This window comes from Methylobacter sp. S3L5C (assembly GCF_022788635.1).
GTDB lineage: Bacteria > Pseudomonadota > Gammaproteobacteria > Methylococcales > Methylomonadaceae > Methylobacter_C.
Map to the genome: position 1 here is coordinate 401,777 of NZ_CP076024.1, position 461,373 is coordinate 863,149.

Annotated in this window: 405 protein-coding genes, 7 tRNA genes, 3 rRNA genes, 10 pseudogenes and 1 riboswitch (2 of these 426 only partly in view); of the genes and pseudogenes, 153 read left to right on the top strand and 272 right to left on the bottom strand. The window is 42.8% G+C overall.

From position 1 onward, the window contains the following. Together KKZ03_RS01970 and KKZ03_RS01975 are read right to left on the bottom strand one after the other, a co-directional pair. On the bottom strand, positions 1 to 178 hold the beginning of the coding sequence (locus KKZ03_RS01970) for a YcgN family cysteine cluster protein (RefSeq protein WP_243219729.1). 251 nt of this gene lie to the left of the window's left edge; only the first 178 of its 429 coding nucleotides appear in the window; the start codon lies at positions 176 to 178; its stop codon lies off the left edge, out of view. A gap of 76 nt (positions 179 to 254) precedes the next feature. After that, positions 255 to 1,238 (bottom strand): MerR family transcriptional regulator, encoded by a 984-nt coding sequence (locus tag KKZ03_RS01975; protein ID WP_243219730.1) that lies wholly within the window; start codon positions 1,236 to 1,238, stop codon positions 255 to 257. A 239-nt stretch (positions 1,239 to 1,477) separates the two neighbouring features. On the opposite strand from KKZ03_RS01975, the gene KKZ03_RS01980 reads away from it, so the two are divergent. Then, positions 1,478 to 3,088, top strand: a complete 1,611-nt coding sequence (locus tag KKZ03_RS01980; RefSeq protein ID WP_243219731.1) for an NAD+ synthase — start codon at positions 1,478 to 1,480, stop codon at positions 3,086 to 3,088. A 257-nt stretch (positions 3,089 to 3,345) separates the two neighbouring features. Here KKZ03_RS01980 and KKZ03_RS01985 read toward each other — a convergent pair whose 3' ends face one another. The 6 genes from KKZ03_RS01985 to rplU form a co-directional block, all read right to left on the bottom strand. After that, positions 3,346 to 4,062, bottom strand: a complete 717-nt coding sequence (locus tag KKZ03_RS01985; RefSeq protein ID WP_243219732.1) for a YebC/PmpR family DNA-binding transcriptional regulator — start codon at positions 4,060 to 4,062, stop codon at positions 3,346 to 3,348. Positions 4,063 to 4,157: 95 nt separating this feature from the next. Next, positions 4,158 to 5,603 (bottom strand): magnesium transporter, encoded by a 1,446-nt coding sequence (gene mgtE, locus KKZ03_RS01990; RefSeq protein ID WP_243219733.1) that lies wholly within the window; start codon positions 5,601 to 5,603, stop codon positions 4,158 to 4,160. A gap of 128 nt (positions 5,604 to 5,731) precedes the next feature. Next, a complete protein-coding gene (gene proB / locus KKZ03_RS01995; protein WP_243219734.1) occupies positions 5,732 to 6,853 on the bottom strand; it encodes a glutamate 5-kinase in 1,122 nt (373 codons plus the stop codon). Then, complete coding sequence (gene cgtA / locus KKZ03_RS02000; RefSeq protein ID WP_243219735.1) at positions 6,840 to 7,874, bottom strand: Obg family GTPase CgtA; 1,035 nt, start codon at positions 7,872 to 7,874, stop codon at positions 6,840 to 6,842. Before cgtA ends, proB begins: the two co-directional genes overlap by 14 nt. A 144-nt stretch (positions 7,875 to 8,018) precedes the next feature. Beyond that, entirely contained in the window at positions 8,019 to 8,276 is a 258-nt protein-coding gene (gene rpmA / locus KKZ03_RS02005; protein WP_243219736.1) for a 50S ribosomal protein L27, read from the bottom strand. Positions 8,277 to 8,295: 19 nt separating this feature from the next. After that, entirely contained in the window at positions 8,296 to 8,607 is a 312-nt protein-coding gene (gene rplU, locus KKZ03_RS02010; protein WP_243219737.1) for a 50S ribosomal protein L21, read from the bottom strand. Between the two features lie 264 nt (positions 8,608 to 8,871). Between rplU and ispB the strand changes: the two genes are divergently transcribed. Next, the gene (gene ispB / locus KKZ03_RS02015; RefSeq protein WP_243219738.1) at positions 8,872 to 9,882 is read left to right on the top strand and encodes an octaprenyl diphosphate synthase; all 1,011 of its coding nucleotides are present in this window, start codon (positions 8,872 to 8,874) and stop codon (positions 9,880 to 9,882) included. Positions 9,883 to 10,495: 613 nt separating this feature from the next. Here ispB and KKZ03_RS02020 read toward each other — a convergent pair. After that, entirely contained in the window at positions 10,496 to 11,251 is a 756-nt protein-coding gene (locus KKZ03_RS02020; RefSeq protein ID WP_243217187.1) for an IS5 family transposase, read from the bottom strand. A gap of 887 nt (positions 11,252 to 12,138) precedes the next feature. Between KKZ03_RS02020 and KKZ03_RS02025 the strand changes: the two genes are divergently transcribed. From KKZ03_RS02025 to KKZ03_RS02035, 3 genes are all read left to right on the top strand, one after another. Then, complete coding sequence (locus KKZ03_RS02025) at positions 12,139 to 14,592, top strand: hypothetical protein (RefSeq protein WP_243219739.1); 2,454 nt, start codon at positions 12,139 to 12,141, stop codon at positions 14,590 to 14,592. 648 nt (positions 14,593 to 15,240) lie between these two features. Next, positions 15,241 to 16,395: an ATP-grasp domain-containing protein gene (locus tag KKZ03_RS02030; protein ID WP_243219740.1), complete on the top strand. Its 1,155-nt coding sequence runs from the start codon at positions 15,241 to 15,243 to the stop codon at positions 16,393 to 16,395. Between the two features lie 174 nt (positions 16,396 to 16,569). Then, positions 16,570 to 17,970: an oligosaccharide flippase family protein gene (locus KKZ03_RS02035; protein WP_243219741.1), complete on the top strand. Its 1,401-nt coding sequence runs from the start codon at positions 16,570 to 16,572 to the stop codon at positions 17,968 to 17,970. Between the two features lie 67 nt (positions 17,971 to 18,037). Here KKZ03_RS02035 and KKZ03_RS02040 read toward each other — a convergent pair whose 3' ends face one another. Next, positions 18,038 to 18,463: a hypothetical protein gene (locus KKZ03_RS02040; protein ID WP_243219742.1), complete on the bottom strand. Its 426-nt coding sequence runs from the start codon at positions 18,461 to 18,463 to the stop codon at positions 18,038 to 18,040. A 495-nt stretch (positions 18,464 to 18,958) separates the two neighbouring features. On the opposite strand from KKZ03_RS02040, the gene KKZ03_RS02045 reads away from it, so the two are divergent. Together KKZ03_RS02045 and KKZ03_RS02050 are read left to right on the top strand one after the other, a co-directional pair. After that, the gene (locus KKZ03_RS02045) at positions 18,959 to 20,224 is read left to right on the top strand and encodes a glycosyltransferase family 4 protein (RefSeq protein ID WP_243219743.1); all 1,266 of its coding nucleotides are present in this window, start codon (positions 18,959 to 18,961) and stop codon (positions 20,222 to 20,224) included. Then, positions 20,221 to 21,456: a glycosyltransferase family 4 protein gene (locus tag KKZ03_RS02050; RefSeq protein ID WP_243219744.1), complete on the top strand. Its 1,236-nt coding sequence runs from the start codon at positions 20,221 to 20,223 to the stop codon at positions 21,454 to 21,456. Before KKZ03_RS02045 ends, KKZ03_RS02050 begins: the two co-directional genes overlap by 4 nt. A 423-nt stretch (positions 21,457 to 21,879) precedes the next feature. On the opposite strand, the gene KKZ03_RS02055 is transcribed toward KKZ03_RS02050, so the two are convergent. The 6 genes from KKZ03_RS02055 to KKZ03_RS02080 form a co-directional block, all read right to left on the bottom strand. Beyond that, positions 21,880 to 23,091 (bottom strand): O-antigen ligase family protein, encoded by a 1,212-nt coding sequence (locus KKZ03_RS02055; RefSeq protein WP_243219745.1) that lies wholly within the window; start codon positions 23,089 to 23,091, stop codon positions 21,880 to 21,882. A gap of 178 nt (positions 23,092 to 23,269) precedes the next feature. Then, positions 23,270 to 23,848: an acyltransferase gene (locus KKZ03_RS02060; RefSeq protein WP_243219746.1), complete on the bottom strand. Its 579-nt coding sequence runs from the start codon at positions 23,846 to 23,848 to the stop codon at positions 23,270 to 23,272. Beyond that, positions 23,845 to 24,843, bottom strand: a complete 999-nt coding sequence (locus KKZ03_RS02065) for a glycosyltransferase family 2 protein (RefSeq protein WP_243219747.1) — start codon at positions 24,841 to 24,843, stop codon at positions 23,845 to 23,847. Before KKZ03_RS02065 ends, KKZ03_RS02060 begins: the two co-directional genes overlap by 4 nt. After that, the gene (locus KKZ03_RS02070) at positions 24,840 to 25,910 is read right to left on the bottom strand and encodes a glycosyltransferase family 4 protein (protein ID WP_243219748.1); all 1,071 of its coding nucleotides are present in this window, start codon (positions 25,908 to 25,910) and stop codon (positions 24,840 to 24,842) included. Before KKZ03_RS02070 ends, KKZ03_RS02065 begins: the two co-directional genes overlap by 4 nt. Further along, positions 25,900 to 28,053 carry a chain length determinant protein gene (locus KKZ03_RS02075; RefSeq protein WP_243219749.1) on the bottom strand — a complete coding sequence of 718 codons (2,154 nt, stop codon included), beginning with the start codon at positions 28,051 to 28,053 and terminating at the stop codon, positions 25,900 to 25,902. Before KKZ03_RS02075 ends, KKZ03_RS02070 begins: the two co-directional genes overlap by 11 nt. 3 nt (positions 28,054 to 28,056) lie before the next feature. Continuing rightward, positions 28,057 to 29,064: a polysaccharide biosynthesis/export family protein gene (locus KKZ03_RS02080; protein WP_243219750.1), complete on the bottom strand. Its 1,008-nt coding sequence runs from the start codon at positions 29,062 to 29,064 to the stop codon at positions 28,057 to 28,059. Positions 29,065 to 29,477: 413 nt separating this feature from the next. Between KKZ03_RS02080 and KKZ03_RS02085 the strand changes: the two genes are divergently transcribed. From KKZ03_RS02085 to KKZ03_RS02130, 11 genes are all read left to right on the top strand, one after another. Then, positions 29,478 to 30,674, top strand: a complete 1,197-nt coding sequence (locus tag KKZ03_RS02085; protein ID WP_243219751.1) for a glycosyltransferase family 2 protein — start codon at positions 29,478 to 29,480, stop codon at positions 30,672 to 30,674. After that, the gene (locus KKZ03_RS02090) at positions 30,671 to 31,639 is read left to right on the top strand and encodes a glycosyltransferase family 2 protein (RefSeq protein ID WP_243219752.1); all 969 of its coding nucleotides are present in this window, start codon (positions 30,671 to 30,673) and stop codon (positions 31,637 to 31,639) included. Before KKZ03_RS02085 ends, KKZ03_RS02090 begins: the two co-directional genes overlap by 4 nt. Positions 31,640 to 31,644: 5 nt before the next feature. Next, on the top strand, positions 31,645 to 32,175 hold the full coding sequence (locus KKZ03_RS02095) for a serine O-acetyltransferase (RefSeq protein WP_243219753.1): 531 nt from the start codon (positions 31,645 to 31,647) through the stop codon (positions 32,173 to 32,175). Continuing rightward, on the top strand, positions 32,168 to 33,487 hold the full coding sequence (locus KKZ03_RS02100; protein WP_243219754.1) for a WecB/TagA/CpsF family glycosyltransferase: 1,320 nt from the start codon (positions 32,168 to 32,170) through the stop codon (positions 33,485 to 33,487). Before KKZ03_RS02095 ends, KKZ03_RS02100 begins: the two co-directional genes overlap by 8 nt. 183 nt (positions 33,488 to 33,670) lie before the next feature. Next, positions 33,671 to 33,820 (top strand): hypothetical protein, encoded by a 150-nt coding sequence (locus KKZ03_RS21945; protein WP_371744919.1) that lies wholly within the window; start codon positions 33,671 to 33,673, stop codon positions 33,818 to 33,820. 22 nt (positions 33,821 to 33,842) lie between these two features. Further along, positions 33,843 to 34,202, top strand: a complete 360-nt coding sequence (locus KKZ03_RS02105; protein ID WP_256451992.1) for a sugar transferase — start codon at positions 33,843 to 33,845, stop codon at positions 34,200 to 34,202. After that, the gene (locus tag KKZ03_RS02110; protein WP_243219755.1) at positions 34,202 to 35,653 is read left to right on the top strand and encodes an NDP-sugar synthase; all 1,452 of its coding nucleotides are present in this window, start codon (positions 34,202 to 34,204) and stop codon (positions 35,651 to 35,653) included. Before KKZ03_RS02105 ends, KKZ03_RS02110 begins: the two co-directional genes overlap by 1 nt. A 68-nt stretch (positions 35,654 to 35,721) precedes the next feature. Beyond that, positions 35,722 to 36,210: an ATP-binding protein gene (locus KKZ03_RS02115; protein WP_243219756.1), complete on the top strand. Its 489-nt coding sequence runs from the start codon at positions 35,722 to 35,724 to the stop codon at positions 36,208 to 36,210. Positions 36,211 to 36,438: 228 nt separating this feature from the next. Then, the gene (locus KKZ03_RS02120) at positions 36,439 to 36,777 is read left to right on the top strand and encodes an STAS domain-containing protein (protein WP_243219757.1); all 339 of its coding nucleotides are present in this window, start codon (positions 36,439 to 36,441) and stop codon (positions 36,775 to 36,777) included. Between the two features lie 202 nt (positions 36,778 to 36,979). Continuing rightward, positions 36,980 to 40,093 carry a response regulator gene (locus KKZ03_RS02125; protein ID WP_243219758.1) on the top strand — a complete coding sequence of 1,038 codons (3,114 nt, stop codon included), beginning with the start codon at positions 36,980 to 36,982 and terminating at the stop codon, positions 40,091 to 40,093. Between the two features lie 2 nt (positions 40,094 to 40,095). Then, positions 40,096 to 41,262 (top strand): PP2C family protein-serine/threonine phosphatase, encoded by a 1,167-nt coding sequence (locus tag KKZ03_RS02130; protein WP_243219759.1) that lies wholly within the window; start codon positions 40,096 to 40,098, stop codon positions 41,260 to 41,262. A gap of 340 nt (positions 41,263 to 41,602) precedes the next feature. Here KKZ03_RS02130 and KKZ03_RS02135 read toward each other — a convergent pair whose 3' ends face one another. Next, positions 41,603 to 42,604 (bottom strand): helix-turn-helix domain-containing protein, encoded by a 1,002-nt coding sequence (locus KKZ03_RS02135; RefSeq protein WP_243219760.1) that lies wholly within the window; start codon positions 42,602 to 42,604, stop codon positions 41,603 to 41,605. A gap of 225 nt (positions 42,605 to 42,829) precedes the next feature. On the opposite strand from KKZ03_RS02135, the gene KKZ03_RS02140 reads away from it, so the two are divergent. Further along, positions 42,830 to 43,276 carry a hypothetical protein gene (locus KKZ03_RS02140; RefSeq protein ID WP_243219761.1) on the top strand — a complete coding sequence of 149 codons (447 nt, stop codon included), beginning with the start codon at positions 42,830 to 42,832 and terminating at the stop codon, positions 43,274 to 43,276. Positions 43,277 to 43,522: 246 nt separating this feature from the next. Here KKZ03_RS02140 and KKZ03_RS02145 read toward each other — a convergent pair whose 3' ends face one another. Next, a complete protein-coding gene (locus tag KKZ03_RS02145) occupies positions 43,523 to 44,968 on the bottom strand; it encodes a glutamate synthase subunit beta (protein WP_243219762.1) in 1,446 nt (481 codons plus the stop codon). Positions 44,969 to 45,037: 69 nt separating this feature from the next. Next, the gene (gene gltB / locus KKZ03_RS02150) at positions 45,038 to 49,657 is read right to left on the bottom strand and encodes a glutamate synthase large subunit (protein ID WP_243219763.1); all 4,620 of its coding nucleotides are present in this window, start codon (positions 49,655 to 49,657) and stop codon (positions 45,038 to 45,040) included. Positions 49,658 to 50,023: 366 nt separating this feature from the next. Here gltB and KKZ03_RS02155 point away from each other — a divergent pair, with 366 nt between their 5' ends. Continuing rightward, on the top strand, positions 50,024 to 51,241 hold the full coding sequence (locus tag KKZ03_RS02155; protein WP_243219764.1) for an FAD-dependent monooxygenase: 1,218 nt from the start codon (positions 50,024 to 50,026) through the stop codon (positions 51,239 to 51,241). A 332-nt stretch (positions 51,242 to 51,573) separates the two neighbouring features. Here KKZ03_RS02155 and KKZ03_RS02160 read toward each other — a convergent pair whose 3' ends face one another. Continuing rightward, positions 51,574 to 51,972 (bottom strand): hypothetical protein, encoded by a 399-nt coding sequence (locus KKZ03_RS02160; RefSeq protein ID WP_243219765.1) that lies wholly within the window; start codon positions 51,970 to 51,972, stop codon positions 51,574 to 51,576. 216 nt (positions 51,973 to 52,188) lie between these two features. Between KKZ03_RS02160 and KKZ03_RS02165 the strand changes: the two genes are divergently transcribed. Both KKZ03_RS02165 and KKZ03_RS02170 read left to right on the top strand, forming a co-directional pair. Continuing rightward, on the top strand, positions 52,189 to 53,610 hold the full coding sequence (locus KKZ03_RS02165; protein ID WP_243219766.1) for a hypothetical protein: 1,422 nt from the start codon (positions 52,189 to 52,191) through the stop codon (positions 53,608 to 53,610). Positions 53,611 to 53,786: 176 nt separating this feature from the next. After that, on the top strand, positions 53,787 to 54,167 hold the full coding sequence (locus KKZ03_RS02170; protein ID WP_243219767.1) for a hypothetical protein: 381 nt from the start codon (positions 53,787 to 53,789) through the stop codon (positions 54,165 to 54,167). Between the two features lie 119 nt (positions 54,168 to 54,286). On the opposite strand, the gene KKZ03_RS02175 is transcribed toward KKZ03_RS02170, so the two are convergent. The 3 genes from KKZ03_RS02175 to KKZ03_RS02185 form a co-directional block, all read right to left on the bottom strand. Beyond that, the gene (locus KKZ03_RS02175; RefSeq protein ID WP_243219768.1) at positions 54,287 to 55,645 is read right to left on the bottom strand and encodes an MFS transporter; all 1,359 of its coding nucleotides are present in this window, start codon (positions 55,643 to 55,645) and stop codon (positions 54,287 to 54,289) included. A 273-nt stretch (positions 55,646 to 55,918) separates the two neighbouring features. Further along, the gene (uvrA, locus tag KKZ03_RS02180; RefSeq protein WP_243219769.1) at positions 55,919 to 58,735 is read right to left on the bottom strand and encodes an excinuclease ABC subunit UvrA; all 2,817 of its coding nucleotides are present in this window, start codon (positions 58,733 to 58,735) and stop codon (positions 55,919 to 55,921) included. Positions 58,736 to 58,876: 141 nt separating this feature from the next. Next, positions 58,877 to 59,164 (bottom strand): hypothetical protein, encoded by a 288-nt coding sequence (locus KKZ03_RS02185; RefSeq protein WP_243219770.1) that lies wholly within the window; start codon positions 59,162 to 59,164, stop codon positions 58,877 to 58,879. Positions 59,165 to 59,703: 539 nt separating this feature from the next. On the opposite strand from KKZ03_RS02185, the gene mscL reads away from it, so the two are divergent. Next, positions 59,704 to 60,141 (top strand): large-conductance mechanosensitive channel protein MscL, encoded by a 438-nt coding sequence (gene mscL / locus KKZ03_RS02190; protein ID WP_243219771.1) that lies wholly within the window; start codon positions 59,704 to 59,706, stop codon positions 60,139 to 60,141. 161 nt (positions 60,142 to 60,302) lie between these two features. Here the strand turns inward: mscL and KKZ03_RS02195 are convergent, their stop codons facing one another. From KKZ03_RS02195 to KKZ03_RS02230, 8 genes are all read right to left on the bottom strand, one after another. Continuing rightward, on the bottom strand, positions 60,303 to 62,132 hold the full coding sequence (locus KKZ03_RS02195; RefSeq protein WP_243219772.1) for a 2OG-Fe(II) oxygenase: 1,830 nt from the start codon (positions 62,130 to 62,132) through the stop codon (positions 60,303 to 60,305). A gap of 12 nt (positions 62,133 to 62,144) precedes the next feature. Further along, positions 62,145 to 62,402: a hypothetical protein gene (locus tag KKZ03_RS02200; protein WP_243219773.1), complete on the bottom strand. Its 258-nt coding sequence runs from the start codon at positions 62,400 to 62,402 to the stop codon at positions 62,145 to 62,147. Between the two features lie 6 nt (positions 62,403 to 62,408). Then, a complete protein-coding gene (locus tag KKZ03_RS02205) occupies positions 62,409 to 62,609 on the bottom strand; it encodes a hypothetical protein (protein ID WP_243219774.1) in 201 nt (66 codons plus the stop codon). A gap of 146 nt (positions 62,610 to 62,755) precedes the next feature. Then, positions 62,756 to 63,910 carry a ribonuclease D gene (rnd, locus tag KKZ03_RS02210; RefSeq protein ID WP_243219775.1) on the bottom strand — a complete coding sequence of 385 codons (1,155 nt, stop codon included), beginning with the start codon at positions 63,908 to 63,910 and terminating at the stop codon, positions 62,756 to 62,758. Between the two features lie 211 nt (positions 63,911 to 64,121). After that, positions 64,122 to 64,976: a tRNA 2-thiocytidine(32) synthetase TtcA gene (ttcA, locus tag KKZ03_RS02215; protein ID WP_243219776.1), complete on the bottom strand. Its 855-nt coding sequence runs from the start codon at positions 64,974 to 64,976 to the stop codon at positions 64,122 to 64,124. 126 nt (positions 64,977 to 65,102) lie between these two features. After that, complete coding sequence (gene fabB / locus KKZ03_RS02220; protein WP_243219777.1) at positions 65,103 to 66,323, bottom strand: beta-ketoacyl-ACP synthase I; 1,221 nt, start codon at positions 66,321 to 66,323, stop codon at positions 65,103 to 65,105. A 14-nt stretch (positions 66,324 to 66,337) separates the two neighbouring features. Next, entirely contained in the window at positions 66,338 to 66,853 is a 516-nt protein-coding gene (gene fabA, locus KKZ03_RS02225; protein ID WP_243219778.1) for a 3-hydroxyacyl-[acyl-carrier-protein] dehydratase FabA, read from the bottom strand. An 82-nt stretch (positions 66,854 to 66,935) separates the two neighbouring features. Then, entirely contained in the window at positions 66,936 to 68,846 is a 1,911-nt protein-coding gene (locus tag KKZ03_RS02230; RefSeq protein WP_243219779.1) for a transglycosylase SLT domain-containing protein, read from the bottom strand. A 174-nt stretch (positions 68,847 to 69,020) separates the two neighbouring features. Between KKZ03_RS02230 and KKZ03_RS02235 the strand changes: the two genes are divergently transcribed. Continuing rightward, a complete protein-coding gene (locus tag KKZ03_RS02235; RefSeq protein ID WP_243217091.1) occupies positions 69,021 to 69,524 on the top strand; it encodes a transposase family protein in 504 nt (167 codons plus the stop codon). Further along, positions 69,478 to 69,858 (top strand): transposase family protein, encoded by a 381-nt coding sequence (locus tag KKZ03_RS02240; protein WP_243217090.1) that lies wholly within the window; start codon positions 69,478 to 69,480, stop codon positions 69,856 to 69,858. The genes KKZ03_RS02235 and KKZ03_RS02240 overlap by 47 nt, the downstream gene beginning before the upstream one ends. Positions 69,859 to 70,171: 313 nt before the next feature. On the opposite strand, the gene KKZ03_RS02245 is transcribed toward KKZ03_RS02240, so the two are convergent. Together KKZ03_RS02245 and KKZ03_RS02250 are read right to left on the bottom strand one after the other, a co-directional pair. Then, positions 70,172 to 70,738 (bottom strand): cytochrome c, encoded by a 567-nt coding sequence (locus KKZ03_RS02245; RefSeq protein WP_243219780.1) that lies wholly within the window; start codon positions 70,736 to 70,738, stop codon positions 70,172 to 70,174. A gap of 271 nt (positions 70,739 to 71,009) precedes the next feature. Next, positions 71,010 to 72,104 carry a lytic murein transglycosylase gene (locus KKZ03_RS02250; RefSeq protein WP_243219781.1) on the bottom strand — a complete coding sequence of 365 codons (1,095 nt, stop codon included), beginning with the start codon at positions 72,102 to 72,104 and terminating at the stop codon, positions 71,010 to 71,012. Between the two features lie 249 nt (positions 72,105 to 72,353). Here KKZ03_RS02250 and ampD point away from each other — a divergent pair, with 249 nt between their 5' ends. Continuing rightward, complete coding sequence (gene ampD, locus KKZ03_RS02255) at positions 72,354 to 72,884, top strand: 1,6-anhydro-N-acetylmuramyl-L-alanine amidase AmpD (protein WP_243221733.1); 531 nt, start codon at positions 72,354 to 72,356, stop codon at positions 72,882 to 72,884. A gap of 255 nt (positions 72,885 to 73,139) precedes the next feature. Here ampD and lspA read toward each other — a convergent pair whose 3' ends face one another. From lspA to ribF, 3 genes are read right to left on the bottom strand one after another with little or no spacing between them, the layout of a single operon-like run. After that, positions 73,140 to 73,613 carry a signal peptidase II gene (gene lspA / locus KKZ03_RS02260; protein ID WP_243221735.1) on the bottom strand — a complete coding sequence of 158 codons (474 nt, stop codon included), beginning with the start codon at positions 73,611 to 73,613 and terminating at the stop codon, positions 73,140 to 73,142. A 7-nt stretch (positions 73,614 to 73,620) separates the two neighbouring features. Beyond that, positions 73,621 to 76,440 (bottom strand): isoleucine--tRNA ligase, encoded by a 2,820-nt coding sequence (gene ileS, locus KKZ03_RS02265; protein ID WP_243219782.1) that lies wholly within the window; start codon positions 76,438 to 76,440, stop codon positions 73,621 to 73,623. Next, entirely contained in the window at positions 76,437 to 77,378 is a 942-nt protein-coding gene (gene ribF, locus KKZ03_RS02270; protein ID WP_243219783.1) for a bifunctional riboflavin kinase/FAD synthetase, read from the bottom strand. Before ribF ends, ileS begins: the two co-directional genes overlap by 4 nt. 384 nt (positions 77,379 to 77,762) lie before the next feature. On the opposite strand from ribF, the gene rpsT reads away from it, so the two are divergent. Beyond that, positions 77,763 to 78,026 (top strand): 30S ribosomal protein S20, encoded by a 264-nt coding sequence (gene rpsT, locus KKZ03_RS02275; protein ID WP_243219784.1) that lies wholly within the window; start codon positions 77,763 to 77,765, stop codon positions 78,024 to 78,026. A gap of 188 nt (positions 78,027 to 78,214) precedes the next feature. On the opposite strand, the gene KKZ03_RS02280 is transcribed toward rpsT, so the two are convergent. The 3 genes from KKZ03_RS02280 to KKZ03_RS02290 all read right to left on the bottom strand — a co-directional run bounded on the left by KKZ03_RS02280 (position 78,215) and on the right by KKZ03_RS02290 (position 80,829). Then, a complete protein-coding gene (locus tag KKZ03_RS02280) occupies positions 78,215 to 78,955 on the bottom strand; it encodes an ABC transporter ATP-binding protein (RefSeq protein ID WP_243219785.1) in 741 nt (246 codons plus the stop codon). Next, positions 78,952 to 79,632 carry an ABC transporter permease gene (locus tag KKZ03_RS02285; protein WP_371744795.1) on the bottom strand — a complete coding sequence of 227 codons (681 nt, stop codon included), beginning with the start codon at positions 79,630 to 79,632 and terminating at the stop codon, positions 78,952 to 78,954. Before KKZ03_RS02285 ends, KKZ03_RS02280 begins: the two co-directional genes overlap by 4 nt. A gap of 231 nt (positions 79,633 to 79,863) precedes the next feature. Beyond that, positions 79,864 to 80,829, bottom strand: coding sequence for an ABC transporter substrate-binding protein (locus KKZ03_RS02290; RefSeq protein ID WP_243219786.1), 966 nt, complete (start codon positions 80,827 to 80,829; stop codon positions 79,864 to 79,866). 419 nt (positions 80,830 to 81,248) lie between these two features. Here KKZ03_RS02290 and KKZ03_RS02295 point away from each other — a divergent pair, with 419 nt between their 5' ends. Further along, positions 81,249 to 82,592 carry a PepSY domain-containing protein gene (locus KKZ03_RS02295; RefSeq protein WP_243219787.1) on the top strand — a complete coding sequence of 448 codons (1,344 nt, stop codon included), beginning with the start codon at positions 81,249 to 81,251 and terminating at the stop codon, positions 82,590 to 82,592. A gap of 171 nt (positions 82,593 to 82,763) precedes the next feature. On the opposite strand, the gene KKZ03_RS02300 is transcribed toward KKZ03_RS02295, so the two are convergent. From KKZ03_RS02300 to def, 12 genes are all read right to left on the bottom strand, one after another. Then, on the bottom strand, positions 82,764 to 82,961 hold the full coding sequence (locus KKZ03_RS02300; protein ID WP_243219788.1) for a winged helix-turn-helix domain-containing protein: 198 nt from the start codon (positions 82,959 to 82,961) through the stop codon (positions 82,764 to 82,766). A gap of 33 nt (positions 82,962 to 82,994) precedes the next feature. Beyond that, on the bottom strand, positions 82,995 to 83,261 hold the full coding sequence (minE, locus tag KKZ03_RS02305) for a cell division topological specificity factor MinE (protein WP_243219789.1): 267 nt from the start codon (positions 83,259 to 83,261) through the stop codon (positions 82,995 to 82,997). Beyond that, the gene (gene minD, locus KKZ03_RS02310) at positions 83,261 to 84,070 is read right to left on the bottom strand and encodes a septum site-determining protein MinD (RefSeq protein ID WP_243219790.1); all 810 of its coding nucleotides are present in this window, start codon (positions 84,068 to 84,070) and stop codon (positions 83,261 to 83,263) included. Before minD ends, minE begins: the two co-directional genes overlap by 1 nt. Before the next feature lie 16 nt (positions 84,071 to 84,086). Further along, positions 84,087 to 84,848 carry a septum site-determining protein MinC gene (gene minC, locus KKZ03_RS02315; protein WP_243219791.1) on the bottom strand — a complete coding sequence of 254 codons (762 nt, stop codon included), beginning with the start codon at positions 84,846 to 84,848 and terminating at the stop codon, positions 84,087 to 84,089. A gap of 294 nt (positions 84,849 to 85,142) precedes the next feature. Then, complete coding sequence (gene rpsI, locus KKZ03_RS02320; protein ID WP_243219792.1) at positions 85,143 to 85,535, bottom strand: 30S ribosomal protein S9; 393 nt, start codon at positions 85,533 to 85,535, stop codon at positions 85,143 to 85,145. Positions 85,536 to 85,546: 11 nt separating this feature from the next. Further along, on the bottom strand, positions 85,547 to 85,975 hold the full coding sequence (gene rplM / locus KKZ03_RS02325) for a 50S ribosomal protein L13 (protein ID WP_243219793.1): 429 nt from the start codon (positions 85,973 to 85,975) through the stop codon (positions 85,547 to 85,549). Positions 85,976 to 86,222: 247 nt separating this feature from the next. Beyond that, complete coding sequence (locus KKZ03_RS02330; protein ID WP_243219794.1) at positions 86,223 to 87,581, bottom strand: sigma-54 dependent transcriptional regulator; 1,359 nt, start codon at positions 87,579 to 87,581, stop codon at positions 86,223 to 86,225. A 16-nt stretch (positions 87,582 to 87,597) separates the two neighbouring features. Beyond that, on the bottom strand, positions 87,598 to 89,745 hold the full coding sequence (locus tag KKZ03_RS02335) for an ATP-binding protein (protein ID WP_243219795.1): 2,148 nt from the start codon (positions 89,743 to 89,745) through the stop codon (positions 87,598 to 87,600). Continuing rightward, complete coding sequence (locus KKZ03_RS02340) at positions 89,727 to 90,275, bottom strand: DUF4390 domain-containing protein (RefSeq protein WP_243219796.1); 549 nt, start codon at positions 90,273 to 90,275, stop codon at positions 89,727 to 89,729. The genes KKZ03_RS02335 and KKZ03_RS02340 overlap by 19 nt, the downstream gene beginning before the upstream one ends. After that, a complete protein-coding gene (rsmB, locus tag KKZ03_RS02345; RefSeq protein ID WP_243219797.1) occupies positions 90,276 to 91,562 on the bottom strand; it encodes a 16S rRNA (cytosine(967)-C(5))-methyltransferase RsmB in 1,287 nt (428 codons plus the stop codon). It lies immediately after the preceding gene. A gap of 7 nt (positions 91,563 to 91,569) precedes the next feature. Beyond that, a complete protein-coding gene (gene fmt, locus KKZ03_RS02350) occupies positions 91,570 to 92,523 on the bottom strand; it encodes a methionyl-tRNA formyltransferase (protein ID WP_243219798.1) in 954 nt (317 codons plus the stop codon). A 2-nt stretch (positions 92,524 to 92,525) separates the two neighbouring features. Beyond that, the gene (gene def, locus KKZ03_RS02355) at positions 92,526 to 93,032 is read right to left on the bottom strand and encodes a peptide deformylase (RefSeq protein ID WP_243219799.1); all 507 of its coding nucleotides are present in this window, start codon (positions 93,030 to 93,032) and stop codon (positions 92,526 to 92,528) included. A 151-nt stretch (positions 93,033 to 93,183) separates the two neighbouring features. On the opposite strand from def, the gene KKZ03_RS02360 reads away from it, so the two are divergent. Further along, positions 93,184 to 94,800 (top strand): site-specific integrase, encoded by a 1,617-nt coding sequence (locus tag KKZ03_RS02360; protein ID WP_243219800.1) that lies wholly within the window; start codon positions 93,184 to 93,186, stop codon positions 94,798 to 94,800. Positions 94,801 to 94,984: 184 nt separating this feature from the next. Here the strand turns inward: KKZ03_RS02360 and KKZ03_RS02365 are convergent, their stop codons facing one another. Further along, positions 94,985 to 95,209 carry a hypothetical protein gene (locus tag KKZ03_RS02365; RefSeq protein ID WP_243219801.1) on the bottom strand — a complete coding sequence of 75 codons (225 nt, stop codon included), beginning with the start codon at positions 95,207 to 95,209 and terminating at the stop codon, positions 94,985 to 94,987. Positions 95,210 to 95,394: 185 nt separating this feature from the next. Between KKZ03_RS02365 and KKZ03_RS02370 the strand changes: the two genes are divergently transcribed. The 12 genes from KKZ03_RS02370 (at position 95,395) to KKZ03_RS02425 (ending at position 106,048) form a co-directional block, all read left to right on the top strand. Then, the gene (locus tag KKZ03_RS02370) at positions 95,395 to 96,066 is read left to right on the top strand and encodes a recombinase family protein (RefSeq protein ID WP_243219802.1); all 672 of its coding nucleotides are present in this window, start codon (positions 95,395 to 95,397) and stop codon (positions 96,064 to 96,066) included. Positions 96,067 to 96,338: 272 nt separating this feature from the next. Next, positions 96,339 to 96,611: a hypothetical protein gene (locus KKZ03_RS02375; protein ID WP_243219803.1), complete on the top strand. Its 273-nt coding sequence runs from the start codon at positions 96,339 to 96,341 to the stop codon at positions 96,609 to 96,611. Beyond that, a complete protein-coding gene (locus KKZ03_RS02380; protein WP_243219804.1) occupies positions 96,604 to 96,912 on the top strand; it encodes a hypothetical protein in 309 nt (102 codons plus the stop codon). The genes KKZ03_RS02375 and KKZ03_RS02380 overlap by 8 nt, the downstream gene beginning before the upstream one ends. 169 nt (positions 96,913 to 97,081) lie before the next feature. Further along, positions 97,082 to 98,011 carry a hypothetical protein gene (locus KKZ03_RS02385; protein WP_243219805.1) on the top strand — a complete coding sequence of 310 codons (930 nt, stop codon included), beginning with the start codon at positions 97,082 to 97,084 and terminating at the stop codon, positions 98,009 to 98,011. A 418-nt stretch (positions 98,012 to 98,429) separates the two neighbouring features. Continuing rightward, the gene (locus KKZ03_RS02390) at positions 98,430 to 98,696 is read left to right on the top strand and encodes a hypothetical protein (protein WP_243219806.1); all 267 of its coding nucleotides are present in this window, start codon (positions 98,430 to 98,432) and stop codon (positions 98,694 to 98,696) included. A gap of 37 nt (positions 98,697 to 98,733) precedes the next feature. Beyond that, positions 98,734 to 99,249 carry a hypothetical protein gene (locus KKZ03_RS02395; protein WP_243219807.1) on the top strand — a complete coding sequence of 172 codons (516 nt, stop codon included), beginning with the start codon at positions 98,734 to 98,736 and terminating at the stop codon, positions 99,247 to 99,249. 78 nt (positions 99,250 to 99,327) lie between these two features. Then, positions 99,328 to 99,501 (top strand): hypothetical protein, encoded by a 174-nt coding sequence (locus KKZ03_RS02400; protein WP_243219808.1) that lies wholly within the window; start codon positions 99,328 to 99,330, stop codon positions 99,499 to 99,501. Positions 99,502 to 99,681: 180 nt separating this feature from the next. Next, positions 99,682 to 100,797 (top strand): LysM peptidoglycan-binding domain-containing protein, encoded by a 1,116-nt coding sequence (locus tag KKZ03_RS02405; RefSeq protein WP_243219809.1) that lies wholly within the window; start codon positions 99,682 to 99,684, stop codon positions 100,795 to 100,797. A 50-nt stretch (positions 100,798 to 100,847) separates the two neighbouring features. Continuing rightward, positions 100,848 to 101,900 (top strand): DNA-processing protein DprA, encoded by a 1,053-nt coding sequence (dprA, locus tag KKZ03_RS02410; RefSeq protein WP_243219810.1) that lies wholly within the window; start codon positions 100,848 to 100,850, stop codon positions 101,898 to 101,900. Between the two features lie 20 nt (positions 101,901 to 101,920). Next, positions 101,921 to 102,388 (top strand): DUF494 family protein, encoded by a 468-nt coding sequence (locus KKZ03_RS02415; RefSeq protein ID WP_243219811.1) that lies wholly within the window; start codon positions 101,921 to 101,923, stop codon positions 102,386 to 102,388. Positions 102,389 to 102,489: 101 nt separating this feature from the next. Then, the gene (gene topA, locus KKZ03_RS02420) at positions 102,490 to 104,814 is read left to right on the top strand and encodes a type I DNA topoisomerase (RefSeq protein WP_243219812.1); all 2,325 of its coding nucleotides are present in this window, start codon (positions 102,490 to 102,492) and stop codon (positions 104,812 to 104,814) included. Positions 104,815 to 105,058: 244 nt separating this feature from the next. After that, positions 105,059 to 106,048 carry a serine/threonine protein kinase gene (locus KKZ03_RS02425; protein WP_243219813.1) on the top strand — a complete coding sequence of 330 codons (990 nt, stop codon included), beginning with the start codon at positions 105,059 to 105,061 and terminating at the stop codon, positions 106,046 to 106,048. An 80-nt stretch (positions 106,049 to 106,128) separates the two neighbouring features. Here the strand turns inward: KKZ03_RS02425 and rnhB are convergent, their stop codons facing one another. From rnhB to efp, 7 genes are all read right to left on the bottom strand, one after another. Continuing rightward, entirely contained in the window at positions 106,129 to 106,740 is a 612-nt protein-coding gene (gene rnhB, locus KKZ03_RS02430) for a ribonuclease HII (RefSeq protein WP_243219814.1), read from the bottom strand. A gap of 38 nt (positions 106,741 to 106,778) precedes the next feature. Beyond that, positions 106,779 to 107,555: an acyl-ACP--UDP-N-acetylglucosamine O-acyltransferase gene (gene lpxA, locus KKZ03_RS02435; RefSeq protein ID WP_305852392.1), complete on the bottom strand. Its 777-nt coding sequence runs from the start codon at positions 107,553 to 107,555 to the stop codon at positions 106,779 to 106,781. Further along, entirely contained in the window at positions 107,552 to 107,995 is a 444-nt protein-coding gene (gene fabZ / locus KKZ03_RS02440; RefSeq protein WP_243219816.1) for a 3-hydroxyacyl-ACP dehydratase FabZ, read from the bottom strand. The genes lpxA and fabZ overlap by 4 nt, the downstream gene beginning before the upstream one ends. 56 nt (positions 107,996 to 108,051) lie before the next feature. Continuing rightward, entirely contained in the window at positions 108,052 to 108,552 is a 501-nt protein-coding gene (locus KKZ03_RS02445; RefSeq protein ID WP_243219817.1) for an OmpH family outer membrane protein, read from the bottom strand. Positions 108,553 to 108,649: 97 nt separating this feature from the next. After that, positions 108,650 to 110,977, bottom strand: coding sequence for an outer membrane protein assembly factor BamA (gene bamA / locus KKZ03_RS02450; protein ID WP_243219818.1), 2,328 nt, complete (start codon positions 110,975 to 110,977; stop codon positions 108,650 to 108,652). Between the two features lie 78 nt (positions 110,978 to 111,055). Further along, entirely contained in the window at positions 111,056 to 112,036 is a 981-nt protein-coding gene (gene epmA / locus KKZ03_RS02455) for an EF-P lysine aminoacylase EpmA (RefSeq protein ID WP_243219819.1), read from the bottom strand. Next, positions 112,036 to 112,605, bottom strand: coding sequence for an elongation factor P (efp, locus tag KKZ03_RS02460; RefSeq protein WP_243219820.1), 570 nt, complete (start codon positions 112,603 to 112,605; stop codon positions 112,036 to 112,038). Before efp ends, epmA begins: the two co-directional genes overlap by 1 nt. 84 nt (positions 112,606 to 112,689) lie before the next feature. On the opposite strand from efp, the gene epmB reads away from it, so the two are divergent. Both epmB and corA read left to right on the top strand, forming a co-directional pair. Next, on the top strand, positions 112,690 to 113,700 hold the full coding sequence (epmB, locus tag KKZ03_RS02465; RefSeq protein WP_243219821.1) for an EF-P beta-lysylation protein EpmB: 1,011 nt from the start codon (positions 112,690 to 112,692) through the stop codon (positions 113,698 to 113,700). A 117-nt stretch (positions 113,701 to 113,817) separates the two neighbouring features. Continuing rightward, the gene (corA, locus tag KKZ03_RS02470) at positions 113,818 to 114,882 is read left to right on the top strand and encodes a magnesium/cobalt transporter CorA (RefSeq protein ID WP_243219822.1); all 1,065 of its coding nucleotides are present in this window, start codon (positions 113,818 to 113,820) and stop codon (positions 114,880 to 114,882) included. Between the two features lie 122 nt (positions 114,883 to 115,004). Here corA and KKZ03_RS02475 read toward each other — a convergent pair whose 3' ends face one another. Then, entirely contained in the window at positions 115,005 to 115,556 is a 552-nt protein-coding gene (locus tag KKZ03_RS02475) for an RNA pyrophosphohydrolase (RefSeq protein WP_243219823.1), read from the bottom strand. A gap of 158 nt (positions 115,557 to 115,714) precedes the next feature. Here KKZ03_RS02475 and KKZ03_RS02480 point away from each other — a divergent pair, with 158 nt between their 5' ends. The 8 genes from KKZ03_RS02480 to KKZ03_RS02515 all read left to right on the top strand — a co-directional run bounded on the left by KKZ03_RS02480 (position 115,715) and on the right by KKZ03_RS02515 (position 121,967). Continuing rightward, complete coding sequence (locus KKZ03_RS02480) at positions 115,715 to 116,401, top strand: HAD family phosphatase (RefSeq protein WP_243219824.1); 687 nt, start codon at positions 115,715 to 115,717, stop codon at positions 116,399 to 116,401. Between the two features lie 220 nt (positions 116,402 to 116,621). Then, the gene (locus KKZ03_RS21950; RefSeq protein ID WP_371744799.1) at positions 116,622 to 116,798 is read left to right on the top strand and encodes a lipoprotein; all 177 of its coding nucleotides are present in this window, start codon (positions 116,622 to 116,624) and stop codon (positions 116,796 to 116,798) included. 3 nt (positions 116,799 to 116,801) lie between these two features. Beyond that, the gene (gene lysA, locus KKZ03_RS02490) at positions 116,802 to 118,049 is read left to right on the top strand and encodes a diaminopimelate decarboxylase (protein WP_243219825.1); all 1,248 of its coding nucleotides are present in this window, start codon (positions 116,802 to 116,804) and stop codon (positions 118,047 to 118,049) included. A 58-nt stretch (positions 118,050 to 118,107) separates the two neighbouring features. Then, positions 118,108 to 118,935, top strand: coding sequence for a diaminopimelate epimerase (gene dapF, locus KKZ03_RS02495; protein ID WP_371744800.1), 828 nt, complete (start codon positions 118,108 to 118,110; stop codon positions 118,933 to 118,935). Next, on the top strand, positions 118,932 to 119,627 hold the full coding sequence (locus KKZ03_RS02500) for a DUF484 family protein (protein ID WP_243219826.1): 696 nt from the start codon (positions 118,932 to 118,934) through the stop codon (positions 119,625 to 119,627). The genes dapF and KKZ03_RS02500 overlap by 4 nt, the downstream gene beginning before the upstream one ends. Beyond that, positions 119,617 to 120,552 carry a tyrosine recombinase XerC gene (gene xerC / locus KKZ03_RS02505; protein ID WP_243219829.1) on the top strand — a complete coding sequence of 312 codons (936 nt, stop codon included), beginning with the start codon at positions 119,617 to 119,619 and terminating at the stop codon, positions 120,550 to 120,552. The genes KKZ03_RS02500 and xerC overlap by 11 nt, the downstream gene beginning before the upstream one ends. 84 nt (positions 120,553 to 120,636) lie before the next feature. Beyond that, entirely contained in the window at positions 120,637 to 121,659 is a 1,023-nt protein-coding gene (locus KKZ03_RS02510; protein ID WP_243219831.1) for a DUF2333 family protein, read from the top strand. An 8-nt stretch (positions 121,660 to 121,667) separates the two neighbouring features. Beyond that, positions 121,668 to 121,967, top strand: a complete 300-nt coding sequence (locus tag KKZ03_RS02515; RefSeq protein WP_243219832.1) for a DUF4389 domain-containing protein — start codon at positions 121,668 to 121,670, stop codon at positions 121,965 to 121,967. A gap of 74 nt (positions 121,968 to 122,041) precedes the next feature. Here KKZ03_RS02515 and yjgA read toward each other — a convergent pair whose 3' ends face one another. Together yjgA and KKZ03_RS02525 are read right to left on the bottom strand one after the other, a co-directional pair. Continuing rightward, the gene (gene yjgA, locus KKZ03_RS02520) at positions 122,042 to 122,728 is read right to left on the bottom strand and encodes a ribosome biogenesis factor YjgA (protein WP_243219834.1); all 687 of its coding nucleotides are present in this window, start codon (positions 122,726 to 122,728) and stop codon (positions 122,042 to 122,044) included. A gap of 206 nt (positions 122,729 to 122,934) precedes the next feature. Next, entirely contained in the window at positions 122,935 to 123,450 is a 516-nt protein-coding gene (locus KKZ03_RS02525) for a DNA-deoxyinosine glycosylase (protein ID WP_243219836.1), read from the bottom strand. Between the two features lie 89 nt (positions 123,451 to 123,539). On the opposite strand from KKZ03_RS02525, the gene rdgC reads away from it, so the two are divergent. Next, positions 123,540 to 124,448, top strand: a complete 909-nt coding sequence (gene rdgC, locus KKZ03_RS02530) for a recombination-associated protein RdgC (RefSeq protein ID WP_243219838.1) — start codon at positions 123,540 to 123,542, stop codon at positions 124,446 to 124,448. 54 nt (positions 124,449 to 124,502) lie between these two features. Here rdgC and KKZ03_RS02535 read toward each other — a convergent pair whose 3' ends face one another. Further along, on the bottom strand, positions 124,503 to 124,781 hold the full coding sequence (locus KKZ03_RS02535) for an Lpp/OprI family alanine-zipper lipoprotein (protein WP_243219839.1): 279 nt from the start codon (positions 124,779 to 124,781) through the stop codon (positions 124,503 to 124,505). An 84-nt stretch (positions 124,782 to 124,865) separates the two neighbouring features. Beyond that, the gene (locus KKZ03_RS02540) at positions 124,866 to 125,408 is read right to left on the bottom strand and encodes a murein L,D-transpeptidase family protein (protein ID WP_243219842.1); all 543 of its coding nucleotides are present in this window, start codon (positions 125,406 to 125,408) and stop codon (positions 124,866 to 124,868) included. Positions 125,409 to 125,481: 73 nt separating this feature from the next. Between KKZ03_RS02540 and KKZ03_RS02545 the strand changes: the two genes are divergently transcribed. Further along, a complete protein-coding gene (locus tag KKZ03_RS02545; RefSeq protein ID WP_243219843.1) occupies positions 125,482 to 127,116 on the top strand; it encodes an alpha-D-glucose phosphate-specific phosphoglucomutase in 1,635 nt (544 codons plus the stop codon). 34 nt (positions 127,117 to 127,150) lie between these two features. Here the strand turns inward: KKZ03_RS02545 and KKZ03_RS02550 are convergent, their stop codons facing one another. Genes KKZ03_RS02550 through rluD form a run of 3 tightly spaced genes read right to left on the bottom strand, consistent with a single transcriptional unit; the run spans position 127,151 to position 129,741 of the window. After that, on the bottom strand, positions 127,151 to 127,981 hold the full coding sequence (locus KKZ03_RS02550) for a ZIP family metal transporter (protein WP_243219845.1): 831 nt from the start codon (positions 127,979 to 127,981) through the stop codon (positions 127,151 to 127,153). A 4-nt stretch (positions 127,982 to 127,985) separates the two neighbouring features. Beyond that, complete coding sequence (locus KKZ03_RS02555) at positions 127,986 to 128,810, bottom strand: polyphenol oxidase family protein (RefSeq protein WP_243219847.1); 825 nt, start codon at positions 128,808 to 128,810, stop codon at positions 127,986 to 127,988. Further along, the gene (gene rluD, locus KKZ03_RS02560; protein WP_243219849.1) at positions 128,797 to 129,741 is read right to left on the bottom strand and encodes a 23S rRNA pseudouridine(1911/1915/1917) synthase RluD; all 945 of its coding nucleotides are present in this window, start codon (positions 129,739 to 129,741) and stop codon (positions 128,797 to 128,799) included. Before rluD ends, KKZ03_RS02555 begins: the two co-directional genes overlap by 14 nt. 116 nt (positions 129,742 to 129,857) lie before the next feature. Here rluD and KKZ03_RS02565 point away from each other — a divergent pair, with 116 nt between their 5' ends. After that, positions 129,858 to 130,703: an outer membrane protein assembly factor BamD gene (locus KKZ03_RS02565; RefSeq protein ID WP_243219852.1), complete on the top strand. Its 846-nt coding sequence runs from the start codon at positions 129,858 to 129,860 to the stop codon at positions 130,701 to 130,703. Positions 130,704 to 130,823: 120 nt separating this feature from the next. Here the strand turns inward: KKZ03_RS02565 and KKZ03_RS02570 are convergent, their stop codons facing one another. The 3 genes from KKZ03_RS02570 to KKZ03_RS02580 form a co-directional block, all read right to left on the bottom strand. Continuing rightward, entirely contained in the window at positions 130,824 to 131,420 is a 597-nt protein-coding gene (locus tag KKZ03_RS02570; protein WP_243219853.1) for a glutathione S-transferase, read from the bottom strand. 201 nt (positions 131,421 to 131,621) lie between these two features. Continuing rightward, a complete protein-coding gene (groL, locus tag KKZ03_RS02575; RefSeq protein WP_243219855.1) occupies positions 131,622 to 133,274 on the bottom strand; it encodes a chaperonin GroEL in 1,653 nt (550 codons plus the stop codon). A 48-nt stretch (positions 133,275 to 133,322) separates the two neighbouring features. Further along, positions 133,323 to 133,610, bottom strand: a complete 288-nt coding sequence (locus tag KKZ03_RS02580; RefSeq protein ID WP_243219856.1) for a co-chaperone GroES — start codon at positions 133,608 to 133,610, stop codon at positions 133,323 to 133,325. A gap of 138 nt (positions 133,611 to 133,748) precedes the next feature. Here KKZ03_RS02580 and KKZ03_RS02585 point away from each other — a divergent pair, with 138 nt between their 5' ends. Continuing rightward, positions 133,749 to 134,495 carry a molybdopterin-synthase adenylyltransferase MoeB gene (locus KKZ03_RS02585; protein ID WP_243219857.1) on the top strand — a complete coding sequence of 249 codons (747 nt, stop codon included), beginning with the start codon at positions 133,749 to 133,751 and terminating at the stop codon, positions 134,493 to 134,495. Between the two features lie 93 nt (positions 134,496 to 134,588). On the opposite strand, the gene KKZ03_RS02590 is transcribed toward KKZ03_RS02585, so the two are convergent. Next, positions 134,589 to 134,795, bottom strand: a complete 207-nt coding sequence (locus KKZ03_RS02590; RefSeq protein WP_243219859.1) for a hypothetical protein — start codon at positions 134,793 to 134,795, stop codon at positions 134,589 to 134,591. A gap of 348 nt (positions 134,796 to 135,143) precedes the next feature. Between KKZ03_RS02590 and pqqA the strand changes: the two genes are divergently transcribed. From pqqA to pqqE, 7 genes are all read left to right on the top strand, one after another. Then, positions 135,144 to 135,218: a pyrroloquinoline quinone precursor peptide PqqA gene (gene pqqA, locus KKZ03_RS02595; RefSeq protein WP_006892363.1), complete on the top strand. Its 75-nt coding sequence runs from the start codon at positions 135,144 to 135,146 to the stop codon at positions 135,216 to 135,218. A 131-nt stretch (positions 135,219 to 135,349) separates the two neighbouring features. Next, a complete protein-coding gene (gene pqqB / locus KKZ03_RS02600) occupies positions 135,350 to 136,261 on the top strand; it encodes a pyrroloquinoline quinone biosynthesis protein PqqB (protein WP_243219860.1) in 912 nt (303 codons plus the stop codon). Positions 136,262 to 136,326: 65 nt separating this feature from the next. Beyond that, complete coding sequence (gene pqqC / locus KKZ03_RS02605) at positions 136,327 to 137,058, top strand: pyrroloquinoline-quinone synthase PqqC (protein ID WP_243219862.1); 732 nt, start codon at positions 136,327 to 136,329, stop codon at positions 137,056 to 137,058. A 58-nt stretch (positions 137,059 to 137,116) separates the two neighbouring features. Further along, positions 137,117 to 137,428 carry a DUF4258 domain-containing protein gene (locus KKZ03_RS02610; protein ID WP_243219864.1) on the top strand — a complete coding sequence of 104 codons (312 nt, stop codon included), beginning with the start codon at positions 137,117 to 137,119 and terminating at the stop codon, positions 137,426 to 137,428. Next, positions 137,428 to 137,685 carry a type II toxin-antitoxin system MqsA family antitoxin gene (locus KKZ03_RS02615; RefSeq protein ID WP_243219866.1) on the top strand — a complete coding sequence of 86 codons (258 nt, stop codon included), beginning with the start codon at positions 137,428 to 137,430 and terminating at the stop codon, positions 137,683 to 137,685. Before KKZ03_RS02610 ends, KKZ03_RS02615 begins: the two co-directional genes overlap by 1 nt. 28 nt (positions 137,686 to 137,713) lie before the next feature. Then, positions 137,714 to 137,986 carry a pyrroloquinoline quinone biosynthesis peptide chaperone PqqD gene (pqqD, locus tag KKZ03_RS02620; RefSeq protein ID WP_243219867.1) on the top strand — a complete coding sequence of 91 codons (273 nt, stop codon included), beginning with the start codon at positions 137,714 to 137,716 and terminating at the stop codon, positions 137,984 to 137,986. Beyond that, a complete protein-coding gene (gene pqqE, locus KKZ03_RS02625) occupies positions 137,964 to 139,091 on the top strand; it encodes a pyrroloquinoline quinone biosynthesis protein PqqE (RefSeq protein WP_243219868.1) in 1,128 nt (375 codons plus the stop codon). Before pqqD ends, pqqE begins: the two co-directional genes overlap by 23 nt. Before the next feature lie 131 nt (positions 139,092 to 139,222). Here the strand turns inward: pqqE and KKZ03_RS02630 are convergent, their stop codons facing one another. From KKZ03_RS02630 to KKZ03_RS02640, 3 genes are all read right to left on the bottom strand, one after another. Then, on the bottom strand, positions 139,223 to 139,798 hold the full coding sequence (locus KKZ03_RS02630) for a UbiX family flavin prenyltransferase (protein ID WP_243219870.1): 576 nt from the start codon (positions 139,796 to 139,798) through the stop codon (positions 139,223 to 139,225). A 140-nt stretch (positions 139,799 to 139,938) separates the two neighbouring features. After that, a complete protein-coding gene (gene pip, locus KKZ03_RS02635) occupies positions 139,939 to 140,889 on the bottom strand; it encodes a prolyl aminopeptidase (RefSeq protein ID WP_243219871.1) in 951 nt (316 codons plus the stop codon). A gap of 236 nt (positions 140,890 to 141,125) precedes the next feature. Continuing rightward, positions 141,126 to 142,016 (bottom strand): porin family protein, encoded by an 891-nt coding sequence (locus KKZ03_RS02640; RefSeq protein WP_243219872.1) that lies wholly within the window; start codon positions 142,014 to 142,016, stop codon positions 141,126 to 141,128. Positions 142,017 to 142,579: 563 nt separating this feature from the next. On the opposite strand from KKZ03_RS02640, the gene thiO reads away from it, so the two are divergent. Together thiO and KKZ03_RS02650 are read left to right on the top strand one after the other, a co-directional pair. Then, positions 142,580 to 143,683: a glycine oxidase ThiO gene (thiO, locus tag KKZ03_RS02645; protein WP_243219873.1), complete on the top strand. Its 1,104-nt coding sequence runs from the start codon at positions 142,580 to 142,582 to the stop codon at positions 143,681 to 143,683. 102 nt (positions 143,684 to 143,785) lie between these two features. Further along, positions 143,786 to 144,799: a quinone-dependent dihydroorotate dehydrogenase gene (locus tag KKZ03_RS02650; protein WP_243219874.1), complete on the top strand. Its 1,014-nt coding sequence runs from the start codon at positions 143,786 to 143,788 to the stop codon at positions 144,797 to 144,799. A gap of 91 nt (positions 144,800 to 144,890) precedes the next feature. Here the strand turns inward: KKZ03_RS02650 and pmbA are convergent, their stop codons facing one another. From pmbA to KKZ03_RS02720, 14 genes are all read right to left on the bottom strand, one after another. Then, positions 144,891 to 146,222, bottom strand: a complete 1,332-nt coding sequence (gene pmbA / locus KKZ03_RS02655; protein ID WP_243219875.1) for a metalloprotease PmbA — start codon at positions 146,220 to 146,222, stop codon at positions 144,891 to 144,893. A gap of 172 nt (positions 146,223 to 146,394) precedes the next feature. Then, the gene (gene tldD / locus KKZ03_RS02660) at positions 146,395 to 147,834 is read right to left on the bottom strand and encodes a metalloprotease TldD (protein ID WP_243219876.1); all 1,440 of its coding nucleotides are present in this window, start codon (positions 147,832 to 147,834) and stop codon (positions 146,395 to 146,397) included. A 129-nt stretch (positions 147,835 to 147,963) separates the two neighbouring features. Further along, positions 147,964 to 148,554, bottom strand: a complete 591-nt coding sequence (gene bamC / locus KKZ03_RS02665; protein ID WP_243219877.1) for an outer membrane protein assembly factor BamC — start codon at positions 148,552 to 148,554, stop codon at positions 147,964 to 147,966. Between the two features lies 1 nt (position 148,555). After that, positions 148,556 to 149,374 (bottom strand): carbon-nitrogen hydrolase family protein, encoded by an 819-nt coding sequence (locus KKZ03_RS02670; RefSeq protein ID WP_243219878.1) that lies wholly within the window; start codon positions 149,372 to 149,374, stop codon positions 148,556 to 148,558. An 11-nt stretch (positions 149,375 to 149,385) separates the two neighbouring features. Beyond that, positions 149,386 to 153,228, bottom strand: coding sequence for a YhdP family protein (locus KKZ03_RS02675; protein ID WP_243219879.1), 3,843 nt, complete (start codon positions 153,226 to 153,228; stop codon positions 149,386 to 149,388). A gap of 57 nt (positions 153,229 to 153,285) precedes the next feature. Then, positions 153,286 to 154,740 (bottom strand): ribonuclease G, encoded by a 1,455-nt coding sequence (gene rng / locus KKZ03_RS02680; RefSeq protein WP_243219880.1) that lies wholly within the window; start codon positions 154,738 to 154,740, stop codon positions 153,286 to 153,288. Beyond that, positions 154,737 to 155,312: a nucleoside triphosphate pyrophosphatase gene (locus KKZ03_RS02685; RefSeq protein WP_243219881.1), complete on the bottom strand. Its 576-nt coding sequence runs from the start codon at positions 155,310 to 155,312 to the stop codon at positions 154,737 to 154,739. Before KKZ03_RS02685 ends, rng begins: the two co-directional genes overlap by 4 nt. After that, positions 155,312 to 155,779, bottom strand: coding sequence for a 23S rRNA (pseudouridine(1915)-N(3))-methyltransferase RlmH (rlmH, locus tag KKZ03_RS02690; RefSeq protein ID WP_243219882.1), 468 nt, complete (start codon positions 155,777 to 155,779; stop codon positions 155,312 to 155,314). Before rlmH ends, KKZ03_RS02685 begins: the two co-directional genes overlap by 1 nt. A gap of 285 nt (positions 155,780 to 156,064) precedes the next feature. After that, positions 156,065 to 156,451, bottom strand: coding sequence for an aspartate 1-decarboxylase (gene panD / locus KKZ03_RS02695; RefSeq protein WP_243219883.1), 387 nt, complete (start codon positions 156,449 to 156,451; stop codon positions 156,065 to 156,067). Positions 156,452 to 156,615: 164 nt separating this feature from the next. Then, positions 156,616 to 157,458, bottom strand: a complete 843-nt coding sequence (gene panC / locus KKZ03_RS02700) for a pantoate--beta-alanine ligase (RefSeq protein ID WP_243219884.1) — start codon at positions 157,456 to 157,458, stop codon at positions 156,616 to 156,618. Positions 157,459 to 157,463: 5 nt separating this feature from the next. Next, entirely contained in the window at positions 157,464 to 158,279 is an 816-nt protein-coding gene (panB, locus tag KKZ03_RS02705) for a 3-methyl-2-oxobutanoate hydroxymethyltransferase (RefSeq protein ID WP_243219885.1), read from the bottom strand. Position 158,280: 1 nt separating this feature from the next. After that, positions 158,281 to 158,784 (bottom strand): 2-amino-4-hydroxy-6-hydroxymethyldihydropteridine diphosphokinase, encoded by a 504-nt coding sequence (folK, locus tag KKZ03_RS02710; RefSeq protein ID WP_243219886.1) that lies wholly within the window; start codon positions 158,782 to 158,784, stop codon positions 158,281 to 158,283. Between the two features lie 64 nt (positions 158,785 to 158,848). Continuing rightward, entirely contained in the window at positions 158,849 to 160,258 is a 1,410-nt protein-coding gene (gene pcnB, locus KKZ03_RS02715) for a polynucleotide adenylyltransferase PcnB (protein WP_243219887.1), read from the bottom strand. Position 160,259: 1 nt separating this feature from the next. Further along, positions 160,260 to 160,499, bottom strand: a complete 240-nt coding sequence (locus KKZ03_RS02720; protein ID WP_243221757.1) for a hypothetical protein — start codon at positions 160,497 to 160,499, stop codon at positions 160,260 to 160,262. Between KKZ03_RS02720 and KKZ03_RS02725 the strand changes: the two genes are divergently transcribed. From KKZ03_RS02725 to ubiD, 4 genes are all read left to right on the top strand, one after another. Further along, positions 160,426 to 160,605 (top strand): hypothetical protein, encoded by a 180-nt coding sequence (locus KKZ03_RS02725; protein WP_243219888.1) that lies wholly within the window; start codon positions 160,426 to 160,428, stop codon positions 160,603 to 160,605. The two genes, KKZ03_RS02720 and KKZ03_RS02725, sit on opposite strands and share 74 nt — an antisense overlap. Further along, the gene (locus KKZ03_RS02730; protein ID WP_371744803.1) at positions 160,606 to 161,070 is read left to right on the top strand and encodes an RDD family protein; all 465 of its coding nucleotides are present in this window, start codon (positions 160,606 to 160,608) and stop codon (positions 161,068 to 161,070) included. Between the two features lie 102 nt (positions 161,071 to 161,172). Continuing rightward, positions 161,173 to 163,212 carry an oligopeptidase A gene (gene prlC, locus KKZ03_RS02735; protein ID WP_243219890.1) on the top strand — a complete coding sequence of 680 codons (2,040 nt, stop codon included), beginning with the start codon at positions 161,173 to 161,175 and terminating at the stop codon, positions 163,210 to 163,212. Next, complete coding sequence (gene ubiD, locus KKZ03_RS02740) at positions 163,209 to 164,669, top strand: 4-hydroxy-3-polyprenylbenzoate decarboxylase (protein WP_243219891.1); 1,461 nt, start codon at positions 163,209 to 163,211, stop codon at positions 164,667 to 164,669. Before prlC ends, ubiD begins: the two co-directional genes overlap by 4 nt. A gap of 104 nt (positions 164,670 to 164,773) precedes the next feature. Here ubiD and KKZ03_RS02745 read toward each other — a convergent pair whose 3' ends face one another. The 4 genes from KKZ03_RS02745 to KKZ03_RS02760 all read right to left on the bottom strand — a co-directional run bounded on the left by KKZ03_RS02745 (position 164,774) and on the right by KKZ03_RS02760 (position 170,437). Continuing rightward, positions 164,774 to 165,988, bottom strand: coding sequence for an HlyC/CorC family transporter (locus KKZ03_RS02745; RefSeq protein WP_371744920.1), 1,215 nt, complete (start codon positions 165,986 to 165,988; stop codon positions 164,774 to 164,776). A 469-nt stretch (positions 165,989 to 166,457) separates the two neighbouring features. Then, positions 166,458 to 167,798 carry a DASH family cryptochrome gene (locus tag KKZ03_RS02750; RefSeq protein ID WP_243219893.1) on the bottom strand — a complete coding sequence of 447 codons (1,341 nt, stop codon included), beginning with the start codon at positions 167,796 to 167,798 and terminating at the stop codon, positions 166,458 to 166,460. Between the two features lie 50 nt (positions 167,799 to 167,848). Beyond that, positions 167,849 to 168,391 carry a glutathione peroxidase gene (locus tag KKZ03_RS02755; RefSeq protein WP_243219894.1) on the bottom strand — a complete coding sequence of 181 codons (543 nt, stop codon included), beginning with the start codon at positions 168,389 to 168,391 and terminating at the stop codon, positions 167,849 to 167,851. Positions 168,392 to 168,727: 336 nt separating this feature from the next. Further along, positions 168,728 to 170,437 carry a proline--tRNA ligase gene (locus KKZ03_RS02760; RefSeq protein ID WP_243219895.1) on the bottom strand — a complete coding sequence of 570 codons (1,710 nt, stop codon included), beginning with the start codon at positions 170,435 to 170,437 and terminating at the stop codon, positions 168,728 to 168,730. Between the two features lie 490 nt (positions 170,438 to 170,927). On the opposite strand from KKZ03_RS02760, the gene aceE reads away from it, so the two are divergent. The 4 genes from aceE to KKZ03_RS02780 all read left to right on the top strand — a co-directional run bounded on the left by aceE (position 170,928) and on the right by KKZ03_RS02780 (position 177,729). Further along, complete coding sequence (aceE, locus tag KKZ03_RS02765) at positions 170,928 to 173,606, top strand: pyruvate dehydrogenase (acetyl-transferring), homodimeric type (protein WP_243219896.1); 2,679 nt, start codon at positions 170,928 to 170,930, stop codon at positions 173,604 to 173,606. A gap of 98 nt (positions 173,607 to 173,704) precedes the next feature. After that, positions 173,705 to 175,015 carry a 2-oxo acid dehydrogenase subunit E2 gene (locus KKZ03_RS02770; RefSeq protein WP_243219897.1) on the top strand — a complete coding sequence of 437 codons (1,311 nt, stop codon included), beginning with the start codon at positions 173,705 to 173,707 and terminating at the stop codon, positions 175,013 to 175,015. A gap of 17 nt (positions 175,016 to 175,032) precedes the next feature. Beyond that, on the top strand, positions 175,033 to 176,448 hold the full coding sequence (gene lpdA / locus KKZ03_RS02775; RefSeq protein WP_243219898.1) for a dihydrolipoyl dehydrogenase: 1,416 nt from the start codon (positions 175,033 to 175,035) through the stop codon (positions 176,446 to 176,448). A gap of 336 nt (positions 176,449 to 176,784) precedes the next feature. After that, positions 176,785 to 177,729 carry a multidrug resistance efflux transporter family protein gene (locus KKZ03_RS02780; RefSeq protein ID WP_243219899.1) on the top strand — a complete coding sequence of 315 codons (945 nt, stop codon included), beginning with the start codon at positions 176,785 to 176,787 and terminating at the stop codon, positions 177,727 to 177,729. Between the two features lie 342 nt (positions 177,730 to 178,071). On the opposite strand, the gene KKZ03_RS02785 is transcribed toward KKZ03_RS02780, so the two are convergent. Next, positions 178,072 to 178,431, bottom strand: a complete 360-nt coding sequence (locus KKZ03_RS02785; protein ID WP_243219900.1) for a tRNA-binding protein — start codon at positions 178,429 to 178,431, stop codon at positions 178,072 to 178,074. Positions 178,432 to 178,574: 143 nt separating this feature from the next. Here KKZ03_RS02785 and KKZ03_RS02790 point away from each other — a divergent pair, with 143 nt between their 5' ends. Next, entirely contained in the window at positions 178,575 to 179,099 is a 525-nt protein-coding gene (locus tag KKZ03_RS02790; RefSeq protein ID WP_243219901.1) for a class IV adenylate cyclase, read from the top strand. A gap of 238 nt (positions 179,100 to 179,337) precedes the next feature. Here KKZ03_RS02790 and KKZ03_RS02795 read toward each other — a convergent pair whose 3' ends face one another. The 4 genes from KKZ03_RS02795 to mtnA form a co-directional block, all read right to left on the bottom strand. Next, on the bottom strand, positions 179,338 to 179,574 hold the full coding sequence (locus tag KKZ03_RS02795) for a hypothetical protein (RefSeq protein ID WP_243219902.1): 237 nt from the start codon (positions 179,572 to 179,574) through the stop codon (positions 179,338 to 179,340). A 161-nt stretch (positions 179,575 to 179,735) separates the two neighbouring features. Then, positions 179,736 to 180,644 (bottom strand): AEC family transporter, encoded by a 909-nt coding sequence (locus tag KKZ03_RS02800; protein ID WP_243219903.1) that lies wholly within the window; start codon positions 180,642 to 180,644, stop codon positions 179,736 to 179,738. 439 nt (positions 180,645 to 181,083) lie between these two features. Then, positions 181,084 to 181,806, bottom strand: coding sequence for a sulfate transporter CysZ (gene cysZ, locus KKZ03_RS02805; RefSeq protein WP_243219904.1), 723 nt, complete (start codon positions 181,804 to 181,806; stop codon positions 181,084 to 181,086). Next, complete coding sequence (gene mtnA, locus KKZ03_RS02810) at positions 181,796 to 182,839, bottom strand: S-methyl-5-thioribose-1-phosphate isomerase (RefSeq protein ID WP_243219905.1); 1,044 nt, start codon at positions 182,837 to 182,839, stop codon at positions 181,796 to 181,798. The genes cysZ and mtnA overlap by 11 nt, the downstream gene beginning before the upstream one ends. 138 nt (positions 182,840 to 182,977) lie before the next feature. On the opposite strand from mtnA, the gene KKZ03_RS02815 reads away from it, so the two are divergent. Beyond that, positions 182,978 to 184,288 carry a TRZ/ATZ family hydrolase gene (locus KKZ03_RS02815; RefSeq protein ID WP_243219906.1) on the top strand — a complete coding sequence of 437 codons (1,311 nt, stop codon included), beginning with the start codon at positions 182,978 to 182,980 and terminating at the stop codon, positions 184,286 to 184,288. Between the two features lie 262 nt (positions 184,289 to 184,550). Beyond that, positions 184,551 to 185,150 carry a hypothetical protein gene (locus KKZ03_RS02820; RefSeq protein ID WP_243219907.1) on the top strand — a complete coding sequence of 200 codons (600 nt, stop codon included), beginning with the start codon at positions 184,551 to 184,553 and terminating at the stop codon, positions 185,148 to 185,150. Between the two features lie 77 nt (positions 185,151 to 185,227). Here the strand turns inward: KKZ03_RS02820 and KKZ03_RS02825 are convergent, their stop codons facing one another. Beyond that, entirely contained in the window at positions 185,228 to 188,674 is a 3,447-nt protein-coding gene (locus tag KKZ03_RS02825; RefSeq protein WP_243219908.1) for a hypothetical protein, read from the bottom strand. 722 nt (positions 188,675 to 189,396) lie between these two features. Between KKZ03_RS02825 and KKZ03_RS02830 the strand changes: the two genes are divergently transcribed. After that, positions 189,397 to 189,885: a hypothetical protein gene (locus tag KKZ03_RS02830; RefSeq protein WP_243219909.1), complete on the top strand. Its 489-nt coding sequence runs from the start codon at positions 189,397 to 189,399 to the stop codon at positions 189,883 to 189,885. Here the strand turns inward: KKZ03_RS02830 and KKZ03_RS02835 are convergent, their stop codons facing one another. From KKZ03_RS02835 to KKZ03_RS02845, 3 genes are all read right to left on the bottom strand, one after another. Then, on the bottom strand, positions 189,886 to 190,542 hold the full coding sequence (locus tag KKZ03_RS02835; RefSeq protein ID WP_243219910.1) for a transposase: 657 nt from the start codon (positions 190,540 to 190,542) through the stop codon (positions 189,886 to 189,888). 307 nt (positions 190,543 to 190,849) lie between these two features. After that, positions 190,850 to 191,089: a hypothetical protein gene (locus KKZ03_RS02840; RefSeq protein ID WP_243219911.1), complete on the bottom strand. Its 240-nt coding sequence runs from the start codon at positions 191,087 to 191,089 to the stop codon at positions 190,850 to 190,852. 296 nt (positions 191,090 to 191,385) lie between these two features. Continuing rightward, on the bottom strand, positions 191,386 to 192,141 hold the full coding sequence (locus KKZ03_RS02845; protein ID WP_243217187.1) for an IS5 family transposase: 756 nt from the start codon (positions 192,139 to 192,141) through the stop codon (positions 191,386 to 191,388). 123 nt (positions 192,142 to 192,264) lie between these two features. On the opposite strand from KKZ03_RS02845, the gene KKZ03_RS02850 reads away from it, so the two are divergent. The 6 genes from KKZ03_RS02850 to KKZ03_RS02875 all read left to right on the top strand — a co-directional run bounded on the left by KKZ03_RS02850 (position 192,265) and on the right by KKZ03_RS02875 (position 199,096). Beyond that, positions 192,265 to 192,693 carry a hypothetical protein gene (locus KKZ03_RS02850; RefSeq protein ID WP_243219912.1) on the top strand — a complete coding sequence of 143 codons (429 nt, stop codon included), beginning with the start codon at positions 192,265 to 192,267 and terminating at the stop codon, positions 192,691 to 192,693. Positions 192,694 to 192,741: 48 nt separating this feature from the next. Continuing rightward, positions 192,742 to 193,476: a transposase gene (locus KKZ03_RS02855; RefSeq protein ID WP_371744804.1), complete on the top strand. Its 735-nt coding sequence runs from the start codon at positions 192,742 to 192,744 to the stop codon at positions 193,474 to 193,476. Positions 193,477 to 194,325: 849 nt separating this feature from the next. Then, positions 194,326 to 194,616, top strand: coding sequence for a winged helix-turn-helix domain-containing protein (locus tag KKZ03_RS02860; protein WP_243219914.1), 291 nt, complete (start codon positions 194,326 to 194,328; stop codon positions 194,614 to 194,616). Positions 194,617 to 194,647: 31 nt separating this feature from the next. Next, the gene (locus KKZ03_RS02865) at positions 194,648 to 194,887 is read left to right on the top strand and encodes a transposase (protein WP_243219915.1); all 240 of its coding nucleotides are present in this window, start codon (positions 194,648 to 194,650) and stop codon (positions 194,885 to 194,887) included. 141 nt (positions 194,888 to 195,028) lie between these two features. After that, positions 195,029 to 198,352, top strand: a complete 3,324-nt coding sequence (locus KKZ03_RS02870; protein WP_243219916.1) for a response regulator — start codon at positions 195,029 to 195,031, stop codon at positions 198,350 to 198,352. 267 nt (positions 198,353 to 198,619) lie between these two features. Then, entirely contained in the window at positions 198,620 to 199,096 is a 477-nt protein-coding gene (locus KKZ03_RS02875) for a CYTH domain-containing protein (protein ID WP_243219917.1), read from the top strand. A gap of 315 nt (positions 199,097 to 199,411) precedes the next feature. Here KKZ03_RS02875 and KKZ03_RS02880 read toward each other — a convergent pair. The 3 pseudogenes from KKZ03_RS02880 to KKZ03_RS02890 form a co-directional block, all read right to left on the bottom strand. Continuing rightward, positions 199,412 to 199,882, bottom strand: a pseudogene (locus KKZ03_RS02880) (transposase); the annotation flags it as partial. A 74-nt stretch (positions 199,883 to 199,956) separates the two neighbouring features. Next, positions 199,957 to 201,482, bottom strand: a pseudogene (locus KKZ03_RS02885) (IS3 family transposase). A 63-nt stretch (positions 201,483 to 201,545) separates the two neighbouring features. Beyond that, a pseudogene (locus KKZ03_RS02890) lies at positions 201,546 to 202,241 on the bottom strand (IS3 family transposase); the annotation flags it as partial. Between the two features lie 384 nt (positions 202,242 to 202,625). On the opposite strand from KKZ03_RS02890, the gene fdxA reads away from it, so the two are divergent. Together fdxA and KKZ03_RS02900 are read left to right on the top strand one after the other, a co-directional pair. Further along, positions 202,626 to 202,949 carry a ferredoxin FdxA gene (fdxA, locus tag KKZ03_RS02895; protein ID WP_243219918.1) on the top strand — a complete coding sequence of 108 codons (324 nt, stop codon included), beginning with the start codon at positions 202,626 to 202,628 and terminating at the stop codon, positions 202,947 to 202,949. A 159-nt stretch (positions 202,950 to 203,108) separates the two neighbouring features. Then, positions 203,109 to 203,315, top strand: coding sequence for a hypothetical protein (locus tag KKZ03_RS02900; protein WP_243221758.1), 207 nt, complete (start codon positions 203,109 to 203,111; stop codon positions 203,313 to 203,315). 68 nt (positions 203,316 to 203,383) lie between these two features. Here KKZ03_RS02900 and KKZ03_RS02905 read toward each other — a convergent pair. The 11 genes and pseudogenes from KKZ03_RS02905 to KKZ03_RS02950 form a co-directional block, all read right to left on the bottom strand. Then, positions 203,384 to 203,872, bottom strand: a pseudogene (locus KKZ03_RS02905) (transposase); the annotation flags it as partial. A 252-nt stretch (positions 203,873 to 204,124) separates the two neighbouring features. After that, positions 204,125 to 204,933 (bottom strand): annotated as a pseudogene (locus KKZ03_RS02910) (IS66 family transposase); the annotation flags it as partial. Between the two features lie 74 nt (positions 204,934 to 205,007). Then, a complete protein-coding gene (locus KKZ03_RS02915; RefSeq protein ID WP_243217617.1) occupies positions 205,008 to 205,526 on the bottom strand; it encodes a group II intron maturase-specific domain-containing protein in 519 nt (172 codons plus the stop codon). Positions 205,527 to 205,550: 24 nt separating this feature from the next. After that, positions 205,551 to 205,721 (bottom strand): reverse transcriptase domain-containing protein, encoded by a 171-nt coding sequence (locus KKZ03_RS21765; RefSeq protein ID WP_256451976.1) that lies wholly within the window; start codon positions 205,719 to 205,721, stop codon positions 205,551 to 205,553. 151 nt (positions 205,722 to 205,872) lie between these two features. Next, positions 205,873 to 206,259, bottom strand: coding sequence for a reverse transcriptase domain-containing protein (locus KKZ03_RS21955; RefSeq protein WP_371744743.1), 387 nt, complete (start codon positions 206,257 to 206,259; stop codon positions 205,873 to 205,875). A gap of 424 nt (positions 206,260 to 206,683) precedes the next feature. Next, a complete protein-coding gene (locus KKZ03_RS02925; protein WP_243219920.1) occupies positions 206,684 to 207,616 on the bottom strand; it encodes a transposase in 933 nt (310 codons plus the stop codon). An 84-nt stretch (positions 207,617 to 207,700) separates the two neighbouring features. Further along, positions 207,701 to 207,949 carry an IS66 family insertion sequence element accessory protein TnpB gene (tnpB, locus tag KKZ03_RS02930; protein WP_243219921.1) on the bottom strand — a complete coding sequence of 83 codons (249 nt, stop codon included), beginning with the start codon at positions 207,947 to 207,949 and terminating at the stop codon, positions 207,701 to 207,703. Continuing rightward, positions 207,949 to 208,590, bottom strand: a pseudogene (locus tag KKZ03_RS02935) (Tn3 family transposase); the annotation flags it as partial. The pseudogene KKZ03_RS02935 and the gene tnpB (KKZ03_RS02930), both read right to left, overlap by 1 nt. A 65-nt stretch (positions 208,591 to 208,655) precedes the next feature. Continuing rightward, positions 208,656 to 209,396: an IS21-like element helper ATPase IstB gene (gene istB / locus KKZ03_RS02940; RefSeq protein ID WP_243219922.1), complete on the bottom strand. Its 741-nt coding sequence runs from the start codon at positions 209,394 to 209,396 to the stop codon at positions 208,656 to 208,658. Beyond that, a pseudogene (istA, locus tag KKZ03_RS02945) lies at positions 209,383 to 210,911 on the bottom strand (IS21 family transposase). The gene istB and the pseudogene istA overlap by 14 nt, the downstream one beginning before the upstream one ends. 132 nt (positions 210,912 to 211,043) lie before the next feature. Beyond that, positions 211,044 to 213,330: pseudogene (locus tag KKZ03_RS02950) on the bottom strand (Tn3 family transposase); the annotation flags it as partial. 504 nt (positions 213,331 to 213,834) lie between these two features. On the opposite strand from KKZ03_RS02950, the gene KKZ03_RS02955 reads away from it, so the two are divergent. Further along, positions 213,835 to 214,458, top strand: coding sequence for a recombinase family protein (locus tag KKZ03_RS02955; RefSeq protein ID WP_243219923.1), 624 nt, complete (start codon positions 213,835 to 213,837; stop codon positions 214,456 to 214,458). 98 nt (positions 214,459 to 214,556) lie between these two features. On the opposite strand, the gene tnpB (KKZ03_RS02960) is transcribed toward KKZ03_RS02955, so the two are convergent. From tnpB (KKZ03_RS02960) to KKZ03_RS03230, 55 genes are all read right to left on the bottom strand, one after another. Next, positions 214,557 to 214,733, bottom strand: a complete 177-nt coding sequence (gene tnpB, locus KKZ03_RS02960; protein WP_243219924.1) for an IS66 family insertion sequence element accessory protein TnpB — start codon at positions 214,731 to 214,733, stop codon at positions 214,557 to 214,559. Beyond that, a complete protein-coding gene (locus KKZ03_RS02965) occupies positions 214,721 to 215,026 on the bottom strand; it encodes a polynucleotide 5'-hydroxyl-kinase (RefSeq protein ID WP_243219925.1) in 306 nt (101 codons plus the stop codon). The genes tnpB (KKZ03_RS02960) and KKZ03_RS02965 overlap by 13 nt, the downstream gene beginning before the upstream one ends. Before the next feature lie 288 nt (positions 215,027 to 215,314). Then, complete coding sequence (rplQ, locus tag KKZ03_RS02970; RefSeq protein WP_243219926.1) at positions 215,315 to 215,677, bottom strand: 50S ribosomal protein L17; 363 nt, start codon at positions 215,675 to 215,677, stop codon at positions 215,315 to 215,317. 17 nt (positions 215,678 to 215,694) lie between these two features. Then, entirely contained in the window at positions 215,695 to 216,711 is a 1,017-nt protein-coding gene (gene rpoA / locus KKZ03_RS02975) for a DNA-directed RNA polymerase subunit alpha (protein WP_243219927.1), read from the bottom strand. 21 nt (positions 216,712 to 216,732) lie between these two features. After that, a complete protein-coding gene (rpsD, locus tag KKZ03_RS02980; protein ID WP_243219928.1) occupies positions 216,733 to 217,353 on the bottom strand; it encodes a 30S ribosomal protein S4 in 621 nt (206 codons plus the stop codon). An 18-nt stretch (positions 217,354 to 217,371) separates the two neighbouring features. Then, positions 217,372 to 217,758, bottom strand: coding sequence for a 30S ribosomal protein S11 (gene rpsK / locus KKZ03_RS02985; protein WP_243219929.1), 387 nt, complete (start codon positions 217,756 to 217,758; stop codon positions 217,372 to 217,374). Between the two features lie 24 nt (positions 217,759 to 217,782). Beyond that, the gene (gene rpsM, locus KKZ03_RS02990; RefSeq protein WP_243219930.1) at positions 217,783 to 218,139 is read right to left on the bottom strand and encodes a 30S ribosomal protein S13; all 357 of its coding nucleotides are present in this window, start codon (positions 218,137 to 218,139) and stop codon (positions 217,783 to 217,785) included. A gap of 77 nt (positions 218,140 to 218,216) precedes the next feature. Then, complete coding sequence (rpmJ, locus tag KKZ03_RS02995; RefSeq protein ID WP_243219931.1) at positions 218,217 to 218,330, bottom strand: 50S ribosomal protein L36; 114 nt, start codon at positions 218,328 to 218,330, stop codon at positions 218,217 to 218,219. A gap of 30 nt (positions 218,331 to 218,360) precedes the next feature. Next, complete coding sequence (secY, locus tag KKZ03_RS03000; protein ID WP_243221739.1) at positions 218,361 to 219,662, bottom strand: preprotein translocase subunit SecY; 1,302 nt, start codon at positions 219,660 to 219,662, stop codon at positions 218,361 to 218,363. 21 nt (positions 219,663 to 219,683) lie between these two features. After that, positions 219,684 to 220,118: a 50S ribosomal protein L15 gene (gene rplO, locus KKZ03_RS03005; RefSeq protein ID WP_243219932.1), complete on the bottom strand. Its 435-nt coding sequence runs from the start codon at positions 220,116 to 220,118 to the stop codon at positions 219,684 to 219,686. After that, positions 220,118 to 220,303 (bottom strand): 50S ribosomal protein L30, encoded by a 186-nt coding sequence (rpmD, locus tag KKZ03_RS03010; RefSeq protein ID WP_243219933.1) that lies wholly within the window; start codon positions 220,301 to 220,303, stop codon positions 220,118 to 220,120. The genes rplO and rpmD overlap by 1 nt, the downstream gene beginning before the upstream one ends. 5 nt (positions 220,304 to 220,308) lie before the next feature. After that, the gene (gene rpsE, locus KKZ03_RS03015; protein ID WP_243219934.1) at positions 220,309 to 220,815 is read right to left on the bottom strand and encodes a 30S ribosomal protein S5; all 507 of its coding nucleotides are present in this window, start codon (positions 220,813 to 220,815) and stop codon (positions 220,309 to 220,311) included. Between the two features lie 9 nt (positions 220,816 to 220,824). After that, complete coding sequence (rplR, locus tag KKZ03_RS03020) at positions 220,825 to 221,178, bottom strand: 50S ribosomal protein L18 (RefSeq protein WP_243219935.1); 354 nt, start codon at positions 221,176 to 221,178, stop codon at positions 220,825 to 220,827. 9 nt (positions 221,179 to 221,187) lie between these two features. Then, positions 221,188 to 221,721 carry a 50S ribosomal protein L6 gene (gene rplF, locus KKZ03_RS03025; protein WP_243219936.1) on the bottom strand — a complete coding sequence of 178 codons (534 nt, stop codon included), beginning with the start codon at positions 221,719 to 221,721 and terminating at the stop codon, positions 221,188 to 221,190. A 12-nt stretch (positions 221,722 to 221,733) separates the two neighbouring features. Next, a complete protein-coding gene (gene rpsH / locus KKZ03_RS03030) occupies positions 221,734 to 222,129 on the bottom strand; it encodes a 30S ribosomal protein S8 (protein WP_243219937.1) in 396 nt (131 codons plus the stop codon). A gap of 31 nt (positions 222,130 to 222,160) precedes the next feature. Next, on the bottom strand, positions 222,161 to 222,466 hold the full coding sequence (rpsN, locus tag KKZ03_RS03035) for a 30S ribosomal protein S14 (protein ID WP_243219938.1): 306 nt from the start codon (positions 222,464 to 222,466) through the stop codon (positions 222,161 to 222,163). A 14-nt stretch (positions 222,467 to 222,480) separates the two neighbouring features. Next, complete coding sequence (rplE, locus tag KKZ03_RS03040; RefSeq protein ID WP_243219939.1) at positions 222,481 to 223,020, bottom strand: 50S ribosomal protein L5; 540 nt, start codon at positions 223,018 to 223,020, stop codon at positions 222,481 to 222,483. Between the two features lie 14 nt (positions 223,021 to 223,034). Then, positions 223,035 to 223,352 (bottom strand): 50S ribosomal protein L24, encoded by a 318-nt coding sequence (gene rplX / locus KKZ03_RS03045; protein WP_243219940.1) that lies wholly within the window; start codon positions 223,350 to 223,352, stop codon positions 223,035 to 223,037. 13 nt (positions 223,353 to 223,365) lie between these two features. Further along, the gene (gene rplN / locus KKZ03_RS03050) at positions 223,366 to 223,734 is read right to left on the bottom strand and encodes a 50S ribosomal protein L14 (RefSeq protein WP_243219941.1); all 369 of its coding nucleotides are present in this window, start codon (positions 223,732 to 223,734) and stop codon (positions 223,366 to 223,368) included. Between the two features lie 36 nt (positions 223,735 to 223,770). Continuing rightward, complete coding sequence (gene rpsQ / locus KKZ03_RS03055) at positions 223,771 to 224,034, bottom strand: 30S ribosomal protein S17 (protein ID WP_243219942.1); 264 nt, start codon at positions 224,032 to 224,034, stop codon at positions 223,771 to 223,773. A 2-nt stretch (positions 224,035 to 224,036) separates the two neighbouring features. Beyond that, positions 224,037 to 224,228: a 50S ribosomal protein L29 gene (gene rpmC, locus KKZ03_RS03060; protein ID WP_243219943.1), complete on the bottom strand. Its 192-nt coding sequence runs from the start codon at positions 224,226 to 224,228 to the stop codon at positions 224,037 to 224,039. Then, entirely contained in the window at positions 224,228 to 224,641 is a 414-nt protein-coding gene (gene rplP / locus KKZ03_RS03065; protein ID WP_243219944.1) for a 50S ribosomal protein L16, read from the bottom strand. The genes rpmC and rplP overlap by 1 nt, the downstream gene beginning before the upstream one ends. A 16-nt stretch (positions 224,642 to 224,657) precedes the next feature. Then, complete coding sequence (rpsC, locus tag KKZ03_RS03070; RefSeq protein WP_243219945.1) at positions 224,658 to 225,329, bottom strand: 30S ribosomal protein S3; 672 nt, start codon at positions 225,327 to 225,329, stop codon at positions 224,658 to 224,660. 9 nt (positions 225,330 to 225,338) lie between these two features. Next, positions 225,339 to 225,674 carry a 50S ribosomal protein L22 gene (gene rplV / locus KKZ03_RS03075; RefSeq protein ID WP_243221741.1) on the bottom strand — a complete coding sequence of 112 codons (336 nt, stop codon included), beginning with the start codon at positions 225,672 to 225,674 and terminating at the stop codon, positions 225,339 to 225,341. A 6-nt stretch (positions 225,675 to 225,680) separates the two neighbouring features. Next, the gene (gene rpsS / locus KKZ03_RS03080; RefSeq protein WP_243219946.1) at positions 225,681 to 225,953 is read right to left on the bottom strand and encodes a 30S ribosomal protein S19; all 273 of its coding nucleotides are present in this window, start codon (positions 225,951 to 225,953) and stop codon (positions 225,681 to 225,683) included. 12 nt (positions 225,954 to 225,965) lie between these two features. Continuing rightward, entirely contained in the window at positions 225,966 to 226,793 is an 828-nt protein-coding gene (gene rplB / locus KKZ03_RS03085) for a 50S ribosomal protein L2 (protein ID WP_243219950.1), read from the bottom strand. 39 nt (positions 226,794 to 226,832) lie between these two features. Beyond that, entirely contained in the window at positions 226,833 to 227,132 is a 300-nt protein-coding gene (rplW, locus tag KKZ03_RS03090) for a 50S ribosomal protein L23 (RefSeq protein WP_256451993.1), read from the bottom strand. Then, positions 227,129 to 227,749 carry a 50S ribosomal protein L4 gene (gene rplD, locus KKZ03_RS03095; protein ID WP_243219952.1) on the bottom strand — a complete coding sequence of 207 codons (621 nt, stop codon included), beginning with the start codon at positions 227,747 to 227,749 and terminating at the stop codon, positions 227,129 to 227,131. The genes rplW and rplD overlap by 4 nt, the downstream gene beginning before the upstream one ends. Before the next feature lie 3 nt (positions 227,750 to 227,752). Further along, the gene (rplC, locus tag KKZ03_RS03100; RefSeq protein ID WP_243219954.1) at positions 227,753 to 228,403 is read right to left on the bottom strand and encodes a 50S ribosomal protein L3; all 651 of its coding nucleotides are present in this window, start codon (positions 228,401 to 228,403) and stop codon (positions 227,753 to 227,755) included. Positions 228,404 to 228,420: 17 nt separating this feature from the next. After that, positions 228,421 to 228,732 (bottom strand): 30S ribosomal protein S10, encoded by a 312-nt coding sequence (gene rpsJ, locus KKZ03_RS03105; RefSeq protein WP_006890490.1) that lies wholly within the window; start codon positions 228,730 to 228,732, stop codon positions 228,421 to 228,423. 5 nt (positions 228,733 to 228,737) lie between these two features. Next, a complete protein-coding gene (gene tuf, locus KKZ03_RS03110; RefSeq protein WP_243219960.1) occupies positions 228,738 to 229,928 on the bottom strand; it encodes an elongation factor Tu in 1,191 nt (396 codons plus the stop codon). Positions 229,929 to 229,955: 27 nt separating this feature from the next. After that, the gene (gene fusA / locus KKZ03_RS03115) at positions 229,956 to 232,007 is read right to left on the bottom strand and encodes an elongation factor G (RefSeq protein ID WP_243219964.1); all 2,052 of its coding nucleotides are present in this window, start codon (positions 232,005 to 232,007) and stop codon (positions 229,956 to 229,958) included. Positions 232,008 to 232,082: 75 nt separating this feature from the next. Further along, positions 232,083 to 232,553 carry a 30S ribosomal protein S7 gene (gene rpsG, locus KKZ03_RS03120; protein ID WP_243219972.1) on the bottom strand — a complete coding sequence of 157 codons (471 nt, stop codon included), beginning with the start codon at positions 232,551 to 232,553 and terminating at the stop codon, positions 232,083 to 232,085. A 16-nt stretch (positions 232,554 to 232,569) separates the two neighbouring features. Next, positions 232,570 to 232,944, bottom strand: coding sequence for a 30S ribosomal protein S12 (rpsL, locus tag KKZ03_RS03125; RefSeq protein WP_243219977.1), 375 nt, complete (start codon positions 232,942 to 232,944; stop codon positions 232,570 to 232,572). 183 nt (positions 232,945 to 233,127) lie between these two features. After that, entirely contained in the window at positions 233,128 to 237,333 is a 4,206-nt protein-coding gene (gene rpoC / locus KKZ03_RS03130; protein WP_305852365.1) for a DNA-directed RNA polymerase subunit beta', read from the bottom strand. Positions 237,334 to 237,581: 248 nt separating this feature from the next. Beyond that, positions 237,582 to 241,673 carry a DNA-directed RNA polymerase subunit beta gene (rpoB, locus tag KKZ03_RS03135; protein ID WP_243221746.1) on the bottom strand — a complete coding sequence of 1,364 codons (4,092 nt, stop codon included), beginning with the start codon at positions 241,671 to 241,673 and terminating at the stop codon, positions 237,582 to 237,584. Between the two features lie 139 nt (positions 241,674 to 241,812). Further along, the gene (gene rplL, locus KKZ03_RS03140) at positions 241,813 to 242,181 is read right to left on the bottom strand and encodes a 50S ribosomal protein L7/L12 (RefSeq protein WP_243219983.1); all 369 of its coding nucleotides are present in this window, start codon (positions 242,179 to 242,181) and stop codon (positions 241,813 to 241,815) included. A 47-nt stretch (positions 242,182 to 242,228) separates the two neighbouring features. Continuing rightward, positions 242,229 to 242,726 carry a 50S ribosomal protein L10 gene (gene rplJ, locus KKZ03_RS03145; protein WP_243219984.1) on the bottom strand — a complete coding sequence of 166 codons (498 nt, stop codon included), beginning with the start codon at positions 242,724 to 242,726 and terminating at the stop codon, positions 242,229 to 242,231. 184 nt (positions 242,727 to 242,910) lie between these two features. Beyond that, complete coding sequence (gene rplA / locus KKZ03_RS03150; RefSeq protein WP_243219985.1) at positions 242,911 to 243,606, bottom strand: 50S ribosomal protein L1; 696 nt, start codon at positions 243,604 to 243,606, stop codon at positions 242,911 to 242,913. Further along, positions 243,606 to 244,037, bottom strand: a complete 432-nt coding sequence (gene rplK / locus KKZ03_RS03155; RefSeq protein WP_243219989.1) for a 50S ribosomal protein L11 — start codon at positions 244,035 to 244,037, stop codon at positions 243,606 to 243,608. The genes rplA and rplK overlap by 1 nt, the downstream gene beginning before the upstream one ends. A gap of 111 nt (positions 244,038 to 244,148) precedes the next feature. After that, positions 244,149 to 244,682 carry a transcription termination/antitermination protein NusG gene (gene nusG, locus KKZ03_RS03160; RefSeq protein WP_243220002.1) on the bottom strand — a complete coding sequence of 178 codons (534 nt, stop codon included), beginning with the start codon at positions 244,680 to 244,682 and terminating at the stop codon, positions 244,149 to 244,151. Positions 244,683 to 244,686: 4 nt separating this feature from the next. Next, positions 244,687 to 245,082 (bottom strand): preprotein translocase subunit SecE, encoded by a 396-nt coding sequence (gene secE / locus KKZ03_RS03165; RefSeq protein ID WP_243220004.1) that lies wholly within the window; start codon positions 245,080 to 245,082, stop codon positions 244,687 to 244,689. Between the two features lie 43 nt (positions 245,083 to 245,125). Continuing rightward, positions 245,126 to 245,201: transfer RNA gene (locus tag KKZ03_RS03170), tRNA-Trp, on the bottom strand. Positions 245,202 to 245,249: 48 nt separating this feature from the next. Further along, positions 245,250 to 246,440, bottom strand: a complete 1,191-nt coding sequence (gene tuf, locus KKZ03_RS03175) for an elongation factor Tu (RefSeq protein WP_243220006.1) — start codon at positions 246,438 to 246,440, stop codon at positions 245,250 to 245,252. A 32-nt stretch (positions 246,441 to 246,472) separates the two neighbouring features. After that, a tRNA-Thr gene (locus KKZ03_RS03180) sits at positions 246,473 to 246,548 on the bottom strand. A gap of 15 nt (positions 246,549 to 246,563) precedes the next feature. Further along, positions 246,564 to 246,637: transfer RNA gene (locus tag KKZ03_RS03185), tRNA-Gly, on the bottom strand. Between the two features lie 22 nt (positions 246,638 to 246,659). Next, positions 246,660 to 246,744: transfer RNA gene (locus KKZ03_RS03190), tRNA-Tyr, on the bottom strand. A gap of 221 nt (positions 246,745 to 246,965) precedes the next feature. After that, the gene (locus KKZ03_RS03195) at positions 246,966 to 248,138 is read right to left on the bottom strand and encodes an acyltransferase (RefSeq protein ID WP_243220007.1); all 1,173 of its coding nucleotides are present in this window, start codon (positions 248,136 to 248,138) and stop codon (positions 246,966 to 246,968) included. 237 nt (positions 248,139 to 248,375) lie between these two features. Beyond that, positions 248,376 to 248,948, bottom strand: a complete 573-nt coding sequence (gene pth / locus KKZ03_RS03200; protein WP_243220013.1) for an aminoacyl-tRNA hydrolase — start codon at positions 248,946 to 248,948, stop codon at positions 248,376 to 248,378. Between the two features lie 10 nt (positions 248,949 to 248,958). After that, positions 248,959 to 249,570, bottom strand: coding sequence for a 50S ribosomal protein L25/general stress protein Ctc (locus KKZ03_RS03205; protein ID WP_243220014.1), 612 nt, complete (start codon positions 249,568 to 249,570; stop codon positions 248,959 to 248,961). Between the two features lie 83 nt (positions 249,571 to 249,653). After that, positions 249,654 to 250,592, bottom strand: coding sequence for a ribose-phosphate diphosphokinase (locus KKZ03_RS03210; protein ID WP_371744921.1), 939 nt, complete (start codon positions 250,590 to 250,592; stop codon positions 249,654 to 249,656). A gap of 56 nt (positions 250,593 to 250,648) precedes the next feature. After that, a tRNA-Gln gene (locus KKZ03_RS03215) sits at positions 250,649 to 250,723 on the bottom strand. Positions 250,724 to 250,727: 4 nt separating this feature from the next. Then, positions 250,728 to 251,612 carry a 4-(cytidine 5'-diphospho)-2-C-methyl-D-erythritol kinase gene (gene ispE, locus KKZ03_RS03220; protein ID WP_243220016.1) on the bottom strand — a complete coding sequence of 295 codons (885 nt, stop codon included), beginning with the start codon at positions 251,610 to 251,612 and terminating at the stop codon, positions 250,728 to 250,730. Further along, entirely contained in the window at positions 251,593 to 252,186 is a 594-nt protein-coding gene (lolB, locus tag KKZ03_RS03225) for a lipoprotein insertase outer membrane protein LolB (protein ID WP_243220018.1), read from the bottom strand. Before lolB ends, ispE begins: the two co-directional genes overlap by 20 nt. A gap of 4 nt (positions 252,187 to 252,190) precedes the next feature. Next, positions 252,191 to 253,936, bottom strand: coding sequence for a tetratricopeptide repeat protein (locus KKZ03_RS03230; protein WP_243220019.1), 1,746 nt, complete (start codon positions 253,934 to 253,936; stop codon positions 252,191 to 252,193). 257 nt (positions 253,937 to 254,193) lie between these two features. On the opposite strand from KKZ03_RS03230, the gene hemA reads away from it, so the two are divergent. The 8 genes from hemA to KKZ03_RS03270 all read left to right on the top strand — a co-directional run bounded on the left by hemA (position 254,194) and on the right by KKZ03_RS03270 (position 262,332). Further along, positions 254,194 to 255,453 (top strand): glutamyl-tRNA reductase, encoded by a 1,260-nt coding sequence (hemA, locus tag KKZ03_RS03235; protein WP_243220020.1) that lies wholly within the window; start codon positions 254,194 to 254,196, stop codon positions 255,451 to 255,453. Beyond that, complete coding sequence (gene prfA / locus KKZ03_RS03240) at positions 255,450 to 256,535, top strand: peptide chain release factor 1 (RefSeq protein WP_243220028.1); 1,086 nt, start codon at positions 255,450 to 255,452, stop codon at positions 256,533 to 256,535. The genes hemA and prfA overlap by 4 nt, the downstream gene beginning before the upstream one ends. A gap of 5 nt (positions 256,536 to 256,540) precedes the next feature. Continuing rightward, positions 256,541 to 257,416: a peptide chain release factor N(5)-glutamine methyltransferase gene (prmC, locus tag KKZ03_RS03245; RefSeq protein WP_243220029.1), complete on the top strand. Its 876-nt coding sequence runs from the start codon at positions 256,541 to 256,543 to the stop codon at positions 257,414 to 257,416. A gap of 21 nt (positions 257,417 to 257,437) precedes the next feature. Next, the gene (locus tag KKZ03_RS03250) at positions 257,438 to 257,857 is read left to right on the top strand and encodes a Mov34/MPN/PAD-1 family protein (RefSeq protein ID WP_243220030.1); all 420 of its coding nucleotides are present in this window, start codon (positions 257,438 to 257,440) and stop codon (positions 257,855 to 257,857) included. Between the two features lie 255 nt (positions 257,858 to 258,112). Beyond that, positions 258,113 to 259,849, top strand: a complete 1,737-nt coding sequence (locus KKZ03_RS03255) for an acetolactate synthase 3 large subunit (RefSeq protein WP_243220031.1) — start codon at positions 258,113 to 258,115, stop codon at positions 259,847 to 259,849. Continuing rightward, the gene (gene ilvN / locus KKZ03_RS03260) at positions 259,850 to 260,341 is read left to right on the top strand and encodes an acetolactate synthase small subunit (RefSeq protein WP_243220036.1); all 492 of its coding nucleotides are present in this window, start codon (positions 259,850 to 259,852) and stop codon (positions 260,339 to 260,341) included. Between the two features lie 84 nt (positions 260,342 to 260,425). Next, on the top strand, positions 260,426 to 261,442 hold the full coding sequence (ilvC, locus tag KKZ03_RS03265; protein ID WP_243220038.1) for a ketol-acid reductoisomerase: 1,017 nt from the start codon (positions 260,426 to 260,428) through the stop codon (positions 261,440 to 261,442). 170 nt (positions 261,443 to 261,612) lie between these two features. Further along, on the top strand, positions 261,613 to 262,332 hold the full coding sequence (locus tag KKZ03_RS03270; RefSeq protein ID WP_243220039.1) for an SIMPL domain-containing protein: 720 nt from the start codon (positions 261,613 to 261,615) through the stop codon (positions 262,330 to 262,332). A gap of 674 nt (positions 262,333 to 263,006) precedes the next feature. Here KKZ03_RS03270 and KKZ03_RS03275 read toward each other — a convergent pair. The 19 genes and pseudogenes from KKZ03_RS03275 to KKZ03_RS03365 form a co-directional block, all read right to left on the bottom strand. Further along, positions 263,007 to 265,337: a dynamin family protein gene (locus tag KKZ03_RS03275; RefSeq protein WP_243220040.1), complete on the bottom strand. Its 2,331-nt coding sequence runs from the start codon at positions 265,335 to 265,337 to the stop codon at positions 263,007 to 263,009. A 102-nt stretch (positions 265,338 to 265,439) separates the two neighbouring features. Next, positions 265,440 to 266,669 (bottom strand): pyrophosphate--fructose-6-phosphate 1-phosphotransferase, encoded by a 1,230-nt coding sequence (locus tag KKZ03_RS03280; protein WP_243220041.1) that lies wholly within the window; start codon positions 266,667 to 266,669, stop codon positions 265,440 to 265,442. A gap of 560 nt (positions 266,670 to 267,229) precedes the next feature. Then, the gene (locus tag KKZ03_RS03285; RefSeq protein ID WP_243220042.1) at positions 267,230 to 268,588 is read right to left on the bottom strand and encodes an FAD-dependent monooxygenase; all 1,359 of its coding nucleotides are present in this window, start codon (positions 268,586 to 268,588) and stop codon (positions 267,230 to 267,232) included. 61 nt (positions 268,589 to 268,649) lie between these two features. Continuing rightward, positions 268,650 to 270,878, bottom strand: a complete 2,229-nt coding sequence (locus tag KKZ03_RS03290) for a terpene cyclase/mutase family protein (RefSeq protein ID WP_243220043.1) — start codon at positions 270,876 to 270,878, stop codon at positions 268,650 to 268,652. 81 nt (positions 270,879 to 270,959) lie between these two features. Next, positions 270,960 to 271,562 carry a nuclear transport factor 2 family protein gene (locus tag KKZ03_RS03295; RefSeq protein WP_243220044.1) on the bottom strand — a complete coding sequence of 201 codons (603 nt, stop codon included), beginning with the start codon at positions 271,560 to 271,562 and terminating at the stop codon, positions 270,960 to 270,962. 25 nt (positions 271,563 to 271,587) lie between these two features. Then, a complete protein-coding gene (locus KKZ03_RS03300; RefSeq protein WP_243220045.1) occupies positions 271,588 to 273,219 on the bottom strand; it encodes a cytochrome P450 in 1,632 nt (543 codons plus the stop codon). A 305-nt stretch (positions 273,220 to 273,524) separates the two neighbouring features. Further along, positions 273,525 to 273,953: pseudogene (tnpA, locus tag KKZ03_RS03305) on the bottom strand (IS200/IS605 family transposase). Between the two features lie 120 nt (positions 273,954 to 274,073). Then, positions 274,074 to 276,491, bottom strand: a complete 2,418-nt coding sequence (locus KKZ03_RS03310; protein WP_243220046.1) for a mechanosensitive ion channel domain-containing protein — start codon at positions 276,489 to 276,491, stop codon at positions 274,074 to 274,076. 46 nt (positions 276,492 to 276,537) lie between these two features. After that, complete coding sequence (locus KKZ03_RS03315; RefSeq protein WP_243220047.1) at positions 276,538 to 277,578, bottom strand: hypothetical protein; 1,041 nt, start codon at positions 277,576 to 277,578, stop codon at positions 276,538 to 276,540. Positions 277,579 to 277,807: 229 nt separating this feature from the next. Further along, a complete protein-coding gene (locus KKZ03_RS03320) occupies positions 277,808 to 278,545 on the bottom strand; it encodes a DUF4410 domain-containing protein (protein WP_243220048.1) in 738 nt (245 codons plus the stop codon). A 148-nt stretch (positions 278,546 to 278,693) separates the two neighbouring features. After that, the gene (locus KKZ03_RS03325) at positions 278,694 to 278,861 is read right to left on the bottom strand and encodes a hypothetical protein (protein ID WP_243220049.1); all 168 of its coding nucleotides are present in this window, start codon (positions 278,859 to 278,861) and stop codon (positions 278,694 to 278,696) included. Between the two features lie 234 nt (positions 278,862 to 279,095). Beyond that, positions 279,096 to 279,971: a DUF2092 domain-containing protein gene (locus KKZ03_RS03330; RefSeq protein ID WP_243220050.1), complete on the bottom strand. Its 876-nt coding sequence runs from the start codon at positions 279,969 to 279,971 to the stop codon at positions 279,096 to 279,098. Between the two features lie 89 nt (positions 279,972 to 280,060). Further along, complete coding sequence (locus KKZ03_RS03335; RefSeq protein WP_243220051.1) at positions 280,061 to 280,633, bottom strand: hypothetical protein; 573 nt, start codon at positions 280,631 to 280,633, stop codon at positions 280,061 to 280,063. Positions 280,634 to 280,974: 341 nt separating this feature from the next. After that, positions 280,975 to 281,850: a transporter gene (locus tag KKZ03_RS03340; RefSeq protein ID WP_243220052.1), complete on the bottom strand. Its 876-nt coding sequence runs from the start codon at positions 281,848 to 281,850 to the stop codon at positions 280,975 to 280,977. A gap of 88 nt (positions 281,851 to 281,938) precedes the next feature. Then, positions 281,939 to 282,370 (bottom strand): hypothetical protein, encoded by a 432-nt coding sequence (locus KKZ03_RS03345; protein WP_243220053.1) that lies wholly within the window; start codon positions 282,368 to 282,370, stop codon positions 281,939 to 281,941. Between the two features lie 342 nt (positions 282,371 to 282,712). Further along, positions 282,713 to 283,129: a hypothetical protein gene (locus KKZ03_RS03350; RefSeq protein ID WP_243220054.1), complete on the bottom strand. Its 417-nt coding sequence runs from the start codon at positions 283,127 to 283,129 to the stop codon at positions 282,713 to 282,715. A gap of 106 nt (positions 283,130 to 283,235) precedes the next feature. After that, the gene (locus KKZ03_RS03355) at positions 283,236 to 283,841 is read right to left on the bottom strand and encodes a hypothetical protein (protein ID WP_243220055.1); all 606 of its coding nucleotides are present in this window, start codon (positions 283,839 to 283,841) and stop codon (positions 283,236 to 283,238) included. Between the two features lie 735 nt (positions 283,842 to 284,576). Continuing rightward, the gene (locus KKZ03_RS03360; RefSeq protein WP_243220056.1) at positions 284,577 to 285,338 is read right to left on the bottom strand and encodes a DUF4239 domain-containing protein; all 762 of its coding nucleotides are present in this window, start codon (positions 285,336 to 285,338) and stop codon (positions 284,577 to 284,579) included. Positions 285,339 to 285,617: 279 nt separating this feature from the next. Then, positions 285,618 to 286,655 carry a hypothetical protein gene (locus KKZ03_RS03365; protein WP_243220057.1) on the bottom strand — a complete coding sequence of 346 codons (1,038 nt, stop codon included), beginning with the start codon at positions 286,653 to 286,655 and terminating at the stop codon, positions 285,618 to 285,620. 312 nt (positions 286,656 to 286,967) lie between these two features. Between KKZ03_RS03365 and KKZ03_RS03370 the strand changes: the two are divergent. From KKZ03_RS03370 to KKZ03_RS03385, 4 genes and pseudogenes are all read left to right on the top strand, one after another. Further along, positions 286,968 to 287,228, top strand: a pseudogene (locus tag KKZ03_RS03370) (transposase); the annotation flags it as partial. A gap of 224 nt (positions 287,229 to 287,452) precedes the next feature. Beyond that, positions 287,453 to 288,457 carry a DUF2156 domain-containing protein gene (locus tag KKZ03_RS03375; protein ID WP_243220058.1) on the top strand — a complete coding sequence of 335 codons (1,005 nt, stop codon included), beginning with the start codon at positions 287,453 to 287,455 and terminating at the stop codon, positions 288,455 to 288,457. A 451-nt stretch (positions 288,458 to 288,908) separates the two neighbouring features. Continuing rightward, complete coding sequence (locus KKZ03_RS03380) at positions 288,909 to 289,832, top strand: dienelactone hydrolase family protein (RefSeq protein WP_243220059.1); 924 nt, start codon at positions 288,909 to 288,911, stop codon at positions 289,830 to 289,832. A gap of 133 nt (positions 289,833 to 289,965) precedes the next feature. Then, the gene (locus KKZ03_RS03385; RefSeq protein ID WP_243220061.1) at positions 289,966 to 290,388 is read left to right on the top strand and encodes a hypothetical protein; all 423 of its coding nucleotides are present in this window, start codon (positions 289,966 to 289,968) and stop codon (positions 290,386 to 290,388) included. A gap of 348 nt (positions 290,389 to 290,736) precedes the next feature. Here the strand turns inward: KKZ03_RS03385 and KKZ03_RS03390 are convergent, their stop codons facing one another. The 7 genes from KKZ03_RS03390 to KKZ03_RS03420 form a co-directional block, all read right to left on the bottom strand. Then, positions 290,737 to 291,774, bottom strand: a complete 1,038-nt coding sequence (locus KKZ03_RS03390; protein WP_243220062.1) for a hypothetical protein — start codon at positions 291,772 to 291,774, stop codon at positions 290,737 to 290,739. 66 nt (positions 291,775 to 291,840) lie between these two features. After that, positions 291,841 to 292,497 (bottom strand): MarC family protein, encoded by a 657-nt coding sequence (locus KKZ03_RS03395; protein ID WP_243220064.1) that lies wholly within the window; start codon positions 292,495 to 292,497, stop codon positions 291,841 to 291,843. Continuing rightward, positions 292,494 to 292,706 carry a hypothetical protein gene (locus KKZ03_RS03400; protein WP_243220065.1) on the bottom strand — a complete coding sequence of 71 codons (213 nt, stop codon included), beginning with the start codon at positions 292,704 to 292,706 and terminating at the stop codon, positions 292,494 to 292,496. Before KKZ03_RS03400 ends, KKZ03_RS03395 begins: the two co-directional genes overlap by 4 nt. Positions 292,707 to 292,764: 58 nt before the next feature. After that, positions 292,765 to 293,328 carry a lipid-binding SYLF domain-containing protein gene (locus tag KKZ03_RS03405; RefSeq protein ID WP_243220067.1) on the bottom strand — a complete coding sequence of 188 codons (564 nt, stop codon included), beginning with the start codon at positions 293,326 to 293,328 and terminating at the stop codon, positions 292,765 to 292,767. Between the two features lie 179 nt (positions 293,329 to 293,507). After that, a complete protein-coding gene (locus KKZ03_RS03410) occupies positions 293,508 to 294,938 on the bottom strand; it encodes a DUF2252 domain-containing protein (RefSeq protein ID WP_243220068.1) in 1,431 nt (476 codons plus the stop codon). Between the two features lie 141 nt (positions 294,939 to 295,079). Then, the gene (locus KKZ03_RS03415; RefSeq protein ID WP_243220070.1) at positions 295,080 to 296,270 is read right to left on the bottom strand and encodes a hypothetical protein; all 1,191 of its coding nucleotides are present in this window, start codon (positions 296,268 to 296,270) and stop codon (positions 295,080 to 295,082) included. A 24-nt stretch (positions 296,271 to 296,294) separates the two neighbouring features. Next, positions 296,295 to 297,596, bottom strand: coding sequence for a hypothetical protein (locus tag KKZ03_RS03420; protein WP_243220071.1), 1,302 nt, complete (start codon positions 297,594 to 297,596; stop codon positions 296,295 to 296,297). A 196-nt stretch (positions 297,597 to 297,792) separates the two neighbouring features. Between KKZ03_RS03420 and KKZ03_RS03425 the strand changes: the two genes are divergently transcribed. Then, positions 297,793 to 298,548, top strand: coding sequence for an IS5 family transposase (locus KKZ03_RS03425; RefSeq protein WP_243217187.1), 756 nt, complete (start codon positions 297,793 to 297,795; stop codon positions 298,546 to 298,548). On the opposite strand, the gene KKZ03_RS03430 is transcribed toward KKZ03_RS03425, so the two are convergent. From KKZ03_RS03430 to KKZ03_RS03480, 11 genes are all read right to left on the bottom strand, one after another. Further along, positions 298,534 to 299,568 (bottom strand): DUF4105 domain-containing protein, encoded by a 1,035-nt coding sequence (locus tag KKZ03_RS03430; protein WP_243220072.1) that lies wholly within the window; start codon positions 299,566 to 299,568, stop codon positions 298,534 to 298,536. The genes KKZ03_RS03425 and KKZ03_RS03430 overlap by 15 nt on opposite strands. A 301-nt stretch (positions 299,569 to 299,869) precedes the next feature. Then, positions 299,870 to 300,400, bottom strand: a complete 531-nt coding sequence (locus KKZ03_RS03435) for a hypothetical protein (protein ID WP_243220073.1) — start codon at positions 300,398 to 300,400, stop codon at positions 299,870 to 299,872. Positions 300,401 to 300,685: 285 nt separating this feature from the next. Beyond that, entirely contained in the window at positions 300,686 to 301,705 is a 1,020-nt protein-coding gene (locus KKZ03_RS03440; RefSeq protein ID WP_243220074.1) for an HAD family phosphatase, read from the bottom strand. 162 nt (positions 301,706 to 301,867) lie between these two features. Then, a complete protein-coding gene (locus KKZ03_RS03445) occupies positions 301,868 to 302,470 on the bottom strand; it encodes a membrane integrity-associated transporter subunit PqiC (protein WP_243220075.1) in 603 nt (200 codons plus the stop codon). A gap of 5 nt (positions 302,471 to 302,475) precedes the next feature. Beyond that, positions 302,476 to 304,083 carry an intermembrane transport protein PqiB gene (locus KKZ03_RS03450; protein ID WP_243220076.1) on the bottom strand — a complete coding sequence of 536 codons (1,608 nt, stop codon included), beginning with the start codon at positions 304,081 to 304,083 and terminating at the stop codon, positions 302,476 to 302,478. Then, on the bottom strand, positions 304,080 to 304,694 hold the full coding sequence (locus KKZ03_RS03455) for a paraquat-inducible protein A (RefSeq protein WP_243220078.1): 615 nt from the start codon (positions 304,692 to 304,694) through the stop codon (positions 304,080 to 304,082). Before KKZ03_RS03455 ends, KKZ03_RS03450 begins: the two co-directional genes overlap by 4 nt. Beyond that, positions 304,684 to 305,313, bottom strand: a complete 630-nt coding sequence (locus tag KKZ03_RS03460; protein ID WP_243220079.1) for a paraquat-inducible protein A — start codon at positions 305,311 to 305,313, stop codon at positions 304,684 to 304,686. The genes KKZ03_RS03455 and KKZ03_RS03460 overlap by 11 nt, the downstream gene beginning before the upstream one ends. A gap of 201 nt (positions 305,314 to 305,514) precedes the next feature. Then, on the bottom strand, positions 305,515 to 306,003 hold the full coding sequence (locus KKZ03_RS03465) for a DUF1269 domain-containing protein (RefSeq protein WP_243220081.1): 489 nt from the start codon (positions 306,001 to 306,003) through the stop codon (positions 305,515 to 305,517). A 597-nt stretch (positions 306,004 to 306,600) separates the two neighbouring features. Next, a complete protein-coding gene (locus tag KKZ03_RS03470) occupies positions 306,601 to 307,431 on the bottom strand; it encodes a hypothetical protein (RefSeq protein WP_243220082.1) in 831 nt (276 codons plus the stop codon). Positions 307,432 to 307,617: 186 nt separating this feature from the next. Next, positions 307,618 to 308,343, bottom strand: a complete 726-nt coding sequence (locus KKZ03_RS03475; protein ID WP_243220083.1) for a DUF3313 domain-containing protein — start codon at positions 308,341 to 308,343, stop codon at positions 307,618 to 307,620. A 141-nt stretch (positions 308,344 to 308,484) separates the two neighbouring features. After that, on the bottom strand, positions 308,485 to 310,131 hold the full coding sequence (locus KKZ03_RS03480; protein ID WP_243220084.1) for an arylsulfatase: 1,647 nt from the start codon (positions 310,129 to 310,131) through the stop codon (positions 308,485 to 308,487). 536 nt (positions 310,132 to 310,667) lie between these two features. Here KKZ03_RS03480 and KKZ03_RS03485 point away from each other — a divergent pair. Both KKZ03_RS03485 and KKZ03_RS03490 read left to right on the top strand, forming a co-directional pair. Next, positions 310,668 to 311,405: a sensor histidine kinase gene (locus KKZ03_RS03485; protein WP_243220085.1), complete on the top strand. Its 738-nt coding sequence runs from the start codon at positions 310,668 to 310,670 to the stop codon at positions 311,403 to 311,405. After that, positions 311,402 to 312,031, top strand: coding sequence for a response regulator transcription factor (locus tag KKZ03_RS03490; RefSeq protein ID WP_243220086.1), 630 nt, complete (start codon positions 311,402 to 311,404; stop codon positions 312,029 to 312,031). Before KKZ03_RS03485 ends, KKZ03_RS03490 begins: the two co-directional genes overlap by 4 nt. Positions 312,032 to 312,192: 161 nt before the next feature. Here KKZ03_RS03490 and KKZ03_RS03495 read toward each other — a convergent pair whose 3' ends face one another. Together KKZ03_RS03495 and surE are read right to left on the bottom strand one after the other, a co-directional pair. Then, on the bottom strand, positions 312,193 to 312,855 hold the full coding sequence (locus KKZ03_RS03495) for a protein-L-isoaspartate(D-aspartate) O-methyltransferase (protein WP_243220088.1): 663 nt from the start codon (positions 312,853 to 312,855) through the stop codon (positions 312,193 to 312,195). Then, entirely contained in the window at positions 312,852 to 313,607 is a 756-nt protein-coding gene (gene surE, locus KKZ03_RS03500; RefSeq protein ID WP_243220089.1) for a 5'/3'-nucleotidase SurE, read from the bottom strand. The genes KKZ03_RS03495 and surE overlap by 4 nt, the downstream gene beginning before the upstream one ends. A 74-nt stretch (positions 313,608 to 313,681) precedes the next feature. Here surE and KKZ03_RS03505 point away from each other — a divergent pair, with 74 nt between their 5' ends. Both KKZ03_RS03505 and KKZ03_RS03510 read left to right on the top strand, forming a co-directional pair. Beyond that, on the top strand, positions 313,682 to 314,251 hold the full coding sequence (locus KKZ03_RS03505; RefSeq protein ID WP_243220091.1) for a Smr/MutS family protein: 570 nt from the start codon (positions 313,682 to 313,684) through the stop codon (positions 314,249 to 314,251). 357 nt (positions 314,252 to 314,608) lie between these two features. After that, complete coding sequence (locus tag KKZ03_RS03510) at positions 314,609 to 314,917, top strand: hypothetical protein (protein ID WP_243220093.1); 309 nt, start codon at positions 314,609 to 314,611, stop codon at positions 314,915 to 314,917. A 60-nt stretch (positions 314,918 to 314,977) separates the two neighbouring features. Here the strand turns inward: KKZ03_RS03510 and truD are convergent, their stop codons facing one another. Then, positions 314,978 to 316,012, bottom strand: coding sequence for a tRNA pseudouridine(13) synthase TruD (truD, locus tag KKZ03_RS03515; RefSeq protein WP_243220094.1), 1,035 nt, complete (start codon positions 316,010 to 316,012; stop codon positions 314,978 to 314,980). A 278-nt stretch (positions 316,013 to 316,290) separates the two neighbouring features. Beyond that, a complete protein-coding gene (locus KKZ03_RS03520) occupies positions 316,291 to 323,259 on the bottom strand; it encodes a DUF4347 domain-containing protein (RefSeq protein WP_243220096.1) in 6,969 nt (2,322 codons plus the stop codon). A 434-nt stretch (positions 323,260 to 323,693) separates the two neighbouring features. Then, a riboswitch (cyclic di-GMP riboswitch) is annotated at positions 323,694 to 323,776 on the bottom strand. Positions 323,777 to 324,625: 849 nt separating this feature from the next. On the opposite strand from KKZ03_RS03520, the gene KKZ03_RS03525 reads away from it, so the two are divergent. Continuing rightward, a complete protein-coding gene (locus KKZ03_RS03525) occupies positions 324,626 to 324,889 on the top strand; it encodes a hypothetical protein (protein WP_243220098.1) in 264 nt (87 codons plus the stop codon). Positions 324,890 to 325,074: 185 nt separating this feature from the next. On the opposite strand, the gene ispF is transcribed toward KKZ03_RS03525, so the two are convergent. From ispF to KKZ03_RS03595, 14 genes are all read right to left on the bottom strand, one after another. After that, positions 325,075 to 325,548, bottom strand: coding sequence for a 2-C-methyl-D-erythritol 2,4-cyclodiphosphate synthase (gene ispF / locus KKZ03_RS03530; protein ID WP_243220099.1), 474 nt, complete (start codon positions 325,546 to 325,548; stop codon positions 325,075 to 325,077). Further along, entirely contained in the window at positions 325,541 to 326,239 is a 699-nt protein-coding gene (ispD, locus tag KKZ03_RS03535) for a 2-C-methyl-D-erythritol 4-phosphate cytidylyltransferase (RefSeq protein ID WP_243220101.1), read from the bottom strand. Before ispD ends, ispF begins: the two co-directional genes overlap by 8 nt. A gap of 87 nt (positions 326,240 to 326,326) precedes the next feature. Continuing rightward, the gene (locus KKZ03_RS03540) at positions 326,327 to 326,617 is read right to left on the bottom strand and encodes a hypothetical protein (protein WP_243220102.1); all 291 of its coding nucleotides are present in this window, start codon (positions 326,615 to 326,617) and stop codon (positions 326,327 to 326,329) included. Between the two features lie 198 nt (positions 326,618 to 326,815). Further along, positions 326,816 to 327,085 carry a septum formation initiator family protein gene (locus KKZ03_RS03545; RefSeq protein WP_243220104.1) on the bottom strand — a complete coding sequence of 90 codons (270 nt, stop codon included), beginning with the start codon at positions 327,083 to 327,085 and terminating at the stop codon, positions 326,816 to 326,818. An 83-nt stretch (positions 327,086 to 327,168) separates the two neighbouring features. Beyond that, a complete protein-coding gene (gene eno / locus KKZ03_RS03550; protein ID WP_243221748.1) occupies positions 327,169 to 328,449 on the bottom strand; it encodes a phosphopyruvate hydratase in 1,281 nt (426 codons plus the stop codon). A gap of 8 nt (positions 328,450 to 328,457) precedes the next feature. Next, positions 328,458 to 329,291, bottom strand: a complete 834-nt coding sequence (gene kdsA / locus KKZ03_RS03555) for a 3-deoxy-8-phosphooctulonate synthase (protein WP_243220105.1) — start codon at positions 329,289 to 329,291, stop codon at positions 328,458 to 328,460. Then, positions 329,288 to 330,922 carry a CTP synthase gene (locus KKZ03_RS03560; protein WP_243221750.1) on the bottom strand — a complete coding sequence of 545 codons (1,635 nt, stop codon included), beginning with the start codon at positions 330,920 to 330,922 and terminating at the stop codon, positions 329,288 to 329,290. The genes kdsA and KKZ03_RS03560 overlap by 4 nt, the downstream gene beginning before the upstream one ends. 291 nt (positions 330,923 to 331,213) lie before the next feature. Then, entirely contained in the window at positions 331,214 to 332,554 is a 1,341-nt protein-coding gene (tilS, locus tag KKZ03_RS03565; protein WP_243220106.1) for a tRNA lysidine(34) synthetase TilS, read from the bottom strand. Between the two features lie 119 nt (positions 332,555 to 332,673). After that, positions 332,674 to 333,579, bottom strand: coding sequence for a hypothetical protein (locus KKZ03_RS03570; RefSeq protein WP_243220107.1), 906 nt, complete (start codon positions 333,577 to 333,579; stop codon positions 332,674 to 332,676). A 929-nt stretch (positions 333,580 to 334,508) separates the two neighbouring features. Further along, positions 334,509 to 334,624: ribosomal RNA gene (gene rrf / locus KKZ03_RS03575) — 5S ribosomal RNA — on the bottom strand. Positions 334,625 to 334,851: 227 nt separating this feature from the next. Further along, positions 334,852 to 337,744 (bottom strand): 23S ribosomal RNA (locus KKZ03_RS03580). 388 nt (positions 337,745 to 338,132) lie between these two features. Then, a tRNA-Ala gene (locus tag KKZ03_RS03585) sits at positions 338,133 to 338,208 on the bottom strand. Between the two features lie 74 nt (positions 338,209 to 338,282). Beyond that, a tRNA-Ile gene (locus KKZ03_RS03590) sits at positions 338,283 to 338,359 on the bottom strand. Between the two features lie 68 nt (positions 338,360 to 338,427). Then, a 16S ribosomal RNA gene (locus tag KKZ03_RS03595) occupies positions 338,428 to 339,962 on the bottom strand. Together the 16S, 23S and 5S rRNA genes with 2 tRNA genes alongside form the textbook arrangement of a ribosomal RNA operon. 808 nt (positions 339,963 to 340,770) lie before the next feature. Here KKZ03_RS03595 and KKZ03_RS03600 point away from each other — a divergent pair. The 11 genes from KKZ03_RS03600 (at position 340,771) to pyrE (ending at position 349,619) form a co-directional block, all read left to right on the top strand. Next, positions 340,771 to 340,956 (top strand): DUF2934 domain-containing protein, encoded by a 186-nt coding sequence (locus KKZ03_RS03600; protein ID WP_243220108.1) that lies wholly within the window; start codon positions 340,771 to 340,773, stop codon positions 340,954 to 340,956. A gap of 89 nt (positions 340,957 to 341,045) precedes the next feature. After that, complete coding sequence (locus tag KKZ03_RS03605; RefSeq protein WP_243220110.1) at positions 341,046 to 341,534, top strand: Hsp20/alpha crystallin family protein; 489 nt, start codon at positions 341,046 to 341,048, stop codon at positions 341,532 to 341,534. Positions 341,535 to 341,656: 122 nt separating this feature from the next. Further along, complete coding sequence (locus KKZ03_RS03610; protein ID WP_243220111.1) at positions 341,657 to 342,256, top strand: Hsp20/alpha crystallin family protein; 600 nt, start codon at positions 341,657 to 341,659, stop codon at positions 342,254 to 342,256. A gap of 52 nt (positions 342,257 to 342,308) precedes the next feature. Next, positions 342,309 to 342,950 (top strand): phospholipid-binding protein MlaC, encoded by a 642-nt coding sequence (locus KKZ03_RS03615; RefSeq protein WP_243220113.1) that lies wholly within the window; start codon positions 342,309 to 342,311, stop codon positions 342,948 to 342,950. Between the two features lie 223 nt (positions 342,951 to 343,173). Further along, positions 343,174 to 343,938 (top strand): IS982 family transposase, encoded by a 765-nt coding sequence (locus KKZ03_RS03620; protein WP_256452005.1) that lies wholly within the window; start codon positions 343,174 to 343,176, stop codon positions 343,936 to 343,938. 121 nt (positions 343,939 to 344,059) lie between these two features. Further along, positions 344,060 to 344,329, top strand: coding sequence for a hypothetical protein (locus tag KKZ03_RS03625; protein ID WP_243220114.1), 270 nt, complete (start codon positions 344,060 to 344,062; stop codon positions 344,327 to 344,329). Positions 344,330 to 344,424: 95 nt separating this feature from the next. Beyond that, positions 344,425 to 344,718: a hypothetical protein gene (locus KKZ03_RS03630; RefSeq protein ID WP_243220115.1), complete on the top strand. Its 294-nt coding sequence runs from the start codon at positions 344,425 to 344,427 to the stop codon at positions 344,716 to 344,718. 539 nt (positions 344,719 to 345,257) lie between these two features. After that, positions 345,258 to 346,256, top strand: coding sequence for a L,D-transpeptidase family protein (locus tag KKZ03_RS03635; RefSeq protein WP_243220116.1), 999 nt, complete (start codon positions 345,258 to 345,260; stop codon positions 346,254 to 346,256). A gap of 534 nt (positions 346,257 to 346,790) precedes the next feature. Further along, the gene (gene smbP, locus KKZ03_RS03640) at positions 346,791 to 347,438 is read left to right on the top strand and encodes a small metal-binding protein SmbP (RefSeq protein WP_243220117.1); all 648 of its coding nucleotides are present in this window, start codon (positions 346,791 to 346,793) and stop codon (positions 347,436 to 347,438) included. A gap of 369 nt (positions 347,439 to 347,807) precedes the next feature. Next, the gene (hemW, locus tag KKZ03_RS03645) at positions 347,808 to 348,941 is read left to right on the top strand and encodes a radical SAM family heme chaperone HemW (RefSeq protein WP_243220118.1); all 1,134 of its coding nucleotides are present in this window, start codon (positions 347,808 to 347,810) and stop codon (positions 348,939 to 348,941) included. 42 nt (positions 348,942 to 348,983) lie between these two features. Beyond that, positions 348,984 to 349,619, top strand: a complete 636-nt coding sequence (gene pyrE / locus KKZ03_RS03650; RefSeq protein WP_243220120.1) for an orotate phosphoribosyltransferase — start codon at positions 348,984 to 348,986, stop codon at positions 349,617 to 349,619. Positions 349,620 to 349,824: 205 nt separating this feature from the next. Here the strand turns inward: pyrE and KKZ03_RS03655 are convergent, their stop codons facing one another. The 8 genes from KKZ03_RS03655 to KKZ03_RS03690 all read right to left on the bottom strand — a co-directional run bounded on the left by KKZ03_RS03655 (position 349,825) and on the right by KKZ03_RS03690 (position 360,668). Next, positions 349,825 to 350,334: a methyltransferase domain-containing protein gene (locus KKZ03_RS03655; RefSeq protein WP_243220122.1), complete on the bottom strand. Its 510-nt coding sequence runs from the start codon at positions 350,332 to 350,334 to the stop codon at positions 349,825 to 349,827. A 64-nt stretch (positions 350,335 to 350,398) separates the two neighbouring features. Further along, positions 350,399 to 351,394 carry a lipopolysaccharide heptosyltransferase I gene (gene waaC, locus KKZ03_RS03660; protein ID WP_243220124.1) on the bottom strand — a complete coding sequence of 332 codons (996 nt, stop codon included), beginning with the start codon at positions 351,392 to 351,394 and terminating at the stop codon, positions 350,399 to 350,401. Positions 351,395 to 351,412: 18 nt separating this feature from the next. Next, complete coding sequence (gene waaF, locus KKZ03_RS03665; RefSeq protein ID WP_256451995.1) at positions 351,413 to 352,561, bottom strand: lipopolysaccharide heptosyltransferase II; 1,149 nt, start codon at positions 352,559 to 352,561, stop codon at positions 351,413 to 351,415. A gap of 252 nt (positions 352,562 to 352,813) precedes the next feature. Next, a complete protein-coding gene (locus KKZ03_RS03670; RefSeq protein ID WP_243221529.1) occupies positions 352,814 to 353,737 on the bottom strand; it encodes a branched-chain amino acid transaminase in 924 nt (307 codons plus the stop codon). Positions 353,738 to 353,841: 104 nt separating this feature from the next. Then, positions 353,842 to 356,712, bottom strand: a complete 2,871-nt coding sequence (glnE, locus tag KKZ03_RS03675) for a bifunctional [glutamate--ammonia ligase]-adenylyl-L-tyrosine phosphorylase/[glutamate--ammonia-ligase] adenylyltransferase (protein WP_243220125.1) — start codon at positions 356,710 to 356,712, stop codon at positions 353,842 to 353,844. 216 nt (positions 356,713 to 356,928) lie between these two features. Continuing rightward, positions 356,929 to 359,196 carry an FUSC family protein gene (locus KKZ03_RS03680; protein ID WP_243220126.1) on the bottom strand — a complete coding sequence of 756 codons (2,268 nt, stop codon included), beginning with the start codon at positions 359,194 to 359,196 and terminating at the stop codon, positions 356,929 to 356,931. After that, positions 359,196 to 360,380, bottom strand: a complete 1,185-nt coding sequence (locus tag KKZ03_RS03685) for a biotin/lipoyl-binding protein (protein ID WP_243220127.1) — start codon at positions 360,378 to 360,380, stop codon at positions 359,196 to 359,198. The genes KKZ03_RS03680 and KKZ03_RS03685 overlap by 1 nt, the downstream gene beginning before the upstream one ends. A gap of 18 nt (positions 360,381 to 360,398) precedes the next feature. Then, on the bottom strand, positions 360,399 to 360,668 hold the full coding sequence (locus tag KKZ03_RS03690) for a YtcA family lipoprotein (protein WP_243220128.1): 270 nt from the start codon (positions 360,666 to 360,668) through the stop codon (positions 360,399 to 360,401). Between the two features lie 524 nt (positions 360,669 to 361,192). Between KKZ03_RS03690 and KKZ03_RS03695 the strand changes: the two genes are divergently transcribed. Continuing rightward, positions 361,193 to 362,680, top strand: coding sequence for a TolC family protein (locus KKZ03_RS03695; protein ID WP_243220129.1), 1,488 nt, complete (start codon positions 361,193 to 361,195; stop codon positions 362,678 to 362,680). A gap of 59 nt (positions 362,681 to 362,739) precedes the next feature. Here KKZ03_RS03695 and KKZ03_RS03700 read toward each other — a convergent pair whose 3' ends face one another. Together KKZ03_RS03700 and KKZ03_RS03705 are read right to left on the bottom strand one after the other, a co-directional pair. Beyond that, a complete protein-coding gene (locus KKZ03_RS03700; protein WP_243220130.1) occupies positions 362,740 to 363,972 on the bottom strand; it encodes a glutaredoxin domain-containing protein in 1,233 nt (410 codons plus the stop codon). A gap of 275 nt (positions 363,973 to 364,247) precedes the next feature. After that, positions 364,248 to 365,387 (bottom strand): calcium:proton antiporter, encoded by a 1,140-nt coding sequence (locus KKZ03_RS03705; RefSeq protein WP_243220132.1) that lies wholly within the window; start codon positions 365,385 to 365,387, stop codon positions 364,248 to 364,250. Positions 365,388 to 365,584: 197 nt separating this feature from the next. On the opposite strand from KKZ03_RS03705, the gene KKZ03_RS03710 reads away from it, so the two are divergent. Then, a complete protein-coding gene (locus tag KKZ03_RS03710) occupies positions 365,585 to 365,965 on the top strand; it encodes a hypothetical protein (RefSeq protein WP_243220133.1) in 381 nt (126 codons plus the stop codon). Between the two features lie 41 nt (positions 365,966 to 366,006). Here the strand turns inward: KKZ03_RS03710 and KKZ03_RS03715 are convergent, their stop codons facing one another. The 7 genes from KKZ03_RS03715 to KKZ03_RS03745 form a co-directional block, all read right to left on the bottom strand. After that, positions 366,007 to 366,828 carry an EcsC family protein gene (locus tag KKZ03_RS03715; RefSeq protein ID WP_243221530.1) on the bottom strand — a complete coding sequence of 274 codons (822 nt, stop codon included), beginning with the start codon at positions 366,826 to 366,828 and terminating at the stop codon, positions 366,007 to 366,009. 7 nt (positions 366,829 to 366,835) lie between these two features. Next, the gene (locus tag KKZ03_RS03720) at positions 366,836 to 367,666 is read right to left on the bottom strand and encodes a sulfite exporter TauE/SafE family protein (protein ID WP_243220135.1); all 831 of its coding nucleotides are present in this window, start codon (positions 367,664 to 367,666) and stop codon (positions 366,836 to 366,838) included. 2 nt (positions 367,667 to 367,668) lie between these two features. Next, the gene (locus KKZ03_RS03725; RefSeq protein ID WP_243220136.1) at positions 367,669 to 370,125 is read right to left on the bottom strand and encodes a cation-translocating P-type ATPase; all 2,457 of its coding nucleotides are present in this window, start codon (positions 370,123 to 370,125) and stop codon (positions 367,669 to 367,671) included. A gap of 134 nt (positions 370,126 to 370,259) precedes the next feature. Next, positions 370,260 to 370,871: a hypothetical protein gene (locus KKZ03_RS03730; protein WP_243220137.1), complete on the bottom strand. Its 612-nt coding sequence runs from the start codon at positions 370,869 to 370,871 to the stop codon at positions 370,260 to 370,262. Between the two features lie 256 nt (positions 370,872 to 371,127). Next, positions 371,128 to 371,406, bottom strand: a complete 279-nt coding sequence (locus tag KKZ03_RS03735; protein WP_243220138.1) for a hypothetical protein — start codon at positions 371,404 to 371,406, stop codon at positions 371,128 to 371,130. Positions 371,407 to 371,445: 39 nt separating this feature from the next. Beyond that, positions 371,446 to 371,613, bottom strand: a complete 168-nt coding sequence (locus KKZ03_RS03740) for a heavy metal translocating P-type ATPase metal-binding domain-containing protein (RefSeq protein ID WP_243220139.1) — start codon at positions 371,611 to 371,613, stop codon at positions 371,446 to 371,448. A gap of 433 nt (positions 371,614 to 372,046) precedes the next feature. Then, complete coding sequence (locus tag KKZ03_RS03745; protein WP_243220140.1) at positions 372,047 to 372,262, bottom strand: hypothetical protein; 216 nt, start codon at positions 372,260 to 372,262, stop codon at positions 372,047 to 372,049. Positions 372,263 to 372,628: 366 nt separating this feature from the next. Here KKZ03_RS03745 and KKZ03_RS03750 point away from each other — a divergent pair, with 366 nt between their 5' ends. The 14 genes from KKZ03_RS03750 to KKZ03_RS03815 all read left to right on the top strand — a co-directional run bounded on the left by KKZ03_RS03750 (position 372,629) and on the right by KKZ03_RS03815 (position 394,718). Next, on the top strand, positions 372,629 to 373,978 hold the full coding sequence (locus KKZ03_RS03750; RefSeq protein ID WP_243220142.1) for a hypothetical protein: 1,350 nt from the start codon (positions 372,629 to 372,631) through the stop codon (positions 373,976 to 373,978). Positions 373,979 to 374,291: 313 nt separating this feature from the next. Then, a complete protein-coding gene (locus KKZ03_RS03755) occupies positions 374,292 to 374,882 on the top strand; it encodes a DUF4255 domain-containing protein (RefSeq protein WP_243220144.1) in 591 nt (196 codons plus the stop codon). A 319-nt stretch (positions 374,883 to 375,201) separates the two neighbouring features. Then, positions 375,202 to 377,013: a phage tail sheath C-terminal domain-containing protein gene (locus KKZ03_RS03760; RefSeq protein ID WP_243220145.1), complete on the top strand. Its 1,812-nt coding sequence runs from the start codon at positions 375,202 to 375,204 to the stop codon at positions 377,011 to 377,013. A gap of 51 nt (positions 377,014 to 377,064) precedes the next feature. Then, complete coding sequence (locus tag KKZ03_RS03765) at positions 377,065 to 377,502, top strand: phage tail protein (RefSeq protein WP_243220146.1); 438 nt, start codon at positions 377,065 to 377,067, stop codon at positions 377,500 to 377,502. 14 nt (positions 377,503 to 377,516) lie between these two features. Next, positions 377,517 to 377,954, top strand: coding sequence for a phage tail protein (locus KKZ03_RS03770; protein WP_243220147.1), 438 nt, complete (start codon positions 377,517 to 377,519; stop codon positions 377,952 to 377,954). Between the two features lie 42 nt (positions 377,955 to 377,996). After that, complete coding sequence (locus KKZ03_RS03775) at positions 377,997 to 378,179, top strand: DUF5908 family protein (protein WP_243220148.1); 183 nt, start codon at positions 377,997 to 377,999, stop codon at positions 378,177 to 378,179. Beyond that, positions 378,176 to 378,871, top strand: coding sequence for a LysM peptidoglycan-binding domain-containing protein (locus KKZ03_RS03780; protein ID WP_243220150.1), 696 nt, complete (start codon positions 378,176 to 378,178; stop codon positions 378,869 to 378,871). Before KKZ03_RS03775 ends, KKZ03_RS03780 begins: the two co-directional genes overlap by 4 nt. A 5-nt stretch (positions 378,872 to 378,876) precedes the next feature. Further along, on the top strand, positions 378,877 to 380,643 hold the full coding sequence (gene vgrG, locus KKZ03_RS03785; RefSeq protein ID WP_243220152.1) for a type VI secretion system tip protein VgrG: 1,767 nt from the start codon (positions 378,877 to 378,879) through the stop codon (positions 380,641 to 380,643). 19 nt (positions 380,644 to 380,662) lie between these two features. Beyond that, positions 380,663 to 380,932 (top strand): PAAR domain-containing protein, encoded by a 270-nt coding sequence (locus tag KKZ03_RS03790; protein WP_243220153.1) that lies wholly within the window; start codon positions 380,663 to 380,665, stop codon positions 380,930 to 380,932. 28 nt (positions 380,933 to 380,960) lie between these two features. Continuing rightward, complete coding sequence (locus tag KKZ03_RS03795; RefSeq protein ID WP_243220155.1) at positions 380,961 to 381,404, top strand: GPW/gp25 family protein; 444 nt, start codon at positions 380,961 to 380,963, stop codon at positions 381,402 to 381,404. Between the two features lie 3 nt (positions 381,405 to 381,407). After that, entirely contained in the window at positions 381,408 to 385,178 is a 3,771-nt protein-coding gene (locus KKZ03_RS03800) for a hypothetical protein (RefSeq protein ID WP_243220157.1), read from the top strand. Between the two features lies 1 nt (position 385,179). Then, positions 385,180 to 388,563 (top strand): hypothetical protein, encoded by a 3,384-nt coding sequence (locus KKZ03_RS03805; RefSeq protein WP_243220158.1) that lies wholly within the window; start codon positions 385,180 to 385,182, stop codon positions 388,561 to 388,563. Positions 388,564 to 388,602: 39 nt separating this feature from the next. After that, a complete protein-coding gene (locus KKZ03_RS03810; protein WP_243220159.1) occupies positions 388,603 to 392,784 on the top strand; it encodes an Ig-like domain-containing protein in 4,182 nt (1,393 codons plus the stop codon). Further along, positions 392,781 to 394,718, top strand: a complete 1,938-nt coding sequence (locus tag KKZ03_RS03815) for a contractile injection system tape measure protein (protein ID WP_243220161.1) — start codon at positions 392,781 to 392,783, stop codon at positions 394,716 to 394,718. Before KKZ03_RS03810 ends, KKZ03_RS03815 begins: the two co-directional genes overlap by 4 nt. A gap of 198 nt (positions 394,719 to 394,916) precedes the next feature. Here KKZ03_RS03815 and KKZ03_RS03820 read toward each other — a convergent pair whose 3' ends face one another. Further along, positions 394,917 to 396,413 carry an ISNCY family transposase gene (locus KKZ03_RS03820; RefSeq protein WP_243216937.1) on the bottom strand — a complete coding sequence of 499 codons (1,497 nt, stop codon included), beginning with the start codon at positions 396,411 to 396,413 and terminating at the stop codon, positions 394,917 to 394,919. A gap of 241 nt (positions 396,414 to 396,654) precedes the next feature. Between KKZ03_RS03820 and KKZ03_RS03825 the strand changes: the two genes are divergently transcribed. From KKZ03_RS03825 to KKZ03_RS03835, 3 genes are all read left to right on the top strand, one after another. Continuing rightward, positions 396,655 to 399,795 (top strand): DUF4157 domain-containing protein, encoded by a 3,141-nt coding sequence (locus KKZ03_RS03825; protein ID WP_243220162.1) that lies wholly within the window; start codon positions 396,655 to 396,657, stop codon positions 399,793 to 399,795. 48 nt (positions 399,796 to 399,843) lie between these two features. Then, positions 399,844 to 400,320 carry a YbjN domain-containing protein gene (locus KKZ03_RS03830; protein WP_243220163.1) on the top strand — a complete coding sequence of 159 codons (477 nt, stop codon included), beginning with the start codon at positions 399,844 to 399,846 and terminating at the stop codon, positions 400,318 to 400,320. Between the two features lie 65 nt (positions 400,321 to 400,385). Continuing rightward, the gene (locus KKZ03_RS03835; RefSeq protein WP_243220164.1) at positions 400,386 to 401,714 is read left to right on the top strand and encodes an ATP-binding protein; all 1,329 of its coding nucleotides are present in this window, start codon (positions 400,386 to 400,388) and stop codon (positions 401,712 to 401,714) included. Between the two features lie 276 nt (positions 401,715 to 401,990). Here KKZ03_RS03835 and katG read toward each other — a convergent pair whose 3' ends face one another. Together katG and KKZ03_RS03845 are read right to left on the bottom strand one after the other, a co-directional pair. After that, positions 401,991 to 404,234 (bottom strand): catalase/peroxidase HPI, encoded by a 2,244-nt coding sequence (gene katG, locus KKZ03_RS03840; protein WP_243220166.1) that lies wholly within the window; start codon positions 404,232 to 404,234, stop codon positions 401,991 to 401,993. 207 nt (positions 404,235 to 404,441) lie between these two features. Continuing rightward, positions 404,442 to 407,774: a PAS domain S-box protein gene (locus KKZ03_RS03845; RefSeq protein ID WP_243220168.1), complete on the bottom strand. Its 3,333-nt coding sequence runs from the start codon at positions 407,772 to 407,774 to the stop codon at positions 404,442 to 404,444. Between the two features lie 251 nt (positions 407,775 to 408,025). Between KKZ03_RS03845 and KKZ03_RS03850 the strand changes: the two genes are divergently transcribed. Next, entirely contained in the window at positions 408,026 to 409,198 is a 1,173-nt protein-coding gene (locus tag KKZ03_RS03850) for a M20 aminoacylase family protein (RefSeq protein WP_243220169.1), read from the top strand. 70 nt (positions 409,199 to 409,268) lie between these two features. Here the strand turns inward: KKZ03_RS03850 and ribA are convergent, their stop codons facing one another. Further along, the gene (gene ribA, locus KKZ03_RS03855) at positions 409,269 to 409,874 is read right to left on the bottom strand and encodes a GTP cyclohydrolase II (protein WP_243220171.1); all 606 of its coding nucleotides are present in this window, start codon (positions 409,872 to 409,874) and stop codon (positions 409,269 to 409,271) included. Positions 409,875 to 410,055: 181 nt separating this feature from the next. On the opposite strand from ribA, the gene KKZ03_RS03860 reads away from it, so the two are divergent. Continuing rightward, a complete protein-coding gene (locus KKZ03_RS03860; protein WP_243220172.1) occupies positions 410,056 to 410,673 on the top strand; it encodes a class I SAM-dependent methyltransferase in 618 nt (205 codons plus the stop codon). Positions 410,674 to 410,764: 91 nt separating this feature from the next. Here KKZ03_RS03860 and coaBC read toward each other — a convergent pair whose 3' ends face one another. The 4 genes from coaBC to rpmB all read right to left on the bottom strand — a co-directional run bounded on the left by coaBC (position 410,765) and on the right by rpmB (position 413,922). Next, positions 410,765 to 411,979, bottom strand: a complete 1,215-nt coding sequence (gene coaBC / locus KKZ03_RS03865; protein WP_243221531.1) for a bifunctional phosphopantothenoylcysteine decarboxylase/phosphopantothenate--cysteine ligase CoaBC — start codon at positions 411,977 to 411,979, stop codon at positions 410,765 to 410,767. 173 nt (positions 411,980 to 412,152) lie between these two features. Beyond that, positions 412,153 to 413,223: an asparaginase gene (locus KKZ03_RS03870; protein ID WP_243220173.1), complete on the bottom strand. Its 1,071-nt coding sequence runs from the start codon at positions 413,221 to 413,223 to the stop codon at positions 412,153 to 412,155. A gap of 294 nt (positions 413,224 to 413,517) precedes the next feature. After that, complete coding sequence (gene rpmG, locus KKZ03_RS03875; RefSeq protein ID WP_243220174.1) at positions 413,518 to 413,673, bottom strand: 50S ribosomal protein L33; 156 nt, start codon at positions 413,671 to 413,673, stop codon at positions 413,518 to 413,520. A gap of 12 nt (positions 413,674 to 413,685) precedes the next feature. Beyond that, complete coding sequence (rpmB, locus tag KKZ03_RS03880; RefSeq protein ID WP_243220176.1) at positions 413,686 to 413,922, bottom strand: 50S ribosomal protein L28; 237 nt, start codon at positions 413,920 to 413,922, stop codon at positions 413,686 to 413,688. Between the two features lie 130 nt (positions 413,923 to 414,052). Here rpmB and gshB point away from each other — a divergent pair, with 130 nt between their 5' ends. From gshB to KKZ03_RS03915, 7 genes are all read left to right on the top strand, one after another. Further along, entirely contained in the window at positions 414,053 to 415,000 is a 948-nt protein-coding gene (gshB, locus tag KKZ03_RS03885) for a glutathione synthase (RefSeq protein WP_243220177.1), read from the top strand. Position 415,001: 1 nt separating this feature from the next. Further along, positions 415,002 to 415,910 carry an energy transducer TonB gene (locus KKZ03_RS03890; RefSeq protein ID WP_243220179.1) on the top strand — a complete coding sequence of 303 codons (909 nt, stop codon included), beginning with the start codon at positions 415,002 to 415,004 and terminating at the stop codon, positions 415,908 to 415,910. Between the two features lie 40 nt (positions 415,911 to 415,950). Beyond that, the gene (locus KKZ03_RS03895; RefSeq protein WP_243220180.1) at positions 415,951 to 416,514 is read left to right on the top strand and encodes a YqgE/AlgH family protein; all 564 of its coding nucleotides are present in this window, start codon (positions 415,951 to 415,953) and stop codon (positions 416,512 to 416,514) included. Between the two features lie 99 nt (positions 416,515 to 416,613). Next, entirely contained in the window at positions 416,614 to 417,072 is a 459-nt protein-coding gene (ruvX, locus tag KKZ03_RS03900) for a Holliday junction resolvase RuvX (RefSeq protein WP_243220182.1), read from the top strand. Continuing rightward, entirely contained in the window at positions 417,073 to 417,576 is a 504-nt protein-coding gene (gene pyrR / locus KKZ03_RS03905; RefSeq protein ID WP_243220183.1) for a bifunctional pyr operon transcriptional regulator/uracil phosphoribosyltransferase PyrR, read from the top strand. Between the two features lie 3 nt (positions 417,577 to 417,579). Then, complete coding sequence (locus tag KKZ03_RS03910; RefSeq protein WP_243220184.1) at positions 417,580 to 418,542, top strand: aspartate carbamoyltransferase catalytic subunit; 963 nt, start codon at positions 417,580 to 417,582, stop codon at positions 418,540 to 418,542. Next, positions 418,542 to 419,831: a dihydroorotase gene (locus tag KKZ03_RS03915; protein ID WP_243220185.1), complete on the top strand. Its 1,290-nt coding sequence runs from the start codon at positions 418,542 to 418,544 to the stop codon at positions 419,829 to 419,831. Before KKZ03_RS03910 ends, KKZ03_RS03915 begins: the two co-directional genes overlap by 1 nt. A gap of 169 nt (positions 419,832 to 420,000) precedes the next feature. On the opposite strand, the gene KKZ03_RS03920 is transcribed toward KKZ03_RS03915, so the two are convergent. The 9 genes from KKZ03_RS03920 to KKZ03_RS03960 all read right to left on the bottom strand — a co-directional run bounded on the left by KKZ03_RS03920 (position 420,001) and on the right by KKZ03_RS03960 (position 433,763). Continuing rightward, positions 420,001 to 423,720, bottom strand: coding sequence for an EAL domain-containing protein (locus KKZ03_RS03920; protein ID WP_243220187.1), 3,720 nt, complete (start codon positions 423,718 to 423,720; stop codon positions 420,001 to 420,003). 862 nt (positions 423,721 to 424,582) lie between these two features. After that, complete coding sequence (gene asd / locus KKZ03_RS03925; RefSeq protein ID WP_243220188.1) at positions 424,583 to 425,443, bottom strand: archaetidylserine decarboxylase; 861 nt, start codon at positions 425,441 to 425,443, stop codon at positions 424,583 to 424,585. Between the two features lie 194 nt (positions 425,444 to 425,637). Next, positions 425,638 to 426,027 (bottom strand): preQ(1) synthase, encoded by a 390-nt coding sequence (gene queF, locus KKZ03_RS03930; protein ID WP_243220189.1) that lies wholly within the window; start codon positions 426,025 to 426,027, stop codon positions 425,638 to 425,640. A gap of 178 nt (positions 426,028 to 426,205) precedes the next feature. Beyond that, a complete protein-coding gene (locus tag KKZ03_RS03935) occupies positions 426,206 to 426,850 on the bottom strand; it encodes a response regulator (RefSeq protein ID WP_243220190.1) in 645 nt (214 codons plus the stop codon). A gap of 185 nt (positions 426,851 to 427,035) precedes the next feature. Next, on the bottom strand, positions 427,036 to 427,800 hold the full coding sequence (locus KKZ03_RS03940; RefSeq protein WP_243220192.1) for a hypothetical protein: 765 nt from the start codon (positions 427,798 to 427,800) through the stop codon (positions 427,036 to 427,038). A gap of 494 nt (positions 427,801 to 428,294) precedes the next feature. Continuing rightward, positions 428,295 to 428,945 carry a TIGR04282 family arsenosugar biosynthesis glycosyltransferase gene (locus tag KKZ03_RS03945; protein ID WP_243220193.1) on the bottom strand — a complete coding sequence of 217 codons (651 nt, stop codon included), beginning with the start codon at positions 428,943 to 428,945 and terminating at the stop codon, positions 428,295 to 428,297. A gap of 2 nt (positions 428,946 to 428,947) precedes the next feature. Further along, positions 428,948 to 429,736 carry a sterol desaturase family protein gene (locus KKZ03_RS03950; protein WP_243220195.1) on the bottom strand — a complete coding sequence of 263 codons (789 nt, stop codon included), beginning with the start codon at positions 429,734 to 429,736 and terminating at the stop codon, positions 428,948 to 428,950. 46 nt (positions 429,737 to 429,782) lie between these two features. Continuing rightward, positions 429,783 to 430,517, bottom strand: a complete 735-nt coding sequence (locus KKZ03_RS03955; protein ID WP_243220197.1) for a TIGR04283 family arsenosugar biosynthesis glycosyltransferase — start codon at positions 430,515 to 430,517, stop codon at positions 429,783 to 429,785. Between the two features lie 3 nt (positions 430,518 to 430,520). Next, positions 430,521 to 433,763: a DEAD/DEAH box helicase gene (locus KKZ03_RS03960; RefSeq protein ID WP_243220198.1), complete on the bottom strand. Its 3,243-nt coding sequence runs from the start codon at positions 433,761 to 433,763 to the stop codon at positions 430,521 to 430,523. Positions 433,764 to 434,490: 727 nt separating this feature from the next. Here KKZ03_RS03960 and KKZ03_RS03965 point away from each other — a divergent pair. The 5 genes from KKZ03_RS03965 to trmB all read left to right on the top strand — a co-directional run bounded on the left by KKZ03_RS03965 (position 434,491) and on the right by trmB (position 438,467). Then, positions 434,491 to 434,700 carry a hypothetical protein gene (locus tag KKZ03_RS03965; protein ID WP_243220200.1) on the top strand — a complete coding sequence of 70 codons (210 nt, stop codon included), beginning with the start codon at positions 434,491 to 434,493 and terminating at the stop codon, positions 434,698 to 434,700. Positions 434,701 to 435,120: 420 nt separating this feature from the next. Continuing rightward, the gene (locus KKZ03_RS03970; protein WP_243220201.1) at positions 435,121 to 435,624 is read left to right on the top strand and encodes a dihydrofolate reductase; all 504 of its coding nucleotides are present in this window, start codon (positions 435,121 to 435,123) and stop codon (positions 435,622 to 435,624) included. Positions 435,625 to 435,709: 85 nt separating this feature from the next. After that, complete coding sequence (gene aroG / locus KKZ03_RS03975) at positions 435,710 to 436,795, top strand: 3-deoxy-7-phosphoheptulonate synthase AroG (RefSeq protein WP_243220202.1); 1,086 nt, start codon at positions 435,710 to 435,712, stop codon at positions 436,793 to 436,795. Further along, positions 436,795 to 437,772 carry a sulfur carrier protein ThiS gene (gene thiS / locus KKZ03_RS03985; RefSeq protein WP_305852366.1) on the top strand — a complete coding sequence of 326 codons (978 nt, stop codon included), beginning with the start codon at positions 436,795 to 436,797 and terminating at the stop codon, positions 437,770 to 437,772. The genes aroG and thiS overlap by 1 nt, the downstream gene beginning before the upstream one ends. Before the next feature lie 2 nt (positions 437,773 to 437,774). Beyond that, on the top strand, positions 437,775 to 438,467 hold the full coding sequence (gene trmB / locus KKZ03_RS03990; protein ID WP_243220203.1) for a tRNA (guanosine(46)-N7)-methyltransferase TrmB: 693 nt from the start codon (positions 437,775 to 437,777) through the stop codon (positions 438,465 to 438,467). A gap of 93 nt (positions 438,468 to 438,560) precedes the next feature. On the opposite strand, the gene KKZ03_RS03995 is transcribed toward trmB, so the two are convergent. The 10 genes from KKZ03_RS03995 to KKZ03_RS04040 all read right to left on the bottom strand — a co-directional run bounded on the left by KKZ03_RS03995 (position 438,561) and on the right by KKZ03_RS04040 (position 451,414). After that, entirely contained in the window at positions 438,561 to 440,774 is a 2,214-nt protein-coding gene (locus KKZ03_RS03995) for a tetratricopeptide repeat protein (protein ID WP_243220205.1), read from the bottom strand. Positions 440,775 to 441,118: 344 nt separating this feature from the next. Next, positions 441,119 to 441,352, bottom strand: a complete 234-nt coding sequence (locus tag KKZ03_RS04000; RefSeq protein ID WP_243220206.1) for a hypothetical protein — start codon at positions 441,350 to 441,352, stop codon at positions 441,119 to 441,121. 420 nt (positions 441,353 to 441,772) lie between these two features. Then, positions 441,773 to 443,080, bottom strand: a complete 1,308-nt coding sequence (locus tag KKZ03_RS04005) for a hypothetical protein (protein WP_243220207.1) — start codon at positions 443,078 to 443,080, stop codon at positions 441,773 to 441,775. 242 nt (positions 443,081 to 443,322) lie between these two features. Beyond that, on the bottom strand, positions 443,323 to 444,117 hold the full coding sequence (locus KKZ03_RS04010) for a DUF3313 family protein (RefSeq protein WP_243220209.1): 795 nt from the start codon (positions 444,115 to 444,117) through the stop codon (positions 443,323 to 443,325). A 119-nt stretch (positions 444,118 to 444,236) separates the two neighbouring features. Next, positions 444,237 to 444,635 carry a hypothetical protein gene (locus KKZ03_RS04015; RefSeq protein WP_243220210.1) on the bottom strand — a complete coding sequence of 133 codons (399 nt, stop codon included), beginning with the start codon at positions 444,633 to 444,635 and terminating at the stop codon, positions 444,237 to 444,239. Between the two features lie 66 nt (positions 444,636 to 444,701). Next, positions 444,702 to 445,469, bottom strand: coding sequence for a hypothetical protein (locus KKZ03_RS04020; protein ID WP_243220211.1), 768 nt, complete (start codon positions 445,467 to 445,469; stop codon positions 444,702 to 444,704). 105 nt (positions 445,470 to 445,574) lie between these two features. After that, on the bottom strand, positions 445,575 to 447,146 hold the full coding sequence (locus KKZ03_RS04025; RefSeq protein ID WP_243221533.1) for an arylsulfatase: 1,572 nt from the start codon (positions 447,144 to 447,146) through the stop codon (positions 445,575 to 445,577). 244 nt (positions 447,147 to 447,390) lie between these two features. Next, the gene (locus KKZ03_RS04030; protein ID WP_243220212.1) at positions 447,391 to 448,107 is read right to left on the bottom strand and encodes a carbonic anhydrase; all 717 of its coding nucleotides are present in this window, start codon (positions 448,105 to 448,107) and stop codon (positions 447,391 to 447,393) included. Between the two features lie 216 nt (positions 448,108 to 448,323). Then, positions 448,324 to 449,466: a glycoside hydrolase family 5 protein gene (locus tag KKZ03_RS04035; RefSeq protein ID WP_243220214.1), complete on the bottom strand. Its 1,143-nt coding sequence runs from the start codon at positions 449,464 to 449,466 to the stop codon at positions 448,324 to 448,326. Positions 449,467 to 449,719: 253 nt separating this feature from the next. Further along, positions 449,720 to 451,414: an ABC transporter ATP-binding protein/permease gene (locus KKZ03_RS04040; protein ID WP_243220216.1), complete on the bottom strand. Its 1,695-nt coding sequence runs from the start codon at positions 451,412 to 451,414 to the stop codon at positions 449,720 to 449,722. A 367-nt stretch (positions 451,415 to 451,781) separates the two neighbouring features. On the opposite strand from KKZ03_RS04040, the gene KKZ03_RS04045 reads away from it, so the two are divergent. Next, entirely contained in the window at positions 451,782 to 452,696 is a 915-nt protein-coding gene (locus tag KKZ03_RS04045; protein ID WP_243220217.1) for a glycerophosphodiester phosphodiesterase family protein, read from the top strand. An 81-nt stretch (positions 452,697 to 452,777) separates the two neighbouring features. Here KKZ03_RS04045 and KKZ03_RS04050 read toward each other — a convergent pair whose 3' ends face one another. From KKZ03_RS04050 to KKZ03_RS04060, 3 genes are all read right to left on the bottom strand, one after another. Continuing rightward, positions 452,778 to 453,446 carry a hypothetical protein gene (locus KKZ03_RS04050; protein WP_243220219.1) on the bottom strand — a complete coding sequence of 223 codons (669 nt, stop codon included), beginning with the start codon at positions 453,444 to 453,446 and terminating at the stop codon, positions 452,778 to 452,780. A gap of 58 nt (positions 453,447 to 453,504) precedes the next feature. Next, positions 453,505 to 455,610 (bottom strand): alkaline phosphatase, encoded by a 2,106-nt coding sequence (locus KKZ03_RS04055; protein ID WP_243220220.1) that lies wholly within the window; start codon positions 455,608 to 455,610, stop codon positions 453,505 to 453,507. A 121-nt stretch (positions 455,611 to 455,731) separates the two neighbouring features. Next, positions 455,732 to 456,235, bottom strand: coding sequence for a hypothetical protein (locus tag KKZ03_RS04060; RefSeq protein ID WP_243220221.1), 504 nt, complete (start codon positions 456,233 to 456,235; stop codon positions 455,732 to 455,734). A 368-nt stretch (positions 456,236 to 456,603) separates the two neighbouring features. Here KKZ03_RS04060 and KKZ03_RS04065 point away from each other — a divergent pair, with 368 nt between their 5' ends. The 5 genes from KKZ03_RS04065 to dapD all read left to right on the top strand — a co-directional run. Continuing rightward, positions 456,604 to 457,320 carry an SDR family oxidoreductase gene (locus KKZ03_RS04065; protein ID WP_243220222.1) on the top strand — a complete coding sequence of 239 codons (717 nt, stop codon included), beginning with the start codon at positions 456,604 to 456,606 and terminating at the stop codon, positions 457,318 to 457,320. A 428-nt stretch (positions 457,321 to 457,748) separates the two neighbouring features. After that, entirely contained in the window at positions 457,749 to 458,243 is a 495-nt protein-coding gene (locus KKZ03_RS04070; protein ID WP_243220224.1) for a hypothetical protein, read from the top strand. Between the two features lie 195 nt (positions 458,244 to 458,438). After that, positions 458,439 to 459,221: a M48 family metallopeptidase gene (locus KKZ03_RS04075; protein WP_243220226.1), complete on the top strand. Its 783-nt coding sequence runs from the start codon at positions 458,439 to 458,441 to the stop codon at positions 459,219 to 459,221. Between the two features lie 150 nt (positions 459,222 to 459,371). Then, a complete protein-coding gene (dapC, locus tag KKZ03_RS04080) occupies positions 459,372 to 460,622 on the top strand; it encodes a succinyldiaminopimelate transaminase (RefSeq protein ID WP_243220227.1) in 1,251 nt (416 codons plus the stop codon). Next, positions 460,619 to 461,373, top strand: partial view of a 2,3,4,5-tetrahydropyridine-2,6-dicarboxylate N-succinyltransferase gene (gene dapD / locus KKZ03_RS04085; RefSeq protein ID WP_243220228.1) — the 5' portion only. 64 nt of this gene lie beyond the right edge of the window; 755 of the gene's 819 nt are visible here — the first part of the coding sequence; its start codon is at positions 460,619 to 460,621; the stop codon falls past the right edge of the window. The genes dapC and dapD overlap by 4 nt, the downstream gene beginning before the upstream one ends.

The window sequence follows — 461,373 nt, forward strand, 5'->3', positions numbered from 1 at the left end:
AGCGAGTACATCGACAGGTCTTTAAATTAATAAGCTTACAAGCAACATTGGTGAACACTATTTCACCGGTATCCTCATCCTCAAGCTTATGTAAACAACATTTACCACAGTTATCACACAATGACTCCCATTCTTCGTTAGTCATTTCAGGCAGTTTCTTGGTTTTCCAAAAGCTCATAGAAAATTTCAATGATTAATCAAGTAGTAAAATATTGGCTTATGTTATCCCAAACAAAACAACTCGGTATATCTATTCATACCGTATCAACTTCCTGATCAAGATTTTCTAAAGCCAGTTGATCCAGAATTTGTCTAAAATGTGCATAACCTTCAATATTTAACACACCAACTTCATTTAAAACCGCTTGAAAATGACCCGCAGCGCGACCTCCGACAATAATTGCAACGTTACTACCCACCAGTTTTTTAAGTCGTCTTAGTTCTTTTGCCACAACATGATCATCGGTAGCAAAGCTAAGACTAAGCGTTAATGCACAGGCATTGATATATTTCACTCCGGCGGCAATTTCTTCAGCCGGTAAATTCGCCCCCAGGTAAGTCACCTGCCAACCGCTAAGTTCTGCCATAATAGCGGCCAGTAAGGCACCTAATTCATGCAATTGGCCAATCGGTGTACTAACAATCATCCTGGGTGCATTGGCAGCACATGGATTGTTGTTACGCAAAATATAAGTCAAGGAACGAATCACTGATGAAGTCATATGTTCATGAACCGGCCTCAACTCCCCTAATTTCCAGCGCTCACCAATCTTGCTTAACAAAGGCGTCAGCAAGTGCTCAATAAATACTTCAGTCCCCAGCTCTACAATTGCATTTTCAAAGTGAGATTCCAGTGCTTTGGCATCGAAAGCTAAAACTGCAGCATAGCATTTTTCAATATAATCTTCGGTAAGATAAATTCTGTCGGCAGCCAAAGGCTGATCACGACTAAACGTTTTTGTTATTGCATTGGGTTCATTTTTTATGAGTTTTTTTAGATCATCAAGAGAAAATTGAGCAATTTGACTGATACTATGGCCGTTGCTGGTGGCCTCATTGAGTAATTTTAGGCGGGCAATATCCTGATCGGTGTAAACCCGATGCCCACCTGAGGTGCGTGAAGGTGTTACAGCCTGATAGCGACGTTCCCAAGCTCTGACAAGATCAGATTTAACCCCTGATCTTTTCGAAACGGTACTAATTAAATATTGCGCTGAGTCATCATTAATACCAGTCATAGCTTGCTTCTTTGTATAAAAAGTTAAAAACCATAGTAACATAAAGCTTTACAAAACATTGACAAAATTATGACAGCAGCATGTCAATATAAAAACCACCAATGATTTTAGACCATTAACAGCGAACTTCTAAAGACAGAGTTTACATGCTGTTTACCAACACACGCGTGCAAAAAACGTATAATGATTGACTAATCAGCTTCCAAGCTATTTTTTGCCAGCACTTTGAGCCTTTCTTTATGTCACTAAAAATCGCACTTGCACAAATCAATTTCCTGGTTGGTAATATAGCCGCAAACGTTGATCAGATCATCGAAGCAGCTGTTTATGCCCGTGATCATTTACATGCAGATATGATCGTCTTTCCAGAACTGACTATTACCGGCTATCCGGCAGAAGACCTGCTATTGCGCGCTGATTTTATTGCCGCAGCCAATAATGCCATTTATCAACTTGCCGACCGTATTGCCGACATTGCCTTGGTAGTGGGTTTTCCGGAACATGACGGTGATAAGCTTTACAACAGCGCAGTGGTTTTACATCAAGGCGTTATGCTCGCCTGTTACCGTAAACAGGAATTACCTAATTACGGGGTGTTTGATGAGCAACGCTATTTCACTGCCGGAAATCAACCCTGTGTATTTGAGTTTAATGGCACTTTCATTGGCCTGACGATTTGCGAAGATGTTTGGAAAAGCGGCATTATTGATGCTAATAAACAAGCAGGTGCAGAATTACTGCTAACACTCAATGCCTCACCGTTTAATTCGGGAAAAATCCATCAACGCGAAGCCATTATTTGTCAGCAGGTTAAGGCCGCCAAAATTCCTCTGATCTATGTTAATCAAGTAGGCGGTCAGGATGAGTTAATTTTTGACGGCGCCTCATTTGTTGCTGATTCACAAGGCTACATTGTCTTTCGTGCCGAAGAATTTAAAGAGCAAATCAGTGTCATTGATTTTGACGACAACCATCCGGTAACCAGTACCTGCGCGCCCCTTTACAATGAAATTTCCAGTGAGTATCAGGCCCTGGTACTGGGTATTAAAGATTATGTCCGTAAGAACGGTTTTCAAGGTGCCATTTTAGGCTTGTCCGGTGGCATTGATTCAGCACTGGTTTTGGCGTTGGCGGTTGATGCGCTGGGGCCTGATAAAGTTGAAGCAGTGTTAATGCCCTCCCGTTACACGCAAGACATGAGTAATGAAGATGCCGTATTTCAAGCTGAAACACTGGGTGTGAAATACCACACAATCCCTATAGAACCAGCAGTTAATGCATTTACGGGCATGTTGGCAGAGATTTTTAAAGATACCACCAAAGATACCACCGAAGAAAATATTCAGGCGCGTTGTCGTGGGGTCATTTTAATGGCACTCTCCAATAAACAAGGCAAACTGTTACTAACTACCGGTAATAAAAGCGAAATGAGTGTAGGTTATGCAACGCTTTACGGTGATATGGCCGGTGGCTTTGCACCTATTAAGGATGTCCCTAAACTATTGGCTTATCAATTGGCCCGCTATCGTAATACTTTGTCCGAAGTAATCCCCGAGAGAGTCATTACCCGCCCGCCATCAGCTGAATTGGCAGCTGATCAAATTGATGCCGACTCTTTACCGCCTTATGAAGTTTTAGACCCCATACTGGAGCGTTATGTAGAGCTGGATCAATCCGCTGAAGAAATCATTGCCGCCGGATTCAGGCGCGAAGATGTCACCAGAGCCATTAATCTGGTTGATAGAAATGAATATAAACGCAGGCAATCTCCTCCCGGCATCAGAATTACCAGCCGAGCATTCGGACGCGATCGACGTTATCCCATTACCTCAGGCTACCGGGGTATTTAGTCCTGTTTTGGAACCCTCTGAGATAAGTTCCTAAAACTGACTAATCGAATTACAATCTTGAAAACCTGTTACCTTTCTCCGTTCGTCCCAAGCTTGTCGAAGATGAATGGAGAAAGACAAGAAGCACAAAAATGTTAGTGACGCCGGAATAGATTTTATTTAGCGGCTTTGAATCAATAAAATAAAACCATTCGACCTTTAGTTCAGGATGAATCCGCAATTAAGCGCATCAGCCATAAACCATCAGATATTTACCATCAATACTCAGCATCATGATAAATGTTCTGTACGTCATCCAATTCATTAAGCATATCCAAAAATTTTTCAAACAATTCCAGATCATCACCGCTAATAGCCGTCACAGTTCTTGGCAAAAATTGAATTTCGTCGACCTCAAAATCAATCTTGCCTAACGAATCCATTAAGGCTTGCTTGGCCTTAAAGTAATCAGCCTGGGGCGTAAAGACCGTGACTTTGCCATTATCGCTTTCAATATCGGTAACATCCACATCGGCCGTTAGCAAGGCATCAAGAACAGCATCCTCATCATTATTTTGAAATGCCAAAATAGCGGCATGATCAAACATATGGCTAACCACACCTTGAGTACCAATTTTACATTTGGTTTTGGTAAAACACTGGCGCACATCACCGAAAGTACGGTTAGGGTTGTCGGTCAGACAATCAATAATCACCATGCAACCACCTGGACCAAAACCTTCATATCGGGCAGGGGCGAAATCTTCACCGCCACCGCCTTTGGCTTTCTCGACGGCTTTTTCAATAACATGGGTTGGTACCTGATCTTTCTTGGCCCGATCAATCAGACCCCGTAATGCCAAATTACCATCCGGATCGACACCGCCGGCTTTAGCGCATACATAGATTTCACGGCCATATTTACTGTAGACCTTTGCCTTGGTATCAGACGTTTTGGCCATAGACACTTTACGGTTTTGATAGGCTCTACCCATTTGATTACTGCTCCATTGACAAATAAAAATAGACAAATTTTACAGATAAGTCATTGCCTAGGGAATCTTTTAATCACATGAGCAATCGTCAGTCTCTATTTAATTAAAAACAAACTCGCCAACCCAAGAAAAATAAAGAACCCCATTGAGTCGGTAATAGCAGTTAATATAACGCTGGTGCCTACTGCAGGATCTTTACCAAATTTATGCCGTAGCAATGGAATGGCAAGACCGACCACCACAGCAACTAACAGATTAATAAACATGGCGGTTGTCATCACTGCAGAAAGTGCTATGTCCTCATAAAGCAGCAGACTCAACAGACCCATAATCAAGCCAATAAAAGTACCGTTAATAACGGCAAGAGTGAGTTCTTTTTTTATCAAGCGCTTAATATTACTTGGCGTGATTTGTCCTAATGCCAATGATCGAATAATCAGCATACTGGTTTGATTGCCGGTATTACCGCCCATCGCTGCAATAATCGGCATCAATGATGCCAGAGCAACCAGTTGCAATATAATATCTTCAAATACTCCAATAATACGGGTTGAAGCAAAGGCTGTTGCAATATTGATTAATAACCAACCCCAGCGATTTCTGGCACTTTTCCAGACACTGGAAAACAAATCTTCTTCTTCGCCAACACCCGCCTGAGTCAATAGGTCTTCATCCGTTTTTTCGCGAATAAAATCCAGTATATTATCGACACAAAGCCGTCCCTGAAGCTTACCGTTACTATCGACCACCGGAGCAGAGATTAAGTCATAACGTTCAAATGCCCTTGCCGCTTCTGCGGTATCCTGATCAATCTGAAAGCGAATAAAGTCAGTCACCATAACATCAGAAACCTGCCGGGACGGCAGATGCGTTAATAAGCGTTGTAGTGGCAAGATACCCTCAACTTTATCGTACTGATCGACCACAAATAATTTATCGGTGTGACTGGGCAGTTTGCCGAGCTTGCGGATATAAGCAATAATCGCTTTTAGATTGAGATCAGCGCGTATGGTAATCATGCCAAAATCCATCAGCGCACCGACCTGATTATCCTGGTAAGACAGAATGGCATTTAAATGCTGACGATCCTTACTGTTTAACGACCGGAGAATCTTTAGCATGGTTCTCTTGGGAAGGTCTGCTGCAAGATCTGCTATTTCATCGGTATTTAATTTACCGGCGACTGTTGCCAGTTCTTCTGCTTCCATACCTGAAATGAGCGTTTGCCGAACCGCATCAGATACTTCCAGTAAAACTTGTCCATCATGTTGGTTTTTAATCGCATCCCATAACGTCTTACGCTGATCCAGGGGCAACGATTCAAGAATAAAAGCAATATCTGCCGGACGTAAAAGGGCAAATTTTTCCTGAAGACGAACTTGATGCTGATTTTGTAATATCGCTTCAACCAGTTCGTGATTGGCTCCAGGGCCACGCTGAACGAGGGATTTTTCCAACTGCTGCTTTTCCAGCAGGGTAATGACATCCTGTAGCTGATGCTCCAGAAACTGTGCAGAATGAATTTTTTCAGAAGTTTGCATAGTACACTGCTCTTTAATGATTAAAGATTGTTGTTTGATCTGCTCCTGGAACAGATCAAACCGATGCTGGTTTTTTGCTTCTCAAACTGGCCTACCGCCTTTTTTGAACCTCGTCTTTCAACAAAATCCTAAACCAACACCATATTATCCCGGTGTATCATTTCCGAATCATCCGCATAACCGAGAATTTTCTCAAATTCCGAACTGCTCTTACCGGCTATTAATTGGGCATCCATATTGCCATAATTAACCAGTCCACGAGCAATCTCCAAGCCACTTTCATCCAGACAAGAGACCAATTCGCCCCGCTCAAACTGGCCTGAAACCGCTATAACACCAACAGCAAGCAGACTTTTACCGGCACCTTTTAATACCTTAACTGCGCCAGCATCAAGAACCAACTGCCCTTTAACTTGCAACTGACCGGCAAGCCAGCGCTTTCTTGCAACCAAAGGCTCAATATCCGGTAAAAAATAAGTTCCGAGATTAACGCCTGAAATTACTTCAGCAATGACATTATCAACGGCACCCGCCGCAACCACGGTTGCAGCACCTGATCTGGCTGCCAGGCGCGCCGCGCGGACTTTAGTATACATACCGCCCCGACCCAAGCCACTACGGCTATCACCGGCCATTTTTTCCAGTCGATCATCATTAACGCTAATCTCGGAAATTAATTTTGCGTCAGGATACAAACCAGGATCACCGGTAAATAAACCTTGTTGGTCGGTCAGAATAATTAATAACTCTGCCTCAACCAGATTGGCAACCAATGCCGCCAAAGTATCATTATCACCAAAACGAATTTCTTCAGTAGCAACGGCATCGTTTTCATTAATAACGGGCACTACGCCAAACTTTAACAAGGTCAATAAGGTGCTACGGGCATTTAAATAACGCTGCCGGTTAGACAAATCATCATGCGTTAGCAATACTTGCGCTGCCTGTAAGCCATGTTGCTGAAAATTATCATCAAAAGTTCGCACCAACCCCATCTGACCGACTGACGCTGCCGCTTGTAACTCATGCAACAGCTTTGGCCTTACCTTCAAGCCCAAACGACTCATACCCTCAGCCACTGAACCTGAAGAGACCAGCACCACATCAATTGATTGCTGCCTTAAGCCCGCCATTTGCTTAACCCAGGCAGTAATGGCCACTTTATCAAGCCCTAGTCCGCCTTTGGTTAGTAAAGAACTACCTATCTTTACAACAACTCGCTTAACATTGGTAAAATCATGCCTGCTCACTGTCGTTCCGTCGCTGTTCTTCCAAAAAGTTCATAATGGCAAACATTAAGTCTCTTGTACCCTTGCCATTAATTGCCGCTATTTTAAATACGGGAGCAGTCCAGCCCAATTCATCAACAATCGCTTGGCAACGCTCATCTATTTCATCATACGGCAATCTGTCAATTTTATTTAATACCAACCAACGCGGCTTATTGGCCAAATCATCACTCCATTTTTCAACTTCATGAATAATTTTTCTTGCTGCCTCTACCGGCGTATCCATACTCTCGTATGGCACTACATCCACCAGATGTAACAATAATCCGGTACGGGACAGATGCTTAAGAAATTGCAAACCGAGACCTGCACCTTCCGCTGCACCTTCAATAACACCCGGAATATCAGCAATAACAAAACTGCGCAAATCATCAACACTAACCACACCCAAATTAGGGTGCAAAGTGGTAAACGGGTAATCAGCGACTTTGGGTGTTGCCGATGATACCGAGCGTATCAAGCTGGATTTACCGGCGTTAGGCATTCCCAACAAGCCGACATCGGCAATTAAGGTCAACTCCAAAACAAGTACGCGATGCTCGCCTTCAGAACCTTTACTGGCTTTTTGCGGTGCCCTGTTAACACTACTTTTAAAACGGGTGTTACCCAAGCCATGAAATCCGCCTTTAGCAACCAGTAAAGTTTCGTCAACTTCAGTTAAATCACCAATAACTTCGCCGGTTTCCAAATCAGACACTTTCGTTCCCAGTGGAACCTGCACATAGCAGTCTTCACCTTTTCTACCGGTACAATTACGACTCATGCCATTTTGGCCACGCTGCGCCCTATGTACGGCATGATATCTAAAATCCACCAGTGTGTTGACATTCTCCACTGCAATTAAATAGACACTGCCGCCATCGCCGCCATCTCCGCCATCAGGTCCACCCATAGGGATATACTTTTCACGCCGAAAGCCAATAGTACCGTTACCACCATCACCCGCCTCTACACGAACTTCCGCTTCGTCAATAAATCTCATAACTTACACGCCGCCACACTTAAAAACCAACCGATAAAAACAAAAAAAGCCCCGTCATAAAGGACGGAGCTTTTTTAAATAAGTCGGGTTACGCCAAAGCGAACCCGACTTATATAAATACTTACTATAATGCAGCTATAAACTTTATGCAGCAACAATACTGATAAATTTACGGCTTTTAGGACCTTTAACTTCAAAAAGCACTCTACCATCTGCCGTAGCAAACAAGGTATGATCTTTTCCACATCCTACATTATTTCCTGGGTGAAACCGGGTTCCACGTTGACGAACAATAATGTGTCCTGCTGTCACCAACTCTCCACCGTAATGCTTAACGCCCAAGCGTTTTGCATTAGAATCACGTCCGTTACGGGTACTACCACCAGCTTTCTTATGAGCCATCTATATAACTCCTATTATCTTAAGCAGAAATGCCAGTAATCTGGATTTCTGTATAGTATTGACGATGCCCCATTTGTTTCATATGGTGCTTGCGTCTTCTGAATTTGATTATTTTGATTTTATCATGTCTACCTTGAGACAAAACAACCGCTGTAACCTTGCCGCCTTCAATAAAAGGCAGGCCGACTTTAACAGCGCCGTCTGTTTGAATCATTAGCACTTTATCAAATTCAATGCTGTCGCCTGTGCCCAGCTCCAGTTTTTCTATTTTTAAGTAAGTACCTTCTTCGACGCGGTACTGTTTACCACCTGTTTGAATTACCGCATACATCTGAGCAAGCTCCATCAAGCATTAATCTGTTAAAAGTTAACGGACAATTGTATTTTTAAACACAAGTCTAGTCAACTAAAATTTATACCAGCTAAGTAAATCTATCCATTTAGTGGCGACACAAGAAAGCTATCGACACCAGCATACTTTATTCAATAGCACGGGCAGTTAACTTTCTATTGGGTTATAATAACTCAATAAACTTGTATTTTATAGTTATGACTATGAAAAATAACCAAACCTTACGCAATCAGCACTAAATCAATGGCATCGCAATCACAATTACCTTCGAACACTCTGGCACCCATTGATTTTGACTTAATCAAAAATTTAACTGCCACTGAAGCCAAAGCAGTCGATCAGCTTATTATTAATGAGCTACATTCCGATGTTATTTTAATCAACCAGATGGGGCATTATATTGTCGGCAACGGTGGCAAAAGACTACGGCCCATGTTACTGTTGCTGGCTGCCAAAGCACTAGGCGGGGCTAACGATAACCATCTGATACTTGCAGCTGTCATTGAATTTATTCACACGGCGACACTGCTGCATGACGACGTTGTTGACGAATCCGATCTCAGGCGCGGCAAAGAATCGGCGAACGCCGTATGGGGCAATGCTGCCAGCGTATTAGTCGGCGATTACCTGTATTCCAGTGCCTTTGAAATGATGGTTCGCACCGGCAATATGCGTGTCATGGAAATTCTTTCAAAAACCACGACTGCCATTGCCGAAGGTGAGGTATTGCAGCTATTAAATTGTAATAACCCCGAAACAACAGAAGCAAAATATCTGGAAGTTATCGCCAGAAAAACAGCCATTTTATTCAGCGCCGCGACCAGATTAAGTGCCGTTTTGGCAGGAGCACCTGCCGAGACAGAAGAAAGCTTGGCAAAGTACGGACAGCACCTCGGCATTGCCTTTCAATTGATTGATGATGCTCTCGACTACAAAGCCAGCCAAGAAGATCTGGGCAAAAACCTCGGTGATGACTTGGCCGAAGGCAAACCAACCTTACCTTTAATTTACGCTATTCAAAAAGGCAATGAAACCGAAGCAAAAATAATCATTGATGCCATTAAAAATGGCGATCGTAATGCATTTAATGAAGTTTATACCATCGTGCAAAACACCAAAGCTATTGCTTATACCGAGCAACGCGCGGATGAAGAAGCTGTAAAAGCCATTAATGCTCTAAGTGTTTTACCAGCTTCTGAATACAAAGAAGCATTAACTCTATTAGCAAAATTTTCTGTTCAAAGAAATTATTAAAAAACATACACGAAATTACTTGAGCATTAGACTCCCTCATCGTAAACCTCTCACTGCAGGAAAAAAACGTAATATGTTCAAGGTATTTCATATAAATCACCAAAATATTCAGCAAATATACACTACAGATTCATTGCTTAAAAAATCAGGGACAAACATTTTCAGCCATTCAGAAACCAAAACCGGATCATTCAAGCAAAAAATAAATTTTTAAACTGAAATTTATTAGAAAAACAGATTAGCTAAAAAAAACAATACTATCAATCAAATATTATCTTCTCTTTACTCTAAAAATACCAAACCTGGTAGCGCTGACACCTCGTCAAACTGTAAACCAGGACTTTCCACCTAAGCGTATAACCTCCTCGTATTTTAAACAGTCGAAAAAATACTTTTCAACACGCCACCGACTTACCCAAACACTAAAAATAAATACCTCTGCCGCCATTATTAAATGGACCATATGTATACTTTTGGTTTTCCTGAGAAACAAACAATCCGCCTCATAACTTTTAAGCAGTACAGGCCCAAGAAATCCAAATAAAACATCGATTACCAACTTAAAATAGCAGATTAATGGAAAATATCAGGCACCCTAGGTTCTGTTGACGTTTCACCTCAGCCATAAAAGCACCGAGGAAAATGATAGCATCCCCATGTAATTAATAGCTTTTTTCTCATATCGTGTAGCAATTCTGCGATAGTGCTTGAGCTTACCGAACATACATTCAATGGCATGCCGCTCCTTATAATGCCAATAATCGCACTCAATATCTTCTTTTCGGTTCGATTTAGGTGGGATAACCGCTTTTATTTCACGACTGGCTAACCACTCCCGCAACTCGTTCGTGTCGTAGGCTTTGTCTGCTAAAACGGCTGAAGCATTAACATTTTCCAATAAAGATATGGCTTGCTTGCATTCAGCCTCCTGCCCGCCTGTCAGGATAAATTTGATGGGCATGCCCAAGCCATCACAAAGCGCGTGAATCTTACAACCAAATCCACCTTTGGAGCGCCCAAGTGCTTCATTCTCAGCAGAACTATATGCCGCTCCAGCTGCGCAGGCATGTGCTCTAATAACTGAACCATCCATGGAAACATCTTGTAAATCAGCGTCTTCAGCAAGATGACAGAGAATTTCACCCCATATGCCATTGATACACCAACGTGAAAAACGCTTGAAGATGCTATTCCATTTACCATACGTTGACGGTAATACACGCCACTGTGCTCCCGTACGTAATATCCACAAAATGGCATTAACAAACTGCCTGCAAATATCGGGTAAACCGATATGAACTCCAGGCAATTTTTTTAAGCTTGCCAAAATACGAGTCCACTCTTCATCACTTAATGTTATCCGCTTCATTTCATTCAAAACGACTTATTCTACCGGATTGGTGAAACGTCAACAGAACCTAGGACATTACAAAAAAACAACTGAACTGTTCATTTATATCTATACCTCCATCATCTTAAAATCTGTAAACACAGTATAAGCATTAAAAATGCTTGATAGCGGTAGTGGGCGAAAACTTTGATTATGCATAAAGCAATAGAAGTATCTGTCTTGGTGAATTAATAAACTGAGCCAGCTAAAAACTATAGAAAACACTATCTTTCACCCACTACCTGGTACTTGGCCAACAATGCAGCTAACTTTTCTTTGTTCATAGCCATTTTTACAACTGAAATTCATAAAGATTGGAAGAAAAAAAACAAAGGCCATATGCTCGACTTGAAAACCATATTTAAAACCCGAAAATACACGCGCAGCACTAACAACGCATTGTAGAAAAATAATAACACGTTTTTAATGGATGATCGTATTCTCCAAGGCCCATAAATGGGAGAATTCATACAATATCAACTTAAATTTGGCGAAGGCATTAATATAATTACAACTTGTTAATTGATTGTGGTATTTTATTGCAAATAAAAAACTGCAAATATAACAACACAATCAATTAAATAGTTTAAATACCCGAAAAGCAACTTAAATATTAACGCCTGAACTCACAAAAACCAGTTGCTTTTAAAATAGAAAACCGCAGCCTACTGGCTGGGCAAATTTTTTGGTCATTTTGACACACCCCATTTGCCCATTACAAGACAGCTTTATTTTTTTATTACCTTAAGTAAAAAATCGCAAATGTTACTTTGACACATTCAGAATAAATTAATGCAAGAGAAAACTCCAAATCATTTTCAACAAATACATTTTTAATGGTTTTTAAGCTTTACAAGGTAACCGAAATGAAAAATCCAAGCATAATTACATTTATATTACTGACGTCAGTCATTACTTTATCAACAATGGCATCCGCTGCAACCTCGCCGACCGTGTCTATTGTAGCTACGCCAACCACAATAACCTATGGTACAACTGCAACTATCAAATGGTCATCAACAAATGCAACTTCTTGTACTGCATCAAGTGGATGGTCTGGAACAAAAACTACATCTGGTACATTCGTAACACCAATACTAAATCAAGCCGTCACTTATAAAATAAGCTGTACCGGTAAAGGTGGCACAAAAGCAACCGCTACAACAGTATGGGTTCAGGCATCTACGTCAACACCTCCAACACTAACATTAACTGCTACTCCTGTTTCCATAGCCAATAACACCACATCAACTTTGGTATGGGCATCGACTAATGCAACATCTTGTGTAGCTTCCAATGGCTGGTATGGAAACCAATTAACCTCGGGCGCACTAACTGTAACTGCTTTGCCAAACACAACAACTTATACGTTGGCTTGTAAAGGACCAGGCGGTACGACTTCAAAGTCTGCGGTTGTTGTAGCAGCCACACTTCCACTTCCACTTCCACTTCCAGTCCTACCAATCATCACTTTAAGCGCCAGTCAGGCTTCAATAGCTAATGGAGCGACATCGGTATTAACCTGGTCCTCTACAAATGCGACATCATGTCTCGCATCAGGTGGTTGGACAGGAACGGAACCAACATCCGGAACCTTTATAACACCAGCGTTGACAACGACAACCTCCTATTCTTTGGCATGCGCAGGACTTGGTGGCTCAGCAATACAATCTACTACCATAACAGTCGCACCTTCTTCTGGCGGTAATGGATTATTATCTTCAGGTAGCGCCGGATCCAAGATGGGAATAAATATAAGTTGGATAAATGACTGGGGAAATAGAGACCTAACTTTTGTCGACATAATGAAGCAAGCACGCGGCTTTGCCACAGTATCAGCACCTTGGGACCCAACTAATAATCCTGCTCCTCTTGATGCTAAAGGCTGGCCAACAACTGATTTTGGGGTATATTTCATAACCAACCCTTCCGATCCATTGAGTCGACCGCTAACCACAACCTTTCCCAGCATGTTTGGCACCTATAAACTTAGCTTCACTGGCAAAGCAACTGTGAATGCATACAATTGCTGCAAAATCCAAAATGCAACATATAGTGCTACAAACAATACTACAACCGCTGATGTCGTCGTTGGGCCAACAGATGAGTTAGTTGCCCTTACCTTTACCAACACAACCAATGGAGCTCAGAATATCCAATTGTTGCGTCCTGGTTACCCCATCGGCACGACACAGATATTTACCTCGGAATTTTTAAAAGCGCTTTCGCCTTTTAGTACGATACGAGTTATGGAAGCGCTTTTAACCAATGGCAATCCTGGATCTACTTGGGCAGCTAGAAAGCTATCGACTGACCCTACTCAACAAGATTCAAGAGGTATTGCATGGGAATATGTGATCCAACTTGCCAATGCATCAGGTAAAGATATCTGGATTAATATTCCGGATAAAGTTGATTTGAACGATACAACAGCCAATAACTATGTTACACAACTAGCTACATTGATTAAAAACACACTTAAACCTGGTATCCATGTTTATGTTGAATACAGCAATGAGTTATGGAACAGTTCTTATGGATTTTCTCAAACAGCCGACAATACCGCAGCAGCTGTAGCCGAAGTAAAATCAGGCGCTGATGCTACCCTCAACTATGATAACGGCAACAATCAGTGGTACTGGGGATACCGAAGAGCTGCTCATCAAACTGTAAAAATCAGTCAATTGTTTGCCAATGTTTTCGGCCCATCGGCAATAAATACGACAATTCGACCTGTTTATATGTCTCAATATGTTCAGCCCTTTATAACACAAGATGCCTTGCTTTACCTGAATGCGAATTTTGGCGCGCCAAACAAGTACCTGTATGCTATAGGTGGAGCACCTTATTTTTCAACGCCCTCTAGTTATATAGACATTAATAGTTTGTTTACGTCACTTCTAGCAGGTATTAACGAAATCATGCCGGGATTTTCTGATCTCCCAGCCTATAATGGCGGGATTGTATACAGCGGTATTCAGTTTAAAAGTCTTGCTAATTATTACGGGCTAAAAAGCATAATGTATGAAGGTGGTCCGGACCTTAGCATTAACTCCAGTGCAGCGTTTGCCGAAACAGCTGCGGGGGACCATCGTATTAACCAAATGGTTCAGGCTCAATTAGCAAACTTTTTAGGCTGCGGAAACGACCTTTTTGTATATTATAAATTAGCGGGGCCTGCTGGAGACATGTTTGGAGCCTATGAAGACGTTACTGTACCCTCTGAAAAAAGCAAGGCACTTAATACAGTGGCAGCAACACCATTGACAAGCTATACAACCTGTTTACCAACAATGACTAATCAGCTATACATTCAATAAAATCTTGGTTACTTTAGGCGCTTCTTGGTAGTAGGCGATTGAGGAGCAATGAAACGGTTATGTTTAACTTTGCATAGCCGTTCTCGGACCAAAAAATTTGCTTCATTAAATTGATGTATTTCCTCCTACCTGACACCTAATTGAAATCAACCTAAATTCCATTAACCCTTCGATAAATCATTATTGAGTACAGTCAAAAAATTCAAAACAACGAAACTCTAATTTGCTCAGCTGATTTTCCAGATCAATAAGATTTAGTACGGGTAATAACTGATGATGTAAAGTTATTCAAAATTCCATATATATACTTTCAAATGAATTTAGCATGACTACACAAGAAGTGCATTACTGTTTTATAGTTCCCCAAGATGTATAGAGTCGCACTCTTCAGAAAGCCTGCAAATAAGTTTCCGATGCTTAGCTCATCTTAAGCCAATAAATCAGTTGCCAAGGTTGGTCACCTTAGTATTTTTGTATTTTTTCAATTCATAAAATTACTGAACACTTGAATTTACTCACCAATAAAACAGCAAGCCATTATTTTATATCTTTATTTTCTGTAAAATCCATTAATTTGTTATTTTTGATGGTAATAAATGAAAAAAATTTTGGCTAAAATTTTTGCAATGTAATTATCCAATTAAATTTATGCCAACAAAACAATTACAATTTGAAGTTTTATTGATCGCAGGAATTGACACTGTTGGTTTAGCACGATTTCCTTATTTATTACATAACGCAGGCTGCCGGGTAACTTTACTGGCACCGCCTGGTTTAGCAATAATCAAGTCTCGCCATGTCGACTGCTACCTGCATTCTTTGACTGAACCACAAGCTCTCGTCCTTCACCTGAAAGATTTACTGATCACACGACACCAACCTTTTGATCTGGTGATAGTTGGAGATGAACCGACCTTGATTGCAGTGGCTGAACATCGTGGCGAAACTTGGCTGGATAACTGGTTTCCAGTCGATCATCGCAGTGCTGCTGTTGATGTAATATTATCCAAATTGGCTTTCCAGCAAGCCGCGATAGCTGCCGGATTATCCATGCCATATTCCGAATTGTGCCAAGATTGGCCCGAAGTTGAAGCAGCGGTGCTACACACCGGTTATCCGGCGATGCTTAAGGCTTCAATTGGATTGAGCGGTTCTGGTGTACATAAGGTTTGTGATAGTAGCGAGCTTAAGTCGGCTTATGACCAGTTGGCACCGACTAATCAGCCATTGTTGGTGCAACAATTTTGCGAAGGTGCACTTGGTTCGACCGATGTGCTATTTGACCATGGGGTACCAATTTGTTGGCAGTCGTCGTATTCACTTCAGTGCTGGCCAACCCCTCTAGCCTCATCCAGCGCACGTGAACTGATGCAACACCCAGACATTGAAGCCATGCTTTTAGGAGTGGGCAAAATAACCGGGTATCATGGTTTTGCCGGGGTAGACTGGATTCACGAGGGTCCCCATTTATACCTACTGGAGCTGAACCCTCGTCCGACGCCAACTTACCATCTAAATAGACATTTCGGGGTTAACTTCAGCCATAGTTTGAATCAACTGCTATCTGGAGAGCATAAGGTCACCCCACCAAAGCTAATTGACCAACCGACACCACTGATCAGGTTATTTCCCCAAAGTCTGTATTGGGCGGTGAGTAACCGCGACTGGCGAAACTTCATTTTCTGTTGGAACGATGCGCCGTGGCGCGATCCCCTACTAATGGGCGCTTACCTTCGCCGCGTGCTGACCCATTTCTTGCCTGAATGCTGGCGCGAGAAGGCAAGCCGATGGCTACGAGGTTAAAGGGGGAAATATCTGATATACATTCGTCATAAAAAGTTAAATTTCTATATTATTGAATTTTTATAACAATCTGAATTTTTTGTAAAAAAAATTAAAATAACTATTAATGTTAACTATAAGAATAATTTATTTCATTTTTATTAAAATTAAACAAGCTAAAATGGATATAACGCAGTGACCAAAAAGTTAACTGACATCAATCAATCTCCAAATCAAGAAGCCAGCGATCAAGACTTGCAGGCTCTGAAAAAGGTCGCCACCCAAGGAGCCTTTTGGACGCTTGCAAATTATGGCTTAAGCCAAGCCCTTCGGTTCGGCAGCAATCTGATTTTGACGCATCTGTTATTCCCTGAACTCTTCGGGCTGATGTCCTTGGTTAACGTTGTTATTATGGGATTGGCTTTGTTCTCGGATATCGGAATAGGTATCAGCATCGTCCAAAGCAAACGCGGCAATGACCCGGATTTTCTCAATTCCGCATGGACCATACAAGTAATAAGAGGATTCTGGATCTGGATAGTCGCAGTTGTCATCGCGTATCCGGCCGCTGAACTCTACAAGACTCCCGAATTGATCTGGCTAATTCCGGTCATAGCAATAGATTCGGTCATCAGTGGATTCAATTCTACCGGATTGTTTACCAGTTATCGTAATATGGCAGTAAAAAAATTGGTCATTGTTGGGTTAGTTACCCAAATTATAGCCTTAGGAGTTATGATCACATGGGCTTGGCTATATCCATCGATTTGGGCCTTGATTACGGGAACAATTGTTTCTACGTTGGCTTACACGGTTTGGAGTCATTTTCTTATTCCAGGACAACATAGTCGATTCCGCTGGGATAAAACGGCTGTTAAGGAAATATTATCCTTTGGTAAATGGATCTTTATTTCAACCGCATTAACCTTTCTGGCCGGACAGGTCGATCGCATAATATTGGGGAAAATATTTTCACTTGAAATGCTAGGCGTTTACACCATCGCCTTAACTCTCTCAGATGTACCGAGGCAGATGGTCTCAGGTCTTAGTAGCAAAATCATCTTCCCAACCTTATCGCGTTTGGCGCATATTCCACGTCCTGAATTACGAAAACAATTACTGAATACCCGGAAACGTTTTTTGATGCTCCTGGCTCTCGGCCTGGCGATAATAGTCTCTTTTGGCGATCTGTTGATTCTGGCTCTTTATGACAAGCGCTATGACCAAGCTGCTTGGATGCTACCATTATTGGCTTTCGGCGTATGGCCCAATATGCTCTCGCAAACCGTTGATCAAGCGCTGTACGCCATTGGCAAACCCAGTTACGCCACAGTAGGCAACCTTTTCCGTTTTCTTTACAATATAATTGGCATTCCTCTGGGTTTCTTTCACTTCGGAATACTTGGAGCGATTATTGTTGTGGCCATGAATGACCTGCCGTTTTATTTTGTTATCGCTTTTGGTGTTTCGCGTGAAGGTTTATCGAGTATTCGCCAAGATATCCAAGCAACTCTAATTTTTGTTGGATTATTGGGGATTCTATTATATGGACGCTGGCTGTTGGGTTTTAGTTTACCCATTGCTGTCATTCTGTAATTTTTCTTCTGTAACGTTTATCTTGGCCACTAATTTATTATTTTCAAAACCAATCAAGTATCCTTTTTTAGATTAATTCTTTTTTTGATGAGCAGAATTCAATTTTGTGGCGATGCAAATCTGCGTTCGGGAAAAAATTAGATCCCCAACTTCTTTTAAACCAAAGTATTCCATTATTTAGCACAGGTGATGTTATGCTTAAGTGAAGACTGAAAATACCATACTGAATCGGTAACATGCACACATGATTGGTGCTACTCCAAAGTAAATGTGGAGTGACGATAATATCGGTATCAGTGTTAGCGAATTTTAATAGTGCTGTTTTGGTAAAAAGAAGGTTGAATAATCCCAAAAAATCAACCTTAACATCCTTGTTAAAAAAAGCAGTCGTTAAAAGTTCTCCACAACCTAAAAATAAAATATTAATCTGAGTATTGGTACCTAAAAGCGTGCCTGAAAAGTAAATAGCTTTAAAACCAGAACCTTTGATCACTTGTACCCAGAAGCGAAAATACCTTACAAAGGGTCGTAAAGTTAAAAAGCTTGAAACGTTGTTTATTACTTTTTATATATGATCTAAGTATTTATTACCAACATTTCAAATTTCCTGAATGTTATACTTCATGTTCTTTTAGCTTAACTGATATGAACCTAGATAAGCTAGGTTTTTTTCGTCAATAGATTAAGAGTTGACATAACCTTTATTATGGCTGCAAGGCTTGACTCAATAAACCTCGTTAAAATCAAGAAATAGAAACTTGAACATCGAGTTATAATAAATATAGGCGGGGGTTAATCTTTCAAAAAAGCATGCCGGAGCATAGATGACGAGCTCTGTAAAAGCGGGGGTAATTGAATTCAAATGCCAACGTTTGTAGGGTGGGGCGTTAGCACAAACCGCAATTTGACTCACTTATGCCGATTAATATTGTTTTGCCTCCATCTTTGTGTATTTTCTAAAATTCATTATAACCTATTATTTATAACCATGACTGAAGCACCCAAAATTCGCGTGTTACTTTCTGCCTATCAATGCGGTGCTGGTATGGGTTCTGTATCTCAGATTGGTTGGGAGTGGTATCAACGCTTAAGCAAGTCTTGTCAAGTCACGTTGCTGACACATGTGCGCAACCGCACTACACTGGAAGTCGCCGGTACGCCTCTGGACGATTCAAACGTCATTTTTATCGATACGGAATGGTTCGCCGGGCCACTTTATCACTTTGCATCGCGGTGTTTTCCACGCAGTGAACATCCAAAGTTTCTTATCGCCTCACTCGATTTTTTTGTTTATGACTGGATTGCAACGCGGCACTGCAAGCGCTTGCTTAAAACAGGCCATGCTTGGGATATAGTGCATGCAGTGACACCAGTGTCGCCGATGGCGGCAACACGTTTACATAAGCTGGGCATCCCGTTGATCCTTGGCCCTTGGAATGGAGGAATGGCTTCACCCAAAACATTCCCGGAAATTTTGAAAGCCGAGTCTGCATGGTTATATCCGGTACGCAATTTCGGGCGAGTAATAGACCTTTTCGTAGGATCCACACGCAATGCAACAATGATACTAACTGCAACACGTTCGACGTTGTCCGGCATACCTGCCTGTTACCGTGCTAAATGCCGTGTTTTACTTGAAAATGGTGTGGATTTACAGTTATTTAAAGCAGAATCCTGGCCTCCTGTTCCCTCGTATAACTTCCCCTTACGTATTGTCTTTGTCGGACGATTATTGCCCGTCAAGGGCGTTACGATGTTATTGGAAGCTTTAAAAACTCTGGATTTTCCTGTGCAACTCACTATTGTTGGAGAAGGTCCAGAAAAAAGTGTGTTAAAGACTATGGTCAATCAACTAGATCTGGCTAAAAAAGTTTTATTTACCGGTAACTTGCCTCTAGAAACGATTGCTCAATTCATGCAGCAAGCGCATGTATTTTGCCTGCCTTCAGTACGTGAATCAGGTGGTGCTGTTCTGCTAGAAGCAATGGCGGTCGCACGGCCGGTTATCGCCATCGATTTTGGTGGGCCTGCGGAAATTGTTGATGATGGTATCGGCATTAAATTACCGGCAACCGGTAAAGCCGATGTCGTGCAAGGACTTATCAAAGCACTGAAAAATGTGCGCGAACAACCGGATCTTTGGATCGCTCGCGGCCTGGAAGGTCGACGCCGGGTTGAAAATAACTATAGTTGGGACGCAAAAATCGCCACAGCCATCGGTTTTTATCGTGAATTACTGGAGCCAAAATCATGACCCACCGTATTGCTTATCTGGTCAGTCAATACCCTGCTTATTCCCATACCTTCATTTTACGTGAAGTACAGCAACTTCGACAACTGGGCGTTACGATTGTCGTCGCCTCTATCAATTTACCCGATCGCCCGTTAGATAAATTGACCAATGTTGAACGAAGTGAAGCCGAACAGACTTTTTACATCAAATCTAAAGGTATTTTAAAAGCAGCTCTCGCCTTGGGTAAAACACTGGCACTTAATCCAATCGGATTATTACGAGGTTTAAAACATATCATTAAATTGGGCGGTTGGGATGTTAAACGCTTGGTCTATCATGTTTTTTATTTGACTGAGGCGTTGCTGGTAGGGCAATGGATGCGATCACAAAATATAACACATCTGCATGTGCATTTTGCCACTCCGGCAGCTTCTGTCGGTATGCTGGTTAAAACAGTGTTTGGTTACAGTTTTTCTTTTACAGTTCATGGTCCTGACGAATTCTATGATGCAGCTGGCTATAATTTGCCTGAAAAGATTTTAGCCGCTGACTTTATTTTTTGCATCAGTCACTATGCACGCAGTCAAGTCATGAAATTGTCCCCTGTTGAGGCATGGTCAAAATTGGATGTATGCCGCTTAGGCGTAGATCCCCAACGATTTATTCCCGCACCTAAAAATAACCAAACCGAAAGCTGTAATTTACTCTGCGTCGGTCGCTTGACACAGGCTAAAGGCCAGGCGATTTTATTGGAATCCTTGGCACAGTTACAAAGCCAAGGTATTTCTGTAACACTTACCCTGGTAGGAATGGGGCCAGACGAAAAAAGCTTGCGCCAGTACGCCCAACGACTGGGAATTAGTCAGCAGGTAAAGTTCACCGGAGCTGTCGATCAGGATCATATTCTGGAATACTATAAGGCAACTGACATTTTTGTCTTACCCAGCTTTGCAGAAGGGTTACCTGTAGTATTAATGGAAGCTATGGCTATGGAAATTCCCTGTATAACAACGGCCATTACCGGCATTCCTGAACTCATTCTAAACGGGCAGGAAGGCCTGTTGGTAGCCGCATCTGATAGCGATGGATTGACTCAAGCTATCAAACAGTTAGTCGGCGATCAAGTGTTGCGACAACAATTGGGCAAGGCTGGAAGAGAACGAGTACTGTCTGACTACGATCTATATAAAAATGCCCAACATCTTTTTAAAAAATTAGATCAGCGTATCGATGCATTATCAGTAGCTGAATGACTTATGAAATTTTTGATCCAAGGCGAGCAATGAATCTTGGGTCTATAGAGTTCTCAGATAAATAATTTCCAAGTCACCACGACAAGCATTACGCAGTAATAGAAAAATTACTGCTTATTCTCTCCTCATACAACATTTTACTAACATTTTATAAATATGTTTTCAAAGTCCGATATAACGGAATCATAAAGATCTTCAAAGGCATTTTTTTACTACTTGGAAAATTATTTATCTGAAAGCCTATAGCTGACCATTACAGTCATTAACTAGTTGATTTTTATAGGCAGCGACTACACTCTGAATTTCTGCATTTTAAGCACGTATAAATAACATCCCATGAAGAGATTTTATCTGTACCATCGACATTATTTAGAATCTATAGAAGCTGTTTATGTTGTACTTTGTAATTAAATTCTGAGCGATTTAAAGCACTTTCTTAAATTTAAATTTACGTGTATCCGGTATGGATTTAATTTTGCCGTCACCCTGTTCACCATCCCATGTGCTGGTGCGTAAATAAGACTCAGATAAACCGGTAATTATAAAAAATAACGTGGAGCTCTGGTACATCATGGCAACTGTAGCAACGGCAATAAAATACATAAGGTAAATTGCAGCCAGAGTAAAAGCTAGTGAGCCACCTCGGGGCTCAGTAACCGGTCGAGACATGCCATGAATAATCAATCTACCCATCATGCCAAAAATTATAATTAATAATAAAGTGACCGCAATGACGCCATGGTTCAAATACGCCAATAAAAAGTGATTGTCGATTGATTCAAATCCATCGACTTTTGGCCATTTCATTAAGCCCCATCCCCACCACAAGTTGTCACTCGCAACATCCATATATTCAGCGACCAATTCATAGCGATACGCTGCGGTCTCTTGATTATCGTCTGTAGCATTTATACGACCGACTGACGCATAGTTTAAAAATGCAATCAGTAGTGGGATACCCACGAAAATCATTACTGATAGAACCGTTGTCATCGCTGCTCCACGTTTTTTCGAACGGCCAATAATCACAATGCCTGCTGCAATGATACCTGCTAACCACTGACCTTTACCTAGGGTCGACAACGCACCGCCTAAAATCATCAGGGTAAAAAGTTGTGCTGGAGTAACCAATGGAACCCAGGCCAATTGTTTAATTTTATGAGGCCATGCGTCAGACCACTGCAACCAGCGCTGCAAGCGATAACCGACAGCCATAATGATACCATCGATTAAACAGTGGCCATAGGGACCAGCAGCCCTTGCCAAACCGAAGCGAAAGGTAGTGATCCAACCCTGCCCTTGACCTGGGAAGAACATACCTAAATAGACATTCCATAAGTTATAGCCCATTTTATTCTCAAATAAATTCATTAAAAACACGGCAGATAAACACAGTACGATGCTTTTGGCAAAGTCATAGCGTGAGTTAAAGGGTTCAATCAGACTTTTAGCAAAAATATAGGGAAATAAAACAGATGTTAATTCAGTAAACATTAAATTTTGTGCGTCTGAATAGTCTGAAGCCAGAAATTCGGAATAAGACACGGCAAACGTATACATTCCAACCACTAAATCGGTATAACTAAACCGATAACCCGGAGCGCCTTTCATTAAAAATACCAAAAACAAGGCCAATGAGGCGCTTTGATTAAAATTTGGATCAGGAAAACCAGGGGTTATGGCATAATAATAATCAGGCAACAGGAGTAATATAGGGATATAAGCCCAGATGAAAGCTTTGGTTAACGATTGCTTCTGAGCAACGTAATAGACCCAAAACCCCGGCAAATAAGCAATGTAAGATAACATGAATCTAGGGTTTAATGACGTGCGCGGGTATGCCTACTGCCACAGCCCCAGCGGGTATATTTTTGGTAACAACAGCATTAGCACCAATTACAGCGCCTTCGCCAATGGTGACTCCACCCAAAATAGTCACTCCCCTACCAATCCAGGCATTGCGACAGATAATAACCGGTTTGCCCAGATGACCACTGTGTCGTACTGATCTACCCGTTGTTATTCTATGATTAGCATCACGAATACTTGAATACTCGCCGATCATTACCCCGTCTTCCAAAACGATCTTGGCAAAAGCCACTAAATGTACGCCGCGCGACAAAACCACATCATTGCCGATTTTGATACATCCGCTCTCTTGTGTTTCTAAATAAAGGTCGCGGTACAAATAAAGATTTTTTCCCAATGTTATTTGTCGGGTACCGTGTAATTCGGGCGTACTTAGCACCACTACAGAAGGATGAACGGCACCACTAAGTGCGCTGTTCAATCGGGCATTAGCCCATAACCGGTGCAAGGAGTCCAGTCGGTTACTGAGAGCTGCAAGCGGACGCAATACAGTGACAAGCACCTTCTTAATCACGTAGCTCATTTGTATTCGATTAACTCTTGCTGTTGATTTTTAAAACGATGATACCAATAACTTAGTTGCCCACAGGCAATTGGAATTTGTTGAAAATGGGAATGTATTCCATAAAGAAGTAACGTCATAGATGCCGCATTTTTCCAACGAGCTTTATAAGCGGAGCGCAGAATCAAAAATACATAACCTAAAATCAGACCTATAGACGGTAAAATACTACAAGTAATAACGCTCAGAGCAATTGTTCCCAGTAACAGAACAATTAATATGCTGGCGTGCATGGCATTGCGTCGGCATTCCTCTAACCAAAGTGGAAATGCTGTTGTTTTCATTCGCTGGGAAACTTCCGCATAAGCATGTCCCGCGCGTAATGCTCGTTTCCAATAGGCTTGAAACCGGGTCATTGCTAAATCGTGACGGGTCATCGGCTTATCAATATGAAGGATAACTTTGCCGGTTCCACGAATTCGTTGACATAATTCCGGCTCTTCTCCTGCGATCAAATCCTCACTAAAGCCGCCTGCTTCTTCCAGAACATTTCGGCGCATCAAAGCATCACCACCGCAAAAATCAGAAACACCGGGGGGATAAATCCAATCCAGATCAAGGACACGATTATATAAAGAATGTTCGGGATAATTTTCACGTCTATGTCCCCAAACTACCGCAACGCTTGGATCTTTCATTGCTTGCAAGGCGTTTTGTAAAAACTCCGGATGCAAAAGTGTATCGCCATCTAAAAATAAAATATTCGGCGCGGTTGCAGCGCGCCAACCTGCATTTCGTCCAAAAGCGGCGCAAGGACGTTGTGGCAGCACACGAAGCACCTTTGCTCCCAAAGACTCGGCCAATTCGGGACTACCATCCCGTGAATTTGAATCAACATAGATTAACTCTGTTTCGCCCCCTGGATTAATTATTTCTTTTACGGATTTTAGACAAGCAACTAAGCGCTGGCCTTCATTGCGTCCAATGACTACAACAGAAACCAAAGGAGTATTCATGATGCAATTACCTTATCAAACAACACCCGGTAATCATTTAATCTAGCGCTACCGGAATACTTCTGAAGCAAGCATTGATGGGCATTACTGGCTAATTTATTCAACTCATCAGCATTAACTGATTGCAAATCAGACAATTTCCGAGCTAAATCGTGAGCATCATTTGCCTGAAAATGAAGTCCTGATACACCCTCTTCAATTAATCCGGCTGCGCCGCCTTGATTAGGCAGCAATACCGGCACTCTTGCTGCCATCGCTTCCAAGATTGCCAAACCGAAAGGCTCAGTTGGGCACAAATGCAATAATAAGTCACTGCCAGCCAGTTCATTTTCAACCTGATCAGTAAAGCCTACAAAAGTCACATTAGGATGATTTTTCCGGGCACGCTCACGAAGCTTCTCAAAGTCCCAACCGGTTCCTAGCACACGTATATCAAGATTTTGTAATGATGGTGCAATATCCAGCACATCCAACAATAAATCCAGTCGCTTAATAGGATCGATCCGTGAGATGACCAATACCTTACGAATACCATCTATTTGGAATGGCGAACGTTGGGGAGCACTTGCAATTTGTTGATCAGGTAAGAAATTTTCCAATACCCTGATTTGTTGCCTACGAACACCATGAATCAATAAGCGTTCTTTGACATAGCCTGAAACCGCCACCAAAAGAATTGGTAAATAATTTAATACTTTTTTTCGGCCATAACTAAGCCGCTCATCGGTACCGCCATGGACTAAATGTAAATGTATATTCTTTAATCTGAACCAACTATTCCATACAATAAATAATAAAGAATGCGACACCCCCGTCGCACAAACAGCAATATGTCCGGTATTTTTTAAAAGTGAAGGCAGTTGCAGAAATAAATCCCATGCACTGCTAAATTCATATGTTTCTATACCTAGTGCTTGAGCCGCTCCGTGGACTGGCCCTGGCGGAGCCAATAATAGTGGCACAAGCTCATCACGTAAACCGTTTAAGGTTACCAAAGCCATACGTTCGGTACCATATAAATTACCGCTGTGCAATAAATATAGCAATCGGGCTTGCTTAATGATCATTGTTTTTCCTGAAATATCTGCCAAAAAAATTGGCCTCTGCTTGCTGTGACTGGGAATTGCCACCGGCTATTGAAGAATAGTATCCTCCTCCGTGAAAGATCTCCAAGCCTGTTACTACAAACCCCATTACTTTTGGATCTATACGTTCCAACAACTGTACAGCCCGCTTAATTTCACCTGGTTTAGCTTTTTTAGCCGCTATTAACAATAGTGTTATGTCGCTAATATTTGTAAAGAATTCCACATCTGCTGAAAACAAAATAGGCGCTGCATCTAATATGACTAACGGATATATTTCAGCAATTTTTTCTAACGCAATTTGCAAACGCTGATAGCCAAATAGTAAGTCTTTAGTTGATAAGCCAATAGAAATACGATCCGGGTAACTATCATTAGCAGGGCTAACAACTTCTGATATTGCAAGATTGGGATCAATAATCAAGCTTAACAATCCGCCCGCAGTATGCGTACTCACATAACGTTGATCCGGCTTTAATGGATTAACTTCAACGACAACGGCGCGCATATCTATATTTTTATAATCCATCGCTAAATCCATTGCTTGTGAAGTGACCTCGCTATTATGATTAACCGATGTCATTAAAATCAAGCTACTAGGCTTGCCATGCTGCTTGTGTTCTCGCAATAATGCCAATGCCAAACGCCGCCTCTGATCAGCTATAACTCTTAATGACCTATCGTCCTGTCCAGCATCCAAGAATGCGGCCAGTGGCTTATAACCAAGTATTTTTTCTGCTTGACCTACTGTTCTAATACGCCGATCCAGCATGTCTATAATAATAGGTACACCCAGAGCTGCAAGGAGTCCGGCTATTAGCGCTATGAATAATATTTTTTTACGGCCACCGCGAGTAGGTATTTCAGGCGGTCTTGCCATACTGTCCATGCGAATGGCACCAGGTGCTTTTGATTCTAACTCAAGAAAGCCAATACGGTTCTCGACTGATTCCAGTTGGTTATAATAACGTTTTATATCTTGATTCAGGGTTAACGCTTCATTGTAATAAGTCGAAAACCAAGCCGCATTTTTCTTTTGTGCAGTCATTTGATCTAGTAAGTCTTGCTCTATTTTGCGTGTTAAAGTGACTTTAGATCGCCGCTCTTCAACAAGCATGTGCTTAACATCCTTGGTTACCTGATCAGTGGCTTCAACAACCTCGAATTCAATTACTTCCAGTTGTTTTTTTATCAGGGCATATCCTGGATGTGATGGATCTAACCCACTTATTTGTTGAACCAACTCACTTCGGCGCTCGTACATATTGGCTTTTAAGCTGAATAAGCCCTGATCTTTATAAACTATATCAGCGACAACAGCATCAAGCGCTATTGATGCTTTTTTGGGATCGGTTGGATTTTCAAATAATAGCAAGCCAGCTTCTGCCGCCATACTACTTCGTTGTGCTTCAGAATAAGCCAACTGAGTATTAGCCAATAATTTATCGTAAGGGTTAGCCACGCCATCAACAAAAGTGGTAACACTTAGCTCTTGAGCCAGCGCTGCCAGACGATTTTTTCTTTCGGTGATAACGTTCTGAAATTTATCACGTTGCTCGTAAAGTACACTCACGCGTTCTTTGGATGCATAAATCGATTGCCCCTCATGCACTTTTTCAATATAGGTTTCTACTGTGGTATTAACTATATCAGCCAACCCCTCAGGTTTGTCAGACTCCAGAGTAACCGAAATTGAATAAGTGTCTTTTACGGGCAGGATGATCAAGGCGGCCTGCAGTCTTTCAGCTGCACGCCGATCGGTTTCGCTAGGTAATTGCCATACAAAACGCTTGTCGCCCATTTTTTTTAGTGCAGACAGTAAAATATCATAACGGGTAATAGTACTTGTTTGTTGATCAATGAACTGTTTGTATTGTTGGTAGGAAGCAAGCTCCTGTTCTTTATTCTCTTGCAAAATATTAGCTACACGCGGAGCAACATAAATCACCGCAGTACTTGAATAATAAGGCTTGCCTTTAAACCATGCGAAAGGAATGCCGAATATAACTATTGTAATAAAAACATACAAACTAATTCTAAAATGCTTCCGTAAGCTGACCCACGGCATTACTGCGCCGGTAGTAACCGATTCGTCAGCCTTGGATGATAGACTGGATTTAGTCATAAATTAAAGTCCCATCCCAATTGCACCAAACATAAGCAATGTAGCGAAGGGGTTAATTTGTTGAACAATGTAACCGATTTTACTGATGCCGCTATGTGGAACATAAATAATATCCCCTTCATTAATAGCGACATTGAGATTTTTCTGAGGGGCTAATATATCTGACATGTCAATTTTCATGTTAACGTTTGAACCCGGACGAATTAGATGTAATTCATTAAAATCGGCGTCTTTGGTAGGACCTCCAGCTTGACCCAAGGCATCCATAAATGACATTTGCGGCGTCAAACTAAATACTCCAGGATGATTGACGGCGCCCAAAACAAAAACAGAAGTATCAGTTGAATCAGGAATGTAAATAACGTCATTACGTTGCAAGGAGACATTTAAATTTGTATCGCCCGTTAATAAACGCGTTAAATCGATCCATAATATCTTATCGCCACGAATAATAGCGCAGCGTGTCAGTACCTGTTCTTTTCTTAACAAAGGCATGCCACCCGCTTGCGCTAAAATAGTCAGTAAATTAGGGGGGGTATTGAATAGTAACTCGCCTGGATGTTCAACCCGACCGATGATAGTGATACGATTTGAGTTGTAATGTTCCACTCGTACCGTCGTGTAAATATTCAAATAATAAGGCGAAAGTGCTTTATTAATAATCTCCGCAGCTTTTTCGCGAGTAAGGCTTCGCACCATAACAGATCCTACCACCGATAAAGAGATACGCCCATCGGGACCGATGCGTTGCATTCCGGACAACTCTGGCCGGCCTATCACTTCAATATTAATATCATCACCGTCATATAGCAGGTAATCTTCAACGTGTTTAGTTTCGACTTTAAATGCTTCAATTGCACTTGTTTCTGAAATACGTTTAGATCTATCAGGAACGTTAAAAGCCTTATCTGCTCCAGGAGTCGCATCCGGTATACTTTCCCATGCACCGCATGCCGACAGTAATAACAGGCAGAGCATGACAATTGAACGTAAACTAATAATTTTATTCATGGAATTCTAATTGTAAGTTGCATTATTTTTTTCATTTATTACTTTAGAAAGCGATTAAAGATTGCGTTTTCAGATTGTAGATTGTAGATTGTAGATTGTAGAAAGTAAATCATGTTATCATGTGTCCAATATATTTACCAAGCGTATAAAATCACTTAAAAGCCAAGCTTAATTTAGGTAAAAATATAGGTCGACGCAACATCATCATTATCTTTAGGACAAAACATAATGTCGTATAAAAGCATCATAAATTATGCAGTTTTTTTGTTAATTTCTATTAAAAATCATTCAATATAAAATATTAATGGATTTTTTTTAATAAAAATGTTGGTAATAATTGGTTTTATTTCAGTTAAAAATCACCAATATATAGATTCTTGATGTAAGAATTTTAATGAAATATGTGAGTTTGCATGATAACGACATTGTTTTTTTCCTTTATATTATTGGCAAAAATAGTAATACTTTGTTTAACTTTACCCGGCACAACTGAACTATTTGTTTTGACCATCGCCGCGCTACTCCAAAAAAAACATCCCGTTATAAATCGTTCAATTAGGAAATCATCTTTACCACGCCTGATTGTTGTTGTTCCCGCTCATAACGAAGCCGATGGCATTGCTGCATGTATAACTAATCTGCAAAGCAGTTTAAATCAAACTACTGGCTGCGATTTGATCATTATTGCCGATAATTGTCAGGATACAACCGCAGACATCGCGGAAAAGTCAGGTGCGCGGGTTTTAATACGTGAGGATAAGCTTAATCGCGGAAAAGGCTACGCGCTGAATTATGCATTTACACGCTTATTAGCTGAAAATTATGATGGTTTTTTAGTGATTGATGCCGACAGTCGTATTAATAGACAATTAATCAGAGATTTTCAATATGCCTTTGCACAAGGTGTTGATGCGCTGCAATGTCGTTATCGTATAGCAAACCCAGAGGACTCACGTCGATCCAGACTTCAATATATTGCCTGGCTGGCATTTAACGAATTACGTTTATTCGGTCGCGAAAAACTTGGAGTATCGGTAGGTATTTTGGGTAATGGCTTTGCGCTAAACCGTACCGTTCTTGAGGCGGTACCATACGAGGCTGGCTCTATTGCCGAAGATATGGAATATCACTTGCGCTTAGTCGCTGCGGGTTTCAAGGTGCACTTTCTGAATACCGCCATCGTTAGCTCAGATGCACCCAATCAAAATACTAACGCAGAGGTACAACGCACTCGTTGGGAAGGTGGGCGATTTCGGCTGATGATGGATCATGTACCCTCGCTATTCTTGAGAGTTTTACGTGGTCAATGGCGCTTACTGGAACCACTGGCCGAATTGCTATTGTTACCGTTGGCTTTTCATGTACTACTGTTATTTTTTGCCTTATTAATTCCTTGTCCACTGTTGCAATACTATGCAATTACCGGTTTATTGCTGGTAGTCGCTCATGTGATGATTGCCATTCGTTTTGGAGGTGGTGGATTTGAAGAAATTAAAGTACTGACTACTGTACCTTTTTATATTTTGTGGAAATTAACGTTACTGCCAAAATTGTGGCGTAATTCACGTAAAAATGCAGCGTGGCAACGCACCGATCGGGAGAACTCATGACGGTTTTATCAGTTTTTATAGTAACTTACAATAGCGCACCGCTACTACGCTCTTGTTTGGACAGTTTGCGAGCGCAAACACTGACTGGTAATTTTGAGGTTATCGTGGTGGATAACGCTTCTCGCGATGAATCCGTTGCTATTATTGAAGCCGAATATCCAGAGGTTCATTTGATTGTCAGTCCGGTTAATCTGGGTTTTGGCAATGCCAATAATCTTGCCCTTACCATCGCGAAAGGACGTTATCTTGTATTGCTCAATCCTGATGCAACATTAACTGCAGATACACTGGAACGATCCTTAATACATATGGAAGAAACTTCAGATGCGGGTATGGGCGGCGGACTTTTACAAGGTACGAAGACTGAATGGCAACCTTCGGCACGACTATTTCCTTCCCTATTAAACGATGGCTTAACCCTGTCAGGTTTGGCAAATCGCTATCCTGACTCTCGTTTTTTTGGACGATTTGATCGCTCGTGGGCAGATCCTTTAAAAGCGGTGGCTGTAGATTGGGTTCCCGGTGCGTTCGTAATTTTGCGCCGAAGTTTAGTAGCACAAATCAGCCTCTTCGATCCACGTTTTTTTCTTTATTATGAAGAAGTGGATTTATGTCGACGTATTCATCAAGCGGGTTTTAAGGTTTATTACTGGCCAGATCTGGTGATTACCCATGTTGGTGGTGCATCATCAGAAACGGTTGACGAATTGGTATTTGCAAGCTCAGGCAAGCAACTAACTTTATGGCGCATGCAAAGTCAAATTTTGTACTATCGCAAATGGCACGGCCTTATTTATAGCTGGCTGGCCAAAGTCTTGGAACAAATCTGGCATAGTTTACGAGCTTGGCGTAATACTAACCGCGCACCGGATAAAGCAGCAGAATCAAGACACATCGTGCAACTCTGGCGACAAGCATGGCAAGAGACTCACGGCGGTCTTATTTCTCCACATCAACCTTGGTAAAATCGATGTTTGAAAATATTCGTGAAGATTGGCGAACCTACGAAGGTGATTTAAGTCGGCAAGGCTTGGGAGTCATGCTTGTGTATCGTTTTGGTCGCTGGCGTTATAAAATCAAATATCGCTGGTTACGTTTGCCATTCTCTTTTGCCTATAGAATTCTAAAATTGTTATCGCAAATTTTGACAGGCATCGATTTACCTTGCGAAGTGCAGGTGGGTCGTCGCTTAACGATCGAACACTTTGGCGATATTATCATCAGTGGTGATGTTATCATCGGTGATGATGTCGTGATCCGCAACGGTGTCACTATTGGCTTGAAACGCACCGGCATTTCAGGAGCGCCGGTTATTGGCAACCGTGTTGATATTGGTACCGGAGCCAAGTTATTGGGCGCTATTCGAATTGGTGACGACGTAGTCATTGGCGCAAATGCCGTGGTGCTACAAGATGTTCCGGCCAACTCCTTGGCGGTAGGCGTACCGGCAAAGATTAAACCACGTTCTTTCAAAGCAGTGAACGAGCACCGCAATGTCTAAGTTGATAACTACAATACCCGGTCCGTTGGGACAGCGACCGCGCCCTACTATTTTGCGTTTACTGCGGCCTTGGCTGTTCCTTGTCCAATCCGCTCTGCCGCGTATTTTCGATGTGGTCACAAGCCTGCTACTACTATTACTTTTATTGCCACTATTACTGCTACGGGGATTTATTGCTTACAGCCAAACCGGTTTGGCTTTTAATCGGCAAATTCAGATTGGACGTTTTCAACAACAGTTTGAACGCTTGTCTTTTGCAGGCTACTTGCCAGGTCAACAACTGGCAGTATTATTAAATGTATTGCGCGGCGATTTGGCTTGGGCAGGCCCACGTCCTGTCAGCCCGGAAGAACTTTCTGCCTTGTCAGTGAACGCTTTGTTTCGTTTTGGCGTCAGACCGGGGGTTATTTCTCCGTATGCACTCAGGAAGAAAATTGGCTTGGCTTACGATGATGAGCGAGTAACTGATCATGAATTTTATTATAGCGCGACGGCTAAAGAACATATTGGCCTGAGTCTACGTGGCGTCGTTGGTTCATTACTAACTGGCAATCAGCCTAGACCCACACCGCCAATCCTACATTTTTGGGGTGTCGATATTGTCAATACCAGTATGGCGGAAGCTTTGGATTGGATTGAACAGCGTATCCTGCAAAAACAAAAAGCCCTGCTGGCTTTCGTCAACCCTGCTTGCCTGAACATTGCTTATACGCACACGGAATATCGGGATGTATTACAGACTGTAGAGCGCGTATTACCGGATGGCATCGGGATTAATATCGGTTGTCGACTACTTAATGAATCATTGCTCGCTAACATTAACGGCACCGATCTGTTTCCGCGTCTGTGCGAACGCGCGGCTAAAAGTGGCTATAGTTTGTTTTTATTGGGTGGCTTGCCAGGTATTGCAGAGCTTACGGCTCAGGCGATGCAAGAACGTTATCCTAATCTGCTCATCGCTGGTGTTCATGATGGTTATTTTTCCAGTGAACAGGAAAGCCAGGTCATCGAAACCATTAATAAGTCCGGCGCGGCCCTTCTATTGGTGGGTTTCGGTGTGCCTCAACAAGAATTATGGTTGGCGCGTCATCGTGAACAATTACTGCCCACTGTCTGTTTTGGTATCGGCGGGTTGTTCGATTATTATTCCGGGCGGATTCCACGTGCGCCGGTTTGGATGCGTGAAATCGGGTTGGAGTGGACTTGGCGACTACTTCAAGAACCCGGTCGAATGTGGAAGCGCTATCTGATTGGTAATCCCTTATTTCTTTATCGTGTTTGGTTGCAGCGTCAGCAGGGGTCAAAACTATGAATTCTAATTCTTATTTACAAAGTAAACTATTACGCCGTTACAGCAGCATACCCTATTTTCAAGGATCTATCTCTTTAATCTATAGAGTTAAAACGGTTGCTATGTTTGGCCGTGATTTGCGGGACTTATCCGTTAAAGCGTCTGATTAATATAGTCTCAGTTATCATTTTATTAATTTTGCTCATGCCTTTATTTTCCATCATTTTGGTGCTTATTTATCTAAGCACACCGGGTCCGTTATTCTGTAAGCAAACTAAGTTGGAGCGCTTGAGTAAGTTGTTCACAATGTGTCAATTCTGCTCCATGTACCTCGACGCGGATGACCTGCTATAAAGAAGTGATGGCGGAAAATTAAATGACCGAAGGATTGATCTTTAAGATGAAAAATAACCCGCCTATTAGCCGCTTTATTAGTAAGGCCTTCATTAATGAATTACTCCCATTATGGGATGTTTTAAAAGGTGATATGTCATTGATTAGTCCTCGTCCTGCACTGCCCTCCGAAATCAACCATTATTCCTTACAAGATTGTCAACGACTGGAAGTCATTTTTGATATTACTTGTATTTGGCAAGTATCCGGGCATTCCAACATACCTTTTCCGCAACAGGTGCAACTGGATGAGGAATACATTCAATCCCAGTCGTTATTAGTTGATCTTACGATGCTGTTAAAAATTATTCCTGCGATTTTATTAAGTCATGGAGCTTACTGATGGATGTCATAATTTTCGCAGATCGTAAAGGACAAGAATTATTGCCGTTGACGGAAGCAGTTTGCGTACCTTTATTACCGGTGGCCGGGAAAATGGTTATTGAGTATACCTTGGAAGCGTTGGTTGATGCAGATTTACGAAAAGCTCATATTATCCTCTCGCCTTATGCAGAGCAGGTCAAAAAAACGCTGGGCAATGGTGATCGCTGGGGTATACAAATAACATACAGCACCAGTCGTGGTGAAGAATCACCCATACAAGCGTTGATGCAGCTTCAACAAACGCCTGTACCACCCTTTTTAATACTACGGGGTGATATTATCCGTAGCGGACAAGTTAATGCTTTTTTGCAGCAGGCACAAACACAATCAGCGCCCTGTGTACATGCGCTGTTTGGCGATGAAAATGCTTATATGCTGTTCTGTCGTGATTTGCTTCATACTGAATTGGACAGTTTGAATTGGGTAACATCCATTCAAAAACACCCAACCAATTTTACGATCAATCTAATAGGTTCAGTGGCCAAGCTGGATTCACTCGCCGCCTTCCATCAGGCCAATCTGGATGCAGCGGTAGGACGGATTGCCATGCTATTGGTTCCGGGTCGCCAAACCAGTATCGGCCTTACACAAGGCCGTAATACCCAGGCGTACCCTCAAAACTTAAAGCAAGGCATCGCCTTGATTGGCTCCAATTGCCATTTACATCCTTCTGTTGAATTAAGTGGAGAAGTTGTGATCGGTGATAATGTTATTATTGACCGTTTAGCCACTATCGAATCATGTGTCATATTACCCCACACCTATATTGGTGAATTAGTGGAACTCCGTAACGCCATCGTTCGAGGTAATGATCTCATTCGTGTCGATAATGGCTCAATACTGAAAATTAGCGATGCTTTTTTACTCGCCGACCTAAAGACCACCACCTTCAACAAGGGTTTAAGATCAATTTTTAACCGCGTTGCCGGCTTGACATTATTATTACTGAGCTTACCTCTTTGGGTTTTTGCCTTGGTTTTTAGTCTGTTGAAAAATCCTGCAGAGCCTTACTGTAGCCGCCGTTTACGCGGAAATAAAATAGAACCAAATGCTTTTGGCATGCCGGAACGAACCGAGTTTACGGCAGGAGAATGGCAGATAAGCACACCCGTGCTACGTTACTTGCCTCGTATTCTTGCGGTTATCAGTGGCGATTTGACGCTCATAGGCACCTTGCCGGTCAGTATTGAAACTGCAGCGCTCCGTACCACGGAATGGGAGAATCTTGCCGATCAAGCCCCTGCAGGGTTATTGGGGCCAACACAGTTACACATACCTATTGACGCTTCTGAAGACGAAAAGCTGATGAGTGATTCTTTTTATGCGGCTCATTTTAACCTCAGGCAGGATTTGCGCTATTTATTACAATCCCTACAGGCACTTGTTTCGCGTAAAGCCTGGTTTGGCTAAATGCCTAACTTCTAATTCGTTTACTGCTTGATCCATACTTTAAATAAAATACCAAGGTTTTATTCTGAATGATCATCACTAAAAATAGAACTACTGGAATCACCTTAACGATAGCGAGCGTCGCTAAATGCGTTTCGCCTTTATGCGACGCGCTTCATGGGCTCTGCCTTGATGCAAGTGGCAGCGACTCGTGCGCCCATGCTGTCCAGCTTGCTGTCGTCGAAGCGCTCAACAATGTTATATTGCACGCTTATAATAATCAGCCAGATAATGATATCGTTGTCCAATGGCGTCCGGAAAACCGCCAATTACGTATTGAAATTATCGACTACGGTCTATCCATAACTTCTTTGCCGGAGGCAACATTAACGGCCTGGGATGCGGAAAGCGGTCGTGGCTGGTGGATTATTAATGCGTGTGTGGATGAATACTATTACAAAGTGATTGAATGTATCGAACGTAAACGGGTTTACAAACCAAAAAGCAATAACGACTATTCTGAAGATGTAATGATTAAATCACATTGCAATATTTTGACTTTAATCAAAAAATTTTAACGTTAATCGGATGTATTAAAAAAGCCCTCATGATGCTCGGACTGCACATAAAACTTCGACCTAAACACCTAAAAAATAAAATAATTTTAAAAATCTGAGTAACGAGATTACAAACCCTTCACGCTCCAGTTTCAACATAACAACATAACAACATAACAACATAACAACATAACAACATTATTTTAAACAAAAAGGCTTACCCCCCCCCACTATAAACAGGATTCTTTAATGATCTTACATGAACAAAAACATAACGACATTGATATAATTGAACTATCAGGCCGCTTCATCATGGCTAATACAGCGGAAGTCCGTGAACGATTGAAAGCCTTGATAGATAAAGGATCAGGCAAGCTCATCATTGATATGGAAAAAGTCACTTTTATTGATTCCGCAGCCTGTGCTGTGCTCATATCTGCTTTTAAGAATATGAAAATTAAATCAGGGCGTTTAATTTTAGTCAACAGCCCAATTGTCCAATCGTTAATTGAGCTAACCCGTCTGCACACCATTTTCGAAATATTACCTAATCTGCCTGCTTCTTTAAGTCAATTGGCAGATAAATGAAGCTATATGTCAAGATACCAAGTTTTAAAATAATATGAATCAATCCAAGCTTGTTCGTGTCCTTTTATTGGTTGATGAGCCAATCGAGGCTCAGCGAATACAAGTTTGCTTACGACAATTTAAAAATATTCCCCTTGAGGTTATGAGGACTTCAGTCCCCGGAGAAGCACCCAAGAAATTCATCGATTCCAGATCACAAGATATGAACTTTAAGGTAACTTGGGTTAGATCGTTAACCGAAGCACTAAAGAAAATTGCTGAAGCTCGTTTCGACATCCTGATTCTAGACTTATCGCTGCCAGATTCACAGGGACTATCTACCATTAACTTGGCTTTAAAAGCCGCTGACTCGGCAGCCATCATCGTGCTAATCGATTATGATGAAATTGGTTTTGCCCTCACTACCTTACAAGCCGGTGCCAAGGATTATATTCTAAAGGGTGACTCGGGTTATGAAGGACTAATACGGGTTATGCGGAATGTATTGAACCGCGCTGATATGGAAACCCGGAACCCTCTATTGGTTGCTGCATTAGAAGCAACTGCCAATGCAATTATTATAACTAACAAGGATGCTGTTATAGAATGGATAAACATGTCATTTACCGTTCTAACTGGTTACAGCTTTAAAGAGGCATTAGGAAAGCGACCTGCCGAGCTATTAAAATCAGGTGTACATGACCTAACGTTCTACCAAAAAATGTGGCAAAAACTTGATAAGAGAGAACACTGGCAGGGCGAAATTACCAATAAAAACAAGGATGGCAGCCTTTATGTCGCTGATGTGGATATATCACCCGTATTCAACAAGAATGGTTCATTATCAGGCTACGTAGAGATTCAAAGGGACATTACCGATAGTGTAGTACGATTGGCAATATCGAAAGCATTACAGCAAAACACACCTCTTAATGAGAGATTTAAACAGGTTATGAATATTATTTTTGATATTAAGCTGTTTAATACAGAACGTAGAGGCTGCGTATTTCTTCAAGCTAAAGATGAAAACTATTTGACCCTGTTTTTACTGCATGGAGAATTTAGTAAAGAGTTTATTGAAAAGGAAAACTCTACTCATTGTGGATCTTGCCTCTCTGAACATGCGCCCGTTTCAGGGAAAATATTTGTTTCTGATGATTGTTTCTGTGATCCGCGTCCTGAGCATAAATTTACCAATATGAATGCACATGGTCATTTCATCGTACCTATTACTTATGGTGATGAAGTCCTTGGGGTATTATTTCTTTTTACGGATCCTTATCCATTACAAACCGAAAATCGACTCACTATGTTTAAACAAGTAGGTGAGCTAATGGGACTTGCCTTACGTCAAGAAGAAGTAAAAAAGGATTTAGAAACGGCAAGAGATATGGCCATGCAGGCTTTATTGGTAAAAAATGGCTTTCTGGCCAATATGAGTCATGAAATCCGTACCCCCATGAATGGGGTATTAGGCATGCTGGATTTACTGCGCGAAACAAAAATGACACCTAACCAACAGGACTGGCTTGAGACAGCACACAGTTCAGGGAAAATCTTACTCGAAATCATTAATGATATTCTGGATCTTTCCAAGCTGGAAGCCGGCAAGTTTGAAGTTGAACAGAATGATTTTAATCTGATTGATTTAGTTGAGGATATTTGCGCATTACTGGCTAATCGAGCTCATGCCAAAGGACTGGAATTGAACTGTTCATTACCCTTATCATTATCTTTAAGCTGGCGCGGTGATGCCCTGCGTATCCGGCAAGTATTAACTAACTTAATCGGTAATGCCGTAAAATTTACCGAGCATGGCGAGGTCTCCGTGAGCATTATCCAAACAACTACGGATGGCTCAAACGAACTGCGTTTTGAAGTACGTGATACCGGCATCGGTATTTCACCAGAAGTGCAACTGTGCTTATTTAAGCCATTTACCCAAGCAGATAGCTCTACCTCACGACGTTTTGGAGGATCGGGGTTAGGCTTGTCAATCAGTAAGCAATTAATCGAGCTTATGGGCGGCACTATTGGTGTAAACAGCCTCCAGAGAACTGGCTCTTGCTTTTGGTTTACCTTACCATTGACAGAAAGCAAGAGCGTCGAAATAGCAAAGTCATTTTACGATTTTGTCAATAAACGTGCATTGATTGTTGATGATAATGCGACTAACCGTAATATTCTTGGCACTTATTTAAAGCGCTGGGAATTAGAGGTAAGTGAAGTTGATAATGCCAGCGCCGCATTGATGCAATTGCAGACTTCAGCGCTTAAAGGACTGACTTACGATTTAATTTTACTAGATATACAGATGCCGATTATGGATGGCTTAACTTTGGCAAAATGCCTCGCGCAAATACCCACATTAGCGAAAATACCAATTATTTTATTATCATCGGGAGACAATCTTGAGCCAGCCGACTATCAAGGTACCTCAATTGTTCAACGCTTGCTTAAGCCTACACGTCAATCACAACTCTTCGATGCAATTCTCAATACCTTGCAGAGTGACTCAGAAAAAACTCGGCAACCAACCCGACCTGAGCTTCAACTGCCCAGTTATCACGGAAAAAAAGTGCTCGTTGTAGAAGATAATAAAATCAATCAAAAAGTTATTACTGCGAGACTGGCCAAATTAAACATCGTTCCTGATCTTGCCGAAAATGGTCAGATTGCCTTGAATAAATTGACACACAACAGATACGATTTAATCTTCATGGATTGTCATATGCCTATCAAGGATGGCTATGCTACCACCCGTGAATTACGAATACTGGAAACCAGTCAGGGCTTTTCTCGTCAAACCGTTATAGCCCTCACCGCCAACGCTATGGAAGGAGAACGCAAAAAATGTTTGGCTGCCGGAATGGATGATTATTTAACAAAGCCGATCGTTTCCGAACAATTTACGGCCATATTGGCGGAACAATTTGGACTACAAACCACTGAAAGAACCCCACCTATAATTGTTGAAAACAATCTTCCGGTAAGCGTTTGGGATACTAAATTAACACTTAACAGTTTGGATAGTGATAACGATTTACTGAACGAAATGATAGCACTATTTATAATAGAAAGCCCCAAGCAACTCAGTGAATTATTAAGGGCTCAGGAAACCGGTAATCTTCTTGCCCTGACTAATGCAGCGCACGCTATTAAAGGTACCGTAGCTCATTTTTACGCAAAGTCGGCAAAAGATTGTGCCGAAGCATTGGAACGAGCAGCACGAAGTGGTCAGTCCGCTGATTATCAGGGCATGACTGACGCTTTGGTAAACGCGGTAACTGATTTAATGAATCATCTGGAGATAGCGAAAAATAAAGAGAATATCTAAAAATGCGTATTCTTATCGTTGAAGATAATTTACTTACTCGTGTGATGATGGAGAGATACATTGAAAAATGGGGCTATACTTTTTACTCTGTAGACAATATCAATTCGGCGTTAGCACTAATTTTGACTGAGAAAATCCAAATGGTCATTACCGATTGGATTATGCCCGGCGGTAATGGCACCGTTCTTTGTCAGCAGGTGCGGGCATTGAAATTACCTTTCTACACCTATTTAATACTAGTCACCTCTCTCGAAGATTCACAGTATGCAGTGGAAGGCATGGATGCAGGCGCAGATGATTTTATTCGTAAACCACTTCATTTTGATGAATTACATGCACGGATAAAGGCAGGAAAGCGCGTATTAGCGCTGGAAAAAAAATTAACAGAAGCCATTGAGATCATTAATCGCGATTTAAGTCTGGCGGCTAATATGCAACATAGTCTACTGCCTATCGCAACATCGAATATTCAGGGTATCAGCATTGATTGGCTACTCTATCCATCGACTAGTGGGTCTGGCGATACTTTCAATTTTTTCCGGCTGGATGAGAGCCATGTCGGATTTCATATTATAGATGTAGCAGGACATGGTATTGCTTCGGCCATGCAATCTTCTATACTAAGCAGATTAATGTCTCCAGATACGACTTGTAGTAATCTTTTAAAATTTAGCTCACCGGAAGCGCCCTATTACGCCTTGAGATCAGCACCTGCTGTCATAACCAATTTAAATCAGGACTTTCAGACAGATGTCAACAATATTCTTTTTTTTACTATGATTTACGGCGTGATTGATACAATTTCACGTACAATTGATTTATGTCAGGCAGGACATCCATATCCGATTTTTTTACCATCAGGTAAACCGGCAGAATTTATTATTGGTGGCGGTCTACCTGTTGGAGTAATCATTGAAGCAACCTATCAATCAGTTCAACTGAATTATAATTCGGGTGACCGCCTTTTTTTATATTCGGATGGCATTACAGAATGCGAATCTGTTAGTGGCGAAATGTTCGGTGCCGAGCGATTGCAATGGTTTGTTAATGAAACACGACATCTAAAAATTAGCGAGGTTATTAGTCAAATTAACGAACTTATAAGCTCGTGGCGAGGTGGTAACTACTTCGAAGATGATGTTTCCCTGGTAATTCTTGAATTTTGTTAACGGGAAACGCTAAGAAACCGAACTCAACCTTCTTTAAATGTTATATTAAATCAACTATCACATAATTCATTTTTTATAATTACTACATAGTTCAGCTATGAAACACACTGTTTCATCTTTAACAATAGTTTGCTTCAAACACTCAGGTAATAATCTAATTTGGCTGATTCTATGGTGGTTCCTTGACAGACAAATTGGCAATTAACACCTGCAGTCCTGCCCGCCATTTAAGATAACACAATCATCTTCAAGCTCAACATGCAAATGACGCCTATCAAAACACTCATCCATCTCAAATTCAACGGCAATTTCGCGGCAGCAAACAAGTATTGAGTATCTTCTAATTCACCTTACAGCCTTGAATCCGCTTAAACTCACTAGGAGAACAACCAAACTGTTGTTTGAATGCACGACTAAAATGTGCTGCATCGTTAAATCCCCAGCGAAATGCTATAGCAGATAGTCTATGACCTGTATAAACCGGATTCAACATATCCTTCCGACAATTATCCAGCCTACGCATCAAGACGTAACGCATCAGTGAAGTCCCTTCATCTTCAAACAAGTTGTTAATATATCGTGCAGATAAACTTGCGTAACGGGTAATCATTCCTGTATCGAGAGCAGAACTACGAAGATTTTGCTCAATAAATGTCTTGATATTATTAATAGAGACAGCTCTACTTCTGGAAAGATTACCGCCTACCGGGCGTACCGATGTTATCGCTAATGCCAGCAAATCCAGCGCATAAGCTGAAAGTGCAGAAAATTCATGGGTTTGTAACTCGCCTGCATGAGTCACACACGAATGTAGGAAATTTGATGCTACAAAGCCGATTCCTTGGGCACCAGGAATACGCAGTGCAGTGCAACGATCTATCCCCGCAACCCTGTCCCTAAATATAGCCCGTGGAATTGAAAGAATCAGCTTGGTAAACTCGCCAGGACAATGAATTCGATGTGGCAGGGTCGCATCATAAATAGTCATATCCCCAGGCTGAAGAAAAACCTCCCTTCCATTTTGTTCCAGGAGGTAATCACCGGAAATCAGCATAATGACAAAGTAGGCATTCTGACTGTTCAAGTGCGGCTCGCTGGGCAATCGCTGAAGTGAAATGGCACTGGATTGAATGGTCGATAACTGAAGATTCTCCCAGGGGTAAATAGTCAAGTCTTGAGACAAGTTACCATGAGCGGGTGAGGTTATTTCAACATTAGTGTACTCACGACAGATCACCTCACGCAACCAGTCGTATCTTTCGCGCGGTGCAATATCTTTAGTCGAAAACTTGAAACTGGCTCTGTCCGTTTTAAACAACAGTTTAGAGGATGATACCATCATATTTATACACTCGGGTTTGCTCAAGAAAACAGTTGCTCATGCATCCATTTTATCGTCGAAGCAACCGTTACAGTCAAGTTTTAGCTCCGCGTCACACCAGCCAGAAAAAATAAAAAGCGTCATACTAAAAACTTAATCAGCTAAATAAAAGCGACTTTGTTAAGTATCTGACACACCAGTCACTAAGCAATGTTGATTTTTGTCAAAACTTTCAGGTAATCAATTATGTATCAAAATTCTAAACATGCGGGCAATATGGTTTTACTTAGAGGAGCCACCTTATGGCTATTAGTGGCGCTGGTTTTGGCATGGTGCCTGGTTTTTATGAAATTAGAAGTCACTATCATAAAAATGATTTTTAAAGATTTCCATAGATTACTCCAAGGGCATATTGATTTTTTGTTAATGAGTGCGTTAATTTTAGGTTTTTATGCCGCAAAAGTACCATTGCCATGGCATGTCCAATGGCCAATGGTTATCGGTGCATTTACCAATTCAAGCTTGTTCCTTATGCAATCTATGTTTCCAGTCTTGGAAGCACCAGCAGAGGGAATATTTTCAATGGCATTCCGTATTTTTTTAATGCTAAGCCTTACAATCACGACATACGGGTTTGGTATGGGGGCGATTATTATTTTCAGATCAACGCTTAAAACGGCATCTTCTGACTAATCAAAGGTAAACCAATCAAACTACTCGAATTAAAGTTTTACAATATCGCATTGTACCGAGCTGTTCTTGTTACTTCATCATTAGTCGCATTTCCATACTTCCCGTCCAGCCGAGCCTGGACGGATCTTTTTATTGTATGCATTCCAGTGAGTTATTGAACATGATGAGACTATGTTCGACTACGAAACTTGGCTTTTTCTTAGAGTCATCGAGGTTAACCAATAAAAAAAAACCTGCCAAAAACCATCACCTTGGCAATTCTGAAGCGCCCATCAGATATTCATCTACGGCTCTGGCAGCTTGCCTTCCTTCGCGTATCGCCCACACTACCAGCGATTGTCCACGCCTTCCGTCACCTGCGGCAAAAACTTTATCGACACTGGTACTGTAGTGTTTTTCGTTGGCTTTAATCTGTCCGCGTCCATCCAGCTCAACGCCGAGATCCTGCAACAAACCTTCATGTACGGGATGAACAAAGCCCATCGCCAGCAACACTAAATCGGCTTTCAGCGTAAAAGTACCATCAGGTTTTTCACTCATTTGCCACTGTCCATTTTCTTGCTTCCATTCGACTGCTACCGCGTTCAGGTGGGTAATAATGCCATTCTTGCCGGTAACGCTTTTGGTATTGGCGCTCCAGTAACGGTGTTTAATACCTTCATCATGTGAAGAAGTCGTACGTAATTTGTTGGGCCAATTCGGCCAGGTAAGTAATTTATTTTCTTTTTCAGGCGGTTGCGGCAAAATTTCCAGTTGCACCACTGATAGTGCGCCTTGCCGTATTGATGTACCAATACAATCAGAGCCGGTATCGCCGCCACCAATAACTACTACATGCTTGCCCTGTGCAGAAATAGCGACCTCATCTGCGATGGGATCGCCGGCGTTGCGTTTGTTTTGCTGGCGCAAAAAATCCATCGCAAAATGCACGCCCTGGTAATCATTACGGCCAGCGACTTCCAAGTCACGTGCTTTTTCCGAGCCGATTGTTAAGACCACCGCATCGTATTCGGCGAGTATTTTTTGCACAGGAATATCTTTGCCGATATTACTGTTAGGTCTAAAGCGAACGCCTTCGGCCTGCATTTGCGCGATACGCCGGTCAATATGAATTTTTTCCATTTTAAAGTCAGGAATGCCGTAGCGTAACAAGCCGCCAATACGGTCATTTTTTTCATACAACACCACTTCATGCCCAGCGCGAGCCAACTGTTGAGCGCAGGCCATACCAGCAGGCCCTGAGCCTATCACAGCGACGCGCTTACCAGACCGCTCTGTAGGTATCTGAGGTTTTACCCAGCCCATTTCCCAGCCTTTATCAATAATGGCCCGTTCTATCGATTTAATGGTTACGGGTTGATCATTTAAATTAAGTGTGCACGCGGCTTCACAGGGCGCAGGACAAATACTGCCGGTAAACTCGGGGAAATTATTGGTGCTATGCAAAACCGCCAGTGCCTCTTGCCAATCACCACGATAAACCCCATCATTCCATTCGGGGATAATATTATTAACCGGGCAGCCCTGATGACAAAAAGGAATGCCGCAATCCATACAACGTGCGCCTTGCTCAGCCATCTCAACATCGCTGGGGGCTAACGTAAATTCTCGATAATGCTTGATACGATCACTTGGCGCTTGATAGCGCCGTTCAGCTCGCGGTAATTCCATAAAACCGGTTGGCTTGCCCATCTCAATACCTTCTTAAAAAATGGTTACACAGTTGCTGTAGCTTCGCCTAAAGGACGTAGGCGAGAGGCGTTAGCAGGACGCGGAAGCTTGTTTTTCCTGAATTTGTTTAAGCGCGGCGCGATAATCAACCGGCATCACTTTGATGAAGCACGGTAAATAATCCTGCCAATTTTCCAGAATGTGTTGCGCGCGCTGACTACCCGTATAGCGTTTATGATTTTGAATCAAATGCTTCAAGCGCTGGGCATCATGGCGTGTCATATCAGACATAATGTGGATACGTCCATGCGTTTCCAAATCGCCACCCTGGTGCGCCACCATTTCCAGAATTTCATCTTCTGCCAGAACCGGTTCAAGCTCAACCATAGCCAAATTACATAACTGATCAAAATTGTTTTCTTTATCCAGTACATAAGCCACACCGCCTGACATACCAGCGGCAAAGTTACGCCCGGTTTTGCCAAGCACGACGACAACTCCACCGGTCATATATTCACAACCATGATCGCCAACGCCTTCAACAACCGCAATAGCACCAGAATTGCGCACGGCAAAACGCTCACCGGCAATACCGTTAAAATAACATTCACCGCTGATTGCACCATAGAGCACAGTATTGCCGACGATAATATTTTCCGCCGGATCAATAGGACACTCTTTAGGAGGATAAATAGCGATACGTCCGCCGCTCATGCCTTTCCCTACATAATCATTACCTTCGCCTTCAAGCTCGATACTGATGCCTTGCGCCAAAAACGCACCAAAACTTTGACCGGCAGTACCTTTAACATGAACGACAATGGTATCCTCGGGCAAACCTTTATGACCATAACGCTTGGCAACTTCGCCAGATAACATGGCACCAAAAGTACGGTTGATATTACGAATCGGGGTATTGATAACAACGGCCTGTCTATTTTCCAGAGCTGGCTGTGCTTGTGCGATTAACACATGATCTAGCGCCTGTTCCAAACCATGTTCTTGCTGCTCGCAGTGATAAACAGCCGTGGAACTGTCAACCTCAGGCTTATAGAAAATTCGGCTAAAATCCAGTCCGTCCGCTTTCCAATGCGACAACGCTCGCTGCATATCCAGTTTATCAGAACGCCCCACCATATCGTCAAATTTACGAAAACCCAATTTGGCCATCCACCGGCGGACATCTTCGGCGATCATAAAGAAATAATTAACGACATGTTCCGGCTGTCCGGTAAACCGCTTCCGAAGCTCGGGATCTTGAGTGGCTACACCCACCGGACAAGTATTTAAATGGCATTTACGCATCATGATACAACCCGAAACAATCAGCGGCGCAGTCGCAAAGCCAAACTCGTCAGCTCCCAACAAGGCACCGATGATGACATCTCGCCCGGTACGCAAACCGCCATCAACTTGTACGGCAATGCGTCCGCGCAACTTGTTAAGCACCAGTGTTTGATGCGTTTCAGCCAGGCCAATTTCCCAAGGTAAACCGGCATGTTTAATCGAACTCATCGGACTTGCGCCGGTGCCGCCATCATAACCGGCAATAGTGACATGATCGGCATGGGCTTTGGAAACACCTGCTGCCACCGTACCTACACCTACTTCAGACACTAATTTAACGCTAATACGCGCTGCAGGATTAACGTTTTTTAAATCATGAATAAGCTGCGCCAAATCTTCAATCGAATAAATATCATGGTGCGGTGGCGGTGAGATTAAACCAACACCTTTTGTGGCATGACGAACTTTAGCGATAATCGCATCAACTTTATGTCCCGGTAATTGACCACCCTCACCCGGCTTGGCGCCCTGACTGATTTTAATTTGAATGTCATCGGCATTGACCAAATACTCAGTAGTCACACCGAAACGTCCCGATGCCACCTGCTTGATCGCAGAACGCATAGAATCGCCATTAGGCATAGGCTTAAAGCGTTCAGAAAGTTCACCACCTTCACCGGTGTTGGATTTGCCGCCGATACGATTCATGGCAATCGCCAAGGTCGTATGCGCTTCATAGGAAATTGAACCGAACGACATAGCCCCTGTCGCAAAACGTTTAAGAATTTGGGCAACCGACTCGACTTCATCCAGGGGCACTGGATTTGCCTCTTCCTTAAAGCTCATCAAGCCACGTAAAGTCAGCAATGTTTCATTCTGTTCATCGATTAAACGACAAAAATCTGCATAGCCCTCTGCGCTATTGGTACGAGTGGCATGTTGCAGGGTACTGATAGTTGCCGGTGTCCAGGTATGCGCTTCACCACGTATGCGATAAGCATATTCCCCACCAGTATCCAGTGCATCCCGATATAACGGCGCATGACCAAACGCCAAACTATGGCGACGCAAGGTTTCTTCGCTAATTTCCGGTAAACCGGCACCTTCAATCGTACTGGTGGTACCGGTAAAATAACCTTCCAAAAAGGACTCTGCCAAGCCTATGGCATTAAAAATTTGTGCCCCGCAGTAAGACTGATAAGTTGAAATACCCATTTTGGACATCACCTTAAGCAAGCCTTTTGACACCGCTTTAACATAACGCTTATGTGCTTCATACTCGGTAAGACCTGGTATATCCTGGCAAAATCGGGAAACCGTGTTGAAAGCCAAATAAGGATTAACCGCTTCTGCACCGAAAGCTGCCAACAGTGCAAAATGATGAACTTCGCGCGCTTCGCCGGTTTCGACGACCAAACCTGCTTTAGTGCGTAAACCTTCACGGGTAAGGTAGTGATGCACCGCAGATGTCGCCAACAAGGCGGGAATGGCAACATGTGCTGCATCCAGATCACGATCAGAAAGCACCAAAATATTATTGCCGTCTTTAACGGCCTCTTTAGCCGCCAGATAAAGCTTATCCAACGCTCCTTCCATTCCGCTTGCCCCCAAATCAGAGGGATAGCAAAGGCTTAAGGTTTTTGTTTTAAAAACGCCACCGGTACGCGCTTCAATACGGCGAATTTTTTCCAAGTCCTCATTGGTCAAGACAGGCTGTTCCACTTCCAACCGCATGTGCGTACCACCCTCATCCAAGCCTAGCAAGTTAGGCCTGGGACCAATAAGCGAAACCAAAGACATGACCAATTCTTCACGGATAGGGTCTATAGCGGGATTAGTCACTTGGGCAAAACCTTGTTTAAAATAATCGTATAACAGGCGCGGGCGCTGCGACAACACCGCTAACGCGGCATCTATACCCATTGAACCAATAGCTTCTTGCCCTGTTTGTGCCATTGGTTTTAAGATAAATTCAATATCTTCCCGGGTATAGCCAAATGCCTGCTGCCGGTTTAAAAGGGTAGCGACATCCGGTGCCATTGCTGAAATTTCATGGGGTAGCATGGATAGCAAAATTTGTGTTTTATCCAACCATTCTGAATAAGGATAGCGGGCAGATAAATCCGCCTTCAATTCTGCGTCATCAATGATGCGTCCTTGCACGGTATCAATCATAAGCATTTTTCCCGGTTGCAATCGCCATTTTTTAATAATTTTATGCTGCGGTATATTCAGTACTCCCATCTCTGACGCCATAATGACAAAATCATCGTCAGTAACCAGATAACGTGCAGGGCGCAACCCATTGCGATCCAATGTTGCCCCGATCTGACGACCATCAGTAAAGGCAATCGCCGCCGGCCCATCCCAAGGTTCCATCAGGGCAGCGTTATATTCATAAAATGCGCGCAGTTTTTTATCCATCAAGACATTGCCGGACCATGCTTCAGGAATGAGTAACATCATGGCATGGGCAAGCGTATAACCCCCGGCAACCAATAATTCAACGGCATTATCAAAACATGCAGAATCCGACTGTCCTTCAGCAATGAGTGGCCACAGCTTATGAACATCCTCACCCAAAACCTTGGATGCTATTGAATGCCGACGCGCGGCCATGCCGTTCATATTACCCCGCAAGGTATTGATTTCGCCATTATGGGCGATCATACGGAAAGGGTGAGCCCTATCCCAGGTTGGGAAAGTATTGGTGGAAAAACGCTGATGTACCAATGCCAGCGCACTGACAATACGCTCATCACCAAGATCTGGGTAAAATGGACCGACTTGATTCGCCAACAACATACCTTTATAAACCAAAGTACGCGTTGATAACGATGGCACATAAAAAGAGCTGCCATTGTATAAGTTTAAAGCGCTAATGCTATTTTCAACTTGCTTGCGAATAACAAACAACTTGCGCTCAAAGGCATCCTGATCGGGGCAATCGACACCACGCCCGATAAAAATCTGCCTGATAAATGGCTCAACCCGTTTTGCCGAAGCACCCAACTCGTGATTATCAACAGGTACATCACGCCAACCTAAAAAAATGGCTTTTTCCCGGGCAATGATTTCAGTAAACAGCCTTTCACAGCACGCCCGATCGGATAAATCGCGTGGTAAAAACACCATACCTACCGCATAATTTCCTTCAGCAGGTAGCGATAAGCCTTTTTTTTCATACTCGGCACGTAAAAAAACATCAGGCATTTGAATCAAAATTCCCGCACCGTCACCAGCATAGGGATCAGCACCAACTGCGCCACGATGCGTCAGGTTTTTAAGTAAATCCAAACCCTGTTTTACAATCGCATGACTTTTATGGTTTTTAATATGAACAATAAAGCCCACTCCACACGCATCATGTTCATTGCGCGGATCATATAAACCTTGCCTGGCCGGTAGCGTACTTTGACTCATGATTACCTCAAAAAGAAATTACAAAAGCATTACTATTCCCCTTACAGCCCCTTGCCCGGCACATGTATTTAGTGCTTCCATCAGAAGGCATCGGTGGGCAAAATCGCTAATTTATCTAAATGATAAATAAATCTCTTACGTTATGTTTTACAACACTTAACCAACAATCGCAAGCATTCTGAAAACAGTCATAAAATGGTTGAACTGGAAAAACGCTAATGACTATAAAATCAAAAAATTGTTGCCGTATAAATCTAAAACTCATCGGTCATTAACGCTAGCGTAATAGAGGTATTTTCTTAATCATTAAATAAGTATGGTATCTTTCTTGGTATGTTGGATGCTTGAATTTATGGTCGATTAATTATGAAAGAAAAATTTGATGTTGTAATCGTAGGCGGTGGCATGGTTGGAGCCGCCGTTGCCTGTAGCCTGGGTGGCAGTTTATTAAAAGTTGCGGTTATCGAGAGTTCTCCGCCACTGCCTTTCGCGTCTGATCAGCCGCATGATTTGCGGGTTTCTGCTCTCAGCATTGCCTCCAAAAATATACTTGAAACCGTCGGAGCCTGGCAAGGCGTTATTAATCGACGCTTTTGCCCTTTCCGTAGAATGCGGGTATGGGAAACTGCAGGTAACACCGAGTTTTGTAGTGATGATATCAACTATCCAGAATTGGGATATATCGTAGAAAATCGAATAACTCAATTAGCCTTATTGGATCGCCTGCAAGAATTTGACAATGTCGAACTGATCTGTCCAGTCAGTATTAAAAAAATCAATTACGTCGCCGGAAAACCGAGTGAAGTGGAACTGGAAGACGGGCGCATCTTGTCTGCAAAAGTTTTGGTTGCCGCCGATGGTGGCCAATCCAAAGTCAGACAAACAGTAGGCTTGGGTGTAACCAGTTGGGATTATAAACAACACGCCATGGTTATTTATATTGAAACTGCTTATGGACAGCAAGATATCACCTGGCAACGCTTTTTACCTAGCGGTCCTCAAGCATTTTTACCACTGACAGGAAATTATGGCTCTATCGTCTGGTACAATTCGCCTGATGAAGTCAGTCGTTTAAAATCCTTATCACTTGAGGCATTGAAAGATGAATTGGTTGCCGCCTTCCCTGCCTGCCTCGGCAAAGTGAACCGTGTGCTGGGTGTGGCCAGTTTTCCGCTTAAGCGACAACATGCCCAAAATTATGTTAAACCCGGCATGGTTTTAGTTGGTGATGCGGCGCACATGATTAATCCTCTGGCAGGGCAAGGCGTTAATATAGGTTTGCTGGATGCAGCAGCCTTGGGTGAAGTGTTGCTTGATGCAGCAAAAAAAGGTCTCGAACTTGGTGATTTAACCGTTTTAAAGCGCTATGAACAATTGCGTCGCAATGAAAACCTGAAAATGATGACGGTTATGGATATTTTTTACCAAATATTCAGTAATGAAATATTACCCGTAAAACTGATACGTAACTTAGGCTTGGGGCTAGCTGAACGAATTTTGCCAGCTAAAAATAAAGTCATGCGCAGTGCGATGGGCCTGGAAGGCAAATTACCCAAACTGGCTCGGGGCGAGCGGATTATTTAAATTCCGCCGGCACACAAATAGCTTACTACCGTCAGGTATTACTTCATCTTGCCCGGTAACTATGATGAATATCGGGCAATAAAAAAACTTTGCCCGACCTCCCGGACTTTGCCATACCTGATTACAGAGAATGGCTTAGTTAAATAAGACCGAAAAATCTCACACAATCTTGCTCAAGTCTTATCAAAAAGGGAGCAACGTTTCCGGCAGAGCAAGGATGTTTGCCGGAAACGTCAATTCCAGCTTTTGCCTCAACAGACTTGTTTCAGTCTTTATTTTAGCAAGTTATAAAACGTGGAAATCAGGTTGCAAATCCCGTAAGGCTTCGTCTGTTAGTGTCTCAGCAATACCTTAACTTTTTGAGCGGCATGTTCGCAATCAATAGCCGATTTCTCAACGCGACGACTCAAAAAAAAGCCAATATTCAAGCCTTCACTTTCCCGGGAAGCATATTCATTAAGTGGTCCACAGGCTTGCTGCATTTTTTGCTCAGCAAGTAATAAATCATCATGATTATTTTCACTATCCGCTTCCAAAAGCGCCATAATTTCGCTGGTCATACTATTTTGAAGCTTAAACACGCCTTCCACATAACGTGTGAACTCTTCCTTCGTTTGGCCATTTTCACCATAGCGCCCCACCAAAGGCGTCGCACACCCTGATATTATTAGCATAACCGACATCAACATCAAGCTTGATAAACTAACCAAACCGGCATTCCATTTTGTCATTTTATCCTTGCACAAGTCTTGTTAATTGAGATGTTAATATACTATGAATCGGATTTATCCGAGTACAAAAAAGCAACGAACGGGTAAAGAGGTGTCGTTTTATAAAAATAAAAACAGCTTTAATATCACCCCTGTTTTATGTATTATCAAAACAGCCTTCGGTGTATACTCCAAAGGCTTTATATCTCAAAAACAAGTAAACACGAGATCAAACTGATGACTGAAAAGACGCCAAGCAAATATCTGATCAACCTTGAAAAATACTTCGCTAATGACAATCCGGCATTGCTAAAATCAGCAAAAGTCTTTCATGATCTGGATCAAATTGAATACGATCTTGGTCTAATTGAAGCCGATGAAACGACTGCCAGTAAAAATTCATGGTGGCCAATAATCAGTTTGATTGGCGGCAATTCAACGGCAAAATCCCGGTTTATTAACAGCTACCTGAACATCCAGCAAGTAGTCTCGGGGATTCAGGCAACCAACCACAAATTTACGGTACTCTTACAAAATAGCCAAAACAATTCCGCGACGTTACCTGGCACAGCATTGGATGTTGATCCTCGCTACCCCTTTTATCAAATCAGCAGAAAAATGGAGCAACTGCAAAAAGGTGAAGGTAACCGGATTAATTCTTATCTGGAATTAAAAACCATCAACAGTGAGCGTCTTAAAGGTAAATTGTTCATCGATACACCCAATATCAGTGCGGTAGAAACCAATCCGATTAATTCAATGTTTATAAATCATATTGTTGAAAACTCTGACCTAGTGTTGGTTTTCACCGATGTATTTGAATCAGCATCGCCAATGCTTGATGACTTAATACAATGTATTACCCTTCACCAGGATTCCAATAAATTTGTTTACCTGATAGATGATCCTTTGGCAACGCTCAATCCAGGCAAAGCCAATGAAATCATTGCCTCCTGGCAAAGAAAGCTGTCGGGAACGGGGTTAAATACCGGACAATTTATTATTGTCCCCAATCAGCAAAACAGTATTAACCCGCTAGACAAAGTCGATTTTTCCGAAATCGACGAGCGCATGTCCAATGTTGCCTATAATCGATCCTATCGTGTTCTGGACTCACTGGAAAAAAACATACGCGAGATTGAAGACGTAATAATACCGGAAGTTAAAAATGGCATCCTGCTATGGAAAGAACGCGTCAATATCTCCAGCCTGATTATTCTTTGCTTTATTGCTATCCTGGCAGTTTTTGCTGAAATAAATATAGGAATTTTGGAATTTTTAATTGACCCTATTATTGGCCCTATATTAATCGCCATCTTATTGGCAATTATGATGCCTGTACATCTATTAATTAGCAGACTACATGCCAAGTTAATTATTACCAAGCTTAATGAACGCCAGAAAGAACTACACTTAATGGAGAATTTGGCTAATCTCTTTGAAAAGAACTTAACCTTTATACACATGCTGTTACCCATTAACGAACCGGCGGCCTGGAATAAAAAAATGAAGGCCCGCTTAATCGAATTAACCGATAAAACTAAAAATCTGGTGCAATCGTTGAATGATAACTTTGGTACTTATGATGAACAAGTCTTCACAGACTACCAAGAAGATGAGCAATCCGACTATGTGGATTTATCAAAATTTAAAACATAATTGCAGGTTTTAAAAACTTATTATTCTGACAACAAGCATGACTTGCCATGTTAACTATTGAAATTCTAAAACAATATTTGCCTTTGTGCTGGCTTAAACACAACCCGCTTGAGCTAACAAGATCAACAAGTTTTTTTAAACAAAACTTGTTTTTCTATTTTATTTTTGAGTATTTCATGCAAGCGAACATGACTGACGATCCTTTTGAATCGTTTATTGAAGTCGCTATACAAACATTGTTAACGTTACTGTTTATAGGCGTAATACTGCACTTGAACAAGGCCTTATATGCCTATATACAAGTAACAACAGCCATTTTGGTTTGTGCCAATATAATCTCTGTTTTCGTCACTCCGGTTTTAATCTGGCTAACTGTCAGTGAAGATCTTTTAAGTTATTATAGTTTGGGGGTATTGTTCCTGTGGGAATTTATAGTGATGGCCTATATTTTCAGGCAAATACTTGCCATTACTTCTGCCGCCAGTCTGGCTCTATCATTGCTTTATTTTATAGCAACTTATTTTGGTGCGTTCGCCATAGGCAATATATTGATGTAGGCCTAATTTTTCAAACATTAAATATTTAATTCATGTGACTGTAAACTCACATAGATAACATTCTTTTAAGGGATGTTATCTATCAGAGGATTTAAAGTCTTTAAGCTAGCAGACCTAAACTACCCAACATATTGGGTAATCAGACCTTGTAACTCGTTTCTATCCAGTTGATGATTATCAACTTTGAGATAAGCCACTGCCTCATCGTAGTGCAAGGTAATTTCCTCTACCCCGTTAATTTTTAACATCGCCGCAACAAAATCATTGGCTTCCTGCTCGTTAATTTTTTCCAAGGAGATAAGCAAATTGGCCCAATAGCGAGGCGCTTTCATACTGAGTGACAGTATTAACCAACTCAATGCAGCTGCTGCACAAAATAAAAACACGCCGCTGGCACCATATTCGCCATAGCACCAACCTCCTACCCCACCACCAATACCGGCACCCAAAAACTGGGAGGTTGAATAAACGCCCATTGCCGTTCCTCTTAAATCACCCGGTGCAGTCTTGGAAATTAATGACGGCAAAGTGGCTTCCAATAAATTAAAGCCGGTAAAAAACAACCAAAGAAAACCAATAATTGCCGGCAAAGACGCATTAAACTGCATTAAACCCAAATCAGCCAGAACCAATGCAGCAATAGCACCGATGAATACCGGTTTCATCTTGCGTTTTTTTTCTGCCAAAATAATGAACGGAATAATGGCGGCCATTGAAATAACAAAAACCGGTAAATAAACTTTCCAATGCTCAGCAGGCAATAAACCGGTATCACGCATTAATAATGGTACAACTACAAAACTGGCCGTTAAAATGGCATGTAAAATAAAAATGCCATAGTTAAGTCGTAATAATTCCTTGTTTTTTAAGATATTAAAAAACTGGCCGGGAACCAGTTCGGCATCCCGATGAACTTTGGATTGCTTTGGGTTGGGTACTTGATAACGAACAACCCAAATAGCGATTAATGATAACCCTGCAATCAGCCAGAATATCCCGTGAACGCCAATAAATCCGGCAATGACCGGCCCTGCGGTAATGGCAACTCCAAAAGAGACGCCAATACTGAGACCAATTAAGGCCATCGCTTTAGTGCGATGTACTTCTTGTGTTAAATCGGCCACCAAAGCCATAATAGGTGCAGCTATTGCACCCGATCCTTGTATCGCTCTGCCCAATAAAACCCCATAAATACTGCTTGAAAGCGCTGCAACCACACTACCGATCAAAAACAGTATCAAGCCGATGATAATAATTTTTTTTCTGCCAAACCGATCCGACATTAAGCCAAAAGGAATTTGTAAAATTGCCTGACTAATACCGTAAATACCGATAGCCATACCGATTAATGCTGGTGTTGAGCCTTCAAGTTGTTCGGCAAATAATGACAATACCGGCAAAATCAAAAACAAGCCCAGCATGCGTAAAGCATAAATACTTGCTAAAGACCACGTTGCTCGCTTTTCCGATGAACTCATCGGACTCGTAATATCCTGCACTTTTGTCAAAACCGGTTGCTCCTGTAGGCTTAAAATTTAAGTATCATAAACAGGTTGCGGTAACAATAAAACCCTGTTTATTTCGTGTGATTAATTAATCACTGTCCTGATCAACAACACATTATAGACAGCATCTGTATGTAAGTTATGACAGGAAGTTTTGAAGGCAAGTCAGAACCTTGTCGTTTTGACTAAAAAACTACTCCACAACATAACCGTTGAGAATTTTTAATCCCCGAATTCCAGCGACTCTTACTCAAAAAAACGCTTTAAATAATGTCCCGTATACGACGCTGCATTTTCAGAAACCTGTTTTGGCGAGCCTTCGGCAACCAACATACCACCACCATCACCACCTTCAGGCCCCATATCAATCAACCAGTCGGCCGTTTTGATCACATCCAGATTATGCTCGATAACAATCACGGTATTGCCGTGATCACGGAGGGTATGCAATACACCCAGCAATTGTTTTATATCATGAAAATGCAGGCCGGTAGTGGGCTCATCCAAAATATATAAGGTCTTGCCGGTATCGCGCTTGGAAAGCTCTTTGGCGAGTTTCACGCGCTGCGCTTCGCCGCCGGACAACGTTGTCGCATTTTGCCCCAAAGTAATATAACTCAAACCTACCTCGGTTAAAGTGTGTAACTTTCTGGCCAATGTCGGCACCGGACTAAAAAATTCGGCAGCATCCTCTACCGTCATCTCCAGTACCTGATGAATGGTTTTGCCTTTATAACGAATTTCCAGGGTTTCACGGTTATAGCGCTTGCCGTTACAGGCATCGCAATGCACAAAAATATCCGGCAAAAAGTGCATTTCAACTTTGATAACACCATCACCTTTACAGGCTTCACAGCGGCCACCCTTAACATTAAAACTGAAACGTCCAACGGTATAACCTCGTGAGCGTGCTTCGGGAGTCGCTGAAAAGAGCTCGCGTATCGGCGTAAACAAACCGGTGTACGTTGCCGGGTTAGAACGTGGCGTGCGCCCTATCGGGCTTTGATCGATATCAACGACCTTGTCAAAATGCTCCAGCCCTTCGACAGCATCACAGGGCGCAGGAATAATACCGGCTCGATTAATTAACCGGGCCGCATATGCGTATAAAGTATCGTTAACCAAGGTTGATTTACCGGAACCCGACACGCCGGTCACACAAGTCAACAAACCAACCGGAAAGGAAATATCCACATTCTTTAGATTATTGCCGTGGGCATTGCGGATGGTAATTAACTTGTCTTTATCGATAGGCGTTAATAATTCCGGAATTTCAATACTCACTTTCCCGGATAAATATTGCCCCGTTAATGAGTCTTCGTTATTAAGAATATCATCCAATGTACCTTGGGCAATAATACGTCCACCATGAACGCCCGCGCCAGGACCAATATCGACAATATGCTGTGCCGAGCGGATGGCATCCTCATCGTGCTCAACCACGATAACGGTATTGCCTAAATCACGCAAATGAAACAAGGTATTTAGCAAGCGCTGATTGTCTCGTTGATGCAAACCGATAGAGGGCTCATCAAGCACATACATAACGCCGACAAGACCTGCACCAATTTGACTGGCAAGACGAATGCGCTGGGCTTCGCCACCCGAAAGCGTGTCTGCACTGCGATCCAGCGTCAAATAATCCAGCCCGACATTAACCAGAAATTCCAACCGCTCCTGGATTTCTTTAATAATTTTTACCGAGATTTCACCGCGTTGACCCGGCAGACACAACTCATTAAAGAAAGTCAGGGATTTGCGAATCGGTAAATGGGTCAGCTGATGTATCGGAAATTCTTCAATAAAGACATTTCGGGCGGCGATATTAAGTCTGGCGCCATTACAAACGTTACAAGGTCGGTGTGAGCGATATTTTGCCAGTTCATCACGAACCATTTGCGAATCGGTCTCATGGTAACGCCGTTCCATATTGGCAATAATGCCTTCAAAGCGATGTTTCTTGGTTTTAACCGACCCTGTGCCGGACATAAACTTAAAGTCAATGGCGGTATTTCCACTTCCATAAAGCACAATATCCTGCACTTCTTTGGACAGTTCTGAAAAAGGGACTTCCAGATCAAAACCATAATGCTGGGCCAATGAGCAGATCATTTGATAATAATAGGCATTGCGCCGATCCCAGCCACGAATGGCACCACCGGCAAGACTGATGTCTGGATTGTGAACAATCAGATCGGCATCAAAGTGCTGTCTGACGCCCAAACCATCACAACTACTGCAAGCGCCTTTGGGATTATTAAAAGAGAATATACGCGGTTCCAATTCGGTCAAACTATAACCACATTGAGTACAGGCATAACGCTCAGAAAACACCAACTCTGTTGCATCTTCAATACAAGCGGCAATGGCAATACCGTCGGCAATACGCAAAGCAGTCTCAAATGATTCGGATAATCTTAGGGCCAGATCCTCGCGAATTTTAAACCGGTCAACCACCACTTCGATGGTATGTTTCTTTTTTAAATCCAAAGCCGGCGCGTCATCCAAATCGTAAACCACACCATCAATACGGGCACGAATGAAGCCTTGGGCACGCAAGTCATCCAATAACTGGCTATGCTCGCCTTTACGGTCATTAATTACCGGAGCCAACAGCATCCAGCGTTGATCTTGCGGTTGCGCCAAAATATGATCAACCATCTGGCTGACGGTTTGTGCCTCCAGTGACACATGATGCTCAGGACAACGCGGCGTACCGGCACGCGCAAATAACAGCCGTAAATAATCATAAATTTCGGTAATCGTACCGACTGTTGAGCGGGGATTGTGCGAGGTGGATTTTTGTTCAATAGAAATGGCGGGCGACAAGCCTTCTATATGATCAACATCCGGTTTTTCCATGATGGATAAAAACTGACGCGCATAAGCAGAAAGAGATTCCACATAGCGCCGTTGACCTTCAGCATAGATGGTATCAAAAGCGAGTGATGATTTACCTGAACCGGAAAGCCCCGTAATAACAATAAGCTTATCCCTGGGCAGGTCAATATCGATATTTTTCAGGTTATGGGTTCTGGCACCGCGTATGCTAATGGTATCCATCAAATAATTCCGGCAATGTAAACAGCTCCCTAATATACGTTTAAAGTGCTGTTTGCACAAACTCATGGCAGGTTAATTATAAAGCAGCGTGCAAATATTTAGACTACTGACGGCCTTACTGTCCAGTGATGGTAGCCACATTTATTTGCTCACATTACCTCTTTCAGGGAATGCACTGACAGTCATTGGGAGCGTGCCGGGAGTTATTGTGCTCTCCCTGAGAGTTTTTGGGATATTCATGAGGATTATTGACCACTCCCTGAAAGTTATTGTGCTTTCCCTAAGAATCTTTATGTTTTGCCTAAAAATCTTTGTGTCCTTCCTGAGAATTATGGTGTATCCCCTGAGGTTCTTAAAGAGTATCAGCAGAGTCAAGGGGAAATCCTTGGGGTTAATTGCTGGCTCCCAAAAAAATTTTAGCTGCTGCATTACAGTGTGCCGACAAGTCTTGGCGGTTATTAGCCATTTACAAAGACTATTTATTGCTTACCAATCACTATAGAAATGCGCCTACTAAGATGCAAGGATTGCACTGACAGATAGAGGGCTTGACCTGACAAACGCAGGACTTGACCTAGCAGGTAGAGGAACTATCTTGCAAGGCAGAACTTAAAAACAGGCGATAAAACAAGTTAACTTAAAAGCTGGCCTCACCAGGAAATAACCTTAAGAATATCGACTAGCAGTCAGAAACCGATAACAGCCTGTTAATGGATGTTATCAGTAAAATCATCTTACTTGACTCGCTTCCAAGTTGGAGCAACTAGCCTTAATGCAGAAAAATGGAATCGAGGCCTTATTTTCGACTATCCTCGATTCCACTATGTTACATTGAGACTGCTTGCTACTTTTTTATGGATGAGAGTTTTTTATAGAAAATATGGCACAAACCGAAGTTAGTCCTTATAGCAATAACATTTTCTATTAGCTGGATAACCTTAAACTTAAACAAACAACAGAGGATTTCTATGAGTATGATGAACGAGTTCAAAGAGTTTGCAATGAGGGGCAACGTGGTGGATCTGGCCGTAGGTATTATTATCGGCGGAGCTTTTGGTAAAATAGTTTCTTCGATAGTCGCTGATGTCATTATGCCGCCGATTGGACTGCTTCTTGGCGGCGTGACTTTTACCGATCTTAAAATAACCCTAAAAGGGGCTATCGACAAAGCACCTGCGGTCACATTGAATTATGGTAATTTCATTCAAACTATCGTCGATTTTTTGATTGTTGCCTTTGCGATCTTTGTGATGGTAAAAGTGATGAACAGCCTAAAGAAAAAAAAAGAAGCTGCACCGCCTCCATCAATACCTGCCCAGGAAGTCTTGCTGACAGAAATTCGTGATCTGTTGAAAAATCGAGAACCGGATGCCCTACCCACTATTACCAGTAAAGCCGGCAAGTAGCCTCGATGTAGCTCGTAGGATGTGTAGAACGTAGTGAAACCCATCGCATTTAGATTGTTTATGATGGGTTTCGCTATGGTTCTACCCATCTACACATTGAAATCGCATAAGGCGGAAGCCGACAGCTTTGTAGATCAACAAAACCTTATGATCAACCGTCATCATGCGGCACCCAAATTCGTCAACCTATTCAAGTCATCCGTGCGTTGGTCAACACGCCGTTGATAACTGGCCTGGTTTTTGGTGCAAATTAATGTATGGGGACTGCCGATGCGTTGAGTAGCGCAATTAACATCGTTTGGGTGTTGTTTGATTATTTGTTCAACATGCTTGCGTCTTGCCTCAACGGCCTTAAGAGTCCATTTAGGTTGTGTCGGGTCGTCCAAAAATGACTTCAATGCCGTGCAATCTTGACAGTCGCAAGTTATTTGGCTGTCTCGTTGCCAATCTGCTGGCGGCTCCAATGCCATCATCACCCGCACATTGATATGCGTAATCACAGCTGCCCGTAATCCCGTGATGGCCGGCAGGTTGCGATGGAGCTCAGATTGAGTGAGGGACAAGACTGCTGCTACCAAGACTTTATCCACATCATAAACAACAGGCCAAGCCAGAAAATAAGCCAAGGCATTGTCGGCCAGTGCGGTATTTATGGCACTGAAACCAGTCAGAATATTGGCCACTAATTCATCGTTGACCGTCATTCTGCCACGTTCCCAAGGTTGTAGCTCAGGGAAACGTTGCGGGTCTCCCGGCAGTTTGGCCCATAAGATTTGCGCGGCATTATTGAGGTCTGGCGCAGTATTGGGTTCGGCAACACATAAGTCGGCCAATAGAGCGGCACACGCGTCATAAGCTTTACCTGCACTTAAAGAGAATGCTTGTTCCAAGGTTCTGACCACATTAGGCCAAGGTACAAGCGTTGCAGTTTGCACCAGCGCATCACTGTCTGCTTTTTGATAAAAACCACGCCTGGCGATACACTGCCAATAGGCATTGACACAGTGGCTGTCATGCAAACGAAACAGGCATTTTAAAAATTCACGGTCATTGCGGTAGCTTTGATGGCCATAAGGGTTGTTGGTATTTTCGCGAAAGATATCGCGCAACATATAACCCGCCAACATGTGAGCATCTTGCCATAGGCTTGAATTTTGGTCTTGGCCTTCATCTTCCAAACGTTGACAAAAATCCCATAACACCGGCAATGTCTCCTCGAACCCTGCCTGGTTAATAATAGCCAGATTTAGTGCTTTAGACCAAATCACCAAAGCAGCAGCTTGATAGATACGCTCAAAAGAAGCCCCGGCATTGCCGGTGGCCTCTTGAAATTCGATGCCATCAGGCTCAATAGCTTCGTAAGCCGTCGTTGGGCAAAATTCATATTCACTAAACGGCAGAGTAGGCAAAGGTGATGGTTTGCCATCCCTACGCCGCCATTCGAAAATAGTTTCGATACGCTCATCGACTTCGCCAATTTCAAAATCGTCATCCTCCGGCTCATCATCCCAGTAACGCCCGCGTTTACGCCCGTAGCCACCGCTATATTCAGCACTGCCGCTTTCCTCAACCGACACCAACGCCAAGTGAATCTCACAATCGGCTTGTTCAGCCGCCGCCACCAACACCTCAGCCACTGCCGCATCGGCGTTTTTTAGGGTATCAAACCCCAACTCTGCCGGCGTATAGGCATGTTCCAAGAGATAAATCAATTTTTCGGGTACTTCGTCGCCAGGTTCCGCCTTAAGTAAGGTCGACCAGTTATGCAACAAGGCCGCTACCAAGTCTTGCTCTTGATGATAATCCGGCGGCTTCGGCAGCGGCAATTGTTTGTCGGCGCGAACCAGGTTGTAAATCAAGGTAAGTCGACAGCCTTGAGTGACAGGCAATACCTCATGTACGCAATCAGCATAAAACGCGGCATAACCGATTTCAGCGGCATCCTCACAATGTAAATCCAAGGTGACCGCTTCTTGCTGATGCTTTACCACCAGTTCGCCGCCCTAATATTCTGAGAGTAATACAATGACCAAGGTGGCAAACATACCCGGTGTTTTTTCCGAGTCACGGTGACTGACAAAAAAACTGCCGGCATCATAGACCAGCAGCTTATATAACTCTGCCTGCACCTCGCCACTTACTCCCAACCCTGCCGCACAACGGCTGACAATCGTGGTCAGATTTTCCGACCAATGCTTGCCCTTGATGGTGACTTGCCGGGCATCAATCTGCCAAGTGCGCCGCACGTCGGTATCGACCAAAGTTTCTTAGCCGCGACCATAGGGTGCTTGTTCGGCCATAGCAACCAGCTGCTCTGCCTGCATTGATAATAATGGCAAAGCAATCCTGCCGACACCGGCAACCTCCAATTGCGGCAAGAAGATATCCAGACTGCCGGTGGCATAAAAGTCACCGGGACGTTGCACGGTTTGTAAGCTGTCGAATATTTGATCAGTGATTGGAGTCATGGGTTTAGAGTCTATCGTCTTTCAAAATTAAATTTCCATTACATGAAGTTTTAAATCTACATGGACACCATCCCTTAAAGGGATGGTGTCCGTTAGAATCAAGTTATTTATCTGAAAATCTAAATAAGCAGATGTGCATTAAAGAATTATTTTTCAATAATAGCCAATTTGTCCGAGTCGATACCCAGTAACAATTGGCCTTTTAACAAGCCAACTAATTCCCTGCCTGCCATGGTAAAACGCCAGCCATGGAGTAGCGGACAATCTTCATCATCATTAAACAACAGCTCTTCAAGGTCTTTACGTGAAGCCAGAATGGTCGGATTTAAGGCATTTTCTTCTGCGCGCACCCTGACTAATGCCGTTAAAATATCCAATATAGCTTCTTCTTGCTGGTTTTTTTTAGCGGGTCGGTCTTTTTCATGTAAAGGGAGCGGCGCACGATTTTTGGCATCAGTAATTAACTGACACAACTCTTTACCGTAACGGTTAACAGCGCGCTCATTGATACCTCGCACATTGGCTAACTCTGCAACGGTTTCAGGCTGTAATTTGGCTAAATCGAAGAGCAATTCATCACGTAACAGCCAGCTTTTAGGACGATCTTCCGCTTGCGCAGTTTTTTCTCGCCATTGCGCCAGAGTTTGAATAATAGACAATTGCTTGCCGGTTAATTTATTTTTGCCTTTAATTTTAAACCAGGCTTTTTCGGGATCTACTTGATAAATAGCCGGATTTGTTAACTCGGCAAAGTCATGTTCTAGCCAATCAATACGTCCCAATTCAGTCAGCTTTTGAACCATAATTTGATAAATCTGGCATAAATAAATGACGTCATCAGCGGCATATTCAATTTCCGCTTCGGTTAATGGCCGTTTACTCCAGTCTGCACGGGTATGAGCTTTGTTTAAATTAACACTAAGTAAACTTGAAACCAGCATGGCGTAACCCGGATTATCTTGAAAACCCAACAAAGGTGCAGCGATTTGAGTATCAAAAATCGGTCCGGGTACTTTACCAGTCCATTGATGAAAAATTTCCAGATCTTGTCGACAAGAATGAAAAACTTTAACAATGGCAGGATTGTAAATTACTTCAAAAAGCTCATCCAGATTCGGTAACGCTATCGGATCAATACAGGCAACCCATTCCGGTGTCGCTATTTGCAACAAACAAAACTTTGGATAATAAGTCTTTTCACGCAAAAACTCGGTATCAAGTGCCAACCAGGATTCTTTCTTTATCTGTTCACACAGTTTGGCCAGCTGATCAGGGGTGTCAATATATTGTATGGATGTCATAGAGGTACAAAAGCAGTTGTTAAAATTAACCAGGAATCAAAGGAGTGCTAATTACCAATAAACAAAGGCAAGCAAACATTTTTGAAAGGCTGAAAGGTTTTATCGAGAACCGGCGCACCCATCAATTAACAGACCCGACTGACCGGGTTTGTTATTGCTGGACATCACCTAATCCGCTGTAAAAAAGTGGAGCAGTAACTTAAATCAGCACTTATCTGGCTAATACGTCTAAACCGGCATCAAATGAAAGAATTTCTCCTTCAGTTTGCTGACTACGCATCAATCCTGCGAAATCAAATAATTGCCTGTCGGCTAACTGTGAAGGTGCAACGTTCTGGAGACTGGTAAAGATGGTTTCCAGTCGCCCGGGAAATTGCTTATCCCAACTTTTTAACATGACTTTCATCGCCTGTCTTTGCAGGTTTGCCTGAGAACCACATAAATTACAGGGAATAATGGGGTAATCCATGAAGGCGGCAAAACGTTCTATATCTTTCTCACGGGTATAAGCCAGCGGCCTGATAACGATATTTTTTTTGTCGTCACTCAACAATTTGGGTGGCATGGCTTTAAGCTTTCCACCATAAAAAATATTCAGAAAAAATGTTTCCAGAATATCATCACGATGATGTCCCAAAGCTATTTTGTTAATCCCGTTGGCTTCGGCATAGCCGTATAAGGTTCCTCGTCGTAAGCGCGAACACAAGCCACAAGTGGTATTACCTTCAGGAATAACGCGTTTGACTACGCTATAAGTATCTTTTTCAATGATGTGATAAAGCACGCCCAGGGATTTAAGATAGGCGGGTAAAACATGCTCGGGAAAGCCCGGTTGTTTTTGATCAAGATTAACCGCTATCAGCTCAAAATCGATAGGTGCGGTTTTCTGTAACCCCATCAGAACGTCTAATAACGTAAAGGAATCTTTTCCTCCTGACAGGCAAACCATGACCTTATCGCCATTCTCGATCATGTTATAGTCGACAATCGCATCACCGACAGTGTGCCGCAGTCGTTTTTGTAATTTGTTAAATTGAATTCTGGATTTTTGCGTATGATCTGACATGGTCAGAATTATATTAGATGATGAAGCAATATGCATTTTATAACTTGTTTACGTTATTTTATGCCTATTCCTAGGGAGAAAAGGACATCGGGATTCATAACCTGCTGAATCCCGATAAGAAAAACATTAACCGTTGTAACGCTGGAAAATCAAGGTTGCGTTAGTGCCGCCGAAACCAAAACTATTCGACATAATCGTATTTAAAGTAACATTATCTTGGCGCTCGCGAACAATAGGAATGCCCTCGGCACCGGGATCAATTTGCGTTATATTGGCTGAAGCGCTAAGAAAGCTCTCTTCCATCATTAATAATGAATAAATGGCTTCATTAACACCTGCAGCGCCCAAAGCATGACCGGTCAATGATTTAGTCGAACTGACCCAAGGCATATTCCCTTCTCCGAATACCGCACGCAAAGCGCCCAATTCTTTGGTATCGCCAACAGGTGTGCTGGTACCATGGGCATTGATATAATCAATAGTGCCGTCCACAGTGGCCATAGCTTGCTGCATGCAGCGCACAGCGCCTTCACCTGACGGTTGAACCATGTCATAACCATCAGAAGTTGCGCCGTAACCGACCAATTCAGCGTATATCTTGGCACCACGTGCTTTGGCATGCTCCAGTTCTTCAATGACTAAAACACCACCACCACCGGAGATAACAAAACCATCACGGGTTTCATCATAAGGTCGGGAAGCGGTAGTGGGTATGTCATTATACTTGGAAGACAAAGCACCCATGGCATCAAACAGTACCGACATGGTCCAGTGCACTTCTTCACCACCACCAGCAAACACCACGTCCTGCTTACCCATCTGAATTAGCTCCATGGCATGACCAATACAATGGGCACTGGTCGCACACGCAGAACTAATGGAGTAATTGACACCTTTAATTTTAAACGGTGTTGCCAGGCAAGCCGTATTGGTACTGGACATACTTCTGGGTACCATATAAGGACCAACTTTTTTAATACCTTTTTCGCGCAAAATATCTGCCGCGTCAACAATATTTGAAGTTGAAGGGCCGCCAGAACCCATCACCAGACCGGTTCTAAAATTAGACACGTCAGTCTCATTTAAACCTGAATCAGCAATGGCCTGTTGCATCGCGATATAATTAAAAGCCGCCCCATCACCCATAAAACGTTTTGTTTTACGATCAATAAAGGCATCAAGGTCTATGTTAATCGGGCCATGCACATGGCTACGAAAACCCAAATCCTCATAAACTTTTGAAAAAGTGATTCCTGAACGACCTTGTCTTAAGGAATCGACAACCTCTTTTCGGTTATTCCCTATACTGGAAACAATGCCTAAACCGGTTACTACGACTCTTTTCATTTTACTTTTGACCCTTAAAAATCTTCTGTAGAAGTAAATAAACCAACCCGCAGATCCGTGGCTTCATAGATAACCTTGCCATCGACTTCCATGGTAGCATCCGCTATACCCATGACCAGTTTCCGCATAATCAGTCTTTTCAAATTAATTTTATATGTGACTTTTTTGGCAGTGGGCAGGACTTGTCCGGTAAACTTAACTTCGCCCACACCTAAAGCACGTCCTTTTCCTGGTCCGCCCATCCAGCATAAATAAAAGCCCACTAGTTGCCACATGGCATCTAGCCCTAAGCAACCGGGCATCACAGGATCACCCTGAAAGTGACAGGCAAAAAACCACAAATCAGGATTTATATCCAGCTCGGCAATGATTTCACCCTTTCCATAGGTACCGCCTTCCTCGGATATATGGGTAATACGATCCATCATTAGCATGTTTGGTAGAGGTAATTGCGCATTTTTAGGTCCGTATAACTCCCCTCTACCGGACTTCAATAGTTCTTCGCGCGTAAAACTATGCTGTTTGTGCATGCTATTCGTGTACCTTAATAATTATTCTTATAGTTTAATAGGGGTATTATCTAACAGACACCAAAAAAAATCAGCTGAATTTTTAATGGGGACGTACATCAAACAGCATTTTTGTAATTTTTAATGCATTTCTTTGTATTCTTTGCTGATAAATAATAGCGTAAGACAGCACAGAAGTGACATATTTTCTGGTTTCTTTGTAAGGAATTGTTTCAATCCAAATATCGGCAGGTACCGAACCCTCAACAGGCAACCATTTTACTACCCGGTTTGGCCCCGCATTATAAGCTGCCATTGCCAATGCGAAATGTCCATCAAACCGGTTTAATAACTGTTTATAGTAAAAAGTACCATATTTAATATTAACATCCGGAACAAACAAACTATTTTCTGTCTGCCAGGGTTCATTAAGATTACGTGCAATCTGCTGACCCGTTGCCGGCATGATCTGCATTAATCCGCGCGCACCCACTGCGGATTTCGCATCCTTATCCACCATGCTTTCCTGACGAATCAGGCCAAAAATAATGGCTGGATCAAGATCTTGCTTATCAGCATTACTTTGAACCTGACTTAAATAACGCAAAGGAAACCGCAAGGCTAAATCATCCCAATAATCGGCTTTGACTAAAGTAATAATGGCAACCTGATCCCATTGCCACTGCTCGGCTAATTTAGCCGCAATCATAATTTGCTCTTTGGATAGTTTTTTTAAAGCAAACCACCACTGTCGCTTTGCTTCCAAGTCGCGATCCAAGGCGATCAGCTCATGGACAACTTTAAAATCAGTCGTTTGCGCCAATTTTTCTAATACATTCTCGGCCATAACAACAGGTTTATCGGCTAAAAAATACGGTTTATTAATAGCATCGGCAGCCATAAAACCATAAAAACTTCTATCTTGCGACAGTTGATTATAAACAGACTGCCCCTGTAAAACGTTTCCTGTTTCGATCAAAGACCGCGCTTGCCAGTATTGCCACTGTGGGGCTTGCTGCTCTTCAAAACTTAAACCCGTTAGTGCCAGGCCAACATGCTGCCAATTCTGTTCAAGCAAGGCCGCTCTGACTTTCCACTCCCTGGCTTCTGCATCAACAGTAACCAACTGATTCAAACGATCATAAGCCCTGTTATCACGGGCCCGCGCCAACGCCAGTGCAAGTCTGAGCTCAAGTTGCCGGGCCGTTTGGCTATCTATAACCAGATTGTGTTTTCTGCTATCCCAGATAGTAATCGCCAAATCCAGATCTGATTTGGCCATTCTATCTATGCCATGTGCAAAAATATGACCTTGCCGCTCATTCCCACCCAAAAATAAACTATCTTGGATTAATGTCGGCTTGTTATGAATCTGCAGCCAAATTTCGGCAAGATCCTGATCGGGTTTATTCAGCAAATGCTGTACATAACTTGCCAAGGATTTATTATCTTTTTTTAACGCCAACTCAAAGCGTTGCCAAATCAAATCAGGAGTTAAAGCAGGCGATAGAGCTAATGCCGACAATAGCGGATCACATTCTTTAGGTTGTGTATCCCCTACAGCCCATAAACGTTTTGCTGCGTTCAGGGCCAACTGTTGATCACCTACTTTATAAGTTGCCCAATAAAACTGACATTCAAGTGCGGTGCTATCATTGGCCTGATAATAGTGAATAAACTCAAGCCAACGTTCATTATCAGCAAGATAATTCAGCCATGTAGAGCGCAGTAAATCTGCATAGCGGGACTCTTTATAGGTTGATAAAAAAGCCAGGATATTATCCGTTTTTGATAAATTATTTTTTAACCACTGGTACTGTAAATAAGGATAAAGCGGATAATCTGCGAGCGTCGAACTCAAGGTTACAAAGTCACCCTCATTGTCTTGATTGGTCATTTTTTCTGCCAACAAAAAATCCTGCCTTTGTTGGTCTACTGTATTGCTAAAAACTGTGCCAGAAAAAAAAATCAAGCTCCCAAATAACAAGCTTACCGACACACACTTTATGTTCATGGTTGAAACTATTTTGTACTTTACAATACCCACAGACTACCCTAATTTTATGACGCAATAGAATCAAGCGATTTTATGCAACGTATTTATTAGACATCTTTCCTAAATAATTGACATAGAATTTGGCTTTGATAGGGTTAAAATAGCGATCTACCTCTGAAAACACGGATAGCCATGACTCCTTATGCCCAATTGCCAAGACACAAGCCTGAAGAATTTTTAAGGACTGTCGGCCTGTCACCAGAAGATTTTCTGCATCTTCACGGTAAGCTGGTGACTTACCTGGACGAACAAAAAGTCCTTAATCCACTGACTAGACGGGGACGAAAAGACTCCAAGATGGCTTTGGAAGACCGCTTGTTACTGACACTCTATTATCTTCGTCACTATCCGACGTTGATAAATCTGGCTGCGGTCTTCGACATCAGCGAATCGTATTGCCATAAAATCTATACTCGCACTGTAAGACTATTGATCAAAATCGAAAAACTGCCCAACCGCAAAGCACTGTTGGAAGATCCCGCAGCTACCGTGGTCATTGATGTTTCGGAGCAGCCTATCGAGCGCCCTGTTAAAAACCAGAAAGCGTACTTTTCAGGAAAAAAAACGCCACACGATCAAAGTCCAACTCGTGATCTGCCTATTGACGATGACTATACTCTCCGTAGTGATAGGTAAAGGTCAACAGCATGATTTTTCGATCTTCAAAGATAGCCGTCTATTGTTACATCCTGATGCCCTGTTGTTGGCGGATTCCGGATACCAAGGGATAAAGAAACACCATCAGAACTCGACTCTACCGGTTAAAAAGAAAAAAGGCCAACCGCTTTCGGCAGAAGACAAAGCCGATAATAAGGCACTATCAAAACAGCGTATTTTTATTGAGCATGTTAATCGCCGATGCAAAATTTTCAGGATTGCCAAAGATGTTTATCGGGGCAAACACAAGCATTACTCCTTGACATGGAATTTAGTGGCTGCTCTTGTTAACTTACGCTATGGCTGTATTTAGGAAAGATGTCTATTGAAACAGCATTGACAGAAATAGTGGAAATAAGTTTTTTATAAAAATTTTAGCTTGTGATTTAGTTGCCATATTATTTAATGATTGAGGCTTCAATTAACCCCTAATAAGGCCTGAAATTAAGTAAGCTAGGGGCAAAAAATTGGCAAACAGGCGATTAATAATTTTTTATGCACCAAGCAGGTCATGAAGAAACAAATTTTCGTGATCTTCTTGGTGCTATTAATTTATATTTTTGCAGTTTGCCTGTTATCAAGCAGAAGTTACATGAGCAGGTATTTGCAAGCAGATAAGGTTAGCATTACAAAGAGCCAAAATAGGCTGCCAAAGCTTTCATATCGTCTTCAGAAAGCATATTGGCAATGGCCTGCATGTGTCCGTTTTGACGTACTTTTTCCTTAAAACTATTTAATTGCTTGACCAGGTAATCGGGGTGTTGACCGGCAAGTCTTGGAAACTGGCCATTACCTTCAGCTGATGCCCCATGACACCCTAAACACATACTTGCCTTGGTCTGCCCTGTTTTTTCCAAAGCTGCATCACCGCCGGCGCTAACGGCAGGTTGCGTGGAATAATAAGCCGCCAAATTATTAATATCGTCGTCACTCAAATTGGCAGCCATGGATTGCATCATAGGGTTATTGCGTGTTCCCGACTTAAATGCATGCAGTTGACTGACGATATATGACGCTTGTTGCGCCGCTAAATTAGGCCACTGAGGACTTTTGCTTTTACCTTGAGGCCCATGACACCCCATACAAGTAGCCGCTTTTTGTTCGCCAGCCGCTATGTCGGCAGCAAAAACAGGTGCCATCCAAAAATAGACCAATAATACCAATAGGGAAAAGGGGATTTTTAATGCATGCATGGCTCACCTCTACAGAATAATTAAACAATCAATGGCTATTTTCCGCAGGTAAAATCTTAATAAAGCCTACCTGTTAATTTCAAAACAGCATTTACTATAACAACTAAAAAGCATCAGTGATAATAAAAGTTTGTGATTTCAATGAATCATCCCAGCCGTTAAATTAACCGGATAGATATCCGGCTAATTATCACTTTACAACAGCATGGTCTTTCCAGGCAGGGTATCTTTGCCAGGTTGCAATCACCATCATCCTGTGAGATTCAGGCGATCAATTTATTGAATAGCCGCTGCCAGCTGCATAGGTCTGTTGATATTTCTGCTTGATTGCCTGCGCCAACTGATGCACCGCCATCGCATATTTATTACTGTTATTGTATTTCTTGATAACTTTGAAATTTGGATAAACACGCCAAAATTCATTACCCTCGTAAGTACTTAGCTCAATAACAGCATCATCATTAGCCGGACCGGATCGTTTTGTTACCGGACTATGTAACTGCCAACCACTACGCGAAAAATAATTGGCTACACTACCAACAGCATCCTTGGGATGCCAGAGGTCCCGACGCCCGTCATTATTAAAATCCACTGCCAACTTTCGAAAACTGCTGGGCATAAATTGCCCATAACCCATGGCGCCAGCCCACGAACCTTGTGGCTGACGTGGATCAAAGCCTTCATCGCGAGTCATCAGCAAAAAATTTTCCAACTCAGAGGTAAAATATTTGGCGCGCCTGGAAGTATCAAACGATAAGGTCGTTAGTGCATCAATAATGCAGGTTTTACCAAAATTTTTGCCAAAATAAGTCTCTACACCAATAATGCCAACAATATATTCAGCATCAACGCCGTAAGTAGCACTGGCTTGTTGAATGGCATCGGCATTATTTCGCCAAAACTCTACACCGTTACTAATATGTGCGTCAGTAAGGAACTTGTTACGATAGCGTGTCCAACTGCCCAACTGCGGCTTTGATGGCCCTGTATAAGGTGCAGGACTTTCCAGGCGAATAACCGAATCCAGACGATTGGCACGCGAAAACAAGCCGTTTAAATAGGTTTCAGAAAAACCCTGTTTACTCACCATATGCTGAATAAAGCTTCGTATTGCTGGCGAGTTGGCGTAAGTGCCCGTCAACTTATAGGCCCCATACCCATAACTGCTTGAATACGGCGATTTCCCATAACTATCCGGAGATTGTTGGATGCGACGATTTTGCGGATAACGTGCTGGAGGCGCCTCGCTTTGCTGAGGACTACTCTTTAGCTCTTCAACCTGATGAGGCACTGGCTCACTGGCACAACCGGCAAGCAACGCTACCAACGCCAACTTGGATATACGTTTATAAATTAAATTTGCCATAAAACCCCTCTCTTGTTTGCACTGTTAAATAAGCACTAAGACTTAACTTAACCATAATTGTAAAATTTTTCTTTTTCATGTCTATTTATTGCCACAAAGTATCTATAGGCCAAGTATTGCGTATTATTAAATAAGTTATTATGCTTTGGTAATTAAATGACGATACTTCACAGACCATTCCAACCAATAATAATGATTATTTTATCGCAGATAGTTCGATTTGTTTACGTTTTAGACGGCTATTAAATGATGTCTATAAACCAGCATTGGCTAACCAACATTACCAAAACTCCCTCGCCCAACTGTAATGACCGTCCTGACCCTACCGATATTTCATTATTGGTCATTCACTGTATTAGCCTACCGCCGGGGGAATTCGATAACACTTATATAGATCAGCTGTTTTGTAATTCTCTCAACCCTGATGACCATCCCTATTTTAAAGAAATTCATCAGCTTACGGTATCTGCACATTTACTGATTAAACGAAACGGAAGTTGTGTGCAGTATGTACCTTTTGATAAACGCGCCTGGCACGCCGGCGAATCAAACTATGACGGGCAGAATAACTGCAATGATTTTTCCATTGGCATAGAGCTTGAAGGCACAGAATCGATTGATTACACAGAAGCCCAATATATACGCCTTAAAGTCGTCATTGACACCTTGCTTAAAACTTACCCAAAACTATCGAGACAACGAATAACAGGGCATAGTGAGATTGCACCCGGACGAAAAGCTGATCCGGGCGCATCGTTTGACTGGCAAAAAATCAAGTAAAAACCATTTAAGTAATATCCAAAAATTAGTATACCCAAGTGGCGCAGAATTTTTGTTTATTTACAGCGGTTGCAAGGCGTCAACAGTAGCCTCCTTAATAGACACAAGAGCAGTTGCCGGTGCGGAAAAATAGTTACGTAGCTGACCATGTAACTATTTTTACAACGCAGTAAACCAAAAAAAACCAGCAAGCCAAGTGTATTATTCGCAGGAAATCGCTTGAAGGCAAATACTCACGTCTTTTACTTTCAGATTTTAATCGGTTTTTTTCGGACCACCCAAGCCAAATGACTCGGCAAGCATTAGCATAACACCCAAGGTAATAGCAGAATCGGCAACATTAAAAGCCGGCCAATGCCAGGTTTGGTAATAAACATCAAGAAAATCGATGACATAACCATATGCCAACCGATCAATCAGATTGCCGATCGCCCCTCCCAAAACCAAAGACAAGGCCACCGCCATCAAAGTCTCGTGTCGTTTCAGACGTGACAGCCAAACGGCTATAACCATACTAATAACTAGAGCCAGTCCGGCAAAAAACCAGCGTTGCCAACCTCCTGCTTCACTTAAAAAACTAAACGCTGCTCCCTTGTTGTGCACATAGGTCAATTTAAAAAAAGACAAAATTGGAATGGATTGATACAGCTGCATGGAACTATTTATAGCCAGCTTGCTGCCCTGATCCAATAGTATTGTGAATAACGATAATCCCAGCCATTTCAACATACTAAAATCACGCATAATGTCGGTGTTCACCAGCGCCCGCTACGTTTTCGACGCAACGTCCACAGAGCTCAGGATGCTCTGCATGCTCGCCAACGTCGTAACGTTGATGCCAGCAGCGTACACACTTTTTATGCCCGGAGACAATCACTTTTAACTTAACGCCCTCAAGCTCGGTTTGAATGGCATCGTCCGGGCAAAATTGTTCAGCGATAAGCGACACATCGGAAGTAATAAAAATAAAATGTAATTCACTTGCCAACTGATTTAAGGTATCAAAAAATTCGGTATTACAGTACAACTCCACTTCAGCATTAAGGGAAGAACCTATATCGCCTTTACCGCGACTTTTCTCCAATTCTTTACCAACAGCGGTTCGTACCGACATGACTTTTTGCCAGAATTCGCGATTCATTACCGAACTGTCATCCAGCTTAACCAGACCTTGATACCAGGTTTCCAGAAATACCGACTCACTGCGCTCACCGGGCATATACTGCCAGATTTCATCGGCAGTATAACTAATAATAGGCGCCAACCAACGCGTCAATGCTTCCAATACATGATACATGGCCGTTTGCGCAGAACGCCGAGCCAAGCCGTCGGCTTTTGCCGTATATTGCCGGTCTTTAATAATATCCAGATAAAACCCACCCAGATCAATCACGCAGAAATGATGTATTTTTTGATAAAGCAACTGAAACTGATAAGTGTCGTAAGCGGCTTTAACCTCCTCTTGTAATACCAAGGTTCTGTCTATCACCCAGCGATCCAATGCCAATAAGTCAGTCGTATCAACTAAATCCTGCGCAGGATTAAAGTCATTCAGATTCGATAACAAAAATCGCGCCGTATTTCTTAAGCGCCGGTAACCATCGGAGGTGCGCTCCAGAATTTCATCAGACACACGCATTTCGCTACGATAATCAGTCGAGGCAATCCATAAACGCAATACATCGGCTCCCAGATTTTTCATGACGGCTTGCGGCGGAATGACATTGCCTTTGGATTTGGACATTTTTTCACCGTTCTTGTCCACGGTAAAGCCATGGGTTAATACGGTTTTGTAAGACGCCACATCGTTCATAGCTATAGAGGTTAACAAGGATGATTGAAACCAGCCACGATGTTGGTCAGAACCTTCCAGATACAAATCAGCCGGAAACGTCAACTGCTCGCGCTTATCCAACACACAGGCATGAGTAACACCGGAATCAAACCAGACATCCAGAGTATCGGTCATTTTTTCGTAGTCGACAGCCTCTGCGCCAAGCAACTCTTCCTTTTCTAACTCAAACCACGCTTCTATGCCTTTTTCTTCAATCCGCTTGGCAACTTGTTCAATCAACTCGCCCGTGCGCGGATGCAGTTCACGGGTTTCTTTATGAATAAAAAAGGTTATCGGTACGCCCCAGGTACGTTGGCGTGAAATACACCAATCAGGACGACCTTCTATCATGCTTTCTATACGTGCCTGTCCCCATTCTGGTAACCAAGTTACACGATTGGCTTCATTTAATGCCTGCTCACGCAACTTGTTTTTATCCATAGAGATAAACCATTGTGGCGTTGCTCTAAAAATAATCGGGGTTTTATGGCGCCAGCAATGCGGATAACTGTGCAAAATGGCATGATGATGTACCAGCTTGCCTTTGGCTTCCAGCACTTCCAAAACATGAGCATTGGCATTGAACACATGCTCGCCGGCAAAGAACTCAGTATTTGGCAAAAATACGCCATCAGCACCAACAGGGTTATCAACCGGCAAACCATACTTCTGGCCAACGACATAATCGTCCTGACCATGGCCTGGTGCAGTATGTACGGCACCTGTACCCGCTTCCAGGGTAACGTGATCACCCAGAATAATGGGTACTTGCCGATCATAAAAAGGATGTTGTAGCAACTGATGTTCCCAGGCAGAACCTTTACAGTAGCCGATAACATGATAACTTTCATTACCATAACGCAGCATCGTATCTTTCAGTAACGCTTCAGCAACCACCAGACGTTCTGTTTCGCATTGAACAACGACGTATTCAAAATCCCCATTTAAAGCGACGCCCTGATTAGCCGGCAAGGTCCATGGCGTTGTCGTCCAAATTACCACCGACAAGGCACCTCGACCTTCATGTTCAGGCGCGTGGTGACACAAGCCCATAAAGCCGTCTTCATCAACGACTTGAAAACGTACATCAATCGCTGGCGAATGTTTATCTTCATATTCAACTTCCGCTTCTGCCAAGGCAGAGCCGCAATCGGTACACCAATGGACGGGCTTGGCACCCGCGACGATATGACCTTTTTGGGTGATTTTTCCCAGCGAGCGTACGATATTGGCTTCAAAAGCGTAATCCATGGTTAAGTAAGGATTATCCCAATCCCCCAAAATACCCAAGCGGACAAACGCTTCTTTTTGTATATTGACTTGCTTGCCCGCATATTCACGACAAGCTTTACGAAAAACAGCTGGCGATACTTTAACCCCCGCCTTACCAATCTTCTTTTCCACCATCAATTCAATAGGCAAACCGTGGCAATCCCAACCCGGTACATATGGTGCATCAAAACCGCTCAGGGTTTTTGATTTCACAATAATATCTTTTAAGACTTTATTGACGGCATGACCTATGTGAATCTCGCCATTGGCATAGGGAGGCCCATCATGGAGTACAAACTGGGGACGACCGGCAAAGGCTTCTCTAATTTTGAGATACAAGTCGGCGTCATTCCATTTTTTTAACCGTTCCGGCTCACGTTGCGCCAGATTGCCTTTCATAGGGAAAGCAGTATTGGGTAAGTTAAGTGTTTTTTTATAATCTGTTGTCATAATTTTTTAATCTCAGCAAAAATTTTTATAGCCTCAGCCACATCTTTTTCGATCTGGGCCTTCAGTTGTTCCAGTGATTGGAAGCGCAATTCATCCCTGATTTTTTGTTTAAAATGCACTTCCACATAACGTCCGTAGATTTCCTTATCAAAATCGAATAAATAAGTTTCAAGAATTACCTTGGAGTCGCCATCAACTGTTGGTCTGGTGCCCACATTGGCAACACCCTCAAATTCCACACCATCAATCCCTGTCATGGTAACGGCAAATACGCCATTAACAGGCGTATTTTTTCTAAACATCCTTATATTGGCAGTCGGATAGCCAATAGTCCTGCCGCGTTTATCGCCATGAGCTACCCGCCCACACACCGAATAGCAGTGACCCAGCAATTTTTCAGCTTGCGCCAAATCACCCGAACCTAGCGCATCCCTTATAATTGTACTGCTGATACGCAATCCCGCCACCTCGTAAGATCCCGTATCTTCAACACTAAAACCATAATGCCTGCCCTTTTCCTTGAGCATGGCAAAATTACCGCGCCTTGCTTTACCAAAATGAAAATCATCGCCAATCACGAGATGCTTAACATTGAGTTTGTTTATTAAAACATCATCAATAAACTGCTCGGCATCACAATTGGCAAAATGCCGATTAAATCGTACTATCAGTAAGTTATCAACGGGTAATTTAGCAAACTTAATAACTTTTTCCCGTAAACACATCAAGCGTGAGGGAGCATTATCACCCAGAAAATATTCCAGGGGTTGCGGCTCAAAAACCATAACCACTACAGGTAAACCAAGCGCATGTCCACGCTCAGCCAGTTTTTTTATCACGGTTTGATGACCTAAGTGCAACCCGTCAAAATTACCAATAGTCAGTACGCAACCGTTTTTAAATGGTTCCAAATGAGACAAGCCTCTAATTAAACGCATGATCCTTTTGAGAATAAAAAACTTTTATTCTATCATGTGCCACCGTTAAATGCGGTAGACATCAATAGCAGGTAAACGATAAATTGCCCCACTTCTCTCTATTTGACGGGTATGGACTTATAATCGCAATTGCACTTGACAACACTGTTGAGCATTACAAAAACGCATCGACTGCAACATCAGCCCTAAAAACACAGGTTATTAAATAGCCCTTACAATCACGGGAATACGGTAAATAACCTTTACACTGTTAGGGTCGACAATTCGCTTAAATGCTGACAACTCAGAGTTAGTCGCTTTACAGAACGTTAATTGTTGACAATAATAGCATTTAAAAAGATAATGTAGGGCTATTTAACTCATACATGAACGCATCGAGACACTATGGCTAATACAGCACAAGCTAAAAAACGCGCGCGGCAAGCGGAAAAAAGCCGTATTCGCAACGCCGGACAACGCAGCAACTTACGTACCTTTGTAAAAAAAGTGATTGCCGCCGTTAATGCTGGCGACAAAGAGAAAGCGCAAGCCGCTTATCAAATAGTAGTACCCATTATTGATTCCGCAGTTAATAAAGGCATTATTCATAAAAATAAAGCCGCACGCGGTAAGAGCAGACTGAATTCAAAAGTAAAAGCTATCGCTTAATATCTTTAGTAATTGCTTAGTAAAAAGGCCGGACTTTTTGAGATACGGCCTTTTTTTTGACCAAAGAAAAGTCTTTTATTCCTCGTTAATTTATAACAAAAAAATCTACAGCAACACAATCCTTGTTTTTATACCATTTCCTGCCCAATAGAAACGACATAAAATCCCAATTATTTGTAAACAATAACTTACAACAACTGCTTTATTTCAGGGTAATTGTTGATCAAATTTTGCCTGAATGCTTCAATAATACTTTCATTATTACGCTCGGATCGCGGAATGGGCACCGTTACTTCACTGATAACAGACATCGGAGCAGCCGATAAAAAAATAAGCCGATCGGCCATGGTGATAGCTTCGCGCAAGTCATGAGTAACAAATAATACCGTATGCGGCCGCTCTTGCCACAACGTTAACAGCAACTCTCTTACTTGCCGGGCTGTCGGCGCATCCAGCGATACGAAGGGCTCATCCATTAACAAGACATCAGGGTCAACAGCAAAAGCGCGAATAATTGAGACTCTGCGACTCATGCCTACCGATAACCGCTCAGGATAAACATGTTGAGACTGGGTTAATTGCATAACCTCAAGCAATGGATCAATAACAGTCGGAGACTGATTAATATCCAGCACTAATTCTATGTTTTCACGAACAGTTCGCCAAGGCAGCAAGCGTGGGTTCTGAAAAATATAGCCAATTTTTGGGTGCGAATGCGCCTGCCCAACGAAAATTTCTCCTTCGTAATCATTATCCAAACCAGCAATAATATTTAATAAAGTGGTCTTCCCACAGCCGGAGGGACCAACCAGACAAACAAACTCACCCGATTTCAGTGATAACTTAAAATCGGCAATCGCCACATGATGTTTCGCCTGTGCTATCGCCGGGTAAGCCTTACTATCGATATTAATTTCAATATCCATCATCGTCGCCACCGCAGAGCCTTTTTATCGAGTGGCTTCAAGATAATAACTTCTATCAATTGAATGACTGCAACAAAAGCAATCGTATAAGCCAAAATACTGGCGACATCAAATAATTGAAAAAATAAGTGCAGCTGATAGCCCATCCCGTTGCTACGGCCTAACAACTCAACTACCAGAATAATTTTCCAGATTAACGCCAAACCGGAACGCGTCGCGCCCATAATAAAAGGATGTAGTTGCGGCCATATGACATGAGTCAATGTTTTACGCCGACTAAAGCCATAGCAACGCGCCATATCCAGCAAATCCTGATCAAGGGTACGAGTACCCTCCCTGATAGTAACAATAACATTAGGTAATTTGTTAACAACAACTGCCAGTATGGCTGCGGACTCGACCAAACCAAACCAGACATAACACAAAATTATGGCAACCAGAGCCGGAATATTTAAAAAAATAACCAGCCAGTTATCAAAGAAAGCATCCAGCTTTTTATTCCGGCCAAGAGCGATACCTATCGCACACCCTAACAACATGGCGATAGAAAAACTAACCACCAACCTGAGCAAAGTAACACCCAGATGAAAAGGAAGCTGCCCTGTTACACAACTTTGCCAAAAAACCTTGGCCACTACTTCTGGAGCTGGCAAGGCATTGCTATTTGAATAGACTGCCAAGCCCTGCCACACAACTAAAAATACCAACAAAGACAAGATAGGTAAAAATTTTCTGGAAAAAATCACTGATAGCAAATAAAAATTATAATTTTATTAATGAAAATACGATGTATTTATAGAAAAAACTTAACAGAATAGAGTTGACACGCTTTTAACCTCATGTTTATTGTTGCTCTCGAGATTTTTATAGTGCCCCTTTAAAATACTGCTAATCATCTAAACGAATCGATGTTATTTGTAGGACCAAAATGTACCGGGCTGCAGACTTTCTGACACCCCCGTTAACTGGTTGTTACTTAAGGTGCGAAGCATCGTATAAATACGGGTAGCTGCTTGCTCCTCCCTTTCACCCCATTGTTCAATACCACCTTCGCAATAACGCTGGCGCATTAAAGCTTGGGTAGAAACATCATCCGTATGGAGCAAAGGAATAATTTTTAGCCAGGCAGCATCAGAAGTACAGAGCTGGTTTTTAGCTTGCTTGCTGGCTTTAAAAAAATCGCTGACAACCTGCTTATGGTTTTCAGCCCAACTTTGCTTAAACACATAACCAATACTGGGGACATTTTCATTGATGCCTAACGCTTTTAAAATACCTTGGCCGTCAATAATTTTCCGATAACCCTGCGCCTCAAGCCTAGCGGCAAAGTGCCAATAAGTGAGCACAGCATCAACACGATCTTGTTTGATTTGCTCATTAATTAACGGCGGTGCACCAAACGTCTTTTCAACAGAGACATTCAAATCCAACTGCTCTTTTTGTGCCAATGCCTGCAACAATAACCAGTTTTTATCCAGCTCGCCACCGGCGATACCCAAGCGCGTACCTTTAAGGTCCGCTATTGAATGAATAGGACTTTTTTCCGCCACCACTAAAGCGCCGGAGGTGTTTGAATAAGGATAAAAAGTGAAGTCTGCGCCGGTAGCACGACGACTTGAAACCCAAACCCAGTCAGAAACAATCATATCGACAGAGCCTGATTGCAAAGCAATTTTACCCGCTTCTGCATTGGCAAGATGCTGTATTTCAAGTTGAAAATCTGCCAGCTTCACTTGCGGGTTATCTTGTAAAGCCTGCAATTCCCACTCAAGGGTGCCCTGAGCCTGAACACCAATGCGAATGATGGTTTTTTCCGTGGCAAAACTGCTGCATGACAGAAACAAACAAAGACTTATAAAAGCGATATTAAATTTCATAAAGGCTATATGGATAGGCAGTCGCTAAAAGTCTTCCATTCTATCTGGTTCAGACAAAAATGTTTGCACTATTAAAATAAAACAGCAATTCTCATTATGAATAATATTCATAAAATCAGATCGATAACCTGACAAAACCCATAACTTTAAGGCTAGACGTTTTTCCACAGGCATCATTAATATAATTGGAAAATCAAAGCCAAAACAACCACATGACTAATTTATAAATCAAATAAAAGACATAAATTTTGGCACTGCCAACCCACACAAGTTACACAGGAAAATATCAATATAAAATATTGATTTTGATAAAACTTTAATCATATTAATAACTGAAAGACGATATCTGATAAGACAGCAACTCAGGCAGTATGGGATAATGACTTATTTCCTCGCTATCAGATTTCATGAAAAACTCCATGCAACGATTACTCACGCGGGCAACCTGGCTTAAAATCCATCTTTACCTTGCACTAAGTGCCGGCTTTCTCTTTGCACTAATGGGGCTTTCCGGCAGCATTAGCATTTATCGTGAAGCACTGGATGAGCTATTAAATCCACAATTAATTATCGAAGCACCGCAAGGCAACTATCAATCCCTGGATCGAATTATGGCAGCGGTACGCACAGCACACCCAAACCGTTACGGCTCATGGACCCTGGAAATGCCCAGATCCCCCCAAGGCATGATCACCGCCTGGTACGATAAACCCACAGAAACTTTCTTCGAGCTTTATTCGCCACTCATGGTATCGGTCAACCCCTATACCGCCGATGTTGTTATGAGTCGTTTTTGGGGGCAAACCGCCACAACCTGGTTACTTGATTTACATACCCAACTCAGGCTGGATGGCTTTGGTTGGAATGCAATAGGAGTTTCAGGAATATTACTGATAACGTCTTGTGCTACGGGACTTTATTTATGGTGGCCAGGTATAGGAGAAATAAGTCAAGCCTTACAGGTTCGACACAAGGCAGGCATGATGAAACTAGCCTTGGATATGCATCGCTTATTGGGATTATTAAGCGTAGTTGCCTTATTAATACTGGCATTTACCGGCATTCTCCTGAGCTTCCCCTCAGCGCTGGAAGCGTTGGCAGGCTCATCCGGCATGGAACACGGCCAAACCGGCCGCAATATTACCAGTACAGCAATACCTAATAATCGACCTACCGGTTTGGCTGCAGCATCTTTTGTGGCGCAAGGCCCCTTTCCAAAAGCAGAACTCAGACGAGTTACCACGCCAGCTGGCGATACCGGAATTTATCGCATCAACTTACGACAAAGCAGCGAGATCAATTACAGACACCCTTTCACAACTGTATGGGTGGACCGCTGGAGCGGCCAAATCAAGGAAGTAAGAAATCCCGGTAAATTTTCGAAGGGGGAAATTTTTGCCACCTGGATATGGCCATTACATACCGGCGAGGCCTTGGGAACTACCGGCAGATTTATCTGGTTTCTCGCCGGACTTAGTCTTTTCGTTCTTTATTTCAGCGGCTTACTAAGATGGTTATGCCGGAGTGGCTGGGTGCGTGATCGTAAGGTTAATTTTTCAGCATTGCTGCCTTTAATATATAGCCTACAAGGCATGAGCTACCAAGCAATTTCAGGCATTTTTCTACTTATTCGCCTGCTTGCCAAAAAAGCAAAGCAATATGCACCGCATATTAAGATAGCCTATAGTAAGCTTATGGAATGGGTCAGGCAGATATGCTTGCGTACATTACATCGACAAAAACGGATAGACAAAAATAACTAATATTTGCCAAAAAGTTAATCTTAATTACTTTATTAACTGAAAATTTGGTTAGAACTTAAGACCCAATAAGTTATAGAATTTGTGGAATCTGCAAAATAACAACAATCTTTCTGATAAGCGGCAGTAAAAGACAAAAGACATAAGCCTTTTGTCTTTTACTTTTTACCGATGTTATTTCAACGACAATATTTCATTACGACCCACGACTTCAATTACAAGCTTGTCCTCTTTAAGTAACCAGCCAATTGAACGCTGAACATCATTTTTATTAATTCCAGTTTCGTTGGTAATTTTAGTTACACTGGCTGATTTATTTTGGTCCAGATATTTCCAGACAGTACCTGCGGCATCACCAATTGAATTAAGCATTATAAGTCACCTGTATTGTATTGATTAAAGTTGTTATGTCTTTTTAGCGGTAAGGTCAGGTAGGACAATATTTAATTCAAGTGTCTCCTGATTTTCATCCTGCTCAAAACTAACAGAAATGGCATCCTGCCCTACGTTAATATACTTCTGTATCACTTCCAGCAATTCTTTTTGTAATTGCGGAAGATAAGACGGCTGACTAAGTGAAGATCGTTCATGAGCAACCAGAATTTGCAGCCTTTCCTTTGCAAGGGATGCGGATCCAACTTTAGAGGACCTAAAATAATCAAGTAAACTCATTACCTGCTCCCGAAAAAATTCCTAAAAAACCCTTTTTTATCCTCGATAAAGCGATGTGGTCTATTTTCACCTAAATAACGGGCAATAATATCTGCATAGGCTTGGCCAGCATCACTTTTCTCATCAAGAATAACAGGGGTACCTGAATTTGATGCATTTAATACTGATTTTGATTCTGGAATAACGCCCAATAAATGCAGCGATAAAATATCCTGCACATCATCGACACTAAGCATTTCACCCAATTTTACTCTTTCTGGCGAATAACGGGTTAATAGCAAATATTCTTTAATAGGCTCTTCATTTTGCTCTGCCCGACGTGATTTACTGGCTAAAATCCCCAGCATACGATCCGAATCCCGCACTGAAGAGACTTCGGGGTTGGTTACGACAAAGGCATCGTCGGCAAAATACATGGCTAAATGAGCGCCTTTTTCAATACCGGCAGGAGAATCACAGACTATATATTTGAAATCCTTTTTTAGCTCCTCTAAAACCCTACCAACACCTTCCTGACTTAAAGCATCTTTGTCGCGTGTTTGTGAAGCAGGCAGTATGTAAAGTAAATTACAGTTTTTATCCCGAATCAAAGCCTGGTTAAGCGTCGCTTCTCCATTAATGACATTAACAAAGTCATAAACCACGCGGCGCTCACAGCCCATTATTAAATCCAGATTACGCAAACCTACATCAAAGTCAATGACCGCTGTTTTATGACCTTTTTTTGCAAGTCCCATGGCAATTGCAGCGCTGGTTGTTGTTTTACCAACGCCGCCTTTACCGGATGTTACGACTATGATTCTTGCCACAAAATATTCCTCTACGTTAATGGTGTTGCACAATATCTTTGATAATTAATGCTTGGTCTTGTAAATAAATCTGAACAGGCTTATTGCGTACGGATTCATTTAAATCCTCACTGATTTTATAATTACCGGCAATAGAAATAAGCTCAGCCTGTAAATCAAAACAAAAAATCCGTGCTTCAGTATTCCCCCGTACACCAGCCAAAGCCCGACCCCTTAAGGTATTATAAACATGGATATTACCCTCGGCCATAATTTCAGCACCCGCACTAACCTGAGATAAAATAACCAAATCTCCTGCCGTGTAAATACGTTGCCCGGAACGAATAGGCTGAGTAATTAGTGTCGTTGTAATGACCTCTATATCCATGTCCGAGTCTGTTTTCGGCCCTGAAACCGGAGCAATAGCTTTTTGCTTTTTATTTTCGGCCAATACTCCGTCACTATGGCCTGCATAAACAGGAATACGTTGCTCTAATGCCTTTTCATTCTGCTGTACATTGCCACCACGTATACCTATCGGAAATAAACCACAACGACGAATAATATCGGTAAGCCCTACAATATCAATGTTGTATTTATGTTTATTTATTTCCTGCAAGTCCAGCACCAAAGGCGAATTTCTAAAAAACTCTGGAGCCAAATTGATTTTTTCTTGAAGTTGCTGTTCGATAACAACCAAATCATCGCTAGATAAGACTAAAACAGGCACTGAAAAAGTACTGCTCTTAAATTCTAACGCGAGCGACATATTAGGTGTTTTTTGAGGGTCTATCGACATCCGTTAAATCTACTTAATGATTGATTTTGAATTTTAGCATTGCTGATAAAAAAAATCATCCTCGACGTGCCAATAGTTAATTTTATGACACAGAAAAAATAGATTTTTTGTCATCCGTAATAATTAAATCACTGAATGCACGCATGAGAAAATCAGCAATAATTAATCTTGGACTAACTACGCGATCTTTATTTATTTATTTATTTAACTCATAAAAAAGGGTCACATCCTTGCGAATGCGACCCTTTTTATTTTATAACGAGTAACTGACGTTACCTGTCACGATATAACTGCTTAACGTTTCGAGTACTGTGGACGTTTTCTGGCTTTATGCAAACCAACTTTTTTACGCTCTACAATACGCGAGTCACGAGTCACAAAACCCGCTTTTCTTAGGGCTGGACGCAATGTTTCGTCATATACCATCAATGCACGTGTCAAGCCATGACGAATAGCACCCGCCTGACCAGAAGGACCGCCACCTTTAACAATCACATTGATATCAAATTTGGCTACCATATCAACACATTCAAGTGGTTGACATGAAACCATCTGATCAGTTTTACGACCAAAGTAATCTTCGATAGTTTTTTTGTTAATAGTGATTTTTCCAGTGCCTGATGTTGCGTAAACGCGTGCTATTGCACTTTTACGACGACCTGTTCCGTAATACTGAGCTGCTGCCATGGTCTACTCGCTTATAATTCTAAAACTTTTGGCTGTTGGGCCTGATGATCGTGTTCAGGTCCTGCATACACTTTCAATTTCTTGAACATTGCACGGCCTAGTGGATTGTTTGGCAACATGCCTTTAACCGCAGTAGTAAGAATACGATCGGGGAACGTTTGTCTTAGCTTACCCAGGGTAATGGTTTTCAGATTACCAATATAACCTGTATGGTGTTGATATAGTTTATTTTTTTCTTTATTGCCAGTGACGCCGATTTTTTCTGCGTTTACAACAATAATATAATCACCGGTATCAACGTGCGGTGTGTATTCTGGTTTGTGTTTGCCACGAAGACGGAGTGCAATTTCAGAAGCAAGGCGACCCAGCGTCTTCCCATCTGCATCAACTACATACCAATCGCGCTTAACTTCTGCTGCTTTCGCACTAAATGTTTTCATCGTTACTTAGTCTTTCTCTAAAGGCTCAATAAAAGAGCGAGAATTTTACTAAACATTGCCGTTTTTTTCAATGTTTATTTATAATTTAGGTACGAGAAGCAGGATGTAAAAATCTTTGCATCTACTTTATTATTTATTACCGAATGTAAATCACGGTAAAAACAAATTTAATCCATACCTACCTATCCGTTAAATTATATAGCATTACCACTTCTTTAATCAAGTTGTAAATATACTTATACTCAATTTATAACTTGATATTTAACGAATGTAATTTACGATAAAGGTGAGTTCGCTCCATCCCAACTGCAGCCGATAACTTTGCAACACTACCACCTGTCCGCTCAAAATGATATTCCAGATAGGCTTTTTCAAAATGATCTCGTGCGTCCTTTAACGATAAATTGAAGAACTCGGGAACTGATGGTGATGCAACATCACTCACTACCGACCCCAATGCCGATTTTACTTCATCCAATTCTATTTCTTCGCCAACACCCAAGATCATTAAACGCTGCACCAGGTTTTTTAATTCCCGCACATTGCCACGCCAACTATAATTACGTAAAAAATTCTGTGTAGCCATAGAAAATTTTCGAAAAGGCAGCTTATCCTGATTAACAAAATAATCAACATAAAAACTTAGCAATCCCGGCACATCCTCACTATGCTCACTCAATGGTGGAATATTAAGAGTAACTTCATTAAGCAGATAATATAAATCCTGCCTGAATCGCCCGGACTTGACTTCCTCATCCATGGTAATCCGGGTTGATGCGACCACTCTGACATCAACGCGCACAGACTCACTACCGCCCACACGCAAAAAAGAACTTGATTCCAAAGCGCTAAGCAACCTTAACTGGGTTTCCTTGTCCATGCCGGCTATTTCACTTAGGAACAGCGTTCCTTTATGCGCCCTTTCCAATAAACCAGGATAAATTTTACCCTGGCTTTCTTTACCAAAAAACTCTACTGCCGAATTTTCTGGCGATATGCTTCCTACTGCGACATCAATAAAAGAACCATTTCGATGCGTACTGTTGTTATGCAAATATCGCGCATACAACTCCTTCCCAACACCCGCTTCACCGATAAACAATACTCGGGTATCATGTTGAGCCAGCCGCTTTAATTGATCTTTAATTCTGGCGACAGTAGCGCTCTTACCGATCGGTTCAATATCAACAACCAATTGCTTTCGTAGACCGGCATTTTCTATTTGAAGATTACCCGCCTCCAATGCCCTTTCAACAATTAATAATAATTTTGCCAGCGACAAGGGCTTTTCAAGAAAATCATAAGCACCCAACCGGGTCGCTTCAACAGCTGCTTCTACCGAGCCATGCCCTGACATCATGACCACAGGACACAACATGGAATCCTCATCAACCCATTCTTTTAACAAAGTAATACCATCCGTATCGGGCATCCAGATGTCGAGTAATATCAAGTTGGGTTGTTGGGATTTTTTTAATTCTCGGGCAGTACTTGCATTTTCAGCCATAGCAACTTGATAGCCTTCATCTTCGAGTATTTCGCAAACCAACCTGCGAATATCCGGCTCATCATCTACAACTAAAATACGCGGTGTGTTTACATTCATAATGTTTTAAAGCTGTTTAAGAGTTACATGCAGGGAGCTGGATTATAAAACCCGCACCCACCTTACGACTGGTGTCAATCCAGATTGCACCGCCATGTTCTTCAATTATTTTTTTCACGATCGCCAACCCCAGACCAGTACCTTTAGCTTTAGTAGTCACATAAGGCTCAAAAATCTTCTCCATCTGCCCTTCTTTAATACCCGGCCCATCATCATAAAGCGCTATTTCTATAAAATCAGTGTTATTTTTCTGCACCCTGTGCAGACTTATTTCAATCAACCCATGAGCGCCTATAGCTTCCAAGGCATTTTTTATCAAATTATGAAGCATCTGCCTGATACTAACCGGATCGCCATTAATCATCAGTAAGCCAGTCTCATAATCAGCTTTAAATTTAACTTCCGATTTTAATGCATAAAGCGCCAATACTTCCTGAACCAAGCCCGGCAAATCAATATCTACTGTCTGCTTTTTGGAAGGTTTCGCGTATTCAGAAAAATCATCGACCATTTCTTTCATCGCTTCAACCTGCTGCACGATAATCTTTGTTGACCGTTGTAAAATATCAGCATCAACAGGCTTCAGCTTGTCGGCCAACTTATGCTGTAATCTTTCTGCCGATAGCTGAATGGGCGTTAACGGGTTTTTAATCTCATGAGCCAAGCGCCGAGCGACTTCGCCCCAGGCAGCATTCTTCTGAGCCTGAATCAAATCAGTCACATCATCAAAAACAACCACAGCGCCAACGCAAAAACCTTCTTGCGAGAATAGCGGCGTCCCACGGCACAACAATTCCTGCCGACCATTAGGGCCTAAAAAAGCAATCCGTTGCTGCCAGATATCATCCGCCTGCTCCACTAATCGCTGAATTGATTTTAACGGCTCCGCCAACTCGGAATAGTTCTGCACAAGCTCCAATAAAGTACGCCCAATAAACTGATTAACATGAATATGAAATATCCGGTAAGCAGCTTGGTTAGCCGTACGAATTTTGTACAACGCATCAAAACTAATTACACCGGCAGTTAAATTCGCCAAAATTGTTTCCAGATAAGCCCTTTGATTTTCTACTTCAAAACCAACTTTTCTGGTCTCATCACGAGCCACAGCGATACGATGAGTCATCTCATTAAATGACTCAACCAGGAAACCCAGATCGTCCTGCGCCATAACGGGTAACTGCTGATCATAATGTCCGGAAGCCACAGCTTGCGTACCTTTAACCAGTTCTTTTACTGGCGCGGTAATATTACGGATACTAATAAAAGCCACCCATATTGCTGCCAATAAACTCATTAACAAGACCAATGAAAGCGCCAACGAGAAACTCATTTTTAATGAGTTTCTTAAATAATTCATTTCTTGGTAGCGGACAAAAGCAAACTCAACCGAATCAGCCAAATCCGCAATCCTTACTGGTACAGGATATAGCGCTTGTAAATATTGCGGCTCCTGCGTTTTAACCGTAACAATAACACGGATCATCAATTCTTCTTCGTGTATCGGTGCCAAAGCGACATAAACAGAATTCTGACGTAACTGCAACCAGATATGCTCATCGGGTAAACTCGGCAAAATATCACCGGGATTAATACTACTTGAAGCAATAATACGACCCTGACGAGAAAAAAGAGTCATCTCCAAAGCGCCGGAAATTTGACGCAAATTTTCCATTTCCAGAACCACCATGTTTTCAGGTGAATATTCCAACCTTTGCGTCAATTGCTGCATCTGCTTCAAATGCCAGCGCATGCGTTGATCCAGTGAAGATTGACTCAGCTCCAGCGCATCTTCCATGGCCCGATCTATTTCAACATTAAACCAACTATCAATGCCTTGATGCAAAAATTGCATGGAGAAATAAAACACAATAACGGCTGGTGCCAAAGCCAAAACGACGAACAAAGATACCATTCGGGTGGTTAACCGCGACCCCGCTTCACGTCTTTTGGTGTGCTGAATCAACGAATATATATTGGCACCAACCAATATCAGTAATACAACAGAACCCAGAGCATTGAAAAGTAGCAACCATGAATACATTGCATTCAACTGTGATGATTCCTGCATGGCTGAACTCATCAATTGCAACGACAACAAAATCAGACCAAACAGGACTAAAACAGATAAATTAACCGGGAGTTTTATTTTTTTAGAGGCCATAGCGTCCATTCACTGGATAAGTACCATTGCCGATCAATATAGGTAATCGTCCGCAAAGGTAAAGGCAACGCATCACGATCAAAACTGATTTTCATCGCGCACAGATACTGTTTTTGAGGGATGAGCATTGCCTTATCCATCACATGAAAATCTCGTACCGCAGACATTAAATCAAGCGCTGCAGACAGCATGGAAAAATTATAAACCTCACCACTGCCCTCATTTCTGACCCGATACATATTCAATAAAGCGTGATATTGAAGACGATAACGTAATGTCGTATCGACCAGCGTTTTATCCCAGACAATATCGCGGTGCTGCAGCATTTTGACTTGAATATCCCAGAACAAAGGCACGCCGTTTTGTAGCGCCTCTTTTGCTTTTTCGCTGAGTTGATAAACAATATCCGCAGATAACACATAACTGTTACCTTCCAAGGTTATCTCTGCTTGTTTGACTTCTGCGGTAAATTCGTTGGCGTAACTTAAAAAGGGCAGCAGTCCAATGATAAAACAGCATAACAAAGGCACTTATTGCTTCCTGATACGCGCATAATAAAATCCATCCATTGCCGATTCACCAGTCATAATTTGCCGGCCATGACTTCCAGAAAAACCCCAAACAGCATCAATAGGTAATTCAACTGCATCGGGATGCTCTGCTAAAAACACCTCAATTTGCTGTTCATTTTCCTGCTTTAGAATCGAGCAGGTCGCATAAAGCATTATTCCCCCGGGGGCTAATAGCGGCCAGACAGCGCGCAGAATGTTTTGTTGCAAAGTCTGTAACGGTTTGATGTCCTCAGCTCTACGTAGTAACTTAATATCAGGATGACGACGAATAACACCCAATGCTGAACAAGGTGCGTCCAATAGAATGCGTTCAAAAAGCTGACCATCCCACCAATCTTGAGGACTTGCTGCATCGCCTACGACCAGTTTGGCGGATAGCTTCAAGCGCTGCAAATTGTCGCTGACTCGCTGCATGCGAAATGCATCAATATCAACCGCCACCAATTCTTTTAATTGCGCCTGCTGCTCAAGAATATGCGCTGTTTTTCCGCCGGGCGCAGCACACACATCCAAAACCCGCTGCCCCGCTTTAACGTCCAACAACCCCGCCGCCAGTTGCGCAGCAGCATCCTGAACAGAGATAACACCGTCAGCAAAGCCAGGTAACAGGTCAACAGCTACCGGCTTATCCAAAATAATAGCCGAAGGACAGAAACTGACCGCTACCGCTCCTATACCCTGGTCACTTAATTGCTGCAAATATCGATCCTGACTGGTATGTGCCAAATTCACACGTAACGTCATTGGTGGCTGCTGATTATTTTCCAGAAAAATTTGCTGCGCCTGTTGCGACCAATCCTGCTCAATTTGTTTGATAAGCCAGCCAGGATGACTCACTGCTGAAAATTGCACGTTATCGGCTTTCTGCTCAAGCTCTTCTTGCTCTCTCAGATAGCGTCGAAGCAAGGCATTTATCAGCGCTTTAGCCCATGGTTTTTTTCGGGCTGCCAACACGGTTTCAGAAACAGCGGCATGAGGCTTTACCCGCATGTATTTAAGCTGATATAAACCCACTAAAGCCAGAGCCTTAACATCCTGATCTTTGAGTGGTTTATCGAGTAATTGGCTTAAAATAAAATCCAAACGATGATAACTCCTACAAACGCCATAGCATAAAGCCTGTATGAATGCTTTGTCTTTAACTGAATCAACAGTTTGTAAAGCGGAATCCAGCGCCGCCGTTAACGACTGCCCATCTTGTATAACGCGAGACAATACCCGCGCTGCGATCAATCGACTATTCACTGTGCGTTCAACCTACGACTGCAGGGATGCAGGAGCTATTGCCAAGCTTGATGCCATTAACATCATGGGCATTTAGAAACGCCTGAGTCGATATGCGTTTCCCTCCAGGAAGCTGAACTTCATGTAAACGTAACAGCCCTTTTCCGGTTGCCACATCCATATTTTTATTGTTACAACTGACCATACCCGGCTCTAATTCAGTATCCAGCGCTATCGCTTCTGCTTGCCAGATTCGCAATACATTATCCTGATAAAGCGTCTGCGCGACAGGCCAGCCATTTAAACCTCTAACTTTAAGTTCCAAGCTATCGGCTGGTTGCGCCCAATCAATAGTCGCCTCAATTTTTGTTAGTTTTTCGGCATAAGTGACCAAACTTTCATCTTGTGGCTCTGCATGAATAGCTCCGGCGTCCATTTCCACCAGCACTTTACTCAAACCTGTCGCGCCCAATTGGGCTAATTTATCATGTAAACTGCTGGCCGTATCTTTAGCATCAATGACATATTCTTCCTTGTGTAACATATCACCTGCATCCAACTTAAGCGCTATCTGCATAATGGTCACACCGGTTTTTTCGTCACCCGCCATTAATGCTCGTTGAATAGGCGCAGCGCCGCGCCAACGCGGCAATAATGAACCATGAACATTAATACAACCCAACCTGGGAGCATCCAATACCGCTTGCGTTAAAATCACACCATAAGCAACCACAACTATCAGATCAGCATTAAGTGATAGTAATTGCTGGAAATCTTCATCCGTCTTGAGATTGGCAGGCTGAAACACAGGAATTTCGTGCTTTAAGGCCAACGCCTTAACCGGACTTACGTGTAACTGCCGCCCCCTGCCAGCTGGTCGGTCAGGCTGGGTATAGACAGCACAGATATCATGTTTGGAAGCCAGCAGCATTTGCAAACTGGGTACAGCAAAGTCCGGTGTTCCGGCAAAAATAATCTTCATACTTAGCTATTGTCCATTTTATGAATTTTTTCCAACTTTTTCTTGATGCGCTGCCTTTTTAAGGGCGAAATATAATCAACAAACAATTTTCCGTTCAAGTGATCAATTTCATGCTGCACGCAAACCGCCAATAACTCCGTCGCATCAAATTCAAAAGACTGACCATCTCTATTGAGTGCTTTTACCCTGATATGCTCTGCCCGATTGACCTTTTCAAAAAAACCAGGCACAGAAAGACAGCCCTCTTCCGACTCTTTGATGCCGTCTTTTTCAATGATCTCAGGATTTATCAAGAATAAGGGCTCATCTTTTTCTTCACTGACATCAATAACAACAATCCGTTGGTGTATATCAACCTGGGTAGCAGCCAAGCCTACGCCATGCGAGTAATACATTGTTTCAAGCATATCATCGACTAACCTTCTAATTTTATCATCGACCGTTTTTACAATTACGGCTTTCTTGCGTAATCGCTCGTCCGGAAACTCGAGAACAGTTAAAATACTCAACAAACTCTCCACTAAAAATAATTGAATACTGGAATTCTATAGTCTTTGGTTTATCCGGTCAACACCATAGTTCTTGGGGGTTAAGGGGTTAGTTCTTGCGGTGTCACGCTTAGGGCACGCACAACCCTAATACATCACGAGGGCTAAAAATATGAGCAGCACTAATTTTATGTGCAAGAATAGACACGGCATGTACTACGCCAGATTCATTATCCCCAAATCATTACTACAGCACTTTGACAATAAAAAGGAGGTTCGACGATCACTACAAACCGACAGTCGAAAACTCGCTATCAAAAGAGCAAGGGCGTATCGAGTCGAGTTTGAGAAAATCGTTGATGAATTAATGAATAACAAACCAATGGAAACGCGTCTAATCACCTTCATTGATTTAAGCATGAATCCTGTAACAGTCGATACAGGCGATGATAAACAAGATGCAGAGCTTTATAACTTAATAAAGCCAACAGAAACCGAAGAGGAACGTACAACAAGGCTCAAACATGCCGAAGAGGAACGTACAACAAGGCTCAAACATACCGAAGAGATACACCAAGCCCAACTTAGAGCCATTGCAGCGCCAGCAGCGTTAACGACCCCAGCTAAACTAATCAATCCTAAAACATTATCAGAATACTTTGTCGATTACGTCAAGTATCAAACCACCGACGGCATTAAAGGTGGATGGATAGCAACCTCGACGGTAAAAAAAATAGGGCTTTTAAAACCTTTCCTTTTAGTTTGTGATAAACCAGCGGCCTTGTTCGATTGGGACAACGCAAGGGAATATATTAAAATTGCACACGCTATACCTCCCAGCTTCTTCGAGAACGGACAGATAGCCAAACGATTTAATAAGGCAGGTCTAACACTAGACATGTTACTTGACGACAATATCGATACATCATCTTATGAAACAAGAACGCCAAGTTCCATTGGTGGCGATATTAAAACAGTGCGGTCGTTCTTAAACTGGATAAAGACAGAGGAACGCGTAAAGGAGCTGGGGGACGCAATAGAAGCGTTTGACCATGCAACCAAGCGGATTAGTTCAGAATCAAACAGACGCGCCTTTAATCAAGATGAACTGAAAGCCCTATTTCAAGATGATAGTCCAGGGCGGGAAAATTACGTCAAGGGCTTTAATTCATTTCGCGGTATCGATGCTAATTTTAAATACTGGTTGCCATTACTGGGGCTATATACAGGCGCGGCTTTGTCTGAATTGTGCCAACTTCATTTAAGCGACATCAGAAAACATAACGCGTTCGATAATTCAGAGCATTGGATTATAGATTTTAATGTGAACCCTGATGACGAAGACAGCCGCTTTAAAAACAAATACAGACCACGACTAATCCCAATTCATAAAGCCTTAATTGATCTTGGATTTACTAACTACGTCAACGGCCAACTACAAAAAGGCGAAAAGGAACTATTCCCGACAGCACGGAGGAACGTAGGAGAATACGGCCCAGAGTCTTTCGGGCCACAAAGTCAATGGTGGGGAGAATATAGCAGTAATGCAGGCGTTACAGATAAAAATGTTGTGTTCCATTCATTTAAGCATTTATTAGATACTAAACTCTTTAATATGCGTTGTGATAGGGATATAGTAGCGGCCTTTAGTGGTCATTCCATTAACACAATGGCTGGCAATGTTTACCGCACTGGTGGACATCGGGATGCAGACATTGGCCCATTGGTTGAATGGATTAATAAAATAGATTACGGCTTAGTACACCATCCTTTTAAGTTGGTGAAATAACCTAAAAACCCCGTTTTTTTCACTTTTTACCCCGTATTTACCCCTCGACACGCTACAGCCCAATGATTACAGGCTACTTTACTTTCCATATATGAAAGTAAAGTGGTTTTTTGCACTGTAAACGGGGGGTAAACGAACCTCGCACTTTAAAGCATGTGTTCGTTTTTCTAATTAATTTTAAATTCTAGCTCTGCAATACCCCAAGTTTGGAATATAGCGTGCGTTTTATAGCAAGCCGGCACTTGATACACACCAAACATAAATTCAGCCCCCCCCCAATATCGATAGTTAACCACCCACGCACCTTGAATTCATTAAAAAGCTTAACACCAAATACAATGCCTACATCTGGTAGTGAACTTTTAAGTTCGTAGTCTAATACCGCTTTTATCTCATCGATGCTATCCATTGAAAAGTATCCTTGCTGTTACATATTTATGAGTAAGCTTTCATAGGCGCATTACATTAATTTAATTAAAACATAAATCATATACGTATAAATACTTACACTAATCAATGTTAGCACAACCAGCTTTACAAACTGTAAACGACCGTTTATAATTTGTAAAAGGTTAACACAACAGAGCAAAACTAATGAAAGCGATCATCTATACCAGAGTATCAACAGCCGAACAGGGAAAATCAGGATTAGGCTTAAAGGCACAACTTGATTCAGTTACCGAATTTTGCCAAGCTGAAAATATTGAAGTTGTCGCCCACTATGAAGAAACCGAAACCGGCAAAGGTTCTAATGCTTTGGATAAAAGACCGCAATTAGCAGAAGCGTTAAAACATGCTAAAAAAATAGGCGCTCACTTAGTTGTCGCCAAGCTTGACCGCCTAAGTAGAAACGTGGCTTTCATATCATTGTTAATGGAAACCAAAAAAGTCCCTTTCATTGTTGCTCAACTTGGCAAAGATGCCGACCCATTTATGATGCACTTGTACGCGGCTCTGTCAGAAAAGGAACGTAACCTAATCAGTGAACGAACCAAGGCGGCGTTAGCTATCATCAAAAAAGATCCCAATAGATTACCGCTAGGTAACCGAACCAACTTAGACGAAGCAAGGGAAAAATCAAACGCTACTAACAGACATGAAGCGGCTACCTTTGCCAATACAGTAATGGACACCATTCAACAATCAAGAAAGCAAGGAGATTCCCTTCCAGCTATCGCGGCAAAGCTAAACAGCATGGGTGTTAAGACAAGACGCGGCGGCAAATGGTACGCGTCAACAGTAACAAATATTTTAAAACGTGCTTAATTAAACAAGCCCTACTCTGTAACCAATAAGCCGCTAACAGAGCGGCTTTTTTGCGCCTGTAATATTCCCATATGTCGGCAATCCTTGCCAAGAATATTAGTATTTAATTAAATAGTTTTTTACTTGCCCCGCTATTTATCAGGCATTAACCAATCTTGGTAATACTTGCATGTATCAACACGTTGCGTGGTAAATCACAATGGGGTATAACTTACATTTATTAAATACTTATTAAATTCAATAAGTTACATACACTAAAAAAGGATACACTAATGGCAATAAGTACAAAAGACCGATCAGCAGCGTATAGAAAACGGAGAAGCGCAGGGGTTAACCAAGCAATACAATTCACTTTGCCAAAAACGATTATAGAAACGCTTGATAAGTTTATCGGTATCGCTGGAAACTCAAGATCAGAAGTCGTTTCAAATGCACTAATATCATGGGCTTGTGACGCAGTTGAAGCACTGCCAAAGCTTCAGGAATACGAAGCAAAGCGAAAAGAAAAACTTTTAAATCAGCTAAAGGAAAACGAAAATGCTTAATGCAAACGAAGCCGCTGTCTACATTCAAAATTGGGTATCTGCTCACGGATATGACGAGGTGTTCAAAGGATCGACATCGACATTATTAAATGAGTCCCGCCGTGTCTCCCGTCCAAAAGCCAATGCTGGCAAGTATGGCAAAATACCCTATTACCGATTTCTTAACGGTCGTGTTGGGTATCATGTCGAAGACCTGAAACTATTGTGCAATAATTTTATAGCCCCTCATTGCGCCAAGCTAATGGCAATTAAGGCAGCAAAATTAACAGGGCTTGCGTATTATGTTTCGGGCACTATCTAACGCCTATCCCCAGCCGACTAAGTCTTAGATAATAGGCTTTTGATACCTATATGAACTATTCAATGCTCAGCACATTGAAATCTGACCCCTTATAGCTGGGGGATACACAATAAAATGCCTTATCGGGATTCGAGTCCCTTTAAGGCTTTAACATTTGGACAAATGCAGAATGATTATAACAGATTTTTACGAACGCCGGAAAACCAGCGATGCCTTAATAAGCGATTCCGAACTTGAGGTTCTACTATCCACTTTAGACATCGAAAGCGATGCCAATGATTCAAAATTAGCACATAACCGGAACAAAGCTTATCAAAGAAACAAGTTAACAAAAGCAGCCGCAACCGCACAGGCCGCAAGATCTAGCCTGTTAGCAATGACAGCAAAGAACGCCCATATCTGTAATAATATAGCTAACACCCTAAACCTAAACACCTTTAAAGAGACCTTCTTTACAGAAACCCATCACCAAGAATACGAACGATTAAACCCTTTAGTGAAAATATTGCTATCGCAATATCTCATTCACAACCAGCAAAACACCACCTTAAAGGGCTATCCATTCGTTTATAGACTATCCCTTACCCAGCGGCCTAAAGCCGCTGGTAATACATTCAACAAACAGCTACAAAGAAAAATCTCTACCGTATTAAAAAGACCTGTTTTATTTTGGACGTACAAAGAATATGACGGGGATGGATACCGGAACCCAAATAAAATAATCACCCATATTAACGGGGAGATTTTAATAACCTCCAATGAGTTACAAATACTTAAAGAAGCCTTTAAAAAGCTTGCTGGCGGCACGAAAACCATTAACCCCTCATTACCCTACACCATACGCTTTCCAGTAGGCAGTAGAAACAAAAATACAGCAAGGCATGGTAATTTATACAGTGTTTGCAATTGGTGCGCATACGCTGCCAAGCAAGATAAAGAAAGATTGCTAGATTACCGCCGGACTTGCTTTGATTACCAGCTACAAAGAAAACCTATTCCGGCCCCTGATAAAGAGAAGTTTTATTATATCTCTCAAAAACTTAACAATGATGCAAAAGCCTTTTATAACGAAAAAATCAACAAATCTGCCAAAGAATAGTAAGTAACTGGTTACTTATCTTTTTTGAAATCAATAACTTAGAGCTAACTCCCCTTTTATAAACCGTGCTAAATTGCCAGCTCTTAAAAAAATATCTCAAAAAATAACCAAAAAATAACCAAACACTATGGAAAAGATAACACTAGAACAATTAGCAGAAATGATGAAGGTATCATGGTTAACAGACAAAACCAAGATTCATGGAAATATGATAATAAATCGTATTTGTCACGAAGAAAGAGGCTACTTGATTACGGTACAGTCAGAAAGCGGCGCGTTAATGTTTTACAGCAGCTAACCAGCTCAAGTATGAGCCTATCTATTTCAACAGCTTCAAATCTAATGGGCTAAATTTTCAGCCCGACACACAAGCCTCGAAATGCGTGGTACAGTAATTTTTTATAACTTGGAACAATTTATGAACTCAACAACTGAAGACTTTAAAAACAATTATTTGAATGGCGAATGCAGAGCCACAGAAGTGGAATTTATACGTGCAAAGACATCCGAAGCGATGGACGGCGAAGTATGCGGGAGCGAATTGACATTCCCATATTCGGTGCTTAACCCGTTCTATTATGGATTAGCAGACTTAGACAAGGACGACACAGACAAAGACCACGTTCATTATGATGTAAGTGAAATGCTTTCGTTATGGGATTCAATAATCGAGCTGGAAGATTAGACCGGCTCAAAAAATAACAAAAAAGGAGCTAAACACTATGCAAAAATTAACTATTTTAGAAAGACAGTTGAAAGAAATCCAAGAACGTGAAATGGTTAGAATTAGCAACTTAAAAACAGCGTGGCACTACACCACAGGTGAAAAATTTATTAAAATTGTCGAGTCTGGGTTGTTAATTCCAACAAGTATAGGGGTTGAACATCCAGAAAAGCCGATACTTTGGTTTTCGTCCAATCAATATTGGGAGCCAACAGCCTGCAAGGCCATATATGAAAATAATACAATAACTACTTTAACAATGGACGAAACCAAAACTAGAGGGGGCGGCCTCGTTAGATTTGGCTTGCCCTTGAAAGACCTGCACCATTGGAACAAGTTAATAAAGAAGTCAAAAATGTCCGTGAATGTTGCGTTAGGCTTAGAATCAGCAGGAGTTAGGCAAGGTGCAAATCCTAACCACTGGTACGGGCTTACAAAAGCAATCCCGTTGTCAAAATGTCCATATATTGAAGTTATAAAAGATGATCTTTGGGTTAGGGTTAAGCCGGCCTAAATTTTGCCCTATCTATTTTTCAATTCTCGCGGCTTCAGCCATAGCCGCCAAATCTTTACAAATTAACCGGATAATAAAATGAAAACAGAAGTAATCAGCCTTAAAACCATGTGTGCCATCTTGGAAGCGGCAACCATCACTAATACAATCGATCAGGGTCTATTGCTAAGCCATACAATCCAGCATCCAACATTGGGACTTTGCCAAACTATTCAGGCAGATAGCGCTTGCCTTTTAATTTCTCGCTTGTAACCTTCAAAACTTGATGCCAGAATAGCGACATCAATCACCACCATTTAGGTGATACACTTCACCAAAAGAGTTAACTTTTTATCCATAAAAAACAATAACTTAGTGCAATACTGGAATTCTATAGTAATTCATATAAACTTTGAATCCATAACGGCTAAAAAAGACTCGCCAGGTATTAATATGGTTCTTCGAACACTTTTTGTATTAATGAATTTTTCTTTGATTAGTATAAATATATGGGCAGAAGAAATACAAATAAACCCTACTCACCCGGATCAATATACGGTTGTGAAAGGTGATACTTTGTGGGACATCTCCGGTAAATTTTTAAACCGGCCTTGGCAATGGCCTGAACTGTGGAATAACAATGCTCAAATTAAAAATCCACAACTGATTTATCCAGGCGATACTATTTATTTTTCCATCGTCAATGGCAGTCCGCAACTTGACTTGTCCAGAAATGCACAACAAGCTCAATACGAGGTTGATTCTTCCTGTGTTCTTGGCGAAGATGATGTTAAAAATGGTCGAACCAGATTTGCTGTTTCCAAAACCGGAAAGCTTTTACCTTGCATTCGGGAAACACTCATTAAACAAGCGATTAACTTAATTCCTACCGAGTCTATAGCGCAATTTTTAACCTCACCCAAAGTGGTAACCGAAAATGAACTCAACAATGCACCTTATATTATTGATTTCGCAGGCGAGCATCTGATTGCTGGAGCAGGTGATAAAGTTTATGTACGCTCGATAACTCAACCAGAAAGCCGGTCATACACTATTTATCGGGCGGGAGATACCTATGTCAGCCCTGATACCGGCGAAATCCTGGGGTATGATGCGAAATATATCGCCGACACCATCGTGCAACAGCCAGGTGATCCGGCGACGTTAACCATCACTAAATCAAACAGTGAGGTTCGGAAAGGTGACCGTGCCATGCCAAAAAATGAAGACGAGGTCACCTTAAATTATTTTCCAAGGCCTCCCGAAAAAAGCATTAATGGCAGCGTTATAAGCGTGCTGGGAGGAGTTTCTCAAATAGGACTTTATAACATCGTCGTTATAGACAAAGGCTCTAAAGACGGTATTCTTGCAGGCCATGAACTGACCATCTATAGAACAGGAAAAAGCATTAATGACCCTTACAGCACCATTAAAAACGACGTCGTTAAACTACCTGATGAAATTGCCGGCACCCTGATGGTATTTCGTCCCTTTGAGCGTGTCAGTTACGCTCTGGTAATGAAAACGACTCAGGCCATTCACATTTTAGACAAAGTTAAAACACCCTGAATATAAATACGCAACCAAATGACAACGACTTAAAATACTGGCTTGCCCTTTTGCGTACGCCAGGTGTCGGTTGTCGAACATTTCTTGGCCTGCTGAAAACGCATACACCCGCACAATTATTTGCAGAATCGGCATCAGCACTTTCGGCTTTAGGCTTAAAAAGTGATATTATTCATGTAATCAAAAATCCGGACTGGACAATGATTGATTATGATCTATCTTGGCTGGAACAAAAAAACAACCTCGTAATCACCTTTAACGATGCAAATTATCCTTTGCAATTAAAAGAAATTGCCGATCCACCGCCCATTTTGTTTGTGCGCGGAAACCCTGATTTATTGGCATTACCGCAGATTGCCATAGTTGGCAGTCGAAATCCTTCATCTTTAGGAGAAGAAACTGCCTTCAATTTTGCCAAAACACTCAGCCGCCACGGTTTTATTATCACCAGTGGACTGGCTTTAGGTATAGATGCCGCCAGCCATCGAGGCGCGTTAAATGCACAAGGCTTGACTATTGCCGTGGCAGGAACCGGACTGGATCGAGTATATCCTGCCCGGCATAAAGACTTGGCAACCGAAATTGTTAATACCGGCGCGATGATCTCAGAGTTTCCACCTGGCACTAGCGCAAAAGCCAATCATTTTCCCAGACGTAACCGTATCATCAGCGGACTATGCCAAGGCCTTCTGGTTGTTGAAGCCGCCAAGCAAAGCGGTTCGTTAATAACTGCCAGAATGGCTTTAGAACAAAATCGCGAGGTTTTTGCTATTCCAGGCTCTATTCATAATCCTTTGGCACGAGGCTGCAATGCACTTATTCGTAATGGGGCAAAACTTGTTGAAACCACCCAGGATATTCTTGAAGAATTAAATCAATATTATTCACAAGATGAAAAGTTGCTATCATTTACTATGGAATCAACGCTTGACCAAGAGCAAGAAACATTATTGAATCACGTCATGTTTAGCCCAACCTCTATTGATACTCTGGTTGAAAATACCGGCGAATCCGTTGAAGTCATTTCCTCAATGTTACTGATTCTTGAGCTTCAAGGCTATCTGGAAGCAACCGCTGGCGGCTGCTATATGAGAGTAAAATAATTATAAACAACAAACACACTATGAAAGAAAATATTTTTGATGTCCTAATGTATTTATTTGAAAACTATATGGAAGATGAAATTGAAATCCTTCCTGATAGCGACGCCATTAGAACGGAATTACTGGAAGCAGGTTTTGAGTCCTGCGAGGTTAATAAAGCCTTTGATTGGCTTGACTCACTTAGTCTGCAGCGTGCCATAAAGCCAACTGTTGCGCCTGCGTTTCGTATTTTCTGCTCTCAGGAAACAACAAAACTTGATCTTGAATGCCGTAATCTTATTATGTTTCTTGAACAAAATGGCATTTTAAATTCGGCCAATCGGGAAATTGTTATTGATCGGGCAATGGCATTGGAAAATGAAGAAATATCCATGGAAAAGCTGAAATGGATTGTATTAATGATTTTGCTTAGCCAGCCTGATGAAGAAATTGCCTTTTCCAGAATGGAAGATATCGTTTATGATCTTGTCCCTAACTATTTACATTAAGGTAAAAAGATACAAGCTTCAAGGTTAAACAATACCTGCCTTGAGTCTTAAGAACCATAAATCTTCACCTTTTGCCTTTCACCTTGAACATTGAACCTTAAATGAGTAAAAATCTTGTCATTGTAGAATCTCCTGCAAAAGCAAAAACTATCGAGAAATATTTAGGTAAAGACTTTCAGGTTTTAGCCTCTTATGGACACGTCCGCGACCTTATTCCAAAAGAAGGTGCCGTTGACCCTACCCATGATTTTGCCATGAAATATGAAGTCATTGATCGCAATCAGCGTCATGTTCAGGCTATCAGCAAAGCACTTAAAGCCGCAGACACTTTATATCTGGCAACCGATCCTGATAGAGAAGGCGAAGCTATTTCCTGGCATTTGCTTGAACTGCTGAGAGAAAAGAAATTACTCAAAGAAAAACCGGTACATCGCGTAGTCTTTCATGAAATCACTAAAAAAGCCGTCACTGAAGCCATTGCCAATCCGGAAAAGTTGGACATCAATTTAATTAACGCCCAACAAGCGCGACGAGCGTTGGATTATCTGGTTGGCTTTAATTTGTCACCGTTATTATGGAAAAAAATCCGCCGTGGCCTTTCAGCCGGACGCGTACAAAGCCCTGCCTTACGGATGATAGTTGAACGTGAGTTGGAAATTGAAGCCTTCAAAAACCGTGAATACTGGACTATTGATGCTGCATTGACAGCGCATGAACAAAATTTTAAGGCCAAACTAACCCAGTTTGCTGGTGAAAAACTGACTCAATTCAGTATTACCGATGAAGCCTTGGCAGAAAAGACCAAGCAGGCACTACTAACAACAGCCGATGGCCAGTTACTGGTAGCCAAACTGGAAAAGAAACAGCAAAAACGCAACCCTGCGCCGCCTTTTATAACCTCGACTTTGCAACAGGAAGCCTCAAGAAAACTGGGCTTTACCACTAAACGCACCATGATAGTTGCCCAACAACTGTATGAAGGTATTGATATAGGTGGCGAAACCGAAGGCCTGATTACCTATATGCGTACCGATTCGGTTAACTTGTCAGTAGAAGCCGTAGAAGAAATGCGTACGCTGATTGCAGAAAAATATGGCGCTGATAATGTACCTAAAGAACCCAGACTGTTCAAAACCAAATCAAAAAACGCCCAAGAAGCACATGAGGCCATACGCCCCACTTACCCAAGACATTTACCGAGTCAGATAAAGGATCACCTCAGCATTGAACAATACAAGCTGTACGATCTAATCTGGAAGCGCACCATAGCCTGCCAAATGATTCATGCAACGCTTAATATGGTCGCTGTTGATTTAACCTGTGGTGACGGCCAACATAGCTTCAGAGCAACAGGTTCTACCATTGCCATCCCTGGATTTATGGCAGTTTATCTGGAAGGCAAAGATGACAGCAAAGAAAGTGATGATAAGGAAAGCTTTTTACCACCACTTGAAGAAGGCCGGCCAGTCACTCTCAACGATATTATTGCCGCTCAACATTTTACTGAGCCACCACCACGTTATGGCGAAGCCAGTCTGGTAAAATCGCTTGAAGAACACGGCATAGGTCGGCCTTCAACGTACGCCTCCATTATTTCCACCCTGCAAAACCGCGAATATGTCACTCTGGACAGTAAACGTTTTTATCCTACCGATGTAGGCAGAATTGTTAATAAGTTTTTGACTGAGCACTTTACGAAATACGTTGATTATGATTTTACCGCTAATTTAGAAGATGAGTTAGACGCTGTTTCCCGGGGTGAAAAAGACTGGATTCCATTAATGCATGAATTCTGGAAGCCTTTTCATACAACCGTTCAGGAAAAAGATGCCAGCGTTCAGCGTAAAGATGTTACCCAAGAAGCGATTGATGAAAAATGTCCGACCTGTGACAGCCCATTATCCATCCGTCTGGGTAGAAATGGTCGATTTATAGGCTGCACCAATTATCCTGAATGTTCCTATACCCGTAATTTGAATGATGATGCGGGCGCTTCCGATGAACCGGAAACAGTAGAAGGCAGAACCTGCCCTGATTGCGATTCGCCGTTAATTTTTAAAACAGGTCGCTATGGTAAATTCATCGGTTGCAGCGCTTATCCAACTTGTCGACATATTGAACCCTTGGAAAAGCCTGCCGATACCGGTGTCGAATGTCCTCAATGCAGTAAAGGCTCGATACTTAAACGCAAATCACGCAATGGAAAAATATTTTACTCCTGCTCGGGCTACCCAAAATGTAACTACGCACTTTGGAACATGCCGGTTAATGAGCCCTGTCCGCAATGTAGCTGGCCTATTTTGACAGTAAAAGAAACCAAAAGACATGGTGTTGAAAAAGTCTGCCCACAAAAAGAATGCAGCTATGCCACTCCTTATGAAGGCGACCCTGCCGATGCTCAGGGCCCTAAAGAAGTAGTCGATTAAATGACCTTATAAAAACCTGTCCACGAAAGACACGAAAATATTTAACAGCGCCACATGTCTTTAGATGACTAACCATATAGATAAATATTGGCAGCAAGGTAAGTTATTTATTTTTTCGTTCTTTTCGAGTATTTCGTGGACAAAATGCTCTTTCTTGGCTCTGGCATTATTTATTTCCGGGTTTTTCTTGGCTTATTAGTCAATCTGACTGACTTTATTGCGTATTCAAGGTTACAATAACCTGATGAATACTCAACTCACGCCTTTTTCAGCACTAACTCCCGATATCATTTTAAGCGCGATGGATAGTGTGGGCTTGCCTGGTGACGGGCGATTGCTAGCACTTAACAGCTATGAAAACCGTGTTTATCAGGTTGGCATAGAGAATGCGCCGATGGTTGTCACCAAATTTTATCGGCCCAACCGCTGGACAACCGCTGCCATCCTTGAAGAGCATGTATTTATTCAGGAATTGGCAGAAAATGAAATACCTGTAGTACCACCTTTACTATTCAACGATAAACAGACGCTCAATGAAATCGAGGGCTTTCGATTTTCCGTATTCCCCAAACAAGGCGGACGCGTACCTGAAATTGAAGGCCGTGAAAAACTGGAATGGATGGGACGTTTTATTGGCCGTATTCATGCTGTTGGCGCGTTAAAACCTTTTAAAGAACGCCCAGCGCTAAATATTACCAATTTTGGCGACGAACCTAGCGCTTACCTGCTAACTCATGATTTTATTCCAGCAGATCTACTCAATGCTTATAGTAGCGTTAACGCTTATGCGCTGGACTCGGTAAGACGATGTTTTGAACGCGCCGGCAAGGTAAACAGCCTAAGACTGCATGGTGACTGCTATCCAGGCAATATTTTATGGACCGATGACGGGCCTCATTTCGTTGATTTTGATGACAGCCGAATGGGACCTGCGATACAGGATTTGTGGATGTTACTTTCAGGGGACCGTGCCGAGATGACTCTGCAACTCAACTATCTACTGACTGGCTATCAAACTTTTTACGATTTTAATACCAGCGAATTACATCTACTGGAAGCCCTGCGTACTTTACGCTTGATCCATTATTCTGCCTGGATTGCCAAACGCTGGGATGATCCTGCATTTCCTATGGCCTTCCCCTGGTTTAATACTCCCCGTTACTGGCAAGATCGTATTATTGAACTGCGCGAACAAATTGCATTAATGGATGAAGAACCACTAAGGTCAAGTTGAAATAATTTTATCACCACGAAGACACGAAGAAAAAAAACTTCGTGTCTTCGTGTCTTCGTGGTGATAAGCTTTTAACTAGATTACCCAACTAACTTTTGCTGAAGTATCATGGTTCTGACAGGATTAAATGTTTTCCTGTGTATTGATAAAAAACCAAATTGCTCAAGCTCTTTCAAATGCTGTTTGGTGCCGTAGCCTTTATGCCGATGAAATGAATAATCAGGATATTGTTGGTAATAGTCAACCATGATTTTATCACGTTCAACTTTTGCCAGAATGGAAGCGGCACTGATCGCCTTAACTTTACTATCACCTTTAATAATAGCCTGAGCAGGAATAAGTAGTTTGGGGAGGCAATTACCGTCGACTAAAACTTGATCAGGCACAATTGCCAGACCATTTACCGCTCGCTGCATGGCAAGCAAGGTTGCCTGTAGAATGTTTAGCTCATCAATCTCTTCAACACTGGCCATTCCCACCGACCAACTTAAAGCATCTGCCTTAATGATTTCAAAAAGACTGTCGCGTTTTCGCTCACTGAGTACTTTGGAGTCAGCCAAGCTATCAATGTACTTTAGCGGATCAAGAATAACGGCTGCTGCGACTACAGGACCTGCAAGCGGTCCACGACCGGCCTCATCGACACCGGCAACCAGAAAATCGGGGGGCATTTGAATCAAGTCGTCATCCATAGCAACAATTCCACATAAAATAGCTTTAACAGTAAAACCTAGCGCAATATTCCTCTATGTACATTACGCAAAAAATTAATCATATCAGCTAATTGCTTACTGTCACTAGCCAACTCTTCCATTTTCTCTATGGCATCTTCGAGACGTAAATTCATTTTATAGATTATCTTATAAGCATTTCTAATTAATCTGATATCTTCGGCGGATACGTTATTACGTTCCATACCCACTGAATTTATACCATGTGGCCGGGTAGGTTTGCCACCCACCATAACAAAAGGCGGAATATCTTGGGTGATTGCACTACCCATAGCTGCAAAACTGTATTGCCCTATTTGGGTAAACTGATGTACGAGAGTAAATCCGCCCAGAATGGCATGATCATTCAAATGCACATGCCCGGCTAATGATGCGCCATTAGCCATGATGACATTATCACCAATAATACAATCATGAGCGACATGGGTGTAAGCCATAAACAGATTATCACTGCCTATTTTGGTAACACCATTATCTTGTTGGGTTCCTCTGTGCATGGAAGTAAATTCCCGGATGGTGTTTCTGTCACCAATTTCAAGCCGGGTAATCTCAGACGCATATTTTTTGTCTTGTGGATCTTCACCGATTGATGTGAATTGATAGATACGGTTATCCTTCCCAATGGAAGTTGGTCCCTTAATAACAACATGAGGACCGATGACCGTACCGGCATCAATTTTTACCTCCGCACCGATGACAGAAAAAGCGCCAACGGATACATCATCGGCCAATTCAGCATGGCTATCAATTATGGCTGTTGGATCAATCAAAATTATTCTACCACCGCGGCACATCTGATCTCGGCACTTGCGACAAATTCGCCATCAACTTCCGCACGGCATTCAAATGCCCAGATATTACGCCTGCTTTTAACAAATCTTGCTTCCAACATTAATTGATCTCCGGGCACAACCGGCCTTTTAAACTTGGCTTTATCAATACCCACCAAATAATAGATCATACCTTTCAATTCAGCCCCCGCAGTTTCTGAAGCCAATAGACCCGTCGTTTGAGCCAAAGCCTCCAAAATCAAAACACCCGGCATAATGGGTTTTTGTGGAAAATGACCCTGAAAAAAGGGTTCGTTATAAGTGACATTTTTCACTCCTAACAGCCTGATACCAGGCTCACACTCAATCACTTTGTCAACCAATAGAAAAGGGTATCGATGTGGCAAGAATGCTTGTATTTGTAAAATATCTAACTTGATAGACATGATTTAGAGTGCTTTATAATAGAGGTTAGTAGTGTACTTGAATAGTAGTGAATCATTTACTCAGGCATTGTTGACAGTTTTTTCTGAACTTGGGCAGTAATATCAAACTGGTCTTTAGCGTAGATAACACCATCAGTCAGCAGCAAATCATATTCATCATCTTTAGCTATGTTTCGAACGGCTTCAACGATGCGACGTTGCAATTTACCCAACTCTTCATTACGGCTGGCATTAAAATCCTCGCTAAATTCCTGCTGAGATCTTTTTGCATCCCTTTTCTTATTGATAATGTCTTTTTCAAGATTATTTTTCTCGGAATCACTCATTACTGAAGCATCCTTGGCCAGTTTTTCTTCCATGCCCTGAATTTCTTTTTGTTGAGTAACCAATTGTTTGTCTCTTGGTGAAAATTTTTGTTCCAAACGTTTTTTGGCTTTTTCAGCTTGAGGCGCTTTTTCAAGAACAGCAGGTATGTTGACAAAACCAATTTTTAAATCTGCAAAACTGGCATTTGCAAAAAACATCAGCCCTAAAAATAAAGAAATTTTTGTTTTCATTGTTAAATCTATCTCCGGTTATAGTTAAAGTAAAGTGTGAGTAAAAATAATATTTCGTAAATTATAGGGGATAAGCCTGTTAAACCAAAACAACTTATCAGAAATTCTGACCAAAATTGAATTGAAAGAACTGTGTTTGATCATTTGCAGTGATATCGTTAGCGGGTGCACCAGGAGCGGCATTATTATAGGTATACGTTCCTTTATTCAAGGGATATGCCGCACTCACCGATAACGCACCGAATGGCGACAACCACTCACCGGAAATACCTGCAGAATATTTCAGATTATTGATGCTAAAACTATCATTCAATGAACCCGCGTCAAAAAATGTTCCCAATCTGATCGACTTGGTTTCCGCCATAAAAGGTACCGGAAAAAACAACTCTGCATTAGCCATTATTTTAGTCGTGCCACCGAGCGGGTAACCATTAGAATCCCTGGGTCCCAGCGTATTATTTTTAAAGCCACGTATTGATCCGGTACCGCCGGCGAAATAATTTTCAAAGAAAGGTAAGGCGTTGGTATTTCCATAACCTCCGCCATAACCGACTTCTCCATTCAACTTGAAGGTAAAATCCTTGGCTAAAGGAAAATAATGTTGATGCCGATAACCTATTTTATAATATTCCAGATCACTACCGGGAACCGTTATTAAGCCGGATAATCTTTGCTGCCCGCCTTTATTGGGAAACAAAGCCCTGTTAAGTGTATCGTGAGACCAACTCACGGACTGACCAAGGGTAAAAAATTTGTCACCTTGCTCGGCAATAAAGTTTTTAATTTCATTGGAAGAGTAATAAGTGGTTCCCAAGGTAGTGTGCTTTACATCGGTATCAAAGCGTAACTGATCGAATTCATTTAAGGGAATGCCAAAGTTAATACCGGCATTCGCAATATTGGTATTGTAGTTGGCAATATTGATGGCTCCGGCATTTCGCTTGGTATAGCCCAGATTATAACCCTGACTAACGCCATCCGTTGTAAAATAAGGATTAAAAAAGCCAAACTGATAACTGGTCAAATAAGAGCTGTTATTAAACGCTATGTTGACCCGCTTACCCGAACCAAAGATATTATCCTGAGCAATATTGGCATTTAATACTATCCCTTGAACTTGGGAAAAACCGACACCCGCCGACAAATTACCTGAAGCCTTCTCCACTACCTTGTAATTAACATCAATCTGATCAGAAGTACCTACCACCGGTGGCGTTTCTACATTGACTGTTTCAAAATAACCCAACCGTTCAAGACGTGTTTTTGAGCGTTCAATTTTAGAACTCGATGCCCAACTGGCTTCCATTTGACGCATTTCTCGGCGCAGCACTTCATCACGGGTTTTAGTGTTACCACTCATATTAATTTGGTGAACATAAACACGCTTGCCAGGATCAACAAAAAAAGTCATATCTACTGTTTTTTGGCTTTCGTTAATTTCAGGCACCATATTAACGTTGGCAAAAGCATAACCCTCATCACCCAAACGATCCTGAATGGCCTTTGAGGTTTCAGTTGCACTTTTTCTGGAGAATATCTCGGTTGGCCCGATGCTAACCAGTTTAATTAATTCATCAGGTGCTACCACCAAATTACCGGCCAACTTTACCTTGGACAGCTTGTAAACGTCACCCTCTTTGATGTTAATAGTGACGTATATATCTTTTTTATCCGGCGTGATGGCTACCTGAGTAGATTCAACTGCAAAATTAACATAACCGCGATCCAGATAATAAGACCTAAGAGTCTCTAAATCGCCAGCTAACTTTTGTTTGGAATACTGATCATCCTTCGTGTAAAAAGATAATAAATTGGACGTGCTTAGTTCAAATTTCCCTATCAGGGTTTTATCATCAAAAGCATTATTACCAACTACATTAATCTGCTTGATTTTGGTAACCCTACCCTCAGAAATTTTAATATGGATACCGACACGATTCCTTGTCAAATTCGACACATCTGTTTTAATTTTTAAGCCATATTTACCATGACTCAAGTATTGGCGTGTTAATTCCTGCTCCACCTTGTCAAGAACTTGCCTGTCAAATATTTTACCTTCAGCCAAACCAATTTTATCCAAGGCCTTGGTCAGATCATCTTTACTCAGATCTTTATTGCCTTCAAAAATTATTTTTGCTATGGATGGACGCTCCACTACCTTGACAATTAACGTTGAACCTTCTCTTTCCAAAGTCACATCTTTAAAAAAACCTGTCTTAAACAAGGCCTTAATGGCTGGTGAAACATTATCCAAAGAAAACTTTTCGCCGACATTAACGGGAAGATAGTTGTAAACAGTACCTAAAGAGATGCGTTGCAGACCTTTGACCTGAATATCCTTAACAACGAATTCTTCATCACCTTTAACCCCCTGCGACACAAGCAGACCCAACAATAATAAGCGAGAAAAAGTATTTGATTTCATGTAGGTGGCTAAAAATAAAACAATATGGTCAGAACAATTAAAAACGCGGCATTATAACACAGTAAATCTTGAACAGGCTTAAGCCCTGTCTACAGGGAAATTAAGTACCTCATTAATCGTCGTACTGTTGGTCATTAACATCAGTAAACGATCCAAACCTATAGCCATGCCGGAACATTCAGGCAACCCCGCTTCCAACGCAGCAACAAGATGCTTGTCCTTAACGGTAACAGGACGCTTTCTTTGCTCCCTGACAACAATTTCTTCATCGAATCGTCGGCTTTGTTCTTGCGAATCGATTAATTCATAATAACCATTACCTAATTCAATGCCATTGATAAAAATCTCGACTCGATCGGTAACTTGCGGGTTGCATTCATTAACACGTGCTAATGACGACTGGCAGGACGGATAATCATAAACCATACACACAGCATTTTCACCCAAGTTTGGCTGAACCTGATGACTAAAAATAAAATCCAGCCATAGTCCATGGTCAATGCCACAGATATCGACCGCTTCAGGCAGATCATTACACCGTGCATAAGCACAGTAATCCTGATAAGAAAATTCTAAAGAATTTAAACCCGTATAAATTTGAAATGCTTCCTGATAACTAAATCGTTGTGTCGGACTTAAAACTTTACGGCCCGCAAACAAAACAGCCAATAACTCGGCAATTTCATCCATTAATTGAGGCAAGGTAAAGCCAACCTGATACCATTCCAACATGGTAAATTCAGGATTATGAAAGCGTCCTGATTCACCATTCCTGAATGCTTTGCCAATTTGATAGATAGACCCACTACCGGCAGCAAGCAAGCGTTTCATGGCAAACTCAGGCGATGTTTGTAAAAACAAGGCCTGTTGTAGTGGGGCTAAACAAAAATCAGTCGTAAAAAAGTCTAATTGTGGATCTGTTCCACAGCTATTACCCAGCAATGGCGTCTCTACTTCAAGCACCGCTCTTGCTGAAAAAAACTGCCGTATATCGTTAAGTACTTGCGCTCTTAAGCGCAATAACTCTATGGAGCAAGTTGGCCGCCACTCATTTGGCACTATTCTTTCACACGTGAAATATACTCACCGGTGCGGGTATCAACCTTAATGACCTCACCTTGCTGCACGAATAACGGCACTCTAACTACCGCACCAGTCTCCAAAACAGCAGGCTTGCCACCACCACCAGAAGTGTCTCCACGCACACCCGGATCAGTTTCAACTATCGCTAACTCAACAAAATTGGGCGGTGATACCGCTAAAGGTGCGTCATTCCATAAAGTAACAGTACAAGAATCCTGATCTTTAAGCCATTTACTGGTATCACCAATGGATTTTTCATCACATTGATACTGCTCAAACGTATCCGGCACCATAAAGTGTCTAAACTCGCCATCGTTATACAGATATTGCATCGCAACATCAACTACATCAGCGCCTTCAAGAGAGTCACCTGATTTAAAAGTTCTCTCAATCACTCGCCCTGTTTTAAGGTTTCTGATTTTGACCCGATTAAAGGCCTGACCCTTACCCGGCTTTACAAATTCATTTTCAATAATTGCGCAGGGGTCATTATCCAACATAACTTTTAATCCGGCTTTAAATTCATTGGTACTATAACTGGCCATTTTATCCTCAAGATGACAAACAATGTAAAACATAATCATTATAATAGAGGCAACAATCGATAGAAACTTTAAATAACTACTTTCATGCCAGAAGACCTTAACGAAACCCTGCACTTTACTAAAAACTGGCAACAACAACTAGCCGAAGCCTTTAATGATATTGAGGGCTTATGCCATTACCTGCGCTTATCAGTTAATGACTTACCTGTTTCAGTTGCTGCTGCCGAAAACTTCCCGTTACGGGTTCCCTTAAGCTTTGCTGCCAGCATGCAAAAAGGTAATCCGAATGATCCTTTATTACGGCAAGTATTGCCGATTAAAAACGAATTATTTGCATACCCCGGGTTTAGCAATGATCCGGTGGGTGATCTTGCCTCTACGACTCAAACCGGTGTTTTACACAAATATCATGGCCGGGTTTTATTTATCAACACCGGCAGTTGTGCCATTAACTGCCGATATTGTTTCCGCCGCAACTTCCCTTATGCCGATCTTCAACTAAGTAAACAGAATGAAAATGCCGGAATTCAGTATATTCAAGATAACCCTGATATCTCGGAAGTTATTTTAAGCGGGGGCGACCCGTTGTTACTAAGTGATACAAGATTAGCAAAACTTGTTACTCAATTAAACGCCATCCCGCATTTAAAACGTATCCGGATACACACACGCTTACCTATCGTTTTACCGGCACGAATAACCGATGGCCTCATTAACACCTTAACTCAAAGCACCAAACAAATGGTAATAGTCGTGCACTGCAACCATGCCAATGAAATAAGCCCGCGCGTCATTACTGCCTTTAAGCTACTGAGAAATAGAGGCATTACCTTATTTAATCAGTCAGTCTTGTTAAAAGACGTTAACGATAACGTAGCTGTTCTATGCGAATTGAGTGAACAACTTTTCGGTCAAGGCATTATCCCTTATTATCTACACCTACTCGATAAAGCTACTGGAACCGGACATTTTGAAGTCTCTGAGACGGTAGCAATAGATCTTATCAAGCAGGTACAAGCCACCCTACCCGGTTACCTTGTACCAAAATTGGTTACAGAACAGGCAGGAGCGCTATCCAAACAAACCATTCTATAAATCTGGGCAGCATACCATGCCTGCGATATATTGTTAACAATACTGGTTTTGGCTCGCGTGGCCACTCCTTCAGCTTTTAACTCCGGACAAATAACCCGATCAAAACAAGGATAACCCATGTCTAAATCACTTAGCTTCTCTTCTGAAAAATCAGGCTTGCCACCCGGATCGCTAGTGCATGTTGGCGAAGTCCATGCGCATGAGCATAAAATTTCTGTGGTAAATTACAATAAATCGACTTTAACAAGACACACTGTCAAGTCTATCGAAGAACTTCTACCCTACAAAACAACCGATACCATAACATGGGTAATTGTTGACGGCTTAAAAGATGTTTCCATTATTGATGCCATAGGCCACTATTTTGATATACATTCATTAGTGCTCGAAGATATTCTCAATACCCATCAGCGGCCAAAATTTGAGGAATTTAATGATTATCTGTATATCGTTATTAAAGCAATTACCTTAAGTAACAAAAACTTTAACATCGGCTATGAACAAATCAGCTTATTGATATTAAATAACTTCGTATTTACTTTTATAGAAAAACCTAACGAACTATTTAATCCCATTCTAAATCGCCTTGATAACGATAAAAGTCAAATCAGAAACCTGGGCACTGATTATCTTGCCTATCTTATTATGGATACCGTTGTTGATGAATATTTTGCCGTACAAGATACCTTTGATAATCTGATCGAATCCGTTGAGGAGACATTACTATCTAATCCGTCATCAGCAACCTTGGCAGCCATCCAGAAAATCAAGCGTGAATTAATTTTTTTACGCCGGTCAGTATCGCCTCTACGTGAATTATTGGCAGGCATTCAACGCAGTGAATCGCTCTTAATCAATGAAAAAACGCGACGTTATTTCAGTGATGTTTATGATCACGCCATACGTATTATTGAAGCGATAGAATCTTATCGCGATTTAATCTCGGGTATGCTGGATATTTATTTATCCAGTGTCAGTAATAAAATGAATGAAACCATGAAAGTTCTTACCGTGTTTGCCTCAATATTTATTCCATTAACTTTTATCGCGGGCGTTTATGGTATGAACTTTGAATATATGCCGGAATTAAAATGGCGGTGGAGCTATCCGGTATTGTGGATTTTTTTTATTAGTGTCTCGGTGTTTTTGCTGCGCTTTTTTAAAAAGAAGAAATGGCTTTAGATACCATGCTCCCATTTAACAATCAGCCTTTGTAGCAAGATAAAATCCGGGATTATCTCGCTACCCGAAAAGTTGGTTCTGTATTAATTAGATGCACAGGTTATTGCAACTCACCAGGAGGATTATTTTGACCTTGAACCCTTCACTTTGAAACCCTTATGGTCTTTTGCCAAATAACTGACCGCACTAACCGGCACAGATTCTGTCGCCAGAATAGCGCCCAGCTCAATCATGGCTTTTTGATAAACCTTACGTTTGAAATACACGACATCATTAAGCGGCTCCCAATAATCGACCCAGCGCCAGCTATCAAACTCCGGCTTGGCACAATGATCAAAACGTACCGTTGAGTCCGCTGTTATCAGCCTCAACATATACCAGATTTGCTTTTGGCCTATACATAAAGGCATGGAACTCTTTCTGATATAACGCTCGGGCAACTGATACCTTAACCAATAGCGCGTGCGCCCTAATACTTGTACATGCTGCTGCTGCAGCCCTGTTTCTTCCCACAATTCTCGATACATCGCTGCTTCAGGGTCTTCGTTATCATTTATTCCGCCTTGCGGAAACTGCCATGCGTTCACGCCCATTCGTTTTGCCCAAAACACGCGACCCTCGTCATTGCAAAGGATGATTCCGACATTAGGTCGGTATCCTTTAGAGTCTATCATGTTAAAACCTGCATCTTTTACCCGCCCTATATCTTAATCTTGCTAACTGGTAGAATTACAAGAATAGGTCAGGTTGTTTATAATAACGCCATTGTTCCATAAAAAAACCCTACATGCCAGAGAGCATAGCCCTTTTAATTACTTCAGACAGGTTTAACGTGAGTTTAGCAATTTTTGATTTAGATAATACCCTGATAGCCGATGACAGCGATTACTTATGGGGACAGTTTCTTGTTGACCAAGGCGTAGTGGATAAAAATTACTACGAAAGCGCCAATATCAAATTTTATGATGACTATAAACAAGGCACGCTGGATATTATTGAGTTTCTGCGCTTTTCATTGCACCCATTAGCCAATAATGATCCTGAGCAACTATACCAATGGCGGAGGCAATTTATACAAGACATTATCACACCGATATTATTAAAACCCGCACAAGAACTGATCGCCAAACATAAAGACAGGGGCGATACGTTACTGGTTATTACCGCAACCAACCGCTTTGTTACCGAGCCTATCGTCAAACTTTATGGCATTGACAATTTATTGGCAACAACGCCTGAATTTGTCGATGGCAGGTATACCGGTCGCTTTAATGGCATTCCGTGTTTTCAGGAAGGCAAAGTCAAACTATTGGAAGAATGGTTAAAAACCTCAGACGAAACCATGCAGGATAGCTGGTTTTATAGTGACTCGCATAACGACCTGCCATTACTTAAATGGGTCGATAATCCTGTTGCCGTTGATCCTGATGAAAAACTAACCGCATTTGCCAAGGCGGCTGATTGGCCTATCATCAGCTTAAGACAGGGAAAGTGTCCATCCGAACATTTTCATAAGTAATTGGTAAAGGTTTATACATTTATCCCATTGCTCACAATAATGAACCGACATCCGTTAAGGCATCGCAAGAATTTATAATCGCAGACTTGATTCATATTTGTCTATTTTAAGTTAATTTCAATTCAAATACTGTCATCGCTTTCTAAAGCAAGGTCATTCATACTATTATGTAATTCGTTTTTGCTACAGGGTGGCCAACAATGATTTATGATGAAGCCTTATGAAAACCAGTCAATTTTTCCTCTTTTTAGTCGCGTGTTCAGCTTTAACAGGCTGCGGGCAAATAGGACCACTTTATCTGCCAGGCACGGACTCACCTGTTTATGTGCCACCTGAGTCAAAAGTTGAGCCTGAACCTGAATTAAAACCAGAACCTAAACCCGAAGAAAACAAGTAAATCATGGATTATTTTAATTACCGAAACAATGAGCTTTACGCCGAAGATGTCCCTGTGCAGGATATTATTTCCAAATACGGTAGCCCTTGTTATATTTATTCCAGAGCCACGTTAGAAAGGCACTGGAAAGCTTTTGATCTGGCGTTCGGCAATCAGGCACATTTAATCTGCTATGCCGTAAAAGCAAATTCCAATATTGCCTTGCTTAATCTGCTTGCCCGTTTGGGCTCAGGTTTTGATATTGTTTCGCTAGGTGAACTGCAACGCGTCATTGCTGCTGGCGGCGATGCCGGAAAAATTGTTTTTTCAGGCGTTGGTAAACGTGAAGATGAGATTTTGGCGGCACTAAAAATCGGCATACGCTGTTTTAATATTGAAGTCAGCGATGAACTGGATCGAATTAACCGTCTCGCAGAACAATTAGGGGTTATTGCACCCGTGTCTTTTCGGGTCAATCCTGATGTTGATGCCAAAACGCATCCATATATTTCTACCGGCTTAAAAGAAAATAAATTTGGTATCGATATTGAACAGGCATTAGCCCAATATCGCCGCGCAGCGACTATGCCAAACATCAATATTATTGGTATAGACTGTCATATAGGCTCACAACTGACTGAAACACGGCCATTTCTGGATGCTCTGGATAAAATCCTTGACCTGGTTTCTACCCTGAAAGCCGACGGCATTCATCTGCATCACCTGGATTTGGGCGGCGGACTCGGTATCCGTTACAACGAAGAACAACCACCCGAACCTGCTGATTATATAAAAGCAGTTTTAGAGCGCCTCGGGAAAACCGATTTTGAAATTTTACTGGAACCTGGTCGGGCCATTGTTGGTAATGCAGGCATTTTAGTGACTCAGGTTGAATACCTGAAGCCCACCGCGCATAAAAACTTTGCTATCGTTGATGCTGCCATGAATGATTTGGTACGCCCATCGCTTTATAGCGCCTGGCAGGAAATTATTCCAGTCAATCAGCAAAGTAACGCACCCGAGCAAGTGTGGGATATAGTCGGGCCAGTCTGTGAAACCGGTGATTTTTTAGGTAAAGACCGTAACCTTAAGTTATCTCAAGGAGATTTGTTGGCAATACGCTCATCGGGGGCTTATGGTTTTTCCATGAGTTCCAATTACAACTCCAGACCACGCGTCGCTGAATTAATGGTCGATGGCGATCAGGTTTATTTAGCCAGGGAAAGAGAAAGTATTGCACAGCTGTGGGCTGGCGAGCAGTTATTACCCTGAGCACACGCATCAGGTAAAGCCAACCCGATAACAAATTACACAAGATGAAAAACACCTCATGATTAACTTCACTAAAATGCACGGTCTAGGCAATGATTTTGTGGTCATTGACGCGATCAATCAACAAATATCCTTAACGCCTGAACAAATCCGGCTCCTGTCTGATCGCCATTTCGGCATTGGCTTTGACCAACTATTACTGGTCGAGAAACCAGCCAATGATAATGCCGATTTTAAATACCGGATTTTTAACGCGGACGGTAGTGAAGTCGCGCAATGTGGTAATGGCGCGCGCTGCTTTGCGCGTTTTGTGCGCGATAAAAAGCTGTCTGATAAAAATGAAATACGCGTTGATACCAACTCAGGTCAATTGCTGCTACGTTTTAATGATAATGGCCTGATAACTGTCAATATGGGCATTCCAAAACATAAGCCTGCTGAAATTCCCATGCTTGTAGAGTACGAATCTTTTGCTTATAGCGTCTGTGTTAACGCAATGGAAGCAACTTTTGGTGCTGTTTCCATGGGTAATCCACATGCAGTTATTCAGGTCAGTGATGTTAAAAATGCCCCCTTAGCTGAGTTGGGCCAAGCTTTGGAAAGCCATGCTGTTTTTCCTGAACGTGCCAATATAGGCTTTATGCAGATCATTGATCGGAAGCGTATTAAGCTCCGCGTTTATGAACGAGGTGCAGCTGAAACCCTGGCTTGCGGCAGCGGTGCTTGTGCCGCTGTCGTTATCGGTATTGAGCAGAATCTCCTGGATCAGGATGTCTGTGTTGAACTACCCGGTGGAGAGCTAACCATTAACTGGTCAGGCCGTAATGAGCCAGTGTTGATGACTGGACCTGCTATTTCTGTTTTTGATGGAAGCATTAAGCTATGAATGAAAAAAAAACAAGGCTCAGTACCGCTCAAATTGAAGACTATTTACAACATCACCCAGACTTCTTCCATGAGCATTTAAGCTTACTTGAAAAAATGAGCGTTCCCCATCCCAGCGGAACGGCAATCTCCCTGATTTCAAAACAGCTGGAGCTGTTCAGAAGCAAACATTATGAAATGGAAAGCCAGCTTAATGCGCTGATAGAAATAGCCCGTGACAACGATACTTCTTTTATTCGCATGCATAAGCTCACATTGGCTTTACTCGATACATCAACATTGAAACAAGCCATCGCCAATCTTGATAATGTCCTGGCCGATTACTTTCTAACCGACTTTGTCGCTGTACGTATCATTAAACAATGTCCTGAATCAGCTGTTGCCAATTTATTCATCGAACCTGGAAGCGAAGATCTGCAACCATTTCTTAAAATACTTGCCAGTAACCAACCAATATGCGGCCGACCGACTTTGAGGCAGGCAAAAGTTCTATTTGGTGATGCCGCTCTGGAAGTAAAGTCTTGCGCCATTATCCCCATGAATTTTACCGAACTTGACGGTATTCTGGCGATAGGTAGTCGTGAAGAAGAGCGCTTTCAATACAGCATGGGTAATCTGTTCTTAACCCAAATGAGCGAGATCATCGGCACCCGATTGATTTCATTATTACGGCAGAGCTCCAATGCATGCTGACGCACAGCAAATGCTGACTGACTTTTTTGAGCAACTGACCGTTGAGAAACGTGCCTCTGAACACACCGTTAAAAGTTATCAACGAGATATTAAGCGCTTAACCAACTATTGCACCGACAAATCAATACCTCAATGGGCTGATCTAAAGCAAAGTGATATCCGCTCGCATATAGCCGGTCGTCATCGGCAAGGTCTTGGTAGTACCAGCTTGCAACGGGAACTATCAGCAATTCGCAGCTTTTATAACTTTCTGTTAAAAAGAGGCCTTGCCGACAGCAATCCTGCACAATATGTTAAAGCACCCAAGCAGGCCAGAAAACTGCCAAAGACTCTGGATGTAGATCAGATAACCGGCCTACTGGAAGCTGGTACAAACTCGGCGCTGGAAATCCGTGACGTAGCCATGTTTGAATTATTTTATTCTTCAGGTTTACGGCTTGGCGAACTTGCCGCGCTTAACCTGACAGATATTGATCTGGCTGATAAGTCGTTGATGGTTCGCTTGGGTAAAGGCGGTAAATCAAGGCTATTACCTATAGGCAATAAAGCCGTTACTGCCATTAACAACTGGTTGGAACAACGCTTAAAAAACGTTGCAGCGGCAGAGCCTGCTTTATTTATATCAATACGAGGAACCCGACTAGGCCAACGTAGTATCGAGTTAAGACTGGATCAATGGTGCAAAAAAAAAGGCATTGCCGAACATATACACCCGCATATGCTGAGACACTCGTTTGCCAGTCATCTACTCGAATCCAGCCAGGATTTAAGAGCCGTTCAGGAACTACTTGGACACAGCAATATAAGTACGACACAAATATATACCCATCTTGACTTTCAACATCTGGCAGATGTTTATGATAAGGCACATCCGAGAGCAAAAAAAAACCCGAATAGCGACTGGCTTCCCAAGCAAAACATTTAAAAACCTGCTAACATGCCAGCTATTTTTTATACAATAGCAATCTGTTGCATAAAAACACATACCCTCTTTAACAGGATACCGCAAATGGCAGCAAGTGAAACACTGGACGATATAAAATCTAAAGGGATACTCTGGGGCTTTGGTGTTCTTACCCTCACAGTAGTGGTCGTTCTCGTTATTTTGGGCGCATGGTGGGGAAGCGAACCCGGGCAATTCAATATACAGGATGAAGCGCTTAAGAGAGCAAAAGAAACCAACACCTCAGAAATGCCCGTTGGCTATACCTATACCAACACACTGGCTCATATTGCTGAAGTATTGCTACATAAAAGCGGTGGTTACATCACAAATGATGTCGCACCTCCCGGCGTATTTCTCGACAATATTTCCAACTGGGAATATGGTGCGCTGGTGATGTTACGCGATGCCACAACCGCCTTAAGAAATCATTTTGCCAGAGATCAGTCACAATCTGCCGAAGATCCGGATTTAGCCATAGCAGAACCTTATTTTTATTACGAGCATAACTCGTGGGCTTTGCCATCAACTGAAGCTGAATATCAAAAAGGCATTGATTCCCTGCATAAGTATATGTTGCGCCTGCAAAAATACGGCGGCCCGGTAAAAAAAGCACAATTTTATTCCAGAGCCGATAATCTTTGGCAGTACACTGAGGTTGTGATAAAACGTCTGGGCGGCCTTTCTACTCGTCTGAGCGCGAACAGCTCCGGCGGCAACTATGGACCAGGATTAACCGAGCTTGAAAAACAAGCTGCTGATGAAAAAGGAACGCCGGTAACTACCGTAACATGGCTGGAAATTGACGATGTTTTCTATGAGGCTCGGGGCGCAAGCTGGGCTTTATTGCACATTCTAAGAGCCATAAAACATGACTTTGCTGACATTCTGTTGGATAAACGAGCCATGCGTACTGTTGATATTATGATTAAGGCCATGGAGAATGCCTTAACACCTGTTTTAAGCCCGATGATTTTAAATGGTAGTGGCTATGGCCTTTTTGCCAATTATTCCCTGTCAATGGCAAATTATATAGCGCGGGCAAATGCCGCAGCTCTTGATTTACGTGACATCATGAACCGAGGTTAATTAATACTATGGACGAACAAATCAACTATAACCTGAAACAACTTGGCACCTGGAAACGAATTTTCTTCATGGCAGTTTTTTCAGCTATCGGCGCCTTAGTCAGAATGATACTGTGGGCTGTTATTATATTGCAAGTCGCTTCGACCCTGCTAACCGGAAAAGCCAACCAAAATATTCTGAGCTTTGGACGTAATCTTTCGATTTATACTTACCATATATTACTGTTTTTAACTTTCAATACTGAAATACTACCGTTTCCTTTTTCCACCTGGAACCTGACTGCGGATCTTCAGCTGCCTGAAAAATAGGCATTAAAGTTAACGGCTAAAAGTGAAAAGCACAAAACAACTGTTTTACCATTTTCACCTTTAGCCCTACCCGTTTAACCGTGTTCTAAATCATCCTCATCTTCAAATCCGGCCTCATCATCAAACTCGATGTCATGCTCAAATCCGGCATGATCTTCAAACTCGGCACTCTCTTCAAATGCTGCGTAATCTTCAGGCTCAAGCTCGCCTTCAATTTTAAAGACATCTTTCAAGTATCGATATAATAATCGCGAAGATTTTGGCGGCGTACCTGCTTGAGTTTCTTTTTGAATGTTGCGTAATAGCTGCCTTAACTGCTGCCGATCCGCATCAGGCTGTTCATTGAGAAATTCCGTCAAGGCATTATTACCTCCAGCAATCAAACGGTCGCGCCAGCGCTCAACGATATGATGCTCTCTTACTGCATGAGCACTTTGGTTTTTCATCCGTGCCAATTTTTCCAAGATAGGATCTATATCTATCTTGTTTAACTGCCCGGTAATAAATTTTAGTAGCCGCTTTCTTGCACCTTTGTGCGGCATTCCAGAAACCTCCATAACTCCTTTATGGATATTGTCAGGAAGCTCAAGATATTTCACTTGAGCCGCCGACAATTCGGATAGCTCTTCACTTAATGCAAAAAGTACCGCCAACTCCTTTTTTATTTGAGTTTTATTGGGCCGAATAGCGTAATAAACTATTTCGCCCTTGCTGTTGTATTCATACTCATATTCTTGTTCTAGCTCTTGTTCTTCACGCATTTTATATCAAACCATTACCCAAAAAATAACACCACAAAACCCAAAGGCATCATTAAAATCACCCAAGTCGATTTTGCATTTTAGCTTTCTTATTGCCACTTTAATTCCAGAGCTCATCCAGAATATATCGGCAATACTATAGCGCCCAGTAACAAATTTTTCCAAGTAAAAAATACTTACCTGATTGTTACTCGGTAAAATAAAATTTATTTTACCACATGCTTTTTAATCACTTTCCATGCTTCTATCTTTTGCTCAAGACTTAATGCTGCATAAGCTGGACTGGTTGATGGCAGACACCGATATTCGAGGTAAGAAAAACGCTGATTTAAAGCAGGAATAATCTGCTTTCGGTATAATTTTTCAGCCATTTTCCCGTTAAAAAATATGTACTTAACATCTTTATATTCAGTGAAAAAACCAGCAAAATCATTAGCTATAACGGTCTCCAACGTTATATTTGCATCCAAACTTCCTTTTCGGCTACAGCTTTGCAAGACATCCCAAACCGCTATCCTGTTTTCGATTAACAGCTCTTTACGCCCTTGATAACAAAGCAGGGGATCCAAACTGAACAACGCACTCATAATTGGCCAGAAAGCGTTTCTGGCATGCCCGTAATACTGCTGCCTGAGCAATGAAGCCTCACTTGGCATACTGCCTAATATCAAGACCTTGGCATTACCTGAAACGATAGGGAAAAAACCACTTATAGTTGTCATAGTTTATTTTTTATAAAATTTACTTTATTTCTATACCTTCAAATTTGAGATAATGCTCAATCATTATTTTTACAGGATATCAGTTACTCATGTGGTTTAAAAATCTTAGTGTTTTTCGTCTTACAGAAGCTTTCACCTTGGCTCCAGAAGAGCTGGAACAAAAACTTGAACCACTGTCTTTTCGTTCCTGCGGCCTTCATGAGGAGTTTACTTTTGGCTGGACACCGCCTTTAGGCAAAACAGCACAGCAACTGGTGCATAACGCCAACGGCTTTATGATGCTATGTGTAAAAAAGGAAGAAAGAGTCCTGCCGTCTGCTGTCGTTAATGAATTAGTTCAGGAAAAAATTCTTGAACAAGAAGAGCTACAGTCGCGCAAATTATCCAAAAAAGAGCGAACTGAAATCAAAGATGAACTGATCTTTGATTTATTACCTAAGGCATTTACCTTTTCACGTAAAATATATGCTTATATTGATCCTAAAGGAGGCTGGTTAATTGTCGATGCGGCTTCCGCAAAAAGTGCCGAGGATTTACTCAGTTTATTACGTAAATCTTTGAGCTCATTACCTGCCATGCCTCTTAATACTATCGAAAAACCAAGCACCACCATGACCCAATGGCTGCTTAACAATGAAGCACCTGACGACATCACTATCGAAGATGAATGTGAATTGCGCTCACCAGAAGAGGCTGGTGGCATTATTCGCTGTAAGCGCCATGATTTATCGCTTCCCGAGATTAAAACTCACCTGGATACCGGTAAAGTAGTTATTAAGCTGGCAGTAAGCTGGGCAGACCGACTGTCATTTATTATTGATGAAAACCTGTCGGTTAAGCGATTGCGCTTTCTTGAATTAATTCAGGATCAAGTCGCTGATATTGAAACCGAAGATGAGGCGGCACAATTTGATGTCGACTTTTCAATTATGTCAGCAGAACTGGCAAACTTCCTGCCACGTTTGATAGAGTTGTTTGGCGGAGAAAATAAGGCATAAAAAAAAGCCCGGCGGTAAACCGCCGGGCTTTTTCTGCTCTAAAGCAATAATGATTTATTTCATCATTGATTTTTTGAACAAGTTGTCCAATTTGCTGTTAGTGTCTTGAGCATACTGAGCAGCACGGTTAGCAGCAGATTCTGCAGCAGATGCTTTAGCAGATGCGTCAGCAGCCGCACTTTGTGCACTTTGTGCATCAGATGATGCTTGAGCTACAGAAGTTTTCAAGCCGTCAATTTGTGATTGCAGACCTTCGATATCTGAATTAGTCGCACAACCAACAACCAAACTTGCAACCATTGCGATCATTGACAATTTCATTACTTTTTTCATATTATTTTCCTCAGTTAAAGTTATTACTACAAAAAAACATTATAGCTGGCGGGATTCTAGCACTGTTAGCTATATTTTCCAGCTTTATTTTATCTTAACCACTGTTCCGGTGTCGATCAATTGACTTAAATGATCAATCTGAGTGTTAGTCAAGGCAATACAACCATGAGTCCAATCAAACGCTTTATGAATTCTTGCATCCGCACGCCCAAGACCATGAATACCAATTTGTCCACCTAACGGCGTGTTTTGTGGTGGTATTTGATGAAATTGATGGGCAGTAATGATTCGTTCATAAGTTAATCGATCAATAACACCCTTTCCTAAGGCTTTTTCCGCGTCTTCTGCGGAAGGGTAATTTAACCCAAAAAACCGTCGAAAGCTACTTTTTTCACCAACCCAGCCTATTCTATAATTTCCAAAAGGCGTCACGTTATCGCCCCGACGACCCTTTAATCCAGCACCGCCGCGACCTATAGCAATCTCACTCAATATTTCAAGTGTTTGCTGACCTTTTTTTACCTCAATTTTTCGTGTGGTAGTATCGACTAAAAGCCACACATTGGGATCTGCATAAGCAGTAAAAGAAACTAAACTACAACACAGCAATAAATAAGTTCGCAACATATTAAAATTTACATTAAAAAAGGATTTTGGTGTACTTTATAAACCACATTAATTATCGCACTAAGGAGCCAACATGCAAATAGAAACTATCGCAACACAACCTTACAACGATCAGAATCCAGGCACATCAGGACTTCGAAAAAAAGTTAAAGTATTTCAGCAACCAGGGTATCTGGAAAACTTTGTTCAATCAATTTTCGACTCTTTAGAAGACTTTAGCGGAAAAACCCTGGTATTAGGTGGTGATGGCCGCTATTTTAACAGAGTGGCCATTCAAATCATTATTAAAATTGCAGCTGCCAATGGTTTTGGTGAATTGATTATTGGCCAGGGTGGATTACTGTCTACACCGGCAGCGTCGCATCTTATCAGAAAATACAATGCCTTTGGAGGACTTATTCTTTCTGCCAGCCATAATCCCGGCGGCCCGGATGAAGATTTTGGCATCAAATATAATGTTGGTAATGGCGGACCTGCCCCTGAAAAAGACACTAACGCATTCTATCAGCGCAGCCAAACCATCGACAGTTATAAAACAACTAACATCCAAGATGTGGATCTTGATAGCATAGGCTCTCAACAAATTGATGAGCTTAAAGTCACCATTATTGATCCGGTTACTGATTATGCCGAACTCATGCAATCAATTTTCGATTTTAACTTGCTTAAACAAAGCATTAGCTCTGGCTATATTACATTGCTATTTGATGCCATGAGCGCCATAACCGGACCTTATGCAAAAAGAATACTGGTAGACATACTGGGAGCTTCGCCAGAATCGGTGATTAATGCCGAACCGTTGGAAGATTTTGGCGGCCACCACCCTGATCCCAATTTGGCGCACGCACGCGAACTTGCCGAGCGCATGTTCAGCGCTGACGCCCCTACCTTTGGCGCAGCGTCTGATGGCGATGGTGACCGTAACATGATCACCGGCAGCAATATTTTCGTCACCCCCAGTGACAGTCTGGCTATTATGGCGGCCAATGCGCATTTAATTCCAGCTTATTGCAAAGGCTTAAGCGGAGTCGCAAGGTCCATGCCGACCAGTCAGGCAGTTGACCGCGTCGCAGCGAGTTACAACATACCCTGTTACGAAACGCCTACTGGCTGGAAATTTTTCGGCAATTTACTGGATGCCGGAAAAATAACCCTATGTGGCGAAGAAAGCTTTGGTACCGGCTCAAACCATGTGCGTGAAAAAGATGGTTTATGGGCGGTGCTTTTCTGGCTAAATTTAATTGCTGTTAAACGCCAGTCTGTTACAAATATTGTCCATGATCACTGGCAAAAATTCGGCAGAGACATTTATTGCCGCCACGACTATGAAGCTGTCGAGAGCCCGATTGCTAATGGTATTCTTGAACATTTACGCAGTCAATTAGCAACATTACCTGGCCAATTTTTTGGCGAATACATCGTTAACTATGCCGATGAATTCAGCTATGAAGATCCGATAGACGGTAGCATCAGTAATAAACAAGGTATACGCATCGGCTTTGAAAACGGCTCGCGGATTGTTTTTCGCTTATCCGGAACAGGAACAGTGGGTGCTACTTTAAGAATTTATATCGAACGATTTGAAGCGGATGCCACCAGACATAATCAAGATGCGCAAGAGGCATTAGGCGAGTTAATTCTGCTCGCCGAACAGTTTTGTGAAATTAAAAAACGGACCGGCAGAACAGAGCCTACTGTAACGACTTAAGCTTAACGGCATAGAGACGCAACTTATCGCGTCTCTATGCCAATTCGACATTATGAGCGATATTGTGTAATGAACAGATCAAAAACACACCGGCAGCAATCAAGGCAATTTGTTGCAATGAAGTCTTCATGTCAGTTTTGGTATGCAACGAGGGTATCAAATCAGCAACAGCAATATAAATAAAGCTTGAAGCTGCCAATGCCAGGAAATATGGCAGACTATCATGTAAATCTTCCAGACTAAAGTAAGCCAACACGCCGCCTAAGACAGTAGTCAAGCTGGCCAGTACATTGTAAAAAAGCGCTTTACCACGAGAATAACCACTGTCCAATAAAATGGCAAAGTCACCCACTTCTTGAGGAATTTCGTGCGCTGCCACCGCTAAACTGGTAACTATGCCTAATTGCACATCGGTTAAAAATGCCGCCGCAATTAAAACACCATCAACAAAGTTATGAATACTATCGCCCACAATAATCAACGCGCCCGCAGACTTGGCAACACCGTGACCATGTCCATGACTATGCGCATGATTGTCACTCTGCGTATCATCACCATGAGCTTCGCAACGACCATAATGACAATGTCGCCAGATCAACAACTTTTCCAGTACAAAAAAACCAAGAATACCGGCTAAAATTGTTGCCGATAATGATTGAAACTGCTCCGGCTTAACTTTTTCAAAAGCCTCGGGGATCAACCCCCAAAAGGCAACCGCTAATAATGCACCAATGGCAAAGCTAATCCCATGCGGTAATATTGCACTCCGGTGATGATCGCGTAACAGTAAAAAAATAGCTGCGGCCATAACGCTTAATACGCCACCGACAGCGGTAAAGATAATAATTAATACCAATAAATTCACTACGTCATTCTCTCCATATTAATGTCGCCATGCGTCCTGTTTGTGATTCCCTGCGATAAGAATAAAAACGCTCATGCTCGGTAACAGTACAGTGTGTACCGCCATAAACATTAACTACGCCCAGCGCCGCTAGTTCAATCCGGGCTAACTGGTAAATATCGGCCAACCACTTATCGTTACTTTGCTGTTTAAATGCATCGTTGAATGCTGCTGATTTTTGCATAAAAGCATCTCGCACTTCAAAGCCGACTTCAAAACGGTCAGGCCCGATTGCCGGCCCTAACCATACCAAAAAATCCGCCCTGCCCCCCTTTTTACAAAGTGGGGAACTGAGATCGGCATTTTGGAACTGGCTCCTCGCTTCTTCCTTTGATAAAGGGGGCTTAAGAGGACTTTGCATGGCATCGACCGTATTACCGATCACACCTGTCAACAAACCACGCCAACCAGCATGAATTGCTGCTACTTGCGTACCATCGCCGGAACAAACCAATAACGGCAAACAATCCGCAGTCAGCACCGCACAAACCACACCAGACTCATTTGTATAACTGGCATCAGCTTGTTGCAATGAAGCCGTTTTTACGGCCTTAACGGCACGGTTACTGTGTATTTGCTCCAACCATACTGGCTCAGCGGGTAAATCCAGCATTTCTGTAATAATCTGCCTGTTCTTTTTAACCAGATCATTATCATCACTAACATGAATCGCCGGATTAAGACTGGAGAAAATACCCTGGCTTACACCCCCTGTTCGCAACGTGGTCGCTGCATGAATATTAGCGGGTGCCGGCCAGTCAGGAACCAACCAATGTTTAATCTCGGTCATTATCGGCTAAAGCTGCCAATAAACGCGTCATATCATCAGGCAAAGGCTGCGTCCATTCACAATATTCATCCGTTACCGGATGCTGTAAACCCAATTTTGCCGCATGTAATGCCTGACGTTTAAAGCTGCGCAATTCTTTTTCCAGTTGCTCGCTACAATCAGCCGGCATTTGAAAACGCCCACCATAAACCTGATCACCCAACAGCGGATAACGAATATGCGCCATGTGCACACGTATTTGATGAGTACGCCCTGTTTCCAGCTTAACTTGAACCAGGGTATGCCGGGTAAAGCGCTTCTCAACACGATAATGCGTAACCGCAAATTTACCGGATTCTTTAACCGCATAACGTTTACGGTCAGTAGGGTGCCTGGCGATAGGCTCGTCCACAGTGCCACCTGCCGTCATACGCCCCCGGGTAATCGCCAAGTATTCCCGAGTAATTGCCCTGTCTTGCAGCTGTTGCGTCAGACTGTTGTGAGCTTGCAGAGTCTTGGCAATCATCAGCAAGCCACTGGTTTCTTTATCAATCCTGTGCACAATACCTGCCCGGGGCAGCGTTTCCAAGGTTGAATTATGGTTTAGCAAGGCATTTAACAACGTGCCATGCCAATTTCCCACTGCGGGATGCACCACCAAGCCTGCCGGTTTGTTGACAATTAAAAGACTGTCATCCTCAAAAACAATATCCAAAGGAATAGGTTCAGCTTCAGAAGTGATCACCACTTCGGCCTCGGCATCCAGCATTATCGCTTCGCCGCCCTCAAGCTTGTCTTTGGGTTTTAGTGTTAAACCGTTAACCTGTACTCGCCCTGCTTTAACCCAAGTTTGCAATTTACTGCGCGAATAATCGGCAAACAGTTCGGCAAGTGCTTGGTCTAAACGCATGCCTGCCATTTCGTAAGGTACTTCTGCTGTTAATCTTGTCATAACAAGTTCTTCTGAATAACCCATTGTTAAGTTATACTCGCAGGATACCTAGCCAATAAAGTATCGCCGTTCATGCTGCGAGAAAACCTCTAATATTACAACGTGTCGTTAGTACTATGCGATTAATTTTAATTAAATTTTCATTTATTTTTTTTTTAACCCTATCTCTTCAAGGTTGCGGAACACTGAAAGAACTCTTTTCCAGTGATTCCAAATCGTCAGACGAGAATGAATACGTCGACTGGACAGCCCAAAAATTCCGCTCGGAGGCTAAATTAGCCGTAGATGCGGGCAGTTATGAAAAAGCCATCAAGCTCTACGAGGCACTTGGATCCCGCTACCCTTTTGGTGAAGACTCCGCTCAAACAGAACTGGATATCGCTTACGCTTATTTTAAAAATAATGATCCTGACTCGGCAATTGCTGCCGCTGATCGCTTCATTAAAATGAATCCTCGCAGCCCCGGTGTAGATTATGCTTATTATTTAAAAGGCCTGGTTAATTACAATCGAGGCATAGGCTTTATTGATAGATTCCTGCCAACAGATACATCACAACGTGACACAGGAACGGCCCGTGATGCCTTAAAAAACTTTGAAGAATTAATTCGCCTGTTTCCCCGCAGTAAATATGTGTCTGATGCACGATCCAGAATGATTTCACTCAGAAATAATCTGGCCATGTACGAAGTCCACGTTGCACGCTACTATATAAAACGTAAGGCTTATGTAGCTGCTGCAGATAGAGCATCTACTGTTATCGAAAACTATGAGCGTACGCCTGCAGTTCCTTATGCCTTACTGGTCTTGCAGGAAGCTTATACCAATCTTGAAATGTTGGATCTTGCCAAAGATGTGACCCGGGTTTATGAATTAAACTATCCCAATGGCCCTCCGGTTCTGGAACACGAAAATGCAACGATTTCTCATAAAATATGGGATTTTATTGGTCTTGAAAAATAGCGGCAATGTAAAGCACTTTAAGATATTTTTTCACCATTAGCTTGGGCCTTTAAGCCGATATTTTTCTAAATGTAGCTGTCTCGATTAATTAGAGGCAGTTCATTTTGGTTTTTAATGCTGTTATTTAGCCATCACCAAAGCAAATAACTCAGTTGCCAATATTGCTTGTAGCCAGTTATTTAAAGCCTTAAAAGCAGACGCCCTAAACCACTGTTCATCAACGCTGGCAAACTGACGAATAAACGGAAAAATAGCCGCATCGGCTAAAGAAAAATCACCACCGCACAAATACCTGTAATGCAGCAAACGGGCTTCAAGTTCAGTTAAAAACACTTCTGCCTGTTGCCGGTAATAAGTCTGCGAGAAATCCGGATACCGGTCTGCATATTTATAACGATCCAGGTACTGTCTAAAATCCCCATCATTCCATTTGATCAACCTGTCCGCTTCAATATTAAAGTCCAGCCAGTGCTCCGGATCATGTTGCGCTAATGCCCAGCGCATAATATCCAAACTTTCCTCAATCACCGTTCCATTGGTAAGCTGTAATACCGGCACGGTACCTTTTGGAGATATAGCCAGAAGATGTTCCGGTTTGTTTTTTAATTCCACTTCCCGAATTTCTACAGGAATACCCGCATAAATAATGGCCATTCTGGCTCTGATTGCGTAAGGGCAACGTCTGAAGCTATATAAAATGGGGAGGTTATTAGTCATGTTTAGTTATTTGGTTTGCACACATTTTAATTGGGTATATTAACTATCCTCAATTAACGTAATCTGGCATGTTGAGCCACAAAAGCACATCAATTGAATAATCTTCACCAAGGATACTAATAAAAAAGCCCCGGTTGTTAAAAACAACCGGGGCTTTTTTGTGAAGCAGAGCTTAAAGCACAAAGCTTTAAGACAGCACGATTACATCATGCCGCCCATTCCACCCATGCCGCCCATGCCGCCCATGTCTGGCATTCCGCCATGACCTTTGTCATCGCTAGGTGCATCAGCAATCATTACTTCTGTAGTCAGCATTAAGCCGGCAACAGACGCTGCATTTTGCAAAGCAGTACGTGTTACTTTGGCAGGATCAAGAATACCCATTTCGATCATGTCGCCGTATTGGCCAGTCGCTGCATTGTAACCGTAGCTACCAGTACCTTTTTGCACTTCGTTAAATACTACTGAAGGCTCGTCGCCTGCATTGGCAACAATTTGACGCAAAGGCTCTTCCATCGCACGACGCAAGATATTAACACCAACCGTTTGGTCGTGATTAATACCTTCCAGGCCAACTAATGCTGACAATGCGCGAACTAACGCAGTACCACCACCAGCAACTACGCCTTCTTCAACAGCAGCGCGTGTTGAATGCAGAGCATCTTCTACGCGGGCTTTCTTTTCTTTCATTTCAATTTCAGTTGCAGCGCCAACTTTGATTACAGCAACACCGCCAGCTAATTTAGCCAAACGTTCTTGCAGTTTTTCTTTGTCGTAGTCAGAAGTTGCATCGTCAGCTTGTGCACGAATTTGTGCAACACGGCCCTTGATTTGCTCTTCAGAACCTGCACCATCAATGATAGTGGTGTTTTCTTTAGTAATTTGTACTTTTTTGGCTGTACCCAGTTGCGCTAATTCCGCTTTTTCCAGGCTCAAACCAACTTCTTCAGAAATTACTACCGCACCGGTCAGCACAGCAATATCTTCCAACATGGCTTTACGACGATCACCAAAACCAGGCGCCTTAACTGCTGCAACTTTAACGATACCACGAATAGTATTAACAACCAGAGTCGCCAACGCTTCGCCTTCAACATCTTCAGCAACGATCAATAATGGACGACCGGCTTTTGCAACTGCTTCCAGAATTGGTAACATATCGCGGATATTGGAAATTTTCTTTTCAAAAATAAGAATCAATGGATCGTCTAGTTCGACGCTCATATTTTCTTGTTTGTTGATAAAATAAGGCGACAAATAGCCACGGTCAAACTGCATACCTTCAACGACGTCTAATTGGTTATCAAGGCCTGAACCTTCTTCAACAGTGATAACGCCTTCTTTGCCGACTTTTTCCATTGCTTCAGCAATGATTTTACCAACTGACTCATCAGAGTTGGCTGAAATTGTACCAACTTGAGCAATAGCTTTGTTGTCAGTACAAGGTGTTGCAGCTGCAACAATGGCTTCAACCGCTTTAGTTACCGCCAAGTCAATACCGCGTTTCAAGTCCATTGGGTTCATACCGGCGGCAACCGCTTTCAAACCTTCGTTGACGATAGATTGTGCCAATACTGTTGCAGTAGTGGTACCATCACCGGCCACATCAGAAGTATGCGAAGCCACTTCTTTAACCATTTGTGCGCCCATGTTTTCGAATTTGTCTTTTAATTCGATTTCTTTGGCAACAGATACACCGTCTTTTGTAATGGTTGGAGCGCCGAAGCTTTTGTCCAGAATCGCATTACGACCTTTAGGGCCTAAAGTTACTTTTACTGCGTTTGCTAAAATGTTAACACCACGCGCCATACGGACACGTGCGTCATCACCAAATAATACGTCTTTTGCTGCCATTTTTATTCCTAACTATGTGTGTGATTATGATTAATAAAAAGCTTGGTCTTAACCTAAGATACCCATGATGTCTTCTTCACGCATAACGATAAGATCTTCACCATCAACTTTAACTTCGTTACCTGAGTATTTGCCAAACAAAACTTTATCGCCAACTTTAACGTCCAATGCGCGCACTGTACCATTATCCAGTTGTTTGCCATTACCTACGGCTAATACTATACCCTGGCTTGGCTTTTCAGCAGCAGAACCAGGTAATACAATGCCACCAGCAGATGTCGTTTCTTCTTCAAGGCGTTTAACTATAACTCTATCGTGTAACGGACGTATATTCATCTATATCTCCTAACATTAAAATAAAAGGGTAACTGCTATTAGCACTCGCTAGCAATGAGTGCTAATGATAATGAGCTTTTGCAGCCTGTCAAGTTCTTTGGCATAATCTCTAGCCACCATACACATTTAATATGACCCATGAATGACAACCAACTATTGCGCTATAGCCGTCAAATAATGCTGCCCCAAGTTGATATTGAGGGACAACAAAAACTCCTTGCCGCCAAGGTATTAATTGTTGGTGCCGGCGGCTTGGGATCGCCTGCCGCCATGTACCTTGCCGCAGCAGGGATCGGCAACATTACTATTTATGATGACGACGAGGTGGAGTTATCCAATTTACAAAGACAGATTGCTCATCACACAGTCGATATTGGGACTGATAAAGTAATTTCAACCCGTGAAACACTGAATAAATTAAATCCTGATGTCAATGTAAAAGCCGTCAAGCAAAGACTGACTGGAGAACAACTCAATAGGGAAGTAAAAGCAGCAGATGTGGTGCTTGATTGTAGCGATAATTTCTCGACACGATTTGCAATCAACAAGGCCTGCGTTAATTATCAAACGCCGCTGGTTTCAGGTGCAGCAATCCGCTTTGAAGGCCAGGTATCGGTATTCACTCCAGGTAAAAATAACAGTCCATGTTACAACTGTTTATATAGTAGTGAGGGCGAAGAATTACAAACCTGCTCAACCAATGGAGTTATAGCGCCTATCACAGGAATAATTGGCAGCATCCAAGCCCTAGAAGCGATGAAGTTAATTATCGCTATCGGCGAAACTTTAACCGGTCGGTTATTAATTTTGGATGGCTTATCAATGGAATGGAACACCCTGAAGCTAAAGCAAAATCCGAACTGCCCCACTTGTGGAAGACTGTAAGCCAGGTTAGATTAGCGTAACCCAACCTGATTTACAAAAACTTATATTTTTGGATGAACCAAATCACCCAAAAATATTATTAACAAACGTCATTTATTTTTTGGCAATCCGACTCTTGACGAAATTAATAGCACTTTCAGCTAATTCATTAACAAAAGACGGTGCGTCACTATCCGGATCAGGCTCCCCAAATGGCTTACCATTTTTCTGGGTATATTTGTAAATAAAGTAGCCTAACGGCGCAAATGCAACGCTGGCAATAATTAACATAATCAAAAATAGCTCAATAACACCACCCATAACCCCTCCTCATAATTTTATTTAGTTAGGCAATTTCCCACAAAGAACATACCCAAGTCGCTGGTCTTTTTATTCATTGTCTGCATTGTCAAAACAGTCGCGCAGCCAGCTATGCGACTGTTTTTCTACCTTGAAAATGAACAAAAATTCTGAGCCATCCGGGTCTATTCATTCTTGGCTGTTGCCTTATTATTTTTTTTTGAATTTCGATAATACTCTTTTCTAAAAAGAAAAACATCCTTGTTAAGTACTGTCAAACATTGCGTAAAAAAATAGTTCATCGTATACTTTTAATTAGCTTACTTGATCAAGCTAGCAACTATTCTAATAATCTTCTGGAGGTTCACGATGAAATGGGAAACACCAAGCTATACAGACCTACGTTTCGGCTTTGAAGTAACAATGTACATCTACAATCGCTAAATGAACTTTCCTGACTTAATTGTCGGGATCATTAAAGCTGGTTTAAAGAAGGGGTTCACTTAGAGCCCCTTTTTTTTGCCTGAAAATTGTTATTCCCGTATCATTCAAGGCTTTCTTTTAAGGCTTTCATCATGAAAATTAGAGTTCTTGGTTCAGGTGCAGGTGGCGGCTTTCCGCAATGGAACTGCAACTGCCATAATTGTCACCGTTTGCGTCATCACACAATGAACGGCAAAGCACGTACCCAATCATCCATTGCTGTGAGTACGGACAATAAAAACTGGCTGTTATTTAATACATCCCCCGATATTCGCGCGCAACTCGAAGCCTTCCCCGCCATTCAGCCCAAAGAAGGCATTCGTGACACCGGTATTAAGGCTATCATGCTTATTGATAGCCAAATTGATCATACTACGGGTATGCTAATGCTCAGGGAAGGCAAGCCATTGGATGTTTACTGCACGGATATGGTTAAACAAGACCTGACCACAGGTTTTCCCTTATTTACCATGCTGGAACACTATTGCACCATCAATCATCATCCGGTACCTGTTGATGGCAGCAGCTTTACTATTCCCGCCATTGCTGATTTACGTTTTTATACCCAAGCCTTAAAAAGCAAAGCACCGCCTTATTCGCCACATCGGCATGATCCACATGAAGGCGATAACATCGGTGTTATTATTGAACAAATCTCTACCGGCAAAAAAGTATTTTATTCGCCGGGCCTGGGTGAAATAGAGCCACATGTGATGACTGCCATGCAAGATGTTGATTGCCTGTTGGTAGATGGTACCTTCTGGACCAATGACGAAATGTGTACGCAAAATATCAGCCATAAAAAAGCCCGCGACATTGGTCACTTGCCACAGTCCGGTGCAGGCGGCATGATAGAAGTATTAAGCTCCGTTGCCAAAGCCCGTAAAATACTAATACACATTAATAACACCAACCCAATTCTGGATGATGATTCAGAGCAACGTAAAATTCTTGATGCCGCCGGTATTGAAGTGGCTTACGATGGATTGGAAATCGATTTATAGCATTAACCGGAGTACAAAAATGTGTTTTTGCACTCCGTTTTTATTAATCTCCAAAGGACATCACCATGAGCAATACCGATAATACCGCATGGACAAAAACAGAATTTGAAGCTGCCCTGCGCGGCATGGAAAAGTATTATCACATTCATCATCCTTACCATACCCTGATGAACGCGGGAAAACTCACTCAAGAACAATTACAAGGCTGGGTTGCCAACCGTTTCTACTACCAGGTGAGCATCCCTATCAAAGATGCCAACATTTTAGCGAATTGCCCTGACCGTGAAACCCGCGCCAAATGGATTCAACGCATTCTGGATCATGATGGTCATCCCGGCGATCCCGGCGGCATTGAGGCCTGGATACAATTGGGCATAGCTGTCGGCTTAAGCCGTGAAGACATCACCTCATTGAAGCATGTTTTACCCGGCGTTCGTTTTGCCGTTGATGCCTATGTTAATTTTGCGCGTAGAGCCGAATGGCATGAGGCGGCAAGTTCATCATTGACTGAATTATTTGCGCCAAAAATCCACCAGCAACGTTTGGATAACTGGCCCGAACACTACCCATGGGTTGATGTGGAAGGTTACAACTATTTCCGTAAACGTCTGGGAGAAGCACGCCGCGATGTTGAGCATGGTCTCGCTATAACACTGGACTGGTACAAAACCCGTGAACAGCAGGATCGCATGGTGCAGATTTTAAAATTTAAACTGGATGTGTTATGGACTATGGCGGATGCCATGTATATGGCTTATATTAATAATATGCCGCCGTATTTTACTATTGAGAAATAATAAAAACAGCCTAATGTAGAGCTTTTTCGCATAATTGATTTTCACCCAAAGCCGCCCTATGATTGCAATAGACTGGATAATACAGGCCGTACGTGACAATGATTATCGGTATTCACGGCATGGCGACCAAGAGCGGCAAAATGATAATTTAACGTTGATTCAAGTAGCACAAGCCTTATATAACGGACGTATTCTTGAACAATATACAAATACTGGTCGAGGCGTAAGCTGTTTAGTCGCAGGGTTTGCTGATAACGGCACTCCCATTCATGTAGTATGTGGATGTATGGTTAAAACACTGGTAATTATTACCGTCTATATTCCTACACCACCCAAGTTTAAAAACTCTTTTGAACGAGGTAATTCATAATGTCAGAACAGTGCGTATTTTGTGGACACAAACACCTTAGTAGTAAAACTACGCGCTACATTTATCAAAAAGATCAGCAAATGCTAGTGGTTGAACACGTACCTTGCCTGGAATGTACATTTTGCGGTGAGCAATACTTTGATGCGGAGGTATTACAAAAAATCGAAAACGACTACCTTGCTATCACTCATCGACAAAGACAACCACAGCGAATCATGCAGGTGGCCGTTGAAGATTTTGCCACGCTATCTTTATAAAACCACTATTTAAGACCAACGATTAAAAATGACTATAAACCCGGAACTGCCCATTCAATTTTCCCTTACCCACCGTTTGCAATGGGAGGAAGCACAACAAAAAAATGTCATTCTTTACCCTGAAGGTATGGTGGAGCTTAATGAAAGTTCAGCTGAAATTTTGAAGCTCTGTGACGGCACGCGCAATCTTACCCAAATTGTCAGCGATCTGGAACACAAATTTTCCACGTCGGGTCTTACCAACGATATTACCGCTTTCCTGGAGGTTGCACTACAAAATGGCTGGATTAATCAAAACTAAAATTACACCGCCGCGCTGGTTACTGGCAGAACTGACCTACGCTTGTCCGTTACAGTGCCCCTATTGCTCCAACCCGATTGATTATGCAAAATATCAAACTGAATTAGACACCGAAGGCTGGAAACGCGTACTGACTCAAGCCCGTAAAATGGGTGCCGTGCAGTTAGGCTTTTCGGGAGGTGAACCCCTTACTCGCAAAGATCTGACCGAACTGGTTAAACACGCCAGAGATCTTGGTTACTATTCCAACCTGATTACGTCGGGTTACGGACTGACAGAAGAGAAAATTATCCAGCTTAAAGAGGCCGGACTGGATCACATCCAGGTCAGCATTCAGGCCAGCACTCAGGAATTAAACGATCATATCGCCGGTACAGCATCGTTTGAACACAAAAAAGAAGTTGCTCACTTGGTTAAAAAACACGGTTACCCGATGGTGTTATGCGTAGTTATACACCGTGAAAATATTCACCAAATGCCGGAAATTTTGGCAATGGCAGAAGAACTGGGCGCTGATTATCTGGAACTCGCCAACACACAATATTACGGCTGGGCGCATGCTAACCGCGATTTATTGTTACCCACAAAAGAACAATTTGAAAAAGCCGAAGCCATTGCCCAGGCATTTAAAGAAACCGTCGCCGGCAAAATGAAAATTTATTATGTGGTGCCGGATTTTTATGAAAATCGACCCAAAGCTTGTATGAATGGCTGGGGTACTACCTTTCTGACTATCGCACCGGATGGCGTAGCTCTGCCCTGTCATTCTGCGCGTGATTTACCCGGGCTGGATTGTCCCAATGTTAACGACTATAGCGTTGAAGAAATATGGAATCAGTCAAAAGCCTTTAATTTCTTTAGAGGCGATGACTGGATGAAAGAACCTTGCCGTAGTTGTGATGAAAAAGATAAGGATTTTGGCGGTTGCCATTGCCAAGCCTATTTGTTAACGGGCGACATGCGTAATGCTGACCCTGTATGCAGCAAATCGCCACATCATGGCGTTATTCAGGACGCAATAGACTCAGCAGCCAGAAGCACATTATCAGCTAATGAAAAGCCGCTATTATTTCGTAACAGTAAAAACTCAAAGCTTTTGTCTTAAGCATTTGATTAAGTCACCACAAAGACACGTAGGGGCGAACCTGCGTGCTTGCCCGATTAAATTAATTTGTTCAATTTAGGGCAGACACATGGGTCTGCCCCTACGGCTATGCTCTTCGTGGTGAAATCCCGCTACAAGCCTTCCCAAGGTGTGTACAAGCCCTCAACATTAACTCCGAACATATCCAGTACCCGACCGACTGTTTCGTTGACCATAGCGGTTAATGAATCGGTTTTGCTGTAAAAAGCCGGCATCGGTGGAAACATAATGCCACCCATTTCCGTCACAACCCCCATATTCCTGATATGCACCAAATTTAAAGGTGTTTCGCGCGGCATAACAACCAACCGTCGCCGCTCTTTTAAAACCACATCAGCTGATCGTGAAATCAAGTTATCACCAAAGCCATGAGCCACCGCCGCCAGCGTTTTCATTGAGCACGGAGCGATAATCATTCCTTCTGTTTTAAAACCGCCACTGGAAATACTGGCGGCAATATCATTAATACCGTGAGTCACATCGGCCAACTTAAACAGTTCTGCGCGCTTTATATCCATTTCATGCTTTAAATTAACCACGCCCGCATCAGATATAACAAGATGTGTTTCCCATTCTTCCTGCGCCTGCAAAATTTGCAACATCCTTACGCCATAAACAGCACCGGTTGCCCCGGTCATGGCAATAATCAAGCGTTTTTTCTGAGTCATAATACAAAGGTGAAAGGTGAAAGGTGAAAGGTGAAAGGTGAAATAGTTTTTAACCTTTCACCTCATAAAACCATCTGGCGTAGGTCGGAATAAGACCACCCAAGCGGAGCGCGTGGTGGTCTTATTCCGACCGTCAAGTCTCAAGCCAGTTTCTCTGCGAAGTGATCGGTGGCAGCAACCAGCGCGTCAATCATTTCGAGGCCTTGGGCAATGTGTCCAGCGTTGGGCAGTACGATATAATCGGCATGAGGTAGTGCCTGATGCAGTTTCATGCCGGCTTCTATTGGACAAACCAAATCCTGACGACCATGAATAATAATGGTTGGAATATTGGTTAAAATAGCGCAATTTTCCAGAATCTGATTTTCCTTAATAAAATAAGCGTGCCTGGCATAATGCAATTCCATACGCACTTGTTTAACCATTTTGTCAGTAACATGATCGCTTTGGCGGCCGTGCTTATAATCATTTCCTAACGCTACCTGCCCACCCCAAGCCATCCATTCCTTGGCAACCCGTCTTTGGGCGACCTCATCTTCACCCCATAACACATCACATAGCCCTTGTACCAAATCTTCCCTGCCATGTTCCGGAATGCTTTCAAGCAATCGTTGCCACTGCTCAGGATAAATTCGATTAACACCATTCTTGGAAAACCAGTCGAAATCTTGTTGCCGCACCAGAAATACCGCGCGAATAATCATGCCGACGACCCTGTCCTGATGCTGCTGAGCATATAACAAGGCCAGTGCAGCCCCCCAAGAGCCACCAAAAACCAACCATTGATCTATTTTCAAGTGTTGCCGGATACGTTCCATGTCATCAATCAAGTCCTGAGTTGTATTATTCTCCAGTTCGCCAAAAGGTAAAGACAAACCACAGCCGCGCTGATCAAAAAGAATAATTTGATAATACTCGGGATTAAAAAAACGTCGATGATCGGGTTTGGTTCCTGAACACGGCCCACCGTGTAGAAAAACAACAGGAATACCGTCAGGATTGCCACTTTGCTCTACATAAACCGTATGCTTACTGCCAGTTTCAAGAAAGAAAGTATGATAGGGGATTATTTCAGGGTACAGGGTTTTCATTGTTTAAACTGGTTTAAATTTTCGTAACTAGTCGCCCGCTCACTGAACGGCTTTTATCTGAAAATGTATAAGTGATACTTTTGTATACATAAAGTGACACAAGTCTAAGTTAAAAAGATTCAACTATCAAATAATGCCCTACCTTTTGCATTAAAACGTGGTTATGTTTTTCAAGCAAAAAAAAGGAGAGCCATTAGACTCTCCTTTTTTATCAGCTAAAGCTTTAAGCGAAGTGCTTAGAAACCGAAACCGAGTGAACCACCTGCTGTCAAACCGTTAACATTAGTGCCATCAAGCGAAGAAGTTGCCAGGAAATAACGCACATCAGCACCAACATATAAACTTTTCCAGATATTGTAATCCACACCCGTACCGAAGTTCATACCGGGCTTTAGCTCGGTTATGGTGTTAGCTTGAGATGGTGGACTGATAATGTTTAAAGTAAAACCGACCGGAATAATCCAAGGTCTGAGCTTACTATCTTTCATGAATTTTATTTTTGGCGAGGCATTAATTCTCAACATACTTTGACTTGCTGTTGAAGATGGCAAAGCAGAACTTACTAAAGTAGGAGTTATACCAGAAGTAAATGTACCCAAATCGACATAATTAAGATCCAATTCGCCCAGTAGCTCGGTATTATCCATCAAGCCAAACAGGTCATCATTCAGGCTAAAATCAATACCGGCACCAAAATTCCAACCACCGCTGTGGCCCTCGGTGGTATTAACCATTTGTCCTACACCATTAACGGTGTTGGTCGTAGCCGCCATAGCTTCATCATTTCCGGTATAACCACCACGGAAATACAACATATTATCTTTAACTTTCTTTACAACCGGCTCAGACTTGACTGAAGTCATCCAGGCATCCAGTTCCTGAACTTTTTGCGTATCAGCTGCTACTGCACCAGCGGGTGCCGCACCGCTAACTTGAGCTCTTAAGCTGGCAATTTCATCCTGCATGAGTCTCAGTTGAGCTTCCAAGACTTCGGCTTTGCTGTTTGCCGCTTCGGCCATACGTTCTGCTTTATTCAATGCTGACGCCTGTGGAGAAACCAGAGCACCTGCCATTGTTAAAGTTGCCAAGGCTACGCCCAGATATATTTTATTTTTTTTATTAGTCATTGATTCCCCCTCATGGGATGTTGATTTATGATCATTTGCTTTAATACAACAAATTTGATTTCACGGTACGAATAGTAGCAGTAAATCTATTTCCATACAAGCATTAAAGTTATTATTTTTATTTCATTTTATCCTTATTTATCAACAAGTAACAATGTAAACTTTATTTTACTTATATAGCTGTATGCAAAAAACAACAAAAAAACAACACAACCACCATTAGATTGATTCAACCAATAACGTAGAATATCCTTCAACTGAATACTGAAAAGCTTAAAATCAGGTAATTGATGATAAACCATTTAGCCTTCATTTAAGTGAATCCTGCTACACCAAAACTATAGTTAACTAGCTACTTGTTGACAAGATCAAGACTTAGAACTTAACGCATATTAAGCAGGAAACCAGTAGAATGATCATTTATATTGCTGTATTTTCTGTATTAGCCAGGGTAAAAACATTAAAAGGGCATTATTAATTCACTACATTTTGCTTTAAAAAAGCCCCCCTTGCCATGTTCCAATACAACAAACCCACTTTCTGATTTTTGACTTTTATCGACCATGACTAAAACAACGGATATTACTATTATTGGCGGCGGCGTTATCGGCTTGCTGACTGCCAGAGAATTCTTTAATGCCGGTGCAACCGTAACGGTTATCGAAAAAAATTTGTTGGGACAGGAATCATCCTGGGCAGGGGGAGGTATTTTGCTGCCGCTTTGCCCCTGGCGGCAAGACGATGCCATTACTCGTCTGGCCATACAAAGCCATTCCTTGTATCCGGATTTAAGCGCTCAACTGCTTAACGATACCCGTTTGGATCCGGAATGGACGCCCTGCGGCTTACTGATCACAAAAAATCCTGACATTACTGCAGCACTAAACTGGTGCAACACCAACAACATAGAATTTGAAATACCTGGAGCAGGTTTTTTTAACGAACTGGATACCACTCCTGATAATCCGCTTTTTTTGCCTAAAATTGCCCAGATTCGTAACCCCCGACTAATTAAATCATTGAAACAGGATCTGACTAATAAGGGTGTGACTTTACTGGAACATTGTGAATTAACCGGTATTACTCTGACACAAGACCGGATTACCAAAATCCACACGACGACGGGACAATTAACTGTTAACCAGCTAGTTATTTCTGCCGGCGCTTGGACGGGGCAATTATTTCAGCAACTGTTTCCTGATATGATGAGGAATGCTCCAAAAATTGCTCCCGTTAAAGGTCAAATGTTGATATTTAATGCCCAGCCGGAAACCTTGCGTGCGATGGTGTTGGACGGAGATAAATACCTGATTCCGCGACGTGATGGAAAAATTCTGGCGGGAAGTACGGTAGAGCACGATAACTTCAATAAAAGCACAACAACCGCTGCCCGCGACCGATTAACTGAATTTGCCTTAACGTTACTGCCGGCACTTAAAAAAGCCCCGCTAATTCACCATTGGGCAGGTTTAAGACCCGGTACTGAATACGGTGTACCCTATATCGACAAACATCCTGAAATCTGTAACTTGAGCATTAATGCCGGCCATTTTAGAAACGGACTGGTGATGGGACCTGCATCTGCACAACTGATAGTTGATCTTATTTTAAATCGCCCTACTGCAATAGCGCCTGAGCCTTATAAATTAAGCAGATTGGTTGATTGATTGATTCAACACGAAGAAAAACCCAAGTAAAAACTTCGTGTTCTTCGTGGTGAAATACTTTAACTTGAGACCTATAAAATCAGACCACCTAACGGCAAACTTATGAACCTTTATCCTTTATTACGCCCCCTGTTATTTTCACTTGATCCTGAAACTGCCCATGAAGTAACGCTTAAGCTGTTAAACGTCGCGCATGTTTCCGGCTTGGGCAAACTGATCTATCCAACCATTGACAATAAACCTGTAAAAGTCATGGGATTGGACTTTAAAAATCCTGTCGGTCTTGCTGCCGGCATGGATAAAAATGGTGATTACATTGCAGCACTAGGCGCATTAGGCTTTGGTTTTGTCGAAATAGGCACGGTAACGCCACGCCCACAACCCGGCAATCCTAAACCGCGTTTGTTCAGACTGCCTGAACACCAGGCGATTATCAATCGTATGGGCTTTAATAATTCAGGCATAGACCATTTACTCGGCCAGATAAAAAAAAGCAGCTACAGCAATATTTTGGGTATTAATATCGGTAAAAATTTCGACACGCCTATTGAAAATGCGGTTGACGATTACTTGATTGGCTTACGTAAAGCTTATACATCTGCCAGTTACATTACCATTAACATTTCTTCACCCAACACTAAAAACCTGCGTCAATTGCAGCAGGGTGATGAAATAAAAGCCCTGATTGCTGCTTTAAAAGAAGAACAACTTAAACTACAACAAGAGCATGGTATTTATGTACCTTTGGCTATAAAAATTGCTCCGGATCTAACCGATGATGAAATAACGCATATTGCCGGATTGTTGCTGGAATTTGAAATAGACGGTGTCATTGCCACCAATACAACTATCGCCCGAGACAGGATTGCCGGACATCCATTGGCCCATGAAGCCGGTGGTTTAAGTGGCGCGCCCGTTAAAGACCAAGCCACTCATGTTGTACGTGGCTTGGCCGCTGAATGTCAGGGAAAAATCGCGATTATTGCGGCAGGGGGGATTTTAAGTGCGGAAGATGCACAGGAAAAATTGCAGGCAGGAGCAAGTCTTGTGCAAATTTACAGCGGCATGATTTATTGTGGGCCACAATTAATAGAGGATATTGTAAAAGCCCTATAAAAATACAATAAGCCATATAGCTTATTCGCTACGAACGACTTGCATGGATGCAGTCGTTCGTGGTGATAGTCTTTTTTAAAATAACAACCGATTATTCCCCGGCAATCGACATACGTTCAACCAATATAGAACCTGTACGAACATTGCCACGATAATCAATATCATTGCCCACGGCAATGATATTTTTTAGCATATCTTTCAGGTTACCGGCAATAGTAATTTCTTCAACCGGATATTGAATCTCGCCATTTTCCACCCAGAATCCTGCGGCACCGCGCGAATAATCGCCAGTCACCATATTAACGCCCTGCCCCATTAACTCGGTAACCAACAATCCGGTACCCAGCTCTTTTAACATGCCCTGATAATCAAGGGTACCTGAATCTATCGTTAAATTACGCACACCACCCGCATTGCCGGTAGTGTGCATTCCCAGTTTACGTGCAGAATAAGTACTTAACACATAACCACGTAAAATACCGTCACTGACAATATCGCGAGGCGAGGTTGCTACGCCTTCACCATCGTATGCAGCACTGCCCAAGGCACCTTTTAAATGCGGCTGTTCGTAGATACGAATAAATTCGGGAAAAACCTGACTGTCCAGCGCATCCAGTAAAAACGAAGACTTGCGGTATAAGTTACCACCACTGATTGCACCAATAAACGAAGCCAATAAACTTGCTGCCATTTCTGCGCTATACATAACTGGACATTGCCGGGTGCTCAAGCTGCGTCCACCCAAACGCCTGAGCGCCCGTGCAGCGGCTTTCTTGCCTATGTCAGCAGCAGCTTCCAAATCCAGGGCGTTTCTTGATACGCTATACCAGTAATCACGCTGCATACTATCGCCGCGTTGCGCCAAAACCGAACAACTTAAAGAATGGCGGGTTGAAATATAGCCCTGAAGAAATCCCATGCTATTACCCATTACATGGATACCCTGATGGGTATTAACTGATGCACCTTCAGAATTACTGATTTCAGCATCATAACTACGACCTGCATCTTCGCATTCAATAGCCAGGGCAATCGCGTCATTAACACTGAGGTTCCACGGATGATTAAGATCAAGATCGGGAAACTCTGTTGCCAACCGTTCTTCTTCCGGCAATCCGGCATAGCTGTCTTCACTGGTATAACGTGCGATACTACAGGCTGCGCCAACCGTTTCTTTAATAGATTCCGGTGACAAATCGGTGGTGCTGGCAGTTCCTTTTCTCTGATCAAAATAGACCGTTATACCAAGACCTTGGCCGCAATGATGTTCTATCGTTTCAACGTCACCCAGACGCGCTGATACAGACAAGCCATTTTCCTGGCTCAAACCTGCTTCGGCGGCGCTGGCACCCTGTTTTTTTGCCTCGTCCAACAAGTTTTGAACGATATTTTTTAAACGATTAATTTCTTCTTGGTTTTGCACTGTATTCTCTTAAATCTTGAGTAAATCATGTTACTGATAGCCTAAATCGACAAACGAGGCATTAATGTTGGGTTACGCAACAACCGACCACCCAACTTATAAACTATTTTTTAGGCCTTGAAAACAAACAAAAGTCATGAGTAATTCAGGACTATTCATGTCTGGATAAACCCTAAACACTCGTCCCGCCAACCGTCAAGCCATCAATTTTCATGGTCGGTTGACCGACGCCAACCGGCACACTTTGTCCTTCCTTGCCACAAGTGCCAACGCCACTATCCAACTCAAGATCGGTACCGACCATGGATACTTTGGTTAAAACGTCAGGACCGTTACCAATAAGCGTCGCGCCTTTAACGGCACGGGTTATCTTGCCATTTTCAATCAAATAAGCTTCACTGGCCGAAAATACAAACTTGCCTGACGTAATATCAACCTGTCCTCCGGCAAAGTTTTTGGCATACAGTCCTCTTTTTACCGACTTGATAATTTCTTCGGGGTTATGAGATCCCGGCAACATGTAGGTATTGGTCATTCGTGGCATAGGCAAACTTGCGTAAGATTCACGACGACCATTACCGGTGGACTTAACCCCCATTAAACGGGCATTAAGTTTATCCTGCATGTAACCTTTAAGAATACCGTTTTCAATCAATACGGTTTTTTCTGTCGGCGTACCTTCATCATCAATACTTAACGAACCGCGACGACCTTGTAAGGTGCCGTCATCGACCACGGTACATAAACTGGAAGCAACCCGCTCACCGACACGACCACTAAAGGCCGATGTGCCTTTACGGTTAAAATCACCTTCCAAACCGTGACCGATGGCTTCATGCAGCAAAATACCCGGCCAACCCGGCCCCAATACCACGGTCATATTACCTGCCGGTGCCTCTTCTGCTTCCAGATTAACCAATGCCTGCCTTACCGCTTCTTTACCGTATTCCAGTGCCCGACTCTGATCAATAAAATAACCGTAATCACTGCGACCACCGCCTCCCATACTGCCCTGTTCACGATGGCCGTTTTCTTCGACGATCACGGTGACGTTCATTCGTACCAAGGGTCTTACATCGGCAGCTAACGAGCCGTCCTGATTGGCCACCAGAATACTTTCATGCGAACCGCTAAGACTGACAATCACTTCTTCTATGCGAGAATCCAGTTTACGGGTTTCACTCTCAACATGACGTAATAAATCTATTTTCTGTTGATCAGCCAATGATTTTAATGGGTTGGTAACCGGATAATACATCGGCCAACCAGCGGCTTTTACCAAACCAACCTGGGCATCTTGCCCTTGCCTGACAATGGCTTTAACGTTATTTGCGGCTTCCAGCAATACCGACAGTTCAATTCGGTCACTATAAGCAAAGCCTGTTTTCTCACCGGAGACAGCGCGCACTCCAGCGCCCTGCTCAATACTATGACTGCCCTCCTTAATAATCCCGCCTTCCATTACCCAAGACTCAGAATGACTGGACTGAAAGTAAATATCGGCAGCATCAACGGGCGAACTGAGCAACCGGCTCATAATTTTTTCAATATCGCCATCTTGAATACCGGCAGGTATCAGAATAGCTTGTCTTGCAAGATTTAATAGTTCCATCACAACATCAAAATAAAGGTTTAAAGTTCAAGGTTCAAGGCGCAAAGCTCAAGACCCAAGTTTCAAAAATAAGCCATATTCGCTTTAACCTTGAAACTTGAACCTTTCACCTTGTACCTTGTACCTTAGTTATTCTTCTTTTAAATCATTACGTATGCTTTCATACAATGACTGCAATAATTTTTCAGCGCCATCGGCAAGCTCGGCTGAACTGTTATCTTTATCCGCGCCACGCTTTTTACCACGGCCACCAGCACTACTTTGTTCAGCCGCATTACCAAGAGTAGCACTTACTAATGTCTCTGCACCGTCGCTTTCAACCGTTAGCACATAAATTGCCTCATTATGCTTGCCGCTAAAAAAAGATTTTTCAGGGTCATAAAGTACATAGTAAAGCCCTTTATCATGCTCACGATCGGTTATTTCAATGTCGCTTTGCTTTAATGCCAGACCCAGTGTACTCCAGGCATCATCAAGAGATTGCTTGATTCTCATTTGTGGCGGTGTTGATGTCGTCATATAAACATCTTCACCCAAGCCTGCTTCATGGCGCTTCTTGGGGATTTTACTGTTATCGATAACGCGTAACTCCGCACCTGGCTTACTAATAGTAATTGCCGGGGGATGCTCCAGCATTTGAGTATCCCGATAACGACTATCATTGCCACCACAAGAAACCAACAGGATGACAAGCAGAAAACTTTTAATGATTGATTGCATATTATTCACAAAAAAAACGTCTATGGCTTAAAACCGGAAATGCTTCCCGCACTTTTTCCAGTCGCTCAGGATCTATTTCAGCCAAAACATAACCGCCACCGGTTTTGTAACAATCCAGCACTACGCCCCAAGGATCAATAATCATGCTGTGACCAAAGGTTTTTCGCCCGTTAATATGAAAACCACCCTGATTGGGTGCAATCACGTAACAAAGATTTTCTACAGCACGCGCACGCAGCAATACTTCCCAATGAGCAGCACCGGTTTCAGCAGTAAAAGCAGAAGGAACCACCAATATATCGACACCCTCATTACTCATTTTCCGAAAAAATTCCGGAAACCGCAGATCGTAACAAACAGCGATTCCCAACTTGCCAAAAGGCGTATCAACAATCAGCGATTCAGTACCCGGCTCAATGGAATCTGATTCACGGTAGATTTCATTAGTCCCAGGAACATTGACATCAAATAAATGTACTTTATCGTAACGACCGACTCTTTCGCCGTTATCGTTATAAATAAGACAAGCTGCACGCACCTTGTTATTGTCATCAGCCGCCATGGGAATGGTGCCGCCAACCACCCAAACCGCATATTTTTTTGCGACTGTCGCCAAAAAATCTTGTATGGGCCCTGAGCCTTCGACTTCCTTTGCCTTAAGCTTGTCAGCTTCATGATTCCCCATCAAAGCAAAGTTTTCTGGTAAAGCAACCAGCTTTGCACCGGCTTTAACCGCTTCCGCAATAAGCTTTTCAGCTTCCAACAAATTAAAACCGATATTAGGACTTGATGCCATTTGTATGGCCGCACATTTAGTCATATTGTCTCTTTTTATGGTGTGTTAGGTTCCTGCCAGGGAAAACTGGTGAGTCCATTCCATGTTTTCTGCAACAAGCCATCATTTTCATGTAGCGGAATAATTTGTGCGTTCTCCCAGTCGCCTTTAACCAAATACTGTGAACCAAAGAAAAAACCGTCTTGATCTTTACCGGTCAAAGTTCGCCCGATTATATCGGTAACTTTACCCATAATTGTACCAGCAATAGGGACAGCATCAGCACTTTTTGGTGCAACATTGACAATTTGATCAAGACTTTTATTGATAAAATCAGTCTCTCCTGTGAGAGTAATTTTTGCAGAAATAGCATCAATAACCAAGTCATCAGTCACGGCTTTACCCTTTAATAAATCAAAGTGTCCATGGATACTGTTAAATGCCAGGCCTTCCTCATACACATCACTAAAATCGAGTTGCAAACGTTTTATCCATTGGGCCATTGCCAGCATACCCAAAACGCGACCAAATCCAGGCTCTATACCTAAAATACGGCCGCCTTTTAAATTAACATCTATCTTTCCCTGTAAATCCGTTAAGGAAAATTGATAAGGAGCTGCATTCCACATACCGTTGAAATCAACAATGGCAGTAGTTTCTCTGAAATTTTTGGTAATACCCAGCTTGGACAGAAGAGGTCCAACTCTGGCCATATTCAGCTTGCCTTCTATATGGGTTTCGGATTGCTTACCCTTAACTTCCCAGTCACCTGACAAGACTAGTTTTTGATCATTCCCCGTCAACTCAATACGCTTGAAAGCGATACCGTTGGGTATACGTTCCGTTATGACATTCAACTGCCCGAGATCAACGGACTGCCACAACGTTTTTTGGCTGGTTATCGTTAATAAAGGCATAAAATCAGGAACAGATGGTGCGAATGCCGCAGAACCCTCCTGAGACTTGATTTTTTTAAACACGGAAAGCTCTAATTCTTTCATATCCAAATTAATACTATCAGCACCTTTAAGATTAACAGGAACTTTAAATTGACCTTTTGCAATTGCGCTATTGCTATCGCCTACCCAGTAATTACCTTCAGGCTTTAATACCAGATCAAACAAACCCAAGTCGGCTTTCCCCCATAGCCCATGCTCGCTATATATTTTTATTTCTTTAAGACTAGTTACTGCACCTGTTATGGCTCCGTTTTCTTTTCCGTAAGCAAGAGACGAAGCCAGACCTAGCCAGTCTTGCAAGTCCAGACGCTCACGATTAATTGCCAGTTTCATACCTAATCCCTGGCTTTCAGAAACATCACCAGAACCTACCAAAACATTCGCGGACTCAATAGCCTGTTGTTTTATATTGAACTTAAGCGCCGCTTTCAATTGATTATTATAATTTACGTTAATCGGCAATAATGCCTGATCAGCCAAATTAAACGTCAGTGCCAACGATCGTTGCTGCTCTCTGGTCTTGGCTAACGCACCCGGCAAATCCAATGCCATGCCTGACAACTCTGAGAGCATAACCAGATCGGGTGAAGTTTCGCCGTAGGGAAGTTGTAACTTTAGCTGATAATCTGTTTCTCCTTCAGCTATCTGCCATCCGGGTATTTTGAATTGTTTCCGTAAACTACCAACATCAACGTGACCGGCTGCACTAACGGTTGTCTGGACATCCGAGCTTTTAATAGCAATCTGAACAGGATAATTTAAAGCGGTCGCTTTAATAATGTCACTATAAATGCCCAGCTCATTAAATTTTAATACACCATTCATCTGGTTAACTCTCAAATCAAGAGCTTTCACTTTAAGCTTGGCATTACTCAACTGGGCAGATCCATTAACTTTAGCTATGCCGCGATCAGTTAACGGAAGCTTTAAATCCAGTGTTACCTGAGTACGTCCCTGTGGCTCTATAGAACCTAACAGCTTATCTACGGGTGAATTAAGTGGTGTCTTTTGCATAAACCTCAAACCTTCCAGTATATCCGTCTCCAGCAACCCCTTAACCAGTAAATATTCACTATCATTCAGAGACGGTATCGTTACCCTGGCCTGATTAATTTTTACCTTGTCACTAAGGCCTTTAGCTAAATCAACCTGTAAACCACCCTGTAAAAATAAAATTTCGCCGCCAAGATCCGTTAAATGCGGCCATTCAGAGTTATATTTCAACTCCATTTGATCAATGCCAAACAACGCCTCAAAAATACCTTGTCCGCCAATAAACGGAAAATCACTTAAGTTGCCGAAAAACAACATCCCACCCTTGGGCACACGTCCACTAATAAAAGCGTTATCCAGCCAATCAACAGTTGATTTACCCATCGTGCTCACAGGCAAATATTGAGCGACTTTACTGACATCATCACTGGCAAATGTCATTTGCAGATCCATAAACGTTTTCTGCCCTTCCATTTTTGGAATCGTTAAATTCAATCTGCTTTTAGTCGTTAAATGTGGAGCGTCCAGATGGATTATTGGGCTCGAAATAAGCCAATTATCGGGGTTTTGTTGCCATGCGATAGCGCCTTCAAGTTTTGTAATGGTTAATGTTTCGCGAAATAATCCAGGCGCTATCAGTCGGGCATCTTTAGTTGCCAAATTCACGCGACCTAATTGGTCACTTCCTTTCAGATGGCCGGTCAAATTCTCTACGCCTGGCATCGCACCTAAAGGAGGAAGACTGATGTTTATAAACTCCCCGTTAACGGCGTAGTGTTTTTCATCCAGATCAGCGAATAAAGAAAGCTTCTCCAACGACCCTTGCAGTTGAACTTGAGTCAATGCTTTAAACTGCTCATCTGGTAACGGCGTAAAAAACTGTAAAATTTTGGATATTTCCTGCGTATCTACTTGCTTAACAAACAGGCCTATTTTGTGCAGTAAATTGCCATTATTACTATCACCTGAAATACCCAGTATAGCGGCAGGCCATTTTTTATTTGCCGTTTCCAGCAAAAAATCAGGTGCCTCCAGATTCCACTGGCTGCCATTAAGCTGCCAATACAATTCAGTATTGAGCTGTTTGACTAAAAACTCCTGATCTTCAGGCTTGCGTATTTTTAGTTGTTGCAGATGCACCTTGCCCGTAAGAGAGACCAGTTTCGATTGTTCCAACTTACTCCATAGCTTAAAATTGCCGGTACCCGAATGAATATTCATGGCAAAGGGCAAATCACTGGTCAGCCACTCGGCCAGATGTAAGTTTTTAGCTTCCGTAAAAATAGTGCCGTCAATAACTAATGGTTTAAAAATATTACCCGTCAAATCCATAGACACTCTTAATTCAGTGCCATATTTTTTGGGTAACTTCACCAGAATATTTATCTGATGCCGCTGAGCATTATTTATAATTGCAAAATCTACCTCGCCAACAATAGCGAGTTTATTTTTGCCTAGCTCATCCTGCCAACTAATCTGACTTTGTAAAATTTCGTATTTATTACCCTGTAACAACCACAACGGCTGTTCGTCGCTGGCTTTTAAGCCAACAATGGCAATACTGCCATCCTGTTTGCGTTTTACAGTGAGCTTGGCTCCCACTAGCGTAATCCAGGTCGATGATAGCCGATCCCGATTAATCAAAACATCCAGTAAATTAATCCCCAAACGTATTTCTTTAAGTTGAATCGCCGGCTGCTCACTGGCAACAGTGGAGGCTATTTTGATATCCTTTAATACGAGTTGAGGTCTATAGCCACGCATATTTGCGCGTAAACGCGCTATCGTGACCGGAACACCCACCAGCTCGCTGACACGTGTCGATAAATCAGCTTTATAATCATCTATCTGAAATAACAATAAACGTACTGCAGTCAAGCTGACTGCCAATGCAATCAAAGACCAAAAAACAAGATGCCGCGTTGCACGCTTAATGTGATGGATCATAGAGGCAGATCAAAGATACAAGGTTAAAGGCACAAAAAACATTTTTAATTTGGCATCTTAAAGAAGTACCACATCATACTGTTCCTGATTATATTCAGCCTCAACCCTAAACTTGATCTGTACTCCCAGAAATATTTCCAGCTCGGCCAACATGTCAGCTTCTTCATCAAGCAACATGTCCACTACCTCATTGGACGCCAGAACCAACAAGGTATGCACCTTATACAGCCTAACTTCCCGAATAATCTCCCTGAATATTTCCAGACACATGGATTCAGCCGTTTTTAAAACCCCTCGTCCACCGCAAGCACTACAAGGCTCGCAAAGAATATGTTCAAGGCTTTCACGGGTTCTCTTGCGGGTCATTTCTACCAAGCCCAGCACCGAAACTTCAGTAATTTTGGTTTTCGCGCGGTCTTTTTCCAAATTACGTTCCAATGCCTGTAAAACCTGTTTTTTATGATCTTCACTTTTCATATCGATAAAATCGATAATAATAATCCCACCCAGATTCCTGAGCCTAAGCTGACGCGCGATGGTTTGAGCTGCTTCAAGGTTGGTTTTGTAAATAGTCTCTTCCAGGTTACGCCCACCCACATAACCTCCGGTATTAACATCAACCGTCGTCATCGCTTCAGTCTGGTCGAATATTAAATACCCACCCGACTTCAACTTAACTTTACGATCCAGGGCTTTTTTAATTTCATCCTCGACACTGTAAATATCAAATACCGGACATTCCCCAGTATAATGTTCGATCACCGGCACGATTTCCGGTACAAAAACTTCTGCAAATTCAAGCAATCGATGATAGGTTTCTTTTGAATCAACGCGAACCCGATCAATACCTTCTTTATATAAATCCCTTAACGTTCTGACACTCAGCGGTAAATCCTTATGAATAAACTGCTTGGCTTTTGCAGTAGCAATCTTTTCAAGAATCGACTCCCACAGTTTCAGCAAAAATGTCATATCGGCAATCAAAACCGTTTCACTGGCGCATTCTGCCGCTGTTCTTGCAATGAAACCGCCACAATTATGCTCCTGCCTGAACGTATCAAGACAAAGTCTTAACCGGCCACGCTCAGCTTCACATTCAATACGCTGGGAAACACCTGAATTGTTAGCATAGGGCATGTAGACCTGATAACGCGAGGGTATCGATATTTCCGTGGTTAAACGTGCACCTTTACTACCCATTGGATCTTTAACCACCTGCACAACAATAGACTGACCTTCATGCAAGTAGTGTTCAATAACGTCTGAACCTTTTTCTTCAAGGTCCTTCGTACACAAATCTGAAAGATGAATAAATGCCGCCTTGGGCAAACCAATGTCAACAAAAGCAGCCTGCATACCTGGAAGAACCCGGCACACTTCACCTTTGTAGATATTTCCCACCAGGCCCCGCTCGCGACTTCTTTCAATAATGAGCTCTTGTAACACGCCATTTTCAATGACTGCAACACGGGTTTCCGGCGGCGTTACATTGATTAAAATTTCTTCACTCATTTGAAAAACTCTATTCCTTGTTTAGATAAAAGTTCGGCTGTTTCAAATAATGGTAAACCGACCACGCCTGAAAAACTGCCTTTTATTGATTCCACAAACATGCCGCCTAATCCTTGAATGGCATAGCTACCGGCCTTATCAACAGGTTCGCCACTGTGCCAGTAAGCCAGTATTTCCCGTCCTGTCAAGGGCCGAAAAGTCACCTCGGTAATACTAACTGCCTGACTATGCTCACAGCCTCTCAGAGAAATGGCACTATAAACCTGGTGTGTTTTACCGGACAACTGCGTCAACATAGCAAGAGCATCAGCCTTGTCTTTAGGTTTCCCCATAATTACGCTCCCCAAAACAACCGCTGTATCCGCAGCCAAAACCGGTATATCAGTTTTGATTTGGGCCTGGCACACCGCAGACTTTTCAGCAGCCAAACGCTGCACATAATGCAGCGGTGTTTCATCAGGCAATGGAGTTTCATCAAGGTCAACCGGATAAACCCGGTAAGTGACCTTAATTTGATCAAGCAGTTCCTTACGGCGGGGCGAAGCTGAGGCAAGAATAATCTGGACGGACATTAGCGATGATAAGGGTGATTATGGAGAATACTCCAGGCCCGGTAAATTTGCTCAGCCACCAAAATACGCACTAGCGGATGCGGAAACGTGAGTCTGGATAAACTCCATGATTCACGCGCCAACTGTTTGACAGAATCCGCCAAACCTTCAGGGCCACCAACCAGCAAAGTAATATGCTGGCCACTTTCCAGCCAACGCTGCATCGCCTGTGCCAATTCGGGCGTAGTCCAAGATTTACCGGGGATATCCAATGTCACAATATGAGTACCTTGTGGAATAGCCGCCAGCATTCGCTCGCCCTCGTCTTTTACAATACGGGCAACATCACTGTTTTTACTGCGTTTACCTGGCACAATTTCCTTGAGCACCAGCTCACATTCACGCGGCAAGCGCTTGGCATATTCATCGTAACCTTGCTGTACCCAGCCCGGCATACGGTTCCCTACTGAAATTAAATTTATTTGCATGGACACGCAGGATACAGACAACAAGGAGTGGATGCAATGTCGTCCACTGTATAAAAAATCAACAGCTAATCATAAAAACGGGAAAAATTACTGCAAACAATGTTTTCTGCTCTATCAACCTGTTTACGCTAACTTTCACAGTGACTAATTCGGATTAAAAATCCGCCATTCCATCACCCTCTCCCGGAAGAAAAGGGTGTAACAAAAGTTAATTTACAACATTTGTAAATACAGGTTTTATAACTAAATTATTTTCAATCACCCACACTTGAACTGTATGGGTCATTACAATAAGGCAACCTGAACAGGAATCGATGAGGAAGAGCGTAACACTTCGTTTTTTTCGTTAAAATAAACCAAGGTAGGCTTATGATTTTCGGATTCTTGTTGATCCAATAATATATAAGTACAAACAATAATCAGGTCGCCGGGACAAGCTAAACGAGCCGCAGCGCCATTAACCGAAAAAATCCCGGAACCGTTTTCTGCACGAATGGCATACGTGGTAAAACGTGCACCGTTATTGACATTGTAAATCTGAATCTGCTCGTATTCTTTGATACCGGACAAGTCAAGAATAGTGCCGTCAATTGCGCAAGAACCCTCGTAACCCAACTCTGAACGAGTCACTGTGGCTCGATGTAACTTTGCTTTAAGCATCGTAATTTGCATAATAAAACACTATAAATACGTTTAGAAACCGGACATTATCCATTAATTGCAACAGTCCATCAACTTTTTAGATAGCTGACATTAACTGCTTTATAACCCGGTTCAAAAGACAAGAACTGCATTTCTTAAGCCCTGAACCTGATAACACAACCCTCAAACAACACCTACCTAGAAAAACAAATATTATCAATCAACCGCGTCTTACCCAGCTTTACTGCCGTCAATAAAACCAAATCAACATCTTCAGCAGCGGCTTTTTTTAAATCACTACTACGACACACAGAAAAATAATCCGTCTGAAAGCCTGCCTGCTGTAAAAACTGCAATGCCTCTTGCTCTATATCTGCATAAGTCTTGTTACCCGCTAAAACAGCATCACGTGCCGCACATAAAACCTGATAAAGCCTTGGAGCAATTCTTTTTTCAGTATTTGTTAAATAACCGTTTCTCGAACTCATAGCCAAACCACTTGGCTCTCTAACGGTATCTATGCCTGTTATCTGAACGGGGATATGCAAATCCCTAGCCATTGTTTTAATTATAGTCAATTGTTGAAAATCTTTGAGACCAAATAAAGCCCTATCCGGTTGGACTATATTGAATAATTTACAAACAACGGTGGCAACACCACTAAAATGTCCGGGTCTGGATGCGCCACAATACAGGCCTGAAAGGTCGGTTACTGTGACGGTTGTTTTGGCATCGGGCGCGTAAATATCGGTAACAGCGGGTTGAAACAACAAGTCTGTGCCAACAGTTTCCAGCTTTGACCGGTCTTCACGTTCAGTACGAGGATAAGTCTCAAAATCTTCCCCTACTCCAAATTGAGTCGGATTAACAAAGATACTAACGACGACGCGGTCGGCATTTTTTTTGGCCGCACTAACCAGTTGGAGATGTCCAGCGTGCAAATTACCCATCGTTGGAACAAAAGCCACGCTTTCACCAGCTAAGCGCCATATTTTAACCGCCTCACGTAATTCGGATACGGTATTAACTATTTGCATTGGCCTTAGAAGCTATGTTCAGCGGTTGGAAATCGTGACTGCTTGACCGCCTGATGATAAGCATTGATAGCCTCCTCAATACTCCCGGCGTCACCCATGAAATTTCTGGAAAAACGCGGACGCTTGCCGCTGCCGATATTGAGCATGTCGTAAAGTACCAAAACCTGACCGTCGCAAGCAACGCCGGCGCCTATACCAATAACAGGAATATCAAGCTGAATGCTTATTTCCCTGGCAAGATCCGCAGGCACACATTCCAATACCAACAATCCGGCACCTGCTTGCTGTAATTGATGGGCATCGGCAATAATTTTTGCGGCATCAGCGGGCTCTTTGCCCTGGACTTTATAGCTGCCCAATTGATTAATCAACTGAGGTAACAAACCCAAATGTCCACACACAGGAATACCCTGGTCAACTAAAAATCGAACAATTTCAATCCGGGCACCTTCCAGTTTAACCATTTGCGCACCACCAAGCTGTATTAATTTGGCCGCATTTTTAGCCGCAATAAGAGGCGTGGCATAACTCATGAACGGTAAATCAGCAATAATAAACGCACGATGCCTGGCAGTGCTAACACAGCGGGTATGATAAACCATATCCCTAATAGTGACAGAAAGCGTTGTCTCATGCCCCTGGATAACCATACCCAACGAATCACCCACCAACATCATATCGACACCCACTTTGTCGATTAAGGTACTAAAACCGGCATCGTAAGCCGTTAAACAGCTTATTTTTTCACCTCGCTGTTTCATGGCAAGCAGATCATTAACCGTCAAGGGCTTTACTTTAGAATCGTAAACATATTGGTTCATATCAATTCATCCGCCTTAATCCAGACAATGGACACTTGGCAATAAGATCGGCAATAATGCCCTTACCGGGTATAACCAGTTGTGGAGCAATTTCAAACAGCGGATACAAAACAAAAGATCGTTCATCCACGCCTTTATGAGGGACGACCAAGTCCGGTAAATCAATAATTTGATCGCCATAAATCAAGACATCCAAATCCAGGGTTCTTGCTCCCCATCGCTCACCTATTCTTACCCGACCCTGATCGTTTTCGATATTTTGCAAACAATGCAAAAAATCCATCGGTAATAACTCTGTTGCTACACACATAACCGCATTGACATAGTCAGGTTGATCCTGCGGCCCCATAGGTAAGCTATGATACAGACTGGAAAACGCCAATTCTTGTAAGCCGGCTATTGAAACTATTGCGGTTCGGGCTGAGATAATTTGTGCAACAGGTTCGGCAAGGTTACTACCCAAACCGATATAAGCAATAACCGGAGTTACTGGTGAATCTTTCATAGTTAATCCAATAAGCAAGCGTTACAAAGCAAAGAGCAAAAAATAATAAATTTCGCCTTACAACCTAAACCTCTTTCCCTGCATTACTTTCTTTACCATTGCTCCGGGGATTTCTTCTTCGGGATGATTTACCACCGGATGCTTTGCGCGGAGGTTGGGTCATTTTTCTTTGTTCGTTATCATTGGCACTCTGATATTTACCCCACCACTGTACTAATTCAGGATCAACTCCACCAGTCTCTGCACGCAACAGCAGAAAATCATAACCCGCCCTAAAACGAGGATGGGTAATTAACCGACTCGGTTTAGATCCTACCCGGGCATTAAACTTTGGCTGCAAACTCCAGACTTCGCGCATAGCCATGGTAATATGGCGCGGTAAAGCAGTACTTTTAACCTGCATCGCAATAACGTCATTGGCGGCTTCCTGGTAGGCCATGAATTCAACCAGACCATGCGCCATTTTTTCTTTAGCCCGCAACTGAACGGGCTCCCACAAGAAAGCGGCAAACAAAAAATAAGCCGTAACTGTTTTACCATCGACTATTCTGTTATCGGAATTTTCAAGCGCTTTAATCAACAGCAATCGTGGAAAACCATTTTCCTCCTCAGACAAACAGTTTTCTGTCGCCGGAAACAACACTTGAAACAGCCCGTAATGCCTTAACATTTCGAACGTTTGCAGTGCGTAACCGGACAAGAATAATTTGAGCGCCTCATCATACAACCGGGCAGACGGTATGCTCGACAATAGTTCTGCCGCCTTATGCATGGCTTTTTCACAATCAGGATGTAAGTTGAAACTCAGCTTAACGGCAAAACGCACGGCCCTTAACATGCGCACCGGATCTTCACGAAAACGTGTTTCAGGATCTCCAATAAGCCTTAGCGTTGCCGCTTTATGATCAGCCATGCCGCCGACATAATCTACTACCGAAAAATCTTTTATATTGTAGTAAAGCGCATTAACCGTAAAATCCCGACGCCAAACATCTTCTTCAATAGTTCCGTAGACATTATCACGCAACAAACGCCCTTCTTTATTAAGCACCTGTTTGTCGCTTTGCTCTTCCCCTGCGCCTCGAAAAGTCGCAACTTCAATGACCTCCCTGCCAAAATAGACATGTGCCAGGCGAAACCTGCGACCAATTAACCGACAATTACGAAATACTTTTCTAACCTGCTCAGGATCCGCATTGGTTGCAACATCAAAATCCTTCGGTTCACGACCCAACAATAAATCACGGACGCAACCACCGACCAGGTAGGCATCGAAGCCTTCCTTTTGCAGCTTGTATAAAACCTTCAGCGCGTTTTCACTAATCTGGGCACGCGAAACATTATGTTCCGAGCGTTGATATACTCTGACTTTCGTCGCGACTGGTTCAGCTTCATTTCTGGCTGACTTAATCAATTTTTTGAAGAAATTTAAAATGGCCTTTAACCCGGTTTGTTTTTTATTTATCGCAATCATATCATTTGATACATTCTATCCCACAATCAATCTTCTTTTTTTTACAATACCCTTTTGAATATAGTAAAATCATTGCACTGATTTTTACAAGCATACCTTGTACATTTAAACAGATAAAAAGATCAGGCAACCATTTTTTAAACATTTGCGTAATTAACGGGATTGTTATGTTCAAAAAGATTTTTAATGGCTTCATTGACCATCCACTATTAACCAGCCTTTTTGTAACAGATTTTGGCATTCTTCTGTTCCATCGGCCGCCCTTCTTGTTTTCACTTTTAATGCTGGGGACACTAATGGCGATGTGTCTATATTTTGGTCAGAAACTCGCTTTATTTAAAGTTTAATTGTCCTCAAAAAAGAAAACAATTTTAAAACCAGGTCAGAGCCCAGCCTCTGCACCTGGCTTTTTACGGCGCTTGGCAGCGCTAATTTACGATCTTTTTCTGCTGATTGCACTTTTGTTCCTCGCAACGGCTCTATTACTGCCATTTACTACCGGCGAAGCCGTTAGTGTCCAACAACTATTAATCTACCGTATTTATTTATTGGTCATCAGCTTCTTTTTTTATGGCTGGTTTTGGACCCATGGCGGCCAGACATTAGGCTTGCGTGCCTGGAAAATAAAAGTCCTCACGTTCGATCAAAAAACCATCAACTGGTATCAAGCTTTATTACGATTTGCTACGGCCATCGTCTCATGGAGCTTTTTTGGACTCGGCTTCCTATGGATTCTTATGGATAAGGATCAACGCAGTTGGTACGATCATCTATCAAAAACAGCGTTGTTCTTTGATCCTCAAAAAAAGTAGCTCTTGACTATAGCAAGATCCGTGGTTTATTTGACAACACCACAAAAGCTTTGGTTTGTGTTGTAAAATAACTCAACGCAGCCATAAAAAATAATCAATACCATGACTAACCCTTTATTGACCAATCCCACCCTACCCTTATTTTCCCAAATAAAACCCGAACATATTGAACCCGCCATCACCCAATTACTGGATGAAGCCCGTGCAACTGTAAAACAACAGCTACAAGCAACGACACAGTACACATGGAAAAATCTGGTTGAACCACTGGAAAATGCTGAAGACCGACTTAATAAAGCCTGGTCTCCCGTTAGCCACATGAATTCTGTCGTCAATACTGATGAGCTTCGTGAGGCGTATAACGCCTGCCTGCCCAAACTCAGTGCCTACTCCACTGAAATAGGGCAAAATGAACAACTATTTAAAGCTTATCAAATTATTGCTGAAAGTGATGAGTTTGCAACGCTTGATAGTGCCCAACAAAAAATCATCCACAATGCGTTAAGAGATTTTAAATTATCAGGCGTCGATCTGGATAGCGAAAAAAAGCAACGTTACAAGGACATCAGCCAGGAATTATCACGTCTTGCCAGCAACTACGAAGAAAACCTGCTGGATTCGACCAATGCCTGGAGTAAAGTTATAAGAAATGAACTGGATTTGGCGGGATTGCCTGATTCCGCTATGGCTCAGGCTAAGCAATCGGCGGCAAGCCAGAATGAAGAAGGCTGGCTGATAACCCTGCAATTTCCCTCCTATCAAGCGGTTATGACTTACGCCGATAATCGGGAATTACGCCATGAACATTACCAAGCATACTCGACTCGCGCTTCAGACCAAGGCCCACAGGCCGGAAAATGGGATAACAGTCCACTCATGGAGCAAATCCTGGCACTACGTCATGAAAAAGCCCAGTTGTTGGGTTTTAAAAATTACGCCGAACTGTCTCTTGCTACCAAAATGGCCAACAAGCCTGATGAGGTCATGAATTTCCTGGAAGATTTGGCGGATAAATCCTGGCGACCTGCACGTAAAGATCTGGCGGAGTTACGTGAATTTGCCGAGCAGGAATACGGCATTAACGACCTTCAATCCTGGGACATAGGTTATTATTCGGAGAAAATGCGTCAGCATTTTTACCAGCTTTCACAAGAAGAAGTTAAAGCGTTCTTTCCCATCACCAGGGTTTTGCTCGGATTATTTGCTGTCGTAGAAAAGCTGTACGACTTAAATATAACCGAAATTGATGATTTTGACAGTTGGCATCCCGATGTGCGTTTTTTCCAGATACATGACGATACCGATGAACTTCGCGGCCGGTTTTATGTTGATCTTTATGCCCGCGCCAAAAAACGAGGCGGTGCCTGGATGGATGATTGCGTCGGTCGTAAAAAAACCGGTGATACCACTCAAACCCCGGTCGCCTTCCTGACTTGCAACTTCACGCCGCCAACCAGCGATACCCCGGCCTTGCTTACGCATGACGATGTTATTACCTTATTTCATGAATTTGGTCACGGCTTACACCACATGCTAACCAAGGTTGATCACCTGGGCGTCTCAGGCATTAACGGTGTTGAATGGGATGCCGTTGAATTACCCAGTCAATTTATGGAAAACTGGTGCTGGGAACAAGCTGCGCAAGGACTAATTTCAGGCCATTATCAAACCGGCGAAACGCTACCTGACACCTTGTTTAATAAAATGCTGGCGGCAAAAAACTTTCAGGCCGGCATGATTATGGTTAGACAACTTGAGTTCAGCTTGTTTGATTTTAGAATTCATCGAGATTACGACCCTGAAAAAGGCGGCCGCATCTATGAAATTCTGGAGCAAGTCAGAGACCAGATTGCTGTTATTAAACCACCCAAATTTAACCGTTTTGCCCACAGTTTTTCACATATTTTTGCCGGTGGCTATGGTGCCGGTTATTACAGCTATAAATGGGCAGAAGTCTTATCCAGCGATGCTTTTTCCTTATTTGAAGAAAAAGGTATTTTTGACCAGGAAACCGGTAAAGCTTTTTTGCGTAATATTCTTGAACAAGGCGGTACCGAGAATGCGATGGACTTGTTTATCAAATTTCGGGGCCGCAAACCAACTATTGATGCCTTACTCAGACATAACGGCATCGCTGCATGAAATACCGCGATCTGCGTGACTTTATTAAACAGTTGGAAAAACAAGGTGAACTAAAACGGGTTATCATTCCTGTTGATCCCTATCTGGAAATGACAGAAATTTGTGACCGCACTTTAAAGCAAGCCGGCCCCGCCTTGTTGTTTGAAAATCCAATCGGTCACAACATCCCGGTACTGGCCAACCTATTTGGTACGCCACGCCGCGTTGCCATGGGTATGGGTGCGGAATCAGTCACCGAACTGCGCGGCATTGGCCAGTTACTGGCTTACTTAAAAGAACCAGAACCACCTAAAGGCCTGAAAGACGCATGGGAGAAGTTTCCGGTATTCAAGCAAGTACTGAATATGGCCCCCAAACTGGTTTCATCACCGCCTTGCCAAGAACTGATTCGAGAAGGCGATGAAATTGATCTCGGCGATTATCCCATTCAGACTTGCTGGCCCGAAGATGCGGCACCGTTAATTACCTGGCCGCTAGTGATTACCAAAGGTCCCCATAAAGACCGGCAAAATTTGGGCATTTATCGCATGCAAGTCATTGCAAAAAACAAAGTCATCATGCGTTGGCTGGCACATCGGGGCGGGGCGCTGGATTTTAAAGAATTCCAGGCGGCCTATCCCGGCCAGCCTTTCCCTGTTTCGGTAGCCTTAGGTGCAGATCCTGCAACCATACTTGCCGCCGTCACACCGGTACCAGACTCGCTGTCTGAATACGCATTTGCCGGTTTATTGCGCGGCAGTAAAACAGAAGTTGCCAAATCGCTGCTTAATGATTTACGAGTACCAGCCAGTGCTGAAATTGTTCTGGAAGGATTTATTTACCCTGATGAATTTGCCGCAGAAGGGCCTTATGGCGACCACACCGGTTATTACAACGAAGTCGCTGACTTTCCGGTATTCACTATCGAAAGAATCACCCAGCGTCAGGCACCCATCTATCACAGCACCTATACCGGCAAGCCACCGGATGAACCTGCAATTCTGGGGCTTGCTTTAAACGAGGTATTTATACCTATCTTACAAAAACAATTTCCGGAAATTATCGATTTTTACCTGCCTCCGGAAGGCTGCTCTTACCGTATGGCGGTTATCAGCATGAAAAAGCAGTATCCAGGCCACGCCAAACGCATTATGCTGGGTACTTGGTCATATTTGCGACAATTTATGTACACCAAGTTTGTCATCGTCGTCGATGACGATATCGATGTCCGTAACTGGCAAGATGTGATCTGGGCGATGACTACCCGTATGGATCCTGCCAGAGATTTAACCATACTGGAAAACACCCCGATTGATTACCTTGACTTTGCTTCACCGGTTTCAGGTTTGGGCTCTAAAGTGGGCTTTGATGCGACTAATAAATGGCCGGGAGAAACCAATCGGGAATGGGGTACAACGATTGCAATGTCACCGGAAGTGATCAAAAAAGTGGATGCTATGTGGGATAAATTATTTTAAAGAAAACAGCCGGTTATTGGTAATCATGGAGTGCCAGGATAATAAAACTGCCTTGTACTCCATTAAATTGCAGGCCGAACAATTAAAATACCCCCCCCCCGTATTTAAACAGCTTTTTTTCTCGGCACAAACTTAACCAACTTCACGGAATGATCATCACGTTTTATTATTTCCAAAGGGTGCCCATGCAGCTTGATACTGGTTCCTGATTCAGGAATTGTTTCCATAAACTCAAGGATAAGCCCGTTAAGTGTCTTTGGCCCTTCCGTTGGTAACGTCCATTGCATAACACGGTTTAATTCTCTAACCGTAATAGTGGCATCGACCAGATAACTACCGTCACTTTGCTTTCTGGCCGTCACATCGTCGGTGATCAATTCTCCTACTATTTCTTGTAGCAAATCATCCAGGGTAACCAATCCCTGAACATCACCATATTCATCAACAGCCAGACCTATGCGGATTTTCTCGCTTTTAAACCTGAGCATTTGTGCATGCACGGGCGTACTTTCAGGAATAAATGAAGGTTTTGTCAGTAAATTTATAATAGCTTGCTTGTCAAAATCATCCTGATTAACCAGCAACAAAACCTTTCTTAAATGTAAAAAACCCACTACCCGATCAATGCTTTTTTTATATACCGCTAACTGCGTATGCGGACTGCTTTTGATTTGTGTAATGATGTCTTCAATGGAATCTTCCAGATTAATACCGACAATTTCATTACGGGGAGTCATAATATCTTCAACTGTCGCTGACTCAAGTTCCAGTATGCCCAATAGCATTTTTTGATAGCGCACCGGCATTAAACTTTCAGCTTCAGTAATAATGCTTTTTAATTCTTCTTTATTCAGTGAGTCATGCCGATTTTTATTAACATCAACGCCAACCAACCGCAGTAACAAGCTGACCAATAAATTAACAATCCAAACGATAGGATAAAGTATTTTCAGTAACGGCGTATAAATCCAGGCCGCCGGGAATGCCAATAATTCCGGCTTCATTGCCGCAATAGTCTTCGGCGTCACCTCTGAGAAAATAAGCATGACAATGGTTAAAATGGCGGCGGCAATCGCTACAATCGATTCTTCATCAGCATAAAGCTTAATGGCAATGACCGTGGCAATTGAAGAGGCGAAATTATTAACAAAATTATTACATAACAAAATCAGGCCTAACAAGCGATCCGGTCTTTTTAACAGCTTTTGTGTCTTTATTGCACCAGCATGTCTGAGTTTAACCAGATGTCTTAACCGGTAACGGTTTATCGTCATTAAAGACGTTTCTGAACCCGAAAAAAAAGCGGAAAGAATAAGCATAAGGACAAGTATGCCAAACAGCATACTAAGGGACATATCGTTCAAAGAAAGTTTACTCTAGGTTATGAAAACAGTTCTAGTGTCTATGATGAGAATTTTTTGTCAAGTCTCAATCTGAAATATAGGCTAATTTATACTTGGTAGAGCATAAATAACGCAGTAAATAACCGACCGAAGTAGCGTTTTTTGTTATTAAAAGTAACACTCCTTGCTTGCTGATCTTTTTATTCATTCGCTACATTATCAAAATAACTACGTAGCCAGCTACGTGCCTGTTTTGCCATCTCACCAACCGCTCCTCCAACACTTTGATTTGTAGTTTTGTTTTTACGGCAGTAGTATTAAGTTATAGCTGACTTCTCCGAACTCAAGCATTAAAAATGCTTAAGATGGAGTACATAAAAAACGACACTATTCAAAGCCGGTTTCGATTAATAACACAACATTTGCAAAAACCGGCTTTATAGATTTAAGGAGTGATAAGCGGCCAATCAGCAGCATCGACAGAATCCAATGGTAAATTTGGACTTCGCCCCTGCCACTTGTTAATAAAGCTTCCTTCCTGATCGTATTGCCTGGTTTGCTTGTCCAGATTAAAATGCCGCTTACCCCGGGGATCGGCACCAACGCCAGCCAGATATTGCCAGTTACCCCAGTTGCTGGCGACATCATAATCCAGCAATTGCTGCTCAAAATAAGCGGCGCCATAACGCCAATCGACTGCCAACTCATTGACCAGACAACTGGCGACAATTTGCCGGGCACGATTGGACATAAAGCCGGTGGTATTGAGTTGTTTCATGGCAGCGTTTACCAAAGGATACGGCGTATTACCCAGACACCACTTCTGAAACCGTTCGGGGTAAAAACTGGTTAAGGGTTTTTGCTGTTTGATACCCTGAAAAACAAACAAGTATTTGCCATGGCGATGGGCATACCATTGAAAATATTCGCGCCATAATAATTCAAAAAATATCCAATACGTCGATTCATTAGCACCAACTTTTTGTTCGAAATCATTTAAATAGTGGCAAATTTGCCGGGCAGAGAGATTGCCGTTAGCCAGCCAGGGCGAAAATTTGGTTGAATTATCCCAGCCATCCAGTTCATTGCGAAGCTCTTTATAACGACTAGCAGAGCCCTTGGCAAAATAATCGGTTAACTGCTGTAAACCGGCTGTTTCACCACCATTAAAAACTATTTCCTGATCAGCGTCAGGAGTAAATTTTAAACAGTCAGGAAAATCTACTAACCAATCAGTTAATGCTGCAGGACTAGATGGCAGAAAATCGGGCACAGGCAACGGCTTTTCAACGGGTACTTGTTCAACTGCCTGTCTAAATTGGGTAAACGTATCAGGTAATTTATCCAAAGCAAAAGGTAGTTGCTCCAGGGAATATAAACTATGCGTGTCCGACTCGACCAACTGCAATGATGGCAACTGCTTTTGTAAGGCCAGCATTAGTTGATTTTCATAAAAACCGGTTTGGCGACTGCGATAAAGCGACGAAATGCCATGCTCACCAACCAGCGCTGTAATGGCTTTTACGGGTGATTGATAACACACCACAAGATGCTGGCCAAGTTTATGTAATTGCTTATCGAGATCCAGCAGCGAAGCTTTTAAAAAACGCCAACGATTAGCTGACATCATTGCCAAACCATATTGATTCGGCGACAACCACTGCGGATCCAGGCAATAAACACAGAGTAAATAATCCACCTCGGCTGCCGCCTTTAACAGTGCACCATTATCGTGGATCCGTAAATCATTACCAAACCAATAAAGCCCGACATTACGCATGATCATTCAATCCTTATATCTAGGAGACTGTCCGAGAATAAACCAAGGTTCAGCAACTATTTCGCCATTAGCAGTGAGTTAATTTTAGAATCCAGCTGTTCGGGAGTGACATTACTGGCAAACGCCGTAACGCTTGTACCATCCCGACTAATCAAATATTTATAAAAATTCCATTCTGGCGCTTGACCGGTAGTTTGAATAAGCTTTTTAAAAAAAGCATTAGCCTCTGCTCCCTTGACTGCGCTTTTTTCCAACATATGAAAAGTCACTCCATAATTGATATAACAGACTTTGGCGGTTTTTTCTGGCTCATCAAATTCTTGGTTAAATTCATTAGAGGGGAAACCGACCACAACCAGACCTTGGTCTTTATATTTTTGATACAACGCTTCCAGACCTTTAAATTGTGGCGTGTAACCGCAATTACTGGCAGTATTGACAGCCAAAATCACCTTACCTTTAAATGCCTGGCAAAAATCAAGCTGTTCACTTGATCTTAACTTGCTCATTTTATAATTCAGCAAATCAGAGCAAGGTTCTTCCGAGGCTGCTGACTGTGCAAATAACAGCATGCCGGCCAGTAAAATTAGAATTTTCATGATCATACCTTTTGTGTGGGTTAACCGTAAGCTTATCAGTTCTGGGTAAAAGTCAACCGTGTCGTTGCCAAGCGAAGTAAAAGAATGAGTAGGATCGACAAAAGGCAACGCCGTGCCCATCTAGCTATAGCTCTAATCCTGTGTTGATCGGCACGCTCCCGCTTTGCCCATCCCTTATATATTTTTATGACTGAATAGCAGTATGCCACACAAAAAAAATGCCCCGCCAGTTTCCTGACAGAGCATTTTTTAATCATTCAACTTGACTCTCAAGCAATCAGCACATTTTTACAGACGCAAGCGTTAGGCGATTTCCTGCGAAAAAAAACACCCGATTTAAACCAACTTTGCTTGCAGAAATTCAATGATATTTGCAAATGGGACTTCTTCACTGCCCTGCCCTGTTCTGCCTTTGTATTCAAGCGTACCGGCATCCAGACCACGATCACCAATAATAACGCAATGCGGAACACCGATTAACTCCATGTCCGAAAACATAAAGCCTGCACGTACTTTTCTGTCGTCAAACAATACGTCGATACCGGCAACCCGTAAGTCTTGATAGAGCTGCTCGGCAGCAACTTTAAGACGCTCGGATTTGTGCATGTTCATGGGGCAAAGCGCAACTTGAAAAGGTGCCAGATTAGCAGGCCAGATAATGCCTTTATCATCATGGTTTTGCTCAATGGCAGCAGCAACCACGCGAGAAATACCAATACCGTAACAGCCCATGAGCATAATTTGGTTTTTACCACCTTCATTAATGACGCCAGCTTTCATGGACTCGCTATATTTACTGCCCAATTGAAAGATATGGCCGACTTCAATACCGCGAGCCAGGGTAATTTCGCCCTGACCATCAGGACTTGGATCACCCTCAACAACCGTGCGAATATCGGCAACACAATCAGGAACCGGTAAATCGCGTTCCCAATTGACACCTTGAAAATGCTTGCCATCTTCATTGGCACCACAAACAAAATCGGACATAACCACGACGCTACGATCAGCGATAACCGGTATCGTCAAGCCTAGTGGACCTATAGATCCTGGTTTGCAGTTGCAGGCACGTTGAATATCGTCTTCACTGGCAAATTCCAGCGGCGAAGCAACGCCCGCTATTTTTTCTGCCTTGATTTTATTCAGCTCATGATCGCCTCTTAATAACAAAGCCACCAAGCCCTCATCTTCGCCTTTAACAATTAAAGTTTTAAGGCATTGTGTCGCAGAAATTGCCAAAAACTGGCTAACTTCTTCGATACTGTGTTGATTTGGCGTATCGATGACTTGCTTATCAGCAGTTGCCGGCGCGCGCGATCCGGCCGGCATCAACGCTTCAGCCTTTTCAACGTTAGCCGCATAATCACTCCCGGTTGAGAAGGCAATGGCATCTTCACCGGAATCTGCCAACACATGAAATTCATGCGAAATTGCCCCGCCGATAGAGCCTGAATCGGCAACAACAGCGCGAAATTTTAAGCCCAATTGATTAAAAATATTGGTATAAGCCTGATACATGACCTCATAAGTTTGTTGTAACGACTCTTGATCCAGATGAAAGGAATAAGCATCTTTCATAATAAACTCACGCGAACGCATAACACCGAAACGCGGGCGGATTTCATCGCGAAATTTGGTCTGTATCTGGTAATAAGTAATGGGCAATTGTTTATAGCTTTTTAATTCATTACGCGCCAGATCGGTAATAATTTCTTCATGCGTTGGCCCTAAGCAAAACTCACGATCATGACGATCTTTCAACCGTGCCAGCTCGGGGCCATATTGCTCCCAGCGCTTGGTTTCCTGCCAAAGTTCAGCCGGTTGCAAGGCCGGCATTAACACTTCCAATGCGCCTACTTTTTCCATTTCATCCCGCGTAATTTTTTCTACTTTACGTAGTACACGCAATCCCAACGGGAGCCAGGTATAAAGACCGGCAGCCAGTTTGCGAATAAGCCCTGCGCGTATCATCAGTTGATGACTGGTTATTTCGGCGTCAGCAGGTGTTTCTTTTACGGTATTTAGAGGGAATTGACTAGTACGCATGATGTATAGGGAAATGAAAAATAAAACGCCTATTTTACAGCTTTTTAGCGTGTTCCCAAGTTCTTGACCTGGAATTACCTCTTTATATAAAGTAAAGCCGACTGTTATACCTAGATAAACAAGTCAATACGCCTCAAAAACAAGCACCTAATCGAGCTTCAGAACGCATAAACCGTAGCATCCAAGATTGTGGACTCCAAATTGCCTGCCGAAATAACCAGCTTTTGGGATTAGTTAAAATGGCTTATCAATCCGCTTTTATTTCGTGTTTTTGATACCTTTCATGGACAATCCGTCACATCACTTACTAAAACGGGTGTATTGCGCACCTTCAATTGTATATACTATGTACCGTTACCAAGTCATTCAGACTGCATTGATACTGATATTTTCTCGGCTGATATTGCAAACCGGGTCAAAATGACCAAATTAAATTTCATAGTAAAATAATTCTTTAAGCCATGCACAACGCGTCCCAACAGGATCACTCATGAACAACAGTTTAATTCCAGAGATTACCGGTCAGAATGACATTGATCCGACCGAAACCAAAGAGTGGGTTGAAGCCCTGCAATCAGTATTGGAACAAGATGGCAGTGAACGTGCGCATTTTCTGATTGAACAACTCGTTGCTGCAACGCGGCACTCAGGATTTGATATCCCTTTTAGTGCCAACACCGCTTATATCAATACCATTCCCGTTTCCAGGCAAGCCAAGTTTCCTGGCGATGCCATTATCGAACAAAAAATCCGCTCTTATGTTCGCTGGAATGCCATGATGATGGTATTGCGGGCGAATAAACATACCAATGTCGGCGGACATATTGCCAGTTTTGCTTCAGCCGCGACCCTCTACGATGTTGGTTACAACCATTTTTGGCATGCCGCTTCCGATCAAAATGACGGCGATTTAATTTTTACCCAGGGCCATTTAACACCAGGTGATTATGCACGTGCCTTCTTGCTGGGAAGACTGACTAAAGAGCAAATGGATAACTTCCGCCAGGAAGTCGACGGTAATGGCCTGCCTTCTTATCCACATCCTTGGCTAATGCAGGATTTCTGGCAGTTCCCGACAGTTTCGATGGGACTTGGCCCGATTATGGCCATTTACCAGGCACGTTTCATGCGTTATCTGCAGGATCGTGGTTTTGCCGATACTTCGGAACGTAAGGTCTGGAGTTTTCTGGGTGATGGTGAAACCGATGAGCCTGAATCATTGGGCGCTATTGGTATGGCCGGGCGTGAAAAACTGGATAATCTCATTTTTGTGATTAACTGTAATCTACAGCGCCTGGATGGCCCTGTGCGTGGTAATGGGAAAATCATTCAAGAACTGGAAAGTGAATTTCGCGGTGCCGGTTGGAACGTTATTAAACTGGTTTGGGGTCAACGCTGGGATGCATTATTGGCTCGTGACAGAGGTGGCTTACTCACAGCTCGCATGATGGCGTGTGCCGATGGCGACTATCAAACCTTTAAAGCAAAAGATGGCGCTTATGTCCGTGAGCACTTCTTTAATACGCCGGAATTAAAAGAGATGGTTTCCGACTGGTCTGATCGTGATATCTGGGAACTGAACAGAGGAGGTCATGATCCGGCCAAAACCTATGCGGCTTTTCATGCCGCTGTTCATCATAAAGGTCAACCTACCGTTATTTTAGCCAAAACCATTAAAGGTTATGGCATGGGCTCATCCGGAGAAGCCCAGAATATTTCTCATCAACAAAAAAAGATGAGCGACATATCGCTGAGCCATTTTCGGGATCGCTATGATTTACCGGTCACCGATGAAGAAATGCAAAAGCTGCCTTATCTGACCTTTGCTGAAGACTCAAAAGAATTGTTGTACATGCAGCAGCGTCGTGCAGAATTGGGCGGTCATTTACCGTCCAGAAGATCAAAATCTTATGCGTTGGATGTGCCGGTATTAAGTGATTTTAAATCCTTACTGGAAGCAACCCGTGAAGGCCGTGAGATTTCTACCACTATGGCCTTTGTTAATATACTCAATATTTTGGTTAAAGATAAAAATATTGGCAAACGCATTGTACCGATTGTCCCTGACGAATCCCGGACTTTTGGCATGGAAGGCATGTTCAGACAGCTGGGTATCTGGTCACAGGTCGGCCAATTGTATACCCCGCAAGATGCCGATCAACTGATGTTCTACAAGGAAGACAAGCACGGTCAGGTGTTGCAGGAAGGTATCAATGAAGCGGGTGGTTTGTGTGACTGGATTGCTGCAGGCACGGCCTATTCAACCCATAACGTACCTATGATCCCGTTTTTTATCTATTACTCCATGTTTGGTTTCCAACGTGTCGGTGATTTAATCTGGGCTGCTGCCGATCAACGTACCCGTGGCTTTTTAATGGGTGGTACTGCCGGAAGAACGACCCTGAACGGCGAAGGCCTCCAGCACGAGGATGGACACAGTCACTTGATGGCGGCTACCGTCCCCAACTGTGTATCCTATGATCCAACCTATGCTTATGAAGTGGCTGTCATCATTCAGGACGGCTTGCGACGTATGTATGTTGATCAGGAAGATATTTTCTATTACATCACCATAATGAACGAAAATTATAGTCATCCGGCCATGCCCAAAGGGATAGAACTGGATATACTCAAAGGTATGTATAATTTCCGAACAGGCGCTAAAAACAAGGCACCCCGAGTCCAGTTATTAGGATCTGGAACCATTTTTCGTGAAGTTGAATTTGCCGCCGATTTGCTCAAAAATGACTGGGCCGTAGAAGCCGATTTATGGAGCTGCCCAAGCTTTACCGAATTGGCCCGTGATGGCCAATCCTGTGAACGCTGGAACCGACTGCATCCAACCGAGCCTGCCCGACAAGCGCATGTTACCAATTGCCTGGGTAATGCGGTGGGTCCTGTCATTGCCGCAACTGACTATACCCGTGCCTTTGCCGAACAAATTCGGGCGTATATTACCTCGCCTTATACCGTATTGGGTACCGATGGTTTTGGTCGCTCCGATACCCGTGAAAACTTACGACGGTTTTTCGAAGTGGATCGTTTTCATGTCACCATTGCCGCACTGAAGAGTCTGGCTGATCTGGGTCAATTTGATCCTGCCAAAGTAGAGGTAGCCATCGCTAAATACGGTATAGCGGCGGATGTTAAAGCTCCCTGGCTAATTTAACGAAAGGACATTTATGACTGTTTTCATTGAACACCAGCACCTTACAGCTATATCCGGCTGTAAATTGCCTATAGCGACCTTGTCAGGAAGATATTGAAATGGCAATATTAATAGAAATTAGAGTTCCCGATGTAGGTAATGTTGCTGAAATTGACGTTGTTGAAGTATTGATTCAGGCAGGTGATGTCGTCGCACTGGAGCAGACCGTTGCCACACTGGAAACGGATAAAGCCAGTATGGATTTGCCTTCCAGTGCATCAGGAACCATACAGCAAGTCTATATTAAGCCTGGCGATAAAGTATCAGAAGGCTCGTTAATTGCAACGGTACTGGCAAGCGATGCAGCGGCCAGCAGTACAGAACCCGCTCAACAAGCAGCTACCCCCGTAGCCGCTCCAGTCGTTGATACACCTGTGGCAGATAAAGCCCCCGAACCTGTCAATCTGCCGGTAAAAGCGGCACCTGCCGTAGCGTCAGTAGAGATTGTAGCAAGCATTGATTCTGCCACTGGAAAAGCGCATGCATCACCGGCTATACGTCTTTTTGCGCGCGAACTGGGCGTTGATGTCAGCAAGATAAAAACCGGCAGCGGGCGTAAGGGACGCATTTTAAAAGACGATGTCAAAAACTTCGTCAAAAAAGTGATTACTGAAGGTATCGTAGCCACCGGATCGGGTATTCCCAGCTTGCCTGCCGTTGATTTTTCTCCGTATGGTGAAACCCAAATCCAGAAACTCAGCAAGATTAAACGTCTGACAGGGCAAAACCTGACGCGCGTCTGGCTTAATTTGCCGATGGTAACCTACCATGAAGAAGTTGATATCACCGACATGGAAGCCTTTCGTACTGCACTGAACGCCGAAAAAATCAAAGGTGAATTAAAAATTACCGGCTTGATGTTTATCATTAAAGCACTGGTTGCCGCCATGCAGCAGTTTCCAGAGTTCAATGCGTCTTTATCGGCCGATGGCGAAAGCTTGATTCTAAAAAAATATTTTAATATCGGCATCGCCGTTGATACCCCTAACGGCCTAGTCGTGCCGGTATTGCGCAATGTTAACAACAAAAACATCAATGAACTGGCGCTTGAATTAGCCCAAAAAAGTGACAAAGCCCGTCTGGGCAAGTTGTTGCCCGGCGACATGCAAGGCGGTTGCATGAGCATTTCCAGTCTTGGCGGTATTGGCGGCACTTCGTTTACCCCCATTGTTAATGCACCGGAAGTTGCGATACTCGGTGTTACGCGGGCAAAAATGCAACCGATCTGGAATGGCAAGGAATTTTTGCCTCGCCTGATGCTGCCGCTTGATTTAACCTATGACCACCGGGTCATTGATGGTGCGCAGGGTGCCCGTTTTATGGCTACCCTCAAGCAATACTTAAGTGATATTCGTCGTCTGTTACTTTAATACGGGAAATACCAACAATGAATGAAGCAGTTTTACACGCAGAAGTTTTGGTGCTGGGCGGCGGCCCGGGTGGTTACAGCGCGGCGTTTCGTGCCGCCGATTTAGGCAAACAGGTCGTATTAATTGAACGTTATCCAGTCTTGGGCGGCGTGTGCCTTAATGTCGGCTGTATTCCCTCCAAAGCGCTGCTACATACCGCGCAAATAATTCATGAAGCCGAAGAATTTGCACAACACGGTGTCAGTTATGGTGAACCGACGATTGATATTGATAAAATCAGAAGTTGGAAAGAAAGCATTACCAAATCCTTAAATGACGGACTGGCTGGCCTGGTCAAACAACGCAAAGTCACCTTGATTCAAGGTACCGGAAAATTCACCTCGCCAGATACCGTGGCTGTGGAAACTGAAGAGGGCATCCAAACCATCCGCTTTGATCAGGCCATTATTGCCGCCGGTTCACGTCCTACTAAAATACCGATATTTCCGCATGATGATCCACGTTTATGGGATTCAACGGACGCGCTGGCATTAAAAGAAATCCCTAAAAAGCTGTTGATTGTCGGTGGCGGCATTATCGGTTTGGAAATGGCAACGGTTTACCATGCGATGGGTTCAGAAATCAGTGTCGTTGAACTCATGGATCAAATCATTCCCGGTTGCGATAAAGATTTGGTGACGCCGTTATTTCGCCGTATAAAAAAGCAATATAAAAATATCTGGCTGGACACCCGTGTAACGTCTATTGAATCCCACAGCGAAGGCCTGAAAGTTTTTTTTGAGGGTAAAGGCGCACCTGAATCAGAGCTGTTCGATGCCGTTTTGGTTGCGGTAGGCCGCAGGCCTAACGGGCCGTTAATCGGTGCTGATCTGGCTGGAATTACTGTCGATGAACAGGGCTTTATTGCTGTCGATAAGCAACAACGTACCAATGTCGGACACATTTTTGCCATCGGCGATATCGTCGGCAACCCCATGCTGGCACACAAAGCAGTACACGAAGGCAAAGTAGCCGCCGAAGTGACTGCGGGACATAAAACCCACTTTGATGCGCTGACGATTCCTTCCGTTGCCTATACCGATCCTGAAATTGCCTGGATGGGACTTACTGAAAACCAGGCCAAGCAACAAGGTATCGAATACGACAAGGCAGTATTTCCTTGGGCTGCCAGTGGCCGTTCCTTGTGCATCGGTCGAAAAGAAGGTTTAACCAAAATACTCTGTGAAAAAGGCACCGGCAAACTGCTGGGTACCGGCATGGTCGGCACCAACGCCGGCGAGTTAATTGCAGAAGCGGTATTGGCACTGGAAATGGGCGCAGATGCCGAAGATATCAGCTTAACTATTCATGCTCACCCCACTTTGGCCGAAACCTTTGGCTTTGCCGCTGAAATGATCACCGGCACCATCACTGATCTTTATATCAAGAAATAACGGTTTTTCACCACGAATAACTGCATAAACAGATATTTACTCCTGCAATATCTGCATTCACCACATCCTTGTGGATTATGCAGGAGTAGTTGCCAAGACACGAAGAGCACCAAATTTTTGGTTTAAGAATTAATAAAGTCGTAGGTTGGGTTAGGCGATAGTCGTAACCCAACACATCAAAGCGGTAAATGTTGGATTACGCAATCGCTCGACAATTGCTCATGATTGCTCATGATTGCTCTACCTCCTGCGTCCATGCAGTCGTAATCCAACCTACACGCTGCTGACAGGTAAAAGTAAAATATATTCTGTACTTCAGAAAAAATAACTTTCGATATGAAAAATACAACTTTCGTCTTAATGGCAATAGGATTAGTTTCTGCATTCTTTTTTAGTTCAACTTTTATCTTAAATCGCACCATAGCAGTAGAAGGAGGGCATTGGTTCTGGTCTGCTTCGCTTAGGTATTCGTATATGTTGCTGTTCTTAGGCTTAATGATAATCGTATCAAATGGTTTTTTATATTTTAAGAGTCTGGTTTCAGAATTTTTGAAGCATTACATTTTTTGGGTCTTATCAGGAAGTATAGGGTTTGGTTGTTTCTATGCCCTTCTTTGTTTTGCCGCAGCAACGTCTCCGGGATGGGTTGTTGCTGCAACTTGGCAGTTAACTATCGTTGCATCGCTTTTTGTTTTGACAGCCTTTGGGAAAAAAATACCTAAACGTACATGGTTATTTGCGTTAATCATTTTAGCGGGCGTTTCGTTAGTTAATCTGAGTCAATTTGAACATTCAAATACTGGACAGCTACTTTTTAATGTTCTGTGCATTATTCTTGCTGCCTTTTGTTATCCCCTTGGGAATCAGCTTGTTTGGGAGGCGAAAAATAATCGAAGTGGGTTACCTAAAATAAGCACGACTATTACCAATAACGCATTTGCAAAGGTATTTTTGTTGTCATTAGGTAGCTTTCCATTATGGATTATTTTGTTTTTTTGCTTTGATGTCAGTGTACCTAGTGAAGGGCAATTAATAAATGTCGCAATTGTCGCCATATTGTCGGGAGTATTTGCAACACCAATATTTTTATACGCCAGGAATAAGGCCAATACTCCAAGGAAACTAGCCGCCGTTGATGCAAGTCAATCGGGGGAAGTGATTTTTGCTTTAGGTGGTGAAGTTTTATTTTTAGGCGCAACTTACCCAAATATGCTTGGCTTTTCAGGTTTATTTCTAATAATTATTGGCCTGAGCGCCATGATATATTTCGACAATAAATGAGCAGTGGGTCAAACTTGTAACTTGGCATGAACATACCTTGGCTTATTGATAAGCGGCCAAAGACGGTATCGTGCGACCCGTCGCATGATCAATTTTTGGAGCCACTATAGATAGGGTACGTTTAAACAAACGACAGATTTTTTCATAGGATTTATTTAAAAGCTACAGATGACCTGGCTTTTTAAATTGACTAAGTACTTGGATATTGGGACTTCAAACAGGATGATTTTATATTTTCGCGGGATTGGTAATATTAGCCAAACAGGCCCAGGTTAAACCGGCATAAACAGCCGTGCTGAATGGTTTTACAACGCCCCCAGTTATTTCTTTCTATGCTCATTGCTATGCAAGGCGCTCCCCGTTTGTTACTGGTATATTTGGCTGGATTAACACAGTACCGTTATCATTGCAGACTATAGCCAAGATCAATACTTCTGATTTAACTCCGGCAACTCTACGGGGAGGAAAATTTACAACCGCGCAAATTTGCTTGCCGATAAGCTCTTCGGCGGTATAGTTTTCGGTTAATTGCGCAGAACTCTTTTTAACACCAAGCGTTGCACCAAAATCTACATCAATTTCGTATGCCGGTAGCTTCGCTTTTGGATTCAATTTTGCCGATAGAATAATTCCGACACGGACATCTACCTTCAAAAAATCAAAAAATTCAATTTGTTCTGTCAATGGATGGATAATGGTCATGTTTGCTCTATAACGTTAAAAACGGTTGGGCGTAAAACGGGTTAAGTGTAAAAACTAAAACAAGCTGTGAATAACTGTTGGAGGTTGCCCTCCAACATTCTACAGGTCTTTGTAAATTCAGACATTAGGTATCTCACTCTCTTATGGCAAGAAATATTGAAATCAAAGCTCGAATTGAAAGCATCGAATCACTGTTGCCATTGGCTGCGAAGATCGCTAACGAAGGGCCAATCGAAATAGTCCAGGACGATACGTTTTTTGCTTGCCCCAATGGAAGACTGAAACTTCGTTCTTTCTCCGAGCATGATGGACAGCTAATTTTCTATCAACGTCCAGACAGCGCTGGCCCCAAAGAGTCTTTCTATGTCATTTCGCCGACCTCTTCACCCGACACACTCCGTCGGGTTTTGTCGCTTGCCTATGGGGAAAGTGGTCGTGTTCGCAAGCATCGCACATTATTTATGGCGGGGCGAACGCGAATACATCTGGATAAGGTGGAAGAATTGGGATACTTTTTGGAACTGGAAGTCGTTCTTGCTGAAGGCGAAACCAACGAAGCTGGTATATCGGTTGCCCATGAATTGCTGGAAAAACTGTCAGTCTCCATGCATCAAATGGTAGAAGAGGCCTATATAGATCTACTTGCAAAATTGCCTAATGAGGCATAAAAAACTGGTGTTTTTTTGGGAAATTAAAATGAGTTCAAAGCCCACACCGTCTTAAGTGTTGCAAAAACCCTAACAATTCTGTCGTTTGTTTAAATTCACCCAAGTACTTGGATATTGGGACTTCAAACAGGATTATTTTATATTTTCTGGGGATGGGTAATATTAGCCAATTGATTACTTAACGCCTTTTAAAATGTAAAAACGGTGATCTTCATCCGTTCCGTAAGCTGACTTGGTTTCAACTTCCAAGTAGGGGACCCTTATCGCAGGTGAAAAGTTTGATATGCCCCTTTAACTGATCAAGGCTGGCTATATTTTCTTGCAGTATCGCTTTTTCTGCTTTCAGACTCTCCAGTTCTGAGCGTTCCCACCAAACGGTTGCATAAACCGCCAGCAGAAATGCAAAAAAACCGAAGCGTGACGAGGTTTGCAAACCCGTTACTAACGTTTTGTTTGTATTGAGATATTCAAACATCGACCGGCTTCGAAAATGACGAAGCTTTCGATAATCCACGTTTTTATAAAATTTTAGCGTCAGTCGGATAGTTAAAATGAACGAAATACCTTTGACTTTGAACAGAGTATCTACGCGCTAGTTTTACATACTCTCATTGAGGTTGCCCACCGTAAAGATTCCTAAGCCTTTAAAAAGGCCAGAACTAAAGGAACAACTGCAATCGCTAAAAGCATACTCGCCATCACAGCTGTCGCTGCTTTTTCAGGATGAATATTTAAGTCATTTGCAATGACAACGGTATTGCCAGCCATCGGCACACAAGCCATCAATAATATAATAGACTGCTCCACATTATCCATTTTGGCTGAAAATAAATGAATCACCAAAAAACCAAGAGATGGCCAAACCACATATTTCCAACCCAAAGCAGCACTTAAAAAGCGCCAATCGACTTCTAGTTTTGTAAACCTTGCCATGGTCAAACCAATAACCATCATGCCTAGTACGCTGTATGCTCCCTTAAAATTGGATAGCCCGCTCAAAATAACAGGATGTAAATGCACTCCCAACAAACGTAAAGCCATAGCAAGAACAAACGCATATAAAATCGGCATACCAACAATTTTTTTAACACTTTGCGAAACGGTGTAACTACCACGTGACGTAAGATAATAACCGTACGAAAACTCGTATAAATTAACTCCTAAAATGATAAATACTGCAATCGCAACTCCTTTAGCATCAAATAAATCCAAAGCCAAAGGTAACCCAAAATAGCCTGTATTCCCAGTACCTCCTGCAAAAGCAAAAAGATTTGATGTGCTGTCACGCCACAATAATCGTCCCAGTTGCAGCGCAATAGTTGCCATCATGCAACAAATTATAAAAGCACCGAAAGTATAAAATAGATAATTTCTTCCATCTGGCGCTTGTAATACCGATACGAACATTACGGCAGGCGATATGACGTAAACCAGTAGCGTTGATATTTCCTTTTGACTAATACTAAATTTTTTCCCAACGCCTAAACCAAGAACCGCAATTGCAACTAGAAACAGCACCCTCATTAAAAGCTCTAAATTAGTCATGAAATCCTCACGAAAAATGGTACTAAACGTGCCGTTTAAATAAAATTTACTTAATTTGTCCGGGGCCAACCATCCTGCTGGACTTGTCCTCGCGGTTTTTTTATGCCCGGTTGTTTTTATTGTTGTGTGTGTGGCGGTTTGCTGTCGCGAAACCACCCTACGAAAGACGACAAGTTGTTTTTGTCTGGGAGTCAGAGCAAGGATTACAACTAAGTATTCGTATTGAGTTGATCGAATAATGTAGGAGAATCAAGAAAATTGTTAACTCTTGCCTTTGCTTTTTTCGTGCTTTTCGTGCTTTTCGTGTCTTTCGTGGACAAAAAAGTGAACCAAACAGAGGAAATATCGGGTACGAAAGCTTTGCCGTAACAACCCAACAAAAGTGTATGACGCTTGGCCTATACGCCCCACCAAATCAAGTTTTTTAAGTACTCTTAACTTAATCCTGCTTCTTAATCTCATTAAAATAAATCGTTGCGCCAATGACAGCGGCAGGTGCGACAATGATATTTAACAACGGAATAGTCAGTCCCATCGCAGCAATACCGCCAAAGCTTAACGCTCCCAGACGAATACTTTTAACCAACTGTTTCTGGTCAGAAAATAATACACCGGCATTTTCCAATGGATAAGCCATGTATTCCAGCGCCATACCCCACGCGCCGAATAAAACCCATAAAAAAGGTGCAATCACGTTAAGGCCGGGAATAAAGGACACGATGACCAACGGCAAGGCTCTGCTTAACAAATAGCCTGCGCGCTTTACTTCAGCCAATATAACCTTAATTAAAGGTTGTTCGTCAGTTGCGATGACTTGACCTGTAATAAGCGCCAAGGTTTTTGCGGATAATTTGCCGTAAAAAGGCGCAGCAAGCAGGTTAGCCAGTACCGTAAAGGTAAAAAAACCGGCGATAAAAAAGCTGATGAAAAATAATGGCCATAAGAACCAGCTTAACCATTGCAGCCAACCCGGAATAAACTGATTAATCAAATCAGCAATATAGTAATAACCCAGCGTTAAGGCCACGCTATATAACACGACATTAATTAAAACCGGGATAAGGATAAACGTACGTAATTGAGAGCTGGTTAATAATTTCAGGCCTTTAAATAAATAACCGACAGCCAAAGCCGGATTGTTACCTTTTTTGTCAAATAGCATCTTTTAAACCTCTCATACCTTGTTCAGTTGGATTTAATACTACACCACGTTCGGTTACCAGTGCTGAAATTAATTCAGCGGGCGTGACATCAAATACCGGATTCCAGGCGCTGACCAATGAGCCTTCTTTATGATAACAAGCGGGCAACAACTCACTCTGGTCGCGTTGCTCGATTTCTATCTGATCGCCATTTTCAATCGCCCAATCGATTGTCGTTATCGGCGCTACGACCATAAATTTAACGCCATGTTGTTTGGCCAGGACCGCCAAAGAATAGGTGCCTATTTTATTGGCCGTATCGCCATTGGCGGCAATCCGGTCAGCACCGACAATAACCCAATCGATAGCGCCTGATTTCATTAACCATGCAGCGGCTGAATCAGCCAGTAAAGTAACGGGGATTTTATCTTGAGCCAATTCCCAAACGGTTAATCTTGCGCCCTGCAACCAGGGACGGGTTTCTCCGGCATAAACGTTTAATGGCTGTCTTTGGGTGGCACTCCGAATAACGCCGAGAGCAGTCCCGTAACCACCGGTAGCCAAAGCGCCGGTATTACAATGTGTCATGACACCTTTAACGCCGGTTAAAAGATCGGCACCCAATTCGCCCATTGTGGTATTGGCGATAATATCATCGGCATGAATTTTCTCGGCACAGGCAATAAATGCAGCTTCGGGATTCGTTAAAGGTTGAGCCAATAAAGCTGTCATTTGCGCCAACGCCCAAAACAAGTTGACCGCTGTTGGCCTGGACTTTGCCAGCATGGCGATGTCACCGGCTACTTTTTCCTGCCAGTTTGCCGGATTTTCTGCACAATGCTGAAGAACGGAAAGTGCGACACCGTAAGCAGCAGTTATACCAATTGCCGGTGCGCCGCGTACCCGCATCGTGGCAATCGCTTCGGTGACACCTGCTGCATCGCTATAATCATCATAAACAAGCGTTTCCGGTAATTGCCGCTGATCCAGCACTTTTAAGGAAGTGCCTGTCCATTGCAGGGCCTGTACCGTTTTTTTAGTTTGCAGAATCATTATTTAATAAAACCTGAGGGTAAAAAGTTATAATTTGGTTACCGGACATTATAATCGGTTACTTAAGGTAACCCACCAATTGCCAATGATTATGTCAGCTTATATTAAGATCAAGCCTACCACACACAGGAACAATTCATGATAGTCGATACCCTTATCCATGCCCGCTGGATTATACCCGTTGAACCGGAATCCGTAACCTACGAACACCATACCCTGGCGATTGATAACGGCAAAATCATTGATCTGTTACCGACGGAACTTGCCAAACAAAAATATCAAGGTAAGGCCACAGAAAATCTTGAAAATCATGCCTTACTGCCGGGTTTGATCAATTGCCATACTCATGCCGCGATGACACTAATGCGCGGTATTGCCGATGATTTGCCGCTGATGGATTGGTTACAAAACCATATCTGGCCATTGGAGCAAAAATGGATGAGTGAAGCTTTCGTCAAAGACGGCACTGATTTAGCGATTGCCGAAATGATTCGGGGTGGAACTACCTGCTTTAATGATATGTATTTTTTTCCTGATATTACCGCAAAACAGTCTATACACCATGGTATACGCGCAACAGTTGGCATGATCGTCATTGATTTTCCCTCGGTCTGGGCACAAAACAGTGATGAATATATTGAAAAAGGCTTAGACCTACATGAGCAACTGCGTCTTTCTGACCTGTGCTCGACTGCTTTTGCTCCACATGCGCCTTACACGGTATCTGATGAACCTTTGCAAAAAATTAGAGTCCTGGCCGATGAATTAGAGTTGCCGATACATATCCATCTTCATGAAACCTTGCACGAAATCGAGCAGGAACAAGCACAAACCGGACAACGGCCCATACAAAGATTACAAGAATTGGGCCTGATCAATCCCTCTTTAATAGCAGTACACATGACTCAGTTAAACGATGAAGAAATCAGCCTGTTTGCAGAATCCGGTGCTCATATCGTGCATTGCCCCGAGTCCAATCTAAAACTTGCCAGCGGCTTTTGCCAAGTTGCCAAGTGTCTTGCCGCAGGTGTTAATGTCGCCTTGGGTACCGATGGTGCAGCCAGTAACAATGATCTGGATATGTTTGGAGAAATGCGCACGGCGGCTTTGCTGGGTAAAGCGGTTGCCGGTGATGCCAGTGCCATTCCTGCCATGACCGCATTACGCATGGCGACTATTAATGGCGCCAAAGCACTGGGGCTTGATGCTATTTGTGGCTCACTTAGCATAGGTAAAGCCGCTGATGTCATTGCTGTTGATTTAAACACATTGGAAACCCAACCGTTATATTGTCCGGTCTCGCAAATTGTTTATGCCGCCAGCAGGCAACAAGTCACCGATGTTTGGGTAGCCGGCAAGCAATTATTAAAACAACGTCAGCTAACTACCATTAATATCGATGATTTAAAGGTCAAGATTGCCGAATGGCAGCAGCACTTGTCGACTTGATTATAAGCAAATATTAACAACCAAAGCCGCCATATCTTTATTCTAAAAACAGGATATCTCAACCTTACTCAGCTTTAACCGGCACATTAAAAATAAATAAAAAATTAATTATATTTTTATTTATTTGGCTGTCGCCAACCAAAGCTACAAGTGTTATAGTTTAAAGATAAAAACTATCGGGTAACTACCAGTTATTCTTGGCAAAAATGGGCATCAATAACGTCTGGTAGTCTCTTTTTTAAACAAGGAAAAACGTAATATTATGATTGAACTTTTAATTGCAGCCGTCGCCGTCGTACTTTTTTTTATTTACCTTTCCAGGAGCAAAAAAGCCAAAAATCAATCACTACAGCCAGCAAGTCAGGCTGGTGAAAATAAATCAGCGACTCATTCCAAGTCCAAGATCGCACCATCTGTAAAATCAAAAGCCGGTTCGACCACTATCCTCACCCAGCAAAACAGCAATAACGTTCCTCAAGATTCAACATTGAAACGACATTTTATCGCTCATCTACGCACAATGATTGAGTCCCTTAAACCTCGCCCAACCGACTCTGCTTTAAGCCGTCATTATGACTCGTTGATCAATGCTGAAGTAGAACAATGTGTAAACGATCAAAACTCACTTGAGCAATTAATTGCCCAATATGAAGGTCACCCGGAAACTTTCGCTCAAGCAATCGAAGCGCCAAAGACTCTGGCTGAACCGGTATTAAAAACTAAAGTTAGCGCCAAAAAAGTAAAAAAAGCCAAAGCATCAGCTGCCAAACCTGGGCTGTCACCTCGCCCAACTGATTCTACTTTAAGCCGTCATTACGATACGATGATTAACGCTGAAGCCAACAAAACATCTAAAGCATAAAACAAGTCATTAAATTGCCTACTGTTTACATGCGAAAAACAGTAGGCAATTTTTTTATACCGTTGTCAATAAATCCTTTAATGATGTACCCAGTCTGCGCCTAAAGTCCCTTGTAGATTCTCAAGGTAAGACGGATGCGAGACTTCGTCAAGCATCTTCTCTGTCATGGCAAGCTTGTAAGTCAAATCCTGATTAAAAGAATCGGTTTGCTTGGTTTCACTGATACGTTGAAAAATATAATCACGATGTTGCTGCCAAAGCCTAAGGTCCCTTCCCTGCTTAATCGTAAGCCGTTCTTGATACCAATCGCTTTCCAGTAAATAATCACGCGTGAACATGAAGCGAATGTCGGGGTCCGTGATGGTTTTACCTTCAAAGCTGCCATTGGCCATGATATGAATAAGAGCTTTTAGCGGTGGGCAGGCATCATTAATTGAGCCATCCTGAAAATAGATTTGGGCAACCCGTTGCTGTGCTTCGTATACATTATCAACGCCATCAACATAACTGGCCAGATCCTGGGTTTCCGGCTTTAACATGGCTTCATCAAACACAGCTGTCGGATAATCAAATACTTTACCAAAATTAGTATGTACAAAGCGTTCCGTGATGCGATAACCCAATCTGCTGGCATAAACCGTTCGACCCTCATAGTCAAAATCTTCCAGCTTTTCCAACTGCCCATGCTCGATAAGATAGTAAGGGTCGCGTTGAGCTACCGGTAAACGCGACCAGACTTCAGGTATTAACAGACTGATATCATGATCTATTTTGCGTTGAGAGCCGATATAACCTGCCGCTGTCGAATAGCCATGATAGCCGCACAAAATGTATGAAACCAGAGCGGAATTAAGATCGGCAGTAGTACTCAGCGCGTTAAACGGACCTTTAGTCAGCGCACCTTCGGAACCTGCACCGGTAGTCGACGGTGATTTACCGGTCAGACTGCAAATGAAATCCATAAACAGCTCAGGTAGCTCCTGATAATGGATGGGATTATAAATCGCCAACGGCCTGATTCCAGCGGCACTATCGGCCGGATTGTTGCGACGACCGGGCAATACCGCATTAACCGGAAAATAAACCGATTGACCAGTGCCAAGACCGCGTACCAAACGCGTAGATACTTCAGAAATATAACGTGTTACCGGATTAACAATATCAGGTCGAAGTTGCAGATAGCGTACATTAAGACTGGGCTTGCCATCAACCAAACGTGGATGGGCTGACGAGACAAAATACTCGCCTTCCCGGCCTTGCGCTGCCTGACTGATCACTTTGCGCATTGGCTTACTGAATTCATCAAAATGAATGACGTCTTCCATCAGTTCACGGGCATCATTTGAGGTTAGCGGTTGGAAATTGGAAATAAAATTATCGGTACCCGATAAATCAAGTTCAGTCTGTAAATCCATACCCCGATTAATGGCATCATCGGGACGCTGAAAAAAACTTTGTTCACAGTTATCGACCAGCTTAACGCTAGGATTTTTATAATCAGGATTAAGTCCTATCAACCTGTTTGACGGCACCACAATAGAGGACGTTATATCATCTTCCATCTGAACTTTAACCGAAGCCATAAAGTCCTGTCTTAACTTAAAAACACGCCAGGCACCATTCGTGTCAAAACCTACCCGGAGATAACTAGCGATCAATTTTCGGCCATGAAATTTCAATTCGTTACCCGGATAACCATTTACCAGATCAACAGAAAAATGTTCCCGCCAGTTTTGCCCCCACTCCTCTTTGTAAAAACGTTTTATCATCAGCGCCAGCGCCCAAATATGCTGAGGAATTTGCTTTAACCAATGATTATAGTCATGGCAATACTCGGTGACGGACGGTGTCAGTAACTTGATAACTGAACCCAGCGTACGTTTATTGCTAAGTAGTCTGCGTTGATCACTACCGTTACGTGCAGTATCCCGAAACCGGCTGGAATAATCATAGTCAAAAATATCGGCAACCATATCCATATCTTTATCAAAATTATCGACAAAAACAGCACCGGAAATAATGGCACCGGCAATTGACTTGGATATTTCTGACTTGCCACCGCCTGATACGGTACTCGGCTTGTGGCAAAAAGTACCTTCCGTATAAGTGCCTACCAATCGCCAACTAGGTGCGCTGGGATGCCGTTCCATATGGACTCTAAAGCCATTGGAATAAACATAAGTGTGATTGATTAGCGGTTTTATGGTGACGGTAATATTGTCGCGCTGCCAGCTTATCTGTTGTTGCTGGATATTAATTTGTGCCGTATCTGGAATAAAAACAATAGAAGGATGCTTTTTGTCTACCGCATAGCCTTCATCTTTAATGTCTATCGTTGAGCCCAAGAGCTGGCAAAGTTTATCAAAAGAATAGCCCTCGTTATCATCCGACTCTTTGGGCAAATAAATTTCCCCCAGAATAGCCCTCGGAAAAGCCAGTGCACCACCGGAATGCTCCTCTTCACAGCCACCAAACAGATTCGCAGAATAGCTGATCTGGGATTTTATTTCTTTTTTACTGTAACCAAAATAGTTATCGGCAATTAGCGTAACAATCACCCCCTTCATGTTGCGGCATACCAGTTTAAAGGGCTTACCCTCGTTATAAAGTTCATCCTCATGTTGCCAGCTCATGCCATCTTTACGCTGACGTTCGGTAGCCTCTTTATAATGAGGCAGACCAAGTGCCTGTTTACGACAGTGCACCAAATGCGGCGCAAGAATAATACAGCCGGTATGGCCCGTCCATTGATCAATATCCAGCGCGGCATCATTATCAGGGAGAAAGGGATCACCCGCATTACCAAAAATAGACTCAACAAAATCAAGATTAGCAACCAGGCCACCAGGCGCAAAAAACCGGGTTTCCATGGTTTTTTTGTGGCTCAAGCCGGCAACCTCAGGTGCCACAATGGGCCTAAGCAATAAAGATAACCAGAGTTTTGCCGAGTTTTCTTGTCTGCTGGTATAAGGCAGATACAACAGGTCATCTGGCGGTGACAAGGCAATACGCAATAATTGTGCATAAGCCACTACCGGAACTTCGTTCTTGTCAGCCGGAACAGGAAGCCCGCCAGCAACAATATGAAAAACACCTTTAGTGGTGCGTCTGTCATTTTGTGGATTATGCAAAACGCCTTGCTGTATTCGGTATGAATCAATATATGCTGAGTGAAATTCATTGTATTGAAAAGGTAATGACAGCTCTCTGGCCAAGCCTTTACGCTCCAGTACAAAAGTCTCCCCCGGTATGCGAAAGAATGCATCTATGCCATTCTCGTGTAGATAAGCATTAAGGAAATCTTGAATACGCTGATCGGCGGGACAACGGTAATTGGCCAGAAGACGGCGTTGCTGGGAATAATTTTTCAACAAACCATCAGCTATCTTGAGATATTGCTGATCTCCCTCAACTTCACAAACAGGTTGATCCAGGGCCGCTAATTGCAAATTGATATGTTGTAATTCTTCCAATTGTTTTTGACTGGCAAAATTAAGCCCCGTCGGAATAACAGGTGAGTTCATAAATTGGCTCCAGCAAGCGTTGATTAAAATCTATGGGTGGATATTGATTGAAGATTATTTTTATTGCAATCAATTAAGGCGATATCCAAGAATGAATATACCTAAGTGGCGCAGGATTTTTGTTCATTTTCAAGGCGGAAAAATAGTCGCGTAGATGGCTACGTAACTATTTTGACAACGCAGACAATGAATAAAAAGACCAGTGACTTGGGTATATTCTTCGAAGGAAATTGCCTAACGACAGAGCCAATTATTGACCGTGACAGAACGGCATACAGCCCCCAAAATAAAATTGGTCAATGATAGTTTTAAGCAGGCAAAGTTGTTCTAACTTTAGATAATAACCTAAGGAGCAACCATAAAACAAGCGTTTCAAGCTTAGCAATAAAGCGATTACCTTACCGTGAAAAGAACCTCGCTCTTTTGAATGAGCCAGAGCAGTAAATACAAAATTTACATAACAATACTTCGGACAGTTTTGTTTTGATTAAAAACAGTCTGGAAGCCTCCAGCGTGGTATGTAGTCAACGACGATAACAGCCCAACACACCAAAGGCTTCCATGCACTTAACAGAACCCATTCTGCAGCAAATGTCCAGTGTAGCAAAACCGTAGCGTAAGTTTATATTCATCTTGCTAACAGCCCTGACATATCTGCCGGGGCGGATGAATTTCCGAAACCTTGATCGTTATAGTCCTCTGAATGAAAAAACCTTTTCGAGATGGTTTCGTCACTCGTTCGATTTTGTTACCTTCAATTTGCTGAGCTTGAAAGATTTAAAGATTTAACGAATAGGGGTGAATGGATATCAGCAATTGATGCCAGCTTTTTACCCAGAAGCGGTCGCAGCAGTTACGGCCTGGACTGGTTTTGGAACGGTTCACAGGGACAAGCGGAACGCGGACTGGAAATTTCACTGCTGGCTTTGGTGGATGTAACACACAACACAGCCTATACACTGTCGGCTTATCAAACGCCCGCTTTGCCCAAAGCACCGAAGGTACCTGAAGTCGTCAAAGAGTCGACCGTAAATAGCGAAACCAAGGTGGCTCAAGATGTCGAGAAGACACCGAAGAGCAAAGCCGAGAAAACGCCCAAAGAAACCCGGATCACCCGGGTAGATAGCTACCTTGATCATGTCAAACGCGAGACCAAGGGACTGTTAGGGAAAATCCGTTATCTGGTCGCTGACCAATACCGTTCGGCATGATTATTGAATAGCATTAATAATCACCACCAAGTCAGGGGTTAAAGGTTTAAGCAAGAGATTTTGAATGCACGTTATCCAATGGATACTCATTTTCCAGAATGTTTTGAGTTTTTCGCCTAAAAGTGTAACGATTCCGCGAGCAGGTGTACGCGATGCGTGTCTTTCCTGGTGTCTAGCAGTGACTTTTTTAGTAGAATTAGCAGATTCTTGTCGTTGATTCAAATTTTGTTTGAAGTGGACCATAAGCAAATAAACAATCAGGTAAAGATAAAACTGAATTGCTACACCGCGTTCACTATGAGACCACAGATGTAACGCATTGAAAGTACGCTTGATGCAACGAAAAAACAATTCAATCTCCCAACGATAGGCGTAAAGCATGATAATTTCGCCCGTTGTTAAATCCAAACGATTGGTAGTAATCCGATAGATTTCATCGTAAGCAACAAAAGTGACGAGACGATAAGTCGCCTTCTGTTTATCATTTGAGAAACTGATGATTGAGTCGGATACGTCGGAAAAAAAGAACTGCCAATCATCAGGAATAATAACCGCTAAGTTTTCTATAACAGCGTACTTGATGTTGGCTTTGATACGGATGATAACAAAGGCTTGTAAGCTTACAATTTGTTGAAAAATTGCAAAGGAGACCGGCAATGTAAGTAACTCCCGCCTCAAGCATAGCGATCAGTGCTTTTTTTTCATTGCTATTAGCATCGGTACTGAAAAACTGCACGGGAATCATTCGATTTAATTCAAAAGCCAGGTGCATTTTAATGGCATTATTTGTCGACTTATAGCAGGCCCATGTCATTGTTCTGAAGGCAGGAAATATCGAGCCATCGACTAAAATAAAGCGTCCAAGCGCTTTGATTTCTAGCACATCTAAAAAGGTCAACTGCTCAATCAATGTGATAAAAATTCACTGAAATATCTTGGGATCATAACGAATCAATGCTTCTGACTACATTGACTTCGAAGCCTGAACTAATTCAAGTTTTAATGCCTCTGGGGAGGTTTTAATCTCTGTTACCAAGAGGGCAATGGAGGGGATTTTTTTGATAATAGCGTAAATCAAATTCATCGTTAAAAAATACAGCGATAGCTTATAAAGTAAGCTGTCAGCATGCAGTTGATCTGCCTCTTTTTTAAGTATGGTTTGCAATGGGGCAGTTATATTATTGAATACCGTTTCTGTAGTCATCGTTACGCTAAAATTTACAAGCGTAGCTGATTTTTAAATATAGCAATATTTATGCCGAACGGTATTGGTCGCTGACACTAATACTGCTACCGCAAATGTAATTAATCTATAAGTTACAGTTAGATACGCAAATAATAAGATAAAGATCAAGCACTATTCTGGTAGAATTTTGAGTATTACAAAGTCTGATCAATAACTTAACCATGCCAGCTATTAAAAAAAACCGTATTCAGCAGCAAATTGACCGCTTCAAAAAGTCATTTTTGCAATCCCAAGGACTAGGTTCTGTTGACGTTTCACCTCAGCCATAAAAGCACCGAGGAAAATGATAGCATCCCCATGTAATTAATAGCTTTTTTCTCATATCGTGTAGCAATTCTGCGATAGTGCTTGAGCTTACCGAACATACATTCAATGGCATGCCGCTCCTTATAATGCCAATAATCGCACTCAATATCTTCTTTTCGGTTCGATTTAGGTGGGATAACCGCTTTTATTTCACGACTGGCTAACCACTCCCGCAACTCGTTCGTGTCGTAGGCTTTGTCTGCTAAAACGGCTGAAGCATTAACATTTTCCAATAAAGATATGGCTTGCTTGCATTCAGCCTCCTGCCCGCCTGTCAGGATAAATTTGATGGGCATGCCCAAGCCATCACAAAGCGCGTGAATCTTACAACCAAATCCACCTTTGGAGCGCCCAAGTGCTTCATTCTCAGCAGAACTATATGCCGCTCCAGCTGCGCAGGCATGTGCTCTAATAACTGAACCATCCATGGAAACATCTTGTAAATCAGCGTCTTCAGCAAGATGACAGAGAATTTCACCCCATATGCCATTGATACACCAACGTGAAAAACGCTTGAAGATGCTATTCCATTTACCATACGTTGACGGTAATACACGCCACTGTGCTCCCGTACGTAATATCCACAAAATGGCATTAACAAACTGCCTGCAAATATCGGGTAAACCGATATGAACTCCAGGCAATTTTTTTAAGCTTGCCAAAATACGAGTCCACTCTTCATCACTTAATGTTATCCGCTTCATTTCATTCAAAACGACTTATTCTACCGGATTGGTGAAACGTCAACAGAACCTAGGTGTTGAGGATTTTTTTCAGCCGACAGCATTACCAACATTATCGCCAATACCCCGCATAAACGCTCCTCGGTGTTCTTGCCCTTAGTCACGCTTAAAGCTTTCATTTTCCAAGTATTAAGTGATGACGGTTCCTGTAAACAGGCAGTGGCAGGCGTATTGATTGATCGTATCGTCGATGGACAATCAGCCAATACGGTTAACACGGGACCTTACTGTAAAGCCCGACAACGCTTACCACTAAAGGAACTCAGAGCAGCCACCACAGCTGCTGGTTTGCGTCTTCATAACCAGTCTCTGGCCGCGTGGCGATGGAAGAGTTATAAAGTTGTCCTTACTGATGGAGCAACGGTACAAATGCCAGATACACCAAAGAATCAGGCAGACTTTCCTCAGCTGGATAGTCAAAAGCCTGACTTAGGCTTTCCGATTGCTCGCATGGCTGTGTTGATTTCTTTGGCTGCAGGAACCGTGCTCGACTATAGCTTGGGAGCCTATTAAGGCAAGGGAGCTGGCTAAACATCTTTACTCAGTCAACTGTTTGGCAGCTTGTCAGCTGGCGACTTGCTGATGGCAGACCGCTATTGCTGTACCTTCGCCATTATTGCGCTCTTGCAGGCTCGTGAAATTCCTGTGCTATTTCCAATACATGCCCGGAAAAAAGTGGATTTCAGCTTGGATGTCCGCCTGGGTGGAAGAGATCATTTGATTGACTGGACGAAACCCAAACGGAAACCGGTATGGATGTCCAAGCAGGACTATAGCGACTTGCCGGAATCGATTACCGTCCGGGAGTTTGCGGTAAACGGCAGAATCTATTTGACCACCTTACTGAATGCAAAGGGCTTTCATAAGCAAGAGCTGGCTATGCTTTATAAGCAGCGCTGGAAAATTGCGCTGGATTTTCGTTCCATCAAAACCAATATGGGCATGGAAATATTACGGTGCAAAAAACCTGACATGGTAAGCAAGGAGATAGCTATCCACTTATTGGCATACAACATCATTCGTGGCAATTTGGCACAGGCAGCCAGCCTGCATGAGAAGATACCCCGCCAACTGAGTTTCAGGTCAGCAGTGCAACTGGTCATTCAAGCCGCCAAGCAGATGGTAGGCTTGACAGGGAACCAACTCATAAGCGCCTTGCGTGAATTATTAAAAGCGATGGCATCAACGGCCATTGGAAAACAAAAACGTAAGAGCCAGCCAAGGGCAGTCAAACGCCGACCAAAACCCTTTCCTTTGCTGATGGTGCCAAGAAACGAGGCATGTTTAAGCCTCTGACTTTGTTTTTTATATTTGCGGTAGCAGTATTAGTGTAAAGAGCCTTAAAGTCATAAAAATAATGACTTAGGGTTTATGTTTGCGATTAAGAGCAACCGTACCGTTTCAATTGAAAAAGGCGTTTGGCAGCAAGTTCAAAAGCTCAATATCCCGGAAAATGGCTTACTGGCCTGATTGAAGGACTATGGAAACGTTACGCTTTTTCGAACACAGCTAAAAGACCAACTGCGTCATTATGTGGTTTATCTACCCAACGAAGAAAAACTCAGCCAGTTTGATCGTCAAGCATTTGACCTTGAACATGAAAAGCATTGGCAAATCGAACAATATCATTGTGATATCAAACAGGTTTGTAATATCGAAAAGTTTCAAGTACTTGGTAAGTAGGCTACAAAGAATCATTTGTTTGCCGCTATTTATGGTTATGTTCAATTACAAAGACTTACGACAAATAAGACCATCATGAACTGTTACCAAATACACCATGAATTGTTCAAAAAGGTCGTCGCTACTTTCATTTCTGAATTTATCATTGGGAATGAAAGTTTAAACTCCTTTTTTTCATCTGCCGTCAATGCGTAACTTCTAAAAGTCTATAAAAATACTCCAACCTTAATTGAAGAATGTCAACTGTACTGTCGTAACTTCAAAATAGTTAAATGATAAATATACACTCTTCACTTATTTTTTTATTATAAGTACCTTAATATATTAATCAGGTAATCTTGACGATCTTGCATAGACAAAAACATAACAATATTGACATTGTTGAACTATCAAGTCATTTTATTGTAGCTGACACTTCTGAAGACCAAGAAAGCTTAAAATTTTTAATTACGAAGGCATGAAGTGGTTACATGTCAGCACTATCAGGGTCGTGGACGCAAAGAAAAGTTGACTAAAGCCCAGCAAATCCAATTGGTTCAATGGATAAAAGACAGGCCTGAAGCCAACGACTTTCATTGCGAAATATGGAACTGTGCGATGATTACCGAAGTCATTTGGTTAAAATTTGAGGTTCGTTATAACATGAACTACCTGTCCAGCTTGTTGAAAAAGTTGGGCTTAAGCTACCAGAAGGCCTGTTTTATCAGTGACCGCCAAGAGGAAGAAGCCTACCAGATAGCGAGAAAAAAGTAGCTGGAAGGAGCGTTACCGGCCATTTTTAAAAATGGCCAAAAAAGATGGTCGCTTGACGATTGAAAAGCTACCTGCATTTTCTCCTGACTATAATCCCATTGAGAAATCATGGAAAAATACCAAACGTGATTCGACCCACATGAAGTATTTTAAAACCTTTGAAGATCTTTATGATTCCGTTATATCGACCTTCAAAACATATCTGCAAGATGCCAGTGAAGTGTTGTGCGTGATAAAAAAAATGCGCGAGGATTTTGCGATTACTTCGTAATACATACCGTGGTGGGCTGGAAATTATTTATATGAGAAACTATAGCTCAATTTTACAACGATTAATTGAACTGAATCGTCTGAATACCACTTTTAAAATCTTTCCGATTCTACCTTCTACTTTAGATACATTGGATGCAAAATGAAGCCGATTATGCGAGATACGTTGATTGAAAACAGACAAAATACTAGACAATCTAAACTTACTCGTGTGCTTTTAATCGTAAATGAGCCAAACCAAGCTCAACGCATACAAATTTGCTTGCGACAATTTAAAGACATCCCTCTTGAAGTAATGAGGTCTGGAGCACCTGGAGAAGCACCCAAGAAATTTATCGATACCCGCTCACGAGATATGAGTTTTGAAGTAACATGGGTGATGTCGCTAGATGAGGCATTAAAAAAAATAGCTGAATTTCATTTCGACATCCTGGTTCTGGACTTATTACAGTTAGATCCACAAGGACTATCGGCTATTCGCCAGGCCAGAGCAGCCAATAATGCTTTACCAATTATTATGTTAATCAATAACGAAGATATTGATAGTAACCAACCAGGTGCCGATGACTACGTAGTAAAAGACGAGTCAGGTTATGAGGGTCTTATTCGTGTTATGCGCAATGTTTTGAATCGCATTAATAGTGAAGAAACATTTAACCCATTATTTGTGGCTGCATTAAAGGCGACCTCTAATGCTGTGCTTATTGCCAACAAAGATGCTCGTATCGAATGGATAAACCCGGCCTTTACCCAACTGACCGGCTACACTTTTCAGGAATCATTGGGGCAACTCCCTGTCGAGCTATTAAAATCCGATTTACACGATGGCTTATTTTACCAGCACATGTGGCAAAAGATTTTAAATGAAGAGCACTGGCAAGGGGAAATCGTTAACAAACGTAAGGATGGGAGTCTTTATAATGCTGATATGACTATATCTCCTGTACTTAATAAATATGGTGTATTGGCTGGCTATGTCCAGATTCAACGAGATATCACAGATAGCGTAGTACGCTTGGCAATATCTGAAGCTCTACAACAAAACAGTCCGCTTGAGGAACGCTTTAAAAAGGTTCTGAATATTATTTTTGATGTTAAGGCATTTAATTTACAACGTAAAGGCGGCGTATTTCTTCGTGTAAAAGGTGAAAATCATTTGACCTTGTTTGTAGCACAGGGAGAATTTAGTGCAGAGTTTATCGAAAAAGAAACATGTATTGGTTGTGGATCTTGCCTCTGCGGACGAGTAGCTATTTCAGGGAAAATACTTGTTTCCGACCATTGCTTCAATGATGCTCGTCATCAGCATAAATTCACTGATATGCAAGCACATGGTCATTTCATAATACCCATTACTTCTGGAGAAGAAGTATTGGGGGTATTATTTCTTTATACCGATCCCGATCCTCTGCAATCCGAAAGTCTCCTCGCCATGCTTAAGCAAGTTGGCGAAATGATGGCGCTCTCATTACGTCAAGAAGAAGCAAAAACAGCTCTGGAAATAGCGAGAGATATGGCCATGAAGACCTCATTGGTAAAAAGCGAATTTTTAGCCAATATGAGCCATGAAATTCGCACTCCAATGAATGGGGTATTAGGTATGCTGGATTTACTCTGTGAGACAAAAATGACGCCTACCCAGCGTGATTGGGCGACCACAGCACATAGCTCTGCGGAGGTTTTACTGGAAATTATTAACGATATTTTAGACTTGTCGAAGCTGGAAGCCGGAAAGTTTGAAGTAGAACAAGTTGATTTTAACCTGGTTGATCTGGTCGAGGATATTTGTGCTTTATTGGCTGGACGGGCCCATGTTAAAGGACTCGAATTAAACTGTTTATTACCTGTACCAATGCCATTAACCTGGCGAGGTGATCCCATGCGCATCAGGCAGGTATTGACTAATTTAATTGGCAATGCCGTGAAATTTACCGAACAGGGTGAGGTTTCTGTAAGAATTATCCTGCCATCCAGCACTGATAGCTTGGATGATCTTCGCTTTGAGGTTTGCGACACCGGCATAGGCGTTTCGATAGAAGCACAACCAGAATTATTTAAATCTTTTTCTCAGGAGGATAGTTCAACTTCACGTCGCTTCGGCGGTTCTGGCCTTGGACTATTCATCAGTAAAAAATTAGTAGATCTCATGGGTGGCACCATTGGCATGAACAGCGCTCCAAATTCAGGCTCCTGTTTTTGGTTTACTTTGCCACTGGAGCAGTGTAATAGCCAAGTAACGCCGGAATCATCTTACGATCTTTCCGGTAAGCGCACGCTGGTCGTTGACGATAACGCGACCAACCGAAACATACTGGTTAATTATTTAAGTAACTGGGGATTGGAGGTAAGCGAGGTCGATAATGGCGGCACGGCACTCATGCAATTACAGACTTCAGCTCTTCAGGGACTGACCTATGATTTAATCGTGCTGGATATGCATATGCCGGTGATGGACGGTTTGACCTTGGCAAAATGCCTGGTGCAAATTCCCGCGTTAGCGAGAATACCAATTATTTTATTATCATCAAGTGACCAACTTGATTTTGCCGACTATCAAAATACCGGGATTGTCCAACGCTTGCTCAAACCTGTTCGCCAACTACAACTCTTTGATGCGATTGCCAATGCCTTACAGCAAGTCTCAGAAACTACCTTGAAAACTGCGTTACCTGAAATTAAACTACCCAGCTATCACGACAAAAAAGTGCTTGTGGTAGAAGATAACAAAATCAATCAAAAAGTAATTATAGCGAGGCTGGCCAAATTTAATATTGTTCCTGATCTTGCTGAAAATGGCCAGTTAGCTTTGGTCAAGTTGACACAATGCTCATATGATTTAATTTTAATGGATTGCCATATGCCGGTTATGGATGGTTATATCGCCACTCGTGAACTACGACTATTGGAAGAAAGTAAAGGTTTACCTCGTCAAACAGTGATAGCACTAACCGCCAATGCCTTGGAAGGCGAACGTAAAAAATGCCTGGAGGCAGGAATGGATGACTATTTAACCAAGCCGATTATTTCCAAGCAATTAATAGAAATGTTGGCATATCGATTAGGACCACAACCTACGGAAAACACTTCAGCTTTAGGCGAAGAAAACGGGGCTTTGGCAGAGCCTCGGCATTTGGCTTGGAACAGAACTGTTACACTAGATCATTTAGAGGGTGATAACGACTTGTTGAATGAATTGATTGCGCTATTTTTAATAGAAAGTCCTAAACAGCTTTATGAATTATCACGTTTTCAAGCCGAAGGTAATATCACTGAACTCGCAAATGTTGCACATGCCATTAAAGGTACAATAGCCCATTTTTATGTCGCTACTGCAACAGACTGCGTCAGTATGCTGGAAAAAACAGCGCGTCGCGGTCAGGCAGCTGACTATCAAGGCATGATTGAATCAGTGATTAAGGCGGTGACGGATTTAATCAATATTCTGCAAACAGAACAAATAAGGTGATATCCAAGAATTAATATACCCAAGTAGCTCAGAATTTATGTTTATTAACTACGACTCCACATGAATGGCGAAAGGTAATCGCATCCTGAATAGCAATTTTTGGCATCAACAGTAGGCACATTATGAGATACAGGAGCAGTTATCGAGGTAAAAAAAATAGGTGCATAACTTGCTGAACAACTTTTTTGCCAACGCGGTAAATCACTGAAGTTCATCGCAAAAGCAATCCACATACTGTAATGGCAGTAATATCTATAAGGAAATCTAATGGCTATCGAAATTGAACACAAATTTTTACTTGTCAATAATAATTGGCGTGAACAGATTACTCACTCAGTTAAATATCGACAAGGATATTTAAGCTCTCAAGCAACCAGTTCCATCAGAGTCAGGATCAGCAATGATAATGCATGGTTAAATATTAAAAGCGCCACTATTGGGACTCACCGGCACGAATATGAATATGAAATTCCACTAGAAGATGCAAATGAAATCATCAATGATCTTTGCAAAAAACCTGTCATAGAAAAAACACGCCATTATGTAATTGATGATGGAAATACATGGGAGATAGATGAGTTTACTGGTGACAATAAAGGGTTAATCGTCGCTGAAATCGAGTTATCCGAGGTAGGTAAAAATTTTTCAAAACCTAACTGGATAGGTGATGAAGTTACCTACGATTTACGTTATTACAATAACAATCTTGCGATTTACCCTTACTCGGAATGGCTCGAAAACTAAATATCTGATTGGCCTATTTAAAAGATAAGCATTTTATCGCTATATTTGTTGTATGAAAAAATAACTTTTGTTACATTATCAATACTACCTAAATCCTGCAAGCCCTAAAAGTCAGGTAGCAATCTCTGTTTTTTATACTCAAATTTTATTTTTTAAATCCGCCAACGCGGTTTTGCCTATGTATTTATGGCACTTGACCCCTAAAGTGGACCCCATTGTCCAGACAATATTTAAGCCTAATTAAGAGGGCATCGATTCCGTTACAGCAGATTGGCGCTGTCCCACTTCTTCTTTTGAAGAAACCCGTTTGTCACTAAAATGATCAACTACTTTTACGCCGCCGCCGATGCCTGTCTGATAAACTTCATTGGGCGTTTTATAGCTCAATGCCTGGTGAAACCGCTCACTGTTATAGAATATAAAGTACGCGGTCAGACCCAACAACAGTTCAGGCACAATGACATAGTTTTTCGGGTAAATGTCCTCGTATTTGACACTACGCCATAGCCGTTCAACAAAAATATTGTCCAAGGCACGACCCCAACCGTCCATACTAATCTTACAGCTGTGTTCCAGTAATTTATTGACCCATAAGGTGCTGGTAAACTGCGATCCCTGATCGGTGTTAAAAATTTCTGGTGCGTCATATTGATTAAGCGCCTCAGTCAAACAGTCCAGGCAAAAACCAACATCCATGGTGTTTGAAACCTTCCACGCCAACACTTTACGACTGTACCAATCAATGATTGCGACCAGATACATAACGCCACGGTAATTGTCAATGTAGTTGTCGCCTCGACGGTTAAATCTTACTCTGGTTTGTTTTCTAAATAATCACTTCCTTGGTAGCATTTTTTTGTTTAGACCTTGTCTGGGTTAAGGTGGGCTGTCTGGATTTTTTCCCAATTACGGGAACTTCCAGTCCAGCGTTGCGGATGTTTAGCACGTGCTGCTTCGTAGACGACTTTACGGTTATCCAGAAGCTTGTCGTCCAAGCCTTCATGGCGTTGCGCTGGAGTAATAAACCGAATAGCGCTGTGACGATGCTCATGGTTGTACCATTCCACTAAGCTTGTGACCCACTGACGCGCTTCCGTAACATCGGCGAACGGCTTTAGCGGATAGTTAGGACGATATTTCAAGGTCTTAAACAACGATTCTGAGTACGGATTATCGTTGCTAACCGATGGCCGACTAAACGAAGGCATGACACCCAGTTGTTGCAAGGTCGCCAGCATAGTCGATCCCTTCATCGGACTGCCGTTGTCAGAATGCAGGATAAGCTGTTCTGCCTGTATCCCTTCACGATGACAGAGATCACGTAACAATTCGCCAGCCAAGGCGCTGTTTTCTTCTTCATACACCTGCCAACCGACGATCTTTCGGCTGAAAATATCAACAAATAGATACAGATAGAAAAACTGTCCACGGATCAGTGATGGCAGATAAGTAATGTCCCAACTGTACAGTTGATTAGGTGCTGTAGCACATGCCGCGCGTGGCTTTGTTCGTGTTTGAGCCGGACGTTCGCTACGCCGATGGGTAAGCTGTTTTTCCTCGCGCAGGATGCGATAGAAGGTCGACTCAGACGCCAGATAGCTACCTTGGTCGGCCAGTCGTGGCACGATCTGACTCGGTGGCAGATGACCAAATTCATCTGAATTAGCGACGATCAGCACCTCGGCACGCTCGATTGCTGTTAGTTTGTGTGGCGGTTGATAGTCACGCAAGGGGCGTTGATCGCAGTGAATCGTCTCACCTGTCTGCCAGCGTTGTAAGGTACGCTCACTAAGTCCTAATACTTCACAGGCTTTAGCTTGACGTGCTCCCGCAGTTACTGATTCATTAAGTAAAGCAATCACTTGTTCGCGCTCTTCGTGGCCAGTCATTCGACCTCTCCCCCCAAGAGCGCCCGGAACTTTTTTTGCAGTACCAACAGCGCTGCGGCTTCTGCTAAGGCTTTGTCTTTACGCAATAAATTGCGCTCAAGGCTTTGGACTTCTTCTTTCAATATACGCAGGACCCGCGCTTCTTCACGCTTGTCTACTAAGTCATCCTGGCGGCAGAAATCAGCTTTCCATTGTTCCAACTGATGAATAAAAACGCCGCGTTCACGACACCAGGCATTTAAGTCTTCACCGATCAAATTATAGGTTTTTTGTAAAGCAGTAAAGCGTTCTTCAGAGCTCCAATCTTCGGGACGCTTTGATTTTAGCGGTGCAAGTTTGACGTCCTGTTCCTTCTGTTTCATCCAAGCCTTCAAGGTTGTTAAATGGATATTCAATTCGTTTGCGACGGACTGAACTGATTGGTCATTACTACGATTGTATACTTTTACCAGGGCCTGCTCTCTGAAGCCTACTGAATACCTTTTATATTTTTTCATTTCTACTCTCAAATTTTATTTTTTCTTAAAAGTTGAGGCGACAACTATTCTGACGCAGGGGGCGCCATGCGCGAGTCGTATATAAGTTATATCCGTACTCCAGACCTGATTCGGTCGGACAATAGCTAATCCTCTGAGTAAATACGGATAAACCTTATGTTGCGGATGTTTTTTACTGGTATTAGGACCAGGCACCATGGCAACCAACCCCAGTATTTGCATCAAACGCTGCACTCGTTTTCGGTTCACGCCATGCCCTTGTCCGCGTAGCCAGACTGTCATTTTCCTGCTGCCATAAAAAGGATGGCGGGTATATTCTTCATCCAGCAAGCGCAGCAATAACAGCTCGTATTCATTCACAACTACTGTCTTGTTAGCGTAGACGGTGGATCGGGCAATACTCGCTAATTTACACTGCCGAACCAACGCCAGTTCATCATGGGGATCGATCCAGCTCTGTCTTTCGCTTAAAAACTGATTCCTGACTTTTTTCTAGTGCCCCGTGCGGGTATTAAGCCAGTCCAGTTCCATATTAAGCTGACCAATCTTGGCATACAATCGTACCGGATCGCTCTGAGGATCAAGGGGCTTCGAGCCACGCTTTACCTCAAACAGTTGGCTGGCATTTTCTAATAAGGCCTTCTTCCATAAACCAATTTGGGTAGGATGAACGCCATACTCTTGAGCAATCTCATTTACCGTTTTTTGCTCCTTCAAAGCTTCTAACGCTATTTTAGCTTTTTGTGCCCCCGTCAAAATCTTACGTTTTTTTCACTCATTCCTGTCTACTTTTTTTATGGAAGACACCATCTTAATCGACTGTCCGGATTTTGGGGTCCACTATAAAGCTGGAATTGATGCATGATACGGTCATCGGATTATTAATCAATAAAGTTGAGTTTGGACTTGATATTTACATATGATTACAGATTTCACCCACTACCCTTTTTCAATGGTGTTTATTAATGGCAATGTAAAGGCATTATATTTGGGGGGTATCATCCGACATATCAACGCTGATCAAGTACTAGTATTCATATTAGTTAATTAAATAATAACTTGGTGTTCTATCAGTTATCCCTTTCTGCTAATATAGCGACCTAATTACACAAAAATCCCCTTAACTTTACTTGGTAAAAAATTATGGCTTTTGTAGTCACTGAAAACTGTATTAAATGTAGATTTACTGATTGTGTCGATGTTTGCCCTGTCGACTGTTTTCATGAAGGCCCAAACTTCTTGGTTATAGATCCAGATGAATGCATTGATTGCACATTGTGTGAACCAGAATGTCCAGCTAATGCAATTTATGCAGAAGATGAATTACCTGAAGGACAAGAAATATTTATTAGCTTGAATGCTGAATTAGCCAAACAATGGCCTGTTATTACTGAAGTAAAATCACCATTACCTGATGCCGATGAATGGAATGGAAAAGCAGATAAATTAAAATTATTAGAAAAATAATAAAATAGCCTATCAATTGTTCGACGACAATTACCCTGTCCGGTCGGCGACAACTATCTTGATCGGTTGACCGATATGTAGGACAAGGGTGTATTTCAACTTTTTTGGAGTCCACCCTTGCCTGGAAAACGTATCACTCAACATCAAGAGAGTTTATATATGAACACACGTAAATCAGGAAAAAGCCAAGAAACCGCAGCAGCTAAAGCCGCCATTTCTGAGCGCTCCGGTCGAAGAATAAAAAAAAGTGAGCGACTATCGATTCATGGAGAACGTCATTGGCGTACTCGTGAAGATCCTTTGGAAAAAAAATTGGTGCCCTTTGCTAGGAGTTTGTCGGACTTAAGGTTGATGTTAGTTTTTTAGCGCTAAAAAGGCACAAAAGACAAACAGATTAAGTGAAATTACAGGTTTTTTGACATTATTTCCCTTGTTTAAGAATTCAAGACGCAAAGACGCTTTAGATTAAACGCCAGACACACCAGTATCCATTCACCTTGCACAGCGTCCAGACCCCGTAGCATGAAACGACGAAACCACATAATTTCTTTAATAATACCAAACACGGGCTCTACGGTAGATTTACGCTGAGCATAAAGTGCTTTGCCAACATCAGTCTTCATCCGGTGTGCCACCGAGTCAGCGTCTTTCTGCGCGTCAGGTGCCTTGGCAAAGTGTTCCTCCAACGTTGGATTGTGATGTTGGCGGCCATTGGGCATATAAGGTTCAATGCCTGCTTTCTCGAAATGTTGGGTGTTATCTTTGCTGAAATAGCCACTATCGGCTGCCACTTTGGTGATGGTTCCGAGTCCGTCCGGCAAACCGGCAAGCACTTGCAAGGCAGGTGCAACTTCTTGTTTATCGTTGGTGTTCTGGCTTACGTGTTGGCCCACGATCAACATCGTCGCCATGTCCACAGAGGCCTGTGCATTGAAAGCCTACTCAAAGCCACTCGCCGTTGGCATAATGCGTGAGTCACCGTCGGTAAAGTTGGCTTGCTCTTGTGCGTGGCGCTTGGCGGCACGCAATTCCAATTCGCCTTTGACTTCCGTAATCTTTTCTAACCGCTCTTCCCGCCGTTGTAACCTTGGCCGTTTTCAGACTCGGCGCGATTGATCAACTCCGCAACTTCGGTATGTAGTTGCGCTGTAAGCATCCAGCGCGACCGTCTACTCCTAAATTTTATTCTGTGAATTAACCTCTACCGACACAGCAGGAAATGGTAACAATTCATCAATACGGCTATTGGGCCAGGTTGGCAGTTTTTCCAAGGTATTTTTTAGCCATGCCTCAGGGTTTAATCCATTGAGTTTCGCGGTGCCCAATAAGCTCTGAATAGCAGCGGCTCTTTGCCCAGCAAGTTCTGAGCCGGCAAACAGCCAGTTCTTTTTTCCTAGCGCAATGGGGCGGATGACGTTTTCAACAGGATTATTGTCAATGGGCAGATGTCCTGTTTCAGCATAACGAATGAAACTCGCCCAACGCCGCAAGGTGTAATCCATCGCTTTGGCAGACGAGCCTCCGTTAGCGGTTTTAGAACGAGTTGAGATCAGCCATTGATGTAGCTCCGTTAATACCGGCAGGCTTTTAGCCTTTCGGTACTGTTTACGGGCAGCACAATCAATATCCATGGTTTCTGCTTCAATCGCATATAGCTGACCAATGCTTCTTTTGCCATTGGACTCTGATTGGCCTTATGCAAGTCAAAGAATTTCCGATGCGCATGTGCCCAGCACCCCAATTCGATACAGGGCATTACCGTTTGCTTGGCATTAAACGAGGCCTTATAACCGCTGTAATCATCTACCATCAGGTGACCATTCCATTCACCCAGGAATCGGCGACAATGTATTCCACCTCTGCCGTCCCGATAGTCGAAGACGATGATGCGCGGCCCCGATTGTAAATCATTACTACGGTAAGCCCACAGATAAGCTTTTTTGGTCTTGCCGCGCCCTGGATCAAGTTGCGATACCGAGGTGTCGAGTCACCCAAGGGATCTTCCCCCTCAGGTGCTCACGGAACCGTACGTGAACCTCTCGATTCATACGGCTCTTCCTATCCAGTCAATTTCATACCATAAAATAATCGCCAGTGTGCAAACAAATCAGGCTGACTCCGGGCTACGCCCAGCAACCAATTCTCTGCTCGCTGTCGGTGTCCACGAAAGTGTTTAAACTTCCGCGCTGCCCACAAAACAAGTTTCCGATTCAAATGTCTCCAAACCGGATTTAATGCCGATCGATAGAACACCCCGTAATACGCTATCCAACCGCGTATCACAGCATTAAACATCCTTGCCAAATCGTGCAGACTCTTATCACTTTTCTTCTGGAGCGCCCACCCTCGAACTTCCTGGCGTATCGCTTTGGCTGCTTTATTACTGATAGCCGGAACAAAGCCGGTGAATAAGCCACCTTCTTTGCTTTTCGCTCCACGAGGCCTGAAGGTGAACCCTAGAAAATCAAACGAAACGTCCGGGTAATCCTCTTTACACCGATAGTTTTTACAGTACACCACACGGGTCTTCAAAGGATGCAGCTCAAGTCCACAGACTGCAAACCGTTCTTGCAACACCTGTTTTAGCCTTTCCGCCTGCTCTCAACTCCGACAATGTAGAACACCATCATCGGCATAGCGCTCAAACGGAATTTCGGGATAGTGCCTCTGCATCCACATATCAAATGTGTAATGCAGAAACAAATTAGCCAACAAGGGGCTAGCAACTCCACCTTGCGGGGTTCCCCGGTCTCTAAGGCTGTAGTGTGCCATCCGCCATCTGCACGGGTGTTTTCAGCCAACGCTCAATATATAGCAACACCCATTTTTCCTGGGTATGCTTACGTACTGCACGCATGAGTAGATCATGGTCGATATTATCAAAATAACCCTTAATATCGAACTCTAGCACCCAATTGTATGTCTAGCAGCGCTTCCGCGTCACAGACAATGCCTGATGTGCTGATCTTCCTGGCCGGTATCCATAGGAATCAGGATGGAAGTGCTTCTCCAATTCCGGCTCCAGTACCTGCTTGACCACCGTTTGGGCGATTCGATCCGTCACCGTTGGAATGCCCAAAGGACGGGTTCCTCCATTGGCTTTGGGAATTTCGACGCGCTTGACCGGCGTAGGCTGATAGCTGCCTGATGCCATCCGATTCCATAGCTTATAGAGATTGTTACCAAGATCCTGGTCAAACTTCTCCAGTGTCTGTGCATCAACTCCCGCTCCGCCACGGTTTGCTTTTACTCGTTTGTAAGCTTCCCACACCTGATGTTTGGTAATAGGAAACGATTTTGCCGGGTTCAATAGAATCCTCCTGTTGCCAGTTGTTTTATCGTTCCAAGCCAGATAGGGCAACCTCTTTGCTCCAGTGCCATTACAGCCCCTTCATCACTACTACAGGTTGCTCCGTCCCTGTACTCCACATTGGTACTCTCACACTTGGGATGCTCCCCCTTGTGTTTCTCCCTTAGCATCGGAGTGACAGGTTCCCACGTTCCACACAAGAGCCCGGATCGCACTCTCGCCACCTCCATGCCGGATGCCGAATGCCGACCGGGCCGTCAACAGGCACCTCCCGGACTTATCCTGCGGTAACGAAACCTCCGCAGTTTTGACATCGTCTCCACGTTTCGACACGTCATCAGTGGTTCACTTGCGTTCGACTTTACGACCCATACCTGACCAAATCGAGTTTGGCCTTTTCCTATCTCGCTCACCACAACGCCTCTTAAACGTTGCAGCAGTAGGTGGTTTGAAGCCTCCGCCTGTACGGCGACTTCGAGGGACCTACCCTCATCTCTTGTGCAGCATAGCTGCACGGGGGATTTTCACCCCCAATGCGCCTTCGTGGCACACTTTCGTCGGCATGCAAGGTATTGCCCTGCAACAAATGCCAAGCCAATCGATCAACCAAGGGTTGTAATGTCACTCCCAGCTTACCGACCCAATCAGCCAAGGTTGAGCGTGATAAGGTTACTTTTTGCCGACCGGCGATCTGTTCAATGCGGTACAGTGGTAAATGATCAACGTATTTATTAATGAGTACCCACGTCAGCAGACCCACTGTTGCCATGCCGCCATTAATAACCGCTGCCGGAATCGGTGCAGCGATGATGGTTTCGCAGTTCTTACAAGCATATTGGGGACGGATGTGACGATGAACGGTAAATACAGCCGGCACGACGTCTAATTGTTCGGTGACATCTTCACGAATCTTGATTAAGTCACTGCCACATTGCCCACACTGGCAAGAATCGGGCTCGTGCCGAAACTCAATACGAGGCAAATGCTCGGGTAATGGTTGGCGTCCAGCACGGGGCCGTTTAGGTTTACAATCCGTGTCGACAGGCGCAGTGGCGCTTAACTGTTCAAGTGCCGCCTCAGCAGCGGCGACGTCTTCGTTCCAAGACTCCTCAAACAGATCCTTTTGTAGCTGACTAAAGGCTTCGGTTTTGGCGCCGTATCTGATCCTGCGTAGATAGGACAGCTCATAAGTTAATGCTTGGATTTTATCTTCTTTGCTTTGAAGCTCAACTGTTTTACGTTGAATTTCTTGCGCATCTTTCTTAGCCTGTTCGAGCAGCGCACGAACCATTTCTGCCACCTGAGTTTTAGAGGCGTTTTCGAGGTCAAACTGTTCAAATTGGCTAAGTGATTTCAAGGTGGTATTATAACAAATAAAGCCATGAAAGCCTCGTTATTGCTGGGCTACAGCGAAAAAAATAGCTTACTGAAGAGTTATTGTCTACATCTGTAAATCTGCTGGCAGGATGGCCGACAAGCGCTGCCAGTTCACCCCGGCAATTAACCATTGCCATTGCTCAAACGTCACCGAAAAACAGGTGTCTGTAGACTTTGGCCAAACGAAACCACCTTCATGTAAACGACGTTGACACAGCCACACGCCAGTACCATCCCAGAGTAGCACTTTGATGGGGGTGTGCCCAAACCGCCGAAAATTCCGGCGAGTCTTTAGCAAGCGTAACAACCCCATTATTCCAACTCCAATTTGGCTACAATCGCATCAAGGTCTATGCTCTGCCCACTATCTCTGAAGGCATAGTGGCCGTTAAAATGAATATTCCGTCAGGCCGCTGGAGAGACTTTCTTGATGAGCGCCAAAATTTTCAGTTTGGGGGACGCTTCATACTTGTCGAGTATCCGTGACAGGATAGCGGAATTATAATAAATGATCGCGTTTGCGATTAGCCGTCCACATTCGTTACTGATTTCAATATCCAGATCCGTCCTGCCAGTGAGTTCCTTTTTGCCGCCAACCTGCGCGATTGCTGCTCGCAGTTGGTGATAGGATTCGATCCGGTTTTGCGAACGATGCGAGTTGCGCTCGATTTGTGGGTCGCGCAGGTAACGCAATGTGTAGATGCTGCGGATCAGCTTATCGAACTCAAAGACCCCGCTACGGGTTGGGTTTGATTGCGTGTAGGTACATAATTTCCGAATCAGTGTGCTTTGAGTCATCTCTTTGACCCCCAGAGTGGCCACGATCTGGTCGATATTGGATTTCTCGTCTAGAACCGCCTTCAAGTCGATACTCCCAACAGGCTGAATCAGATATTTCTCGTATTGCACAGGATCACCGCAGTAATAAAGATTCTTCAATTGTACCTCAAGGCTGTCAATGACCAACAGAATTGAGCCATTTTCGGCCATTAATATGGAGCCACTTTTCCAGAGAAAAATCACTTATTCAGCCTTGATTTCAGTCGATAACTTTCCCCTCCCAACATAAAAATGTGTGAATGATGGATAATTCTGTCAACGATAGGCACGGCGATATTGCCATAAAAAAAGAACTCTCCCCAATGGGTAAATTCCTTATTTGTGGTCAAGATGATTGACCGATATTCATACAGGGCATTAATCAGCTGAAACAGGTTGTGCATGCCATTTTTATTCATCGGCAGATAGCCTAGTTCGTCGATGATTAACAGGTCAAACTTGAGTAGCTGATTAATCTTCTTTTTCAGTTCACCTTTTAATTCCGCCAGTTCCAGCACTTCAATCAAGGTCAACGCCGTACTGAAACAGACCTTGTAACCAGCCTCTATGGCTTTAACGCCCAGGCCAATTGTCAGGTGTGTCTTGCCGACGCCAGGCGAGCCAATGAACACCACGTTTTCTCGGTTATCAATGAAGCCAAAGTCCAGCAGACTGTTGATCTCCCGTTTACTGATGGTAGCTTGGAAGTCGTAATCAAAGTTATCCAAACTTTTATGCACGGGAAAGCCTGCCCGCCGTTTATTTTGTTCAATACGTTTAGTCTTCCCCTCCTGTTGCTCACGTTCAATCAACGTTTCGGCAAAGTGCAGATAAGAGACGGCATTGGTTTCGGCTTTTCCAAGCATCTGTTCGAGTCCCTGGGCAATCGCCGAAAAATGCAAACCACGATATTTCTGGGCGACGCTATCAATGGACGACATAGTGCTCTCCCTGTCCGCCAGACTGGCCATTAAGCACCGCATAATGCGCCAACGCACTGACCGAGACTGACGCGGGTTGACTAGTCGTTGTCGCCGCCAAGCGCTCAGGATGTTGTTGATAAGCGTCCAGGGTGTCACGCAACTGCGTCGCCGTTAAACGGGGCGCGATCAAAATACGTTCTAACAATTCAGTGCTGATATCGCCAAACTACGCGGTATGTGTCGCGATGACTTGCTTGGCACCCAATAACTGATCCTTATAGATTTTAGGCGAGGTTGCCTTTAATAGCACACATAAGCGTTGGCTGGCAGGGACTCCCAATTGCTGTTCCAATGCGGCTTCCAAGGTCTCTATACGCTGCTTCATATCCCGATAATGATGGGTGTACTTAATGATCTGGCCTTTCTCCAGACTGATAACATGTTCGGCAATCCGATCGCCGCTGGTAAGATCATTAATCAGCAGTTGTCCGGCATCAGCCGATACGCCTACTTTTGCCGATTGATAGGCCATGGGTACCGAGTATTTATTTGATTGCCAGGAAATCAGACTGGTTTTATCAACCTGTCGGGTTTCCTGTACTATCGACTTAGCCAGTAAGCAAGTAGGCGTTAAATACGGCTGCATTTAATTTTTTCTTCGCTGTCATAATGTGTCCATGGTTGCTGACCAGTAGTACCATGCAGACGTTTGTTTGCCACCGTATCGAGCCAATCCGCCATATACATTTCCAGGCTTTTCCAGTCTTTAAAGGTTTCACCATAAAGCCCGTTTTGCTTCACGTATTTGACGCCGGACTCGACCTTACCTTTGCTTTCAGGGTCATAACCCTCACAGGCGCGAATATGGAACCCTGCGCCAGTAGCGTATTGATGAAAGCGTTGGTTTAGCTCTAATTCACGGAAGATTTCATGGATGACGACCAGTTTGGTTTGATCGTAAACGCATTCTTGTGGCATGCCGCCAAAATAACGAAAAGCAGCGTCATGCTGGTAAATTAACGCTTGTGTATCAATGGGCTGAGCTGATATTGATACATGCATCAGTCGGGAATAAGACAGAACAAATACCATGAAGTACACCGTCGTCTCTTTGCCGCCAATCATTACCCCACGCAATTCACCGCCATCAACCTGACATTGCACACCTGGCACCATATCAACCACTGGCTCGTAATAACGCGGTTGCTTAAAGCTGATTTCAGCCTTTAACGCTTCAATATAGCGGCGCACCGAACGATCAGAAACCGCCAAAGAATCAACCTTGTCCTTTAACTTACGCATGACTTCCACAGCTGACAAGTTCGGATAAGTTTGCAGCAACTGAATAATATAGACACGGTAGGCATCCAGCTTTTTGGTTCTGGCCATCTCATCAAGTTGACCGGCTATCTGGGTCTCGGACCTATGCAGATATTTGCTCACGGTATTGCGTGACAAACCCAGCTCTTTGGCAATCTTACGCTCGGTCAAGCCGTTGCCGTTATCGTATAACGATTTGATCTTATGGATCACAATCCACTCCTTCATAGTAGTCCTTGAATAAAAAATTCAGGGACTATCTCAGATTCATTATTTAAAAGAAAATCTGAAAAAGTGGCTCAAAATTAATGGCCATTACTGGCTCAGTTTAATTGGCCATTAACACTCAAGGCTAGTGAAACGCGGTTCGAACCGCAATCCGAACCAGTACGTGATTGCGAAATTGGCCTTGTTAACGCTATGCTTGTCACCGGTAATCACCATTGGCACGATGTCTGATGTATTCTGATACCAGATGTCGAAAACAAAATGGGCTTCAAATTCATGGGCGCCGATCAGCCCGCCGTTCACGGATACATGGTTACATGGCATGGTATAAGCCACCACACCTTTCCCCCTTCCAAAATATTTTCTGGAATACCGAGCTTTGATGGTTGGGTGTTCGACCCCAAGTTTTTGCCCATCAACGGCACCGTACAATATCCCCAGATCGAACGAGTAATGTGGAAAAATAGACAGCCCTGCGATAGCATTGCTGATGGCGTCATTTGCTTTTTTCAGAGTAGCCCGCCGTAAGTATTGCTGATGCGTGGTCCCCAGGATGTGATAGGGAATATCGCTGGCCTGTGCCATTTTAAGATTGCCATAATTCATCGCTTGAGCGATGATAACCGCAAACAGACTGTCCTTGTCGGTGATTTACTTGGCGTAACGCGGCTGCAACGGTGTCATTGCCGATAAAAAGTGGCATTGCTTATTAACAAAACGAAGTACATCGGCAACATCGCAGAAGCCCATCTTGCTGTAGAAACTTTCCTGGAGTGCTTTATCGTTGCTGGCTTTGTATTTATGCCATGTGAGTGTTTTTAGCTGACTATCGTATTCAAGGTGTTTTAGCTTTCCTTGGCGGAGGTCGCTGTCGAATGCCAGCCAAAGGCTATGAAGTTCATCGGTCAAAACTTTAAGTTGAGCTTCTATAGACTGACGTACTCAGGAAATGTCTAATTGCTGAAGCACAGTCGGCGTCTTCTCCAAGGAAACGAGTTCATGCGTGAAACATTGATGCTGGACGCTGTCTGCCAGGTAGAGCTCACCTGACTTGAAGCGTTTCCTGATTTGCCTATAAATCCAAAATTCGTACCGGTCAGCCTGCACGCAGTGGTTTTTCCCTCCGTATCAATGACCAGCAGATAGCATCGCAATCGCGGCGAGACGGTTTTTTCTAAGCACTCGTTCATCGGTTGCAGCGACAAGCGTTGTTGTTTGGCAAACACGCCCTTCATTAAAGTTAGCGCCCCCAACCACGGGTTATCCGGCACCGTACTGGAAAAATCGAGTGCACAGTAAAGCGGACGCAAGTGCTTGCGACAATAAGTAGTCAACTGCTCTACCACTTGCCACCGCAGTTCCATTTTGCTCAACGGTTGCTCGCATAAGCGTTGGCCAGTGATTTGTAATGTATCTTTAGGCATGATGGCAAAGGCCTGCTGACGGACTTCGCCGAAAGAAGTGTCATCGATTACCTGCTCATCGACATAGATCAGCAACAAGCGCCCAATCTGAGAGGTTTCCTATTGTCTATTAGCCTGATTCTGGGCAATGAGCTTGTTCGCCTTGAGCTTGGTGCCGTCTTCGAGCCGCTTCATTCGGTAACCCAAGGCGTCAACCAGATTATCGGTCAGTTGCCGATAGCGAAGCCAGACGTAACATAATAAGTATAGATGGGGCTGTTCCTGCTTCAGGCGGCGAAGATCGTAGATCGTGTAAAAATGCGCGAGACTCGCGTAATAGTTAAGGTTCTGCTGAGAAATTGCCAATTTTGGCAAGAGTGCTTTAGCCAGTTTATATAAGGGTTCCAAGGCGGTACGCTTCTGCCGCTCCAAAACCATCATGCGGTAACCAAAGTGTTTGGCGTCTTGTTTGAGAGCGGCCAATCCGGACAAAGTATCATCGCGCACAAGAAGTTGCTGGAGCGCCGTTTTTGCTGAATCGTCTAGCATCTCGGTGAGTAACATTCCCAGTCGCTTACGTTCGTTGGACAGTGTTTCGCTGATGAGAGACTGTAATGTCGTATAGTCTGGTCGAACGATCTTCTGATCATTTAAATAGCCGATAAGCTCAACCAAGATAAAACTGGGCGTGACATCGCGTGAAACAACCTGAGTAGCTCGTTCGACAAGTGACGGTAAAAAATCCGTCGCCGATAGCCGATAGCCAAACAAGTCAACGATCAACGCGCGTTGTGCGTAATATTCATGCTTGGCGGTACCGGAAGAAAAGCCAAATCATTGAAGTAGTGTGTCAGAATAAAAGTACAGTCATCTTCCACTTCATCCCAGGAAAATTGGAAAAATGCCTGTTTGGCCTTGAAACAACCAATTTGCAATGAGCAGTAAACTTGAGCATACACATTCCGTTGGTCGAGTACCAGTGCCATCTCCTGTTCCAGCAATTCTCATTATGGAAAGATAAATAAAATCAAAAAAGATAGCGCTTAGGTTTTGAAAGTACGTGTGTATTCTACCGCAATACTTGCAAAGTAACCGAAGAGCCGAATTGGTAATAATATTAGCGCCCCTGTTTTATAAGGCTTTACGGCATCTGTGAAAAATAGGATTCTGTAGAAATTAAAACAAGCTTGTAAATTTAAATCATAACATCATGATTTAAAACTATTTTCCATAATGAGAATTGCAGCTCCTGTTCGGTAAATATAAAATATTCCATCCGTTGGCTGTCGTCAAAATCAGGCAGCCCATACAAGGCGAATTGCTCCTGGCTGGACAGTAATGTTAAGTCTTTCGCTTTTAGTCAGCATAGATCACATGCAAATTGTATAGGTAAAAACGAGCGTTAATATAGCACCATAATTACCATGTAAAATATAATGAAAGACCTATCCATTTTGGATTGTTTTAAGGCATATTTTAGTTTAATACTTAACAGGCGCTATTTTATGGGAAAAATCGTCGCTTATTTACGTGCATCTACCGACAAGCAAGATTTGAATAATCAAAATCTGGAAATTTTGGAATTTGCGCGCAAAAAGGAGATTCGTATTGATGAATTTGTCGAAATCACTATTTCATCGCGTAAAACCAGCAAACAACGAAGGATAGATGAATTGATGGGAATGCTGATTGAGACTGATACGCTGGTTGTTACTGAACTCAGTAGACTGGGGCGCAGCACGGCGGAGGTCATTACGTTGGTTAATGCCTTAGTACTACGCAATATCCGCGTCATTACCATCAAGCAAAATCTGGATATTGCGAATCAGGATATGAATGCCAAGTTCATTATTACGCTGTTCTCGCTGTTCGGCGAATTGGAGAGGGATTTGATCAATTTGCGCACCAAAGAAGCTTTAGCCGCAAAAAAAGCTAGTGGTCAGCAACTCGGTAAGCCAAAAGGCACTTTACAGAAAAGTAAATTCGATAATAGCTTGGATCGTATCAAGGAATTGCTCGGATATGGCATTTCCGTCCGGAAGATTGCAAAAGTGTTGGGCTATTCGAGTCACATCGCACTCAATACTTATATCAATAAACGCGGTCTACAACAGTCGATTAAGAGTTAGCCTACCACCGATGTTAACGCGATTTATGGCAAGTTGGCCTTAAAATAAGGGCTGGAGATATTTACTAAGGTCTCTCCGGTATTTTCGGCGGTTTGGGCTTACACCCCCTTGATGCGATTACCGAGGCGGTTACGAAAGACAATGGAGACACCTGAGCAAGGCACCTTACCCAAAGCTTCTTGGGCAATCATCGACAAGCCATCAATGCCACGCCGCATGTCCACCGGCTCGACCGCCAACCAAATAGCGATAGGATCTGTTATTAACCCAGGCATTGTAATAGCTCCGCAAGCCAGCTCGGCGAGCTGGTAACGGGCAGTTCCAATGAGAGTCCATTGACTAACCGTAGTCGCAAGGGTTCATTTATCGCCGGCGGAGTTGTAATCGATTGTGTAACGTCAATTGCAATTAAGGAAGGTGCCATTGCTTGGGAAAGTGCTTGATAATTGCTAAACCATCTTGAAAACGTTTTTTTATTCAATCCATGTGTTTGGCAATAAGCTGCTTGCGAAGAATCACACGCTTGCCATGTTTTTATATGTTTTAGTTGCTGTTCAGTTAATGCCATGAGATATCCTCAGAAAAAAACTAAAGGATACCAGTGCCTTTAGAATGTTTTAAGATGGTGGCGCTACGCGCTTACACACTATCAATAATAGTATGAAGATATTTATATCAAACACACACAACCTTTCGATATGTTGGTAGTATTAAGTAATGATTATTTTTTATTACAAAAGAAAATCAACTTTAATAGCTTAATTTTGCAAAGTATCCGAATATCGGTTACAGCTTAATTAAAGACATAAAAAAAGCCGGTTTAACCGGCTTTTTTTATGTCTTTAATATTTAACTGTTATTCTGGTCTATCAACCAATTCGACATAAGCCATAGGTGCGTCATCACCAGGCCTAAATCCACATTTCATGATGCGTAAATAACCACCTGCTCTATTTTTATAACGTGGACCTAACTCATTAAAAAGTTTGGTTACAACTTCACGATCGCGTAATCTTGCAAATGCAAGACGTCTTTTTGCTACACTATCCTCTTTGGATAAAGTAATCAAAGGCTCGGCAAAACTCCTTAATTCTTTAGCTTTAGGTAAAGTTGTTTTAATTAATTCGTGCTTGAATAACGAACTAACCATATTGCTGAATAACGCCTTACGATGGCTGCTATTCATATTGAATTTTCTACCTGATTTACGATGTCTCATTATAAGAAGACCTAATGTTAATGTGTTGATATTGCATGTGATTGATCAGCTAGGTTATCCGGCGGCCAATTTTCTAATCGCATACCTAGTGATAAACCCTTAAGTGCAAGTATATCTTTAATTTCTGTTAAAGATTTTTTTCCAAGATTGGGTGTTTTTAATAGCTCAACTTCAGTACGCTGAATTAAATCACCAATATAAAAAATATTCTCGGCTTTTAAACAATTAGCAGAACGAACGGTTAACTCAAGATCATCAACAGGACGAAGTAACACAGGATCAAACACCTCCTCTATTTCTACTTCTTCTTCAGCTTCTTTTTCGTTAACTTTTTCGAAGTCAACAAAAACAGAAAGCTGATCATGAAGGATTGTAGCAGCCATTTTTATCGTTTCTTCTGGATCAACAGTTCCGTTTGTTTCCAGTTCAATGACTAATTTATCCAAATTAGTACGCTGCTCTACACGGGTACTTTCAACCTGATAAGCTACTTTTACAATTGGACTATACGATGCATCTAACTGAAGTGCACCAACGGCCAAACTGTGTTCAGAGTTTAATTTACGAACACTGACTGGTTCGTAACCTCTTCCGCGACGTACTCTAATTTTCATATTCAGCGAGCCAGTTTGTGTTAAATTGGCAATAACTAAATCTGGGTTAATAATCTCAACATCATGTGGGAGAATTATATCTGCTGCAGTAACACAACCTGCACCATTTTTTGTCAGCGTAAGTTCAACTTCGTCCTTAGAATGAAGCATAACTGCTAATTTTTTGAGGTTCAACAAGATATCAATTACATCTTCCTGAACACCCTCTATTGTTGTGTACTCATGGAGAACACCGTCAATTTCCACATCTGTAACTGCACAGCCTGGAATCGTCGATAACAATACACGCCTCAAGGCATTGCCAAGAGAATGACCAAAACCACGCTCAAGCGGCTCTATAACAATCCTGGAATGATTAGGTGTTTTACTAACAACCTCAACTAATCGAGGCTTTAATAAGCCAGAAATAGAACTCTGCATTTATATCCCTCAGAACTGCAATTATTTAGAGTAAAGCTCGACAACTAGCTGCTCGTTAATGTCACTACCTAAATCAACACGATCAGGTAAAGAACTAAACGTTCCAGTCATAGCTTTTGAGTTAACCTCGACCCAATTAGGAAATCCATATTGCTCAGTTACAGTTAAGGCATCAACTATACGTTGTTGCTTCTTTGCTTTCTCTCTAACTGTTAAAATATCACCAGGAGCTACCTGATAAGATGGTACATTAATCAATGAACCATTTACCTGAATAGATTTGTGACCAACAAGCTGACGAGCTTCTGCACGTGTACAAGCAAATCCCATGCGATAAACAACATTGTCTAATCTTGATTCTAGTAGATTCAAAAGATTTTCGCCTGTAGCACCTTTCTTCATATCAGCAGACTTATAATAATTTCTAAATTGCTTCTCTAGAATGCCATAAATTCTGCGTAATCTCTGCTTTGCTCTCAACTGGAGAGCATAATCAGAACTTCTGGTACGCTTGGTTCCGTGCTGACCAGGTCTTTGATCTAACTTACATTTGTTTTCTAAAGACTTTCCTCTGCTTTTTAAAAACAGGTCAGTCCCTTCTCTTCGACTTAACTTACAAGTGGGTCCAAGATATCTTGCCATGATACTACTCCAGATTCTTTATACGCGGCGTTTCTTAGGCGGACGACATCCATTATGTGGAATAGGCGTCACATCAACGATATTATTAATTTTAAAACCGAGATTGTTCAATGAACGCACTGCGGATTCACGACCCGGACCGGGACCTTTGATCATAACATCAAGATTTTTCATACCGAATTCTTGTGCAACAATACCAGCTTTTTCAGCTGCAACTTGGGCAGCAAAAGGAGTACTTTTTCTTGATCCACGGAAGCCTGAACCACCAGATGTTGCCCAAGACAAGGCATTTCCTTTTCTATCAGTTATAGTTATTATTGTGTTATTGAAAGAAGCGTGAACGTGGACAATACCATCGGCAACTTCTTTTTTAATACGTTTTCTTGAACGGTTTGGACTAGCCATTACTACGACCTCTTAAGGGATATCTTATTTTCTAATAGGTTTGCGTGGACCTTTACGAGTACGAGCATTTGTTCTCGTTCTCTGTCCTCTTAATGGCAAACCTCGGCGATGCCTTATTCCGCGATAGCAACCTAGATCCATCAAACGCTTGATATTCATAGAAACTTCACGACGCAGATCACCTTCCACTGTCATCTTCGAAACCACATTACGAATAGCTTCTAATTGCTCTTCAGTTAGTTCTTTAATTTTTACGGAAGGTAAAATACCAACCTTTACGCAAATTTCACTTGCAGTTTGACGACCAACACCATATATTGCAGTCAATGCTATGACTGAATGCTTATGATCTGGTATGTTTATCCCGGCAATACGTGCCATCTAGATACTCCCCTGAGTAGTACTCTAAAGTTAAGCGCCGAATTATAGCATTGCAATAATTGAGGCGCAACAATTTTTTAGCCTTGTCGTTGTTTGTGCCTTCCATCAACACATATAACTCTAACAACACCGTTTCTTTTTACAATTTTACAATTTCTACAAATTGTTTTTACAGAAGCACGAACTTTCACAGAAAACTCCTAAATTATCTTGCGTATTAATTATTTTTTTAGATTGGCTTTTTTCATTAAGCCTTCATATTGTTGTGACATTACGTGGGTTTGCATTTGCGAAATAAAATCCATCACGACTACAACAATAATCAACAAAGAAGTCCCACCAAAATAAAATGGTACATTCCAGTATACTATTAAAAACTCAGGCAACAGGCAAACCAAAGTAATATAGAATGCACCAATGAGAGTCAACCTAGTCATTACCTTATCAATGTAAGAAGCCGTTTGCAATCCAGGCCTTATACCAGGCAAAAAAGCTCCTGATTTCTTAAGATTATCAGCTGTTTCCTTAGAGTTGAAAACTAACGCAGTATAAAAGAAACAAAAGAAGATGATTGCCGCAGCGTAAAACATTACGTATACCGGCTGCCCAGGGGACAACATTGTCGCCACGTCTTGAAGCCAGGTAAAACCTTCACTATTTCCGAACCAGCCAGCAATCGTTGCAGGAAACAAAATTATACTTGAAGCAAAAATAGGAGGTATTACACCAGCCATATTTAACTTCAAAGGCAAAAAACTACTTTGACCACCATATAACTTGCGACCTTGTTGCCTTTTTGGATAGTTAATAAGAATTCTTCTCTGCCCTCTTTCGACAAAAACAACAAGTGCAGTAACAGAAAGCGACAACAAAAATAATAATATTATAAACGCCCCATTCATCTCACCAGTTCTAGCTAACTCCAAGGTACCGCCTATCGCTTTGGGTAATCCCGAAACAATACCAGCGAAAATAATCAATGAAATTCCATTACCAATTCCCCTCTCTGTCACTTGCTCGCCAAGCCACATCAAGAAAACAGTACCAGTAACAAGGGTTATTGCTGTAATAGCAACAAATCCAATCCCAGGAGTCAAAACAACAGAAAGACCACCTGCTGTTTGATTTTGCAAAGCGAGCGATATTCCGATAGCTTGAAATGTCGCTAAAACAACTGTTCCATAACGAGTAAATTGAGATATTTTACGTCTTCCTGACTCTCCCTCTTTTTTCATTTGCTCCATGGAAGGTATAACAACCGTCATTAACTGCATAATAATAGACGCAGAAATATAGGGCATTATACCAAGCGCAAAAAGACTTAACCTCATCAAAGCACCACCAGAAAACATATTGAACATATCCAATATGGATCCACTTTGCTGCTCAAACATAACTGCAAGCGCTTTCGGATCTATCCCCGGAACAGGGATATGTGAACCGATTCTATAAACAAATAGAGCGCCCAAAACAAAAATCAATCTTGACTTAAGCTCTGAGAAATTACCTGATTTGTTAGCCATTTGTGCCGTTGAAGTACTCACTTAAGCCTCTACTTTGCCGCCAGCAGCTTCTATAGATTCTCTAGCACCAGGCGTTACTTTAATACCTTTAATATTAACAGCCTTCGTAACTAAGCCTGACTGGATAACTTTAGCAGTTTTTGTAAATGCAGGGACAATATTAGCTTCGATAAGAACTTTTAAATCTATTACGTCAGCAACTAAAGCATTTAGTTCACCCAAGCGTACTTCAGCTGAGTATTTGCTTTTAAGTGAGGTGAATCCTACTTTTGGTAATCGGCGCTGCAATGGCATTTGCCCACCCTCAAAACCAACTTTATGAAAACCACCACTACGTGACTTTTGGCCTTTATGACCTCTTCCACAAGTCTTACCAAGAGTACAACCTATACCACGACCAACACGCTTTGATTTTTTTCGGGCACCTACGGCAGCCTGAATAGTATTTAGATACATTACACTTCCTCAACTTTTAGCATGTATGATATTTTGTTTATCATACCTCTGTTTTCGGGCGTATTAAGCACCTCAACTGTTTGGTTGATTTTTCGCAGGCCCAAGCCTTTTAAACAAGCTTGATGGCGAGGTAGTCGACCAAACTTGCTTTTTGTCATTGTTACACTTAATTTAGTAGCAGTCATCGCAACTATCCAATAATCTGTTCAACTGATAAACCGCGCTTTGCAGCTATCTGGTTAGCATTATGCATTCCAGTCAAACCATTAATTGTCGCTCTTACAACATTAATGGGATTACTGGTTCCTATGCATTTTGCCAATACGTTATGCACTCCAACAACTTCGAATACAGCTCTCATTGCTCCACCAGCAATGATGCCTGTACCCTCAGACGCAGGCTGCATGTAAACTTTGGCTGCGCCAGTGGTATTCATGATAGGGTATTGCAACGTATCACCTTTCAATGAAACTTTTCGCATGTTTTTGCGCGCTTGTTCCAGAGACTTTTGAATTGCAATAGGCACTTCACGAGCTTTGCTAACACCGTATCCAACACGGCCTTCACCATCACCAACAACAGTTAGAGCAGTAAAACCAAAAACCCTACCGCCTTTAACAACTTTTGCAACACGCCTTACATTAACTAATTTTTCTTGTAAACCGTCAACACTACCTTGAGCAGGTGCTGTAGCCATTTTATTCTCCTAAAATTTCAAGCCGGCTTCACGCGCAGCATCTGCCAATGCTTTAACGCGACCATGGTATTTAAATCCTGAGCGATCAAAGGCAACTACAGTTACACCAGCAGCAATAGCTTTTTGGGCAATAAACTTCCCAATTTCTGCTGCCGCTTCAATGTTACCGGTATTTTTTAAAGATGCTTTAATCTCTGCCTGAGTAGTTGATACACTGGCTAATGTAGTACATCCATCACCACTAATCACTTGAGCATATATATGCTGAGATGTTTTGTGAATTGATAAACGAGTTGCACCTAAATTCTTAATTTTTGAACGCAATTTTAATGCGCGCTTCATTCGAGATTTTTTCTTATCCATTACGCTACCTTACTTCTTCTTGGCTTCTTTTCTTACAACATGCTCGTCAGCGTATCTGACACCCTTTCCTTTATAAGGCTCTGGTGGACGATAAGCTCTAATTTTGGCAGACACTTCACCTACCAATTGCTTATCAGTACCCCTTACTACTATTTCAGTTTGAGTTGGTGTTTCAACTGTAATTCCAGCTGGAACCTCAAAATCAACAGGATGAGAGAAACCGAGAGAAAGACTAAGAATACTTTCTTTTGCCTGTGCTCTGTAACCCACACCTATTAATGTTAATTTTTTCTCAAATCCTGAAGAGACACCTGTAACCATATTACTTAGGATTGCTCTAGCAGTTCCAGCTTGAGCAGTCGCTTTTTTATTATCTTTATCCCATTGCACATGTACTACGTTATCTGCAATATCAACATTAACTGCAGAATTAAGGGTAAGTGATAACTGACCCTTAATTCCTTTTACAGTCATGATGTTTCCATCTAAATTTATTTCTACATCACTTGGAATAATGACTGGGGCTTTAGCAATTCTTGACATAACACACCTACATTAACAAACAGTGCAAATAACTTCACCGCCATGGCCAATGGCACGCGCAGCTCTATCAGTCATAACACCATTTGATGTTGATACAATAGCAATCCCTAAGCCGCCAAGAACTTTTGGCAATTCGTCTTTAGACTTATAAATACGTAAACCAGGCCTACTAATTCTTTTTATAGCTTCAATTACAGGAGCACCCTTATAATATTTCAACTCAACAGTCATTTCTGTATGACTGCCGTTAGTTTCAGTGCTAAATTCTGTAATATAACCTTCTTCTTTAAGTACCTTAGCAATAGATACTTTTAATTTTGAAGAAGGTTGTTTAATACTTTTTTTACCAGCAGATTGCCCGTTTCTTATACGAGTCAGCATATCTGCAACTGGGTCTGTCATACTCATTTTTTTATCTCCAACTTTGATCTAACAGATCTTACCAACTTGCTTTGACTACGCCAGGAACATCACCGCGCATAGTAGCTTCTCTTAATTTATTTCTACTAAGACCAAACTTACGGTAATACCCATGCGGACGCCCAGTTAAATTACAACGGTTACGTACCCTTGTCACGCTGGAGTCCCTTGGTAATTTTTGGAGTTGTAGATGAGCAGTTTCTTTATCTTCGTATGATGCATTAGGATCTCTGATTGTTTCTTTCAGAGTCTTACGTTTAACATCATATTTTTTTACTAATTTTTTACGCTTATCTTCACGCGCAATCATTGACTTTTTAGCCATGTTAAAACTGCCCCTTAGCTCTTAAATGGAAAATTAAACAGCTTTAATAAAGCCAAACCTTCTTCGTTGGTTTGTGCTGTAGTAGTGATAGTAATATCCATACCACGCAAAGTGTCAATTTTATCATAATCAATTTCAGGAAATATGATTTGTTCTTTAACACCCATGGAATAATTGCCACGACCATCAAAACTTTTAGGGCTTAACCCTCTGAAATCACGAATTCTTGGAATAGATATACTTATTAACCGATCTAAAAATTCATACATCCTATCGCTACGCAAGGTAACCTTGCAACCAATAGGCATATCGTCACGAATCTTAAACCCGGCGATTGATTTTCTTGCAAGTGTCACAACAGGCTTTTGACCGGAAATTTTTTCCATGTCAGAAAGAGCAGATTGTAGAACTTTTTTATCAGCTACTGCACCACCAACACCCATATTAAGTGTTATTTTAGTGATACGCGGGGCCTGCATAATAGATTTATAAGCAAACTGCTCAACTAATGCGGGAAGAATTTTTTCTTTATATACGGTTTCTAATCTAGCCATGATTCATCTGCACCTTACACATCAACAACTTCATTTGTTGACTTAAAATATCTGACTTTCTTTCCATCTTCTAGAAACCTATAGCCTACTCTATCTGCTTTTTTAGTTTCAGGATTATATAATCCAATATTGGAAATATTAATCGGCATATCCTTTACAATTATCCCACCTGAGATACCTGCATTGGGATTTGGTTTTTGGTTCTTTTTAACCTGGTTAATTCCTTCAACCAAAACCTTATCGCCTTTTAAAATCTGGGTTACCCTACCACTCTTACCTTTATCCTTACCGGTACGAACGATAATATCATCACCTTTTTTAATTTTTGCCATTTTAAACCCTACCTTATAAAACTTCAGGAGCAAGAGAGATAATTTTCATAAATTTTTCTCCTCTTAACTCACGCGTTACAGGGCCAAAAATACGGGTACCTAGTGGCTGCAGATTATTATTCAGAATCACGGCTGAATTACCGTCAAAACGAATAACAGACCCATCGGGCCTACGAACACCTTTACGTGTTCTCACTACAAGGGCATTATAAACCTCCCCTTTTTTTACTCTGCCACGAGGAATTGCATCTTTGATACTGACTTTGATAATATCACCAATGCCAGCATAACGACGATGCGATCCTCCTAATACTTTGATACACATGACCCTTTTTGCACCGCTGTTATCGGCGACGTCAAGGTTAGTTTGCATCTGAATCATGATTTATTCCTACACTCTGTATATAAAAAGTTGATGCTACTTGTTAGCACTTTCTAAGACTTGAACCAAATTAAATGTTTTGTTCTTAGATAAAGGCCTACATGATGTTATAGCTACCACATCACCTTCTTGGCAAATATTTTGCTCATCATGAGCCATCATTTTTGTTGAACGCTTAATGTACTTACCGTAAACAGGGTGTTTCACAACACGCTCAACCAAAACCGTAATGGTTTTATCCATCTTATTACTAACAACCCGACCAGTGATTGTACGTAATTTAGTTACATTTTCAGTCATAATTATGCACTCGCCATTTGATTTAATATGGTGTGGATACGTGCCACATTTCGTCTAACCTTTTTTACTTGATCGGGTTTTGACAATTGACCTGTACCTTTTTGCATTTTGAGATTAAATCGCTCGCGTGATAAATCGAGCAACATAGTCCCTAATTCGTCTTTTGATTTTTGGCGTAATTCACTTGCTTTCATTACATTATTGTCCGAGCGGTAAATAGTGTCTTTAAAGGTAGCTTAGCAGCCGCTAATGCGAACGCTTCACGTGCCAGCTCTTCGGAAACACCTTGTATTTCATACAACATAGTTCCCGGTCTTACTTGAGCAACCCAGTATTCTACACTACCTTTACCTTTTCCCATACGAACTTCTAAAGGTTTTTTAGTAATTGGCTTATCAGGGAATACTCTTATCCAAAGTTTCCCACCACGCTTGACGTGACGAGTAATGGTTCTTCGAGCCGCTTCAATTTGCCTGGCCGTTAGTCTGCCACGACCAATTGATTTAAGACCATATTCGCCAAAGCTCACTGATGATCCACGTACGGCAGTACCGTTATTTCTGCCTTTGTGTTGCTTACGGAATTTAGTTCTTTTAGGTTGAAGCATGACTGTGTTCCTTCAACTATTTCTTGGAGTCAGAATTAATAGACGCCATATGGGCATCCATGTCGAATACTTCGCCTTTGAATATCCACACCTTGATGCCAATAATTCCGTAGGTAGTATGCGCTTCGGCGGTTGCATAATCAATGTCTGCCCTCAGGGTATGCAAAGGCACTCGACCTTCCCTGTACCACTCGCTACGGGCGATTTCAGCACCATTTAGGCGACCACCAACATTCACCTTAATACCTTCAGCACCCAGACGCATAGTATTAGTTACTGCACGCTTCATTGCCCGGCGATACATGATTCTTTTTTCTAACTGCTGTGCTACACCTTCAGCAACTAACTGAGCATCTAATTCAGGCTTTCTAATCTCTTCAACATTAAGCTGAACAGGAATACCAATCATTTTGGATATTTCCTGTCTCAGAGCATCGATATCTTCGCCTTTTTTTCCAATAACAATACCAGGGCGCGCCGTATGTATTGTTATCTGTGCATTATTTGCTGGACGATTAATTTGGATACGACTTACAGAAGCATGAGCTAATTTTTTCTTTATAAACGCTCTGACTGTTAAATCTTGAAGCAGGAAAACCGAATAATCCTGACTATTTGCATACCATCTTGAATTCCAATCCTTTACAATTCCAAGGCGTATGCCTGTTGGATGTACCTTTTGACCCATTTTCTGCCCCTACTCGAATTCTGAGACTTTAACTGTAATATGGCAGGTTCTTTTAAGGATATGGTTTGCATTCCCTTTAGCTCTTGCCCTGAATCTTTTCATAGTCGCCCCTTCATTAACGAAAACGGTAGACACTCTTAATTCATCAATATCTGCACTTTCATTATGTTCTGCATTAGCTATTGCCGACTCTAGAACCTTTTTGAATATACCTGCAGCTTTTTTTGAACTAAACTTAAGTGTGTTTAGCGCTTTCTCAACCGACATACCACGAATTTGATCGCCAACCAATCTTGCTTTTTGAGCCGACAAGGGGGCGTTATTTAATTTTGCTGAAATTTCCATCATAACCTACCTAGACTTCTTGTCAGCCACGTGGCCTCTATATGTTCGAGTTGGAGCAAATTCACCTAATTTATGCCCGACCATATTCTCAGAAATGAGAACGGGAATATGCAGTCGTCCATTATGGATTGCAATAGTTAAGCCCAGCATATCTGGAATAATCATTGATCTTCTTGACCATGTTTTAATCGGTTTCCGATTATTAATACTTACAGCATCTTCAACTTTTTTTAGAAGATGATGATCAATAAAAGGACCTTTTTTAATTGAACGCGGCACGCTAACTCCTCTCTATTTCTGCTTACGACGTCTGATAATCATATTATCAGTACGTTTGTTTTTTCTTGTTTTGTATCCCTTGGTTGGCATACCCCAAGGTGACACAGGATGTCTACCACCTGATGTACGACCCTCACCACCACCATGTGGATGGTCAACCGGATTCATTACAACACCACGGACAGTAGGACGAACACCTCGCCATCTTGACGCCCCTGCTTTACCAAGAGATGTCAGATTATGCTCAGAATTTGATACCTCACCAATTACAGCACGACAATCAGCCATAACTTTACGCATTTCGCCTGAGCGCATTCTAATAGTAGCATGTGCGCCATCTCTAGCGACCAATTGCACAGAAGTACCAGCACTCCTGGCAATTTGCGCGCCTTTACCTGGCTGTAATTCCACACAATGTACCGTGGTACCCATAGGAATGTTTCTTAGCGGCATACAATTACCAGCCTTTACAGGGACGGTTTCCGATGAAAGAACTTCCTGACCAATCACCAAACCTTTTGGTGCAATAATATATCTACGCTCACCATCTTTAAACAGAACCAAAGCAATATTAGCAGTTCTGTTTGGATCGTATTCCAGGCGCTCAACTATTGCAGGAATATCAAACTTATTCCTTTTGAAATCAATAATACGGTAGTGTTGCTTATGACCACCACCAATATGGCGCGTTGTTATACGCCCTTGATTATTACGACCGCCACTTTTGCTTTTTTTACTTAGCAAAGGTGCGTATGGTTTGCCTTTATGTAATTCATCATTTTTAACTCGAACTACAAACCGTGATCCCGGTGACGTCGGTTTTGATTTTACAATCGCCATGCTTTCTACCGTTTCCTATTGATCTATCACTTTAATAAATTAAGCAGCAGAGAATTCTATGTCATTACCAGGCTTAAGCTTTACGTAAGCTTTTTTCCAATCTGATCTTTTGCCCGGCGACTTGCCAACTCTTTTCTGTTTTCCTTTAACATTCAAAACATGAACAGAATCAACTTCTACAGCGAACATTAATTCCACAGCATCTTTAACTTGTTTTTTTGTTGCAGCTTTCAGAACCTTAAAAACAAATTGATTGTTTTTCTCAGCGGCATTAGTACTCTTTTCAGAGATAATTGGTGCCTGAAGGACTCCTGCTAATTGATATTTGTTAATACTCATGCCAAGCGCTCCTCTAATTGCTTCAGCGCGCCTGGTGTAGCTATTACTTTATCAGCCGAAACCAATAGCACTGGATTTAAATTTACAGCTTCTATAACTTGCACATAAGGAATATTTCTTGAAGCCAATGCCAGATTTGCATCTACATTTTCAACGACAATCAATATTCTCTTGGCATCAATTTGCTTTAATTTTTGATTAAACTCTTTAGTCTTGGTCGTAGTAGGAATAATATCACTACTTACCACCAGACGATCTTGTCTAAGCAATTCTGACAAAATTGAACGCACACCGACCCGAAACATTTTTTTATTTAGCTTCTGCTCATATGATCTCGGTCTTGCAGCAAACGCAACACCACCAGTACGCCAGATTGGACTTCGTATTGTACCAGATCTTGCGCGTCCTGTCCCTTTTTGTCTCCATGGTTTAGACCCACCACCACTAACATCTGATCGTGTTTTTTGAGCCTTGGTACCCGCACGAGCTCCAGCCAGATAGCGAGTCACCAATTGATGGACTAACGTTTCATTAAAAGACTGACCAAATATAGCTTCGGCTACCTCTACTATTCCAGAAGAGTCTTGTTCATTTAAAGCAGGTATTTGCAAACCCATGGCTTAACCTTTATTTCGCATTTTCATGGCAGGTGTAATGACTACATCTCCGCCTTTAGCACCAGGCACTGCGCCTTTTACTAGAATTAAATTTCTTTCTGTATCAATTGCATGAATAGTGAGGTTCTGAATGGTAGTTTTGACATTACCAAGATGACCTTCCATTTTTTTGCCTTTGAATACACGCCCTGGTGTTTGACACATACCAATAGAACCAAGCACTCTGTGTGAGCGCGAGTTACCATGCGTAGCATCCTGCATGCTGAAATGATGCCGCTTTATTCCACCAGCAAAACCTTTACCGATACTTTTTCCTTGCACGTCAACAACTTGACCTGCAGAAAAAATATCTAGTGACAATTTCGAGCCAGCAACAAGATCAGTACCTTCACTATCTTCCAGCCTGAATTCCCAAAGTCCACGCCCGGCAGTCAAATTAGCAGCCGCATAATGACCTGCCATTGCCTTATTTACTCTTGAAGACTTTTTATCACCAGCTGCTACTTGTATTGAACGGTAACCGTCAATATCAACACTTTTAACCTGTGTAACTCTATTAGAATCAATCTGAAGAACAGTAACAGGCACTGACGAACCATCTTCACAAAAAACTCTGGTCATACCACATTTACGACCTATAAGACCTATTGACATCTGCCAATCCCTCTATTTTAATTCAATTTTATCTGGACATCAACACCAGCTGCAAGATCCAACTTCATCAATGCATCTACGGTTTTTTCAGTTGGCTCAACGATATCCAGCAATCTTTTATATGTTCTTAATTCATATTGATCGCGCGCATCTTTATTGACATGCGGAGAGATCAAAATTGTAAAACGTTCTTTCTTAGTAGGCAAAGGAATAGGGCCCTTTACTTGAGCACCCGTTCTCCTTGCTGTTTCTACTATCTCACCAGCCGATTGATCAATCAGTTTATGATCAAATGATTTCAAACGGATTCTGATAGTTTGATTAGACATGTTTATTACTCGATTATTGATGCAACAACGCCCGCACCTACTGTACGACCACCTTCACGAATTGCGAAACGCAAACCGTCTTCCATAGCGATCGGTGAAATCAATTTAACTTTTACAGATATATTGTCACCAGGCATTACCATTTCAACGCCTTCTGGCAGATCAACCGCACCGGTTACGTCAGTAGTTCTGAAGTAAAACTGTGGGCGATAACCATTAAAGAATGGCGTATGACGACCGCCCTCATCTTTTGACAATATGTATATTTCTGCGTTGAAAAACGCGTGCGGCTTAATAGTTCCCTTGTGCGCCAAAACTTGACCACGCTCTACATCGTCTCTTTTGGTACCTCGCAATAACAAACCAACGTTATCGCCAGCCTCACCTTGATCAAGCAATTTACGGAACATTTCAACGCCGGTGACAGTTGTTGTTACTGTTGGTCGGATACCAACGATTTCAACCTCCTGACCAACCTTGATAATACCACGCTCTATACGACCTGTTACTACGGTACCACGACCTGAAATAGAGAATACATCTTCAATAGGCATCAAAAATGCACCATCGATTGCTCTTTCCGGCAAAGGAATGTAAGTGTCCAGAGCCTCTACCAGCTTAATCACTGAAGGCATGCCGATTTCACTTTCATCGCCTTGCAATGCAAGTAACGCAGAACCTCTAATGATGGGGGTATCGTCACCTGGAAATTCATACATATCCAGTAATTCTCTCAATTCCATTTCAACCAATTCGATCAACTCTTCATCGTCAACCATATCAGCTTTATTAAGGAATACGACAACATAAGGAACGCCAACCTGTCTTGATAACAGAATGTGCTCTCTGGTTTGTGGCATTGGACCGTCGGCAGCCGAACAAACTAAAATAGCTCCATCCATTTGCGCAGCACCGGTGATCATGTTCTTTACATAATCAGCATGTCCCGGACAGTCGACATGTGCATAATGGCGAACTGCAGACTCATACTCTACGTGTGACGTAGCAATGGTGATACCGCGAGCACGTTCTTCAGGTGCATTATCAATCTGGTCAAATGCTTTAACTGCACCACCGTGCAATTTAGCCATTACAGTTGTTAAAGCAGCAGTTAGTGTTGTTTTGCCGTGGTCAACGTGACCGATTGTGCCTACGTTTACGTGAGGCTTACTACGTGAAAATTTTTCTTTGGCCATGAGTTAATACCTTTATATTGTTCAATTTTATGAAGATTTTCTAATGATTGCTTCCGCTATATTAGCGGGAGTTTCATTGTATTTTTCAAACTGCATACTGTATGTAGCTCGCCCCTGTGTTGCTGAACGCAAATCAGTTGCATAACCAAACATTTCCGACAACGGCACTTCGCAGCTAACTGCCTTACCTGATTGTGTATCTTCCATACACTGAATTATGCCACGCCGCCTATTGATATCACCAACAACTTCACCCATATATTCTTCAGGTGTAGCTATTTCAACTCGCATTATAGGCTCCAACAAAACAGGATTTGCTTTTTTTGCACCCTCTCTGAAACACATAGAGCCGGCAATTTTAAAAGCCATTTCATTCGAATCTACATCATGATAAGAACCATCAAATATAGAAACTTTTACATCTAATATAGGATACCCTGCAACAACGCCACATTTTAACTGCTCTTGCACACCTTTATCAACAGCTGGTATGTATTCTTTCGGCACAACCCCACCAACAATTTCATTGACAAACTCATAACCGGCACCAGCTTCTTGTGGCTCAATTCGTAACCAGACGTGTCCATACTGACCCCGACCTCCGGATTGCCTTACGAATTTATATTCATGCTCTACTGACTTACGAATTGTTTCCCTATAAGCAACCTGCGGGGCACCGACATTTGCCTCAACATTAAACTCCCTTTTCATTCTATCAACAATAATCTCCAAATGAAGCTCACCCATGCCGGAAATTATAATCTGACCTGACTCTTCATCTGTATGCACACGAAACGATGGATCCTCCTGGACTAGTTTACTCAAAGCTAGGCCCATTTTATCTTGATCCGCTTTAGTCTTCGGCTCAACCGCTACAGAGATCACAGGATCAGGAAACTGCATACGTTCGAGAACAATAACCGAGTTTAGATCACACAAGGTATCACCAGTAGTAACATCTTTAAGACCTATTGCCGCCGCAATATCTCCAGCACAAACAACTTTAACTTCTTCACGACTATTAGCATGCATTTGCACTATTCGTCCAATCCGTTCTTTTTTCATTTTAACCGAGTTATAAATACTATCTCCGGAATTCAAAACTCCAGAGTAAACCCTAAAAAAAGTTAACGTCCCAACAAAGGGATCAGTTGCAATTTTAAATGCTAAAGCAGAGAATGGCTCTTTATCGGAAGCAGGTCGCCAAACTTCAGTAACCTCATCTTCAAGCAAACCTTTTATAGCCTCAACATCCGTAGGAGCAGGCAGATATTCAATTACTGCATCCAACATCGCTTGGACGCCTTTATTTTTAAAAGCAGATCCACAAAATGCCGGAACAATTTGATTAGCCAATGTCCGAATACGAATGCCTTTTCTTATTTCTTCATTAGTTAGATACCCATCAAGCAGGTATTTTTCCATCAACTCTTCATTAGCTTCAGCTGCCGATTCCATCATATGCTCTCTCCATTCTTCACAGAGATCTAGCATATGGACCGGAATTTCTTTTTCTTCAAAAGTCATTCCTAAATTGGCATCATTCCAATACAACGCTTTCATTTTGATAAGATCGACAACACCAGAAAAATTATCTTCTGCGCCAATGGGCAATTGCATAGGAACTGCATTACTACCCAATCGAGCTTTTATTTGCGCAATGACTCGCAAAAAATCAGCTCCTGAACGATCCATCTTGTTAACAAAAACCAAGCGTGGAACACTATACTTATCTGCCTGATGCCAAACAGTTTCTGACTGTGGCTCAACACCGCCAACAGCGCAAAACAACGCACAAGCACCATCCAGAACACGCAGTGAGCGCTCAACTTCAATAGTAAAGTCGACATGCCCAGGCGTATCGATAATATTTATTCGATGCTGTGGATATTGCTTTTCCATCCCACTCCAAAAACAAGTTGTTGCAGCAGAAGTTATCGTAATGCCGCGCTCTTGCTCTTGGGCCATCCAATCCATCGTTGCAGCACCATCATGCACCTCTCCAATTTTATGAGAGACACCTGTATAGTACAAAATCCGCTCTGTAGTTGTCGTCTTGCCCGCATCAATATGAGCCATGATGCCAATGTTACGATAGCGATTTATTGGAGTTTTACGCACCTTTACTATGCAGCTTTCAAATTATCTCGTTGATTACCAACGATAATGCGAGAAAGCTTTATTAGCTTCAGCCATTCTATGAGTATCTTCTCTTTTCTTTGCTGCTGACCCTCTGCTTTCAAAAGCATCCATCAATTCACCAGCTAACTTAGATGACATATTTCTTTCATTTCTCTTACGCGAAGCGTCAATCAACCATCTCATGGCCAGGGCCATACGGCGAGAAGGACGGACCTCAACTGGAACTTGGTATGTAGCACCACCAACACGACGAGACTTAACCTCAACTCTTGGCTGAACATTTTCCAAAGCTTTTGACAATATTTCTAATGGCTCGCTATGGCCCTTGCTTTCAATCACATCCAATGCACCATAAACGATGCCTTCAGCAATTGATTTTTTGCCGCTTTCCATTATCATATTCATAAACTTGGTCAGCATAATACTACCAAATCTTGGATCAGGAATAATTTCTCTTTTTGTAGCAACTCTTCTTCTTGACATTTTTCACCAACTCACTTTAGCTTTTAGGCCGTTTTGTTCCATATTTGGAGCGACCGCACTTTCTGTTATTCACACCTGAAGCATCTAAACTACCACGAACTACGTGATATCTTACACCAGGTAAGTCCTTTACCCGCCCACCCCTAATCAAAACAACAGAATGCTCCTGAAGATTATGACCCTCACCACCAATGTAACTACTCACTTCAGCGCCGTTAGTCAACCTTACCCTTGCCACCTTCCGCAACGCCGAGTTTGGTTTTTTAGGTGTCGTGGTATAAACACGTGTACATACACCCCTACGCTGAGGACAAGCCTCTAACGCTGGCACATTGCTTTTCTCTATTTTTCTAGCGCGTGGCTTTCGAACTAATTGGTTGATCGTGGCCATATCTTTGCTTACTCCGATATACAATTTAACTGTCAGTTGATAAATTAACCATTAATCAGAAAATTCCAATGGTTAATTTGCTTTTCGACCTGACCTAAGCACGTTGGCTTATGTGAGCAGAACATAATACTTGTTATTACTCGTCAGGTCAAGTTCATTTCTTTAAAATTATTTACATTATATTTAAACGTTCAATGCTTGTTTAAGAGCCTCTTCTACATCTCCAGCATCAACAGCAACAGACGCATCACTTTCTACCACCTGATTCTGAGAAAACCTGTTTTTTCTGTTTTCATGATAAGCCAGACCCGTGCCAGCAGGAATTAATCGACCGACAATAACGTTTTCTTTTAACCCCTGAAGACCATCACTCAACCCACGCACAGCCGCGTCAGTCAGCACTCTTGTTGTTTCTTGAAAAGAAGCTGCCGATATAAATGATTCAGTTGCCAGCGAAGCTTTAGTAATACCTAACAGTATAGATTCATAACTGGCAGGAATCTTGCCTTCACTTTCCATTTTGTCATTCTCGACTCTCATCGCCGCGCGCTCAACTTGCTCACCCTTCAAAAAGCCGGTATCACCAGATGCTGTGATCTCAACCTTTCTAAGCATTTGACGTATGATTGCTTCAATATGCTTATCATTAATCTTTACACCCTGTAAGCGATAAACGTCTTGGATTTCCTTAACCAGATAGTTAGCTAATTCTTCAATACCTCTCAACCTGAGAATGTCATGAGGTGTTAATTCACCTTCCGCAATAGTCTCGCCTTTTTCTACATACTCACCTTCAAATACAGTGATATGACGCCATTTTGGTATCAATGTCTCAATAAGGTCGCCAACTGTATCAGTAATAATGACACGCTGCTTGCCTTTGGTTTCTTTACCAAATGAGATAGTACCACTGGTTTCAGCAAGAATTGCCGGATCCTTAGTTTTACGGGCCTCGAATAAATCGGCAACACGCGGCAGACCACCAGTTATATCTCTGGTTTTACTTGATTCTTGGGGAATCCTTGCCAATACATCACCAACCTTAACTTCACCACCATCTTTTATACCGGCAATAGCACCTGCAGGTAAGAAATACTGCGCAGGAATTTCAGTACCTGGCAAATAGATTGTTTTGCCTTCACTATCCGATAACTTCACCATTGGACGTAATTCTTTACCTGCAGAACCACGTTGCTTTGGATCGGTTACGACCAACGAACTCAAGCCGGTAACTTCGTCAGATTGTTTCTGTACAGTCACGCCATCAATAAAATCCTTGAGCTCAACAATACCCTCAACTTCGGTAATAACAGGATGGGTAAATGGATCCCAAGTGACAATAATATCTCCTGCGTTAATCTTTGAACCTTCTTGAACCGAAAGCACAGCTCCATAAGGAATTTTATAGCGCTCTCTTTCGCGACCATAATCATCTACCACACCTACTTCACCTGATCTTGATACTGCAACAAGCTTACCTTCGCGGTTAATTACTGACTTTAGATTGTTAAGACGCACTATGCCGGCAGACTTTACCTGTACGCTACTAATGGCAACCGACCTTGATGCTGCACCACCAATATGGAAGGTACGCATAGTTAGCTGAGTTCCTGGCTCGCCGATCGATTGCGCAGCTATGACACCCACTGCCTCACCAATATTCACCAAATGCCCACGACCTAAATCACGCCCATAACAAGCAGCACAAACTCCATGTCTATTTTCACATGTAATAATCGAACGAACCAATACCTGATCAATACTTTGCTCTTCAAGAATCGCAACCCAATGCTCATCCAATAAAGTCTTGGCGGGTACTATTATGTTTTCCCCAGACGCATCCATTATGTCATCAACAGCAACCCGACCCAGTACGCGCTCGGACAATGGCTCGACTACATCGCCACCCTCAATAATGGGTGTCATAATTAAGCCATTGGAAGTACCACAATCATTGCCGGTAATAACCAAATCCTGCGCAACATCTACCAATCGTCGTGTCAAATACCCAGAGTTAGCCGTTTTCAAAGCAGTATCAGCAAGACCTTTACGCGCTCCGTGAGTAGAAATAAAGTATTGCAGTACGTCAAGACCTTCTCTAAAGTTAGCAGTAATTGGCGTTTCAATAATAGAACCATCAGGTTTTGCCATCAAACCCCGCATACCTGCTAACTGACGAATCTGAGCAGCAGAACCCCGCGCACCAGATTCAGCCATCATAAAGATTGAATTAAACGACTTTTGTTTTACTGTATTGCCTTCAGCATCAACAACAGACTCTTCACCTAACCCGTCCATCATTACTTTGGCAACTTGATCATTAGCATGCGACCAAATATCAACAACTTTATTATATCGCTCACCATCAGTAACCAAACCAGAGGCATACTGACTTTGAATTTCATTAACCTCCTTATCAGCCGCTTTAATAATATCAACCTTTTTAGCAGGTATCGCCATGTCTTCTATACCAAACGATACCCCGGAAATGGTTGCATACCTGAAGCCCAAATACATCAATTGGTCAGCCAACACGACAGTGTCTTTGTTGCCCAAGTAACGGTAACTGTAATTTATTAACCGTGATATGTTCTTTTTGGTCATATCACAATTAACTAAATCATAAGGCATACGATCAGGAACTACCTCCCAAATTAACGCACGACCAACAGTAGTATGTATCCTGTGAGTCTTATCTTCAGTCTCACCTTGCTCATTGATCACTTTTTCAGTAATGCGCAATTGTATTTTTGATTGCAATTCTACTGATTTAGCTAATAAAGCTTTATGAATTTCACCAACACTGACAAATATACTACCATCACCTTTAGCGTTTATTTTTTCACGACTAATGTAATAAAGCCCCAAAACCACGTCTTGAGACGGGTTAATAACAGGCTCACCATTAGCCGGTGATAAAATATTATTAGTTGCCATCATCAATGTTCTGGCTTCTATCTGCGCCTCTATAGACAATGGAATATGAACAGCCATCTGATCGCCGTCAAAATCTGCGTTAAAGGCACTACACACTAATGGATGCAGCTGAATTGCCTTACCTTCAATTAAGGTAGGCTCAAATGCCTGAATACCCAATCGATGTAACGTTGGCGCACGATTTAATAAAATCGGATGCTCACGAATAACCTCTTCCAGTATATCCCATACTTCGGCACCCTCTCGTTCGACCATTTTCTTTGCAGCTTTAATGGTTGTAGCAAGACCACGGAATTGTAATTTACTAAAAATAAACGGCTTAAACAGCTCTAATGCCATTTTTTTAGGCAGTCCACATTGGTGCAACCTTAACGTAGGGCCTACAACAATAACCGAACGACCTGAATAATCGACACGCTTACCTAACAAGTTTTGCCTAAAGCGTCCTTGCTTACCCTTAATCATATCAGCCAATGATTTCAGTGGACGCCTGTTGGTTCCAGTAATAGCTCTGCCCCGACGGCCATTATCCAACAACGCATCTACAGACTCCTGCAACATACGCTTTTCATTACGAACGATAATATCTGGAGCATTTAAGTCCAACAAACGATTCAAACGATTGTTTCTGTTAATAACACGACGATATAAATCATTCAAATCAGAAGTAGCAAAACGACCACCATCTAATGGCACCAACGGTCGTAACTCAGGAGGCAACACCGGAAGTACTTTTAAAATCATCCACTCTGGACGATTTTTTGAACTCAATAACGCATCCATAACTTTAAGACGCTTTGAGTATTTTTTAATTTTGGTTTCTGAATTTGTTGAATTTATTTCTTCACGAAGCGTATTAACCTGATCTTTTAAGTCAATAGCTTTCAGTAAATCATAAATGGCTTCTGCGCCCATTTTGGCAACAAAATCATCGCCATGTAAATCTACAGCATCAAGATACTCATCATCAGTTAATAACTGCCCCTTTTCTAAAGGGGTCATACCTGAATCTAGAATAACGAATGATTCGAAATATAAAACCCGCTCAATTTCGCGTAGCGTCATGTCTAATAGCAACGCAATTCTTGAGGGCAAGGATTTTAAAAACCAAATATGCGCAACAGGACTGGCTAAATCAATATGCCCCATTCTTTCGCGGCGAACTTTTGATAGCGTGACTTCTACGCCACATTTTTCACAAATAACACCACGATGCTTCAGACGCTTATATTTACCACACAGGCATTCATAATCACTGACTGGACCAAAAATTTTAGCGCAAAATAGGCCATCACGTTCAGGCTTAAAAGTACGATAATTAATTGTTTCAGGTTTTTTTACCTCACCATAAGACCAGGAACGGATCATGTCTGGTGATGCCAAGCCAATACTGATTCCATCGAAATCATCAGCACGACCTTGACGCTTTAAGAAATTCATTAAATCTTTCAAGAGCTTGTCCTCTTTAAATAGTTTCTGGCGTAGTCCAGAACAGGCTTAGGCGCGACATGTGCGCCCCTACAGTACAAATTTCGGTATTGCCCAGATTAAATGACCGAATTAAAGGTGCACTTAATTAAGGTATAAGGAATTTAGGTCATTTTTAAATAAATAATTTATTTTATTAAAAAACTAAATCCCTTATAAACTAAGGTAGAGATGCTGCTTCGCAGCATTTGCACCTTAGTCAGGATATTATCCTACTCTCGGTGTAACTCTATGTTTACTGCCAATGAACGAATTTCTTTAATCAAAACATTAAAAGATTCCGGCATACCAGCTTCCATTTTATGATCACCGTCCACGATGTTTTTATACATACGCGTTCTACCTGTTACATCATCTGATTTAACAGTCAGCATTTCCTGCAAAGTATAAGCTGCACCATAAGCTTCTAAAGCCCAAACTTCCATTTCTCCAAAACGCTGACCACCGAATTGTGCTTTTCCGCCTAGTGGTTGCTGGGTAACAAGACTATAAGGACCTGTTGATCTCGCATGCATTTTATCATCAACTAAATGGTTCAACTTCAGCATGTACATGTAACCAACGGTAACTTCTCGCTCAAACGGCTCACCGGTCAAACCGTCATAAAGCGTTACTTGTCCATGCTCAGGCAAATCTGCCAACTTCAACATGGCGCGAATTTCATCTTCACTTGCACCATCAAATACCGGTGTCGCCATTGGGACTCCACCAACCAAGTTCCCAGCCATTTCCAAAATTTCTTTATCGGAAAATGAGGCCAAATTTTCTTGGCGACCACTACTATTATAGATTTTATTGAGATACTCCCTGATAGCAGTTACTTTTTCTTTCTCTGCCTCATATTTAGCTTCAAGCATTTTACCGATCTTGATTCCCAAACCTTTTGCGGCCCAGCCTAAATGTGTTTCAAGCACCTGACCCACATTCATCCGTGAAGGCACTCCCAAAGGATTTAAAACAATATCAACAGGATTACCATCAGCCGTATAAGGCATATCTTCAATAGGTCTAATCATGGAAATAACACCTTTATTTCCATGACGACCAGCCATCTTATCGCCTGGCTGAATGCGTCGCTTAACAGCCAGATATACTTTTACCATCTTAAGCACACCTGGTGCCAAGTCATCGCCCATTGTAATCTTTTTACGCTTGACTTCGAATTTCTCATCAAAATCTTTTCTTTGTTGCTCAACTTGAGCAACAACAGTTTCCAACTGAAGATTAATATCTTCATCTTTCATTTTGATTTTTAACCACTCAGAATGCCTTAAGCTGCCCAGATAAGCTTGCGTCACTATGGAACCAGCCTTATGACCACCAGGTCCTGCTTGGGCGACTTTATCTATCAGCATCCTGGCAACACGAGCGAAAATATCTTCTTCCAGGATTTTAAGCTGATCATCCAGATCTTTTCTGTAGCGCTTAATTTCTTCCTGCTCAATATCAAGAGCGCGCTTGTCTTTCTTTACACCATCACGAGTAAATACCTGAACATCAATAACCGTACCCTCAATACTACCAGGTACACGTAATGACGTATCTTTTACATCGGCAGCTTTTTCACCAAAAATTGCACGTAATAGTTTTTCTTCGGGGGTTAATTGAGTTTCACCTTTTGGCGTGACCTTACCCACCAAGATATCACCACCTTTAACTTCGGCTCCTACATATACAATTCCTGAAGCGTCAAGTTTGGACAAGGCTTCTTCGCTGACATTAGGAATATCAGCCGTAATTTCTTCCGGACTATGCTTGGTATCTCTGGCAACGCACGTTTTTTCTTCGATATGGATCGTAGTGAAACGGTCTTCTTTAACAACACGCTCTGATACTAAAATAGAATCTTCAAAGTTATAACCATTCCAGGGCATAAATGCGACTAACATATTCTGCCCCAAGGCTAACTCGCCCATATCGGTAGAAGGCCCATCAGCCATAATATCGCCAGCATTAACTATGTCGCCGGGCTTTACTAAAGGCTTTTGATTAATACAAGTATTTTGATTTGAGCGCGTGTATTTAGTCAGGTTATAAATATCAACACCAGGAGCACCTGTTTCGGTTTCTGTATCATTGACGCGAACAACGATTCTTGCTGCATCCACCGCTTCAATACTACCGCCGCGTGCAGCAACTACTGTTACCCCTGAATCTTTAGCAACAATTCTTTCCATGCCCGTACCCACTAATGGCTTTTCAGCTCTTAATGTAGGAACAGCTTGACGTTGCATGTTTGAACCCATCAATGCACGGTTAGCATCATCATGCTCAAGAAACGGAATAATAGACGCCGCAACCGAAACAATCTGCTTTGAAGATACGTCCATGTACTGCACAGTATCTGACATCGCCAAAGCAAATTCATCCTTATGACGGCAGGACACCAAACCTTCTACCAATTTACCTTTTTTATCAACAGCAACACTGGCCTGAGCAATAACAAACTCACCCTCTTCAATAGCAGAAAGGTAGTCAACTTCATCAGTAACCACACCATTAATTACTTTTCTATAAGGTGTTTCCAAGAAGCCGTAACCATTGGTACGAGCATACACTGATAATGAATTAATTAAACCAATGTTTGGCCCTTCAGGCGTCTCAATTGGACAGACTCGACCATAATGAGTGGCATGTACGTCACGGACTTCAAAACCAGCGCGTTCTCTTGCCAATCCTCCAGGCCCCAAAGCGGATACACGACGCTTATGAGTCACTTGCGACAATGGATTATTTTGATCCATAAATTGCGACAACTGACTTGAGCCGAAAAATTCTTTAACGGCAGCAGAAACCGGCTTTGCATTAATGATCTCTTGTGGCATCAAGCCTTCAGAATCGGCCAATGTCAAGCGTTCCTTAACTGCGCGCTCAACCCGAACCAAACCAACACGAAATTGATTTTCGATCATCTCACCAACAGAACGCACCCGTCTATTACCTAAATGATCAATGTCGTCAACAGTACCGTTGCCATTACGAATAGCGATTAATTCTTTAAGGGCATCAATAATATCTTCTTTAGTTAATGTACCTGGACCTGTCGTTTCTTCACGCCCTAAACGACGGTTAAATTTCATTCTACCAACAGTAGATAAATCATATCGTTCGTCTGTAAAAAACAAATTCTGAAACAAATTTTCAGCAGATTCTTTAGTTGGCGGCTCGCCAGGACGCATCATACGATAGATTTCAACTAATGCCTCTAAAGCATTTGAGGTTGTATCTATTCTCATCGCATTGCTGATGTATGGCCCATTGTCCAAGTCGTTAACAAACAGGGTATTAATTTCAGTAATACCACTTTCTAAACAACGCTCAATCAAGGGTGATGTCAGCACATCATTAACACTGGCAATTAACTCACCCGTCGATTGGTCAACAAGATTATGGCCGAGAATTTTGCCTACCAGATACTCTCTGGGAACGTCGACTTCAGTCAAACCTGCTTTGCTCATCTCACGAATATGCTTGGCAGTGATTCTACGCCCTTCTTCTACTAATATCTGGTCATTATACTTAATATCAAATGCTGCAATTTCACCGCGCATTCTTTCAGGTACAATATTAAAAAGACACTTTTGCGCAGTTAAGGTAAATTTGTTAGTTTCGAAGAAAATCTTAATCATTTCCTCGTTATCGTAACCTAAACCTCTTAGTAAAATAGTTGCTGGTATTTTTCTGCGGCGATCAATCCGCACATAAACGCAGTCTTTATGGTCAAATTCAAAATCAAGCCAAGAGCCTCGATACGGAATTACCCTGGCATTGAATAATAACTTTCCTGACGAATGAGTTTTACCTTTATCATGATCAAAGAATACACCTGGCGAACGATGTAACTGGGATACAATAACACGCTCAGTGCCGTTGATAACAAAGGTACCATTATCAGTCATTAAGGGCAATTCACCCATATAGACTTCTTGCTCGCGTATATCTTTAACAACCTTGGCATTAGCAGAGGCTTCTTTATCATAGATAACCAGGCGCACTAATACCCTTAGAGGAGCGGCATAAGTCGCCCCTCTTTGTTGACACTCTCTTACGTCAAAAGTGGGCTCACCCAACCTATACCTGACATATTCCAGCACGGCATAGCCAGAATGACTATCAATAGGGAAAACACTGGAGAATGCAGCATGCAATCCAGTGTCCAGACGCTTTTCAGGCGTAACGCCAGATTGCAAAAAGCCGGCATATGAATTAATCTGAGTTGCCAAGAGATAGGGAACCTCAAGTACCTCAGTACTTTTCCCAAAGTTATTTCGAATACGCTTTTTTTCGGTAAAAGAGTAGGACATATCGCTTCCAAACCTTTTCGTCATGAATTATTTCTACTGTGTATTTGTTACAAGCAGTAAAAGGCCGGTGACATAGTGCCACCAGCCATACTTAAGTAGAGACACTATAAATATGTCTCTTCAGTCTCGTCAAAATTTATTATTTAATTTCGACAGTAGCGCCAGCATCAGTCAGCTGCTTTTTAATATCTTCGGCTTCAGCTTTAGGGATGCCTTCTTTTAGAACTGTAGGAACGCCTTCAACTGCATCTTTGGCTTCTTTTAAGCCTAAACCAGTAATACTGCGCACTGTTTTAATAACAGCAACCTTATTTGCACCAAAAGATGTCAAAATAACATCAAATTCTGTTTGCTCTTCAACTACTGCGGCAGCCGCACTAGGAGCAGCAGCTACTGCAGCAGCTGCAGATACGCCGAATTTTTCTTCCATTGCTGAAATTAAATCAACAATTTCCATAACAGTCATGCTTGATACTGCTTCTAAGATATCGGCTTGTGAAATCGCCATTGTGTATTCCTCTAAAATAATTTGGTTTTAAACTGGATATATAATATTTATGCTGCTTCTTGCATTTGTTCTTTAACAGCTGCCAAGGTACGCACAAATTTCTCTATAGGTGCTTTCATTACAGACATCAACATACTGATACCTTGATCGCGTGTAGGCAGACTTGCCAATCGGGCAAGTTCAGACCCATCAAATGCCTGACCACCAATAGCAACAATCTTGGTAATTAATTTGTCATGTGTTTTGGCAAAATTACTGATCAAACGTCCGGCAGAACCAGGATCTTCCATAGAAAATGCAATTAATAATGGCCCTGTTAGCCCATCTTGCATACATTCAAATTCCGTTCCCGCAACAGCGCGTTTTGCCAATGTATTTTTGACTACACGTAGATAAACGCCAGTCTCCCTAGCAGTTTTACGTAGCTCAGTTAATTCCGTGACAGTTAGTCCACGGTACTCTGCCACAACAGCAGAATGTGCTTTTGCAGCGAATTGAGCTACTTCTTCTACGACAGCCTTTTTGCCGTCTAAATTTAGTGCCACAGCTTAGCTCCGGTATTTTCTGGTTATTTCCAGAATTAATAATACACATCTTTTCAGATGCCCCTTACGGCTTTTCCCCCTTTTCAGGTTCAATTCCCGTCTACGCAGGAAAATTAAGTTATACAACCCCTGCGGTCTTTGACGGTTACCGTGTTACACGGCAACCGAAAGTCTTTTATAACTTTTAGCTTGCAATACTACTTGCGTCCAACCACAGACCTGGGCCCATTGTTGAAGACAAGGTTATCTTTTTAATATAAATACCTTTAGCAGCGGTCGGCTTGGCTTTTCTTAAATCTGACAGCAAGGCCTCCAGATTTCCTTGAATATCTGCCACATCAAAAGTTACCTTGCCTAATGTGCAGTGAATAATACCCGCTTTATCAGTTCGGTACCGAACTTGTCCGGATTTAGCATTTTTCACAGCTGTCGCAACATCAGCAGTTACTGTACCTACCTTAGGATTTGGCATCAAACCTCTAGGACCTAAAATTTGTCCTAATTGCCCAACGACTCTCATGGCATCCGGGGACGCAATAACCACATCAAAATCCATTTGGCCCTTTTTAACCAGTTCAGCAAGATCTTCCATACCAACAATATCGGCACCTGCTGCTATTGCTGCATCTGCATTTGGACCTTGAGTAAATACTGCCACGCGAACTGTTTTTCCCGTACCATTTGGAAGTACAGTCGCTCCACGTACATTCTGATCAGATTTACGTGGATCAACACCTAAATTAACACTAACATCAATGGCTTCATTAAACTTTGCGGTACCTAGCTCTTTCAATATTTGCACTGCTTCAATGACTGAATATTGTTTAGCTCTATCGACCTTACTTTTAATTAGCTTTGCTTTTTTTGATAACCTGGCCATTACAAACCCTCCACAGTGAGGCCCATGCTACGCGCACTGCCTGCAATTGTTTTTATCGCTGCTTCAAGATTTGCGGCATTCAAATCTTCCATTTTTGTTTTAGCTATTTCTTCCAATTGCGCCACAGTCACTGTGCCGACTTTTTTGGTATTGGGATTACTACTACCACTTTTTATGCCTACCGCTTTCTTCAGCAAAATTGAAGCTGGTGGAGTTTTTGTAATAAAAGTAAAGCTACGATCACTATAAACTGTAATGACGACAGGAAGTGGCAAACCTTTTTCTACATCTTGTGTTTTGGCATTAAATGCTTTACAAAACTCCATGATATTCACACCACGCTGCCCTAAGGCAGGCCCTACTGGTGGACTTGGATTTGCTTCACCTGCTTTTACTTGCAGTTTTATATATGCTGTTATTTTTTTTGCCATTTCTTACTCCAATATGGGTACGAACGCTTTTCAGCTCCCCCTAGACACAAAAATCTCTGCCTTACTCAGACAAAGATTCGGTAAAACAAACGCAATGCTTACGTTTTGGTATCAGCCTTTTTCAACCTGCCCAAAACCCAACTCAACCGATGTTGACCTGCCAAAAATAAGCACTGAAATTTTTAACTTATTTTTTTCGTAATTAACTTCTTCAACAACACCATTAAAATCCTTAAATGGACCATCAATTACCCTAATTACTTCTCCAGCCTCAAATAACGTTTTAGGGCGAGGTTTATTAACACCTTCTTCTACTCTATTAAGTATGGATAATGCTTCTTTTTCTGAGATAGGTGCAGGACGATCTGAAGTTCCACCAATAAAACCTAATACTCTGGGAACATCTTTAACCAAATGCCATGTCTCATCAGTCAATTCCATCTGAACAAGAACATAACCAGGAAAGAATTTTCTTTCACTTTTACGTTGCTGCCCCATTCGCATCTCAACAATTTCTTCAGTAGGAACGAGAATTTTTCCGAAACAGTGTTCTAGACCCTCCCTTTTAATCCTGTCTTCCAATGCTTGCTTAACTTTATTTTCAAAGTTTGAGTAGGCGTGAACAACATACCAACGTAGCGCCATTACTTTACCCCTGACCAGTCAAATAACGAACACCCCAGAAGAGGAACATATCCAACAACCAGAGAATCAACCCTACAATAAACACCATAGCGAATACCAGCAAGGTAGTCCGAATAGTTTCTTCTCGAGTCGGCCACACAACCTTCCTGACTTCCTGCCGCGACTCTAAAGCGAAACCCCAAACATTACGACCCAAAACAGTAGTCAGTAGCATACTTAATGCAACCAGCATGACACCAACCAAGCCCAAGACTCGATATAATAAACGGACCTCTTTAAAAGAAGAATGATCTGCCGAGAAATAGTAGAATGCTGCTATACCAGCGACTACCAGGACAACAGAAAAAACCTGCTTGACAATATCAGCAACTGATGATGCTGGCTCTGCTTGAGTATTCATGTGTTATTTATTATTATAAGAAAATCGATTTGTTTAATCTGACTGGCAGGCCAGGAGGGGCTCGAACCCCCAACCAGCGGTTTTGGAGACCGCCATTCTACCAATTGAACTACTGACCTATTCAGACAAACTTTACAGAACTTGCTATATTATACTAATTTAAAGCACTATTCAAGTATAGATGCAACAACGCCCGCACCTACTGTACGACCACCCTCACGAATTGCGAAACGCAAGCCGTCTTCCATAGCGATCGGTGAAATCAATTTAACTTTTACAGATATATTGTCACCAGGCATTACCATTTCAATGCCTTCTGGCAGATCAACCGCACCGGTTACGTCAGTAGTTCTGAAGTAAAACTGTGGGCGATAACCATTAAAGAATGGCGTGTGACGACCGCCCTCATCTTTTGACAATATATATATTTCTGCGTTAAAAAACGCGTGTGGCTTAATCGTGCCTTTGTGCGCCAAAACTTGACCACGCTCTACGTCGTCTCTTTTCGTGCCTCGCAATAACAAACCGACGTTATCACCAGCTTCACCTTGATCGAGCAATTTACGGAACATTTCAACGCCAGTGACAGTTGTCGTTACTGTTGGTCGAATGCCAACGATTTCAACTTCTTGACCAACCTTGATAATGCCACGCTCTATACGACCGGTTACTACCGTACCACGACCTGAAATTGAGAAAACATCTTCAATAGGCATCAAGAACGCACCATCGATTGCTCTTTCCGGCAAAGGAATGTACGTATCCAGAGCCTCTACCAACTTAATTACCGAAGGCATGCCGATTTCACTTTCATCGCCTTGCAATGCAAGTAGCGCCGAACCTCTGATGATAGGAGTATCATCGCCTGGAAATTCGTACATATCCAGCAACTCTCTCAATTCCATTTCAACCAATTCGATCAACTCTTCATCGTCAACCATATCAGCTTTATTAAGGAACACGACAACATAAGGAACACCGACCTGTCTTGATAACAGGATATGCTCTCTGGTTTGTGGCATAGGACCGTCAGCAGCTGAACAAACTAAAATAGCGCCATCCATTTGCGCAGCACCAGTGATCATGTTTTTTACATAATCAGCATGACCTGGACAGTCAACGTGAGCATAATGACGAACTGCAGATTCATACTCTACATGTGACGTAGCAATGGTGATACCGCGAGCACGTTCTTCAGGCGCATTATCAATCTGGTCAAATGCTTTAACTGCACCACCGTGCAATTTAGCCATTACAGTTGTTAAAGCAGCAGTTAGTGTTGTTTTGCCATGGTCAACGTGACCGATTGTGCCTACGTTTACGTGAGGCTTACTACGTGAAAATTTTTCTTTGGCCATAACTCACACCTAATAACAATCGCAATACAATATGGAGCTCATAACCGGAATCGGACCGGTGACCTCTTCCTTACCAAGGAAGTGCTCTACCAACTGAGCTATATGAGCTTAATCTCAGAAAATTGGAGCGGGTGATGGGAATCGAACCCACGTGATCAGCTTGGAAGGCTGGAGTTCTACCATTGAACTACACCCGCAGATTTTTTTAAATTCAAGTGATGGTGGAGGGGGGAGGATTCGAACCTCCGAAGGCAGAGCCGGCAGATTTACAGTCTGATCCCTTTGGCCGCTCGGGAACCCCTCCTATATCGGGTAAGAGGCCTATTATCTTTTACAAGACACCGCCTGTCAATCATTTATTTATTTTTTATTAAAAGATTCAAACTATTATTCCTGCACTTTCCAGCTCAAAACACTATAACGCAAAAGAACCAAAAAGCCCCGCTATGCTACACAACTCTATTAAGTAAGGAAAATACTGATAATATTACTTAATTTTTCGAATAATACCGAACAGACCACTCATTAACGACCCTTCAAGATACTTACATCGCCTGCGTTATTAGTAATATTTGAAGCAAGCACAACAACCCCCTCTGCCTTTCCAATTAATCGACTACCCATAGCCACACCTGGCTTCTCAATATATTTATGCAAAAATAACGATACAAATGCACTCGATAAAACAACACAAAACACATACAGAATACTTGCAAAATCTGATTTTGGAACAAAAGCCATAAACCCAAGCCTTGAAAAAACTGTCAATATTGCAAAGTGTACCAGGTACATACTAAAGCTTATTTTTCCAAACATAGTAGTTATCCGATTTACAAAAAATCGCACTGGCCACCGCCCTAAAATTAATGCAAAAACGGAGAATAACATACCAGCAATGATATGATGCGGTAAAAATCTAAAAATCTTCGGCAAAAACTTAAAAACAGGATTAACAAATAACCCTAGAAGAACAATAAAGAACAACCCACCGACAATAGCCATATATTTTGCCGAATAATTTCTTAAAAAAATTAAATAACAAAAAATACCTATAAAAAATACCGGCAATTGCCCAAAAAAATTAAAAAATACAAATTTCTGCACAAGAGCGTGCTGACTTTCCGGGTAAAAAAATAAATCAGCCAAAATAAATTTATTTAAACCGTATAAAACTACACTACCAATAAAAAAGATCACACATAATTTTATTGTTTTGACATAAAGCATCAAAAAAGGAAGCAGGAGATAAAACATCATTTCTACAGCAATCGACCAACCTCCATGCACAATACCATTAATAGTTTCCGGATGAAATCCATGTAGAAAAAGTACTGTTACCGGAATAAACCACCATTTGATACCATTCGGCGCTTCGCTGGTAGGTGAAAAACCATTAACACAGATGTAAAGTACTATGGCAAAATAAAACATTGGGGCAATTCGAAAAAAACGTCTGATAAAAAAATTGCGAATTGGGGATACTTCATGCGGTCGTCTGGCAACCCAAGACAAACAAAGCGTTAATGCACTCGCTATATAAAAAAGCTGAACACCTCTCGCACCTTCAGTCGCAAACCACTGTAGCATCGCACTACTTGGCACAACAACTACTGCTGAATGTGTGAAGATTACACCAAGAACTGCAAGACCTCTAAGCGCATCAATAAACTCGTACTTTATCATGCCTGACTTATTCATTGCTTCTACCTCTAAAATGCTTATCCAATTAGATTGTATAGACTTTATGACTTAATATTTTAACTAAAATACAAAACCTTTAATGTGACTATATAAATTAAATTGATATGCCAGTAACTGCTTAAAAGCCTTTGAAACAATTCTGACTCATAGAACCAAATGCATTTGATTTTGCTAAAAGACTTTTAGCCAGATAATTACCATACAGGAATAGCTCACATAAACCAACAAACCGAACTATAACCCGGTGTTTAATTTATTCATCACAGCAGCCATATCACCATTAACCATTAGACCGATAAATCCTCTACTCAAATCGAAAGCGTCAAGGAGCATCTCCCATTCCGACTTCGATGGCGAAGACAATACAAAATCAGCAACGACTTTTCCGGCAGCAGGACGACCAATACCAATTCTTAAGCGGTAAAATTCTTTAGAGCCCAAATGAGCGATAATATCTCTTAAGCCATTATGCCCGGCATGACCACCATCTTTTTTTAACCTTACCACGCCAGGATTAAAATCCAACTCATCATGGACAACAAGAATCTCTTCAGGATGCAATTTGTAATATCGGGCAATTTTTCCTACTGACTGACCACTTTTGTTCATAAAAGTGTCTGGCTTTAACAACATAACACTGCCAGCAGCAATACTACCTTGAGCAAATAAACCTTGAAATCTGGACTGATTAGACCAGACACAACCCATCTCTCTAGCCAGGGCATCTAAAAACAAAAACCCGGCATTATGCCGGGTTTTTTCATACTGCTGGCCCGGGTTACCCAGACCAACGATAAGCTTAATCATAACAACTGCTTTATTCAGCAACCTCAGCAGCATCATCTTTACTGGCTTTTGAAGCCATCATAGATGCAACAGGCAAATCATGCTCAGGACCCTGAGCCAATATTACAATTTCAATACCTGCCGGCAATACAACATTTGAAAGATGAATGGTATCACCAATATCCATACCAGCCAGATCAACCTCAATATATTCAGGCAATGCTGCTGGCAAACATGAAACCTCTACATCAGCCATTGAATGGGTTGCAATGCCGCCTTTTTTTCCACCAATAGAAGTCGCTTCATTGATAAAATGCAATGGCACATGAACCTTAACTGACTCAGACATATTAACGCGAAAGAAGTCCAAATGTAAAATTTGTACTCTTGCAGGATGCCTTTGAACACCTTTCAGGATCGCTTTCTCTGTTTTTCCATCAACAGTAATGTCCAGCACATGAGAGTAAACCGCTTCGTGATCAAGATGTTTGATAACCTCATTATGATTCAGCACCAGCATTTGAGGGCCGTTCGGGCCGCCATATATAACCGCAGGCACATTACCTTGACGACGCGAGCGTCTTGCTGCGCTCTTACCTGATTGCCCACGGCTTTCAGCAACAAATTCAAATACGTTTGACATTTTTCCTCACTATTTTTCTGAAGTCCGCGCCCCAAGAGCACATACATTAAATTTTTATCAATTTACAGGGTTAATTTGCATTATTAGTCTACGTAAAGTGAACTTACCGACTCACCTACTGCAATACGCCTGATAGTCTCAGCCAGCATTTCTGCAACACTAAGCTGCCTTATTTTTCCTGAATCAACAGCATCTCGATTCAAAGGTATAGTATCGGTAACAACCAACTCATCCAACTCGGAGCTGTTTAAGTTTTTCATGGCAGCACCTGACAATACTGCATGTGTACAATAGGCAACCACTTTTATTGCACCGTGCTTCTTTAATGCGGCAGCGGCGTGACACAAAGTTCCGGCCGTATCGACCAAATCATCAATTAATACGCAGGTACGACCATCAACATCACCGATAATGTGCATTATCTCTGAGACGTTAGCTTTAGGCCGACGCTTGTCTATAATCGCAAGATCAGCATCGTCAAGACGCTTGGCAAGGGCACGAGCCCGAACAACGCCACCAACATCCGGCGAAACAACAATTAAATCTTTATATTGTTGACGCCATACATCACCTAAAAGAATAGGCGACGAATAAACGTTATCAACCGGTATATCAAAAAAGCCCTGAATCTGATCAGCATGCAAATCAACCGTCAGTACCCGACTGGCTCCTGCTTGCTCTATCATTCTGGCAACAAGCTTGGCACTTATTGGCACCCGCGCTGAACGCGAGCGCCTATCTTGCCGGGCATAACCATAATATGGCAATACCGCTGTAATACGTGATGCAGATGCACGCTTCAGCGCATCAATCATCACCAACAACTCCATCAGGTTTTCATTTGTAGGGGAGCAAGTAGGCTGAATAACGAATACATCCTTACCCCGGACATTTTCTTCAATTTCTACTGCAATTTCACCGTCACTAAATCTACCAACAGTCGCCATTCCCAGGCGCATATTAAGCTTCTTAACTATACCGTCAGACAAAGCTAGGTTAGCATTTCCAGAAAACACCATCATAGAGGTGTCGTTCATTCAAGCACTCCCACACGAATTTAACTTAATGGATATAAAAATGGCTGGGTCGCAAGGATTCGAACCTTGGTATGCGGAGATCAAAACCCCGTGCCTTACCGCTTGGCGACGACCCAATAATTATGATATATATTTACCAGCCTTTAACTTTGAAAACAACGGCGACTCATTTAAACTTTTAGCCAGATAAACCTGCCACTTATTTTTTTTAAGTGACGCATAGGCGTTAACTGCTGCGTCCTCTGAATCAAACTGCGCAAAAACACATGCCCCTGTCCCGGTTAGTCTCGCCTCTGAAAACTCAGACAAAGCAACCAAAGCATTTTTAACAGACGGGTACTGCTGACAAACCACTCCAACACAATCGTTTTGTTGCTTGCCTGCTATAAAGTCGGCTATTCTGATCGATTTACTATTCCTTGTCAAATCTTTAGATGAAAATACTTCTCTTGTATCAACATGGCAATCAGGCTTAATAACGACAACCCATTGCTCGTTAAGACTTATTTTCTCTAATTTCTCACCAACACCTTCTGCCCAAGCGGAATAGCCATAGACAAATACAGGCACATCTGCACCTAAAGCTAAACCAAGCCCCATCAATCTTTCCGTTGATAACTGTAGGCTCCAAAATTTATTTAATATCACTAAAGTCGTTGCCGCGTCAGAACTGCCGCCACCTAAACCTCCCCCCATAGGCAGATTTTTTTCTACCTCAATGCACACGCCTAAAGCACACCCTGTTTCAGCTCTTAAAAGATTGGCTGCCTTAATGATCAGATCATCAGATTCCGGCACACCTGGAATAGTTTTTTGCAAACTCACTCTTCCATCATTAACGGGATGAAAAGTAATCCAGTCGCATAAATCTATAAATTGAAATACCGTTTGCAGCAAGTGATACCCATCAGGCCTTTGACCGACAATCCGTAACATTAAATTTAATTTTGCTGGTGCCGGCCATTTTTCTAGCCCTACAAGATGATTATATTGCTTTTGCGACATTTAAAACCCATTGATCTATAACTAGCTTTAGTTTGACCTGCTCATTAGTGACAGTAATTTTACAAGGCATAGACTGATTATCAACTGCCTGCATTTGCTTATATTCAATAAGCCATCCAGCCTGCCTAAAACCAGTAGCCGTTTGTACAAATGCACTACTTGGCTCTGGCAAACCTATTACCCAATAGCGCAGGGAATTTACCGGAACAAACATCCCCAACTGTTGATTAATAAATGCTTCCGGCCGAGTTGATGACTGCGCCTTCCCATCGCCACGATCTATAGTTACTAAATCGCCAGTAAATTTAATAACTGTCGCTCCCTGCCCTAAAGGCCCGGATAGCTTTATTTCCTCATCATCAGGGCGATGCGACCAATTGATGTTCGCCTGCCAATTATCATTCTTTCCGGTTAACGCCAATCGGCCTTCAAACGACCAACGCTCCAACTTGTAAAGGTGCTCTCTTACCAGCTTTGAATAATTAACTTCTGTCGCTACCGGCACCGAAGTACAAGCTGATAGCATCAACACAACAAACAAAAAACCTAACCACTTTATTTCAAAAACCGACATCAGCCTATCGCTTACCATTCAATATTCTCTGTTGAAAATCCAGCAAATATTCATCATCTGGCGCGTCTTTGATAGCTTTATTAAATAATTTTTTAGCCTCGTCTTTTCTGTCTAAAGCCCATAAAACTTCTGCAAGATGCGCGGTTATTTCATGCTCTTGTTGCTTATCATAAGCTTGCTGCAAATAGCCCAAGGCTTTTTCATTATTCCCAAGCTTAAATTGTAACCAACCATAACTGTCAATAACTACCGCCTCATTGGGCGCAAGCTTAAGCGCATGCTGAAGATATTTTTCTGCTTCACCATAACGGCTGGACTTGCTCAGTAAAGTATATCCGAGAGCATTTAAAGCTTCGACATTATCAGGATCCGTTGCCAATATTTTTTTCAGGTCTGCTTCAACTACATCTGGCTTGTTAACCCGCTCGGCCATCAATGCCCGGGTATATAACAACTCTTTTTGATCAGGAAACTCGGCCAGCGCCTTAGTCAATAAATTAAAGGCTTTTTCATATTGTTTTTGTTGATTGAATAGCTCCGCCTGCACTAGCAGTAAACGTAATTTTTGTTTTGGAAACTTGGCCTGCAAAAGCGTTAAACGCAAGCTGGCTTCATTTAATTGCTTATCTTTCTCAAGCAGAGCAATCGCTGAAATGGACGCATCAAAAACAAACGGACCATCCGCTACCTTATCGAACCAAACCAGCGCCTTTTTCATATGACCGTGCTTTTCTTCAATTTTCCCTAAATAAAACATGGACTGATACTGCCATTCAGGCAGCTCTAACAATTTTTTAAAAATATCTTCAGCCTGATCATCTTGGTTAAGCTGCAAATAAATCAATCCCATCGCAAACTGACTCTCCAAATCATTAGGCTCAGTTGATATAATTTTCTTATAAACCTCGATTGCTTCTTCGTAATTCTCGGATTTTATTAAAACCTGCGCCAACGTTTTATTAATTTTGTTGTTGGCTGGATACTTCAGTGAGGCATCTTTTAACAGCGATTTCGCTTTACTTAAGTCGCCTGAAAATACCGCTATTTGTGCCTGAAAAATTAGCGCCTTATCCCAGCCTGGCTGAATTTTCAATGCCTGCTGTATCTTCATTTCAGCCGAATTTATATCTTTCCTCTGCATCGCAAATAAAGATTGCATAAAATAAATAACGGCCTGATCTGGATGCAGTAATGACAATGCGTCCAGCGAATCATAAACAGCATTTATCCTCCCCTCTTTTTGTAATACGCTGGCCAATTCCAGCAATGCATTTTCAAAACCGGCAGGATCAGCAACCAACAAGGCATTTAATTGCTCGGTAGCAACCTTCTTATTACCTGCCCTCAGTGCCAGCAGGGCTGCAATCTTTCTTGCTGCCTGACTTTGTGGATCCTGATGCAACCATAAAGCCACAGCCTCATTAGTCTTATTACTATTTTTCATATACATGGCAATCATTGCCGCCCTTTCAGCAAACTTTGGCTCATGCGTTCGCTTGGCGGCTTCCATATAACCCTCAAGGGCAATATCATATTGTCCTCGTTGCCCGGCAATTTCTGCCGTCAATAACGTAAAAAGTACATCAGGATCAATTGATGTTTTTAGTTCTTTTTGTTGGGTTTTTTCTTTAGCCTGAGCTGTTTTAACAGGCGCGACAGATTTTTCTGCAGCACTCGGCTTTACAGATGAATCGGTACAACTATTAAGAAAAACGAAAGTTATAACTGAAAGCAATCTAAAAATTAACACACACCATCCTATTTATTACTTAATACATGTTTCACAATAGATTATCATAAAAAACCCGTCGATTTAGACAGCTGATTTATTCCCCTTGGATAAAATTATTATATTTCTTAAAATAAGACAACATAATATACTGAGGTTTCTTCAAAAAGCTATAACGATAAGGTTCATAATGTCAGACAAAACACGCAAAAAGTTTTATTTCGAACCCTTACCCTGAGCTTTTTACGTAACATCAATATTACTTAACCATAAACGCCATGACTTTTCTCGCAGTAGGAATTAATTACAATACCGCGCCGGTTTCCGTCCGTGAACGCCTGTCATTCCCTGCAGACATACTTGAATCATCCCTAAAAGAGCTATGGCTACTCAAAGATATTAGCGAAGCCGCCATTCTTTCAACCTGTAATCGTACCGAATTTTACTACACATCAACTACAGCAAACCAACAAAACCTAATTGATTGGGTTGCACAAAGCAAACAAATTGACCCCGCAGATTTTACCCCGTATTTATATACTCATACCGATAGCTCAGTGTACCGTCATATCTTTCGAGTTGCTTGTGGCCTGGACTCAATGATTCTAGGTGAACCGCAGATCTTGGGACAAATGAAAACTGCCTATCAGGCCGCTTATGATGCCGGCACTTTAGGTAAACGTCTGGGTAAACTTTTTCAGCATACCTTTACCGCAGCCAAAAAAGTACGTACCGATACGGCAATTGGCTCAAGTCCTGTATCAATTGCCTTTGCCGCCGTTCAATTGGCCCAACAAATCTTCGACAAGCTCAGTGAACAAACGGCTTTACTCATAGGTGCAGGTGAAACTATAGAACTGGCGGCCCGGCATTTATCTCAGCAAGGCATCGGTCGTATTATTATCGCTAATCGCACCTATGACAAGGCACACGCCATTGCCACACAATTTAACGGCTATGCCATTGCTTTATCGGAGTTACCTATCCACTTGGCTGAAGCAGACATCGTCATTTCTTCAACAGCCAGTCAACTACCAATTTTAGGCAAAGGTCGCGTGGAAAGCGCACTTAAAAAACGCAAACACAAACCCATGTTTATGGTCGATCTGGCCGTACCACGTGATATTGAAGCAGAAGTCGAACAACTTAGAGATGTCTATCTCTACACTGTTGACGACCTGCAAAACACTATAGATCAGAACATGAACTCGCGCAGACTTGCAGCGACCCAAGCTGAAGAAATAATCGACATTCAGGTTGATTATTTTTCAAACTGGTTACGCGCTCAAGGTGCGCAATCAACGATCCAGGATTATCGCCATCAAGCCGAACAATCTCGAGACCATGCACTGCAAAAAGCTCTGATATTATTAAAAAATGGCGCTTCTGCTGAAGAAGCGCTTAACCGACTGGCTCACAACCTTACCAATAAACTCATTCATACGCCAAGCACCCAAATCAGAGCAGCTGCCGAAAACGAACGCCACGACTTGATTACCGCTGCCCGCGAAATTTTTAAATTAACCAAATCTCAATGAAACAATCCATACAACTTAAACTAGAAAACCTGTGCGAACGTTATGACGAGATCGCTGCCTTACTTTCAGAGCCTGAAGTACAAAGCAATCAAAACAGATTTCGCACGCTTAGCCAGGAATATGCCCAAATTGCTCCACTGGTTGATTGCTACAAAAGATACGAACAAGCCTTAAATATGCTAGCGTCAGCGAAAGAAATGGCTAATGACACAGACCCTGAACTCAGGGAAATGGCCAAAGAAGAAGTCAATGAGGCAGAAGACCTGATAAAGTCACTGGATCATGAATTACAAGTCTTGCTATTGCCCAAAGACCCTAACGATAATCGCAACATCTTTCTGGAAGTACGCGCCGGCACAGGCGGCGATGAAGCTGCTATTTTTTCAGGCGACCTTTCCCGCATGTACCAACGCTATGCTGAAAGAAAAGGCTGGCAAACAGAAATTATCAGCGAAAATCAAGGTGACCACGGCGGCTACAAGGAAGTTATTTTGCGTATTACCGGCCGGGACGTCTATTCCCAATTAAAATTTGAATCCGGCGCCCATCGCGTACAGCGAGTACCTGAAACAGAATCGCAAGGCCGCATACACACATCAGCCTGCACTGTTGCGATTATGCCTGAAGTTGAAGAAGTTGATGCCATTGACATTAATCCATCCGACCTTAAAGTTGATACCTACCGGGCATCAGGAGCCGGTGGACAGCATATCAACAAAACAGAGTCTGCCATACGTATTACCCATATGCCCACAGGAACAGTCGTTGAATGCCAGGACGAGCGCTCACAACACAAAAATCGGGCCAGAGCCATGTCTTTACTGGCATCGCGCTTGCTATCAGCAGAACAAGAAAAACAACATGCCGAACAATCCTTAACCCGCAAACTGCAAGTCGGCAGCGGTGACCGCTCTGAGCGTATCCGTACCTACAATTACCCTCAAGGACGTTTAACAGATCACCGCATCAATTTAACGCTGTATAAACTGGATGACATCATGCAGGGTGGGCTTGAACAAGTTATTCAACCCTTGATTCGAGAGCACCAAGCCGAGCTTTTAACTCAACTCGGCGAAGATTAAATTGAATGCCTCACATTAACGCTTTACTCAATGAAGCAACCCAACGACTTGCCGTCATTTCAGATTCAGCGGCATTAGATGCTGAAGTTTTGCTGTGTCTGATACTTGGCAAAGAGCGATCCTATCTTCGCACTTGGCCGGACAAGGACTTGCAACTCGAAGATACGGCCCGATTTTGGACACTGATACAGCAACGGCTAAACGGAATGCCTATTGCTTATATCACCGGTAGCCGGGAATTCTGGTCACGGACTTTTAACGTTACCCCGGACGTGTTAATTCCCCGTCCTGACACCGAACTACTGATTGAAATCAGTCTAAAGCTGATACCTAAAGACAAGCCCGTCAAGATTATTGATCTTGGCACAGGCTCCGGTATTATAGCCATCACTCTGGCAGCAGAGCGTCCACTGGCCCAGGTCAGCGCAACCGATCTCTCCAAGGCCGCACTGCGCGTTGCAAAGCTAAATGCCAATAAACACGAAACCACACACATTCAGTTTTACCAAAGCAACTGGCTTGCAAATATGCGCAAGGAAAAATTCAATATTATTGTCAGCAATCCACCCTATATCGCAGAGAACGATAGCCACCTAATGCAAGGTGACATTCGCTTTGAACCTCAATCGGCATTATGTGCCGATGATCAGGGCCTCAGCGATATTAAAATCATTGTTGAAACAGCAATCAATTATCTGGAGTCCGGCGGATATTTGCTGATTGAACATGGCTACGACCAAGAGCACCAGGTTCAGTCAATTTTTAAAGATTTTCATTATGATAACGTTCAAACAGTTACTGACCTGTCTGGACAACCCAGGGTAACTTATGGACAATGGCATTACCGTATAGAAACACACCTATCTCCTTTTAAACCTTGAACACATTGAACCCTGATCATTATGACCCAAGCAGAAATACAGATCCCTCGCAAGCTAACCAGCCAATTACTCCATCTTGCGCAAATCTCGCCCAACTTTGAAGTCTGTGGCCTGATCGGCAGTAAAAACGGCTTGCCGACCCACTGCTACCCCATAGATAACGCCGCCAAACTTCCACAACAACATTTTCTACTGGATGCCGGACAGCAAATAGCTGCCTTGATTAAAATGCGTGAATTGGGCGAAAACCTCTTCGCTATCTATCACTCCCACCCAAGCTCACCAGCCCTTCCGTCAAGCCATGATTTAGAACTGGACGCTTATCCTGATGCGGTTTATCTAATTATTTCACTTAACACCAAAGGTATTCTGGAAATGCGGGGCTTTAAAATTCACCAGAAAACGGCCATGGAAATACCGTTATCGATGAGTGACGATTAATCCTTGAGATAGCCGACTTGGCGCTACGATGAAACAGTTTTGTAGAAAATCCTGCTTTTATATTTCTTACTCATTTAGCTTGAATATATCACCACTCATTGAGCAAAAATCAAAAAGGCTAGGAGAGATAATGACAATCTCATTAAGAACCTAGTAAAATGTCGACTATATATATTGTCAAAATAAAAATAATCATTAAAAAATGCATATAATTGACTTAAATCGAACAATCATCCTATTTATGGAGGTGTTAGCGTGGAGCTAAGTGGTGCACAAATCCTGGTTCAAAGTCTTGTAGACGAGGGCGTAGAATATATTTTTGGCTATCCTGGCGGAGCAGTACTGCATCTATATGATGCCCTATTCCAGCAAGATGAACTCAAACACATCTTGGTTCGCCATGAACAAGGCGCAACCCATGCCGCTGATGGTTATGCCCGGGCAACCGGAAAACCGGGAGTGGTATTGGTCACTTCAGGTCCAGGTGCCACCAATGCGGTAACCGGTATTGCTACCGCTTATATGGATTCAATCCCTATGGTGATCATTTCCGGCCAGGTATCTCTACCCGTGATTGGCAGCGATGCCTTCCAGGAAGTTGATATGATTGGTATCACCCGCCCCTGTGTTAAGCATAATTATTTGGTCAAAGATGTTACCAAATTAGCGGAAACCATTAAAAAAGCATTTTATGTTGCGACCACAGGACGACCTGGACCTGTCGTAATTGATATACCCAAAGACATAACTGCTCCACAAATTAAAGTACCTTATAAGTATCCTGAAAAAGTTTCTATCCGATCTTATAATCCTGTAAGTACTGGTCATAAGGGACAGATTAGAAAGGCGGTTGATTTATTGTTAAGCGCACATAAACCCATCATTTATTCAGGTGGCGGTGTCGTTTTAGGGGAAGCAAGTAAAGAATTGATTCAATTTGCCCACACACTGGGCTATCCGATTACCAATACCTTAATGGGTTTAGGTGCATATCCGGCATCTGACAAGCAATTTATCGGCATGCTGGGCATGCACGGCACTTATGAAGCCAATATGGCGATGCACGAAAGCGATGTAATTATTGCTATAGGCGCACGCTTTGATGATCGTGTTACCGGCAAACTGGATTTATTTTGTCCGTATGCCAAGATTATTCATATTGATGTTGATCCGGCCTCTATTTCCAAAACCGTTAAAGTAGATATTCCCATTGTCGGCGATGTTAAACCGGTATTGGAACAAATGCTTGCGATGATCAACGAAAGCAAAAAGCAGCCCGATGCAAAAGCCTTGGAACTTTGGTGGAACCAAATCAGGCAATGGCAATCCGTTAACTGCCTCGAATATGATCGTCAAAGTCCGTTGATTAAACCGCAATATGTTATTGAACAATTGCATGAAGTCACCAAAGGCGATGCCTATGTGACGTCAGATGTCGGCCAGCATCAAATGTGGGTCGCGCAATACTATCCTTTCGACAAGCCGCGTCGCTGGATAAATTCAGGTGGGCTTGGTACTATGGGCTTTGGCTTGCCGGCAGCCATCGGTGTTAAATTGGCATTTCCTGACGAAAATGTGGCTTGTGTTACCGGCGATGCCAGTATCCAAATGTGCATACAGGAATTATCAACCGCCTTGCAATATAACACGCCGATTAAAATCATTAACCTGAACAATCGCTATATGGGCATGGTCAGGCAGTGGCAGGAATTTTCTTACCAAAGCCGTTATTCTCACTCCTATATGGATACTATTCCGGAGTTTGTTAAATTGGCAGAAGCCTATGGCCATGTCGGTATGCGTATAACCAAGCCCGAAGAAGTAAGACCCGCTCTGGAAGCCGCTTTCGCCATGAAAGATCGCACCGTATTTTTGGACGTCATGACAGATCAAACTGAAAATGTTTATCCAATGATTGAAGCGGGAAAAGGTCATCATGAAATGAAATTAAGGGTCGCTACAGGCACATCGACAGATAGGGAATTGGCTTAAATGAGACACATTATTTCTGTTCTAATGGAAAATGAATCCGGTGCATTATCTCGCGTAGCCGGTTTATTTTCGGCGCGTGGCTACAACATAGAATCACTCACCGTAGCTCCAACCGAAGACCCAACACTGTCAAGAATGACAGTGGTTACCCGTGGCAGCGAAGAAATCATTGAACAAATCACCAAACAGCTTAATAAATTGATTGACGTAGTCAAATTAATTGATTTAGCTGAATCATTTCATATTGAACGCGAATTGATGATGGTTAAAGTAAAAACCACAGGCGAAATGCGTCATGAAATCAGAAGTTTGGCGGATATATTTCGCGGCAAAATTATTGATGTCACGTCCACCACTTATATTATTGAAATGACAGGCACTTCAGAAAAACTTGATGCCTTTATTGCCGCGATAGATCCTGACTGCATTATTGAAGCGGTTAGATCAGGACCAACAGGCATTTCCAGAGGCGAGAAAGGCCTACATTTATAACTTAAGTAAACGTTGCAAGGTTAAAACAGCTTCGCAACTTTTATTATTTTCATTTACTTTATACCCAGAAAAACAGGAAAAATCATGCAAGTTTATTACGACAAAGACGCAGACATCTCCATCATAAAAGCTAAAAAAGTAGCTATCATCGGCTACGGTTCACAAGGTCATGCCCATGCCCTTAACTTAAAAGAATCTGGTGTTGATGTTGTCGTTGGCTTACGCGCCGGTTCACCTTCAGTCGCTAAAGCGCAAGCGCATGGCTTAACTGTTCAAAACGTAGCAACGGCAGTTGCCAGTGCAGACGTGGTCATGATTTTGACGCCTGATGAATTTCAATCGTCATTATACAAAGATGAAATTGAGCCCAACATCAAACAAGGCGCAGTCTTGGCTTTCGCACACGGCTTTGCAATTTTGTTCAACCAGGTTGTACCCAGAGCCGATTTAGATGTCATCATGATTGCGCCAAAAGCACCCGGCCATACCGTACGTTCTGAATTTGTTCGCGGCGGTGGTGTTCCTGACTTAATCGCTATTCATCAAGATGCATCAGGCACAGCGAAATCAATTTGTTTAGCGTATGCCTCTGCTATCGGTGGTGGTCGCTCAGGTATTATCGAAACGACTTTCCGTGACGAATGTGAAACAGATTTATTCGGCGAACAAGCCGTTTTATGTGGTGGTGCTGTTGAACTCGTAAAAATGGGCTTTGAAACCTTGGTTGAAGCAGGTTACGCACCAGAAATGGCGTACTTTGAATGCTTACACGAATTAAAATTGATTGTTGATTTAATGTTTGAAGGCGGCATTGCCAATATGAATTACTCCATTTCCAACAATGCAGAGTATGGCGAATATGTCACCGGCCCTAAAGTCATTAATGAAGAAAGTCGACAGGCGATGCGTGAAGCCTTACAAAATATCCGTAACGGCGAATATGCTAAAAAATTCATCCTGGAAGGTTTGACTAACTACCCGGAAATGACGGCAAAACGTCGTTTAAATGCTGAACACCCCATCGAAGTCGTCGGCGCACAACTACGTAGCATGATGCCGTGGATTAAAGCCAATCAGATTGTTGATAAAGCCAAAAACTAAACATTACTGTTGGTCGCAACACTTTAAAAAAGCCCGTCATTTATGACGGGCTTTTTTTTACATTTTTATTGTCAACACCCTACTTTTAGATGGACAAAAACTGCCATGAACGGCAAAATTTGAACCCTATATAAAACCTCAGACCACCCATTTTAGACGGGAGAAAAGCTATGAAACAAGAAAATACTGTCAGTGCATTTTTATTGGGTGTATCCATATTTCTGGGGCTAAGCGCACTTGGATATCTGCTCTCTGGTGCCGCTATGACCTATAAAGAATATGAGCGTAGTGTAACTGTTAAAGGTTTGTCTGAACGTGAGTTGCCAGCCGATATAGTCATCTGGCCGATTGTGTTCACCAAGGCCAGCAATGAACTTGGCGACCTATATTCATCAATTGAAGACAGCACTAAGAAAATCAGGGATTTTCTTGTTACCAAAGGTATTGATAGCGCTGAAATAACCGTCTCAACACCTTCTATTACTGATAAATCAGCCCAACAGTATAATGATCCCGGCAAAGCTGACTTTCGCTATACTGCCATTCAAACGGTCACAGTATATTCATCAAAAGTCGATCTGGTTCGTAAAGTAATGACTGAACTTGCGGAACTCGGCAAACAAGGCATCGCCTTTACTGCTGGCGATTACCAAAACCAGAACGAATATATTTTTACAAGTTTAAATAAAATAAAACCCGAAATGATTCAAGAAGCAACGACCAAGGCACGTGAAGTGGCTTTAAAATTTGCCCAGGATTCAAACAGTAAACTGGGTAAAATAAAACAAGCGTCCCAAGGACAATTTGAGATAAATCCACGCGATAAAAACAATCCACATATCAAAAAAATACGCATTGTATCCACGGTGGAATATTATTTGTCGGACTAAGAATTTACTCTAACTGCTGTCCGGTGATGGAAACTAACTCGTTGATATAATTCGAGGCTTTGGACTGGAAACTTATTGTATTTTAACTGCCGTATAAGTCAGAGTGAGCCGGTTCAAGCGATAGGAAATGAACTTGGCTTACTCTGACCTACTTAACTTTAGGTTTTTATCTGGTGCTAATTTTAAAATTATAACCAGTTTGTTTTAAGCATTTTTTAGTTACTGGTATTTATCTTTTTAATGAAAATATAAGCGTAAGCCACCGCCACACCAAAAATACCAGTAAGAAGAATTTCTATTATCATAATAATGACGCTCCTATTGTTAATATAAACTCATGTGCATTGCTTCATCAGAATTATTCAATAATGAAGGCAGTCCTTTAACAGAACTTACTAATGGTTAAGCCATTTTCATGCCAAGGCAATTAAATTAAATATATCTATAAAAATCAACAAGATAATTAGATTAAGGAAGCTTTTTAAAAAAGATAAGGTAAAGTCTGTGGTTGAAATAAACCATACCAACCGGTTCATTTCAACCACTTCTATTTTTGAACTGATCTGAGGTAAGCGCAAGGTTAGTGGGATTTATTTAAAATATCTCCTAACCCTGTTTTCAAGGAGGGGGAACTGAATAATATCGGTTTGATAGAGAAAAAACTATACTCAACACTAATACACTTGAGTATAACTTTCCCTGACTTCTTTAAGCTCCATGGCTATTTCACGACGCAAACGGAAGTCACGTCGGGTATGAGCGATGTTATAAGGAATACCTGGATTTCTTTCGTACTTAACCGCTGTGCGAATAAGGCCGATCCATTGCCGGTCATTATCTTCCATCTCTTTAAAGCGATTACGAATCCGCTCCAATTCCTGATTACAATAAGTCACAAAACCTGCCGCATAAAATACACTATTTTTTAAATAATCTTTTAAAGCAGCTAAATCACTATTAATTTCTTCAACAACCTGCTCAAAATTATTTGGCTCGGGTAATTTTTCTTGCTCTTCCGGGTCAGTAGACGATAAGTTGGCCATATCCTGACTAAGCGCTGCTTTAAGAGTTGTTTTAACCGCTTTTCCAACCACCGGCGGAACGGGTGTTTTGTCTGCCCATAAGCCATACCGTAAATAATGGGTAACGTCCTGCTTGTTCATATCGATACCCTGATAAAAGGCTTCCAAAGTCTTAATCTCGGCTGATCGTTCATCCAATAAGCGTTCGCGTGCCTGTAAAGGCTTAGCTATAAAAGCTTCAACGGCAACCCGGCCAAAACGTAAAAACAACACTTGAAAGCCGTGTCGGATGCGGGCTTGCTCAATACTTTCATCAGCATTTAATAACGTTTTACGCACATCTTCGGTTTGCCATAGCAATACCTGGGTTTTTTGAACAATTTGATCAATCAATACTTGCAACGATTGGGCTAATTGATCGGTCAACTCGGTTTCAAATTTCTGCTGAATTTCCCTAAATAATTCTTCGCGAATTTTATAATTACCTTCACGTGGGTCAGGCATCGAAATCGTTCGACCGGCAGTATAAATACGCTTTAACTCATCCGTTTGACCGGTGGTAAGATTGGACAATAAATCATCAATTTTTTCATCATAAGCCGCATGTAATGTCGCCAACTCCTGATGCTCGGCACCCAGGGCATCAGCTTCCTTACGACCTTGAATACTTTCCGCATACCAAACATCAAAATCTTTTTTGATGCGTTGCCATTCACGTCCCCACCATTGATTAAATTCTTTACCAAGCAGATCATCTTCTTCTACATCACCATCGGCTATCGCCGCATAGGCAGGCTCAAGTTTTACCAAAATATCACCGGCATACATGCGTATATTGCTAACCAGGGCATCACAACGCTTTTGCAAAACCTCTGCACGTTCATGATCGATATAATGATTAACGGTATCTTTTAATAACAGCATCCCATCATCGATACCCAGTTTTTTTAATTTAAGCTTATCGTCTGCGCTTTTATTGCGCCTCAAGGTATCTTCTGAAGGTATACCAAATTCAACCAAGTGAGCACGGGCGCAAACAGGTATCATGCGTCGCTCAGGAACAGTCGGCCAGTAATTTCTGTGCTTTTCTAAAGTTTCCTTAAAATCAATCGGATCATCCATAGCATCCGCTTGCGTAAGCACCACAAAAATTTTGTCGGACACTTTAATGCTGGGATCTTCAGAATCAGCAATGTTTAATATTTCTTTTTCCGGCCCGGTAATTGAAGGTTGCTTCATTTCTTTGGCATAAATGATGGCATCACAACCCTTCAACCGATCAATGGCTTGTTCGGAATGCATCAAAATGCCCGAATTAAAACCTGGAACATCATGAAAAATAATATCCCTGTCACTTCTCAAGCGGACGGTTTTAAGTTGAATTCGTTTAATGGCTAAAGACTGCGCGCGGTTTTTAAAAATCGCTGACTGTAGTTGTTCATTAATTTCACTAATATCAATAAAATTTTGGCTAAAGCCGTTTTTTTGCTTGGTAAACTCGTATATGGCATGCAGGTTTTTTTCAGTATCATCAAAATCCTCTTGTATTTCCTTCCTTTCCTTATCACCCAACGTGCCATCCAGCGCCTCTTGCCTTTGTTGCTGAAGTTTCTTTATCTCTTCTTTACTGTAGTATTGAATTGACAGGAGTTGATCCTGTTCGGTCTGTGCCGACCAGATTTCAGTACTGGTGAAGGTGCATCTTTCGCGGGCAGACGGTAGAATCTCTTGCCCTAACCAGGCATTCAGCAACGCGCTCTTACCGGCTTTTTCCAGACCAATAACAGCGACTTCAAAACGGTTGGCGTGTAAGCGCTCCAATTGCCGATTTAAGCGCTCATGCTCGGCATTAAGTTTTTGCACAAGCTCGGGCGCAATATCTTCACCCGTTTTATTACAAAGCGTCACCAATTTGTCCGCCAGCACAGAGGTTATTTCTAACCGCGCAAGTTGTTGTTGACAAGTTTCCAGCCAGGTAGCCATAAGATTCCAGAGTTGTTAAATACTTTTTATTTTAAACCCAATACCCTCAATCAAGAGGATTTAGAGAGAATAAACAGTTCTTTGTTTACTCTCTCCAATAGCTTAGTGGCCTACTTCAACCTTGGTGCCCTTGGATTGACCAATCTCAACAAGCGCTTCATTGAACCAGGGTGTGTCAAGATCAAAAGGCTTACCGCCTTTAATGCGAGGAAATTCAATCGCACGCAGTTCGTCGCCACGATCTTCATCATGACCTATCAAACCGGATTCACCACGGAAAGCACATTCAACAGCCAGATCAGCGCAAGACTTAATCAACTTGATATCTTCAATATTTGCAGCGGAAGCTCTGGCAAAATAGCCGGATTTTTGAATGAGTGTTTTTTCTGCACCGAGCATTTCCGCAAACTGCTCGCCAAACCATTTACCGGGATTAACTGCATCAAGCTTAACATGACCAAAAGCATCACGCGGCACTTCCTGACCTTTGGCTTCCATTTCAGCAACAATTGATTCTACACCGGCCCCTTCAGAAACAAAGATGTTTACGCAGTCGAATTTATCCATGACAGCGCGAAGACGCTTGGCTTCGGCGGCAATATCAATAGCCATTTCAGGAATAAATATGCCATGAACTTCAAACGCATTGCGATCAAGCCCCAGCTCAGGCAACCATTCCGCGTTATCTAGCAACTTGCGGTATTCTTGGGTAGTGGCAGCAGTCAGCCAACCGCAACTGCGGCCCATCACTTCATGAACAATCAGCATACGCGGATTGGCATTGTTTTCGGCCACCACATTCCAAAAATAACGTGCTCCCTGCTCTGCTGCAGTCCAGGCGCCCAATGATTGCTTAATGGGAAAGACATCATTATCAACTGTTTTAGGCAAACCAATAACCGTGAGGCCATAATTATTATGCGCAAGAAATGCAGCAAGATCTGCAGCAGCGATATTGGTGTCATCGCCACCAATGGTATGAAGAATATCAACACCATCTTTAACCAATTGCTCTGCGGCCACTTTTTGTGGATCTTCACCTTCCTTGACAAGACCACGTTTTACGCAGTCTTTAACATTGGTCAGTTTAACGCGACTATTACCGATTACTGAACCGCCAAAACCATGTAAAAGGCCGGCTTTTTCTCGTATTGCTGGCGTAACGGTATAATAATCACCCAGTAGCAAACCTTTGTAACCGCTGCGATAACAAATAATTTCAATAGAAGGATCGATTTCAGTATAACGCTCAATCAGACTGCCGATAGCCGAGTTTAGGCAGGGTGCTAATCCACCTGCGGTTAGAATTGCGACTTTTTTGGGTTTGTTCATAAGAATTATAAGGTGTGATGTTAAAGAAAAATTATGGAACGGCAATAAAATAATGCGGTTATTTGACGGCGCATTTTTATTCCCATCCAAGCTGGGTTAATTTGGCTGTGGTAAGCCATATAGCTGCTGATACAGCACAGAATATGAATAAAAAACTACAAGATAATCACCATCCCTCTGCTAAGGAGCGCTATTCGCGTCTTTTTAAACTATCGTGTCGCGCCAAAACTCAAACGACACAAATCATTTCACGGCTAACGCTACTATAGCGTAGCAAAGAAAAATATCAGCGCGTGAACTTTATTAAGCCATCCCGATGATGCCCGAATTTTACCATATTACAAAAGAATTTCTTTTGTTTTTAATGAGCTTAACCCAATTTCACATTGACTTAAGTGCCTGTCCCGGCAACATACTCAGCGTCAAAAACGGGGGGTATAAAAACTTTGATTTTGTTTAAATCGATAGCGAAAGGGCTACTATCTGACAGTAAATTATGTTGATATTTAATGACAAACAGCAGTTTTTAAGAGACTTAAATGTTGATAAAAAACGTAAAACTACATTGGCGTTGATTTATTTAAATAACCCCTAATAATTGCTGCAAACGAAAGCTCGTTCTTGGCCAACGGTTTAATTATTCTGAGGGCATCCAACAAAATCTTTACTGCTTTGGGTAAATTAGCCATGCTTTCACGCACTAAATCATAAGCACCAAATACAGCAAGGAAAAAGAACTGCTTGATTAAAGAGTAGTGATTTCTGTTTAAACCGGCCAAAATAGCAATCGACTCTTGCGCATTGGCGCCACCACATTGTAAGTATTTAAATACTGCCGTTTTAAGCAAGTCATTTGACATAACGCCATATAGCGCATTGGCAAGAACATTAAGATTGGCATTAGCGTGCTGTCTGTCACGATAATAAGCTTCGATTTTTTCGTGAATCAAATCAGTGTTATTAAAGTCAGGCATCACCAATAAATGTGCACTCAATATTTGTATGTCCGAAAATACCGCAGTCAAGCCGCCACCGGTTAAAGGGTGCCGCATATTAAGCGCATCGCCCAGCATTACCGCACCTTTACGAATAATGGGTTTGGCTGCCATATAATGATTAGGCATCACTTTAAAGCCACCTTCTTGCATGGCTTGTTCATAGCTTTTAAGCATGCATTGCGGAATATAAGGCGTTACGTTGGCATCCAAATGTGCCTGTAATAATAACTTTCTGGGCAGCTGATCCCCCGGAAAATCAATTAACAGCCTGACTTCATAATTGGAGATCGGATAACAAATAAATGGTGTAGGTCCTGATAAAAACACATGCCCATGCTTTGGAAAAGGCATTTTACAATCTTTTAAAATTAAACCAATGAAGTAAGACGTCACGGTTTTTTTATTATTGCTCAGATCGACTCTAAAATTCGAAAAGAAGCCGTCACTGGTAATGGTTAAGGGCGCATAAATAGACTTTATCTCGGACGTAAGCGATTCCCGGTAACTAACACCAATAATTTCATGCCGTTCATTTTCCAGCAGTTGCAAAGCCTTGCCATGTATTTGCGTAACCGATTCATTTTGTATGGCGGAGGCTCTAATTTGCTGCAAAAACCGGCCGTTATGCAAGCCCATACCTTTATAGTGATTAGGGTAGGCAATGGTGATGTTTTCGTCACCTTGCAGCAGTGAATAACCATCAACCGACTGTGCATCAAAACCCTCCAGCAAATGCCCAAGCCCCATTTGCTCAAGTGATAATACTGCTCCGGGTTGCAATAACTCCCCAACGATACGCTTTTTTTCCTTAAAACAATGATCAACTAACGCTATCCTAATGCCTTTGGGGGCAAGATAAGCGGCAATGGTGGCGCCCGCCATACCTGCGCCGATAATGCAAATGTCAAATTCTGATTTCATATTAGGCTACTTGATACAAATACTTTTAACTGGATTGATTCTTTTATCATCCCTGAACATACTACCGACAGTATCGACTCAATGCCCATATAGGAAAGATATTCCTATAGTTAGAGTAGGTTATCATACAATTATAATTAAAAACGCCGGAAATATTTTCCTGTGGCCAATCGCCAATATCGCTTTGTCTTTTTAACAACATATTAATACCATTTTCGATAATTTTTTTATCGCCAAAATTTGCAGCCATTAATGCCAGTAATGCCCAAGCGGTATTAACGACTTGAGATGTTGCCGCTTCCGTATAAACCAGTTTAGAACAAGATTCAAAAGTTTCTCCCCAGCCACCATCAGTTTTCTGCCTGGACACTAAAAAAGCACAAGCTTTGTTGATACTATCCACTAAAATGGCATCATCACAATAGCCTTTACCCTTGGCCTTACCAATTGCTTCTATGCCAAACCAGGTAGCATAGGTAAAACAGACTGCCCAACCACCATACCAAGAACCATCGGTCTTTTGTTGCTTAACAATAAAGCTGAGTCCGGTACTAACGGCTTTATGTATTTCGCTACTTTTATACTCGGGATAGTCTTCCTGAATTTCCAGTAAAGAAATAACACAAGCCGCCGTACATTCTGTCCATGAATAGTCGATCATTATATCGGCAAACACTTCAGAGGGATTGAGTTTTTCCAGCCACTTCGCTGAACGCGTCAATTCATAAGTTGCCCAGCCGCCATCAGCATTTTGGTAAGACAGCAGCGTATCTATCGCTTGTTTAATACGTTGCTCATCAATAATCGGTTTAACAAGACCTGAATGATGAAGCGCTAAAGTGGCGCTTAAACCTTCCGCCGTACAATCTGCGACTGGCCAACCTTGTTCAGCCGTTGAAAAAGGCCAACTCCCAATCATGGGATGACGAAAAAACTCGGTATGCGTAGCATGTTCAGATTTGATTTGAGATAAGTCGATAAATTGATAACTTTTTTCCAATGTTGCCGGGAATAATTTACCCAAGTCGCTTTCCAGTATGGCGCGGGTTGAAAAAGCGGTATCCCAAAGCTGGGAACCATTATAACCGCTCATTTTCATGCCATCTTCAGCAACCCATAAATAATCATACCAACGCGCGACATGTTTTTTAAATTGCTCGGAATCTTTGCCGTAAGCATGCCAGATACAAATAGAATTAATGGCTTTATTAACAGGGCCTATATTGAGGTAATTGGTTTGCTCATCTTCAGCATTAAGATATTTTAAGATATAATCAGTAGCTTTTTTTCTTAGCCAAGGTAATTTACATTTCTCATAGTTATTGGTAAAAAAGTTCATCCACTTTAGTACTGGCGATGGCGTGGTATAACAATCTTTTTCACAAACAGTAGTGCGTTGTTTGGGCCAGTCAATGGTTTCAAAAGCTTCATTATAAAGTTCTTGTCTTAACGACAAAATCAGTGCATTTTCAGGTACTTTAATGCGCTCAGCGTAACAATAAGCCATTGGCAAATACACCATACGAGTATGACACCAGTAGCGCCAAGGATGAACCGGCAACCATTTTGGGAATAGCCACATTTCAGGAAACAGGCTGTTAAAACCTTGCCAGTCATACAAATTCAAAATGGACAGATAAAACTTCCCCCATGATGGAATACCGGTTGCACCGCCATTATCTCCAATCCACTCTCTGGCTTTAATCAGTTGTTCATGATTTTTATCGACGCCTAAAATACGCAATGACACATATTGCATTACGGTACCAAACATCGTCGATTCACCTTCAATATGCATGCCCCAGCCAGCATCTTTATTTTGATGATTGAATAAGTAAACCTTCATCATTTCCCGGTGTGCTTTGGGAAACGGTGTCTCTGAAATATAAGAAGCTATGAGTAAACCGGGCAACAGAAATAGCGGGCCACCGTAATCACCAGGCCAATGACCGTCATCACTTTGCAGGCAGGAATAGTAGTTTATTCCTTTGACCAACGCATCAATAGCTTGCTGTGCTTCGGAGCTTTCCACCTGCAGAATTTTCCCGGCAAATGCCTGAAACTTCTCATTAATGGCGGCATGCCGGTATACCTTATCACCGGAATTAGGATTGCTAAATTTATCAAACTGAAAATCTTCGGTAAACTGGATTACTTCTTCGTCAGTAACGTTATCGGCATTTTGTAGATGCTCATTGATATTGCTTGATCCAGGCTTGAATGCCCAAATATGCCGTCCCTTTTCAGTGAGTAGTTGCCAGTTTTTCCAGCCAGATTTTACTTTCAGCATAGATTTTTTATGAAATACCTTATCGCTTGGTTGAACGGCATAGACTATCTATTAACCAGATAGTCTATGTGCATTTAAAATTTATTGGTTAAACAAGGCAATGCGTACCATTGCCATAAAGCCTTTCAGCTTTTTAAAAAGACTCGGTGGATTGCGTAACCGCTCATGACCTGGCAATAATTGTCCTTTAGCCAATCGACCTATTTTCCTTTTTACTGCAGTATCGAGTTTACCATCAGCGGCCAACTCAAAAAACAAGGATTTCACATTACCCAAATCAAAAAAATCGCGTTGCCATTCCCACTTATAATTACCGCCATAACGAAACCAGGAACCTCCTATACCCGCGACTTCATAATGACTACCATCTTCCCGCAATGCAGGTGATACTTGATGCCATAAACCAATTACTTCGCCTTGTTTCTCATCAATTAAAATGCGGTGATACGGATAGCGCCATTCTTCAAAGCCTTCCATTTGCACGCCTAAAGCCCATTCTTCTATCTCTTTACGGCTACGTGCGACAAATTCTTCATTGGGGCCAATATTCCAGCGATACTCAGCGTCATCGGTATACATCTGGCCTAAATGTTTAGGCCAGTTGCCTTCTTTTTCAGCGTCACGATTTGCTTGCAACCAACGCTCAACCATTTCTTCAAGTTCTGCTCTGGGATATGCAGTCATTCTTTATCTCTCATTCTCATTCGCTCTAATTGAGTTTAATTTTAATTGCTTTGCTTGGGCAATATTTTTCAGCTTGTCGGGCTTTTTCCAGTAAAGCCAGCGACGAATTTTCTTGTAAGACAGTTACATTACCGGCATCGTCTACCTGAAAAAGCTCAGGTGCTTCAGCCATACAGGTTGCATGACCCTGACAAAGCTCCCTATCGACTGTTATGTTAAAATCAATTCCAGTTTGCGCCGCTTCCTGTATATTGTTTCTCAAAGACTCATCAACAGTATCTTTAACATCGCTGCGTTTTATATAGCGAATACGACAGGGTGATAAAGGCTGCACCACCATTTGGGTAAAATCATCCTGATAATTGTCCTTATCATCAACCAGTTCAAAGGTATATCGCCGTAACAAAATACTAAAGATGGCTTTTAATTGCAGCATCGCAAAAGCGTTCCCGGTACATTTGTGTTTACCGCCACCGAAAGCAATCCAACTGAAAGGCTTGGCGTCCTCCTGACGCGCTTCTGAATAACGTTCAGGATCAAATTTTTCAGGGTCTGGAAAAACTTCAGCAATGCGATGCGATACACGCGGCGAGGCACAGACATACTTTCCAGCCTTAACCGTATAACCTTTAAAGTAAAAGTCTTGCATCACCTTACGAATTAAAAAAATCAACGGAGGATGCAGGCGCAACACTTCTTTAATGACATTTTCCAATAGCGGAATTTCTCGCAAAGACTGAAAAGTAACATCACCCTCAGCACCAAACAATGCATCCAGCTCATTCAGTACGACCGCCAACTGTTCCGGTCGGCGTGCCAATTCCAGTAGGGTCCAGGCCGCTGTACCTGCAGTCGTATGATGGCCTGCGAATATGGTACCGATTAACATCCCGGTTATTTCATGCGGAGATAAGTGAGTGCCATCGTCGTATTTGGATTCAATGAGCAATTGAAACGCATCTTCGCTTTTTTCTGTCTTCAGCGCTCTTTTGGCAATAATGCCGGTCACTAATACTTGCAGTCTGGCGCGAGCTTTATCACGGCGGCGAAATACCGGTAACGGTAAATAAGGAAAAACAAAAGCCAGCGGATTTACGCCTTTTTCAAGATCATGATAAATTTTCGCGAATTCTTCATTCAGTTCATAACGAAATTCATTGCCCAAAAGACAGTGGCTGGAAGTATAAATCGTGAGCTCCTTCATGAACTCAAGCAAATCAATTTCACCGGTATCGTCCCAACCGGCTATCATTTGTTCAACTTCCTGAACAATCACTTGCGCATAACCACGCATTGGTTTATCGCGTAAGACCGGCATCAACATTTTAAGCTGTTGATCTTTTTTATGCGGCGGTGCATCAAAAACCACACCTTTGCCAAAAATGGGTGTCATGATTTTATAGGCCTGACTTTGATCCAGTTGCCCATCCGGCGCACGAAAAAAAGCCTCATTAGCTTCAGGCCCCGTCATCAAAACCATTTTTTGATGAAACATACGAAATTCACCGATTTCCCCCAGTGACTTTCTAAGGTCCATCATGTACTGAAAAGGGTTTTTTCCAAATTTTAGCATATGTCCTAAAATCGGCAAGGCACCCGGCATTTTAGGCGGCTCTTTACCAGAAGAAGGGGTATTTTCAGTATTCGTTGTATTCATAACTCAATGTAGATAGACGTGCATTAAGGAACGCCAGCATTCCCCGGAAAGCATAGGCCTTTAAATGCTATAGGCAAATGCAAGGAAACTTGTGATTTTACGCCGTGCTTGGTTAATGTACCAAATTTTATCACCTAACGGTTTTATAATTACCAGCCTAAATGCTACCCGTACGATGCATTAAAAGAACTAATGCCGTATGGGTCTACACCGACCAGTCAAAAACCTCCGGCAAAGCCGGAGGCTTGAAAATGTGAACCGCTCAAAGCGGATTAATAATTGTGCCACCTAAAGGTGACAATGCCTTAAAATAAATCGAGTTGTTCTATTCGTTTATCCTCTTCTTCTTGATGCCTGATATAGTTTCGTACAGTGACTTCATCCCTGCCAACTGTTGAAACATAATATCCTCTTGCCTAAAAACTTTGTCCGGTGAAATTCTTTCTTCGCCCCATAAAAGTTCGTGCAATGGATATAGCGCTTTTACCCTTAATAAAGCCAACAACCTGTGATACTGAATATTTGGCTGTAATTGAGATTAGAATATGGACATGATCTGACATCAAATGTCCTTCCTCAATCTTGCATTCCTTTTGTAAGGCTAAATCTTTTAGTATTGATCCCAGATATTGCCTCAACTCCTTATAAAGGCTTTTTTTTCTATACTTTGGAATCCAGATTATATGGTATTTACATTCCCATTTTGTATGACTTAAACTCTCTGGTGAATTCATCGTTTGTTTCCTTATCTTTTGAACTTTAGGCAGCTCACAGATAGGGAGACTCTCGGTGATTCCCGTAATTGTCAAACTTTATGAGTCCCCCAGCAGAGCTGGGGGTATACTTATGACCAATTACTTTTTTATAATCTCCGCATCAGGAATATCCTTGAAGACTCTAACTTCCAGCGGTCGACTGGTATCAAGATGAATATCCCGTTGCGGAAAGGCAATCTCTATGCCATGCTCGTTCATCGCTCTATAGATCATATAACGCAGGTCGCTGGCCACAACGGTCCAAGATACATCCGGCTTAAGTTCTACCCATACATACAAGCCAAATTGGAGCGCGTCGCTACCAAAATCTTCAAATTGCACCCTGGGTTTTGGGTCGTCTTCAACGACTCCATGCTTATCGGCAACCTCAAGAAGCAGATCAGTGACCTCTCTTACCGGTGAACCATAGGCAATACCAATTTTAACGACAATACGTATTTTCTCGTTACTTAACGTCCAGTTGGTGACGTTTTGCTCTATAAAGGTGCTGTTAGGAATCAGGGTCTCTATGCCGTTACCATCGCGGATATGCGAACTTCGTACCCCGATATCTATGACACGGCCACGGATACCACCAACTTCAACCAAGTCCCCCGGCCTAAAGGGGCGCTCAAACAATAGCATAAGCCCACTGATCAGGTTCTTGAGCATATTCTGCATCCCGAACCCAACACCGATAGCCAACGCCCCGCCCATGAAGGCGAATATTGTCAATGGAATCCTGACTACCAGCATACTCAATACTATCAGGAGTAAGACTTCAAGAAATAGCATCCAGCGACGTACAATACGCGCAAGACTGGCGTCCATGTCCAAACGTGTTACTGCCAGACCTTCTACCAAACGAGCCAGACGCACGGCAAACCAGTAACCAATTATCAAAATCGCTAAAGCAGTCACCACCTTATCAACGGTAACACTACGTTTGCCACTGACTATCTGCCCATCAACCTCAATATTGTCTTGTACGGCAAAGAGCTCAAACGCCCAAACCTGTGACGCAAAATCACGCGTTTCCAGAAACACTTCTCCCAGGTAATCGTAAAATGACTTAACCTGGAACCTGTTATCGAGTTCCTGCTTGCAACGTTCCAGTAAGTCTTGGGTTGCCTCAATTGTCCCCAGTAATCTCGACCATGAAACCACCTGATCAAGATCAAGATCTCTTAATATGTCCCTCAAAGCATCCGATTCGCTGACTGTAGGATCAAGCGCCTCAACAGACTGATTGGTAACCAGTGTCAACACACGATGACGCTGTTGGTTGATATAATCGTGAACCACGTTAAGAACTACCTGATTACGGGCAATCTTGTCATAAGCCGCGCTGGCTTTTTCACGATCGGTTACCTTGGCATAGGCCCAGCGTAGATTCCAGATATCTCGCTGCATTTGCAGATAAGTCAGTATCCTGTTGAGGGCTTGCAGTTTAATGTCGACATTGTTGCGTTGCGCCTGACGTATTTGATCACGCTGTTCAGGGTCGAAACTCTGAAATTGTACAGCTTGTGCTTCGGCATTCAAAGATGGCTCGTTCTGTTGAACAGAATTATTATAAAGATCAAATGCTGATATTCCCTGCTTAAGCTCAGAAATAATATGTTGATTTTCAATTTCGAGATTCTTTTGCACCTGATCAACATCTTGCTGTGTCAACTCTACGTGTTCAGATGCCACACTTAGTTGTTTACGGACCAGTTGCAACTGTGCCCGATTTTCCAGTAAGTCTTCAATAATTGTTTGTTTTTCAATCTGAAACCCTATAACGCGTGCCAAATCAATCTGATTTTGCAGAGCCACTAAGTCCCTCGCCCTACTCAAGACAACTTGTTGATCAGGTGCATTTTTAACCTGCTCTACAGCTTCGTCAGCCTGCCTTAGCTTTACGATGGAATTCTCGGCAGTATTTATCAGCTGCGTCCCCGCCGACTCAATTGTAGAAGCCCAAATCTCAAGCTCTTTTACCCGTCTTGTGAGCTTTGTAACAGACTCTTTGAGCTCATCTGTCCTGAGAAATGGATAACGAGCCGGTGAGCTGAAGCCTGACCAGTTGGAGGCTTGATTTTCCATCTGCAGTCGCTGTTGCTGATGTACCTGCAAACTTACCAATCGGGCAAGCTGTCCCTCATAGAGAAACACCAGTTGCCTGAGATATAAGCGTCGAATAAAGATATCTTCATCGCCATCGGACCCAGTAACTGGTGAGCCGCTGACGGCTTCCGAAGGCATAACAACAAGTTCCGCGTTAGTTGCGGCAAGTTTCTTTTTGATATCCTCCATAAGTACTGCCTGATCAAATGTAGGTTTGATTATGGCAGTATTGTCGGGGGACTGTTTCATTAGCCCATTGATAATTGCGGAGGTAGGCGTTGCCCATACTGGCGCTAATGATAGCAGCAGCAACAGACTTAATAGCCCTCGGATTACGCGAATATTTATGGGTTTAACTATCAAGTAAAGGCGAACGATGCTGGACTGTTTAAGCATGTGAATCATTTTAGCCGCCTAAAAAAGTGAATAAATCAGAACCAAAAACCATAAATCAACGTAGCGGCAGTGTTAATGTGGGTCCAGCTAATTTGGCCGCCCCCGCTTGCAGCCGAAATAACTGGGTTAGAAGCATAAAAGTTGACTTCGACTCCAAATCGTTATCCATGAGATAAAACCATTGACCACGATACGGTATGGTAACAAAAGCATTATCCGGTTGCTTATCGCTGTGGTAAATATGAAAAAGATTTCCACCCGCCGTTTTACCCCAGTCAAATTCCGAGCCATTCTGATTTCGTGTAACAGTCACTAAACCTGCTGCCTTGTGAATTTTTGGAGTATCTACATGTTGAGACAGATAAAAAAAGATGCTCATCAGCGAGCGTAGATTTATCGAGATAGTATCGCTTCTGTGTTGCAAGAAGCCATTATTGACATGATAGATCGTAAGATTTTGATCGAGTCCAAGTACCTGTTTAATTTCCCGAATCGCCTCATAATGCTCCGGTGAGGAGTTAATTTCCAGCTGCGTTTCCTTGGTAACGGCATCAACTCTGGGGATTATGAGGTTATCGCTCATTACCTGATCAAAAAGTTGTAACAGTCGATTAAAAGGATCAATACGCTTCGGAGAAAATTTAGGCGTTGGGCCGGAGGCATTCGGGGCATTTTCAAGGCCGTTGATACGTTCCACGCAAAGACCCAGCACCCGCCGACCACTCCATCCCGATTCAATCAGGGCAAACATGTCTTCAATAGCGAGCGGTCTGAGTATGCTCTTAACGAAGCTCTCTCCCTGAAGTGGTGCATAGGCAATAGTTGGCGCAGTCGTATAGGCTCCTCCCCCGCTAAGTTGCAAGACATCAGCACCGCCACTACTCAGATCGAAGGCAGATTGATCCAATCCGGCAGACAAGTCCATTTTTAAAGACGCTGTGACACTGGTCACATCCAGAAAGAAAATCGGATCCCGGTAGTGCAATCGTACAATATTTTGTATAAATTGCTCATTCTGACTGTCAACGATAGCCGCATTATAAAGTGGATACGTACCCCTGAGTTCATTGGGGCCAAATGAATAACAACCAGGCAACAAAACTCCAATTACCAGGAGCAGAAGTAATGGTTTACCACATGAAATTTTATGGTTAGCGAGAAGTCTCGCTAACCATCGCGATTGAATTACGACAAACAAGAAAAACCTCATTTAGGTGCTTTGTCTTCAAAAAAAACAGGCAATGCATGCCATCATTCGCAACAGCTTATTGTTAAAGAAGGTGTGTTCCGGGTAAGCACCAAATACTTAGGCAAAAATTATAAGTTTATTGCACCAAAGCAGGATTGATCCAACCTTGCCGGGCAAAATATTTTGCCAGCTGGGCCGTGATATCCTCGGCCATTTTCTTTGCTTGCTGGGCAGAAGCTGATTTATAACTTTTAACACCGCTCACCGCTACGTTAGCTCCGACTACGGCTGCCGCACCGGCACCCGCTGCAGCACCCACCGGTCCGAAAATGGCTGCCCCCGGCATGCTGCCACTGTCAGTATGGGCATCAAAAGCGATCAACTCCTTATAACCCGAAGCTGACGGCACCAAAACACGCACCTTAGTATCCAACGAAGATTTCCCCATGCCCAAACCAATGGCATTTCTACGTAATCGATTACCTTCATTAATATCAACAAAATAACCGGTAATCAAAATTGATCCGGGAGCAACCGGTAAGCCCTGGTCCGCACGCACAGGATATAACCCTAAAGCGGCTATTTTCAGTGTCAGTTCCGTTGCCAGAGCATCCGATACCTCACGACCCACCTGGATTTCTTCGCTGGTCAGATCTTTATTTCCAAAATTTCTCTGTATCTTCGCAAAAATACTGGAATTTTGTTGAACATCTTGAGGGCTCACGGCAAAGTTATAAATCAACACAGGATTCGGTGTAGGCATACCGGCATTGGCTACTTCGTAGGTCTCCTTGACATTGGTTTTGGCACAACCAACAATGAATAAACACAGCAAAACGGCCCCTGATAATTTTAATAAATGTTTAAATCGCATAAGTATTCCTGATAGGGTTTGCAGTGAAGTATCAGAAACGAGGCAGAATCAATACAGCCATTGCCTCGTTACAGTTTAAAAAAAATTGGTCAACTTTGGTAGAAGTCCATCCTTACATGACATTTTGCTCATAGAGCATAGCCAAGTTTCAACGCCATAATGCCATAAAATATTCACCTGTGCCAAGCCATTGAATTGCGATACCCATACCTGCAGTTCCGGCCATATGCGGCACCTGCAACGTAATTCCAACCTCTATAGCCGTAATTGGGATAGGCGTTATAATCCCAAGCTCTATAAACAGGAGGTGAAACATAAGCCTGCTGAACTGTTGGACTGGCGCAACCAGACATCAACAAAACAGACCGGCTTCCAATAACATTAAAGCATATTTTAATTGCATAACCATTCTTACATCGTTTGAAGTGAAATTAACATAATCATTACCTTGTGACGGTTTAAAGCGAATATTCAACTTTGTCGGTAGTGATATCAACATCACCAAAGCAAAGTTCACCAACAACTATTTTATTTAGTTGGATTGGGCCGTTTACTTTGTTTTTTGCTCGATCCCATAAGTACCAAACTCAATTTGTTTAGAATTAGTCGGAATTTTAAACACAAATGTATCCGTTTTCAGATTAGGATTCAAATTCCAGTCCACGAATTCGACCAGGAAACGAGGAAAGTTTGGGGCCTTCTTATAGGTCATGGCCAAACGAAGCGGCAGTGTTTTTTTGCCTTTTTCTATCCAGATTTCCCAATTAATAGCAGGCTCCATATAGGCAAAATGCTCACAAGGTACGCCATTTACCATTGACTGCCCCAACACGATGGCATGTGTTAAATTTTTGGTCATCACGCTATAAGGATTGCTGTACAAAAAATCTGCAGCAGGAAAATTCATTTTTACCTTTGTCATAACAAAGTCAAGCATCTCATCAATCGTTGATAGTGGGCCGGAAACAGCATAGAGCTTATTCTGCGGATCGAAGGCTAAAACTTTGGAACCAGCGAAATAAAGCTGAAAGTTTGGCACATCACCTGAAACATTGATGTGTAATTTATCAGGCCTTTGCAGGCTGACTTCAGTGTCGGTAAAGAAAGTTAGAAACTGACCGGTAATCGCCGGTAGCTCTATAGCGCTATTCGAGTGATAGGTAAACTCCTTGGCAGAAGTCAATTTATCGCTCATCTGCTTAAGTCGATCAAGAGCGTATTGCTGAATAATCGGCGCTGGCAGCGATGCAGGGCTTTCCGGCTGTGCAGCAGGTTGCTCTACTGCCTTTGGTGCTGTTTGAGTCTGCATATTAACCGGCATTGTTTCCAGGTACGCACACCCCGGCATCGAAAGCGCAAAAACAATTACAGGTAGCAGGATAAATGCAGGCGGAATTTTTCCGAAGTTTTTTTGTTTATTTTGCATGATCAGCCCTCTATAAAATAGTGATTATTGGTTGTCCATCTGTTGATACAAAGATTTTCCTTCGGCTTCTCTCTCCCTACCTGTTGATATTAATACGGTGCAGGTACAACCTGATAATAGGCACCATTACTTCCAAAGTAAGGCCTGAACCAACTCATGCCACACTGATAAAATTGGGTTGAACTGACAGTTACACTGACACAGCCACCCGGCAGATTATTCAGGTTGGTTCCCGGAGGTAGCTGCGATGCATACACTGGCTGTTGCTGCACCACGACCGTGGTCGGCGGGTAAGCCTGCCTGGATGCTGCAGCGGAGTCCGCCATTGCGCCAACTGCCAGACCGGCAATACCGGCCGCCGCGACCTGACCGGAACTATAGCCACTATTGCCATAATAAACAGTCGCCGGTGAGCGATAGCCATAGGGCACAGGAGCAGGATGATAGCCATAGGCAGGTGAGTGACTCCAACTCGCAGAACCGCCATAAGCGCCAGTAGCAGAACCAGATCCGCCACTCCAACTCGCAGAGCCGCCCCGATAGCCGGATGCAGAACCAGTGCCACCACTCCAACTAGCCGACCCGCCACGAGCGGTCGTAACTGATCCAGTGCCTCCGCCATAACTTCTGTAGGCTTGTGTTGGCATTGATATAACAGCCATACAAATAGCTGTAGTCAGAAGGCAGTAACCTTTATTTCGAATAATCATAACGCTTACCTCTGCAAAATAACTTAACTAATATTAGCCAACGATTTATGGTCACCCTTCAACTATACCAAGGACAGGCTTCTTAATGAGGTTTTCTGAGGAATGAATATCTCTTACAATTTAATAACCGGCCTCATTATTATTGAGGCCACCAATCTATTAAGATATAAATCGTAGTGTTCGTAATGTAAAAATAATCAGCAGTTTAATTATATTTTAAAACAGGCAGACTATTTATAACCTAACCGCTATCTTTACTTTCATTGGTATCTTCACAGCAATTATTAAAGCATCTAAAGCCCTTCACCCCATCGATATTGCCAGACAATCCCGATTATATCGAAGTTACTACCAGTCCGTGAGTAAATGCCCGTACTACCATTCAGTTTGATGGAATTCTGCTTGGTGATCGGCAATGACAACGTACCACCAACACGCCAATTCTGCTGCATATTGGCGTCCATTATATTATCTTGAATGGTACGGCCACCTGTGTAGTAATTGGCATCGAAAGCAGCCCAAATACCCATGCCGAAGTTATAAATCAGATGCCCTTGCAGATTATAAATAGGCTTTTGCTCCAAGGTATTTTTCACAAATGGCTGGGTGTTATCGGTAAAAATGTACATCCCGGCAGCGAATTCAGTAATCAATGCTCCCCACGCTTTGGAAATACCGATCTCCGGCTTGATAGACCAGCGATTAGTGCCGATATTCACCAGTTTGCGCTGATCGTATTGACCTCCTGGTGCCGTTACGGCAAGGCTAATGCCAACAATAGTGTCCTGTTCATAGCTGGCAAACTCTTTCATCGACAGGGCGGGGGCTCCGTAAAGATTCACATATAAACGCGCCATGGGATCGGCAAAACCAACAACATCTCGGCTCTTCTGTTGCCCTAACACCTCGGCTTGACCGGATAGCCAAGCCTCTGGAATAATAATATCAACCTTGCCAGACTTTCCCCAAAAATCCAGTGAACGCACATAAGCAAAGACGGAGCTATGAGTTTCCAACTTGGCGTTAGTGATGGGCACAGTCGGGGCGAAGGCTATATTGCCTTTAATGTTGGTGTAGCCAGCGATCAGAAAGTTGAGACCAATGGGTATATTTGAATACGCTCGTGGATCCATATCTGTCGCACTTACCGGCGAGCTTGTTATGCCCATAATCGCCAGAATAGTGGATCTGGCGAAATGAGAAAAAAAGCATTCGACTAAACGGCAAAACATAACCAGTCTGTGCGGCAAACATTAATCAATAATAATACCCGCCCATTCCATATCCAGGGCCCCACATACCCCAATTCATGTTGGCATCTTCATTCATTTCCGCTGCCGTGCGTTGATCCTGAGCAATATTTTTTTGGAGTTGCAATTGTTGAAAACTTTGATAATTGGCATCTTCACCTATATAGAGGCACTGACAATTTGTAGCGTCGGCGTATACGTAATAGTTTTTGCCGTCTTTTTCATGTGTTACTATTTTCTGTTGCGTCAATGTTTTTAAATGAGCCAGCTTTTCTGGACTATTCGCCAGTTGCATTTTAAATCCGGCAGCGGCTAACAGCTGTTCTTTATCCTCAGCATTCTGCGCGTTTATCGCGGCACAGGAAATTAAAACGCTACTTAGTATGGCGATGCCAACGCCTTTTAATAGTCGTAACTTTATAGTTAAGTTGTTGTTCATAACATATTGCTCGTTGTTGATAGTTTAACAAAAATTTTATATTGAATAACGAAGGCAATTTTTTCAAAACATCAGCCTCCACTCCAAAATAACGCTATCTCTCACAATTATCCTATTACACATTTTCATACCAGCGGTATATTGGGCCATATAAAATAGCCATGATAAACAGATTTGCACAGAGAGCCCAGAGTATACTGGAAAGGTCTGGGGTTCACTATCTAAAGCACTCGCCAACAAAGTACCATTGCCTAAATCATCAGTACAGCCAGTCTGACGAAATGCAATGGCAAGAATTCAACAAAGGAACACAACACCCTCTGTAAGCAGGTAATGCGTGCGTTATTGACCACCTTCCAGAACGCGTGCAGTCTGTCCAAAGGCATTACAATTATCGGGATCACGGCACATCGTTTCATAAACCGCCTGTTTGCCACAACCTCTAACGCCAATGGTATATTCGGTCCATTCATAGCCATCGCCGCCCCTCATCCCTACACCCAAACCATTTATGTAGGTAACTTTTTGTGAAAGTACTGTTCCTGTGGCCTGAGGGCAATTCAGTTCAAACTGTCCTCTAGTTAGTGCAGTTTTTACAGCGGATGGGGAATTTTGCGCGAGAAACTGAGCCTCGGTCGCACAGGCACTGATAATCAATGGCAGCACCAGCGCAGCGCAGCCGGTTCGGAAAGAGTGACTTACGCAAAACTGTATTTGTATTTGACTGTTAATGGTATTAAGTTTTCCTGAATTTTTCATGGTTTTTCTCCTAATATATAGATTAGCCGCCACTTTCGACATCATCATCCGACGGCGATTAAAGTTTTCTAACTCCAGCCAGCCCAATTAACATGGCTTTTTAAATCTACTCGCTGGTTTTATTGTTGCGCTGGGCCTCTTCCAACTTCTTGATATCTGCGGGCGACAATTGTGGCCGATTCACCTTGATTGTCAATTTATTGAGCTTGGCGGTGAGCGGGAACGGCGGCTTGTAGTCGGTATCATTCACGCCGGTCAGCGTGTCGGAACCGATGTCGAAGCTCTCGTCCCATTGCAGGATCATGGGCAGCGTATGAGGCATGGTAAGTGTTTGAACTTCTTTGCCATCAACCTTGAGCGTACCGGTGCCGGAACGACCAAGACCGCTCATGTTATTGAAGGCAAGCGTACCTACGCCAAGACCGTCATATTTGAAATCAAACTCCAGGATATGTTTGCCGGGCGCAAGCGCGTCCTGACCTTGCCACTTGAGGCGATTCAGGTCAATCAGGTTCCAGAGAAATACCTGTTTACCCTTGAGCAGGTAAAAACCATAGCCGGCGAAGCGGCCGCCCGAGGTCAGGATCATGCCTTCCGCACCACCTTCGGGAACCGTGATGTCGGCGGTATCGGCGGTAATGGTATAGGTAGTTTTTGTTTCATTATTTTTCCCCTTTGATCCATTGAATTGTGGATTAGTATCATCTGGCAATAGGTGAGTTAATAATATTGCCAATAACATAAGGCCGTTTGATTGTGCTTTTCAGCCTGCTTGCTGCCAAATGAAATGAACTGACAGCAAAGCGGTTAATCAGGTCAGAGTTTTATAACCTTCTGCGTTATTCGTCGTCGCTGACCAAAAATCATCTAACGGCTGCAGCTCTTCCTTATTAAAATGTAGCACATATTTTTCATCACCAGTTCATGGACTTGCTTTTCACCACGCAGGCAAGAATTTACAATATCTTTTCATCAACTCCGAACTATCGCAGGCCAATTTATCAAGGGCCTTTCCAGCAAAAAGGCCTCAGTTTGTCATAATAAAAAATATTGCTCGGTACAATACCGATCTTTTTGAGTTGAGCCACCAGAGACCAGTCTGTAATGTGCGGTGGATTTGCTTTCATTACTTCGGTGGCTTAATTAAAACAGGGGCCGGCAGACATTTGGTTAACCTGATCCAGCGGTAAAGCCATTTGGGCAATAGGTCTGTGTGCAACCAATAAACTGGACTTGCGGCTTAGGTGCATTAATGCACTGGACTGCCATCATTTCCATCGCACGTTGTTTTAAACATCTACAGATAATAACCCTTAATTTCTTGAAGGAATAGTATCTGTTGACATCGAAATTATTTATCTGAGAGTCTATAGTTTAGATGCTATTTTTTTATTTTTATTGTCCCATTAAGTCAAGTCCCTCGCAACCAATCCTGCATCCCGGCCAACTATTTCCCGATTAACGAAAGGGATTTTTGAAGCGGGGCACTCGAAGCCTTGATAATTCCTTCCAGTGGTTGATTTAATTCAAGGATAAGAAAAATTGCGCCCGTCATCGATAGAGCACAGATGAACAACGCCGACTTTGCTGTCAGATTTCGAGGAGCCAACAAACCAAATTGAGCGAACAGAACGGTCAGCCAGAAGGTCAGCACTACAAGAAATATCACCGGCAAGTTAGTCTGTGACTGTTCGATTAACATCCATCTTGATTGCATCATGTCCGCACTTATTTGCAGTGCCTGAGTTTGAAGATATTTTTGCGAGTCGTTCTGCGGCGAAAGCTTACGAATCTTGCTGTAAACTTCGGCCATTCCAGTGGCCGTTTCCATCTTCGTCAAATCGACTCCTTGTGTACTTTCGTCAGGCCAAATGCGTTCGATTGCCGAAGCGGTCGCCTGACGAACAAGCTCCTGCGCTTCTTTCGCTTCCGGTCCATAGTTGGACAAGTAATAGCCGAGCGTGATGATTTTCGCACCTGATTGGGTAATACCTGACGTTGTATTATCGTAGTTGCCTTTCGCTGATGTCACCAACAGACCAATAATCAAAGCGATCAGCGTGGCCATCATACCAGCCGACGTCTTCAAAATATCCTTGGAGTCTGCTTGTGTGTGATGATCAGGTAAAACCAACCGGAGGTACGAACCCAATGCCATTCCAAAAAGCATACAGACAAAAATAACGAAAGCAGCTAACGGAGCAGACATTAGTTAACCTCCTCTACCATCACCGAATCTATCATTAAACAAAAAATAATATTTCATTTTTTTACCTGTTAATTTATTAATACTTCGGACATTTTTTGTAACTATTTGACTTTAAAGGATTTAAAAAACCCACTCAAAAAATTAAATCTTTTATTTTCCAAACACTTATCTTTCTACTGACTTTCGTTTGATAAAAACTATCCGAAGTCTTGATTTATGCCCTTTACACCATAGCTGTATTTAGAAAATACAGCCTGATAATTGGCTAATAAAAGCAATCTATTTAAGAGACTTACGCAAATTTTTCAGTAACTTGCTGATTTCACTTTGCGCCATACTATTACCTATAAAATGTTTTAAAACGCTACCAAATCCAGTAACTTGATCGGTAAAGTTTCGATTTTCATAGAAAACCAAGGAACCACTGCGATACGGTAAGCAAACAACAACGAGCTGATTGGAATTAAAAGAATGTCCGGCATAAAATTGCCGGGTAAGAATCAAATCGCCACCACGCTCACTCAACATGACACGGTGAACAAGAATAGCCGTAGGACTACCTTGGACCTCCCGATTACTCCAGAAAAATGTTTCTCCGACGCCCATTGGGAAAGCAACCGGATAGTTCAGCCAAGCCTTAAATAACTCGGGAAAATAATGCGCCAGCACTTTACTTTCCAGCGCCGCTGTCTGTAACTCTGCTCCCGGATTAGCTTCTACTCCATCACCACGATCATAAGTTGCAACGCCCTTCAAGCCTGTCTTGCGATAAGACTGCAAACGCTGCCATAAAATCTTTCTATAAACTTCGGAAGCCGCATCAGGTAATGCCGTATTGATAGCCCGTATAATCCGATATTCTTGGGTGCTCAAATTAAATTGACTGCCTGGCGTTGCCGCCAAAAAATCTTCAGCGTCATCACTTCCAGCCCGGAAAGCAAAACCTTTAAACGCATCCTGCGTAGTCTGTAACGGAATGACATCCCCAGCAATAACGGCAGTATCCATGGATTGTAAATCTTCTCTCTTGATCAACTCAATAATTTTGGAGGGCTCTACCGGCAAATACATTGCAGCACCTGTAGTTAACTCATTTCCCCTACTTCCTGCAACATTGAAAAAAACAATTTCCCCTTTATCCAGTCTCGCAAGATCTTGTTGCTTAATTCCTAGTTGCTGAATCAACGCCATAGAATCCGGCATATTTGCAGAAAATACTGTCGAAACCATGCTTAATTCCAGAACGGTTAACAACAGGTACCAGAATTTTTTTTCCTTTAAAAAACCATTTTCTATGGTCTTAATTTGCTTGGACATACCTTATACCTGCCTATAAAAAACAAATAATAATCCAAAGTCTCACCATTTACATCTGCTTTATTTTAAAACTTTCCTCCAATAACCCGATTTAAGCCTAATGGATGTCGTTTGGAATAATAATCGAAACCGTTTATATCGGAATCGCTACAAAAATTTCTCGTCACATTAATACAGCAATGGCGTCATAATATCCACAATTAGATAGCCCCTTCTGTATTAAATTTCTTGATTAGCAAGGTACTTCAGCCAAGTTTAATCATTGTGCAAAAAGTTGGAGTATACTGAATCAGATCAACTAAAAGAGAGGGGATAGTCGGCGGTCGAAAACCTAAAGATATGCCGGGATTTCTTTGGATTAATACGATATTAGGTAATCTAAAAACCAGCCTGGGTGATGCTTGTCATGCCTTTGGTTTCGCAAAATACACCTCGCGCTATTTGGCAGCATTTGCCTATCGCTTCAATCGCCGCGTCCAACTCGATAAGCTTCCATCGCGTCTTCTTGTCGCAGCTATTGCCATTGGGCCTCGTTCAGAGGTATGGCTTCGGTCGGCTGAAGCACCTTGCTAATCAGGTTAAATTTTGTGGATAAAACAAACCAGCTGTTTATAGATTCTCATGTGCTTTCTCGTCTTTGGCCGGATTGAAAAAAGCCTGAAACTACATCAGCCAGCCCTCTTCAAAGCCGATCATTATTGATTGAACTTAATTGGTTGAATGTAAGAATTGACTCACAAAATAAGGGAGATATAATCGGCAAAAATATAGCCAGATATTGGGTGTAAAAGAATCTTATGCAAACATTATTAGAAAACAAAAAGCAACTTTTTGATCGCAATTCCTTGGTAAACCTGGTGCGTAAATGGGGTGATGTCAATACTGAAGGTATATTATCCCCCACATGCCAATTTTTTTCCGACCCACGCATCGAAGGTTTTATTGGCTATCGTATCGAAGCCGGTAACGCAGTAGTTTTTGGTGATCCAGTATGCGCCGCAGCAGATAAACAAGCACTAGCCAAAACATTTCAACAGTACTGCCGAAACCAGAAAATAGGTGTTGTTTACATCATTGTATCAGAAGAATTTGCCAACTGGGCCGCACAAAATCTCGGTTCGGTTCTGATTGAATTTGGAGAAAAGTTTGTATTAAATCCCCTTAGCAACCCCATTGACCACAAAGGCTCAAAAGCGGGGTTTGTCCGCAACAGAGTGAAGCGTGCCCGACTGGAAGGGGCTTTGGTACACGAATACACTGGAGATAATCCTGACATTGAAAAAGCGTTACAAGAAGTCGCAATAACATGGCAAAAGGAACGCCACGGACCGCAAGTCTTTTTAGCTGATTTTACTTTGTTTAATGATCGTATGGGTAAACGCTGGTTCTATGCTGAACAAGAAGAAAAAATAGTTGGCATTATAATACTTAGCGAACTCCAATCGTATAATGGATGGCTTCTAAACAGTGTCCTGATAACCAAAGACGCCCCCCATGGTATTTCAGAATTATTAGTCATCTCTATGCTACAAATTTTAGCACAAGAGAATTGTCAATACGTTTCTATGGGTCCGTGCCCCGGGAACCAACTAGGAGAAATCATCGGACTGAATGAATTTTCCAAAACAGTTGCACGTTGGGTCTATCAATTGGCAAAGAAAGTTTTTCATCTCGGTGGCCGTGAAGCCTTCTGGAAAAAATTCGAGCCGACAATTTACCCCTCATATTTGTTGTTTCCTGAAAAAAACTTATCCTATTCAAGTATAAAATCTCTTCTTAAAGCCCTAAATGCCCACGTTTAAAAACTCGGCATCTCCAATCCTGCTTTAAAATCCAGGATATTTACAAAAAATCTGGAAAGTTGCACAACAAAAAATCAATACTTAACAAGATTTGCAATTGGCTACAACGTTTAATTTCTCTGCATTATCGCGTAACATCAGCTACCAGTTCTTATGAGTAATTTTTGTTTTTTTCCTTAAGCTACTGATGACACAAAAGTATTAAATCTGGTTTTTATCAAAAAGTTTATTTTAACGTTGAACTTTATTAAACCTTAAACATCTTAATGTTTTTGTATGCGTTATTCTGGAAGCTCAATTCTGCTTTATTCTAATAATTGAATATTTGCTGAAATTGTGACGATTCAATAGTCATTTTGTACTTATTTTTTTTATCTTTTTTTATAACCGCTGGAGAACTAACAAAAAATCTCGGCGATGCGTCTTCACCATGTTTTATTGGATCTTATAAATGAACTCTAGACTTACCCTTGTCGGTATCCTGTTTTTTTTAACGGCTGGCTGTAGCAGTATCGAAAAATTAATTCCCGGTAACACGCTTGCCATGGATGCCGTTGGCTTGCCTGTTGGGGATTTGGCCGGTCTCGGGCCACAACAAGTAATTTCTACCAGAATGACTATAGATCATGATGGCGAAGAACTGTCAGTCGCCCTGTATCAACCTGCTCATGCTCCGCTAAATTCCCCCGCCATCGTTTTCTTGCCAGGCTTAATGGCTCCTGATGACCAATATGAAAGCTATGCTCGCGCACTTGCATCACGAGGATTTATTGTCGCCGTACGTGGGTGGTATTCAATGTTTACCACTGATATTGAACTAGCACATGACGCAAACCTGATCGCCGACTGGCTGATCAGTACACAAAGTGTTGACCCCAAAAAAATTGGTGTCGCCGGTCATTCTATGGGGGGCAAGGACGCGATGCTTGCAGCATCCAGATACGGCGTTTTCGCCAGTGTGGTTGCCATTGATCCTGATGACAACGGCAAGTTGTCTGTCGCACATGGCGGACTTATCTCCTTAATGCGCGCCCCTTTATTGCTTATCGGTGCGGAGGTTGCCTGGCAAGCGTCCAGCGTCTGTGCGCCGAAAGAAAACAACTACCAACGTTTTTTTGAGCAATCGCCGCCAGGCACCATTGAACTAACCCTAAAAGATGCCGATCACGTACAAATGCTGGATGAGCCAGACCGTTTTGGTTACGGTATATGTCGTTGCGGCACTGCAGACTCTCGCCAAGTTCGTATTACGGCAAGACGTGCAACTGTCGGCTTTTTTGTCCAACATCTAATGGATGGTCCGGCGTTGCCAAAACCACAGCAAAGCGATGCGTTAATCAGGGTGGCTCAAAACAATCATATAATGGCAAAATGAAGCTAATAAAATCAGTTAGGCTTTCTGAGCATTTCTGAATAATGAAAGAATATTGTTACGAGTCACCCAATGTAATTGGGTAGCATTGTTTTTCAGCTTTATGTTTATACCTCTCAACTCATCCGGAGTAACCGTGAATAGACTGTTTTGCATTTTGTTAGGTGTCATCTTGCTTGGCTCCGTTAAGGCAGATGAAAAGGATTTTAGGTGTTTTAAGTCAATTAATTTAAAGACACCGCTTAAGCTTCAATTTATTTTTCAAACTGACAAGGATGACTTAGGATTCGTTAGTTACCAAAATGGTAACGGGGCTATTCCGGTAAAATTAATAAAAGAAAAAGAACTAAAAAGACTGCCGGGTGGCAGACCATCAGAGTTTGAAGCCCAATGGCAGGAAATGACTACCGATGGAACAGGTGGAATTTATAGGGTTATTAGCCAAGGTGCCATGATAAGCGACTTCCGATACCTTCGAAAAAAAGACGGCAAGGTATTTCAGTTCCAGGAAGACATGGATGCATCTACTGAGAAAGGGTGCAATTGGAGTACAAAATAAAATAAAATTTTCTGGGGGGATTAAGCTACAAGCCATCGTTCCTCTCTTTGCTTTCCCCCCTACAAACCTACTCTTTTTAAGTATAAACGCAATGATAAAAATATTAAGCAGCAGCGCTCAAAAATATCTTTTTATTGTATTTCGCCTCGAGCGTAAAGTAACTTTTTAACAAAAATTAAAAAAGGTGAGGTAACTTTCTGGTATGAAATTAATAAAAGACCGCCTATTACGCCTACTCTTTGCAGAAAACCTTTTATCGCAGTATCTATTAGTTCATAACCCAAGAAAGTCGCCTCACTCTCCGTATTTTCACACATCGAGCTTTTACAAAAAAATAACAGCTATCTCTTATTTAAGAGACTTATGCATATTTTTTAATAGCTTGGTCATTTCACTTCGCGCTTGTTCGCCGCCGACAGAGTGTTTTAAGCTACTGCCAAAGCCAGCAACCTGATCAGTGAAAGTCCTATTCACATAGAAGACCAGCGAACCATCGCGATAAGGCAAACAAGCAATAGTAAGCTGATTGGAGTTATATGAATGCCCGGCATAAAATTGTCGGGAAATAATCAACTCGCCAGCATCCGTAGCCAACATAATGCGGTGAATCAGAATAGCCGTAGGCCGACTTTCCACCTGACGATTACGCCAGAAAAAGGTCTCTTCGGCACCTGCTGGCAAAGCAGCGGGATAATTGAGCCAAGCCTTATACAATTCCGGAAAATAACGAGCTAGCACTTTGCTGTTCAGCGTAGCTGTTCGAAGCTCCCCCCCGGGATTGGCTTCCGCTCCATTACCGCGATCATAAGTTGCAATTCCCTTCAAGCCATTCTTGCGATAAGCCTGCCAACGTTGCCATAAAATTTTCCGGTAAGCTTGTGATGATGCATCAGGTTGTGTGGAACTGGTAGTCTTTAATACCTGAAACTCTTCAGTCGATAGGTTAAATTGGCTGCCTGGCGTTGCCGCCAAAAAATTGGCGGCTTCATCACTCCCGGCTTTGAAACCGAATCCTTTGAATGCATCCAGTGTTGCCTGTAACGGAATCACACCCTCTTTAGCAACCTCGGTATCTATTGATACCAAACCTTTACTCCTGATAATCCCTGCCATTTTAGATGGCGCTACCGGAAAATACATGGCGGCACCTGCTGCCAACTCTTTTTCGTCACCCTCTGCAACATTAAAAAAAACGACTTCACCCTGATTTAGCTTGGCAACATCTTGTTGCTGAATGCCAAGTTGTTGAATCAACTCTTGAGAATCCGGCAAGCTTGCGGCAAACACGGGAAAACCACCCATTAAAACCAGCATAAAAATCATCAAATAGCCTATTTTATACTTTTGAAGCACAACATTTTTTACTGTTATATATTGATCAGACATGGCGTTAATCCTCTATAAGAAAAATAAATAAAAATGGGCAGAGTAATTTGAGCTTACCCAGCCTGGCTAATGACCAAGCGCCTTGAAACCTGCCCAGGCAATCTCAACGCCAATGCATAGCACAAAAAAGGCGAGAATTTTTGATATGGCCAAGGCAACGTCAGCTGAAAACCGCTTCGTCATAAATTTGAGATTTCGGTAGCAAATCGATACGACTAAACACGTTAAAAAAATCCCGATAATTGCGGCTCCTTGTTCCAACGTAACCAGGAGCATGGATTCTCGATTCAAATGAGCACTAAAGGTCAAAACTACTGCCAGACCTCCCGGGCCTATCGTCAACGGAAAAGTAAAGGGATAAAAAGCCTTCGGCTCAATTGCTGTGTAAGGATAATCCGGACTCTCTTCAGAGGGAGGTTTACCGGTCTCTTTTTGATTCAATAGCTGCCATCCCATCAATGCCAAAACGATCCCTCCCGAAAACTGGACTACCGGGATGGAAATTCCAAAAAGTTTCAGGATATAGCTGCCGAAAAAAAAGAAAAAGGCTAATAAAAGAAAAGAATACAGGGCTATTCTTCTCGACATCGACTTCCAGGTTTGATCGTCAACCTCTCGGGTCATCCCGTAAAGAATAAGAGCCGTCCCGATGGGATTAATCACCGGGAACAATGCAGCGAAAATCATGGGGATAAGTTTTAAAGCAATAAATAAACTGGTCACTTCACACCTTCCAACTCTACGATTAACGACTCTATTTCTTTATTGCCCGGCAATGCTTCGGCAGCTTTTCTTTTCAAACAAGCGCCCCTTTGTTGTCGCCAGCCTCGCGCTGTATGGAAATCAATGTACTGAGTATCTGGCGCAAGCTTGCCGGCCTTGGCAAATTCTTGTAGCGCCGTGGTTTTATCTGCTTTACGTACCAATATCAAGCCTCTTGGTTGAGTTGCTGTTTTTTAAGCAACCCAACTACCTGTATTAAAAAACTAATTAATCAGGATTAATTTGACTGATTTTCGAGCCTTGCAGTCCCAAGCCGGCCATCAAACCTTTCTGACCAAAAATAAACGCATACACTCCGTCTTTCGCTGTCGTAGTTGTTAGTGATTTAGCCATGCCCTTATCAACAACAACAATACTCGGGCCAACACCGACTTCCCAGCCTTCACTACGATTAAGGTAGCTCAACGAGGCATTGTCCATAAAAAACAATGCATAACTGAACGATTGTACGCCAGCTTGCAAACCATACGACCCGGCGACGATATTATAATAACCAGCAGTTCTACCGTTCTTAAACAAGGCACCACCACTGCCATATTGAGCACCGACCAGAAAGCCGGCTTTAACAATACCAGGAAATACTAATATACCTTTAGCTCGCCGCCCCAACTGTCTGGCCTCCGGATTACTTGCATAAAGACTCTGTAATGCGGCGTTGGAGTCACGAGTAATATCCACTGAGGAATTCGCCAACTGTCCGCCCGTCGATTGACAGCCAGCAAGAGCAATCAGGCTTATCAATAAAAGACCTAACCATTTATTATTTAACATATTTATCTCCTGTTACTTTAATTGTTTATTGAATTAATTTTGGTATTTTTCCGGACTAACATCAATCATTGTCCCTATGAGGGAAATGTAACGGCTTGTAACTCATTATTTTTTAATTTAAGAGTAAATTGTGCTCTGGAACAGGCCATTTTTAGAGTAACGTTTTAATCACTACCCTCTCAACGTTCAAGATAAACTTCCAGGCGCCCCTCGCGCACCGCCTGTACCAACCCCTGATAATCCTGCTCATTCTGGTCGGCATAGCTTTCAGAAAAATCAGCCAGCGCCTCATCAAAATCTTCTTTCTTGCCCAGATAACCGGCAATTTTCGCAGCATCTCCCGAGCGGGCATGCGCACGCGCCAGTGCCCAACCGCAATATCCAGCGTACTGATTCATCACATCGGGTCCCATCAATTCGACTAGTGGCTTGATCTTCATATCCCGCATTTGCCGGATATAAAAGTGGTTGCCTTGATTAGTCTCAGCCCAGCCAAGAAAGATATCGCTCGCCGACTGCATCAATCGTTGCCCCATAGCCACGCGTTGACCATGATTCGGGTAAATGCTCCGTCCGGCATAAGGCTCAAGGACTGAAGCGTTTGCTTGCTTCACCTGTAGAAACAACGGATCGTCAGCCCCCCCCATCAGGAGCATAATAGCGCAGCGAGTGCCGACACTGCCGATCCCGACTACTTTCATAGCCATGTCCTTTAATTCATAACGATCCAGCAATAGCCGCCGATCCTCTGCCAGCGTAGCTCGGTAACCCTCAAAAGCTTCGCGTACACGGGCTTTCACCACTTCCTCTTCCTCGGCCTGGAGATGGAAGATCAGCGGTGGATTGTCACGGATGCGATGTACACCGCCCTCGAAAGTCACCAATTCGGGAAAATCCTCATCCAACACATCACGATCATGGGCTTTTGCAGCCCGTTTTTTAGCTCGTTCCTTAGTTGTATCATCCTTGATCTGCTCAACCATCTCGTCGGCATCAATACTGAAATACCAAACATCAAGCACCCCCATTCTGGAAAATTCGCGCATCCGCTCACGGTAACTGCGTACGCAACCCTGTGCCGCCACACGCGCTTCGCCGGCGGTAAAACCATTATGCCGCCCGGCAACCACAAAGCTGGCGGCAAGGCGTTTGATATCCCACTCCCAAGGTGCCGGCAGGGTTTCATCGAAATCGTTGATAGCGAAGATCAACCGCCGTTCCGGCGTTCCAAAAGCACCGAAATTAAGCAGATGACAATCGCCGCACGCTTGTACACGAATACCCGTGGATGGCAAGCCCGCAAGATCGGCCGCCATAATGGCCGCTGTTCCCCGGTAAAAAGCGAACGGCGATTGCATCATCCGGCCATAGCGGATAGGTAACAGTTCAGGTACACGACCGATGCTTGATTCAATCAGTTGCTCAACAGGATCGCGGCGATGAGCAGGAGCATGCCACTGCGTATGGCTTGCCAGCGGCACCGCAAGACGCATCGCCTTGCCTTCGTCCTTACGATCTGTTCGCGAGCGCCGATCTACCGTGATCGGCTGCGCAATCTTGATAGGGGCGCTGTCTTTATCAGCATGTTTTTTGAGAGCCTCTTTTTTCATTCTTATTTCCCCTCACTTCAAATTATTTTTGATTAAAGCCCTTAACAATATGAATTAAAATAGCACCTGATTAGCAAGCTATTTTCATAACTTGTAGAAGCGAATAAATTTGTCCCTATGGAGAAATAATTTTTCGCCACATCACAACAAAATTCCCAGCAAGCGTTTAATCATATCTTCCAGAGAAATCATTGTTAAGGCCAATGGCAACACGGGAGCCAAAGCTGCGATAACGGTTTGTAGCACTACCGTCTTACCGAACGGAAACGGTCGCATACTTTTAACGACTTCAAAACTACCGGCCAGGTCATTCAAGGACTGAATATCCCCGCTGCCGACTAATTGTTCATCCTGCGGTGCTCCACCGCGCAACCATTTTTGGTCAAATTCCTCAACGTAGCGGCTGGCCAGTGCCCCATACTCAAGTAACCCTTGCCGTTTGGTTTGCGCCAGAAGAGGAGCAAATACGCATAAGGGCCCCAGTACAAGTATCAGACAAAAAACGGTAAAGGCCACGATCTCCGGCTTAAAATTTAGCAGCGTATCGCTTTGATAGAAAATATGGTTGGCAATCTGGCCTGCAAGCAAGGTACCTTGTGACAGTAATAAAGGCATAAATGCAGCGGCGCTACCCCCAAGAAAACCAAGCCCTCCCGCGCAATCGGGATGAGTCGGCACAATATGCAAATCCAGACGGGAAACTTGCCATAGAAATCTCGCCCAAATAAAAATGCGAAAGTACCAGCGCAATAACAGAAACTGAAAAACCGGAATACTGACATAAGCATACCAATATCCAGATGGAGAAAATCGGTGCTGGCCATCCGCCCAAACCGCATACCAAGTAACCGCTGTCAGCGCCAGTTGACTTGACCATAAAAAGTGGCCCACCGTCAACACCAGAACAATCAGAAAAATCTCAATTACTATCGAATTACGTAAGAGCATCGCCGAATCAATAGCCGCTTCAAACTTCGGCCGGGTCTTTAGCGGAATAATTCCGCGCTCGATAAATTGTTGCACAATTAATCTGATGCGCTTGTGAACCAGGATTTCTGCCACCAACAGCAATGGTAAGGACACCAAAAAGCGAAGGTGTGCATCAATATCATAAAAGAAAGGGACTTTACTAGCACCACCAAGCAAGTCACCAGATAACACCGAGAGTAACAATAACGGCAACCAGGTAAATAGAGAAATAACGATCACTCTACGCTTGACCAAATTAAGCGTATCAGTAGTTAGCCTCGCACGGATAAAGAACTGAAACAGGGGGCCACCCAGAACCAAGGAAAAGTCATCAGGTTGTTTACTCTCGGATGAAGATTTCATAACGTTTTTAATACCCCCCTATTTTCACTTTACTTCTTTTACAAACTCGCAACGTTGCTTAATCAATGGTGATGCACCTGGATTACCGATACCTCTGGCAATCATGGCAATCACTCGATCATCCTGATCATAACCGACATGAGCTTGCATGGGATTGGCAAGATCAGCCATACCAAAAGCATCCATGACCTTGGCAATATTGATATTGACATTGGTGATCTTCGCACAAAGCCGGGAATCAATATATTTTTCAGAAAAACCGGGTGGTATGCCATAACTTAACAGGTCATTCGGATCGCTAAAGGCAACAATCTCGGTTTCTTTGAGCATGCGCTTTTTATAATTAGCGCCACCAGGATAGCAATAACTCGCCTCCTGTCCCGCCACTTCAGGAAGTTCACGGCCCAATTGCAACATCGGCAGCTGGTTGGACAGCATAAAAAAAGGAATATGCTTGCTTTGCAATGCGGCAATGGCTTTTGTAGAAAGGGTATATTGCTTGATTGAACCTAAATGTTTTTCTGGATTTGCCAGCAAAGAAGCAATACGCTGCATACCATCCATGACGATACGACTACCTAAACTATGAGAAATAATGACATAGTTATCGTTGGCAATACGGTCGGCATTGGAATCGTTCAACCCCAGGCAGGCATGTTTACCGCTGCTTGGAAGCTCTCCCCAATCTTGGGTCGCCATCCAACAGAATGACTGTGCGTATGCTGCCAGAATTGGCACTCGGCTTTGTCCCAGGTAAATAATAGGATCGGGGCCGGTATCGTTACTGAACTTTTTCAACATACCGTTAATTCTGGCTCTGCGAAAGTCGTATTCGCCTGACGTATCGAAGTTAAGCAATGCTTTTTCTTGCCGGGTAATTCCCGACCAGGTCAATTCGTAAAAGGTCAGTTCTTGGCCATTTTGCTCGTTGAGCAAATGGGTTACCCGTAAATTACCGAGATCCTTGTCCGGAAATAAAGGGGTATTTAGATCAATATTTTTCTGGCCTTCAGAGCGCACGTTCAGGTTTAACTCCTTGGCCAACTTCTCCAGAAACTGAGTGGTATAACCAGGCGTATGATCCCCTACCCCATGCACAAAAAGCACCTTGGTTTTACCTTGTTTTTTGGCCAAATCGGCGGTAATACCCGTAAAAGCTTGGCCCCACACCTGGCATTGCCGACTATCTTCATTTTCAGACTTTTCCAAAACGGCTTCGGCAGCCCCCTTACCAAGACTTGCGCAACCAGATAACAAGTGCCCGGTAGCAAGACATAAAAATAGCAATAGGGTTTTTACCGCGCAAATATTAGAATATTTATTCATTAATTTCTTCCTGTGCGTAGTGGAGAAGAACGTTATTAAATGCGTATTTTTCTGATTGCCATAGTGATGAACGGCTATTTACTAACAAATATAGCTCTATATTTGTCTTTCGTCCTGATTTTAGCTAAAAAAATATCACTGTGCTAGGTTCTGTTGACGTTTCACCAATCCGGTAGAATAAGTCGTTTTGAATGAAATGAAGCGGATAACATTAAGTGATGAAGAGTGGACTCGTATTTTGGCAAGCTTAAAAAAATTGCCTGGAGTTCATATCGGTTTACCCGATATTTGCAGGCAGTTTGTTAATGCCATTTTGTGGATATTACGTACGGGAGCACAGTGGCGTGTATTACCGTCAACGTATGGTAAATGGAATAGCATCTTCAAGCGTTTTTCACGTTGGTGTATCAATGGCATATGGGGTGAAATTCTCTGTCATCTTGCTGAAGACGCTGATTTACAAGATGTTTCCATGGATGGTTCAGTTATTAGAGCACATGCCTGCGCAGCTGGAGCGGCATATAGTTCTGCTGAGAATGAAGCACTTGGGCGCTCCAAAGGTGGATTTGGTTGTAAGATTCACGCGCTTTGTGATGGCTTGGGCATGCCCATCAAATTTATCCTGACAGGCGGGCAGGAGGCTGAATGCAAGCAAGCCATATCTTTATTGGAAAATGTTAATGCTTCAGCCGTTTTAGCAGACAAAGCCTACGACACGAACGAGTTGCGGGAGTGGTTAGCCAGTCGTGAAATAAAAGCGGTTATCCCACCTAAATCGAACCGAAAAGAAGATATTGAGTGCGATTATTGGCATTATAAGGAGCGGCATGCCATTGAATGTATGTTCGGTAAGCTCAAGCACTATCGCAGAATTGCTACACGATATGAGAAAAAAGCTATTAATTACATGGGGATGCTATCATTTTCCTCGGTGCTTTTATGGCTGAGGTGAAACGTCAACAGAACCTAGAAGCTTATTACTAACAGCCCGAATCCGTTGAGAAAAATCAGGCAACTGATCGGCCGTTTGAGCGACAGGGTTAATAAACGCTTGCCGCTGCAGTTGATCAAAAGGTAATTCAGTCGCCAGCATATTGGATTCATACAGATACTCAGGTAAATAACCACTCAACAAAATTTTCCAGGAAAAGGGCAGATGCTGTGGATTAATCCGCGTATTAAGCCAGATAACGGTAGTACAATTGTCTAATAAGGTGTTGTAAAACGCCGGTTTATCGTGCAGCTCATTGATCTTTTTAATGTATTCCAAAAATAAGCGACGTGCATTTTCTTTATGCGAGTTAATACGATAACGGTAGACCTTTTCGACAGGATTCTTACGATAATTAGTACGCAGGCGAATGACATCGCGTTCATCTGCCACAATATAGGTTAATTCATACTGCCGAAAAAATCCTTTGATCGTCGAATAGCCTTCATTCAACTCTTTACGAGCTTCTATTGAAACTGCTAGATAATCTTTATCACCAAAATTAAAACTAACAATGGTATGGGCAATAGCCGGGCCCATCCAATAAACAGCAAACAAATCACCGCCGTTGAGCTGGTTTAAATCATAGGTTTTGGTGTAATAAGCCGGTGAAAAATCAAACTCACTGCGATAATCCATATTACGGACATTATGCACCGTTACCTTATCACCATCAATAGTAGCAAAGGGAAGTTTGGCCAGATCCGGTTGCCATTGCCTTTCATTGGAAGGACTAACAGTAAACCACCAGCCACTCACAATCCCGATAAATAAAATTGAATAGGCTATCAATAAACGCTTGCGCCAACGTATAAAGCCTAAACCAATCAACGTTATCAAGCCAAACAAAGCAAATACTGCCGCGATCACTACTTGTATTTTACCGGTATGAGAATCACCAAAATAGAGTGCCAACACAGCCCAGATATTGGTACCTATAAGTAACAATACCAATAACGACCACTTAATAAAGCTCAACATAATAGCTCCGTTATTTTAACTATCAGTTTACTAAACGCGTAGTCAGAACGAAAGCCTCTTATTTTCTCGGAAAAATTTTCATTCATTCCCCAATACCACCATAAGTTTTGATGATGAAAAAATTCGCAGACAGGTGGCTCACTGAATAGCTTCTAAGGAAACCGGTCGGCTGAAATGTCAGGATACCAAGATGTTGCCTAGGGTATGAAAAAAGCCCCATGAGAAGATTAAGACTCACAGGGCTTTTGTGTATAGTGCGTAGAATGGAACTCACGAAACTTTTTCCATCCTGCCAAACTGACTATTTCGGTATCAAAGGAAGTTTAGAACCGATAACGACATCGCCAGCACCTTGTAAAAAGTTTTCAACTTGCAGGGCACGCGCCGCAATTGTTTTCGTGGTCGCTTTTGCTACTGCAGAGTAATACTTTGCGTCAAGTGCGACACGCTGTTTACGAAATTCAATCGTACGTTTTGCAAGGTCACCAGCTTTAGCATCTGTCAATTTATCAATGTTACTTAAATAGTCCGCAATGATCGCCAAACGTTTGTCGTTTAACGCCTTCAATTTGGCGTTAAAAACATAATACACATTCAAAAACTTCTTCTCTTGCGCCGCATCCAGGGCCAACGATTTCTTGACGAAGTCCTCTTTATCCATTTCCAGAGCAAAGCGAAACATGTCAAGTTCGTTACCATTAGGAGGTGTTGTCGTCTCTAATGACTTAACGGTAGAAGTGCTATCGACTTTTTCAGCGTAAGCAACGCCATTAATAGCAGAGAAACCAAAGCTTGATACAGCAAGAATAATCGCCAAATTTTTATATTTCATAAGTTACCCCTAAGTTTGTAAATTATTGTGAGACTAAATTATACCTTAAAAGAATCATTATGTGCGTTAGGAATTAATTAAATAAATTGCCCATATAATACTTTGGCGAAATACCGGATGCGCTTCAACAAAGCAACATTATCGATTCAACTGCCGGCTTAATCGTCACGGATTTTTCTTGCGCTGTTATCAAGCCAAGCAGGACTAATTGGACACTTTTTTTACTGACCAACACAAAGTAAAAAAATAGATCGAAAAGTATCGCACACATCGCCCAATCTAATATCATTTCTCGAAAGGAAAAACCCGCTTCCAGTCTTTTTTCATATCAACTACTGTCCAGCCTTTCTTCGTGGCTTCATCAAGTGCAGTATCAAGACGACCAAAGTCGGCATTACTGTCATAGGCATATTCACGTTCGGCATCGGTGTGATGAACAAGCAGTGCGAAATGCGGCGCATTAGTCGCTGCTGTCCACTGTAGCATTTGCAAATCACCATCGGAATTACCGAATGCAGCTATTGGCCTGCGCCCAATGAATTGTTGAATGCCCACTGGCTTACCTTCATTATCATCAATAAAATTAATTTCCGGCAGGCGCATCAATACCGGCTTACCATTAATCAGCTCATACTTATTTTTAACATTACTGCCGATAACCTGTTCAGGTGGAATACCATAAACTTTTTCTGTCCACGGACGCATAAATTCAACACCACCGCCAGAAACAATATAAGTCTTGAACCCATTAGCACGAAGGTAGCTAAGTAGCTCCAACATGGGTTGATAAACCAGTTCAGTATAAGGCCGTTTAAATTTAGGATGCTTTGACAGTGCCAGCCAGTATTTTGAAATCTGATTAAATTCTTCAACCGTCATACCGGTGTGTGTGGCCATTATCATTTCCACCAAGCCATGGTCTCCACTCGCCATGACGCCCTTCATATCGTTAGTCAGTACCGATTTAAAAGGCTCAGTAGTTTTCCACTCGGGGTGTTCTGGCGCTAGCGCCTGCACACGGTCGAGGGCAAAAGCCAGTTGGACATACATCGGCTGCTCGCACCACAAAGTTCCATCGTTATCAAAAGTCGCAATCCGTTCGGCGGGTGGCACAAAATCAGGGCCGCCTTTTTTAGTCACGCTTTTAACAAACTGCACAATGGCCGTTTTTGTTGCACCATTATTCCACGACGGCAGGAAGTCAACAGATCTGGCGTGAGCAACCACCGACAATGATAAAAATAAAAGCCACAGGATACTGCGGCAGTAATAAAATGTTAGACGTTTGTTGGTTAATTGATTCATATTGTTATGTTTTGTTTTTATTGTTTTTTATTTCTGATCAAATTTAGTTCATACGGTCGCAAAATATTGCGTAACGGGATACACCCAACTCCGTGGTCATACCAAACAGGGTTATCAGCCCAATGGCTATATCAACCAAACCCAAAGATGCTGCAATCAAGGCTAATGTTGTACCTGAATCAATCCCAAGGCTATTTGTTTACTGAACTCACTGAGTAATTTACTAAGTGCTTGAGCCACGCTGTTATAACTTGGATCATTCAAAAACTGTTTTATGTTGGCTTGACCATTACTGACTATGGTGTGGTTCTTTTCCTCCATGATTGCCCAATTTGCTTCAAGACTTACCGACTTGCCAAGTTGCGTATCGAAGCGACTAATATCGACAATAACTCGATAATCAACGTCACCGTAAATACTCCAGGGATAGGCCCTTACAATCGCATTGGGTTGCAGCATTGCCACGTTTTTGGTTAATACGGCAATGATATTGTCTTTTAACGGTGCCGCCCATAGGTCAAACTCAGCCATTTGTACACTGTTATTTTCGGCACGCGTAACAATCTGCCGACGATCAAGTAAAGCGGGTAGCGACAGAGGTCCTATACCAATCAATGGTTTTTTTGCGATAACGGCGCTACTGATGACAGGCCGCTGACTCTGGGCTTCAAGGGTATAAAAACGAGTAACAGGATCCCCTGCACAAGCCGTTAACAGGCTGCTAATGCATAGCATGATAAAACCGTTTGAATGTTTAATTAGCATGTTGACTACTTCTCTTTTTTACCACGAATTAAAGAATCAGGATGTTCTTCCAGATAATCGGTTAGTTGCCTAACCGAACTTGCCGTTTGAGTCAGTTCTTGCAGTAATTGGTTAAGTTCGTACTGCGTAGTAGAGCCTGGTTCTAATGTTGTTAACACTTTTTGCGCTGAATTCATGGCTTTATCGGCAGATTGCAGGGTTTTATCAGCACTGCCCAATGTGCCGTCAGCAGTGACTAAAGTTTTGGTTGCAGCCTTTGATGTGCTCTGTAAAGATGCCAGGGTTTTGTTGATTTCGGTAGTCATTGCTTCCAATGGCAGTTTGGAAATCTTATCCATAATAGCTTGTGCAGAATCAACAATATGACTCATTGAGTTTGGCGTCGTCGGAAATTCCTGATAGCCCGTGTCATTCTGATGAAACTCGACTTTACTTTGTGGAAATATATCTAAAGCAACAAACAGCTGCCCTGTCAGCAGACTACCTGTTTGTAGTTGTGCACGTAAACCTTTTTCAATAAGATGCACTATATTATCTTTAACCGTCATGTTGGCTTGTTTATTCATGACTATAATACGGTCAGGCTCTACTTCAACCACGACAGGAATAAGTATCTCGGCAGTTTTTCCATCTATTTCCAGGTTAATATCAGTGACTCTGCCAACCGGAATACCACGTAATAAAACGGGCGCACCAACAGTTAACCCGCGTACCGATTCACTAAAATACATAACAACTTTAACGGTTCTCTGATAAATCACTTGTGTGGATTGGTCATAATCGTCGAACAGTTGAAATGGCGTGTTTTCGGGCGCAATGTCCGCCGTTTTATCATCAGAGGAAGCACGAAAAGCAATGCCGCCACCCAATAACGCCGCTAAAGGCCCGGTCCGTAATTTAAAACCATCGGCACCCGCTGATAAATCAATGCCGCTATCTATCCAAAAGCGGGTATTTGTTCTTATAAATTGATCATAAGGCGCGTTAACAAAAACCGTTAATTTAATATTATCCGCATCTTTGGCTAAGGCATATTCGAGTACCTGCCCTACAGCGATACCATGAAAATTAATCTGTGTTCCAGGGCCCATCGAACCGAGATTAGTCGTCTCAAGTATAAATTTTTTGCCTTGCGCGTTTGTTTCCAATACCGGGGGCTTGTTAAGCCCCTTAAAATGACGCTCTTTTTCTCCTTCTTCGGGCTTAATGGCGATGTAAGCCCCAGACATCAGAGTGCCTAAACCGGATACCCCAGCTAAACCAATTTGTGGCTTTACTACCCAGAACTGCGTGTTGTTGGTTAAATACACACGGCTTTCTTTATCCATTTGTGCGGTGACTGAAATAGTTTTTAAATCTTTATTAATGACGATGTCGGAGACCTTACCAATTTCTACATCCAGATATTTTATTTTGGTTTTATCTATTTCCAAGCCATCCGCACTAAGAAAACTAATGGTAATTTCCGGCCCTTTTTCCGATACCGTTTTATAAATCAACCAAGCACTCACCAATAATGCACATATCGGTAATAACCAGATTAGCGGTAATTCCCGATTTTTATTGACAGCAGTATCTGTCGCTTCGTAAGGGGGTTCGATAAAATCATTCATAGGTTTTTCTGATTATCCCAAAGTAAGCGTGGATCAAAATTTTCGGCAGCGAACATCGTTAATATTACCACGGCAGCAAATGCAGTTGCCGCAGGACCTGCAATAATCTGTACTTCACCAAAATTAACTAAATCAACCAAAATGGAAATCATAAAAATATCCAGCATCGACCATCGTCCTACAAAAGCAATAATACGATACATCACCGTCCAGCGACGGGCATTGATTTGCCAGCGAAAATGCGTACAAAGCAACAATAAACCAATACCTATCAATTTTGATGAAGGTACGAGAATGCTCGCTACCAAAACCAGGAGACCGATGGGTATCATGCCACTATCGATTAATTCGACAATACCGCCGGCAATGGTATGTGGATCACCTGCACCAAATTGATTAACGGTCATAATGGGAAAAATATTGGCAGGAATATACAGTAAAAAACTACTGAACAACAAGGCGCTGGTACGTTGCAAACTATGCGGATGTCGTGCATGTAAATGACTATTACAGCGTGGACACGATAAAGAATGATTACCTGTTTTTACCAGAAAACCACAATCATCGCAGCGGATAAACCCTTGACTGAGCGCATTCGTTTTAGCTTGCATTGTTGTTTTCCTTACGTAATTGTTCAATACGTTGCCAGAATAACCTGTTATCCAGATTGCTGGTTAGCAAGGTTGTTATGATGATTAAGGCGATAAAAGCATAAAGACCCCAGCCGAATTTAAGTGGGGCAATCGCCATAAGCTTAACGCAGGCAACAATGATGCCCAGCATATAGACCTCAAGCATAATCCATTCATCCAAATGGTACATCCAGCGCATCCAGGTCACTAAATACCGATTGGAGCGCTTAAAATAAAGGTGCCCGCTAATCAATAAGGATAAGCTGATATGAACTAATGGAAACATAATGCTCGCCAAAAACACGACAATGGCCACTGGCCACATATTTTCATTAAATAAAGCAATAACCCCGGACAACAATGTTCCCGTATTGGCATCGCCCAAAACGGTTATACCCATCATTGGTAATAACACACTGGGGAAAAATAATATAAACCCCGTAATAGACAGAGCAAAAGTACGCTCAATACTTTGTTTACGGGGGCGTGACAGTAACAAGCCGCACCGTGGACAATGGGCTTTTTCGCCGATTTTTAACTGAGCAGGTTTGAGCAATAAATCACACTCGGGACAGGCGTCGTAGTTTGTGCTATTCATATCTTTGGTAAAAGAATACGACAAATTGCGTTTCTATGGAGATTTATAAAAGTGAGCATGATATGACAAACCGGGATAGAGGGATAGCATAAAAAACTAACCACACGAGCCATAAGCACTAGCAAAACAAACGCAGCATAGAGTACAAGCCTTTTGCACTCTATGAATGACGCTTTGTCTGGCTAAGGAGAACGAGAAAAATTACCCGTTTAAAGCAGCCTGAATTTTAGCTTCATCTTCATGGGAAAGAGACGTTTTCAGAATGGTTCCGCCAGTGCCTTTTAACTCTTCAAGGACTTTGTCGGGTGCGGCTGACGGGCTTCGCAGCAAAACGAACAGTGCCGAACTACCGGGTGTCAGCGTAGTACCAAGTTCCTTCATGAAATCATCATTGATTCCAACGTCAGTGAGAGCGCCTGAAACCGCACCCGCCGATGCACCGACGGCTAAACCCAGCAGTGGATTCAGGAAGATCAAACCAATCAGTGAGCCCCAAAAACCTCCCGTTATCGCACCAGCAGAAGTAAGATTAAAAGCCTGATGTAATTTGACTTTACCATTGTCATTTTTAACAACAACAACTGCATCTTCGAGATCCAGCAGATAATCACGTTGCAGTTTCCACAACTGAAGACGGACTTCTTCTGCTTTATGTATATTTTGATAACCGACGACTATTAATGTGTTCATGCTGTTTCCTTAAATTAATTAATTGTTCAGCTGCTATTGTGAACAGAGTGGAATACTTGCTGAAGGTTATAATAGCTTAAAAGAGGCTGTCTTCTTATACGATGACAGCCTTTATTTACCGTTTAAAAACGACCGATTAAAATTTTAACTTACTCTTCAACTTTGCCCAGAAAGATTCTTTTGGAGCCTTTTAACACTCTTCTATCACAACAGGAACCAGTGTTTTTGTATCAATAACTTCGACAATTACATTTTTGGCCTTGCCACCCTTGGTATGAGCGACAGCCGCGATAATGTACTGAGGTTTAATGATATCATCAATGCCAATAAATCCTCGCAGGTCACTTTGCCTAGCAGTTTCTTCACGGTATCTGCCTTGGAAGCATCAGCCGCAAAAAACAAGTCAGGAACCGGCAAAAACAAAAGCAATAATAGCCCTTGTAATAAGTCTGATGTTAATAAATTATACTTCTATCAGGTTAATTTTAACATTAAGAATGACGTAATATTAATTCCACAGATATTGTTTTATTTTCTATCCGTGAGATGCATAAACTATTTAGTTTAATAAAACGCGTATTTTTTATGCCAAGAATCTTACCAATACCCCGTCAAACCGACAAAAGGACCGTTCAAGGTTATATCGGCTGCCACGACGCGCTTGTCCACGCTAACCTGTAGCACCTTGTAACCTGCCTCCACTGACGTGGGCAAATCAAAGAAGCGTGTGCGGTAGCCAACCAGTCCCAGCACTCCACCGGTGAAGCTCACATTATCCGCCCCGAAGCCACCTACGTTGCCGTCCACCAAAGCAAACCAATGCGGAGAGAACTCCACCATGACCTTGCCGCCTATTATCGGAGCGGTGAAGGACTTGCTGCCAGAAACGCTGATGCCACGGATGAGATCGAGTTGATTGCCCAGCCAAATTGAACGTCCACCAGCATAGAGTTCAAGGAGATTGGAATTAGATTTATTGCTCCAGTTACCGACGCGCTCAGAGGCTGAGGGACCAAACACGCGGTACATTACCCCGTAATCCATGATGCCCATCTCCATTGACAAGCCCGAACTGATCCGATCGAAACGAGGCTTAAAATCCATGCTCATGTAATTGCCGTCCAGAAAGACCCCAAGCTTCTCGTAATGCGCCTCTAAATGCCCATTAAAAGCCATCGGAAAATTACGCAGCTTCCCGGCGATATCGATGAAACTGGCATCGATCGACTTGCCGTACCGACCCACGCCGAAATCACCGCTCACGCCTGGCATCCATGAGTAGAGCGAGAGATTGATCGCCCAAGGATTTTGGGTTTTGGCAGAGTCGTCTTTCTCAATTCCTGCACCGTGGATATTTGAGGCTGTCGCCAAGGTAACAGCAAGAGCTAGTGATTTAAAAGTCAAGAAAAATCTGCTATTTATGGTCATTCAAGCTCACCTTAATTTTTTTGAGTCGGGGTTGCAAACCTCGTCCCGCCTAGTTAGAGGTTTGCAACCTCATCACTCTCGTTTTAAAAACTATTGAAGCCTTCAAACGTTTGGAGCAAAGTTATAAATTCAGCTCCACTTATTTTTATTTATTCGTGAATTGCACGGGAATTAATAATTGCCTGACTAAGGCGCTGCAGTACCCGAAGTCCAGGAAGATAATCGAGTTGCCGCTAGCTCAGCCCAATGGTTAATAGCATTTTCTGCATCACCCCACTGCCACTGAAAACCGGTCGTAAACGAACCACCGCCAATCCTCTTATCCACCACCATAGCGAGTATCTGTCCTGTCACCGAGTCAGTTACCTTAGCTTCAACCTGCGCCGCACCGACAAATGGCATTGTGCCAGTCGCCAGATATTTGAGATTGGACAGCATGTGCGCCTGAGGGACGATCATCGAGATACTCCGCAGTCCTGGCGTAGCTGCCTCAGCATCGGTTAATGCGGCATCGAACTTCATAACACCAGGGCCAGGCTGATCGACGATTTCAAATTTCTGTCCGAGTTGTTCTTTAAGTTGCTGAGAGAGATAGTTCACCAACATCTGCTGATCAGAAGAGGAAATTTGGGTAGAGCTTCCACTCCAGAAAGTCACTGGATCAATGATGATTTTGGTATAATGCCGCCACTGCGCGGCCGGATTAACGTAACGCAGGCCAGTCTGATCCTTCCCGCCAACGGTGAGCAGGGAGCAATCGTCGGCAAGAAAAGCACAATTAACGCCAGATTGTTTGATGTCAACCTTTTGGGTAGTTGTACAGGCGCTTAATGCCAACAGACAAAGAGCAATCAATGGCAAACCCACCGCGACTTTTGTTTGAGATACTGAATTAATCGATTTAATGTTCATGGTTTATTCCTTATGTTTAACTTAAGTTGATTATTCGAAAAAATTACTTATTATTTACAGAAATTAACAAAAACCCTCTCCATGCAAAATCCCAAGCAAACCGGCAATTCTTGCGAACTGTCCAGCCCGTTAATACTTCAATTAATGTCCTCCTTGCTCGGCTTTCATGGCTTCTTCGATCTTCGCTTTTACAGCATCAAGGTTAAAGCTCGCGCCCTTTTGCATCGGCGGATATTCAAGGGCTGTCATAGCCAGCTTACCAACTTGCTGCTGGACAAATACAAAGCGCCAAAACTCGTACTGAAACCATTGAAAGTAATTCTGTGACCCGTTTAGTGTCCCGTTTGCAGGGAAGTCCAGGCGTTCGAAAGGATCCAGACGCAGATTCGTCAGCACCGGCGCATCCACATGCTCCTTGCTGCCAATCCAACCACCGGGTTGGTCAATAAAACGATACTTGTAGTCGTCGATACGCACGGCTCCTAACGTACTTTCGCCGAAATAGAAGATCTCATGGCGATTAGACGGCCCGTTTCCGGTAATCAAGTCCAATTGATTGTAGCCATCAAGATGCACTTTATACTTCGTGTCACCGATTTTTTTGCCCTTTAACAACTCATCGACAATAGCAGGGTCACCAGCTGCGGCCACAAAAGTCGGAAACCAGTCCATACCGGAAAAGATACCGTTCTCAATTTTGCCTGCCGGTACCTTACCCGGCCAGCGAATAATAGCAGGGACGCGAAAACCACCTTCAAAGATGGTGCCTTTTTGCCCTCTGAACGGTGTGTTGCCGCCATCCGGCCAGGTAAATGTCTCGGTGCCGTTATCGGTAGTAAAGACGACGATGGTATTGTCGTCCTCACCCATATCCTTAAGCTTCTGCATCAACAGGCCAATGTCGTCATCAAGCTGCGCCATGCCGGCCTCTTCAATCGACCAACCATTTTGAGCAGTACGCAATGCCTGATACTTTTCTGACAGATGTGTGACGATATGCATGCGGGTGGGGTTAAGCCACAGAAAAAAGGGTTTACCATCGGCCTTGGCTTTTTCCATAAACTTAAAGGAAAGATCACGAATTTCGTCATCTACCGTCTCCATCCGTTTAGGATAAAGGGTTCCTGCGTCTTCAATTTTCTGTTTGCCGATTTTGCCCCAGCGTGGCATTACCGTTACGTCATCCTTGTCGGTCGCCCAACTATGTACCATATTGCGCGGCCCGACTTCGTTTAACAACTCCTGCGGGTAGTTGGGGTGAGCCGGGTCTTCCATAGCATCCAGGTGATACAAATAGCCAAAGAATTCATCAAAACCGTGTACAGTAGGCAAGAACTCGTTCAAATCACCCAGATGGTTCTTGCCGAATTGACCGGTAGCATAGCCCATGGACTTGAGAGTCGTGGCAATGGTTACTGCCTCCTTGGGCAAGCCGACTGGTGATCCTGCCTGCCCAACCGTAGTCATACCGGTGCGAATTGGCAACTCGCCAGTAATAAAATTTGCACGCCCGGCCGTGCAACTCGCTTCGGCGTAATAATCGGTAAAACGCATCCCTTCGGTAGCCAGCTTATCGAGATTGGGTGTACGACCTGCCATCATGCCTTGGTGATAGGCACCAATATTAAACCAGCCAATATCATCGCCCATGATAACAACGATATTAGGTTTTTTAGTCTGCGCTAATTCTTCTGCCTGACCAATTGAAGTAAACAAACAAGCAGTCACAACTGTAAGTGCTATTGCAGCAGGTTGAAACAAGCGTTGCCGCCGGTGTATTAAATTCATATTGTTATCCTGGCATCGTTGATAGAAAAACCAATGGCTAACGCTGGAGGTTAGCTTATTTAATAATAGCAGTGCATCAAGAATCTAGGCTATTGCCCTTTAGGCCTAGATCGTTGAAAAAAAGTCGAAACAGACTATTCTTTTTGGAGATACCAAAATGCATTACACAATTAAAGTTCTGAAGGACAACTCAACCCTTTACGGCCAAATCCAAATACCGACATGACATACAATTAATTACTGATAAATAGTCGATGTTATGCTCGCGAAAGTGCGATGAATCGATTTTATCCGATTTCAAAATACGCTAGGAGGCTGTCCGAGAATAGGAATCGTAGCGAGGGAAAGCCATTTTTAGTCCGGTTTTTTGGTCGCATGGGGCAAATAGTTGTGCCATTTAACGAAAATGAGCGGGAAATCTGGCAAAAATGGCTTTTCCGCAGTAGATTTTCTATTTTCGGACAGCCTCCTAGTCATTGAGAATCAAGAATAGATCAGCCTATTGCTGGATAAGTCAGTTACAAGTAATGGTAAATATGAAAATGAATAAACAACGTAGCCAACCGAGTGAACTGCCTGGTGTAACCATGACAAGCGAATTATTTTATACGTTAGCACATGAGTTAAAACAGCCATTGACTGCAATTCTCAGTAACGCTCAGGCCGCACTACATTTTTTACCTCAGGACAACCCAGCTCTGGATGAAGTACGAGATATCCTTAAAGATATTATCAACGAGAATAAACGCGCGAGTGAAGTGATTAACCGCTTACATCTGCTGCTTGGCAAAAAAGAAATACAACATCTGCCAGTTGATATAAACGAGCTGGTACAAGAAGTCTTAGCACTAATTAATGGCGATTTGGCTAATGGTCAAATAATCGTCAATACCAGTCTCACGCTAAATTTACCGGCCGTTATTGGCGATGGGGTACTGTTGCAACAAGTGCTTCTCAATCTATTATTAAATGGCTGCAATGCCTCGGTTGAGAATGATTGTCTCGAAGATCGCCAACTCCATATCCATACACAACAAAACGGTGACTCTGTTCAAGTGTCAGTGACTGACCAAGGCCAAGGTATTGCACTGAATAACATGGATTATATTTTTGAGCCTTTCTTTACAACCCGATCACAAGGTATGGGATTGGGACTGGCCGTCTGCCGTACTATTATTAATGCCCACAATGGACAACTTTGGGCGACAAATAACGCTGATTGCGGCGCGAGCTTTTATTTTACGCTGCCAACTTACCAAAGAGAAAGTACATGAACGATTCAACACCCACCGTATTTATAATTGACGATGATCCGTCTGTATTGAAAGCCCTTGCAAGACTGCTGAGATCAGTAGGACTCAATGCGACCACCTTTCTTACACCGCAAGAATTTTTCGACCAATACGATCAAGGTATTCCTGGTTGCCTGGTGCTGGATATTGCCATGCCCGGTATAAACGGCCTTAAGATGCAGCAGGTGCTAGCCGATCAAGACTATACGCTACCGATTATTTTTCTTACCGGCCACGGCGATATACGAATGAGTGTACAAGCGATAAAGCAGGGTGCTATTGATTTTCTGACCAAACCCGCCAATGATACTATCTTGATTGCAGCCATCCACAGTGCCCTTGATAAGGATCGTATAGCCAGGGAAAAATTTTCTGAACTAAGTGAACTTAAGCAACGCTTGGCGAAATTGACACCGCGTGAGCGAGAGGTTTTAAGCCATATTATTTCCGGAAAAATAAACAAGAAAATAGCCGCTGAGCTGGGTACGGTGGAGAAAACAATCAAGGTCCATCGCGCGCACTTGATGATGAAGTTAAAAGTACATTCACTGGCCGAGCTGGTAAAACTTGCCGAACGCTTGGGCGTTACTTCCTCGCCGATAGAATAAATACTGTCAATAATGATAACGACAAAACATGGTCTAATTATCCTTGGTAAAACTTATAAATACCCCATCAACAACAGCTAACCCGACGACTTTCCAGCCCTAACCATTCATGTATTCTCGCAATTTCGATAAGATTTTGTCCTAAAATTCTTGAAACATGGCTATTCTTTTCCTGATAAAAAAGGTACAAAAGTAACTGCTTCCAGTTGCTCAATATCATAGCCGATGGTTGTGCGAGTAACGCGCTGTAAGGTTTGCTGCCCACTGATGCCAATAGGAATAACCATAACTCCCCCAATAGCTAACTGCTGTAACAACATTGGCGGAATTTCAGCCGCAGCTGCAGATGCCAGAATACCGTCGAAGGGCGCGTAATCGGGCCAACCCAGATGGCCGTCACTGTATAAGTAACTGATATTTTTGAGCTTTAAATCCCATAAATTACTTTTGGCTTTTCTCTGTAGCGGCAGGATTCTTTCAATGGAATATACCTTATCAACTAACTGCGCCAGAATAGCGGTCTGGTATCCACAACCGGTGCCTATCTCAAGAACCTTGCCTAAATGATCCGATGATCTCAGCAACAATTCGGTCATTTTTGCGACAATATAAGGCTGGGAAATGGTTTGATTGTATCCGATGGGTAGTGCAGTATCCTCATAAGCCCTGCTGGCCAAGGCTTCATCCATAAAAATATGCCGAGGGGTATCACGCATAATTTCCAAAACTTTTTCCTTGTAAATGCCCTGCCCCAACAACCGCTTAATCATACGCTCACGCGTACGTAAAGAAGTCATACCAATGCCTTGCAGGCTTAGCGTCATAACTCGCTCTCATTTGGCAACCATGCCTTTAGCGCACTAATTCGCTCATACCAGGTTAAATCAATCTGTAAGGGAGTAACCGATACATAACCGGCATTAATGGCATAAAAATCAGTCCCGGGTCCTGCATCCTGCTCGGCGCCCGGCGGTCCTACCCAATAAATAGTACGTCCACGGGGATCTTCGCTCTTGATTACCGGCTCTGATTTATGACGTTGGCCCAGTCGCGTAGCCTGATAGCCTTTTAAATCAGTTATGGCGACATCCGGCACATTAACATTAAGAATGGTATCTTTTGGCAAAGGGTTCTTGATCAGTTGCTTTAATAGCGATACCGCAACCTCGGCTGCGGTATCAAAATGAACGGGATTACTGCCTACCAGTGATATGGCAATAGCCGGCAACCCTAAAAAACGCCCCTCGGTTGCAGCTGCAACAGTACCGGAATAAAGTACGTCATCACCCATATTGGAGCCATGATTGATACCTGCAAAAACCATATCAGGCTCTTTGTCCAAGAAACCGGTTATTGCCAAATGCACACAATCCGTAGGCGTACCATCGACTTTAATAAAGCCGTTATCGGTTGTATAAGCGCGTAGCGGCATTTCCAGCGTCAAGGAGTTACTCGCCGCGCTGCGGTTCCTATCAGGTGCAACTACTGATACTTTTGCATGTTTTTGCAAGGCATTGACTAATACTGTAAGACCTTCAGCCAAATACCCATCATCATTACTTACCAAAATATGCATAATCATTCGCCCTGAAGCGCAATAAGCTATAAAATCGGATATCTTAGCAACAATACCTAACAAAATCAGCTTTCGTGGCAAAAAAAACGCTTACCTCAGAAGACCGTGACTTATTTCGCCAGACTATTGGTAAAGTCCACGCCGTTAATAGTGACAAAGTACTGTTAAATATAGACAATAAACCCAAGCCTTACCCCAGACCCTTGATCATTGATATCAACGGTCATTTAATGGACTCGGCAACTACAGATATAGAAAAAGTCGGACTTGAAGATACCTTAAGCTTTATCGCTCCAGGCTTGCAAAACAACATCTTAAAAAAATTGCGGCGCGGTTTTTTTGGCCTGGACGCTGAAATTGATCTGCATGGATTAACCAGTAATGCTGCTAAACAGCAATTACTGCATTTTATGCATGACTGTGTCGACACGGGTTGCCGCTGTATACATATTGTTCACGGCAAAGGCTATCGCTCAGCTGACAACCATCCGGTTTTAAAAAACAACATCAACTTATGGCTAAGACAGCATAAAGATGTGCAGGCGTTTTGTTCTGCACCACCCAAAGACGGCGGCACAGGCGCAGTATTTGTATTATTGCAGTTGGGAGAAAAGTATAGCCATTACAGTGAGTCTGAATTATAGGAATATTTCTTCATAACGTAACATAACGGAATTTACAACACCCGCTGATTACATTTTGCAAATGTACCAACATTTTCAACTGGTTCGATCGGAGTTACAAACCCTGATCAGCTTCCAGCACTAACTTTTAATAAATTCGCTGTAACAAAGTAGAACTTAACGGTTTATTTTTATGGGTTACCTATAGGTATTTATACTAATGGTTTATTTACCACCAAAACATTAAAATTCTTACAACCTGGAATGGCACTATTTAAGTTGCCCCACAGAGTTTCCATCAAAGATAGGGTAATCCTAAATCTTATCATTGACCCCTTCAGTTTAATTTTTCTACTCTAGCTAACGGATTGAATTAAAGTGATAACCCAATTAATTGATTTACAACAGCTAATTTGCATTCTTGATGAATGCAATATTATTCAGACAAAAAGGTATGACATTAATACATTAATTCATATCATTCAACATTCATACTTTGGCTTCGCAACTATCATCGAGGAAGCTATAGGCGGAGGTACTTTAGTTTACGAACAGGACGAGCAATCAGTTAATACACTCAAGCCTGACAACGCTTGCACCCCCGTTGCACATACTTTGAAACCTACTGAACTCACCAAATATTTCCATCGGCGTTGCAAATCCGGACTTGCTTCCAGAGGCGGTTGATAAGAATTTATGCAAAAACCTCCGCTCCTTTTTTTCAAAGAGGATTAACGGTCAAACTTGTTACAGCTCGATAATCTCACGTAATACTGACGTTGCATAACTGCCTGCAGGCAAAGTAAAACAAAGCTCGACTACACTGTCAGTAACAAACTGCCACTGTAACTCCTGCACATTAACCCGTAATGCACGCCGATCTTTATCAACGCCAGAAGCGACCAAACCCTTTGCCAGTTCAGGAGTTGCGTCGATAACAGCTTGTTCAAGGCTTAGCGTATCACCTGATACACCAGCGTCGCCTTTTCCCCATAACGCACCCGTCGGATGCATATCTTTTATCTCCAATCGCCGAATAATTTCAGCATCAGGAAACTCCGATTTAAAACAGCTATGCGAAAGATCAAATTGATAAGTATCACCCGCAACCGGCTGATCCCAGTTTTTACTGATAACCCGATCAGCTAAAATCTGGTTGAACAAGTACGAACGTGCGGCAGATAAATACAGACTGCGTTGTTCTCGCCCAACTTTGGCACCAGCAAACATTGCCAACGCTTTATTAACGTTTTGGCCTTCATTACCAAAGCGTTGAGAGCCGTAATAATTAGCCATGCCGTTGACCTTTATGGCTTCCAACTGCTGAATAGTTTTATCTTTATCACCTTGCCAATCCCGAACGACCAGTGTAAAACTGTTACCTGACAATACACCGCGCTTTAGTTTGCGGGCATGGCGTACCGCCTGTAATACTTTCATGCTGTCTGTTTCAAACTGCGACCAGTCCGGATCAGCTTTGCCGGGCAACCAGACACTAAACCATTGTGTGGTAACCGCATGTCGATCTTTTAACCCCGCGTAACTGACATCACGTTGCCTGACATTGGCAAATCTTGCTAGTTGCCTGGCGACATAATCGGTATTTTCCCCGCTCTTTTCTATTTGCAAAAAGGCATGTTCTCCCGTACCAGATGGTTCAAAAGCCAAATTTTCTTTAACAATAAAGTCTTCGGGAATACTACGGATTTTACCGGAACCGGAAGGTTGACCATAAACGTAAGGCCATACCGGGATTTCAATCGTTTGCGTGTTGACAATCATAGTGTTTTAAGCGTTCAGGGCTACCAAATCTAGCTACAATAACACAGCAAAGTTCGTTAACATGCAAAAGTTTAACCCTTTAGATTAACGCAATACTCATCCACCAAACCGATCAATTTATGCGTCAAGGTTAACGAAAAAACAAAAATAGCTGAAATCATAACAACCACGCACAATTTCCAAATTAGCTTTTGCGGACAGCACAAATCTTGGCAGCCTCTTGCCAGGAGGCTGTCCGAGAATAGGAACCGTAGCGAGGGAAAGCAATTCTTATGATGTTAACTAATAGACAAATACCCATGAACACCCAGGTTATCAGTGGTTTGCCCAACAATAAAATGCGTATTGGTACCGTTGATAATTTGAGTATTCAAATCCGCCAAAGAAGACGCGCCAAATTCCGCCAAGGTATGTCCGGTCAGTGTCAAAGAATTTAACGCGGAATTAGTCGCACCACTGGCAGATCCTTCAGGTAGCAGGTTCTGGATATGCAAAGTCAAGCCGGTATAACCGGTTGCGCCACCGGTGTTAAAGTCGGTATAGCCGGCATTAATCGTGCTAACGCCTTTAACCCAACCCCAAATCGTGGCTTTATCCTGGCCTTTATCAAAATCAGTCAGCGTTGACCACGTCACTCCCGTTGCTCTTCCATCCATAAAGAAAGTATTGACACCATCGCCACCACTTAAAAAACTGGAGCCGGTTGTGCCATCAATGACATCATTACCGCCACCACCATTGGCTGCCTTATTACCTGTGCCAGCCATATTGATATAATCATTGCTGGTACTGCCGATAACGATAGCATCAGGTGACTTGTCATATATCTGATAGTCTAAATCCAAATTTTGTCCGGGATTTTGTACATAAGCCTCAGCCTTAATATAGGTATTGATGCCATTACTAAATGATTTGAACAAACCTGCCTCCGGAGTGACGTTCACTGGTGTAATATCCAGCGTTGCTATCGCTGCTACCGTACCTGCAGTAGGACTGACACTATCGGTGATGGTGTAGCTAAAACTAACCGACGTTGAATCATTTAATAGCGGCGTATAGCTCCAGGTAGCATCAGCATTCTTAACCAAAGTACCCTGGCCTGATGTAATATTCAGGTCGGCAGCAGTAAGGAGATTATTGTCAATATCCGCTGCATTACCCAACAATTCGGCTTGCGTAATTACGCGGGGTTGGCTGTTCTCAAAAATTTGTAACAAGGTGACATCTGAAGTCGTCGGTGCATCATTAACATTAATTACAGCAGTGGTTGCAGAACTGGTTACGTTTTCAGGTGTACCCATAAGGTCAATATAGCTGGCTCTTACGGTAATGATTTTATCCACTTCCGCCTGACTCAATGTTAGTGTTGAAGCTGTTGCACCTTGAATAGCTATACCACCTGCCAACCATTGGTAAGTAATCGGGGCAGTACCCATACCATCCAAATCCACCAAGGTATTGGCGACTGTCAATATTTGGTTTTGCTCAAGCAAGCCGGAGATAGTGACGGTGCCGGTAGGCAAGTCATTAACATCGGCTACGGTAGTGGTGGCAGAGCTCAATACCTGTTCAAGTTTATTCAGGCCGTCGGTATAGCTGGCCTGAACGGTAATGGCTTTGTTCACTTGCGCTTGAGTTAAGGTAAACGTTTCGCCTGTTGCACCTTCAATAGCTATACCACCTGCCAACCATTGGTAAGTAATCGGGGCAGTACCCATGCCATCCAAATCCACCAAGGTATTTGCGGCTGTCAATATTTGGTTTTGCTCAATCAAGCCGGAGATAGTGACGGTGCCGGTAGGCAGGTCATTAACATTGGCTACGGCAGTGGTGGCAGAGCTCAATACCTGTTCAAGTTTATTCAGGCCGTCGGTATAGCTGGCCTGAACGGTGATGACTTTGTTCACTTGCGCTTGAGTTAAGGTGAATGTTTCGCCTGTCGCACCTTCAATAGCTATACCACCTGCCAACCATTGGTAAGTAATCGGGGCAGTACCCATGCCATCCAAATCCACCAAGGTATTGGCGGCTGTCAGCATTTCGCCTTGAGTCGGCGTACCGGAGATAGTGACGGTGCCGGTAGGCAAGTCATTAACACCGGCTACGGCAGTGGTGGCAGAGCTCAATACCTGTTCAAGTTTATTCAGGCCGTCGGTATAGCTGGCCTGAACGGTGATAACTTTGTTCACTTGCGCTTGAGTTAAGGTAAACGTCTCGCCTGTTGCACCTTCAATAGCTATACCACCTGCCAACCATTGGTAAGTAATCGGGGCAGTACCCATGCCATCCAAATCCACCAAGGTATTGGCGGCTGTCAATATTTGGTTTTGCTCAATCAAGCCGGAGATAGTGACGGTGCCGGTAGGCAGGTCATTAACATCGGCTACGGTAGTGGTGGCAGAGCTCAATACCTGTTCAAGTTTATTCAGGCCGTCGGTATAGCTGGCCTTAACGGTGATGACTTTGTTCACTTGCGCTTGAGTTAAGGTAAACGTTTCGCCTGTTGCACCTTCAATAGCTATACCACCTGCCAACCATTGGTAAGTAATCGGGGCAGTACCCATACCATCCAAATCCACCAAGGTATTGGCGACTGTCAATATTTGGTTTTGCTCAATCAAGCCGGAGATAGTGACGGTGCCGGTAGGCAAGTCATTAACATCGGCTACGGTAGTGGTGGCAGAGCTCAATACCTGTTCAAGTTTATTCAGGCCGTCGGTATAGCTGGCCTGAACGGTAATGGCTTTGTTCACTTGCGCTTGAGTTAAGGTAAACGTTTCGCCTGTTGCACCTTCAATAGCTAGGCCACCTGCCAACCATTGGTAAGTAATCGGGACTGTACCCATACCATCCAAATCCGCCAAGGTATTAGCGGCTGTCAGCATTTCGCCTTGAGTCGGCGTACCGGAGATAGTGACGGTGCCGGTAGGCAAATCATTAACATTGGCTACGGCAGTGGTGGCAGAGCTCAATACCTGTTCAAGTTTATTCAGGCCGTCGGTATAGCTGGCCTGAACGGTGATGACTTTGTTCACTTGCGCTTGAGTTAAGGTAAACGTCTCGCCTGTTGCACCTTCAATAGCTATACCACCTGCCAACCATTGGTAAGTAATCGGGGCAGTACCCATACCATCCAAATCCACCAAGGTATTGGCGACTGTCAATATTTGGTTTTGCTCAATCAAGCCGGAGATAGTGACGGTGCCGGTAGGCAGGTCATTGACATTGGCTACCATAGTGGTGGCAACACTCGTTACTTGTTCAGCGGTAAGTAGTTGGTCAGTATAGCTGGCTTTAACGGTAATTTCTTTGCCCACTTGCTCTTGAGTTAACGTCCACGTAGCGGCTATTGCGCCGCTAATGGCTACTGTATCAGCAAACCATTGGTAAGTAATAGTTGCTGGATTCAAACCATCGGCATCGACCAAGGTACTGATGTCTGCTGTCAGTATTTGGCCTTGAGTCGGCGTACCGGAGATAGTGACGGTGCCGGTAGGCAAGTCATTAACATCGGCTACGGTAGTGGTGGCAGAGCTCAATACCTGTTCAAGTTTATTCAGGCCGTCGGTATAGCTGGCCTGAACGGTGATGACTTTGTTCACTTGCGCTTGAGTTAAGGTAAACGTTTCGCCTGTTGCACCTTCAATAGCTATACCACCTGCCAACCATTGGTAAGTAATCGGGGCAGTACCCATACCATCCAAATCCACCAAGGTATTTGCGGCTGTCAATATTTGGTTTTGCTCAATCAAGCCGGAGATAGTGACGGTGCCGGTAGGCAGGTCATTAACATCGGCTACGGCAGTGGTGGCAGAGCTCAATACCTGTTCAAGTTTATTCAGGCCGTCGGTATAGCTGGCCTGAACGGTGATGACTTTGTTCACTTGCGCTTGAGTTAAGGTAAACGTTTCGCCTGTTGCACCTTCAATAGCTAAGCCACCTGCCAACCATTGGTAAGTAATCGGGACTGTACCCATACCATCCAAATCCGCCAAGGTATTGGCGGCTGTCAGCATTTCGCCTTGAGTCGGCGTACCGGAGATAGTGACGGTGCCGGTATGTGGATTATTGAACTGTCCTACGCTGGCAGTAGCAAAACTAGTCGCACTTTCCGGACTACCTAGTAGGTCATTAAAACTGGCTCTTACGGTAATGACTTTACCTACTTCGGCCAAAGTTAACGTAAACGTATCGGCTGTTGCACCTTGAATATCTATACCACCTGCTACCCATTGGTAGGAAATTTCACCCATGCCGTCAATGTCATATAAGGTACTGACTGCTGTCAATATTTGTTTTTCCTCAACCGTACCGGTGATAGTGACTGTGCCGGTATGTGGGTCATTGACATTGGCTACCATAGTGGTGGCAACACTCGTTACTTGTTCAGCGGTAAGTAGTTGGTCAGTATAGCTGGCTTTAACGGTAATTTCTTTGCCCACTTGCTCTTGAGTTAACGTCCACGTAGCGGCTATTGCGCCGCTAATGGCTACTGTATCAGCAAACCATTGGTAAGTAATAGTTGCTGGATTCAAACCATCGGCATCGACCAAGGTACTGATGTCTGCTGTCAGTATTTGGCCTTGAGTCGGCGTACCGGAGATAGTGACGGTGCCGGTAGGCAAGTCATTAACATCGGCTACGGTAGTGGTGGCAGAGCTCAATACCTGTTCAAGTTTATTCAGGCCGTCGGTATAGCTGGCCTGAACGGTGATGACTTTGTTCACTTGCGCTTGAGTTAAGGTAAACGTTTCGCCTGTTGCACCTTCAATAGCTATACCACCTGCCAACCATTGGTAAGTAATCGGGGCAGTACCCATACCATCCAAATCCACCAAGGTATTGGCGACTGTCAATATTTGGTTTTGCTCAATCAAGCCGGAGATAGTGACGGTGCCGGTAGGCAGGTCATTAACATTGGCTACGGCAGTGGTGGCAGAGCTCAATACCTGTTCAAGTTTATTCAGGCCGTCGGTATAGCTGGCCTGAACGGTGATAACTTTGTTCACTTGCGCTTGAGTTAAGGTAAACGCCTCGCCTGTTGCACCTTCAATAGCTAGGCCACCTGCCAACCATTGGTAAGTAATCGGGACTGTACCCATACCATCCAAATCCGCCAAGGTATTAGCGGCTGTCAGCACTTCGCCTTGAGTCGGCGTACCGGAGATAGTGACGGTGCCGGTAGGCAAATCATTAACATTGGCTACGGCAGTGGTGGCAGAGCTCAATACCTGTTCAAGTTTATTCAGGCCGTCGGTATAGCTGGCCTGAACGGTGATGACTTTGTTCACTTGCGCTTGAGTTAAGGTAAACGTCTCGCCTGTTGCACCTTCAATAGCTATACCACCTGCCAACCATTGGTAAGTAATCGGGGCAGTACCCATACCATCCAAATCCACCAAGGTATTGGCGACTGTCAATATTTGGTTTTGCTCAATCAAGCCGGAGATAGTGACGGTGCCGGTAGGCAGGTCATTGACATTGGCTACCATAGTGGTGGCAACACTCGTTACTTGTTCAGCGGTAAGTAGTTGGTCAGTATAGCTGGCTTTAACGGTAATTTCTTTGCCCACTTGCTCTTGAGTTAACGTCCACGTAGCGGCTATTGCGCCGCTAATGGCTACTGTATCAGCAAACCATTGGTAAGTAATAGTTGCTGGATTCAAACCATCGGCATCGACCAAGGTACTGATGTCTGCTGTCAGTATTTGGCCTTGAGTCGGCGTACCGGAGATAGTGACGGTGCCGGTAGGCAAGTCATTAACAGCCACGACAGTCACAGTTACTGTCGCACTAGTGGATAGCAACGCGCTATCGCTGGCTACATAGCTAAAGTCAGCCACACCGCTGAAGTTGGCAGACGGGGTAAAACTGACTGTGCCGTCGGCATTTAATACCGCTGTGCCGTTGTTGCCGGAGGTGACACTGGCGATGGTTAAGGCTGCGCCTTCAACATCAGTATCATTACCCAGCAATTGTGCTGCCGTATAGATAATCAACGTGTCTTCAGTCGCAGTGAGGCTGTCATCGACGGCTACCGGAGCAGTATTAACAGGAGCAATATTTATATTATCCAACGACATGGCAAACTGCATACCGTCTACAGGTGTTTGCTGATAGCCGGCATAATGAATCCAGAAAGCGCCAATATTTTCAAAAGCGCTACTGAGTGTCACCAGACCGTTAAAACCGTTAGTCAATGTTTGACGGGCAATCCAGGCACCACTATTGGCATCAGTATCCAGGGTTGGATTTAATGCCGAGGCATAACCCAAAATTTCCCAATAATCATTGGCACCGGCCACGCTGGTTACTGACTCACCTGAACTTTGGCTTATGTAAGTGCCAGTAGCATACGGATTTTCATCACTAGCCACCGCATCAAAATTAAGTGATGTCAGGCTAAAGGCGCTACTGTCCAAAGCCCTGATATAAAGTCCACTAGAGTCGGAATGATACATCACGTTTCTGTCATTAACCGTTCCACCACGGTGAACATGGGCGATGTTGTTGGAAGTATCCTGGACAATACCCACCACCAAGCCATCTTCGTAATAAGCGCCAGCGGCATTTGTGCCAGCAGTAAGACCACCGGATTGAGGAGCAACATTAGCAAAACCTGCATAGGCGGACTGGGTCATGCCCAGGTTGCCCGCTGTACTTGCAACTTGTGGATTATCCACTTCACCTTTATTAAAGTTTATAACAGCCGCACCTGCTAATATTCCGTTATAAACCGGTTGCAAGGCTATTGCCTCAATAGTTCCGGTAGCCGCTTCCAATACCCAATTACCGCCCAAGGCCGTTGCGCCGGTTAAGTCAGTTGACGCCGCCACATCGGCACTGGTTAAGGCCGCAAATTGATTGATAAAATCCAACCCAACGGGGTCTGCTGCGACATTACAGCCATACAGCAAAATATCACCGGTGGCGTTTAAGGCACTACCTATCGTTTCCAGTTGGCTGGTGTATTGCTGTAAATTGTCAGTAGTTAGGGTAGTTGAACCCAAACTGATACTGCCCGCACTGCCGTGGGAAATAATTTGCAGGCTTTGCAACGGAACAAAATTTTGTGTGTTTGCGGCTAACGTCGTCAGGTAAGCACTGATTTGGGCGAGTCCATCAGAACCCGAATCAAGAATTAACACAGCCGTATCGGTGCCAACATCGGCGGCCAAGCTTTGCCAGTTGCCAACTTGGCTGTCGATGACTAACAATTTTTTGACTGGAGTAATGACTTGATTCATGGTGAATACCTAATTTGCTGTGTAGATTAAAAGAGTTATGTTTTTTAGTACTATTGAAGCGACTGGCAACTCGCCAGGTCTTTTATATACATTTTTAATTCATGTACCGTAAACAAAACGACACATAGATCGGCTATTATGGTGTGCTGGCTTAAGCTCGATAATCTCGTCCTTAAATCGACTATCAGCGACCCGCTCAGGTAATCTCTGCTTTAGCTGTGATTATGGAATAGTGAAATTATTTGACTCATGCTGAATAGCTTTTTTGTGTGTAATAAAGGTCTTTTTTTAATTTAAAACTGCATTTGATATATCCTGAGTTCGAGATAAGAAAAATGAGGCCAACGCTTTAATAAAAGAAAACAATCTCAGCGTCTTACTAAGGATTTATTGTCATCAACTAAATGCTGAGGCCCTCTTTCGTTAAATGACGAAAAGGCAGCCCGGCCATCTTAAGTAAAACCCAAGATCCGTGGCTTTCCGAGCCCGATTCACAACGGGGGTGGCAAAGTGATAAAGTTTTGCATGATATTTATGCAGTACTTTCTTTTCTGAGAGCAAACCAGCGGCAATAGCTGTTACTGGCTTATTGTTATTTAGCAGATTTTATGCCAAATCTTAAAAAAACAATAAAAATCCTTTTCTTACAACGAGTTGCTTAATATTACTATTAGGATTGCAATAAAAAACGATGCGAAACTGGAGGCACAATTAATTAAACTGTGTTATTTGACATAAAAAAATGAAAAGTAGGTGATATGACGCAATTTACCCTCTGGAGTAGACTTATAAATAAGCTTTAGTACTGTTTTGGGATAGTCTGTGCCGTATTCATTTTGAGGAACTTGCAACACCCATTAAACCGAAGGGAATTAGTAGCCAGAACGGCAAAAAAAGAAACAACCTGCCAAAAAATGATAAAATAAAATTTTATAAAATCCAACTTTATTAAGGGCATGAGCAAGTTACGAGACAGCTCATCACAAATATGACTTAAGATACAAGGCTCTTTATTTCAATGGCTGCAAGAAGAGTTGGGTTCACTAACAGAGAAACAACAAAAATTAGCCACCACATTAGAAATAGTGCACATCGAAGAATTCATCTGCCCCAACCATGGCTTTTCACGTCGCCCACCTCAAAACCGCATGGTCATCGCCAGGGTATTTGTGGAAAAAACGATTTATAACATGCCGACGACACGCACGTTGCTCGATCAATTTGAAACCGATAGCGGCTTAAGACGGATTTGCGACTGAGAACGTAAAAACGCTGCCCACCGATGCATCATACTCAATGTTCAAGTTTTTTTAACTTGACTGGGACGAACCCAGATAAATCAGGGTGTTTTCGTCAATAGACATAAGTGCCACATAATTTCAATCATAGTTGTAAGGCTCAATTTAATGGCGACATCACGACTATTACTTATAATTTAATGCGCGTTTGTGAAGAAATTTCAAAAATACAAAATCCAACACTGATTCATCCATTAGATAAAAAATATACCAAAGGCCTTGAGAAAAGACAGAAAATAGCCAAGAAAAACAGTGTCTTTGTTCCGGTCAAAATAGTTGTCACCGAACAATGGATTCACGACAGGCTTTATGCTTGTCGCTCTTCAGGTTGAATAATCCAAGCCATGCAACCAATAATAAGGTATAGACTCCATAACAAGATCTAAAATGAACTTTAAATTTCAAAATAAAAACCTGCGACTGCTATCCTATACTTTACCCATTGTTACATTACAAAGCCTAAGCAATTGTAATACGTTATAAGCTTATCCAAATATCTGTGCCATAAATATAAAAGTTATTTTCCAATCAAGACAATGGCTTGTACGGCAATGCCTTCTTTGCGACCTTCAAAGCCTAATTTTTCTGTGGTGGTAGCTTTTACATTAATGCAATCAACGTCCACGTTTAAATCATCGGCAATATTCTGGCACATGGCAACAATATGTGGTGCCATTTTAGGGGCTTGGGCGATGATAGTCATATCGGCATTAACCAGTTGATAGCCTTTATCCTGAACAATGCGATAAACATGCCGCAATAACATCCGGCTATCGGCGCCTTTAAACTCAGGATCCGTATCAGGAAAATGTTTACCTATATCACCCAAAGCTGCCGCACCTAACAAAGCATCACAGAGTGCATGCAATACCACGTCTCCATCCGAATGGGCTTCCAGACCTTGTTCATAGTCTATTTTTACGCCGCCTAATATCACATCACCACCGTCTTTAAAACGGTGTACATCATACCCCATACCTACTCTAATCATTTTGATGCTCCATATAAAATTGCGCTAATGCCAAGTCTTCGGGTCGGGTAATTTTTATATTATCAGGACGACCTTCGACGATTTTTGGTTGCAAACCTTGTAGTTCTAGGGCGCTGGCTTCATCAGTAATGGCTGGATTACCTTCTGCTGCTTCCAGTGCGCTTTTTAACAGATCATAACGAAACATCTGCGGAGTTAAAGCCCGCCAGATATGGCTACGGTCCAAGGTGCCCAATATACTGCTACCTTGAACATTTTTTAAGGTGTCATGTGACGATAAGGCAAGAATTCCGCCGACCTCATCATTTGCCAGCGCAGCGATGAGGTGGTGTATATCCATTGCCGTTATACAAGGTCGCGCTGCATCATGTACCAACACCCAATCGTTATCCGAGGCTAACGGACGTATTGATTTTAATGCAGAAAGCACGGAATCCGCGCGTTCTTTCCCGCCTGCAGCAGTAATAATTTGTTCATGAGCCGAGACTTTAAGCTCAGGCCAAAAGGGATCTTCTTCAGAAATGGCGACTGCAATAGCGACAAAAACCTTGGCGTTCAATAAGCGCAACAAGGTATGTTCAATGACTGTTTTACCGGCAAGTTTTAGATATTGCTTGGGGCGATCGGCATTCATACGCTTGCCAACACCGGCAGCAGGAACAACAGCCCAAAATTTTATTGAATCAGTCATATGTAAAGAAAGTTAGGATATCAAGCTAAAAGGCAGCTTTATAGAGTGTGTGAGAATAATGCTGTAATACAGGATAAAGTACGACAATTAACGCCTTTTTCTTCTACTTCGCGTTGATCGTGGCAGTACAACATGACCCAAATCAATTTTATCTAAAATATCCTCTTCTGTAGGAAGTGAATATATATTGCTTAGTGTATTTATTATGCCTATAAAACCATAACAACTTACAGTAATACTAATAGCTCCAATTAAAATGCCTATTTCAAATGAAATAACTGGAAATATCAAAACCAAGCCAAAAGCTACGCCAACACTGGTAGTCAAAAATATAAACAGTACCAATAAAAAAACAATTATTCCTATAAAAAACTTCATTAGATATGCCTCCAAAGGTTTAATTGACTCGCATTGCATTGCATTGCATCACATTCCGCATACACACCACAACAATGTAACAAACTACAGCATTTTGTGTCGTAGCCACTTTCTCAGTATGAACCCTGAAAAAGAAAAGGCGTAAGGCTAAAAGTGCTTTTTCACTTTTAGCCTTACGCCTTTAAGCTGGATTTAACTTCACTCAAGAACCTGAAAAAAAGTCTCACCCTCTCTCATCATTCCTAACTCATCCCGTGCTCTTTCTTCCAAGGCTTCCTGTCCTTGTCTTAAGTCTACCACTTCAGCATAAAGCGCTTCATTACGCTCCCTTTTTTCTTCTACCTCTTCATTGAGGTCATCGAGTCGCTGCTGAAGTGTTGCTATCTCCTCAATACCTCCATCGCCATACCATAAGCGGTATTGAAGCAAGGCAATAAACAGAATAATAATTGACAGGAGAATTTTCATAATTTCAAAATTGAAAGGCATAAGGCTAAAAGGTATAACATGTTTTTCTCGCCTTATGCCGGACATTTTAAGACTTAGAATTTTTAAAGCATTTTGAATGCACTACGTCCTGCGTATCTGGCCAAACTACCTAATTCTTCTTCAATTTTCATCAAACGATTGTATTTGGCAACACGGTCAGAACGGCTTAACGAACCGGTTTTAATTTGACCGGTTCCCGTTGCTACCGCTAAATCTGCAATAGTGACGTCTTCAGTTTCACCTGAACGATGCGACATAACTGCTGTATAAGACGCTTTATGAGCCATATCAATAGCCGCGAAAGTTTCAGTCAAAGTACCAATTTGATTAACTTTAATCAAAATTGAATTAGCGATATTTCTGTCAATACCTTTTTGTAAAATCTTAGGATTGGTCACAAATAAATCATCACCAACTAACTGAATACGTCCACCTAATTTTTCAGTGATTAATTTCCAGCCATCCCAATCATTTTCGTCAAAACCGTCTTCAATACTGATGATAGGGTAACGATCAACCCAATCAACAAAGAAATCAGCCATTTGTGCTGAACTGTAAGTTTTACTTTCAGATGCCAAATCATAAATTCCATCTGAATAATATTCGGAGGCGGCAGCATCCAGACCTAAATAAATATCTACACCCGGCTTATAACCAGCCAACTCTATAGCTTGCAGGATTACACTGATAGCTTCTTCGTTTGAAGAAAGATTAGGAGCAAAGCCGCCTTCATCACCGACAGTAGTCGCCAAGCCTTTGGCTTTTAATACTTTACTGAGGTTATGAAATACTTCTGCGCCATAACGAATAGCTTCACGAAAAGATGGAGCACCAACAGGCAAGATCATAAATTCTTGTAAATCTACACTATTGTCAGCATGTGAACCGCCATTGATGATGTTCATCATCGGTACCGGTAAAATAAATTCACCGGATTTGTTCAAGTGGCGATATAAAGGTTGTCCGGCTTCTTTTGACGCAGCATGAGCCGCTGCCATAGAAACAGCCAACAGGGCATTAGCACCTAGACGGGCTTTAGTATCGGTGCCGTCCAAAGCGATCATCACCTTATCAAGACCTTCCTGATCATTGACATCCAACCCGATAACGGCATCGCGAATCTCGGTTCTGACGTTATTAACAGCGTTTAGTACGCCTTTACCGAGGTAACGGGATTTATCGCCATCACGCAATTCGATTGCTTCACGTTCGCCTGTTGATGCACCGGAAGGAACCATTGCACTACCAACTACTCCGGAAGCCAAAACTACATCAGCCTCCAATGTTGGATTACCGCGTGAATCTAAAATTTCTCTTGCACGAATCTCTACTATTGCGGCCATCATTTTTCCTATAGTGTTGTTTCTATCAGACTTTTAGCTTTTACAGCCTGATCGATAGTTAATAAAACTTCTAATAATTCTTGCATTCTGTACAGCGGCCAGGCATTTGGACCATCGCTTTTAGCTTCAGCAGGATTAGGATGGGTTTCCATAAATAATCCGGCAACGCCTACAGCAATAGCAGCTCTGGCCAACACAGGTACAAATTCACGCTGCCCACCTGAACTGGTGCCCTGTCCTCCAGGCAATTGTACAGAATGAGTGGCATCAAAAACTACCGGGCACCGGGTGTCTCTCATTACCGCTAAAGAGCGCATATCGGAAACCAGATTGTTATAACCAAAAGACACACCACGCTCACAAACCATAATATGTTCGTTTCCGGTCGCTTTAGCTTTATTGGCCACATTGACCATATCCCATGGCGCAAGAAACTGGCCTTTTTTGATATTAACAGGAATACCTTGCGAAGCCACTTGCTGAATAAAATTGGTTTGTCGACACAAGAAAGCCGGTGTTTGCATGACATCAACCACGCTTGCCACTTCAGCCAGCGGCGTATCCTCATGAACATCGGTTAGAACAGGAACTCCGATTTGTTGCTTAACTTTCTGCAAGATTTCCAAACCCTTCTCGATACCCAAACCTCTGAAACTTTCGTGTGATGAGCGATTGGCTTTATCAAATGATGATTTGTAAATAAACGGAATATTTAGTGCCGTTGTTAATTCTTTAAGATAACCTGCGGTATCCAGCGCCAATTGCTCACTTTCAATCACACAAGGACCGGCAATCAGAAAAAATGGTTGATCCAAACCAACTTCAAAACCACATAATTTCATTGAGCTTTTACCTTTTTATATAGAGCGGCTGCTATGACAAAACCGGAAAACAAGGGATGACCTTTCCTGGGTGTTGACGTAAATTCCGGATGGAACTGGCAGGCTAAAAACCAGGGATGATCAGGTAATTCGATAACCTCAACCAGTCGCCCATCAATGGACTTACCGGAAAAGCGCACGCCGGCTTTTTCCAGCCTTTCAATATATGAATTATTAAACTCATAACGATGGCGATGTCTTTCAGTAATAACATCTTTCTGATAAAGCTGAAAAGCCAATGAATCAGTTTGTAATCGGCATTTCTGACCACCCAAACGCATGGAACCACCCAAATCAGAATTTTGGTCACGCGTTTCGATTTGGCCGGTTGCATCAGCCCATTCGGTAATCAGACCAATCACCGGATGCGGTGATTTAGGCAAAAATTCTGTACTATGCGCACCTTCCAAACCTGCCACATTACGGGCAATATCAATGACCGCTACCTGCATGCCTAAACAAATACCCAGATAAGGAATTTTATTTTCACGGGCATAACGCACAGTGGCAATTTTACCTTCCACGCCACGCTCACCAAATCCGCCAGGTACCAGAATAGCATCAACATCTTTCAGCCGGGCAACACCTTCATCCTCAACTATTTCTGAATCAACATACCTAATATTAACTTTGGTGCGCGTGCTAATTCCGGCATGAATTAACGCTTCATTTAGTGATTTGTAAGCATCAGAATGATCGACATACTTACCTACAATGGCAATAGTTACTTCATTGGCAGGATGGGTCAGCGCCTCAACGACTGTTTTCCATTGTGTTAAATCTGCAGGTGGTGCATCTATTCGCAACTTGCTAACAACAATATCATCCAAACCTTGCTCGTGTAATAACAACGGAATTCGATAAATCGTATCTGCATCAATTGCAGAAATAACCGCTTTTTCTTCCACATTGGTAAATAAGGCAATTTTGCGACGCTCGGCTAGAGGAACAGGTAGCTCTGAACGACAAATCAGAATATCAGGCTGGATACCTATAGCTCGAAGTTCTTTAACTGAATGTTGCGTAGGCTTGGTTTTAATTTCGCCTGCAGAACGAATATAAGGCACCAGCGTTAAGTGAATAAACAGTGATCTGTCTGCACCCAGTTCAAAACGCATTTGCCGGATGGCTTCCATAAATGGCAATGATTCAATATCACCGACAGTGCCACCGACTTCGATTAAGGCAACGTCCATGCCTTCGGCACTTAGATAAACCCGGCGCTTTATTTCATCGGTAATGTGCGGAATAACCTGAACGGTAGCGCCTAAATATTCACCTTTACGCTCTCTACGTAAAACACTGTCATAAACCTGACCAGCAGTGAAATTGTTCTTTTTGGCCATGGTGGTTTTAAGAAACCGTTCATAATGGCCTAAATCCAGATCAGTTTCTGCACCATCTTCAGTAACAAATACTTCACCATGTTGAAAGGGACTCATAGTGCCCGGATCAAGATTGATATAAGGATCCAGCTTGGTCATAGTAACCTTGAGACCGCGAGCCTCAAGAATGGCAGCAAGCGACGATGCAGCAATGCCCTTGCCTAGCGATGAGACAACACCGCCGGTAATGAAAATGTATTTTGTCATTGAGAAGGTATGGAATTCAGAAGATAACTGATAACAGTCTAAATAAATCTTGTCTATTTTAATCGACAATGCACGGATAGTCATTGTCTTTATTCAGTAAACGTCAAATTATGCCAGATCCAATCATGGCAACGAATGGCCTCTATCAGCCAATTACCAACAATCATCCGGCATTAAAATCGATTCTCTGAGTGACTGGTATCTGACAATAACAGAGCGCTCTAAACCGGTGTATCAAAAGCAAATTGAATTGGAACTGTTTTTTGAAAACATCAGACCAAATCCGGTATTTTACACACTACTCTCAACTGTTTTTTGCAAGGACAATCTAATACAGTCCTGCGCTTGTTCACTATAAAAATCACTGCATATCCACAAATCACCGACAGCGGCCAGCTTATCATCAAGATAAACCAGAGGTATTGCGTCCCTTTCCCACGGTGGAATGCCTGCTTCCTGAAACAGTTTTTTCAAGGTATGACGGCCTTGACGCCCCGGCAAAGAAATTTTTTCCCCACCACTGCGAGCCCTGACTATAATAGTTGCTTTCTGCCACTGCCCTTGATTTATACCTACTGAAGATAACTGCCAAAACAAAGTTTGATTTTTAGATACGCTGAGTGAGGCTTGTCCTGCTGACCAAATATTTTCACGGACTATTTCCGGGGTGACTACTTTAAGGCAGTACAACTTGCCCCGATAACGACGCACGCAATAACCTTGTTCAGATAACTCAGGCTCACGATCTTCTGTTGCCGAAATAACATCAGATTGTAAACGCTCAATAAACGCTTGCGCCGGCATTTTTAATTGCAGAAATTGAAACCATTGCCTGATGATAAGGGCTTGTTGGGTAGGCTTGTAAGACCTTAACCGACCGATGCAAAGTGTCTTGTCGGCCTCATTAAAAACTCCACGAAATATCGTTTCAGCATATTCAGAAACCACAACCTGTGCATCAGCGCAATGCTTGGCCGAACGCGCAACTGTTTTATCGCAAGAAGGCCAACGCTGTTTTAATAAAGGCAACACGGCATTACGCAAATAATTGCGATCGTAATCGTTACTGAGATTACTGGGATCATTAACCCAGCTTAATGCATGTGTTTGCGCATAATCATCAATAGCCGACTTTGCAACATTGAGCAAAGGTCTAAGCATAAGACCTTTACCAAAAACAGTGCTCTCGGGCATTGCCGATAATCCACGCAAACCACTGCCACGAAACAATTGCAACAAGACCGTTTCCAACTGATCATCCCGGTGTTGTGCAACCATCAGTACATCATTGACATCAATTAATGACTTTAAAGCTGTGTAACGAGCATTTCTGGCAGCCTCTTCAGGACTTTCCCCCTGGCTTGGAAGAGCATTAACGCGCAATACCATAAAATCAACGCCCAGACTTTCTGCCGTTTTTTTACAATGTATCGCCCAGGATTCTGCTTCAGACTGCAAGCCATGATGTACATAAACAGCAGTGACTCTGTCTCTAATAGCAGTTATTGAAGTACACAAATGCAATAAAACATGAGAATCTACACCACCGCTATAACCCATATAAATGTGTGCAGGGCTGTTACTTTGATTTAGCGCTGATGTTATAGAATGTGCTGAAAGCAACTCTGTCATGTGTGGTTGTGTTGAGGAGTTGTGCAGATTAATTATTAAACCACCAAGAACACGACGTTATTACCTTGGATGTTTCTTCGTGTCTTCGTGGTTTTATAGCTTAAATTCTCGAGCGATAATTATTTTTTAAATAAATTTTTGATCACAGGCCAGCCATTCGTCAACCATTGTTCTTTTACAAAGCCAATAGTCGGCTTAACCTTACTGGCAACTGTCTTAAGAGCAGTCCATATCCGATCGGCAATTGATGCTTCAGGACTATCGCGCCATTGTAAATAACGTGACCCAAAGCCATTAATAAACACCGGTTTAAAAAGCCACATTTCCAGAATAGAGGTGACCCACATAAACATAAATGAAATACCCATCCCCATACCTGCAAAAATAACCAACCAGGCAAACATAGGATGAATCTTGGTTAACCACCATGACATGATATCAGCAACAAGAAACACATAAGGCATACCGATGGCAATACATTTATATTGTGTTGTTGTAGTTTCCGCAAAACTGAAAATCAGTCCGACAAACATGAAAATAAAACTGATACCGAACATATGAACATGGGAAACTCGTGTTAGCGATGCGAAGGTAGCACCGGTATCTTGAGTCGTATAAGCTTTTAATCCCTCAAATTCGGTAAAGTCTGGTACACCAGAAGCCTCTTTGTTATGACACATAACACAACGGGTCTCGATTATTTTTTCAATACCGTCAATTTTATAATCATCGGCATCCGCACCGGCTCTGACCCATTCCATAATTTTAAAACGCTCATCATCCGGCGCATTGGCTTTCATGGCACCATTCAGCTGGGTTTCCAGAACGGTACCAGAACGGTTACCGTAATAACTATAAACAATATCATTAACGGACAAGCCAAATTTACCATCAGCCATACCATGAGTAAACAATATTTGAATTAGTGCAAAAAGATACCCTATACCTACAGTACAAAGATATCCTGTGAACAATACCTTAATAGGGGCATCGTGATCTTTTAAAGGTGTGAATTTTGGAGTCATAATTTTATATAGTTTAAATGTATGATAAGACCATTACGAAGCAATAAGTTTACTGCAGTACTAAACAGAACCAATAATTCTGAAAGTAATACTAGTTATGACATTATAACCTGCCTTTATTAAATTTTATTTCTATTGTTAGTTAACTATACTCTCTTTATCATGCTATTTTCTTGTATTTCCTTGACTTTACTATCTCAGTAGAGATATGCAGGGCAAAACCAAAATAATGGTGTGCCGATAATAATGGCTGCAACAAAGGGTATAAGCCTTTGTAAAAACATTAACAGATACAAAGATTAACAGTAACCTTTAAACCAATTTAAATATTGATTGATAAAATAACCTGTCAAAATCATTAATTACTCTAGGTTCTGTTGACGTTTTGTCTAAAAAATTAATCTATATTTTTCAATTAGATAAATTAAATAACGATTTTTTAATCGTAGTTCAGGCAAGAATTACCATTAGTTACAAGCCATGAATGGCATCCTATCAACTGGATGCCAGCATTTATTAACGACATTGCAATAACCCATTGATTTATTCTTTTTGAAACTTCAACAGAGCCTAAATCATCCATTATTTACTTGGCAGCTGCCCTTTATAAAACTTACCTTAAAAAGTATAATGGTCAATAAAAAAGCACTATCCTATTGAAAAAATTATATTATTAGAAGACTGATGTTCGTTTTTTTACTAATCTTAAGCGATAATATCACTTATTAATAACCGACGTGATGAATTGATTATTCCTTGAATCGACAATATGTAAATCAAATAGCCGAATCATAACGAACAAAAATTGTTGGTTACACACCGGCAATAAAAAAATGACAGAATATTATTTATGATTTACCCAAACATAACTTGCAGAATTTTTTGGCAAAAAAAAACCCAAGAGATTATCTTGGGTTTTTAATTTAAGCGCTTGGCAATTCCCTACTTTCGCATGGCAAACTGCCACACTATCATCGGCGCTAAGCGGTTTCACTTCCGAGTTCGAGATGGGATCGGGTGGTTCACGCTCGCTATGGTCACCAAGCAAACTGGTGTCGTCGCAGGCTATTTTATTTGCCTGTCGACGGTCTTCGCTGTGCGGTTAAACACAACGCTGGAAATCTGTAACACTTTTTTGGTTAGTTTCATATCAACTAACTTTTTGCTGCTTTTTTTGTGTTCTTTTTACAGTGATTAGCGATAATCGGCTGGCCAGAACAGTTATTGCTAACCGTCCCGGCGTATAACTCGCCCAAACTGATTGGGTGTTATATGGTCAAGCCTCACGGGCAATTAGTACACGTTAGCTTCACACATTACTGCGCTTCCACACCGTGCCTATCAACCTGGTAGTCTTCCAGGGCCCTTCAGGGGACTCATGGTCCCAGTGAGATCTCATCTTGGGAGGGGCTTCCCGCTTAGATGCTTTCAGCGGTTATCCTGTCCGAACGTAGCTACCCGGCAATGCCATTGGCATGACAACCGGAACACCAGAGGTTCGTCCACTCCGGTCCTCTCGTACTAGGAGCAGCTTCCCTCAAATCTCAAACGCCCACGGCAGATAGGGACCGAACTGTCTCACGACGTTCTGAACCCAGCTCGCGTACCACTTTAAATGGCGAACAGCCATACCCTTGGGACCTGCTTCAGCCCCAGGATGTGATGAGCCGACATCGAGGTGCCAAACACCGCCGTCGATATGAACTCTTGGGCGGTATCAGCCTGTTATCCCCGGAGTACCTTTTATCCGTTGAGCGATGGCCCTTCCATACAGAACCACCGGATCACTATGACCTACTTTCGTACCTGCTCGATGTGTCTATCTCGCAGTCAAGCACCCTTATGCCATTGCACTCATTGCCTGATTTCCGACCAGGCTGAGGGTACCTTCGTGCTCCTCCGTTACTCTTTAGGAGGAGACCGCCCCAGTCAAACTACCCACCAGACACTGTCCCCAATCCAGATAATGGATCCAGGTTAGAACTTCAAATAAACCAGGGTGGTATTTCAAGGTTGACTCCACCAAAACTAGCGTTCCGGCTTCTAAGTCTCCCACCTATCCTACACAAATCGATTCAAAGTCCAGTGTCAAGCTATAGTAAAGGTTCACGGGGTCTTTCCGTCTAGCCGCGGGTATACGGCATCTTCACCGCAATTTCAATTTCACTGAGTCTCGGCTGGAGACAGTGTGGCCATCGTTACGCCATTCGTGCAGGTCGGAACTTACCCGACAAGGAATTTCGCTACCTTAGGACCGTTATAGTTACGGCCGCCGTTTACTGGGGCTTCGATCAAGAGCTTCTCCGAAGATAACCCCATCAATTAACCTTCCAGCACCGGGCAGGCGTCACACCCTATACTTCCTCTTCCGAGTTTGCAGAGTGCTATGTTTTTGCTAAACAGTCGCAGCCACCATTTTATTGCAACCCTCTTCAGCTCCATCCGCAAGGGACTTCACTTACCAAGGGCATACCTTCTCCCGAAGTTACGGTATCATTTTGCCTAGTTCCTTCAGCCGAGTTCTCTCAAGCGCCTTAGAATTCTCATCCCACCCACCTGTGTCGGTTTGGGGTACGGCTACTAGTAACCTGAAGCTTAGAGGTTTTTCTTGGAAGCATGGCATCAATCACTTCGTCTCTCCGAGGAGAGTCTCGTCATCACGTCTCAGAATAGAGGTTCCCGGATTTGCCTAAGAACCCTCCCTACTCGCTTAAACTGACACTTCCAACCGTCAGCTGACCTAGCCTTCTCCGTCACCCCATCGCAGTTACTACTAGTGCAGGAATATTAACCTGCTTTCCATCGACTACGCTTTTCAGCCTCGCCTTAGGTACCGACTAACCCTGCGTCGATTAGCGTTGCGCAGGAAACCTTGGGTTTTCGGCGTGGGGGTTTTTCACCCCCATTATCGTTACTCATGTCAGCATTCGCACTTCTGATACCTCCAGCAAACTTCTCAGTTCACCTTCGCAGGCGTACAGAACGCTCCTCTACCGCTCATCTAAAAGATGAACCCGTAGCTTCGGTACTATGCTTAGCCCCGGTAAATCTTCCGCGCAGACCGACTCGACCAGTGAGCTATTACGCTTTCTTTAAAGGATGGCTGCTTCTAAGCCAACCTCCTGGCTGTCTGGGCCTTTCCACATCGTTTCCCACTGAGCATAGATTTTGGGACCTTAGCTGACGGTCTGGGCTGTTTCCCTTTCCACGACGGACCTTATCACCCGCCGTGTGTCTCCCGTGCTCAAACTTGTTGGTATTCGGAGTTTGCATCGGGTTGGTAAGTCGAGATGACCCCCTAGCCGAAACAGTGCTCTACCCCCAACAGTTATACACGAGGCGCTACCTAAATAGCTTTCGAGGAGAACCAGCTATCTCCGAGCTTGATTAGCCTTTCACTCCGATCCACAGCTCATCCCCGCATTTTTCAACATACGTGGGTTCGGCCCTCCAGTAAGTATTACCTCACCTTCAGCCTGGCCATGGATAGATCGCCCGGTTTCGGGTCTAATCCCAGCGACTAAACGCCCTATTAAGACTCGCTTTCGCTACGCCTCCCCTATTCGGTTAAGCTTGCCACTGAGATTAAGTCGCTGACCCATTATACAAAAGGTACGCAGTCACACCACGAGGGTGCTCCCACTGCTTGTACGCATACGGTTTCAGGATCTATTTCACTCCCCTCTCCGGGGTTCTTTTCGCCTTTCCCTCACGGTACTGGTTCACTATCGGTCAGTAAGGAGTATTTAGCCTTGGAGGATGGTCCCCCCATGTTCAGTCAAAGTTTCACGTGCTCCGACCTACTCGTTTTCACTGTATAGCGTTTTCGTGTACGGGGCTATCACCCTGTATCGCCAGACTTTCCAGACTGTTCCACTAACAACTATACAACTTAAGGGCTAATCCCCGTTCGCTCGCCGCTACTAGGGGAATCTCGGTTGATTTCTTTTCCTCCGGGTACTTAGATGTTTCAGTTCTCCGGGTTCGCTCAATACAGCTATGTATTCACTGTAATGTGACGTGCTGATGCACGCCGGGTTTCCCCATTCGGAAATTCTCGGATCAAAGTTAGTTTGCAAACTCCCCGAGACTTATCGCATGCTACAACGTCCTTCATCGCCTCTCACTGCCTAGGCATCCACCGTATGCGCTTATTCACTTGACCATATAACCCCAATAAGTCTGTTTTCGCCGACCCACCAGCCAACAGGGTATTTTCTGTTGCCTGGCCAGTCGGTTAACGTCGTTACGTGTTATACCGATCAGCTTTCTTAATCGCTTTTTTCTGTTTTTGAGAACTCATTCGCGTGAGCGTCTGTGCTTTTGTATACCAACAAGTTTTGCCAATTAATTGCTTAATCCGGCAAGGCTTGCTACTATCCGCTGACACCGTCGCTGCACGCGAACTCGTTGCGTAATCTTGTCACCTTTACAGATCAAGATTACGTTGTTACAGATTTCCAAATTGTTAAAGAGCTATTCGTGTATTCAATAAATACACCAATTCTATAAGGTCTCTGCCGATTCTTAAGTGAATCGAAACGTTATAGAATTGGTGGAGCTAAGCGGGATCGAACCGCTGACCCCCTGCGTGCAAGGCAGGTGCTCTCCCAGCTGAGCTATAGCCCCAGTGTTTCTTGCTTATGCTTGCGCGTCTGCTTACTGACATCCCCGGGCCACATCACGCCTACCTTGCGGCAAGGTGGTGGGCCTGGGTGGACTCGAACCACCGACCTCACCCTTATCAGGGGTGCGCTCTAACCAACTGAGCTACAGGCCCTGGGCTCATACTGCTACTGATCAAAATAATTTGTTGTGGATACGCATGATGACGATAGACCATCTTTGTAAGGAGGTGATCCAGCCCCAGGTTCCCCTAGGGCTACCTTGTTACGACTTCACCCCAGTCATGAATCACAAAGTGGTGAGCGCCCTCCCGAAGGTTAGACTACCCACTTCTTTTGCAACCCACTCCCATGGTGTGACGGGCGGTGTGTACAAGGCCCGGGAACGTATTCACCGCGACATTCTGATTCGCGATTACTAGCGATTCCGACTTCATGGAGTCGAGTTGCAGACTCCAATCCGGACTAAGACCGGCTTTCTGGGATTTGCTTACTGTCGCCAGTTCGCAGCCCTCTGTACCGGCCATTGTAGCACGTGTGTAGCCCTACCCATAAGGGCCATGATGACTTGACGTCGTCCCCACCTTCCTCCGGTTTATCACCGGCAGTCTCCCTAGAGTTCCCGGCATTACCCGCTGGCAACTAAGGACAAGGGTTGCGCTCGTTACGGGACTTAACCCAACATCTCACGACACGAGCTGACGACAGCCATGCAGCACCTGTCTCAGAGCTCCCGAAGGCACTCTACTATCTCTAACAGATTCTCTGGATGTCAAGGGTAGGTAAGGTTCTTCGCGTTGCATCGAATTAAACCACATGCTCCACCGCTTGTGCGGGCCCCCGTCAATTCATTTGAGTTTTAACCTTGCGGCCGTACTCCCCAGGCGGTCGACTTAATGCGTTAGCTGCGCCACTAATCCTGTAAATAGGACCAACGGCTAGTCGACATCGTTTACGGCGTGGACTACCAGGGTATCTAATCCTGTTTGCTACCCACGCTTTCGTACCTCAGCGTCAGTTTTAGTCCAGGGAGTCGCCTTCGCCACTGGTGTTCCTTCAGATATCTACGCATTTCACCGCTACACCTGAAATTCCACTCCCCTCTACTAAACTCTAGTCCGCCAGTTTCAAATGCAGTTCCCAGGTTGAGCCCAGGGCTTTCACATCTGACTTAACGAACCACCTACGCACGCTTTACGCCCAGTAATTCCGATTAACGCTCGCACCCTCCGTATTACCGCGGCTGCTGGCACGGAGTTAGCCGGTGCTTCTTCTAAAGGTAATGTCAAGCTACCGGGTATTGACCGGCAGGTTTTCCTCCCAATTGAAAGTGCTTTACAACCCTAAGGCCTTCTTCACACACGCGGTATTGCTGGATCAGGCTTTCGCCCATTGTCCAATATTCCCCACTGCTGCCTCCCGTAGGAGTCTGGGCCGTGTCTCAGTCCCAGTGTGGCTGATCGTCCTCTCAGACCAGCTATAGATCGTCGCCTTGGTAGGCCTTTACCCTACCAACTAGCTAATCTAACGCAGGCTCATCTCATAGCGAAAGGTCCGAAGATCCCCTCCTTTCCCCCGTAGGGCGTATGCGGTATTAGCGTGGGTTTCCCCACGTTGTCCCCCACTATAAGGCAGATTCCTACGCGTTACTCACCCGTCCGCCACTCGTCAGCGCCCGAAGGCCTGTTACCGTTCGACTTGCATGTGTTAAGCATACCGCCAGCGTTCAATCTGAGCCATGATCAAACTCTTCAGTTTAAATCAGTTTGCCACTCAATAAGATGAGTAGCCAATCTTGGCTCGACTACAAAACTAAACGTTAAAAATTACTTCTTAATGTGTTGTCTTTGTGTCGATTATTTTTTAACAGCCTAACAATCACCACAAGTACCCACACAAATTATTTTGATCAAGTTGTTAAAGAGCGTTGGTGCCGCAGCACCGTTGAGTCCGGCAATTATACAGAGCGGATTCGGTTTGTCAACCCCTTGTCGACATTGCCTGTTGCTGTCCTGGTTCAGGGTCAAACTACGTTACCCCGAACAAGCCGGCAATTATAACCTACCAGGCCAACTTGTCAACAGCTTCGACTGATTTTTTCCTTTGGAATAAGCGCCATTAACATTTTTACAAGACGGCACTGCCCATAGCCGAATTGGCACTGTCATAGTTTACCTATTTTTCAATGACTTAAATAGCCACCAACACACCAAAACAACTAATTTTTTAAGTTAGCCAATATAGGTATTTATACGTATTGTTTTTTCATTTGAAATCTTATAATTTAAGCTGCGTAAATCGAATAATTGGACTATTTGTCTATTTAGATTAACTTCCGGTAACTGTCAGTGAATCTATTCATCGCAATGTACAAAGCCATTAACCGACTATCGCGGGCAAATTTAATTACTCAAGCAACAACGTGTAGACCTTGAAAATTAATACTGCCAAATACTTGAAGTTTTAAAGTAAATACTCATTTTTTTGATTTATTCAGGACTTACAGCCCATATTTTTATCGGCTGTTAAAAGCTGACTACCAATCAATTTATCAAAGAAGAGGCGAATGATGTCGTTAAAAATTAAAAACAAAGTAAATTCAGCTTCCGAAACATCAGGCGATACCATATTTCTTCCAGATCGTGATGCGAGGATTGCCGAGCTTGCCTATTACAGGGCCGAAAGTAGAGGTTTCGAACCGGGACACGAACTTGAGGACTGGCTTGAGGCAGAGCAAGAATTTTTACTGTAGAAAGAAAAGACAGCCGTTAAACACCAAAGCCCGTCAACATGCTTAATCTGGATATTTAATAAAAATTAAAATAGTCCCTGGAGAATGTTATGAACACCAAAGAAAAAGATACCACTCAAAAAACTGAAGTAATGCCCCGTACACCTTCCGAGAACTTGCTTTCATTTGATGAATTCGATAATTTTTTTGATGATTTTCTATCGCGCAGATGGCCCCGCCTGTTAGATTTTAATTTGCCTGCCGGATTTGACAGAGGCTTTCCAAAAATTGATATTCTTGATCATGATAATGAAATAGAAGTTCAGGCAGCACTACCCGGCGTTAAAAAAGAAGATCTGGATGTAACCATAAATAATCAAACACTTACTATTAGAACCTCTACCAAAGAAGAAAAAAAGGAAGAGGAAAAAGGTAAATATTTTCGCCGCGAGATAACGCGGGGTGAATTTCAACGCACGGTCTCCTTACCTGATAATGTTGATGATAACAATGCAAAAGCCGCCTTTAAAGACGGTATATTGACTATTACTATTCCCAAAACAGAAAAAAGCAAACGAAAAAATATTGAGATTAAATAAGCTGAATTTTATTGGAAACTTGCTTAAACAAGGTGTTAAATTACGAACTATTACCTTGTTTAAGACACGTGAATATAGATGCATTTTGTTATACCCAGCGACACAAACTAATGGGTGGCTTCATGATAAAAAATCCAATAATAATTGCTATAGCCACCGTACTGGTTATTGTCTTGGGTATACAATCTTATGTAATCTTTAATTTGAATGAAAGCCTCAAGCAATTTAGTGCACAGGAAAACAGCACCGACAACCCTAAAGCTAAAATACCCAAGCTACCCAAGCCAGGCTCTGATAACGAACTATTTAAAGATCAGCTATGGAATCCTTACGAAGAAATGCAACATATGCAAAATGAAATGGAACAACTTTTTGGTGATTCCTTTTCGCGCTTCCATTTAAATGCGCCCTTAGGCAGCTTAAGTAAAATACCTGACGTCGATTTACAAGAAAAACCAGATCAATATATCGTAACTGTTAATGCACCGGGTGCCGATGAGTCTTCAATAGACGTTAAACAGGAAGATCAAGTGTTAAACATTTCAATTAAAACGGAACACGCAAAGGATGAAACTGATGCTAAAAAGGGAAAATATCAGTACCGCGAGCGTTTTGTTGGCCAATTTCAAAGAGCATTAACCTTACCCGGACCGGCTAACGCAGCCAAAATGACAACTAAATATGATAATGGCGTGTTGACCATTACGATTCCAAAGACATAGTTTTATACAATAATCAGTAGCAATAATAACTGACCTGTTTAACGGAATAATTATGAAAAATCAAACTAAACACTACGTAATACTGGGTTTTTTTACACTATTAATTATTTTAATACCCCTAACCAAAGGTTTTTCGGAAGATTTGCAACCTCCACAACAAGTTATACAAAGTGTTTCGGAACAATTAAAACAAAAACTACAAGACAAAGTTTTTACCAGAAATTTTGCTCAAGTTACCCAATTTGTTAATGGCGTTATTGATCCACATACGGATTTTAACAAAATCGCACCATTAGTTCTAGGAAAGCACTGGAAAACAGCAACCACTGACGAGCAGGCGCGTTTTAAACATGAATTTCAAATATTATTGGTAAGAACCTATTCCAGGGCCTTTGTGGAGTACAACAATTGGTCAATGACTTTATTACCTCTTGAAACATCAACTGAACCCACAAAAACTATCGTAAAAACCAAGGTTATGCAACCCGGGCAACAACCTATTGATGTAAATTACCGAATGTTACTGAGTAAAGGTGAATGGAAAGTTTACGACATTATGATTGATGGTGTCAGTTTGGTAACTAACTACCGAGCTACCTTTAGCGACGAAATTCAAACTAAAGGCTCACTAAACGCTGTTATTGATGCGCTGGTTAAACGTAATACTGAGGCACTTGCAGCAAAAGACTCTTAAAAATAGAAATGTGAATTAAGAGCTGAATAGAAGCCAGAACACTAGTTGGACTAGAATATTGGGAAAGACACGACTCCCCCCAACCTATAGGCAACCAATGAACTGGCAAGAGCAATTAATAACAACTTATCTTTATGTATGCAAGTACTATCAGAATAACCTTTGGGTTTATAGTCAGCGCATGTCGAATTATTGAGACCTGAGTTTTATCGATGAAGAAGTTATAGCGTTCTACCTATTTGGGGTCATTGATAAAAATAGAGAACTAAAAAAGATCTATGGTTATGCCGAGCGTCATTTGCGCGAATGGTTTCCGAAATTGCCCGGTTACACCGCTTTTGTGCAACGACTAAATAAAGTGGCTGATGTTTTCGCGCCATTGCTGGAAATCATTCAGCAAGAGCAAGAAGCAAAAAATCAAGGACAAGTCTGGTTGATAGATTCTTTTCCGGTGGCGCTGGCCAAGCAAGGACACAAGTTTAAAGCGCGCGTAGCAAGCGAGTTAGCCGATGCAGGTTATTGTTCAACCAAAAAATTATACTATTATGGGGTTCGGGTTCATATCGTCGGGCGTCGCCAAGCGGGTACATTGCCTAACACTGAATATATTGGTGTAACGGGAGCAAGTTGCCATGATGGGACAGTATTTAATCAGATTAAGCCTGAATTGAATAACAACGCGCTTTATGGCGACAAGGCCTATCACCGATCCGATGCAAAAGAAGTCAGAGAGGCTCAAAACCTGACGGTATTAACGCCGGTGAAAAAACAAAAAGGCCAAACGTATTTGGAGCCACAGGATCAATGGTTATCGACGGTCATTTCTCGTGTCCGACAACCCATTGAAACCTTATTCGGCTGGATTGAGCAACAAACCGGCATTGAATGCGCTGGCAAAGTGCGATCATACAACGGTCTAATGGTTCATGTATTTGGCAAGTTGGCCGCCGCCATGTTCTTTTGGAATCATTTACGAGTTAGCTCTTAATTCACATTTAAATTATCGATTTTGAATTTTTTAAATGATAAAAACTAACTGTGATCACTAAATACGAGACATTTAACCACCAATTAAAAAATATCATCCATACCTCAATACTTTTTTGGGCATGGGCATCATTTTATCATTAATGGGTTTTATTTTAGCGGGGGTTGAAGGCATTTTATGGTCAGTAGTTTTAGGTGTTCTTATACTGGTGATTAGCCCAAACCTGCCACCACCTTTTATCTTTTCTCTAATAGGCGGTAGATTACTATTTGCAGATGATGCTCCAGTGCTTTATCAAATAACACAGAAACTCGCTGCTCGTGCTCACTTAACTACAGAACCGGCACTTTACTACTTACCCGGACACATGATGTATGGACTATCGAACTAAAACAACCGAACCAAAATACCTTGATAGCTCTTTAAAAAACAAAGGTGTAAACATTTAAATACGCCTTAATTATTAACACCGCACTGGAGATTAAAATGCTTAACTATTTGTTTAAAGGGCTGTTTGTTTTCGTCTTTAGTGTATCCGTTACTTTTGCCGGAAATCAAACCACGCTTGATAATCATCGGGGGGCGATGCTTTATGAGAATCATTGTCTGGAATGTCACACCCAGCAAATACATTGGCGAGACAAGAAAATGGTTACCGACTGGAAAAGCTTGATAACCGAAGTAAATCGCTGGCAATATATTTCCGGACTTGAATGGAGTAAGCATGATGTCGAGGCGGTCAGTCGTTATTTGAACAACAGGTACTATCATTATCCTTAGGCAATTTCCTACGAAGAATATACCCAAGTCGCTGATCTTTTTATTCATTGTCTGCATTGCCAAATAGTTATGTAGCCAGCTACGCGCCTGTTTTTCGGCCTCGGCAACTGCTCCTGCGTCTCTTAAGGAGCCTGTTGTTGGTACTCTAACTCCTGCATAATCCACAGGGATGTGGTGAAGGCAGGGTTTGCAGGAGCAAATATCTGTCCTTGCAGTTGTTGAAAATGAAAAAAATCCTGCGCCATTTGGGTCTATTCATTTTTGGATATCTACTAAACAGCTACTTAATCTGTATCTGTACGGCCAATAATTTTCACTCTCTACCGGGAGACTTCGAATGATTCCTGTAGTTATCAAAACTTGTAAACCTCCCGGAAAAACCTGACTATACTCATTTGATCTACTGCAAAACATAAATATCAGGGCTCTGTTTATGCAGATGTGTCATGCTCATTTGTTTACTTTCCCCAGCATCTGGAACACCATCTTTAAAAGACTCTATAATTATTTTTGTAGATTATCACTGAGGAATTGCTGTAATGAGATTTCTTGATCTAACTATTTTTCTGATGTTATGGCTTATTGCTACCAAAACGGCATCCGCGACAACCTACAATCTCCCTGAAAACCCGGATAATAATGTTATATCTCAATATCCGGATAATACCGTTTTTATAAGAGCCAAGCAGGACGAAACATTATTGGACATCGCCTTGCGATTTTCGCTGGGACAAATGGAAATCGTTCATCTGAATCAAAAAGTTGATCGTTGGCTGGTAAAAAAAGGCGAAGTTGTGCGTTTGGCTAACCGGCGAATTCTTCCTGATACGCCACATAAAGACATCGTCTTAAACCTGTCTGAATATCGTCTCTACTATTATCCAAACGCTCAACCAGATATGCCTGCTCAGGTTATGTCATATGCTACCGGAATAGGCAGACAGGATTGGAGAACACCGTTGGGCTATACCAGGGTCTCAAAAAAAGAGAGAAATCCCAGTTGGTATCCTCCTGAATCGATACGACGCGAACATGCCAGAAACGACGATCCATTGCCTCGAGTTGTACCTCCAGGCCCTCACAATCCGTTAGGTGCTTATGCCCTGCATTTGGCTTTACGCGGCTACCTGATACATGGCACCGATATCGACAAGATTTACGGTATCGGGATGCAAATTACGCACGGCTGTGTACGCATGTACCCGAATGATATTGAAGAGTTATATTATAGGGTAGGCGTCGGCACGCCGGTTTATATCGTCAAACAACCTATCAAAGTAGGATGGCTGAACAATAAGCTTTACATCGAAGCGCATCCTGATCTGGACGGTGTAAAAATGACTTTTGATCAACGTCATGCAGTCGCATTAAAATTAATCAAAAAAGCGACTCAAGAGGAAACACCTGCTTTCGATCAGCAAGCCCTTAACCAGGCCTTGCAAACGTTGGATGGAGATCCTGTACCCATTTTACAAAAGGCTGTTTCTCAAGAAACAGCTCCCATAGAATTCGACAACTACACCACACCTTATCAATAGCTAATTATTTAGCCACTCATTATCTTTGCCGCTTATATCTGTTTTTTTTGTGATTTAAGCCCTGAAGGCGGTAAAAGCGCAACCAAATCCCTCCGGTTTTAGTTGTATTTTTACCCATTTTATAAAAAAGTAAATACTTGGCAAGACAGTATTATTAACTTTTTTATAATCAAGTTTACCCTTGTTATCAGGACAAGTATCAAAGCCATTTGATAGTTAGAAGTTAACTACTGTAGCCAACAGCAGTCAGGTGATAAGGAGATTTCAAAACCATTCGAAATTCTTATAAAAAAGGTAAAAATCAATTTTATTGGAACTCCCGACCATACCACTATTTAAGAGCAAATATCCCGGTTAATCGATATTCTTGATGGATAAAAGGGGTAGATATTCGGTTCTTTTACTGTTATGGTTTAAAGACGGGCAATTAAATAATCGTGTTTTATTAATCACGAATAGTTAATAAAATCGCTAAATAAGTGCCTGTGAAATATCCAATACTTTACTTAATTTTAAGAAAAAAAGGAAATTCCCTTGATACTCATTAAAATATATAAAAAGATCTTATCCGTTACATTCCTGACCGCTGCGACCCTGTTCACAGGAACAGTATCTGCGGCTTACGTCCCATATAAAGGCCCGGCAGTCGTACCAGATAAAGCAATCGAAAAAGTCGCTGAAAAACCCACGATAACTGAGCCAGCGGAAGTAACCGAAAAAGCGGCTGAAAAATCCACGATAGCTGAACCAACTGAAGTAACCGAAAAAGCTGCTGAAAAACCCACGGTAGCTGAACCGGCTGAAGTAACCGAAAAAGCTGCTGAAAAACCCACGGCAGCTAAACCGGCTGAAGTAACCGAAAAAGCCGCTGAAAAATCCACGGCAGTTGAGCCGGCTGAAAAACCTGCAAAAACCCATTCAGTTCAATCACTGGAACATGCAAAATCTGCCGCCATACATGGCAACGCTGGCCACGCAAGTGTTTTAGCGGAGCATGCAAAGACAGCACTTGAGCACGCACAAAGTGCTGAAAAAATACTGGAAGGTAATCCTAAAATACACATGACAGAAGCAGTTACACACCTTAATGACGCAATAAAACATGCTGAGATGGATCGTGCTGATGTTGCAACAGAACATATTAACCAAGCGATCACCCACATAACAGCATCCATTGAATAATGCTGTTTATCTGACTTTAATCAAAAAGGTTGCTCCGCTCCAAAAATGAAATACCTGATCGACTCCAGAATGAGTTGATCAGGTATTCCCTTCTTGATTATCCTTTTATTAAATAAAACACTAACGAATTTTTTAGGTTGCAGAGTTATTATCCATCCGCCAATCAATACCCACCCCCCGGTTGATTCTAGCGAGCTAAATGTTGGAGGCCATAAAAAAATGGCTAAATATTCAAAAATAAAGCACCAGCAAATCAAAGTCTGAACTAATAAATTTCAACAAACCGGAAAATCATGAAGCCAATCAGCTCTGATCCAAAACAAAATAGTGCTAAACTGACGGCTTTTTAAACTCATCGTTAAAATTCCCTTGCCGCCACTGAGTCTATATATTCATATCCCCTGGTGCATTAAAAAATGCCCTTATTGCGACTTTAATTCACATGCGATTAAAGGTGATACTCCCGAAGCGGCCTATATTGACGCGCTGCTGAATGATTTATCCAAAGACTTACGGCTCTACAATATCACTCACCCTATCAGCAGCATTTTTATTGGTGGCGGAACACCCAGTCTGTTTTCTCCTGAGTCTATCAATCGCTTGTTACGCGGAATAGAACAACAGGTTGCGTTAAAAACAGATATTGAGATTACCCTTGAAGCCAATCCTGGTACTTTTGAAAGCCATAAATTTGCCGAATTCAGAGCCTTGGGAATTAACCGCTTATCTATCGGCATACAAAGTTTTAACGATAAACTGTTAAAAAAACTGGGACGAGTGCACTCGGCGCACGAAGCCATTATTGCCACTGAAATCGCGCATCAGGCCGGCTTTGAAAATTTTAATCTGGATTTGATGTTTGGCCTGCCCGATTCCAGTCCTGATGACAGCAAAACCGATATAGCAACCGCCATCGGCCTGAAACCTACGCATATTTCTTTTTACCAATTAACGTTGGAACCCAATACTTATTTCCATAAATTTCCGCCGCAATTGCCCAATGATGAGCTTATTTTTAGCATGCAAAAGCACTGCCAAAAACTATTGGCTGATCAGGGTTATCAGCAGTATGAGGTTTCAGCCTATAGCCAACTGGGCTTACAGTGTCGGCATAATGTAAATTATTGGCAGTTTGGTGATTATTTAGGCATAGGTGCAGGCGCTCACGGTAAAATAACGCAAACTTTACCTCAACAAATTATCCGCAGCTTTAAACCCAAAAGTCCGGAACAATATTTAAGTGATACCCATAAACTGGGTGGCTCTGAAGTTATTTCTGTCGCTGAACTGCCACTGGAATTTATTATGAATCATTTGCGCCTGAAACAGGGCTTTACTCTGGACACTTATCAAGCAACAACCGGCCTTGATATAACAACACTGGAACCGGCGTTATCGGCTTGTCTGAAACAAGAATTGCTTATCCATGAAAATAATCATTATTATTGTTCAGAACAAGGCTGGAATTTTATGGACAACATTTTAGAAAAATTCATGCCTTGATTTTGCTCAAGGTTCTCTCTACTTTTTACCTTTACTATTAACATGCTTGATTATCAAAAAGACTTTATCGCCTACGCACTGGATTGCGGTGTATTAAAATTTGGCGAGTTCCTGTTAAAGTCAGGACGCACCAGTCCTTATTTTTTCAATACCGGCCTTTTCAATACCGGCGCTCAACTGGGAAAATTGGGACATTTTTATGCCCAGGCATTGATTCAATCCGACATAAAACCGGATATTCTTTATGGACCGGCCTACAAAGGTATCCCGCTGGTCAGCACGACATCTATCGCCTACGCTCAATTAACCGGCAAAGATATTCCCTTTGCTTTCAACCGCAAAGAAGTAAAAGATCATGGCGAAGGCGGCAGTCTGGTCGGTGCGCCATTGCAAGGCAAGGTTGTTATTTTGGATGACGTGATTACTGCCGGTACATCCGTCAGAGAGTCGGTAGAAATAATAAAGCATGCAGGCGCGATTCCTGCAGGCGTCTTAATTGCGCTGGATCGCCAGGAAAAGGGCCTCAACGACAGTTCCGCTATTCAGGAAGTTCAGGAGCGTTTTAACATGCCGGTTGTTGCCATCATTACTTTGGCAAATATTATTGCTTATTTAACAGCCCAGTCTAGCGATCAGCTTAACGCTATCCAAGACTATCAAAATCGTTACGGCATTTAAACAGCTTATCATTTTAGGGTATTCGGATTTTACTGTTGAAACGTCATGTTGGGCAACATCTTTTCGTTGCCCAACATTCAACGGTCAAAATCAGAATATCGAGAGATTTCTTCAATACTATTCGTGCATTTTAACGCGAAAATATAGGGCACGAAAAGCATGTGCCCGACTTGTCTGTTTTTCTTCTTTAGGGTTACAGCTAACTTTACTTTATTGCTATGACATTTAAGCTAATAGGAAAGCCATACGGCTTGTAATCGCTTGTGTCATTGAATAACCCAAATGAATCAACTCGGTTAGCATCGCTAAAACCAGTCCGCCTTAAAAAATCAAACAAAAAGAGCTGGTTCCACCCGAAAAAATGAAAATCATGGGCATCTACTTGCCCCCCGAACATCATCCTCATTACATGAAATTTTACATCCTGAGATGCTATTGGATCAATAAATGTGTGACAAAGGATATCTAAGTCAGGAACAGAAATATAAAATTTACCAGATGGCTTTAAAATTCGCCTTATCCCTTTAAGCGTATCAAAAACTTTGGCCTGAGTAACATGCTCAAATACATGACTTGCATAAACCTCTGAAAAACTATCATCCTCAAACATACTTAAGTTACTTATATCGCCAATAAAGTCGACACCAGGTTTTTCAAATATATTGAGTATTTTCCAACCTTCTTTAATTGTTTCGCCACCAATATGAAGTTTCATCAGCATCCAAATAATTATAAATAAAAGCCACTATGTGATTCATGGCAGGTAACACTATATAAAGTCAGTTCAACAAGACTTTTGCCAGTTCAATAATCTCGTTTTCATCAATATCCTTGATCGAATCATCCTGTCTGTTCAGCTTGTATGAATTGACAAGGGAAGCAGATTTAACGACTTTATTGATGTCGGTTTGATAAGCCATTCTGGTCGGTGTGGGGCCAAAAATAGTAATCGATGGTCGGTTTAAAGCCCATGCCATGTGGGTAGGTCCGGTATCGTTACCAATCAATAAATCTGCCTGGCTAATCAACGCTTTTAAACTATTCAAATCCAGCCTGGGCAGCACTTTAATAGCGTCAGATTGTGTAGACATCCAATCTGCTTTAGCTTTCTCTTCCTCACTGCCCCACACCACCAGACAATTTTGCTGCAAGGCTACCGCTATTTTTACAAATTTTTCCGCCGGATAATTTTTACTATCCCAACTTGAGCCGATAATTAACACAATGTTTTGTCGATCTTTTTGCAAAAAATTATAAATTTGCGGATCTTCATTGCTAAAAAATAAAAACGGTTTTTTGTTATGGATTTGCGCCTCGGTGATATTGACACCTAAAGGACTGGATAAGGCAAAGGCATTTCTAACGATCGCGTTAGTATCGTAAGCGCAAGCTAATTTGACATTATAAAACCAGGAAGCCGCTTTTTCCCTGATTGAATCGGCATCGAAACCGGCGAGGTGTTTACCAAGCAGTTTTGCAATAACCGCTGATTTAATAAGCCCTTGCGCATCAATAACCACATCATAGTGATTGCGTGCAAAGTTGCGAACTTTTTTTATCTCCTGAAAAACACCGGCTTTATTGGTTTTTAAAGATTTTAAATTGACCGTTAAAATATGATCTATATCGGGATTGTTTTTTAAAACGTCAGCAAAACGCTCTTCCACTATCCAGTCAATTTGAATGGCTGGCAAACACGCTTTAATAAACTGTAACGCAACCATCGCATGCACAATGTCACCCAGTGCAGAAAGCTTAACAATGGCAATTTTCAAGAATTAACCTCTCACCCGTTAAATAACAGCAATCACTTGCTCAGGACTTATATCATTCAAACACCGGGTATGACCTAACGGGCACTCACGTTTAAAACACGGAGAGCAATCAAGATGTAAACTGATAACATGAGCCTTGGCATTAAGTGGCGGCGTAAAGTGTGGATCGGACGAGCCATAAAGAGCGATTATTTTTTTGTCCAGCGCGGCTGCAACATGCATCAAACCGGAATCATTAGTCACCACGGCATCAACCAGTGATAGCAAATCGACAGCTTCAGCTAATGATGTCCTGCCACTAAAATCAATACATTGCCCGGAAACTTCAGCATTAATTTGTTCAGCCACTGCTTTATCTTTATCAGAACCAAACAGCCAAACTTGCCAGCCTTCAGCAATTTTTTGTCGTGCAACTTGGGCATAATAACTTGCCGGCCAACGTTTTGCTGCACCATATTCAGCACCAGGACATAAAGCCAATATTTTCTCCGGGGACGGATAAGTTGGCTTATCACTCCAGGGAAGTAATACCGAAGCAATGACCGAGCGAAAGCGTAACCCAACACTAGACGCATTATTTTGTCGGGTTACGCTTTCGCTAACCCGATCAATAGCGTTGCCATTTTCAGCAACTTTTACGTTTAAATGGAATTTTTCGATAACGCTATTTTGCTGATCCGGGTTAATAACAAGTTCAGGAACCGAATACTCAGGCGGCAATTGCGCCGTATCCGGCAAACCTAAGGCAACAAAGCGTTGAACCGTCATGGTCAGTAAACTTTTATCCAGCTTTCTGGCATCGTTCAGCAAGCCCCAGCGACATTCACCAACATAACCGGTACGAACGGGGATATCGGCAAAATAAGGAATTAATGCCGATTTCCAGGAGTTTGGCAATACGATTGCCTGATCGTAACCTTCAGCCCGTAACTTCCTGCCCAGCTTAATTCTATCCAGCAAACCAAATTGGCCATGCACTAAAGGCATCGCGATAGCTTTTGCAACTTGCGGCATTCTTGCCAGCAAAGCAAATGACCATGACGGTGCCAAAACATCAATTTGACAATCAGGTTGGGCATTTTTTAACGTGATAAACAGGCTTTGCGCCATCACCATATCGCCAACCCATGAGGGACCGACGACCAGAATCCTGGGGGGGTTCTTCAAAATCTTAATCCTGGAAAAATCAATTGGCCCACGAAAAACACGAAAAGCACGAAAAAATTCAAAAACATGAAAAACGGTAAACTTTTACTCAATGAATAAACGTAACGGGGTTGCAACTCATTGAAGCCGTCAAACATTCAGGTCGGAGTTACAAACTCCGACCTGCATCGTGGAATGGCTGTGCCATACAATGATCTCGTTTTTTATTTTTCGTGGCTTTCGTGCTTTTCGTGGAAAAAAGCCGTTTTTACGTTAATTAACGTAAGTTAACCACTCGGCATGGTCTTCTCTGCGTCCATGTACATAATCAAAATATAATGATTGTAATTGCTCGGTCACGACACCACGACTACCACAACCTATTTTACGATTATCGAGCTCTCTGATTGGCGTTACTTCAGCAGCAGAACCGGTAAAGAAGGCTTCATCAGCGACATAAATCTCATCGCGGGTAATCCGTTTCTCAATCACTTCATAACCTTGCTCGCGTGCAATCGTCATCACGGTATCACGGGTAATGCCTTCCAGTGCGGAGGTAGTTTCTGGCGTGTAAATTTTACCGTTACGTACGATAAACAAATTTTCAGCACTGCCTTCTGCCGCAAAACCTTCATGATCAAGCATTAAGGCTTCATCGTAACCATTCGACAACGCTTCTTGCAGAGCCAAAATGGAATTAATGTAATTACCGTTGGCTTTGGCTTTACACATGGTGCTGTTGTGATGATTGCGCACATAAGAAGAGGTGCGAATACGAATTCCATGCTCGATGCTGTCAGCGCCCAAGTAAGCGCCCCACGACCAGGCAGCAACCATGACATGAACCTTCAGGTTATCAGCCCGAAGTCCCATACCTTCAGAACCATAAAAACACATAGGCCGAATATAGGCGCTATCCAGATTGTTCTTGGCAACCGCATCACGATGCACCTGATTCATCTCATCCTTAGTAAACGGCATGGCCATATTCATGATGTGCGCAGAACGGAACAGGCGGTCCGTATGTTCTTGCATTCTGAAAATAGCGGTGCCTTTTTCAGTGTGATAGGCTCTTATGCCTTCAAATACGCCCAATCCATAATGCAAAGTATGCGTCAGTACATGGACTTTCGCTTCACGCCAATCAACCCATGCGCCATCCAGCCAAATTAAGCCGTCTCTATCGTCCATTGTCATCATTTATTCTCCAACATTAATGTGTATTAGTATTTTCACTTACCACGGAGAACACGAAGTTTTTTCTTCATGTCCTCCGTGGTAAAAATATTTTTCTTACCGGTTTATTCCATTAAATTATGCCAAATCTGCTCAACCTGTGCGCTCAATTCACCGACCTCAGCCTCGTTAATAATGGCTCGCTCGCCTTGTAAAACCAGCTTGTGTCCGTAATCACGATAGGTACAATAAGTCACTTTGAGTATTTCTGCCTCGGTTTTAGAGATAAAGCCGTCTTCCTGCAAACCTTCAAGCAATCTGACATTATCCGTATAAGTCGTCAAAGCTTCATTTTTTGCAGCCCTGGCTAAAACCCCAAATTGTACTATAAACTCAATATCAGCAATACCGCCTTTACTGTGTTTTAAGTCAAACTTGTTTAATTCTTTCATTGCCAAGGCATCGCGCATCTTTTCGCGCATTTCGCGTACCTCTGTTTTCAGAGGTACCAAGTCCCTGGGTAAGCTCAAAATTCTGCGGCGAATAGATTCATATTGTGTCTTTAAGCTGGCATCACCGGCAATAAATCGTCCTCTGACCAAGGCTTGATGCTCCCATGTCCAAGCCTGACTTTTCAGATAGTCTTCATAGACATTAATGTGTGAGACCAATAAACCGGAATCGCCACTGGGGCGCAAGCGCATATCAACTTCATAGAGGACACCTGACAACATTTTGGTATCCAGAATATGCCGGACTTTCAGCCCCATCCGTCCATAAAACTGGGCACAGGAAATCGGTTTTTCGCCATCGGTGAGGACATTACCATCAGAGCAATCGTACAAAAATACCATATCCAGATCGGAACCGTAACCCAGCTCAATACCGCCCAGCTTACCAAAGCCAAGAACGGCAAAGCCTTTGGGGCTATTATCACTCCCCGGTGGAAAGCCATGTTTGTCGGTAAGCATAAGCCACGAGCGTTCAACAACATGAGCAACGATGCTTTCAGCTATGTAGGTCAAATAATCACTGACCACCATAATCGGGATGACACCCATAATATCAGCAGCGGCAACTCTTAACATATTGGTGTGCTTAAATTGCCGCAGAGCAATCATTAGCTGTTCAAGATCTTGTAACTCAATAGCTGCCAGTAAAATAACCAGCTGTTTATCAAGATCCTCTTTTTTAAGCGGTTCAAACAAACTACGCGTGTCCAGTAATTCATCAAACAATACCGGGTATCTTGATAAATAATCACAAATCCAGGGGCTGGCCGATGATAAACGAACCATTTGGGCCAGCGCATCCGGATTTTCGGCTAATAATGCCAAATAAACATTTCTGCCTGCTACCGCTTCAAATAAATCCAGTATGCGCTTTAAAGTTTCATCAGTATTATCAACTTGCTGTATTGCCTCAATCACAAACGGCATCAACCGATCAAGCACCTTCGCACCTTTAGCCGTTAAGCGCCGAATTGAGTGCGCATTTTTAAATTGTTTAATGGCGGCCAAGCTTTCTGCAGGCTGATGAAAACCATACCGACTTAAGCTATCCAGCAATTCCTCATCATCGGCTACGCCGGTCCAAATCTGTTGACTGTGCTGATCTTTCACTGGCGATTTAGCGATAGAAAAAACCTGATCAAACACAGCATGTACCTGAGTTCTTACCGTATCCAACCGGATTTTAAAGCTGTTCCAGTCCGGATAATCCAATGAATAGGCCAGTATCTGCTGAACCGCTGCTGATGTTGGTAAATCATGCGTTTGTAAGTCTTGATATTGCTGAATATGGTTTTCCACTCGGCGCAGAAAACAATAAGATTGTCTTAACTGTTCGGCATCATTTGGAGCCAGCAACTCCAGTTTGCCAAGAGTTTTCAGTACATCCAGAATACCGCGCGTTTGCAATGCCTTTTCATTACCGCCACGTATCAACTGAAAGGCTTGGCCAATAAATTCAATTTCACGGATTCCACCGGGGCCAAGCTTGACGTTGTCCATGCGGTCTTTACGTTTTAACTCTTGGGTAATCTGCACCTTTAAAGAGCGTAGTTCCTCAAAAGCACCGTAATCCAGATAACGCCGATAAACAAAGGATTTCAGCATCGCCATGAGTTGTGCTCCGGTTTTAAAGTCACCCGCAACCTGACGCGCTTTGACCATGGCATAACGTTCCCATTCCCGCGCCTGGGTTTGATAATAGTTTTCCATACCATCAAACGTCATAATAATAGGGCCGCTATCACCAAAAGGTCTTAAACGTATATCGGTACGGAAGACAAAACCATCGACGGTAATTTCATCAAGAACTTTGACCAGGCTTTGACACAGCCGCGTAAAAAACTCACCATAACTGGTTTCTTTTCTATCCGGTAATACGCCGTTTTCTGCATAAGCAAAAATCAGATCTATATCGGAAGAATAATTCAGCTCATACGCACCCAACTTCCCCATACCCAAGACAATAATCTGCTGGGGGCTGCCATCAGCCAATAAAGGGGTTCCGCGTTTTTCACAAGCCTCATTATAGAGAAAAGCCAAGGCGTATTGAATACAGGCATCTGCCAACCAGGACAAGTCAGCCAGTGTTTCTGGTACTTCAGCCCATCCCGCCAAATCACGCCAGGCAATCCTGATCATTTCCCTGCGCCGGAAACGCCGTAACTTCTGCATTAATTCGATTTCATTATCAACCTGCAGACACGCCAGTTTGTCAGCATAATGGCGATCCGTATAAATCGTCGATAAATCGCCTGAATTAACCACATCAACCAGTATCTCTGGTTGTCGTAGTGCGCTTTCTGAAATAAACAAACTGGAGCACCAAACCTTGACTATTGATGCGCCAATCTCCGGTGTCGGCTTAAAATCGAGCTTAAGACCGGCCAGTTGTTCATGCCATTGCTTAAGTGTAACCGTTACAGAAAGACGCAATTCATCAGGCAACTTGGCAAGCTCGGGTTGAATAATATTAATAAAAGACATAAGTGGCCGGCATATTCAAAAAAACCATCATACCTAACTCATGTTACGCAAGCCATAATAAATCAGCACAAAAGCACCAATAACGCGAAGAAAAATACCACAAATACCCAAGGCTTTCTGAAAGTAGATTGCTTTTTTGAGAGCAACCATTGGCGTAATCACTGCCATTGTCGCAACGTTATTTATCTATTTTTAGCAATAATCCGAGGTGCTTTACTAGTCAATAGCCAAGCCGGCTTTCAGTCGATATGAAACGACATCCACAGCCCTTTTTTGAATATGCTCTACCAACTCCATGATTTGCTGATCCAGCCTGAATCGCAGTTCCCATTCCATGGCTAAATCACTTGGCAAGCGGTCGATGCAATGGTGTTCAGTGTAGCTTTGTTTCAGAAATGCGTGAATGTTGGCAACCTCAGTTGCAGTCTCGTGTCGCTCGCCTTGCAGCACTAACGCCGTATTCTCCAAGGCAGTTGCCAACACCGCATCGAAAGCACGACTATGTTTTTGTAACTCATCAGGAAAACTGCTGAATTGTTGACCACTTAGCAATCGATAGCGTCGCCGAATCTGTAACAAGCCGGACAAATTACCGGCTTCATCAATAATCGCGCTCAGCGCTGTTCTTTCGTTAACCTTGTAGCTTAATCCGGCATCAGGCTCCAGTCTCGCATGAATGATCAAATCCTGTGCAACAGACAGATCTTTTTCTGCCGACAAACGCAATGGCAAAGTATGCTTAAGCAGCAGACTTAAATCCGGCAGCCGTGTTGTAAACCGGGCAAGTGTATGCAATGCCGCAGCACTATGGTGACGAGCAAGCACAATAGAACGCCTCGGCCATAGCGCATAATCGAGTATGCCCATTACAATGATACCCAACAAAATACCGCTAACCCGGTCACGCGGTAGATATAAATCGGTGACCTGACCAAAATCGTGTAAAACAAATAACGCGAACGAAAAGCCGAGCTGACGCCCCAAATAGGCGATGCGTTCACTACCGGCAGAAATCCAGGCAGCAATAGCCCAGACAGGGATTGTTACCAACGCAAAGTCTACGATAGATTCAAGCTGCGACTGAAATACCAGTACATAAAAGTAGGCGCAGAGCCCGCCCAGCACCGCGCCCGACAAACGCAACAGCGATAACCGATAGTCGGCACCGAGACTGGTTTGTGCAGCAACCAAACAGGTTGGTATGGCGGTATTTATATCCGCCCAGCCCAAGCTTTCAACGATCAATGCACAGAGTATGGCACCCAGAGAAAACTTAATCCCGAATTGCAGGCTATCGGCATGCGTTGCCCAAAATTCATAGCCAAACCAGACTGGAAACCTGGCATCAGCTTGGTTATTATCGGTTTCCGTCGCTATGATTTTAATTTCAGACGCTGATGCTGGCGAATGTAAGTTATGCATTAATTCGGCACTGCGTTGTAGCGACCGCCAAATCGCGGTTAACAGTGAAGGATTGGTTTGCAGGGTATAACTGTACAACACCTCATCAATTAGCAGTATCGCTATTGGTCCGGAAGTATCACGATATTCTTCCACACCCTGCCTGAGCAGTACGCAGGCACTTTGCAGCGCCAGATAAACATTTAATTTTTCCTGATTCATGACTTGAGCGCGATATTCTGCCATCAACACTTGATCCAGCCAAATAGCGGTCTCTCGCAAGCCATCAATTTCAAGCAGCAGGGCAAGGTAAGTATCATGCTGTTGACGCATGGCAGGATGTATCAACTCTGCGTTATCCAGCAAGCCCAATATTTTACCGAAACTACCGGCACTGGAAAATTTCCGGATTACGCGGTCATGGATTTTCACGCCGCTGTCAGCCAGACGTGCACTTAAAATGGTTTCCACCACCACTAATTGTCCCGCGATGCTCGTTTTCAGCAATTTGAGCGGATCTTGCGGTTTGATGGTCAGGTGCACCACTGTCCATGTACCGATAGCCAATACACCAATGATAGGGATATTCCACAAGGCTTGGTAAATATTTTCATCGGGAGTGCTGGGGTTGTACAGCACCGCTATCGAATACCATAGGGCAATACCGGTAGGCCAGGCGATCAGACGGGCATGAAACAGGGCGACAGCCAGTATTATGAAAGACAAAGGTAGTAAGAGCCAGGGATCATTGCCGGCCAACATCAGCGTAAATACCGACACCAAGGTGGTCACGATCAGATACCCCATCTGGCGAATACCGAATGCCAGTGATTGACCGGCATTCGCATAGGCGTCATAACTCAAACAGATGAGAATGGCAATGGCTCCCAACGGTGGCACCTGCAAGGTTTGGCTGACCAAGACAATAATCAGTGAAACCATAAACAAACGTAAGGTAGCAACTCGCCGCCCCGGAAAATCTTTGAGCTCAACTTTCAGGAATTGTGCCAGACTGGTTCCAAACCATAACTTGCTTGGTCTTTTGTGCAGATCCGAAGTGTGCTGCGTATCGCCCTTATTCATTAAGGAACCAGAGGGGTTGTGGCTCCCTTTTCACGGACTGGCGACAGCTTTTTAATTTCGGCAGGGCGATCCAGAATAGTCACAAAGGCCGTCATACCCATGCGTAGCGGATGTTCAAGATCGCGTTCTTGTATCTCAATACGCACCGGAAATCGGGAAGCAAGGACAACCCAGTTCAGGGTGCGCCGAACCTCCGGCAATACGCCTTGCTGCTTCATATTATCAGGATAATTAGCCCAACCGATACCGGTTACCACGCCCCGATAGCGCTTTCCCGGATAGCCAACCAGAAACACATCGGCTTCCTGACCGGGGTGAATGGATTGTAGATAAGTTTCTTTGAAGTTAGCGATAGCATACCAGTGGCGATCATCGACCAAGGCGAACATTTGCATTCCGGTCTTGGCATATTCGCCTTCGCGAGTATTGAGGTTGGTTACGTAGGCATCGAAAGGCGCGCGCACCGAACAGTATTCAACGTCCAGTTCGGCAGAGGTAACCAGCGCTCTGGCAGCTTCAATACGGGCATTAACGTTACCAACCTGGGCAATCAACGATACGGCGCGTCGGCTCTCGCTTTTTGCTTCATCTATCGCACTCCGCGCCGAAAGCTCCTTGGCACTTGCATCTGCCAGCGCTGCACGTGATGCGGCGTAACGGGATCGGGCTTGCTGGAGCTGGTCTGTGGTGACATATTGTTTCTCCGCCAATGGCTCAAGACGTTCCAGATAGCTATGTAAATATTCATCCTCGGCCTCAATCCTTTTAACTTCGGCACCGGCCGCAACGCGTTGGTGTTCCAGTCGCTCAATAGCGAGCTCGGCGGAACCGCTGGAAGCTCGCCTTGAATCGACGTCTTTTTCCGCTACCACCAATTCTGCCTTGGCTTGAGCCAGTTTCGCCTGATAAGGACGCGGATCAATCACATACAGCAAATCGCCTTGCTTGACGTACTGATTATCTTCAACATGCAATTCCACTATCCGCCCGCTCACTTCAGGAGCGATACCGACGATATTTGCCCGTACCATAGCGTCGTTGGTACGGGGGTGCTGATAATTTATGCGCCAGACCAAAGTGCCGGTCGCTAAAGCTCCCAGCACGATTAACGTTCCGATGATACGACCCAACAGTATGCGGCGTTTAAGATTGATGACCTGATGGTCAGCTTGACTGTTTTCCATGATGGATGGCGCCCGTGTTTACGTCGAGTAAAATAATAACCAGATACCGAAGGTGCATAACGCCCATAAGCTTGGAACGATCAACAGCGGCGGCCCCAGATAAGGTGCCAACCTGTGTCGTACCAATTGCCACATTAACGCCATGCTTACCGCCAGTCCGACAAGAATACAAATAATCCAGGCAGGCCAAAACGAACCCTCAATACTCAGCATCGGGTCGCAAGCGGTCAAAAAAAACGCAGAAATAGCCAGAAAACCCGCTTTCCGTAATCCTGGCATGAAGATCATACTCTGCACTTGGGCAGGAAAACTGAACTTGAAGAATATTCGTAAGTACATTTGATTTATTTTAAACCGCGTATCTTGGTATTGATCAAATAATTAAACAATCGATTATTAGTAGAAAAAATCAAAGGTATTAATTAAATTATTTGGATATCAAATTTTGGTATTTGAATCCGCTATTGCCAATTCCCTATAAAACAGTTAATCCATGAGACATCTATCAGGGTTACAGAAGGCAAAAGGCATTTACGACCACATGAAAACAGGCATAATTGCTGAAATGTTTTATCATAGTACACCATAGTAAATGGTACAGTACTTATAGATCTGTTTGTGCCTCGGTCTTATTATATTATTAAAGTAATAATATTGCCGTTCAGACACTTACTATTAATTTTCCAAGATATCGTTATTTGACAACTAAATTGACATTTAAACAGGGTGTTTTAAATTTGCGAAAGTTGCAATGCTTTAAGTACAGTAACTTGCGACCATTGTTATCATCTCTGCCGCGAGGTTTTATCAGCGTGGCTGTACCGGCAGCAATGATGGCTTTGACAGCTTGCATGCCGCAAAGCATCGAAAAATCTGATAAACCCACTCTGGCGACTCCGGTTGACCATGCCATTTATTGGCAGGCAGTCGAGACGGAAAAAGGCACTCAACAAACAGCTATATCCAGCCGTCTGCCTGAAGATAGCCTGATTGATACCAAGATAACCTATGATTTACCTGCACTAGTCGATCTTGCCTTGCATGCCAATCCGGAAACCAGAATTAGCTGGGAGGAAGCGAAAGCTGCTGCCGCGCGACTTGAAAGGAATCGAAGCACCTGGTATCCGACTCTGACGGCGATGGCATTTGGGCAATATTTCAAAAACAGCTTCCCCATCCCCGGGAGCGCTTTGATAACCAACGGTTACTCTTCTTTTGGCAGTCTGGATTTGGCATGGACGCTGTTCGATTTCGGGCGCAGGGAGGCTCTGGTTGATGCTGGCACACAGCGCTTGACTGCTGCCAATTTTGCTTTCAACCGCAAGCATCAGGAAATTGCCTATCGGGTTGCCAGTAGCTTTTTTGCCTATCAGGCAGTCCTGGCCAAGGTAACAGCAGCGCAGCAGACACTGAATGCCGCAGGTGCCAGCACTGATTCGGTTAAAGCTAAACTCGACAAAGGGCTGGCGACACGCCCGGACTTACTGTTGGCAATTCAAGAACAGGCAAAAGCCAGCTATGATCTCCAGGATGCTCGTGGCTCGGTAATTCAGACACAGGCCGATCTGACCACTAACCTGGGCATTTCGCCCTCATATTCCTTACAACTAATAAACTTGAGCAAGCTACCGTTACCGGCAGGACTGGTACAGTCGGTCGAAAAAATAGTCGATCAAGCCTTGGAGCAACGTCCCGATCTGATGGCGCGTCTTGCCGAATTGCGTGCACGCGAAGCCGAGGTGAAGAAAGCCAGAGCCGAATTTTTTCCCAAGATTTCTCTGAAAGGCATGATTGGTAATCAATATTGGGGAAGTGTGCACACAAACCCACCCGGCAATGAGAGTTATACGGCAAGTAATCTGGTTAATACCACAATGCTCAACGTTGAATGGACTTTATTTGATGGCTTTGAACGCACTAATGCCGTGCATGAAGCAGAGGCCAGAAAAGAGGCCTCGAAAGCCCAAATTGATGCTTTTCGTCTGGAAATTATGCGAGATATCTGGAAAGCTTATGCCGATACCAAAACGACATTGGAAAAACGCGAGTTTGCGTTAGCCTTGTTAAAAGCTGCCGAAGAGTCTTATGAGGCTACACAAGAATCCTATACTCACGGCTTTTCTACGGTCATAGAACTACTATCCGCACAAAAGGATTTAGCACGCGCCCGTTATACCGAAATCGACAGTCGCGCCAGTTTACTCCAATCCGCTGCAACCCTGGTTTATGCTTCCGGAGGCCAGAGCCGTGGAGATTTTAATACGGATAGCGATGCCTTTGGCCGGAGTCTTCGACAATGAAAGTAAGATACCACGACGCGATATTTTTAGGCTTAAGCTCCACAACGAAAAAACACAACTCAAGTGGGCGTTACCATCAAATAAATAGCCAGCCCCACCATTACCGTGCCACTGATTAATTTTAGCCAACGCCCTTCTCTTTCCTGAAGCCTCCTTTGACTTAAGGTAATGATGCCTATCGCCAGGATAATAGCGTCATCAAACATATAAGCCACATTATAAAGTAGCAAATAACTGTAATAGCTAATATTGTCCAGTTGCTTCAATGTCAGTATTCTTGTGTACAGTGCCGGAAAGCCTGAGGTACACATAAATTCAACGATCTGCACTAAAATAGCCAATACCACCGCGCTGACTAAGGCACCGGTTAGGTTTTCTGCCTGCAAAATTCGCCTTATTCCGGCATAAATATCAGGTTTTGCTGCATCAGGTATCGACAGCGAAACACCTCGACCATAAAACCAAAAATCCTTAAGATTAACAAACCCTGCCAAAAGAGCAACAACAGCAATTACCATTTCCGAGATACGGGAAAAGCCGATAAGCAGGAAAAAATTAAGCCAGGCTGCCATAAATAAAAAATAAACCAGTCCTTCAACGATAACAAAGGTACCGGCGATGGCGAACATGCGTAACCGGTTATTCATTGGCTCAAGCAGCGAAATCATCAGTATCAATACCCACATTGAACAAGGGTTGAAGCCGTCGAGCAAGCCCATCGCCAACGTAAATAACGGTAAACCGATCTCATCCAGCGACAATCTGTGTCCAAAGAATTCAAGAAAAAAGGCTTCCAGTGCTTGATCCGAAACTTCTACTCCGGTTTTGCAGGGTAATATTTGCTGAGCTTCGCAACTCTGAGAAGTCTCCTGATTTTTTGGTGATTGTACGTGAGCTAAAGTACTCCGAATCAGTTGACCACTGGTTATCTCATCAGAGAAACCAACAATCAATTGCCCGCCTATTTGAAAAGCAGGTACTCTCATAGTGCCTAAGCCTTGTTTTTTGGCAAGTCGCTGTAATTGTTCCAAGGCTAAAGGTTCCTGAACCACATCATGGGTGATAATCGTCAAAGCGGGTTGCTCACGTTTTAGCGCCTGCAAAAACAACTCGGCTTTAGCGCAGTGAGGACAGCCATTGCGAACGAATACTTCAATATCGGCTGATGGTTTAACTGACGCCGTGCTTTTATCCGGCAAAAAAATGGATACTTCTGCAAAAGCTATAGAGTTAAAAGAAAAAACCAAAACCACCAGTAAACCGGCAAAAAACAGCCTGACTATTGTTTTCATGAATACACCCCTGGATGGTGGCCGTGAAATATTACTGTGAAAAAGTGGGCATCCTTCATGGAAGCTTGAAAGTAGTTGAAACTGTACTTACAAAAAGCGTAAACCGAAAAATAAATGATACCCAAAAATATTGGCGAAACCGATATAACAAGTAAGAAAAATTCTTGTCCTTAAAAATAATTAAGATCCAACTTCCGAATATCAACCAAGAGCTTAAAGAAAAGCCGGGGTAATTCACTCAGAATATTATCCGTCCTTCGGGCAATCAGAATTTTTTAAGGATAAAAAATAAAAAATAAATAACTCAAAAATATCATTAAATGGACATTGCCCTGTAACATCGTCGTGCGTTCAGAGCTTAAAGTTATCAGCGTGGTCAGTAGCGTAGCATAAAGCAAAGTACTGCTACCACCGATGACGCCCAGGTTTAAATCTATATTTTGCAATCCGGCAACCAACAACATACAGGGTACTGTTAAAGCAATCGTTGATAATGCAGAACCCAGGCAAATATTCATCGCTTTTTGCATATGGTTAGCCGTGGCTGCGCGGAAGGCACTAAGGCCTTCTGGCGCCAGCACCAAAGAAGCTATAATTAAAGCCGCAAGATCAACCGGCGCATGAAGAACCTCAATACCATGATTAATCACATCGCCCAAATATTCAGCCAGTAACACCACAGGCACAATGGCGACAATCAAACCCAGTGCGGCACCCGCAATAGCAATACGCCGCTTATGAGAGGAGGAATGTTGAGGTAGCGCAGAAATAGAAAGGCTTTCATTATCAACATGTTGATAAACAAACAATGCCTTGTGGCGAGTAGTTTGCATGACTAAAAACAGCACATACACCAAAATACACAACCCTCCCATAAAAACCTCCTGTACCGGAGAAAGTGTTGGCCCACCAGAGCTAAAAGTACTGTTAGGCATGACTAACAGAATCAATACCAAAGGCACAATGAGATGTAAAAAAGACATTGCACCGCGCAAATTAAACGTTTGTTCAAAATGACGCCAACCACCTGCAACCAGTGACAATCCTATCATGCCATTAAGCATAATCATCAGTGTTGCGTAAACTGTATCACGCAGCATACTTGGATTTTTATCGCCCTCAAATATAACCACCAACATTAAACTAACCTCAATGATGGCAACAGACAGCGTTAATAGCAATGTGCCAAATGGCTCGTCCAGCAACTCTGCAAGTTGATCCGCATAATGATTAACCGTAAATATACAGCCTATCATTGCACAAAAAATTGCCAGGGCAGCAGCGAACATCGGAACCAAACTCAATTGTACGGAAAGGATTAAATTTGAGCCATGCAGACAAAGCCAAATCCCCCAGCACAGCAGCACAAACGCATTACGGGAAAAAATAGCGGGGAACTTTCTTAAATAATTCACACAGTTCTCATTAGTGGCCAGTTGTATTGCCTGATTAGAGCGGCAATAATTAGTTTCAGTTGAATAGATCGAGGTTGTATATTATGTAGTAACTAAATACAACCAAAGTCGCAACGACGAAATACGCCAAGTGTAAAATACGATTCGTATATTAATTGACATGGCGATAAAATTATACTTAAAACCGAGGATATTCGATGCATCAAATCCCTAAAAAAGCGGGTTCCAACAACAAAGAGTCGCGTAACAATGAGAAAACCATAAAGGCCAATCAACCATCCAAAGGGGATGTGATGTTTAATGGTATCGTTACCGGTGTCGGATCAACCATAGCTGCATCAACCATTATACAAACCGGCAAAGGAGTTATGGCGACGCTGTCAAAACATCCCCTTGTCATGTTGGGTTTGGGTATAACGGCGGGTTATTTGACCCATAAATACCGCAAAGAAATTATTTCCATCACAAGCAAAACCGCCGAACAAAGCAAAGATTTTATATTGCGGCAAAAAGAAGCGCTTAAAGACCTGCTGGCAGAAGACCAGGCTAATCCTGAAGAAGATGATGTTTTAAAATAAATCCTGTAGTGAGTTATTTTTCCAACTTAACTATTCGATTCTCAGTTAATTCTTTTAAGAGCAACGTTGTTTTTGTTTTCAGCAATACTGATGACAATTTCGGTATAAGCCTGTTTAATTAATGCCTCGCCGTAACGTCGCTCCAATCGGCGCACAGTAAAATGAGCTTTAGCCATTTTCTGGTAATGATTCATAAACAATAAATTAACTGATGCACCACTTATTAAACCGATTGCAGGTATGGCCTGAGCCACCAGTTTTTGTGAAACCGGTATACTAAAACGGGTAGATACTGCGCTGAGTAATTTAACCAGCGCCGGCGCACCTTCTTGTGAGAGACCAAGCGCAGCAACGTGATTGGCTGTGTCGTTTAACGCCTTGGTTAAAAAAGAACGCATGGCATAATAACCGGTGTCCGCAGATTCCGCTCCTGAACCGCCACCACTTAAAGCAAATACGCTAAGACAGGCCATTCTGGTATCCAGCTCATCAAGATCTTCACCTTGACTACGCGCTATATCAGCAATGGAACGCATCATAATGGTTGCAGATATCGGCAACTCGATTGCCAGGGCAGTAATACCAAATGAACCACCCAAAGCACCGCTAAGACCGGCAAGCATCTGATGGGTTTTATTCGCGGGCTCACCGGGCGCGGCTGTCAGCGACAATAAAGCGCTACCCAAGGCTTTTTTTAAGGCCAATTTGGTAATGCGGCCAACAATGTTGGACCAAGGTCCGGGTAATGCCGTCATCGCCTTTTCAACAGGCAACCTCACTAACTGACTCATCCGCGTAGCGAGACTCATTGTTTCCAGACTTTGTGCCGCATCTACCAGTTCGATAAAATCAACTTGTCGCATCAATTTTTTAGTTGTCCTGAATATTTTTTATCATCCCTGAATAGTAATCAACCATTTCTCCAAGAAACAAAATAATCGTATCAATTTCATTTTTAATGTCGAAAATAAAGTTGTGCTGCTGAAAACTGTCAGCAACATAAAATGACATGCCCATGTAAATGGTATTACAGCCCATTATAATCATAATGAAGGCAGCAGATTTCAACATCAAACCTCTAAAATGGGCACTCATTTTGCCAAACGCCATGCTGACAAACAGCATGGTAGGGAGCGTACCGGCTCCAAAAGTCAGCATTAACAAACCACCCTCCATTATGGAAGTGGCTGAGGTTGCTTTAACCGCCATGGCAAAAGTTAACGGGCACGGCATTAAACCATTTAACAAGCCGGCAATGGTCGCTCCCAGTAGTGGCCCTTTGGTTCTTGACTGTGCATAACCTTTGCGCAACAAATTCATCGGCAGCAGCCTGACAGAGCCCTGAAAAGGAATCCAGCCTAAAATGCCCAGCGCAAGAATAATAACCACAACACCAATAAACATCTGCAAAATGCTTTGCACTTTACCAAATACACCGCTGGAAACCAGAACGAAGCCAAGCGCTGCGGCCGCAAAGCCAACCATGGTATAAACGAATATTCTGGCAATTTGATAAACAAAATACGGCAAATAGCTTTTTGAAGGCCCCGTGTTCATAAAGTAGCCCGATACCAGAGCGCCGCACATGCCCAAGCAATGCCCACTCCCCAACACACCCGCCATAAAGGCCAGGCCGTAATCAAAGCCACCGGCAACAGCAACCACCTGCTGCATACCCATATCCATTGTTGAATGATCCATTTTTAATCCTGCTTTTTACTTAATCGTAATGAATTAACAATAACCGACACCGAACTTAAGGCCATGGCGGCAGACGCTATCATTGGGTTAAGTTTACCCATAGCGGCAACCGGTATCGCGATAACGTTATAACCAAAAGCCCAAAACAGGTTTTGCTTAATAATCTTGATGGTATCGGTACTTAACTGAATAGCATCGGTCACTTTGGTAATGTCTCCATGCACCAGCGTCATATCGGCCGATTCAATGGCAACATCAGTCCCTGTACCGATGGCAAATCCGACATTAGCCGCCGCCAATGCGGGTGCATCATTAATACCGTCACCAATCATGCCGACTTTTTTACCTTCCTTTTGAAACTGATGAATAATTGCCAATTTTTGTTCAGGAGTCGCATTGGCAATAACTGTTTCAATACCGACAATGGCAGCAATATACTGTGCTGTTTTTTCAGTATCACCGGTTACCATCAGCGTTTGTATACCCAATTTTTTCAGATGTTGAATGGCCTGTATTGCCTGTGGCCTGGGCTTGTCGGCAATACCAAACACAGCAGCGGCCTTGCCGTTGATTGCCATTAATACCGGTGTTTTGCCCTGTTCTGAAAAATCACTGGCGGCCGACAACAAGCCATCAACATCAACCTCGTTATCCAACAACCAGGCTTTATTACCCAACAACAGCTTTTTACCATCTATTTCTGCTTCAATTCCCCGCCCGGTTTCACTGTAAAAGTGCGTACATTCCTGCTGCTCAATCGACTGCTCTTTTGCATAAGCTACTATTGCCTTACCCAAAAAATGTTCTGAATTATTTTCTGCAGAAGCCGCCAAACGGATTAATTTTTCTTCACTCATCCGGGACAATTTAAATAAATCAGTCACCTTGGGTTTGCCTTCCGTAATCGTGCCGGTTTTATCAAAAACGACAACATCAAGCTTCGCTGCTGTTTCCAGGCTTTCGCCATTACGGATATAAATACCTACGCTTGCAGCTTGACCTGCTCCCACCATAATAGCCGCAGGCGTTGCCAGGCCGAGCGCACAAGGACAGGCTATCAATAATACGGTGATGGCATTACCAAAGGCAAAACCAAATGGTGCTCCTACCACTAACCAACCAACCAGGGTTAAACCTGACAGCACCATTACAGCAGGTACAAATACGGCAGAGATTTTATCCACCTGTTTTTGAATCGGTAACTTGGTTGCCTGGGCCTGCTCAACCATGTGTACTATTCCCGCCAGCACGGTGTCCATACCCACCGCTGTCACGCGAATACGCAACGCCCCACTACCATTAATACAACCACCAATCACCTGATGACCGATGTCTTTAACGACCGGTAAACTTTCTCCCGTTACCATGGCTTCATCGACCGTCGATACACCCTGAATAACGACACCATCCGTGGGTATTTTTTCACCGGGACGAACCAGTAACACATCGCCAATAACACAATCATCAACGGCAACAACCATTTCTTGCCCGTCACGGATGAGCGTTGCTGTTTGCGGCTGTAAATCAACCAGCTTACGTATTGCTTCACCCGCCTTGCCTTTTGCGCGCTCCTCTAAAAAACGCCCCAGCAAGACAAAAGTAATAATGGCTGCTGCAGCTTCAAAGTAGATATAACCACTACGTCTGAATAAGGCAGGCAAACTGTAGCCATAAGCCGAACCCACCCCCAGCGTAATTAAAGTATCCATATTGGCTGTGCGCTGTTTTGCCAAGCGCCAGGCTTTTGCGAAAAATGTTCCGCCCGACCAGAAAACCACAGGCGTTGTCAGCACAAACTGTAACCAGTGTAACCAACGCGCTGTCGGCATACTCATTCCAACCAGGATCACCGGCAAACTCAACAGCCCAGACCAGATAAAACGGCGTTTGGCCATAACAATCCGTTGCTGTTCCTTTTCAATCAGTTTTTTACGTTGGGATAAGGTATCCATCGCGTAGGTTTTATAACCCAGGGTTGCTACTTTGGCGCAGACATCAGTCGTAGTTAACTGGCCATAAACTATCAGCGTTGAAGTACCAAAATTAACACTGGCCCGCTTGATTCGCGGATCACGCGTTAACACCATTTCGATTAGTAAGGCACAGGAAGCACAAGTCATACCTTCAATAGCAAGATCAACTTCCTGTATCGGTCCGTCAAAGACCGACTTTTTCTGGCTGTGCTGATCAGCCTTTTTTCTGGTCATATTACCCAGCACGGCATCCAGTAAAACGAGTAAATTCTTTTTTGGCAACCTGACAGGATCAAACTCAATAACAACAGAACCCAACGCACAAACCGAGCGAATTTTTTTTATTTCAGGCCGTTTTTTTAAAAGAATTTCAAAAACATAACTACGCTCCAGATCATTCTTCAAGACCGGCGATAATATTCTGATACGTCTTTTTAACTGATGAACCAGTTGAAAATTTTTTGGGGTAGCAGTTTGTGTATCCATAGAAAGAATTTTAAGAAATATGCCGGAGGAGAAGGTGACGAATGCAACTATTCATGAGCTTATTATCAACACAAATTTAACCCTGCAAGACAAAAAAATCTGATTTTCAGTCAATTTGCCTCGCACTTTTATGTCTACTTTTGTTTACGCGAACGAACCAGCAGAAAGAATAGATAAAACAGAGCCATCCATTCATAACGATACTTGAGGGGTTTTAAAAGCCAATTTTGAGTAATATCGTTCCAATGCAATTTTATAAGGAAAAGCACCAGAATGTCGTTCAAAAAAGAAATAACCGCTTTTTCCGGATCTTGCATGAAAGCATTCGGTTTTTTCATACCCATCCGGGTAATCACTTTGGCTGCCTGAACAGTCTCTTTTGCAGCGCCGAATTTTTCTTTAGCCCAACGTGTCACTTTAAAATTATCTATTTTGGCTTTGGCTTTTTCTTTCCAACGGGCCGATGTAGAAACGGGTTTTGGTTTTAAGGCACCTTTTGTTTCAAGATCACTCAGTAAATCAAACAATTGCCTGGCCAGTGCTTTAAAATCACAAATAGTTTCATTAAAACGAATAGATAATTTTTGCTGACCGCGATAGAGAGTAACGCCGTACACACCGTCTATTCCAGAAATACCATCGGTTACCGCCTTGGCAACATCAACATGACAAATCCGAGCGGGTATTTCAAACCGTACATGCCCGTCCAGGTTATAACGCAGCACAAATTCTTTTTGGATAGACATAATCAAATAAGCCCCTGAAAAAACAAAACGGGTACCCTGTCTTTATTGAAACAGGTTACCCGTTAATGAAGTCACTCCTGCTATAACAAATGAGCCAACTTTAAGTGATATCCAGGAATTAAAACCACAGGTGGCACAGGATTTTCGTTTATTTACAACGACGGCAAAGATGCAGAGCAACGCAATAAATTAATAAGAAGGCCAGCAAGTTGGGTATATTATTCGCAGAAAATCACCTTAATGAAGAATCTACTGGTTATTCTTTGCTTTCAGCAACAATATCTTCAAGATTTTCTTTTTGTTGTAAGACAAAATCTTTACCGGCATCTACCGCGCGGGTAGTACTGGAAACGATTTCTTTTCTGTATTTATAGACCAGATAACCGGCGACCAAACCTAAGCCAAAAACCAGAACCGGATGTTTAGCAACATTACCCATTAGTCTACTCCCCGTATGTACTGTAGATGAAACAATTGACCCTTTAACAACTTCTTTAGCAACAGAACTGGCTGCCTTAACGTGCGCGTGCTTCATATGCCATTTTCCTTTAATAATATTAACGCTGACGAATAATTAATCTTGATCGGATTCAGGCAGAAGCAAATCTTCATTTAACAATTGATAAATACCTTTGCATCCTTCGCAACAAAACGCTTTATCGCCTTCTTGGGTTTTCAATGTAAAGCCGGATATTTCGACGGGCAACCCGCAAAGATCACACTCTTTTTTAGTATCAGTCATTATAATTAGCTATTATATTTGGGCTGATTGTTATATTAGCAAAGTATGCATCTTATCACAATAGTCAGCAGTTTATCTTTAACGACTTAGTTTATGATCACATAAGCCTTGACGGTGAAAATTAGTTTTATGAAAGCCGTTGAAACAAGACTTTATTGACGATGACCCGTTACCAATTTATAAGTTTGTTAACTCTGGGGTTTGCAATAATACTTAAACACTCACCATACCGACTTTTCTGGTGAAGTTAGGATTTATCTGTTGAAGTATAGACGACAAAAACAAGTCGTTAAACCATCCCTGATTCAACCAAACAACTCACCAGTTGATTAATATCGAATTAACCTCACTCAAGTTTATGGCTTAACGTTTTTAATACCCGCTTACTATTTTGACTCACTGTAATCATCCCCATAAATAGTGAGTCATTTCATTATACAACCTTGGAATCATCAGTCGCACAACTGACAGCTTTACTTGAGGCCTTCATCAGGGCAATTCTTAATGCTCCTGTCAAACTAGCGCCCAAGCCCAGCCTAACCGCCAAGGCAGGCACTAAAATCATGGATGCAACAACTAAACCGGTTCCTAATAACAAAGCGCCGTTATTGGTTTTTTTTACGGTTGTCTGTGCTAATTGCTGATTCATTTTTCACCTCTGCCATACAATTAAGTAACAAAATATACAAAAGTAAAAGCATGATTAATGCCAAAATATTAACCACTTGAATTCATTGCATTTTAATTGAAATTTAATGAATTCATTTTATTAAACTGTGTTATATAACACAGTTTAATAAAAATATAGGCCATATGACCTATATTTTAAAAAATATCTCGCACCCTCTGCTTATTATTTGTCCCATAAAAATAACTAATGGGTATAATCTACCACTTGTTCAGTCATTAATCTTCTTGATATGCCAAGCCAAACACCTTATCTACCATTACCGGTTTAATCCAATCCCTAAATCCGACAAAGCACGAATATTTATCAGCAATAAATGAAATTTTAATGACTCTCTTATCCCATACAGGTCACTTACCCATAACCACTGATCAACAATGCGAACAAAAAGTAAGGCAACTTAACAGCCAATGTCGCTGTGGGTCCCTCAATCGGGAAGCAATTCGTGCGGAATTATGGCAACAGCAGGACGATAGTAATCTATACCAAATGATCATTGAAGATCGCCCTAACCTCTTCGCTGAGTCCCCCGTATTTGTTACCGATAGCTGCATAAAAAAACAACAGGAAATTATTGGTGCGGTAGAAATGGTTATCGCTTTGCCGGCTTATCAACAACGAGTCCTTGCTTATGCTCCTGATGCGGCCAAATTTATTCCCAAAGCCCACAGTGTATTTTTTGGTTATGACTTTCATCTAAGCCCCAAAGGACCACAACTAATTGAAATTAATACCAATGCTGGCGGCGCTTTACTCAATGCCATTGTCGCGCGAACCCAAAAAGCCTGTTGTGATCGGTCCGATGCCCCATTACCACCGCCGATAACAAATGCCTCGGTCATCGCTCATCCAGAACAAGCATTTATTGAAATGTTTCTTGAAGAGTGGCAAGCTGAACGAGGCCAGCAACCCTTACGTTCAATCGCTATCGTCGATGAAACCCCGCAAAACCAATATATGCTGCCGGAGTTTATTTTATTTAAAAAACTGTTTGAACAGCATAACTTCACTGCTGTTATCTGCGATCCTTCTGAACTTGTTTATCACGACCAGGCACTTTGGCACGACAGTCAACATATCGACCTTGTCTACAATCGGTTGACAGATTTTGGCTTGGAAGCACCGGCACATAAGTCTTTACTTGAAGCCTACCTGACAGAAGCGGTGGTGATGACCCCTACGCCAAGAGCCCATGCGCTTTATGCCAACAAAAAAAATCTGGTCGTTCTCACCGACGAAGCCGCGTTGATAGATATCGGTGTTGACGCAAAAACCAGAACCATACTGCTTAACGGAATCGCCCATACAAAGTCTGTCAATCCTGATGATGCCGATAATTTATGGACTGATCGCAAACAGCTGTTTTTTAAACCCGCCAAAGGTTACGGCAGTAAAGCCGCCTATCGTGGCGACAAACTGACCAAGCGGGTGTTCGGTGAAATATTGCAAGGTGATTATGTTGCACAGACACTGGTGCAACCTAGCGAGCGACAACTGGAAATAGAAAATAAAATCGTCGATTTCAAACTGGATCTACGCCATTACGTTTATAAAGGTCAAACACAATTGGTAAGCGCCCGCTTATATCAGGGACAAACCACTAATTTTCGTACGCCCGGCGGTGGCTTTGCCCAAGTTTTAGTGGTTCCTTGCCAAAATAAGGAAACAGACAGCTAATTCAAGCCGTTCAGTTTCATCCAGTGAATACGTTCGTTTATTTTTCTATTTTGGAAATATTATTGTTTACAGGTAATTTTTTAAATGTTATAAATTAAAAAACGCCCACAATAGCCGCTAATACTCACAGTAGCCGCTAACCATCAGCAACACTTTTTAAAGGCGAACCCAATATGACCAGTTCTGGTAGTCAATTAGTCACAGGCCCTGATTTACTGGTGTCATGTCATTTACTCACTTGTTGATCCACTGAGTCAATTGACCCTCAATAGCCATTATGATATCTCACGCGTTAACTATTATAATAAACGAAATGGATAAGCATTTTGCCGATACTTATTTACTGGGCGAACCTACAAAAGTAGTGCTGGGTAATCTTGCCGAAGGTTTTACTGCCAATGGCGATTCCAGAGAAAAACTTATCTTGTCCATGGTAAACATAAGGGAAGAAAAAACGCTAAAAAATGTTCCTAATTATCTGCGTAATGATATTACCCACAACATCATTTATGAAAACCCTCCAGTCTTTCTTAACTTTCAGATTTTAATTACTGCAACTCACAGTAATTACACCAATGCGCTACTGGTACTATCAAGAGCCATTCGTTTTTTTCAATTTAAAAACGTATTTACTCAGGATAGTGTTGATTCACTCTCTCTCAGCAAACATAGACCTGACAATCCACTTGATCAATTGGAGGCTTTCAAACTCATCTTTGATTTATATTCTCCAACGATGGAAGAAGTCAACCACTTATGGGGTACGTTAGGGGGAAAGCAATACCCATTTGTTTTGTATATGCTACGAATGTTGGATCTAAAATTCAACGCCATACAAAACGAAAGCAGTAGTATTACTGATATTGTCAGGAATGTTTATCACAAAAAACCGTTAACCAGCTAATAACGAAAGCTGTCCTGATTGGCAAGGAACATTGGCTGTAACTGGCAGCATGAAAGACTTAATGTGTATATAAAAACACCGCTCTTTTTAACTATACCGCATTAACACCACAAACTCAGAAAGTTAATAAAAAATGAGTGCTGTGACTTAAACAGAACTCAATCGGCTTTGGTTAACCCATTTTTAAAAATGCCGACACTAATGACAAGCTCTCGGAAGGTTGGGTAAAAGCGGATAAAAACGGTACAAAAAGCTCCTGCCTTGTTTCGGAAATTTTTGTATAACCTCATCACTGTCAAAATACTAAATGGTGAATAACATGGCAACAGCTTATAAAACCCCCGGAGTTTATATTGAGGAAATCACCAAATTTCCTCCGTCAATAGCACCTGTAGAAACTGCGATACCTGCTTTTATAGGGTACACAGAAACAGCTGCTGAAGGTAAAACTGATTTAACCCTAAAACCAACCCGCATAACGTCCTTACTTGAATATGAAAATTTATTCGGTTTCTCAAATGCAGAAAGATTCAGGGTTGATGTCGATTTAAATACCAATACGGGTGTGTACCAGATTGATATTGAGGAAAAACCATCGCCAGCTTTTATTCTTTATCATTCCATGCAAGCCTTTTATGCAAACGGAGGGGGAGCTTGTTACATTATTTCCGTTGGCTCATTTTTAGACGGTAAAGCTGACATCAACAGTATTTTAAAAGGCTTGTCTGCTGCCCGTATAGTCGATGAAGTCACTTTGCTGATCAGTCCTGAAGCCGTGCTTTTGAGCGATTCGCAATACGGACAGTGGGCTACCGGAGCCATCAAACAAAGCGCTGAATTACAGGATCGATTTACGGTATTGGATGTTTCTGATAAATATAAATCCAATGCCGACATTACCACTTTTTTCAGGAACGCTGTGCCATCAATCGTAGCGGAAGCCAAATATGGTGCTGCTTATTATCCTTTTGTAGAATCGGCGTTTTCGTATCGACTGGTGGATAGCACTAGTACCAACATTAGTTTTGTCAGAGTCTATACCGAAAACGGGGTAAAACTGAATACGGCAACTGAAGCAACTGCAGCGCAAACGGCCTATAGCAGCCTGATTGCTGCGGAAGACGACAATAGCAGCAAATTGGCAGATTTTAGTAAAACTAACAAGATTAAATTGATCGCTGATCAGATAAAAGCCGTTACTGATAAAATAAAAGGCATTGTTACCGATGTCGATGCGATTAAAGAAGCAATATACCAAGCGGTTGGCAAAGAAAATATTGATTCCTCCATCCAAAATGTCACTACGACAGCTACCGCATTAAATAAAGCAGTAGATGATTGGCTGAAAGCAAAAATTACTGACTTGGCAACCGCTCAAACAGCTCTTGACACCACGCAAGCTGCCCTGATTGCTGCTAAAACAGCAATGGCGGGGGCTTCTGATAAATTATTGGCTAAAGGCGATTTCTCATTTACCCAAATGAGCAAAGTTAAAAATAAAAGCAACGCACTTTATAATTCAATACTGGATAAAACGCTTAATTCCGGCGTAATACTGCCTCCCAGCAGCTTTATTGCCGGTGTATACGCAGCTATTGACGGCAGTCGCGGCGTTTGGAAAGCGCCTGCCAATGTCAGTCTGGCAGCCGTTAAACAGCCCACACTACAAATTTCCAGTCAATTCCAGGGTGATTTAAATGTCGATACCTTGGCAGGAAAATCCGTCAATGCCATTCGTCCTTTCATTGGCAAAGGCACTCTCGTCTGGGGCGCCAGAACTCTTGCCGGCAATGATAACGAATGGCGTTATGTCAGTGTGCGACGCTTTTTTAATTTTGTTGAAGAGTCCGTCAAAAAAGCGACCGAACAATTTGTATTTGAACCTAACGATGCCAATACCTGGGTGAGAGTACAAGCCATGATCGAAAACTTTCTCACAGTACTGTGGCGTCAAGGTGCTTTGCAAGGCGTTAAACCGGAACATGCCTTTTATGTCGCGGTAGGCTTGGGCAAGACCATGACGCCTCTGGATATTCTTGAAGGTCGCATGATTATTGAAATCGGCATGGCAGTTGTCCGTCCCGCTGAATTTATAATTCTCAAGTTCTCGCACAAAATGGCCGAATCATAAACGCAAGCACGAGAAGACTCTATCGTTCACTAACTAAAAAGGATAATTATCATGGCACAAGAATATCCAATTCCTCGCTTTCATTTCCAGGTCGACTGGGGCGGTGCAAAAATCAGCTTTACTGAAGTAACCGGTCTGGTGATGGAAAGGGAAAAAATCGAATACCGACATAGCGACAGTAAAGATTTTAATAAAATCGCCATGCCCGGGATGGCCAAAAACAGCAATATCACGTTAAAACGCGGTAAGTTTGAAGGTGATTTTGACTACAACACCTGGCTGGAAGAAATCGCCAATGAACGGGTCAACGGCAGGCGCGATTTAACTATTCGACTACTCAACGAGAAACATGTACCGGTCGCTGCATGGACCGCAACCCGATGTTTTCCGGTTAAGGTCACGGCTCCCGACCTTAAATCGGATGCCAACGAAATTGCCGTTGAAAGCATTGAGATTGCCCATGAAGGCTTGAAATTAATGAAAGTCTGACAACGGATCAACTAATGATTGATTACTACCCACCGCTAGGCTTTTATTACAAGGTGGAATTTGGCATTAGTTCGGATAAAAACGACGTGCGCTTTCAGTCTGTGTCAGGCCTGTCGGTTGAATACGATTACGAGAGCTTTAAGGAAGGCGGAGAAAACCGCTTCGAGCACAAGTTGCCGGTACGTACCAAATATGCCGATCTGGTATTAAAACGTGGGATGTTGACGGACTCGAAAGTACTGAACTGGTTTCTTGATGCCTTCCGTGACCGTAAATTTGAACCGGCAGATGTGAACGTGATTTTGATGAATGAAAAAAGCGAGCCGTTACGAACCTGGAAAATAGCACACGCCATACCTAAAAAATGGTTGATCAGCGATTTGAACGCCAATGAAAGTGCTGTGGTCATCGAAACGCTGGAACTAACCTATCGCTATTTTACGATTCAGTAGTTGATGCTCTTCAGTCCTTTTTAACAAACCTTTAAATAATCAATGCCTATCGAAATAAAAGAATTGCATGTTCACGTATCGGTTAATACCTCACCAAGTGGACAGCAGGCGGGCGGGCAACAGGTGCTTGCTGGCGAAAGCGGTGGAAATGACGATAAAGAAGCCGTCATAGCCGAGTGCGTCGAAAAAGTATTGCAAATATTACAAAATAAAAAGGAGCGATGATGGCCGGTAAACTGGAAAAAATGCTTATCCTGGCTTACGAGACTTCCGTTGCCGCTGAGGATGGCGGTCAGTCAGATGCCAAAGACAAGTTTGAGGCGCTCATCAATCCTGAAACCTATACACTCGATTACAAAGTTAAAACGGCCAATGAACAGGGTCAAGGTACCAGCAGCAAACAGTTAAAATTTGAATACGCCATGCCGGAAGAACTTAGCTTTGAGTTTTTGTTTGATAACACCGGCATTATCGATGGCAAACCCAAAAAAGAGGGTATTTTTGATGATGTAAACCACTTTCGGCAGATGTTGATTGGTTATCAGGGATCGTCACATGAACCTTATCACCTTAAATTGGTATGGGGAAATCTGATATTCAAAGGCAGGGCTATCGAACTGGGGATCACCTATAAATTATTCGATCCTAACGGACAGCCAATACGTGCGATAGCCAAGGTTAAGTTTAAAGGCAGTATCGAAGAAAAAAAACGTATCGCCAAAGAGGACAAAACATCACCCGATCTAACCCATTTACGAACAGTAAAATCGGGCGATACTTTACCGTTAATGTGTTACCGGATTTACGGAGATCCCCAATATTATTTGCAAGTAGCGGCAGTCAATAATCTTGGTAATTTCCGATTGCTGACGCCAGGAACAAAACTTGTTTTTCCACCACTGGCAAAAACACCCTGATAATTATGAGCAACGAATCCACTATTCCAACCCCGGCAACACCAGATGTTTGTACGGTGGCTATTCTCATAGAAGGAACGGAAATCTCCGGTGAATTTCAGGTGCAAGCCATTTGTGTTACCCGGGAATTAAACAGGATTCCAACTGCAATCATTGAATTACAGGATGGAGAAGCTGCCAAAGCAACTTTTGCCGCGAGTAACACGGCTCATTTTATTCCCGGGAAAAAAATTGAAATTCAACTTGGTTATCGCTCAAAAAATGATGCTGTTTTTAAGGGCATCATCATTAAACACAGCATCAAAATACGCAAAAATGGCAGTCAGCTAATTATAGAATGTCGCGATGAGGCGGTAAAAATGACCAGCGGCACAAACAATCGCTACTATACGGACAAGAAGGACAGCGACATTATGGAAGAACTTATCGACTTGTACGGATTAAAAAAAGACATAACCGCAACAACACCTGATCTCAAAGAAGTTGTGCAATACGATGCTAGTGATTGGGATTTTCTACTATGCCGTGCCGAAGCCAACGGGTTTGTAGTGATGGTTGAGGATGGCAAAATTGTAGCAGCACCACCCGCTACGGGAGGAAACCCGGTGGTTAGCATTCGCTACGGCGCTACCTTACTGGAACTGGATGCGGATTGTGATGCGCGCTGGCAAAGTAAAGGCATCCAAGCCAGCAGTTGGAACGCCACAGATCAGGACTTGGTAACAGCAGATGCTAAAGAACCTGCAACAACCGGCAACGGTAACCTTTCAGCGGATAGTCTTGCCGATGTTATTGGTGGCGATCCCCATGTTGTCAGACATGGCGGAAAATTGAGCCAACCTGAATTACAGGCTTGGGCTGACGGTCGCTTGCTGAAAGAGCGACTGGCGAAAGTGCGCGGCCGGGTCAAATTTCAGGGTTTTGCGGGTGTGTTACCCGGCAACATTATTGAAGTAACCGGTATTGGCGAACGCTTTGAAGGCAAGCTGTATGTTTCGGGAATACGCCATAGCTTCGCCAACGGCAACTGGGAAACCGATGTTCAATTTGGTTTAAGCACCGAATTATTTGCTAAAACCTTTAATCTGCGGCCTTTGCCAGCCGCAGGATTGGTTCCGGCAATAAGCGGTTTGCAAATGGGTATAGTGACTGTTCTGGAAAATGACCCCGACGGCGAAGACCGCATAAAAGTGAAATTGCCGTTGATAAGTACTGAAGATGAAGGTATCTGGGCGCGTCTTGCCACATTGGATGCCGGCAAGGAACGCGGTACTTTTTTTCGCCCCGAAATTGATGATGAAGTCGTCGTCGGATTTCTTAACGATGATCCCCGCTACCCCGTGGTTTTGGGCATGTGTCACAGCAGTGCCAAACCCGCGCCCGAACCTGCCAAAGACGACAATCACCGAAAAGGCTATGTCAGCCGCGAGAAAATCAAATTAACTTTCGATGATGAAAAAAAAATCATCGCATTGGAAACTCCGGGTGGCAACAAGATAACAATTTCAGACGAAGACAAAGGCATTGTGCTTGAGGATCAGAACGGTAACAAAATTACCCTTGATGACAGTGGTATCAAGATCGAAAGCAGTAAAGACCTGATACTGAAAGCCGCTAAAGATATTAAAATTGAAGGCAAGAATGCAGATATAAAAGCCCAAACCGCCTTCAAGGCTGAAGGAACTTCCAGTGCCGAAATTTCCGGGGCCAACACCACGATAAAAGGTAGTGCCACCACCGTGATTAAAGGTGGCATGGTGCAAATTAACTAATATAAATTGAAATTGGAAAATGCCTCCAGCAGCACGCATAACCGATATGATTGTCAGCACGGCCACACAAGGTGCACCAACACCCATTATTCCGCCTGGCGCCCCAACGGTATTAATAGCCGGACTCCCGGCAGCGCGTTTGGGCGACAGTTGTGGCGTTGATGCCATTGTAAAAGGTTCTGCAACAGTAATGATAGGCGGAATGCCTGCTGCCAGAATTGCTGACCCAACTGCTGCCGGTGGAGCAATATTACCGCCCGGAGCACCAACGGTGCTGATTGGTGGCTAAAATTGATTGATTAAAGGGATATAACTTTATGAACCTTACTTTTCTTGGTCGCGGCTGGTCTTTTCCGCCAACATTTAATCAAAACAGCAACGGTGTTGAGATGCTGGAAGATGAAGCCGATATTGCCTCCAGTCTTGAAGTATTGCTCACTACCGCACGTGGCGAACGGGTGATGCTGCCGCAATACGGTTGTAATCTGGATGAATTGGTTTTCGAAAACCTGGATACGCGCATGAAAACGCTAATGGCCGATAAAGTGGAATCCGCCATTTTGTATCACGAACCACGTATCACCTTGGAAAAGGTGCGTCTGACCGAAAATCTTGAACTTGATGGTGTCGTATTAATAGATATTATTTACCGGGTTAAAACCACAAACTCACGATTTAACTTTGTCTTTCCCTTCTATAAATCAGAGGGTACGGACATCAACCTTATGGCAACTGTTAATCTTTTACTTGATAACGTGTGAACTATGAAACTGCCAACTGATTGCACACAAATAATCGATGCCCACCAACTGATCCGTGAAGGTACGAGTCAAGAGCAGCGTCGACTTGATGCTCTGAAACCTGTCTATGTGCAGGTAGACGAACATCAACCTGCCGACTGGATGGTATTTGCCCAACGCTATGCGGAGTATGTTCGGTTTTATGACCTAAATAATACGATGTCAGGAGATTGGCGAACGTTTTTTACCCAAGACCCGTCTGCAATAATGGCAGTAGCAGCAGTCCAGAAAGTAGATTTTTTAAAAACCAATATTTCCGGGTATTTCAAAGTTTTGCTCAGCCAAAATGCCAACAATGCGGATTTAAAAAAAAATTTGGGGCATGCGTTCAATATTCTGGGAACTTTAGCCTGGCAACTGGAATTGTTAAAAGAAGCATTGCCTAAAGATATTGCCTTGAAGGGCATTCTGCAAAATATCATCCAATTGGAACTTGCGCAGGCATTCGAACGGCTGATTGCTTACTTCAAAGCGGCAAATAATGTAATCGACATAAACAGCAATGACTATGATTGGGAAATTCTCGGTGGCAAGATTGGGCAATTCCCGGAGCTATACAAGAATACCTTTTCCAGCGACTGGTACCAACATTTCGGCGAGACCAAAACCAATTGGGAAGACTTTCACCAGCAAATCAAGGCCAACGACACTATTTTCGGCGGTAGTTTTCTAACGGACACATCAGAAAAACTGCACTATGCAGCGGGCCACAACCTGTTCACCGGCATCTTTGATTTGTTTATAAAAGCCTATTCACGAGTAGTTACCGAAGCCAACAAAAGCCTGGAAAAAACTTTCACCGGCAAAAACGACCATGAGCCTCATTATGCTCTTTTTCTTGCCTTTTTACGGTTGTTCGAATTTGTCCGCGACCATGCCAACACACTCACTACCAGGCATTTGGATTTTTATTACGAAGAAGTCTTACGGTTAAAAGAAAAGTTGGCTGAACCCAATCATGCCCATCTCATTCTGCAATTAGCAAAACATCAACAAAGCCATCTACTCAAAGCAGGAACCGAATTCAATGCCGGCAAAGACAGCAAAGGCAATGCAGTAACTTACCTGTTGAACGAGGATTTCGCAGCCAACAACGCCAAGGTGGTGGCACTAAAATCAGTTAATCACACACCTGACAAACTGTATGCCTTCCCTGTTAGCAATTCCGATGACGGGAGAGGTGCGGAACTGACCTCTCCCATTAAACAATGGCATCCGTTTACCGGAAAAATTGAACCGGAAAATCTGGCTCAGGTAGGGTTTGCTATCGCGTCCCACTACCTGCTTTTGAATGAGGGACAGCGAAAAATTATGCTGAATCTAAGTTTTGATGCTAATTCCGGAAACGAAAAAATATCACAACAAGACTTTTGTCAGGCTTTTGATTTTTTCCTTACCGGTAAAAAGGGCTGGGTACAGGCGAAACTTGACATAAACCTGAGCTTGACTCCCTCCTTCACTGTGAAAGTTCCGCTACTGTTTGATGGCAATCAACCACCAATAATCCCTTTGAAATCAGATATCCATGGTAACGGCCTACCGGAAGGATTACCCACTTTAAAGGTGGTGCTAAAGCAAGATAATACGGGGCAGGTAAACTTAAACCGGCTGCAAAAAACGATGCTGGATACCGCACAATGTTCAATCGAGGTATCTGTTGGATACGAAAACTTTAGCATTAATAAACCTGAGGAGACAGGTACGGGTCTGAAAAACCTGAGCATCACCAATCAATTCGGTGACGTAAAACCGGATAAACCGTTCCAGCCTTTTGGCCCGATGCCCGAAACCGGTGATTATTTAATCGTCGGCTCTGACGAAGTTTTTCAAAAGAAAAATGCCAGGTTTCAGTTCAGGGTGGTCTGGAAAGGACTACCTGATTGGCGGGGTGATATTGATTTAGATTGGGTTAACGAATTTGCGCCAAATATTAGCCTTTCCCTGCTTAAAAACGGCATTTGGAATACCCTGAACACTAATGTACAAGTTTTTTACGGAGCTCGTCCGGACATTTATTTCCCATCGAATAAAATGTTATTACCTGCCGAATACACTACCGAAATTCATTTTGACCAACAGTCCTATACCCTGGAGCATCGCAACGGCTTTGTAAAAATGACACTATCAGGTGACTTTGGCCACAAGCTTTACCTACCAACGCTCAGCAGATATTTAATACGCGTTGCACAGAATCCTGCTTTTGTGCCCTCTGACAAAGACGATCTTCGGAATTTGGTTTATAAAAAAGACGAGAGTGGTAAATATGTTCCTATAAATCCGTATACCTTCAAAGAAGACTTCGTCGAACATTTCTCCAAGGCTCCGCCAATTGAACCTTACACGCCGGTCATTGAGTCGCTTACTTTAAGTTATACCGCTAGCGTCAAGCTAACGGAAGAAAACACCCGATTGTTTTGGCTTATGCCATTCGGCTACAAGCCCGCCGATTTAACCAAATCGTCGCTTGAGCTGATGCCGGCATTCAATACCGAGGGAGAATTTTACATCGGTATCAAAGATCTCAATCCACCGCAAAACTTGTCGCTACTATTCCAGTTGGCCGAAGGAAGCGCCAATCCAACAGTGACCAAACCTGAAAATCATGTGCAGTGGAGCTACCTAAAAAACAACGAATGGGTGGATTTTAAAAAAACAGAACTCAGTGATGCCACCGGGCAACTTACCCGTAGCGGCATCATTCGCTACGCCATACCCAAAGAATCCAGCAAAAATGACACCCTGTTTTTATCACCTAATACCTACTGGTTGAGAGCGGTAGTGGTAAAGTTGCCCGACGCCGTTTGCAAAATTATCACCGTCACCGCGCAAGCTGCTCTGGTGACCTTCAAAAATCAAGACAATGCCACCGATTTTCTGAGTGTGCAATTAGCTAAAGGTAGTATTTCCAAGCTGGTAATTCCTGAGGCCGCCATAAAAAAAACCGAGCAACCCTACCCGACTTTTGGTGGCCGCCAAAAAGAAGCCAGCGAAAATTTTTACACTCGTGTCAGTGAACGCTTACGCCACAAGAACCGGGCAATTTCTGCCTGGGATTACGAACACCTCATTCTTGAAGCATTCCCATATATTTACAAAGTCAAATGCCTGAACCACATGCATCTGAAACCTAGAGACAACGGCGGTTGCAGCATTCATAACGAACTGGCTCCGGGCCATATAACCATTGTCACCATTCCCAACCTCAGTAACCATAACGCTATTGATCCGCTACAACCGAACACCAATCTTGGCGATCTGGATTTAATTAAAAAATTTATGGCGCGGCAGGTTTCCTGTTTCGTGGAATTGCATGTACACAATCCAATTTTCGAAATCGTCCGGGTAGATTTTAAAGTTAAATTTTTTCCCGGTAAAGACGCTGCATTACATCGGCAACTACTGCAACAGGAATTGGTACGCTTTCTTTCACCCTGGGCATTTGCAGAGGGAAAAGACGTAACTTTTGGTGGCAAGATTTACAAGTCTTCATTAATAGACTTTGTCGAAGAACAAGACTACGTAGATTATGTCACTGATTTTCAACTATTCCACCCAACCCAAAACAGTGACGGCACTATCATTGACGGGACTGACCTTGAAAAAGTTAAGGCTTCGACAGCGATTTCAATTTTGGTTTCGGTAGCAGCCGATAAACATACTATCCAGATAATTCCTGAATCGGCAAGTACCGATCAAGATCAGTTATGTCAATGCCAAACCATGAAATGTGAATAAAATGGCCATCAATCCAATCAGCCTTGAAAAAAATCCAAAACTGGAGTCAAGTGCAGACTATCTCTTTCTGCGCCGTAAAGGAATTGAGTACATTGAGCAAATGGGCAGCAAATGGTGGACAGACTACAACAGCCATGATCCCGGCATTACCATTCTGGAAGCGCTTTGCTACGCCATTACCGAACTGGGCTTTCGTACCGGCTGGAACATCAAGGATATTCTCGCGGAATCGCCGGAAAGCAACCACACACCAGAACGGCAGGCGTTTTACACCGCCAGGGATATTCTAACGATTAACCCGTTAACAATTAATGACTTTCGACGAATTCTAATTGACCTGGACAAAGTCGCCAATGCCTGGTTAATCTGCAACAAATGTCTGTGCGAGGTGCCACTTTATGCCGACTGCGAAAAAGACAAACTAACCTTTGAACATCCGGGTACCCAGAATACAGCAATCAAAGTAACCGTTCAGGGGACTTACGACGTATTGCTGGAACTTGAGCACGATCCTGTACTGGGCGATTTGAATGATCGAAAAATTCAGCACACATTTATACTGAACATTCACGCCAACAACTACGCAATAACCGCTGAATTTCGCTTTCCTGTTTGGGATGTGAGCGCTTGGGGTCAGGCATCTGAATATGTCGACCAAGATGGCCTGCTACAACGAAAAATAAAAACTTTCAAACTTAAGGTGTTACTCAATAAAGCGGGAGAAGACATCCTCGCTCCGGATATAGAAAGTCGCAGGTGGAAACAGTGGAACAGGGTATTTTTTGCCACTATAGAAATCCTGTTTGAAGATACTACGGCCATTTTGTTGCAGGACGTACCTTTAAGGCTCTTTGGCGTTACCGACGTCAGCCAGTCCTTCAAGGATACCTGGGATCTTACTGATATCACCAATTTTAAAAATGAATTCATTGTCGGCATAGCAGAACCATTCCTAAAAAAAATGGCCACCGTTGAACGTGCGCTGGAAGCTGTCAAAATGCAAATCCATAACTACCGTAATCTATGCGAAGATTTTCACAGCCTGTCCGTGGTCTGCATAGAAGACGTTGCAGTGTGTGCCGATATTGAAGTAACGCCCGATACTGATATCGAATGGGTATTGGCGAATGTACTTTTTGAAATAGAAAATTATTTCAATCCCGGTATCAAATTTTATACCTTACAGGAGCTAATGGATGAAGGCATGCCGGTGGATGAGGCTTTTGACGGTCCCAGACTTGCTCACGGTTTTATTAAACAGGCCGATCTTGAAGCAGCGCAACTGAAGTCTCAACTGCGCACTTCCGACATCATCAACCGACTGGTGGAAATTAAAGGCATTTTAACTGTAAAAAGCCTGCTACTCACCCGCTACGACCAAAATGGGCAAGCAGTTACCGGTGTTGCAGATATCAGCAATACCAAGGAAAAAACCAGTGCGGCCTGGACACTGGAAATTAGCGACCTCTGTCAACCCCGTCTGTACGTAGACAATTCAAAGTTTATTTTTTACAAAAATGACCTTCCGTTTATTCCCAGACCCAGTGAAGTTCAGGATACTCTCAATCAATTACGCGGGCAGGATGAGCGACTGAAAATCAGAAACCTGACACCCGAAGAACTCGACTTGCCTGTGCCCGTCGGCACTTATCGGTCGTTAACAGACTACTATCCGGTGCAGTATTCGTTTCCACTGACTTACGGCATCGGCATCGAAGGACTGCGTGAACCTTCCAGCAAGAAACGACATGCACAAACAAAGCAATTGAAAGGTTACTTACTATTTTTTGAGCAATTACTGATAAATACTCTCGCCCAAATCGCCAATGTAAAAAGCCTGTTTTCTCTGGATGAAAGCCAGTTACATACTTATTTTTTTAGTACTCTTCGTGATGAAGCGCTCATCAAAGGTGTCACTGAACTATTAAGTTCCGAACTTAATACGGGCCGTTTACAACAACTTGTCGAATCGGAACCGGAACAGCTTGATCGGCGCAACCGTTTCCTTGATCACCTAATGGCCCGGTTTGCCGAAAGTTTCTCTGATTATGCCATGATGCTTTACTCTTCCAATAGGGAGTTAAAGCCAGTAACACAGGCGACGCTGATTAAGCAAAAAATTGCCTTTATAAAAAACTACCCCGTCATTAGCCGGGATCGTGACAAAAGCTTTAACTACTTGGATATATTGCCAACTTCAAAAAACCAACCCGTCTTGCGTCAACGCATCGCCTTGCTTCTGGGGTTGAAATCCGAGATGGAAGATAACATTATCATCGTTGAACACCTGCTATTGCGACCAAAATTCCCCGGCGATGCGTTAATGGAAGTGTGTCTGGATAAAAACTGCACCAACTGCGACGAGAAAGCTGATCCATACTCCTTCCAATTGTCCGTAATCATGCCAGGCTGGCAGGAACCGTTCAATAAAAATATTGAACTGCGACGATTTGCAGACCGCACCATCCAACTGGAAATACCATCACATCTGTTAGGCAAAATTTGCTGGGTAAGCAATCTGGATTATGGTGAAGACTGGGAAAATAATTTACTCATCCCGTTGAGCCAATTCCTTCGTAATAATGGTAAAAACGCCGAAAATTCTGCACCTTCCGAGTTCAGCGTACAGCTTGGTGCCCAACAGCTTTTGATCACCGCACAGCCCATTTTCATTGACTGGATAAAGTCCGGAGCTAATAAAGGTCTCAGCGAAGCAAGCATAAAAACGGCACTTAAAAATCAGCTTGAAACAAATATGCCAGCATTTGTAAGCATTTACAGCGATGTAAAAAACTACAATGAAATCGGTAGTACTGTCTTTGAAATGCTTACCGATCACTTTACCCGTATCACCGAGGCTGATCGTTGGCTTCTTTATGACCGCTTTAAAAAAGCATGGGATGGCTGGTTGGAGGCCAATGCTAAATTCAGGTGGGATAACGAGCAAGTACTCAGAAAAGTCGAACTGGCTTTATCAGCCTTGGGTATTTCGCGGAGCAATGTACTGACGAGAAAACGTCGTACCAGCCAATTGGCTGAAAGATTCGGGGCAATATTTTCAGAAGAAATGAGAAAAAATGCCCTCGAAGACAAAATATTCAATACTCAGGAGGAACAGAAAAAAGAGGTATTGCGTATTTTCAACCTTGCATTTACAGAAAATAAAATCAGGGATTTTGGCATAATTCTGAAAGACGAAAATGAACTGGCCAAAAAATTCTCGAATATTTATACCCGTTACATTGATGTCACCATAAAACTCTGGAAAGTCGTGCTAAGCCTGAGCAAGCTACAAAGTATCTATCCACCTGCCACTTTGCATGATTGTGACGATAGCAACGATGTTAATCCCGTTCGCTTGGGAAATACTATGCTCGGCGGATGAACAAACCAAAACCCTTCAATCACTTAAATACGTACTGTTATGATACCCATTAAAATAGACTTTCCGGTTTTTGAAGCCAATCAGGTACTAACCAGCGACCACCTCAACTGCATGAGGATTTACCAGGACGAGCAAAGCCGACTGACCAGAGCGACCCTGCATGGCATCGGCATCGTGTGTGGATTAACTATCAGTGTCACGAACTCGGACAAAATTGTTACCCTGGACAAAGGCTACGGCGTAACTTCCGAGGGTTATCTGGCGATGGTAGGTAATGACGATTTTGTGGCTAAAAAGTATCATCCATATAAAGTGCCGAAAGAAGATGGTTATGCACTTTTACTTAATGCCGGCAATGAAGCCTCTCCGCTTTTGGAGTTGTTGGATGAGGGCCATGACGATTATGTAAACGGCACACCGCTTGCCAAAGCTATCCTGGAAAATAAAGTGGTTCTGCTGTTCGTGGAATTGCTGGAAGAAAATCTAAAAAATTGCAGTCCTTCGTCCTGTGATGACAAAGGCAAAAAAGTAACTGTCACTATACGCAAGCTGCTGATTGATAAAACTGCACTGGAAACACTAAACACAACCATCAAGGCCAATATTGAAAAGGCCAAAGCGCAGGGCGATTTTTTTCCCGATCTGAGCGCACGACTTGATCTGCCTGATCTACGTCTGCCCCGTCTTGATCTGTTGGCTGGAAACCTGGTGAATGCCCAACTCAATGCTCAAACGATTTTTGCCGCTTACCAGAAGATTTTATCCAAAAATTTCTTTGGTACAGTGGGTAATGCTTTGGATGAGGCATATCTTGCTTTCCAACCAATACTATTCACGCTGCCTGGGGAACACTATTTATCACAAAAACTGACGACTATCTTCACCCGATATGAATCAATCCAAAAAGTGCAAGGTGTTATTTACTCCCAATATTTCTATGATTTTTTCGATGATATCATTCAAGCTTATGATGAGTTTCGCTGGAAAGCGCTGGATTTTATGGCCTTATGCAATCCGCCGGCCGAGGTATTTCCTCGCCACTTGGAATTAGGAGAAATCTACGGGGAAAATTTTGCCGGTCACAAGATATACCGGCACTATTTTAGGTCCTCACCGGCATTGACAGAACAAAAAATGTTGGGCAGCGAGATACAACAGCTTTTCCTGCGGCTTAAATTGATGTTGGAACAGTTTGAATTTCCGAAAAATCCTATCGAGACAATACCTAAATCGGTTGTAAAAATCATTCCCAGCTGTCTCGGGGGGGCACCACTCTCCAAAAAAGCAATTCCGCATTACTATTCATTAAGTAAAAATCCATCGTTACTGGCAGCATGGAATTTCCATAAAACCAGAGTCGGTCGTGCAAGCCAAAACATGGGCTACAACGTTGAAACGCAATACCACCGTTACATAAACACACAAGTCGAGCCGTTAAATTATGACCTGGAAAATTATAATTTCTTTCGCATTGAAGGCCACATCAATTTGGATTGGCGAAAGGTGCTAACGGATTTACTTGAAAAAATTGCTTTCTACCGACTACCATTTGATGTGATTGCGCTCAATGCGCATCCTGAACCTGTGGCTTCAGATCCATTAATATCCAGTTGCTTAAGTAATGATTTGCAGGTAATTTACGATATTTGGGCCAAGGAACTGGAGTGTCTACTTAAGGAAAAAATCAAAATAATCACAAACACCCTAATTCCAGTAAAAATTTCATCGAACACCAGCAAAATTTTAACCGATAAACTTTCGCTTCAGTTCAGCGCCAAAATAAATGTGCTATCTTCTCTGTCCAACTCGGAAGGCAGTCTGGGCAAAGTCGTAGCAACCGCTATAAACAAAAGTTCAGTTACATCCATAACCTCTATAAAACTTAAAAACAGTGTCCAGAAACTTCTCAATGAGAATTCCGACGTCGGCAAGCTCTCTGTCGCTGATTTCGATCTGGTCATTAACAAGCCAGTCGATGTAGTTAGCGCCTTCGTTGATTTTTCCAATTCACTACCGGCTAATGCCAGCGATTTGGAATACGCAAGCATCAGTAACAAATACCAAAAATTAATTAAAACTATCGTCGATTATTCGAAAGACATTGAACTCTACCAACCTCCTCAACAAAATCCAATTATCACCCCGGAACAAAAAGAACAACTATCGAAAGCGTTAAATGAACTCCTGTACAACTGTCTGATCGAGCGTCTGGAAGAACTGGGTGCCGAACTGGAACGTCGGAAAAAACAAATCGAAGAACTGATTTTTTTCAGCAACTACGTACGTAAAAATCCCGGCCTAGAGCATAAGGCCGGCGTATCCAAAGGCGGTACGTTTGTGCTGATTTATCAGGAAACTTCAGCAGAAATTAATTTGGCGGAAAAAGGCAACTTCATTACCAACAAGCTCAACGGTGCATTGAAAATCAGCGCCTTAACCAAAACAGGACTAACTTCATTAGCTAACCTGCCAACCCTGAAACTGACCACCGACGAGCAGAAAATACTTATAGACACGCTTAAAAATCAGGGCGTTAATTTACCGGAAGAAGCCTTATCAAACTTGGGTATTACCAGGCCTTCCTTTGTAACGCCCAAAATTTTTGATATACCCGAACGTGTTGTGATTGCCGATTTTTTTCTGCCTTATCGTCGCAGCTCAAATTGTCCTCCCGTGCAGTTTGTATTACCTCCTCCCCGTCCAATTTTTGTTTTGCATCCGGAATGTCAGGGCCAGGATGGTAAAGCCGTAGTCCGTTTTGAATTTAGTTACCGCACGCCGCCTTGCGAAGTGCAAATAGACGATTTGACTTACATACGGCTAACCGACGATCAGATTAAACTGAGTATCGGTAAGCATAAAGTCATCGTTAGAGATGCTGAAGGCGGCGTTTCACTGCCACAAGAAATTGAGATTTTCCCCCGCTTCAGCCTTGAACCGGGGAAGCCGGTTTGTAATGACTCGAATGAGACTTATACGGTTAATATCAAGGTTACCAATGGTAAACTGCCGCTCAAGATTGATGGCAAGGAAGTCGCAACAATTATTTCTGATGCTCCCAACATTCATTCCATTTCCGTAGGTCCTTTTATCAGCGGGGAAACTGTAAAGATAATGGTTGGCGACAGTTCCATCTGCCCGGCGCAGGAACTTACTTTTACGCACACTTGCATACCACTGCAACCAGAACCCGACACGGTAAAGACCGAATACCAAAAGCCGGTGACCATCAATGTACTGGATAACGACGCTGGTTCAGAATTGGTGCTAATTGAAGCTAAACTTAACAGCCCATTACAGGGTGTATTAGTTATCAATACAGGAAAAACTATCACCTATACACCTGATAGCACTGTTGAAAATCAAAATGCCGTCATCAACTACACTGTAAAAGATAGTTATGGCAAAAGTGCCAATGAAACAGCGACGGTATATGTTGGCAAAAAGCCTTGCGATTTGCCTTGTAAAGGCATTGCCGTTCGACGTGGCTACAGTTTTTTATTGTATGCCACTTCTTTAGAATTAAAATCACGAATCAGTTTTTCATTTGAATTTCCGCAAGGCAACACGATTGACCTATCAGAAGAAGTTCAGAGTATTTTGCAAGAATTTGCCGGAGACGGTGAGAGCTTTGCAAAACAAATAAATTTGCTGATTGCTGAAAAGACAGGCAAATCCGATTGGCTAAAATTTGAATATGGCTCATCAGAACCAGATAGTCTGGATATCTGGTGGATTGAGTATTTCGAATGCCTGCAATTCGAGTTTCAAATGAGTTGGCCTATTGGCATCGTTACACATCAAGTACCAATAACAACTATAACAGTCACGCCTACTGCCAGCACTATCGTTAGTACAGAAGGAGAGAAAATTCTGTTGAACGTAATAATTCCTGCCTTCGACGGCTACAAAATCGACAAGTGCAATCCGCAAAGTCCAGTTAAGCCGCTGTGTGACCAAGAGCTGGATTTAACGCTGAAAATCAGCCAGCAAGTGGATGGACTAACGGCAAACCTGAATGTAGAGCCCTCTGGCAGCGACAAACCAGTCGCTTATCTGTGGGAAGTACAGAACGGCAACCCGCCGATCTCAAACAGTCAACAACCCAGTTTCACCTTTACCCAATTTGAGCCCCCAACTAAACTCATTCGGCTCACCGCCTTTACCAAAAAAGGATGCAGGGTTATGGTTAAAGACATCATTGACCTTAAGTCACAATGACGCCAAATGCAGTCAGGCACACCATTCGGCAGCAATATCTCCATGTCGAAGTAAACGGCACGGAGTCAGATGCTTTGGCTTTGCAAAACCGTTTATCGAAGTTGTCTCAGGATTGGCTAATGCCAGCCCTTGAACGGGTATTTGACCATTGTGTACCCGCAGATGAAAACTGGTTCATCGCGCGTCTGGAAATAGATGCCGGAACCCTGAATATCGATAGTTTGGAACAGGATCTGGCTGATATCGTCGCAAAAGCTGTGGAAAAAACAATTCAAGAACAAATAACCATTAGCGTTGATAAACCGGTTGCCGAAACAAGAAATGTCCAACGCAAAACCAGCCATCAGAGTATCGACGAAGCCTTTGTTTATTTTTTACAAACAGGTCGCTTACCTTGGGCTTTTCATTTGCCTAAAAACAAGTCTTTAGAATCTGTGTTGCTGGACTCCTGGAATCAGTCAGGCCGGAATTATTTATATGCTGAAGATATGGTACGCAATGTACTTGCTGCAGCAATTCCAAGAAAACGTCTACTTCGACAATTTTCGACTGATTTTTTACAAACCTTGCTTAACCAACTTGATTCCGAAAGCAGCAAAGCAATAAAAGCTGTTTTACCAATCTTGCACAGCGCTGATGCGCCAGCGGCTGATGTAAAACTGTTTATCCAACAACTTTGGGAAACCGTTTTTGCCTTTATCGCAACCGGTAAAGCCATAACAGTCAGTCAACTGGTTACCAAGAGTTGGCAGACACTGCCAATTCCATTGGCAAGCCCAGCGAAACTGGCAAAGCTGTTGGAGCGTTATTGGCCGGGTTCAACAACGAGTTCCAACGTTGCTCCTGTCAGGTTTTCCCTACCAAACCAAAAACTGATACAAGCAGTTTTGCAAGCACTCGATAACTCTGATCTAACTACCTTTACCAGAAAACAGTTTGAATACTATCTCCGGCAGACAATCTCTACTGTTAGCCCAAAAAATCAAACCTTAACAGAGTACACTCTGGTCAAAGAAACATGGCAAAATCTACCGGCAACATTACAACAAGCAGAATTGGCAAGTCTGTTGGAGCACCATTGGCCGGGATCAACTCCAGCTTCGGGTCTACGACCACCCAAGCTTTCCCTGGCAAACGAAAAGCTGACGCAGACCGTTTTGCAAGTGTTAAACAACTCCAGTCTCCCAGACTTGATAAAAAAACAGTTTGAACACTATCTCTGGCAGATTATTTTTGCTGTCAAACCAACGAACACAGCATTAACCGAACACTCTCTTGTCAGTCAAGCATGGCAAAGTTTACCCACAACATTACAACAAACAGCGCTGAAAAATATATTGGAGCGCCATTGGCTTAACGTTACTCAGTCCGTTAAACAATATGAAATTGCAGCGAATGAAGCGGAATCAACACTCAGAGCATCAGTCGATGCCAAAGAAGGCATCTATATTGAAAACGCCGGCCTGATTTTATTACACCCTTTCCTGCCCCAGTTTTTCAAAGCGTTAGGTCTCGCTACCGAAGACCATCTTTTACAACCCGAACGCGCTAGTTGTCTGCTCCATTTTATGATCACCGGACAGACTATCGCACCGGAATATGAACTGATCTTATCAAAAATTCTCTGTAATATTTCTTTAGAAACGCCGGTGAAATCTGACATGGCTCTAACCGATGCCGAAAAAGCCGAAGCCGAAGCGCTGCTTGAAGCGGTAATCCAACATTGGGATGCATTGCGAAATACCAGTATTGATGGTTTACGGGGAACATTTCTCCTCAGACTCGGAAAACTTTCCCTGCGTAACGATGGCGATTGGTTATTGCAGGTTGAATCAAAAACCGTTGATATTCTTTTAAATCAGCTACCTTGGGGCATTTCAATGATACAACTGCCCTGGATGCAACGGATGCTTTGGGTAGAATGGGCCAGTTAATTAGTGCCTGAACGAAAAAGCCACTTTTCAAAAAAACCAGCTCAACATCCGGAAATATTTTTTGGAAAAATCTTTCCGGAGTGGAACAAACGACTTATTTTCTGATTTACCATCAGTTTTTCAGAATTATTTCTAATAATCACAAATTATAAGCGCACCTTTCCTGTGGATAACCTGTTGGCTGTTCTCAAAAAAGCGTCAGGCAGCTAGTTTTTGTTGCTCGTTAACAAGCCTTAGCCGTTCCATGTCGCGTTTAATTGTGCCGAGCTTTTGAATGTTACGCGATAACACGGCTAAGCCAACATAACGCTCGAAGGCTTCAATGCCATGATCAAGGCACTTATCCAGCCCATGTACTTCTAACGCATTAATAGCCGATTCTACGGCGGAATGTTGCTTTTTTGCCTGTTTAAATTCCGCGGTGTATTCACGATTCTGGTCGGCTTTGGATAGCTTGCCTTTTTTGGGTAAAACGACTTGCTCAAGGAGGGCTTTCAGGTCGGTTTGATTGGCCGGACTGTGGAAACCTTTGTCAAAGCTACAGGCGTTAAAACTTGGGAATTTTACTTGAGTCGCTTTAACCATCGGCACGGCGACTTTGTCGTCGGTAGTCTTTTGCATGACTTGACTGTGCAATATAAAGCCCTGATGGTCTTCCATGATACAGACCCGCAAGCCCAGTTCAACCGGGACTCCGGCTTTGCCTTTGCTGATCCATTCGGTGTGGGTCTGGAACAGGGAAAAGACTTTTTCATCATGGGGAATGGTTTCTCCTTGAATAGCGCGACGTCTAATCTGCTCGATTTGACGTTCGGCATGCAGGCTAAAAGTGCTCAGATCGGTAAGCAACACTTCTGGTATGTGAAAGTGATTTTTTAACGTCAACATACTGGCTTTAGTGCGCTCAAGATAAAACCCTGCCAAATCAATATAGTCCTGGTAGGCCTGTTTGATCTCAAGTGCTTTGGCGGCCTTGATAGCGTCATTTTTTGACGTGGAATGTTTGAGTTTTTGCAGCGTGCGATACCGCCTTTTAAATTTAGACAGGTTGTGCTTATGCAATCGCCATTCAGGCAAGGCATGTTGCAAGCTCCATTTGACGCACGTCCGAATCAGAATCCGGATCGCATCATGCAGTAAACTGATATCGGTTGGAAAATGCACGTTGGTTTTTAACACAAAAGAATCGCAACGGCCTCTGATCAGCGCATGAATATCCAGATCCAGTAATTGATAGCCGGCTCGAATAACTTCAGTACTAATACGCGCCATGATCGCTGGCGTAAACAGCTTGAGATTGTCTTTCAAGGTTTGCAGGCGATAGCGTTTGTCGGCATCAAAGCAACCAAGACCGAGCATTTCACGTAGGGTGTTATGCTGATTGGCCAACTCCAGAATGCGATCATAGTCTGTATTCAGTCCTACGCGTAGCGATCCTAACACCAAAATCGACCATTGATTCATACCGGGGCGGCCTTTGTCGATGGCAACGATTTTTGTCACTTCGGCGTCAATTTTAGTAGGCACCACATCCTCCAGTATTTTAAAAACAGCATCCCTTAATGGCTGAGTCGTATAAATGTGTTGCAAGCCCAGCAAGATGATCGGAATGTCATCACGGGAGGAAACATCTATTTTGATATCAGCAATATCGCGTTGACCGATGCTCATTTGTGGAGAAAATACCTTTCTCATCGGGAGTTTTCCAACGAGAATTTGAAAGCTGAGGCGCTTATCCGGGAGGTAGCTTTTGCCAAGCCCTTTTCGATGAAAATAATAATCATAATTATCAGCAAGTTACTTAAATTCAGCATTTTATACGCCAATAGGCTGTTATTTGATTTTCAATAGCCTATTTTATCGCAACTTATTGTTTTGTATTAAATAATTTATTACCGTTCAAACACTAATTAAATGATGACTTAGGAAACGCGACATGAAAGCGAGTTCAGAAAAATCATCCAGTACCACCGCGGCTACTACCAACCAGGCCGCGAGCCAGCCTTTCTTTGCAAAAGCGGGTGGGGGTAATTTTTTCGCGCCCGCAGCAACCGGCGCTCCAAGCGTGCAAATGAAAATGGCGGTGAACAAGCCCGGTGACAAGTTTGAACAGGAAGCCGATAAAATGGCTGATAAAGTGATGCGGATGCCTGCCCCTACCCCAGTCATCGGCAAAGAAGAAAAGCTGCAACGCCAGCCGAAAGAAAAATCACCGAAAAAGGAAGAAGACAAAATCCAAAAAGCGGCAATGCCGGAAGAGAAAGTCCAGAAAAAAGAAGATGATAAACTACAAAAAGCGCCAGCTACTGAAGAAAAACTACAACGTAAAGGTGATGGCATTCCTGCCGTTGGTACAAGCACACAATCAGCCATTAAAAGCAAAACTGCAGGCGGTGGCCAGCCGCTTTCCACTGATGTGCGCAGTTACATGGAGCCGCGTTTTAATGCTGACTTCAGTAACGTGCGCGTCCACAGCGATCCTGAATCCGCCAGCCTTAGCAACCAATTAAGCGCCAGAGCATTTACCCATCAAAATCACGTTTTCTTCTCTCGCGATCAATACCAACCAGGAACCAGCGAAGGCAAACAACTGCTGGCCCATGAACTGACTCATACCATTCAGCAAGGTCATGCCCTACAACGCAGTCCGCAAGAGATTACGACAACCACACCGCCGCCCGTGCAACGACTGGGGATACAAGATGCTTTGGATTACTTTGCCGATAAAGCCTATTACATTCCAGGTTTTAGATTACTGACTATTATTTTAGGGTTCAACCCCATTAATATGCGCTCAGCCGACCGCAATGCAGCCAATCTTTTACGCGGACTGATTGAACTCATTCCAGGCGGCCCGCTGATTACCCAAGCGCTCGACAACCATGGCGTCATTAATAAGGCTGCCGCATGGATAGAACAAAAAATCACCATACTCGGTGATATTGGCAGCGATATTATTGGCGGATTAAAACGCTTTATTGATTCCTTAAGCTGGAGGGATATTTTCGATCTCGGCGGCGTCTGGGATCGCGCCAAAAGCATCTTTACCAATCCGATTGGCCGGCTTATCAGTTTTGGAATCAGTGTTGCCAGCGAAATATTAAAAATGGTTAAAGATGTGATTCTAAAACCTCTCGCCGCTCTGGCTCAAGGTACCCGCGGCTACGATTTGCTAAAAGCCATCCTTGGTGAAGATCCCATTACCGGCGAACCCGTTCCGCGCACTGCCGATACGCTCATCGGCGGGTTTATGAAGCTCATTGGACAAGAGGAAGTCTGGGAAAACATCAAAAAAGGTAATGCCATCGCAAAAGCCTGGGCCTGGTTTCAAGGTGCACTGGAAGGCCTGATGGGCTTTGTTCGCACGGTTCCCCGTAAAATCATCGACACCATCACCTCATTGACTTTCCAGGACATCATTACCGTCGCCGGTGCTTTTACTAAAATTGTCGGCGCCTTTATCAACATCGCTACCGATTTTATCAGTTGGGGATTTAAACAAGTCCTTAGTTTGCTGGAAATTTTATTCTCGGTGGTAGCGCCAGGTGTTATGCCTTATATCAAAAAAGCGCAAGCCGCTTTCGCGACCATTATTAAAGATCCTGTCGGTTTTGTCGGCAATCTGGTTCGTGCCGGTAAACAGGGCTTCGAGATGTTTGCTGCCAATATTTTGACGCACTTAAAGACTGCGCTCATTAAATGGATTACCGGGCCATTAGGTGACGCAGGCGTTTATATCCCAAAATCATTTGATTTGATGGAAATTATTAAATTAGTGCTGTCAGTTCTGGGTTTAACCTGGCAAAACATTCGCGGTAAACTGGTTAAAATAATCCCTGAACCGGTACTGGCAGGTTTGGAAAAAACTGCCGGTATTCTGGTCACGTTGGTTAAAGATGGCCCGGTCGCAGCCTGGGAACAGATCAAGACGGAACTGAGCGAATTAAAAGGCCAATTAATTGCCCAAGTAACACAGATGATCACCACCGAAGTCGTCAAAGCCGCTGTGGCCAAACTGGTGATGATGCTCAATCCAGCCGGTGCAGTTGTGCAGGCCATTATTGCCATTTACAACACAGTTACTTTCTTTATCCAGAAAATCAACCAAATTGCCGCCGTCGTTGCCTCTTTTATCGATTCCATTTCGGCCATTGCTGCCGGACAAGTTTCCAGTGCCGCCAAAAAAGTAGAACAAACCATGGCCAATACGCTGACGGTGATTATTGCCTTTCTGGCAAAATTTGCAGGCTTGGGCAATATCCCTGAAAAAATTGTCGGCATTGTAAAGAAGATTCGCCAGCCGATTGATAAGGGCCTGGATAAAATTGTGGCGTGGCTGGGGAATATGCTGAAGAAACTGTTTGGGAAAGATAAAAAAGATGACCGTACACCGGAACAAAAACAGGCGGATCTCGACAAGGCTATCAGCGAAGCGGAAGCGATAAGGGCAAAGCCGGACATATCGGAAGATGAGATCAAGACGGCTTTACCATCAATAAAAACCAAATACAAAATGGTGTCACTCGAATTGATCGTTGACAGTACTGAAGACACCAAAGAAGGTATTCACTTTGAAGGGGAAATCAATCCAAAGAAAAAAACTCCCAAGGCCTTTATCAAGAGTTCTGCTGACAAGGTAATAACAGACATCTTAATCCCGAGACCAAGTGGCTTTAGTAAAAAAACCAACGATGCAGTCAACCCGAACAACCTTGACTTGGTCAAGGCCGAACTTGACCGATGTCATGTCATCTCGTCGAACGACATGTCTCAACATTACGAAAGTACGCTAAAAGGCAAAAAATGGTCAAAAGGGAAAGAATTGCTGGACCCGAAAGAACCGGTAGCTTCGCCGCTTACAGACAAAGCCATCCTGAAAGCTGCCAAAACACTCCATCGTAGATTCTTCAACGACGTTGATAACCTGTTCCTGGGTGGACTCTCGGTGAACAGAGCACTTGGCGAGCGACTTGACACAAGGCATCCTGACTACCAGAATGCAAACAAGCTGAAGGCGCATATCAAGAAGATGGTGGACAAATATGCGCTGACTTCAGATTTTAAGCCGACACTATAATGCCATAATTGTTGGTAAGCCAAGCGACAAGATAACTTAGAGAAAAAAATGGAACCGAAAACTTCTAAACACTTGAGAATAACGAGAGCAATCAATACGCTTAAAGAAACACTTACCAAGCTTGAATGGGAACCAGAGTCTATTGAGGAAGGAAATGGTTTCTACGTCGACTTTGGTCCACCCCACATCCCCGTGTCAAGTTTACTTGCTGCCGTATCAATCGCAGCAGAGCAGTTAATCATCTATTTCAATTTTGGAATAGCCGTGCCGCCTGAGCGTCGCGATGATCTGGCAAAGTTATTAACACGTATAAACTGGGGACTCAAGATCGGTAATTTCGAAATGGACTATAACGATGGCCAAGTACATTTTAAATCCAGTATCAATTTCTGTGACACTGAATTAACCGGAAAAATGATTCAAAATGCGATTCTTCCAGCAATGATCGCTATAGAGACTTATGGAGATGCCTTGATCGAGGTTATCGCCAAAGGCAAGAATGCGACCGATTGGAACCCTATTTAAGTATAAAATCGATCATAAAAATTGTAACTTGTCCTTACAGCGCGCAGGATTAACGAGGGTGAACGATGATGAGCGTAAATGCCATTAATTTGGAACAGGCTTTAAACTGGCTGAAAGACGTTGTTACCAAATGTCTGCGTGCTCACTTTGGACAAGCTGAAAACGTTGAAATCAGTCCGTTAAATTTGCATAATGATAATTCCTGGCTGGCTCAATTTATTGCGGGTAGAGAACCCGGTTTTGAAGAACTTGCACTATTGATGCTGGTCATCACGCCGCATTTAAATCCCCGTTTCTTCAATCAAATCATTGCCGAATACCTTCCAGAAGGTGGTGACTTCCCTGAGTTTGGCGGTGTTAAAGGCAGCCACCATCGGGGCATTCTTCCTACTGGCGAAACGGCACAATTCATCCTTGGTGGCGATGACATTAAAAAGCGCCTCAACGTGCAGCATATTTTGAGCAGTGAGTATTGGTTTTCACAGCAACGAATTCTCTGGCTTGAACCGGTAACTATGGGGGAGCCTTTGATGAGTGGTCGTTTAATCCTTGACCCGGAAATTATCGAACTATTAACTCTCGGTACGGTCGCCAAGCCGCGCTTCAGCATGGACTTCCCGGCTGAATACCTGGAAACCGGAATGGAATGGGAAGACCTGGTGCTACATCCGAACACCTTGTGTCATATTCGCGAAATTGAAAATTGGATCACTTACAACGATACCCTGTTGCAAGATTGGGGCATGCACAAAAAGCTAAAGTCCGGTTACCGTGCCCTGTTTTACGGGCCCTCCGGCACGGGAAAAACGCTGACAGCAACTTTATTGGGAAAATACACAGGCAAAAACGTATTTCGCATAGACCTGTCGCGGGTGGTGTCCAAATATATTGGCGAGACGGAAAAAAACCTGTCAAAACTATTCGATAAAGCCGAGCATAAAAACTGGATTTTGTTTTTTGACGAGGCCGATGCCCTCTTCGGCAAACGCACAGACATCCGCGATGCTCATGATAAGTATGCCAATCAGGAAGTCGCTTATTTATTGCAACGTATTGAGAGCTACAACGGACTGGTGATATTAGCCACCAATCAACGCAGCAATATAGACAATGCTTTTGCCCGGCGCTTTCAGACCATCATCCATTTTCCAATGCCACGACCGGAAGAACGTTATCAAATCTGGAATAAAGCCTTTCCCCCGCAAATGCTCATTGCTGATGATATTGACTGGCAACACATCGCAGTCCGTTTCGAACTGACCGGTGCGGGTATTACCAATATCATGCATTATTGTGCAATAGAGGCCTTGGCCGATCAATCACTCTATATTGACTTCAAACGGCTGGAGAGCGCTATCCTGCGCGAGTATATCAAGGAAGGAAAAGTCGTGTAACTTTCATTTTAGGGTATTCGAAAGCAAATATTCAAATTGAATTGAACCATGCCGGCAAAGACTCTACTGACTTATAGAGCCATGAATTAATTACGGGCGTGCCCTACAGAAAGTAATATTGCTTTATCAACTTCTGAATCTATATCTGCAAAGAATAAGTGTGCCGGTGGGCACTGACAATCAAACATCTTGTTCACTTGGATACTTAAACAAAAAAAGCCTTGTAACCATGACAGTTACAAGACCTTTTCGAGGAATGCTTAACTATTTTCAAGATTATTTTAAATCGAACCGATCAAGCATCATTACCTTGTTCCAGGCAGTAACAAAGTCAGTCGCAAATTTCTGTTTTCCACCTTCAGAAGCATAAACTTCAGCAATGGCACGCAGTTCCGAATGCGACCCAAAAATCAGGTCTACCGGAGTAGCCGTCCATTTAATAACACCTGTTTTCCTGTCAATACCGTCATAAACCCCTTCAGACTTGGACGATTTCTCCCACTTGGTAGACATATCAAGCAAGTTTATGAAGAAGTCATTACTCAATGTCCCGGGTTTACTGGTAAAAACACCCTGATTAGATTGCCCTGCATTGGCATTTAAAACACGCAGGCCACCAACCAGAACCGTCATTTCAGGAACGGTCAGTGTGAGCATATTGGCCCGATCAACCAACATCTCTGTCGGTGACATCGGGTTACCTTCACCGTAGTAATTACGGAATGCATCTGCTTTTGGCTCAAGAACGGCAAAGGCACTCACATCCGTTTGCTCTTGTGAGGCATCCATTCGTCCTGGTGTAAAGGGGACCTTCACCTTGTAACCTGCAGCCTTGGCAGCTTGCTCAATACCGGCACCGCCACCCAAAACAATCAAATCAGCCAGTGATACTTTTTTCCCATTGGCTTGTGTCCGGTTAAAGTCCTTTTGAATATCTTCTAACTGCACAAGAGTCTTCGCAAGTTCATCCGGATTATTGACCGGCCAGTCTTTTTCAGGAGCCAGGCGAACACGAGCGCCATTGGCTCCACCCCGCATATCTGTGCCACGAAAGGATGCCGCTGAGGCCCAGGCAGTTCGAACCAGTTCCGGCGCTGTCAAGCCCGATTTCAGAATTTTGTTCTTAAGAACTTCAGTATCCTTGGCATCAATCAGCTTGTGATTTACTTCGGGAATGGGATCTTGCCAAATTAGCACCTCTTTAGGAACTTCAGTGCCAACGTAGCGTGTCCGAGGCCCCATATCGCGGTGAGTGAGTTTGAACCATGCCTTGGCAAAGGCGAGCTCAAACTCTTTTGGGTTATCCAGAAAACGTTTGGCAATTCTTTCGTAAGCCGGATCGGCTTTGAGGGCAATATCGGTAGTCATCATGATAGGCGCATGGCGTTTATCTTTATCATGCGCATCAGGCACCAAATTTGCAGCCGCGTCATCTTTAGGAATCCACTGCGTGGCTCCGGCCGGGCTTTTGGTCTTTACCCATTCGTAGGTAAACAGATTAGTTAAATATTGGTGAGTCCATTTAGCAGGGTCCATGGTCCAAGCACCTTCCAACCCACTTGTGATCGTGTCGACGCCATTGCCTTTACCACACTTGTTTTTCCAACCTAAACCCTGCTCTTCAATACCGGCAGCTGCCGGTGCAGGACCGGCACATTTCGATGGATCGCCATTACCATGGGCTTTACCAAAAGTGTGTCCGCCGGCGATCAGGGCAACTGTCTCTTCGTCGTTCATAGCCATTCGGGCAAAAGTTTCCCGAATATCTTTAGCGGCTGCCAGTGAATCAGGATTACCGTTTGGTCCTTCCGGGTTGACATAAATCAGCCCCATCTGAACCGCAGCCAGTGGATTGTCTAATTTTCGGCCATCCTTATACCGTTCATCACCGAGCCATTTTTTCTCAGGCCCCCAATAGACTAAATCGGCTTCCCAGTCATCCGCCCGTCCACCGGCAAAACCGAAAGTTTTAAAGCCCATGGACTCTAAAGCGACGTTACCGGTAAGGACTATCAGGTCGGCCCATGAAATTTCACTACCATACTTGCTCTTGATCGGCCAAAGCAAGCGTCGCGCTTTATCCAGATTTGCGTTATCAGGCCAACTATTTAAAGGTTCGAAGCGCTGTTGACCGCCGCTGGCTCCGCCGCGCCCGTCAGCTACACGATAGGTACCCGCATTATGCCAGGCCATCCGGATAAAAAACGGTCCGTAGGTTCCGTAATCTGCAGGCCACCAGTCTTGAGATGTTTTCATCAAGATCTCGATATCTTTCTTGACAGCCTTAATATCGACTTTCTTAAACTCTTTAGCGTAGTTGAACTTTCTGTCCATCGGACTGGACTCAGCCGAGTGTTGACGAAGAGGTGCCAAATCAAGTCTTTCTGGCCACCAAAATTGATTAGACATCGTCTGCAGATCCACAGTACTTTTTAAAGGTGCGGGAGTTTCTGCTGAGTAGCCAACTTGGGAAAAGGCTAGTGCCAAAAACACTACGCCTGGTATTTTTATTTTCAACATATATATTTTCTCCTGTTCTATGGATTGATACAGTCTCTGCAGATTATCTAATTTTAAAGTTGCAAAAGGTTTAAAAGGCACAAAAAATACCACGGAACAGATAGTAAATTCAAGCGTATTGATTTTAGTATTCCATATAAAACCATTATTGCAAGCACCCTTATTCAATCTTTTGGCAAGAACACTCATCCCTCTTATTAATGTTCATCAAACGCGCTCTGTCTTTATCGGTAACGTAAAATAAAACGTGGTTCCTTTCCCTACTTTGCTGTTAAATTTCAAATAACCTTCGTGAGCTTCAATAATGGAGTTGCAAATAGATAAGCCCATACCCATACCCTCGACTTTGGTCGTGTAAAAAGGCATTAATATTTTCTGTTGCTGATCTTCAGGAATGCCTGGGCCATTGTCTTTTATTCTGACTTCTATGCCATCATTCAGCTTTAACAAGCTATCAATAGTTATCTTTTTTTGCTGGTTTTCAGGACAGCCATCCAAGGCATCGGCACTGTTTCGAATCAGGTTTATGATGACTTGTTCAATTTGAATTTTATCAGCATTAATAAACGGTAAAGAATTTTGTAATTGATACGTTAACACTATATTGTTGAGCCTTAGCTCAGGCAAGCACAAACTGGCGGCATCTTGAATTAACTCATTAAGGTCGACTAATGAACTCTGTTTGGTATTGGATTTAACAAACTCCCTCATACGGCGAATGATTTGCCCCGCCCTTAATGCCTGTTGCTGAGTTTTATAGATTACCTCGGCAAGCTTGACCAAATCAGGATATTCAGCTTTCATCAGGTTTAAACTGACCTGTGTATAGCTAGCAATCGCCGTTAAGGGTTGGTTAACTTCATGGGCAATACCTGACGCCATTTCACCCAGCAGTCCAAGACGAGTGACATGAGCCAGTTGATTTAAATGCTCTTGATCTTTCTGTTCCTGAAATTTACGTTTGGAAATGTCAGTATACGTCCCAATCATACGTAAGGGTGTACCATCTTCGGCGTAATTAACCACCACGCCACGATCCAAAATCCATTTGTAACTGTTATCTTTACAAGATAATCGGTATTCAGTTGAATAACTTTTGGCTTCACCATTCAAGTAAGCTTGCATTGCCTTTTTAACGTGCAACTGATCATCAGGGTGAATACGGTCCAGCCATTCCTGTCGAGTCGGCAAGATATCATTTTCGGCATATCCCAACATCTCTTTCCAGCGCTTGGAATAGTGCATTTCACTGGTCAAAAAATTCCTGTCCCAAACACCGTCACCGGTACCTTCTATGGCAAATTTCCAGAAAAATTCGCTTTCACGTAACGCATGCTCTATTCGTTTACATTCAGTGATGTCACGAGCAGCGGCAAATACGCCAAGTACGTTACCCTTGTCATCACGGTACACACTGGCATTATAAAGTACATCAGTGACCTTGCCTGAAACATGCAGCATAGCCAAAGGGTAATCGGTCACAAAACCGTTCGAGAATGCCAATTGATAACCCTCGCGGGCTTGCTTAGGATTGGTAAAATAATTAGCGAAGTCGCTGCCGACCAACTGCTTTCGATCCAGACCGGTTAGCCGTTCCGTAGCCCTGTTGACATCGGAGATCTTGCCTTTTGATGAGATCGTTACCATTGGATCCAAATTCGCTTCCAGTAAACTACGAGCATACTGAGCTGTAGCCTGAATAGTTTCTTGCGCCAGCTTAAGTTCACTAATGTCAGTGGCAACACCACCAACCCCGAAGATTTCCCCCGACGCCGATTGAACAGGAAATTTCGTGACCATCAGCGTACGTGGCAAGCTTTCGTCATTATTCAAGATCTGCTCTTCAAAATCCAATCGCTTTCCTGTTACCAACACCTGATTATTGGTAGTCATTTTGTTGTCGGCAATTTTCTTTGGAAAAACCTCATGAAGCGTCTTGCCTAATACGTCTTCTTTACGCTTCCCGTAAAACTCACTCACCGCCTTGTTCACTGAAATGAACCTGCCTTGTAAATCAAAGGCAAAAATACTTGAAGGCGTACTATCGATGATACTGCTTAGTAACTCTGAATTTATATGCAGCTTTTCTTCCAATAACTTACGCTCGGTGATGTCGGTGGTGAATCCATACCAGAGCGTAGAACCATCCAGTTCTCGCTGTGGCAGTGAATTGCCCAATAGCCATCGCACTTCCCCATCGTCATGCTTTATTCGATATTCATGACTAAACGGGGACAATTCTTGAGCTGATTTTTGGATGACGGCGACGATACCATCCAAGTCATCAGGATGATGCAAGGCAAATAGTTTGGAAGCGTCATCGCGCACCTCTTCAGGATTAAGACGGTATATATTACGAATGCCATCACTAATAAAAGAAAAGCAGGAGCTGCCATCGGTGCGCAAATGAAATTGAAAGATCATGCCCGGCAACTGACTGGCTATTTTCTGAAGACTATTGAGTACTTCATCGTGCTCTGCCTCCATCTGCTTACGTTCGGTAATGTCAGTGATAAAGCCATGCCAGAGCGTAGAACCATCGGCTTCTCTTTGCAACAAGGCATCGCCTAACAACCACCTCACCATGCCATCGTCAAACTTGACCCGATACTCACAATGCCAAGGCCTCAAATCTTGTGCTGATTTCTGGATTGAGGCATTAATATCGTCATAATCGTCGGGGTGAAGAATGGCAAATACTTTGGCTGCATCCTCACGAACATCTTCAGGGCTAAGTCGGTATATGTCACGAATAGCTTCACTAACAAAAGGAAAGCAGGAGCTGCCATCAGCCCGTAAAACAAATTGAAACACCATGCCGGGCAACTGACTGGCAATTTTTTGGAGGCGACTTAGCGCGTTCTCTTGTACTTTATTCAGGTAGTGGTATGCAATACCGGCAAAGGTGATTAAAAAAAGTAGCAGCAACAGGCTGGCGGCACAGATAATATAAAACATATAGCGCATACTCAATTGGAAACCTGCAATATGCTGTACCAGCACATTGTTCTCTAACCGGGTAATGCTGTTAATCTCCCGACGTATCAAATCCATCAACTGTTTGCCATACCCACTATGCACAGCCGCTAATACACCAGCCATATCATGGTGGCGTTTTAATTCAATGACACGCGCCATTTCTGTCATTTTGGCATTCACCAATGGAATTAAGGTCTCCAGGTGTTTTTGGTTAGCACCAACAAAGGTAAATTGATGTAATTCTTCAAGATGAGTGCTGATTTTGTCGAGTACAGCAAAATAAGGCTCCAAAAATAACTCGTCATCGACCAATAAATAGCCGCGTTGACCATTCTCGGCATCCTTCAATTCAGAGAACAAAGCATCCATGTGCATGATCAAAGCGTAGGTTGACCTCTGCGCCTGGAATTTTTCGTGACTTTGTCTTAAAGACCAGAATGCAGCGATCACTACCAGTGCAACCAGTAGCAACACTACGGCAAATGCCGTAATACTTTTATAAGTATCATTTAAGAAAAATTTATTCTGAACATAATTGGAGTTAATCGTTGTCTTGCTCATACCTGAATTTTTACTATAATTAAGTAATCACCGCGATTATACGCACAACGTGTATCTTAATTGCGCTATATATCAAATATAAAATCAACAGTAATCTATTTTTCAACACGACATTCCGAATACGCTCACTTTATTAATAATGATTTGTCCATAGTGGAATACACGTTGCAGCCATTCATCCATCCAATGGTTTATTTAATGTCGTTTTGGTTGTAGCATGATGGCTTGATTAGATTCAAACCGGTTTTGCCATGACACTAACAAATGAGTTGCAGCAACTACATACCGAAATGCGCCACTGGCGGCAACATCTGCACCAGTTTCCTGAAACCGCTTATGAAGAAATACAAACGGCAAAGTTTATCGCCGATAAACTGTTCAGTTTTGGGCTTGACGTTCATCAGGGATTAGGCCAAACCGGAGTTATTGCCACGCTTTCAGTCGGAAGCAGCGACCAAAAAATAGCCTTACGTGCCGATATGGACGCTTTATTTATCCATGAACAGAATACTTTTTTTTATAAGTCACACCACGAGGGCAAAATGCATGCCTGTGGCCATGATGGTCATTCGGCGATGTTGCTGGGCGCTGCCAGCTATTTATCTAAAAACCGACACTTCAACGGGACGGTGTATTTTATTTTTCAGCCCGCCGAAGAAGGCCGTGCGGGTGCCAAACAAATGATAGATGACGGTTTATTTGAAAAATTTCCGGCCGATTGTGTTTTTGGCATGCACAATTTTCCGGATATTCCATTAGGTCATTTTGCCGTTAAAGCAGGCGCCATGATGGCCTCGTTTGATTGTTTTGAAATCACTCTTACCGGACAGGCAACCCATGCAGCGATGCCGCATTTGGGCAATGATGCCATTGTTGCTGCTGCCCAGCTAATCAATGCCCTGCAAACCATCGTTAGCAGAACCATAAATCCCGCAGATCCTACGGTAGTCAGTATTACCCAGATTCATGCCGGAAATACCTGGAATGCGATACCAGAATCAGTGCTGCTAAGAGGTACTTTCAGATGTTTTAGTAGTGCGGTCAAAACACGTATTACCGATAAAATCACGCAATTGGTTAATGGTATTTGCGCGGGTTTTGACGTTAGTGCAGATATCCGTTTTAATCCGGAAAATGCAGGTTATCCGGTCACCTTTAATACCGAAGCTGAAACAGCTATCGCATTAAAAGCCGCTATTACTGTAGTCGGCGAAGACTGCGTTAATCAACAGCCAATACCCAGCATGGGTTCAGAAGACTTCGCTTTTATGCTACAAGAAAAACCAGGCTGTTATATCTGGATAGGTAACGGTTCTTCTGAAAACAGCTGTTTACTACATAACCCACACTACGATTTTAACGATGAGATATTACCCGTCGGTGTAGCTTATTGGGTCAAACTGGTTGAGCTGAAGCTGATATAAAAACAATCAGACCCAATAGCAGGGTAACCGCAAGCCTGTCCTGAGAAAAACCGAAGGGAGTTTGCCCCTACTATTTTTTTGGCTCGAACAACATGTGTGCCATTTTTTTCGCTTTGGTTTTTAAATAACCGACATTGTCATCATGCGCCACCGACTCCAACGGAATACGACCTGAAACATTAATAGCCAGCTTTTTCATCGCGTCTATTTTCTCCGGGTTGTTGGTCATCAATTTTATTGATTTTATCTGTAACTTTTCCAGCATTAACGCAGCAATGCTGTATTCTCTCTCGTCGGCAAGATGCCCCAAATGAATATTGGCATCGACGGTATCCATACCGTTATCCTGTAAATTATAAGCCTGCAATTTTTTCAACAACCCAATGCCGCGTCCTTCCTGACGAAGATAAATCAATACTCCAAAACCCATTTCATCAATAAGCTGCATGGCCATTGCCAGTTGTTCGCCGCAATCGCAACGCCGGGAACCCAGAACATCACCGGTAAAACACTCGGAGTGAATACGCACAGGTACATTTTCGCGGTTTGCAACGTCACCTTTAACCAGCGCCATATGCTCTTTTTTATCAATCGTATTACTGTAGAAATGCAGAACAAACTCGCCATGCTCCGTCGGGAGTCGTGTCTGTACCAAATCTTTTATTTGTGCTTTCACTACTATAAATCATCCAAAAATACATCATTTCTTGTTCTCAAATACCTGCTTGAGAATACATTCCACTTCCGACAGCGCTGTCAGAATAATGCCTATTTTACATGACAAAAAAAAATAGTGCTGTTGAAGCTTAAGCTAGCGCTGTAATATTCGATAACTTAATTTACAAGTTAACATCATTATGAAATCAGACAGTACGATAATCAAAAAACGCTACGATCGAATAGCGCCTTATTTTGAAGGCCTGGAAGCCGTAATGGAAGGCTTGTTTTTTAAAAACTGGCGTAAAAAACTATGGGCGAAAGTTGACGGTCATCATATTCTTGAGATCGGTGTTGGCACCGGAAAAAATTTTGATTATTATCCTGCAGGCACACAAATAACTGCCATTGATTTTAGTTCCGAAATGCTCAAACAAGCTATTAACAAAAAAGCCAGGAAAACAGTTTGTGTTGAACTTAATCTGATGGATGTGCAATCTTTAGACTTTGCCGATAACAGTTTTGATACTATTATCGGCTCCTTTGTTTTTTGTTCGGTACCATTACCCATTAAAGGCTTAAAAGAACTGTACCGTGTTTGCAAGCCGGCCGGTCAGGTTTTATTACTGGAGCATGTGTTAAGTTCAAAACCTGTGCTGGCAAAGATAATGAACTTTATTAATCCGGTAATTGTTGCACTGGTCGGAGCCAACATTAACAGGAACACCGTTAAAAATGTCAAAGCCTGTGGTTTTGCACTCGTTCGTGTTGACGAACGTAGCAGTGACATGATTAAACTAATTGAGGCCAGAAAATAAGCGTTTTATAGGTAAAGTTTATTCACTACGAAGACACGAAGAACACGAAGAAAAAAGAAATAAAACTTCGTGTCTTCGTGGTGATAATTCTTTAAGATTTTATAAATAAGCGTTCGGCAATCAAGCTGATTAACTGCTCTGCCAGACGGGACTTGTCAGTCATCGTCAAGGTTTTCTCGCCGCTTTCCCAGAAAACATGCAAGGCGTTTTGTTCACTATCAAAGCCACCCAGCTCTCGCCCAACCCAGTTTGCCGCGATCATATCCAGTTTTTTTCGCGCCAGCTTGTTACGCGCGTAAGTTTCAAGATTATCCGTTTCAGCAGCAAAACCAACAGTGAATGGACGCTTATCGAGTTTTGCGACGTCGGCTAGTATGTCTTTGGTTTTTTGCAGGATGATAGTGGTTTGCTCTTCCTGCTTTTTTATTTTTTCAGACTGCATAATGGCAGGACTGTAATCAGCCACCGCCGCTGCGCCGATGTAAATAGTATGGCCTGAAGCTCTGGACATAACGGCCTCGTACATTTGCGCGGCCGTTTCTACTGGCACTAATTCACAATTTGCAGGCGCGGTCAACGCCACCGGACCGCTAACCAGCGTTACCTCTGCACCGGCTTTTAAAGCGGCATTTGCCAACGCGTAACCCATTTTTCCGGAACTGCGATTGGTAAGATAACGCACCGGATCTAAAGGTTCGCGGGTGGGACCGGCACTGATTAAAACTTTCAGGCCTTGCAAACACTGCGATGTAGCTAAATTCCGATCATCCAGCGCCGTAGTCAGGTGGCCGCAAATAGCAACGGGTTCTGACATTCGACCATAGCCCGTTTCGCCGCACGCCTGATCGCCTTGTTCAGGCCCGATAATTTTAACGCCATGACGCTGGAGTTTTTCAATATTCTCCTGTGTAACAGTCTTGTTCCACATTGCCTGATTCATGGCCGGCGCGACATAAACCGGACACGTTGCCGCCAGATACAGCGTTGACAGTAAATCATCAGCCAAACCATGAGTCAATTTTGCAATCAAATTGGCGGTTGCCGGTGCGATAATCAACAAATCAGCCCAACGCGCCAAACTGATATGCCCCATCGCATTTTCTGCATCGGCATCCAGCAATTCGCTATGCACCGGATTACCGGAAAGCGCCTGAAAAGTTAACGGACCGATAAACTGCATGGCCGACTTTGTCATTACCACCCGCACTTCAGCGCCCTGTTTTCTGAGCAACCTGACTAATTCAGCGGCCTTGTAAGCCGCAATGCCGCCGCTAACGCCTAGTAAAATGTGCTTGTTAATGAGTATTGCCTGAAAATGTCTATAAAAGACTATTATGGCAAGGACTGTTAAATTCTTCCATGCCTAAATGTTAACTAAAGTCTTGCAGGCCGAAATAAATCTGTTAGAGTTCCAACTGAAAACTGCGTTTCCGCCACTCTCCCATGTTTTAATAATCACTGAAGAGATAACCTGCCTGTTTAAACATGTTCCCCGGCAATATCTTCGTTAATGAACGCCATTATTTGCTGTTCATCGGTAAAATTTCCATAAGCCAGCATTAATTTTACATAGGCGGCTTCAATGGACATATTCCAGATCATTTCAGCGCCCTGCTCTATTAATGCTCTGGTGCTTTGATAAGCATCGGCTGATTTAATCGCCGGCGCCAGATAAACCTTAATTTTTTGTTCCCCGCAGCGCTTTATAAACTCAAGTAACGAATAATTTTTGCCCCATTGCATTGATGCACACGCGGTACCAGAATGATATAAGTCATGCAAAACTGCATCGACGTTTTCAAGGTTAAAATGATGGTAATTCAATCCCGGATAAGGTTTTATCATTAAAATCCGCTCAGAAAAACAGGCTTTTAGCTGAGGATTTTCTGTTACTGTCGTTGCTTCCTTGGAAGCCTCGCCCTCTGAAAAAGAACTGTCCTTACCAGATATTAATTTTATTACCGGATTCAACTGGGAAAATATCCGGTTTTCATAGTGCATAAAACTTTTGCCCTGAACACTGAAAAAATCGCCACTTAATTGTAACGAACAGGTCAGCCGAGAGCCTTTATGGACTTGAAGTGCCTGCTGTTGATTGCGATAAGGGACAAAAACACCAACCTGGATTTTTTGCCGTATAAACTCAACGGCACACATAAAATTATCCAATCCGTTTGCTTTTGGATTATCCAGCGGATAATCACTGGAAACCAGCAGCAGGGGTATTTTGATGGCATTAAAATAAAAGCTTAAAGCCGCTGCGGTATAAGCTAACGTATCAGTACCATGAGTAATGATAATACCGTCATAGTGTTCTGGTTGCTGCGCTTCAATGGCAGTAATCAGTGTTTGCCAGACGCAAGGCACAAGATTCTCGCTTAAAAGCTGTAAGGGCTCAATTGTGCTGAAACGGATTTGTTGATAATTTTTGTCGTACTGTTGAAACAGATCAATCAATTTGAACGGTGCCGTATCGGCAGCATCGATGGTCCCTGCAAGCGCAGTTGAACCAATAGTCCCGCCGGTAAATACAACCAGAATGTTTTTCATGGTATGGTAATTTGGTTTATGTTCGACAACAGTGAGCGAATTTTACCCGATATTGGGTCATTAAACGCCGAAAAATTCTGTCAGGCATCAGTGGGGCAAAGTAAATAATAGTGACTTTTGTAGTGCCAAACAGGATTATTCAGAAGTAGGTAATTACCATACTTTTGCTGTGTAACGAAGGCGGTACTTTTAAAACGAGGGGATTGATTTAATAATTGGACTATTTAAAAAGGCCAGATAACCAGAGTTAACACTAACTGTGGTTATCTGAAGCACTTTAAGAAACTCAATTAATTACTTAATTTTAGCTTCTTTATAAATAACATGCTTGCGAGCAAATGGATCAAATTTTTTGATTTCCATTTTTTCAGGCATTGTACGTTTGTTTTTTGTAGTGGTATAAAAGTGGCCAGTGCCTTCGGTAGAAATCAGCTTAATTTTATCGCGCATTTTATTGTCTCCTTAAACTTTTGTGCCGTTTTTACGCAAATCCGCCAATACAGCGTCGATGCCGTTTTTATCAATGATGCGCATTGCTTTTGTAGAAATTCTAAGACGCACCCAACGATTTTCACTTTCTACCCAAAATCTGTGATGTTGCAGATTTGGAAGAAAACGTCTTTTGGTTCTGTTGTTTGCGTGTGATACGTTGTTACCTGTAACGGGTTTTTTACCTGTTACTTGACATACTCTAGACATAATTAACCTCTTGGGGTGCCTAAATTAAAAAGTTAGCCGATCTTTATACCAAAAAATCTTTTCAAGGTAAATAACAATCTATAAAATATACGTAATACCTTTCTTATCCATTAATTAAAACGGGACAATAATGTCTATTAAACTCGGTATGGTCATGGACTCAATTGACCATATCAACATCAAAAAAGACACCAGCTTTGCCATGTTACTTGAGGCCCAGGCCAGAGGTTGGGAGCTGCATTATATGGAACTTAACGACCTGTTTCTAAGAAACGGCAGGGCTTATGCCAGAACCCGAACGTTGACAGTTGAGCGCAATGCCCGGCAATGGTATCAGTTTATTGCCGAGCAAGATATTCCGCTGGATCAACTCAATGTCATTATGATGCGTAAGGATCCGCCCTTTGATCAGGAATATATTTATGCCACTTACCTGCTTGAACGCGCCGAAAGCATGGGCGTTTATGTTGTCAATAAACCGCAATCATTGCGCGATGCCAATGAAAAACTTTTTACCGCATGGTTTCCGCAATGCTGCGCAGAAACATTGGTTGCCAGAGAGCCTGCCAGAATAAGAAATTTCTTGATTGAACAAGGTGAAATTATTTTAAAGCCACTGGATGGAATGGGCGGGACCTCTATTTTTCATTTACGTCAAGACGATCCAAATCTTAGCGTCATTCTGGAAACGATGACCCAATATAACAGTCGTTATGTGATGGCTCAAAAGTATATACCGGAGATTAAAGACGGCGATAAACGTATTTTAATGATCAATGGTGAAGCCGTCCCGTATTCGCTGGCACGTATTCCTGCCAAAGGTGAATCTCGGGGTAATCTGGCTGCCGGAGGCCGTGCAGAAGGCAGGGAATTAACTGAACAAGACTGGTGGATTACAAAACAGGTAGGGCCTACGTTACGTGAAAAAGGCCTGATTTTTGTTGGCCTGGATGTTATAGGTGATAAATTGACCGAAATTAATGTTACCAGCCCTACTTGTGCTCAAGAACTGGATAAGCAATTTGGGCTGAATATAGCGGGTCTATTGATGGATCATATTGAAAGCAATATTCAATAATATGAAAAATACGGCAATATTCGTTCCTTTGATTACCCTGCCCAATAACAATAATTCAGTATTGATTGCTTTGTCTGTCGCGATTATTGTTCATCTTATCCTTGTACTGGGAATGAATTTCACCACACCCGAACCTGATAAAATTAATAAATCGATAAATATTACGTTAATTAATGCCCCAGTAAAAAATGTTCCCAAACAAGCCGATTTTTTAGCCCAGGAAAATCAGTTGGGCGCCGGTGAAGAAATCAAAAAGCCTGAACCTCCGGCACAAAAACTCCCCAGCCAGGAAAATAGCCCTGTAAAACAAATCGAAAAAGTAGTACCCAAAGAGACCAAGCCAAAAGAGATTAAGCCCAAAGAAAGTAAACCGAAAGTAGCGCAAAAAATAATTACCCAGCCCAAGGCTGAAAAAAAGGTTATCACCGCCAATAAAGCTGAGGTAGCCAGTCAGCCTAAAAAACCGCCACAATTGACCGCAGAATCATTGCAGCAACAAATTGCACAATTAGGTACTGAAATCAGGCAAAGCAAGCCAAGCGCAGACGAACCTAAAATAAAATTTGTTAATTCGGTTAGTGCCCATAAATTTGTTGCGGCACAATACTTGAAGGACTGGGAGAGTAAAGTCGAGCGCATGGGCAATCTCAATTATCCTGAAGCGGCAAGCAAAAAAAACTTCTCGGGAACATTAACCATGGATGTTGGCATTAAGGCTGATGGTAGTATTTATAGTATCCGCATAAACAAATCTTCGGGAAACCCTGCATTGGATGAAGCCGCTATAAAAATTGTCCGTATGAGCGCACCATTTCCACCATTACCTTTGGATTTGCGCAAAGAACTCGATGTTATGGTAATTACCCGTGTCTGGAAATTCTCCGATGAATCAGGCCTGGTAACACAATAAACAGTTGATTAAGTCACCATAACCTTTGATACTAAGAAACATGAACCAAGCTACGTACTTAAATAACCAGTTTATTATCGCCATGCCTAATCTGGCTGATCCTGCTTTTTTTCATACGGTTACCTATTTGTGCCAACACAATGCCGAAGGCGCTTTAGGAATCGTTATTAACAGGCCGGCAGAGATGAAGCTGGGCGAGATTTTTAAGCAAATGAACATAACTGTTACTTCCCCTGTCGCCTCGGAAGTTGTTGTTTTTATCGGAGGGCCGGTACATCAGGAACGTGGTTTTGTATTACACACGACAGGTGGAAACTGGGATGCATCGATGGCTGTTTCAGATTCAATTTCTTTAACGACATCACGCGATGTCATAGAAGCTATTGCCGAAGGTAAAGGCCCTAAACACTATCTCGTGGCTTTAGGCTATGCAGGCTGGGGCGAAGGTCAACTGGAACAGGAGATGCTGGCAAACGCTTGGTTAAGTACGCCTAACAGCCAGGATATTTTATTTGACACGCCAATCAATGCACGTTGGCAAGCGGCCGCCAAACAAATAGGCATTGATATTAACCAGCTAACTACACCAGCAGGACATGGTTGACTTGGCTATATTCAAATAAATATTGCCTTATGGGCTTGCCCTTACTACCGGCATGATCGGTAATTTTCCATCTTGACCTCTGTTGAAAAAATCCAAGCTATGCAAGATCCATTACTATCAAAAATCAACGTCGACACTTATCTATGTTTTGATTTTGGCTATAAAAAAATTGGCACGGCTGTCGGTCAAACGATTACCGCCACAGCAAGTCCGTTGCAAACTATTCGCTCTATCAATCAAAGTCCGGATTGGGAAATCATCAGCAAGCTTATCAAGGAGTGGCAACCTGCCGGTTTGGTAGTTGGTATTTCGAGACAAGCTGATGGCTCGGATAACCCGGTTACACAGCGGATGCTAAAATTTTGCCGTCAACTGGAAGGACGCTATCAGCTACCGGTTTATCAACAGGACGAAACGTTATCAACATTTGAAGCCAAACAAATGCTCTTTGATGAGCTCAATGTTAATGCCGGCAAACTATGGGAAGTACAAGATCAACTGGCAGCCCAGCTTATTTTGCAGTCCTGGTTAAATGACTATATTAAAAAGGATTATTAAGTGCTAGAAATACACGATTTACTCAACAAATTGGAAATCGAGCTAAAACATATCATTATTGAAAGACAATTATCTAACCCGCTGATGATAGGTATTCGTACCGGCGGCGTATGGATCGCAGAACAGATGCACCAACGGCTTAACATCACTGAACCTTTGGGATTACTGGATATTTCTTTTTATCGTGATGATTTTTCACAAATTGGTGTTAATCCCAATGTAAAACCCAGCCAGTTACCTCCGCATATTGAAGGTCGTGATATCATCCTGATAGATGATGTCTTTTACACTGGCAGAACAATTCGCGCCGCCTTAAATGAAATTTTTGATTATGGCCGACCAAATCAAGTCGTTTTGGCCGTATTGATAAGCCGTGATGGCAGGCAAATCCCTTTGTGCCCTGATTGCGTGGGAGCAAATATCACCCTTAATGCTGATCAACGTATAAAATTAACCGGCCCTGAGCATCTGGCTATTGAGTTACAAACCATAGAGGCAGCATAAGCGATGACTGACAACCTCCAGCTAAATTCGGAAGGCAAACTTAAGCACTTTTTGACTATTGATGGCCTGGAAAAAAGCTTGCTAACAGAAATTCTGGATATAGCAGAGTCTTTTGTCGGCATCAATGATCATAAAATTAAAAAAGTCCCGCTGTTACGTGGAAAAACTATCGTTAATCTGTTTTTTGAAAACAGTACGCGCACACGAACGACCTTTGAGCTGGCGGCCAATCGTTTGTCTGCCGATGTATTAAGTATGAGTATTTCGACCTCATCCACGTCCAAGGGTGAAAGCCTGCTCGACACCATACGCAATCTGGAAGCCATGTTTGTCGATATGTTTGTGGTTCGTCACGCAATCAGTGGAGCTGCGCACTTTATCGCCCAGCATACAGCGCCCCATATCAGTGTTATTAATGCCGGTGACGGACAGCATGCGCATCCTACTCAGGCTATGCTGGATATGTTTACCATTCGGCAGATAAAAAAAGATTTTTCAAACCTACGCGTAGCTATTATTGGCGACATACTGCATTCCAGGGTTGCCAGGTCACAGATTCAGGCATTAAATACTTTGGGAGTCGCTGAAGTACGAGTCATTGCCCCCAAGACTCTGCTACCGGCACATGTTGAAAGCCTGGGCGTGAACGTTTCACATAACTTAACTGCCGGACTTAAAGATATTGATGTCATCATCATGTTACGCTTACAAAAAGAGCGCATGACTTCGGCATTATTACCCAGTGAAAGCGAATATTTTAAATGTTTCGGACTGACTGAAGATAAATTAAAAATCGCCAAACCTGATGCCATCGTCATGCACCCCGGCCCCATTAACCGTGGAGTAGAAATTGAATCAAAAGTCGCAGATGGCCCGCAGTCAGTGATACTCAAACAAGTTAGTAATGGCATCGCCATCCGTATGGCCATAATGGCTATGACTATGCAAAAACAGGGCGTCATGTGATGAGTCAAATACATATTAAACAAGGACACATTATTGATCCTGTCAACAACATCAGCCGTATTGGCTGTGTTTATATTGCTGATGGTAAAATCGTTTCTGTAACCAACGAGCCCGAAGGTTTTAAGCCTGACACTATTATCGATGCCCATAATCAAATAGTCTGTCCGGGTTTTATAGACTTAAGTGCCCGTTTGCGTGAGCCGGGACAAAGCCGCAAAGCAACCTTCAAAAGTGAAACAACTGCCGCTGCAAACGCTGGCGTTACTACGATGTGTTTACAGCCGGATACCAGACCCGTTATTGATACACCGGCTGTTGCCGAGCTGATCAAGGAGTTGGCGGAAAAAGCCGACTATCCACAGGTTTATCCGATTGCGGCGCTGACCCGAAAACTGGAAGGCACAGAATTAAGCTCCATGTTATCGCTCAAACAGGCTGGCTGTATCGCAGTCGGCAATGCCAGTCAATCCGTAAAAAATTTACTGATATTAAGGCGAGCAATGGAATATGCGGCCAGTCATGATCTGTTGGTCATGTTCAGACCTAATGATTTTTGGCTGGGTAATAACGGTTGTGCTCATGAAGGTGCGGTGGCAACACGCTATGGCTTACCCGGTATTCCGGAAGAAGCGGAAACAATAGCCTTGGCGCAATGTCTGGAATTAGTAGAGCTAACCGGCTGCCGCGTACATTTTGGTCAGCTGAGCTGTAAACGATCAGTGATTAAAATTTATCAGGCAAAAAAATATGGCCTGAACGTGAGTGCTGATGTTGCCATACATCAATTGCACTTAACCGAAAATGACATCATTCCTTTTGATAGCAATTACCATGTTCTGCCACCTTTACGTACCGAAGTAGACAAGCAGTATTTAAGAGGCGGCTTGGCTAGCGGGACTCTTAACAGTATTTGTTCCGACCACCAACCCCATGATATTGACGCCAAACTGGGTGCCTTTCCAGAAACAGAACCCGGTGTTTCATCACTGGAAACGCTGTTGCCATTGATGCTCAAATTAGTCGCTGAACACGTTATAACCCTGGAACAAGGTATAACTTCACTAAGCGGCAACCCGGCCCGGGTTCTACGTATTAATAGCGGAGCCTTAACGGTTGGATTCGCAGCCGATGTGTGTGTGTTTGACCCTGAATTAGAGTGGCAGGTTAATTCAGACAATTGGAAAAGTCGGGGCGTTAATACACCGTTCTGGGGGCAGACATTTAAAGGCCGGGTTACCCATACCTTACAGGCTGGCAAAGTTATTCATTGTTTGGAAAAGTCTGGGTGATAGTGTCGGGGGAGCGCATATATTTAAAAAACTCCCCTAACCCAAGCCCATTGAAGAGTGTATTTTTTTATCTGGTTATTTGCGGGCCATAACTGCCATTCGTCCTGTATTTCCAAGTGGAAATATACTCACGTAAGACGGTCAGTCAATTTTAGTGAATCAACTGATACTATGACAATGGAAGGGTACCTATGCCCTTAAGGGCACTTTGTTGTAATATTTCGCACTCCATCCGCAACTGTTCAACTTCTTCACGTAACTGCGTTAACTCACCTTGATCAGTCAAGTTCAAAAGGCTTTTATTGATCGCCGACGGTGATCTCGATCCTTGTTTGGCTTTTACCCACCGCCCAATAGCACTAAGAGAAATATCCATATTATCCGCTGCTTGCTGATGCTTATAGCCTTTTTCATTAACTAGATCGGTCGTATCTTGTTTACATTCAATCGTGTAATTGGGTCGTTTTTGTTTAGTTTGATTAATCATGCTTACTTCTGTTGACATAATAAAGCTGTCCTTAGAAGTATCCTGTTTAATTAAACCGTTTCGCCCCTTAAGAGAGCGACAATTACTGGTATCAAGACCAAGCAGGCATTTCTGTTTTAGTGCCTCTTCAAACTGCTTAACCGGCACAGGCTTGCCAAATAAATAACCTTGAAAGTGGTGGCAGCCTTTGTTTAAGAGAATATCTTGCTGCTCTTTTGTTTCAACGCCTTCGGCAATTACCTCAAGTCCCAAGTTGTTCGCCATGTTAATAATGGTTAATACGAGCGCTCGATCATTGCCGTCAAAGGTAATATCCCGCACAAAGGACTGATCAATCTTCAGTTGGAACAAGGGTAAGCGTTTTAGATACTGCAGGGATGAATAGCCGGTGCCAAAGTCATCCAGCGAGAAGCGGATGCCAAAGGCATTCAATGTATTCATGACAGCAATAATCTGTTCAAGATTATCAGCCAGCATACTCTCGGTCAGTTCCAGCTTTAATTTAGCCGGATTAATACTGTGATGTTGCACCACATTTTTCACTTGAGATACAAAGTTTGCCTCGAGAAATTGCTTGGCGCTGACGTTAATGGATAGCGTCAGCTTGCAAGTGCTTTCATCTTGTTCCCACGCTTTAAGTTGTGCGCAGGCAGTTTCCAATACCCATTGTCCAATAGGTAAAATTAGCCCTGTTTGTTCTGCCAGCGCAATAAAATCATGGGGAGGCACCATACCTCGCTCGGGATGGTGCCAGCGAATCAGCGCCTCTGCGCCTATTGGGCATTCCAAAGCATCTACCTGAACCTGGTAATACAGTTGAAATTGTCGTTGCTCAATCGCATTGCGTAAATCCATGGTTAAAGAAGCGTTGGCAGTAATCGTTCTTTGCATATCAGGATCGAAAAAGCACAGGTGATTGCGGCCACAATCTTTAGCCTTATACATGGCAATATCAGCCTGTCGAAACAATTCATCTATGCAGACAATTTCATAATCGTTAAAAAAGGTCACGCCGATGCTTGCTGTGCAGTAATATTCGTGTGTGGCAAGCTGATACGGCTGCCTGAGAGCACCCAGTATCTTGTCGCCAATGACCTTAGCCTGGGCCGCAGCCTCAAGGGGTTTTTCACTTAAGTTTTCCAGCAGCACGACGAACTCATCACCGCCTAAACGGGCCAGCGTGTCGCTTTTTCGGACACACGCGGCTAAGCGGCTTGCAACCTGCTGAAGCAGTAAGTCACCGATATTATGCCCCAGCGTATCGTTGATGGTCTTAAAATGATCCAGATCAATAAACATAACAGCGCCTCTGCCGCTGCTATCGGAGCGAAATGCCAACGTATGTTTTACACGATCAGTCAGCAGCCGTCGATTGGCCAACTGTGTCAGCGGGTCATAGTAGGCAAGATGCCGAATTTCCTCTGCGGCTACTTTACTCATGGTGATATCAGTCAGGGTGGCAACGTAATTAATCACCTCGCCGTAATTATCTTTTACTGAGATGATGGTCAGGTATTCCGGATAGACTTCGCCACTCTTGCGCCTATTCCATATTTCCCCTGACCATGTTCCGGAATTATTGACGGTGTTCCACATATGCTTATAGAAGGTCACATCATGGCGGCCCGAGTTAAGAAACCGCGGATTTTTACCAAGCACTTCTTGCGCCAAATAGCCGGTGATCGTGGTAAAGGCATTATTTACCCGCAAGAGAATGCCTTTGGCATCGGTGACCATCATGCCTTCCTGAATCTGGAAGGCAGTAGCGGCGATGCGAAGTTCATCTTCGGCGCGCTTGCGGATGGTTATGTCGTGTATGGCGATTTGCAGTAATAATTCTCCATCAAGTATCATGGAACTGAGCAAGACTTCGGTAATGAAGTTTTTACCGTTATCAACTCGCTTATGCATCCATTCAAAGCGCAGACTACCTTTTTTTAACGCCGTCTCAAGGTACTGCTTGATCAATATTTTTGAATCCGTGCCACAAGGCTGCTTAAGTGGCGACAAATCGAGAGGATGATATAAAGCAATATCTTCCTGTGACGTTAAGCCAAACATCTTTATGGCGGCATCATTGCCGTTGAAAAAGCCTTGCTTATTCAACATGAAAACGGCATCTGTACTGGTATTAAATAGTGTACGGAACTTTGTTTCGGATCGGGCCAACGCCGCGTCAGTTTGCCTGCGTTCAATGGCGATACCGGCTAGACTGGCTGATTGCTCGATGATAGTAATATCAAATTCGGTAGGGATATGTGCATGAGGATGATATATAGCAAAAGTACCCAGTATTTGGGCCGATGATGACAGAATAGGCTGGGACCAGCAGGAACCTAATCCGGCTCTGGCTGCAAGCGCTTTCCAGGAAGCCCAGTTATCATGTGTGGCAATGTTCTCAACAATCACACGTTTGCCGGTAAATGCAGCCTCTCCACAACAACCAACACCAACGCCAATTTCAAGGCCGTTAATAACTTCAATATAGAAATCAGGCAGGTTGGGGGCAGAGCCATTTATCAGATGCTTGCTGTCGCTATCGAGTAACAAAATACTGCAAAGCAGTGTCGGGTAGAGTTGTTCTACACCCAACACAACAGCGTCAAGAATAATCTGCAACGGCTTGTTTATGGCAAGTTGCTCTAAAATGTTGCCGTAAAATTGTGCAAACCGCTCAGTATTGATACGGGTGGAGACATCACGAGCTATACCAAACAAGCCGGAAATTTTACCGTTATCGTCATATATCGGATACTTGCGATTGTCGATCCAGCCACGATGGTCGTGGCTATTCGGTATTTTTTGTATTTCATAGGCGACAGGGATACCTGCAAACACCTGCTTTTCCAGTTGGTAGTAAATATCGGCATCTTTTTCCGGAAACAGGTCGTAATCAGTCTTGCCAAGCAACTCCGACCACTGCTCTATACGGTCGGTAAGAGTCGCCAGTGTTTGGCTGGCACCGGTAAGTACATGATTGCGATCTTTAAAATAAATGTAATCATCGGTGTTTTCCATCATGGCCTTGAAGTGGGTCATCATGGCTTGGTCGTCAGGATTCTGGATCAGGCTTTTGGCATCTTGTAGTAACAGGTCAAGGATAACCTTGTCGTTGGTGGCATCCGGTTGTTTACGGTAAATGCCTTTGACACAGCGGATATGGCCGTTGGCGTGTCTAAGCCTGATGTTAAACGTATCAGTGGTCTTATTGCAGTCAGTTGAGAACAGGACATCGGCAATATCTTGGTCGGCTGTATGAATTCGACTTTGCAAAGATACTTTGCCGTTGAGAAAATCAGTAACCGTGAAGCCAAGCAGGGCATCAATATTATCACCAATAGATAAAACAGTCGGTGGATTAGTCATTGAAATGCGGATGTTAACGTCTATTGGCGTTGGCATGTTTATACTGAATCTTCACTTTTAAAGGTTTATTTCGGAATTACCAGCAAAGCTGATAATTAGGGCAATAAAAAGGCCACCTGTTTAATGTTCGGAAAAGGCAAAGACCCGATCGGTACATTCAGTATTAAATGAAAATATTTAATTTATACTGTTTTAAAGTAGAACTTATAATGTACTTTTCGCATAAAAACCACTACTTATCCGCGATAAATACGTATATTTATGCAATTTGTAAAGTTAAATTATAAAACGAGGTGTACTGTATCATTAATTCAGATTAATCAAAATAAATTCAGTCATACACCCCAGATAAACCCGTATAAATTAACTGAAAAATCAGCGGCAAAACTTTATTTTTCAGGATGTTTTTGAGGAAGTCATTAAGTCTACAAAAAATCTTTTCTTCACATGAAGATTATCGAATTGAAAGGCATAAATGCCATATGCTGGTTGATATTGTCTATCCTTATTGAAGTCTCGATGGCGCAGACGACTCCCATCGTTTGCCTCAAGGATATTTGAAAAAGATATTCGACATTATCTCATTGGTTTTGAGTATAAAAAGCTGGTCTCGTTGGTTCAATTTTTACCTAAGAGTGTAGATATTCATTGCAAATATTACACTAACTAAAAGTAACAAAATGTTGTACCGAACCAGTAGATGAACAGGAAATTTGACGTAAGAAACCTTTAAAAATGAATCTTCCCGCCAATTTCAAACGGCTCATACCCGCTGGCTTGATAGCGCAGAAATTCCTGATTGTCTCTTGATGGCCTTGAGTTGTGTATCAGTTTCAACTAAAAATCAATACCCTCGCTAAGGGGGATTATCCCTAATCCCCTTCTACCACCGGCTTAATCAAGTCAGTATTTTACCAATCTGCTCGCCTAATTTAACCGCTTTTTCAGTAGCTAATCCATTATCCCATCGCGCTTTATCTTTGCCAAATAAAACAATAATGGTTGAACCCATATTAAATCGACCCATTTCTTCGCCAATTTTTAATGTAGGAGCATTCTCCTGATACTGCCAACTTTGTACGGTGCTGATACTCGGTGGCGTAACAACACCATGCCAGACGGTTTCAATACTGGATACAAATATGGCCCCGACCAGTACCAAAGCCATCGGACCGGCATCGGTATCAAATATTGCGACGACGCGCTCATTTCTAGTAAATAATCCAGGTACAGAATTTGTGGTGGCCGTATTGACACTGAATAATCGACCGGGAATATGCACCATTTCTCTTAGCGTACCCGTCAAAGGCATATGCATGCGGTGATAATCTTTAGGTGAAAGATAAATAGTAGTAAACAAGCCATCATTAAACGGTTCGGCACGTTCAACGCTGCCACCTAACAAGTCGGTCGCCGTATAGCTTTTACCTTTGGCCTGAAATATTTTACCACTGGTGATATTGCCAGCTTGACTGACCACGCCATCAGCAGGACTGGCTATGGCATTTTGTTCAAGGGTTAAAGGCCTAACATCGGGATTAAGTTCACGGGTAAAAAAGTGATTAAAGCTTTTGAAAGCATTGATGTCTTGTTCAATTGCCTCACTCATATTGACTCCGTAATGCCTGATAATCTGCTTGATAAACAGATTTTTCCAAACCTTATTTTCGCAATGAGTCAGTTTACTCATCATCCTTGACAAAGCATGATGCGGTAAAATGTATTGGGGTAAGGTGGTTAACGCTTCTTTAATAGTCATGAATAGAAAATTGCTTGTAAGTCGGGTTGGCAGCGTAAATCGACAACTGTAGCCAGATGTCGGGTTGCGCTATCGCTAACCCGATCTACACAGCTACCTCCTGCATAATCCACATGAATGTGGGGGTTGCAGGAGCAAATATCTATCAATACAGTCGTAACCCGAATCTGGCTTAAAAAGGAAAGAAAGAATACTTAAGGTAAATTAACCAATTCCGGGGCTTCCCAGTCACTGTTTCTGTGCTCGACAACAACAGAAGTATAAATGCCGCCACGTACGTTAAATTCAGCACGAATACGCATAAAATTAGGCGCGATCGCCTTAACGATATCGTTCAGAATCTCATTGGTAACTGCTTCATGGAATGCGCCTTGATCACGAAATGACCACATGTATAGCTTAAGTCCTTTTAACTCTACACAAAGTGCCGCAGGTACATATTCAATTTGGATGGTTGCGAAATCGGGCTGACCAGTCTTTGGACAAAGACAAGTGAATTCTGGAATATCAATGCGTATTGTATAATCGCGGCCAGGTTGGGGATTATCGAAAGTTTCCAGGTTTTTAGTAGGTTGTGTAGTCATTGTAATCATTGGCTATATTAAGGTAATTATCAAAATTCTGGTTATAGAAAAGGCTTTAGCAGCGACTATCGCAACTAAAGCCTTTCTTACAAGATTAACATATTGCCAGGGTCTGAGTAATTACAGGTTAGATAAGCGGCTATCTTACCAGTTTTAATAGCGTAATTAACAATCGTTGCTAAATAAAAGCGGCATCAATGTGACCAAATTTAATAGCCAACCGGGTTAATTGAACGTCATTTTTTATGTTAAGTTTATCGTAAAGACGATAGCGATAAGTATTGACTGTTTTATCGCTCAATATCAACATTTTAGACATTTCTTTAATAGATTTGCCCTGAAGAATTAAAGTTACCACTTCAGACTCCCTACGGGAAAGTTTTGAAAATGGTGAATCATGATAGTCAGATAAATCTTCATTAACCAAATTACTGCCAGTATTTACATTCAAATTGTACCCTCCTGTCATTACCCCATGAATAGCATTAATGATCTCGTCAACCGGCGATTCTTTAGAAATAAAACCCATAACACCCAGTTTAAATAATTCAGGAGGAACAGGACTGGCATCGCTTACCGATAAGGTAATAACTTTTACTTCAGGGTTATCTTGCAAAATTCTGCGACAGGCTTCTATACTGCCGATACCGGGCAAATTGGCAGCCATCAACAGAACATCTACTGATAACGTAGTCATTGCATCAATCGCTTCTTCACCAGAAGATGCCACTCCTACTACGTTAATATCCGGGGTAGAGTTTAGCAATGCCTCAATACCGGCACGGATAATTTCATTATCATCAACAAGCAGGACACTTATCATAATTATCTGTTTATTAATTAGTTAGTTATAAAATAATGTATTAAGCATAAAACATTGTTGTGGTATCTATTTTGGCAACAATATCAATATACAATTTGGGTCATTAATGTTGATAGAATCATGTCATTTTTTAGCTCCTGTGCCTGCTTGCGATAGGCATAATCTTTTTTTGTTATCTACAATGCCTATCCCGAAGGTTCATTAAGAAATTTTCGATAATTAATGGAAACCTTCAAGCCTGCAAAACGGCCACTCATTCGAACAAGATCTTGCGTCTTTTTGTCGAAGGTAAGCTTTACCTCACTTAATGCACGATCCTCATAGCCTTTCTCTATCTGATGCGTTTCTAATAGAAAATGGTATATATATACTTCTATTTCGCCCTCATCCGTGATTTCCATTGGCTCACCTAATTGGGCAAGCACCGCTGGCTTCTTGGGCAAATCTTCAGTGATTTTGTCTATCAGCTGACTATTGGCTCGTAATTGTTGTTTTTCTGTATCAATTTCGGCACCGCCAATTGAACGCAAAGAAACTTCCAAAAATTTTGCAGGGGCAATTTGTAAAAATAACGATGAAAACGACCAGCCGATTATCTTTTCTTCTTTATTAAAATTTAAATCAAAATAAAACTTTACCTCTGGAGTAATTATTTTATTGTTGGCATCAACCTTACGAAACCAGTATCGCCAACGCCTGCCTTCCAAACTAGGATCGTCTTCACTGGCATACAGCCTGGATAAAGAAACAAAATCTTTGCTATAAAGAATTGGATCTTTAAATTGCAGGGTAAACTCGTCAGTAGTAACAATAGTAAAATGACGATCAAATTCATCCATCTGCAAATAGGTCTGGTAAGCTCTTATCCAGTAAATACAACCAGATAAAGAACACGCCATCACCAGCAAACAGAGGATGCGGAAAAAGTGCTTAATTGTTGCTGTTTTCATCCTGTGCCTTAGCTATTATTAATTTTGGAAACAGTGATATTTCCAAATAAGAGCTATCCATTTTACATCCTCACATAATATTTATTTACCTACTATGCTTTTTCTGCCTAACAATTATTAATTTAATAATTAATTAATCTAACTGCAGGATAGAGAAAAAAATTCATTCATACAATCAGTATAAATACCTATAGGGAACAATTAATTTATATAAATCCTGCTTGATGGGTAAATTCCTGATCATTTTTTAATGCTTATTACTGATACTTCCAGACTTAAATCACCAGCAGCAAGCTGGTTAAAGGTAGTTTGTACTGTTTTGGATTGATGCAGCGATGTTACTAAACATCCTGAATTATTAACGGCTGTTACATGGTGATTATTCCGTTTGCCGGGCCGAACAAAGAAAAGTATCTCGCCTTCTGGCGACAGAATCCGATCAACGAAGCCCGTCGCGATAACAAGAATAATCATTATCTACGTGGCATCAGCTGTTAACCCCTATTTATTACACAGTTGCTTGACCTTTTAAGTGCCCGATACCTTGCCAAATCTTCCGGCGTATCCACATCCCACTGCAGCTTAAGCAGATGACAACCAATATTATTTTTCTCGATTCGGGTATAGGTGTGTTCAAGCACTAACGCAGTTCCCCATGGCATATGGTTAAAGAGTTCATGATGTGGCTGATTAAGGCCGATCAGTACATAACCACCATCTTCTGCCGGCCCCAATACACAACACTGAGGCTGATTTAAGGCGATTAATGCTTCTTCCAGAGCCTGCTCCGTCAATGAAGGACAATCGCAGCCAATGAGCAATGCACGCGAGTAGTTGTCAAGCGCAAGACAGAAAGCGTTATGCATCCGCTCGCCTAAATCAGGCCCTTGTTGTTGCTGAAGCATGACCGGATAGGCTTGTGCTAAGGCAGTAAAAAAAGCATGGTCAGTTGATGGCGTACACCAAAGTTGAACAGGACATAAATTATTCCGTGTCACCCATTGCAGCGTCCTTTCAGTTAATTCAATATGCACCTGCCTGGCCTGTTCAGGAGTTACTTGAGTCAATAAACGGGTCTTAACCTGACCGGCAATGGGTGCTTTACAGAAAACCATCAAAACGGCGTCAGGGTATTGATAAGTCATCTTCAACGCCGCCGCTTTTTAAAAGGCAGCAGTAATAGCGCCATAAGGCCTAATTCACGTTGCTCGCGTAAAGCATCCAAACCAATAGCCATGGTTGTTTGAGGCTGTTTGGGTTTGGCCACATAGGTCTTACAAAGCTTGTCCCAGCAGGACAGGGAAAAACCGTAATTACTATCAATTTCTATCGGCAAGGTTGAATGATGAATCCGGTGCATATCCGGCGTAACAATCAACCAGCGTAATTTGCTATCAATCCCCAAAGGAATATTGATATTGCTATGATTAAAGGTTGCCGCGCCATTGAGAATAATTTCAAAAAGGATAACTGCCCAAGGATTTGCACCTATCAAATAAATACACAGTACTTTGTAAATCATCGAAATCATGATTTCCAGCGGGTGAAAGCGTAGCGCTGTGGTCGCATCAAATTCCAAATCGGTATGATGCACTTGATGTAACCGCCACAGCGGCGACCATTTGTGCGAAACAACATGTTGGCCGTAAACAGCAAAATCAAGAAATAATAAAGTAATAATAATTGATAGCCATTCAGGAGCTGCCAGCCAATGTAAAATCCCCCAGTTATTGTCTGCTGCGGCAACAGCACTCAAATAAGCAATGCTGCCAACTGTTAAGCGCATAACCAGGATATTAAAAACAGCTAGCCCCAAATTAACCGGCCAGCGTTGTTTACGGCTAATAGCTTGCACTCTTCTCGGACTGAAATATTCCCAGCCAATCATGATGAAAAAAATGCCTAACGAGGAGGTTAGCCGAATGATGGTTTCCATAGGAAATCCTCTGAGGAAAATTTAAGATGTGTCTGATGTGGTAGTTTTAGTCACCCTTAGGCAAATAAATACGCTTCCACAAAGCACTTAATTTATATCGGGTAAATATGCTGTTCGCATAAAGAAAAGCCAATATTCTGGGGTCTGCTCCAAAAAAATAACGCAAGCGTAAACTCCACATCAACAGTATGGTTCTGTATATACCGTTATGCTCCCAACGCCTACCGGAACTGATAACTTTATTTTTCAGGCAAACAGGCCTGCCGATTTTTTTTAGTGCCTTACAAAGAGCAATATCTTCCATTAAGCTAATTTCAGGGTACTGCCCCACTGCCTGAAACACCAGACGTGTAACAAAAATCACTTGATCCCCAGTTGCAATACCGGTTAATCGCGAACGCCAGTTCATCATTTGTGCGATAACTTTTAACATGAACGGGTTACCGCTTAACTGAATATCAAAATGCCCCCATTGGCGGATGCTGCTAATTTTTTGCTGAATCAGTTGCAAGGCATTTTCAGGCAAGCAGGTATCGGCATGCAGAAATATCAGTATCTCCCCCGTTGCATAACTGGCACCGTTATTCATTTGTTTGGCCCGGCCTTTTGCGGATATCATCACTTTATCGGCTAACGGCAAGGCAAGACTCTGGGTATTATCGTCACTATCGCCATCAGCAATGATAATCTCACAGTCATTTCTTAACGGTTGCAATGCCAATAAACAGGACTTAATACTTTTCTCTTCATTCAGGGTTGGAATAATAATAGAAAATTTCATTACTTATAACGGTTCAAACAATGCTGCAAGATCGTCGGCAGTCAGGTTTAATGATTCTTCCTTCGCGCCACCTTTATAAATACTTTCAGCCAGCGCGCGCTTTCTTTCCTGCATGGCGATAATCTTTTCTTCAACCGTATTTTCAGTAATCAATTTATAAACAAAAACCGGCTTATCCTGCCCTATCCGATGAGCGCGGTCGGCAGCCTGACTTTCTGCCGCAGGATTCCACCAGGGATCATAAATAATAACGGTATCCGCTTCGGTTAAATTTAAACCGACCCCACCCGCTTTCAGACTAATCAGAAAAACATCCACTTTACCACTTTTGAATAACTCTATCGCCTCATCGCGCTTGCGGGTTTGTCCGGTCAGTTTACTATAAGCTATTTTTCGAACGTTCAATTCTTGTTCAATCAAGGCAATCATGCGGGTGAATTGGGAAAAAACCAGAATTCGCCGACCTTCTTCCAGTTGTTCCGGCAAGAGTTCCAATAATAGATCAAGCTTGGCCGATTCTTTTACTTTTTGCGCTTCTTTTAACGATAAGGTGCGTGGATCACAGCAAGTCTGGCGAAGCTTTAACAAGGCATCCAAAATAGTGATATGGCTGCGTGACAAACCTTTTTCAGCAATCATATCGCGGACTTTTTTCTCCATAGTCAACCGAATGCTTTCATACAAAGCGGCCTGCTTTGGATAAAGTGGCACCGAACGAATAATCTCGGTTTTAGGCGGTAATTCGCTGGCGACCTCTTGCTTGGTGCGCCGCAGCATAAAAGGTGCAAGACGCCGTGACAGCCGTAACCGTTGCTCGCCATCACCATAAACTTCAATGGGTATGCGGTAGCGTTTTCTAAAACTGGCGTTATTACCCAAAAAACCGGGCATCAAGAAATCAAATTGCGCCCAAAGTTCGCCCAAATGATTTTCCATCGGCGTTCCTGTTAAACACAAACGGTGATTGGTTTTAATCTGTCGGACTAATTGAGCCGCCAAAGAAACAGGATTTTTAATGGTTTGAGCTTCATCAAGAATCAAATAATGATAGTTATACTTGAGCAGCGTTTCATCATCTCGGGTCAACAGTGGATAAGTAGTCAGCACCAGATCATAGTCGTTGATTTTATCGAACAAATGTTTTCGCTCTGCACCCTGCAAAGTTAATATTTTCAGGTCAGGCGTAAAACGTTCAGTTTCGCGTCGCCAGTTGCTCATCAAACTGGTGGGGGCAATGATTAAACAGGGCAAAATCATCCGGCCGCTTTGTTTTTCGAGCAACAAATGGGCGAGTGTTTGAATGGTTTTACCTAAACCCATATCATCGGCAAGAATTCCGGAAAATTTATATTCGCGTAAAAATTGTAACCAATTAAGCCCTGCTTGCTGGTAATGGCGTAATTCTGCCTGAAAGTTGACAGGTAATACAACATCTTGAATACCGGCAAAGCTTTTTAGTTTTTTCCCCAGCTCTATCAGTTCTTTACCTCCGGTTAACGAAAACAGGCCATAACTGTTCTCCTCCATATCAGCAAGGCTGGCCGCATTAAATCGTGATATTTTTAGTGAACCGTCATTTTGCAGAGTACCTGCGTTAAATAACTCAAGCAAAACCGCCAGTATAGGTTTTATTTTATCGCTGGAAACCGTTAGATATTGATAATTTCCTAACGACAAATTAAGTATGTCAGGCAAATTTTCCGGATCGTAGTTCTCCAGCACCGGCATAATCAAAGGTAATAAGGGATAGGCTTGATTATCAATTTCTACATTAAAATGCATTTCAAACCAGTCATTTTGACTTTCGCTAATCTCGGCATCCCAATTTTTGGCGCTTTGAAAACTCAGTTTAAAGCTATCGTCAATCTCGATAATCCATCCTTGCAGTTCAAGCATGGGAAGCGTATTTTGAATAAAATCTCGCCAGCATGATGCATTATCAATCAGTGTTATTGCTCCCGGCGATAAAACCAGTTCACGTTGACCTGTTTTGTCGCCTGGAGCAATAACAAAACCTTGGGATAAAAGCTGCTTTATTGCCTGACATTCAACTTCCGCCGACCGTTTAATTCGTACAAAGCCCGTACCCGTTTTTACAACGCTATAGTCTTCAGCGTTGGCAGCAGGAAGCAGGCAGTCTCCGTAATTGAAGCTGACAGTCATAAAATGGCCATACTGCCGGGCATCCACTTGTTCACCGTATAACAATAATCGTGGAACAGGCACCAGTTCATCACTATTGGTTAATTCAATTTTTTTCGGTGCCGGTAACGGTATGTTTGGATGTTCAATCGTCAATTTAAAACTGAATTCATCGGCATATTCAGCAGGAATGACCGGGACAGACAAGATTTTATTCAGTTGATCAGCCGTTGGCATAGTTGCATTAAACGCGCCTAGTGTGCCCTGAACAATATCCAGATATTGAGGCGGATCAGTCAACAGCAACATTGCCGCTGGTTCAATTTCAACCGTAAGTTGATAATTTCCCGTATCCTGCTGGTGCCAAGCAAAATGTAAATCACGGTTAGCACCGGTTTTTAAAGCAGGATTCTCGGCGCTTTTCCAAAACAATCGACCTGTTTGCAATAATTTTGACAAGGCCAGGTAACCGACAGCACCGGCAAGCAATGGCTCGCCTTTATAAGTATTAAGTGCCGTCATTAATCTCGCAACCTCCTCATCCAGTGGTTGAATATAACTAAGATATGAAAAGCTGTAGCGAAGATTGGCCAAGGTCGTTTTTCGCGCTTTGCCCAGACGACCCGATTTGTTTGCTTTGGTTATCAGAAAATCGATAGTAAATTCGTGGTTTGTCTTGCCGGGTTTAAGAATATAGGCAACAAACTCCTGGTAGATGTTATGTAGCTGAGGCGTGAACTGGTCAAGACTGTCCAGCCAGACCAGACAACTGTTGTCTAAACCCGTCAAGGTTTGATTGGCATTTTGATACGACAGGCAGGCAGCGGCAACGTGCTTACAGTTATGACCCACGGGGCAGGAGCAATCGCCCTTGATTTTAGCTGCACTAAAATCCGGACGCCAGACTATACGAATATCTTGCTGGTACGGATAAACATGACTGCCTTTAACTTCCGAATGAAGCTGCGTAGAAAGAGCACCTTCATGGGTGGTCACCAGCTTAATAACTAAACCTTGATCAAAATAGCTTCTTCCCTGTTCATAGGAATGCTCACCGCATTCATAACGAATATCAGAACGGAGGAGCTTTTTAGGTTTATTCATCAAAGTAACAAGTAGAGTTGCAAAACAAGACCGTTATTGTACAACAACTGCCGACAAATAAGCCCTGCCTGACCCTATAACAATGTAAAAACAGGGCATTTGTTTCAATAAAATCCGCCAAGATCGAGTCATTTAATTGACCTCAATGAGAACCAACTTTTTAGGCTAAAACATCATAATACCTATCTCTTAATCCAGAAAAAATATAAACGCTGACGGTTACCGTTAATCCTGTTTCAGGTAATTAAACCTGCCTATCACTTACCAGATAAAGTTACACCGTAAAACCAAAAAAGACGGCAGTTATAAAGATTGCTGTAAGCCATTAATAACAATATTAATAACATGGTAATTATCGCTTATTTAAGCAAACTATTTGCAGATAATACTACCTTAAACAATCTATCTAAATAACCAAAAATGGTTGCTGTGGTACAGTATCTATATTACGTGTGCATTACGTGCCAATAAAATTTATATCATTCATTATCAATATCTTAAAAAATAAATAACCCGGAATATGCTTATAAAAAGAACCTGATCACACAAGACTTAATACAACTTCGATATTTTTTTTATTTAAAGTTTTGACACGACAGGTTATCTCATGATAAAAATTACCCCGTCGTAAAAAGTTAATTCGACAGATAATTCGAAAATTTATTTTTGAATTACCCCCTCGTGAGGAGAGGGCATAATAAATATTATAACTATAGAGGATTTCAAAATGGCTGAAGTAGAAGAAAAAGATAACACATGGATAATCGTTGGCGCTTGCATAGCAGGCATTATTCTTTTGGTTGTTATGTTAAAACAAGACGAAACAAAGCATTTGCAAAGTGGCGCAGTTGCAGAACAACAAAAAGAAACATTCTCTAAAATTGAGAAGAGACATACATCAAATAACAGCTCTGCTGAAGCAATCTCAGGCAAGTAAAGGCATTATCTCCCCCGTCTTTTAGATTGGGCGGGGGAGTATTATCTGAAATTGCTTGTATTTTTCAACGCCTGGTCAATAATAAAAACTGACCATAAGAACAACGCCAGGCGATTGTTAAATTAATCCACACCCTTCTGAAATCAGTCTATCCCTACCCGCTTAAACCACTTCTGACTTACTCGCCTTTTGTTACAATGGCTAATCGGTTTTTTTTAAAAATAGAATTATAGAATAGAGATAATATAGATTTGACTGATAGTTTTATCATTTGCATGACAATGTGTCGGACAAACAGCTAATTCCCTGCATAATTTTCTTCGTAAAATCCCAACCAGCCTCTGTGAAAAAAAAGCTATGTTAATATAGCCAAAAATACGGCTCTGTCATTAAAACATATCAAAATAACCCTTTTAAAAAATGAAAATATCACTTATCGTCGCGATGGCGAGTAATCGGGTCATTGGCCTGAATAATAAAATGCCATGGCATTTGTCAGCCGATCTTAAGAAATTTAAAAAAATCACTATGGGTTCGCCTATTTTAATGGGCAGAAAAACGTATGAATCCATAGGCAGACCATTACCTGGCCGCACTAATATGATTATCAGTAGAAACCTCGACTATCAACAGAATGGCTGTGTGGTTTTTAATGACCTTAAAAAAGCACTCGAAAAAGCGTGTGAAAATACTGAAGAAATTTTTATTATTGGCGGCTCTGATCTTTATCAATCGATATTACCAATAGCCGATACGATCTATCTTACCCTTATAAACCAAGAGTTTCAGGGTGATACATTTTTCCCTAAAATTGAATTAAATGATTGGTCTGAGGTGGAACGGGAAGATATTATCGATGACCCTGAGGCAGCCTTTAATTACAGTTTTTTAAAGCTTGAAAAAATAATCCCCAACATCTGCTAGCAAAAACTCACAAGAAGATGATGAAACCAGTTAAAATAGTAAAATTTAACAATCATTTTGTGAAAGCAACGGCTTGGTAGCTATCATGCAAACTAAATATAATACGGACGACTTGAGAATTTGTGGCATTAAAGAAGTCATTCCACCGGCTCAGGTTCACGATGAAATACCTATCAGTGAAACGGCCGCAGAAACAACTCTTCAGGCAAGGGCAGAAATTCATAAAATATTAACAGGACAGGATGACAGACTACTGGTTGTCGTAGGTCCTTGCTCTATTCATGATCCAAAAGCCGCTTTAGAATATGCCGGACGTTTGAAGACCATCAAAGATGAGTTAAAAAACGATTTACTGATTGTTATGCGTGTTTACTTTGAGAAACCTCGCACGACCGTTGGCTGGAAAGGCTTGATTAATGACCCGGATCTTGATTCCAGCTTCAATATCAATAAAGGCTTGCGCGTAGCCAGACAGTTATTAATGGATATTAATACACTCGGCGTACCTGCCGCCACTGAATACCTGGATTTAATTACGCCACAATACATTTCCGACTTGATTGCCTGGGGAGCGATTGGTGCCAGAACAACAGAAAGTCAGGGCCATCGTGAACTGGCGTCTGGCGTATCGTGTCCCATCGGCTTTAAAAACTCTACGGATGGTACGATTAAAATTGCGATCGATGCAATAAGAGCCGCCATGAGCCCACACCATTTTTTATCGCTGACTAAAGCAGGACACTCTGCCATTTTTTCAACAACAGGCAATGAAGATGTACATATCATTTTAAGAGGTGGCAATGGCCGTCCCAACTATGATGCAGTCAGTGTCGAACAAGTTGCTGAAGGTCTGGTAAAGGCTGATTTAAAAGCCAATATCATGATTGATTTCAGTCATGCCAACAGCTTAAAACAATGCCAACGACAACTGATTGTCGGTAATGATGTTTGCGGACAAATAGCGCTTGGTGATCAACGGGTTATGGGGGTGATGATAGAAAGTCATCTTAATGCCGGTAACCAGGAGGTCATTGAAGGCCAGCCACTAAATTACGGACAAAGTATTACTGACGGCTGTTTGTCATGGGAAGATACTGCTCCAATGCTGCGTAATCTGGCTATGGCCGTGCAAAAACGCAGACAGGTAAATAGCCAACAGGACTTAAGCTGATGATAATTGTTGTTAACGGCGAAACCCGTGAATATACCGAACAAACCAATGTTGCCGATGTCATCGCCAGCATGGGCTTAACCGGCAAAAAAATCGCTATTGAATTGAACAAGGAAATCTTGCCCTTTCAGCAATATGACACCCATTTATTACAGGCGGAAGATCGCCTGGAAATTGTACATGCCATTGGTGGTGGTCAGGAAGATTCATTCATACTTGCCGGTGTCACTTATCATTCACGACTACTGGTCGGTACGGGTAAATACAAAGATATGGAAGAAACCCGACTGGCTATTGAAGCCAGTGGTGCCCAAATTGTGACTGTTGCCATTCGGCGCACCAATATTGGCCAGACCCCCGGGGAACCCAATTTACTGGATGTTATTTCACCCGACAAATACACCATTCTGCCCAATACCGCAGGTTGTTATACAGTCGAAGATGCCGTAAGAACCTGCCGTTTGGGCCGGGAATTACTCGGTGGACACAATCTGGTTAAACTGGAAGTATTAGCTGACCAAAAAACATTATTTCCTAACGTTGCTGAAACCTATCTGGCCGCCGAATTATTGGTTAAAGACGGCTTCGATGTCATGGTTTACACCAATGATGATCCGATTGCCGCAAAAAGACTGGAAGATATCGGTTGCATAGCGGTTATGCCTTTGGCTGCACCCATTGGCTCAGGTTTGGGTATTCGTAATCCTTATAATATCTTAACCATTATTGAAAATGCCAAGGTACCCATTTTGGTGGATGCAGGTGTAGGCACGGCCTCCGATGCTGCCATTGCGATGGAACTGGGCTGTGCTGGCGTGCTGATGAACACGGCCATTGCTGAAGCCAAAAACCCGATACTCATGGCTTCTGCGATGCGTAAAGGCATTGAAGCAGGCCGGGAAGCTTATTTAGCCGGTCGTATGGCCAGAAAACGCTTTGCCTCTGCCTCATCACCCATAGACGGGTTGTTCTTTTAATAATGCTGACCGTTTCTGAACCCACCCTACCGCAAAGAATCCGTAGCTTTATTCGCCGGCAAGGCCGTCTTACGCCCGGTCAGCAACTGGCTTTGGATAGCCATTGGAATACCTATTGCCTGGATCCTGAAACAGATTATGATTTTACTCAAGTGTTCGGGCGTGACGCACCGCTGTTTATTGAAATAGGCTTTGGCAACGGCGATAGCTTGGCCAAGATGGCAGCGGCTAATCCTGATAAGAATTATATTGGCATAGAAGTCCATACGCCTGGCGTTGGACATTTGCTCATTTTACTTCATGAGCATGGCATAAATAATGTCAGAATTTATAGTCACGATGCCATCGAAATTTTAGAGAATAAAATTGCCGATAATAGCTTGGCGGGCATTCACTTGTTCTTTCCTGATCCCTGGCATAAAAAGAAACATCATAAAAGGCGTATCGTGCGTCCCAGTTTTGTTGACTTGTTAGTCAAAAAACTAAAAACGGGGGGATACTTTCATGCCGCAACCGATTGGGAAAATTACGCAGAAGCTATGCTGGCCATTTTATCGGCAAGTCCGGTATTAACCAATACCAGTTCAAGCAATGACTATTGCCAATGCCCGGAATACCGGCCGTTAACAAAATTTGAGCAGCGCGGCATAAGACTGGGGCATGGCGTTTGGGATTTGATTTTTAGCAAAGTATAAATACCTGGAATTGACTAAATACTGAAAAATCGATTTATTCAATAAGGTCCATGAAAACCATGGGGATAATTTTTAAAGCAATCAATAAACTGGTCACTTTACACGGTCTAATTCTACGATTAACTGCTCTATTTCTTTATTGCCCGGCAATGCTTCGGCAGCTTTTCTTGCATAAACAAGTGCCCCTTTGTTGTCGCCCGCCTCGCGCTGCATCGAAATCAATGCGCTGAGTATCTGGAGGTTGTGTGGTTGACGCTTTTCAGCCGCTTTCAATACGGCCAACGCTTCGCGTTGCTTACCCATAGAATTAAGTGCGATGCCGTAAACATACACATAGCGGGCATTATCTGGAGCAAGCTTACCGGCCTTGGCGAATTCTTGTAGCGCAGCAGCTTTATTTGCCTTACGTACCAATAACAAGCCTAGTGCATGGTGTAAATCCGCCGCATCGGGGATTAATGACAAACCTTTACGTAATTGTTTTTCGCCTTCACCATCGCGACCTTGCTGACGATAGGCATCGGCAAGATTGGCATAGGCGCCAACAAAGAGTGGATCAAGAGTAGTAACGCGTTGATAGGCGACAATAGCCTCGTCTATTTTGCCTTGCTGCAGGTAAAAGTTACCAACATTAATATTTTCCGCCGGCCAGTCAGCATTAAGCTTTAGGGCATCCTTATATTCTTGCATCGCATTATTGCGACTATCCCGCCGCCCCTCTGCAATCTGACTGTCTGGTATATCAGCAAGCACTCGCGCAGCTTCAATGCGTACACCACGAACCGGATCGGTAAGCAATGGCGAAGCGGATAGTGTTCGATTGATTGGATCAACAGATTCAATCAAGCCAAGACCGGCAATACGCACCGAAGAATCGGCATCTTTCAATTGCGATCGTGCAAACGTTAACAGATCCGGACTCATCATCGGCTTGATCAACGTAAGAGCGGTAGCACGAACAACCGCCGGACTTGCTGAATCCTGAGCAAGTTCTTGTAATGCAGGTAATGCTTTAATGCCCTGCGTTGTCCCAGCGTGCAGTGTCGTGCCGTAATGCGGACGCTTACGCCAATCCTTGCCATACCATTTATCCATTATACCAGCGGCCCATTCGGGCTTTTGTTTTTGATGGCATTGGGTGCAGGCATTTGGGCTGCCTAACGATTGTGATAAATCCGGTCTGGGTAAACGAAAACTATGATCGTGCCGCCCATCGTTCACCATGTAATTTTGTTCAGGTGCGTGGCAGTCCATACACGCAGCACCTTTTGAATCGGGCTTGTGGAAATGATGTTTTTCCGTATCAAATGTTTCGGCAACATGACAACGAGTACATAGCGCATTACCTTCGGCGCGTAATTTAAGGGAATGAGGCTCGTGACAATCCATACAAGTCACTCCATTCTGGAACATCTTGCTCTGACGGAACGATCCCCAGGTGTAATCTTCGTCGCGTTGCTGTCCATCGGCATGATAAGTCGGCTGCGTCAGTAATGCAGGTTGATGCGTATCTTCCAGCGGCAAACCCGGCAAACTGCCTTCAACCAGCGTCAAGCGGCGTGAATGACAAGCCCAACAGACATTCATCAAGGTATCGTCGGCAGGCTGTTCACGATGAGCAATAACGCCTTTATCAGAAAACTTCCACGCGTCTTGCCAGTGGCTTTGCAGCTTCACTGCCAAGCCTTTGTTAACATCCGAATAGGGCGGCTGTGCCTGCTTCGCCCACTCGACATGCTGTGATGCAGGGCCGTGGCAAGACTCACAAGCGACATTGATCTCCTTGAAAGTTGTTTTATAGGTGTCTGTTTGGGCATCGTAGCCTTTTTTCAGATGAGTTGAATGGCATTCAGCGCATTCCATGTTCCAGTTTTGGTAACGCCCCGTCCAATGCAATTGATCGGTATGATCGATTTTTTCCTTTGGATACAAATGAAACCAGCGTTGCCCGCCTTCGCTTTTTGGACGGCTGTCCCAGGCAATACCAAGCGTTTGATAACGGCCTCCGGGAAAGGCAATCAAATATTGTTGTAGTGGCGTAACACCAAACGTGTAGGTGATTGAATAATCAGTTAATTTACCATCCGGGCCGTCAGTGCGTACCATAAACTTATCGTCACGCTTAAAAAAAGTCGATTCGACATCGAAGTGTTTAAATTTAGCGTTATTAAAGTCGCCAAGTACGGTTTGTGCAGTAGCTTCCTGCATCGCCAAATCATGATGCGAGCCTTGCCATGCGTTAACTTCGGTCTGATGACATTGCTTACAGGCGCTGGCACCAACATATTCTTTAGTCGTGACAGGCATTATCGGTTCTGATTCTGGTTTCGCTAGCGGAGTAATGGACGAAATTATCGTTACGGGAGGCCTGTTAGCAAAGTAGACAACGCCAATAACCAACCCAACCAACATAAAGATTGATAGCAACAAAACGAGACGACTGTTACTTTTGCCAGATAGAACGGGGGTTACGTTGGTTTCAGACACGATTTTTGTGGCGGGTTTTGGTGTCTTGTTGCGGTTCATTCTGAGTCCTTAATTGGGAGCCTGGGCGTTGAGATTTTTTGCATCCTACTTGACTGATAGATGTTTCACAGAGCAGCAAGCTTGGAGCTGCTTAAACTGATCTTGTGGGAAAAGTTCAATGACCATTAGCATCGGAACCGCTCGTAATGTGCATCAAAATGCCCGTTAAAAGCCATCGGAAAATTACGCATCTTCCCGGCGATATCGCCGAAGCTAAAATCATACGATTTATTGAATGCCCAGGAATTTTGAGCGGTATCGCTTTTTGCTACTTCAGCACTATAGGTGTCGGAAGCAGTAGCCAATAAGGGTAAGACCAAGGATTTAAAATAGGGGGAAAAGCTATTTTTTAGAGTCATACAAGGGTTCCTTGATTTTTCTGAGCCCCGGAAGGAGCTCTACATCTACTGTTGCTACTGTTAATATATTTCCGACCTTCAGTACCCTCACTCATAATGTTAAAAATTTAATTACGAAAAAACCTTTAGTAGGTATGCACATGTTCCGACTTAACATTGACCAAAAACAAAGCATTTCAAAATAAATTTTCTTCGTTTTTTAGCGCTGGTCTTTATAGTCCACAGACTAAAAGTCATACAATAATTAATTAAAATTAGTCGCTTAATAAAATATTAAAAACTCTTTAAGGGAGGCTGTATCCCGAATATTTTATTTGCTAAGGCTATGTTTACCATTTCTGGACGTTCGGTAAAAACAGCCAATATTGTAATTTTTGACCTTGATCAAAGTTGTTCAAAAATAATGACTTTCTAGATACTTCACTTTACTTCTTTTACAAACTCACAGCGTTGCTTAATCAATGGTGATGCACCCGGATTACCGATACCTCTGGCAATCATGGCTATCACGCGATCATCCTGATCATAACCGACATGAGCTTGCATGGGATTGGCAAGATCAGTCATACCAAAAGCATCCATAATCTTGGCAATATTGATATTGACATTGGTGATCTTCGCACAGAGCCGGGAGTCAATATATTTTTCTGCAAATCCGGGTGGTATGCCATAACTTAACAGGTCATTCGGGTCACTAAAGGCAACAATCTCGGTTTCTTTGAGCATACGTTTTTTGTAATTAGCGCCATCAGGATTGCAATAACCTGCCTCCTGTCCTGCCACCTCAGGAAGTTCACGGCCCAACTGTAACATGGGCAACTGGTTGGACAGCATAAAAAAGGGGATATGCTTGCTTTGTAATGCGGCTATGGCTTTGGGAGAAAGAATCATTTTTGCTTTTTGATCGGAAGAAAAATGCTTTTCGGGGGTGGCCAGCAAAGAAGCAATACGCTGCATACCATCCATGACGATACGACTACCTAAACTATGAGAAATAATGACATAGTTATCGTTGGCAATACGGTCAGCATTGGAATCGTTCAACCCCAGGCAGGCATGTTTACCGCTGCTTGGAAGCTCTGCCCAATCTTGGGTCGCCATCCAACAGAATGACTGTGCGTATGCCGCCAGAATGGGCACTCGGCTTTGTCCCAGGTAAATAATTGGATCGGGGCCGGTATCATTACTGAACTTTTTCAACATACCGTTAATTCTGGCTCTGCGAAAGTCGTATTCGCCTGACGTATCGAAGTTAAGCAATGCTTTTTCTTGCCGGGTAATTCCTGACCAGGTCAACTCGTAAAAGCTCAGTTCTTGGCCATTTTGCTCGTTGAGCAAATGCGTTACCCGCAAATTGCCAAGATCCGTGTCCGGAAATAAAGGCGTATTTAAATCAATATTTTTTTGGCCTTCAGAGCGGACATTCAGGTTTAACTCCTTGGCCAGCTTCTCCAAAAATTGAGTAGTATAACCGGGGGTATGATCGCCTACCCCATGTACAAATAGCAACTTGGTTTTACCTTGTTTTTTAGCTAAATCGGCGGCAATACCCGTAAAAGCTTCACCCCACACTTGGCATTGCCGACTATCTTCATTTTCAGACTTTTCCAAAACGGCTTCGGCAGCCCCCTTACCAAGACTTGCGCAACCAGATAACAAAAGGACAGTCGCTAGACATGACAAGAGTAATACTGTGTTTACCGCGCAAATTTTAAAATATTGATTCATCAATTTATTCCAGTGCGTAAAAGAGAATAACTTTATTAAATGCGTATTTTTTCTGATTGCCATGATAATGAATGGCTATTGACTATCAAATATAGTTCTATATTTATCTATCGTCCTGATTTCGGCTAAAAAATATCACTGTGATGATCGTTTATCACTAGCGGCCCAAATCCGTCGAGAAAAATCAGAAAAATATTGGGTTGCGCTATCGCCAACCCAATCTACAGCACTATATCTTTGAGTTAAAAAGGTTTCAGTGTAAACGCAGTCGGATCGGTTACTGCTTCATTAGGATTCCGGTTGGCAATTTGCACAAACTGCTTGGTCCACTGCTTCATAATTACCTTGGCTGGCCCGTACCAGGTCATCCGGGTCATATCGATGGGGCCAACATCCTGCATATCGCGGTCAGCAAAAGTTGCCACCACCTCGCCGGTTTGCAGATCACGCAGACGGCCTTCGAAGGCGGCCCGGCGCTGATTGACCACGCCTGCCGCCGTGCCACCACCCATGACAGCCCAGCCGGCCGCATGCAGTACCGGCGTTGAAGGATCTATCTCGATCAGCGCGAGTTCCAGGCGCAGTGCCGGTTTTTTATGTTGTACAGGTGAGTTAATGACCTGAAAGCGATGATTGGGATCTGCTTCGAAATCCTTAATCGCCTGATCATAGAAGTATTTGGCAAGCTCATCAATATCCTTTTTAACACCGCCAAGCCAGTTAGCTGAACTTGCTTTATGTAACCAGTCCATTTCAAACATGTACTGAGTATTTACCGGTGCGACGATCAATTCCTTGTAGTCACGCATATCAAAGCCTGGTTTGATCCAGACTTTCTGGAATGGTAAATCCGCTCGTTTAACCTGTTGATCAGGCTGCTCAATAAAACCGGCGTCAGGCGCTGGCTCAACTGTCAATGCTTTCGCATAACTGCTTCCTGACTTAACAGTAGCACATCCGGAAAGTGTTCCGACGACGCATAACAACAGCGCCAATTCTATGGAATTTATTTTTATTTTTTGCTTATTGATTTTCACGTTTTACTCCAGATTTAAAAAAAATGATCTATGGTTTTCGGCTGTTCTAAGTTAAGTAGTGAAAATACCGTTTTGTTTATAGTGGTAAATAATTTCATTTAAGTTTGTCCTCACTAGCTTCAATCAACACGGTCATAAAGCAAAGCGTGATGAGATAGACCTAATTCTTTAGGCAAGCCGAACATATACACCAACCCAATAGCGAGATCACTCAAACCCAGTGGCACGGTAATTAAACCCACATCGCCAAACAGTCCCGCTGGAATAAGTACTAGGGCAGCAATGTAGCGTAGCAGGGCTTCCCAATAGACAAACGTAGCGCGGCGGTAGAGGTCGCGGGAAGCTAAAAGTAATACGGCACTGGAAAAACCAAGAAATCCGGCGATTAGCCAACCCCAAACAGGATCGCAGATGTTCATACCGATTCCCCGATAAAGCGGTGGACACAACAGGAATAAAGCGAGACCGGCGTTATAAACGCCGGACCAGAAAACAAAGTTTTTCATTGTGAATGGCATGCTATTTTTCCTTGCAAGATATAAGGGTGGGCAGGATGTTCTGTCTATCCGAAGAGAATAGAAATATCAGTGGGTCAAATTCCACGCATGGAGTTTTTTCATGGCGGTTCCGTAGCTGCCGAGTTGGTAGACGGACGCGCCCGCTGGCGAGAACGTGAAGGCATCAAAGGGTTCGGCAAGTATTCTCTTCAAGTCATCCTGAGAGGCAACACCGATAGTCACATGTGGATTAAAATGCATGCCGGTATATTTCGGCACGAATGCCTTAACGTAGTCAATCAACGCTGATTGGATGTCAGTGTTTTCAGGCTCGGTAGCAAATGCGTTAGCAGTGCCTGTATTGACCGTGTAAGGAGCAACTGCATCAATCAATTCTTGCTGTAGCTTGAGTAACTTTTCGGTTGGCTCGATGACAATACCGCCAAGCCCAGTATCATTATTAGGGATGTAGTAGTATTTAAAGGCCTTCAACTTCCAGTCGGCTATCTTTTTGTGGATTAAAACATTGCCGGCAGCAGCGTAGACTTTATCGAGATCAACCGTTCTGACGTAGCGCTGCAGAAGGGTTATATGAGGCTTGTGCAAGGCATCCAATACAAAGCCCTTAGGATAAACTTTGAGTAAACTGGCATTGGCGGCTTCAGCGTGTTGAAGCATGGTGACATCAGGTTCCAGTAAAATGTCGATAGCGGTGACTGACTCTTGTTTCACGCTAGTGGTATTTACCTTCTGGGTCGTTGTGCAGGCAGTCAATAACGAAAGGCATAGATTTAACAACAAAAAACCAGACCATATTTCAGTTCTATATTTTGAAAATGTCAGGTTTTTGTTCATTATTTTTCCTTAATGACAATGACGCTGTGCGTGGCAACTAGAATACCTCTCACAAAAAACCACGCCCGTAATTAACGGCGGGCGTGGCAGCTAATCAAAAAGTGCTTACTTGTCTGCTGGTGTCTGCAATTGTTCCAGCACCTGATCGATGCTGAAACTTGCTGCCTTTTGACGCGGCGGGAACTCCTTGAAGGTTGATAAGAAGCTACCTACATACTTCTGCGCTGGCGTTAGCAGGAAAATATGATCCAGATACCAGTCCCAATAGGTGTTGGCAGTAATGCTGGCTTTCTCATAAGGATCCGTGCGCAGGTTATAGAGCCAAGGAATGCGTGTTTTCACAAATGGTTCGCCCCATACCAACATAGTACCGGGCGCACGTTGTTGAGCAAACACCACTTTCCAATTGTCGTAACGCAAGCTAGTCAAATCGCCGTCATCGGAGAAATAAAAGAACTCTTCGCGCGGGCTTTTAGGTTCTTGACCGGTCAGGTAAGGAAGTTGGTTATAGCCATCCAGATGCACTTTATAGGTCTTTTTACCCGCTTTGTAGCCCTTGAGCAGTTTTTCCTTAACATCAGGCACACCTGCGGCGGCTAACAAGGTAGGCGCCCAGTCCAAATGTGAAACGATGTCATTGGATACCGTGTTAGGTTTGATATGTCCAGGCCAGCGTACCATGGCAGGAACGCGGTAAGCACCTTCCCAATTGCTGTTTTTCTCGCCACGGAACGGGGTCATTCCCGCATCAGGCCAAGAGTTCATGTGCGGACCGTTGTCGGTGCTGTACATGACGATGGTGTTGTCGCTAATACCCAATGAATCGATTTTATCGAGTACCGTACCGACATTTTTATCGTGATCGATCATCGCATCGTGATAATAACTTTGCCAACGTCCAGCCTGACCGACATTTTCAGGTTTGGTATGGGTACGAAAGTGCATGTGTGTGAAGTTTACCCACAGAAACAGCGGCTTGTTGGCCTTGACTTGTTTTTCCATGAACTCAGTAGCGCGGGCGGCAGTATCGTCGTCGATAGTCTCCATACGCTTTTTAGTTAAAGGGCCAGTGTCTTCGATTTTTTGCGATCCATCTGGATTAGCCCAGCTATGGAGTACACCACGCGGACCAAATTTCTTGCGGAATTCCGGGTCTTTTGGATAATCGGGTAATTCAGGTTCTTCTTCGGCGTTCAAATGATACAGATTGCCGTAAAACTCATCAAAACCGTGCATGGTAGGCAGGAATTCGTCCTTATCACCCAAGTGATTCTTACCGAATTGTCCAGTTGCATAGCCTTGGGCTTTCAGCAACTCGGCAATAGTCACATCGTCTTTACTAAGACCGACATCGGCACCAGGTAGTCCTACCTTACTTAGTCCTGTGCGGAATACGCTCTGTCCTGTAATAAAAGCGGAACGACCCGCAGTACAGCTCTGCTCGGCGTAGTAATCAGTAAAAATAACACCTTCATTGGCAACGCGGTCGATATTGGGTGTTTTATAACCCATCATGCCTTTCGTGTAAGCGCTGACGTTGGATTGACCGATGTCGTCGCCCCAGATAATAACGATATTAGGTTTCTTGTCTTCCGCTTGCGCAGAAAGCGCCGCCGCGCAGGTGCTCATCACAAAAAACGCGATCGCCGCCGGACGTTGTAGCAGGTTTCTTGTCATCAAAGTCTTTCTCCTGTCAGGGTTGATCCGAAAATGGATTAATTATATTTATATGGCAAGCTTTCCAGATGCTAACAGCGATAAAAAAATTTTCATATTGGACTTTAGGCTAACAGGGTGAATTATCAGCGGCTACCTCTCGATCAAACAGTCTTGGTTGGACAAATAGCTTCATTATTTGCCCGCCAGGAACCGGTGTAATCGGTGGATAAATGATGAAGCCGTAGTAACAATTAAGTCTGGATTAATCGAGAAAGCGTACATGTCCCGTGTTTAGTTCATAGATGGCCCCGGCTAATATCACTTGCTTTTCCCGTAACGCCCGTTTTGCTTCCGGAAGCGCGAGCAGTTCACGCATCGACCAACGCACATTGGCTTCCACAGCTGCATGCAGCAAAGCCTGCCGATCCAGTTTCAGATTGAGTTTCTTGAGTCCGGGTTTGATTGATTTGATCAGCGATTCGATGTGTTCGAGTTCTTTGGTTTTATTGAGCATTTCTTCTACAGTAGCAGTGACAGCTCCGCAACCTTCATGACCCAGTACCACTATCAGACGGGTATGGAGATGCGCCACGGCATATTGCAAAGAGCCAACGACATCTTCCGCAATAATGTTGCCTGCCAGGCGAATGGTAAAGAGCTCACCGAAGCCTTCATCAAAGATAAGTTCAGGTGGCACGCGCGAATCGCTACAACCTACAATGGTTGCGAAAGGTTTTTGCGTTTCAACAAGGAGGCTGCGCCAAGACGCCTTTTCATGGCTATGCTGGGAGATGTCGTCCATAAAGCGCTGATTACCATTTTTCAAGCGCATCAGTGCCTCATTGGCATTACTCGGATAAGACTCCGTATCGATTGCGCCAACATTAACCGTTTCGGCGACAACGCCCGAGGCTATTCCCAGACCTGCGCAACAAGCGCCGAACAACCATTGTCTTCGTGTGATAAATGGATTTGTCATTGATTGAGTAACTCCAAAATTCTGATTGCCGGTTGTGTTTTTTATTTATAAAGTGTCATTAATTATTTTACGTCAACGCTCGAGATAAACTTCCAAGCGTCCTTTCTGCACAGCATGCAACAACGCTTTATAATCCAGCTCGTTCTGGTCGGACCAGTTAAAACTTAACGAACCAAGCAAATACATTTTCGACCTGGTTTGTTAAGAATTCAGTTGTTATCCTGACCCGGCAACTTCGTTGGCAAAATTGTCAGGTAACCACCCCTGGTTAACGCATTCTCTAAAGGACCATTCGGGAGCTGTTTCTGTTTTGTAACTCCAAAAAAACCAGCCCTGATATGTTTCAAAAGTTATCAGTTGGGCTGCGGCATAGGCTCGGTAAGCAAGTGATTTTTGAAAACTGTCCATCGCTTGCAGGGTATCCTTTAAAGGTCCTTCAGCCCAAAGCGATACAAACTTTAGATGCAGCCCTAAACTCCATTCACCTACGTAAGCGGGATAACTCAAAGTACTATTAATGTCATCTGCTTCGTGCTTCCAATCGACAACTGAACTGCGGATATGACCATAGATATCCAAGTCAATATCGGCCTGTACGAAACACTGGTAGCGGTGTATATCGAACACGACATTGCCAAATTCGGGTTCGGTTAAAAAGCCGGTATATTCCTGGAAAGACCGAAAACCATCATGAAAAACTACTGCAACGTCCTCTGCCCGGCAGTATTTACGAATACGATGATAGGCATCTGTGGTGTATGTTTTTAACAGATCGGTATCAATATCCCAACGCGGCTCGTTTAATACTTCAATGCCATGTAAAGTAGGCTGACTATGATAGCGCTCGGCCAGACGCTCCAACAGATCCAATGAATAATTGATATAGTCTTCTTGGGTATGCCATTCGCAAACATTCAGGATGCCGCCATTATCAAAACCGTTTTGGCAACCCGGTGCGGCATGTAAATCCAGTACAACAGACAAACCATATTGCTCGGCCCAATCGAATGCTCGATCAAGAATGGCTAACCCACCGTTCACAAATGGATGTAAAGAGGCACCATAGGACGGATGATAAGGATAATCCGGCCCGAATAGCCAGTGACCAACGGGGATTCTAACAGCATTTATTCCGGTTTTGGCAAGCCAGAAAAAATCCTCGGCGGTAATAAAAGTGTCCCAATGCTTTTTAAGTGACGTTTCAGCACTTGCGCCCAATTCAACGCAGTAGGAGGTTTCGTCTGTCGCTTGAAGACCTTCAAAAAGACTGGGTGTCATCCATTTTTCCAGCACCAGCCAACCGCCCAGATTAACGCCCCGTATTTTCTTGGCAAATTTACTATCAATTTCCTGGTTCAAAATAGTTACTCTTCCTTTAAACGTGACAATACTTTGGTCAGTTTTAATCTATTGAAATGATATTTTTTTTAACAAATAATCTCAAAAATCTGATTGTAATGCTGACAAATAACTCTTTAATTTTTAATTAGTTAGCGTTTTATGTGATTCTGTATCTTGCATAAGTTTGATTTAATCACTCACAAATCGCCATAAGGCTTGTTAGTCGTGAAGTACCAATTATCAAAACTGTCCGAAGTATTGACGTGAAAGCTCACAGAATAATCTTTCGGTGATGAAACGCAATCGCCGTGGGTTGATTGGTAATCGATAGTAAAGCTGCATCAGGTAATTGCTGACAGATAATGCGCAACATTAATACTTCACCATCGGGATCAAGCGAGTCGAAGGCTTCTTGTAAAAGAATCCATTTAGGACGGTACAATAACAATCGCACCAGTCCAAGGCGCTGTTGCTGTTCACGCGTCAACACTTTGTCCCAGGCATCTGTTTGTTCAAGCTGACCTCGTAATTCCTCAAGCCCTGCGAGATTGAGCAACGCATCAATCGAAGCGAAGCTAAATCTTTCAGAAGGAGACGGATAGCAAATAGCGACATGTAAGGTTCCGTCCGGTAAATAAGGGCGTGGCGGCATAAAAAACAGGGGCTCGCCATCCGGCAATTCAATACTGCCTCGCCCCCAAGGCCAGAGACCGGCAATCGCTTTAAAAAGTCTGGCTCCTGTAAAAACATCACCAGAAATTAGTACACGTTCACCCGGTCTGATTTCGGCATTTAGACCACAGATCATGACTTTGCCATCAAGTTGTGAGATACACAAATCATGAAAGCTTAAAGTGGACTTATCGGGCCTTTCCAACAAAATTCGTTGCGGATCAGGACGCGCTATTTCCAGCTCCAAATCCTCCAAAGCCTTGACCAATCCTAAAACACGTTCAACCGAGGCACGCCATTGCGCAATGGGAGCCATATTATTGACTGGCCAGGACAATGCAGCAGACATTTGTTGAAACGCCTGCACAGCCTGCATCAACGCACCGAGAGTAAGACTCCCGAGAATATAGCGTGGCGCAGCGATCAGGATAGGGAACGCCATGGACAACACACCATAGCCTGAGTTGAAGAGTAAAATATTCACCCAGGCTTGGGTTTGATGTTCATACAAAGCAGTAATATTTTGAAAAAGATTAAGAAATCGTCTTTTTTCGTTAGTCTCGCCATGAATCAGGGCAATTGCCTGCGAATTTTCACGCGCTCTGACCAACCCAAAGCGAAAATTGGCTTCAGCAGTTTGCATCGCATTGGTGGTCAATGTTAAAGGCCGACTTGCCCACCAACCCAAAACGGAAGCGAGGGCTGAATAAATTATCGCTACCCAGACCAAATAGCCATGAACAGGAAATTCAAACGCTCCCAAATCCAGAATAAATACCCCGGAAAGCTCCCAGAGAATACTGGTAAAACTAATGAGTAACAGCAAGCTATAAAATAGCGAATGACAAAGAGTAATGGCTTCATCAGTTGCAATACGGATATCTTCAGCTATCCGGCCATCAGGGTTGTCATGATCGACTGTTTGTATATGAGAAATCAGGTAATGACGACCGTTGTTCATCCACTGACCGATTACACGCTCTGTCAGCCAGGATCTCCAGCCGATTTGCAAATGCCGCTTTACTTTCATATGCATGGCAGTGACAGCCATACTGGTTGCAAAAATCAAAACCAGATAGCTAACCTGTACCAATAGCCCGGACATGGAGTGCTGTTCAAGGGCATTAAACAGTGCTGCACTCCATTCCGTAATAATGACTGCAAGAGCCATCTGCAAGACAGTAAGAACGATTAAAGCCAACGTCTGATTGCGGATAACAGCCTTATTCTCAGAATTCCAAAAGGGGCCAGCTAACCGTAAAAATTGAATAAAAAATCCATTTTGACCTTGCATAGATTATTCTCCGCATTGAGATGAAATAAATACATTAACCACAGCATCATTTTATTAATGCTGACGTGTATCTTTTTACTTATTATTATTTTTAGAAGAGATCATTATAAAAATAACTTCCTGTTCTTTTACCTCAAGCTGGAAGCCCCATGCTTCTAACTATCGATTAAATTTTCAGCACCTTGGCGTGCCGCCATTATTTTACTGATAGTATCATTATAACAAGCTAGTCTTATAATTTTGGTCTGAAAGTTGTTAATATTAGCCGTTGATGACACTAAATATATTAATCTGGAATCATCGCCCGCTGATTATCCGGTATATTAATTCTTGGGTATTACCTTAAAACATTTAAATGGTTTTAAATATGATGTCATTACGTACGCCAAATGGAATACCCACCGACATTTTAAATATAGCCCACCGGGGAGCGAGGGCATTTGCACCGGAAAATACCTTGGCCGCCTTTCAAAAGGCCAAGCTATTTGCTTGTCAGATGTTCGAAATGGATGTTCGTTTGTCAAAGGATAGAGAATTAATCGTTCATCACGACGAACAATTAACCCGCTGTACTGATGTTAAATTAAAATTTCCAGACCGCAAGACTTTTTATGTCGAAGATTTTACTTACGATGAATTGATAACTCTGGATGCCGGTAGCTGGTATGTCGAACAATTATCTTTGCCTGCATTACAAAGACAGGAATTTTTACAATCATTAACAGATGAAGAAATAACCCGGTTTGTAACTTCGCAAGATATTCAGCTTTATGCCTCCGGCAACATAAAGATTCCAACATTAAAACAGACGCTGGAATTTGCCAGGCATGCCGAAATAATGGTTAATGTTGAACTTAAAACGCCGCCTAATGTGACGACAGAACTGGCAGAAGCGGTTGTCAAATTGGTTGAATTGATGAAAATGGATGATCAGGTTGTGATTTCATCATTTGCCCATGATCAGTTAAAAACAGTACGTCAGCTCACAAAAACCATCGCCATTGCCATTTTAACCAGTGACAAAATTGAAAACCTGACTGACTATCTACGCTTACTGGACGCCGATGCCTATCATCCCAATTGCTATAGTGAACCCGATTCAACAGGAAGCCGAAAACTGAACGGGTACGGAATTACTTCGGTTCGAAGTACCGGTCGCTATGTCAATGGTTGGACGTGCAACAATAAAGACGATATGCGCCAGCTAATCACTGCCGGCGTGACCGGTTTGATTTCCGACTTTCCTAATCGAGTACAAGATATTTTGTTGGAATATGAATGACCTGTTTACCAATAAAAAAAGCGGCGGCAAGATTACCTTACCACCGCTTTTTCAGATTGCCGGTATTAAGCTCGTAACGATTTAAACTTTTGTATTGCGACGTGAAAAACCCAAAAATCCCATCAGCGCAGAACCGAACAACCATACCGCACCCGGGACAGGCACCGCGGCTACGTTAATGGAAACATTATCATAAACAGCACCACCGACCAATAGCACATCCACCACTCCCTGAAGCGGGGCAGACAAAGTCGCTGAAAAAATACCGGCAGACAGGGTATAGGCCACTGATCCTATGGCATTACCGTTAATATCCAAAAAATCAAGTGTCGGATTGTAGTATCCGCCGAATGATGAGCCGTCATAACTACTGGCATTTAGGGAAAAACTCGCAAGATTGAAAATGCCACCGAGATGCATCATAACGGGTTGATCACGCGCATCCAGACCATTGGATTGTGCATAGGCACCATCCAAACTGGCTCCGTTAGCAACAACGACCGCTGATGCAGTGGTATCAATCTGCCAATGCTCTGAGCCAGCAATATCAATACCATCAACATCCTTACTTGGTAAGAAAGACACATTGTTAAAAGTAATACCCAAATCAATCGCTGTAGAATCAGAATTGGCATTTGTGCCGGCAACCAGACTATCAAAGTTCATGGTAGCAGCCAGTACAGGTTGGGTCAGCATCAAACCCAATGCCAGACCAATCAAAGCTTTTTTATTCTTAACGTGATAAAACATTTTATATAATCTCCAAAAAGAGGACAGATAATCTGCCCTCGATTGCTAAAGTAGTAACTTATTTAGTTGTACCACCAACCACTGCTTTCATAACAGCAAAGAAAACGTCAGTGTTGTCGATAGTACCGCCCAGTTCGCCGGCACCACGACCATAAGCTGTCAGCGGAATGTCGCCACCCGTGTGAACTGCTTGTGCGCCAGGAACCTGACCTGTTACAAAGTAACCATCATTTTGCTGGAAAGGACGACTGGCAGCAGTATCAGAAACGTTGTTACGCGGATACGCATTAAGCGGCGCAACATTATTTCCTGGTTGTTGTGAATCGTTGCTTGGATACGAACGAGTGCGGAAGTTTTCATAATGATCAGCACCTGCGCCATAACCTATTAGCAACTTGTTGTCTGGATCCCAAACACTTGGGTAACCATCGGCAGCAATAGTGTATTTAGGGAAACCGGCTGCGGCGTAAGTACCAACAACATTGTTACGAAGTTTAGGCTGACCGTTAGTATCAATCGTATTACCACTGGCTAAAATCTCGGCTTGCAAAGCAGCATCGGATTTGGTCGAAGCACCAATGATAGCTGCGCCTGAACATTCGTGATCGGCAGTAACATAAACCAAAGTATCAGGATGTGCATGACCAGCAAAATCTCCGGTACCATCAACATAGTCTCTCGCTTTTTGTACTGCTTTATCGAACTCAATGGTATCGACCATAAAACGGGTACTATCCATTTCATGAGATTGCTTATCGATTGACGCGCCTTCTACCATTAATACGAAACCGTTGGGGCTGTTGGCATCCAATACTTGCAAAGCTTTGGTTGCCATTTCATCCAACATCGGTTGATCAGGAAAGCCATAATCCTCAACGATGGTAGTCGTTGCAGAAGCCGTTGGGAAAACACCGCGACGTCCGTCCATCTTGTCTTTGGCAATATTCATATTGGACAATGAAAACAAGCCCAACAATTTAGCAGGCGTACCTACATTAGCCAGTGCCGTGTGATCAGCCGCGTAAGTCCAACCTGCAGTTTGGAAGTTGGCAAGCAGATCACGACCGGTGTCGATAGCACCCACGGCGGCATTCCAGCCAGCTTGAATATCTGCCGGTAATGTGTAATCAGAACTGGTGGCACGAGCAGAACCTGTGAATGACGTTCCACCGAAACCATTGCCGAAAGCAGTACCGCTTGGGAGAAACCATTTACGGCCTCCGCCCATCAGCACGGTTAAACCTGTATTAGCTGAATCATCCAAAAATTGGTCAACAATACCGGTACCATTACCACGGTTAGAGGTATGAATTGCATTGGCTGCAGGCGTTGCATCAAATACGTCAGCAGTCGTCACGATACCCAGTTTCTTGCCTTGAGTACGAGCCAGAAATTCAGACATGTACTCCATACGAGGACCATCAAATGCAGCAGTCGTATCATCCGGCCATACACCTTCTTGACCCGAGTTGGCTTTGTTGCCATTGACATAGTTAGCCATGCCGGGCGCAGAGTCAGTAACTTGAGTATCCAACGAGGCGGTCATAATCATGGCAGTATTAGTGAAACTGTCCATAGCCAATTTTTTGTTGGCTTTGCCTTGTGCATAACCATTTTGGACAATACGTGCAGCAGTACGATGGCTTGCACCCATTCCGTCGCCCAACATAATAATGACATTTTTGACTTTACGGCCGGCTTGAGTAATTCCGACCACTTCAAAACTACCCGTAGCGGTAACGGTCGTGTTATCACTTTGAGTGGCAACTGCAGTTAACGTCCGGATACCTGAAACCTGGTTTGAATAGCCACGTACCGAAGCAACGACCGCGTTAGCTATCGTACCAGTAATAGCCGTCGCAGGAACCAGAGAGGTTTTAACGCCGGCAGCAGGCGCTGTATTGGCGACACCAACCGAAGCACTGTCAACAAAAAATTCAACTTTAGTGATGGTCTTTCCACTGTCTGGGCGCACAGTTGCCTGTAGATCGAAGCGTTGCCCTTGAATAAAACGGGAAATCATCGGGGTTGAAGTAGCGCCATTAGTTGCAAACAACTGGCTGGGTGGCGTCAAACGACTGATAGTAAGAGCATTGGCGCAACCCACACCAGTAGCAAGAATGCCGGCAATAGCGAAGCCCAGCAGATGGTTACGGTTTTTCATAAAAACTCCTGATTTTGTGATTAAAGTTTCATAAGTCGAAAAAGCAAAAACTCCCTGGATGGAACATATCTTCTGAACTATTAGCACTAACAGTGCTAACTACAGATTCATGTAAGTAGTATTATTCAACAAAAATTTGAGCAGGAACCTGATCCAAAAGTAGCCTAACGTAAGAAATACGCCCATTACTCTCTTCCTTCGCTCCAAGCTGCAAGGTTCCTACCAGATCCCACATGCCGGGACGATAAGCTAGAATTTTTGCCGTATCTTCGGCAGGCATATGGACAAATACTGTCGCTCCCGGCAGGTCATCGGACGGACCATCTTCTTTTTCAGGGATGTTTACAGGTACCAAGGTCACCATAAAAATCCCGGCAACCGGATCTTCGGCCTTGACCATGAAACCCTTAATATGAACTCGCTTATCTTTTAAGCTTAGTAACTTGGATGTCGGCTCCAGTCCGTTCGGTCCAATGGGTAATTTATAAAATTCACGAAAACTCAACTCGGTTGCAGTTGATTTAACTGTACTAATCTGATCACCATTTTTGGTTGCTTGTTGAGTACAGCCCAAAAGTAATAGAGAGGTGACCAATACAAAAAAACTTGATTTTTTTATTAACATTTACAAAAACTCTTTTATTGCCAGATTACTGTTCACCAGCTACGAATCATCGAAGCGGTTTAAACGGATTGGATTTTTTACAAATTACATAGGCTAATTTAGCCAATACACAATAGCTTCGTTACAAGAAATTTATGCGACGGCAGTATTAACGTTTTATGAAATGTAATACATTTTCTCAAAAATCTTTTTTCTGCTTCAATTTTTTTATATCGTTTAAATTATTTTTTGCCCTGTGCATTGCTTATGCGACGGAGTATTTTCGAGATTTGAAATGGCGAAAATACAAGGAAACAACTACCCTATAACTTTATTTTCTAAATTCAAAAAAGCCGATATATTGGTTAATCAACTCAAAAATTTTATTTATGCAAATATTAAAAGATAAGAACGTCCTTATAGTCGGAGCTACTGGTAGCATTGGTAGTAAAACAGCTGCTTTGCTGGCAGGCAGCGGTGCTCATCTCTTTTTAGCAGGCAGAAATAAAGAGCAATTAGAAACCGTTGCTGCCGCTTGCAAAGTATCCGCTGAACGATATTTTGTTTTAAATAGCTCCCAACCTGACTCGGTAAGCGAGCTGAAAGAAAAATATTTCCAGCAATTTGCCACCATTGATATTTTGATTAATGCCGCCGGCATTGGCATCATTAAATCAATGGACACGTTGGATGAAACTGATTTTCTAAATACATTACAGGCTAATTTGGTCGTTCCTTTCTTGCTGATGAAATCATTTTTACCCGCCATGAAAGCAACCAAGACAGGACTGATTATCAATATTCCAGGCGTGTTGGGTAAAGTACCCATGGCTGGTGCAGCCGCTTATTGCGCCAGCAAATACGGACTGGTAGGCATGATGCAAAGCATCCGGGAAGAAGTAAAACGTACCGATATTCGTATCACCAATTTATTTCTGGGCGGTGTGGACTCTGCTTTTTGGGATAATATTGACCTGAAAGTACAGCGGGAAAAAATGATTCAAGCTGAGGAAGCGGCCAAAGCCATCTGGTTTTTATGCCAGCAACCCGATAGTGGTGTAGTCAGTGAGATGGTGCTACAGCCGTTTAATCACCAAGTTATTTGAAAAATTACTGCCATCTAAAAAAATTGATCACTACCGTACTTCACCTTTGCCCCCCAACTTGTTCACTATAACGAGGTTCTGACTAACAATAGATCAGATCCTCGTGACCACCCTATCATGTCAATTTTACTTTTAAAAACAAGCTGATTTCGTTAACGAATTCAAACTTTTCTTCGCTATTTCATTATCCGCAGATGCTTCTGCACAGCGTATCAAATTACGAAAAAATCATTTTTTAATCTGTTAAGTTTGATGACACATCAATCCTCATTTTTTTTATAACTGAGTAGTTACAGCAGGATTTACCTCATTCATTTCTGTTTTACCGGTAAAGGCCAAGTAACCATGCTGTTAATTCGTTATAATTAAAATATTTTCTGTCGCGGACACCCATAGAACGCGACTATCACCTTAATAGAGATGAAAACATGTCACTAAAAAAAAAATTCCTGAGTGTATTGGTTATTTTATTAGCGGTATTAAGTAACCCGATACAAGCCGGGCAAGCCGATTTAAAACCTTTTTCAACCGGAAGCTATCAGGAGATACTGGCGAACAATGCCAACCAGCCTTTTATGATGGTAGTCTGGTCCATAACCTGCTCATCCTGCCTTAAAGATATGCCCTTATTAAGCCTTATCCATAAAAAAAGACCTGAACTAAAAATAATCATGCTGGCAGCCGATGATATTTCCGAAGTTGAGCAAATTCAGTCGATCCTGAAAAAAAACCAGTTAGCCGATATTGATAATTGGGTTTATGCCGATGAAAACACACAAAAATTACAATTTGAAATCGATCCAAAATGGTATGGCGAATTGCCCAGAACTTATTTTTTCGATAAGACACATCAGCGCGAAAGTATTAGTGGCGTGTTATCAGAAGAAGACTATAACAACCGCTTAATAAAAATTTTAAAATAGCAGTCAGATGCAAAGCCTTCGGAAATGATTACTTTACAGAATGGTTATTGCAACATACTCTGCAAAGTACCTGATTATGCTAATTATGGGGCGTATTCATAGTCCTACTCTGAAATTAAGAGCTACATTTTTCAGCCACAGATAAAAACTTGCGTTAAAATGGCCGCTATTATAAAACTAATGGTGCTTATTTTTATGTTCAAAACAAAATTTTCTGTTCTGATAGCTGCCTGTCTATTAAGTGCCTGCATCACCAGTCCTACCGGCAGAAGCCAATTTATTGTCATGCCTGACACGCAAATTAACCAAATGGGCTTGCAGGCTTTCGACACCTTAAAAAAAGAAAAACCAGCCAGCACCAACAGTCAATATAATCAGCTTGCCAGCTGTATTTCACAAGCCATCACCAGCCAATTAGGCGGCCAGTGGGAAGTCATTGTTTTTGAAGATACATCACCCAATGCTTTTGCCTTGCCCGGCAATAAAATTGGCATACACTCCGGAATGATCACACTGGTTGATACTCAGGATCAACTGGCGGCGGTCATTGGTCATGAAGTCGGACATGTACTCGCCAAACACAGCAATGAAAGGGCATCGCAAGAAATGGCTGTCAGTCAGGGCATGGCCATGATTCAGGCAATGGGCTCTCCGCAATCCGCTTTAGGTCAGACGGCCTTTGGCCTGCTGGGTGTCGGTGCAGAATATGGCATACTGATGCCTTATAGCCGAATACAGGAAAGTGAAGCGGATATAATCGGTGTCGATTTAATGGCAAAAGCAGGCTTTGATCCAAAACAAAGCATCGCCCTATGGCAAAAAATGGAACAGGCATCACAAGGCCAACAACCAGTAGAATTTTTGTCAACGCATCCGGCACACGCCTCGCGTATTCAAAATTTGGAGCAACACATGCCACAGGCCTTAATTTTGTATCAACAAGCGCAAGCCGCAGGTAAAAAACCTGGATGTAAATAAACAATAATCCAGTGGCAGTAGAGATCTATAGTCCCTTATCATTCAGAAAAAAAGACTATGATAAAAAATTTCACAAGAAATTTACTGCCTTTATTTTCCTGTTTTCTCAACCAGGAAAAGAAATTTTTTTAAACTGTGGGCAACGTAGTAATGACTCCTAACTTAAAATACTTACATCCTTACCCGTTTGAAAAGCTGGCTCAACTTAAATATGGTATTGTGCCACCGGCAAACAAGCATCCTATTGTTCTATCCATAGGAGAACCAACTCATACCACTCCGCATTTTATTGCCGAGGCGCTATTAATCCATTTACATGGATTATCCAACTATCCAACGACAAAAGGCATCCCTGAGCTAAGGCAGGCTATTGCTGACTGGATTACGAGGCGCTTCCAGATTCCTGAAGAATTTATTAACCCTGAAACGCAAATTTTGCCGGTCAGCGGCACCCGCGAAGCCTTGTTTTCTTTCGCCCAATGTGTGATTGATCCAAACACAAGCCCGGTAGTCATTATGCCCAACCCGTTTTATCAGATTTATGAAGGCGCAGCACTACTAGCAGGGGCAGAACCGTATTTTTTAAACACCCTGGAAGCCACGAATTATTTACCGGATTTTGATGCCGTACCTGAAGCAATATGGCAACGCTGCCAGTTAATTTATATCTGTTCTCCCGGCAATCCCAGCGGTGCAGTGATCTCGCAAGCCAGCCATGAAAAACTCCTTAATCTGGCGGAAAAGTATGATTTTGTTATTGCCTCCGATGAATGCTATACCGAACTCTATGACGACGAAAACCAGCCCCCTGTTGGTTTGCTGCAAACAGCTTATCATATGGGTAACACGACATTTAAACGCTGTGTTGTTTTCCATAGCTTATCCAAGCGCTCCAACGCCCCAGGCTTAAGGTCCGGCTTTGTTGCGGGTGATGCCGATATTCTGCAACAATATTTTCAATACCGTACCTATCAGGGCTGTGCCATGCCTCTACCCACCCAACATGCCAGTATTAAAGCTTGGCAGGATGAAAGGCACGTTATTGAAAATCGGCGTTTATACCGTGAAAAATTCTCGGCTTTTATCGCCATTCTTGCTGACGTTTGCAAAATTGAGAGACCACCTGCCGGATTTTATGTCTGGTTGAAAATCCCCCAGCCTTTGGAGTCCACCTTTGACAAAGAGGGATTGAGGGAGATTTCAGACACCGCTTTTGCCCAACAGCTTTTTGCCCGGGAAAACATCACCGTTCTGCCAGGCAGTTTCTTGTCACGTGAATTTGATGGCATAAATCCGGGGGTCAATCATGTCAGAATAGCCTTGGTTGCACCACTGGAGGATTGTATAGAAGCTGCCCATCGAATTAAAAACTTTCTTAACACCTTATATATAACACCATGAATCACCTAAAAAACATTATAGAATCCGCTTTTGAACAACGTAACGATATTACTCCTGCTAACGTTTCAGCTGAAATCCGCAATGCAGTTATCGAAACCATTAACCTGCTTGATAAAGGTACTCTAAGGGTCGCCGAAAAAATCGACGGCGAATGGATAACGCATCAATGGTTAAAAAAAGCCGTATTATTATCCTTCAGAATTAACGAAAACCGTATGATGGATGGCGGCAACACCCGTTATTACGATAAAGTTGAATGTAAGTATTCAAATTATACCGAGGAAGATTTCGCCAAGGCCGGGGTACGCGTTGTACCCAACGCCGTTGCCCGTCATGGCTCCTACATAGCGCCCGGCGCAATATTGATGCCGTCTTATATTAACATCGGTGCTTATGTCGATAGCGGCACGATGGTTGATACTTGGGTAACCGTCGGTTCTTGCGCACAAATTGGTAAAAACGTGCATCTTTCTGGTGGTGTAGGCATTGGTGGCGTATTGGAACCGTTACAGGCAGGCCCTACCATTATTGGCGACAACTGCTTTATCGGTGCACGTTCAGAAATTGTTGAAGGCGTTGTCGTTGAAGATGGTTGCGTTATTTCAATGGGCGTATACATTGGCCAAAGCACCAAAATTTTTAACCGTATGACCGGTGAAGTCAGCTTCGGACGTATTCCTGCAGGATCTGTGGTCGTATCCGGCAATTTGCCTTCAGCAGACGGTAGCTATAGCTTATATTGTGCAGTTAT

Coding starts and splice junctions, on each gene's coding strand:
- KKZ03_RS01975 (WP_243219730.1), bottom strand. CDS start 1,238: ATGACTGGTATTAATGATGACTCAGCGCAATATTTAATTAGTACCGTT.
- KKZ03_RS01980 (WP_243219731.1), top strand. CDS start 1,478: ATGTCACTAAAAATCGCACTTGCACAAATCAATTTCCTGGTTGGTAAT.
- KKZ03_RS01985 (WP_243219732.1), bottom strand. CDS start 4,062: ATGGGTAGAGCCTATCAAAACCGTAAAGTGTCTATGGCCAAAACGTCT.
- mgtE (WP_243219733.1), bottom strand. CDS start 5,603: ATGCAAACTTCTGAAAAAATTCATTCTGCACAGTTTCTGGAGCATCAG.
- cgtA (WP_243219735.1), bottom strand. CDS start 7,874: ATGAGATTTATTGACGAAGCGGAAGTTCGTGTAGAGGCGGGTGATGGT.
- rpmA (WP_243219736.1), bottom strand. CDS start 8,276: ATGGCTCATAAGAAAGCTGGTGGTAGTACCCGTAACGGACGTGATTCT.
- rplU (WP_243219737.1), bottom strand. CDS start 8,607: ATGTATGCGGTAATTCAAACAGGTGGTAAACAGTACCGCGTCGAAGAA.
- ispB (WP_243219738.1), top strand. CDS start 8,872: ATGGCATCGCAATCACAATTACCTTCGAACACTCTGGCACCCATTGAT.
- KKZ03_RS02020 (WP_243217187.1), bottom strand. CDS start 11,251: ATGAAGCGGATAACATTAAGTGATGAAGAGTGGACTCGTATTTTGGCA.
- KKZ03_RS02025 (WP_243219739.1), top strand. CDS start 12,139: ATGAAAAATCCAAGCATAATTACATTTATATTACTGACGTCAGTCATT.
- KKZ03_RS02030 (WP_243219740.1), top strand. CDS start 15,241: ATGCCAACAAAACAATTACAATTTGAAGTTTTATTGATCGCAGGAATT.
- KKZ03_RS02045 (WP_243219743.1), top strand. CDS start 18,959: ATGACTGAAGCACCCAAAATTCGCGTGTTACTTTCTGCCTATCAATGC.
- KKZ03_RS02050 (WP_243219744.1), top strand. CDS start 20,221: ATGACCCACCGTATTGCTTATCTGGTCAGTCAATACCCTGCTTATTCC.
- KKZ03_RS02060 (WP_243219746.1), bottom strand. CDS start 23,848: ATGAGCTACGTGATTAAGAAGGTGCTTGTCACTGTATTGCGTCCGCTT.
- KKZ03_RS02065 (WP_243219747.1), bottom strand. CDS start 24,843: ATGAATACTCCTTTGGTTTCTGTTGTAGTCATTGGACGCAATGAAGGC.
- KKZ03_RS02070 (WP_243219748.1), bottom strand. CDS start 25,910: ATGATCATTAAGCAAGCCCGATTGCTATATTTATTGCACAGCGGTAAT.
- KKZ03_RS02075 (WP_243219749.1), bottom strand. CDS start 28,053: ATGACTAAATCCAGTCTATCATCCAAGGCTGACGAATCGGTTACTACC.
- KKZ03_RS02080 (WP_243219750.1), bottom strand. CDS start 29,064: ATGAATAAAATTATTAGTTTACGTTCAATTGTCATGCTCTGCCTGTTA.
- KKZ03_RS02085 (WP_243219751.1), top strand. CDS start 29,478: ATGATAACGACATTGTTTTTTTCCTTTATATTATTGGCAAAAATAGTA.
- KKZ03_RS02090 (WP_243219752.1), top strand. CDS start 30,671: ATGACGGTTTTATCAGTTTTTATAGTAACTTACAATAGCGCACCGCTA.
- KKZ03_RS02095 (WP_243219753.1), top strand. CDS start 31,645: ATGTTTGAAAATATTCGTGAAGATTGGCGAACCTACGAAGGTGATTTA.
- KKZ03_RS02100 (WP_243219754.1), top strand. CDS start 32,168: ATGTCTAAGTTGATAACTACAATACCCGGTCCGTTGGGACAGCGACCG.
- KKZ03_RS21945 (WP_371744919.1), top strand. CDS start 33,671: ATGCCTTTATTTTCCATCATTTTGGTGCTTATTTATCTAAGCACACCG.
- KKZ03_RS02105 (WP_256451992.1), top strand. CDS start 33,843: ATGACCGAAGGATTGATCTTTAAGATGAAAAATAACCCGCCTATTAGC.
- KKZ03_RS02110 (WP_243219755.1), top strand. CDS start 34,202: ATGGATGTCATAATTTTCGCAGATCGTAAAGGACAAGAATTATTGCCG.
- KKZ03_RS02115 (WP_243219756.1), top strand. CDS start 35,722: ATGATCATCACTAAAAATAGAACTACTGGAATCACCTTAACGATAGCG.
- KKZ03_RS02120 (WP_243219757.1), top strand. CDS start 36,439: ATGATCTTACATGAACAAAAACATAACGACATTGATATAATTGAACTA.
- KKZ03_RS02125 (WP_243219758.1), top strand. CDS start 36,980: ATGAACTTTAAGGTAACTTGGGTTAGATCGTTAACCGAAGCACTAAAG.
- KKZ03_RS02130 (WP_243219759.1), top strand. CDS start 40,096: ATGCGTATTCTTATCGTTGAAGATAATTTACTTACTCGTGTGATGATG.
- KKZ03_RS02135 (WP_243219760.1), bottom strand. CDS start 42,604: ATGATGGTATCATCCTCTAAACTGTTGTTTAAAACGGACAGAGCCAGT.
- KKZ03_RS02140 (WP_243219761.1), top strand. CDS start 42,830: ATGTATCAAAATTCTAAACATGCGGGCAATATGGTTTTACTTAGAGGA.
- KKZ03_RS02145 (WP_243219762.1), bottom strand. CDS start 44,968: ATGGGCAAGCCAACCGGTTTTATGGAATTACCGCGAGCTGAACGGCGC.
- gltB (WP_243219763.1), bottom strand. CDS start 49,657: ATGAGTCAAAGTACGCTACCGGCCAGGCAAGGTTTATATGATCCGCGC.
- KKZ03_RS02155 (WP_243219764.1), top strand. CDS start 50,024: ATGAAAGAAAAATTTGATGTTGTAATCGTAGGCGGTGGCATGGTTGGA.
- KKZ03_RS02160 (WP_243219765.1), bottom strand. CDS start 51,972: ATGACAAAATGGAATGCCGGTTTGGTTAGTTTATCAAGCTTGATGTTG.
- KKZ03_RS02165 (WP_243219766.1), top strand. CDS start 52,189: ATGACTGAAAAGACGCCAAGCAAATATCTGATCAACCTTGAAAAATAC.
- KKZ03_RS02170 (WP_243219767.1), top strand. CDS start 53,787: ATGCAAGCGAACATGACTGACGATCCTTTTGAATCGTTTATTGAAGTC.
- KKZ03_RS02175 (WP_243219768.1), bottom strand. CDS start 55,645: ATGAGTTCATCGGAAAAGCGAGCAACGTGGTCTTTAGCAAGTATTTAT.
- uvrA (WP_243219769.1), bottom strand. CDS start 58,735: ATGGATACCATTAGCATACGCGGTGCCAGAACCCATAACCTGAAAAAT.
- KKZ03_RS02185 (WP_243219770.1), bottom strand. CDS start 59,164: ATGCAGCAGCTAAAATTTTTTTGGGAGCCAGCAATTAACCCCAAGGAT.
- mscL (WP_243219771.1), top strand. CDS start 59,704: ATGAGTATGATGAACGAGTTCAAAGAGTTTGCAATGAGGGGCAACGTG.
- KKZ03_RS02205 (WP_243219774.1), bottom strand. CDS start 62,609: ATGACTCCAATCACTGATCAAATATTCGACAGCTTACAAACCGTGCAA.
- rnd (WP_243219775.1), bottom strand. CDS start 63,910: ATGACATCCATACAATATATTGACACCCCTGATCAGCTGGCCAAACTG.
- ttcA (WP_243219776.1), bottom strand. CDS start 64,976: ATGTCAGATCATACGCAAAAATCCAGAATTCAATTTAACAAATTACAA.
- fabB (WP_243219777.1), bottom strand. CDS start 66,323: ATGAAAAGAGTCGTAGTAACCGGTTTAGGCATTGTTTCCAGTATAGGG.
- fabA (WP_243219778.1), bottom strand. CDS start 66,853: ATGCACAAACAGCATAGTTTTACGCGCGAAGAACTATTGAAGTCCGGT.
- KKZ03_RS02230 (WP_243219779.1), bottom strand. CDS start 68,846: ATGAACATAAAGTGTGTGTCGGTAAGCTTGTTATTTGGGAGCTTGATT.
- KKZ03_RS02235 (WP_243217091.1), top strand. CDS start 69,021: ATGACTCCTTATGCCCAATTGCCAAGACACAAGCCTGAAGAATTTTTA.
- KKZ03_RS02245 (WP_243219780.1), bottom strand. CDS start 70,738: ATGCATGCATTAAAAATCCCCTTTTCCCTATTGGTATTATTGGTCTAT.
- KKZ03_RS02250 (WP_243219781.1), bottom strand. CDS start 72,104: ATGGCAAATTTAATTTATAAACGTATATCCAAGTTGGCGTTGGTAGCG.
- ampD (WP_243221733.1), top strand. CDS start 72,354: ATGTCTATAAACCAGCATTGGCTAACCAACATTACCAAAACTCCCTCG.
- lspA (WP_243221735.1), bottom strand. CDS start 73,613: ATGTTGAAATGGCTGGGATTATCGTTATTCACAATACTATTGGATCAG.
- ileS (WP_243219782.1), bottom strand. CDS start 76,440: ATGACAACAGATTATAAAAAAACACTTAACTTACCCAATACTGCTTTC.
- ribF (WP_243219783.1), bottom strand. CDS start 77,378: ATGCGTTTAATTAGAGGCTTGTCTCATTTGGAACCATTTAAAAACGGT.
- rpsT (WP_243219784.1), top strand. CDS start 77,763: ATGGCTAATACAGCACAAGCTAAAAAACGCGCGCGGCAAGCGGAAAAA.
- KKZ03_RS02280 (WP_243219785.1), bottom strand. CDS start 78,955: ATGATGGATATTGAAATTAATATCGATAGTAAGGCTTACCCGGCGATA.
- KKZ03_RS02290 (WP_243219786.1), bottom strand. CDS start 80,829: ATGAAATTTAATATCGCTTTTATAAGTCTTTGTTTGTTTCTGTCATGC.
- KKZ03_RS02295 (WP_243219787.1), top strand. CDS start 81,249: ATGCAACGATTACTCACGCGGGCAACCTGGCTTAAAATCCATCTTTAC.
- KKZ03_RS02300 (WP_243219788.1), bottom strand. CDS start 82,961: ATGCTTAATTCAATTGGTGATGCCGCAGGTACTGTCTGGAAATATCTG.
- minE (WP_243219789.1), bottom strand. CDS start 83,261: ATGAGTTTACTTGATTATTTTAGGTCCTCTAAAGTTGGATCCGCATCC.
- minC (WP_243219791.1), bottom strand. CDS start 84,848: ATGTCGATAGACCCTCAAAAAACACCTAATATGTCGCTCGCGTTAGAA.
- rpsI (WP_243219792.1), bottom strand. CDS start 85,535: ATGGCAGCAGCTCAGTATTACGGAACAGGTCGTCGTAAAAGTGCAATA.
- rplM (WP_243219793.1), bottom strand. CDS start 85,975: ATGAAAACATTTAGTGCGAAAGCAGCAGAAGTTAAGCGCGATTGGTAT.
- KKZ03_RS02330 (WP_243219794.1), bottom strand. CDS start 87,581: ATGAATGTAAACACACCGCGTATTTTAGTTGTAGATGATGAGCCGGAT.
- KKZ03_RS02335 (WP_243219795.1), bottom strand. CDS start 89,745: ATGGCCTCTAAAAAAATAAAACTCCCGGTTAATTTATCTGTTTTAGTC.
- fmt (WP_243219798.1), bottom strand. CDS start 92,523: ATGAAGATTATTTTTGCCGGAACACCGGACTTTGCTGTACCCAGTTTG.
- KKZ03_RS02360 (WP_243219800.1), top strand. CDS start 93,184: ATGAGCAGCACTAATTTTATGTGCAAGAATAGACACGGCATGTACTAC.
- KKZ03_RS02365 (WP_243219801.1), bottom strand. CDS start 95,209: ATGGATAGCATCGATGAGATAAAAGCGGTATTAGACTACGAACTTAAA.
- KKZ03_RS02370 (WP_243219802.1), top strand. CDS start 95,395: ATGAAAGCGATCATCTATACCAGAGTATCAACAGCCGAACAGGGAAAA.
- KKZ03_RS02375 (WP_243219803.1), top strand. CDS start 96,339: ATGGCAATAAGTACAAAAGACCGATCAGCAGCGTATAGAAAACGGAGA.
- KKZ03_RS02380 (WP_243219804.1), top strand. CDS start 96,604: ATGCTTAATGCAAACGAAGCCGCTGTCTACATTCAAAATTGGGTATCT.
- KKZ03_RS02385 (WP_243219805.1), top strand. CDS start 97,082: ATGATTATAACAGATTTTTACGAACGCCGGAAAACCAGCGATGCCTTA.
- KKZ03_RS02390 (WP_243219806.1), top strand. CDS start 98,430: ATGAACTCAACAACTGAAGACTTTAAAAACAATTATTTGAATGGCGAA.
- KKZ03_RS02395 (WP_243219807.1), top strand. CDS start 98,734: ATGCAAAAATTAACTATTTTAGAAAGACAGTTGAAAGAAATCCAAGAA.
- KKZ03_RS02400 (WP_243219808.1), top strand. CDS start 99,328: ATGAAAACAGAAGTAATCAGCCTTAAAACCATGTGTGCCATCTTGGAA.
- KKZ03_RS02405 (WP_243219809.1), top strand. CDS start 99,682: ATGGTTCTTCGAACACTTTTTGTATTAATGAATTTTTCTTTGATTAGT.
- KKZ03_RS02415 (WP_243219811.1), top strand. CDS start 101,921: ATGAAAGAAAATATTTTTGATGTCCTAATGTATTTATTTGAAAACTAT.
- topA (WP_243219812.1), top strand. CDS start 102,490: ATGAGTAAAAATCTTGTCATTGTAGAATCTCCTGCAAAAGCAAAAACT.
- KKZ03_RS02425 (WP_243219813.1), top strand. CDS start 105,059: ATGAATACTCAACTCACGCCTTTTTCAGCACTAACTCCCGATATCATT.
- rnhB (WP_243219814.1), bottom strand. CDS start 106,740: ATGGATGACGACTTGATTCAAATGCCCCCCGATTTTCTGGTTGCCGGT.
- fabZ (WP_243219816.1), bottom strand. CDS start 107,995: ATGTCTATCAAGTTAGATATTTTACAAATACAAGCATTCTTGCCACAT.
- KKZ03_RS02445 (WP_243219817.1), bottom strand. CDS start 108,552: ATGAAAACAAAAATTTCTTTATTTTTAGGGCTGATGTTTTTTGCAAAT.
- bamA (WP_243219818.1), bottom strand. CDS start 110,977: ATGAAATCAAATACTTTTTCTCGCTTATTATTGTTGGGTCTGCTTGTG.
- efp (WP_243219820.1), bottom strand. CDS start 112,605: ATGGCCAGTTATAGTACCAATGAATTTAAAGCCGGATTAAAAGTTATG.
- epmB (WP_243219821.1), top strand. CDS start 112,690: ATGCCAGAAGACCTTAACGAAACCCTGCACTTTACTAAAAACTGGCAA.
- corA (WP_243219822.1), top strand. CDS start 113,818: ATGTCTAAATCACTTAGCTTCTCTTCTGAAAAATCAGGCTTGCCACCC.
- KKZ03_RS02475 (WP_243219823.1), bottom strand. CDS start 115,556: ATGATAGACTCTAAAGGATACCGACCTAATGTCGGAATCATCCTTTGC.
- KKZ03_RS21950 (WP_371744799.1), top strand. CDS start 116,622: ATGAAAACCAGTCAATTTTTCCTCTTTTTAGTCGCGTGTTCAGCTTTA.
- lysA (WP_243219825.1), top strand. CDS start 116,802: ATGGATTATTTTAATTACCGAAACAATGAGCTTTACGCCGAAGATGTC.
- dapF (WP_371744800.1), top strand. CDS start 118,108: ATGATTAACTTCACTAAAATGCACGGTCTAGGCAATGATTTTGTGGTC.
- KKZ03_RS02500 (WP_243219826.1), top strand. CDS start 118,932: ATGAATGAAAAAAAAACAAGGCTCAGTACCGCTCAAATTGAAGACTAT.
- xerC (WP_243219829.1), top strand. CDS start 119,617: ATGCATGCTGACGCACAGCAAATGCTGACTGACTTTTTTGAGCAACTG.
- KKZ03_RS02510 (WP_243219831.1), top strand. CDS start 120,637: ATGGCAGCAAGTGAAACACTGGACGATATAAAATCTAAAGGGATACTC.
- KKZ03_RS02515 (WP_243219832.1), top strand. CDS start 121,668: ATGGACGAACAAATCAACTATAACCTGAAACAACTTGGCACCTGGAAA.
- yjgA (WP_243219834.1), bottom strand. CDS start 122,728: ATGCGTGAAGAACAAGAGCTAGAACAAGAATATGAGTATGAATACAAC.
- KKZ03_RS02525 (WP_243219836.1), bottom strand. CDS start 123,450: ATGACAACTATAAGTGGTTTTTTCCCTATCGTTTCAGGTAATGCCAAG.
- rdgC (WP_243219838.1), top strand. CDS start 123,540: ATGTGGTTTAAAAATCTTAGTGTTTTTCGTCTTACAGAAGCTTTCACC.
- KKZ03_RS02535 (WP_243219839.1), bottom strand. CDS start 124,781: ATGAAAAAAGTAATGAAATTGTCAATGATCGCAATGGTTGCAAGTTTG.
- KKZ03_RS02540 (WP_243219842.1), bottom strand. CDS start 125,408: ATGTTGCGAACTTATTTATTGCTGTGTTGTAGTTTAGTTTCTTTTACT.
- KKZ03_RS02545 (WP_243219843.1), top strand. CDS start 125,482: ATGCAAATAGAAACTATCGCAACACAACCTTACAACGATCAGAATCCA.
- KKZ03_RS02555 (WP_243219847.1), bottom strand. CDS start 128,810: ATGACCGAGATTAAACATTGGTTGGTTCCTGACTGGCCGGCACCCGCT.
- rluD (WP_243219849.1), bottom strand. CDS start 129,741: ATGACAAGATTAACAGCAGAAGTACCTTACGAAATGGCAGGCATGCGT.
- KKZ03_RS02565 (WP_243219852.1), top strand. CDS start 129,858: ATGCGATTAATTTTAATTAAATTTTCATTTATTTTTTTTTTAACCCTA.
- KKZ03_RS02570 (WP_243219853.1), bottom strand. CDS start 131,420: ATGACTAATAACCTCCCCATTTTATATAGCTTCAGACGTTGCCCTTAC.
- groL (WP_243219855.1), bottom strand. CDS start 133,274: ATGGCAGCAAAAGACGTATTATTTGGTGATGACGCACGTGTCCGTATG.
- KKZ03_RS02580 (WP_243219856.1), bottom strand. CDS start 133,610: ATGAATATACGTCCGTTACACGATAGAGTTATAGTTAAACGCCTTGAA.
- KKZ03_RS02585 (WP_243219857.1), top strand. CDS start 133,749: ATGAATGACAACCAACTATTGCGCTATAGCCGTCAAATAATGCTGCCC.
- KKZ03_RS02590 (WP_243219859.1), bottom strand. CDS start 134,795: ATGGGTGGTGTTATTGAGCTATTTTTGATTATGTTAATTATTGCCAGC.
- pqqB (WP_243219860.1), top strand. CDS start 135,350: ATGAAAATTAGAGTTCTTGGTTCAGGTGCAGGTGGCGGCTTTCCGCAA.
- pqqC (WP_243219862.1), top strand. CDS start 136,327: ATGAGCAATACCGATAATACCGCATGGACAAAAACAGAATTTGAAGCT.
- KKZ03_RS02610 (WP_243219864.1), top strand. CDS start 137,117: ATGATTGCAATAGACTGGATAATACAGGCCGTACGTGACAATGATTAT.
- KKZ03_RS02615 (WP_243219866.1), top strand. CDS start 137,428: ATGTCAGAACAGTGCGTATTTTGTGGACACAAACACCTTAGTAGTAAA.
- pqqD (WP_243219867.1), top strand. CDS start 137,714: ATGACTATAAACCCGGAACTGCCCATTCAATTTTCCCTTACCCACCGT.
- pqqE (WP_243219868.1), top strand. CDS start 137,964: ATGGCTGGATTAATCAAAACTAAAATTACACCGCCGCGCTGGTTACTG.
- KKZ03_RS02630 (WP_243219870.1), bottom strand. CDS start 139,798: ATGACTCAGAAAAAACGCTTGATTATTGCCATGACCGGGGCAACCGGT.
- pip (WP_243219871.1), bottom strand. CDS start 140,889: ATGAAAACCCTGTACCCTGAAATAATCCCCTATCATACTTTCTTTCTT.
- KKZ03_RS02640 (WP_243219872.1), bottom strand. CDS start 142,016: ATGACTAATAAAAAAAATAAAATATATCTGGGCGTAGCCTTGGCAACT.
- thiO (WP_243219873.1), top strand. CDS start 142,580: ATGACTAAAACAACGGATATTACTATTATTGGCGGCGGCGTTATCGGC.
- KKZ03_RS02650 (WP_243219874.1), top strand. CDS start 143,786: ATGAACCTTTATCCTTTATTACGCCCCCTGTTATTTTCACTTGATCCT.
- tldD (WP_243219876.1), bottom strand. CDS start 147,834: ATGGAACTATTAAATCTTGCAAGACAAGCTATTCTGATACCTGCCGGT.
- bamC (WP_243219877.1), bottom strand. CDS start 148,554: ATGCAATCAATCATTAAAAGTTTTCTGCTTGTCATCCTGTTGGTTTCT.
- KKZ03_RS02670 (WP_243219878.1), bottom strand. CDS start 149,374: ATGACTAAATGTGCGGCCATACAAATGGCATCAAGTCCTAATATCGGT.
- KKZ03_RS02675 (WP_243219879.1), bottom strand. CDS start 153,228: ATGATCCATCACATTAAGCGTGCAACGCGGCATCTTGTTTTTTGGTCT.
- rng (WP_243219880.1), bottom strand. CDS start 154,740: ATGAGTGAAGAAATTTTAATCAATGTAACGCCGCCGGAAACCCGTGTT.
- KKZ03_RS02685 (WP_243219881.1), bottom strand. CDS start 155,312: ATGTCCGTCCAGATTATTCTTGCCTCAGCTTCGCCCCGCCGTAAGGAA.
- rlmH (WP_243219882.1), bottom strand. CDS start 155,779: ATGCAAATAAATTTAATTTCAGTAGGGAACCGTATGCCGGGCTGGGTA.
- panD (WP_243219883.1), bottom strand. CDS start 156,451: ATGCAAATTACGATGCTTAAAGCAAAGTTACATCGAGCCACAGTGACT.
- panC (WP_243219884.1), bottom strand. CDS start 157,458: ATGCAAATAGTTAATACCGTATCCGAATTACGTGAGGCGGTTAAAATA.
- panB (WP_243219885.1), bottom strand. CDS start 158,279: ATGAACCAATATGTTTACGATTCTAAAGTAAAGCCCTTGACGGTTAAT.
- folK (WP_243219886.1), bottom strand. CDS start 158,784: ATGAAAGATTCACCAGTAACTCCGGTTATTGCTTATATCGGTTTGGGT.
- pcnB (WP_243219887.1), bottom strand. CDS start 160,258: ATGATTGCGATAAATAAAAAACAAACCGGGTTAAAGGCCATTTTAAAT.
- KKZ03_RS02725 (WP_243219888.1), top strand. CDS start 160,426: ATGTTCAAAAAGATTTTTAATGGCTTCATTGACCATCCACTATTAACC.
- KKZ03_RS02720 (WP_243221757.1), bottom strand. CDS start 160,499: ATGCCAAAATCTGTTACAAAAAGGCTGGTTAATAGTGGATGGTCAATG.
- prlC (WP_243219890.1), top strand. CDS start 161,173: ATGACTAACCCTTTATTGACCAATCCCACCCTACCCTTATTTTCCCAA.
- ubiD (WP_243219891.1), top strand. CDS start 163,209: ATGAAATACCGCGATCTGCGTGACTTTATTAAACAGTTGGAAAAACAA.
- KKZ03_RS02745 (WP_371744920.1), bottom strand. CDS start 165,988: ATGCTTATTCTTTCCGCTTTTTTTTCGGGTTCAGAAACGTCTTTAATG.
- KKZ03_RS02750 (WP_243219893.1), bottom strand. CDS start 167,798: ATGATCATGCGTAATGTCGGGCTTTATTGGTTTGGTAATGATTTACGG.
- KKZ03_RS02755 (WP_243219894.1), bottom strand. CDS start 168,391: ATGAAAATTCTAATTTTACTGGCCGGCATGCTGTTATTTGCACAGTCA.
- KKZ03_RS02760 (WP_243219895.1), bottom strand. CDS start 170,437: ATGCGTACTAGTCAATTCCCTCTAAATACCGTAAAAGAAACACCTGCT.
- aceE (WP_243219896.1), top strand. CDS start 170,928: ATGAACAACAGTTTAATTCCAGAGATTACCGGTCAGAATGACATTGAT.
- KKZ03_RS02770 (WP_243219897.1), top strand. CDS start 173,705: ATGGCAATATTAATAGAAATTAGAGTTCCCGATGTAGGTAATGTTGCT.
- lpdA (WP_243219898.1), top strand. CDS start 175,033: ATGAATGAAGCAGTTTTACACGCAGAAGTTTTGGTGCTGGGCGGCGGC.
- KKZ03_RS02780 (WP_243219899.1), top strand. CDS start 176,785: ATGAAAAATACAACTTTCGTCTTAATGGCAATAGGATTAGTTTCTGCA.
- KKZ03_RS02785 (WP_243219900.1), bottom strand. CDS start 178,431: ATGACCATTATCCATCCATTGACAGAACAAATTGAATTTTTTGATTTT.
- KKZ03_RS02790 (WP_243219901.1), top strand. CDS start 178,575: ATGGCAAGAAATATTGAAATCAAAGCTCGAATTGAAAGCATCGAATCA.
- KKZ03_RS02795 (WP_243219902.1), bottom strand. CDS start 179,574: ATGTTTGAATATCTCAATACAAACAAAACGTTAGTAACGGGTTTGCAA.
- KKZ03_RS02800 (WP_243219903.1), bottom strand. CDS start 180,644: ATGACTAATTTAGAGCTTTTAATGAGGGTGCTGTTTCTAGTTGCAATT.
- cysZ (WP_243219904.1), bottom strand. CDS start 181,806: ATGCTATTTGACAAAAAAGGTAACAATCCGGCTTTGGCTGTCGGTTAT.
- mtnA (WP_243219905.1), bottom strand. CDS start 182,839: ATGATTCTGCAAACTAAAAAAACGGTACAGGCCCTGCAATGGACAGGC.
- KKZ03_RS02815 (WP_243219906.1), top strand. CDS start 182,978: ATGATAGTCGATACCCTTATCCATGCCCGCTGGATTATACCCGTTGAA.
- KKZ03_RS02820 (WP_243219907.1), top strand. CDS start 184,551: ATGATTGAACTTTTAATTGCAGCCGTCGCCGTCGTACTTTTTTTTATT.
- KKZ03_RS02825 (WP_243219908.1), bottom strand. CDS start 188,674: ATGAACTCACCTGTTATTCCGACGGGGCTTAATTTTGCCAGTCAAAAA.
- KKZ03_RS02830 (WP_243219909.1), top strand. CDS start 189,397: ATGGTTTCGTCACTCGTTCGATTTTGTTACCTTCAATTTGCTGAGCTT.
- KKZ03_RS02840 (WP_243219911.1), bottom strand. CDS start 191,089: ATGACTACAGAAACGGTATTCAATAATATAACTGCCCCATTGCAAACC.
- KKZ03_RS02845 (WP_243217187.1), bottom strand. CDS start 192,141: ATGAAGCGGATAACATTAAGTGATGAAGAGTGGACTCGTATTTTGGCA.
- KKZ03_RS02865 (WP_243219915.1), top strand. CDS start 194,648: ATGGCCAAAAAAGATGGTCGCTTGACGATTGAAAAGCTACCTGCATTT.
- KKZ03_RS02870 (WP_243219916.1), top strand. CDS start 195,029: ATGAAGCCGATTATGCGAGATACGTTGATTGAAAACAGACAAAATACT.
- KKZ03_RS02875 (WP_243219917.1), top strand. CDS start 198,620: ATGGCTATCGAAATTGAACACAAATTTTTACTTGTCAATAATAATTGG.
- fdxA (WP_243219918.1), top strand. CDS start 202,626: ATGGCTTTTGTAGTCACTGAAAACTGTATTAAATGTAGATTTACTGAT.
- KKZ03_RS02900 (WP_243221758.1), top strand. CDS start 203,109: ATGAACACACGTAAATCAGGAAAAAGCCAAGAAACCGCAGCAGCTAAA.
- KKZ03_RS21765 (WP_256451976.1), bottom strand. CDS start 205,721: ATGGCACACTACAGCCTTAGAGACCGGGGAACCCCGCAAGGTGGAGTT.
- tnpB (WP_243219921.1), bottom strand. CDS start 207,949: ATGGGGTTGTTACGCTTGCTAAAGACTCGCCGGAATTTTCGGCGGTTT.
- istB (WP_243219922.1), bottom strand. CDS start 209,396: ATGTCGTCCATTGATAGCGTCGCCCAGAAATATCGTGGTTTGCATTTT.
- KKZ03_RS02955 (WP_243219923.1), top strand. CDS start 213,835: ATGGGAAAAATCGTCGCTTATTTACGTGCATCTACCGACAAGCAAGAT.
- tnpB (WP_243219924.1), bottom strand. CDS start 214,733: ATGCCTGGGTTAATAACAGATCCTATCGCTATTTGGTTGGCGGTCGAG.
- KKZ03_RS02965 (WP_243219925.1), bottom strand. CDS start 215,026: ATGGCATTAACTGAACAGCAACTAAAACATATAAAAACATGGCAAGCG.
- rplQ (WP_243219926.1), bottom strand. CDS start 215,677: ATGAGACATCGTAAATCAGGTAGAAAATTCAATATGAATAGCAGCCAT.
- rpoA (WP_243219927.1), bottom strand. CDS start 216,711: ATGCAGAGTTCTATTTCTGGCTTATTAAAGCCTCGATTAGTTGAGGTT.
- rpsD (WP_243219928.1), bottom strand. CDS start 217,353: ATGGCAAGATATCTTGGACCCACTTGTAAGTTAAGTCGAAGAGAAGGG.
- rpsK (WP_243219929.1), bottom strand. CDS start 217,758: ATGGCTAGTCCAAACCGTTCAAGAAAACGTATTAAAAAAGAAGTTGCC.
- rpsM (WP_243219930.1), bottom strand. CDS start 218,139: ATGGCACGTATTGCCGGGATAAACATACCAGATCATAAGCATTCAGTC.
- secY (WP_243221739.1), bottom strand. CDS start 219,662: ATGGCTAACAAATCAGGTAATTTCTCAGAGCTTAAGTCAAGATTGATT.
- rplO (WP_243219932.1), bottom strand. CDS start 220,118: ATGTATCTAAATACTATTCAGGCTGCCGTAGGTGCCCGAAAAAAATCA.
- rpmD (WP_243219933.1), bottom strand. CDS start 220,303: ATGACTGCTACTAAATTAAGTGTAACAATGACAAAAAGCAAGTTTGGT.
- rpsE (WP_243219934.1), bottom strand. CDS start 220,815: ATGGCTACAGCACCTGCTCAAGGTAGTGTTGACGGTTTACAAGAAAAA.
- rplR (WP_243219935.1), bottom strand. CDS start 221,178: ATGGATAAGAAAAAATCTCGAATGAAGCGCGCATTAAAATTGCGTTCA.
- rplF (WP_243219936.1), bottom strand. CDS start 221,721: ATGTCAAGAATTGCTAAAGCCCCAGTCATTATTCCAAGTGATGTAGAA.
- rpsH (WP_243219937.1), bottom strand. CDS start 222,129: ATGAGTATGACAGACCCAGTTGCAGATATGCTGACTCGTATAAGAAAC.
- rpsN (WP_243219938.1), bottom strand. CDS start 222,466: ATGGCTAAAAAGTCAATGATTGCGCGTGAAGATAAGCGTAAAAAATTA.
- rplE (WP_243219939.1), bottom strand. CDS start 223,020: ATGGCTAGATTAGAAACCGTATATAAAGAAAAAATTCTTCCCGCATTA.
- rplX (WP_243219940.1), bottom strand. CDS start 223,352: ATGGCAAAAATTAAAAAAGGTGATGATATTATCGTTCGTACCGGTAAG.
- rplN (WP_243219941.1), bottom strand. CDS start 223,734: ATGATTCAGATGCAAACTAACCTTGACGTCGCCGATAACAGCGGTGCA.
- rpsQ (WP_243219942.1), bottom strand. CDS start 224,034: ATGACTGAAAATGTAACTAAATTACGTACAATCACTGGTCGGGTTGTT.
- rpmC (WP_243219943.1), bottom strand. CDS start 224,228: ATGAAAGCAAGTGAATTACGCCAAAAATCAAAAGACGAATTAGGGACT.
- rplP (WP_243219944.1), bottom strand. CDS start 224,641: ATGCTTCAACCTAAAAGAACTAAATTCCGTAAGCAACACAAAGGCAGA.
- rpsC (WP_243219945.1), bottom strand. CDS start 225,329: ATGGGTCAAAAGGTACATCCAACAGGCATACGCCTTGGAATTGTAAAG.
- rplV (WP_243221741.1), bottom strand. CDS start 225,674: ATGGAAATTTCAGCAAAATTAAATAACGCCCCCTTGTCGGCTCAAAAA.
- rplB (WP_243219950.1), bottom strand. CDS start 226,793: ATGGCGATTGTAAAATCAAAACCGACGTCACCGGGATCACGGTTTGTA.
- rplW (WP_256451993.1), bottom strand. CDS start 227,132: ATGAGTATTAACAAATATCAATTAGCAGGAGTCCTTCAGGCACCAATT.
- rplD (WP_243219952.1), bottom strand. CDS start 227,749: ATGGGTTTGCAAATACCTGCTTTAAATGAACAAGACTCTTCTGGAATA.
- rplC (WP_243219954.1), bottom strand. CDS start 228,403: ATGTCAATAGGTCTTATAGGTCGTAAATGTGGTATGACCAGAGTTTTT.
- rpsJ (WP_006890490.1), bottom strand. CDS start 228,732: ATGTCTAATCAAACTATCAGAATCCGTTTGAAATCATTTGATCATAAA.
- tuf (WP_243219960.1), bottom strand. CDS start 229,928: ATGGCCAAAGAAAAATTTTCACGTAGTAAGCCTCACGTAAACGTAGGC.
- fusA (WP_243219964.1), bottom strand. CDS start 232,007: ATGGCTCATATTGATGCGGGCAAGACGACAACTACAGAGCGGATTTTG.
- rpsG (WP_243219972.1), bottom strand. CDS start 232,553: ATGTCAAGAAGAAGAGTTGCTACAAAAAGAGAAATTATTCCTGATCCA.
- rpsL (WP_243219977.1), bottom strand. CDS start 232,944: ATGGCCACGATCAACCAATTAGTTCGAAAGCCACGCGCTAGAAAAATA.
- rpoB (WP_243221746.1), bottom strand. CDS start 241,673: ATGTCCTACTCTTTTACCGAAAAAAAGCGTATTCGAAATAACTTTGGG.
- rplL (WP_243219983.1), bottom strand. CDS start 242,181: ATGGCGATTTCACAAGCCGATATCTTAGAAGCAGTATCAAGCATGACT.
- rplA (WP_243219985.1), bottom strand. CDS start 243,606: ATGGCCAGGTTATCAAAAAAAGCAAAGCTAATTAAAAGTAAGGTCGAT.
- rplK (WP_243219989.1), bottom strand. CDS start 244,037: ATGGCAAAAAAAATAACAGCATATATAAAACTGCAAGTAAAAGCAGGT.
- nusG (WP_243220002.1), bottom strand. CDS start 244,682: ATGGCGCTACGTTGGTATGTTGTTCACGCCTACTCAAACTTTGAAAAT.
- secE (WP_243220004.1), bottom strand. CDS start 245,082: ATGAATACTCAAGCAGAGCCAGCATCATCAGTTGCTGATATTGTCAAG.
- tuf (WP_243220006.1), bottom strand. CDS start 246,440: ATGGCCAAAGAAAAATTTTCACGTAGTAAGCCTCACGTAAACGTAGGC.
- KKZ03_RS03195 (WP_243220007.1), bottom strand. CDS start 248,138: ATGAATAAGTCAGGCATGATAAAGTACGAGTTTATTGATGCGCTTAGA.
- pth (WP_243220013.1), bottom strand. CDS start 248,948: ATGATTAAGCTTATCGTTGGTCTGGGTAACCCGGGCCAGCAGTATGAA.
- KKZ03_RS03205 (WP_243220014.1), bottom strand. CDS start 249,570: ATGTCAAACGTATTTGAATTTGTTGCTGAAAGCCGTGGGCAATCAGGT.
- KKZ03_RS03210 (WP_371744921.1), bottom strand. CDS start 250,592: ATGATGGTGTTTTCTGGAAATGCTAACCTAGCTTTGTCTGACGGTATA.
- ispE (WP_243220016.1), bottom strand. CDS start 251,612: ATGTCGCAAAAGCAATATAATCATCTTGTAGGGCTAGAAAAATGGCCG.
- lolB (WP_243220018.1), bottom strand. CDS start 252,186: ATGTCGGTTTTTGAAATAAAGTGGTTAGGTTTTTTGTTTGTTGTGTTG.
- hemA (WP_243220020.1), top strand. CDS start 254,194: ATGACTTTTCTCGCAGTAGGAATTAATTACAATACCGCGCCGGTTTCC.
- prfA (WP_243220028.1), top strand. CDS start 255,450: ATGAAACAATCCATACAACTTAAACTAGAAAACCTGTGCGAACGTTAT.
- prmC (WP_243220029.1), top strand. CDS start 256,541: ATGCCTCACATTAACGCTTTACTCAATGAAGCAACCCAACGACTTGCC.
- KKZ03_RS03250 (WP_243220030.1), top strand. CDS start 257,438: ATGACCCAAGCAGAAATACAGATCCCTCGCAAGCTAACCAGCCAATTA.
- ilvN (WP_243220036.1), top strand. CDS start 259,850: ATGAGACACATTATTTCTGTTCTAATGGAAAATGAATCCGGTGCATTA.
- ilvC (WP_243220038.1), top strand. CDS start 260,426: ATGCAAGTTTATTACGACAAAGACGCAGACATCTCCATCATAAAAGCT.
- KKZ03_RS03270 (WP_243220039.1), top strand. CDS start 261,613: ATGAAACAAGAAAATACTGTCAGTGCATTTTTATTGGGTGTATCCATA.
- KKZ03_RS03275 (WP_243220040.1), bottom strand. CDS start 265,337: ATGGCTACCTGGCTGGAAACTTGTCAACAACAACTTGCGCGGTTAGAA.
- KKZ03_RS03280 (WP_243220041.1), bottom strand. CDS start 266,669: ATGAACAAACCCAAAAAAGTCGCAATTCTAACCGCAGGTGGATTAGCA.
- KKZ03_RS03285 (WP_243220042.1), bottom strand. CDS start 268,588: ATGAAATCAGAATTTGACATTTGCATTATCGGCGCAGGTATGGCGGGC.
- KKZ03_RS03290 (WP_243220043.1), bottom strand. CDS start 270,878: ATGCTGAAAGTAAAATCTGGCTGGAAAAACTGGCAACTACTCACTGAA.
- KKZ03_RS03295 (WP_243220044.1), bottom strand. CDS start 271,562: ATGACTGCATATCCCAGAGCAGAACTTGAAGAAATGGTTGAGCGTTGG.
- KKZ03_RS03300 (WP_243220045.1), bottom strand. CDS start 273,219: ATGAATACAACGAATACTGAAAATACCCCTTCTTCTGGTAAAGAGCCG.
- KKZ03_RS03310 (WP_243220046.1), bottom strand. CDS start 276,491: ATGATTCACATGCTTAAACAGTCCAGCATCGTTCGCCTTTACTTGATA.
- KKZ03_RS03320 (WP_243220048.1), bottom strand. CDS start 278,545: ATGCGATTTAAACATTTATTAAAATTATCAGGGGCCGTTTTGCTGTGT.
- KKZ03_RS03325 (WP_243220049.1), bottom strand. CDS start 278,861: ATGTTTCACCTCCTGTTTATAGAGCTTGGGATTATAACGCCTATCCCA.
- KKZ03_RS03330 (WP_243220050.1), bottom strand. CDS start 279,971: ATGCAAAATAAACAAAAAAACTTCGGAAAAATTCCGCCTGCATTTATC.
- KKZ03_RS03335 (WP_243220051.1), bottom strand. CDS start 280,633: ATGGCTGTTATATCAATGCCAACACAAGCCTACAGAAGTTATGGCGGA.
- KKZ03_RS03340 (WP_243220052.1), bottom strand. CDS start 281,850: ATGGGCATAACAAGCTCGCCGGTAAGTGCGACAGATATGGATCCACGA.
- KKZ03_RS03345 (WP_243220053.1), bottom strand. CDS start 282,370: ATGAACAACAACTTAACTATAAAGTTACGACTATTAAAAGGCGTTGGC.
- KKZ03_RS03350 (WP_243220054.1), bottom strand. CDS start 283,129: ATGAAAAATTCAGGAAAACTTAATACCATTAACAGTCAAATACAAATA.
- KKZ03_RS03360 (WP_243220056.1), bottom strand. CDS start 285,338: ATGTCTGCTCCGTTAGCTGCTTTCGTTATTTTTGTCTGTATGCTTTTT.
- KKZ03_RS03365 (WP_243220057.1), bottom strand. CDS start 286,655: ATGTCCAAGCAAATTAAGACCATAGAAAATGGTTTTTTAAAGGAAAAA.
- KKZ03_RS03375 (WP_243220058.1), top strand. CDS start 287,453: ATGCAAACATTATTAGAAAACAAAAAGCAACTTTTTGATCGCAATTCC.
- KKZ03_RS03380 (WP_243220059.1), top strand. CDS start 288,909: ATGAACTCTAGACTTACCCTTGTCGGTATCCTGTTTTTTTTAACGGCT.
- KKZ03_RS03390 (WP_243220062.1), bottom strand. CDS start 291,774: ATGTCTGATCAATATATAACAGTAAAAAATGTTGTGCTTCAAAAGTAT.
- KKZ03_RS03405 (WP_243220067.1), bottom strand. CDS start 293,328: ATGTTAAATAATAAATGGTTAGGTCTTTTATTGATAAGCCTGATTGCT.
- KKZ03_RS03410 (WP_243220068.1), bottom strand. CDS start 294,938: ATGAAAAAAGAGGCTCTCAAAAAACATGCTGATAAAGACAGCGCCCCT.
- KKZ03_RS03415 (WP_243220070.1), bottom strand. CDS start 296,270: ATGAAATCTTCATCCGAGAGTAAACAACCTGATGACTTTTCCTTGGTT.
- KKZ03_RS03420 (WP_243220071.1), bottom strand. CDS start 297,596: ATGAATAAATATTCTAATATTTGCGCGGTAAAAACCCTATTGCTATTT.
- KKZ03_RS03425 (WP_243217187.1), top strand. CDS start 297,793: ATGAAGCGGATAACATTAAGTGATGAAGAGTGGACTCGTATTTTGGCA.
- KKZ03_RS03430 (WP_243220072.1), bottom strand. CDS start 299,568: ATGTTGAGCTTTATTAAGTGGTCGTTATTGGTATTGTTACTTATAGGT.
- KKZ03_RS03435 (WP_243220073.1), bottom strand. CDS start 300,400: ATGAAATATAAAAATTTGGCGATTATTCTTGCTGTATCAAGCTTTGGT.
- KKZ03_RS03440 (WP_243220074.1), bottom strand. CDS start 301,705: ATGAATCAATTAACCAACAAACGTCTAACATTTTATTACTGCCGCAGT.
- KKZ03_RS03445 (WP_243220075.1), bottom strand. CDS start 302,470: ATGCTAATTAAACATTCAAACGGTTTTATCATGCTATGCATTAGCAGC.
- KKZ03_RS03450 (WP_243220076.1), bottom strand. CDS start 304,083: ATGAATGATTTTATCGAACCCCCTTACGAAGCGACAGATACTGCTGTC.
- KKZ03_RS03455 (WP_243220078.1), bottom strand. CDS start 304,694: ATGCAAGCTAAAACGAATGCGCTCAGTCAAGGGTTTATCCGCTGCGAT.
- KKZ03_RS03460 (WP_243220079.1), bottom strand. CDS start 305,313: ATGAATAGCACAAACTACGACGCCTGTCCCGAGTGTGATTTATTGCTC.
- KKZ03_RS03465 (WP_243220081.1), bottom strand. CDS start 306,003: ATGAACACATTAATAGTCGTCGGTTATCAAAATATACATAAAGCAGAA.
- KKZ03_RS03470 (WP_243220082.1), bottom strand. CDS start 307,431: ATGACCATAAATAGCAGATTTTTCTTGACTTTTAAATCACTAGCTCTT.
- KKZ03_RS03475 (WP_243220083.1), bottom strand. CDS start 308,343: ATGAACATTAAATCGATTAATTCAGTATCTCAAACAAAAGTCGCGGTG.
- KKZ03_RS03480 (WP_243220084.1), bottom strand. CDS start 310,131: ATGAATTTAATACACCGGCGGCAACGCTTGTTTCAACCTGCTGCAATA.
- KKZ03_RS03485 (WP_243220085.1), top strand. CDS start 310,668: ATGAAAATGAATAAACAACGTAGCCAACCGAGTGAACTGCCTGGTGTA.
- KKZ03_RS03490 (WP_243220086.1), top strand. CDS start 311,402: ATGAACGATTCAACACCCACCGTATTTATAATTGACGATGATCCGTCT.
- KKZ03_RS03495 (WP_243220088.1), bottom strand. CDS start 312,855: ATGACGCTAAGCCTGCAAGGCATTGGTATGACTTCTTTACGTACGCGT.
- surE (WP_243220089.1), bottom strand. CDS start 313,607: ATGCATATTTTGGTAAGTAATGATGATGGGTATTTGGCTGAAGGTCTT.
- truD (WP_243220094.1), bottom strand. CDS start 316,012: ATGATTGTCAACACGCAAACGATTGAAATCCCGGTATGGCCTTACGTT.
- KKZ03_RS03520 (WP_243220096.1), bottom strand. CDS start 323,259: ATGAATCAAGTCATTACTCCAGTCAAAAAATTGTTAGTCATCGACAGC.
- ispF (WP_243220099.1), bottom strand. CDS start 325,548: ATGATTAGAGTAGGTATGGGGTATGATGTACACCGTTTTAAAGACGGT.
- ispD (WP_243220101.1), bottom strand. CDS start 326,239: ATGACTGATTCAATAAAATTTTGGGCTGTTGTTCCTGCTGCCGGTGTT.
- KKZ03_RS03540 (WP_243220102.1), bottom strand. CDS start 326,617: ATGAAGTTTTTTATAGGAATAATTGTTTTTTTATTGGTACTGTTTATA.
- KKZ03_RS03545 (WP_243220104.1), bottom strand. CDS start 327,085: ATGAAAATTCTCCTGTCAATTATTATTCTGTTTATTGCCTTGCTTCAA.
- eno (WP_243221748.1), bottom strand. CDS start 328,449: ATGGCCGCAATAGTAGAGATTCGTGCAAGAGAAATTTTAGATTCACGC.
- kdsA (WP_243220105.1), bottom strand. CDS start 329,291: ATGAAATTATGTGGTTTTGAAGTTGGTTTGGATCAACCATTTTTTCTG.
- KKZ03_RS03560 (WP_243221750.1), bottom strand. CDS start 330,922: ATGACAAAATACATTTTCATTACCGGCGGTGTTGTCTCATCGCTAGGC.
- tilS (WP_243220106.1), bottom strand. CDS start 332,554: ATGACAGAGTTGCTTTCAGCACATTCTATAACATCAGCGCTAAATCAA.
- KKZ03_RS03570 (WP_243220107.1), bottom strand. CDS start 333,579: ATGACTCCAAAATTCACACCTTTAAAAGATCACGATGCCCCTATTAAG.
- KKZ03_RS03600 (WP_243220108.1), top strand. CDS start 340,771: ATGATGTCGTTAAAAATTAAAAACAAAGTAAATTCAGCTTCCGAAACA.
- KKZ03_RS03605 (WP_243220110.1), top strand. CDS start 341,046: ATGAACACCAAAGAAAAAGATACCACTCAAAAAACTGAAGTAATGCCC.
- KKZ03_RS03610 (WP_243220111.1), top strand. CDS start 341,657: ATGATAAAAAATCCAATAATAATTGCTATAGCCACCGTACTGGTTATT.
- KKZ03_RS03615 (WP_243220113.1), top strand. CDS start 342,309: ATGAAAAATCAAACTAAACACTACGTAATACTGGGTTTTTTTACACTA.
- KKZ03_RS03625 (WP_243220114.1), top strand. CDS start 344,060: ATGGGCATCATTTTATCATTAATGGGTTTTATTTTAGCGGGGGTTGAA.
- KKZ03_RS03630 (WP_243220115.1), top strand. CDS start 344,425: ATGCTTAACTATTTGTTTAAAGGGCTGTTTGTTTTCGTCTTTAGTGTA.
- KKZ03_RS03635 (WP_243220116.1), top strand. CDS start 345,258: ATGAGATTTCTTGATCTAACTATTTTTCTGATGTTATGGCTTATTGCT.
- pyrE (WP_243220120.1), top strand. CDS start 348,984: ATGCTTGATTATCAAAAAGACTTTATCGCCTACGCACTGGATTGCGGT.
- KKZ03_RS03655 (WP_243220122.1), bottom strand. CDS start 350,334: ATGAAACTTCATATTGGTGGCGAAACAATTAAAGAAGGTTGGAAAATA.
- KKZ03_RS03670 (WP_243221529.1), bottom strand. CDS start 353,737: ATGACAATGGACGATAGAGACGGCTTAATTTGGCTGGATGGCGCATGG.
- glnE (WP_243220125.1), bottom strand. CDS start 356,712: ATGTCTTTTATTAATATTATTCAACCCGAGCTTGCCAAGTTGCCTGAT.
- KKZ03_RS03680 (WP_243220126.1), bottom strand. CDS start 359,196: ATGAATAAGGGCGATACGCAGCACACTTCGGATCTGCACAAAAGACCA.
- KKZ03_RS03685 (WP_243220127.1), bottom strand. CDS start 360,380: ATGGAAAACAGTCAAGCTGACCATCAGGTCATCAATCTTAAACGCCGC.
- KKZ03_RS03690 (WP_243220128.1), bottom strand. CDS start 360,668: ATGATCTTCATGCCAGGATTACGGAAAGCGGGTTTTCTGGCTATTTCT.
- KKZ03_RS03700 (WP_243220130.1), bottom strand. CDS start 363,972: ATGAAAACAATAGTCAGGCTGTTTTTTGCCGGTTTACTGGTGGTTTTG.
- KKZ03_RS03710 (WP_243220133.1), top strand. CDS start 365,585: ATGCATCAAATCCCTAAAAAAGCGGGTTCCAACAACAAAGAGTCGCGT.
- KKZ03_RS03715 (WP_243221530.1), bottom strand. CDS start 366,828: ATGCGACAAGTTGATTTTATCGAACTGGTAGATGCGGCACAAAGTCTG.
- KKZ03_RS03720 (WP_243220135.1), bottom strand. CDS start 367,666: ATGGATCATTCAACAATGGATATGGGTATGCAGCAGGTGGTTGCTGTT.
- KKZ03_RS03725 (WP_243220136.1), bottom strand. CDS start 370,125: ATGGATACACAAACTGCTACCCCAAAAAATTTTCAACTGGTTCATCAG.
- KKZ03_RS03730 (WP_243220137.1), bottom strand. CDS start 370,871: ATGTCTATCCAAAAAGAATTTGTGCTGCGTTATAACCTGGACGGGCAT.
- KKZ03_RS03735 (WP_243220138.1), bottom strand. CDS start 371,406: ATGAAGCACGCGCACGTTAAGGCAGCCAGTTCTGTTGCTAAAGAAGTT.
- KKZ03_RS03740 (WP_243220139.1), bottom strand. CDS start 371,613: ATGACTGATACTAAAAAAGAGTGTGATCTTTGCGGGTTGCCCGTCGAA.
- KKZ03_RS03745 (WP_243220140.1), bottom strand. CDS start 372,262: ATGAATCAGCAATTAGCACAGACAACCGTAAAAAAAACCAATAACGGC.
- KKZ03_RS03750 (WP_243220142.1), top strand. CDS start 372,629: ATGACTCTCTTATCCCATACAGGTCACTTACCCATAACCACTGATCAA.
- KKZ03_RS03755 (WP_243220144.1), top strand. CDS start 374,292: ATGGATAAGCATTTTGCCGATACTTATTTACTGGGCGAACCTACAAAA.
- KKZ03_RS03760 (WP_243220145.1), top strand. CDS start 375,202: ATGGCAACAGCTTATAAAACCCCCGGAGTTTATATTGAGGAAATCACC.
- KKZ03_RS03765 (WP_243220146.1), top strand. CDS start 377,065: ATGGCACAAGAATATCCAATTCCTCGCTTTCATTTCCAGGTCGACTGG.
- KKZ03_RS03770 (WP_243220147.1), top strand. CDS start 377,517: ATGATTGATTACTACCCACCGCTAGGCTTTTATTACAAGGTGGAATTT.
- KKZ03_RS03775 (WP_243220148.1), top strand. CDS start 377,997: ATGCCTATCGAAATAAAAGAATTGCATGTTCACGTATCGGTTAATACC.
- KKZ03_RS03780 (WP_243220150.1), top strand. CDS start 378,176: ATGATGGCCGGTAAACTGGAAAAAATGCTTATCCTGGCTTACGAGACT.
- vgrG (WP_243220152.1), top strand. CDS start 378,877: ATGAGCAACGAATCCACTATTCCAACCCCGGCAACACCAGATGTTTGT.
- KKZ03_RS03790 (WP_243220153.1), top strand. CDS start 380,663: ATGCCTCCAGCAGCACGCATAACCGATATGATTGTCAGCACGGCCACA.
- KKZ03_RS03795 (WP_243220155.1), top strand. CDS start 380,961: ATGAACCTTACTTTTCTTGGTCGCGGCTGGTCTTTTCCGCCAACATTT.
- KKZ03_RS03800 (WP_243220157.1), top strand. CDS start 381,408: ATGAAACTGCCAACTGATTGCACACAAATAATCGATGCCCACCAACTG.
- KKZ03_RS03805 (WP_243220158.1), top strand. CDS start 385,180: ATGGCCATCAATCCAATCAGCCTTGAAAAAAATCCAAAACTGGAGTCA.
- KKZ03_RS03810 (WP_243220159.1), top strand. CDS start 388,603: ATGATACCCATTAAAATAGACTTTCCGGTTTTTGAAGCCAATCAGGTA.
- KKZ03_RS03815 (WP_243220161.1), top strand. CDS start 392,781: ATGACGCCAAATGCAGTCAGGCACACCATTCGGCAGCAATATCTCCAT.
- KKZ03_RS03820 (WP_243216937.1), bottom strand. CDS start 396,413: ATGAGAAAGGTATTTTCTCCACAAATGAGCATCGGTCAACGCGATATT.
- KKZ03_RS03825 (WP_243220162.1), top strand. CDS start 396,655: ATGAAAGCGAGTTCAGAAAAATCATCCAGTACCACCGCGGCTACTACC.
- KKZ03_RS03830 (WP_243220163.1), top strand. CDS start 399,844: ATGGAACCGAAAACTTCTAAACACTTGAGAATAACGAGAGCAATCAAT.
- KKZ03_RS03835 (WP_243220164.1), top strand. CDS start 400,386: ATGATGAGCGTAAATGCCATTAATTTGGAACAGGCTTTAAACTGGCTG.
- katG (WP_243220166.1), bottom strand. CDS start 404,234: ATGTTGAAAATAAAAATACCAGGCGTAGTGTTTTTGGCACTAGCCTTT.
- KKZ03_RS03845 (WP_243220168.1), bottom strand. CDS start 407,774: ATGAGCAAGACAACGATTAACTCCAATTATGTTCAGAATAAATTTTTC.
- KKZ03_RS03850 (WP_243220169.1), top strand. CDS start 408,026: ATGACACTAACAAATGAGTTGCAGCAACTACATACCGAAATGCGCCAC.
- KKZ03_RS03860 (WP_243220172.1), top strand. CDS start 410,056: ATGAAATCAGACAGTACGATAATCAAAAAACGCTACGATCGAATAGCG.
- KKZ03_RS03870 (WP_243220173.1), bottom strand. CDS start 413,223: ATGAAAAACATTCTGGTTGTATTTACCGGCGGGACTATTGGTTCAACT.
- rpmG (WP_243220174.1), bottom strand. CDS start 413,673: ATGCGCGATAAAATTAAGCTGATTTCTACCGAAGGCACTGGCCACTTT.
- rpmB (WP_243220176.1), bottom strand. CDS start 413,922: ATGTCTAGAGTATGTCAAGTAACAGGTAAAAAACCCGTTACAGGTAAC.
- gshB (WP_243220177.1), top strand. CDS start 414,053: ATGTCTATTAAACTCGGTATGGTCATGGACTCAATTGACCATATCAAC.
- KKZ03_RS03890 (WP_243220179.1), top strand. CDS start 415,002: ATGAAAAATACGGCAATATTCGTTCCTTTGATTACCCTGCCCAATAAC.
- KKZ03_RS03895 (WP_243220180.1), top strand. CDS start 415,951: ATGAACCAAGCTACGTACTTAAATAACCAGTTTATTATCGCCATGCCT.
- ruvX (WP_243220182.1), top strand. CDS start 416,614: ATGCAAGATCCATTACTATCAAAAATCAACGTCGACACTTATCTATGT.
- KKZ03_RS03910 (WP_243220184.1), top strand. CDS start 417,580: ATGACTGACAACCTCCAGCTAAATTCGGAAGGCAAACTTAAGCACTTT.
- KKZ03_RS03915 (WP_243220185.1), top strand. CDS start 418,542: ATGAGTCAAATACATATTAAACAAGGACACATTATTGATCCTGTCAAC.
- KKZ03_RS03920 (WP_243220187.1), bottom strand. CDS start 423,720: ATGCCAACGCCAATAGACGTTAACATCCGCATTTCAATGACTAATCCA.
- asd (WP_243220188.1), bottom strand. CDS start 425,443: ATGACTATTAAAGAAGCGTTAACCACCTTACCCCAATACATTTTACCG.
- queF (WP_243220189.1), bottom strand. CDS start 426,027: ATGACTACACAACCTACTAAAAACCTGGAAACTTTCGATAATCCCCAA.
- KKZ03_RS03935 (WP_243220190.1), bottom strand. CDS start 426,850: ATGATAAGTGTCCTGCTTGTTGATGATAATGAAATTATCCGTGCCGGT.
- KKZ03_RS03940 (WP_243220192.1), bottom strand. CDS start 427,800: ATGAAAACAGCAACAATTAAGCACTTTTTCCGCATCCTCTGTTTGCTG.
- KKZ03_RS03945 (WP_243220193.1), bottom strand. CDS start 428,945: ATGACTTATCAATACCCTGACGCCGTTTTGATGGTTTTCTGTAAAGCA.
- KKZ03_RS03950 (WP_243220195.1), bottom strand. CDS start 429,736: ATGGAAACCATCATTCGGCTAACCTCCTCGTTAGGCATTTTTTTCATC.
- KKZ03_RS03955 (WP_243220197.1), bottom strand. CDS start 430,517: ATGAAATTTTCTATTATTATTCCAACCCTGAATGAAGAGAAAAGTATT.
- KKZ03_RS03960 (WP_243220198.1), bottom strand. CDS start 433,763: ATGAATAAACCTAAAAAGCTCCTCCGTTCTGATATTCGTTATGAATGC.
- KKZ03_RS03965 (WP_243220200.1), top strand. CDS start 434,491: ATGGCTGAAGTAGAAGAAAAAGATAACACATGGATAATCGTTGGCGCT.
- KKZ03_RS03970 (WP_243220201.1), top strand. CDS start 435,121: ATGAAAATATCACTTATCGTCGCGATGGCGAGTAATCGGGTCATTGGC.
- aroG (WP_243220202.1), top strand. CDS start 435,710: ATGCAAACTAAATATAATACGGACGACTTGAGAATTTGTGGCATTAAA.
- thiS (WP_305852366.1), top strand. CDS start 436,795: ATGATAATTGTTGTTAACGGCGAAACCCGTGAATATACCGAACAAACC.
- trmB (WP_243220203.1), top strand. CDS start 437,775: ATGCTGACCGTTTCTGAACCCACCCTACCGCAAAGAATCCGTAGCTTT.
- KKZ03_RS03995 (WP_243220205.1), bottom strand. CDS start 440,774: ATGCCTGTCACGACTAAAGAATATGTTGGTGCCAGCGCCTGTAAGCAA.
- KKZ03_RS04000 (WP_243220206.1), bottom strand. CDS start 441,352: ATGACTCTAAAAAATAGCTTTTCCCCCTATTTTAAATCCTTGGTCTTA.
- KKZ03_RS04005 (WP_243220207.1), bottom strand. CDS start 443,080: ATGAATCAATATTTTAAAATTTGCGCGGTAAACACAGTATTACTCTTG.
- KKZ03_RS04015 (WP_243220210.1), bottom strand. CDS start 444,635: ATGCCATTCACAATGAAAAACTTTGTTTTCTGGTCCGGCGTTTATAAC.
- KKZ03_RS04020 (WP_243220211.1), bottom strand. CDS start 445,469: ATGAACAAAAACCTGACATTTTCAAAATATAGAACTGAAATATGGTCT.
- KKZ03_RS04025 (WP_243221533.1), bottom strand. CDS start 447,146: ATGACAAGAAACCTGCTACAACGTCCGGCGGCGATCGCGTTTTTTGTG.
- KKZ03_RS04030 (WP_243220212.1), bottom strand. CDS start 448,107: ATGACAAATCCATTTATCACACGAAGACAATGGTTGTTCGGCGCTTGT.
- KKZ03_RS04040 (WP_243220216.1), bottom strand. CDS start 451,414: ATGCAAGGTCAAAATGGATTTTTTATTCAATTTTTACGGTTAGCTGGC.
- KKZ03_RS04045 (WP_243220217.1), top strand. CDS start 451,782: ATGATGTCATTACGTACGCCAAATGGAATACCCACCGACATTTTAAAT.
- KKZ03_RS04050 (WP_243220219.1), bottom strand. CDS start 453,446: ATGTTTTATCACGTTAAGAATAAAAAAGCTTTGATTGGTCTGGCATTG.
- KKZ03_RS04055 (WP_243220220.1), bottom strand. CDS start 455,610: ATGAAAAACCGTAACCATCTGCTGGGCTTCGCTATTGCCGGCATTCTT.
- KKZ03_RS04060 (WP_243220221.1), bottom strand. CDS start 456,235: ATGTTAATAAAAAAATCAAGTTTTTTTGTATTGGTCACCTCTCTATTA.
- KKZ03_RS04065 (WP_243220222.1), top strand. CDS start 456,604: ATGCAAATATTAAAAGATAAGAACGTCCTTATAGTCGGAGCTACTGGT.
- KKZ03_RS04070 (WP_243220224.1), top strand. CDS start 457,749: ATGTCACTAAAAAAAAAATTCCTGAGTGTATTGGTTATTTTATTAGCG.
- KKZ03_RS04075 (WP_243220226.1), top strand. CDS start 458,439: ATGTTCAAAACAAAATTTTCTGTTCTGATAGCTGCCTGTCTATTAAGT.
- dapC (WP_243220227.1), top strand. CDS start 459,372: ATGACTCCTAACTTAAAATACTTACATCCTTACCCGTTTGAAAAGCTG.